Below are 461373 nucleotides of genomic sequence, written 5' to 3'. Positions count from 1 at the left end.
GAAAGGATGATAAGCGGAGCAGTATTGAAGCAGAGCCGGATCCACCTCGGATTGGCAAGTGTAGGTCAAACTGAATAGAGGTGACGGGCAGGGTTTTTATGTGCCTGGTTAGCAGCGGGAACAAAAGGAGAAAGCATGGGGGTGCTATGAAGCCATCACTTACTGCGTTATCCATTTACCTGCTAACCTCATTGCCAGTGATGGTGGGAGGTCACGTACTGATTGAGGGCACACTGCTGCAACACGCCGCCCCGGTAGAACAAATTATCGGTAGACAAAGCAAGCCAAGGTTAATACAAACAAAAACCGGATAGACTTTGAATTGAGATATTGATGTAGCAAAGAGGTTGCGCACGCTACTGCGACTCGCCGCGAAGCGGTTGAAGCATTGAACGGTAGTCAGGTGTAAATAAGAAGATATTAGTGAAAGCTTGGAAAGAGATGGTGGACGCTGCTGCGACTCGCCGCGAAGCGGTTGAAGCATTGAACGGTAGTCAGGTGTAAATAAGAAGATATTAGTGAAAGCTTGGAAAGAGATGGTGGACGCTGCTGCGACTCGCCGCGAAGCGGTTGAAGCATTGTGTCCACTCCCCCTTTAATGACACAGTTCTAAATTAGAGTTTTCCAGTTTCGCCCGATACGCTGCCGGAGGCAGGTCACCGAGACTTTCATGAGTTCGTTCTTCGTTGTAATCCAGTTGCCAGACCCAGGCCATTTCTCTGACCTGATAAATAGTTTCAAACAAGTAAGCATCCAGGAACTCTCTGCGGAACGAGCCGTTGAAGCGCTCGACGAAGCCATTTTGCTGTGGTTTGCCAGGCTGGATGTAAATCAGTTTGATATTGTGCGTTTCGCACCAATCCGCCAGCGTCGCTGATATCAGTTCCGGGCCGTTGTCGACGCGCAGCTGCTTGGGCAATCCGCGCTCGGCCTTGAGTTGCTCTAGCAAGCGCACCACACGGCCCGCAGGCAAAGAGGTATCCACTTCGATGGCGAGGCACTCTCTTGTACCTTCATCCACCACATTCAACGTTCTAAAGCGTTTACCGCAATAAAGTGTGTCGTGCATAAAATCCAGTGCCCACTGATGATTAACCCGAGCAAGCACTTCCAGGGGCTGAGCTATCCGCTTGGGCAACACACGCTTGGTTCTGCGCTTCAGGTTCAGCCCCATCTGGCAGTACACGCGATAAACGCGTTTGTGATTGAAGGCAAAGCCTTTAAAACGCATACGCCCAAAACACTTCCAGAATCCCGCCCGTGGCGACTTCTTCAATTCTGCATTGATGGCATCAATGACAGCAGCATCTGCTTTGCGCCAGTCTCGTTGGGGGCGATAGAAGGTCGAACGGCCAATACCAACAAACAGGCAAGCCTTTACGATACTCAGCCCCGCACCAACCAATACGCTGACGCACTCTCGTTTCTCTGCTGTCACCAACCCTTTTTTGCGACCAACTCCTTAATAGCATGGTTTTCCAGACTGACATCGGCATACATCTTCTTGAGCTTGGCATTTTCCTCTTCAAGCTCTTTTAACCGTTTAACGTCAGAGGCTTCCATCCCACCGTACTTGGATTTCCAATTGTAGTAAGTTGCATTGCTGATACCGTGCTGGCGGCACACCTCTTCAACCTTCATTCCGGCATCGACTTCTTTCAACACAGCGATGATCTGTGATTCAGTAAAGCGTGATTTTTTCATTGTCGTCTCCTGCATTAATCATTGCAGAAAACTCCAATTAAGTCTGTCTCAGTTTAGGGGTAGTGGACAATTGAACGGTAGTCAGGTGTAAATAAGAAGATATTAGTGAAAGCTTGGAAAGAGATGGTGGACGCTGCTGCGACTCGCCGCGAAGCGGTTGAAGCATTGAACGGTAGTCAGGTGTATATAAGAAGATATTAGTGAAAGCTTGGAAAGAGATGGTGGACGCTACTGGACTTGAACCAGTGACCCTCGCCTTGTAAGGGCGATGCTCTCCCAACTGAGCTAAGCGTCCATATTGTATTTGATTGCAGAAGAAGTGGTGGACGTTACTGGACTTGAACCAGTGACCCTCGCCTTGTAAGGGCGATGCTCTCCCAACTGAGCTAAACGTCCGCAATCAAATTTTACTGACAAATCAAAGTGGTGGACGTTACTGGACTTGAACCAGTGACCCTCGCCTTGTAAGGGCGATGCTCTCCCAACTGAGCTAAACGTCCTTTGATTTGTCTTTGCCGTCTTGGGCAAGTGGGGCGGTATTATAGAGTCGCATTGAAAAGAGTCAACAACAAAATATCACTAAAATGTTTGTTTGCACAAAAAAGCATCTTTCTAGGTTTTTTTGTTTGTTTTTGAATCAATTCAGGCTATTGAAGCCCCATAACAGGGGTAGGATAAGGCCAATGTTTTGCAGTTGCCAGAACACTGATAGAATACGGGCCACTATTTTTACCTATTCATTTATAGAGAGTTGATATGTCGGTTGTTACCAGATTTGCTCCAAGTCCTACGGGTTACCTGCACGTAGGCGGCGCCAGAACTGCGCTTTATTCATGGCTTTACGCAAAAAGCCAGGGCGGGGAGTTTGTACTTCGTATAGAAGACACCGATATTGAGCGGTCTACCGAAGAAGCTAAGCAGGCTATTTTAGATGGTATGCAGTGGTTGGGGCTGTCGTGGGACAAAGGGCCGTACCTGCAAACCGAGCGGTTTGACCGTTATAAAGAACTGATTAACCAGCTGCTGGATGAAGGCAAAGCGTATAAATGCTTTATGACCAGCGAAGAGCTTGACCAGATTCGTGAAGAGCAAAAAGCGCGTGGGGAAAAGCCTCGTTATCCGGGTACCTGGCGCGATCGCACCGACCATCCTAAAGACGCACCTTATGCAATCCGCTTTAAGAACCCGTTAGAAGGTACAGTGGTTATTCACGACCATATTCGTGGAAAAATTGAGATCAGTAATACCGAGCTTGACGATCTGGTTATTCAGCGCAGCGATGGCACCCCCACTTACAACTTTTGTGTGGTGGTAGATGACTGGGATATGGGCATCACCCATGTGGTGCGTGGCGAAGACCATATTAATAACACACCACGCCAGATTAATATCTTAGAAGCATTAGGCGCGCCGGTACCTTATTACGCCCACGTGTCGATGATTTTGGGAGACGACGGTAAAAAACTGTCAAAGCGTCATGGCGCGGTAAGTGTTATGCAGTATCGTGATGATGGCTTTTTGCCCCAGGCAGTGTTGAATTACCTGGTTCGTCTTGGTTGGGCCCACGGCGATCAGGAAATCTTCTCCCTCAGTGAAATGATTGAACACTTCAGCCTTGATGCTATTGGCCAGTCTGCCTCTGCTTTTAATACTGAAAAGCTTATATGGCTGAACCAGCATTATATGAAAACCATGCCGGTGAGCGAGGTAGCAGCATTTGCCAAGTGGCATTTTGCAGAACAGGGCATCGACCTTAATGGCGGCCCAACCCTTGAAAATGTAGTGGCGATTCAGGCAGACCGGGTAAAGACACTCAAAGAAATGGCACAGATAAGCCGCTACTTTTATGAAGACTTTGCAGAGTTTGACGAAAAGGCCGCAAAAAAACATCTTCGCCCCGTGGCCAAAGAGCCATTGCTTGCGGTTAAAGCTAAACTCATGACAATAAATAGCTGGACCCCGGAAAATATTCAGGCTGCTATTAATGATACTGCCGAAGAATTAGAGGTTGGCATGGGTAAAATTGGTATGCCGCTTCGCGTAGCGGTCACCGGCGGAGGGAACTCACCGTCTCTGGATGTAACCCTAAATCTCCTTTCAAAGCATAAAGTTGAGCAAAGAATCGACAAAGCGGTTACTTTTATATCAAACAGAGAAAATTCTTAGTTTTTCTCAAAAAAACCGTTGACAGGGCAGTGGGGTATGCCTAGAATGCGCCCCGCTGTCACGGAACAACACGCACAAATGCAGGTGTGTTGGGAATGTGAAAGACGGGGCCATAGCTCAGCTGGGAGAGCGCTTGCATGGCATGCAAGAGGTCGGCGGTTCGATCCCGCCTGGCTCCACCAAATTCCAATCATGAGTCTTCGACTTGTGACCGCAAAGATAACGTCTTTGCAGATTCTTAGGTTAAGGTCGCTCATCACATAAATGTGATTCGCCTTACAAAAAATCTCGAAAGCTTGCTTTTGAGGTAGACCAGAGGTGAGATTCCTCAGGACTAGAATCATTCAGTAAGAGTAAGGTCGCTCAGTTCGCTGACTCACTTCACCTTACTGAAAATCTAAAGAAGCACGGTTTCTTTATTTAAGCTGTTCTTAGGTTAAGGTCGCTCATCACATAAATGTGATTCGCCTTACAAAAAATCTCGAAAGCTTGCTTTCGAAAGAAGATTTTTTGTCCCCTTCGTCTAGAGGCCTAGGACACCGCCCTTTCACGGCGGTAACAGGGGTTCGAATCCCCTAGGGGACGCCATTTTTAAAAGAGAAGCGACGCTTCTTTATGCAACACTTCTTAGGTTAAGGTCGCTCATCACATAAATGTGATTCGCCTTACTGAAAAATAGGCCGGAAGTTAACGCTTTCGTGGCAGAATAAATGTAGAGTAAGGTCGCTCGGTTCGCCGGCTCACCTCGCCCTACAGAAATTTAAAGAAGCGAAGCTTCTTTATCCAAATTTCTGTCCCCTTCGTCTAGAGGCCTAGGACACCGCCCTTTCACGGCGGTAACAGGGGTTCGAATCCCCTAGGGGACGCCATTTTTAAAAAAGAAGCAACGCTTCTTTATGCAACACTTCTTAGGTTAAGGTCGCTCATCACATAAATGTGATTCGCCTTACTGAAAAAACAGGCCGGAAGTTAACGCTTTCGTGGCAGAATAAATGTAGAGTAAGGTCGCTCGGTTCGCCGGCTCACCTCGCCCTACAGAAATTTAAAGAAGCGAAGCTTCTTTATCCAAATTTCTGTCCCCTTCGTCTAGAGGCCTAGGACACCGCCCTTTCACGGCGGTAACAGGGGTTCGAATCCCCTAGGGGACGCCATTTTTAAAAAGAAGCAACGCTTCTTAGGTTAAGGTCGCTCATCACATAAATGTGATTCGCCTTACAAAAAATCTCGAAAGCTTGCTTTTGGGGTAGGTCAGAGGTGAGATTCCTCAGGACTAGAATCATTCAGTAAGAGTAAGGTTGCTCAGTTCGCTGGCTCACTTCACCTTACTGAAAATCTAAAGAAGCACGGTTTCTTTATTTAAGCTGTTCTTAGGTTAAGGTCGCTCATCATATAAATGTGATTCGCCTTACAAAAAATCTCGAAAGCTTGCTTTCGAAAGAAGATTTTTTGTCCCCTTCGTCTAGAGGCCTAGGACACCGCCCTTTCACGGCGGTAACAGGGGTTCGAATCCCCTAGGGGACGCCATATATTAAAACCAGCCATTCGGCTGGTTTTTTTGTATCCGCAGGTCAGGATTCTGGGATCTTTATTATATTTGCCAGACCATTGCCCAGCTTAGAATTAGCCAGCAGTCCTTTTTACCACGAAAAAATTGCTCACTTCATTGCGCAATTAGGGTAGGTAACTACCCTGTTTTTGAAAAGAATTTTAGTTTTACACATCCAACTGACCTTTTTTACCGTACCTTACCTCACTTGCATACAAGCCTGATAAACGTAAAACTTTAAATTCAGATAACGAGTACTTAAAAGTGGTACAGCATATGCTTAATATACATTGTATTTTATCTTGGAGGATGTCATGACTAAATTTCATAAAATAATCGCCCTGTCTGCAATCGTGTTCGCCATCACAGGTTGTGATGTTGATAAGACAGAAAAAGGCGAGATGCCAGAAGTGGAAGCGGAAGGCGGAGAAATGCCTGAGTATGAGGTAGAGAAAACAGAAGATGGCGAGATGCCAGATGTTGATGTTGAAGGCGGTGAAATGCCTGAATATGACGTGGACACTGCTGATGTTGATGTGGAGACTGAGAAAGAAACGGTAGAAGTACCAGAGATCGATGTTGAAACTGAAAAAGAAACAGTAGAAGTTCCAGAAGTTGATGTTGATATGCCAGAAGACGACGACAAATAAACGTCTGTAGCTATCATTAAAAACGGCGCAGTATTGCGCCGTTTTTGTATTTGAACCCTTGTATTTGAACCCTTATATTTGAACCCTTGTATCTGAACGCGGGTATCAAAATCTGATTATCTTAACTGCAACGATGGGGCAGTATTGAACATCCATAGTCGCAGAGGCGGAGTCACTTCCTCAGTAGTGGTCAGTTTTTGCGAGGCGGGAACAGGCCTCAATTGTTACTTTCAAAAGACGTTAAATCCCGCGTTACCATTACCAATAAACCGATAATCGCCGCTATCCGTGCTTAGTGTTCCAATTTAAAATCCATCTGAAGATTAATTCGCTCAGAGTCAACAGGTTGTCCATCTGCAAACTGCGGCGCATAGCGCCATTGCTCAACCGCCAGCAGCGCATTCTTGCCAAATCCCGGATAACCATCTACTTTCTCTACTTTTACATCTTCAACCATACCCTGGCTGTTCACGATAAACGAAAGATAGGCACTGCCTTCTTTTTCTCGGCGGACCGCCGTCATCGGATATTGTGGATTTACCCGATATATAGGCTCAGGCTGTTGAGAAGGATCCCATGGCTTCATTTCTCCGATAGCACGACAATGCTTTGTAGCGGCTTCAGAGTCTCCATCTTTTTCAAATAGTGCCACCAGTCTGGCATGCGTAATAAGTTTTAATGGATGTGTGAACTCTGTCTCATTATCAAAACCGGCTACAATCGATTCATAGGCTTGTACGGCATCCTGTTTTTTATTCGCCAGTTCGTAAGCCTTACCCAAAAAAAAGCGTGTTTGCAGGGTGCGGGCATCATTTTCATCCCACTGGCTCGAAACCACTTTATCGGCTTCTTTGTAAAAGTTGATCACGTTGTGTGTACTGGTGGCCAGCATAGGCGCCCTAACCAGTGCCTGGGCGGCTTCGGCGTAAAAATGCGCTTTTGCTTCACCCGCCAGGGAGGGAAGTTCGTCAGCGTCTTCCACCAGCCGGGTTGCTACTTTTTGAGACAAGTCCCTTGCTGGCTTGCCGAGTTCCGTGACATGAGGGTAAAGATAATTGATTACATCAATATATAAATACAGCGTATCGATGTGGCTATCGCCATAATGCACCCGATAATTATCGACCACTTCTTGGTAATGCACTAATGCCGGCTCAAGTTGTTCGGCTTCCATCAATACATTGGCCAGTGAATACCTAAGCTTCATAGCCTGTTCACTGTCTTCACCAAACTTTTGCTCACCCAGCTTCCAGCTTTCATGCGCCAGCTTTGCACTTGTGGCTAAATCTTTTTTTTGTATGCCGTCTGAAAGGCCTGATAGGTATCGGTAAACTCATCGGCCACGGCCTGGGAGGTTGGCTGAAAAGCGATAAGCGTCGCCAAAGTAAGTAACGAAACAGCTGGCTTCATAGTGTGCAATCTCCATTTGCTGGGTAAAGAGAAGGCAAACTAGCACAGATAAAATTCACTGGCTAACCGACTTTTTCTGCCAGGCAACGCTTAATCTGTAAAAAATAAATGACGATTAATGTAAAAAAAGTGGCGCTCAACTGAAGCCAACTGGCGGCTATGTTAGTATTTACTCTTTTTGTAACAAAGAGTGGAACTATGCAGTCTTATTCCATTGGGGAACCTGGCAAACCCTGGAACGATGAACACAAGGCCCAGTGGCTGGCCGGGCAATCTGTTCAGCGCAGCTACAACGATGAGGTTTTAGCAAAATTACCCACCGATATGAAAGGCTTTTCAGTGGTTCAGTATGGTGCATTGCCCTACGATGAAGCACGCTATCCTTTACATGCCATTATCAGTGAACCCATGTCCCAAACCAAACCTACGGTCCTGGTTACCGGTGGTGTCCATGGTTATGAAACCAGTGGCGTGCAAGGCGCACTGCATTTCATAAATAACGAAATGGCGCTGTATGCTTCACGGTTTAACATTGTGGTGGTGCCGTGTATCAGCCCGTGGGGATATGAAACGATCAACCGCTGGGATCCGCTGGCATTGGATCCAAACCGGTCTTTTTATAACGATAGCCCGGCGCCCGAAGCCGCGCAAATCATGGCATTTTTAGCCTCGCTGGATACCACTTTCCTGGCGCATATTGATTTGCATGAAACCACCGACACCGACAACAGTGAGTTTCGTCCGGCCCTGGCGGCTCGGGAAGGCACGGTAAATCACAACTGGAATATCCCCGATGGCTTTTATACCGTGGCGGATGCTCAAAAGCCGCAACTGGAGTTTCAAAAAGCGGTAGTGGAAGCGGTCAGTCATGTTACGCATATAGCGCCAGCCGACGACAAAGGTTGTCTTATTGGCGAGCCGATGCAAAGTGAAGGTGTTATCTGTTACGACAAGAAAAAGCTTCATCTTTGTGGCGGAATGACGGATGCGCCGTATGTTACTACCACTGAAGTATACCCGGATAGCCCGAACGCGACCCCTGAGGTATGCAATAGGGCACAGGTTGCGGCTATTTGTGGGGCATTGGACTTCATTTTAGCAGCAAATATTTAAATAGACGTTTGCACGTTTAGACGTCTAAATGTATATTAAGGACCTGGTTTAACACAGGTCCTTTTTTGTGTCTGAATATCACGGGTTAATCTATACCGGCACGACTCAGCAGTGGGTAACCCTGCTGGCAAGCTCGCCATCGCATTTTGAACAACAGTTACAGGCCCGTTTCGGGGTATTTGTATGTGTTTGGTTTGAGTGTGCCCGACCTCAGCAGCAGTCAGCGGTAAATCAGTAAAATGACAATAGAAAATCGTCTTCAGCAGGCAGTTCCTGCCACCTCGCCCTGTATCGGTATGTGCAAGCTTAATACAGAGGCAGTGTGTCTGGGATGCCAGCGCACCCTCAATCAGATACAGGCCTGGCCCACCATGACCGAGCAGCAGCGTATCGAGGCGACCCAAGCGTGCCTTAGGCTCTTACAGAGCGCTACCGACAATTAAGTTTAATGGTCTCAGGACCGTCAGTTTGCTACACTTTCGCCCCCGAATTTAAGATACAGCTGTCCGTATTAATTATGAAAGTCATGTTGGCCCCGATGGAAGGGGTGGTAGACCACCTGATGCGCGAAATGCTCACCGAAGTGGGCGGTTTTGATTTGTGCGTAACCGAATTCATTCGGGTGGTAGATCAAAAGCTGCCGCCGAAAATTTTCTATCGTTTGTGCCCCGAGCTTCAAAATGATGGTAAAACAAAAGCCGGGGTGCCGGTTCGGGTGCAACTGTTAGGTCAACATCCTCAGTGGCTGGCTGAAAATGCTCAGACCGCGGTAGATCTCGGCTCCCCCGGTGTGGACCTTAATTTTGGCTGTCCGGCTAAAACGGTAAATAAAAGCAAGGGCGGAGCGGTACTGCTAAAAGAAACACAGGCGTTGTACGACATTGTCAGTAATGTACGCCAGGCAGTGTCTGATGAGCTGCCGGTAACGGCTAAAATTCGTCTGGGCTTTGAAGATAAATCCCTGGCAATTGACAATGCCATTGCCATCGAGCAAGCCGGGGCAACCCAGCTGGTGGTGCATGCCCGGACCAAGACCGAAGGCTATCGTCCGCCGGCCTACTGGGACTGGATTGCCCGTATCCGGGAACATATCTCAATCCCGGTTATCGCCAACGGCGAGATCTGGAGCGCCGAAGACGCGCAGCGCTGTCAGCAACAGTCAGCCTGTACCGACCTGATGATCGGGCGCGGCGCCCTGGCTTTGCCAAATCTGGCACGTTGCATAAAGCAACACGAAGCGCCAATGGCGTGGCCGGAACTGGCCGGTTTGCTAATAAAATATTCCGGTTATGAAATCTATGGGGATAAAGGCCGTTATTATCCAAATCGGATAAAACAGTGGTGTGGTTATTTAAAACGTCAGTATCCCCAGGCCGAGTTACTGTTTAATGATATCCGCCGGCTTAACAAGGCCGAGGATATTGTAAAAGTGCTGCGCCGCCAGTCCTCGCAAGAGTACGTCGCTTAGTCTCAAGTGTGCTTCATTTTGAAATCTGCTTCCAGTAGCGTTAACGTGGTGTAAAAACATCACAATAACAATACGAATAAGCTCATTATTCTCAACTTGAAGGTATTACAAAGCCTATGGCACACACACGCTCGCGTTTAACCCTGGCGCTGGCCTGTCTGGTTCCGTTTGTTATTTCTGGGTGTCAGTCTACCCAGAAGAACAACACCGACAGTTCAGCCACCAACAAGGTCAGTCTCGACACCAATCCTTACCCCAGCACTTACACCCCCATTTCCGGTCAGCCCACGGTCATCACCAATGTCACCATTCTGGATGGGGCCGGTAAGCGCATCGATAATGGCATGGTGTATTTTGCTGAAGGCAAGGTACAGGCCGTAGGCAAGAACCTTGATTACCCGAATGATGTGCAGGTTATTGACGGCGCCGGTAAATGGGTCACGCCGGGAATTATCGATAACCACAGCCACCTTGGGGTGTATCCCTCTCCGTCTATCGGCTCCCTGGCTGATGGTAACGAAATGGTCAAGCCCGTCACCCCGGGGGTATGGGTAGAGCACTCGGTATGGCCCCAGGATGCAGGTTTTGGCCGGGCGCTGGCAGGAGGCGTTACCTCCCTGCAGATTTTGCCTGGTTCAGGAAACCTGTTTGGCGGGCGTTCTGTGGTGCTGAAAAATGTGCCCAACCGCTCCATGCAGGATATGAAATTCCCTGATGCCCCTTACGGCATGAAAATGGCCTGTGGTGAAAACCCCAAACGGGTGTATGGCAAAAAGGGTGGCCCCATGACCCGCATGGGAAATGTCAGAGGCTATCGTCAGGCCTGGTCTGATGCCCAGGATTATATGGCCAAATGGGACAAGTACGAGCGCGACTTTGAGGCCGGCAAAAATCCGATCCCCCCTAAGCGCGATCTTGATCTTGAAACCATGGCAGGGGTGCTCAAAGGCGACATTCTGGTGCACATGCATTGCTATCGGGCCGATGAAATGGTCACCATGATGGATATGATGCAGGAATTTGATTACCAGATAAGCTCTTTCCACCATGCAGTCGAGTCCTACAAAATTGCCGATCGTCTCAAACAGAATAATGTCTGCTCTTCAATGTGGGCTGATTGGTGGGGCTTTAAGATGGAAGCCTATGATGGCATCCGTGAAAATATCCCGATGGTAGAGGCCGCCGGGGCTTGTGCCATTGTTCATTCAGACAGTGAGTTGGGCATACAGCGACTCAATCAGGAAGCCGCTAAAGCCTGGTCTGATGGTAAGCGCGCAGGTATCGATATCAGCATGGCCGATGCCTGGACCTGGTTGTCGGCGAATCCCGCCAAATCTATGGGCATTTACGATAAAACGGGGTCGCTGGAATCTGGCAAAAACGCCGACCTGGTGCTTTGGAACGGCAACCCGTTTTCAACCTACACCAAAGCCGAAAAGGTGTATATTGACGGCGGTCTGGTTTTTGATCTGAACGATCCGGCGATGCAGCCGGTGAGTGATTTTGAGATGGGCCAACAGGCTGAAGGAGAAGCACAATGAAAAAATTAATGATTGCTGCGTTGGTTTCTGCCGCTTACTGCTCTTCAGCACTGGCCGCCAATATCGCTATTGTCGGCGGTAAAGTGTATACCCAGACTGAGCAGGGCGTGATTGAAAACGGTACGGTATTGATAAAGGACGGCAAAATCGAACAGGTTTCAGCTAATGCTGAGGTACCTTCAGATTACGAGCAGGTGGATGCCAGTGGCAAAGTGGTCACGCCTGGTCTGGTCGGCGCTATGACGTCTTTAGGGCTGGTTGAGGTGGCTTCCTGGGCGGGCATTAACGATGCGTCTGTAGAGAATGCCCGTATCTCCAATACCGGCGCCGCCTTTGATGTGAGCTATGCGATAAACCCGGACTCAACTCTGATGGATGTGTCGCGAATTGAAGGGGTAACCTCAGCAGCCACCACCTTGTCGTACACCGACTACCTATTTCATGGCCAGGGTAGCATTATCTCGGTAGGGGCTGATGCACCACTTATAAAGCCCCGGGCATTTATGGTGCTGGATGTAAGTGCTAATGCAGCAAAAGAAGCCGGCGGCTCGCGCTCAGCATTGTGGGTAACCTTGCAGCAGCTGTTTGATGAAGCTAAAGCGATTGGCAATATCCCACGCCGGGAGATACCTGGCAGGGCCTTAACACCCGCGCTGATCTGAAAGTACTTAAAAAGGTGCTCTCTGGCGAGATGCCATTGATAATGGAAGCCAACAGAAAGTCCGATATTTTGCAGGTGGTGGCGTTTAAAGAGCGCTATCCTCAGACAAATATTGTCTTGATGGGGGCGGCCCAGGGCTGGCGCGTGGCGGAGCAACTGGCCCAGGCAAACATCGCGGTTATCGTCAATCCGGAGATGAACCTGCCAGAGAGCTTCGATGCGCTGGGGGCCTCCATGGAAAATGCTGCACGTCTGGAGTCCGCCGGGGTGACGGTCGCCATCGGTATGGAGACACATAATATTCGTCTGGCCACCCAGCATGCCGGTAATGCTGTGGCCAATGGCTTATCTCATGAAGCAGCGCTGGCCAGTCTGACCAGCAATCCGGCGCGTATTTTTGGGGTGCAGGAGACGGTGGGTAGCTTACGTACAGGCGCCCGGGCAGATGTGGTTATCTGGAGCGGCGATCCGCTGGAAGTCACCGAGTACGCTGAACAGGTGTTTGTCGATGGTGAAGCGGTTGATATGCGCAGTCGTCAAACAGACCTGCGGGATCGTTACCTTAACCATCAGCGTGATGGCAGTATGCCTCCGCAGTATATTCCCGGCAGTCGTTAACACCATTCAGGAACACGAAAACCCGGCGGATAAAAAACCTGAAGCGATGATCGCTTCAGGTTTTTTTTGGTCAGCTGAAAATCAGGCGGTTACCGGGTAGCGCCATCCAGAATCAGCGGTTTCAATTTGTTATCCATATATTCTGCGATCAGCGGCTGCGCTTCTTTATTTGGATGAATACCGTCTTTTTGCATTAAATCTTTGTTAAGGGCTACCGATTTTAAGAAGAAGGGCACCAATGCCACATTGTTCTTTTCTGCGACTTCGTCAAACGCATCGGCAAACAATGTGGTATAACGGCTACCATAATTTGAGGGAATTTCCATGTCCTGCAAAATGACCGTGGCGCCGGCCTCCTGAGATAAACGAATCATTTTATTCAGATTGGTTTTCAGTTTGCCCACCGGGTGTCCCTGCAACCCGTCGTTGCCGCCAAGCTCTATCAATACGTGGCTGGGCTCATGTTGCTCCAGCAGTCTTGGCAGTCGCGCTAAACCTCCATCAGAGGTTTCGCCGCTTATCGCAGCATTTATCACATCGATCCGATGTGCTTCATCGGCCCATAAATTCTGCAACAAACTTACCCAGCCCTCATGCTGTTGCAGGCCGTAGCCTGCGCTTAAACTATCACCCACTACCAGCAGTGTTTTAGACTGAGTTTGCGCCTGCGAGGTTGAAGCAAGAGATTGATCTGCCAACAGTAAAAAGGGTAAAAATAGCAATGCGACAAAAAACTGTCGAAAACCAGGAGAATATTGAATGAACACGACTGCGGTGACTCCTTATGATTAAAACCAGCAAGATAACCAAACAGGTTACTACGAATGAAGGTCAGCTGGAGATTCTTCAACCCATTTCTTTTGAAGTCAAGTCAGGAGAGTCTGTTGCCATCGTGGGTGCGTCAGGTTCCGGTAAATCCACCTTACTGGGGCTGCTGGCCGGGCTGGATGAAGTTTCCTCAGGAGAAATTTTTCTGGATGCCGAACCGCTCCACGATATGGATGAAGAGCAGCGTGCTCAATTACGCGGCGCTAAAGTAGGCTTTATCTTCCAAAGTTTTATGCTGGTGCAAAGTTTAACTGCGTTGGAAAATGTGATGTTACCGGCGCAAATTGCCGGCGCTAAAAATGCCCGTAAGCAGGCCAGTGATATTCTTGAACAGGTGGGGCTGGGCCACCGCGGGTCCCATTATCCTAATCAGCTTTCCGGCGGCGAGCAGCAGCGGGTCGCGATTGCCCGGGCGTTTATCGGGCAGCCCAAGATTTTATTTGCCGACGAACCCACCGGGAATCTGGACGCGGCCAATAGCGAAAAAATTGAAAAACTGTTGTTCGCCCTTAATCACGACTCAGGAACGACCCTCATACTGGTTACCCATGACGAAGAGCTGGCACGTCACTGCGATCGCCAGCTGGTGATGCAAGCCGGTCAGTTAACCGAGCCTGCTGCCCACACCCAGGCGCAGTCAGCCATGGATGCGGCCCATGGGTAATGCCACCAAACTGGCCTGGCGACTGTTTAAGCACGAGGCCCGCCGGGGCGAACTAACCATCATCTTAGCGGCAATCATTTTGTCGGTGGCGGCGGTATTGTCATTGTCCTTGTTCAGTGAGCGCTTACAGGGCGCGCTGACGGAGCGCTCTGCGTCGTTTCTGGCCGCCGACCGCCAGCTACGGGCGCGCCAGCCATTAGACGAAAAGTGGATCGAGCAGGCCCGGGCCAGTGATATTGCCACCTCCAGCCAGGTACAACTGCGCTCCATGGTGTTTGGCGAGGAAGCCATGTCGCTGGCTGACCTGCGCGCGGTAGACAGTAACTACCCCCTTAAAGGCGCGATTACGGTGGCAGAAACCCCGTTTGGTGAGCAGCGACAAATCAATGAAGTGCCCGAACCCGGTAATGCCTGGATTGATTCACGCCTGTTTCAGTTACTGGGCATCGAGCCGGGCGGAACGATTGAGATTGGCGATGCCAGTTTTACCGTAAGCCGGGTACTGGATGATGTCCCCGATGCGGGCTTTTCATTGTTCAGCACCGATCCACTGGTGCTGATACGCCAGAGTGACCTGGCCAGCGCCAATGTTACAGGTCCCGGGAGCCGGGTAACGTATAAAGCCTATTTTGCCGGCGACAATGCTCAGCTCAGTGATTTTTATGACTGGTTGCGGCCAAGGCTGGACGATGAAATTCATCGCTGGCAGTCGGTGGAAGATGACAGCTCACCGATTGGCCGCTCGGTGGCCCGCGCCGGACAGTATTTCTTACTGGCCAGCTTGCTGGCCATTGTGTTGGCCGCGGTATCTATTGCGGTAGCGGCCCAGCGTTACTCGCAGCGTCATTTTGATCCCGTGGCTATTATGAAAACGCTGGGGGCCAGCCGCAGTATGATTCGCAAGGTCTACACCCTGCAAATTTTCTTTATCGCCACCCTGGGTATTATCATTGGTATTGCCGCCGGGGTAGCGATACAGCAGGCTGTGGTGAGCGCCCTGGCGGGCAAAGTCGAGGTGAGTCTGGCCGTGTGGCACTGGCGACCGGTGATCATTGCCGTATTTACCGGGGTGGTATGTGCGGTGTTATTTTCGATGTACCCGCTATTGCGGCTGTTCTCTATTCCACCGCTTAGGGTGTTGCGTCGGGAAATGGACTCTGACTTAAGCTCACGAACATTACAGTTCGCCGTCTCCGGTCTGGCGGTATTTTTGCTGATGTGGGCCTACAGTCAGAATCTTAAAATCAGCGCCATCTTGTTTGTTTCCGGGGTGGTGCTGGTCGCGGCGCTCATTCTGGTTACGGTGGGTCTGATCTACGTAGGTCGAAAGTTTGCCTCTAACAAAATGGGGCCCTGGCAACTGGCCTGGGCACGCATTTCGCGGCGGGCAATGGACAATAGTGTGCAGTTGATCAGTTTCTCCATCACGATTATGTTGCTGCTGATTGTGCTGGTGATGCGTAACGATATGATTGCCCAATGGCAGGCGCAGTTACCCCAGGGCACGCCTAATTATTTTTTAATTAACATCACTCAGCAGCAAAAGCCGGAACTGAATAAGCACTTTGCCGATAATGAGGTGGAGATTGGCCATTTTTATCCGGTCGTTCGGGGCCGGTTTGTGTCGGTGAATGATGAAAAAGTAAATACCGAGGTCACCAAAGAAGATAAACCTGAAGATGAACGGGGCCGGGATGGTTTGGGACGGGAAGCCAATCTGACCTGGAGCAATACCCTGCAAAACCAAAACCGTATTGTCCAAGGAACCTGGCATGGGAATCGGCAGACCGAAACGGCCCGGGATGAGTTTGCTGTCTCTGTGGAAAGCGAGGTCGCTGACAGGCTTGATATCGAACTGCAGGACCTGCTGACCTTCAATATCGGCTCAGAGGTGGTGAAAGCCCGGGTCACCAGTTTTCGTGAAGTTAACTGGCAAAGTATGCAGCCTAACTTTTTCTTTGTGCTGTCTCCGGCCGCCATGCAGGAATACACCCCTACCTATATCACCAGCTTTTACCTGCCCACCGCGAAAAAAGCCGGCTTAACTCAGCTATTGGCACCATTTCCGTCGGTGACTCTGTTTGATGTGGATGCACGCATTAACCAGCTTCGCGGTATTGTGGAGCAGGTGTCGCTGGCGGTAGAGTTTATCCTTATTCTGGTGCTGGTGGCCGGTTCGCTGGTGTTAATTGCCCAGGTGCAGGCGAGCATGGATGAGCGTCAGCAGGAGCTGGCAATTTTACGAACCTTGGGCGCCAAAGGGCGGCTGATTCGGGCCAGCGTGGTGTATGAGTTTGTGATCATCGGGGTGGTGGCCGGGTTTATGGCGGCGCTTGCCAACGAGTTAAGTCTTTACCTGTTGCAAACACAGCTATTTAATATGACAGCCTCGTTACACGTGTGGTACTGGCTAATAGCCCCGGTGGTGGGCGCAATAGTGGTCGGCGCCCTGGGCGCAGTAGGGTGCTGGCGGCTGCTCACTTTGAACACCAGCCAGCTGTTGCGTAAAATAATGTGATAAAGCAGGATAGGCCTTTGCCCGGCAATTTAGGTTAAGGCTGATCCCAGCTCTTGTTCCAGAGCCTGGCGCAATTGCGGATACTCAAAACTAAAGCCCGCTTCGGTTAACCTGGCGGGCAGCACGTTTTGGCCGGTTAGCAGCATATCGGCGGCATCACCCATGGCCAGCTGTAACACCATGCCAGGTACGGTAAATATCGCCGGGCGATGCAGCACCGAAGCCAACGTATCGGTGAAGGTTTTGTTGGTTACCGGTTCAGGCGCCGTCAGATTAAACGGGCCTTCGCACTCTTCATGTTCCAGTAAAAACACAATGCCGCTAACCATGTCATCGACGTGGATCCAGGAAAAAAACTGCTCGCCGTCACTGATTTTGCCTCCCAGCCCCAGCTTAAAGGGCAAAGTCATTTTTCCCAGCGCACCTTCATCTTTTGCCATCACTACGCCGGTTCGCATGACACAAACCCGGGTAACGTGGTTGGCATCCAGGGCCAGTTTCTCCCATTTTCGACATACCGTATGGGTAAATTCCTCGCTCACCTGGTGTTCATCTTCGGTAACAATACTTTGCCCCTGTCGACCATAGTAGCCAATCGCGGAGCCGGACAAGAAGACCCCAGGCGGGTTACTACAGCTGGTAAACCGGCTGGTCAGCTCCCGGGTGATGTCCCAGCGGCTGTTACATATCCGCTTACGTTGCGCGTCGGTCCAGCGTTTATCGGCAATGGGTTCCCCGGCCAGATTGATAACCGCATCAAACTGACCAAAGTCTTCGATTTGCGATAATTTGGAGATCAACGTTACCGAGTCGGGCAGCAGACGGGCCGCTTTTTCCTGATCGCGGGTAAGCACCGTATAGCGATGCTGCTCACTGGTACGCTTGATAAGGCGCCGGCCAATAGTGCCGGTGCCGCCGGTGATAAGTATCTGCACGGTGAATCCTTTTAAGGTTGGGTACACGACAATGTCAGCGACACCGAGTCGGCAAAACGCAGGGCATGAGGTTTATCTATCTCGACCTCTGCAAAGCTGACCGACGGATGTCTGGCTGCAATGGTCAGTACATCTGAAGCAAGTTTTTCCAGCAAGAAATAGCGGTTATCCTCCACCAGTTTTATGATAGCTTTGGTGACCGTTTTGTAGTTCAGGGCATCGCCCATATTGTCTGTACTGGAAGCCTGATGTGCATCGTAATGGATGATGACATTCACAATCACATCCTGTTTGTTTTGTACCTCTTCTTCATTAATGCCGATATAGGTGCGCAAGCGCAGATTTTTAATTTTTATTATGGCCTGATTTAATGTCATGAAAATTCTCGTATTCGGACAATAAAATATAGAATAATAGACACGCACGCCGTATCCGCAAGGAGTGGTATCATTTGTACTTGCTAACTGAGCTAATTGATTATTATGGAACTAAAATCGCCTACTGCCAAAGCCCTTATTGTGCTGGCAAGTCTGGTTGTGGTACTGGCAGGCATTAAAGCCGCCTCGGCTATCATGGTCCCTTTCTTTTTATCTGGCTTTATCGCTATTGCCTGTAGCCCCTGATTAACTGGGCGTCCCGCCATCGTATCCCCAAGTGGTTATCGGTGACGCTGGTGATCAGTTTAATTGTGGTGTTTGGGTTTCTGCTGGCCGGGCTGGTGGGTCAGTCGCTTGCCGAATTCAGACAAAATTTGCCTGACTACCGATTAAAACTGGCCAGCGAATTTGACTGGATCATTACCCGGCTGGCCTCACTAGGCATAGATTTCAATCGTGAACTGATTACCTCCCATCTGGATCCAGGCATGGCGATGTCGCTGGCCACTAACTTCTTGTCAGGCATGGGTGGGGTGTTATCCAACCTGTTTCTGATTCTGCTGACGGTGATTTTTATGTTGTTCGAAGCTGACAGCATTCCGTCACGCTTACATATTGCATTAGCTGACCCGGATATGAAAATGCAACATGTTGACCGCTTCATCAAATCAGTGAACAGCTACCTGGCTATTAAAACGGTTGTTAGTCTGGCAACCGGACTGGTCATCGGGGTGGTGCTTTACCTGATGCAGATTGACCACTTCTTGTTGTGGGCCGTGCTGGCCTTTATGCTTAATTATATTCCCAATATCGGCTCTATAATTGCGGCACTGCCGGCGGTGCTGATTGCCTTTGTGCAATACGGCTTTGCGTCGGCCGGGCTGGTGGCATTAATCTTCATGCTGGTAAATACGGTAATGGGGAATCTGATTGAGCCACGCCTGATGGGTCGTGGGATGGGTTTGTCGACCCTGGTGGTATTTCTGTCGTTGATTTTCTGGGGCTGGCTGCTGGGAACCGTTGGGATGCTGCTGTCGGTGCCTTTGACCATGGTGGTGAAAATAGCATTGGAGTCTCGGACCGAAAGTCAGTGGCTGGCGGTGTTGTTATCCTCGGCCGGGGAAAGCAAGCCCCGGGTTTAGCGCGCCGAAGGATAGGGCAGTCGGATACGAATGCCCGCCCTTTTAACTCGCTGGTAAATACTTCCAGACGGCCCTGATAAATGGCGACCAGGTCACTGACCACCGCCATCCCGATGCCCTGGCCCTCGGTGTAGGTGTCAAGGCGTGCGCCGCGTTCCAACAGCCGCGTCCGGTTTTCACTGCCAATGCCCGGGCCGTCATCCTCTACACATAAGATCAGATAATGGTCAGTGGTCGAGCCGCTGAGTCTGACCTGTTGGCGGGCCGCTTTACAGGCGTTATCCAATAAGTTGCCAAGCATTTCAAACAGGTCGGTTTCATCGCCGTAAAACTTAGCCTCGGTAGGCAGGTGCTGGTCAATAATCAAATCTTTGTCACGATAGACTTTTTGCATGGCGTGGGTCAGTTTGTCAAAAATCGGCGCCACGGACACCGCCTGTTGCCAGCCAGACTGCCCGGCTGCGGCCCGTTTAAGTTGTCGCTGTATTAACGAGTCTACCTGAAGTAATGCGTCACGGGCGTCCTCAGGCAAATTATGGGTGCCAAGCGCAACCGCCAAGGGGGTTTTCAGACTGTGGGCCAGATCGCCCAGACTATTTTTATAGCGCAGGCGCTGCTGTTCCTCGGTTTGTAACAAATGATTGATACTGGTTTGCAGGCCGGCGAATTCGCTTGGGTAACTGTCGTAAAGCGCGGTTTGGCGGCCCTTACTGGTGCGGCGTATCTCTTCAATTAATTTTCGCACCGGGTTTAATACCACCCTGATACCGGCCAGCCACAACAACAATAAACCAATGCTCAACAATAATAATCCCTGCCAGACAGTAGTCAGAAAGGTGGTCCGCTCTGCATTAAAGGCGTGACGATTATTGAAAATATAAAAGTGTACCGGTTCAAAGTTCTGGCTACCGGCAAACTCGGCGGTAAAGCCGTACATAAAATAGGCGGCATCCGTGTTGTCAGCGGCACGATAATGGGTTGTAAAAACCTCTTCGCCGACCTTTGGAATCGGTGAGGGCGCCACCATATCCGTATGTAATGCCGAGGCAGACTGCCAAACCATACGCTGCTGATAGACCACCATTCCTACATAGCCAGAATCCGGCAGGTTGAGTTGCTCCTCATGCAGCATCTCTGGCATAACGGCCTCATCACCATCAAGCTCAAAGGCCGATACCAGTGACAGATTCATCAGTTTGAGTTCGTTTAGTTTGGCCTGAGTCAGGCTACGTGTATAGGCTTCATCAAGAATAAAAACGGTAACCGGAATAAATACTGCCAGGGCCAGCAGGGCCGCCAGGGCGCTGCGTAACTTTAAAGACCACCGTTTCACAAATTACGGCTCAGCCGGTAACCGCGACCTCGCAGGGTTTCGATAGGCTTTAGTTGTCCTTCCGGATCCAGCTTTTTACGCAAGCGGCCGATAAAAACCTCTATCACATTGCTGTCCAGGTCAAAATCCTGGTCGTAGATATGCTCAGTCAGTTCGGTCTTGGAAACCACCTTTTGCGGATTCATCATCAGATATTCCATGACCTTGTACTCATAGGCGGTCAGTTCCAGGCGTCGCTGATAGATAGTCAGCTCTTCGGTAACGGTGTCCAACGTCAGCGGACCATGCTCCACCACTGGGTTTGCCTGTCCTGAGGCTCGGCGAATCAGAGCTTTGACCCGGGCCAGTAATTCTTCATTATGAAATGGTTTGGTCAGGTAATCATCCGCCCCGGCATCCAACCCTTCGACTTTTTCCTGCCACCGGTCCCGGGCGGTCAGTATCAGGATGGGGCAACCTATATTTTGCTGGCGGGCGCGGCGGATGACTTCAAATCCATCGATCTGTGGCAAGCCAATATCGATAATCGCCACATCATAAGGGTATTCCTGAATAAGGTAGAGCGCATCCTTGCCGTTATCGGCTAAATCGACACTGTAGCCGTGTTGTTGCAGCAATGCATCGAGCTGGGTGAGCAAACGACTGTCGTCTTCTGTAACAAGAATGCGCATTAGCGATCATTATCCTTGGTTTTGGAGGCTTGGCGGACCTGACCCGAACGTTTATCGACATCGACCGAGACTACCCGCCCGGACTTTTTCAGTACTTTTACCCGGTACTTTCCTGAACTCTGATCTACCCGAAGTACCCGGCCTTTTACCCGCTGCTGCGCCTTGGCGGCAGCCTGCGACCGGTCAATTGTCTGGGGCTGGCTTTTTTGTTGTGCCGAAACAGGCGTGCTTATTATCAGGACACTACAAAATAGCAGCCCTATCACGCTACGCATATTCATGATGATGTTGAACCTGTATGTGCCACAACCATGGACTCTAATTTACTGTTTTTACCCTGTAATTACCATACACCGGAGACCTGAACTGTGCCTGAATAATTTTTTCAAATTATCGGAACAAGTTACTGACGGTAAACCTTAACTAACCTTAATTTTAGTGCAAAATTATGAAAATTAAGAGTATTTTTGGTGATTTCATGCTGGCATACAGTCTGCACCCTGTTAACTACTGAAGATAAACGGCAGCGATAAAGTTTTTATCTGCCCCGACTAAGGAGCGAGTGTATGTCTGAAGATATTCGTACCAAAATGTGGAAAGCCATGGCTGACAGTCCCAATGTAATGGTGTCATTGTGTGAAAATAATGAACATGGTGAGCCGATGCGCGCCCAGCTCGACAAAGAAGCCAACAGTGAATTCTGGTTTTACACCACCAAATCCAATCGTATTGCGCCAGGTGGAAAAGCGATGGTGCAATTTTCCAGCAAAGGTCACGATGTTTTCGCGTGTATCCGCGGCACTTTAGTGGCAGAAACCCGCCAGGAAATTATCGATAAATACTGGTCAAAGCCGGTTGCAGCCTGGTATGAAAAAGGTAAGGAAGATCCGTCTCTGCTGATGCTGCGCTTTGACCTGGATGATGCCGAAATTTGGGAAGCTGACCCGGGTATCAAGGGTATGTACAAAATGATGACCGGCAAGGACATCGAGCCCGAAGAAATGGGTAAACATGATCAGGTAAACCTGTAATCCCCCGGCATTAGCAACCTGCGCTTGAAATTGACGCCGAACATGGTAAATCAATGTTCGGCGTTTTTTTGTGTCTGAACAGATTACCAGTATAAAACTATTCAAAACCTTATCTACGCTGGCAACTTATCAGAGCCTGCAACAATAGAAACGGCTGGCCTTGAAGATAATTTTGCCAATGGCTGCCTAAACGGCTAACTTAATCAGTGTCACATTAACCATCCTGTTAAAAGGTTAATTGAAATAAATAAAACCTTTTAAAACCGGTCGGGTTTAAGCGAAGTGTTTAGAAATAGCAAACCTGAAAGATAATGGGCAAAGGGCATTCCTATCAAATACCTTGCAATCAAAGTTGCTGCAGTCGCGACCCTTATCGGGTTACTGGCATTTGTTCTGAGCTGGTGTTTTTATGACTATTGGGGCGGGCCTGTGCCCGGCTACAGAATATTTTTATTTGCGGGTAATTTTGCTCTGGCCTATATCTGGCATCCGCTGTTTACCGAAGAAATAGGCCTTTATACTAAGCTCGGGCTTATTCTGATAAGCCAGTTTATACTCTTCGCCGCTACGCTAGCAGGGTTTCAGCTATTGCAACGGCAATACCGCAGGCGCGTTTTTGCCCGCAAGAAACACGGCGAATAACAGCAAACTAAGTCAGTAACACAATTCAAAAGGATTTCAGGGATGAGTATTGAATTAACCTTGCGCTACACCGAGGATGAGTATCTTTGTTCTGATAAAGAGAGAATGGCACAGATTCCTTATAAAGCGCTTCATACCTATGCGCCACTGGGGGTATTTTTTATCAGCGCTTTTACCCTGTTTCAGTTTGCTGCAATGGCCTCCTGGTGGGGCACGGCAATGCTTGTGGTGGTGGGAAGTTATTCGCTGTTGTGTCTGGCAGAGGAATGGATCTCGCCAAAACTAGCGCTAATGTGCGCTCGCAAAACCAAATTAAATGATACGTACCAGTTTTCTATCGACCGGCAGGGCTGTAGGCGTACGTCAAAACAGGGATTATTGGTAGCCCCCTGGTCTGAGTTTGTATCAATAGAGTTCTATCCAAGAAATGTTTTTTTCAATCTAAAAAGAGGTTCTATAGTGATACCTCTATCCAGGCTGAGTGAATCGCAGCTCAAGGAGCTGAAAGGGTATGTGCAGAGCAGTACGAATTGATTAGCCATCTTTGTTTAGCTGAAAACGTGTGAAATCACATGGCTCCGCAAGCTCCTATGATAACTGCGCTTTGATAACAAATTATGGATAATAAGTATCAGATAATTAAAGTCATTTTGCTCGCAGGGATTATCTATCTACATAATGAAGCCAATTTGATCAAAGGCTGGACGCACGATTAAGGCCAATGGCAATAAAAACGGCCCCTTTAGGGCCGTTTGGACTTTGGATTAGCGTAAGGAAGATCTTATGGCAGAACTTTTTTATAGGGTTTTACCATCACATCCGCATACACCCCGGCCGCTACGTAGGGATCTTGCCCGGCCCATTGTTCAGCCGCCTCTAATGTCTCGAACTCAGCGACCACCAGCGAACCGGTAAATCCGGCCGGGCCGGGGTCAGGCGAATCGATGGCGGGAAACGGCCCGGCCAGAATCAACCGGCCATCATCCTTTAGTGCCTGCAAACGTGCTAAATGCTCAGGGCGTGCCGCCAGTCGCTGCTCCAGTGTATCCGGAGCATCGGTAGCGCAAATCATATAAAGCATAGGCTTAGTCCTTTTGGGTGGCCGCTTTCATAGTGCCCACAAAGGTATCCAGCTGTCTCAGCATGGCCGCAGTATCATCCAGATTCTGAGCAATGATATTGACCGTCGCCGAGCCTGAGATGGCGCCGGCCGCCCCTGCAACAATGGCGGCTTTTACCTGGTCGGGTTTCGAAATACCGAAGCCCAGTAAGGGGGGGGCGCAGCGATACTGACTGAGTTTTTCCACCAGCTCTGCAGCGGGTATTTCGGCCGCAGTTTCGGCGCCGGTTACGCCCGCGCGTCCCAGCAGGTATGTATACCCGGAAGAATGCTCACCAATCAGGGCCATAGTTTCATCGGACGCATTGGGCGGAGCAATCAGAATTTGCTTTATGCCCGACTGCCTGGCAGCCGCCAGAAATGGGGTGGCTTCACGCAGCGGTACATCGGCAATTAAAATAGAATCTATGCCGGCCTTACTGGCGCGCTGATAAAAAGTGTCAAGGCCGGCCCTCATCACCAGGTTGCTGTACAGCAACAAACCGATGGGAATGTCAGGGTATTTCTGACGAACCCGACTTAATAGCTCAAAGCACTGGGCAGTCGTCACGTTACTTTGCCGGGCTCGGATACTGGCGGCCTGAATGGTAGGTCCGTCGGCGATGGGATCTGAGTAAGGCAGGCCAAGCTCTAATGCATCCGCGCCGCTATCAATCAACTGACAGATGATTTTTTCCGAAGTTTCAAGACACGGATCGCCTACTGTTACAAAAGGAACAAACGCACCGGCATTATCGGCTTCCAGCCGCTTGAACATATCACCATATCTATCCATTAAACTCATCTCCCAGAATCTCTGTCACTACACCAATGTCTTTATCGCCACGGCCTGACAGATTTACCACCAAAATCGTATCATCTTCTGCTTCATCCGCCATATTCAGGGCATGAGCAAGGGCGTGAGCTGACTCCAGCGCTGGAATAATCCCTTCCTTGCGAGCCAGCAGTTTGAAGGCATTTAGCGCCTCTTCGTCGGTCACCGACACATATTCAGCGCGCCCGGCATCGGCCAGAAATGCGTGTTGCGGGCCTACCGCCGGATAGTCCAGACCGGCTGATACCGAGTAGCTTTCTTCAATCTGACCTTCTTTATCCTGCATAATGTAAGTGTATGAGCCATGCAAAATACCCTTAGAGCCGGTACAAATTGTGGCACCGTGTTCTTTGGTATGCAGGCCTTTACCCGCTGGCTCAACCCCAATCAGGCGAACATCTTCTTCATCAATAAAGTCGGCAAACATACCTATGGCATTGGAGCCGCCACCCACACAGGCAATAACTGCATCAGGTAAACGTTGTTCTTTTTCCATAATCTGCGCCCGGGTTTCTTCACCAATCATACGGTGAAATTCGCGTACAATATGGGGAAACGGGTGCGGGCCAGCGGCTGTACCTAACAGATAATGCGCCTTATCATAGTTTGCAGACCAGTCACGCATAGCTTCATTTACCGCATCTTTCAAGGTGCCGGACCCGGCACTCACCGGAATAACCTCGGCGCCCATCAAGCGCATTCTGAATACATTGGGGGCCTGACGCTCAATATCTTTTGCGCCCATATAAATACGGGCTTTTAAGCCCAGCAAGGCACAGGCCAGCGCGGTCGCGGTACCATGCTGGCCGGCGCCGGTTTCAGCAATCACTTCGGTTTTGCCCATGCGCTTTGTTAATAGTGCCTGACCCAGCACCTGATTGGTTTTATGGGCTCCGCCGTGGAGTAAATCTTCACGCTTCAAATACAGCTTAACCTTTGGGTTACTCACCAGATTACGGGTTAATGTCATTGCTGTGGGGCGCCCGGCATAATCTTTTAGCAGGCTTAAAAATTCTTCCTGAAATTCAGGATCGTCTTTGGCATCGACAAACGCCGCCTCCAGCTGGTCCAGCGCAGGTATAAGTAACTCGGGCACATACATGCCGCCGAAATCACCAAATTTTGCATTTAACTGATTCATGGTAAATCCTGTATTTTCAATTAATAGTCTCGGGCACGGGCAAAAAGTGCCGTAAGCTTGTCGGTCGACTTCTGCCCCGGCGCATCTTCTACTCCGGAGTTAACATCCACCAGACTGACGCCCGTGCGCTGCGCTTCAATCAGGGTGTCTATGGTAATCCCTCCGGCCAGCGCAATGTGTGATTTATCTGTAATGTTATCCAGCAGCGCCCAGTCAAACTGAGTACCGGTACCGCCTGACTGAGTTCCGACCTTACAGTCAAGCAGCACTTTGTCGGTAGCAGGCTCCTCAGATACCGCCTGAATATTGTCAGGTAACTGGGTGGAGACCCCCATTGCCTGCCATAACTGACACCCGGGAGGCAGTTGGGCTTTTAATGCGATTCGGTAGGCAGCGTCTTCATGCCCGTGCAGCTGCACCACACTCAGCCCAAGCTGGTGGGCGTTTCGGGCTACCTGTTCAGCAGGGGTATCCACAAAAACGCCTGCATAGCGGCCAGGCACGCGCTGCACGATATGTTGCGCCTGCTCCAAAGATACCGCCCGCGGCGATTTGCTGGCGAAAATCAAACCACAATAGGAGGCCCCGGAAGCAAAAGCATGGCGCGCCGCTTCGGGGTCAGTCATTCCGCAAACTTTAATTTGGCCATAAACCAGAGCGGTGACCGCCGCGGCTAAATCAGCCTGGGCCATTAAAGCACTCCCCACCAAAAAGCCGTCGCAGTGTTTGCCAAGACGCAGCACATCAGCATGGGTATAAATTCCGGACTCTGAAATCACCACAAATTCATGGTTGGCCTGCTTTAGCATCGGGACGAGGCGTTCGGTGGTGGCAAGGTCGGTACTTAAGTCTCGCAGGTTGCGGTTGTTAATTCCAATAATGTTGGCTTTAAGCGCAATTGCCCGCTCCATTTCCTGTTCGTTACTGACCTCGGTCAAGATGTCCAGCTGTAACTCAAACGCAATCCGCGCCAGCGCCTGATATTCTTCGTCATTCAAGACACTGAGCATCAGCAGGATGGCATCGGCCTGATAGTAACGCGCCAGGTACACCTGGTATTCGTCGATAAAAAAGTCTTTATTGAGCACCGGTTGAGCGACCCGGGCGGTGACGTAGCTTAGGTACTCAAAGGTGCCCTGGAAATATTTTTCGTCAGTAAGCACCGATAATGCCGCCGCATGGGGCGTATAGGCGCTGAGGATTTCGTCCAGGTCAAATTTTTCACGAATCAGTCCTTTGGATGGAGAGGCTTTTTTACACTCCAGAATATAACCGGCTTCAGGTTTATTGAGCGCGTCAAACAAGCTTTTATCAGACGGTATGACCGCTTGTTTTAAGGTATCTATTGCCAGTGTCTGCTTACGCTGAACCAGCTCATTTTGCTTATCAGCAACGATTTTTTCCAGCACATTAGCCATTGAGCGCCTCCTGACTTAATTGAGCAACCTGTTGTAAAACATTCAGCGGTTCACCCGCCCGCATACTGGCAACAGCCATGCTGGCACCTTCTTCAAAGGTGTCGACGATGCCGGTTATTTTCAACAGCGCCCCACAATTCATTGCAATAGCAGCCTCATGAGCAGCCTGGCCTGTGCCGCCTAAAGCCGCCGCAATCATGGCCCGGTTTTCTTCCGGCTCGCCGCCTTCAATGGCACTGAGCGGATAGCGGGACAGACCAAACTCTTCCGGCGTGACTGTGTAGCGGCGCATGGTGGTGCCGCTAAGTTCAATGACCTGGGAGGCATCATGTAATGCCAGTTCATCCAGACCGGCGCCATGTACCACCAGCGCCTTACGTTGTCCCAACAACATCAGGGTTTTGGCGTAAGACTCCAGTAAATCAGGTGAATATACCCCATACACCCCATGAGTCGGACCGGCCGGATTGGCGAGCGGACCAAGAATATTAAACAGGGTACGGGTTTTCAGGGCCGCACGCACGGGCGCGGCGTAACGCATCCCGGCATGATAGACCGGTGCATATAAAAAGCAGAAATTCGCATCATCCAGGCAGCGACGGGCGGTTTCTGCGGTAATTTCCAGCTCAACCCCGAATTCGCGAAATAAGTCGGCGGAGCCAGAACGCGACGATACACTGCGGTTTCCGTGTTTGGCGACCTTAGCGCCGCAGGCGGCCGCGACCACGCCAGCGGCACTCGAGATATTGATGGTGTTATGACCATCGCCGCCAGTACCCACAATATCAGCAAACTCATAAGCCGGTGTAGGAAAGGGTAAGGCATTTGCCACCATCGCACTGGCGGCCCCGGCAATTTCCTGGGGAGATTCGTGTTTTATTTTCAGTGCAGTCAGAACCGAGGCGATGACCGCTTCTGGCTGCTCACCGTGCATAATGCTGTTGAACAATCCGAATGCCTGGGTCTGGGACAATGACTCACCGGCATACAGGGTGTCTAACACACCACTGATCTCAAACATGTGTGTTTCCTTGTTCAGTTAGAAAAGCAATACTCTGGGCCAGCAACTGGCTACCCTGAGCACTTAAAATAGATTCTGGATGAAACTGAAAGCCCAGCATACGATCTTCAGCATGATAAACAGCCATGGTTAAATCACCACAGGCGGCAATACGCTCCAGACAATCAGGTAAAGCGGTGGCAATCAGTGAATGATAACGCGCGATTTGTAATGGTTGTGGCAAACCGGCAAAGAGCGTGTTCCCATGATGATGGACCAGTGATGACTTACCATGCATCACCAACTCGGCGCGATCCACGGTACCGCCATAATGGGCAGCGATAGCCTGATGTCCCAGGCAAATACCTAACACCGGGAAGCGGCCCTGAGCCAGCGTTAACAGCTGCGGCATACAGCCGGCATTTTGCGGAGCTCCGGGCCCGGGAGATAACAACAGCAATACCCGTGAATGCTCTGCTTCTGCTTCCATCCGGGCCAACAGCGTCTGGGCGTCAACGGTATTGCGGTAGACCACAATGTTCAAATCCAGGGTACGTAGCTCATCCACCAGGTTATAGGTAAATGAGTCCACATTATCGAGCAAAAATACCGTAACCGGTTGCTTCATTATACTGACTCCTGTGGCAATGCGGCCTTAACAGCATTAATCACTGCCTGAGCCTTGGTGCGGGTTTCATTGGCTTCACTGAGCGGATCTGAGTCGTACACCACGCCTGCACCCGCCTGAATATAAGCGGTATCATTCTTAACAAAGGCCGAACGAATGACAATACAGGTATCCATATCGCCCTGGCCGTTGATATACCCCACGGCCCCGCCATAACTGCCCCGGCGTTTTTGTTCGACCTGCCGGATTAACGTGGCTGCCGAGACTTTCGGGGCGCCCACCAGGGTGCCCATATTCATACAGGCCTGATAAGCATGCAGTGCATCAAGATCCTGGCGCAACTGACCCACCACCCGCGACACCAGATGCATCACGTGGGAGTAACGATCAACCTTAAGCAGGTCTTTTACAAAGCGGGTGCCCGGTTGGCTCACCTTTGCCACATCATTTCTGGCCAAATCCACCAACATGATGTGTTCCGATTTTTCTTTATTGTCTTCACGCAGATTCAGCTCGATACGGCTGTCAAGGTCGGCGTCAATACTGCCGTCGGTGCGTTTGCCCCGGGGCCGGGTGCCGGCAATAGGATAAACCTCCACCTGATTGGTCTGAGTTTCGTATTTTAAGGCCGACTCGGGAGACGCCCCAAAAATAGCAAAGTCCTGATCCTGCATGTAAAACATGTAAGGGCTGGGATTTTGTTTTTTCAGCTCCGCGTATGCTTTTAAAGGCGCCGGGCAGGGCAGTGAAAAGGTGCGCGAGGGCACCACCTGAAAAATATCGCCCGCCAGAATATGTGATTTCAAGTCATTCACATGTTCCATAAACTCCGCGTCTGACTTATCAACATGAATATCGGTCGCATCCGGAGCCGGGGGCGTGGACGAAGAGCTCGCCGGTGCCACGCGGTGTAGCTGCTTTTGCAGCTGTTCCAGACGCTGGGCAATGGCAAAATAGCTTTGTGCCACCTGCGGGCCTGAGAACACACTGCCCAGTAATTCGGTGGTTTTGGTCTGGTGGTCGATGGTCAACAGGGTTTCGGCCAGATAAAAAACATAATCGGCACAGTCATTGTCGCCTTCGGCCACCTCTGGTAGCTGCTCAAAGGTGCCCAGTAAATCATAGGCAAATACGCCGCCTAAAAATACCGCATGGGGATGCTCACGTACCGGTGTAATTTGGGTGCGCAACAGCCGCAGCGCATCAAAGACACTGGGAGCTTTTAGCCGGGCATCTTCGTCCAGGGCGGCATCGGGAACGGCGCAGGTCAACACCAGCCGGCGCGGCTGCTGGACACAGGCAATCGCAGCCGGACAGTGTTCTACAATTAATGGCAGCACGGATTCACCATTAGCACTTAGCGCATCAATAGTGATGGTGTTGCCCCGGCACTCCAGACGCACAGCAGCATCTACCATCAGCAAGCTCTGCAGGTCATCCTTGCTGTCTATTTCGGCAGACTCCAGCAGCAAGGCATTGCTGTGCTGATGACATAGATGAGTAAATGCAGCAAGCGGATCGGCCAGATACTCGCCTTGCTGTTGCAATGTTTCTACTTTTCCCGGGATGTCTCCCAGCTCGGCTAAACTCATGGTCGCAAATCTCCCGCTGCGATTAAAAAAAAAAGGCCCGTTAAAAAACGGGCCTTTTCTTAAGTGTTTTGACACGCACACATGCGCACACCGCCCTTTAAGTTAGGGAGTGCCACCACCAGATAACGCGGTTAAGCGAAGTTTGAAAAAAACAGGTTTGCATAGTGTGCTTAAATCTTATCGTGTCAGATGAAACTTCGTTAAACATTGAAGCTTAAAAAACGGTATAATATGCCCTATAGAAGAAAACAAATTCACTCCCATGTCAACCGGAATTCTGAAAACTAAGTGAAAATAGATCTGCACAGCCATACTCATTTTTCTGACGGCCAGCTTTCGCCGACAGAATTACTGCAACGAGCACATACCATGCAGGTGGATGTACTTGCTATTACTGATCACGATACCGTGGCCGGTCTTGATGAAGCCCACGCCTACCAGCAAACCCAGAAAAGAGCGCTGACGATTATCGATGGCGTTGAAATATCGACCGCCTGGCACGGTTTTGATATCCATATTGTGGGGCTTAATATTGACCGGCAGTGTCCGGATTTTCAGGCGTTTTTGAGCGCTCAGGCTAAACGGCGGCGTGAGCGGGCGGAAAAAATTGCCGAAAAACTAAGTAAATGTGGTTTTGAAGGCGTATTAGAAAAAGCAGTCAGGCTTGCCGGGCCCGGTCAGATAACTCGGGCCCACTTCGCCCGGGTATTGGTGAACCAGTTTGGGGTTAGCTCAATGGACAATGCCTTTAAAAAATATTTGGGTAAAGGTAAACGTGCTGCCGTAAAAGCAGTCTGGCCAGAAATGGCTGAGGCCATTGAAGCGATTACCCGCGCGGGTGGGCAAGCAGTACTGGCCCACCCGGCGCATTATGATATGACCACAAAGTGGTTACGTCGTCTGGTAACCGATTTTGCTGAAGCCCGGGGGCACGCCATTGAAGCGGCTTGTCCGGGAATGGCTGCTAACAAACAAACAGTGATCCGAGAGTTGGCGCATGAGCATCAGCTATTGGCTTCAGCCGGATCTGATTTTCATTTTCCGTCACGCTGGACCGAGCTAGGCCGCAATCTGGGGTTAGCCAGCGAACTGACCCCCATTTGGCATAACTGGTCTCAGTTGTCTTTTGATAAGGAAGCATTATGAGTCAATTTTTCTTTGTTCATCCAGAAAATCCGCAACCCCGCCTGATAAAGCAGGCCTGCGAATTAATTCGTCAGGGCGAGGTGGTGGTATATCCTACCGACTCTGGCTATGCCATTGGTTGTCAGATGGATGACAAAAAAGCGTTAGATAAGTTGTGTCAGGTTCGTAATATCGATAAAGATCATAATTTTACGCTGATGTGTCGGGACATGTCAGAATTATCCATTTATGCCAAAGTGGACAATGTTGCCTTCAGACAGATTAAAAATAACACCCCGGGCCCGTATACGTTTATTCTCAAAGCCACCCGCGAGGTGCCCAAGCGGCTGCAAAATCCAAAGCGTAAGACCATCGGTATTCGGGTGCCGAATAACGAAATCGCGCTGAAATTACTGGCTGAGTTAAATGAGCCGCTGATGTCCACTTCGCTGATTTTACCGGGTGAAAGTATGGCCGAGGCCGATCCGGACGAAATTCGCGACAAACTGGAAAAACGGGTCGGGCTGATCATTCATGGCGGCACGCTGGGTGAGCATCCTACAACGATTGTCGATTTAACCGAAACGCCACCGATCATTCTGCGTGAAGGTAGCGGTGATGTGAGCCCATTTATCTGATGCCCGAAATACGCTGATGAGCCCTAAAGACAATCTGGCGGAAACACAGATTCAACAGCCCTTGCCGCTGGCATTTATTTACGGCGAAGCAATGCTGGAACAGCCCCAGGATTTGTATATTCCGCCTGAAGCGCTGGAAGTGATTTTAGAAAGTTTTGAAGGCCCCCTGGATCTTCTGTTGTACCTCATCAAGCGACAAAAGTTTGATATCACCACCTTGCCGGTGGCGCAAATCACCACGCAATATATGGAATACGTCGAGGTGATGAAAAGTCTGAAACTGGAGCTGGCGGCTGAATATTTACTGATGGCTGCCATGCTGGCTGAAATTAAATCACGCCTGCTGCTGCCGAAGCCGGCGGCGGTGGCAGAAGACGAAGATGATCCCCGGGCTGAACTGGTGCGCCGGTTGCAAGAATACGAGGTGGTAAAACAGGCTGCCGAAGAAATGGACAGCCAGCCGCGCCTTGAACGTGATGTGTTTGCGGTGAATGTGGCTTTAAGTGCCCCGGTAGCCACAGAGCAAGCGGAGCCTGATGTGGCCTTAGATGAGCTGGTAAAAGCCTTTGGGCGCATGCTGAAAAGAGCGGCTGCTTTCGAGCATCATACTATCGCCAGAGAAGCACTGAGCACCCGTGAACGGATGAGCCAGATTCTGGCGCAGCTCACCCATGATGCATTCACCCCACTGGAGGCTCTGTTTACCGTTGCCGAGGGCCGGGCCGGTTGTGTCGTCAGTTTTCTGGCCATACTGGAATTATTAAAAGAGCAGCTGTTAATGTGTGTCCAGGCAGGACCCTTTGCCCGAATTTATGTAAAATTAGGCACCCATGAAGAAGATTAATGCTGCTCAGCTCAAACAACTTATTGAAGCCAGTATTTTTGTTGCTGATCGACCGGTAACCCCGAAAAAGCTAAAGGAAACGGTGCTCTCAGAGTTTGATGTTTCGGCAACGCAGTTATCCGAGACGTTGAAAGCGCTGGAATTAGACTATGCGCCTCGTGGGATCCAGCTGGTTAAAGTGGCCAGCGGCTATCGGTTCCAGTCGCTGGATTCTCTGGCGCCCTGGTTACAGAGCTTATGGCCTGAAAATGCGCCGCGCTATTCCAGAGCCCTGCTTGAAACCCTGGCGCTGATTGCTTACCGCCAACCGATTACCCGCGGTGAAATCGAACAAATCCGGGGAGTGGCGGTAAGCAGTAACATTATTAAAACACTGACTGAACGAGAATGGGTAACCATCGTGGGTCATAAAGAAGTGGCCGGGCGGCCGGCGTTATACGCCACCACCAGTGCCTTTCTTGATTATTTTTCGTTAACCTCTCTGTCGCAGCTTCCCAGTGCTGATGCCTTTGCAACGCTGGCACTCAAACACGCTGACATGTCAGGTGAGAAAAAAGAGGTACCGTCTGCGACAACAGACCGTACGAACGACAAAACCGAACCAAAGAGTATGAACACTCATGAGTGAAAAATTGCAAAAAGTATTGGCTAATCAGGGCCTGGGGTCGCGCCGCGAAATGGAGCGCTGGATTGAGCAGGGCCGGGTTTCCGTAGACGGTAGCATTGCGACCCTGGGCGATCGGGTCGGGCCGGAAGCCCAGATTCGTGTCGATGGACATCTGTTATCGCGCCAGACTGAGAAGCCGGTGTGCCGGGTACTGATGTACAACAAGCCCGAAGGGGAGCTGTGTAGTCGCTCCGATCCTGAAGGCCGGCCTACCGTGTTTGAACGATTACCGACGATTCGTTTAGGGCGCTGGATTGCGGTAGGACGACTGGATATCAACACCAGTGGTTTGTTGTTGTTTACCAACGATGGCGAGCTGGCCAACCGCCTGATGCATCCCAAATGTGAAGTTGAGCGCGAATACGCAGTACGGGTATTTGGTGAAGTCCCCTCCAAGACCCTCAGCACCCTTAAAAAAGGGGTGGAGCTGGACGATGGCGTGGCCAAGTTCACCAGCATCAAGCCGCGTAAAAATGACGATGAAAGCATGAACCAGTGGTTCAATGTTACCTTGCAGGAAGGGCGAAACCGCGAAGTAAGACGTCTTTGGGAGTCACAGGAAGTTCAGGTAAGCCGTCTGATTCGGGTACGCTACGGACCCATCGAGCTGCAAAAGCGTCTGCCCCAGGGAGCCTGGGTAGAGCTTGAGCTTGAAGATGTGAACAAATTGCGCAAACTGGTGAGCCTGTCTGATGAAAGTAGCAGTCTGGTGGACGCGCGTCAGACCAAGCTGGACCATGCCCGCTTAAGCCGCATGCGCCGGTCGGTTAAAAAACATCGCACACGCAAATCCGGCGCCGGTAATAAGCGCTGATTTTACCGTTACTCTTTTGATTATAAAGGCGAACCGTGTCAGCGTTTCGCCTTTTTTATTGGCCAAAGCCCAGCCTGGACAAGCTTAATAGACAGCCCGAGGCGATCTGTAAGAGGCTAGCTTGCGTAGGGAATCAGGTACAACGCGTTGGGTAAGCAGACTTTGAAATTGTAGCTGGCAGCGCGTTTATTTTTTCAATAAAACGAGGAGTGAACATGGAAAACATGCCGCAGCTAGGTGTTGGAACATTCAGATTAGAAGATGACACCGCGCGCAAATCGGTGCTTGATGCACTGAAAATTGGTTTCAGACACATCGACACTGCTCAGATTTATGGCAATGAAGAGCAGGTTGGCGACGCCATTCAGACCAATGGTATTGACCGCGAAGATTTCTTTTTAACCACCAAAGTCTGGTTCGAGCGGTTTGGCAATAAAAGCTTCATCGAAAGTGTCCACGAAAGCCTGGCAAAATTGAAAACCGATTATGTCGATTTGCTACTGATTCACTGGCCATCGCCAGATGACAAAGTACCGATGGAAGAATATCTGACCAGCCTGGCCCAGGCCAAAGCAGAAGGTCTGACTCGTCACATTGGTATTTCAAATTTCACTATTGCACAAATGGAGCAAGCGGTTGAGATTCTGGGTGAAGGTGAAATCTACACCAATCAGATTGAGCTGCATCCATTTATGCAAAACCGCAAGGTGGCAGAGCGCGCCCATGAATTGGGCATGTCAGTGACCGCCTATATGCCATTTGCGGTAGGCAAGGTAATGAAAAGTGAAACATTGAACACCATTGCCGAACAACACAATGCTTCTCCGGCTCAGGTTACCTTAGCCTGGATCAAGGAAAAGGGTTATTACACTATTCCTTCTTCCACCAATGCTGATCACCTGCAGGATAACTTTGACTTTGAGAAGGTTAAATTGTCGCCAGAGGACATGGAACTGATTGACAATCTGGACAATGGCGACCGCATTGTCGATCCGGATTTCGGGCCCGAATGGGACTAAATTTAAGCCACGGATCTGTCTATTCAGACACATCTTATTAAGATGAATGGCCTGCTTTGCAGGCCTTTTTTATATCCAATCCAGTAATAAGCCATATTCTTAGTAAACCCAATCTGGCAGGAGAGGCAATTGAAAGCGCAACAATTAGCCCGTGCAAAAAAACAGGCCGCCGGCTGCTTATTTATTGCAGCGATACTATTTATTATCACTACCTTACTGGAGCACAGCTTTAGCCAGGCCGGCTGGTTGGCTTACAATGCATTTTTTAAGATGGTCAGTGAGGCCGCCTTAGTGGGTGGGCTGGCAGACTGGTTTGCCGTCACCGCATTATTCAAACCCATCCCGCCTCAGTATCCTATTCCACACACGAATATTGTGGCGGCCAATAAATCCCGGATTGCATCGAATCTGGCCGAATTTGTAAAAGAGAAGTTTTTTAACCCCGCGGCCATCGGACAGTTAGTAAGACAGTCGCATCCGGCCGACAATTTAGCTTATTGGCTAAAACAACCGACCAACTCCAAGCGCCTGGCGGTGTTTGCCTGTGATGCCGGCGCCGGCGCCTTGTCGATGATAAGCGACCAATCCGTACAAAATGTAATGACCCATAATGTCAGACAAATTTTATCGAAGCTGGATATACGCCCTCTGGCCGGGGGACCTTACGAGTGCTCACCCGGGAGAGCCGGCATCAGGAGTTGCTTGATCAGCTGATCGATAAAGCTGCACGCTTATTGCAGCAGCCTTCAACTCAGGAATTTATGACCGCCAAATTGCACCAGTGGCTACGCACGGAATACCGCCGGCTTGAAAAATTTCTGCCTACCCAGTGGCTGAGCGAGCAGGGCGCACAAGTCGCGACGCGCGCGATTGTCAGCACCATAGCCGATATTAATGAGGATCCACATCATCCACTGCGCCGCTCTTTTGACCGCTACGTAGCTCAGATGATTCGGCGTATCGAACACGATGAGCAAACCGGCGAAAAACTTCAGCAATGGCAGCGTGCTTTGCTCGACAACGAAACCTTGCATGGTTATATGGGGCAGGTGCTAACCGATGTCCGCGGGTATATGCAAGCTGATCTGGCCAAACCGGATAGCCGTTTGCGGCATCATCTGCAGACAATGTTAAAAGAATTCGGTGATACGCTGGCAGAAAACAAGGCGCTTAATCACACCGTGAATGAGGCGGTTATTAACAGTGCCGTGTATTTGGGGCCGCAGGTAAGTGATTTTCTGACCAGTCATATTCGCACTACCATAGAAAACTGGGACGAGCGGGAAATGGCCGAACAGATTGAGCTCAATATTGGCAAAGATCTGCAAAAAGTGCGTATTAATGGCACCATTGTGGGAGGCTTGATCGGCGGGATTTTATTTTTTCTTGAGCGCGGGATTGATGTGCTGGTGAGCCTGGCCTGATTCTATATTTGCAGAGACTACAGCCTGCATCAGTTGCGGGTAAAAGTCTAAAAATGTTTGCTTAAGGGCCGCATAATGCTGCATAACTTCATCAATGCTGCCGGTAAACGCATGCCGAAAGCGAATGCGCGCAGCGGTGTTATCCAGGGCCCTGGCCAGGCCTTCAGGCGTGCGATAAACATCAAGCCAACGATGCTTCAGCATGCTTGTAACCGTGCGCTGCATCGACAAAGGCATATCCGCCAGGGCAGGCTGCAACAGGGCATAGCGCTGTTCACAGAAGCGCTCGAAGGACTGAGTATAAAATTGTGACCAATGGCTTATCAAAAAATGATCAAAACTAACATCGAGAATGATGCCGGCAAATCTGCGTCGCTGGCTGGAAAACCACGATTTTGCCTCACGTATTTTTGCATGCTCATCGGTAAACCGGTCTACAAAACGGTGGTTGTTTAACCCGCACTGCACGTCAAAATCAAAATGTTCATGCTGACAACCCCGCATAAAATCGCCCAGTAAATTCCCCTGAACCGACGCGCTGGTAGGTTGGGCCAGCGCCAAATGTGCCAAATAATTCATTTGCAATCAACGGCACTGGCGGGGCAGCATCGCCTTGGGCAAGGCGGGGGTGCCACAATCCCAAAGCACCTCATCTTTTAACACCACAGGCACCATGCTGACTTCGCTGGTCTTGGCGCCGGCGGGCATTAAATAAATGTTGCCTCGTTCAAAGCGGATAAACGCTTTTGCCGGACTAATGATGTCCTCATTTAACTGTAGCTGGCTTAGGGTGTCGGGCCGCTGCTGATGGGTTTTCAGATATTGCTCGGTGGCCTCAGCAATATGTTCGCCCGCCAGTATGACTTGTTGTTGCTGTTGTTGTGCGGCCATAAACCGGTTCGCCATATCAAACGGAAGCCAGCTCACCAGACTAATGGCAAAGATCAGCAGCCCAATTCCTATTGCCATAAATATCGCCAGTGTTTTACCGCTTTCGCGGCCAGCCCAGATGCCGTGATTGTATCTGGCATTCCAGCTTTTTTGTGAGGTAGCCAGGAAAATTACCGATTCAATAATCCCGGCTAACCATGGTAAGGGGGTCCAGCATAATAATAAGTAAAAAAATGCCCGCCACTGACGCAGATAAAACCGATGTAAGCCAAACATTCCGCCAAATAACGCCAGGGTGGCGGCAGCTACCCGACTTTTGTAAACAAATAACTCAGCAATACCCTGGCATTCCGGACAACGGCCATCCTGGGCCGGTAACTGGCTATTGCAAGTAGGACAGGGGGCATTTTGAGCAGGCTTAAACATAAATTATCTGTATCTTTGAAGTTAGATGGCTAGAGGGCGTTAGTGTGACACAATCACGGAAAAAAGGGCTAATCGAGTATGCAAAAATGAGCATACCTCGTTAAGCAACTCATCTTGCAAGCTGTTTCCGCTTACCTGATACAACATTGCAGTTTGGATCCAAGTATTAAATAATACTTCGTTAAAGTTGCAATAACCCAATCTTCCGGCTATTACATAGCTATGTCACAAAACTGTCATATTAATTTTCTTGACTGAAAAAGGTGACGCATTACACTGCGCAGCCTGAAGTTTAAGCTCATCCGGGAGAAAACACTGTGCTCAAAACCAAGCTGAGCCTCTGTGCATGTGCACTGTTATCATTAAGCTCATATACTGCCAATGCTAACGATGAAGATCATCTGTTCCCTTATGGAAAAGGCATTCAATTTGGCGATGAGTCTTCATTCGCCTCCGCCAAAATTAATGCGCGGGCGCAGATGCGCTACACTAACGCTTATGACAGCGATCCGCGTGAGGCGGACGATTTTTTGTCAGATACCGACCGTACCATCAATGTGAACCGGTCTCGGTTGAAAGTGAAAGGGCATTTATATCAACCCTGGTTTAAGTATTTCTCGCAGTTTGAAGTGGGTGACGGCTATTTCATCGATTACGGAATCGCGATCGAGAAATACAAGGCGCTGAGCTTCAAAGTCGGACAGTGGAAGTTAGACTATTCTCGTGAACGCAGTATCAGCAGTGGCAAGCAGCATTTGGTCGACCGCTCAATCGTAAACAAGATGTTTACTATCGACCGCCATAATGCGGCTGCGGTGTATGGTCGTCTGAATGAAGGCACCATGGCTGACTTTAATTACTGGGCCGGAGTGGGCTCTGGTACCGGACGTGGTAATAGCCTGTCGGGCCCCGGCGACCCATTGTACTATGGTCGCTTCCAGTGGAACCCACTAGGTGGCGGTGTTGAACTGACCACGGCTGATATTGACAGGCATAAAGAACCCGCATTGTCGGTAGGTTTTGCCCGCGCGTTAGTAGAAGGTGACTACAGTCGTTTTTCTTCATCCGGTGGTAGCCAGTTACCGCGCTGGGAAGAAACCGAAGCATTAACCAAAGTAAGACAATATACCTTCGACCTGTCTTATATGTATCAGGGTTTCAGCGCCGAAGCCGAGTATCACGATAAGATTGTTTCCAGCGAGAATGTATCTGATCTAACGTTAGATGGTTATTACGTACAAGCGGGTTACTTTTTAAATGAAATTATCGACTGGTGGCCAAAGCAATTAGAAGTGGCGGGTCGCTATGCAACCTACACCTCGCATCGGGATGGTGTAGAGCGTAAAAATGAAGAGCAGAGTTTCGGCGTTAATTACTTCATTGCGGGTCACTATAACAAAGTTAGTGTCGATTTTACCCAATTTGACCTGCACGCCTTAGATAACAACACTTACGATGATAATCGCGTACGTGTGCAATGGGATATTTCCTTTTAAACGCAAGTCAGCCAGACAATGGTATATTCCAAAAACAAAAACCCCGCTATGACTAGCGGGGTTTTTATTTTAACACCAGGAATAAAGCAAGAATGCTTTGAACACTGCCTCTATGGCATACATCTTAAGTACCGTATTAGTTTTTACAGCCTCGGCCTGAATATGTTATCCAGGTCTTACTTATAGGTGACTAATAAAGAAGGTTAGTCTTGGTACTTTGATGGTGTTGAAAAATAACGTGTGGTTATTTTACTCCCTCTGCATTATTTAGCAGAGAACAATTCCTTTTTCTTTTTGATTTTACAATCAAAAATTTTCTGTGTTTTCTTTCTTCCAATATAAAATGCCACGGTATACGGGTGTTTACGCTGAAAGAACTTGGTAAATGATTTAATCATAACATCCTCCTGTTCTTTTTTGACTTAGTTAGGTTACTAAAGAATAAGCATAAAATCCAGTATTTTTTACATAACTGTAATATTACTGTCATAATTCTTTAGTAAGGCTGCTTTTGTTATACCGGTAAGTTGGATCTTAACAATGAACTGCACTGCTTTGGCTCGCGTATCTCCTAACACCAATAACGCGAGCAAAGACGTTATGGTTATCTCACCAGGCTTAAAGCTGCCTGATTTTTCAATGCAATCAAGATACCAATAGTGCAGAAAGTGATGCACGTTTTGTGAGGAGTTTCTTATGACTGACAAAGCTCAAGACAAAGCACAGAATAAAAAGCCACTCAAGGAGAAGGATGCTGAATCCGGCGCTCCGGAAGAAACCAGTATCGCGGGCGAAGAGGATCCCGGTGCTGCGCTGGAAGACTGGATAACCCGGGACGAACGGACCCGTCGTAAGCCAAAAGATAAATCTGACGATTAACACCATGGAGCAGATCGTGTAAATATTACGTTTTTGAATAATTCGGGAATGTAAATTTCTCAAGGGCCAGTAGGAATACTGCACCTGGGTCTGGTTCACTGACCGCTGTGTTATTCCAACCGAACCCTATTTTCCTGTTGTTTGTGGGCGAAACCAATTTTTTTATAACGCCCGCTCTGCATGCCCCTAAGCATAAGCCGCCTCCCCTGTTGGTATCGGCGGTTGGCCTGAAACCGTAAGCATCAATCAGTATCAGTGGTCGCTGGCTCGAAACATTCTGGCAGTCTCAGGCTAAACTCATCTTAACGTGACGCTGGTGATCGGCTATAGCAATACTCTGTTTTCAGGCTTCAACACCAGCAGCTTGTTATTAGACCAGCTGTCACTCATGGCCAGGGCGCAGTGCCGACCACATGAGTTTGCAACACAAAACTATTTTAATTGGTGGTGCCGCAGCGCTTTAAAGCATTCAAAATATAGAATGTCATTAGGATGGAACACCCAGTCATTCGAGTTAACCGGCTATTTTTAACTTATCGCCTCGTCAATGGGCTTTATTACCGGATAAACCGTTTTTGTTTTTCTATTGCGAAAAAATACCGGTAGAGCCAACGCGAGTCAGCCACGTTATCAGAGCTTACACCACCAAGCGTCAGCTGAGCCGATATGCAATATTTTACTCAGATTAGGCAACCTCGAATAATTAGTTACATTCTTTTGCTGGTTAAAATACAGCCAAATCTGCCATCGCCGATAGACTCATAGTGCAGAAAAAATCAAATGATAACCGGTGCACCTAAGCGCCAGTAAGGAAGATGTATGCAGTGTAATCAAAGGGTGAGCAGAGTTTGTCTATTGTGGGGCGCGGCTATCATCAGCTCAGCGATACTTCAGGCATCCGCGGTCCTAACGTTGCTGATTCTGCCGCTACTGGCTTTGATTTCCATTAACGCTATCAAAAACTAAGGTACTGGTTAGCATTATAGTTTGCTCAACAACGCTTGCTGAGTAAGGGGCCTTAAGGTTATGCCTAAAGCATGACAGGCGTTATCGGCTTTTGTCGTCCCCAGTTTAAGGTCCAGGCGCGAGCTACAACCAGATACCCTCAGGCAAAAACCGGTCGCCCGGATTACCAGATTTTAACAAATGCGATCCCTGTCTTGCGCCAGATTCTGCTGCGTCAAAATAATTCAGAAAAGGTGAGCTTAGCTGCGCGCCCACAAGCAGACTTGTGGGCAGACATTATTCGCAAATCTGCTTAGCAGAAGCTACCGACTGTGCAGGCAGGCAGGCTATCTCATAGGCGTAAAGTGAAGCATTCCTATGTATAGAATTACTGGTCCAGTGGTGTATCAAAGTCTTCAGAAAGCTCAAAGTCGCCATCTGCTTTAGCTAGCTTGCCATCATCAAATGACAATACCAGCTGTTTTTGAAAGTCTTTGCCGCGTTTGCTCATCCCGCGTTTCATATCGTACACATAATACCAGGTATCTTTGTTAAATGAGTCTTCAACCACCGGGTTTCCGAGAACATAAGCAACCTGCTCTTTGCTCATGCCCATACGCAATTCTTTCACATCACCGGTATCCAGAAAGTTACCCTGAGGTACATCAATTCGATAAATCCAGTTCGAGCAGGCTGTGGCAGTAACCATTACTGCCGCCAGCAAAATAGTTTGATACAACTTCATGTAAGTGTTTAATCCAGTCACATTTTAATTTGTTTTTACCCGCACACTTAATGTCGTATGCGAATATACTGTATAGCGCGAAGCATGCTACCCCAGTCAACTATGACCAATCAACCGCTTATTAGTTCGTTTCTACACATTTCAATAATTCGCGAGCATTAGCCAACGCAGTATCCGTTACCTTGTCACCTGCCAATAATCGGGCTAATTCGTCCACCCGATCTTGTTCGGTCAGGGCAAGCATTCGTGTTTCGGTACTTTCCCCGTCGGTGAGTTTGGTAACAAACAACTGATTGTGTGCCTGGGCCGCCACTTGCGGTAAGTGGGTTACGCACATAACCTGATTTTGTTTACCTAGCGAACGCAATAAGCCGCCCACAATGGAGGCGGTGGGACCGCTGATACCGGTATCAACTTCATCAAAAATCATGGTAGGGGTGGTGTTGTGATCGCTGGCAATGACCTGAATCGCCAGGCCAATACGCGAAAGTTCACCGCCGGAAACCACTTTGTCCAGGCGATCAGGATCCTGGCCAGGGTTGGTGGACACCTTCATGGTAATCTCATCTAACCCAGATACCGTGGGTGTTTTTGCCGGATTAAACTGGACATCGACCCAGACTCTGGCATGTGCCATATTCATTTTTTGATTTGTTGTTCTATCGCATCGGCAAATCCCGTTGCCGCTGACTGGCGTGACATGGATAACTGTTCAGCACTTGCAGCATAATCCTGCTGAGCCTGCACCACTTCAGCTTCCAGTGTTTCCAGCGCCGACTCCTGCTGATTCAGCGTCTCAAATTCCAACAACAATTGCTGGTGAAAGGTATAGAGTTCTTCTGGCTCGACATTGTGCTTGCGGGCCAGTTCCATCGCTTTGCTGTAGCGGGATTCGACCTGTTGTAAACGCAAGGGATCGATTTCCAGTGCATCACAATAGGCCCGCAGTTCCTGAGATGCTTCCTCCACCTGAATGACCGCATCATTAAGTAGCGACAATATCGGGGTGAGGGTAGCATCATGCTCTTCCAGCGCGCTTAAGTTGTCCATACTGGTCTGAATGATCGACAGTGCATTGCCATCATCATTTTCATACAGGTTAAAAAAGCTGGTTTGAGCCTGTTCAAGCAATGACTGACCATTACTTAGCCGGCGATGCTCGGTTTCTAATTCAATAAACTCACCATCACTCAAAGCAAAGTCGTTTAACTCCTCGACTTGATACGCCAGCAATTGCTGCCGATCAGTTCTGTTTCTGGCTTGTTCGTGCAAATGCTTTAATTCAGATTGTTTTTGTTGCCAGAGGCGGTAGCCGCTGGCGACCTGTTTGATTAACCCGGCATGGCCTGCGTAATTATCGGTAAGCTGGCGCTGAACATCTTCTTTTAATAACTGAAGGTGAGTATTCTGCCCATGAATTGCCAACAGAAACTGTCCCAACGCTTTAAGTTGCTGCAATGATACAGCAGTACCGTTAATAAAGGCTTTAGAGCGACCTTCTCGTGAAATAACCCGGCGGATAAAACAGCCATTAGGATCGTCTTCGCAATCAAGCTCCTGCTCGTTAAGCCAATGCCTGGCAGCACTGTTTTTTTCAATAGAAAAGTGCGCCACAATTTCGGCTTTTGCTGCTTCTTTTCTCACCGCGCCGGCATCGGCTCGCTCACCCAGACATAAGCTTAACGCGTCAATCGCGATAGATTTACCAGCCCCGGTTTCCCCGGTAATGGCAGTTAAGCCAGCCTCAAAATTTACCGCCAACTGCTTTACAACCGCAAAGTTTTTTATCGAAAGATGCACTAACATAGAAAGGTACTCGATGTTTATACAGTATGTGTGAATTTATACAGTAGTGCGGGGCCGGTTTCAATTGATTGTGCAAAATTAATTCTACAAAAAACGGCGCTACTCCATTTGAATCTTCCTGGAATGGCGGTTGTAGCAGTACCACGGTGGCTAAAAAAATCGCAAGCCATTCCCCTCTCAACCGGTGGTGCCCGGCTTTTTAAATTAGGCAAGAATCATGGTTTGAAGAGGTAAGAAGCTGGTTTGAATATAGATTAGCAAAGGAAAGTAGGGTTTTAGAAAAGTGCTGAGCCAAAACTTATTCAGTTAAATTCATTCTTAAACGCCCGGCATCAGTCCGGGCTTTGCTATTACTGCGTAATACCTCAGTTTTTTCTTCTGACGGCGCTGAATATGACTTTATACAGCTGCAATCAACAACTTAAACGGTTATGGTGTGATGATGTTTTTGAGTAGGAAACCTTTGGTGAAATACCTGATATTTTGGACCATGTTTATGTTTGCATTTGCTACCAACGCGCAGGAGAAACTCAATATTGGGGTGGTAGGGCTTACCCATACTCATGTTCACTGGATATTTGAAAGCCAGAAGCGCGGAGACTTTGTTATCAGTGGCATTGTTGAGCCAGATAAGGCACTGGCCCGTCGCTATGCCAAACGCCATGATTTTAGCATGGAGCTGGTTTATCCTGATATGGCTACGATGCTGGATAAAACCCGTCCTGAAGCACTGGCAGCTTTTGGTAGTATCGCCGAGCATTTGGAGGTAGTGCAAACCGCAGCGCCCAGAGGCATCCATGTCATGGTCGAAAAGCCATTGGCGCTGAATATGAATCAGGCCAGACAAATGTACCAGCTGGCAACACAACATCAGATTCATTTGTTGACCAATTACGAAACTACCTGGTATCCCACTAATCACAGGGTGAAGCAGCAGTTAGACAACGATGCCGTGGGGCCGGTGCGCAAAGTGATTGTCCGGGACGGACACAAGGGCCCGGTCAAACTTGATATTAATTCGGAATTTCTGGACTGGCTGCTTGATCCGGCACAAAGTGGCGGCGGCGCGCTGATGGATTTTGGGTGTTATGGTGCAAATTTAATGACCTGGCTGAAAAACGGCCAGATGCCGACGCATGTGACCGCCATCACCGAGCAACTGCAACCTGACAATCATCAGGATGTAGAAGATGAGGCGACGATTATCTTATCGTACCCCGACAATCGGACGCAGTTTCGTCAGCGTACGGCCAGAGATTACGATGACTTTGACCAGACCCGGGTAATCTTGAAAGAGCGGCCATATCCCTATGATGATCCTTTCAGCTATTTAAAAGCCGTAATAGAGGGCAGGATTACCCCAGCCCTTATGATCTTTCGTCTTTGGAAAATAATATGCGGGTCATGCAAATTCTGGATGCAGCTCGCCGCAGTGCCAGCAGCGGTCAGCGGGTATCACTTGAACCGCTGCCGGAGCTTGACCTGCAAGCCTCTGAAGCCAGCGGTCGGTGATGCTTGCGGGTCAGGCGGCCGGGTTTTATGCTGGCCATGCTAAACGGATCTCAACTAAGACCAGAACCGCGAAATTAACCATTTTGATTTGGTATAGTGTAATCGCACAATGCAGATAAGCGCGATCTTGCAGCGTAAAAGACGCGTATCAGCTTTCACGCAAGTAATTGTTCAATGGGTTTTTGTAATAATGCAGCACACTGTGAAGACATTTGCTTCTACCCGGGAATTTATTAATCACGCGGGTAAACAGGCCTGTGATGTTAAGGAGGGCCGCATCGGTCAGATGTTATGACACAGGCAATGCAATCATTGTTAGATGAAATCTACAACGAAGTAATCCCCATGCTGGGCAGGGGCAAAGTGGCCGACTATATCCCGGCACTGGCTTCTGTGGAAGCGCAGCAATTTGGCATCGCCATTTGTGATAACGACGGGAATATATCTACAGTAGGGGACGCCCATGTCCCATTTTCTATTCAAAGTATTTCCAAAGTGTTCAATCTGGTACTCGCCATCAACCATTACGGTGAGGAGCTATGGGATCGCGTAAGCTGCGAGCCTTCAGGCCTGCCTTTCAATTCGCTGGTGCAGCTTGAATACGAAAATGGGGTGCCGCGCAATCCGTTTATTAATGCCGGCGCGCTGGTGATCAGTGACATGAACCAGTCCCGTTTTGCCTCCCCCATCTGGCGATGCGTGATTTTGTCAGACGACTGTCTGAAAATGACGAAATCACTGCTAACCGCGATGTGGCAGATTCTGAATTTGAATACCGCGCCCGTAACGCCGCTTCTGCATACTTAATGAAAGCCTTCGGTAATTTCGAGAATGAAGTAGAAGAGGTGCTACACAGCTATTTTTATAATTGTGCGCTGGAAATGTCCTGCGTAGATTTGGCCAAAGCAGGCAGTTTTTTGGCCAACCGGGGGTATTCAAAAGGCGCGGAAGAACAGATCCTGACACCGTCACAAACCAGCCAGGTGAATGCATTACTGGCTACCAGTGGTATGTATAATGAGGCGGGAAGTTTTGCTTTTCAGGTAGGATTGCCGGGCAAAAGTGGGGTAGGCGGTGGTATTATTGCGGTAGTGCCGGGACGCTTCTCTATCTGTGTATTTTCGCCGGCGCTGAACTCCATGGGCAATTCGCTGATGGGGATGGCCGCATTAACCTCACTCACTAAACACATTAACTGGTCGGTTTACTGATACCCGGTTAGTTCCATAAAACCATCACCCTGATGGCTGCCGGTAACCTTTACCCGTCCTTCGTAATAAGAAAACCGGCTGGCATTCCACTGGCCTTTCTTAAAGGGTTTGATGGTCAGTGACATGGCCGGCCTGGCGATGTCGATTTGCCATGTTACCGGTACCTTGCGTTGATTGATCCGCTCGTAACCTAATGCCTGGATTGATAAGTCCGACTCTTTGAGGGTGGTCGCCCGGCCCTGAGCAGTAATATAGGTACCGGTGAGGTATGGCGGTTGGTCATTGACATGCATTGCGAACATCATCAGCTTATCACCGTTATCCAGATGCAGTGAAAACCAGTCCCAGCCCAGCGCGTCCTTATCTGCCAACTGACTGGACCATTCGTGATCAAACCAGCCTGAGCCTTGTACCTTTTCTGTTTTCCCATTTAGGGTCAGCTGGCCCGCGGCATGAATAAAAGGCTGACTATAATAATACGAGCGGTATTTCTGGCTTCGGGATTTTACGCTGTATCCCTGCTGCCCGTGGGCAATGTAAGGACCCTGACTGGCCATGGATAAAGACAGACGGGTGTCATCATCTACCTTGAGCTGTAACGTGGAGGGGAAGGGGGCCGTCCCTTCAGCCTGCCACAACCAGTCATCTATAAAAGCGCTAAAGGGGGATGCCGTAATACCGGCTGTGCCGACCTTACCAGCGGCAAAACGTTCGCTGAAAACATGGTCTTCGGGGCTGTGCAACGAAACATGACCCATCCACTGCTGCGCATCAGCCCAGTCACTGTCATAAGGCGGATTGGTTAAAAAGCGAAACAGGGTAAATTGCGCCCCATAAGGGGTCTGATGTTCATCTTGCAATACCAGGGTCAGATACCACCATTCAAGCTGATACTGCGGATGCGCGCCGTGATCATCTGGTAGCTTCACCGGATTTTCCGGGGTTACCCGGGCGGTCGTTGCCGGCGCTGAGGTGTCGTTAAACAAACTGGTACGCGGCGCGGGTTCTGTGCATCCGGTTAACAGCAGCACCAGGCAGAAGAGCGTAACACGCATGCTCATAAAGGGGTCTCCTGACGCAAGTCGACCTTGCCTTCTATTCTGGCGATCGGCAGCAGTAAAATGATCAACACCACGAATAAACTTAGCGCCAGACTGTTTAGCAATACCATTACTGAAACCTGCATGGGATACACCCAGAAAAACGCAAATCGGTTAACCATATTGATAAAGACCCATGCCAGCAGGATGCCGAATGGCAGCGCCAGTAACGCGGTGACCAAGCACAGCAACATGTACTGTGCGGTCAGCATGGCTTTAACCTGCAACTGTGCTACTCCCATGGTTCGTAACACATTAAGCTGTGGACGCAGGTCCAGGGTGATCACGCTAACCGATACGGCAAATGCCATTCCCGCCACCAGCAAGGTAGCGATATTCAGTGCATCAGTCACCACAAAGGTACGATCGAATGTCTGCATCGATTTTTTCAACAGCTGTGAAGAGGCATACACCTCCCCCAGGCTGGCCAGCCGCGCCAGATCGGATTTTGCTGCCCCATACAAAGCCGTAACCCCGGCATAGCCGGTATCGGGCGAAAACGTGCTGAAGGGCAACAATAGCTGGCTGTCGGGATTGCCATAATCGGGATAAATGGCGGCAACCGTGTAGGTCGCAGACTTGGGCATCGCCGGTGCCTGGAGGTTTTGCGTGTATACCGGCCCCAGGGTCAGTCTGTCCCCGAGCTTAAGATGCTGGCGAAAGGCCAGCTGCTGATTGATAAATACTGCTTTATTTGTTGCAAACAATGACCAGCCCTCGGGACCAGCTTATCCAGCGTCAGACTGTCGCGGGCCGTCTCGTCGGTCGCGTAACTGCGCACCGTTACCCGCTGCTGGCTGACCATGGTAGTGCCCCGATATAAGTGACGGGCATCAATATGCTTGGCAATCATGTCGGCGGAAGGTTTTTCCTCTGCGTACAAATACACCGGCGCGGCCAGCCGTTGTTGCAACCATCTTTCGGTGGCGTGCCTGAAGCTGTCGGTCATGACATTCATGCCAATATTGGCCGCCAGCGCAATAAAAAAAGCACAGACCGACAGGCGACTTTTAAAGGATAATTGATGGGTACTGGCGGCCACATAACTAAGCAGGGGCCGGGAAGCGGGCGTAAGCTTGCTTATCAGTGCGCTAAAGGCCGGCAGCCACAGTACAATAATGCCACAACCCCCGAGTAATACACCGGCTACGGCCAGCAGCGCCGTGATGGTGGAGTTTGCTATTGCCAGCCCCACACTCACCAGACTCACCACGATTAGGGTGATAATGCCGCGGGCGGCCAGTGACAGTGGCTGGTGGCGAGTTTGGGAGGCCAGTAATGCGCCGGAAAGCTGCCGCGCAGGGATCACAAAAAACACTGCCAGGGCTGCGAAGCTGGCGATAAAAGCCCCGCTCATCATCTCGGTTAACAGCGGGGGAGGGGCGACAAATGCACTGTCGAGCAACCCTTTAAAAGTGGATTTGAGCACCGGCGTCAGCTGCCGGGTGAGCATCACCGCCGCGAGCACCCCCAGGGGCGCGGCAATAATGCAATACAACGCCAGCTCGCTCATCAGCGCCAGCAACAGGCTGGCTTTGCTTACCCCCAGCTGACGTAGGCGCAGAATAAAAAACAACCGGGCCCGATACATCAGCGTTAACGCGTTTAACACAATAAACAACGCCACTACGCCCATCAGCACCCCCATGGCCCACAGATTTAACTGAAAACTTTTTGCCAGCGTGCCGTTACTCGTGGTTACTGGCGCTGGCTGATACTGCAAATGCGCAGGCAGTTGATGCTTTAAGTCGCGTATACGACTCTCGCTTAGCGGCCTGGAAATGAGCAGAGCCTTGAGCGGGGTATTTTGTAAGGTGGTGGTCCGGGTATAAAAAGCCCGCAGCGACATAACCAGGGTATCCGCAGGCAGCTGACTCACTGCCAGCGGCGAAGACAATTTCACGCCCCGGCTTCGGGATACCCCCGCGTCGCACACGAGCTTGTCAGCCAGTTCCGGATGGGCATAGCTGATTGCCGTGGCCATGGTCGTAGCTGATGAAGAGCCGGTCGTGCCGGTACCTGGAGCCAAGGCGGCTTGCATGTCTTTTAGCAGCGATGAGGAAGACAGGGCCAGCATATCCACCCCTAACAGGGTTAAGGAGTGCGATGAGGTAGTAGCATCAACAGCAGATACGTCGGCAGCTTTGGCCGCAGTGGTGCATGCAAGGGTATCTGTTTGTTGAGCCATCGCTACCAACCCGGTAAAGCCGGCCCGGCGTAGCTCGGCGTAGTCGCGCCGGGTCAGGGGCTTATCAGAGGTTCGTGCAACAATGGCGGCGCCATTGAATATTGATGCTTCTGAGCGGCCCAGTTCGCCCTGACGCGCGCCTTCGTTGATAAGCAATACGGAAGAAAAACCCCCGGTAGCGACCATCACCGCCAGTATAATCAGCAATGGTTGCCAGGGCTTATTACGGGCGGTGGCCAACATCACCGATGCCACCAGCCAGGCTCTTGCTAACATGCGCATGGATGGCCTGTTCATGGATGGTGGTGTAATACGCCGTGGCGTAACCATAGGGGCGGCTGGCCTGCTCAGCCACCTCATTACTGTGGGTGACCACCACCAGTGTCGTGTTCAGCTCAATGCAGGTGGTATACAAAGCCTGGGTGACCCTTTCGCTGGTGGTTTCATCCAGATTGCCGGTGGGTTCGTCGGCCAGCACCACCGCCGGACGGTGCGCCAGCGCGCGGGCAATGGCGACCCGCTGCTGCTCGCCGCCCGACAGGGCACTGGCGGGCTTTTTACTAAGCTCAACGATACCAAGCATGGTCATCAACCGGCGCAGATACGCCTTATCGGTTACACCTTTTAAGCGGGCGGTAAACGCAATGTTGTCCCACACATTCAAACAGTCGAGTAAGTTGTAACTTTGAAAAATCACCCCCAACTCGTTGCGGCGAAACGCATCGCCCTGTTTAGCACTGGCAAAAGGCAGGGTGGCGGCGCCAATGCGAATTTGTCCGGCATCAGCAGGTTCAAAGCCGGCCATCAGGCTTAGCAAGGTAGACTTGCCACAGCCAGAGGCCCCCGGATACTTACCGATGCACCTTTTTCGACCTCTAACGACAGCTTATCGATAATTGGAGCGGCGGTTTGAGGGTATTGCTTTACCAGGTCCCTGATCTGAATCATAAACAAAATACAGTGTGTTGAGCGACAAATCAGATAATTACGCAGCCCCACCGGGAAAGTCCAGTGAAGCCTGTGTTAGTTTTCGAACTTTTGATTAAAGCTTAAATCGGGCTGGGGGATTCTGAAAACCTGGCGGGTCTCCGTGAGCCTACGGGGTTAATCGCGCCCTCCGGCTCGCAAAGGCTAATAAAGCTTGCTGCCCCAGCTCAGTTTATTTTGCAGCACATTAAAGTAGCTGTATCCCTTGGGGTGAACCAGCGACAGGGTATCTTTGCTTTTTTGCACCTTAATTTCATCGCCCGGCAATACCGGTAGCACAATATGACTGTCACAACTGACCTGCAGATTATCACTGTTAACATGTGACACCCGCATCGATACCGTACAGCTGGCATCCACCACAATCGGACGGCTGCTCAGAGTATGAGGAAACATCGGCACCAGTGACAATGCATCCAGTTTGGGCATAATAATCGGCCCGCCTGCCGACAACGAATAAGCCGTAGAGCCTGTCGGTGTTGCCACAATCAGCCCATCGGAGCGTTGCGAAAACACAAACTGATCATCAATGTAAATTTCAAATTCCATCATGTGCGCCACTTTACCGTGGTGCAGCACAATTTCATTTACCGCGGTGTTGCTGCTTTTTAGTTTTTCGTGACGATACACCCCCACTTCCAGTAAAAAGCGCTGCTCCACAATCGCCTGACCTTCAAATATCAGGTCCAGCTGCTCGGTGATTTCATCAGGGTGGATATCGGTGAGAAAGCCAAGATTGCCCCGGTTGACCCCCACCACATGAATGTCGAACCGAGACAGTACCCGGGCTGCCCCAAGCATACTGCCATCGCCGCCGACTACCACGGCTAAGTCGGCCTGCTTACCAATCTGCACCAGATTATGGCCGGGAATCGCGGGATCTTTGAGCTCATGCCGGATAGTTTCTTCAATTAATACCTCACAGCCACGCTGTTGCAAATACTCAATAAGATGGTTCAGCGTACTCTGGGTTTCGGCATGACCGGGTTTTCCGATTAAACCTACCGTTTTATAGGACATGAAAAACAAGCATTCCTGACAGTAATGATAGGTTGGACAGTAGCACAAAAAAACGGAAAAAAGAAAGTGTTACCGGGCAGTCCAGCCCCCATCCAGTACCAGCGTCTGGGCAGTCATATTACGTGCCCCCGGGCTGATCAGAAACTGGGTTGAAGCTGCCAGCTCTTCGATAGAAATAAAGGCTTTTTTAGGCATAGGCTTTAGCATTATCTCACTAATAACCTGTTCCTCACTGATGCCGTTGGCGTTAGCCTGATCAGCAATTTGTTGTTCCACCAACGGGGTTTTTACATAGGCCGGACACAAGGTGTTGATGGTAATATCGGCCTGTTCCACTTCTAGGGCAATGGTTTTGGCCAGCCCCAGCAGACCATGTTTGGCGGCCACATACGCCGATTTATAGGGAGAGGCTACCAGGGAATGAATCGACCCGATATTGATAATGCGGCCAAAGTTACGGCTTTTCATGCCGGGTAAAAATGCCTGACATAACAGGGCTGGGCCCACCAGCATAATATTAATCAGCTGCTGCCATTTTTGTGCAGGGAAGGCTTCGAGCTTAGCAACATGCTGAATGCCGGCATTGTTTACCAGGATGTCTACCGGGGTGTCGGCCAGGGCTTCAGGCAACATAGCCACGCCCTGGGCATCGGTGACATCTACCGCGATAGCGCTGGCAGACAAGCCTTTGTTGATGAGGCTTGTCGCGGCTTCATTCGCGGCTTTTTCATTTATATCCGCCAGAATGACATGATGACCGGATTGGGCCAGGACTTCGGCAATACCAAAGCCTATGCCACTGGCTCCGCCGGTGATAAACACATTATAGGCCGTTTTCATAATGACTCCTGTTGTTTGATATACGCATCCACGATGGCCATCACCGCATTAATTTGCGCGCCCTCCCGGGTGGCATAATTTTCATCCGTGTAGCCCCACCAATCCCAGCAACCCTGTGGGTTTAAAGGCATAAATAGAGATTTTCGTGTTTGCGGATAAAACACCACCATATTGTTGGTCTCGGCCCAGCGGTTTAAACCTGTTTGCTCCACGTAGGCTTTACCTACTGCCTCAGCATACTGATTACAGCCATGAAAACTAATATGTACCCGGCATTCAGCCCCCTCGGCGCAGCTTTGGGGCACATACGCATAACCTGTCTGAGCCAGGGTATCGGCTTGTGAGCCAGCCAGGGCGTGTTGATCATAACTGATAATTTTGCCGGCCAGGGTCTTGGCAGGCTCTGCCAGGTCATCGTACATAAACTGCAAGGCTGCACCGGCAGCATCATAATTACAGTTGCCAATATAGGGGCTGCTGGACGCGGCGCACCCTTCGCCTTGGTTCAGGGTAGGGAACACGTGGCCAAAGGGTTTGTCTTTTATATAGCGAAGATTGTCAGGGTTGATCCACCGCTGGTACTGCTGGTACAGCAAGGTAGTGACCGCTTCAGCCACTTTCTGATCGCGGGCGCCATGAAACAACCAGACTTTGTCGTCTTTAAGCTCGCTCAGCGGGGCCAGTCTGCCCGCCGCGGCCAGCTGTTCAACATGGGCATTAAGCTGATTGATATCAGTGGTGTCGGCGGTCTTATCGACACAGCCCCCAGCGCCACCGTAATATCATTTTGAGCACAATAAAACGGCCCGGCACTGATAATGGCCGCTCCGTCTACCCGATCGCTGTAGGCCAGGTGAAACTGATTCGCCATGTAGCCTCCCGAGGATAAGCCTGACACTGTGATAGCATCTGCGGTAAGGGTAAGTTCTTTGGCCATAACCGGCATAGTGACCAAACTACAGGCAATGGCTATTAGGGTTTTGTTCATGATGTTTCCTGTTTTATTCTTCGAGGAAAGTTTTTAGTTTTTGCTGTTGTTCCTGTACATCCAGCACCCCTTCTAAATGGCCCAGTTCGCCAGCCAGTTCCACGTAATCGCTGTCTTTGTTGGCAGTGACCATCGCCTTATGCGCGTCTTTGGCAAGATAAGGCATCAATAATAAATCACTACTGGCAGGTAAAAATAAGGTTTTTGCCTCAATAGCTTCAATGCCTTGCTGCAATGACCCCTGATGACCTGCCACAAATAACTGGCACGCTCTGACCAGGTACAGCAGGTGATTGGCGTCCATCTCACTGGCCCGGGCCCGGGCCCGCGACTCAAGCCAGGTTACAATAGAATGACTGGCGGTTATATCGTGCAGCGGGGCTGGTTCGAGAGCGCTGTAGTTTAAGCGTTGGCCCTGTTGATTAAAAAAGTCGGGGTGCAAAGCCTGTTGGGTAATCAGCATCAGCGCTGCAACCAGGCCTTCAGTAGGAGGGTTAGCCTTACGGTAATTGCCCTGTTGCCAGCGCGGGTCCAGTTTAATGGGCAAAGCCCAGTGCTCCAGCGCCGCCGTCGTCCAGGCATCGCTTTCGCCCGAGCCGATAACCGAGACCATTCTGGGCACCCAGGCCGGGTAAGCGCTGGCCCAGTCCAGCGCCTGCATAGACCCCATGGACGGACCAACGACCGCGTGCAGTTTGGTGATCCCCAGGCTTTCCAGCACCTGCTTTTGAATATTGACAAAATCACGAATGGTTACCACGGGAAAATCCAGCCCATACGGCTTGCCGGTAGCGGGATTGATACTGGCGGGGCCCGTGGTCACCACATCGTTTGAATACGCCGATAAATTGGCTAAAGAGTCCACGCTTATCACAAAAAACTTATTGGTATCAATGGCCTTTCCGGGGCCAATGATGGCGTCCCAGTAACCCGGGGCAGCATCATCGGCGCGATATTTTCCGGCGGCATGAGACGAACCGGAAAAATAATGCGTAACCAGCACTACGTTGCTTTTGTCCTCGTTGAGCTTGCCGTAACTTTCCCAGCCTACCTTCACCTCAGGCAAGCGCTTGCCTGAAAATAGCGTAAAATCGGTGGTGGTGTAGGTTTGTTTTTGTACCAGCGGCAGTTCACTGGCATGGCCGGGCAGGCTCAGCAGCCAGGTAAGAATAACCAATCGCGATAAAAAGAGGTGTTTCATAATTGTCCTTACAACACACTGAATAAGGTAATAGCCAGCGCCAGTCCCAATAACGGGGTCACCAGGGTTAACGCCGCCATCGCACGATAGGCCGCCTGGTGGGTTTCGTGGCAGATTGCGCGAATGGTGGTGACCACATACCCATTATGCGGCAGCGTGTCTAACGCGCCGGATGAAATAGCTACAATCCGGTGTAACTGGTCAGGCGGAACGCCCTGATCAATATAATGCGGGGCCACCAATGGCAATACGATCACCTGGCCGCCTGAGGCCGAGCCGGTCAACCCGGCAATAACACTTACCGCCACCGCAGCTCCAATCAATTCATTGCCGGGTAATTGGGTCATTAAATCAACGGTGGCAGAAAAAGCTTCGGTATTTTTGGCAATACTGCCAAACCCTACCACGGCGGCGGTATTCCCAATAGCCACCAGCGCCCCGGTCGTGCCCGCGTTGACGGCCCCGGTCAGACTCTGGAAATAGCGATAGTTAATGACCATCAGCGTTACCACGCCTCCGGTCAGGGCAATAATAAGTGCATAATGCCCAAGACTGTCGTGTAATAAAAAAGACAGCACTAATACTACCAGTAAAGGCACCAGCCCCGATAACGGGTGCGGATAATCGCGCTCAGCAATCTTGGGATCATGCTCGCGAGGCTCAAAGGTTTCGCCGTTTGCCAGGGCTTTGCCAATCATGCGGCGCAGCCACCAATAACCAAAGCAGGCCATAAATATCGCCACCACTAAGCTGACTTCCCACGCGGCAAAGGGCGAGGTTCCTAAGTATTTTATCGGGATCCAGTTCTGAATCTCCGGGGAGCCGGCTGAAGTCATGGTAAAGGTTACCGAGCCAAACGCGAGTGTTGCAGGGATAAAGCGACGGGGTAAATTGGCATCTTTAAACAGGCTGACCGCCATGGGATAGACCGAAAACGCGACTACAAACAGGCTGACCCCGCCATAGGTAAGAATGGCGCAGGCCAGGACCACTGCCAGCACGGCATGCCGGAACCCCAGTTTACTGACAATCCAGCGTGCTACCGCGTCCGCGGCGCCGGTATCTTCCATGAATTTGCCGAAAATTGCGCCCAGTAAAAACATAAAAAACCAGGACGCAATAAAACCGGAAAACCCACTCATATACAGACCAATAAAATTGCTGTCGCCGGTAAATACAGGGATGTGATTAGTGACTGCCACCAACAGTGCACACAGAGGCGCGGCGATAAACAGGTTCATCCCGCGAATGGTCAGCACAATCAATAGAATCAGGCCGGACACCAGGCCAAACATACTTAACATATTGCGTTTCCTTGTAATAACGTGCCGAGATAGCCTGTTAATAACGTAAAAACGCATTGTGACCGTATGCTCGTTGCGAGCCTATAGTACGTTAGTACGTAGGCCTTTGGTGCTACGTACTAACGTACTAGATACCTGCGCGCTAAAGTAGATTAGATTACTTTTTCATCGATAGTCTGAAAATAAAAAAAACGACTCCAGCGAATTACAATAATAGGGACTTGTTATGAAACATATCTACCGAACTACCCGGCCATGCCAGCGTTCATTGTGCGCAATCGCCGTAGCTGCTGCCTGCAGCTGGACGCCTCTTGCTGCGGCGCAACAGAATAATGCAGCCGCAGAGCCAGAAAAAGGCAAGCTGGAAAGAATAGAAGTCACCGCCCGTAAAACGGTGGAGACCCTGCAGGAAGTACCGGTGGCCATCACCTCAATTGGGGCTGCCGAACTCACCGAAAAAGGCATCAGCGTACTGACTGAAGTACAGCAATTTTCTCCCAACACCACCTTGCAAACCAGCCGGGGCACGAATTCCACGCTAACCGCATTCATCCGGGGTCTGGGCCAGCAAGATCCGCTGTGGGGTATGAGCCGGGTGTCGGCATTTATGTTGACGATGTGTATATAGCGCGGCCCCAGGGGGCGGTTATGGACTTACTCGATGTGCAGCGTATTGAAGTATTACGAGGCCCCCAGGGCACGCTTTATGGCAAAAACACCATTGGCGGCGCGGTTAAGTATGTTACCAAAGAGATGACCGGTGACCCGCAACTGAATCTTCAGGGGACGGTAGGAAGTTACAGTCAGCGGGATGTGAAAATAACCGGTCAGTACCCGCTGATGGAAGATACGGTGTATCTGGGATTTGGTTATGCCAATCTTAATCGCGACGGCTTTGGTGAGTTTCTGGTCTCGGCCCAGCCGGGTCAGGATCGTGAAAACTACAACAAAGATTTGTGGGCCGCCCGGCTAACCCTGGAAATCCATCCGACCGATAATCTTTTCCTGCGCTTTGGCTGGGACAAAACCGAAGATGACTCCAATTCCAAAGGCGGGTACCGCTTGCTACCCAGTCTTCGCACCGAGGCCCCACAACCTGACTCAGTGTTTGATTCCTACACCAGTTTGCCTACCAGCAATAAAGTAGAACTGGAGGGCTATAGCTGGATGATGCGCTATGATGTTTCGGATGCATTACAGTTAAAATACATTGGTTCACATCGCGACAGTTATTCGCCTACTAATATCGACTTTGACAACACTCAGCTGGATATTTTTGATGTACCGGCCATCTATGAAGACAATAACGACACCCATGAATTGCAGGCCAACTATACCGGTCAGGACTTTAATGTGGTCAGTGGCCTGTATTACTACGAGGGTGAGTCTTGCGGGGTGTTTGATGCGGTTTTAGGGGTATTGGGACGCGACTTTGCCGCGCTGGGTATTTTTCCTGAAGGCACGCCGGGCTTTACCCGGGAAGTTTCAGGCTGCAATAACAGTGAAAGCTGGGCCGGCTATGCGCAGTTGAATTATGATATCAGTCAGCAGTTATCGGTCTCGCTGGGGGCCCGATTTACCGATGAAGAAAAGCAAGCCACGGTTTACAACGGTACGGTTTTAACCAACCTATACCCTGAAAGTGGCTGGATAGATGGGTTTGTACGCCCGGATGAGGTGGTGATCCCGCAGGTACTGGGCAGCGATTCCGATAATGATGGTCTGCTGGATGCCCCGGCCACTGAAAGCTGGTCGCGCTTTACGCCACGGGTGGGCGTTGAGTATAAGTTCAGCCCCGATCTTATGCTCTTTGCCAGCTATGCTCAGGGCTTTAAGTCGGGAACGTTCAACCCGCGAGCTACGGTGAATGAGCCGGGTGTGAGTCCCGAAGTGGTTGATTCATTCGAGCTGGGTATCAAAAGCGATCTCAGTGACGCGTTACGGGTGAACGCCACCGTGTTTTCCTACGATCACAAAGACCGCCAGTATATTGGTATTGAAGGAAGCACGGACGATCCCACCGCGCTGCAGCAACGTCTGCGTAATGCTGCCGAAACGGCGGCCAAAGGCCTTGAGCTAGAAGCCACATATGTGGCAACAGATAATCTGACCTTTGATATTGCCTATGGCTATATTGATTTTGAAATCAAGAAAAACAATGCGGTACCGCCACTAATCGGGCTGGCCAGCACCCCGGAAAGCACCCTTAACCTGGCGGCCAATTATGGCATGGACACCAGCTATGGTTTCTTTACCTTTAATGCCAACTACTATTATCGCGATGATTATCTTATTTTTGAGACCAGCGATCTGATTCAACAAGATGGCTACGGATTGCTGAATCTGAGCCTGGGTTGGGAAAGCGTGGAGGGCCAGTGGTATGGCGGCCTGCACCTGAAAAACCTGACCGACGAAGAATACCTTGTGGGGGCTATGATTTTGTGACCCGTAATGAGGATGGCAGCTTTGGTCCGGGGCTGGGGAACGATACCACCTTGATTGGTTACTATGGCGATCCCCGCACCGTCCATCTGACCGTGGGCTACCGTTTTTAAACCAAATTACTGACGATAAAACGAAAAAAGGGCCGGGTGGCCCTTTTTTGTGTCAGGGTGCCTCATGCTAAATAGCGCTGGCCAGCGAAAACTTTTGCCAGTCTATTGATGTTCGCGTCCTAAATAGCGCGGGTCAGAGAAACTTTGTACCTGTCCGTTGATGTTCCCCGGGATGTTGATAGACTGTTAACAGGTTGATAAGACGGTTGCTCCACGACGATGCATACACAGGTACTGATTGCTGATGATCACCCCCTCTTCAGGGCTGCCATGAAGCAGGCGTTGGGTACGATTGTTCAGGGGGCATTGCATGAAGCGGCCAGCCTCGACGAAGCCTGTCAGGTGCTGGCACAAAATGCCGCCATTGAGCTGGTGTTTCTGGACCTGAACATGCCCGGCAATCAGGGGCTTTCGGGCCTGGCTCAGCTTCTGACGCAACACGATCAGCTGCTGGTGGTGGTGGTGTCAGCCGAAGAAGATCCGGGTCTGATTAAACGGGTGATGGAAATGGGGCCAGTGGTTACATTCCAAAATCTACCTCACTGGATAACATCACCGCGGCGGTCCGGCAGATTATGGACGGCGACATATGGGTGCCACCGGGCTTACTCTCGCCTGACGAATTGAGTCAGGAAGAAAGCCGCTTCGCTAAAAGTCTTTCCCTGTTGACCCCCCATCAGTTTCGGGTGCTGAAAATGCTGGCGGATGGATTGCTCAACAAACAGATTGCGTATGAGCTGGATATTTCCGAGTCTACCGTTAAACAGCATGTTTCTGCAGTACTGCGAAAGCTTGATGTGGTTAATCGCACTCAGGCCGGGGTGTTGTTTAATCAGCTGGTATCGGGACCCACGGGTACTCGCTCAGCAGCGTCCTGACGGCGCGGCGAAGCAGCAGCGGCTTGATCGGCTTGCTCAGATAAAACAATTCATGTTGTGCTGCCACATCCTTAATACCCTCTTCGCGATTCGCGGTATTCAAGATACCGGGCACTGACTGGCCCCAAAATTCCCGAAGCTCCTGAGCCACCCTGGTTCCGCGATCATTTCCGTTTAAGTGATAATCAACCAGCATAATAGCCGGAGGCTCCGGACAGTGTTGTGTGGCCTGATGTCGGTCGGTGACGCAGATTACCTGCGCCCCCCAGTATTCAAAGCATAATTTCAGAGCCTGTGATACCTGTTCGTCATTTTCCACCACCAACACCTTCAGATTGCGCATGAATGGCAGAGTGTGTGTTGCGGTTTCGGGGGCCTTATTAGGCGCCGGGGTAGCCGTGCCACTTACCCTTGGGACACTCAATGTAAATCGGGTACCCTGGTGTGGTTTTGAAAATAATCCTACCGGATGCTCTAACAAGCCACTCATCCGATCCACTATGGTCAGTCCCAGGCCCAGACCTGGATTATTATGCTGACTATCGAGCTGATGAAACTCAGCAAACACTTCCTGTTGTTTTTCAGCAGCGATCCCCGGGCCGGTATCACAGACCCAGATTTCAGCCTGATCGGCACAGCGGCGCCGGACCCCGAGAAGGACTTTGCCGCTGTTGGTATAGCGTACGGCATTAGATAACAAGTTTTGCACAATACGCCGCAGCAATCGCCGATCCGAATAGACCCAGACTGTGGTTGGCATATAACTCAGATGCAGCCCTTTTTGTTCACTGATCACCGTGAATTCCCGATATAGCGGCTCCAGAATATCTGTCAGGGCAAATCGGGATAGCTGCGGCTTCAGCACACCCGATTCCAGCCGGGTCATATCCAATAACATACTAAGCAGACTTTCAGCCGAGGATAACGAGGTGGTCACGCCCTTGCTAAGGGTTTCAAGTTCAGTGCCCTTGGTTTTTTGCGCCAGCATAGAGGCAAACAAGGTCGCTGCATTAAAGGGTTGCATCAGATCGTGGCCGGCTGCTGCTAAAAATCGGGTTTTGCTTTCATTGGCCTGCTCGGCTTCAAGCCGGGCATGATGTAGCTGTTCAGTGCGCGCGGCCACCCGCGCTTCTAACGCATTTTTCGCCTGTTCCAGCGCTTCCTGAGTAAGGGTGTATTCGGTTATATCGCTGTAGGTGGTGACATAGCCGCCTCCAGGTAGGGGACTGCCGTTAAGCTCAATAGCTCGGCCATCTGGTTGCTTGCGCAGATATTTGTAAGGTCTGCCGGCTTTCATGTACGCCACCCGCTTTGCAATCTCGGCATCCACATCCTGACTGTTGCCAAGCAACCCCCGCCGGGCGTTAAATTGTAACAGTGAGGTAATCGGCATGCCCGAATGCAAAAAATTAGCCGGATAATTGAACAGGTCGATATAGCGGTCGTTCCAGGCAAGCAGCGCCAGGTTGCTATCCAGAACACTGATACCTTGCTGGATATGCTGCACCGAAGACTGCAACACTTCGTGATTAAACTGAAAGGTTTGGGAGGCTTCCTCAACCCAGTCCACCAGCTCAGGCAATTCGGTATGGCTGGTTTGAGCAATGGCACTTAATAGCACTCTGGCGCTGGGCGTGCCGACCTGGGCCGCGAGTCTGTGTTCAACATTCTGTAGCAATGCAGCACTGGCAAATCCCTGACTAGGCTGAGCCGATAGCTGGGCGATTAAACGGTCTTGTTCGCGCGGCTCCAGTAACCGTGCGGTGAGTTGCATCAAATCGGCTATGCGAATCGCCAGCTCAGGAATCAGCGGGGCATTGTTGGCGAAGCCTGGCTGGTCGGAACGGGCGGGGGTTAGCAGACTGACCCCGATAAAGGTGAGGCAATTGACTAACAGACTCAGCACAAACCCCAGTCCCAGCTCAGCGTCACTGGGGGCGGGGTTAAAGTAATAGCTGGCAAGCAAACTGGGGTAGAGCAACCAGACTATCCAGCAGCACAGGCCCGCCAGCATAGCCAGACTGGCCGCGGTTACCGTACTTCTGGACCAGTAAAGCCCGAATAACATGGTAGGCAACATTTGCGCTAATAAGGCAATAGCCACAATCCCGCTTTTTACCAGAGGCGCGGTCTGGCTGATATTAAGGTGATACCAGAACGCCACCGACAACACCACCAACACAGTAATACGCCGAATCGTCAGGATCCCGCTGGACTGCATGGAGCCCACCGAGTGTTTTGCCAGACGGATCTTAAGCCATAATGGTGTGATCAGATTGTTGGCGATCATAATGCCCAGCGCCAGGGTGGCGACAATAATCATGCTTGAGGTTGCCGACAAGCCGCCAATAAAGGCCGCCAGCGCCACGCTCTCGTTGCCGGCAAACAAGGGCAAAGCCAGCACAAAGGTGTCTGAATTCACCGATCCGGTGTCCAACAACATGCTGCCTGCCAGCGCAATAGGTAACACAAACACAGTGATGGCCAGTAAGTACAACGGAAACAGCCACCGGGCGGTTCTAAGCTCACCTTCGCCATTGCATTCAACAAAGTTCATATGAAATTGTCGGGGCAAGATAAACATAGAGCACACTCCCAGTAAGATATGGCTCAGATATACCCATAGCGAGCTGTCGGCGTAGATGACTTCACGGGCGACCGGGTGGGCGCCGGCCTGGGCAAATAAATCCAGTGGCCCATCAAACAGGCTGTAACACACATAAATGCCGACAATACTCAGGCCGGCCAGCTTGATGACGGATTCTACCGCAATGGTCAGCAGCAAGCCCGGGTGCTTATCTTTTAAACTTAAGGTGCGCGTGCCAAATAAAATCGCAAATAATGCCATTAACGCCGCCACATATAATCCTACGGTATGACTTTGCTGTTCCTGGTGGGGGGCGAGTAAATTAATGCTCTTGGTGATAGCATCCAGTTGCAGAGCAAGATAGGGAATAACCCCGATAAAGCATAACAAGGTGATGAGGGCGGCTATAAAGTGGGCACCCTGGTATTTTAGGGCGATAAAGTCGGCCAGAGAGCTAACACTGTGTTGCTGGCAAAGCCGGTTAATCCGCAGCAATACCGGGAACATAAATGTCATCACCAGCATGATACCGACATAAGTAGGGACAACCGCCCAGCCAAACTGAGCGGCCTGAGTCGTGGTGCCGAAAAACGCCCAGGAGGTACAGTGAACGCCCAGCCCCAGGCTGTACAATACCGGATGCTGCTGATTCGCACGCAGCCATTTATCCCCGGCAAAGGCAATAACAAACAACAGGGCCAGATAACAAATTACGATTGCGCCTACCGACCAGATGCTGAGCATGATAATAAAAGTTAAATAATCAGATAATTACCTTACCATACCCTATGTTTCAGCCAGCCAACAAGACAGCAGACACCGAATTGATCTGTGAATGGCCTGGGGGTAACAACCGACAACCAAATCTCACGGGCTATGCTTTGCGTGGGTGAAACCTCCTGTCTTGCACATTTACGCGCTCTTAACACCTGTATATTGCCGCTATTACCTAAAAAACACCTTAACATCCACAAATTTTATACGGTTACCCTTGAACCCAACATAAGCAGCCCCATTACTAGCTTCAGTCCTAAGTTCCGAAAGGGCTAACGCAAACCAGGTTTGCAAATTTTTTTACTTTCGGGGCTGGAAAAATTGTTGAATGACCCTATTGATGGGTTAGTAAAAAATTGCCCTGAAATTCTAGTTGGAGGTAGGCATGAGCGAAAAGCGCGACGAGCAAGCGCAGCAGCAAGACGCTGAGGTAGTTGAGCAGCAAATGCAGGAAGAAGCGCAGGAAGTTCCGGTTCACGAAGGTGAAGTGGTAAACGATGATCAGAGCGCTGCAGCCAGCGAAGACGAACAGCGTATTTATGAGCTGGAAACGGCATTGTCAGAAGCACAGGCGCAAATTAAAGAACAGCAGGACAGCGTATTACGTGCTCGTGCTGATATGGATAATGCTCGCCGCCGTGCCGACGCGGAAGTAGAAAAAGCCCGCAAATTTGCTTTAGAGCGCTTTGCCGGCGAATTACTGCCCGTAGTAGACAACCTTGAACGCGCGCTTGAAGCTGGCGATGCCGGCAACGACGCTGTAAAGCCTCTGCTTGAAGGCGTTGAAATGACCCATAAGTCATTTATCAGCACCATTGAAAAATTCGGTCTGACACCTATTGATCCTCAGGGTCAGCCATTTAATCCAGAACTGCATCAGGCTATGTCGATGCAGGAAAGTGATGAGCTGGAGCCGAACACGGTAATGGCCGTCATGCAAAAAGGTTATGAACTGAACGGACGTTTGGTTCGTCCGGCGATGGTGATGGTATCACGTGCTGCTAACAGCGGTGTTGATACCAAAGCCTGAAAGGGTGGTTTCACAACTTTTTGTAAAAAACTATTGAAAAAGTGCGGGAATAACCCCACTAAAAATGCAGAAATTAACAAGATTTAGCGGAGACACGTAATGGGTAAAATCATTGGTATCGATCTAGGTACAACAAATTCATGTGTCGCAGTTTTAGACGGCGACAAAGCACGCGTTATTGAAAACGCCGAAGGCGATCGCACTACGCCCTCTATTATTGCTTATACCAACGACGGTGAAACACTGGTCGGTCAGTCTGCCAAACGTCAGGCAGTGACTAACCCTGAAAACACCTTGTTTGCAATTAAGCGTCTGATTGGTCGTCGCTTTGAAGACAAAGAAGTACAGCGTGATATCGACATCATGCCCTACAAAATTGTTAAAGCAGACAACGGCGATGCGTGGGTAGAATCGAAAGGCGACAAAATGGCGCCGCCACAAATCTCTGCTGAAGTTTTGAAAAAAATGAAGAAGACAGCAGAGGATTTCCTGGGTGAAGAAGTTACTGGCGCAGTTATTACTGTTCCTGCTTACTTCAACGATTCTCAGCGTCAGGCTACTAAAGATGCCGGCCGTATCGCGGGTCTGGAAGTAAAACGTATTATCAACGAGCCCACCGCTGCTGCCCTTGCCTATGGCATGGATAAGAAGAAAGGTGACAACGTTGTGGCAGTATACGATTTGGGTGGTGGTACATTTGATATCTCTATCATCGAAATTGATGCCGTTGACGGCGAGCATACGTTCGAAGTACTGGCCACCAATGGTGATACTCACTTAGGTGGTGAAGATTTCGATAACCGTATGATCACTTATCTGGTAGATGAGTTCCATAAAGATCAGGGCATTAACCTGCGTAAAGACCCGCTGGCAATGCAGCGTCTGAAAGAAGCTGGTGAAAAAGCCAAGATCGAACTGTCATCAGCGCAGCAAACAGAAGTCAACCTGCCGTACATCACAGCAGATGCGTCAGGGCCTAAGCACCTTGCGATCAAAGTTACCCGCGCCAAGCTAGAGTCTTTGGTTGAAGATATGGTTAAAGCCACCCTTGAGCCGGTGAAAAAAGCGCTTGCGGATGCGGATCTGTCAGTTAGCGACATCCAGGATATTATTCTGGTTGGTGGTCAGACGCGTATGCCTCTGGTACAAAAATACGTTACTGAGTTCTTTGATAAAGAACCTCGTAAAGACGTAAACCCGGATGAAGCGGTAGCCGTTGGTGCTGCAATCCAGGGTGGGGTACTGGCAGGTGACGTGAAAGACGTACTGCTGCTGGACGTATCGCCACTGTCTCTGGGTATCGAAACAATGGGCGGTGTTACTACGCACCTGATTGAGAAAAACACCACGATTCCTACTAAGAAATCGCAAACTTTCTCAACTGCCGAAGATAACCAGTCTGCGGTAACCGTGCATGTTATCCAGGGTGAGCGTAAACAGGCTTCTGCGAATAAGTCACTGGGTCAGTTTAACCTTGAAGGTATTCGTCCGGCGGCACGTGGTGTACCGCAAATTGAAGTTACTTTCGACATCGATGCTGACGGTATTCTGCACGTATCTGCCAAAGATAAGGATACGGGTAAAGAACAGAAAATCACGATCAAGGCCTCTTCAGGTCTGAGTGATGAAGAAGTCGAGCAAATGGTGGCCGATGCTGAAGCTAACAAAGATGCTGATAAGAAGTTCGAAGAACTGATTCAGGCTCGTAACCAGGCGGATGCGATGGTACATACCACCCGCAAACAAATGGACGAAGTTGGCGAAGCATTGAGCGCCGAAGATAAAGCTCCAATCGAAGAAGCGCTGGCCGAGCTGGAAACCGCTCTGAAAGGCGAAGACAAAGACGAGATTGAAGCGAAAACCCAGCAGTTGATGGAAAAATCCAGCAAACTGATGGAAGCGGCTCAGGCTCAGCAAGGTGCCGCAGGCGGTGCTGAAGCAGGGGCAGAACAAGCTTCTGAAGGCAAATCACAAGATGATGTGGTTGATGCTGAGTTTGAAGAAGTAAAAGACGACGATAAAAAGTAGCTGTCGTCCGGTTAACCGGTCTTCGGGCCGGTTTAACGAAACAGTGCAGGCGCAGCAGGATTGTCTTGTTGCGCCTTTGTTGTGTTAAAGCATTTACAATAATGCACTGATTTATAAGAATATTGAGTATCGGGCCACAGGCCGGGTGCTTAGGTAACGAGTAGGAAAAGTAAGCGATATGTCGAAACGTGACTACTACGAAGTGCTTGGGGTGGGTCGAGATGCCGGCGTACGTGATATTAAAAAAGCGTACAAAAAACTGGCGATGAAATACCATCCGGATCGCACCCAGGGCGATAAAGAACTTGAAAATAAATTCAAGGAAATTCAGGAAGCCTATGAGATCCTGACCGATGATCAAAAACGTGCTGCCTATGACCAGTACGGTCATGCAGGCGTTGACCCCAATCGTGGTGGCGGCGGTTTCGGCGGCGGCAATGCCGATTTCGGCGATATCTTTGGCGATGTGTTTGGCGATATCTTTGGCGGAGGCGGCCGTGGGCGTCAGTCTCGTGCTCGTCAGGGGGCCGACTTACGCTATAACCTGGAGTTGTCGTTAGAAGAAGCCGTTCGCGGTAAAGATGTTGAGATTCGTGTTCCGACCCTGGTCGAATGCGAAAAGTGTGATGGTTCAGGCGCTAAGCGCGGCACCTCACCTAAGACGTGTCCTACCTGCCATGGTAATGGCCAGGTACAGATGCGCCAGGGTTTCTTTGCGGTACAGCAAACATGTCCTACCTGTTCAGGTCGAGGCAAGATCATCAGCGATCCGTGTAATAGCTGTCGTGGTCAGGGCCGTGTAGAAAAAACCAAAACCCTGTCGGTTAAAATTCCGGCGGGTGTTGATACCGGTGACCGGATCCGTTTGGCAGGTGAAGGCGAAGCAGGTGAAGCAGGAGCCCCGGCAGGCGATTTGTATGTGCAGGCTCATGTGAAGCAGCACGAAATCTTCTCCCGCGATGGCAACAACCTGTTTTGTGAAGTGCCGTTGAGCTTTACCACCGCCGCATTAGGCGGAGAGCTTCAGGTGCCAACCTTAGATGGCAAGGTCAAACTGAAAGTGGCACCGGAAACCCAGACCGGACGTATGTTCCGTTTGCGTGGCAAAGGCGTGAAGTCAGTGCGTACCGGCATGACCGGCGATCTGATGTGTAAGGTGGTCGTAGAAACGCCGGTGAATTTATCCACCCGTCAAAAAGAGCTGCTTGAAGAGCTTAATGAGTCAATGGGTGATGAAACCGGTAAACACCGGCCGAAAGAACAAGGCTTCTTCGACGGCGTTAAAAAGTTTTTTGATGACCTCACCAATTAAGCGTTAATAAAAACCCTCCTCATCCGGAGGGTTTTTTATTGGCTGGCTTTCGGTTTTGCTGGCCCCGCCTCCTGCATGAGTGGTGTTTTAATAAATTGCTAACCCTGAATCCAATCTTTTTGCGGGCTAAATCATATAAAGTGCTAGCGCAAAAAATTAACAATTTTGCAGCAGATGCATTAATGTATACAAACGGCAACTCAGCCTGAAACATCATAAGGAGATTTGAGCATGAAATTCACTACCCGCCTGGCGGTATTTTGCAGCGGCGCAATACTAAGTGGCGCCGCCCTGGCAGCCACCCCCGAACTGGCAAAATCACAAAAGCATGCTGAAGCATACAGTGAATATCGCGAGGCAATTTTTATGCTGATGAAAAGCAACATGGCCCCGCTGGGTGGGATGGCCAAGGGCGCCATCGAATACGATGCCGAAGTAATGCAAACCAATGGTATGCGTATGGAACAATTGGCCAACATGGTGTCAGATTACCTTAAAGTAGATACCCGTGAATATGATGTTCACACCCATGCTAAGCCTGAGTTGTGGGACAATTATGCCGATGTGGAAAGCAAAATTCAGGATCTCCTGACGGCAACCGCGAATTTACAGAAAGTTGCCAAAGCAGGCGACGAATCAGCCTATCGTGATGCTATTGGTAAAGTGGGGAGTACCTGCAAATCGTGTCATGACGATTACAAAGCTGACTGATTTTTGATACCGGAGCCGCACTCGCCGGCTCTTTTTTTCCAGGATTAGCTATCCATTAACAGCCCCCCGCTCACTACAAAAGTTGGCATCGTAGCCTATTCGCTGGTACTGGCTTAGGGTAACGTTGGTGGCCCATTAAGTGTAGCAATAGCGCTATGGATGGTGGGTGCCAGGTCCCGCGCCCTGATATTACTGCCAGGTCCCGCGCCCTGATATTACTGCCGGCTCGCCGCTGATACCGTGTATTTTAGGGCTTCTTCTAAGCCCGACCCCTTCATAGTCCACAGACCGGAACGGTGCCAGGACAAGTTATACTTAGCTAGGGTGGGCGCGTTACTCAGATGAGCTGATTAATAATACACTTCCTGTTCCACGGGAGCGCCGGGTGCTACCGCCACAATATAGTAGGTGAGGGCCGCACTGAGCAGCGCCAGCACCACTGCCAGAATGATTCTGGACGATGGGATGGGAGTGGAAGGGGTGACCTTCTTGCCATGAAACATCGAAGCGACCAACGGCTGACGTTTATAGAAGGTGTAAAAGCCAATTGCGGCAATGTGCAATGCAATAATCACCAATAACACATTGAAGCTTTGATGATGAATAAAGCTCATCTGCGATTGTGTCTGTTCACTGACCACATGATACCAGGGCCCCTGCATAAAAATATCATCGGTCATAAATAAGCCACTGGCGGCTTGTAATGCGACCAGCATCAGCATAATCAACACCATCCATCCGCCTAAGGGTTGTGGCCGGTATACGGGGCGCTATGCCGACTGAGTATTTGCCGGGAATAGCGCCAGACCTGCGCCGGCCCGGTCACAAATGAACGAAAGCGGGCATATTCGGGGCCCAGAAAACCCCAGCCAAAACGAAAGATAATAAGTCCCAATAAAAAGTACCCGGCGTAAAAATGCCACTGCATGGCATCGTCCAGCCATTCCGCCGTTACATACTGCACCACCAGACCAGCAACCAATAGCCAATGAAAAAAACGGGTGGGGAGATCCCAGATCAGGCTGGCACGCATAAATAGTAAGGTCCTGTAATAATTCGCCGCAGAGCTATAGATTGCGAAATCACAGCGCTAAAAACAAGCCGTTAACCGACTTTTTATTGGTGGAGGTGGTTTTGCTCTGATACCAAAGCCAGGCTTTGCACTGTGTTGAGAGCACTCTTAACCGTGGCAAGGTAGTGCTTTTGGCCCGTTAGCTGACATTGGAAGCCGCAAACGACCAGCACCTTGATGCTGGCGTTTTTTTGTTCGTTATGGTCTTTGATGTTTTATGCGGGTACCAGCCGCTGTTTACTGGTAGTTAGCTGCAGAATCGGGTACAACATGAAACCACCGGTTGTGGGGACACCCCAACAGCAATAAAGGACTTTTTAATAAGGATATTTTTAAATGAAACCGTTGAATCTCGCCCGGGCAGCCATGCTGCTTGCTATTTTGGTGACATGCCAACCCTTGGCCGCGCCTAAGCCTGTGTCTATAGATACGCAAGAGTTTGTGGCCAATTATTACCCCGGCTCAGATACTGCAGTCAAACAGGTGGTGATGGTGTTAGGCGGCTCAGAAGGCGGACTGCCTGTAAAGCTGGCGCAGGCGGTGGCCGATCAGGGCTATCCGGCGCTGGCCCTGGCCTACTTTAAAAAAGAAGGGTTACCTGAAGAGCTGGAAAACATTCCACTGGAATATTTCACCAAAGCTAAGTCGTGGCTTATGCATAATGAACAGGTGAACGCTGACCAAATCGTGCTGCTGGGGTGGTCTAAGGGCGCTGAGCTGGCACTGCTGCTGGCCTCAACCGACTCTGATTTTCGTCATGTGGTAGCTATAGCCCCCAGTTCGGTAGTCTGGGCGGGGATCCTCAATGACTGGCAAAAAGTGCCAGGCTCAAGCTGGACGCAAGGCAGTAAGCCCCTGGCGCACGTGCCCTTTAACCCGAACGCGCCGGTTACCAGCCTGCTTGACCTGTATACACAATCGCTGGATAACAGAGCCGATAATGGTCAGGCTGATATTCCCGTAGAAAATATCAAAGGTAAGGTATTTCTCTATTCCGGAGGCCAGGATAAAATCTGGCCCTCATCACGAATGGCTTCTGCTATCTGTGAAAAGATGCAGAGTAATGAAACGTCCAGTTGTAATCATTATGATCACAAAGAGTTAGATCATTTACTGGATTATAAGTTTCTGGACCCTTCCCATCCCCTGAACAAAAGCTTTGCACAAAGTCTGAAAGGCCTTTGAAAAACTATTGCCCGACCCTGACAAACGCTTGGACAGACGGCATTAACCAGGCAATATGACCTCTAAACATGTTGCGCACGCCGTTTATCCCCTAACGAAGATAATTTTCTTAATTTGAATGGGTCCGGTTGCATAGCCGCGTTTATCAGGCAAAATGCGGATAAACCAACAAATTAAGAGACACCATGAAGGTAGGACTATTTGGCGCCAACGGGCGTATGGGACGAGTGTTGATTGAAGCGGTGCAACAACACCAGGACACCGAATTGAGTGTGGCCACGGTTCGCGATGATTCAAACTGGGTAGGGATGAATGTGGGCGAGCTGGCAGGGATTGGCACCTTACCGGTAACCTGTCAGGCATTCAGTCAACTGGACGCCAGTCAGGCAGATGTAATGATTGATTTCACACTGCCGGCGGCACTTGATAGTAATCTTAGCTGGTGTGTAAACAACAAAGTGCCCATGGTCATCGGCACCACCGGTCTGTCAAAGGCACAGCTAAACGCCCTAGAGCAGGCCAAAGCGCATATCCCTATTGTTTTTGCCGCCAATTACAGTGTGGGCATCAATCTGATGCTGGCGCTGGTGCGTCAGGCCGCCAAAGCATTAGGAGATACTGCAGATATCGAAATTACCGAAGCCCACCATCGATTCAAAAAAGATGCGCCTTCTGGCACGGCCATGGCGATTGGTGAAGCCATTGCCGATGAGCTGGACCGTGATTTGTCGCAGTGTGCGGTGTACGGTCGCGAAGGTGAAGAGCCTGAGCGCGACCAGCAAACCATCGGCTTTGCCACAGTGCGCGGAGGCGACATTGTAGGGGAACATACGGCGCTGTTTGCCGATATTGGCGAACGACTGGAAATTACGCACAAAGCGTCCAGTCGGCTGACCTTTGCTCAGGGCGCAGTGAAAGCGGCCGTGTGGCTGCACCACCAAACCCCCGGTTTGTATGGCATGAGTGATGTAATAGGTCTGGACTAGCGGCATGATGGCGTCAGCGCTAAAGTGGCTTAATATAGATTTTTAGCCACTTTAGCGAGAAAATCTGCCAAAAGCCCTGTTTTTGGCATTTTTACAAAATCGGGTTAGACCGCGTTTAAGAATTACTATATACTTCACGGAATTTGCCAGAATTTTGCGCTGTAGAGTTCTACAACGCAGGTTTATTAGCTGCAAAGACTGCAAACGGAAAGCAGGTTTAGCGTCTGTTTTTTCCGGTTTTTTGTGCGTTTTGGTTATCTAATCAAAACACTCGGTTATCCTTATTTTGGAGGTTGACTTGGCTAATTCTGCCCTTTTGGTGTTAGAGGACGGTTCTGTTTTTAAAGGTACGGCAATTGGTGCCACAGGCACGGCCGTTGGGGAAGTCGTTTTTAATACTTCCATGACCGGTTACCAGGAAATCCTCACCGACCCCTCTTACGCTGAACAAATCATCACCCTGACTTATCCCCACATCGGTAATACCGGTATCAATCTAGAAGACGTTGAAGCTGACCAGATACGCTCCAAAGGTCTTATCATTCGCGAACTACCGCTGATAGCCAGCAATTTTCGTCAAACCCAGTCTTTGTCTGATTATCTGAAACAACATAATGTGGTTGGCATCGCAGATATCGATACCCGGCGTCTCACGCGTTTATTGCGCGACAAAGGCGCTCAGAATGGCTGCATTGTGTGTACTGATGAACTTGACGAACAGGCGGCATTACAGCAAGCCAAAGCGTATCCGGGATTAAAAGGCATGGATTTAGCCAAAGAAGTCTGCAGTAAAGAAATCAGTCAGTGGGATGGCGGCGTCTGGAAACTTGGCGAAGGCTATGTAAAACCTGCTGAAGCGCCAAAATATCATGTTGTGGCCTATGACTATGGTGTAAAGCACAATATTTTACGGATGCTGGTGGATCGTCACTGCAAGATCACCCTGGTGCCCGCCCAGACCCCAGCCGATGAGGTTTTGGCGATGCAGCCCGATGGCGTATTTTTGTCAAATGGTCCGGGCGATCCAGAGCCGTGTGATTATGCCGTTGAAGCCATTAAAACCATTGTAGATGCCAACATTCCGACATTTGGCATCTGCTTAGGTCATCAGTTGCTGGCCATTGCCAGTGGCGCCAAAACTGTGAAGATGAAATTTGGCCATCATGGTGCTAACCATCCTGTAAAAGACTTGCAGAAAGGCAACGTCATGATCACCAGTCAAAACCATGGTTTTGCGGTAGATGAGTCCACTTTGGGCGATAACCTTGAAATTACTCATATTTCTTTGTTTGATAAATCCCTGCAAGGCATCCACCGTAAAGACAAACCGGCGTTCAGTTTTCAGGGTCACCCTGAAGCCAGCCCGGGGCCGCAAGATGCCGGTCCGTTGTTTGACCACTTTATCGATCTCATCAAGCAAGCAAAGCAGTAGGACAAGCCCGTTATGCCAAAACGTACCGACTTAAAAAGTATCCTGATTCTTGGTGCCGGACCTATTGTCATTGGCCAGGCCTGTGAATTTGATTATTCTGGTGCACAGGCGTGTAAAGCGCTGCGCGAAGAAGGGTACCGGGTTATTCTGGTTAACTCGAATCCCGCCACCATCATGACCGACCCGGAAATGGCTGATGCTACCTATATCGAGCCTATTCACTGGGAAGTCGTGCGCAAGATTATCGAAAAAGAACGCCCGGATGCAATTTTGCCCACCATGGGCGGCCAGACCGCATTGAACTGTGCGCTGGAACTTGACCGCGAAGGCGTATTGACCGAATTTGATGTAGAACTTATCGGCGCGACGGCGGATGCCATCGACAAAGCCGAAGATCGTCATCGTTTTGATCAGGCCATGCGCAATATCGGACTTGAATGTCCCCGTGCGGAAATTGCCCACAGCATGGAAGAAGCCCACGATGTACTTTCGCGGATTGGGTTTCCCTGTATTATTCGCCCCTCATTTACCATGGGTGGTTCAGGTGGCGGCATTGCTTACAATATCGACGAGTTTAACGAAATTTGTCATCGTGGTCTGGATTTATCGCCTACCAAAGAGTTGCTCATTGATGAGTCACTGATTGGCTGGAAAGAGTACGAAATGGAAGTGGTGCGCGATAAAAATGATAACTGCATCATTGTTTGTACCATCGAAAACTTCGATCCGATGGGGGTGCACACCGGCGACTCTATTACTGTAGCGCCGGCGCAAACCCTTACCGATAAAGAATTTCAGATTATGCGTAATGCGGCCATGGCGGTGTTACGTGAAATTGGGGTGGAGACCGGCGGTTCCAATGTGCAGTTTGGTATAGACCCGCAAACCGGTCGCATGGTGATAATTGAAATGAATCCGCGGGTATCGCGCTCTTCGGCGCTGGCATCTAAGGCCACCGGGTTCCCGATTGCCAAAATCGCCGCCAAACTGGCGGTGGGCTATTCCCTTGATGAGCTGGACAATGATATCACTGGCGGCCTGACCCCGGCATCATTCGAGCCAGCCATTGACTATGTGGTTACCAAGATTCCACGCTTTAACTTCGAAAAATTTGCCGGCGCCAATGATCGGCTGACCACGCAGATGAAATCGGTGGGCGAAGTCATGGCGATTGGCCGTAATCAGCAGGAATCGTTGCAAAAAGCCTTACGGGGCCTGGAAGTAGGGGCCACCGGGTTAAACCCCATGGTCAACCTGGAGGATCCCGATGCCCGCAATAAGCTGGTGTATGAACTGCGTGAGCCGGGGGCGGAGCGAATTTGGTACATTGCTGATGCCTTCCGGTTAGGCATGGATGTGGAAGAGATTTTCAATCTGACCAATATCGATAGATGGTACCTAGTGTTGATTGAAGAGCTGGTGCAGCTGGAACAGGAAGTCATCGATAAAGGCATCAGCGCCATCGATGCGGACTTAATGCAAAAGCTCAAACGCAAGGGGTTTGCCGATGCCCGGCTGGCTGAGCTGACCAAAGTAGCCGAAAGCGATGTACGCAATGTTCGCCACGGCTTTGATATCCACCCGGTTTACAAACGTGTAGACACCTGCGCGGCAGAATTTGCCACCAGTACGGCCTACATGTACTCCACTTACGATGAAGAGTGTGAGTCCCAGCCTACTGACAATGAAAAAATCATGGTGCTGGGCGGTGGTCCAAACCGTATAGGTCAGGGTATCGAATTTGACTATTGCTGTGTGCATGCGGCGTTGGCAATGCGCGAAGATGGTTACGAAACCATTATGGTGAACTGTAACCCTGAAACCGTGTCGACCGACTATGACACCTCCGATCGTTTGTACTTTGAACCAGTCACCCTTGAAGATGTACTTGAAATTGTCGCCAAGGAAAAGCCTAAGGGCGTGATTGTTCAGTACGGGGGCCAGACCCCGCTTAAGCTGGCGCGTGATCTGGAAGCCAACGGCGTACCCATCATCGGTACTTCACCCGATGCCATAGACCGCGCCGAAGATCGCGAACGTTTTCAGCAGATGATCAATAAGCTGAATCTGAAGCAGCCTGCCAACGCTACGGTGAGCAATATTCAGGAAGCAGTCGAGTGTGCTGATGCCATCGGTTTTCCGCTGGTGGTCAGACCCTCTTATGTACTGGGCGGTCGCGCCATGGAAATTGTTTACGACATGAAAGACCTTAAGCGCTATCTGACCGATGCGGTGAAGGTCTCGAATGACTCGCCAGTACTGCTGGACCGATTCCTGGACGACGCGATTGAAGTCGATGTTGATGCGGTGTGTGATGGCAAGGATGTGGTGATTGGCGGTATCATGGAGCATATCGAACAAGCGGGTGTGCACTCTGGGGACTCAGCCTGTTCCTTGCCGCCTTACTCGCTGTCACCTGAAATTCAGGACATCATGCGCCAGCAGGTAAAAGACATGGCGCTGGAGCTGGGTGTGGTGGGGCTGATGAACACGCAGTTTGCTATTAAAGACAATGAAGTTTATCTGATTGAGGTCAACCCAAGGGCTGCGCGAACGATCCCGTTTGTGTCTAAAGCCACCGGAGTGCCGCTGGCAAAAGTTGCCGCGCGCGCCATGGCTGGGGTGTCTTTGGCCGATCAGGGCCTGACTGAAGAAGTCATTCCACCGTTTTACTCGGTCAAAGAAGTGGTGTTGCCATTTGCCAAATTCCAGGGGGTTGATCCCCTGCTGGGCCCGGAGATGCGTTCCACCGGTGAGGTTATGGGCGTGGGTGAAACCTTCGAAGAAGCCTATGCTAAGGCCAACCTTGGTGCCAGCGCGCCACTACCACGTGCGGGTAAAGTTCTGTTGTCGGTGCGTGATACGGATAAAAACCGGGTTATTGAACTGGCACGGCTATTGGTTGAAAATGGCTTTGAGATTGAGTCTACCCGTGGCACGGCGACCACCTTGTATGATGCCGGTATTATCAGCAGCGTGGTTAATAAGGTTTCAGAAGGTCGGCCAAATATTGTCGACTCAATTAAAAACGGCGTGTACGATTATATTATCAACACCACCGAAGGGCGGCAGGCGATTACCGACTCGGTGTACATCCGCCGCGAAGCGCTACTGAACAAAATTACTTATACGACTACCATGAATGCTGCCTTTGCCACCGTTCAGGCAAAATCTGCAGATGATCGTAATCGGGTAACTTCTGTTCAGGCATTGCATGCGCGTATGAAACAGTAATGACAACCTTCAGGATACGAGGTATCCTGTTGGCATAATTAGGAAAAGAAATGTGCGCCTTCCAGGCGCACTTTTTTTGATCGTGTTTTAGTATAAACAGACATAAAAGTGAGACAAACCTATGGCTCAGTATCCTATGACTGCTCACGGGGCAGAGCTTCTGCGCAATGAGCTTAATGAACTGAAATCTGTGACCCGGCCACGTATTATTCAATCTATTGCCGAGGCACGTGAGCATGGTGATTTAAAAGAAAATGCGGAATATCACGCGGCCCGTGAACAGCAAAGTTTTTGTGAAGGCCGGATTCAGGATATCGAAGGAAAACTTTCCAACGCTCAAATTATCGATGTCACCAAGATGGAAAATACCGGCAAGGTTATCTTTGGTACCACCATCACCATCATGAACCTGGAAACCGATAAAGAAACGCGTTATCGGATTGTGGGCGACGATGAAGCCGACATTAAAAATAATCTGATTTCGGTGAATTCTCCCATTGCCCGGGGGTTAATTGGCAAAGAAGTTGATGATGTGGTGACGATTCAAACTCCAAAAGGTGCTGTGGAGTTTGAGATTATTGAAGTCGAGTACATCTGAATAAAAGGGAGCAAAGGCTCCCTTTTTTGATTGGCATAAATAGCACGTATAACCGCAGGGGCAGCAATGCTGAAAAATACGCTGGCAGCACTCTTTTTTGCATTGGCACTTTTTTCGGGTGGCTGTGCCAGCTATGTTGCGAAGCAGATTACTTCAGCAAAGACTCAGTTGGTCTTTGAACAAAATAACGCGACACCGCCATTTACCATCACTCGCCATCGTTATTGTAATGAGCAGTTTACCTATTGTCTGCCTTACCTGTCTTCCAAACCGTCCGAGCCTTTTACGCCGTCGATGTTTTCCGCCTCGGTCGCAGCGACAACCGGACAGGGAGAACACTGGGAAAAGTCAATTGTGGTTGATAAAAAATGGCAAAATGCCTTCACCGGCAGCGTCATTTTGTTACCCGGACATGGAAGTTCTAAGGACAGTTGGCGGCCCATGATGCAGTACCTGAATTTTCTGGGTTTTGAAACCATAGCGGTAGACTTAATGGGGCAGGGCGAATCCAAAGCGCCCTATGGATTTGGTATGCAGGATGCCAGACCGCTTAGCCACTTTATTGAACAACAGACTGCCGCCAATAACGGGCCGCTGATTATTGTAGGCCATTCAATCGGCGCACTGACGGCCCTTGAGACTAAGCAGGTTTCCAGCGTCATCGATGCGGCGGTATTGCTTGCGCCCATGCGTCAATTTGAAGATGCCACGGTGGCTGCGGCCAAAACCTATCGTCCGTTTGCGGCCTTGCTGATGCCTGATAGTGTACTGCGCACAGGGGCACGGCAGGCATTAACCAGCGCGGGCGTCGCACCGCGGCGCACCGATGTCGTTGCGCTTGCCAAATCGGTGGAGATTCCGATCATGCTGGTTGCCGGCGCCCAGGACACCATTTCTAATGTTGATAATGATTTGTTGTGGCAGGGTGTAGACGTTTATCGGGTGGTGAACAAGCAAGACTCCCATATGTCGGTTATAACCGTGGATGCCGGGTTCCATCATCATTTTACCCAATGGCTACAGGCTCGGGTAATTAGCCGCCTGCCGGTAAAGGAAAGCTCATGAGCACTAACTCTGCACATGCTCCAGAGATAACCACCACCGACTCTGAGGTTGTTTACCAAAACAAATGGATTCGGGTGCGAGAAGACAAAATTCAGCGTGCAAGTGGCGCTGAGGGTATCTACAGTGTGGTTGAGAAACCGGATTTTGCGATTGTGTTACCGGTAGATGGCGACCATATTTATATGGTGGAGCAATATCGGTACCCGGTGGGGGTTCGGCAGCTGGAGTTTCCGCAGGGCACCTGGGACGATAATCCCGGGGTTGATCCGCAAACCCTGGCTAAGGGCGAGCTTCGTGAAGAAACCGGTTTAGAGGCTAAGAGCTGGACCTACATCGGCTTTCAATACCTGGCTCCGGGATTGTGCAATCAGGGCTATCATATTTATCTGGCCCAGGAGTTTACCCAGGGCGCTCAGCAGCTCGATGCTGAAGAGGAAGGACTGACAGTACACCGGTTGCCAGTGTCTCTGCTAATTGAAAAATTTAAGGCCGGCGAAATTACCGATGCCAGTACCTGTAATGCTTTTGGGCAGGCTCGTTTACAAGGATTAATATAGTCATGAGTATGTTTGGGGTCACCCCAGCCGGTTTTATCCTGCGCTTTCTGGCGGTGGTGCTGGATTGTCTGTTGTTTTTTTTGTTTGTGACCGTACCGGTAGCACTGGTTTCCGGGACAATTTCCCTGGCCGGTTCTGATAACCCGATATGGATGAACATTGGGCTGGGATATTTACTGCCGTTTATTATTACCCTGTGGTTCTGGCAAAAATATCTGGGTACCCCAGGCAAACTGATGATGGGGATTCAAATTGTCGATATGCGCACCGGCCGCAAGCCATCGGTGTTCAAATCAACCCTTCGTTATTTTGCTTATCTGGTTTCCATCGCCCCGTTTTTCTTAGGCTTTATCTGGATAGCTTTTGATAAAAACAAACGCGGCTTTCACGATTACATTTCGGGTACCGCGGTAATTAAACGGGTACCCGAATATATAAAACGTTAATTAACGATTAGTAAGCAGGTTGCCATCAATTTTTATCTGACGCGGCTTTTGTGCCTCTGGTATTAGCCGCTCCATATCAATATGCAACAGACCATGCTCCATATCAGCCCCGAGCACCTTCACATTATCGCCAAGCTGAAACTTGCGCTCGAAACTGCGATCTGAGATGCCTTTGTGCAAATACGTACGTTCTTCGCCGCTATCCTGCGCCGTGGGTTTCTGACCGGTGATGGTCAGGGTGTTTTCCAGCATTTCAATATTAATATCATCCTGCCTAAAGCCGGCTACCGCCATCGTGATCCGGTATTTATTTTCCGCCAGCAACTCGATGTTGTAAGGCGGGTAAGAGCTTTGTTTTTCGGCGCGGTTGGCCGCATCAATCAGGGTGGCTAAATGATCAGAACCAATAAACGAACGATACAGAGGAGTCATGTCTACAGAGCGCATATACCTATCCTATTAAGCAAAAGGTGAAAAGATCTGGCCTTGCTAAGAAGCACCAGTTAATTCATACAATAAGGCTTTGTACCGGTAATTCAAGGAAGGATTAGAACCAGCGGGCTTGTTTTTGGCATAGCCTCAAGCGATGTGATTAGCGCAGCTGGCTATCTTTACTGGCGCGCCGGTTGATAGAAGAATGCTTTACAGCTTTCTTTTCTTCTTCACTTTGACATTGGATACACAACTGGACGCCGGGCATAGCGACACGCCGGGCTTCCGGGATAGGTTCATCACATAAATCACAAAACTCAGCGCTCTCACCGCTAGGCATATTACTTTTTGCCCGGGCCAGCGCATCTTCGACACTGGCATCAATCTGATCCTGCACTGCGCCGTCTTTCGCCCAGCCGCCTGCCATAGTGTTTCTCCCCAGCCTAAACAATTACTATCGTGGCAACCGCCAAAACAGATCAATTCAGCAGGGTGATAAGGCTGAGCCGAAGGGACAGATTACTGACGCCGCTGCTGGGCCCAATATCCGCCTATCAATGCCACCATAAGCAGTAAGGCCATGGGCAGGTCCCCGGCATAACGATACGGTGTCATACCACGGGTGATGTCGACTTGGTCGGCAATCGCGCCTTGCTGAAACTGAGGCAAACGGCTGGTGATGACTCCATTGGCATCAATAAAAGCGGTAATGCCGTTATTGGTCGCCCGTATGACCGGTTTGCCCATTTCCAGTGCCCGGGTCTGGGCAATTTGCAGATGCTGTGCCGGCCCGTGTGAGTGACCAAACCAGGCGTCATTACTGACGGTAAGTAAAATATCCGTATTGTTGAGAATATTGGTCGCCACCTGTCTTGGAAAGGCAATTTCAAAACAAATAGCCGGTGCCAGGCGTAACCCGTTCGCCAGCAGATTCGTTTGCTGGTAATCGCCGCGGGTAAAAGACGACATCGGCAAGTCGAACAGGGGGGCCAGCGGGCGTAAGATATCTTCAAACGGAACAAACTCACCAATTGGCAACAAATGGTGTTTTTCGTAGCGGTTGGTCCCGGCGTAGCGATAGTCGCCACCAGATTCTTTATCCTGCTGCCCTAACACAATTAACGAGTTCCAGGTCTGCTGACTCTCAAAGTTGTAATTCACTATGCCGGAGATAATCGCCGTTTGCTGTTGCGCCGCTTCGCTGTCAAGTTCACGCAGCCAGGCGCGGGATAGATATTCCAGTTTTGGAATGGCGGCCTCCGGCCAGATAATCAAATCGTTATTCAATAACGGCTGGGTCAGCGAGCGGTATGTGTTCATGATGGGCTGGTCCTGCTCAGGCTGCCAGCGCACAGATTGTTCTATATTACCCTGCACCATTGCAACATCTACCGTCTTATGGATGGTTACCCATTGCACGTGCTGCAGCGCCCAGCCACTACCAAAAACCAGCGCCAGCGACAACAGCGCCGGCACAAATCGGCGTTTGGTGAGCCACACCGCACAGCCGGTGGCAACAAAGATAAGCAGTGCGCTCACCCCGGTTTCCCCAATAACCGGAAACCAGCCGGCTAACGGCGAGTTAAGCTGACTGTAACCTACCGACAGCCACGGAAAACCCGTTAGCACCCAGCTGCGAAGCCATTCGCCGATAAACCACCAGGCTGGCAACGCCAGCGGCCACAAGGCCGGTTTAAAAAGACGTTTGGTAAGATAAAATGCCAAGGCCGGATACAGCGCCAGATAACTACATAAAACCACCATCAGGCCGATCGACGCGGCCAAAGGCAGTCCACCAAAGTCGGCAATACTCACATGCACCCAGCTGATGCCTGCCCCAAACCAGCCTAAGCCAAAGAGCCAGCCGGTTTTGAATCCCTGATCAGGACGGCGGTGTAACTGACGCACGGCCACCATTAAGCCTAACAGCGAAACCGGCCACAATAAAAACGGCGCATACGCGAGGGTAAGACTGGCCCCGCTAAGCAATAGCAGGGCGGCAGAGATTAACGAGTTCAGGGGATCACTCCAACGAGGGGATAGTCACTTTAAGTTGCACCAGCCGACGTTTGTCAGAGTGGGTGATTTTAAAGTTGATATCGCCAATGGCAATCTCTTCATTGGTGGAAGGCATATGACCAAAGGCTTTCAGCACAATGCCGCCAATGGTGTCGGCTTCTTCTTCACTGAAACTGGTTTCAAAAAAGCTATTAAAATCTTCCACCGGCGTCAGTGCTTTCACCGAATAGGTATATTTGTTGAGCGGCCGGATATCGTCGGTACCGTCATCTTCGGTGTCGTATTCATCTTCAATTTCGCCGACGATAAGCTCCAGAATATCTTCAATCGTCACCAGGCCTGAGACACCGCCGTATTCGTCCACCACAATGGCCATGTGATAGCGCTGTTGGCGAAACTCTTTGAGCAGAACATCAACCCGCTTACTTTCAGGAACAATCACGGCTGGCCGCAATACCGCCCGCAGCAAAAATTCCTTTTCGGTGTTGAACATGTAGGCCAGTAAATCTTTGGCCAGCAGAATACCTTCGATGTGGTCTTTATCTTCGCTGATAACAGGAAAACGGGAGTGAGCAGATTCGAGCATAATAGGCAGAAATTCTTCTACCTTCTGATCGATATCAATGGTGGTCATCTGCGTGCGCGGGATCATAATATCCCTCACCCGCATTTCATTTACCCCGATGACGCCTTCAATCATCTCGCGGGTTTGGGGATCAATTACTTCGCGCTGTTCGGCCTCAGTAATGACTTCTACCAGTTCTTTTTTGCTTTGCGGCTCTCCGGAGAAAGTCAGTTTTAGCTTATCTAACCAACTTTTCGACGAGGAGCCGTTGGTAGAGTGGGGGTTATCGTCGCTCATAGTATCCGTTTTTGTTTATTTCCAAGGTTCAAGTTAATGATCTTGATAAGGGTCGTCAATGTCTAATTCAGCCAGTATTTGAATTTCCAGCGCTTCCATCTCTTCTGCCTGGGCATCATCAATATGGTCATATCCCAGCAAGTGTAAGATGCCGTGCACAATCATATGGGCATAATGATGCTTCACTGGCTTGCCTTGCTCCTGTGCTTCCTGGCTGATGACCGGAGCACAAATAACCAGATCGCCTAACAATGGCATTTCCATACCGGGGGGCGACTCAAAGGGAAAGGAGAGAACATTGGTGGGTTTGTCTTTGCCTCTGAACTGGCTGTTCAACGCCTGCGACTCGTCAATACCGACAAATCGCAGGGTCATTTCCTGATCGAACAGATCGAGCATGACAAAGACCATGTCCGCCCAATGTTGTAGCTGACTGGCAGCAGGGATGTCGGCGGCAATTGCCGGGTCATCCTCGTAGGCTAACTGCAAGTCAATTAACGCCGTCACGAGGGTTTTGATTCGCTATAGTCGCGGGCCATTGCCTGCCTTTTGGTCTCTTCCCGGCGGGCTATCTGAGCAGCTTCCTGCTCAGCATCATGGCGTTCGTACGCTTGCACAATACGTGCAACCACAGGGTGACGTACCACATCCGTGGCAGTGAAAAAGTTAAACGAAATATCATTCACATTTTTCAGAACATCGATGGCATGGCGTAAGCCTGACCGGGCGCCCTTAGGCAAATCAATCTGGGTAATATCACCAGTGATGACGGCTTTTGAATTAAAGCCAATCCGGGTCAGGAACATTTTCATTTGTTCGGTGGTGGTATTCTGACTTTCATCTAAAATGATGAAGGCATCATTTAGCGTACGCCCACGCATATAGGCAAGGGGCGCCACTTCAATCACATTGCGCTCCATCAGTTTTTCCACTTTTTCAAAACCCAGCATTTCAAACAGGGCATCGTAAAGCGGGCGCAGGTAAGGATCGACTTTTTGCGACAAGTCGCCGGGTAAAAAGCCCAGCTTTTCACCCGCTTCCACCGCTGGCCGGGTCAGTAAGATCCGCCGTACTTCCTGGCGTTCTAACGCATCCACGGCCGCGGCAACCGCCAGGTAGGTTTTACCCGTACCGGCCGGTCCAATACCAAAGGCAATATCATGATTAACAATGTTGGCCACATACTGCCCCTGATTGGGGTTTCGTGGTTTTATCACACCGCGTTTGGTCTTGATACTGACTTCTTTGCCTGGCCGGGCAGCACTGTCATCCTGTTCAAGAACCTTTGATTCCTGAATCGCCAGGTGTACCTGTTCAGGGGTAAGTTCTGCAGGCTGACCTTTCACCGGTTGAGTCTCGATGTACAGCAGCTTAAGTAACTCTGCCGCACCACTGGCTTGCTGATCGTCACCCAATACCCGAAAGGCATTATTTCGGTAGGTTATTTCAACACCAAGGCGGCGTTCAATTTGTTTGATGTTGTCATCAAACGGTCCACACAATACTGACAGCCGTTTGTTATCTTCCGGCTCTAATACAATTTCGTTGCTAACCAAATTACTCAAGCTGCTTGTTTCCTCGCTTTAAACTGATGGAACAAACTGACCCACACCGAGGGCGTCAGGTTGTTCAGATTGACGTTTCGCCGTTATAGATTGGGGTGAAACTGCCACACGCAACCCCATTTCGCTTTCCCGACGAATAACATCGCCGCGCAGTGAATTGGTAAAGACATCGGTGATGTTCACATCCACAAATTCACCAATCATATCCGGGGTGCCTTCAAAGTTAACCACCCGATTATTCTCTGTACGACCAGAAAGCTCCATTGGGTTCTTTTTCGACGGGCCTTCCACCAGAATCCGCTGCTCGGTGCCTACCATATGGCGGGCAATACGTAACGCCTGTTGCGTAATACGTTGCTGCAACAGCTGTAACCGCTGTTTCTTGGTTTGTTCAGAGACATCGTCCACCGCATCGGCGGCCGGTGTGCCAGGACGAGCGCTGTAGATAAAGCTAAAGCTTAAATCAAAATCAATGGCCTGGATAAGATCCATGGTGGCTTCAAAATCGGCATCGGTTTCGCCAGGAAAGCCAATGATGAAATCAGAAGACATACTGATATTGGGACGCACTTTACGTAATTTGCGTACCCGAGACTTATATTCTAATGCCGTGTGACCACGCTTCATCAGCGTTAATACCCGATCTGAGCCACTTTGTACCGGCAAGTGCAGATGATCTACCAGTTCCGGGCTAGTTTCGTAGGCGGCAATAATGTCGTCGGTAAATTCAACCGGGTGGGAGGTGGTGTAGCGAATCCGGTCAATACCATCGATGGCGGCTACCAGTTCCAGCAACTCTGAAAAATAGCAGGTAGAGCCATCGTGGTGCTCACCACGAAATGCGTTTACATTCTGGCCCAGCAGATTCACTTCGCGCACGCCTTGCTCGGCAAGTTGGGCAACTTCTAACAGCACATCGTCCACCGGGCGGCTGACTTCTTCACCCCGGGTATAGGGCACCACGCAGAAGGTACAATATTTAGAACACCCTTCCATAATAGAAACAAAGGCGGTAGGGCCTTCGGCCCGTGGTTCGGGTAAGCGGTCAAACTTTTCAATTTCCGGAAAGCTGATATCCACCACAGATTTGGCACCGCCTTGCAGATCTTTAATCATCTCAGGCAAACGGTGTAAGGTTTGTGGGCCAAAAACCAAATCAACAAACGGGGCGCGTTGACGAATCGCGTCGCCTTCCTGGGAGGCCACACAGCCGCCTACGCCAATGATAAGCTCGGGCTTATGCTGTTTGAGATTCTTCCAGCGTCCCAGCTGATGGAATACTTTTTCCTGGGCTTTTTCCCGTATCGAGCAGGTATTCAGCAAAATGATATCAGCATCTTCTGCCTCTTCTGCGCGGGTATAGCCGTGGGTCGAGTCGAGCAGGTCTGCCATTTTGTCCGAGTCGTACTCGTTCATTTGGCAGCCCCAGGTTTTGATATACAGCTTCTTGGTCATAGCGAATACAGTCAATTCAGGTTCAATCAAGCCCTTTTACAAATGTCCCGGGACGGGTAAAAAGCACGCATCCTGCGCAACGCGTCACTATCAGGTACAAAGGGATCGATAAATGTTCAAAATAGCCGCGTATTTTACCTGCTATAAGCGCGTTTGCCCAGTGATTGTACGGAATCTTAATCGAAAATTACTGGTTACTACGTAAGGGGTATAGCACATCATGACGCAGGCCTGGGTTTAGGTCATAATGGCGGTAACAAGGGCAGGAGAGCATATGTACGATTTTTGTGTGAATGGAGCGGGCATGGTAGGCGCTACGCTGGCATTAGGATTGTTGCGGCAAGGCTATCGGGTCGCGCTGATTGATCCGGCTCCCCCTAAACCGTTTGAACCGGGACAGCCACCGGATTTGCGGGTCAGTGCGTTATCGGCCGGCACCGTGGCCTTATTGCAGTCTTTAGGCGCATGGCAGTCGATCCCTGCTTCGCGGCTACGTGCCTACAATAAGCTTTCGGTGTGGGAAGACCGGCAGTCCACTACCGATTTTGAGGCGCAGCTGCTGGATATGAGTGTGCTGGGCTATTTCTGCGAAAATCGTCTGATTCAGCTGGCATGCTTAGCTGCCATCGCGCTACAACAACATGAGGCAAACCTGACTCAGTTTACCCAAACGCCTGAAACTGTACAGTGGCACGAGCCCCATGGCTGCACTATCGTATTAAACGATAATAGTACCATTGCAGCGCGCTGGCTTATTGGTGCGGACGGCGCGGGCTCATTTGTGCGCCAGCAGGCCGGCATCAGTACCCAAGGCTGGCAATATGGCCAGCAGGCGCTGGGGGTCACGGTAAAAACAGCACAAGCACAGCCTGACTGGACCTGGCAGGAGTTTCACCCAAGTGGCCCACGGGCGTTCTTGCCCATGTACGACAATTTTGGTTCGTTTGTCTGGTATGACAATCCGGCGCGCATCAGACAACTAAAAACGATGAACAATACGCAGTTAAAACAGGCTATTGAAGACGCCTTTCCCCGTATCACCGGTGATTTTGAAATACAGGCCAAAGCCGCCTTTCCGTTAACGCGGATGCATGCTCAGCGCTATTTAAAGCATCAGGCTATTCTGGTGGGCGATGCTGCCCATACCATTAATCCGCTGGCCGGACAGGGGGTAAATATTGGCTTTAAAGATGTACAGGCACTGCTCAATGTTACTCAGCCCAGCGCGGGATTGTTAAAGTACGACAGCCTGAAGCAGCATTACGAACAGCCGCGCCAGCGCGATAACCTGGCCATGATGAGCGCCATGGATGCGTTTTATCTGCTATTTAGTAACCGCTTGGCACCGGCCAAATGGGTGCGAACCGGACTATTGAAAATGACGCAACAAACCGATTTTGCCAAACGTCAAATATTGCAATACGCAATTGGAGAGTAACCGTGGAAGTACTGATTATTCTGGGTGTGCTGTTTTTAGCCCTGTTGGTGGTGGTGCCACTGATTGAACGTTCAAACATGCGCATCAGCAGCGAGACCGCTAGCAAGGTCGCCCGGTGGATATGGCCGCTGATTATGATATCACTGGTTATTCAGCTTATTTACATGATGGCCCGTTAATCTGGGCGTTCAGCGCCCGGGCCATCCCCGGCCTGGCCTTTGGCACCCTGACCCTCAACACCACCATCAGGCGCTATCGGGCCACGAATGCTGCAAATCGATAAGTAGCTTATCGATAAAATAAATAATCTCTTCGTCATTGTTCGATACAAAAGCAGTATTGCGCAGCCCGATAAACTGAATTTGTAGCCATTGCCCTATTTTTTCAGGCGCGGTATGACCGCACACCATCTGTTGTTGCTGTAACGACATCGCCAGCGCAATAAATCCTTGTAACATTTTTGCCATCGCGTCTTCTAATGCCTGCGCGGCTCTGTCTTCCAGCTTGCTGCTTTCGGCCATCGCATTTAGCAGTAAACACTGGCGCTGATAGCGCAGTTCTTCGGGCTTGAGCAACTCCTGAATAAACATTTGTCGGGTCGCAGTCAGTCCATCATCACTTTGCGCACTTTGTTCCAGTCGCGCCAGAATCTGTTCGGCATAGTGCACAATGACCTTTTCAAACAATTCAGATTTACTTTGAAAGCGTGAATACAAACTGCCGGGACGCAGATCGAGGGCGTGTTGGATATCCCGCATGCTGGTGGCCTGATAGCCTTTGCGCCAAAACAGATCGGTGGCGGTATTAAGTAAAGTGGTGCTGTCTGACATAAAACGGTACTGCCTTAATGAATTTGAACAAATGTTCACGGACCCCTTGAACAAGTGTTCAGGAAACCCCAGTATAGTTGCCAAGCGCGAATTAACAGGAGACGCAAATGACCGATTTTACACTTTATGATGAAACGAATGCACCCGAAAAATCAAAAGCCTTACTGGAAGAGTCCAAAAAATCGTTTGGTATGATTCCAAATTTACATGCGGTAATGGCCGAAGCGCCTGGCTTATTAGAAGGCTATCAAAAACTGCATGAGCTGGCGCTGGATTCTTCGTTTAATAAAGAAGAGTTAACCGTGGTATGGCAGACACTGAATGTCGAGCACGAATGTCATTATTGTGTGCCGGCGCATACTGGTATTGCTAAAAGCATGGAAGTCAGCGATGAGCTGATTCAGGAGCTTCGCGATGACAAAACATTGTCCGATGCCAAGCTTAATACCTTGAAAGAGACTGTTCTGGCACTGACTCGTGGTCGCGGCAATGTAGAAGATGAGGTACTAAGCTCATTCTTTGATGCCGGTTTTACCCGTCAGCAGTTGCTGGAAATCATAACCATTATGGCCCAGAAGCTGATGAGTAATTACACCAATCATCTGGCCAACACACCGATTGATGAGCCGTTCAAGAAATTTGAATGGTCTAAGTAATTAGCCTGTCAGGTTTAAAGAAGCGCCCTCGTGGCGCTTTTTTTATGACCGGTCTGGCAGTTGATGAATCTGGGTATATGAATATGAGCTGGTCATTTTGTCTGTCAGTTGGAATACAATGTTCGCATGAGCGCCCCTGCCTGAATCCGGCTACTGTGAATGGCCCTGAAAGAGCAGTGTTAGTTTGCGGCACAAAACCAGTCATGGAGCAAAACTGCTGATAGCGAAAGCACCCGACCTGTCACTCAGGCCGCTTGTTGATATCAAATAAGTCTGCTTCACACTTTAAACTGCCAGACACAAAAAACCGCTGATCGACAAGGCCGATAGCGGTTTTTTAGCAAATTGAAATAAGCCGGGTTACCAAATTCCCTTTTCGGATTTGCCCTGAATCTCGCAATCGCCGGTGGCATATTCCGGACGCTCGCCCCGGTCGAGTTTGCCAAAATAATCCCGGCACACCGCGACAATCGTCGGCGTCAGCCAGATTATTGCAATAATATTGATTACTGACATGAGTCCCAGGGCCATATCCGCCATTGCCCATACCGTGGGCAACGCCGCCATCGAGCCCCATAAGATCATACCCAGATAGCCGGCGGTATAAACCAGTCGCCCGGGTTTGTTATCCAGTTTGAACATATGCAGGTTACTTTCCCCATAGGCATAGTTAGCCACCACCGAGGTAAATGCAAACAAACATATTGCCGCAGAGATAAAGTCAGTGCCTGAAGCACCAATATGGATGCTTAAGGCTTCCTGGGTCAACCCGATTCCTCCCATACCTTCGGCGGCATTTTCTTTACCGGCCAGCAAGATAATAAAAGCGGTACAGGTACATAAAATCATGGTGTCAAAAAACACCCCCAGCATCTGCACATAGCCTTGTGAGACCGGATGGTTAGGATTGGGCGCGGCCCCGGCTGCTGCATGGGGCACACTGCCTGAACCGGCCTCGTTTGAGTACAGCCCCCGTTGGATACCGTTTTTGATAGCGGCGCCCAATGCGCCAGCCCCGGCTTCTTCCAGGCCAAACGCAGAATAAATAATATGCATCAGCATGTCGGGCAGGGCACTTAGATTCATAAAGGTTATGGTCAGTGCCACTAATATATAGCCCACTCCCATGAACGGCACAGCCAGCTCAGCAAAACGTGCAATGCCCCGCAAGCCGCCCACCACAATCATGGCTGCCAGGGCGATGATCGCCACGCCTGAATACAAAGTCGGAATAGCATAGGCATTTTCCAGCGCATCAGTAATAGTGTTGGCCTGTACCGCGCTGAACACAAACCCATAGCCGAAGAACAAGCACAATGAAAATGCCACGGCCAGCCAGGTTTTATTTAACCCTTGTTTGATATAATAAGCAGGGCCGCCGCGAAATTCGCCATTGTCGTCTTTCACCTTATAAAGCTGACCCAGTACACTTTCTGCAAAGCCGGTGGCCATACCAATTAAGGCAATCATCCACATCCAGAAAATAGCGCCGGCACCGCCCAAAGAGATTGCTACTGCTACTCCGGCCAGGTTACCCGTGCCTACGCGAGCCGATAGACTGGTACATAAAGCCTGAAACGAGCTGATACCCTCAGCGGTGGCGGTGGTGCTGCCTTTCATTACCGAAAACATATAACCGAAGTGGCGCAGCTGCACAGCTCGTAATTTCCAGGTAAACCAAAGACCACAAAATACCAGCATATAGATAAGCAGCGGGCCGGTCGCAAAATTCACATCTGCCTGATTGAATGACAGTCCATCCCCCCACAGCACGTTATTAACGGCCGCGACAATATTTTCAATCACTGATTTTCCTTGGGTAGCGTTCTTGTAATGAATAGATATCTTACCACGTGGTGTAGGAACCGAAAGTAGCAGGATTCGGATAACGGATTGCTTTCACAACAATCTGAAAATACAGCTACGGACAGAGTGGCAATAGAGTTTCAAAAGAAATGAAAGAGAATGGCTGGGGTAGCTGGACTCGAACCAACGAATAACGGGATCAAAACCCGCTGCCTTACCAACTTGGCTATACCCCAACAAAAAATCAGCGCAGATACGACTGAACTTATTGGAAAGTGGTGGCTATGGCGAGATTCGAACTTGCGACCCCATCATTATGAGTGATGTGCTCTAACCAACTGAGCTACATAGCCTGATTTGTCTTTCATAAAAAAACCGGTCAAGGGGACCGGTTTTAAATGTGGCTGGGGTAGCTGGACTCGAACCAACGAATAACGGGATCAAAACCCGCTGCCTTACCAACTTGGCTATACCCCAGTTGATAATCACGCAACATAAGCGCAATTACTTAAAAAAAGTGGCTGGGGTAGCTGGACTCGAACCAACGAATAGCGGGATCAAAACCCGGTGCCTTACCAACTTGGCTATACCCCAACATGGTGCGGAAGGAGAGACTTGAACTCTCACGCCGTGAAGCACTGGAACCTAAATCCAGCGTGTCTACCAATTCCACCACTCCCGCACTGTTGAACACTTCTGCTTAAGGGAGAAAAATGGTGGCTACGGCGAGATTCGAACTTGCGACCCCATCATTATGAGTGATGTGCTCTAACCAACTGAGCTACGTAGCCTTGTCACTTTTTCTCTTCCCCTTAAGGAAGTGGCGCGTATTATGCGAATATGGCGGGGTCTCGTCAACCCCTTTTTTACCATCTTTATTTAAGTGCTCACAATATATACCGAAACCATCATTTTTAGCAGTAAGTGTACGAAAATAAGACAGAAAAGCCCTGCTCTGTACTTGGGAACAGACACTCCGGCTATCAGATTTCTTCAACCAGAGTCTGTACATAACAAATATCGATGGCCCGAGGTGCCAGACTTTTGTCTACAAAAAAGCTATTTGATAGTGTTTTAGTCGTCAAAAGCCTATTTTGATACGCTGAATGTCCGGGCAGCTGGATCCTGAAGCGGCGTTGCTGGTCAGCAGGCAAGCTGGTCCCCAATGCTGCACCGACAATGGCACTTGCCTCACCGGGCCGGGAAATGACCCCGCCGTTATCCTTCTCGCCTCGTGGCAAGCGCTGCAGGGCCGCCATCCCGGCAACTACTCTGCCAAAAACCGACATATTACGGTCAAGATGCCGGGGAGCCTGGCCCAACACGATATAAAAGTCGGTAGTGGCAGTATCGGCTTTGTTGTCTCTGGCCATGGCCACCGCGCCGGGGCAGTGAGTCAGCCAATACCCCTGCCGATCGGGTGTGGTACCGGCGGCAAAACCATTGATAAAGCCAGCAACCGGAGCAAATGGTGCCGGACGCTCAACTTCAAAAAAGCCTTCTACCGACGATTTCGAAAACTCTGCCGGCAGGGGAGGGTACGCTTCCCCCTCGGGCTGTTGCGCATTTGCCCCCGCCTGGGCCACAAAGCCTTCTATCACCCGATAAAAATGTTGCTGATTATAAAAGCCCTCACTCACTAATGTTTTGAAGCGTTTCACATGTTCAGGAGCAACACTATCGGTAAGCGCCACTACCACTTGCCCCTGATTGGTGTCGATATATACCAGGTCACTTTGGGGTATCAGGTACCAGAAATCTTTGTCGGCAGCCGTTTCTTCATCACTCGCCGCGCAGGTAACAACTGGCAGCGTAATAAGCAAGCTGAGTAATAACCAAAATTTAAGCATCGCAGAATCCGTACACATTGTTGGGGTTTATAGGTAGCACCTTACGCCTTGCCAGCACAGCTTCGGCTTGGCCATGGTCAGGTTCTGGCTATACAGAATATACACAAGCACTACAAAAGACTATTGATAAACAAACCGACAAATGGCGTCTGGCCAATGCAGCTATACAAAGCAGTGTGCTTAATTGGCTGGCGCCGATACGGCCTTTAGGGCAAATCTCGCCGCGCATGTTAACCGCGCCCGTTACCCACGGCCTTTACCCGACGGTGGCATCCTGTTACCTAAGCCAGCCTGGGTTGCGTAAACCAGTCGGCGACGGTTAGCGCTGATGAGACGACAAAAATAACATCAGGTTAAAGTTCTGAGGCAATCAACAGGTTACAAAAGACTCCGAAAAGCCGATACTGAGTGGCTTGCGCTAGCTATTCAAAAAGCCTTCATACTGACAGGCATTGGTATTGCCCGAGACCTGGATCTGACAGACCCGGCCGTAACACCGGCTTGAGGAGCACCTCAACAGACGATCAAAAACATGCTGCCTGGCAGACCCAAAGACGGTCCCGGGCCCCGCTGTTACCGGCCTGATAGCAAGAACTTTTGGGAAGGGTAACTGTTTATAGTGTAGTGAATTGCCGAATCAGGTTGTGATACACATGATGCAGTTTATCCAACTCGGTGCGCCGCGCAGTGCCACTGGCGATTAAAGCCTGAATAACCTCATCCAATTCATGCAGGCTGGCTCGGGTTGCGGCATCACTGACCATCCTTTGGATCCAGGTGATCACGGCTAACCGTTCTCCCCGGGTTACCGGGGTTACCTTGTGTAAACTGGAAGAGGGATAAAGTATCGGGCAGAACATGAGGCAGAACATGGACAGTCACTGTATGGCAGAACATGGACAGTCACTGTATTAATTATTAATAGCTTCAGGTCATATCGTGAAGCGGCAACTCTATAAAGGCTATGCACCAGAACCCATTAATATATGCCGAACTCAGAGGCCAGATATTGGGAGATAGAGTATGGACAGTCACTGCTATAGATAGAGTATGGACAGTCACTGCTATCACTGCTATGGACAGTCACTGCAGCAGGGCACCGGCGGAAGGAGGACAGTCACTTCACTTATTTCAATGCTCAAATTACTCCCGGCTGATAAAGCCAGAACACGGACAGCCAGAACATGGACAGTCACTGTATTAATTTTTAATAGTTTCAGGTCATATCGTGAAGCGGCAACTCTATAAAGGCTATGCACCAGAACCCATTAATATATGCCGAACTCAGAGGCCGGATATTGGGAGATAGAGTATGGACATTCACTGCTATGGACAGTCACTGCAGCAGGGCACCGGCGAAAGGAGGACAGTCACTTCACTTATTTCAATGCTCAAATTACTCCCGGCTGATAAAGCCAGAACATGGACAGTCACTGTTTTTATTTTTAATAGCTTCAGGTCATATCGTGAAGCGGCAACTCTACAAAGGCTATGCACCGGAACCCATTAACGGCGGTAGAACGTGAGTCAGAACGTAGACAGTCACTGTATTTTGGGGAGCGTGGACAGTTACTGCATTTATCTTAATAGCTACAGGGCATTCACCGTAGCGACGTTTCTATACAGGCGAAGCACGGGATGCCAATAATTTATGCCGAATTCAGGGGCCAGTTATTGGGAGATAGAAGGTGGACAGATAGAAGGTGGACTGTCACTGCACTTATTTCACTGCTCAAATTATTCCCGGCTCACAAAGCTGTTGCTTTACCAATGAACGGTATTTCACACAGGCCCGTGTAACGCCACCTTAAGATTGTGTGTATAAAACCAAGCGTGAAAGTTGTTTATACAAGCAGGCAGCAGGCGTTTTGTATTTTGGATGTTAAAAAAACAAAGGTTTGCGTGTGAGCGGGCGTAGTAACGCAAGCTAAAGAAATTATTGTCATGCCGGAAGTCGGGTTTGTTGCGGAGAGGAGCTTATATTCAGCAGCCCAGGGTGGGGCAAAGCATTAAAAAGCCGCTGAACTGGCAGCGGCTTTTCGGGTATCACAGGAAGCGTAAGTGCTTACACGTTAAAGCGGAAGTGAATCACATCCCCGTCTTTTACAATGTACTCTTTGCCTTCCAGGCGCCACTTACCCGCGTCTTTGGCACCCTGCTCGCCGTTGAATTCAACAAAGTGATCAAACGATACGATTTCGGCACGAATGAAGCCTTTTTCAAAGTCGGTGTGAATACGGCCCGCGGCTTGTGGGGCGGTAGACCCTTCAGGGAAGGTCCAGGCTCTGACTTCCTTCACTCCGGCAGTAAAATAGGTTTGTAGGGTCAACAGACTGTAGCCAGAACGAATTACCCGATTCAGGCCAGGCTCTTCTAAGCCCATGTCCTGCATAAACTCTTCGCGCTCATCATCTTCCAGCTCGGCAATCTCAGACTCAATCGCAGCACAAACCGCCACAACCACGGCATTTTCGTCTTCAGCGATTTTTCGAACTTCATCCAGGTAGGGATTATTCTCAAAACCTTCTTCGTTCACATTAGCAATGTACATGGTGGGCTTTAACGTAAGCATATTCATATAGCTAATGGCTGCCAGCTCTTCTTTACTAAGTTCAAGGGAACGCAGCAACAATCCTTCATCAAGGTGAGGCTTAATTTTTTCCAGAACTTTCAATTCAAACTTGGCTTCTGAGTCGCCACCTTTGGCGCGTTTGGCAACCCGTAATAAGGCTTTTTCGGTGGTTTCCAGGTCGGCCAGAGCCAGCTCAGTATTGATGACATCAATATCATTTTGAGGGCTGACTTTGCCTGAAACATGCACAATGTTTTCATCATCAAAGCAACGTACCACATGGCCAATCGCATCGGTTTCACGAATGTTGGCCAAAAATTTGTTGCCCAGACCTTCACCTTTAGAGGCACCTTCTACCAAACCTGCAATATCCACAAATTCCATGGTGGTAGGAATGACACGTTGGGGATTTACAATTTGCGCCAGCTTGTCCAGACGCAGGTCCGGCACCGGAACCACACCGGTATTTGGTTCAATGGTACAAAAAGGGAAGTTGGCGGCTTCAATGCCTGCTTTGGTCAGTGCATTAAACAGTGTCGATTTACCTACGTTGGGCAGGCCGACGATACCACATTTAAAACCCATGCTAGCCTCTTAATTCGGTTAGTTTATTTAGCGTCGGCTTTAAAGGAATGAAGCCGATTTTGTGCTGTTTTCAAATCGTCTTTCAGCAGAATATCAATACAACGAACAGCTTCATCAATCGCGCTATCGATAGCTTCTTTTTCTGCTGGAGCTGGCTTGCCTAAGACATGGCCGGTTACTTTGGCCTTATGGCCAGGGTGGTCAATGCCTATGCGCAAACGCAGGAAATTTTTGTTGTTTGCCAGTCTTGAGACAATATCACGCACACCATTTTGACTGGAGCTTCCCCCTACCTTGAACTTAGCCACCCCTGCCGGTAAATCCAGCTCATCAAAGGCCACCAGAATTTGCTCTGGTTCAATTCGATAAAAGTTAGCTAAGGTCCCCACTGACTGTCCGCTTTTGTTCATAAACGTAGTAGGGTAGAGCAAGCGAATATCCTGGCCTGCTACTGTGATACGTGCAGTTTTGCCAAAGAATTTTGCTTCAGGAGTCAAAGAAGTATTGTGGCGCGCGGCTAACGCTTCAAGAAACCAGGCGCCCGCATTATGGCGGGTATTTTCATATTCTGGGCCTGGATTACCCAGGCCCACAATCAGACGAATGTCAGACAAGAGGATTATTCCTCGGTGCCCGCTTCTTCTTCGCCTTCTGCATCTTTCTCAGCCGCTGGAGCTTTAGGAGCAGGTTTGATAGTCACAACAGTCAGGTCGTGATTTTCGTCATTTTTAGCCAGTTCTACAGAGCTTACGCCAGTAGGAAGCTGGATATCAGACAAGTGGATGGTGCCATCCATTTCCAGACCTTTCATATCAACGTCGATGAATTCAGGCAGGTCTTTAGGCAGACAGGTGATTTCAATTTCGTTCAAGTGATGTTCTGCAATTCCACCTTCGTTTTTGATCGCTGCATTGTCTTCTTCATTGATGAAGTGCAGAGGAACATTGGTGTGAACTTTTTCGCCAGCAATTACACGCTGAAAATCAATGTGTGAAATTTTTGGCTTGTACGGGTGACGTTGCATGTCTTTAACCAGCGCTTCAACTTTTTTGCCATCGATGTTCAGAGTCAGAACATGAGAGTAAAAGGCTTCGTAATCAGCAGAGTTATTAACTTTGTTGTGATCCAGAGTCAAAGATACCGGCTCTTGATCGCCACCGTACAGGATGGCTGGTACCAAGTCTGCGCGACGAAGGCGGCGGCTCGCACCTTTCCCTTTATCGGTACGGACGTTGGCATCCAGAGTAAAAATAGTGTTGTCAGACATTGACTGTCTCCAATGAATTTTTAATTTAATTTTATGGTGCCTTCCGCGACCAAAAGTGCACCGATGAAATGCCCGTCTGAATAAGCCAGGCACTATCCTCAATAATTAAGGGCGGCGAATTCTACCACTGTTGCCCGACGGTTACAAACAGGGTTTACATTTCATCTTTGGTGGGTTTAACCCCACTCCGGTCGACCACTTTTGCTGCGCTTACCTCAAATACATCACCAAACTGGGTAATCGTCATGATATTGGTCAGAACCTGTCCTTTTACTGAAATTTTCAGGCCATTTTGTTTGTATTCCGGGGCCAGATTTCGCAAGGTATAGTGATCGCCTTCATCGCTGATAAAGCCATAAAAGCCACCTTCCAGGTTTTTATACACAATGGTTCCGGTCATTTGTTTAGCAACGCTGTTCATGCCTTTATCCTTTTGCTGTTCAGTAACGGGCTCCGGATGCGTTTGAGCCTGACCGGTACAGGCTGTTAATACCAGCAAACTGGTTAAAATTAGAATTATTGGATGCTTCATCACTACTTTTCCTTTTAAAAAAGTCACCGCTACTATACTGCCGGTAGCATACTGAATAAATAATGAATGACAACCCGCTATAGGTTAACAGCCGCCACCGGGCCAGACCTTTTAAAATAAAGACAGCAGGGATTACAAAACACCGGCAAGAGAATCTTACCGGTAACCTGGGCGTTGGCCTGCAGCCGCGTGATGGTTAAGAGCCTGTATGCCGGGCTTTTATCCAGTGTTTAGGGCCAGCGGTGCGGGAGCGGCAGGTTTGTATTGTGGGGGGGAATGGAAGTTTGGAACAGAAGCATGATTGGATACAAAAAAAGCGGCTGAGAAGCCGCCTTTATCAATAGTTGTAACACAATATATCAGTATTCAAACATTGCAGAGATAGACTCTTCATTGCTGATGCGGCGAATGGTTTCGGCCAGCATTTCAGACAACGTTAGCTGCTTCACTTTGTCAATCTTACGCATATCTGCATTGAGGGGAATACTGTCGGTAACAATAATTTCATCAATCACAGATTCACGCAGGTTTTTAGCCGCGTTGCCCGAAAATATCGCATGGGTTGCATAGGCATACACCCGGCGCGCACCATGACTTTTCAAAGCCTCAGCGGCTTTGGCCAGGGTCCCGCCCGTATCGATCATGTCATCCACAATAATGCAGTCACGATCTTTCACATCCCCGATGATGTTCATCACCTGAGCGACGTTAGCTTTAGGGCGACGTTTGTCAATGATGGCAAGGTCGGTGTCATTCATCAGTTTAGCCGTAGCACGCGCACGTACCACACCACCAATATCAGGTGAAACAACCACCGGCGAAGCAAAGTCGCGGCGCATCATATCGGCAAGCAGGATCGGTGTTCCAAAAGCATTGTCTACAGGAACATCAAAGAAGCCCTGAATTTGCTCAGCGTGAAGGTCGATGGTTAACACCCGGTCGACACCTACATTAGACAGGAAATCAGCAACCACTTTTGCGGTAATCGGCACCCGGGCAGAGCGTACACGACGATCCTGACGGGCATAACCAAAATAAGGCATAACTGCGGTGATACGACCTGCTGATGCACGGCGAAGTGCATCGATCATCACAATCAATTCCATCAGGTTATCGTTGGTGGGTGCGCACGTTGACTGAATGATAAAAACATCCGAACCACGGACATTTTCATGTATTTCGACGCTGATTTCACCGTCACTGAAGCGGCCTACGCTGGCGTTTCCAAGCTTGGTATAGAGACGATCGGCAACTTTCTGGGCAAGTTCTGGTACGGCATTACCTGCAAAGAGCTTCATATCTGGCACAAGTGTTTCCTCAGTGCGTTGATAGTAGAGGTGGCTGGGGTAGCTGGACTCGAACCAACGAATAACGGGATCAAAACCCGCTGCCTTACCAACTTGGCTATACCCCAATAATATTTAGTGTCTGTCCGGAGCAGCGTACACATCATGTAGTTGTTGTTTTAATGGCGACTGGGCTACACCCCTGGCCACAAAACCGGTCCAGTGTGCAGGTAATTTAGCCTGTACATTCCTGGCCGCATCTTCATTACTAAAAGTGGCAAACACGCACGCCCCTGTGCCTGTCATCCGCGACGGGGCGTAGTGTACCAACCACTGTAATAATTTTGCAACTTCCGGATGGCGTTTACCGACAATTTGCTGGCAATCGTTGCGGGTTTTTTCAAATGCATACTCCTGCCAGGCAATGGGTGCGGTGTCTCGGGGCAGATCAGGCTCACCAAAAACAGCCGGTGTGCTCACATGGATCCCCGGGTTAACCACCAGATACCAGTCACCGGCGACGTCTACGGGCGTGATTTGTTCACCGACCCCTTCTGCAAAGGCCGTATGGCCGCGGACAAAAACAGGCACATCGGCCCCCAGCTGCAAGCCAAGCTCAGCCAGTGACTGCTCATCCAGATTGCATTGCCACAAATGGTTGAGGGCCACCAGGGTGGTGGCGGCGTTTGAAGAACCACCGCCGATGCCGCCGCCCATAGGTAATTGTTTATCTATATGAATCGCCACGCCTTGGGCCACCCCGGTATGCTGCTGTAATAAACGGGCCGCCCGGTAAATCAAATTATCCTGTTCGCTGATCCCCGCCATTGGCGTTACCAGTTTGATGGTGGGCGCGGGGGTAATCTCAAACGCCAGTTGATCGCCTGCATCCAGCAACTGAAACAAACTTTGCAGCTGATGATAGCCATTAGGGTAGCGGCCGGTAATATGCAAGAAAAGGTTAAGTTTGGCGGGGCTGGGCCACCACATAAGGTCAGTTTTGCGGGCCATTACAACAGGGTCCATTGGTTAATTCTGAATTTGATGAAGGCGTTGGATTTTTGGGTATTAGTGAGCTTCAGGGCATACGGCAGCCAGATGTGCTCCACCTTTCCATAATTCTGGTACGCGACCTGCCAGCTTCCACATCCCGGGCACGTGCCGGGCTGTAAATGGGCCAGCAAATCATTGTGGTTTAAGGTGTACTGGTCGGTGGGGCCGGGCAGCCCTTTGATCCAGTCCAGTAACCGGCTTACCGGCACATCCCAGCCTGTTACTGTGTTTATCAGCTGGCGAGGATCCGCGTCCCGATAGGTTTTGCCATCTGCAATCAGGGTCGCCATGCCGTCCTGGTAGTCCAAATCCACCAGGGTAATGCCCAGCAAATTGGTCAGTCTGAACTGAAAGCTGTCGGGACGATGTTGCCAGAACAGGGTCGCACTGATAGCTTCTTTATCATTTCGCAGCGCCATTTTGCCGTTAATTTTCCAGCTGTTAACGCCAGCAAGTTGTTGCAATTGCGCAGGCAGATTTATGCGCTGGTCGGGGCCATCCGGTAAGGTGCTACAGCCATTTAACAATATCAGCAGAACACCGCAAAGCAGAAATCTAAGAAACATAAATAAAAATCGATTGGCATGATAGACACATTATATAGGAACACAGCTACCTGAACACTTTCAATAATTTTGCGTTTTTCGTACAATGCCGCTCCGAAGCCGCCAGATGAATCTTAATGACCTTAGTTGCCCTCGGAATTAATCACAAAACTGCTCCTGTTGCCTTGCGTGAGAAGGTTGCCTTTACACCAGATTCTCTGGTGTCGGCGCTATCTTCTTTAAAGCAGCACGCTGGTGTGGACGAATCCGTTATTGTTTCTACCTGCAACCGCACGGAAATTTATGTCAACGGCGCCTCGACGCAATCGGCACTGATCGACTGGCTGGCGGATTTTCATCGGTTAGATGCGCAAACTATTGCCAGCCATAGTTATCAGTTTGAGCAAGGTGACGCCGTTCGACACATTATGCGGGTGGCCAGTGGTCTGGACTCGCTGATACTCGGTGAGCCGCAAATTTTTGGTCAGGTCAAACAAGCCTACAATGATGCCCGTCATTCCGGCACGGTTAATTCTGAATTTGAGCGATTGTTTCAACATACCTTTGCGGTGGCCAAACGGGTGCGTACCGAAACCGAAATTGGCGCGAATGCGGTGTCGGTGGCATTTGCAGCAGTGCAGCTGGCCAAACATATCTTTTCAGCCTTGCCCAGTCGCTCGGTATTGCTGGTGGGCGCGGGTGAAACCATCGAACTGGTGGCCCAGCATCTAAAAGAGCAGGGCGTGGAGCGTATCAGTGTGGCGAATCGCACCGTGGCCCGCGCGCAAAAACTGTCGGCAAAACTTGATGCAAGGTTGCTGACTTTATCGCAGGTGCCCGAACAGCTACATAGCTTTGATATCGTGATAAGCTCCACTGCCAGTCAGCTGCCTCTGATTGGCAAAGGCATGGTGGAGCGCGCGCTCCGTGAACGCCGCAATACGCCTATGTTTTTAGTTGATTTGGCGGTGCCCCGGGATATTGAGTCAGAAGTGAACGATCTGGGTGATGCCTACTTGTATACCGTGGACGACCTGCAGCATATCGTAGAGCAAAATCAGGCTTCACGCGAAGAAGCTGCCCGGTCGGCACAGGCAATCATCGACGAACAGATTGAGGTTTACCTTAGCTGGCAGCAGGCACAGCAGTCGATTGATCTGGTCAGGCAGTTTCGTCAGCGTGGCAGTCAGCAGCGCGACGAATTGGTCGAAAAAGCATTAAACCAGCTGGCCGACGGTAAAGCCTCAGAAGACATTATTAAAGAACTGGCGTATAAACTGACAAACACAATGATGCATGGTCCCACACGTTTATTACGTGATGCGGCTGCGCAAAACGATACTTCGCTGACCCAATGGCTAAGCCATTCGCTGGAGCTTGACAGCTCGCCCAGTCAGCGCCGTGAATGAAAAGGTAAAATAACAATATGAAAGACTCGGTCGTTGCAAAACTGGAAAATCTGGTGGAGCGTTTTGACGAAGTACAGGCACTGCTTAGTGATCCCGAAGTGATTGGCAATCAGGACAAGTTTCGTACGTTGTCTAAAGAATATAGTCAGCTAGAAGATGTGGTAAAAGGCTTTAATGCCTATCAGCAGGCCCAGGAAAATCTGGCTTCTGCCAATGAAATGCTTGAAGAAGATGATGCTGAAATGCGCGAAATGGCGCAGGAAGAAATCAAGCAGGCAAAAATAGAACTGGCAGAACTGGAAGATGAACTCCAGATATTATTGCTGCCCAAAGATCCCAATGATGATAACCCTGCTTTTTGGAAATCCGCGCGGGCGCGGGTGGTGACGAAGCTGCGATTTTCGCCGGTGACCTGTTTCGCATGTACAGCCGCTATGCTGAAGGGCGGGGCTGGAAAGTGGAGCTGGTCAGTGCCAGTGAAGGTGAACACGGCGGCTTTAAAGAAGTCATCGCCAATGTCTCAGGCGAAGGCGCGTTTGGTATTTTAAAGTTTGAATCCGGCGGTCACCGTGTGCAGCGGGTCCCGGAAACAGAGTCGCAGGGACGTATCCATACGTCAGCCTGTACCGTAGCGGTATTGCCGGAAGTGCCCGAGTCAGAAGCCATTGAAATAAACCCGGCCGATCTTAAAGTGGATACCTTTCGGGCCTCAGGCGCGGGGGGACAGCATGTTAATAAAACCGACTCGGCAATCCGTATTACCCATATTCCAACCGGGCTGGTGGTAGAGTGTCAGGATGAGCGTTCTCAGCATAAAAACCGGGCGAAGGCGATGTCGGTATTGCAGGCTCGTCTGAATCGTATTGAAGAAGAAAAGCGCGCCAGCGAAGAGGCGACCACTCGCCGTAATCTGGTCGGCAGTGGCGATCGCTCTGAACGCATACGCACTTATAACTTCCCTCAGGGACGGGTCACCGACCACCGCATTAACCTGACCCTGTACCGGTTAGATGAAGTGATTGAAGGCGATCTTAGCCAGCTGCTGGAACCCATTCGTCAGGAACATCAGGCTGATCTTCTGGCTTCGCTGTCAGGCGAGTAAATAACTTAATGAATATTGGTGAAGCAATTCGGTGGGGTGCCAGTCAGCTGACCGACAGTGAGTCGCCGGTGCTGGATGCCCGCGTGCTGTTAAGCGAAGCACTGGAGGCTTCACTAACCTACCTTTTAACCTGGCCCGACAAAGCAGTAACCGGGTCAGCGTTAATGACCTATAAAAATTTTATTCAACAACGTGCCAGTGGTCAGCCGGTGGCCTATATCACTGGTCAGCGTGAATTCTGGTCGCTACGTTTGAAAGTCTCACCTGACACGCTAATCCCCCGGCCTGATACCGAAACCCTGGTGGAACAGGCGTTAGCCCGGCTGCCTGCCACACCATGTCGTATTTGTGACTTAGGCACCGGCACCGGGGCCATTGCGCTGGCCCTTGCCAGTGAGCGCCCGCAGGATACCTTGCTGGGGGTCGATAGAATCGCCGCCGCGGTCACCCTGGCGCGCGAAAATGCCCGGCGCAATAATATCGACCATGCGCAATTTATGCAGAGTAGCTGGTTTGATGAACTTGCCGGTCAGCAGTTTGATATGATTGTCACCAATCCGCCCTATGTAGAAAGCCACAGCGATTATCTAAGTGTGGGCGATGTGCGCTTTGAACCGATTTCAGCACTTATCGCAGGCAGTGACGGGCTTAGCGATATCCGAAAAATAATCGCGCAGGCGCCAGCTTATCTGAACCGCGAAGGGTGGCTGCTGATTGAGCACGGCTATACCCAGAGCGAGGCGGTGCAACAGTTGCTGCGACAGGCAGGCTTCACTAAGGTGACCAGCGAGGCAGATTTAGCCGGGCAGTTGCGGATCACCTGTGGCCAGATGTCAGGCTGAGATTTACCGGATTAAATTTGAATCCGATAAGCGTCATCCTTTAACAATAGTAATAACAACACTAAGGCAAACTTTATGTACCTGATGGTTAAAAATATCCATATGACCGCAGTGATGCTCAGCGTCCTGCTATTTGTTTTTCGGTTTATCCTGTTGCAGGCCAACGCGGGCATGCGCAATGCCAAGTGGCTCAAAGTGGTACCGCATATCATCGATACCATCTTGCTGGCCAGCGCCCTGGTTCTGTGTGGCATTTTATCGCAGTGGCCATTTGTAAATGACTGGCTCACGTTTAAGTTTACCGGCTTAATTCTGTATATTCTGATGGGTATGTTCGCCCTTAAATGGGGCCGTTCGGCGCCCATGCGCTGGATTGGTTTTATTGGCGCCCTGACCTGGCTGGTACTCATCTTTCGGGTCGCGATTACCAAAGAAGCCGTGATTTTTTAATTTAACAGGAATACTTATGACTGTATCCACACGTACTCTGCAGATTGGCAAGGTTGAAGTGGCCAATCAGCTGCCTTTTACCTTGTTTGGGGGCATGAATGTTCTGGAGTCCCGTGACCTGGCAATGAAAATTGCCGAGCACTATGTTTCGGTAACCCAAAAGTTGAATATTCCTTATGTCTTTAAAGCCTCATTCGATAAAGCCAATCGCTCCTCGGTGACGTCTTACCGGGGCCCGGGTATGGAAGAAGGGCTTAAAATCTTCGAAGAAATAAAGCAAACGTTTGATGTGCCGGTTATCACGGATGTTCATGAGCCGCATCAGTGTCAGCCTGTGGCTGAGGTGGCTGATGTCATTCAGTTGCCGGCCTTTTTGGCCCGCCAGACCGATCTGGTGGTGGCTATGGCCCAGACCGGGGCGGTGATTAATGTGAAAAAACCGCAGTTTCTGGCCCCTCATGAAATGCAGCATATTATTGGCAAGCTGGGTGAAGCCGGTAACGACAAAGTGATTTTATGTGAGCGTGGCAGCTGTTTTGGTTACAACAACCTGGTGGTGGATATGTTAGGTATGGATGCCATGAAAGCCTATGCCCCGGTTATCTTTGATGCCACGCATGCGCTGCAAATGCCTGGTGGGCGTGCCACCAGTGCCGATGGACGCAGGGCTCAGGCCGCGCAACTGGCGCGCAGCGGAATGGCGCTAGGGCTGGCAGGGTTATTTATTGAGGCGCACCCGGATCCGGATAAGGCGAAATGTGACGGGCCATGTGCTCTGCCGCTGTCAAAGCTGGAGCCCTATCTGGCGCAGATGAAAGCCATGGATGATATGGTCAAAGATTTTGCGCCGCTGGATACGTCAAATACGTAGAACCAGGACCAAAAGCGCCGGTGTAAGCCGGACAGGGTGAGAGAAATAGGCAGTGAAAACTGCCTGTTTTTGTATCAGGTGTACAATAAAAAATTATTCGCTCTGGCGTGCTTTACGTACCACTTTTACCGGTTGTTTTTTCTGATAGGCAAATAAAGCCGTATTCTGGTATTTCACTGCCTGGGTTTTAAGCTGGGAAGAAACTTCAAGCTGAATGTCTTCAGCGAGGTTGAGTTGTACTATCGGCGTTGGAATTTCCAGATTTTCAAATTCCAAAGATACAGGTTCGCCCTGTTGAGCCGCGGCGGTGCCGGCCAGCAATAACATTAACGAAGATAACAATAGTTTTTTCATTACACACCTAATATAATTAATTTAAAACTTGTTCTAAATATGTAAAATATTTTAACAAGAAGCATTTTTAAAGCTCTGTTCTAAAAGCTTTATTTTTTAATGCGGGCAAATAGTAGTCAGTATTTGATTAAAAATAAAACGAGTAAATGTATGGTTGAAGGGTTAGAAAAACTAATGCTTCGACGGATTTTTCCTTTCCACAGGCAAGGCGCAGGATGCAACGACGATTACCCCCACTGAATGCGTTAAAAGCCTTTGAGGCTGCAGCGCGTCATCTAAGTTTTACCCGGGCGGCTGATGAGCTGTTTGTGACTCAGGCTGCTGTCAGCCATCAGATAAAGGCTTTGGAAGAATACTTATCGATGAAGCTGTTTATCCGGCGCAACCGCACCTTGTTGCTCACCGAAGAAGGTCAGGCCTATTTTCTGGAGCTTAAAGATATCTTCAAAAGCTTACAGGAGGCCACCGATCGCCTGCTGGCAAAAGGCAGTAAGGGTGCCATCACGGTGGCCATGCCGCCCAGCTTCGCCTCACAATGGCTGGTGCCCCGCATAAGTCGCTTCAGTAACGCCAACCCGGATATTGATGTGCGCATTAAAGCGGTGGATTTTGATGAAGGCTTTTTAGATGATGATATTGATGTCGCCATCTACTATGGCAAAGGCCGCTGGTCCGGCTTGCAGGCTGATAAACTTCACCGTGAATTTTTAACGCCCTTATGTGCGCCCAGTTTATTCAGTGGCCCCAAGCCACTTAACAGTCTGGCGGATTTAAAACACCATGTGTTACTGCACGACCTGAGTCGGGAAGCCTGGAAGACCTGGTTAAAACAAATCGGGGTGGCGGGAGTCAATGTAAATCAGGGGCCGGTGTTCAGTCACTCAATGCTGGTCTTACAAGCCGCAGCACTGGGGCAGGGCATAGCATTGGCCAATACAATTCTGGCCCGGCCAGAAATAGACGCCGGGCGACTGATAATGCCTTTTTCCGAACGCGTAGAAAGTCGGGATGCTTTTTATGTGGTGTGTGATGAATCTCAGGCCGATTTAGGTAAAATAGCCGCCTTTCGCGAGTGGATCTTAGCCCAGGTAGAAGAAGAGCAGGAAGATGTTTGATTATAGTATCGACAGCCCCGATAGCCCGACATGCCGGCTGGTACTGGCTCATGGTGCCGGAGCCGGGAAAAGTTCTGAGTTTATGGAGCACATCAGCGCGCTGCTGGTAGCCGCAGGGATTGAGGTCGTTCGCTTTAACTTTGTGTATATGCAAACCATAGAACAGACAGGCAAACGCCGGCCGCCAGAAAAAGCCGGGGTGCTACTCCAGCACTTTGCCGGGCTGCTGGATCACCTTGAACACCAGTTGCCTGCGTTGCCACTATGGCTGGGTGGTAAATCGATGGGCGGGCGCATGGCAACTATGCTGTTAGACCAAACGTCGGCCCAGGGCGCGGTAGCCTATGGCTATCCATTCCATCCGCCAGGCAAGCCTGACAAGCTGCGCACCGAACATTTGGTCCAGCCCGGCAAACCCGTTCATATCTTTCAGGGCGAACGCGACCCTTTTGGTATTCCTGAGGAAGTTAATCATTACGGCTTGCATTCAAAAGTAACGCTGCACTGGCTTGAGGATGGCGATCATAGCCTGAAGCCGCGTAAAAAAAGTGGTTATGATTACCATCAACATCTGCAACGAACGGCTGATGACACCGCGCGGGTGCTTGGCACCGGGACTGTACCATGAAAAGCTTCATCATTACCGGCGCGGTCGGCGCGCTGCTGTCCGTGATACTTGGCGCGTTAGGAGCACATAAACTCGACAGTTACCTGAGCCCTGATGCGTTGCAGGCCTTTAATACCGCGGTGGAATATCAGATGTTTCACAGCCTGGCAGTGTTGCTGGTGTGTGTGTTGCCGCTGGCCCAGCGTCAGGCCAGACAAGCCGCAGCCTGTTTTGTAGTGGGAACGCTGCTGTTTTCCGGCAGCATTTTCGGGCTGACTCTGGCCCACGCCAGCTTTTTAGGACCGGTCACTCCTTTGGGGGGACTACTACTGATGATTGGCTGGCTAATTTTGATTTTTGCAGCCATAAGGAGCCCATCGAATGGCTAGTCTACTGGGCTATTGTCGCGCCGGATACGAAAATGATTTGGCCGAGGAACTCACGGCTAAAGCGGCTGCACTGCAGTGTTTTGGTTATCCGAAATTTGAGCGCGGCAACGGCTATGTACAATATATCTGTTACCACCAGGCTGACGCCGATAAGTTAGGCCGTCAGCTACCGGTGATGGAGACCATTTTTGCCCGCCAGCTGGTGGTGGTGACCGGGACCCTTGAACAGCTAAGCCGCGAAGATCGGGTGAGCCCGGTGCTGGCCGAGATCCTACAGCATGATGATGATTCGGTGCAAAACGGACTGTTACAGGTGGAACACGCCGACACCGATGCGGGCAAAGAGCTGGCCAAATTTTGCCGTAAATTTGCGGTAGTGCTACGCCAGGCGTTACGAAAAAACCGGGCGCTCACCTTTAAAGAAAAACCACAGGACCGGGCGTTGCATGTGTTTTTTACCGATTTTGATGCCTGTCTGGTGGGATATAGCTATGCTGCTTGTCGCAGTCCCCACGCAAATGGTATTTACCGTCTGAAATTTCCTGCTGCGGCGCCCAGTCGCTCCACGCTAAAGCTTGAAGAAGCTATTTTGACGATGCTTTCTCCCCACGAGCAGCACACAGTATTACGAGCAGGGGGCCGGGCCGTGGATTTAGGCGCGTGCCCCGGTGGCTGGACCTATCAGCTGGTGCAGCGGGACATGTTTGTTGAAGCCATTGATAACGGCCTTATCGCCGAAAACCTGATGGCCACCGGACTGGTTGAACACTTTGCCGCGGACGGTTTTAGTTATAAGCCACAATTTGGCCGTGTAGATCTGCTGGTCTGTGATATGATAGAGCAGCCTGACAGGGTCGCAAGGCTTATGGGCGACTGGTTAGTCAATCGTTGGGCCGATCATGCGATATTCAATCTGAAGTTACCAATGAAAAAACGCTATGAAACGGTAACCCAAGCCATGGCAGATGTACTGACTCGCTTGCAAAAGCTGGAGGACAGCTTTGTAATTCGTATGCGGCATCTATATCATGACCGTGACGAGATCACAGTTTCAATTTTAAGAGAATAACCTTTGGGGTTATTTTTTTAATAAGTTATTGATTAATCAAAAATAAATTTAGTGTTGGCGTGGATTTGCTGCATAAGTTTTATACTTTTTGCGCAAAGGGCTGTCAATCTGGTATTGAAATCCTTTATAATCCCGCCGTTTTTTTACTCTGAACCAATTAAAAGTGAACTAATGGCAGACTTATCTCATTACAGAAACATTGGTATTTTCGCTCACGTAGACGCGGGCAAAACTACCACCACTGAACGTATCTTGAAACTTACCGGTAAAATCCATAAAACCGGTGAAGTGCACGATGGTGAGTCAACAACTGACTTCATGGATCAGGAAGCGGAGCGTGGTATTACTATCCAGTCAGCTGCGACAACCTGTTTCTGGAAAGATCATCGTATGAACATCATCGATACGCCAGGGCACGTTGACTTCACTGTTGAAGTTTATCGTTCACTGAAAGTTCTTGACGGCGGTATCGGTGTATTCTGTGGTTCTGGTGGTGTTGAACCACAATCAGAAACCAACTGGCGTTATGCGAACGAATCTGGCGTAGCCCGGGTTATTTTCGTAAACAAACTGGACCGTATGGGTGCAGACTTCTACCGTGTTGTAGGTCAAATCAAGAAAGTACTGGGCGCGAAGCCAGTCGTAATGACACTGCCTATCGGTATTGAAGATGAGTTCAACGGCATCATCGATGTTCTTGAACAAAAAGCTTACATCTGGGACGAAACAGGTCTGCCAGAGAACTTCGAAGTATGCGATGTTCCTGAAGACATGAAAGACAAAGTTGCCCAATACCGTGAAGACATGATCGAAACTGCGGTAGAAATGGATGACGACCTGATGATGGCGTATATGGATGGTGAAGAGCCGTCTATTGAAGACATCAAACGTTGTATCCGTAAAGGTACTCGCGATCTGGAATTCTTCCCGACTTTCTGTGGTTCTGCGTTTAAGAACAAAGGTGTTCAGCTGGTATTGGATGGTGTTATTGACTATCTGCCTAACCCAACTGAAGTTATCCCTCAGGATCTGACCGACAAAGATACCGGTGAACCTACTGGTGAAGTTGCGAAGGTTTCCACTGATGAGCCTTTCCGTGCGTTAGCGTTTAAAATCATGGACGACCGTTTTGGCGCCCTGACCTTTATCCGTGTTTACTCTGGTGTGCTGAACAAGGGCGATACCGTTCTTAACAGTTTCACTGGTAAAACCGAGCGTATCGGCCGTATGGTTGAGATGCACGCCAACGATCGTACCGAACTTACCAAAGCACACGCCGGTGATATTCTGGCGGTTGTAGGTATGAAGAATGTTCAGACTGGTCATACTCTGTGTGCCACGTCACATCCTTGTACGCTTGAGCCGATGATCTTCCCTGAGCCGGTAATCTCTATTGCGGTTAAGCCTAAAGATAAAGGCGCGACTGAAAAGATGGGTATTGCCATTGGTAAGCTGGTTTCTGAAGATCCGTCGTTCCAGGTTGAAACTGATGAAGACTCAGGCGAAACCATCCTTAAGGGTATGGGTGAGCTGCATCTTGATATCAAAGTAGATATTCTTAAGCGTACTTATGGCGTTGAACTGGAAGTTGGTCAGCCGCAGGTTGCTTATCGTGAAACTATCACTGCTCCAATTGAAGATAGCTACACGCATAAGAAACAGTCTGGTGGTTCGGGTCAGTTCGGTAAGATTGATTACCGTATCAAGCCTGGCGAAGTGAATTCTGGCTTTACGTTCAAGTCAACGGTTGTTGGTGGTAACGTACCAAAAGAATTCTTCCCGGCTATCGAAAAAGGCTTCAAAGGCATGATGGATCAGGGACCACTGGCTGGTTACCCGGTACTGGATGTTGAAGTAGAATTGTACGACGGTGGCTTCCACGCAGTTGACTCTTCTGCAATCGCGTTCGAAATCGCTGCGAAAGGCGCTTTCCGTCAGTCTATGCCAAAAGCAGGTCCTCAGATTCTTGAGCCTGTAATGAAAGTAGACGTGTTCACTCCTGAAGATCACGTTGGTGATGTAATTGGTGACCTTAACCGTCGCCGTGGCATGATCAAAGATCAGGAAGCTGGTGTAACTGGTGTTCGCATTAAAGCAGACGTACCTCTGTCTGAAATGTTCGGCTACATCGGTCACCTGCGTACTATGACTTCTGGTCGTGGTCAGTTCTCTATGGAGTTCAGCCACTATGCACCTTGTCCTAACAATGTTGCGGACAAAGTTATCGAAGAAGCCAAAGCACGTAACGCCAAATAAGTTCGTAGCTTAGACTCTTAAAAACCCGCCTTCTGGCGGGTTTTTTTATGTCTGTCAAAAACTGGTCTTTTTCTGTACCCGGGTGGCGGCCCCGGTTGTGTAAGCTATAACGCCAATCATTTTTAGCCGATGGTTATCATGCTTACTTGCCTCTATCTAACTCTGTTGGCAGCCATAACCGGCGCCGTGCTTCTGATATCGTTGTGGTGGCTGGCACATGGGACGAGCGTTTATATGCAGTTACAGCAGCTCGAAAATCCTGGTGAGCCCTATTTACGATTGTTTGACTCAGTACGAGCAAGATTACAAAATCAGCCAGTCAGTGTGTTTCCGGTAGGGGTGATTACCCATGTTCATGTCTACCCACGGGCCCTGGTATTTTGTGCCGGCCCTTTCGAGCTGGCACGGCTGTGTTTACCCGTTTGGCAGATAAAACAGGTGATCAAACGGTGCCGGCAAATTCTGCCGGTAGCAGGCGTGTGTCATCATACCCCGCTGGCACCATAAGCGGGCTATTTGGCGGGATGGTGGCGCAGGGATTTTTTCAGCTGTTTAAAATGCTGCCGTAACAGCTGACGTTGTTTGGTATGGTCGCCAGGTTGATACTCAATGGCTTCAAAAACTTTTACAAAATTATCCAGCGCGGTGCATGCCGCAGCGTTGATATGGCCGCTGACATGCCTGGCATAGGTACGGGCTGAGGTATTATGGCGGGCAATACCGGTGACTTTGTAAATTTCCTGCTGGGCATCCTGGTACAACCGTAAGCTTTCTGATTTTATTCTTGGGGCAGGGCGCGGCACAAAGTAAAACGCCAGCAACCCAGCGATAAACAATACTACTGCCAACATAAATAGGGTCATGCGTTCCATACTGGTATTGCCCAGTAAACGGGTGAACATATCCTGCTGCGTGGCTCCGTCAAAACCCAGCACCCAGCGATTCCACTGATAATTGATGGTATCTGCAAACTGATAAAGCTGCGCCAACGCCGGCACATTATGAGCCCGGTTACGGGAAAATAATGGCAAATCCTGTTGCTGGTTACTAAATGCACTTTGAAAACCGTATAACAGCCGCGAAGCGGCCACCATAGTGGTGGGATCAAATTGTTGCCAGGTTTTCCCATCCAGACTCGCTTCAACCCAGGCATGGGCATCATACTGATATACATTCATCACTTTAGCGCTGATGAGGTCGCCGCCCTGATAGCCGGACACCAGTCTGGCGGGGATCCCGGCAGCTCTGAATGCCAGCGCCATAGCACTGGCATAGTGCGCGCAAAAGCCCTGACGTGCTTCAAATAAAAATGCATCCACCGGCGCCGCGGGCATGACTGGCGGTGTCAGGGTGTACGAAAAATTCTCAGTGGCAAAATACTGCATCAGTCGATTGGCAAAGACGGTGTTATCGCCACTTTGCTGATACAGCCCCTTCGCCCAGCGCACAGTGCGGGGGTTAGAGGCTTCCGGATACTCAAGGTTGACCTGAAGCTCCGCCTGCCCGCCAGTGATCTTCAAAGGCGCTGCAGGATAACTATTAAAATTAAAGGTCTGGCGATTGAGAACAGGTTGCCGGCTCATAATGGTATGATCATCAGCCACCACAATCTTGCTCGCCGAATTTGAGGTGGCCGGAACCGTGGTTCCCAGACTGTAGAGCCAGGCATTACCGTTGCCTTCAGCCAGCAGCTGATAAGAAAATCGCTCACCGGCCGGTTCACTTTGGTAAGTGGTGGGCCTGAGTTGCAGCAGTTGTTTGCGGGCCTGTCGGTAGTCGCCAACCTGCCAGCTTTTGCCATCGAACTGTTCCAGCACCATCGCCCGCCAGTAGCGTTGTTGCATGGTCGGGACCGTGTTTTTAAAGGTGGCAGTAAATACCTTTTCGTCAGAGCGTGTGAGGTTGGCCACATCGCCCGGGGTGATTTTTTCACTAAGGCCGGTTTCACTGCTTTTGCCTTCCGGCATTCCCCACAAAGGCGGCAGATGAGGTAGCGCGACAAACAGGATCACGGCGATAGGCAGCGCCTGCAAGCCAATTTTTAACAATGCCTTAAGATGACCCTTAAAGGCGCGTTGGGGGCGTAGAACAGTTGGAGTGAGAGCAGGGCGCCCATCAGCACCACGCTATACACAATGCCGCTCACTAATGCCTGGGAAAATATAAAATTACAGCCGATTAAAAATAAGGTGCAGCCCGCAATCTGCAAAAAGTCCCGGGCCTGTTTAAGCAGCAGCAGTTTTAATGCACAGGCACTGACCAGCAAATTGATCATGGTCAGCAATACCCCCTGCTCGCGGCTGAACCAGACCAGGGCCACACAGGTAAGAATGGCCAGCAGGTTGATCGTACGCACTTGTAAATTACGGCGGTAAGCGCCCTGATATAGAAAATAGCGTACGCCCAGCGCGCACAATACCAGTATCAGCACCCATCCCATAAGTTGCTGATAAAGACACAGGGCGGTAACCCCAACGGTTATGGCCAGCGCCAGGCTCGCGCGATGTCCGGCGATGGGCAAGGCTTTGGTACTCATCCTGATGAGCCCCCGGTGGCGGGAATACCGGCCAATAGCGCCAGGCAGCGATTTCTGTGTTCAAGACCACTGTTGTGCGCAATAGTTTGCTGATCCAGTTGCAGTCCGTAACTGATATTTTGCTGACACAAGGTTACCGCCTGATACGCGACCTGACTCAGATGTTGTTCCAGGTTGGCACTGTGGGTGTTTACTTTAAGGTAGCCAGCCTGTCCGCCTTGCTCACTAAAAATTTTTACGGCAGGGTCACGGCCTTTGGCCACCGTCTGCCATGCAATCCGGTTCAACGGATCGCCACTGCTATAGGCTTTCAGACCCTCAAAATCATCATGCCCGGGGCATAGGCACTGGATTGAGCCATATCCTTGTTCAGCGGTACCAGGGTAATTTCACAGGTCTGTAATTTGGGAAATACGGTAAGGGCTGGGCAAAATCCAGATGGGTCCAGCATTTAAACAAACCTAAGGGAAACTGACTGGAAAAGGTCACCCGCGGCAAAGGGAACAACCCCCGGCGGTAGGTAAAACGAGGCAGACTGATGACTGCCGGGGCCTCATCCAAATCGATGACGATGCCGGTAGCATGCCCCCACCAATGAATTTTCAGCTCACCATGGCCGGCTCGAGTGTGGGTTTCTATCAGCTGCATCTGAAAGGTGGCGTTGTCACCGGCAAAAACCGGATTTATGCCGCGGGCCTGTAACTGGATCCGCGAAAAATTACGGTAACTGGTAAATAGCGTAACCAGCCCCAGGGCGATAAAAAAGTAGCTGAGTAATAACAGCAGGTTATTTTGATAGTTTGTGCCCAGCACAAATAGACATACACACAGGATAAGAAAGCAAAATCCAAACACCGTAGGAAAGATAAATATCGAACGGGCGTCTAGCTGATGGCGTTGCTTTTCAGGAATACGACTGGCCAGCCAGCGTAGCATAAGTCGATTTTTAATCCTCGCCAGGCGCATCAGGCTGCCAGCGGATCAACGCTTTCCAGCAACCGCTGGCTAAGCACCGTATCTTCAGCCTGCTCCATATTTGCTGAACGCATGCGGTGTTCTGCAACCGATTCAAAAACCGCCTGCACATCTTCAGGAACAACATAATTTCGTTCGTGCATAAACGCCCAGGCTTTGGCAGCGGCCAGAATGGCTTTACTGGCCCGTGGTGACAGGGCATGAGGATAGCCGGGCGTGGTGCGGCTCATGGTGACCAGACGCAGAATGTAGTCTATGACCGCGTCGGCGGCATGCACATTAACCACACTGGACTGCCACTGGGCCAGCGTGTTTGCACACACCACCGCCTCAGGCATGCTACTGTCTCTATCGATACCGGCTTGCATCAGCATTGCTTTTTCAGCATCCCAGTCTGGATAGCCTAGTGAAATCCGCATCAAAAAACGATCGAGCTGGGACTCTGGTAAAGGATAGGTACCCGACTGATAGGAAGGGTTTTGGGTGCCAATAACAAAAAACGGATCGGGCAGCCTGAAGGTCTGGCCATCAATGCTGACTTGCTGTTCTTCCATCGCTTCAAGTAACGCGCTTTGGGTTTTAGGGCTGGCGCGGTTAATCTCATCGGCCAGCACCAGCTGACTGAATACCGGACCATGACGAAACTCAAAGCTCTGTGTCTGGGTATTGTAGATATTGCTGCCTAACATATCAGCCGGCAATAAGTCAGAGGTAAACTGGATCCGGGAAAACTGCAAGCCAAACAGACGAGCCAGCGCATGGGATAGGGTGGTTTTGCCCATACCGGGTAAGTCTTCAATCAGCAGATGACCATTTGCCAGAATGCACGCCAAAGCAAGTTTTAGCTGGTGGGACTTACCAATAATATGCTGACTCAACGCGTTGGTTAACGCCTGATATTGCGTGTTGTTCATCCGTGGCTACCACTCCAGTTGCCGATGTTAATTTATCTTAGCAAGACAAAGCTTTAAAAAAATTGTTTTACTAATACGTGAGTATAGACACAAAAGCGCAACTGATTAATTTAGCATCAAATGTTTGGCAAATTAAGGCGGATAAAGTGCTGCGACAAGGCGGCGGGTTGTCTATAATGGGCAAGCTATTTAAGGAAGTGGTTTATGAAAAGTATTGAAATAGATGATGATTTGTACGCATTTATCGCCGGTGAAACAAAGCACATTGGCGAAAGTGCGTCAGATATCTTACGTCGATTGCTCATGACACCGGCAACCGCACAAAATATGTCAGCAAAAACCGCCGAAGGCACCCCGTCATCGCCCGCCAAAGCAACCGTATCGCAGGCAGCTAAAAAAGCGGCTGAAGCTACGCCTGCGCGAACAGCCAAAACGCGTCAGTCTGATGATATTCTTAAACGGGCTACGCCTGATGTATTAAAAGACTACACTAAGCGGGTGGATTTGTTTTTGTTTATGCTGGCACAGCTCCATGAGCTGCATCCCCAGGAATTTGCCGAAGTTGAAAAAATTAAAGGCAAAAACCGGGTGTATTTTGCCACCAGTAAAGAAGCGTTATTAAAAACCGGCAGCAGTACCAACCCCAAACAAATCCCGGGCAGCGCTTTTTGGGTAGTGACCAACAACAATACGGCCAAAAAAGTGGCGATGCTGGAGCAGGTTTTGCAGCTGTTGGGCTACGATCAGAAAACCAGCAACAGTTTGCTTAATCGCTTTGCCTAAGTAATTACCGACTAACGCTGTTTACTACAACCGACAAGGAAACTGCATGGCTTTACATCCTCAGGCGGGGCAACCTGCCGCTCGTGAACAACTCATTAATGTGGCACATCTGGTAAGTCAGTATTATGCACACAAACCGGATGCGGAAAATGCGGCCGAAGCCGTCAGTTTTGGCACGTCGGGGCACCGCGGTACGGCGGTGAATGCCACCTTCACTGATACCCATATTGCAGCCATTTGTCAGGCGTTAGCCGAATACCGCGAACAGCACAACATCAGCGGTCCGCTATTTATTGGTAAAGATACGCACGCATTGTCCGAGCCGGCCATGCTTACCGCCATCGAAGTGCTGTGTGCCAACAAAGTGCAGGTGATAATTCAACAAAGTGACAATGCCAGCCGTGGCTATACACCTACCCCGGTTATTTCCCGCACTATCCTGCGCCATAATGCAGGGCGTTCTGACAATCTGGCAGATGGCGTGGTGATAACCCCGTCACATAATCCGCCCGGTGATGGTGGCTTCAAGTACAATCCCCCCATGGCGGGCCGGCCGACTCAAATGTTACCGGCATTATTCAACAGCGGGCTAATGCGCTGATCGCGGATGACAACCGGGAGGTTAAACGGCTTGATCTACGTCAGGCTATGGCCAGTGATTTGGTACGCGAAGAAGACTTTATGGAACCCTATATCGATGAGCTGGCAAATGTTATCGATATGCAGGCGATAGCAAAAGCGAAGCTGACGCTGGGTACTGATCCGCTGGGCGGCGCCGGAGTAGGCTACTGGGAGCGCATTGCAGAAAAATATGGTCTGAATATCAAGGTGGTTAATAACGAGGTTGATCCGCAATTTGCGTTTATGCGCCGCGACAAAGACGGCAAACTGCGGATGGATTGCTCTTCGGCTTATGCCATGGCCGGGCTTATTGAACTGAAAGACCAGTTTGATTTGGCCTGGGGTAACGATCCTGATTTTGACCGGCACGGGATTGTCTGTCGCAGTCAGGGTTTAATGAATCCGAACCATTATCTGGCCGTGGCCATCCAGTATCTGTTTACCCATCGCCAGCAATGGCCCGAGACACTAAAAGTGGGCAAGACTCTGGTTTCCAGCTCCATGATTAATCGTGTAGCCAATGCACTTGGCCGGGAACTGGCTGAAATGCCGGTGGGCTTTAAATGGTTTGTTGAAGGCATGGGCCAGTCTACAATTGGCTTTGCGGGGGAAGAAAGTGCCGGCGGTATTTTCTTGCAGCGTGATGCCAAAACCTGGGCTACCGATAAGGACGGGATTATTCTATGTTTGCTGGCGGCCGAAATGCTGGCGGTGACCGGTAAGGATCCGGGCGAACATTATCAAAACCTGACCGAGCAATTCGGGGCGCCGGTGTATGAGCGGGTGGATGTGGCCGCCAGCCATGAAGAAAAACAAAAGCTAGCCGCTCTCGACAGTTCAGCGGTCACCAGCGACACCCTTGCCGGCGAACCTATCACCGCCATTGAAACCCATGCCTCTGGGAATAATGCTGCCATTGGAGGATTAAAGGTTTCTACCGAAAATGGCTGGTTTGCAGCGCGCCCGTCCGGGACCGAGCAAATCTACAAAATTTATGCAGAAAGCTTTAAAGGTGATACTCACTTACAAGAGCTCATCAGAGAAGCTGAGCAATTAGTGGCCAAGATTATACGGTAACGTTTAATTTGTAATAAAATATAATTTATTAAGTTAATTATATGTTAGCAATGAAGGCGATATTTAATATATCGCCTTTTTATTTGAAAAATTAACAAAAAAATTACAAAAAGTTGGTGGTAACGCTGCTATATTGCGGTCATGTCGTAGTTCAGTTTTGTAATTTTATTACGTTTTGAACCTGCACCTAAGCCAATTTTGTAGTGCTGGCCGGGTGTATCCTTTGCTAAGTGAGAGAGTGATATGAACGCAACCGCTTCACAAGCCAATTCCTTACCCGATGTAAAAATTGATAAAAACGAATTTAAAGCCGCCGTAATTCGTCATCTTCACTGTACATTGGGAACCGACGAGAACAAAGCCAACAGCCATGCGTGGTGGAAAGCGACCTGCGCCGCCATGCAGGAAAATGTGCTTGAAGGATTACGTCGCACCCAAAAAACCCATTACATGAACGATACCCGTGCTGTGCACTATTTTTCTGCAGAGTTTTTGATGGGCCGTCTGCTATCTAATAATCTGCAGAATTTCGGCTTGTATGAAGTAGCCGAAGCCGGTCTGAAAGAACTGGGCGTGGAAATTGCCGATGTACTAGAAGAAGAGCCAGACATGGCGCTGGGCAACGGCGGCCTGGGACGCCTGGCGGCCTGCTTTATTGATTCATTGGCGACCATGGAAATTCCGGCTATTGGGTATGGTATTCATTACGAACATGGTTTGTTTCGTCAGGAAATCAGAAGTGGGGCGCAGATTGAGCGTCCCGACAGCTGGCGCGACTATGGAAACCCATGGGAGATTTGCCGTCCGGAGTCGACTCAGGAAGTGTCTTTATTTGGCTATGTTGAGACCAAATACGGCGAAAATGGACGTATTCAAAAAGAATGGCACCCGGGCTCTATTGTAAAAGGGGTTCCGTGGGACATTCCAGTGGTGGGCTACGGGGGTAAAACCGTTAACGTACTGCGCTTGTGGCAGTCCGAATCATCTGGTTATTTTAACTGGGATGTCTTTAACGCAGGCGGCTATGTGGATGCTCAGCGCGAAAATGTTCAGGCTGAGACCATCTCTAAAGTGTTGTATCCCAACGATGAAACCGAAGCCGGTAAAGAGCTGCGTCTGATTCAGCAATATTTCTTTTGCTCTTGCTCATTGAAAGACATCATTCGCCGTTATAAGCGTGCTCACAAAGATGACTGGAGCCGGTTTGCCGAGCAGGTGGTGATTCAGCTTAATGATACGCATCCGGCCATAGCCATTCCTGAATTGATGCGCATTCTGGTTGATCGCGCGCAGCTGGACTGGGATACCGCATGGGGAATATCCACCAAGGTCTTTGCGTATACCAACCATACCTTATTGCCAGAAGCCCTGGAAAAATGGCCAGCCCGTATGCTGGAAAAAATTCTGCCGCGCCATCTTGAAATCATTTATGAGATCAACCATCGCTTTATGGATGAGGTGGATAAAAAATGGCCGGGCGATAATCTCATGAAAGCCAAACTGTCTATCATCGAAGAAGGCGGCGAGAAGATGGTGCGTATGGGTCATCTGTCTGTTATCGGATCTTTCCGGGTCAACGGCGTGGCTGAACTGCATTCTCGCTTAGTGAAACAAAACCTATTCCCTGAATTTGATGAACTATGGCCAGAAAAGCTGACCAACGTTACGAACGGCATTACCCCACGTCGATGGTTGAAAGCCTGTAACCCGGCACTGTCGAAGCTGATTGATAAAAAGATTGGTGAAGACTGGCCGATTAATCTGAAGAAACTGGAAGGGCTGGCCAAGCACGCCACCAATAAAACATTCCAGAAGCAGTTTATGCAGGTTAAACAGGCCAATAAAAAAATGCTGGCAGAAGAAATTCTGGCTTCGACCGGTATTGAGGTAAGTACCGATGCCATTTTTGATGTGCAGATTAAACGCCTGCATGAATACAAGCGCCAGCATCTGAATCTGCTGCATATCATGGCCCTGTATCGTCGTATTCTGGAAAATCCTGATTATGATATGCATCCACGGGTATTTATTTTTGGCGCCAAAGCAGCACCAGCGTATACACTGGCCAAAGACATCATTTATGCCATTAATATGGTGGCTAACAAGGTCAACAATGATCCGCGGGTGGGCGACAAGTTAAAAGTGGTATTTTTGCCCAATTACCGTGTTTCTCTGGCTGAAAAAATGATTCCGGCATCAGATGTGTCAGAACAAATCAGTACAGCCGGTAAAGAAGCGTCGGGTACCGGTAACATGAAGCTGGCCCTTAACGGCGCCGTAACCATTGGTACGCTGGATGGCGCCAATGTGGAAATTGCCGAGGAAGTCGGGGATGACAACATCTTTATCTTTGGCTTAACCGTGGATGAGGTTACTGAAACCCTCAAAGCCGGCTACAACCCCAAAGACTATTATTACCAGGATGCTGAGATAAAAGCGGTGCTTGACTGGCTGGAAACGGATTATTTCACTCCGGGCAAACCCGGTGCGCTGGTATCGATTAAGCAAAGCCTGCTGGATATGGGCGACCCGTACCTTGTGCTGGCAGACTTCCGAGCCTATTCGGATGCGCAAATTGAAGTTGATAAGGCGTATCGTGATAAAGAACGCTGGGCCGAAATGGTGATCATTAATACTGCAATGATGGGTAAGTTTACCTCAGATCGTTCGATTCAGGATTATGTAGACCGGGTCTGGAACCTGGATCCATGTCCGGTGAGTCGTCCTCAATCCTGATAAAAGGATAACTCACGCTCATACAGCCGCTGCTTTGACAGCGGCTTTTTTTTTGTTTTTTTAACATCTACAGTAATTCAGGCCGTCCGGCTAATCCAGTTCAAACTTTAACCAGTATAAAGGTCATCGCATTTATGCTTTAACCCTATCTTTTTGTTCGGAGAACAACATGAAAAAGTCTCGTCAAATTACTCTTCTGGCTGGCGCCACCTTATTACCATTAAGTTTGTGTATTAACGCTGCGTTCGCCCAACAATCCACTCAGGATTCTGCCGTGGTGAACATGCAGCAAAACCAGATGAGCGAAGTGGAGCGTGAAGCTGCCATGGAGGCGGAAAAAGAACGCAATGAAGCTATGCAGGAAATGCGCGAAGAAAAGCGCGATGCTCGAGAGGATTACAATGAGATGACGCGCGAGCAAAAACAGGAGGCAATGGAAGCCAAACGCGAAGCCCAGCAAGAAAAGCGTGAATACAAAAATGAAATGAAAAATGGCTGGAAAGAAGAAAAGCAGGAAGCAAAACAGGAATGGCAAGAAGAAAAGCAGGAAGCAAAGCAAGAGTGGCAGGATGAACGTGAAGAGTTAATGGACGAAAAGCAGGAATATACCCAGGACAAAAAAGCCGGGTGGAAGGACGAAGCTCGCGAAGCAGAGCGTGAAGCCGTAGAAGAAAAACGCGAAGCGATGACTGAAAAGCGTGAAATGATGCGTGAAAAGCGCGAAGAAAAACGTGAGATGATGAAAGAAAAACGCGGTGAAAAACGCGACATGATGCGTGAAAAGCGTGAAGCTGAACGTGAAAAAGAACGTGAAATGATGAAAGCGAAACACGAAAAAGAACGCGAAATGATGGAAAAAGAGCGTGAGATGAAAGACAAGATGGCCGACGGCGAGAAAGAGCGCCTGACCGATGAACCCATCAGTACGAAAGAACTGGAGCAAACCGAACGCGAAGCCCTCGGCACTGATTATTAAATAAACGTCGAGACTGTAAAAGATTTTGTGTAAATGGCTGATTGCACTGTTAAATCCGATCCTGGTACATAATCTCGAACTGCGCCATGGCCGGTTTCCAGTTGCGTATGGGCATCGTCCACTTTTTCGAAGCCTGATGCAAGGCTAGGTACAACACCTTCATGACGGCTTCGTCGTTCGGGAACGACCGGCGGGTCTTGGTGATTTTTCGCAGGGACGCGTTCAGCGACTCAATCGCATTGGTGGTGTAAATGGCCTTGCGTATCTCGGTCGGATAATCGAAGAATACGCATAAACGTTCCCAGTTCGCCCGCCAGGAGCGGCTGATGGTCGGGTGTTCGCAATCCCATTTTTCTGCAAAAAGCTCGAGGGCCTGCTCGGCTTCAGCACGAGTGGCCGCACCATAAATCAGTTTTAAATCCGCCGCGATAATCTTACGCTGCTTCCAGTTCACGTAGCGCAGCGAGTGGCGAATTTGATGCACGATACACAGCTGCACCTGTGTTTTCGGGTATACCGCTTCAATGGCTTCCGGGAAGCCTTTGAGGCCATCACAGCAGGCGATGAAGATATCCTCCACACCACGGTTTTTAAGCTCGTTCATCACCGACAACCAGAACTTGGCTCCCTCAGTTTGGGCCATCCACAGACCTAATAACTCTTTTTCACCGTCGGTATTAATGCCAAGCGCCAGATACACGGATTTATTTTGTACCACGCCAGAGTCACGACTACGAACCACTAAACAGTCGAGATAAACCACCGGGTAAAGCTTTTCCAGCGGCCGATGCTGCCAGGCCTTAACCTCGTCCATCACCGCGTTCGTTACCTGCGATATGAAGGTGGCAGAGACCTCAATACCGTAAGCTTCTTCAAGGTAAGCCTGAATATCCCGCGTGGTCATGCCGCGCGCGTAAAGGGCAACAATGCGCTCATCAAATCCGTTTAGCTGACGTTCGCCCTTGCGTACTAACTTGGGGTCAAAACTGCCGTTGCGATCGCGTGGAATATCGAGTTCAACATCACCATTGGTGCTGCGAACACTCTTCTTCGTTTTACCGTTGCGAGAGTTGCCGCTGTTGTTACCAGCCGCATCGTTGGGCGCGTAGCCCAGATGGGCTTCCATTTCGGCTTCTAACGCTCGTTCAGCAACCTTCTTGGTAAGCTGCTTGAGGAGGCCAGCTTCGCCTAAAATGTCTTCTGGTGAATCACAGTCATCAAGCAGTTGGTCGATGAGTTTGTCTGATATTGGCATTCTGATATCCTTCTAAGGAGATGATAAGAATGCCATTTACACAGATATTTTTACACTCTCTAAACGTCTGACCCAAGTATAGAAACAACCCTGGTTCGCCGGGGTTGTTTTGTTTTTAAGACTGACTAATTGAACAGCTCAACCAAAATGTATAACTGTTTGAGTGAAAAGCACATTCAAAGAATTCCGGTAACTACGTTTAACCGTCCGAAAGTAGAGGCTTGTTTATCCAACGACGGTATGCTTTGATAATGGTGAGCTTTAGCAATCAATTGGCTGGATGTTAACAAGCTATCTACAAGGATCGTGATGAAGAAATTAATCTGTTCAGTTTTTATTTTAACGTCTCTGTTATTTACTAATGTTTCTATTGCTAGTGAATTTTATTTTTTTGATATGCCTGATGGAGAGCGGATAACGATAGGGCGGCAAAAGGTGGAGAAAAAAATAGGATAACTTTTATCGGCTCACCCCGTTGGTCAGCTGAAGAAGTATTAGAAGAGTTTATAAAAAATACGCTGGGAAGTCGGCTTTATACCCTTAACGTCGGTGACTCTTACTTCGCTGGCGACGACCTCTGCCCACCTGGAGATTGCTCAACGCCCCCCCCAAAAAAAGCAGCAGAGCTTTCACGGTTTCCCATCATACATAAAATAATTAATAGAGGTATTAAGGATTCGAACCCCGAACAGCTTCAGGCGCTTACAAAATACATGGCCAAAGGCGCCGCCATCAGTAGGGATAGTGATTTAACCTACCTTCAAGTTAGAAAGCACACAGGTAAGCCGCTTGGCATGTGTAAAATAACTGTTTCAGGTTGTGTGAAATTTTCTGAAGTAATATTTACAGATGACGATAATGGCTTTATCGCAAATCTGCCTGATCCGAACAGCGCATGGGATGATTGGGAAAAATACAATCGTTATACATCTATAAACAGGGCGTTTGCGGATTTCGTGTTTTCTACCCGTTCTATTTCTTGTTCCTCTTCATATTCAAAAGGCGAGCAGGCTGATAAAAAGCTAGTGGCAACATGCCGTATTAGTGGTTAGGGCCGGTTAAACCTAACTTGTGATAAAGCGACCAGACGGTGGAGCTTTTCAAGCAAGCGGCCCGTGAACATAGCTGTGGGCCATCACTGCACGTATGTATAAACGAGCTAATAACGGCTTTTTACTTGAGTCCGCCCGTGTACCACATATCTTTACCGTCGTGTGTAGGTGAAATTGCTGGTCGAGCTTGAGCCGTCAGGCCCATTAGCAGTTACGCGTGCAGAAGCCGCCATAGCCTGCCAGAAAAGCACAGGAACCGACGACTTTGTCTTGGCGTTGCAATCAAACTGATTTAGTCTACCGGCGAGGCAACACATCAATTTTTGAGAGTCCACAGTGCGGTCATTTCTTTCTCTTTATATTGCAAACTTATTCCTGGTTGGTGGCACGGCGCTTCTGACCACTTATCTGGCGTTGTACCTGGGCCAAAAAAATGTATCGACATTCTGGATTGGTTTGCTTACGTCGGGCTACTACATAGGGCTGCTATTTGGCTCAAAGGTTGGCTATTACCTCATAAAATCGGTGGGGCATATTCGTTCTTTTGCCGCCTGTACTGCGGCGGTAACCGCCTGTATTGCGATGCATGGCGTTTCCGATAACTTAACCCTATGGCTGGTATTAAGGGTGCTGGTTGGCGTTGGCATGATGTGTAATTTTATGGTGCTGGAAAGCTGGCTGAATGAGCAGGCCAGTCATGAACACCGGGGCCGCGTGTTCTCGTTATACATGATTACCTCTTACCTGGGGACCGTGCTGGGGCAATTGTCTGTAGCACAGTTCCCTGAACTCGGTTATGCCCCTTTGTTTCTGGTGTGCATCGCGGTTTCCATCGGTATTGTGCCCATAGCCATTACCCGACGGATTCACCCTAAACCCCTAAAACCTTTAGCGATGGGCTTCTTTAGTTATTTTAAGATTATTCCGCAGTCGCTCAGCGCCGTCATGTTTGCTGGTATCATCAACGGCAGTTTTTACGGGTTAGCCCCCACGTTTGCCAGCAAATCCGGTTTTGATGCTACCGGTATTGCCTGGTTTATGTCGGTGACGGTCTTTGCCGGGCTGCTGGCCCAATGGCCGATGGGGATGTTGTCTGACAGGATCAGGCGAAGTATCTTATTGCGAATCAGTGCCGTGGTGCTGGTGAGCGTCGCAGGCGCGATGTTTGTGCTGCCCTTAAGCCAGTTTTCCATGCTGATACTTAGTTTTATTTTTGGTCTTTTTGCTTTTACCCTGTATCCGCTGTCTTCAGCGCTGGCCAATTCCCGGGTAGATGATGAACATCGTGTGGGCGTCTCTTCGGCACTGCTGGTGGCTTTTGGGGCCGGGGCCGGGCTGGGTTCGGTGGCTCTGGCGCAGGTGATGGTACTACTGGGTCACACCGCTTTGTACGGCGCCATTGCGGTGCTCGCCGCTCTCATGTTCGGGGTATTGTCGGTTATCGATTTACGTCAAAAAGCAGAGCGACCAGAGCATTCAGACTATGTGGTCAGCGCCTCTGATATCACCACTTCGCCGCTGGCGGCGACCATGGATCCCCGTATCGAAGAGGCCACAGCACAGGAGCAGCTACTGGTAGTCGACGACGAGGCGACCCCACTTGGGGCAGATGAGGCAAAAACGTAAGCCCTGGGGAACCTCAGGGCTTGGCAGACTAGCGGGGTGTTTTCTTCATACGATTACTTTGCTCTTCGCGCTTTTCGGTGCGTTTTTCCTTACGATCCCGTTTGTCAGGAGTGAGGGAGCCGTCTTTGAATTTTTGCTTGCGTTTGGCCTTGTCAGCCGCTTTCTTGGCGGCGGCCTCGGCCATCTCGATTTTTTCCTGGGCTACCATTTCGGGGCTTTCCAGAGTAATTCGGCCAAGTTTGCCAGATTGCAGTTCTTTTAACAGAATCTCACAGATTTTATGCAGGTTAACCCGGCCCCCGGCCATAATCGCGCCGCGTTTTTTGGCCGCAGCTTCCAAAAACTCCAATTCAGTGGCAGGCAGCTCTTCCATTTTAAAACGCTCACGCATGAGGGCTGGATAGGCCTGAATAAGATAGTCGGCAGCAAAAAATCCCACATCATCATATTCCATCGCGGTGTTTTTCACCGCCCCGGAAGACGCCAGCCGGTAAATAGAGTGGGGATTTTCCACTTTAGGCCACAGTACCCCGGGCGTATCATACAGGACAATCCCGCTGCCCAGGTTAATCCGCTGCTGGCCTTTTGTCACCGCCGGCTCATTGCCGGTTTTGGCAATAATTCGTTCAGCCAGAATATTGATAAGTGTGGATTTTCCCACATTAGGAATGCCGGTGATCATGGCATTGATGACCTTGGGCTGGGTTGACTTACGCGGGCAGGCCTGACGGATCAGGTCGATAATTTGTTTTGAGTTGCCCGGATTATCGGTGGTGGTGGTAATGGTTTTCACCCCACGCTCTGACTCCAGGTAGGTCTGCCAGCGAGCGGTCATCTCCGGATCGGCCAGATCGAACTTGTTTAAAATCTTGATACAAGGTTTATCGCCCCGGATTCTGGCAATTTCAGGGTTCTCGCTGGAGTAGGGGATGCGTGCATCCAGCACTTCAATAAGCACATCAACCTGACTCAGGGATTCTTTAATTTCTTTGAGGGCTTTATGCATATGCCCCGGGAACCAGTGTAAAGCCACAATAGCCTTCCTTTGTAAAAATACGAGACGCTGGTGGGTGTCACGCTATAAAATAAATTACGAATTCAGCGACAGCTGATACGCACAGATGGTAACCGCGCTGGCTACATTCAGCGAGTCGATAGTCCCATTGCCGGCAATCGTGAATGCGGCGGCGGCAAAGTTGGCTAATGCCTCATGGGGCACGCCCCGTGCTTCATTACCAAACAAATAACAATCAAAATCTGCAAAGCCGGCACTGTGTACCGATTCACCCTGCATATCAAGATAAGCAAAACGCGAATAACGGGCCGCCAGATCGGGCAGGGTGATATTCTGCTCCATGGGCACATGGAAAATGGCGCCCATGCTGGCGCGGACCACCTTGGGGTTGAACGGATCCACGCTATTGGGGCTCAACAGTAACCGAAACTGACCAAACCAGGCCAGACTCCGCAAAATAGTACCCAGGTTGCCCGGGTCCTGGATCTCGTGCAGGTAGATGCAACGTTCTGACACCGATGCTGAACCTGTGGCCGGCTGCGGTAACGGCACGCAGGCGATGAGCCCCTGGGGAGATCGGGTATCACTGAGTTGCGCCATTTTTTTACTGGTGACAGGTACAATGCTAAACCCTGCATTGAGCTCATTAGCCCACTGTTCATAGTCATCAGTAACATATAAGGTGATTGGCGTGGTGTCACCAGTGTGCTTGCGTGCTTTGTGCAGCTCTAGAATCAGGTGTTCGCCTTCTACCAGATAATGGCCCAGCTCGGAACGGTATTTTTTTTGATGAAGTTTTTTGACATCATCCAGCTTCATTTTTTGTGCCCTTGGGTATTGATTGCATGGCGAAACGCAGGAAACGGGGTAATTGTGAAAGCATCGTGATCAGATGACAAATCCTGCCTCCAGTGAACAGACGCGTGATTATACCACTGACCCTCTGTCATTCGCACTTATGTTACCGGGAAACCGTGGCCCGGCACCAAAAAAGTGAAGCATCAGCACACCGCGAAGCAGGGGCGGTGTGCAATAAATCAGGTTTATATCCCTATTAACCTTTCAGGTGGGGTTTACATACCTCATTGACCCGGGTGGCATCGAATATTTCAATCCAGTAATCATCGGGGTCTTTGATAAAGGCGATGCCTTTCATTGAGCCATCATCGGGACGCTTTTGAAAGGGGACATCAAGCTTGTCAAAGCGAGCGCAGGCCTGCTCCAGATCAGGCACATGAAAACCAATATGGCCAAAGCCTTTTGGCTCGCTGTTGCCATTGTGATAGCGCGTATTTTCGGCCGTATCATTCCAGTTATGGGTCAGCTCGAGCATTGCCGGGCGCCCGAAGGTCTGCTGGGTACGCCTGGCGTCTTCGTCGCTGATATCAGAAAAATCATCGCCGGCGGTTAAGAAATACAGACTGAATTCCATCTGTTCAAAATCGAGTCGTTTTAACAACGTCATCCCCATGACCCGGGTATAAAAATCCAGCGAACGCTCAGGATCTGCAATGCGCAGCATGGTCTGATTAAATACAAAACCATGGGTCGCCGGATCCCGGTCTTCACACAAGCCTTCGGCGGAATCAAAATGACGGCTCATAACAATGTCTCCTGTGGGCAATTAATTGAGGGCTTATCCGAGTATTGGGATAAATCATTGCGATATCAAGCAAGCTACCGGTCTGATACAAAAAACCGGCAAGGCAGCAACTGTCTTACCGGTTCATAGACTGAGCAAATGCGCTTTAAAAACTAAAGGTGCGGCTGACGCTGGCGACGATGCGCTTGTCGGCAGTGTCGATATCCAGCGTGGTATCTTCAGCGGCAATTTCAAAGTTGAATTTGTTCCAGCTGGTCTGATACGCCACCCGATAATGCACATAGGAGGTGCCGCCATCACTGTCCCAAACCCAGCTATCATCGTCCAGTGAATTAGAAGTATCAACACTGACCCGAATGCCGTGGTTTTCGGCAATAGGGAAGGTGTGGGCAATCATGCCAATCACATGACCGCCGCCCAGGCCAAAATAATCCCACGAATACCAGCCATTAAACTCGGTGGTGCCGTAGTCTGAGCTGTAGGCCAGCTTGGTCCAGATTTCAGGATAGTTCAGGTCACTGGCAGCGGACGAGCCCATGTAGGTGTAGTAGGCAATGCCATAGTCCATGCTCCAGTTGTCATCCAACTGCAGCCAGTGACCGGCATAAAAGTCCAGTTCCTGTTCTGCGGTCTCCCCGTAGTCCACATTCGAGGTCCAGGCGCCGACGTACCAACCCTGATCGGCCGCATAGTCCAGACTCGCCTGCAAAGCCGGATCATTGTTGGTCTGGCTCACCCCGTTAAACATGTAATCAGAGGCCAGCGTAACCGTGGTAGACCAGTTGGCCGAAACCGTTTGGCTCAATGCCAGCGCGCTGCCAGCTATCAGTGTTTTTGTGAATATTTTCATCACCACTCCTTAATGGGCTGTATCAATTTTTTTAAAATCAAGCTCGTTTTCTGCTGGTGAGCTATCGATATTGCGGACCCGACCAAGCTTGCTGTATAAAATATAGCTCAAGCAGCAATAAAACAGACCAATAACCAACGCGCCAACCCATTGAATTTGCAAAAAGTCGATTTTGAACAGCAGGGTCAGCGCACACAGCGCAACAAAGTTAAAGACAAAATATTTTGCTTTGCCCAAACGCTGGGCTGACATATTCAGATTGTCGGTGTACAAACGGATCAGAGAATCGAGGGAGTTGATAACAAAAACCACCCCCACAAACACCATCGCTATGTTTCTTATACCGCTGGTGTCCAGTCCGGCGTCGTGATAGTGGTAAAGCACACCAAACCACAGCGCAATTGGGATAGATGGAAACACCAGCATCGCTGCCAGCACCTGGTAGGTTTTCATACCGCCCACAAAGCGAGAGGTAAACTGACCAATCATAATGGACCAGGCAAACCACCAGAACAGATAAAACGCATGATAGTCGTTAATAGGAAATAAGAAGTGTTGGAAATTGGCAAAATAGCCGCCCAGCATGGTGGTGGCTTCAAAATATTGCGCCATATCGCTACCGCCCCATACAAAGGCGCTGCCCCACATAAAGACAATCAGTGCGATAAACATCCAGGTGGTGGTGATACTTAATATGCGGACATACTTGATGTCTGTGCTGCTATACACCGAAAAGGCAATGGCGGCAAAAACGATGAGATAAAATGCCGGGACAATGCTTTCACCATCTCCCAGAGCAGGGAGGTACCACGGCAGGTTAGACAGCAACAAAAAGGCGGTAAAGGCACAGGTGCCGATGATCACCACATTGTGAATAAACTTAACCCAGCTAATTTCAAAAAATTTTACTTTGGGTTCAATGACACAAAAATAGAAACAGGTCAGAAAGTAAAAAGACCAGATAAAAAATCCCCAATAGCCAAACTCAATAGCCAGCGGATTAGTAAAGCTATACTCGGGATTTGCCCCGGTGTCTGCATAACCACCAAACTCAGTCAGTGGAAACATGATAAGGCCAACATCAAGGCCCGAAGTAAACAGGATGGCGATAAATGTTAGTGTTTTTACCGGCGTGACACCTATGATGCGCATGTTGCCCCACTTCACCACAATAAAAATTATGGCAGCAAGGGTCAGCACGATGCCGGCACTAAGCCACATCAGCATTGTATATCTCCTTTATTATTAAAATGGTTACATCTTGAAGCCCTCCCTGAGCAGATGCGGCGGGCAAGTTTGCCCGCCAAGGGTCAGCTTCCTGCTGTCAGCGAGCTACTGCGCTGTTTGGTTTGCCAGTCAGATTCTTCAACCACTGGCACATTTTCGATAGGTAGCAGCGTATTGCCCAGAATATGGTCGGCTGCTTTTTCGGCTACCATAATGGTAGGACCGTTCAGATTTCCGTTGGGAATGGTGGGGAAGACCGATGAGTCGACCACGTGCAGATTTTCGATTCCATGCACCCGGGTCGTCGAATCAACAACAGCCATATCGTCTTCACCCATTTTGCAGGTACACGATGGGTGATACGCACTTTCAACTGCCTGACGCACAAAGGCGTCGATTTGCTCATCAGTTTGCACCGCCTCTCCGGGCTGAATTTCGCTGCCGCGATATTCATCAAAGGCCTGCTGATTAATAATTTCCCGAGTCAGCCGAACACAGGCGCGAAAGCCTTCAATATCGTCCTGATGCTGTAGGTAATTAAACTGAATCGCAGGCGCATCGCCAGGTTTATCCGTTTTGACCCGAACAAAGCCGCGGCTGCGCGGTTTATTATGACCAATATGCACCTGAAAACCGTCGCCATCAAAAGCACTTTTGCCATCATAACGAATGGCGGCAGGCAAAAAGTGGTATTGGAGGTCGGGCCATTTGACGCCGGCTTTTGAACGAATAAAGCCACAGGATTCAAAGTGATTAGTGGCGCCAAGGCCGGTTTTAAACAGCAACCAGCGGGCCCCGATTATGCCTTTTGAAATAAGATCGAGTTCGCGATTAAGCGTGATGGGCTGTTTGCAACGAAACTGGAAGTAAAATTCCAGGTGGTCCTGCAGATTTTCTCCCACCCCGGGCAAATGGTGAAGACATTCAATGCCGGCTTTTTCCAGATGTTCGCGATTACCGATACCGGATAACTGCAACAAGTGTGGAGAGCCAATCGACCCGGCGCTAAGGATAACCGAGGTTTGCGCTCTGGCTTCGTGCATGGTGTCTTTATGTTCGTACTTCACCCCCACGGCTTTCTTGCCTTCCAGCAATACTTTTTGCACGGTAGCGTGGGTGACGATGGTCAGGTTGTCACGATCTTTTACCGGGTCCAGGTAAGCGCGCGCAGCAGAGCAGCGCTGCCCATCTTTAACGGTCATGTGCATGGGGCCAAAGCCTTCCTGCTGAGCACCGTTATAGTCGAAGGTTTCCGCGTAGCCTGCTTGTTTGCCTGCTTCGATAAAGGCGCGGTACAGCGGGTTTTGCATTTCGTTGCCGTTGTTGACCCCCAGCGGGCCATCGTTACCCCGGTATTGATCACCGCCCAGGTACCACTGTTCAGCACGCTTAAAATAAGGCAGGCATTGCTGGTAATTCCAGTTTTTGGCGCCGTATTCTTCCCACTCGTCAAAATCACGGGCGTGGCCGCGCACATACACCATGCCGTTGATGGAAGAGGAGCCGCCCAGTACCTTACCCCGTGGGCAATGCATGACGCGGTTATCCAGATACGGCTCTTCTTCGGTGTGAAATTGCCAGGCGTACTTATCCGAGTTCATCGGAATCGACAAAGCCGTTGGCATCTGAATAAAAATACTTTTATCACTGCCGCCGGTTTCAATAAGCAGGACCTTACTCGCCCCATCGGCCGTAAGACGGTTTGCCAGCACACAGCCGGCTGAGCCGGCTCCGACTACGATATAATCAAACTTTTCCATCAAGTCTCCTTAAAAGGGGCTTTCCAGTTCAACCATACCCATGTATACCGACTTGGTCTGAGTGTACTGGTTTAGCGCCTCGATGCCGTTTTCACGACCGATTCCGGATAATTTATAGCCGCCTACCGGCATTTCTGCAGGAGAGGCGCCCCAGGTATTGATCCAGCAAATACCCGCTTCAAGCTGATGAATAACCCGATGCGCACGAGTGATATTCTGGGTCATCAACCCCGCAGCCAAACCTAACGGTGTATCATTTGCACGGCGTATTACTTCTTCCTCATCCTTAAAGGTTAGTACACTCATGACCGGACCAAATATTTCTTCTTTAACAATCGTCATGTCATCGGTGCAATCAGTGAAAATAGTAGGCTCAACAAAGTAGCCATTTTCGGCGCCAGCCGGAGAGAATGTATTGCCGCCGGTTAATACCGTGGCGCCTTCCTCTTTGCCTTTGGCAATATAGTCCATGACCAGTTGCTGATGTTTTTGCGAAATCATGGCGCCAAAGTTCACCGACAGATCTTGCGGATCGCCCGCCTTGATATTGTTTTTGGTGCGCTCAACCAACTCACTGATGAACTGTTCATACACGCTTTCATGCACAAACACACGGGTGCAGTTAGTACACACCTCACCCTGGGTGTAGAAATTGCCCAGCATGGCGGCTGATACCGACTGTGAAATATCGGCATCTTCAAACACGATAAGCGGCGATTTACCACCCAGCTCCATGGTCACATCTTTTAAGGTCGAAGCTGCTGACTCCATTACCTTGCGGCCGGTACCGACTTCACCGGTAAAAGACACTTTTTCGATCAGCTCGTGGTGAGTTAACCACTGACCCACATCGCCGGCCCCCAGTACAACATTGAATACACCAGCCGGCACCCCAGCTTCTATAAAGACTTTTGCTAGTTCGACCGCGCCCCGGGGAGTTTCTTCTGAAGGCTTGAAAATCATGGCATTGCCGGCTGCCAGGGCAGGGGCGGATTTCCAGCAGGCAATTTGAATAGGGTAATTCCAGGCACCAATTCCGGCGCAAATTCCCAGTGGCTCTTTACGGGTGTAGTAAAAGTCGCCGCCCAGATCCTGCTGTTGTCCAACCTGGGTAGGCGCCAGATTAGCGAAAAATTCGATGGCATCGGTACCGGTAACCACATCCACACAGTTAGCTTCCTGCATAGGCTTGCCGGTGTCTAACACTTCGTAACTGGCCAGTTCATCATTTTTTTCACGCAATAATGCGACTGCTTTTAACAAAATGCGGGACCGCTCCATGGCGGTCATGGCTGACCATTGTTTGAATCCTGCCTGAGCACTTTCGATAGCCGCACTTTTTACTTTTTCGTCGGCAACTTCGATTTCGTAAATTACCTCACCAGTGGCAGGATTTATGACCTCGATGGTTTCGCCGGACTCGTTGGCCAGCGATTGGCCATTAATGAAATTCTGCAGACGCGGTATCGTCATAGTTTTGCTCCAAATAAAATTGTCACCGTGAATATCGAGTTCAGCGCTAATGATTTAATGGTGAGTAAATTGCAAGCACGCAAAACCCGCCATTCAAGAGCCACTCCGATGGCGCAATGCGCGTCTATCCCTTGCCGTTGCTGAATCTAACTTATATATACTAATAGATATAAAGAATTGGCTCAAAGTTGACATCATGTTTTTTCTATGTAGCAGAAAAGAAATAAGAAACATCAAGCTGCATTCCACCGCAAAAAATAGCTGTTTCATCGCGACCTTAAGAAGGCTGAATTTTCGTTTTATAGGTCCCTATGCTTTGTGTAAAAACTGTTTTTCAGAAGCAGAAAAAGGCTGGGAATTCGGGGAGTTAGGGTCTTTAACCTAGCGGAAAGATAATTAGGTATGGGTTAAGATACAACCAAGTTGTTGCTCCTGTCGCGTGAGCGTGGTTTGATAAGAAATATAATAATTTAGACATTTGTCTATATTTCATGCGGGAAACATTGAAGTAATGCCGAAATTGCATCAAACATTGTTAACGATTCCCAATCGCTATGCGTTTATTAACCAGGTTGATAAATTTGCTCAGTGCCATGAGAATTTTACGATCATGCTGGTTGATGTGGTGCGATTTTCTGATGTTACTACCAGCCTGGGTATTGATGTAGGCGATCGCTTCTTGCTTCAGATTGCTAACCGCATAATCAGCTTTTTTGACGATACCATTTGTTTTGGCCGGGTAAGTGGCGATGTGTTCGGTATTATGTTTACCGGCAAAGCCGAAAAAAGCCTGATGCTGAAACGGGTAGAGCGCCTTACCGAACACTTCAAAACCCCCATGCATCATCAAAATCATGCGTTTATTGCCGATTTTAATGCCGGGGCGGTGGCCGGCACCCGTACGGGTTTTCAGCTCTCCACCTTTATTTCGCGGGCTGAAGCTGCGCTTAAACAAGCCAAAGAGAATCGCTACGAAAATTTTTATATGGTCGATCCGGGCGTGGCGTCAACCACGGGCCGGCGGCTGGCATTAAAAGCCGATCTGCGTCGGGCGATGGCCCGTGACGAACTGGAATTGTATTTTCAGCCCAAAGTAGATTTAGCCACGTTAGCGATAACCGGGGCCGAATGTCTGCTGCGCTGGAATCATCCGTTAGATGGCGTGGTCTTCCCGGGGCCCTTAATTGAAGCGGCCGAGTCTTATCATATGATGAATGAGTTGGCTTACTGGACGCTTAACCAGGCGTTCCAGAACCTGGCTCGTATGCGCATGGTGGGGGTAAGCCCGCGTATTTCTATTAATATTTCGCCCACGCAATTGTATGACAGTCAGCTTATTCCTCATTTCACCATGCTTTGTGAGCGCTATGGGTTTGAGCCCCAGGATTTTGAGTTTGAACTGACGGAAGATGTGGCCTTATCCAGTTCTTTAATGGTACGGGAGCAGCTGCTACAGCTAAAAGCGTTAGGCATAGCCATCGCGGTCGATGATTTTGGTAAAGGCTACTCAAACCTGGCCTATATTCGGGAGCTGGATATCACCGCTCTTAAAATAGACAAAAACTTTGTTATGGGGTTGACCGACAATCCTATTAATAAGGCGATTATCCAGGCGGCAAAAATCATTGGTGATGCCAAGCAGTGTGAAGTTGTGGCAGAAGGCATCGAAACCGTAGACCACCTGCATATCCTACGTGAATTAGGCATTAAAACCGGACAGGGTTTTTTATTTTCCCGGGCCGTCCCTCTGGCTGATTTCATTAAACTGGCGCATCAGGATATTATTGTTGGCAGCTCCCCTTTACGTAAACGTCTGAGCTAATTTGGCATTTTAGCCGGTAACTGGGTAAACTTATGGCTATAAATCCTATTGTTATCCGGTATTATGAAAGCAGAACTTTGTGCCAACGGCGATTTTCTTGCGCGCTCGCGCCAAACTCCCGAACTTTTTTCAGAGCCTTGTGACTTTACCTTATCCAATGGGGTAGCGGTGAGTATTACCGCGGCGGGTATTATCAGCTTTACCCCGGCCAAGGTGCAGCCCGACACCAAACATATTGTGCTGTCGTGCGGTGTGCATGGCAATGAAACCGCACCTATAGAGCTGTGTGATGACTGGGTCTGTGCCTTGTTAACAGAACAGCTGGTCCCGGCACATCGTGTGTTGTTTCTGTTTGGTAATCTGCCGGCAATGGATATTGCTCAGCGCTTTGTTGAAGAAAATATGAACCGGTTATTCAGTGGCGCCCACAGTGACGGCGAGGGGCTGGTAAACGCCGAGCGCCGCCGGGCCAGCCAACTGGAACAAGCTATCACTGACTTTTTTGAAAATGCCGGCAAGCACCGGTTTCATTATGATTTACATACGGCGATTCGGGAGTCTAAGAATGAGAAGTTTGCGGTGTATCCCTACCTGCATGGCCAGGCACGAAGCGAAGAACAGATTGCCTTTTTAAGTGCGTGCGGCGTAAAAACCATCTTGTTGTCACAAAGTCCCACCACCACCTTCAGTTATTATTCCAGTCATCAACACCATGCCCATGCCTTTACCGTGGAGCTGGGCAAGGTGCAGCCCTTTGGTAAAAATGACATGACCCGGTTTGAAGCGGCCCGACAAACCATTACCCGTCTTATTAGTCAGCCAACACTGGAGCTGGCACCGATGGGGGACGACGTAGAAATTTTTACGGTTAATCAGGTAATCAATAAACAGGCAGAGGATTTTGTCTTACACTTTGCCGACGATACGCCCAATTTCACCGGTTTTGCCAAAGGCACCTTGCTGGCGCAGGAAAGCGGTGCCAGCTATTATGCTGAACATGAGGGTGAGGCTATTGTGTTTCCTAATGCCAGTGTGGCTATTGGTCAACGCGCGTTGCTGACGGTGGTGCCGACCACATTGGATGCACAATGAGTTTTGTGCTGGATCCACAACTGACCAAAGACTCGCATTTTGTCTGCGAGCTGGCATTGTGTCGGGTCCTATTGGCCGATGACAGCCAGTTTCCGTGGCTGATTCTGGTGCCCCGGGTGCCCAAGGCCACGGAGTTGTATCAGCTTACCGTTGCGCAGCAGCACCAGTTTTTAACAGAATCGGCGCGTGTGTGTGAAGCCCTGCAAACCTTATTTACCCCTGACAAACTGAATGTGGCGGCCTTAGGCAATGTGGTGTCGCAGCTGCATATCCACCATGTCGCCCGTTTTACTCATGATATAGCCTGGCCGGCTCCCATCTGGGGGCGTCAGCCTGCCGTGGCTTATTCACCTGAAGCCGCGCAGGATAGTATCGCGCGTATCAAACCGTTACTTTTAAAGGAATAAACTCAGTGATACTGACCACCACCCCCAATGTAGAAGGCCAGAATATTGAACATTATTATGGCATTGTTGTTGGCGAAGCCGTAATGGGCGCAAATGTTCTGAAAGACTTTTTTGCCTCGGTACGGGATTTTGTCGGGGGGCGGTCGGGCTCCTATGAGGACGAACTGACCAAAGCCCGCAAATTTGCATTTTCTGAGTTAGAACAGGAAGCCCGGATCATGGGGGCAAACGCAGTGGTAGGGATCGCCATTGACTACGAAGTAGTCGGTCAGAAAGGCAGTATGCTGATGGTGAGTATCAGTGGCACCGCGGTAAAGCTTAACGCCCACTGAGCCGGCAGGCTAAATGATCTGACGGCCGGGGTTATTTCCAGTCGTCATCGTCATCATCGTATTTACGTGGTTTGAAACCCGGCGGCGTGCGCATTTTTTTGGTATTACGCAGCAGCAGCAAATTGCCGGCAATAAGCCCGATCACCAGTGCAATAATCAAAATTATCCAGCCCATGCTCATAATGACCTCCCCTGGTTCAGAACATAACGTCGGTAAACAGACTCAATATGCGCAAGCACGGTGTGCTTTCCGGCTAAATCAGCCTCTGCCAGCACCGCCGCAAGCTGTTCACAATTACGTGATTTTTCATAAGCCCTGGCAGTAATACGATGACTGAGATGCCATAGTTCACAGGCAACCCCGCCACGATACTCCAGATAAGGCCTGAAAAAGCCAAAATCCTCGGCGTGCTCGCTAAGCCATGCGGCCAGACCCGCACACGGGCCGCCTGCACGATACTCTGCATCCACTAAATTAAAGCGCATGCCACGCTCGTGTACCGCCTGCCGATCGTATACATCCAGGTCAGTCCCCCAATGATGCCGACTGGTGCCCGGCAATGCCGACCAGGTGAGAATCGCATGCATTTTCTGTTCGTCAGTGAGGGTGTCGATTGCGGTGGGCTGCCCATGTAAATCCAGTATCGGCAGCTGCCCATGCCATTTGCGGTTCCAGATGCTCAGCTGCTTTTCAAAGGAGCGGTAGGTACTCACCAAATCCACATTTACCCCATCAGCACAGGCCGCCTGCTGCATGGCATTAAAGTCGGGCAGCACCTGCAGGTGCAGCTGGTGGTCCGAACCCGCCGGCACCAGCGATTCATGGGATAAGCCCATCCAGCTGGTGTTCATGCCAGCAGCCTTACCAGAATCTGATAGTAAATATCTTCCAGGGCTTGCAGGTCGCTCATCCTGACCTTTTCATCCACTTTATGGATGGTGGCATTCACCGGACCCAATTCGACCACCTGAGCGCCAGTGGGGGCGATAAATCGACCGTCAGAGGTGCCGCCGGCGGTGGAAAGTTCAGTGGCACGACCGGTTACCTGATTGATGGCGGATTGGGTGGCAGTAACCAGCTCTCCGGCGTCGGTTAAAAAGGGCTGGCCGTTGAATGTCCATTTCACTTCATAATCCAGCTCGTGGGTCTGCAAAATCGCCTCGGTGCGGGTAATGAGTTGCTGATCGGTGACTTCGGTAGAAAACCGGAAATTACAGCATACCTGCAGCGCCCCCGGGATAACATTGCCGGCGCCAGTCCCCGCATGGATGTTAGAGATTTGAAAGCTGGTGGGCGGAAAATACGCATTGCCATTATCCCAATGGGTCTGGGCCAGCTCGGCCAGCGCGGGTGTAGCCGCGTGTACCGGATTTTTAGCCAGATGCGGATAAGCAACATGGCCCTGAATCCCCTTAAATGTGATGTCCGCGGTCAGCGAGCCCCGGCGGCCGTTTTTTACCACATCGCCTATTGAGGACGTGCTGCTGGGTTCGCCCACGATACACCAGTCGATTTTTTCATTGCGGGCTTCCAGGGTATCAATCACCCGGGTTGTGCCGTTAATAAAGGGGCCTTCTTCATCACTGGTGATCAAAAAGGCGATACTGCCTTTGTGATCAGGATAATCTGCTACAAAGCGCGTGGTGGCGGTAAGCATCGCTGCCAGACTGCCTTTCATGTCGGCGGCCCCACGCCCATGTAAAAAGCCTTCTTTTTCGGTGGCTTCAAATGGCGGGGTCTGCCAGTCTGCTTCCGGGCCACTGGGTACCACGTCGGTATGACCGGCAAAACAAAAGACCGGTCCGGCGGTGCCCTTACGTGCCCACAGGTTGGTGGTGTCATCAAACACCATGGTTTCATTGGTAAATCCGGCGGCGCTCAGCCACTGCTGCATCATCAACTGGCAGCCGGCGTCTTCGGGGGTCACCGACTTGCGGTTAATCAGGGCCTTAGCCAGGGCAATAACCTCACTCATTGGCGAATGCTTCCTCATATTGATCAGTCTTAAAGCCAGCCATCATCGTATTGTTATGATGCAAAATAGGGCGCTTTATCATGGCGGGTTGCGCCAGCATCAGCTCAATTGCACTATCGCGATCAATCGATTCTTTGGTGTGATCATCCAGTTGCCGGTAGGTGGTACCGCGTTTGTTCAGCATGGTTTCCCAGCCCAGATAGCTTTCGGTTTGCTCCAGCCACTGTCGGTTGATGCCATCTTTGCGGTAGTCGTGAAAGGTAAAGTCGATATTGTGCTGAGTAAGCCATTTCTTCGCTTTTTTAATAGTGTCGCAATTGGTAATACCGTAAACCGTGGTTGTCATGATTAGAAAATCCTTCGCTATTTTCAATGGAGTCTATCTTGTCAGATTTAAGGATGCAAAAGGTACACAGACCATGTAGAAATCTTACAGTGGGGTTAATCGGGCGGCGGTGAGTATCACTTTCAGCGATAGTAAGCAGATAACGCTAAGCCTTTTAGGAAAAGGGGTAAGCGCGGTTCATCAGGTTTAATGGTGACATTTTTTTGATTCCGGCATACATGCTGCATTCACTCCGGCAACACTTACGCATCAAAGCGTAATTACTTTAACCGCTTGAAGGAGACCCCATGGCAATCGTTAAAACCGCATCTGCACATTATCAGCCTTTAGGTAAAGAAGGGCAGGGGCATGTGAGCCTGGCCAGTGGCGCACTATCCGAGCAACCTTATGGCTTCAATACCCGTTTTGAAGACAAGTCAGGCACGAACCCTGAAGAACTTATTGCCGGTGCACATGCAAGTTGCTATGCGATGGCGTTATCCTTCGCGTTGGCCGACTCTGGCTACGACAGTGGCGAATTGAAAGTTGATGCTGCGGTAACCCTGGAAAAAGACGGCGACGGATTTGCAGTTACTGAGTCAGCGTTGACGCTGGATGCCAAAGTTGCCGGTATCGACGAAGACGAATTTGCCGCTATTGCTAAAGACGCAAAAGATAACTGCCCAATCTCTAAACTACTGAAAGCAGAAATCTCGCTGGATTATACCTTTCACAACTAAGCATACGGTGTAGTGTGAAGCCGGGTTAGGAGCATTCACACGTACAATGTAAATAACGTATCTTCAAAAGCCAGGCATTGCCTGGCTTTTGTTGTTTCAAACCGCTCAATTTTCTGGCCATTGGTAATAATAACCCTGGCAAAAGGCAAAGCACCGGCCAGCTTTAACATCGCCGGATTGAACTGAAACAGCACCTCAGCGGCTTTCACCCGATCTTTCACCTTAACCCTGGTAAAGCATCCGGCGCCATGTCCCTGCAGCGAAACCTCGCTGACTTTTATCCATAATTGCAGGCCATTATCGGCTTTCAATTTTACCGAAAGCTGGCTGCTATCAATATCGGTAATGGTTCCGTCTAACGGGGCAAGCACCTGGTTGCCGGTGACTTTGAGCAAACAGCCAATTTTGAATAACGCCAGTATCTCACCCAGACTGCTCGCTGAGGCTTCGCACGGCCTGCCCGACAATGGCACCGGAACGGTAACTATACGTAACCCGGTACTTTTTTCTGATGCAGCACTCATGACTGGTCAACCACGGTATAACCCGCATCCTGCAGGGCATGCACCGCAGTATCGAGTTTATTGTGTTTAACCAGGAAAAAATCGGTATCAAAGGTAGAAACTATAAAAATACTGACTTTTGCCTGTGCCAGTACATCGCTGATTTTGGCCATAATTCCAACCATGCTTAGCTCCAGCGGACCAAGTAACTCGAGGGCTCGCCAGTCTTTATCCATATCTTCAGCCGCTAGTTTTATCGACTCAGGAACGACAATAGAAAGTTGTTCTTCTGTGCGGCCAATAAAGTACAGATCACTGTTAAATACTTCAGCCGGGATCGGGGTCATCGGATCAAGCGAATAAATCGTAATATGCCGTGGTAAAACGGCCAGAGTTTGAAGTGCCATGTGTATTCATTTTGTTCTGCTCAACAATCTTAAGCATTAAATCACTATATTAGGAGTAGTGCCACGTGTTATCCACGTAATCTGTGGATAAGTTTGTTGAGTAGTTTGGGGCTTAATTGTAACTCATTGATATTAAATAACTAAAAATATTGTACAAAAAACACCCAGTGGATAACATATGTCTATTCACAAGCATTTTCCACAGTGTGTGTCTAGCCAGATCAATAGAAATAATTAGTAAAATGACGGTTATTTTTGACAAATACCTGTTGACAACCACCCGGTTTAGGTCGCTGTTTTTACTGTTATAGACTCCTGTCTATAGGTAAAATTGGGATCGATTATCAAGCCGATCAGACCAAAATCTGAGCCTATTCTATTATTAAAAATTATTATAAATGTGTATTTTTAAGGCGAAGTGCACAATTTTCGTCGAACTGCTACATTAATATCACAAATGCATAAAAATAAGAGGCTATTTTGGGTGCACCGCTAGAGATATACGCTGGACCAAAAGCATTAGAAACCATACATCACTATGGTTTCGACCCATTATTGTTTAACTATTTTCTGGGTGCCTCGGGCGGGCCTAAATGGTTTGTACTGGCGGGGCTAGACCGGGTGCTATTCCCGGAGTTTTTCCAGCCTCGAGGGGGTCAGATTCAGGTGATTGGTTCTTCCGCCGGAGCTTTCAGAGCGGCCTGTATTGTGCAAAGCGATCCCCTGGCGGCCATAAACCGGCTGGCCGAAAGTTACTCACATACCGTGTATTCTGCTAAACCCAGCGCTTATGAAATTACCGCCAAGGCCAAAACACTGTTGAGCTATATGTTAGGCGACCATGGACTGCACGATATCCTTTCCAACGAGCGTTTCAAAGCGCATATTATTACCGCCCGTTGTCAGGGGTTAGTGAGTCGTTCGGGAAAGTTGTCGCAGCTGGCAGGGCTGGCCATGAGCGCGGCCTCCAACCGCAAAGACCGCAAGAATCTGCAAAAAGCCTTCACCCGGGTGGTTTTTTCGGCGCCGAACAGTCACCTGGATATCCATGATCCCTACCATTTAGAAACTGAACGTGCCAAACTTGGCTACACCAATATCCGGGATGTATTGCTTGCTTCCGGGTCGATCCCATTAGTGCTGAACGGGGTCAGTAATATTGTTGCTGCGCCGCCTGGGGTTTATCGTGATGGCGGCATAATAGACTATCATTTCGACTTGTCCTTTGGTCCGAAGCCGGGGCTTACCTTGTACCCCCATTTTTATCCGCGGCCGGTGACGGGCTGGTTCGACAAAAATCTGAAAAATCGACTGGTCCATGCCCAAAGTTATGACAATGTCGTCATGCTGGTGCCTTCAGCTTCTTTTGTAGAAAGCTTACCCTACGGTAAAATTCCCGACCGGGATGACTTTAAGAACCTGGACGCCGACACCCGCATAGCGTACTGGGATACCGTGTTGAGTGAGACCGATCGACTGGGCGAATACTTTATGAAGATCGCCGAAGACGGTTCCATCATGGATAAAATTCAGCCTTTACCTTTTGCCTGTTATCCTTAAATCGGGCGCGCTGTAGGGCGAATGTTGGTCAGTTTGACTAGAAAGCAGCCAAACAAAAGATAATCCTCAAATTGTGCTTGCCAGTAGCCTTCGGCGTCGTTATTATACGCGCCGAATCAACGCACTACTGCGTTTTCATATTGCGTCTATAGCTCAGTTGGTTAGAGCGCTACCTTGACATGGTAGAGGTCCCCTGTTCGAATCAGGGTAGACGCACCATCTTTATCTCTTCTTATTGTTCATCAGGTTTTTCAACCGCCCGCTTCATAGCAAAACACATATCCGTTCGTACTACGTATCAGCTTTTTCTCGCAAGCACCCTTTAAAGCTTTGCTGCTATCGAAGCTCAAACCACTGCGCAATCTGCTGACGTTCAACCGATCTATTGGACAGTCACTCGTTATACCTGCAATACAAATAAGTGACTGTCCTTATTTTTCACTCGCGCGACACCGACACGGTATATGTAAACGATGCCGTTCACGACAACGCTTCTGACGCTGTAAACACCATCGGTCATGAAACCCAGCATTATTTGGATAATCAGCAAAACCCGGATACAGCGCAGACTGAAACGTACCATGACAACCGCGAAGAATACGCCGGTATTATGGGTGATGCGACAGAGGACTATTTAGATTTCAACTTTGCGCAGAACGACCAAAGCCTAGCGGAGGGGAATACTCATAATTGGGGAGCAACAACAGAAGAGAGAGACAGAAATAAGGCTTTGGCTAATGAAAATCATGCCAGCTTCCGTCAGGAGGATGAGCAGGCACTCGATTACTACTTAACAAAAGAAACCGTCGACAAAGTAAAAGACTGCCTAGCCGGTGCGACCTGTTCCACCGCAGAACAAAAAGCTGCCGTTGTGGCAGACGCGGAGGATTTGAGTGTTATGCTGGACAATGAACTCAACAATGTTTGCCGCGACAATCCAACCGGAGATGCGTGCCGGACGTCTGTTAATACAGCGACTCAGTATATTGGTATGGAAGATGCGTGGGATATTCTGGAAGGCGATGTTAGCCGCTCTTCCAAAAATACATTTGACTATGTGTATAACAGTGACGGCGCGGAAGAGAACTTTGACGTGTATTACAATACTATTGATAACAGAGCAGACTTCTTTGGCGCCAGTGACCAGTACGAGCAGAATATCGGTCTTGGGGCGAGATGGTTCGGCGGTGCTGAGTTTGTGAGCCGAGCACCTTTGACAGGACTGGGGGCTGATGGTAATGGATCGTGGATAAGTTTTGGCGTTGGGGGAGTTATAACCGGAACTGAGGTTTATGACTGGCGAAGTGAAGCCGGGAAGACCCTTATGAATGCTGGTTTCGATAACTTTAAAAGTTTGTATAACCAGGAAGTGTCAGATCCAATTGCCTGGGATATAAACCAGTTAAAAAATGAACAACGAGCATTGCAATCGGTACATAAAAAGTATTTAGGGGAACGCACTTCTTTTACAGGGCTGTCTAAATTCATGACAAATACTGAGGTGAACCCACTATTTAATGAAACAGAATTGTCAATTGATACAAAACAAGGAATGCCAGGAGGCGTTGATATTCTTAATTATAAGTCTCGAATTGAGTTCGGCTGCAAATTAATGGTCTACTCAGCAAGCCAAGGGTGCCAACCATGAAGCCTGCCTACCCGTATTTCAAAGTGATAATATGTTTTTTAATGTGTCCGCTATTGTCAGGTATTATTTTGTTTTCTATATCAGACTTCTATAGCTTTTTTTCTGAAAATACGCCCACTCTTTTTCACGAGCATGGGTTGACGGGGTTGTGGATTTACATAGTTTATGGAATCTATGGGCTGATTTTCTTTTGTATACCCGCAGGCTTGCTTGCTGGCCTATACGCATACTTAAACCTATATAGACAGTTAACTAGTTACGTTTGGGTTTTTCTTCTAGGTGGAGCAGGAGCCTATTTGTGGGCGTATGCCTTGATTAGAATGACAGGAAAAGATATTTCTTTAAGTAACACTGCAGATTTTAGCAACTATCAGAACTTAGTGGTTTTTGCCTTAGGTGCATTGTCTTCAATATTTATGGCCTATTTAGTATTGCCCAAAAAACCGAGATCAAAGCATAATCAAAAAAAATAGGACAATCATTCCTCGCATCGTTCTGGCTAATTAATAGGACAGTAACTTTTTATACCTGTAATACAAATAAGTGTAATTAATAGGGCAGTCACTCTTTCTTTTCTTGCCCTTCCCAAGCTGATCGGCTTTATTTGCGCGGCTGTATCTGTCCTGAAAAAACACTGGACAGTCACTTTTCAAATCCGCCAAGCGATTTACATGCTGCGAAGGAGATGCTGAAGGATCTTAAAAAGGCACGGCAAGGGGAATTAAATGATTAAAGATAAAGAAACGCTACTTTCGTATTTTATTAAGAGTTTCCCGAACTTTAGAGAGCAGTGGGAATCTGAGAATAACTATAATATTACTGAAGATGGCACTTTTACGGTAGCAGGCCTATGTGCAGAATTCTCTCAATATTATATTGATGAGTACAGTTTAATTGATCAAAGGCAAAAATCCGAACTTTTTGATATTATTGAAAATATCCTAACGTCTTCAGAAATGAATAGAGATTTGTTAGATTTATCTCATTCACTAAAAAGCTGCTTTTTAGTGAATATCTCACAGGCTGAGGCTGGCGACTTGAGCAAGAGTGACATGGGGAAGAAAATGCGAAAATTTTTTGATGAGTGGCATGTATATCCGTAGCCGAAGATAGTGGACACCCATGAAAAGATGGATAAATAGCGGACACTCACACTTTTCTGTGTCGAAAAGTCGATATCGCGAGCTCACTTTTAACGGCTGTGATTAACCAGCTTTAACATTTTTTGATGAGCAGGGATGCGAACCAGCTGTGAGTGAAGTATTACTTGCAGCTGATACCAGAATTCAGAGCGCAAGTATCCGGTGAGTTCTCTTGCGTTATGGCATTTTAGTGAGGATGCTGGAGTATTGTCAGGGCGTGTCAGGCCGGGTGTAGCGTTTCTCTCGCTTTTGACACAGTGCAAGGCTGGCCAGCCAGGACACCCAGCGCTCACAAACCGATACCCAAAGCGGGAGCATGACCATTGCGCAGACGGTCTGGGGTTCAGCTGGCGGGCCGACGGTGAATGCCAGCCTGAACAGCAGCAAGCAGCAGGACAAACAAACCACCCACAACAACAGCACACTGACGGCAAATAACCTGAACATTGCCACCACCGGTGATACCACTATTATCGGCGGTAACCTGCATGGTGCAAATGCGGTGAATATGGTCATTGGTGGTGACTTAACGCTGGAGTCGGTGCAGGACCGCTTCAGCGGCAGCAATAAAGGCATGGGTATCAGCGGTGGCATGAGCTTAGGCGGGGTGTTCACCAACGAAAACGGTGCCAAGGCCAACAGCAAAGAAGTCAAAACCACCGCTATTGGCCAGGGCGGCGATGTCAGCAGTGTAAATGGCGGCGTTAACGCCAGCAATGGCCGTTACCAAAAGACCGAAACTGTGTTAAGCAGTATTACCGGGGGCACGGTTGATGTATCCGTTGACGGCAATACGCAGTTAACCGGCGCCTTACTGGCCGCCGTGGATGCCGAAGGCAACGATACCGGTAACTTAAGCCTGAGTACCGACAGCTTAAACACCACCGACTTAACCAACCGCAGCTACAGCAGTAACCAGAGCGTCGGCGTTAATGCCAATGTCGGTGTCAGCGACGCTGCCAACCCGGCAGACCCGAATCAGAGCAACACCGACCTAGCCCTAAACAGCAGCAACTACAGCTATCAGAACGAAAATAGCCAGAGCCTGGACAAAACCTTAGCCACCATCGGCGAAGGCAGTGTTTCAGTCAATGGCGAAGACACCTCTCCCGACGGCGTTAACCGTGATGTCGCGCTAGTGAATAAAGAGATTTACAACGTTGACCGCCAGCAGGGGAATATTGAACTGACGGTTGACCACCGTTTGTTAAGTGAGGATGGAAGAAAGGAGATTGCTGAAGATGTAAAGGGTGTCGCTGAGAAGATTGTGGCAGCAAAACGGGAAATCCAAACCTGGGGCGATCAGGTTCCACCCGAACTACAGACGCTTTTACCCGAATTTGAAACAATGGTTGAGGCGGCCATTCTGGAAGGGCGGGATATTGAGCCCTTAAAGGAGCTATTTGAAGATCCCAACCTTATTGCTTCTGTCAAAAACTTTGCGCCGCTAGCGAACCTGGCGGATACCGATCCAGAGTTGCTTAAGCAGCAACTGAAAGAAGGTATAGCAGTCAGTGTCGCGCCCAATGAACAAGGCGAAGATGTTCTTCATATTACAGTAAAAGGAACCGGCAATGTTCCTGCTGTGACGCAAATGGTTGATGGCATCAACAGCTTGATGAAGGTAGCTGAAAGTGTACCGGAAGATGCTGCCAAAGTGATGGAAATGGCTTTGGTAGCAGCCGGCGGCGCGGCTTCAATAGTGATGGAAGTAACAACCGAGGTTGCGGCACAGACCGAAGCCGGACAAACGTTGCTGACAAAAGTCAACACCGGCCTTGAAACCTTGGGCAATGTTGTGGGCTCAGTTGCTGCGGGCAGTGATACCCTTGATGAGTTTGTACAGGACGTTGCGGCAGAGAAACAGCATCAAGATAGCGATTACTATCGAAGTATGCAGGGCGGGGTAATGGCGTAGTCGTCCTTGTCGGGATGCTGGCTGGTGTGAAGTCTGTCAGGAAAGAAGGTGAAAATGCCGTTAATGAAGGAGAGGTAGGTACATTCGGTGGTCTTGCGCCTAGAAGCATTAAAGATGGAATGACGCCAGATCACGTGCCGTCATATGCTTCTGTTAGAAAAGCTTTAGATGATGCAGATATAGAAATATCTGATGAACAAATGAAAGCATTACGCAATAATACAATATGTGTCGTTGTAAAAACATGCGATCATCAGTCATTCTCTAGAACGTTTGGCGGACGCAACTCCAAAAGTAAAATAGAATCTGATGCCAAAGATCTGTACGAAGCAGCAGAAGCTGATTTGCAGACATGGGAGCCAGTATGGGAAAGCAATGGCTGGACAAGAGATCAGATAAAAAGCGCGAGAGAGCAAGTTCATAAGGCAAATAAAAATTTATTTAAAGATTTGGGGATTAAATATGGGGATTAGGAATTATTTAGGTGTAAATATAATGGCTGCTCTTGGGAAGCTTAAAAATAAAATAGCGATGTTAGAGTATGTGAAAATCGACAGCGATGAGTTTTTAAAAGCACCTGAAAGTGGTTTTTATCTACAGTCGAAAGACTCTAGTGGAGTTATTTCAGGGTGTCGAATTTTCATTAAAGAAGATGAACCTTATTTACCTGCATCAGAAAATTTAAAAGGAGAATACAAAAATTTTAGAACGTTAAATGATTTAGAAAAAAAATATGGGCCTGCTATAAAAGATATCCCCTCAGTAAAAATTCCAGGTGTCAAGCCAACTCTTCCTGGTAAAAAATTTGAAGACGGTGATGTCGCTATATTAGCTCATTACAGCGCTGATAAAGAATTGGTTTTCATTCATCTCAAGATGAAGTAAAGAGTAAATGTAAAATTGGACAAAACATAGGACAGTCATTTTTTTCTGGTAATAAATTACAAAATTTGACTAAAGAGCAGTAAATAGTGGACACCCACACTTTTCTTTGCCGAAAAAATCGATGTCGCGAGCTTGCTTTTAACTTTCGTGATTAACGAACTTTCACATTTTTTGATGAGAAGGGAAGCGAACCGGCTGTGAGTAGGGTCTTACGTACAGTTAATACAGGAATTTGGAGCGCATGTATCCAGCAAGTTCTCTTGCGTTGGGCATTTAAATGAAGAAAAGGAAATGATGTCAGGGCGTGCCACACCGGGTGGAATGCTTTTCTCGTTTTTGACATAGCGCAAGGCTGACCCGCGAGGCGAACCGGGTTTCGATATTGCAGATAAACGCATCCCAGCACACCGTATTCAGCCCGGTACGCTCAAGTAACGGTGCCATATCTTTTGCGACAACGCCGCGCTTGTTAGGCGGCTTTACCCGCCCCACGCTATCAACAAGTTGTAAATATTCTTCAAACTGAAAGGGCAGACCGTCGGGCTGATGCTCAGATGGGTTACCAGCAAACGGGTATAACCTGTCAGGCTGCTTACCCACCTTTGCACACTTGATTCGCTTTTTAATACTGGTATGGGCCGAGGTTTCGGGTGTTGTTGCCATGCAGGCTCTGATGGGGTTGAGGTCAACGTAGGCCAAGCAGGCAGCCAGGGCCGCCTCATCCAAAATCGCCTGTGACTTAAAGCGCCCTTCCCAAAATCGCCCTGTGCACCGGTCCTCTTTATTTGCCTGACGTGCGATGTATTCATTTAAGGCGCGCATATACCAACTTATGTCATACAGTCGCTTTCGGTATACCTCAACAGACTGCTCAACGGTATAACGCTGCGCCGCAGACAGTGTTGCTGATTGTGCCGGGTCGCAATACATGCGGGTGAGTAATGTACCCTGATATAGCCGATGCCAGCGCTTCAATACCTCCTTCGCTGACCAGCTTTCTGCCAGTGACTTATCCGCTTTTAACACGACATGAGTATGATTGCTCATGACCGCATAGGCGCACAAGTGAATCGCAAAGACGTTCGCTAAATTATATAGCCGGTCTTCAATCCACTGTCGGCGATGTTCATACGACTGTCCGGAATGCCTGTCATGACCACATAGAAAGGCGCGCCGTACACAGCGAGATACGCAATGGTAGTAGGGTGTATCAGTCAGACTTATAAGCGATGAGCGCGGTCGTGGCATAGGTTCAGTGGCGGAGAAGTCAGGGGAATAGCTTGCAATAGACGACGACTAAAGTCACTGTGCTAAAAGAATAGAATGTGGGTGTCCAATTTCTTTGTGTAGGTGAACAAGCTAAAGCTAATGGTGGTTTTGCTACTACTGTACAAAATGCTTCAAGGTCAGATACTGCAGTATTTCAACAATGGAGTAACCAGAGGTTTGAAGCTGAATTGGATATTCCTAAAGGTAGTTTGATAAATGTTGGAAAAGTCGCACGTCAAACTTCAAAGTCTGGTAAACGCACTTACCACAAGGGTGGAGCTGATCAAGTTATTTTGCCGTTAGATTACCCATCTACTTGGATAAAGTCAGTTCGCGATGGTAAAACAGGTATTACTTACACTTTGGATGAGTTCAAAAGAGCTTTTCCAGACCAAATGAAAGAAGGCTAACTAATTATGGCTTTAAGTCTTGAAAAAAAATTCTTTGGGATGAGTTAGTTACTGTAATGGAAAGTGTCAGTAAAATATTACCGGCTCATGTAGATTATCAAGGTATAAAAAAGGTACAAAATATTGCTGAAAATTGCGACGAAGGTGGATTGAAAAATATCGTGCGTTATCTAGATGGGGATTACAGAATTATTTATGACAATAGAGTCATTTGCGATGAACTTGAAAAACAGATGAAAAAAGCTTATCTAATTGTTGAGCAACTTAGAAGCAAATCAGAAGAAGGGTAATTAGTGGTCACCTACACTTTTTCTTGTTTGGTATAGGGTTGAGGGTAAATAGGGGTAAATAGTGGACACCCAAATAGGGGTAAATAGTGGACACCCACACTTTTCACTTCAGAATCTGAAAGCCGAGTATCTAAGAGTATATAGGACCAATAAGAGTATATAGGATAGTCACTCCTCGCATCATTCAGTGATAACGAATACAAAGGTGATTCAAAGCAAAGAAAGTGACTGTCCTATTTGCCTGGTCGACAAATAAATAAGGCATTCAAGCGTCAACCGCAGTCGATAAGGGATCAATTGATCAAAAATGCAGAAAAGGGATTACAGCGTCTAAAAGATAGTAAATAGTAAATAGTGGACACTCACACTTTTCTTTGCCAAAAAAACAATGTCGCAAGATCGCTTTTTAGCGACCGTGATTAACGAACTTTCACATTTTTTGATGATCAGGGGAGCGAACCGGCTGTGAGTAGGGGATTACGTACAGTTGATACCGGAATTCAGAGCGTATGCGTCCGGCAAGTTCTCTTGCGTTGGGCATTTAAATGAAGAAAAGGAAATGATGTCAGGGCGTGCCAGACCGGGTGGAATGCTTTTCTCGTTTTTGACATAGCGCAAGGCTGACCCGCGAGGCGAACCGGGTTTCGATATTGCAGATAAACGCATCCCAGCACACCGTATTCAGCCCGGTACGCTCAAGTAACGGTGCCATATCTTTTGCGACAACGCCGCGCTTGTTAGGCGGCTTTACCCGCCCCACGCTATCAACAAGTTGTAAATATTCTTCAAACCGAAAGGGCAGACCGTCGGGCTGATGCTCAGATGAGTTACCAGCAAACGGGTATAACCTGTCAGGCTGCTTACCCACCTTTGCACACTTGATTCGCTTTTTAATACTGGTATGGGCCGAGGTTTCGGGTGTTGTTGCCATGCAGGCTCTGATGGGGTTGAGGTCAACGTAGGCCAAGCAGGCAGCCAGGGCCGCCTCATCCAAAATCGCCTGTGACTTAAAGCGCCCTTCCCAAAATCGCCCTGTGCACCGGTCCTCTTTATTTGCCTGACGTGCGATGTATTCATTTAAGGCGCGCATATACCAACTTATGTCATACAGTCGCTTTCGGTATACCTCAACAGACTGCTCAACGGTATAACGCTGCGCCGCAGACAGTGTTGCTGATTGTGCCGGGTCGCAATACATGCGGGTGAGTAATGTACCCTGATATAGCCGATGCCAGCGCTTCAATACCTCCTTCGCTGACCAGCTTTCTGCCAGTGACTTATCCGCTTTTAACACGACATGAGTATGATTGCTCATGACCGCATAGGCGCACAAGTGAATCGCAAAGACGTTCGCTAAATTATATAGCCGGTCTTCAATCCACTGTCGGCGATGTTCATACGACTGTCCGGAATGCCTGTCATGACCACATAGAAAGGCGCGCCGTACACAGCGAGATACGCAATGGTAGTAGGGTGTATCAGTCAGACTTATAAGCGATGAGCGCGGTCGTGGCATAGGTTCAGTGGCGGAGAAGTCAGGGGAATAGCTTGCAATAGACGACGACTAAAGTCACTGTGCTAAAAGAATAGAATGTGGGTGTCCAATTTCTTTGTTCCTGTAAAAGTTATCCGAACCAAGGGGGTAGGAGGTTAATAATGAAAAAAGCAGAAATCATTAAGTATCTAAAGGGGCAGTATAAAGCCAACAAAGTTGATAATGACTGGGAGTTTGTCTTAAAAGACGATGATGACGGCTACTTGGACTTTTCTCCAGGTACGTTTGGCACAGGAAAGGCAAGAACGTTATTAGGTATACCATCAATGACTCTCCCTTGGTTATTGCAACTAGATCAATCTATTTTTTCATCAGAGAGTGATAAAGTGGTGCCCTTTTTTGTGGGGCGTCAAATTAAGCTGCCTGTCTCTGATGGAGTCATTCGTGAGCACCACGTTGATGAAATGGTTAATAGCTGTTTTAAGTGGTTCCATCAGCAAAATCAGCAGGAGATTATCGCCACGGAATTTTCGCGATGTTACGAAAAAATCACAGGTTTTCCTCCATCTGGGTGGCAACCAAAGCATATTATGGCTTGTGTATTCAAAGGCGACGTCGACAGACTGCAGGGTTATCTGGATAACTTTAAGCGCGGTGAACGAATGGAGTTTATCCCTATTATCAAACAAGAGTACTTCGAGAGAGCGATTCCTCTGGCTGAAAAATATCGTTCCGACGAACTGGTATCACCGATTAAGTTTTAAGCGATAAATAGTGGACACCCACACTTCAGTAAATAGTGGACACCCACACTTTGCAATACACAGGCTACCCAGACCGTAGGGTCGAGCGTAAATGCCAACGCCATTAATGTAATGACCGGCGTCGACGGGCAAGACGGCACTACCACGGTATCGGGCAGCCAGTTAAATGCAGATGATAGCCTGAATATTTATACCGGAGAGCTTGATGTGCTCGCCAGTGTAAGTACCCAGCGCCCGTCGTCGAATACCCAAAGTGGTACAGTGACCATTGCCCAGACCGTGTGGGGCGCAGCAGGCGGCCCCACGGTTAACGCCAGCCTGAATGCCAGTAAAGAGCAGCACAAAGCCACCACGCATACCAACAGCGAACTGACGGCCGGTGACATGACCGTGATCACCAGTGGCGATGCAAATGTGGCGGGCGGTAACCTGCACGGTGACAACAGTCTGTCGATGACGGTCGGCGGCGATTTGAATCTGGCTTCGGTGCAGAACCGCTACTCGGGTAGCAGCAAAGGCATGGGGATCAGTGCCGGTATGGGCTTTGAAGGCGTGTTCACCAATGAGAACGGCGCAAAAGCGGGCAGTAATGAAGTGAAAACCACTGCGCTAGTATATAGGACAGTCACTCCTCGCATTAAAATAAATAGGACAGTCACTCCTCGCATCATTCAGTGATAACGAATACAAAGGTAATTCAAAGCAAAGAAAGTGACTGTCCTACTTGCCTGCAAAGTCGATGCCACGCAATTCACGCTGGAGCAGTTGAACAAAATAAAGTCAGGCTCGTCTTCAATTAACAATTTTACTTGGCACCACAATGCTGATAGCGGGAATATGCAGTTAATTTCGAAAGACATCCACAGTGCAGTTAGACATATTGGTCAAGGCGGATTAAAACAAGGTAAGTAGCAATGTCATTAAATGTGAAAAAATTGAAATCGGAAAATCCGGAAGTAACGGCTAGCCTTATCGAAGAAGTTGAGATAGTACTAGGAGTCAAGCTCCCAGAGTCTTATATTTCATTAATGAAAAAGTGGAACGGGGGCTACTTTGATCAAGAGTATCAGGTGTTACTAAGTAATGGTAAGGCCTGAGATTTCCCGACACTTTTTATGGTAAAAATGTAACTCAAACCATAAGAGGTAAATCATGGGTAAAGGCATTCGTTATTCAGACGAATTTAAGCAGGAAGCGGTGAATCAAGTGGTGATTCATGGCTACAGTGTTGCTGACGTAGCAGCACGGCTCGATATCAGTACCAAGAGTCTTTACGGCTGGATGAAGGCCTTCTCAAAGCCGACTAAGCAGCGTAAAGAAGATGAAGACTTGCGTGCAGAAGTTGCCAGGCTGAAACGTGAGCTGAAGCGCGCCCAGCAAGAACGAGACATATTAAAGGAAGCCGCTGTAGATTCAAGTGACCACTGCAACACCTTTTTCAATCATGTGTGATGGTGTTTTATATTTCAATGTTTTCCTTGGACGTTCGTTTAGTTGAGTTGCAACTTGGTTTAGGCGTTGTTGAGAATGTTGGGATAAATCAGTTTTTTTAGGGAAGTATTGGCGGATCAAGCTATTTGTGTTTTCATTTGTACCTCGTTGCCAAGGACATTGGGGGTCGCAGAAGTAAACAGGCATACCAATTTCTTTCGTAAAATCAGCATGTTTTGCTAATTCCATACCTCTATCCCATGTTAAAGATTTTCTATACTCCAGTGGCATTTTCCTGAATGTTGATAGCAGTGCAGCATTCACGGTTGTCGCATCTTTTCCTGCTAGTTTTAAAATGATAGTGAAGCGAGACTTTCTATCCACTAGCGTTGCAATATGAGTATTTCTCGATCCTGTGACTAAATCGCCTTCCCAATGTCCAAAAGAGCGCCTATTTTCGATATGTTTTGAACGTTCGTGGATTGAAACTCCATCGACAATATTTATGGTGCCTCTGTCACCTTTTCGAGAATGATATCGACTGTGACGCATTGGGCGCTTTCGCCGCAAATGCTCTGAGAGCGAGTGATGAATAATATTTCTAGCTCTAACATAGAGTGACTTATAGATAGTTTCATGTGATACCTGCATCTTCTTTCGTCGCGAGTATTCAACGCGTAACCAGCCGGAAATTTGTTCAGGAGACCACTTTAATTCAAGCTTATCGATAACTAATTGCTTAAGTTCTGGAAATCGCTCCAGCGCTGCAAGCTTGGGCCGCTTAGCCATTCGCTTTGCGCGATTATCTGCATCTACAGCTTTATAGTATCGGCGACCTCGATTACGGGCTACTTCTCTTGATATCGTTGAGGGGGAACGATTCAGCATCTTGGCTATTGCTCGGATACTCATTTTTGCTGACAGTGCGACTCGAATTTCTTCGCGCTCACTCAGCGTTAAATGAATAATATTCCGCTGCCTAGCCTCAGGCTTTATCCCACCATTTTCTCTTAAAATCGTAAAAACAGATCCGGGCTTGGCTGCTACAACTCGACCTATTTCACTGAATCCAGCACCTTGTTTCCATAAATCAAAAACAAGTGCTCTTTCTTCTGGGGTAAATGTACGTTTTGTCCGCTTCATTCAAAACTCCAATGCAAATCAGTATTTTAATATAACTGTTGCACTGACCATTTGAATCTACAGCGGTGTTCTTTGCCGGCGAGTCAAAGAACGGTACCCGTTCGTAAAATCTCGTAGTACCGATTATCCGGTGAGATTGTTGTGCCAGGCACTTGAGCTACATCCCAGTGGCTATTATGAGTGGTTGCAGCGCCCTGAATGTCAGCGTGACAAAGATGACAAACACTTGCTCGGCGCCATCAAGCAGTTCTGGCTGGAAAGCGGTGGCCATCATGGTTACCGCAACCTTCATCTGGATTTATTAGAGGCGAATATTCCGTGTGGGCGTGACCGTGTTTTACGACTGATGCGTCAAGCCAGTATTAAAGCCCAGCGCGGATACAACGCGCCCAAGGGGCGCTATGGCGGCAAGCCAGACGTTGTGGCTGCCAATACGCTAAACCGTGATTTTACCGTGGCGGCTCCGAATCAGTGGTGGGTCAGTGACATTACCTATGTCCATACCCACGAAGGTTTTTTGTTTTTGGCTGTTGTAATGGACTTGTACGCCCGGAATATCGTTGATTGGTCGATGGGTGACAGGATGACAGAAGAGCTGGTGATGGACGCGCTAACCGCTGCCTACTGGCGGCGAAAACCGTCAGATACGGTCTACCTGCATTCCGACCAAGGATCTCAATACAGTAGCCGCAGCTTCAGAAAGTTACTCAATACGTTGGATGTTAGACCCAGTATGAGTCGACGAGGTAACTGTTGGGATACAGAGATTATACTTACCAGTGCTGACAGTAATAATCTGACCCGTGCTGGGATTGACCTTGTGTCTTTGTGTTGACCTGTCGATTATTGCTCGTCAGTTAAAGTTGGGATCATTCCAGTATCCGTGACCTAATAGGAGCATTGTTTTGCATCTTCAGTGTCCAGTCCGGTGGCTGGTTTACTGAGGAAAAACTGATGAACCGTGATCATTTAAATAATCAACTCACCCTCGGAGTTGATACTCACCTTACTAGCCATGTTGCTGTTCTAATTGATAATATTGGTAAGGTTGTCGATACGCAGGAGTTTCCGGTCTGTTATATTGGATATGAGAAGCTTTTCAACTGGGCAAAATCATTTGGAAATATTAGACAGGCTGGACTGGAGGGAACCGGCACTTACGGTGCTGGTCTTTGCAAGTTCCTAGAGGAAAAGGGTTTGAAAGTCTTTGAAGTCAATCGGCCAAACAGGGCGAAACGTCGACTCAGAGGAAAATCAGATCCCACTGACGCTGAGAATGCAGCGCGCTCAGTCCTGGCGAATGAGTCAACAGCCATCCCTAAGTCACATGATGGAATTGTCGAAGCCTTGAGGTATCTTGTTGTCGCCCGGAAAAGCGCTGTTAAAGCCCGTACTCAGGCCATCAATCAAATCAGAGCGCTTCTAGTCACAGCCCCTGAGCAAGTTAGGGTAGCATGTTATGTCCCATCGACCCGTCTATGTATAGCTGCTTGTAAACAAATTCAGAGCAACGACAGTGATGTGCGGTTAAGAACTTTAGCGGCAATGCTCAATCTACTAGCCGATCGTTGGCTTAGGCTAACTGAAGAACTCAGACTAATAGGAAAACGTCTGACAGAGCTGACAAAATCAACAGCCTGCCACTTACTTGAACAATTTGGTGTTGGCCCATACGTCGCTGCAACTCTCATGGTCACAGCCGGTGATAATCCGACCCGGCTTCATAAAGAGTCTTCATTTGCGGCGCTGTGTGGTGTAAATCCGCTAGAAGCATCATCAGGTAAAACTCAACGTCATCGTCTTAACCGAGGCGGCTCAAGGGATGCTAATAATGCGCTATGGACAGTAGCCCTCATTAGGATGCGAAGTGACCCAAGGACGAGGGTTTATGCGGCTAAGCGAACAGCTGAGGGTAAATCAATTAAAGAGATCCAACGATGTCTCAAACGCTACATTGCTAGAGAGCTTTACCCGATAATGGTATCCGATCTATCCATACTAACGTGATAGCTTGACATAGGAGCGTCAATGCGGTAGCGGAGAGCTTCTTTAGCAATCTGAAGAAGGAAAAAATCAGGCGTATCAAGTACAAGACCAGAGATGATGCACGACAAGCGATGTTTCATTACATAGAAATGTTCTACAATCCGAAACGTCGGCATACTGCCAACGGACGCACGTCACCAACAGAATATGATCGACAGTATTTTAGGGACATAGAAAGTGTCTAGGAAAGTCAGGCCTTACCATAATGATGTTCCAGAAGAGTTAGATTTTTATCTAGGAGAAGGATTTTGGGGTATAAACAGTATTGCGGGTATTTCTAGCGATAAAAGTAATTCTGAGGGGATTTTATATACAGCTCAAGCAGCATTTGAATGGGGAGTTGAAAAGCAAATAATTGCTCTTGAGGGTGATGGCCATACCTGGATTGCTCTGGATTTTCGAGAAAAAAAAGATGATCCGACAGTGATTTTTATAGAGACTGAAAAATTATCAAGTTTCCAAATAGCTAGAAGTTTTGATGATTTTTTAAATAAAATTGTACCTTTAATTGATAGTTAAAAAATATAGGACAGTCACTCAGCTTTCAAAACATAGGACAGTCACTCGTTATACCTGCAATACAAATAAATGACTGTCCTTCTTTTTGCGTTAAGAAGAAAATACCGGACAGTCACTGTTCAAGTTCGTGAGAAAGTTAGTGATACAGTTATTCTTTAAATCTGCAACAAGCAATTTTTCTTCAAGATGAAGTTCTTGAACTTATTAGGTGTAGTACATGGACAAATATACCGTTAGCGGTTTAACTGCAGCGCATTAGCAAAGAAGTGTGTCAGATTGTGGCGACGAGGCGAGCAAATGCATTCTGCAATACTTAGACTGTATGACTTATTTGCTTGCGTGGTCCGTCAGAAACTTGGCAGGATTATACGGTGTTGCATCTTAGGTTTTTCTTGCGCTGCGCCATGAGCTTTTCAAGGCTGACAGTGGCCTTAAACTCTGTTTTAATTCCACTCACTAATGCATTCCAGTCCGTCTGTTCCAGCCCGGCGCGAGTGAGAATAGGGCTGGCGGCCTTATCAATTTTACCTCGCTTGTTAGGGTGAAAGCGACGCCCGGTTGACTCGACCAGGGCGACATAGTCTTCCAGCCGAAAAGGGAGCCCATCGGATATGTTTCCAGATGAATTTCCTGCAAATGGCAATAGATGACCAGGCTGATGCTGGGTTTTAGCAGCGATAAGACGTTGTTGTATGCTGGTATGCGCCGAGTCTTCAGGAGTGTCTGCCAGACATGCGCGAACCGGATTTAAATCAACCTAAGCCATACAGGCTGCTAAAGCTGCCTCATCCAGTAACGCCTGTGATTTAAATCTTCCCTCCCAGAAATGACCGGTACAACCGTCTTCCTTATTGGCCTGCCGGGCAATATATTCATTGAGCAACCGCATAGACCAGCTAATATCGCACAGTCACTCAGAACCAACAAACAGGCCAGTATCCCAAAGCAAAGGCCTGTTTAACTACTGCTATCGCTGCTCAAACCACTGCGCAATCTGCTGACGTTCGGCGGCGCTCATATTGGTTTTATTTAAAAATGGCATATCCTGGGTGATCACAGTGCGCCGGTAGATCTGGGCGGCGAAACGCTCAAAATCCGCTGGCTTGTCCAACACCACGCCCATCGGGGCTACCTGAAAAACCTCGTGGGAAGGTGAGCGGGAGTGGCAGCTGGTGCAGTGGGTTTGCATAATTTTGTGAAATCGTTGGTCAGAAACCTTTTCTGACGCTGTTGCACTGGGGATGGCATCGTTGGCAGCGGATTCTTGTGGCGCGTCAGATGCTTGCGGCCAGCTCACCATAGCGGCAATGATGATCATGGCAGCGCCGGCACTGATAAGCACTGAGGGTTTGTGAGTACCCGTATGTCGCAGGTTGAAATAATGGCGGGTCCAGGCGGCGGTAAGCATAAGCGCAATTAATATCGCGCCATTGTAAGTGTGCTGATAGGTCTGCGGATAATGATTGCTGATCATAATGAACACAACCGGCAGGGTCAGATAGTTATTATGTACCGAGCGCAGTTTGGCCTGTTCGCCCCAGCGGGGATCGATGGGGGACCCGGCGGCCACCGCAGCCACCATTTTTTTCTGATTCGGGATAATGGTCAGCAGCACATTGGCCACCATAATGGTGCCAATTAATGCCCCTACATGGATATAAGCCCCCCGGCCGCTAAAGCTATGGGTCGCCAGCCATGTGGTGGCTGCTAACAGGATCACCAACCCCGCGGCGAACAGCTTTGGATAGCGGGCCGCCGGGGACCTGCAGGCCAGCTCGTAGAGTATAAACGGCCCAAAAATCAGCCCCAGACCTAATCCCACCGCCTGCGCCGGGCTTAACGGCATTACTTCAGAATCAATCAGATATACCGGGGCCGATAAGTAATAGATGAACACCAGCAACGCAAAGCCGCTTAACCAGGTACTGTAGGCTTCCCACTTGAACCAGTGTAAAGGTTCGGGCATAGTTTTGGGGCCGTAGGCGTATTTAGATATTTCGTAAAATCCGCCGCTGTGGATGGCCCACAAATCGCCTTTAATACCCGCTTTATGTTTGGCTGGTGGTGGCTTTTGCAGATGGCTGTCGAGCCAGATGAAATAAAATGAGGCACCAATCCAGGCAATACCGGCAATAACGTGAAACCAGCGTACCAGTAACGAAATCCAGTCTAACCATGGTGCCATCGTGTTATTCCTTTTGTTGCTGATACCGGCAGACGCCGGCCACCCAGGTTTGTTCAATCGCCCGATCATCTCCCAGCATGCTCAGGGCAAACAACATGTCCTGAGCCGAGTGGGACTGCGTCAGCCGCAGGCGGCTAAGCTCATCAAATGCCGGTTTAATAATCACAAAGTCAGCATGGCTGCCCGGATTCAGATTACCGATTTCGTGTTCAAGGCCGTAGGCCACCGCCGGGCCCTGGGTCATCATGTACAAACCTGCGAGCGGGGAAAGCGGGTCTTGCTGCAGCTGCGAAATTTTATAGCCTTCACCGTAGGTTTTGAGCATATTGAAGGTGGTGCCGGCACCAACATCTGTGGCCAGGGCCACATGTACCCGGTGTTCTCGGGCTTTGGCAAAATTAAACAGGCCGCTGCCTAAAAACAAATTGGACGTCGGGCAGAATGCCGCGGTGGCACCACTGTCACCCAAACGCTGCCATTCGCTATCGGTCAGGTGGATACAATGCCCAAATACCGCCCGCGGGCGAACCATATGGTATTTGTCGTAAACATCCAGATAGCCCTCACAGTCTGGATAAAGTGATTTCACCCATTCTATTTCTTCCATATTTTCAGACAGATGGGTTTGAACAAACACATCGTCATACTGCTGAGCTAACTCCCCCAGCGCCGCCAGCTGCGACTCGGTACTGGTGGGGGCAAACCGGGGGGTGAGGGCATAGCGGTTGCGACCCTGATTATGCCAGCGCTCGATTAACTGCGCTGAGTCACGCTGAGCCTGACTGGCAGTATCTTGCAAATACGGCGGACAGTTTCGATCCATGCACACTTTGCCAGCGACCAGCGCCATATTGAGTTCGCTGGCGCAGGCAAACAGCGCATCGGTGGCACCGGCATGTACAGTGCCAAAAACCAGCCCGGTGGTGGTGCCGTTTTTCAGCAGTTGTTGTAAAAAGCTCTGACTTATCTGACGGGCATAGGCTTCGTCTTTAAATTTATCTTCGGTTGGAAAGGTATAACTTTCAAGCCAGTGCAGCAGCTGCTTGCCATAGCAGGCAATCATTTCGGTTTGCGGATAGTGCAGGTGGCTGTCAATCAGGCCCGGCACAATCCAGTGATCTTTGAAGTCGAGTACCTGTGCCTCTGGATACTGACCGGCCAGCTCTGCATACTGGCCTACCGCCAGAATCTTATCATCCTGAATGACCAGCGCACCGTCATGCACACTGTGCAGATCGGTCTCCGGGGATTCGCTCGCATGGGGAAAGTGCGCCAGATTGGCGCGAAATAAAAATTGGGTGGTCACTAACTGCCTCGGTAACTACTAAAACCATAGGGGGAGATCAGCAGGGGAACATGATAATGGCTGCTTTGATCGCCCAGAAGAAAACTGATATCTACAAACGGATAAAATGACTGACCATGGGTTTGACACAGATATGTCTGGCAATGAAATCGTAAGCGGTATTCACCCGCAATAAAGTCTGCATCCTGCCACTGAGAGCAACGTCCATCATGGTCGGTTTGTGTTTGTAAGCTATCGCCGCGGCAAGTGTAAAGGGTAATCGGTAATCCGGCTACCGGTTTTCCCAGGGTGGTATCCAAAACATGGCTTGATAAGGTATTCATACTGTCGGACTCGCCCCCAGGTTGGCATTAATTCGGGATAAGGCGATATCTAACTGGTGTTGGGCCGCGTTGGTAATTTCAGCCTCGGTGGTGTTTTCAAGGCGGCTTTGAAGCTGTTGCAACAGCGTTTCTGCGCTCAGGCCTTTGGCATACACAATAAAAATAAAGCCGTGTTTTTTAAGATAGGCCGAATTAAGTTGCTTAAGTGCCTGCAAGGTGTCGTCGCGGGCGGCGGCAGCCTGCTGCTGCTCGTAGGCAGAATGTTGTAAAAACGCATCATCAGACGTGCTGAAGGCCGAAAAGTCGCCTATCATCGGATGCGCGGCAAAGGCTTCCAGATAATCATTTTTGTGCATTTTCTGCCAGTAACGCTCGGCGTGCTCCAGCAGTTGTTGCTTATCGGCATAGGGACGGTTTTCTACCATCATACTGATCCAGCTTTTGGCCGCGCAGGCCTGACTGAACCATTGCCTGGCGCCCGGAACAGAAAGTGTATTGAGTTGTTCAAGTGTCATGGTTTTCCTCCTTTACCATTAACCCATTCGGGCTGTTCGGGTCGCTGGCAGGCTGATGCAACAAAGTTATTAGCTGAGCACTGATGGATACTGCGACCTCCACCGGCCGCTTTCCCGGAATATCTAATCGCCCGATCGGGGTGATAAGCTTTCGTCGAATCGACGACGCCATTCCACGTTGTGCCAGCCGGTAATCAAATCGTTTGGCTTTGGTAGCAGAGCCAATCATCCCGACAAATCCAAAATCATGATTTCTTAGTGCTGTCTCTACCAGGGTGTAATCAATCTGGTGATTGTGGGTTAGAATCAGCAACCAGCTGTGGCCGGGTAAATCAGCTAATATCGCACTGGGATCCTCCTCCACCTCGGTTCTTACATTAGCAACAGCGGGAAGCCCGTCAAACGCATCGCTGCGACTGTCGACCCAGGTGATGGCCAGCGGCATCTGCGCGATTATCGGGATCAGTGCCTGGGCCACATGCCCGGCACCAAACACGGTTAACGGTTGCGCCGGACAGTAGTTGGCTTCAAATAAAACTTTTGCCGTACCACCGCAACACTGACCAAGGCGTGCGCTTAGCGCAAACGTCTCCAGCACCGGTGCCTGCACAGTGTCAGTCAGCATTTTTCGGGCCTGGGCAATTGCCGCAAATTCCAGATGTCCACCGCCGATGGTGTCGTACTGACCGGTGCTGGTGATCACCATCTTAGCGCCGGCTTCACGCGGGGTAGAGCCTGTTACCGAAATCACTGTTACCAGCACATAGTTAAGGCTGTGGGTGTAGCAGTGCTGCAATGCCTCATGCCAGTTAGAAATGCTCATAGTGCAGGCTCCCTGACATCAGCATCTGCCTGAGTCCGGGCCTGAATGTTCATCACCGCCCATAGCACTTTTTCCGGGGTGGCAGGTGGGTCTAGCTGCGGGTCCAGCCGGTAATCACTAATGCTGGAAATGGCATCTTTTAGGGCGCACCAAACCGAGATAGCCAGCATAAAGGGCGGTTCGCCGACGGCTTTGGAATGATAAATACTGTCTTCGCTATTCGGTGTCTGGTACAACCGGGTATTAAATCGCGGCGGCGTATCACCAATAGCCGGAATTTTATAGGTGGCCATATTCATGCTGATAAGGCGCCCGGTCTCATCCCAGCGTAAATCTTCGGTGGTCAGCCAGCCCATCCCCTGAATAAATGCCCCTTCTATCTGGCCGGTATCAATCGCCGGGTTCAGGCTGTGGCCCACATCGTGCACGATGTCCACCTGGTCCACGGTGTACTCTCCGGTTAGGGTGTCGATACTTACCTCGCTTACTGCCGCGCCATAGGCAAAGTAGAAAAATGGCCGGCCACAGGCCTGCTCGCGGTCGTAATAGATTTTCGGGGTCTTATAAAATCCGGTGGCCGAGAGCGAGACGCGTGCCAGGTAAGCCTGCTGCACCAGTTCGGCAAAGTCGATTTGGTGTTGGTCGAGACAAACTTTACCGTCAGCAAAACGTACCTCGGTATCAGCTCGTTGCAATGACTGAGCGTAAAAGTGTGCCAACCGCTGCGTAATTTTACGACAGGCATTGCTGACCGCTTTGCCATTCAGGTCGGTGCCGCTAGAGGCGGCGGTGGGCGAGGTGTTGGGCACTTTGTCGGTACGGGTAGCGGTGATATCAATTTGCTCTAATCCCACACCAAACTCATGGGCAGCAATCTGCGCAATTTTGGTATGCAGTCCCTGGCCCATCTCGGTACCGCCATGATTTACCTGAATACTGCCATCGGTGTACACATGCACCAGGGCCCCGGCCTGATTTAAAAATTTGGCGGTAAACGAGATACCGAATTTCACTGGGGTCAGCGCCAGACCTTTTTTGATCACCGGGCTGTGGGCATTGTAGCGACGAAGCTGCGCCCGCCGTTCCCAATAGTCTGAACTGCGTTCAAGCTCTTCAATAATGTCGGGCAAGCGGTTGGCCGTCACCAGCATACCGTAATGGGTCTGGGTGCCGGTAGCCTCAGAATAAAAATTCTGTTTGCGTACCTGCAGCGGATCAAACTGTAACCGGCGGGCGATGCCATCCATAATGGCTTCGGCGGCCAGCATTCCCTGGGGGCCACCAAAGCCACGAAAGGCGGTATTGGACACAGTATTGGTGCGTACCCGGTGACCCGTAACGCTACTTTGGCCAAGATAATAGGCGTTGTCGGCATGAAACATTGCCCGATCCACGATGGCATCTGACAAGTCCGGTGAACAGCCGCAATTACCAGTCACCACTATCTGACTTGCCTGTAACTGTCCCCGGTTATCAAACCCGACTTTGTAGTCATTTTTAAAAGGATGGCGTTTGCCGGTGAGCTGCATGTCGTCCCCGCGCGCCAGCCTTAGTTTTACCGCGCAGCGGTTGCGCCAGGCCAGTACCGCTGCCAGGCATGCCCATTGGGCGGCCTGGGTTTCTTTACCACCAAAGCCGCCGCCCATGCGGCGCATGTCCACACACACTTTGTTTAAGCTGATATTCAGCACCTGGGCTACCAGTTTTTGCACTTCACTGGGATGCTGACTGGAACTGTAAATCAGCATTCGCTCTTCTTCTTCGGGAATGGCCAGTGCCACCTGGCCTTCCAGGTACATATGCTCCTGCCCGCCGATATTCAGCGACCCTTCAAGCTGATGCGTGCTGGCGCTTAGGTGGCGTTTGGCATCGCCGGACTGCATGGTATGAGAAGGACGAACCAGTTCATGGCGGGCAAGGGCGTCAGCAACGTCTAATAAGGGCGCCACCGGCGTAATGTACAGCTTACCTTTGGTGGCCGCCTGGCGGGCATGCACAGGGGTATCTGCCAGCACTGCAAAGACCGGCTGACCGTGGAACAATATGGCCTGATCGGCAAGAATCGGGTCGCCCTCAAAAACCGGTGCGATATCGGTTTTGCCGGGAATATCGGCAACGGTAATAACATCGATTACGCCGGGAGCCCGGCGCACCTCGGAAAGATCCATACGCTCAATTTGTCCGGCGCTGCAATGACTTAACCCTACGGCGGCGTGGGCGGTATTCGCCGGCACCGGAATATCGTCAGTATAACGCGCGCTACCTGCCACCTGACGAGCCGCGCTTTCATGGGCCGCCGGCTTACGCAGTGGGCTCTGGGTTGATGTCTGATTGGCTAACGTGGGGGTCAGTTTACGCATGATAGCGTACCCGGGTGGCGATGACATGATGCTGGTTTTGATATTGCAGTACAAAGCGATGCCACAAATTTGCCAGCAGCTGCTGACGATAAAGTGCACTGGCCCGCACGTCATCTATCGGCGTGAAGGCGGAAGCAAGCCACTGCTTTGCCTGTGTAAGGGCCAGGGCGTCCTGCATACTGTGGCCAGGCAGGCGTTGTTCAAAATCAGTGGCCGCTATCGGTGTGGCAGCAACGCCCCCAAATCCTGTGGCCAGGGCGGTAATATTGTGGTGTTTATCGATTGAGACCAAAAACACGGCACATACAGCCGAAATATCATCTTCGAAACGCTTCGATACTTTGTAGGCCGCAAGATGCTGATCCGGCTTTAATAGGGGCAGCTCAATATGACTGAGCCAGAATCCTGCCGGCAGTGCGGTTTCGCGATAGCCGGTATAAAAGGCCCGCGCTTCCAGCGAGTGTTGCTCGCGGCCATTATCAATAATAAAGCGTGCGTTGAGCGCCAGCATAACCGGCGGTAAATCGCCGATAGGCGAGGCGTTTACCAGGTTGCCGCCCAGGGTTGCCTGGTGGCGCACCGGTAAAGAGGCAAACCGTTCGGTCAGCTCGCTCAGCGTTGGGTAGTGCTGGCACACAAGCCGGTGCAGCTCATCTAGGGTGCAGGCTGCGCCAATGGCTATACCGGCAGAGGTGCAATGGATAAATTTTAATTCCTGCATCTGCGATAAGCTGATTAAGGTTGAATATTGTTGCAGCTGCTGAGTGATGGTCAGACTCATATCGGTGCTGCCTGCCACCAGTGGCGCATCAGGATAATCTGCAATACATTGGCGCAGCTCCTGGCGGTTAGTCGGCATCAGCAGGCCGGGCCCTTGTAAACCAGGGTTATGTTGTTCTTCAGTTAAGGCGGTCCCGCTAGAGTTGTGCAGGGCCTGCAACGCACGAAGGGTATCGGGCTGCTGTGTATAAAAGTGGTCTGTCGGGGGCTTGGCGCATACGCTTAAGGCTGCATCAATAATAGGGCGGTAGCCGGTGCAGCGACATAAATTGCCCGACAATGCCTGCATGACATCTTCGCGTTGTACCGTACCGGGGGCGTGATACAAGGCAAACATAGACATTACAAAGCCGGGCGTGCAAAAGCCACACTGACTGCCATGGTGCTCTACCAACGCCTGTTGTACCGGATGTAACCGGGACCCACGACTGAGATGTTCTACACAGATAAGCTGTTTACGATGAAGCGAGGAAAGCAGCGCAATACAGCTGTTTATGGGGGTGTAGTGCAGGGCCGTGCCGTGGGCAGTCGGTGCCGCCAGTACCACGGTACAGGCGCCACAATCGCCTGCGGCGCAGCCTTCCTTGGTACCGGTGAGCCCTTTGGTCTCACGCAGAAACTGTAAAACGGTCTGATTCGCATCAGCCGTGGACAAGGTCACTGGCGTATCGTTTAACAAAAAGCGAACCATAAAACCGTCCTTTTGTTTCGCAGATAGAGCGTTATAGCTTTACTATAGCTTGCTTTTTGCTCGAAAAGTAGACCAGAAGGTCAGTTTATTTGCATAAAAATCAATCAACTAAATTTGGGGTAGGGTGGCTGAAGGCATACATTTGTCGTGCCCGTGCTATGTTGCAGGGTTTACCTGTTAAAACCACTAGGCTTGAACGGCGGGTTCAGGCTAAGATTATTGTATGGGTATCAGTATAGTGCAGGGTAACAACACCAGCGCACTACCTGGCAGCAACACCACGATTGGTAAAGGAAAAGGCACATAAGCTTTATGGCAGTCAATAAATCTTCTGACGCTTCGGTGGGTGAAAAAAACAAACAAAATATTTTACAGGCAGCAGAAAAGGTGTTTGCCCAACAGGGGCTCAAAGGCAGTTCGGTACAGCAGATTGCGGATACCGCCGGGCTGCCAAAAACCAATGTTTTGTACTATTTTAAAACCAAGCAGAGTTTGTATCAGGCCGTGTTACAGCAAACTCTGAGTTTGTGGAATTCTCGCTTTGATCAGGCCAGCGCCACCGATGATCCGGCCGAAACCCTGGCCGAGTACATCAGTGAAAAAATTGATATGTCGCGGACCCACCCGTTGCTATCCAAAATTTTTGCGATGGAAATTTTAAATGGTGGCCCGAACCTGGATACGTATTTTAATCATAAACACGTCAGCTGGATGCAGGGGCGGGTGGCAATTATTGAAAGCTGGATAGAACAGCAGAAAATCACCCGGGTCGATCCGTATTATTTGTTGTTTACTATCTGGGCCAGTACTCAGCATTATGCTGATTTTTCGGTACAGGTAACCCGGTTACGTGGAGAAAAAATGAAAAAAGTCGATTTTGAAGAGGCTAAGCGCACGGTAATCAAGCTGGTACTTACCGGCTGTGGCCTGACTGTGCCTGCACGCTATCAAAACCTGCAATGAACGCAAACGATACCTACCCCCGTGACCTGATTGGCTATGGCGCCGCGCCGCCCAACCCCAGATGGCCGGGTAATGCCCGCCTGGCCCTGCAGTTTGTGCTGAATTTTGAAGAGGGTGGGGAGAACAGCGTACTTCACGGCGATGCGGCCTCTGAAGTGTTTTTAAGCGAGCTGTCGGGTCCCCCGGCATATACCGATCGCCATCTTAGTATGGAGTCGGTGTATGAATATGGCAGCCGCTCGGGATTCTGGCGACTTTACCGGTTGCTGACGCATTATCAGGTGCCGGTCACCGTATTTGGTGTGACCATGGCCATGCAGCGTCATCCTGAGGCCGTACAGGCCATGTTAAAGGCGGACTGGGAGCTGGCCTGTCATGGCTTGCGCTGGATCTCCTATCAACAGGTAGATGAAGCCACCGAAGCGGCGCATATGCAACAGGCTCTGCGACAACATCAGCAGCTTACCGGTAAACCCGCCTGTGGCTGGTACACCGGGCGCACCAGTCCCAATACCCTGGCGTTGGTCGCCACCCATCCGCAGATATTGTACTGCGCAGACTCCTACGCGGACGATCTGCCTTATTACGACTACCATTATCACCGGCCTTTGCTGATGGTGCCCTATACCCTGGATACCAACGATATGCGTTTTGCTACCAGCCCCGGTTTTACTACCGCCGGGCAGTTTTTCGAGTATCTGAAAGACGCGTTTGATACCCTGTATGCAGAAGGCGCAACCTCGCCTAAAATGCTGTCGGTGGGTATGCATTGCCGGTTGCTGGGGCGGCCCGCCCGTATCGTGGCATTACAACAGTTTCTGGATTATGTGTATCAACACGACGGGGTATGGGTAGCCACCCGGGAGGCTATCGCACAGCATTGGCAGCAACAGTTTGGGCCCGAGTCACCGTGAAGAAAAGTCAAAGAATATTGGGAAGATATTATGGTTAGAAACGCATTGTTAGTAGCAGGATTATTACTATTATTAAGTGGTTGTTCCAAACTGACCCGTGAAAATTATCAAAAACTGGAACCGGGGATGTCACAGCAGGAGATTGAACAGGTACTGGGTGAAGCCCAGGCTTGCTCGAAAATGATGGGCGCGCTTAACTGCCGCTGGGGCGACGAAGACGGTAAATTTATTAAAGTTGTTTTTATGGCGGATAAAGCGGTGGCGTTTTCTTACGAAAATTTATAAAGATTTGCCGGAAAGATACCGGCAAATCCCTGAAGAAAACTGATTTACAGAGCGTTTAACGCTGCTTCATAATCAGGTTCATCGGCGGTTTCTGCAACCTGTTGCGTATATACCACCTCACCGGATGCATCAATGACTACCACGCTACGAGATAGTAAGCCAGCCAGTGGGCCATCGGTGAAGGTTACGCCATAGTCGTTGCCGAAGCTGCTGCGAAACGATGAGCCGGTCACTACATTCTCGATGCCTTCCGCGCCACAAAAACGGGCTGCAGCAAAGGGCAAATCAGCGGATACACACACTACTACGGTATTATCCAGCTTTGTGGCCTTTTCGTTAAACGCGCGTACCGACGCGGCGCAGGTACCGGTATCGATAGAAGGAAAAATGTTCAGCACAACATTTTTGCCCTTCAGCTCGCTCAGGCTGACATCTGACAAATCTGGTTTTACCAGAGTAAACTCCGGGGCCTGACTGCCGTTAGCCGGAAGTTCGCCGACAGTGCTCATTTTGTTGCCTTGCAAAGTAACTGTTGCCACGTTATCTCCTTAATCGATTTTTTGTATTCTTTCGCGCTCAGGGGCCCGAATCCGGCCCGCGCTGAGCGCAGTAGTCACCGGTTATTTCAGGTCAAAAAGATAGCGCAATAAAAACAGCAGCGCCAATCCGTAAGTCAGCTTACTGACTTCTTTGCCTTTACCGGTACCTACCATAATGGCGACGTAGGTAATAAAACCAAGGGCTATCCCTTCACTTATGCTAAAGGTTAATGGCATTGCCAACAGGGCGACCACCGCGGTGGCCAGCGCGCCCAGGTCATCAAAGTCAAGCTGACGAATGGAGTCCATCATCAAAATGCCCACCATTATCAGGGCCGGGGTGGTGGCCATCAGCGGAATGACTTTCATTAGCGGCGTAAGAAACAGCGCCATCACAAAACAAGCAGCCACCACAATGCCGGTTAAACCGGTACGGCCGCCGGCCGACACCCCGGCGGCAGACTCCACATAACTGGTTACCGGCGAGGTACCTAACGCCGCGCCTGCCACACTGGCGGTGGCATCTGCGGTCATGGCGTTGCCGATCTTCGGGAGTTTGCCGTTACTGTCCAGCAGGTTAGCCCGACGCGATACACCAATTAAGGTACCGATGGTGTCAAACATATTGACAAACATAAGCGCAAAAATCAGATCCCAGGTTTGGGCAAAGTTTTCTATCGGATACCAGATATCCATGGCCATAAAGGTTTGAGAAATACTGTCCGGCATGCCTACCACCCCCTCGGGGGCAGAAGTTAAAAAGCCCGATTCGGTGGGCACAAATACCCCAATGAGACTAAGTACCACAATAGACAGTAAAATACCGCCGGTGATCTGCTTCATCACCATGATGATGGTAAACAAGATCCCCGCCAGAGCCAGCGCCACTGCCGGTTCGGAGAGATCGCCCAGGGTCACAAAGGTGGCCGGGTGGTCTACCACCAGTCCGGCATTTTTCAGACCGATAAAAGCGATAAATAAGCCGATACCACATTGCACACCAATTTTCAGAGCATTGGGTATGGCTTCGGCGACCTTGGTGCGCACCCCGGTTAAGGTGAGCAGCAAAAATAAAATTCCATTCCAGAACACAATGCCCAGGGCGGCTTCCCAGGGCACGTCCCGGGTCATACAGATGGTAAACGCAAAAAACGCGTTCAAGCCCATACCCGGGGCCATCGCGATAGGGTAGTTGGTCATCAGCGCCATCAGTAACGTGCCAATACAGGCCGATATGGCCGTCACGGTGATAAGGCCTTCAACCGGCATACCGCTCAGCCCCAGCACGCTAGGATTTACCACCAGAATATAAGACATAGCTGCAAATGTGGTAAGGCCAGCGATGACTTCGGTTTTGATGGTGGTGCCGTGGGCGTTGAGCTTGAAAAATCGTTCGAATATGTCTGTGATCATGCGTTCTCTCGTGGCACGTTTTGATATTACTGAATACACACTGAACCTGACCAGCTAGTCAGGATTCGGGTTGTGTTTGCGCTTATTTCAGGCCAACACCGCGATTAATAATCGCCTGGTTATAAGTGACCCTGCCATAATGGCAAGACTAAGCACACTGACTTAAAGTTTTATCAAAAACGGCTTTCGTGGCATGCTAGCACTATCAAACGACAAGGCAGCGAGAACGAAGCGCGGTGGGTTGCGGCGCAATTGTGCGCGAAGCCACTTCCGGGTGCAACCGTTGACGAAATATTTTTGTTGTTGCACTTTCGCTAAAGCTAGAGGGGCAAGCCATGGCCATCGAAAAGTTAATACAAAGTTTACCTAAGGCAGAGTTGCATTTGCACATCGAAGGCAGTCTGGAACCAGCGTTGATGTGGCAGCTGGCGAATAAGCATCAGGTGGTGCTGCCATACCAAAGTGTGGCGGAAATTGAAGCGGCGTATCAGTTTGAAGATTTACAGAGCTTTTTGGATTTGTATTACGCCGGCGCCGATGTCCTGCGTGATGAAGACGACTTTTTCCAGTTGATGTGGTCATACTTAAACAAATGCCGGCAAGAAAACATCGTGCACGCTGAAATTATGTTTGACCCCCAGACCCATACCGAGCGCGGCATTGGTTTTGAGGTGTTTATGGCAGGCTTCGAGCGGGCGATTGCGCAAGCCAGACAGCAGTGGGGTATGAGCACCTTGCTTATCATGTCGTTTTTGCGGCATCTGCCTGAAGCAGACGCCTTTAGCACCTTAGAAGAAGCCAGGCCCTACTACGACCAGATTGCCGCCATCGGGCTGGATAGCTCAGAGCTGGGCCATCCTCCGGAAAAATTTGAGCGGGTGTTCGCCCGGGTACGTGAGCTGGGGTTAAAAGTTGTGGCGCATGCTGGGGAAGAGGGCCCGGCCGATTATATCTGGCAAGCGATCAAACTGCTTGAGGTTGACCGGATTGATCACGGGGTCAATTGTCAGCAGGATCAAAAGCTGGTGGAATACTTAATTCAGCAGCAGTTGCCTCTTACGGTGTGTCCGCTGAGCAATCTTAAGCTCAAGGTCATCGAAAAAATGGACCATCATAATATTTTACAGTTACTGGAAGCCGGCATGCTGGTCACGGTGAACTCGGATGATCCGACCTATTTTGGTGGTTATTTAAATGAAAACTATCGGCAGTTGCATGCCGCGCTAGGTATGAACACGGCGCAGCTAAAGCAGTTGTTGATAAACAGCTTCAAAGCCAGCTTTTTGCCTGAATCGCAAAAACAGCACTGGATAGATAATATTAATGTGTATTGATATCTGAAAAGCGGGTGGCAGGTAAGGGCGTATGGTCTGACTGGCACTATTGCAGCTAACCTGACAGACGATAGCCTACGCCAGAATCGGGAGCTTTACGCTGCCACACACATTGGCCGGCGCTGTTTGTAAAGAGAAAAAGAATAGGACAGTCACTTCTTGCATTTAAGAGAAAAAGAATAGGACAGTCACTTCTTGCATTTATGATTAACTCTTAGGTAGTACAGGTTTGCCTCAACCATTTCGAAGTTAATGCCTCGCTGTATTGGCCTGAATTACGATAAAACGATAGCTCAATACAGGGAAACTAAAGAATAGGACAGTCACTTCTTGCATTTATGATTAACTCTTAGGTAGTACAGGTTTGCCTCAACCATTTCGAAGTCAATGCCTCGCTGTATTGGCCTGAATTACGATAAAACGATAGCTCAATACAGGGAAATAGCTTTTTAATCAGAAGCCTGGGTACAAGAGTGTTGCGCCTAGTATTGGACGACGCATATTGGGCTATAGGATGTTGCTGAAAAAAATTGAGGTATTTAAGCTGAATTGTATTGCAGGTTTCTTTTGCGATGCGACATCAGTTTTTCGATGCTTACTGAGGTTTTAAATTCAGTTTCAATTCCGCGGACTAATGTATTCCAATCGGTATGCCCAAGTCCAACCCGGGCGAGTAGAGGAGAGGCGGTATCCTCTATCCTGCCACGCTTATTTGGATGAAAGGAACGCCCGGTTTGTTCGACGAGTGCGAAGTAATCATGGATACGAAAAGGCAATCCGTTGGGCATATTGTCTTTGGGATCCCCTGTAAAGTGAAGCAGCCTGCGGGGTTGTCGACGGGACTTTGCCGCCTGAATGCGTTTTTGTATACTGGTGTGCGCAGATGCTTCCGGTGATTTTGCTAAACAGGCGCGCACAGGATTTAAATCTACATACGCCATGCAGGCTGCAAGTGACGCTTCATCCATTAGTGCCTGAGACTTAAACCGTCCTTCCCAGAAGTGGCCCTTACAGTCGTCTTCGTTGTTCGCATGCCGCGCAATATATTCATTGAGCAGCCGCATAAACCAGCTGATATCAAACAATCGGTTGCGATACACTTCAGCAAGGTTTTTCACCGTTTCAGTTTCTGCCTCAGACAGCGAATCACACTCAGCGGGGTTAACATAACGCTGCGCTATCAGCATGCCTTTGTAGAGCTTGTGCCATCGACGGATAACCTCCTTTACCGATAACGCATCCGCTTTGTCCTTGTTGATGCGCAATACCAGATGGGTGTGATTGCTCATCACTGCATAGGCACATACATCTACGCACAACACATCAGCTAAAAATAATAGCCGGTCTTCCACCCATTGGCGACGGTGTTCGTAAGATTTACCCGTTTGTTTATCCTCGCCACATAAAAATGCTCTGCGTACACAGCGAGACACACAGTGGTAGTATGGGGTATCCGACAAATTGATAAGGCATTTACGTGGTCTGGGCATGGATTTCTAAACACGAGAGAACCGTGTTTTTATTGTGCCCGAATTAGTTCAAAACCCAACTGTACCTTGGGCTGTTAAGTGACTGTCCTCTTTAAAGTCAGCCCTTACAGTCGTCTTCCTTGTTCGCATGCCGCGCAATATATTCATTGAGCAGCCGCATAAACCAGCTGATATCAAACAATCGGTTGCGATACACTTCAGCAAGGTTTTTCACCGTTTCAGTTTCTGCCTCAGACAGCGAATCGCACTCAGCGGGGTTAACATAACGCTGCGCTATAAGCATGCCTTTGTAGAGCTTGTGCCATCGACGGATAACCTCCTTTACCGATAACGCATCCGCTTTGTCCTTGTTGATGCGCAATACCAGATGGGTGTGATTGCTCATCACTGCATAGGCACATACATCTACGCACAACACATCAGCTAAAAATAATAGCCGGTCTTCCACCCATTGGCGACGGTGTTCGTAAGATTTACCCGTTTGTTTATCCTCGCCACATAAAAATGCTCTGCGTACACAGCGAGACACACAGTGGTAGTATGGGGTATCCGACAAATTGATAAGGCATTTACGTGGTCTGGGCATGGATTTCTAAACACGAGAGAACCGTGTTTTTATTGTGCCCGAATTAGTTCAAAACCCAACTGTACCTTGGGCTGTTAAGTGACTGTCCTCTTTAAAGTCATCCTCTTTAAACAGGGCTGTTAAGTGACTGTCCTCTTTAAACAGTCCTCTTTAAACAACTTCTCTGGCATCAATCTATAGCGGCACATTACTTTTCGCAGAATAGAAAAGACGTGCTCCTGCACGCCTTAAAAACACTGCAAGTGAATAGATTTTCAGCCTTGGCAAAGGCTGCTAATTTTAAGATGCTATTTCATATGCATAGTATTGGCGGTTAGCTGCATCCATGCTTTTACATAGTGTTTAAAGCGGATTCTGACCGGCTTGAATTTACGCGTGTTCTGAATTGTCTGAACGGGAGTAGGGATATTAGTATTGGTAATAACGTTTAAGTTAAGCATCATCGATTCCTGTTGAGGTAAGTTCAAAACGATGCTAAAACCTTAAGTAAGGTTGAGGTAAAGAAGAATTTTTTGTTAATGCAGAATATGTCAGTGGGGCAGGTGGCCAGGCGCACGGGCGTCGCTGTTTCTACCCTTCACTTTTATGAGCAAAAAGGTTTAATTCACGCCTCGCGCAATGCCGGTAACCAGCGCCGCTTCGGGCGTGATGCCATAAGGCGGGTTTCGTTGATAAAAGCGGCTCAACAACTGGGGATTTCGCTTGAGGAAATAGCACAGGCGTTTGCGCCCCTACCTGACTTTGCTGCCCCCAGCGCCAAGCAATGGCAGGCGATGGCCAGTGGCTGGCAGGTTCAACTAGATGCGCGGATTGAAAAGCTGACCCGGCTGCGAAAATCACTGACCGGGTGTATCGGATGTGGATGTTTATCGATGGCTAACTGCCCGTTGTATAATCCTGACGACAACTTAGCTGCTCAGGGCCCCGGGCCGGTTATTTTAAACCGGACCCGGAAAAGCTAAACGGAAAGCCGCTTTTGAAAAATGTCAGGCCTCGATAATTTCGTAGCAGATTGGTTTATAACTAAAGTTATTCGACTCGCCGGCCGAGCAGGCGGTAAGTCCTACCACCATATCCATTTTTGCTTCAAACACGGTGTAATCACCGGCTTTACTTTTAGGCGGTAATACCGACAGATCGCCGTTCTCGTCTACCGCCACATTCATAAAGGTGTTGAAGGTGGTATTGATAAGATGCTCCGGAATACCATACTCGGCAAAAGCACTTACCAGATTGCCGTGACAGCCTGGCACCGGCTCTTCGTCCGGGTAAAAGTGGCGAAAGGTTGCTTTACTGCAAGGTGTTAGCAAAAAGTCGTGGTCTTCCACGGTGTCTTCGATAATCTCAAACATCTCGTTGCTTTGATTAGAGTACAGCTTTGAACCGGTTTTAAAGGTCAGGCTTTCGTTGTAATCCAAAGAGCGGCCGGATGATAAATATTCATTGTGGTTGGCGCTATTAAAGGCATACAGGTCGGCTACCTGCTCGCCTTCAGGATCGATAACTTTCAGCTTCTGGCCAGCGCGAAGTTCAAAAGCGGTGCCACTACGAGGGGCAATTTTATCCATGGGTTGTTTGCTCCGTTGAAGGATGAAACGGACATTTCCAGTTTTCTTCTAACAAACGTCCGCTGTATTGTTTGGCTTCAGAATCACTACCGTGATTTCCCAGCATTGGATTATCTGAACCGCAAAAAACACTGTCACGTTTGCGAATATGATCGCGAAAGGCTTCAAATTTGCCTTCGTCCTTGAGCTTGTCAAACTGCTCATGCAGATTGAACACAATAGTGGGGGACTCAAACCGACGACTGCGCCGACGGCTGGCCGGATTCAGACATACAATAAAAAAAGCATGCTCGCCCAGACTAAAGCTGAAGTTATCATGCTCGGGATCGCGGCTGACGGCTTTATCCCATCCATGCAACCGGCTATCGACCTCATGCAGCTGCTGTAACTTGGCCCACAGTAAGCGTTCGTACTGGCGTTCGGTATGATCCCAGGGGCCCTCGAAGGTGCAGACAAATGAAGAAAACATGTGTTTTTCAATATCAAAGCGCTCAATAAACGCATAAAGGTCCGACAGAATATCGGTGTTCTCTGACTCGTCGTCCAGGGTCCCATATTGATTCACCGAAATCTGGTCCTTAGTAAGGGCTGTTTTAGCCCCAACACAAGGAAAGTTCTTTTCAGCAATGAACTGCTTTAGGTTTTCATCCGTTTGTGACAGGTACGATTGCATAACTGACTCCTTTAGAGAAAAGAAGCCGAGGGACATTATAAAAGGGGAGACGAAAATCAGATACGACAGATAACTTTTATAGTGACCTGGCTTTACCAGAATCTGTGTAGATTAGCCCAGGGCGCGCAGACCGGCACTAACAACAGGTGCCTTTCGCATTAGTAAAATGCACTGGTAAGCAAAAGCAAGGGCGCAAAGGGTTTCCATCAGACTCTCCGTTGATATACAAATCTGGGCGTTGTTCAGATTACTAACGCAGTTTGTATTGTTCGTATAATATTAATTACTATAGATTAAGCAAAACCAATGCCAAAAAGTAAATGCTGGTAAATCTCTGTTTTTATTGATTAATTTATACGGGGGCAGAGTGCTGCAAAATCTGCAATGCAATTTTCGCTAATAGCGTGAAGAGTTTACCGGCTAAAGATCACTCACTACCAAAAAAGATTAACTTAACGTAATGATAACTCGGGTAAAAGAGGATCCTGCCAGGGCCACCACCCGTGCAGAGTTGCTCTTTACAGAGTCTCAAACATAAAAAAGGCGCCGGTTTAAGGCGCCTCTGCTACATTCAGTTAATTAACCAAATTAATAAGGTTGTTCGCTGCGGGTTTCTTGCATTTCCTGTTCGGTAGGCTCGCGTAAAAACTCCACCGAATGCTTTTCTTCGTCTACTTTTACCAGCCCCAACTCTTCAAATGCCTGCAACCAGCTAAACATTGGCAGGTAGTTATGCTGCCGGGCAAAGTAGTTGGCATTGTGACAGATGCTTTTTACATGATTGACCGGTGGGGCGTACTTGGTATGGTACTGATGCAAAACTTTTTCAGGAGAAAAGACCAGATTGGAGCCTTTATTATGAAAACGTTCCGCAAAATCGGTATCTTCGCCGCCATAACCCAAAAAGTTTTCGTCAAAACCACCTGCTTCATTAAAGGTGGTGCGATGAATACAAAAGGCCAGTGACCAGAATTTTTTGCGATCCACCGGTTCGTCACACGGCACTGCTTCTCGTTTGGGATGTTCCATGGCCTGATCTTTAAGCTGTAGGTAATCGCCGTGATCAGGAACTTCGTTAAGATAACGCACAGACGCGGACGCTATGGTATGCGGGGTCGCCCGCTGAATCAGCGAGTCGAACAAATCCGGACTACAGATACAGTCCACATCCAGAAACACCAGAATGGGCTGGGTGGCGGTTTCAAAACCCAGGTTGCGGGCTTCTGCCAGGGGGAGTTTGGCATCCGGTACCGTCACCTGACGTAACGGAATACCGCCGACTTCGTCTTTATCAAGACGTTCTTCTTCCATCCACACTACAACCACTTCTTTGGGTTTTATAGTGCTTTTTTCGACGCTTTCCAGCAGGTTATCAAGTTGCTTTTTACGTCCTTTTACCAGGGTAATTACCGAGAATGGAGGCATAATAAATCCTTAATCAGGGCAGCAAATTGCTCTGCTGCGTGTGGGTTCGCCAGCGCGTTAACGCGACTGGTATCAATTGATGATGCTTGTTGTAAGGCCTGCTGCCATTGCGCAGGCTGTGAAATTTGCTGTCGCGGCATGTGTATCGCATAGCCATGTTCAGCCAGTTGCATGGCTTTGTAATCCTGCTCATCATAGGGACGAGGCTGGGGCACAACGATCAGTTTTTTGCCTAACAGCAGGAGTTCTGACAGTAAATTGTTGCCGCCGCTACAGACCACGATGTCGGTAGGCAGATGCACTGAAATATCATCTACACGACCTAAAAATGTGATTTGTGAGGTATTGGTGCCGTCGCACCCGACCACCCAGATGGGCAGTTGCAATTGTTCAAGGACCGGTAACAGGGCATCCACCCCTTCGCCGCTGGAGGTAACGAGGGTAATACCGCGGCGTACCACATCCTGGCGATTTGTCGATAGCTCACTGAAAAACCCCAGAAACCGGGTTTTATCGGCAAAGGCAAACTGAGGATCTTCAATGTGTTTAGGATAGGGAGCGTATAAGGCTTCGGCGCACTCATAGGCAAAAATCTGGGTCGGATCCTCGTCGGTATTACCGCTGTGACGCTGCATAATCACCGGCACCCCGGCGCCGCGCGCTAATATGGTCAGCTCGGCCGACACATCACTGATAAACAACCTGGCCTGATAGGCACTTAACAAATTAATAAAGGTCAGGGCTCGCTGGGTCGCGGCACGGGTGCAGGGAACACCTTCAAAAGCGCTATCAAAGGTACGTTCAACCGACTCCGTCGAGTCCGTCCATTTGGAAGGCAGGCACTCGCAGGCCAGATGGGCGAATTCTTGTTGCAGCTGAGTCTGCATCTGCGGGCTACCGACTACAAATACCACGGTAAACTGCTCTTCCAGGGCAGGAACCAGGCTTTTGGCGCGCTGTATATGGCCCGCGCCCTGATGGTGCACATAGTACAACAGGGTATTAGTGAAAGTTGGCATACAGTTGCTCGTATTTTTCCAGGGTCAGGCTAAAATCAAACTGGTGCGCAAAGTCGCGACAGCGTCCGGCTGGCAGCCGGGCTGCACGACTAATCGCGGGTACAATGGCTTCAGGCTGACTTGCTTCGATAATCTGGCTGACCGGTTCCTGGCGAAGCTCAGGTACAATGGCACTGGCAAAACCAATTACCGGGGTATCACAGGCCAGCGCCTCCAGGGTCGATAAACCAAAGGGTTCACGCCAGGCTGAGGTGCATAGCAGCGCCGTGGCGGCACTGAGGTAACGTTTAAGTTCCGTCTGAGACAAATGGCCCGCATAGCGTATGGTGTCACTAAGGTAAGGCCTGATATGGGTGGCGTAATAGGTTTCATCCGCTATGGGGCCGGCAATAATCAGCGGCATATTGGCAGTTTCGGCCAGCTCGATGGCGGCCGCGGTATTTTTATCATGACAAATCCGGCCACTGCTCAATAAGAACCCAGACTCAGGTAAGGCCGGCACCGAATCCGCCTGGTAGTGTGCCGGTTCAATTCCATTAGGGATGGTGTACAAGCCGTCGCCCAGCACCTCGCTCCATTCGTCACGCAGACGTTCAGACACCGTTACGTAGACATCGTTGGTGCGGGCCCGGTTAAGTTTGTGGGTCAGCGCCAACCGCTCAGACACCGGGCTATGCAGGGTAATCACACTGCGTCTGCGATGTAAAAAACCATAGTCGTAAATCGCATGGTAATAGCTATGGTAATGCACCACATCGTAGCCGCTGGTATCGATAAGCCCATACTGGGCCGCCTGGTATTGTTTCTGACCCTCGGTTTCACTGGTGATGGCATCGCACATACGCAGGGCCGACTCTTCAATGGCCAGCGTATTGAAGCGATTGGTTTCATCGGCTTTACGACACAACACATCGACCTCGTGCCCCCGCGCCGCCAGGCCATTGGCCAGACGCACCACAAAGGCTTCGGTGCCCCCGGCAAATGGTTCGGTCAAATCTACGATCGGACTGGTGACCATTAATATTTTCATACCAGGGCACTCACTTTTTCACTGTAGGCCTGACACATGGTGCTTAGTGGAAAAGAATCGGCGCGCTGGCGTACATCGTCCCGATGAAAATTCACCGCATCTGACAAGGCCTCGGCCAGACTGAATACATTGTTGCCTTTGGCCAGACAGCCCCCGAGTCCGCTACAATTTCAGGAAAGGCGCCGCGATTAAACGCGGCCACCGGGGTGCCGGTGGCCATTGCTTCCACCGTGGACAATCCAAATGGCTCATCCCAGCGCGCCCCAAAAACTACCGCCCGGGCGTTTTTCAGACACTGATTAATTTGCTGGTGGGTAAGGTGGCCCAGATACTGTACCTGCTCATTAAGCAGCGGTTTTATAACATCATCAAAATAACGCTGATCGAACACCGGCCCGGCAAAACGAAACGACAATCCCAGCTCGCTTGAGGCTTTAATAGCAAGATCAAAGCCTTTTGAAGGGGTGATACGTCCAAAAGAAAACGCAAATTGTGGCTGATTTTTGTCTACTTCCCACAGGCTCAAATCAACCCCGTTGTAAATTACATCAATATCGTCATTGATAAACGGACGCCATAATTCAGCCACTGAATAAGAAACCGCGTTGTAATGCACAAAGGGAGAATAAGACGCCAGATCGGCGGCTGCTTTCAACTTACTGTAGGGCGGCGTATGTAAGGTGGTTAATATCGGGATATCATATTTACACGCCCACAACGGCGGCACTGAACTAATGGCGTTGTTATGCACCACATCAAACCCGCGGCGGGTAATATCTTCCATTACCTTAAGCAAAAAGTCGTTTTCCACAATATCGGGGTATTGTTGATAGGTTTTCTCATCCAAAGGGAAGCTTACCAACTCGCAATTTACCTGGCTGTCAGGATGAGCATAAAGCGTGACCCTGATATTCTGATTATAGGTACTTACCAGGGATGCGATAAAAGCCTCGAGGCCGCCTGCAAACGGCGGCCGGATGGGATAACGCGGATGGGCAATAACCGCCAGCTTCATCAATGCACTCTCCCATGAGCACTTTTAAACAGTACCGGCTGATTAAGAAATTGCGGCATTTTTTTATCAAACGCCGTTTTTAATAAGGACCAGTCAGCGCCTTTCTCATCGGTAAATGGTAATAACGACTTCAGAAAATCGGTGCCAAAGATCACGCCCTCAATAGGCCGCTCCCAGGTCACCGGCATCTGGTAGTCATTGTTAAAATAATGGGGAGTGACCGCAAAATCTGTTACCGGGTGCGCTTCTAATAAAGCGCGCAACACCGCTTCATCAAATTTGTCATCGTCGGTCCGAAACACAACATTGTCGTGTTTAATCTTTGCGCAGGCCAGATTATAGGCACAAAACCGGCTATTAATGCTGTTGTCGATATACTCAGTGTCAGCAAAGCATTGCAAGGCGCTATTAAGCTGCGCATATTTTTTATAGGTGAGAGGCGAGTTGTCAGCCACAATAACCTGGCTATCAGGAAACTGAGCTTTGAACTGCGCAACCCGCTCCAGTAACGCATCCTTCATTTTGTAAGTCACAAAAATTGCACTTAATTTTGCCGGCGCTGCCATGCTGACATCCTATTGGTTGAGTAATCCTTTCATTTGTTTTACGCGCAACTCAAGGCGTAACCGTTCGCTGATTTTCCAGTAAGGCAGTTTGCCCAATAACAGTTCCGCCTTATCAATTTCTGCCATCAGCGAGTCGTAGCTAATCAGTGTCATATTTCCCTCCTGTGTGTAGCTGAACAGCAACTCCTGTACCGATAACCAGGGTGGTCAAAAAGTTTTCATAATCTATTGAAAATATTAGGGTTGCCAGCGCGCCTTCAGGTGTATGTTGATCACAAACGTGGTTGTTAGTTGACTCTTTATTACAGATGCAGAAGGAAAATTTACAGCGGGCACAAAAACCCACAGGGTATTTAACGTGGTGATCTTAACCGCTGACCCACGGGGTAAGTAATGTAAAACAATGTCGACTGGAACTTCTCATGATATTTTTTCAAAGCTGGCCAGAGCTATGGCGAGTGCTCATTACGGCGGTGGCCACCTACCTTATCTGCGTCGCCTTTGTTGGGGTCTTCGGAAAGCGTTCAAATGCCAAGATGAACAATTTTGACTGGATAGTGACCGTGGCAATGGGCTCGATTCTGGGTTCGGCGGTGCTGCTTAAAAAAGTGGTTATTGTTGAAGTGGCGCTGGCCTTGTTTGTCTTATTGTTGTTGCAGTATACCTTCACATTATTGTCGGTGCGCTTCACCTGGTTTCACAAGCTAATGAATAAATCCCCGGCGTTGTTGTATTACGATAAACACTTCATCTCTAGTGCCCTGAAAAAGGAACGGGTGACTGAACAGGAAGTGCTCATGGGGATGCGGGCCCATGGTTTTACCCACAAAGATCAGGTAAAGGCGGTTATTCTGGAGCCCAATGGGGATCTGAGCGTGTTGCCCAGTAGCGTGCCTGGAAAACAGGACCAAAGCATGCCAGAGCTGGTAGCGGCTTTTCAGGATAAGAATACCAGTGACTAAGTGCTCTGGTATTGCCGGGCGAGTAATATCACGGTTTCAAACAATACCTGCAGACTGACCATGATATCCTCGGTGGTTATGCTTTCGTCCGGATGATGGCTGATACCCCCTTTACAGCGAGTGAAGAGCATCGCCACCGGACATATCTGTGCCAGCGCCATCGCATCATGGCCCGCCCCTGAAGACAAGAAAAACGGCCGCAACTGGCTGGCGGTGACCGCTTGTTTCAGCACTGACTGCAGCTGTGGATCGCACGCCACGGCGGCGGCTTCATGGGTCTGGCGCCACAACAGTTTAACCTGATGATGCCTGGCAATGCATTGCGCTTGTTCCAGAATCAGATCAGTAACCGCATCGCGGTGCAGATCATCACTGCTGCGAATATCCAGTGAAAACAAGGTCTCCCCAGCGATAACATTCACCCCGTTAGGCTGGTTTTTAATCTGCCCGACAGTGGCCACCACCTTGTGCTCTATGGCCAGTTTTTCAATACAGACAATTATTTTGGCGCTGGCCGTCAGGGCATCCTGGCGCAGCCGCATCGGCACCGTGCCGGCATGACCGGCCATGCCCGTGACCCGAAATTCAAAGCGGCGGGCTCCGGCGATGGCGCTGACAATCCCCACCGGTAAGTCTTCATCTTCAAGGACCGGGCCTTGTTCAATATGTAATTCCAAAAAGCCCAGCACCTCATCCGGGTCTATGGCCGCTTCACTCACCTTGTCAAAGTCGAGCCCGAATTGCTGCAGGGCATCGGGTAAACATACACCCTGCGCATCGGTGGAGTTTCGCCAACTGGCTGGCCAGCTATGGGTTAGCGCGCGGCTGCCCAGCAGGGTAGAGCCAAAGCGGGTGCCTTCTTCATCGCCAAAGCCCACCACATCCAGGTGAAAGGGCAGGTGTACCGCATATTCATCCAGCAGTGCGGCCAGGGCTACCGGGGCAATCACCCCAGCATGCCATCGTACTTGCCGCCATTGGGTACCGTATCTAAATGGCTGCCAAGTATAAAACGCCGGGCGTTGGGCTGCCGGCTGCCAAGACGCCCCCACAAATTGCCCGCCGCATCGGTATAACTGGTCATGGCAGATTGCGTCATCCATTGGGCAACCTGGCGATTCGCCGCAGCATGTTCATCGGTTAGATACCGCCGGTCAAGATGGTCCGGATGCTGACTTATTTCAGCCAGTTGCCGGAGTTGCTGCATTACGCGCTCTGCCGCGCGGGTAAAGGCCGTCACAGGCTTCGGGCCTTATCATAATGCGCCAGCGCCGTATCGACCCCGATCCCTGGCTTAGGGGCACACTGATGGCGGCGAAGGACGGTTTCCAGCGCTTGTAGCGTGTGTAGAACTGCATCCTCCCGGGCGTTATAGCCCATGGTGCCAATACGCCAAATCTTGCCTTTTAATGGCCCAAAACTGGTACCTATCTCAATATTAAAGCGCGTTAACAGCTCATTGCGCACCGCCTCGCCATCCAGTTTTGCCGGAATCATCACCCCCACCGCGTTGTTCATTTTATGGCGGATGTCGCCATATATCTCTAACTCCATGGCCTGAATACCTGCTAGCATGGCCCCTCCGGCCAGTTGGTGACGGGCAATAACCTGCTCAAGTCCTTCCTCCAGCAGATTAATGGCGCACTCCCGGGCACAAAATAGCATGGCAGCGGCTTCGGTATGATGATTAAGGCGCTCGTTGCTCCAGTAATCCAGCAGCATGGGCACATCAAAATAATTAGACTGAATACGGCTGCCGGTAGGCCGGGCATATTGTTTATCGCGGATCCCCGCTTCAATATGATGACGTTTGCGAACATGGCTTACATAGCGCTCACTTAATGTTATCGGTGCGCTGCCCGATGGCCCGCCCAGGCATTTTTGCAGGCCCACTGACACCGCATCGAGTTGCCAGGCATCGGTGTTAAATGCATTTCCCCCAATCGAGGCGGTGGCATCGCAATAAAACAACACATCATACTGGCGACAAATTGCGCCCAGGTCTTCTAATGGTTGCAGCATGGTGGTCGAGGTATCACCCTGGACAATGGCCAGCACTTTGGGCTGGTGGCGCACGATCGCCTGCTCAATTTGCTCGGCATCAAAGACGCTACCCCAGGGGGTTATTATCGTCTCTACCCGGGCCCCGGCGCGCTCACATATCTCTGCCAGTAAATGACCAAAGCGTCCGAATATGGGGACCAGCACCTTATCGCCAGGTTCCAGGGCCGACACCAGCAAGGCTTCAATCCCCGCGCGGCTGGTACCGTCTACTAACAGCGTATGCTGGTTGTGGGTTTTGAATACCTTACGATACAAAGCCATGACTTCATCCATCACCGCGGTCATCGCAGGATCAAATTGCCCCACCAGCTGAGTAGACAATGCGTTCAGCACCCGGGGGTAGCAGTTAATCGGACCAGGGCCCATCAGTAAGCGGGGCGGTAAGTTAAGTGGTTGCATAGGCAGTAACACCTCACGGTTGAGCGCCTTGACTCCTCCTACGCTAATACAGGAAGAGGCAGGCGAGCATTCAGGCGCCCTGGGTCAGCAATAGCAGCTGCCCTTCTGGTTTATTAACGTGACCGGCCGGGCTTTCCCATTGAGCTTGGGCAGGGGCTGGCCAGATTTAAAAAGAGGCGCCGGGCTGGGTCAGAAACTGTTCTTCTTCAGGCGTTGAAGTGCGCCCTAATATGGCATTTCGATGAGGATAGCGGCCAAAGCGTTGCAGGATATCGCGGTGCTTTTTCTCATGCTTAAAGTTTTGTTGTAAGCCGTTATCGTCAAACAGCTCCATCGCCGAGTCATGAATCTCCAATGATTCGCTATGCATAAATGGCATATACAAAAAGGCGCGTTCATCATTGGTAAGTTGTTTATCTGCGCCCACACTAATGGCTTCCTGCGCTAAGGCCAGGGCCAGTGGATCGCAGCTAAACGCTTGAGCCTGATTGCGATATATATTGCGGGAAAATTGATCTAACACAATGATTTCGGCCAGCCGCCCATGGGCAGTTGCCCGCCATGGCCATAGTTCGCAACACGCCGCCGCCTGGTGTACCGAACCAAACCGGGCTCTTATTAATGTATCCAGACTTTCATCCTTGCGAAACCACTGGGCTGGCTCGAGCTCCTCGAACCAGAACGCCATTACACTGGCGGCTTCTTCCACAGTGATTAGTGTCGATGTTCCCATAGATTTCTACCCAACGAATTGATTAGTAATTAAAAGTGTCAGCCCTGAGTATTATTTGCTCATTGTGAATGAGAACAAAAAATAATCAACATTAATTATAAGGAATTGCGAATTAATGGCGGCACCGCCTCGTTACTGGCTTAGGCTTAGGCTAAGGTTTTATCCACAAGTTCCGCTAGCGGCCCTGCTCACATCGCAAAAGAGGACATTCGCACTGACCCGGGCTGAAGGTTCACCGCGTATGCATAACTCTATCTAGCTTAGCTATGGAGCAGATGACGTATGTGGGTATGGGCTGGTTTACAGGGCGCGGGTCAAAGCGAGACGCAGAGTCAGACGCAGGTGCTGTCGGACATGGTTAACAGTGTGGGGGCACACTTGCCCGGGATCGGCATTGGACTGGTCTTGCTATTGGTGTCTATTTTTATTTCCGGGCCCCTTGCCACCTTATTGCTCAAGCCCTTTGCGCACCTAACCCAAAGTCCGCTGATTCGTTCGGTAAGCCATCGTGCGATAGCCATTCTGTGCATCTTGCTGGGTGTGTATGTGTTTTTAAAGCTGGCGGGTTTAACGGAATTTGCGGTGGCCATTATCAGTGGTACCGGGTTACTGGGGCTTATCTTAGGCTTTGCATTTCGCGATATTGCCGAAAACTTTATATCGAGTTTGCTGCTTACCGTGCAACGTCCTTTCAGGTTGGGGGATGTGGTCCAAATCGACAGCTATCTGGGAGTGGTACAAAAGGTTACCGCCCGTGCCACCACCCTGGTAGATTTTGATGGCAATCATATTCAGATACCCAATGCCAGTATCTACAAGGGCGTGATTAAAAACCTGACGGCCAACCCGAATATGCGCGGTCACTTTATTATCGGGGTCGGCTATGACAATGACATCAAGCATGCCCAACAGCTGGCGTTAAAATTTCTCACTGCTCACGATAATATCCTGACCCAGCCTGAGCCTCAGGTATTGATTGATAACCTGGGGTCGGCCACGGCGAATCTGAAAGTGTATTTTTGGATTGATGTGGAAAAAACCAGTGAGCTTAAAATGGCCTCGGTATTGATGCGGGAGCTGGTGGTGTTGTTTGATAATGCTGGTATCAGTATGCCGGATGATGCTCGTGAGCGGGTATTTCCGCAAGGGGTGCCAGGGTTACAGTCCGACGGCGGTCACTCCCGGCCAGACTCTGAAACACAAAGCCCTGAAAACACAAACTCTCAAGCACAGGTCGGGACAGCAAAAACCGCCACCGCCCCGGCTTCTGCTTCGGATGACGTGAGTAGCGAAACCACCGAAATTCGTCGGCAGGCAGCTCAGGCCCGGGATCCCGAAGATGGTGAAAACATTTTATGACCCTGGGCTTATTGGCGCGGTAGGAGACAGATTACAGCGGGCAAACAGGTCTTGCCAGAGCTGCACATGGGCGCGCACCGTTTGCTGATATTGGTTGAAGCGGGTTTGAGTGTGAAACCTGAGGTAACGTTTAAAGCTGGGATGCAGGGCAGGGTCCTGGGTTAAGGTTTCCCAGACCGGGGCAAGCTGATAATGAAACTGGTTAAGTTTACTGCCTACGGGCTGAATTTTTTCAATAAAAAATAAATAAAATACATTTTTAAGAATTTTTACCTGCTCACTGGCTTTGCCATCGGGGCACGACAGCGCCGGTAAATGCCGCGATAGGTGTGTATTCAAGGGCGTCAGATAAGCCAGCAATAATGTTTGGGTTCGCCATAATCTGGCTGGCAGTCTGGCACTGTCGATTATCTTCAGCTGAGTTTCAAGTTCGGTGGCATCTTTTAATGAACGTTGCTGCAGGCTGGCTACAAAGCTTAAGGCCGGGACCGAGGCACTGACATCACTGTTATTGGTGGCCTCAATATAGTTGGGCGAACGCGAATAGGCTGCCCGCATTTCCGGGCTAACCTGCACCAGGTTTGCCCACAAATCAGGCTGCTGGTGCTGCTTTAGTTCAAGCCAGCGGGTGAGTTGCTGGCTTAGTTTCGGCTGACTGGAAGCGATGGTCGTAATACATTGTTGTAGTTTGTCGAGCAGACGTGACTCATAGACAAAGCGCTGCGACAGCTGGGCGGTTTTTCCCAACACCGTGTTGCGTTGGGCGACCAGCGATCCTATCTCGCAATTTTGCAACTGATAAAAGTCGCGCAGATTAACACTTACCGGTTCAATGGCACGGGTGAGTTCAGCGGCAGACGGATAATCAAGCTGGGGTGGTGCGGGGACTTCCGCCGCCTGGGTGTCCAGCACGCGACTCAGGCGCGCCTGATATTCGGCCAGCTCGTCATCCAGCCCTGAATCAAAAAAACAGCCCGACAGCAGCGTGCATACTGTTATCAGTAACCACCCCCGCATTTTCAGACCGCCGCCTGAGAAGCAATGCTGCGCCCACCATCTATGGCAATAATCTGTCCGGTTATGTAAGGGTTACCAATCAGAAATTCAGCTGTGTGGGACAAGGCTTCAACCGAGCCAAGTTGTTGCAAAGGAATACTTTGCAGCAGGTGTTGTTTCTGGGCTTCGCTTAACGGCCGTTCGGGCCACAATATTGCGCCCGGTGCAATGCCGTTGACCCGTATCGCCGGGGCCAGTTCAATGGCCAGCGAGCGGGTAACAGACGCCAGCGCCGATTTGGCCGCACAGTAGACACTATGGCCTGGCAGCGGGCGCTCAGCATGAATATCCACCATATTGATCACACACCCTCCTGAGTCTTTGAGTTGCTGGCTAAGCGCCTGGGTCAAAAACAAGGGGCCCTGAACATTACTGCCCATCAAGGTCAGCCAGTCCTGGGTCTGAATCTGGCCTACCGGGGTGGGATAAAATGCGGATGCATTGTTAATCAATACATCCAGACGCGTGGAGATCTCTGTTACCTGTTTTGCCAGATTTGCCACCTGTTGCATATCACACAAATCGGCCTGGATAGTAACGGCAGACTCGGCACGCAGCTGGTTTAGCGAGCGGCACAGTTGTTCGGCTTCGCTGCGCGACTGATTATAGTGAACAATGATCTGGTAGCCTTTTGCATGCAGGGTAGATGCGAAATGATGGCCAATACGACGAGCGGCTCCGGTAATCAGGGCGATGGGCGGCGAAACAGACATAAAACCTCGGGTTCAATACATTTTCTGACAGCGAATGATGGCAGATTTTGCTTCATCCAGATAGTTGTCACCAAACATAACTGCATGATTTAGCCAATGATAAAGCTGATAAAGCTGTTTGCGCTGCTCATAGCCATCTTTTAGCGGTGCAGCCTCATGATAGGCAACATAAAATGGTTCGGGCAGACGTCCGAATAATTCGGTCATGGCAAGGTCGGTTTCCCGGTCAGCAAAATGCACCGCCGGATCAAAGATCACCGGTCCTTTGCCGGTATGTCCGACATTACCTGACCACAAGTCACCGTGAACCAGACTGGGGGTAGGGCTGTGACCCTGTAAGAACAATTCGGTCTGGGTTACAAACACATCTGGGTTTACCAATCGGTGCCCCTGACGCGCAAGATTTTCCAGCATAGCCCCGATTCGGCATTCTGAAAAAAACACCGACCAGGTTTGGTAGGTGTCATTGCACTGTTCGGTTTTACCTAGATAGTTATTGTGGGACCAGCCAAACTTCTGGTCCAAGGGGGGCCTCTCGGTAGGACAGTGCAACTGCGCCAGTTGTGCCCCCAGTGCGTGCCAGTCACTGGCTTCGGGGCGGGTGAAGCGCAGAAAACCCTGCACCAGGTACTCATGGCTGTTATTACCTTCATCGGTAATGCCATGACAGACCACACGGGGGGTATTGATGGTATTGGTTGCCTGAATAGCGGTAAGGCCCTCAGCTTCATGACGCAACTGTAAAGGCCCCTGATGGGGCCGGATCTTCACAAAATACCGGGCCGCCGTATCTTTTATAAGAAACGCCTGATGGGTGTCGCCGCCGGCTATTTGCTCTTTATGCTGGCACAAAAAACAGCTGGCAGTGGCCCGACTGATATGGTCGCTGATAAAATGCCACATAGGTTCGTTTGATAAGCCTGCGTGCATGTACATTAGCCTTGCCTTAAGTATAGTTTACCAGCCTGTTTACATCGTTCTTTTTACGGAGGTTCGGGCAATTATGATTGATTTACTACTGGTTGTAGCTGATTGGGTAATCACGTTGAGCGTGTGGCCGGGCCAGCCATTTTTTTCGCAGCCATTGCATGCGCTGGGTAAGCCGTTATAATTCCCCTCTTTTTTAGCAGCATAGCCATGCCTCTTTCTGCTTAGAATGAGCGGTTATCATGCTAACCATTGTTATTTTAAACTCACATATCACAAGTGGCACAGAGTAGGTGTCACCACTGTAAAGGAATGAAAATGCCTGTAATTACCCTTCCTGATGGAAGCCAACGCGCTTTTGATGATGCGGTTTCTGTACTTGATGTTGCAGCCGATATTGGCCCTGGTCTGGCCAAAGCTACCATCGCCGGTAAAATCAACGGTGAACTGGTGGATGCCGTGGAACTGATTGAGCAAGATGCGGCGCTGCAAATTATCACCGCTAAAGATGACGATGGGTTAGAGATCCTGCGTCATAGCTGCGCGCACCTTATCGGGCATGCGATTAAACAATTGTGGCCGGATGCCAAAATGGCGATTGGTCCGGTGATTGATAACGGCTTCTATTATGATGTCGATATGGAGCATTCCCTGACCCAGGAAGATTTGCAAACGCTGGAAAAGCGCATGCTGGAGCTGGCTAAAACCAACTATCCGGTGGTGAAAAACAAGGTTAGCTGGCAACAGGCGCGTGACACCTTTGAAGCACGTGGCGAAATGTACAAGATGCAAATCCTTGATGAAAACATCAGCAAGGATGATGAGCCGGCGTTGTATCAGCACGAAGAATACATTGATATGTGTCGTGGCCCACATGTGCCTAACATGAAGTTTTGTCATCACTTTAAACTGATGAAAGTAGCCGGTGCCTACTGGCGGGGCGACAGCGACAACAAAATGTTGCAACGCATTTATGGCACTGCATGGGCCGATAAAAAGCAGCTTAAAGCTTACCTTAACCGCTTAGAAGAAGCGGAAAAGCGTGATCACCGAAAAATTGGCAAAACCCTGGACCTGTTTCACTGGCAGGAAGAAGCCCCTGGCATGGTGTTCTGGCACAATGATGGCTGGTCAATTTATACAGAACTAGAAACCTTTGTGCGTCGTAAGTTACGTCAGTACAGCTATGACGAAGTCAAAGGCCCGCTGATGATGGACCGCTCATTATGGGAAAAATCAGGTCACTGGGATAAATATGCCGAAAACATGTTTACCACTGAATCTGAGAAGCGTGAGTATGCTATCAAGCCCATGAACTGTCCGGGCCATGTGCAGATTTTCAATCAGGGACTAAAATCATACCGTGATCTGCCCCTGCGAATGGCGGAATTTGGATGCTGTCATCGTAATGAACCATCAGGTGCCTTACATGGTCTGATGCGGGTTCGCGGCTTTACTCAGGACGATGCTCATATTTTTTGTACCGAAGAGCAGATCTTAAAAGAAGTCAGTGGCTGTATTAAGATGGTCTACGAAACTTACGAAGCCTTTGGCTTTGAAAAAGTGGCGGTTAAGCTGTCAACACGTCCTGAAAAACGTGTGGGTTCGGATGAAATCTGGGATAAATCAGAAGCGGCACTGGCCGAAGCGCTGAAAGCCAATGACATCGAATTTGACTATCAGCCGGGCGAAGGGGCATTCTATGGTCCTAAGATTGAATTCACTTTGCATGATTGTCTGGATCGTGCATGGCAGTGTGGTACTGTACAGCTCGACTTTTCGATGCCGGGCCGATTAGGTTCGACGTACGTAGCAGAAGATGGTGAACGCAAAGTGCCGGTAATGATTCACCGTGCTATCTTGGGTTCGCTGGAGCGTTTCATCGGTATATTAACCGAAGAATACGCGGGTTCGTTCCCACTGTGGCTGGCACCACAACAAATTTCGGTACTGAATATTACCGATAGCCAGGCCGAATATGTGGGAAAAACCGTAGAAAAATTGCAACAATTAGGATTTAGAGCAAAGTCTGACTTGAGAAATGAGAAGATTGGCTTTAAAATCCGCGAGCACACCCTAAAGCGTGTTCCTTATATGCTGGTGGTCGGCGACAAAGAAGTAGAGTCGGGCCAAGTGGCTGTGCGTTCAAGACGTGGTGAAGATCTGGGAACGATGAGTCTGGATGCTTTCATTGAATTAGCACAGAAGGAAGTCGCAGAAAAAACAATCAATTAGATTGTTACGGGTCTTGAAGGTGCCTGCAACATCCCCATATCGGGTAGCAGGCATAAGATTATAATTTTTGGAGGAATAGCACATTAAAGGCGCTAACAAACAGGCTCAGGGCGCAAAAGCCCGCATAAACGATGAAATCAAAGCCAGAGAAGTAAGACTTATCGGCAAAGAGGGTGAACAGATTGGCGTAGTTTCGCTAGCAGAAGCAACGCAAACCGCTGAAGAAGCGAGTCTGGATCTTGTAGAAATTAGTCCGAATGCCGAGCCGCCAGTCTGTAAAGTTATGGACTATGGCAAGTTCCTCTTTGAAAAAAGTAAAGCTCAAAAAGAGCAAAAGAAGAAGCAAAAGCAAATTCAGGTCAAGGAGGTTAAATTCCGCCCTGGCACTGATGAAGGCGATTACCAGGTAAAACTGCGCAACCTGCGTCGCTTTCTTGAAAGTGGGGACAAAGCCAAAGTCACTATCCGCTTCCGCGGTCGTGAAATGGCCCACCAAGACATTGGTATCGATCTACTAAAGCGGATAAGAACCGATTTAGAAGAGGTTGCTACCTGCGAATCTTTCCCTCGTCGAGTGGAAGGTCGTCAAATGATCATGGTATTAGCCCCAACAAAGAAGCAGTAATGGTCTAAAGTTTTCGAGGATTCTGCACCCTCGAAACACCTTGCTGCATAATGTAACCGGTTTGTGATGACTGCACATCATACGAACCGAACTTAACAATGCGGAGTTTTAGCAATGCCTAAAATCAAATCTAACAGTGGTGCAGCCAAGCGTTTTAAAAAGACAGGCTCTGGCCGCTTTAAAAGCAAGCAGTCTCACTTGCGTCATATTCTGACCAAGAAGAGCTCTAAGCGTAAACGCCATTTGCGTGGCAAAAAATTGGTTCATGATGCGGATACCAAGTTGGTACAACGCATGTTGCCTTACGTTTAAAGATCAGGAGACTAAAGAATGGCTAGAGTAAAACGCGGTACGATTGCACGTGCCCGTCACAAAAAAGTTTTAAAACAGGCGAAAGGTTATTACGGTGCTCGTTCTCGCGTATTTCGCGTAGCGGTACAGGCAGTAACTAAAGCTGGTCAATATGCATATCGTGACCGTCGTCAGCGTAAGCGTCAATTCCGTCAACTATGGATTGCCCGTATCAATGCTGCGGCACGTCAAAATGGCATGTCTTACAGCCGTTTCATTAACGGTCTGAAGAAAGCGTCTGTCGAGATTGATCGTAAGATCCTTGCTGACATCGCAGTACATGACAAGGTAGCATTTAGCGCATTAGTCGAATCGGCTAAAGGCGCGTTAGCTTAATTTTTTAAACCAAATTAAGTTTAAGTTCTTTCGGAAAACGGCGAGCAGGATGCTCGCCGTTTTTCGTTTCTACCCCACAAAAAAGAGGCGCCGCCGCAGTGGCCAGGCCTTATCCTGAAAACTTACCCACCGCTATACCTCCTGCATTTTCACTTCCAACTTCAGCAAAAGCTAATAAACTCACCCCCAAATTTCTAAATTTTGCGCTAAATTTATAAATTCGCCTAATTGTTGGGAATAATCAGCCCGTTAGGGTAGCGGCAGGTTTTGTGTGTCGTGTAGACTATAGCCTTTTATATTCAGGCAAACTCTTTGTTGCAAAGAGCTTTCCGCATATCAAATGCCATATTGAGGAAATCATGGAGCTTGAAGCGATCATCAGTCAGGCGCAAGGCCAGATTGACGCTGCCGAAGATGCAGCGACACTTGACCAGGTTAGAGTTGAGTACATGGGTAAGAAAGGCAAATTAACTGACCTGCTGAAAGGGTTAGGCAAATTGTCGAACGAAGAACGCCCAGCCGCCGGCCAGAAAATCAATCAGGCCAAGCAGACTATTCAGCAAGCCATTGCCGCCAAAGGCGATGCACTGCGCAGCGAAGAAATGAACCGCAAGCTGGCTGAAGAAGCGATTGATGTCACTTTACCTGGCCGGGTGGAGCAGCCCGGGAACCTGCATCCGGTAAGCCGTACCATAGCCCGGATTGAACAATTTTTCGGGGAGTTGGGGTTTGCAGTAAAAACCGGCCCTGAAGTGGAAGACGGGTTTCATAACTTTGATGCGCTGAACATTCCGGCCAACCACCCGGCGCGGGCCGATCACGATACCTTTTATTTTAATCCGGATGTGATGTTGCGTACGCAAACCTCCGGCGTGCAGATTCGGACTATGGAAGTCGAGAAGCCGCCGCTGCGTATCATCTCGCCGGGCCGGGTTTACCGGAACGACTATGACCAGACTCATACCCCGATGTTTCATCAGGTAGAAGGGTTGATGGTAGACAAAAATGTCAGCTTTACCGAGCTTAAAGGAATTTTGCATGACTTCTTGCATCATTTCTTTGAAGAGTCGCTAGAGATTCGTTTCCGTCCTTCTTATTTTCCGTTTACCGAACCCTCAGCAGAAGTTGATGTGATGGGTAAAAACGGTCAGTGGCTGGAAGTGCTGGGCTGTGGAATGGTACATCCTAATGTGCTTAAAGCCGTCAATATCGATCCTGAAGAATACACCGGCTTTGCCTTTGGTATGGGCGTTGAACGCCTGACCATGTTGCGTTACGGCGTAACCGACCTTCGTGCATTTTTTGAAAACGACTTGCGTTTTCTGAAGCAATTTAACTAGGGCAGGGCAGAGTTTAATATGAAATTTAGTGAAAAGTGGTTAAGAGAATGGGTTAATCCTGCCCTGAGCGCACAGCAATTATCAGAACAGCTGAGCATGGCAGGACTGGAAGTTGATGAGTTGGCGCCGGTGGCTGGTGACTTCTCCGGAGTCGTGATTGGTGAGGTGGTCGAATGTGGCCAGCATCCGAATGCCGATAAGCTGCGGGTAACAAAAATCAATACCGGTGATGATGAGTTGCTGGATATTGTCTGCGGCGCCCCTAACTGTCGCCAGGGCATTAAAGTGGCCGTGGCCAAAGTAGGCGCGGTGCTGCCGGGCGATTTTAAGATTAAAAAGGCCAAGTTACGGGGCGAACCGTCCTTTGGCATGTTGTGTAGCTTTTCTGAGTTAGGCATCAGCGAGGACCATGACGGCATCATGGAATTACCGGTGGACGCTCCGGTGGGTCAGGATATTCGCGAATACCTGACACTGGACGACCATAGTGTGGATGTGGATCTTACGCCTAACCGTGCCGACTGTCTGGGCATCCGTGGTATTGCCCGGGAAGTCGGGGTATTGAATAACGAAGATGTGTGCGAACCGGTGATTGAGCCAGTGAGTCCGACCATCGATGATACGGTAGAGATTACTTTGGAGGCGCCGCAGGCGTGTCCTCGTTATCTGGGACGGGTGCTGAAAAAGGTGGATTTAACCGTCTCCTCGCCCTTGTGGCTGACCGAAAAGTTACGCCGTAGCGGCATCCGCAGTATCGATCCCATTGTAGATGTGACCAACTATGTGTTGTTGGAGCTGGGTCAGCCCATGCATGCATTCAACCTGAATAGCATTGAAGGTGGCATTAAAGTTCGAATGGCGGGCGCCGATGAGTCTTTGACCTTGCTTGATGAGTCTACGGTTGAGCTTAGCAGCGATACCCTGGTCATTGCGGATGACAGCAAACCACTGGCCATGGCCGGTATTTTTGGTGGTCTGCACTCCGGGGTTACCACCGACACCACCGATATTTTATTGGAAAGCGCGTTTTTTGCCCGTGATGCCATTATGGGGCGTGCGCGCCAGTATAGTTTACATACCGATGCGTCACACCGCTATGAACGCGGGGTAGATCCGCAATTGCAACGCGATGCCATGGAGCGGGCCACCGCTTTAATTCTATCGATTTGTGGCGGCGAAGCGGGCCCGGTAGCAGAAGCGGTGGAACAAGATGCCTTGCCAGCGGCCAAAACCGTGGTGCTGCGTCAGGAACGCTTAAGCCGGGTGTTAGGTATTGATATCGAAGTGGCGAAGGTGACTGAGATGCTTACCCGGTTAGGCATGCAGGTTACCGAGCTGGGCGATCGCTGGCAGGCGGAAGTCCCCAGCTACCGGTTTGATATCGCCATTGAAGAAGATCTGATTGAAGAAGTGGCGCGGGTATATGGCTATAACAACATCCCCAATGTAGCGCCCACAGCAAGTCTGGCGATGTTGCCTGCCAGCGAAGCAACCATCAGTCCTGCCGTCTTCAAGATGCAGCTGATTGCCCGTGGCTACTCAGAAGCCATCACCTATTCTTTTGTCGATCCAAAAGTACAGGATGGCTTATTCCCGGCCGAAAAAGGGATGGTTTTGCCGCATCCTATTTCATCTGATATGTCGGTGATGCGAGTTAGCTTATGGCCAGGTTTGTTAGGTGCAGTAGCCTACAACCAGAAGCGTCAGCAAAGCCGGGTGCGTCTGTTTGAAACCGGTTTGCGGTTTGTGCCCGATGCCCAGGCCGATGGTGGCGTGCGTCAGGAGCCGGTTATTGCCGGCGTTATCGCGGGTCGGCGTACTGCCGAGAGTTGGCATGGTGGGGACGAAGCCGTAGACTTTTTTGATGTTAAAGGTGATGTGGAAGCGCTGTTGGCTTTGATGGCGCAAACCGGTGAAATCACGTTTGCCGCCCAGACCCATAGTGCACTTCATCCGGGTATGTCTGCCGCTATTTTGCTAGACGGAAAAAACATTGGTTTTGTAGGGGCTTTACACCCACAGTTTACCAAAATGACTGGCGTAAATGGCCGTCCGTTCTTGTTCGAAATTGACTTAACTGCTTTATCTCAAAGAACTTTACCACAGGCAAAAGCGATCTCTAAGTACCCTGCGAACCGTAGAGATATAGCAATTACAGTTAAAGAGGCAGTTGCTGTTGGTGCAATTCTTTCGCATGTAGAAAAAATTGGCGTAAATCAACTAGTTGCACTAAACTTGTTTGATGTATACAAAGGTAAGGGGATAGAGCCTGGTTATAAGAGCCTGGCTTTATCGCTCATTTTACAGAATCCGGAGAAAACACTGGAAGAAGCTGAGATTCAACAGGCAGTGGACACCGTGGTGAAGGGGTTAGAATCCGAGTTCGGGGCAGCGTTAAGAGAGTAAACTATGGCATTGACCAAAGCCGAAATGGCTGAACACTTATTCGAAAAACTGGGTATTAATAAAAAAGACGCTAAAGATTTAGTGGAAGGCTTTTTTGAGGAAATCAAAACTGCCCTGGAATCTGGTGAACAAGTGAAGTTGTCAGGTTTTGGTAATTTTGATTTGCGTGATAAAAACGAACGTCCTGGCCGTAATCCAAAAACCGGAGAGGATATTCCTATTAAAGCGCGCCGGGTGGTCACCTTCCGTCCGGGTCAAAAATTGAAAAGCAGAGTAGAAAACTCCACTCCTGTAGCGGAATAAGCGTTTTCTTTTTTCGCTTATAGCAAAGGCAGTCGGTACACAGGGTACCGGCTGCCTTTTCATCGTACTGCTTTAGACTTTCTCCCCCTTCCCAAGGCCGGTGCTTATCGGTAATCTATTGTCTGTTAAAATTTCTGTTCACTTAATCAGTGACTCACCTCTTAAATAACGGGCGTATTCATGAAAAAACTGCTGTTAACCGGCCTTTTCATTATTGTTGGAATTGCAGGCTACTTTGTCTGGCTGTCTGATCGTTCAGCAGAAACGGTAAAAGAGCCGGTCCCGGTTATTAATGTTATGGATATTCTTAAAGCTTCTGATTTGCGCGCAGGGGTAAAGCAGGCGGTAAAACAAGGTGATGACCAAGCCATTGAGCACTGGCTGCAAAAGGGCCAGGAGGTCGGCCGGGAGGCAGGCCTGTCACAAGAAAACATTGCATACCTGGGCTCGGAAAAAGCAAAACGCTATGTAAAGTACAATGCCAAACGCGATCTTTTTAATGAAGCCTTTGAACAGCGTTATGCTAATTTGCAAGGTATCGGTGATTTGAAAGAGCGTTACCCCGAAGCCAATAAGTTATATGAAAAAGCCCAGGAATTGATCGCCAAGCGGGACAGTCTTATTGAACAAATTGCCGGCACCCTGGCAGAAGGCGGCACGGTGACCAAAGCCCATCGCGAGGCCGCACAACAAATCTGGCAGAAACGCCATAAAGCCGCGCAGCAAAGCCCGGCAGCTGATTCAGACGCAAAGCCAGAGTAATATTGATCGCACTAGCATTAGGTCAGATACAGGGCGCTACTTATGGTGGGGCCCCAGCCATTTAACACAAATAACAATAAAAGCACCCAAAAGTGCGCCAAAGCCGGTTGCTGATCCGCATTTATAGTTCAGGGCCAGCCAGCGCGGCGAGCAATTAAGACAATGGCTCGCCGCAAATAAGAGGCTGGTTACCGGCAAGGTGTTCCGCGGTACCCGCCGTGTGAAAAAGCGATGATATAAAATGCGTTGTATCTGGACAGCGCTGCTAGCATCGTAAACCGCAATCATAGCAGGCTGACTGAGAATGATTGCCCTATTTCTATCGGCTGGAAACAGGGGCGGGGCGCGGGGTTCATGATTGGCAGGATGTCATGACCTGAATCAGGTAGTCTTAAAAAACTGCGCCCCTTATGACACTATTAATGGGCAGGTCGCAAGGTGGACAGGTCGATGCCGATGCCGGCGTGGGTGATACGTATCAATGGCCTTCAACCGGGTGTGCTTATGTGTTGGTGAACAACATCATTCTCATTTTTCTTTATCTCTTTATCTCTTTTTCCCTTTTTCCCTGCCTGGGTTTGCTACCATTGAACCCACGTACTTTGCAATCTATTAAAGGAATCATCCTTTGCCCGAACTAAAAACGGTGGGCCTGTTTTTAATCACTGCGCTGGCCGAAATTATTGGTTGTTATTTACCGTATCTATGGCTACGTGAAGAAAAGTCGGTCTGGCTGTTGGTCCCTGCTGCGCTATGCCTTGCGGCGTTTGCCTGGCTGTTATCTTTACACCCTACCGCCGCAGGGCGAGTGTACGCGGCTTATGGCGGGGTTTATATATTTATGGCTATTTTGTGGTTGTGGGCCATAGAGGATATCAGACCCACTATCTGGGATCTTGTGGGGTCGGGCGTCGCACTATTAGGTATGGCCATTATTATGTTTGCGCCGCGCGGCACCTGACAGAACCCTTTATTGCGCATCTTTTTAGGAGGTGTGGTCTTACCTTAAACTCGCGCAAAACAGGCTCATTTTTTGAGTTGTTTCATTCCAGCTCAGGCAAAAAAGTGAATTCACCCACGTGTGATTTAGCCAATAAAATGCCTGCCATTTTTGTAGTTCCGATGCCTTAGATAAGGGGGCTAGCGCCGCTTAAGCGGTTCATTCAGGGAAATACAGCATTAACAACAATTATCAACACAGTACGCTTCTTGTCGGTAGTTATTGTGCTGGCTCTTAATCTGGCAATAGGTGAAGTAGGGTAGGTAAGGAGACAGTTTAATCGCCAAACTTTATCGTGTTTATAGCCATGTTTTTTACTGGTTTTTTGCTATCACCGGCGCTTGTACTCAATAGTGTTTTTATAAAATGTGGTGCACTTATTATCTGAATTCGGGCTTCCCTTTAACAGGGTTCTTGTGTATAAAAATACGTGATGTTTATGCTTAAACTTTTTAAAAAGTAAGCATATACGCATCGTTAACAGCAGTCGAAATATCACGGCTGATGCCATGTCTTAATAGCCTGGCCTTGATACACAGGTCTTTTTGAATAAAATCTTAAATAAAATTCGACCGGCTATGACTCCGCGTCTGAACTCGACCCTATCTATTTTTTACCAAATCATTTTTACCGGTTTTTGCTGCCAGTAAGAATTAAGGAAATTAAAATGCCAACACCTGCTCAAAATGGTGTGCTTATCTACTCAGGAAATTTTTGTTCACTAGCTGGGTTTTACCAACAACTTTTTGACTTGTCGATTATCAGACAAACCAAAGAATTCATTAGCCTGGAAAAAGACGGCTTTAATCTGATTATCCATATACCGCCATTTTCATCACCTAAGGAATCATTTTGTTCCATAAAGCTTTTTTTGACGGTCCAGGATATAGAGGCTACTAAACAGCAAGCGCTGGAACTTGGTGGCAAAATATTTGATGGTGAGTGGGCTAACCTTGTATTCAAAGTGGCAAATATTGCAGATTGTGATGGCAACCATATTCAAATCCGGGAGTTTATGAATACCGGTGATCCTACACAAGATGAGGTGTAGCAAAAATACAGACGCAGACGACTCCAGCTACTCTACTTGGTGAGGGTAAATATCGGGAGACGTCACCGGTGCGCTTTATCAGGCGACATCATCAGACGACATCTGGATTTAAAACAAAATTACGCCAGGGAAGGGTATGTATAAATCATTAATATTGTAATTTTTTATCACAGTAACGTGTGTCTTTCAGGCTGCTGCCGATACTGCAACCAGCGTGAGGCTGGCTGGCAATACGGTGACATACGAAGGCACTGTGACGAATGAAGCCAATAACACGCTCCGGTCTTTTATTGAACAGCACGGCCGTTCAATAAAATGGCTGTCGATTACCAGCAAGGGCGGGGAAGTAAACGAAGGCATGGACCTGGGTAGTATTGTTTTTGACCACCCACTGAACGTTGCAGTGGACAAGTATTGTCTTTTTTCATGCGCAAACTACGTGTTTTCAGCCGCTCCCGCCCAGCGAATTTCCAAACATGCACTGATTGGCTTTCATGGTGGGGTTTCAGGCCTGGAACAGCACGCTACCGAGGCAAAGCTGCAAAGCTACATGCAAGCCGCTTTATCTCGTGAAGAACAATTTTTTGAAAAGATTGGAGTGGAGCAGCGAATTACCACACTAGGCCAATTGACCCGATATGATGCGATACCAAACCAGAGTGAACTTCTCGGGTGGTATTCTTCAATCGAAGATATGACCAGGCTTGAGGTGCGCAATATTGAAGTCACCAACCCGCCCTGGTCCTATAAACCACTAAGCGAAAATGTGAGTTTTTTCAGGGTTAAAGTTGGCGACATGCAATAGGCAGATTAAAGCATCGAGCCCTGTTGGTAAGCGGGTAAGATTCAGGCAGGCTTACTTTTTACGGTACATAATCGATATGAACGGCACTTTTGGTATTGAGGAAAGGCTAATAGGATGGGATAGTTTAGGCCATAAAAAATAGCTGCGTAGCAAGACGAAATGGCCAGAATCTGCCGGGTGTATCCGCTTCAGTATTGTCCGGTTAATTTTATCTATGCCCAGCAACCGTTGGCTTAAAGCCGCTGGTTTTGAAAAGAATATGAAAAGGAAATTTCTATGCAACAGTTAATTGTATTAAGCGCATGTTTTTTATTTTTGTCAGGCTGCGTGATAGTGCCTGAAACTGATTTGGGCAAGGACAATCGTTGTGAAATCTCTTCTGATCGTAAAACCCTGAAAGTCATCAATGGTTTTAAAGATACTAATACCTTTTACTCTGTGAGTGGCCTTGTACTGCTGCCGCTGTCCGGGGTGGTATCGGGTACCTATGTCGCAGTAAACAACATTTATAACCTGGGGGAAGAGCGTTTTGTCTGTGGTCCGGAACCAACGCCATCCGGTAATACAGTCAGGGCGTCTTAACATTTGCTGCCATAAGCCCCTGGAACGGCAGCGGGTCGGGCAGGTGACCAAACCAATCTACTTTCAGGAAAAAATATGCAAAAGAAGAACTACGAAGCCGAGTGGTGTTTACTGCAAAACCAGTTTGAAAGCTACGAAAAGCATTCTTTATACATAAAGCTCAGCAGCATTGTTTTGGTTTTCTTAACCGTGGCACTCGGGGTAAGTCCGATCTTCATTTGTTTGCTATTACTGGTGCTATGGTTACAGGATGCCATCTGGAAAACCTTTCAGTCGCGCCTTGAGCCCCGCTTATTGAAAATTGAGAAGAACATAAGAGAAGAGATTCCAGCTGGTGAATTTCAGTTTAATAGCGACTATCAGTTGCTGGAAACCGGCGGGCTATCTAAAGTGCTGGAATACGCAAAACAAGCAACACGCCCCACTATCGCATTTCCCTACGTAGTATTACTTGTTATGTTAATTATCCAGGGGTTGGTGGCGTGAGTATCCGGCGGCCCTTGGTGATGGCTTCCAAGATGACCGGCGGCGACACAGGAAGCGCCTGATACACGGTGACTGGCGACAATGAGCCTGCGCTATTGTGTTAAGTGCGGTGCCCCATCATCATTTACCTGTATTGCCTTTGAATTACTGACATAGTAGTCGTTCACGCATTGGTGTAGGATGCAAAAATCGCCAATTAAGACGGAGTCAGCTTTGACGCCCACGCCGCCCTAGGCCTCCCCGCTTGCTTCATTTTGCTCAACGCTATGAGCGATGTTATCGCGTCCCTCGCGAGACTTACTGATACGTAATTTTCTACTCCTCTGCCTGAGGAATACATCTGGGTAACTGTGCATGTTCGAACACGTAAAAAGAGATTGGCTATCCAATATTCGTGGTGATGTGCTTGCGGGTATTGTGGTGGCGTTAGCCCTCATTCCCGAAGCCATTGCTTTTTCTATTATTGCTGGTGTTGATCCAAAGATAGGCTTGTACGCCTCTTTTTGTATCGCCGTCATTATTTCTTTTGTCGGCGGCAGGCCGGGCATGATCTCTGCAGCCACCGGCGCTATGGCCTTATTAATGGTCACTCTGGTGAAGGAACATGGCCTTGAATATCTGCTGGCCGCCACCTTGCTTACCGGCGTATTGCAGATTGCGGCAGGAATGTTACGCCTGGGTGAGCTGATGCGCTTTGTTTCCCGCTCGGTGGTGACCGGCTTTGTAAATGCATTAGCCATATTGATATTTATGGCCCAGCTGCCGGAGCTGACCAATGTGACTTATCATGTTTATGTGATGACTGCAGCAGGACTGGGCATTATATATCTGTTTCCCTACTTGCCGGTGATAGGTAAAACCATTCCTTCGCCGTTGGTATGTATTGTCACCCTCACTATTATTGCTATTGCTACCGGCCTGGATATACGCACGGTAGGGGATATGGGTGAGCTTCCTGACACCTTGCCCATATTCTTATGGCCGCAGGTTCCCTTAACCTAGAGACCCTGTCGATTATATTTCCTTATGCTGCTGGCCTGGCGGTGGTGGGTTTACTGGAGTCGATGATGACGGCGACGATTGTTGACGATTTGACCGATACCTCTAGTGACCGGAACAAAGAGTGTAAAGGCCAGGGTATGGCCAATATTGGTGCGGGGCTATTTGGCGGAATGGCCGGCTGTGCCATGATTGGTCAGTCCATCATTAATGTTAAATCTGGTGGTCGCGGCAGGCTGTCCACTTTTGTCGCAGGCACCTTCTTGCTGTTTATGGTCCTGGTGCTGGACGAATGGCTGCGTCAGATTCCTATGGCGGCACTGGTGGCGGTGATGATAATGGTGTCGATTGGTACCTTTTCCTGGACCTCGGTAAAAGATTTGGGCAAGCATCCGCTTTCTTCCAATATTGTGATGATTAGCACCGTAGTGGTAGTGGTGGCAACGCACAACTTAGCCATTGGTGTGCTGGTGGGGGTGCTGCTGGCAACCCTGTTTTTTGCCAACAAAATCGGCCGTTTTATGGCGGTGAAATCTGATTATAGCGAAGCTGAGAAAACCCGCACTTACCAGGTGGCCGGGCAGGTATTCTTCGCCTCTGCAGAGCAGTTCATCGCAGCATTTGATTTTAAAGAAGCCGCCAGCACGGTGGTTATTGATCTGACCCATGCGCATTTTTGGGATATAACAGCGGTAAACTCGCTGGATAAAGTCGTGATTAAGTTTCGGCGTGAAGGGGCTACGGTCAGCGTCGTGGGTATGAATGAAGCGACCGCGACGGTGGTCGATAAATTTGGTGTGCATAATGACCCGGCTGAAGTCGATAAGCTAATGGGTGGTCACTAGGAGACGAACGATGGATAAAATAATCACCTGTGTAGATGGCTCGCCAACGACACCGGCGGTGACACAAGCTGGAAAATGGGCTGCCAAAAAGCTCGACAGACCATTGTGTTTTCTACATACAATCGAGAAAACGCCTCAGCATGGCGCCGATGATTATACCGGCGCTATTGGGCTGGGCGCTCGCTCCTCCTTATTGGAAGAGATGACCAGACTGGATGAACAAAAAAGCAAACTTGCCCTGCAACTAAGCAATGAGCTACTTGAATCTATGCTGGCTGATGCTCGGGCTGACGGAGTGGGGGCTGTGGAGTCGCTGCAACGGCATGGCGATGTGGTAGAGGCGCTGATGGCTCTGGAAAATCAAACCCGGTTAGTGGTGATCGGGCGCCAGGGCATGAGTCACGACAATGACTTTAAAGCGCTCGGGTCACATATCGAAACCTTGTTGCGCAAGGCATGTCAGCCAGTGCTGGTGGTGCCGAAATCCTTTTCGCCACCTACCTCGTTTATGATTGCTTATGATGGTCGTGAATCTGCGGATAGGGCGCTGCAAAAGGTACTGGACGGCGGCCTGTTACACGGTATTGATTGTCACCTGGTGGCGATAAAAAACAATGAAGCCGATCTTAAAACAAAGTTTGACCGGGCCGCGGCCGATCTGACTGAGCGCGGGTTAAAGGTGACTACTGCATTTTTAGAAGGCAATATCAATACAACGTTAGCCAGGTATCAACAGGACAATAATATCGGTCTGATGGTAATGGGTGCATTTGGGCATTCCCGACTGAGGCAGTTCTTTGTTGGCAGCAATACGCTGAAAATGCTCGAAACAAGTGATATTCCGCTTATCGTTTTACGCTGATAAGGACCGTGCGCATGATGGGGAAGACCTATTGCGCACGTACGGTTTACTTTTTGAAGCGTTTTTTAGTAACCGATTTTTCAGGTAACCGGCTCAGCCATGCTATTGGCTGAATCTATTGGATAGTGATATTTAGTACCGCAGGACAACCACCGACTGTCTGGCGCAGCAAGGATGCAGATGAACAGGAACCTTTTCTTTCTCTGGCAAGGACAGGTAATAAGCCAGCTTGGAATGCAGGCTTACACCATCGCTATGATGTTCTGGATAATGGAGTCATCAGGCTCATCTGCCGCAATGAGTGTGATATTTGCTTTATCAACGCTTCCCCAGATAATTTTTGGCCCGATAGCGGGTGTCATCGCGGACCGGCACGCTAACAGAAAAATTATTATCTGGTGTGACCTGATCAGAGGCAGCACCGTGCTGGTTATGGCTGCCGTTCTGTTTAGCGACTTATTTAGCACCGCCCAAGTGGTTATCTTTTTCGCGGTGACTGCGTGTATAAATGGCGGGTGTAAAGCGTTTTTTCAGCCTGCAATTGACGCGTGGATCCCTGATCTGACGACCCGGGAAAAACTGCCTCAAGTGATGGCGACGTTTGGCTCAACTACCCAGGCAACTATGGTATTAGGACAGGCGTCGAGAGGCATTCTGTTTACCCTTTTAGGGGCGCCTTTGTTGTTGCTGGTGGATGCTGTTTCCTACTTTTTGTCCGCATTGTCGGAATGTTTTATTAAACAAAAAACACAAGATAATAGCGATAGGGCCATAGCGATAACCGCATCATTTAAAAGCTATAAAGATGATTTGCTCACTGGCTGGCGATATCTTGCAGGTACGTCAGGCATGGTGCCAGCGGCATTGTTTGTGGCGTCGATTAACTTTTTTATCGCGCCAGTGATGCTGTTGTTACCTTTTTATGTTGCCAACCAAATTTCCGCCGGGGCTGAGTGGTATGGGTTTCTGCTGGCAGCGCTGGCGTTGGGAAGCATCATCGGGTATTCCCATTCAAACCACCTCAAACAGGTGTTAAAAAAACGCTCTTCGTTGATGTTGGTCTCGCTGCATTGTTTTGCTTTCAGTCTGTTTATTTTCAGTCAGAGTCATCATGTCTACCTTTCCTCGTTCAGTTTTTTTACCGCTGGCATCTTGCCTGGGTTTGTTTAACCTGCAAGGAATTACTCTTTTTCAGACTGTTACTGAGCCTGCGATACGCGCACGAGTCCTTAGTTTGATTATGACCGTGGCAGCAACGTTTTTGCCATTGGGGTCGTTAGCCGGCGGCTTATGGGGGGAGCTGACCGCAGAGGATACCGCCACCATTTTTTGTCTATTGGCCTTGTGCATCAGCGGCTTGACACTAGGGCTAGGGGTGAGTCGTACAATAACAAACTTTCTCGACCTTGAGGCCGTAGCGGCGAGCAATGGCTCAGTCACTCTCCAGAGATCGGGTGGTGACTGACCACGGTGCTGATGATAGCACTCGCCGCCACGCTATCATTGGGCTGCAGACGCTCCGGTATGACTAACATCAAAAAATAATCTGGTAGCTAAAGCATCAGTTCTTTTTATGATAAGCGGCCCGCCCTTGTCCGTCTGTGAATGATCTGGCAAAGCCAGTATCTTTATACATGCTGGTCGAACAGGATCGCGTTACCGTCGGGGTCTTTAATAGAAAAACTACCGGGTCCGGTAGCGCCTGCCACCGATTGCTGGACAATATCAATGCCTTGGGCTTCAAAATGTGTTAGTAGCTGCCGGATGTCACAAAAGGATTCTAACGCTTCGCACTGGCTATTCCAGCCAGGATTGAAGGTCATAATATTGTGCTCAAACATGCCTTGAAACAGCCCGATGGTGTGCTGCTGGTTTCGCAGTATTAACCAGTTTTGGGACGGTTCGCCCCCGACTATTTCAAACCCCAGTTTCTGATAAAAACGCTTTGAAGCTTCCAGATTTTTCACTGCCAGACTTACCGAAAAAGCCCCTAATTCCATAATAAACGCCTATGTTTAATTTCTGCGTAAATTTTAAGTTTAGACGAAGTAGGCACACAGGGCGGGTTTTACATGAGGTTGGCGGTCTCAAAACATAAAGCGTTGATGCTAATGTATTTTAAAGAGGAGCTTACCTGACGGTAGCTGGTAAAACACGATGAAATTGCTGAACAATACGTGTTCTGATTGACGCCGTGAGTAAGAAGAGTAAGAAGAGCAAGCGCAGGTATAGGTTAAACCCGATTGATAACACCAATAATCAACGCTGTTATCTTGGTGCTTTCAGGTTATAGTCACACAAGGAATAGCTGAGAAGCATGATATCAATTACGCTAAATCAATTTGTGCCCGCGGCGCCTGGTAAGGTGCAGGCGGTGCTGTTGCAGCACGACAGGCTGAACCGGTTTTTTGAGGCTGATTTTAAGCTGGTATCCCCACAGTATGATGGCGAGATAGAGGGCGGCGTGGGGGCAGTGCGTGAAGTATGTGTGGCTGGGATACGCTTTTGCGAGCAAATTACCCACACTGATGCATCGCTGATTCGCTATCAAATTGTCGGCAGGGCACCGGTGCATAACCATCAGGGGCATATTCAGCTAAATACCGATGGTAAAGATTTAAGCGGCACCCAACTGCAGTATCACATCCAATTCTCTACCCCCTGGTATGTGCCGGGGCCTCTAATAAAGTATCTGGTGCATAAAGATACGGCGCAGGCATTATCCCGCCTGGCTGCGTATTTTGATAACAGGCATTGCCATGAGTGTTGAAATTATTCTGCTGGCGCTCAGTCCGGTATTTTTGTTGTTCGTGGTTCTCGAATTCATCCTGTTCAGGCAATATTATGATGTAACAGACAGTCTGGCCAACACGGCACTGGCTTTGCTGCATCAAGGCGCGGACGCCCTGGCGCTGCTCTTATTGATGCCGTTTTTTTACTGGCTGTATCAGTACCGGCTGTTTGATATTGAGGTGTCCGCCCTCACTATTTTTGCTGCCTTTGTATTGCAGGATTTTCTGTACTACTGGTTCCACCGGGCATCCCATCATGTGCACTGGTTGTGGGCCGCGCACGTGGTACACCATAGCTCCCAGAAAATGAACTTCACCACCGCATTTCGACAAAGTCTGATGTACCCGGTCGCAGGGATGTGGCTGTTCTGGATGCCGATGCTGCTGGTCGGGTTTTCGCCGGTGGTGGTCATCAGTGTAGTGGCATTGAATCTGGCGTATCAGTTTTTTGTGCACACCCAGGCGGTCAATAAATTAGGTTTCCTGGAGCATCTCTTTAACACCCCTTCAAATCATCGTGTACATCACGCGATAAACAGCGGCTATCTGGATAAAAACTTTGGCGGGGTGCTGATCATCTGGGATAAGCTGTTTGGTACCTATACCCCTGAAAGGCATAGCAGCCCTTGTAGGTATGGCATCGTGGGGCAAATACACAGCCACAATCCGCTGGTCATTACTTTTCATCAGTGGCGGCATTTATGGGTAAGTGTGATTCGCGCTAAAGGTATCAATGCCCGGCTTAAAGTCTTGCTGGGTTACCCCACAAGTTCGCACCAGCAAATGTCTGATTCAGATTAGTTCTGCTGACGGCCAGGTGCTTGTTGCCGGTTATGTTTTTGCGCTAATAGCCGCTGTGCCAGGTCCTGAGCTTATTGACATACGTTTTTTCACATGTGATAGTTATCATATGCGAAAAAACAAATATGAAACAATCTTGGTATTGTTACAGGAGTCTGTATGTCTTTATCCCATGAGTTGCCCCAGCTCGATGAGTCCCAGTTTGAAGTGCCCGAAGTCAGCAACTTTACAGTGAATAACGCCGGTCACAAACCCCGTATTCTGTTGCTGTTTGGTTCATTGCGAAAGCGTTCGTTCAGCCGCCTGGTGGTTGAAGAATGCGCGCGTCTGCTCAACGCCATGGGCGCCGAAGCTAAGATCTTTGACCCCCACGGTCTGCCGCAAACCGACACCGAAGATGAACATCACCCAAAGGTCAAAGAGCTGCGGGAGCTGATGATGTGGTCAGAAGGGCAGGTGTGGTGTTCGCCAGAGCGTCACGGCTCCATGACCTCCATCTTTAAAAGCCAGCTGGACTGGGTGCCGCTCAATTTAGGGGGGGTGCGGCCTACGCAGGGAAAAACCCTGGCGGTGATGCAGGTGTGTGGTGGCTCGCAATCGTTTAATACGGTCAATCAGTTGCGTATTTTAGGGCGCTGGATGCGGATGTTTACCATTCCCAATCAGTCTTCAGTGCCTAAAGCATTTCTGGAGTTTGATGACGAAGGTCGGATGAAACCTTCATCTTTTTACCATCGCATTGTGGATGTGATGGAGGAACTGATGAAATTCACCCTGTTGCTGCGCGACAATAAAGACCATCTGACTGACCGTTATTCAGAGCGGGTGGAAAGCGCCGAAGAGGTAAGCAAGCGGGTGAATCAGCGCAGCCTTTAAGATGCTTCGGTACAGTAAAGCTGGTACAAAGTGGCGATGATGGTTTTTACCTCATCACTGGCCAAAGAATAGTAAATGGTCTGCGCATCGCGCCGGGTGTGGACCAGCTCGTCTTTACGCAGCACGCTGAGCTGCTGGGACAAACTGGACTGGGGCAGCTGTAACACCTCGTTCAGTTGCCCCACCGATTGTTCGCCATTATTAAGCAAACACAACAGCATGAGCCGGTGACGATTGGCCATCGCCCGCAATAGCCGGGCAGCAGTATCGGCATTGGCGGCCATCTCTTCCGGACTCATAGACATTCCTTACCTTATTTTTTCTGATACATAGTAGCGCCTATCATACCAAGCAACATGGTCAGGATGAATACATAAATGGCAGGTTGCCCGCCGCTTAAGTTTGCCAGTCCGGGCCCCGGGCAGATGCCACTTAATCCCCAGCCAACTCCAAATAATACCGCGCCGGTAATGAGCGGTTTATCCACCTGCTTGGTTTCCGGGAGCTGACACGGTTCGTTAAATACAGTGCGACCCCGTGGCTTTATATAAAACTGATATATGGGCATATATATCGCCAGCGCCCCGGCCATCACAAACGCCAGTGTTGGGTCCCAGGCACCAAAGATATCCAGGAAACCCAATACCCGGGCAGGGTCGGTCATCATCGAAATCGTCAGCCCGGCTCCGAATAAAAAGCCAGCCAGTAAGGCGGTTAATATAAAACGCATGATGCTTTCCTTCTACACTAGGTGGCGAACAACGGATACGGTGAGCACCGCGGTGCCCATAAATATCAGCGTGGCGAATAAAGAACGTAGTGACCAGCGGGATAACCCGCAGATACCATGGCCGCTGGTACAGCCGGAACCAATTCGGGTGCCGATCCCAACCAGTAAGCCAGCCACCGCCATCATCGGTAAGCTGGCCGGAATACTTTCGGGTAGCTTAAAACCCGCCAGCGCAGTCACTAACGGCGCTGCTATCAGCCCTGCCAGAAACGCCCAACGCCAGGACGACTGCTTAAGCTGGGTCAGCGCCGAGGCGGTTATACCGGAAATACCGGCAATGCGACCATTAAACAGCATCAGTACAATGGCACCGGCACCAATTAACATGCCGCCGGCAAAACCCTGAATCCAATCACTGGGTAACATAACTGTCCTCATCTACTATCAGTGGAATTTTTATAAAACGCTGACCCCCGGCTTCCTGATCGGGCAGCAGCGCGCCCCAAAGGTTTACCTGTAAGGCCGGGTACAATAACCGCGGCACCTTCAGCGTAGCATCCCGTTGGGTACGAAGCGCAACAAATTCGGCTTCATTGATGGTGGGGTTTACGTGCACATTCTCATTACGGCTTATTTTTACATTTGTGTACAACTGTACCGACCGGCCCGCCAGCGGATAATCATGACAAACCCAGATGCGAGTCTCATCGGGCAGGGCGTGAATTCTCTGAATACTCTGATAAAGCTGATGGGCATCACCGCCGGGGAAGTCGCATCGGGCGGTACCCACATCGGGCATAAACAGGGTGTCGCCCACAAAAATATGGCCACCAATCAGATAACTGACACTGTCAGGAGTATGGCCGGGGGTGGCCATCACCTTCAGGGTATGCTTTCCCAGCATTAAGGTGTCACCGTCATTGACCAGAATATCGTACAACTGGGTTTGATCTTCGGTCACCGGCTTATTGAAGCGCATTGAAAACTGTTGCTGCACTTCGCCAATCCCTTCGCTTATCACCGTGCGGGCCTGACTATGCTGGCGTAAGTACGCCGCGGCGCTAAGATGGTCCGCATGGGCGTGGGTTTCGCAAATATAGTGCAGCTGCAGATTTTGCGTCTTGATAAACTGAAGTTGCTGCTTAGCCAGATCAAATTCAAGCCGGCCGCTGGCAACATCAAAATGCAGCACGGCATCAATAATGAGGGCGGCCCGGCTGGTGTCATCATACACCACATAGCTACCGGTACCGGTATTTTCGTCATAGAAAGGTTCGACCTTAATCATCTTGGTACTCTTTTTCCATTAGATGGCTGTTATTATGCTAGCATAGATCGTATATTATGAATATACGAAATAAAATAGGTAATGAACATTATGCTGGGGATGATTATTGTAAGTGCACTGCTAATCGGTGCCACGCTGGGTGTACTGGGGGCCGGCGGTGCTATTTTAACCATGCCTGCATTATTGTTTTTTACGCCTATGGATGAAAAAACCGCCGTGGCACACTCGCTGGTCATTGTCGGGGTGATTGCGCTCGCCGGCTGGGGAGTAAACAGTGTGCGCCACCCGGGTCACTTCAGCTGGCGTCTGTTTGGTATTTTTGCGCTGACCAGTTTGCCAGGCGCGGCGGTCGGGGCCATAGCCGGCGCCAGCCTCCCGAATGGCGTGCAACTGACCTTACTGGTCACGATTATGTTCTTCAGTGCCTATAAAATGCTGGGTAAAAAGTCGCACCAGAACAGTGGCGAGTCCAGACTTCTGGTGCTGCTGCCCGCCGGTTTCGGGACCGGGGCCATTACCGGGCTGGTGGGTGTGGGCGGCGGGTTTCTAATGGTGCCCGCCTTGCATTTGCTGGCCGGACTCCCGCTTAAAAACGCCACGGTTACCAGCCTGGGTCTGATTGTATTAAACACCGCTGCCGCAATTTTAGCGCTGAGCGTCAATCAAAACTGGATTGCGTGGGACCTACCGGTACTTATGATTATGGCTGCCGGCGGGGTGGCGGGCACCTTCGCTGCTGTACTGGTTAGCCATAAGATCAGTGCCCCCCGTTTACAAAAAGGCTTTGCGATGTGTCTTATCGTGGTGGCAACCGTGCTGGTGGGCACCCGCTTACTGGCCGCTTAATTCAGGGAAAATATGACTTATGTTGTCTTTTACGCATTACCTTACGGATATCAAACAGCAAATCGATGAGCTTAGCGTGCATCAGGTTTATCAGCGCCAACCCGACAGACCACTGCTGATTGATATCCGGGAACCGGAGGAATGGCAGGGCGGGGTTTTGCCCGGGGCGTTATGTTGCGCCCGCGGAATCCTGGAAAGCCGTATCGAAACCCTGCTCAGGGAAACAACCTCAGCAGATCCTGAGGTTATCTTGTATTGCCGCTCAGGGGCCCGCTCGGCGCTGGCGGCCTATTCGCTGGCGCAAATGCAGTTTTCCCGGGTGTATTCCATGGCCGGTGGCATTACTGCCTGGCAAGAGCAGGGCTACCCATTAAACCCATTATTATCGGCACAGCGGGCAAAATGAGGCATGGGTAAGTTCTGCCAGAGTAACGGGGGATAATGAGATTTCTACCCCGCGTTTGCCGGCACTAACAAAGATATTATCAAATAGCCGGGCCTGCTCATCGATAAAGACCCTGAGGGATTTTTTTAAACCCAATGGGCTGACGCCCCGGGTAAGTACCCGGTGATTCGGGGCACATCGGTAAATTCCGCCAGACAGGCCTTACGCTCGCCAATGATTTGCGCCAGTTTTTTTAAATCCAGCTGCCCGGACACCGGCACCAGGGCTACCACAAACGCGCCTGACTCAAGCCTGACCAGCAAGGTTTTAAATAGCCGCTGCGCCTCTACCGCAAGCTGCCTGGCTGCTTCACGACCATAACTGTGCGCACCGCCAGTAGGATGGAACTGATGAAGCTCATAGACGCTACCGCTCTGGTTAAGAACGTTAATCGCCGGGGTCATAGCATAATACCATAGGGTCAGTACCTGTCAGGAGATAGCCTGGCCTTACCCTTATTGGGCTGGCTCCAGCATCAGCGTATAGCGAACCGGGCCGGGAAGCAAAGGGGTGCTGTTATGCTCGGCGTAGTCATTAAAGCCAACCCGATAAAATTGTGACAGCGGATGCCCCGACTGCGCGCCGGGAAGGGTCAACACGGCCTCAGACAAACGACCTGGTTGCACAAACAGCCGTTGTGAGGCGCCAAATTCTGGCTGCTGTACCGCAGGCATATAGCTGTCGCCATAGCCGGCTATGACTGGGCGGTTAAGGTATTCACCAACCAGCGGCACATTTGCTGCAAAGGGGTGTTTAACAGTTAACGCATTGACCGCGCCCCAGTTCAGGGCGGCCAGCGATTCGGTCTGCATTTGCGTATTCAAAGCGGTGCGGGTTTCCTGCCAGGCCGACAATAAAAATGCTGACCAGTTTTTGTAACCGGTCGGCAGCCAGCTGTCAGGCTGTTCATTTAAAAGTTGCCAGACCGCCGTCTCAGTTTGTCGTAGTAACCCATTGGGGCGGAAATTCTCCCTGGCCAGTTTGGTCATTACCGGTGAGAGCAGGGCATTGACAACATGGCGTCTGTAGCGCTGTACCAGAGTATAGCCCACGGAGTCAGGGCACGCACACTGCTGCCAGTTTGCCAGTGCTTCCAGCTCTGCCAGATACTGTGGTGATTGCTGTTGCAGGGTCTGGGTTAGCAGCTGATGCCAGGGTTTTAAAAACAAGGCTTCGTTGTCCAGCTGTATGTGGTAAAAGTCTGCTTCGCTAAAGGTATCTTTGGCCATCAGTCGCTGCTTGATTTGCAGCGCGCGGGCGCCCAGGGCATAACCACCGTCGCCAAAGCGCTGTAGCTGTTCAGCAGAAATAACCCGGGCGTTGGCGGTCCATAAACGCTGACTTGCCGGGTTTTTAACCAGCGGCAACTCTGCGGCCGGGGTGTTGTTTTGCCACTGGGCTGAAAATTCAGACGCCGGGATCGCGGTGGCAGTGGGGGCCGGCCGGGCGGTGACCGCGCCTGCAGGGGTCCAGGCAATAGCACCTTTGGTATCTACCACCAGCATATTTTGAACAGGCATACGAATGTTGTGGGCCACATTCAGCGCTTCGTCAACAGAGCTCACCACATCTAAATTCAGGATATCCAGGGTTACCGCATACGGCTGATGAGCAACCCATTTAAGCGCGTATTGCTGATTATCAAGTTCACGTACCGGGCCGTAGTCGCTCATCGTAATGGGAAACTGCACCGGCTCACCGGTGGTGGCCAGGGTTTCGTTAACCTGCCATGTCCGGGCATCTTTGGGTAACGCTACCCAGTCGACATTATCAAGATTGGCATTGGTAAACCCCCAGGCCACGTCGCCATTAGTGCCTACCACGATGCCAGGCAACCCGGGTAAACTGACCCCGGTCAGCTGCACCGGTTGCTGATCCCGGGTGTAATTAAGCTGTGTCCGGTACCAGATAATCGGTACCCGTAGCCCCAGATGCATGTCGTTGGCCAGCATACCCTGACCCGATGCGGTTAACTGTCCTGACACGGCCCAGTTATTGCTGCCAATATCCGGTGGCGGCAACCCCTGCCAGAGGGCGGTAGTGTTGGTATCCAGCGCCGGAATACCATCGGTGTACGGCGGCAGGGTTGAGCCTTGTAGCGCGGCCTGATAGTCGGAGCTTTGCTGTAAAAAGTTCAGCATATCCGCACCAAAATACCGGCGCACCCCCGTGCGAGCCAGATCCAGTTCTACCTGACCCAACTGCAAATCCATATACATGGAGAAAATCACCAGCAGACTGTCTTCCGGCGTCCACGGAGTAGGCTCATAGCTGGTCAGCCAGTATTCAAAGGTACGGGTTTTGGCATTTTTTAACGCCGTATTTACCCCCTCGCTATACTGGCTAAGCAGAGCACGTTGGGTAGCGGGTAAAGTGGTCAGAAGGTTGCGGGCACGGGCACGAAATTGATGGAAGCGCGCTTTGCGATCAGCATTAAGCGCCTTGGAACCTAACCAGGCCGATAGTTCACCCGCGGCCACCTTGCGTTGTAAATCCATCTGGAAAAAACGATCCTGGGCGTGGGCATAACCTAACGCGAAGGCAGCATCTGGTCGCGACGTAGCATGAATAACCGCCTGTCCCAACGAGTCACGTTGTAATTTAACCGCCGCGGACAGCGCCGGACTCTGTACAGTCCCTTCAAGCTGTGGCAGGCTTTGGTTTAACAAAAAGAATGCACTTCCTGCCGCCAGCAAGACAATAAACAATATGCTGAAAAACAACCATTTTATCCATTTACCCACGTGCGATACTCCCTGTTTTTCTTTATCGTAACGGTTTGGGCGTGTGAATTGAAGAATAAATAATCAGGAGTTGCCATGGGGCCGTTAATGCTCGACTGTGCCGCCTATGAGCTTAGCGCTCAGGAGCGCGAAATGCTGGACCACCCGCTGGTAGGCGGGGTGATATTATTCACCCGCAATTATTATGATAAAGCCCAGCTGCAGGCCTTGGTTAAAGCGATTCGCCAGGCCGCCCGGCAGCCGTTATTGGTTGCGGTAGATCATGAAGGCGGACGGGTGCAGCGTTTTCGAACCGGTTTTACCGAGCTGCCAGCCATGGGCGCCATACTGCCCGCGGTAAAGCAGGAGTTGGCAACAGCCTGCGAGCTGGCTAATGCCTGTGGTCAGATCCTCGCCTATGAATTAAGCGAACTGGACATAGATATGAGCTTTGGTCCGGTGCTGGATATTGACGGTTGCTCTACGGTCATCGGCGACCGGGCCCTTGCCGCTAATGCCAAAGCGGTGATACCGCTGGCCGGCGCGTTGATTGAGGGGATGCAATACCAGGGCATGCCGGTGACCGGTAAACATTTTCCCGGTCACGGTAGTGTGGTGGCTGACTCCCACGTGGCGTTGCCGATGGATGGCCGCGCTTTCAGTGAAATTGAGCAAACCGATATGGTGGTATTTAAGCAGCTTATTGAAAAACTGGATGCCATTATGCCGGCCCATGTGATTTATCAGCAGGTAGACCCCCAACCGGCCGGTTTTTCCGAGTTTTGGCTGCAAACTGTATTACGACAGCAATTACAGTTTGACGACGTTATTTTTTCCGATGATTTGTCGATGCATGGCGCCAGTGTCGCCGGAGACTATCCACAGCGTGCACAGCAGGCATTACAGGCCGGCTGCGATATGGTGCTGGCATGTAACAACACGGCGGGCGCTATCGATATTCTGGATCATCTGCCCCATCCAGCTTCTGCGAATCGCCGCCTGCTGGCATTCAACCAGCGCCAGCGCGGGGTTGATGCCAGGGGGCTTATCAACGTGCCCTTGCTGCGATTAATTGTTTAAGACACCGTTAACTCATGACGATTAACTACAAATGGATTGGGCTGAGCCTGTTAGGCGCCACGGGTAGCTGGCTGTGGCTGACGACCACCAGTTTAAACAGCGCCCAGGCGATTACCGGCGCCCTGACTATTCTTATTGCGATGCTGTGGGTAACCGAAGCTATGCCCATCGCACTTACCGCCCTGGTTCCCTTTGTGGCCTTTCCCATGGCAGGGGTAATGACCTACCAGAATGCGGCTTCAGCCCTGGGTAGTCATGTTATTTTATTGTTGATGGGCGCCTTCATGTTGTCCAAGTCGCTGGAAAAGTCCGGTGTCCATCAACGCCTGGCGGTGTATATGCTGAATCTCACCGGGGCCAGCAGTGCATCCCGGCTGGTTTTGGGCTTTATGCTGACTTCCGCCATTCTGAGCATGTGGATCTCTAATACCGCCACCGCGCTGATGCTACTGCCCATTGCCATGGCCATTATAAATGCGATGCAGTCTGACCGGCTGGCCGTGGCTTTGCTGTTGGGCATCGCCTATGCCGCCAGCCTGGGTGGCATAGGTACGCCTATCGGGACCCCGCCAAACATCATTTTTATGAATGTTTATACCCAGGTTAGTGGCCAGGAAATCAGCTTTTTAAACTGGATGTCCACCGGTATTCCGATTGTGGTGGTGGGAATACCGTTAATGGCGCTCTGGCTTACCCGCTCGGTCGGTGCGATGCCGGACGTCAGATTGCCTGAAGCCGGAGCGTGGAGCAGCGCCGAGCGCCGGGTTCTTCTAGCGTTTTGCGTGGTTGCCCTGGCCTGGATATTCCGGCCTTACTGGACCAGCTGGCTAAATATGCCTGATGTCAGTGATAGCACCATCGCCATCGCCGGGGTGCTGCTGATGTGTTTAATTCCCGATGGTAACAAAGATAAGCCCGGCCAGATTCTTGACTGGGATACGGCCACCCAAATCCCCTGGGGGCTGCTGCTGGTCTACGCTGGCGGTATTTGTTTAGCCCAGGCATTTGTGGCCTCGGGACTCAGTGACCGTCTGGGTGAGGCGTTTAGCGGTCTGGCTACGCTGCCATTGTTAGGGGTGATATTACTGCTGTGTCTGTCGGTCAGTTTTATTACCGAGGTGACCTCGAATACGGCTACCGCTACCTTACTGATGCCAATTCTGGCCAGTGCGGCGGTGGCTATGGACGTAGATCCACTGGTGCTGATGATGCCGGCTGCCATGAGTGCCAGTTGCGCATTTATGATGCCGGTGGCAACGCCCACCAATACCATTGTGTACAGCAGTGGTAAGCTCAGTGTGCCGGTAATGGCGCGCGAGGGCGCGATTTTGAATGTTCTGCTGGCGTTCGTGATCACCGGCATTGTGGCGGTTACCCGACTGTAGATAAACCGCGGCTGCTTCTCGCGCATCGTCTGGCAAAGCGGCCGCAGCAGCGCCCTCAGTTTAACGTGAGGGAACCTGAATATCACTGGTCCCGGCCGTATGGTTCAGGCTTCGGGCGAGCACAAAAAAGTAATCTGACAAGCGGTTGATATAAGCCAGGGTAGTGGCCGGGACCGGGTGTGCGTGACTGGCGGCCACCAAAGTACGTTCGGCGCGCCGGCACACGGTACGACACACATGGGCCTGGGCCGCGCTCACATGCCCGCCGGGCAAAATAAAGTGGCGCTGTGGTGCCAGGGGGCGCTTAACGCATCAATACGCTGCTCCAGGGCTAAAACATCAGCGTCACTCAGCGTAGAGGTGGCCGAAATAGCATAGCCTAACTGAAACAGATTTTGCTGTATCTGCTGCAGCCATTCAAGCTGCTCAGACGTATCTTCTGTGCTGGCTGCTAAGGACTGGCAGTGACAGGCCAGCAGCCCCACATGGCTGTTCAGTTCATCGATATCACCATAACAGTCTAAAATGACATCTGACTTTTCGACTTTAACCGGTTTGTCCGCATAGATTCGGGTTTGGCCGGCATCGCCGCCACGGGTGTATATTTTCATGCTAATGCTCTTCAGGAATATCGGCCCGGCGAATCTTTATCACCATACCAAATAAAGGATGATCAAAATAATGCAGCTGTTTACTGATCACTCTGCGCATCTGGTGAAAGGGGACCGATACCAGCTCGTAACGAGGCTCGGCACCGCTGGCAATATCATTGAGGGTCATGGGTACCGGCTGCCGGTAATACATTCTTGATTCTATATGCAGATACGGCACCCGATTAATGTTTTTCAGGTACACCCGGATGTAGCCGTCAACCTGCCAGATGGGCGCATTGTAAGCCACACTGGCTTTTTTTACCTGAGCCTGTAGTAAGGTGGTGTTTTTTTCACTGGCCGCCATCATCTGGGCAAATGAGACATCCTTATTGCTTTCTAGCTGTGCTTCTAATTGTTCAAAAAAGCTCTTTTCTGTGGTGTTGTCGTCCTCAAAACGAGTGTTGTTAAGCTCGAGGGTGGGGACCTCATCAGCGCGCTGCTGACCCGACAAATCAAACTGACGAGCATAGTTTTTACCCGCAAAAACACGTACCGAGGCGGCGTTTTGCTGACCAAATTCCACCGGCTGACGCCAGGTGGTATGCAGCAACCGGGTCAGTCCGCGGGCACTGCGCACCTGGGCTGATAAACTGGTCAGCTCGTTGGCCTGTGGACTCAGAATCCGGGCGGTAGCGCTATCGTTATTATCCGCACTGTCGACTTGTGGGGTAATGGGAACCTCATCGGGGCAGGCAGTGCGTTGTCGGGTCTTGAGACCTGCCATTGATTATTTTCATACGCTATCCAGGGCTGGGGCTGCTCGCAAAACCGGGTTTGGGGCACGGTTATGGGCGACGTATCCGGCCAGTTAAACTCAAGCCAGTAGCCGGCAATTTGCCAGGGATCCGGGGCGGCATCACTGCTATTTTCTGCACCTGAGTCGAACGAGGCACTGGCATAAGGTGTTATCGGTAATGCCGGCGCGCTGGTGGCCACCGGTGCATCATCTGCCGCTAAGGCGGGGGTGCGCCCCTGTTGCCAGCGCTGATGGGCGTCGATGATTTCCTGGGTGGTGAGTGTATCCACAAACAGGGGCGAGTCGCTTTGCCCACACACCGGCAGATTCTGTTTCAGACCGCTGATGTCAGGGCGCAGTAAGGCATCCAGTAAATCCCAGTCAGCACTTACCGGGGCCAGTGTTTCGGCATACTCAAATTGCTCTTTGGTTTGCGATACCGCCTGGCCCCGATCAAATAGCAGTACCTCCACATCAAACCACCAGTCAGAACTGGCCATCGCGTTGTGTGTAAACCACAAGCAGGTGGTGGCCAGTAATGCTTTTTGCGCAAACTTCATTTAGCGCGTCTCCTTGGCAAAATCATTCAATATGGTTTGAGTCAGCTCGATACGCTGCGCGGCGGTGTCGGTCTGCTTCACAATTTTAAGTTTGCTGCTGCCTTCAAATTTGAAGGTTTTTGGCTGCGTTTGTACCAGTTGGATAATATAACCGGGATCGACCGGGGTGTTCGCTTTAAACTCAATACTGCCGCCTGCCGCAGATAAATCAATTTTACTGATCCCCAGAGATTTAGCGATAATTTTAAGCTCGGCTACCCGCACCAGGTTTTTCGCCGACTCCGGCAATAACCCAAAGCGGTCGATACATTCTACCTGAAACTCATCAATTTCGGCTTTACTGGTACAACTGGCCAGCTGTTTGTACAGCGACAAGCGTGTATTAACATCGGCAATGTAATCATCGGGCAGCAGCGCCGCAATACGCAACTCAACGTCGGTGTGCCCGCTTAATGAATCCTCCAATGACGGTTCCCGGCCTTCTTTTAGGGCCGTCACTGCTTTGTCGAGCATATCCATGTACAGGCTAAAGCCTACCGTCGCAATCTGCCCTGACTGTTCATCGCCCAGCAGCTCCCCGGCGCCCCGGATCTCAAGATCATGGGTAGCCAGGGCAAAACCGGCCCCCAGATCTTCCAGATTGGCAATCGCTTCAAGTCGCTTACCGGCGTCTTTGGTCATGCGCTTGGGGTGCGGGGTCAGTAAATAAGCGTATGCCTGATGATGAGAGCGTCCCACCCGGCCACGTAACTGGTGCAACTGCGCCAGTCCCAGACGGTCGGCCCGGTCCATAATGATGGTATTGGCAGAGGGCACATCAATGCCGGTTTCGATGATGGTTGAGCACACCAGCACATTGTAACGCTGATGATAAAAGTCGCTCATGACACCTTCAAGTTCACGTTCACGCATCTGACCATGACCGATAGCCACCCGTGCCTCAGGCACAATTTCGCTAATTTCTTCGGCGGTTCGCTCTATGGTTTCAACTTCGTTGTGCAAAAAGTAAACCTGGCCGCCACGTAATATTTCGCGCATGATGGCTTCACGAATCATTGCCTGATTGCGCTGCTGCACAAACGTTTTAATTGCCAGACGCCGGGCAGGGGGCGTGGCAATAATCGACAAATCCCGCATTCCGGACAATGACATGTTCAGGGTCCGCGGGATCGGCGTGGCAGTCAGGGTTAAAATATCGACATCGGCCCGCAGGGCTTTGAACTTTTCTTTTTGGCGCACCCCAAACCGGTGTTCTTCATCAATGATCACCAGCCCCAGATCTTTAAAACGGATATCTTTGCTAAGCAACTTATGGGTGCCTACCACAATATCCACCGTGCCGTCGGTGAGCCCATCGGCCACCGATTTCTGGGCTTTGGCCCCCACAAAGCGGCTCATTACCTGAATATTGAACGGCCACTGGGCAAAACGGTCTTTAAAGTTTTCATAATGTTGTTGTGCCAACAAGGTGGTGGGCACCAGAATCGCCACCTGTTTACCCTGATTTGCGGCCAGATAAGCCGCGCGCATGGCCACTTCGGTTTTACCAAAGCCCACATCGCCACATACCAGCCGATCCATTGCCTGGGGACTGCCCATATCCTGAATAACGGCGTTAATGGCTTGTTGCTGGTCGGGGGTTTCTTCAAATGGGAAACTATCGGCAAAGGTTTGGTATTCCTGCCATTCGATAGGGTAGGAAAAGCCAGGATTCGCCGCGCGTTTGGCATACACATCAAGCAATTCGGCAGCTACATCGCGAACCCGTTCGGCGGCTTTTTGTTTGGCCTTGGACCAGGCATCAGAACCCAGGCCGTGTAAGGGCGCATGTTCAATGTCACCGCCGGTGTAACGGGAAATCAAATGCAGCGAGGCGACCGGGACATACAGCTTAGATTGTCTGGCATATTCAATACACAGATATTCGGTGGTCACCCCGCCGGCATCTAAGGTTTGCATACCCAGGTATCGGCCCACGCCGTGATCAAGATGCACGACTGGCTGGCCAACATTCAGCTCGGCCAGGTTGCGGATAATGGCGTTTTCGTCAGTGGTGCTGCGCTTTTCCCGTAATCGTCGCTGGCTGATTTTATAACCCAGCAACTCAGTTTCGGTCACTATCAGCAGCGCGGTATTTTCATCTGACCAGCTAAAACTGTTTTCTACCAGCCCCACGGTAATGCCAACCGGGGCATCGGCGTCACAAAACTGTGCAAAATCATCAAACGGTTTGGGTTTGATGTCGGCCTTTTTGAGAATCTCCAGCATATTTTCGCGCCGGCCCTGAGACTCGGCCACAAACAACATCCGGCCATTGGCCTTACCCGCATTATTTAAAGTGGTGAGCAATGCTTCTGCGGGCTGTTTTTTCTGTGGGTTTAGCGCAATATCGTTAAGTTTGATGCTGGGCGCGTTGGTAAAGCCCGGCTTGTCATCAACCGGGGCTTCAAGCAAGGTGACCCTTGGCCATTTTTTGATTTGTTCGAACAGCGCGTTCATGGGCAAAAACAGCTCATCCGGGTCAGCAGTGGCCGGGTTATATTGTAGCGATGCTGCTCATACCGTTCGTTTACGTCTGCCCAGAAAAATTCACTGGCCTGTTGCAAGTCGCCGTGTAGCATCAGTTTTGTATCGGGATGCAGATAATCAAACAAGGTGGCTGTGTGTTCAAAAAACAGCGGCAGATAATATTCTACGCCACTGGGCATAGTCCCCTTGCTGACCTGCGAAAATACCGACTCCTGCGCCTGACTGGCATCGAAACGGTCCAAAAACTGCTGGCGGAATAGGGTGATGGCGTCTTTGTCGGTAGGAAACTCCCGGGCCGGTAACAGCCGTATTTCAGACACAGCGTCACTGGAGCGCTGAGACTCCGGGTCAAAATACCGGATGGATTCAATTTCATCATCAAACAAATCTAACCGGAACGGGCGCTCGCTTCCCATAGGGTACAAGTCGATAACCGAGCCGCGTATTGAAAATTCACTGTGGCTCATCACCTGGCTGACATGCAGGTAACCGGCTTGTTCCAGATTGCGTCTGAACTGCTCCCGGTCCAGGTTTTGGCCCTGGTTTAGCATCAATAAATATTTATTAAGATAATCCACCGGTGCCAGGCGCTGCATCAGGGTATTTACCGGTACAATAAACAGGCCCTGGCGTTGACTGGAAAAGTGGTACAGGGTTTCCAGACGTTGTGAGACAATATCCTGGTGCGGGGAGAACATGTCATAGGGCAGGGTTTCCCAGTCGGGAAACAGCGGCACATGGGCCGCATCAGTATTCAGGAAAAAGGCAACTTCACGCTGCAGCTTGAGCGCTGAAGGGGTATCAGCGGTTAGCAGGACCACAGGTCCGGCGCTCTGCTGATACGCTCTGGCAATAGCCAAGGCAGAACTGCTGCCCTGAAGGTGACCCCAATGCTGATGATCTTCAGCATGCTTATTAGTCCGGGGTTTGGGAAGAGGCAAGGCTAAGGTTGTGGCTGTCATGTCACCTGAGTTCGGTTGAGAAACGCAACAAAGCTGGCCTCAGGGCCATTGGTTCAGGCGTCCTCATCTCTGGACTTGGCGCGTTTACGCAACTGCATAGTTTGTAAATGCAGACTGGCCCTGACCAAAAGTTCCTGATCCTGTTCGCGAATACGGTTAAAAATAAAGGCTATATGGTAGCCATCCTCGTCTTCGTGACAAGTGATAACTTCACCAAAACAAAAAATTGCAGCAGCTTCTTCAGTCAAAAACAGTTTGATTTCAGCATGGGTGCCAACATCGATAGGGTCAGGGGTTTTAATTACCACACCACCGCCGCCAAACTTAACGGTGGATAAACGATGCTGAGGCTCATCCTCCTGCTGCAAAATGAAGGACATCATCAGGTCTATCTTTTTTGACTGGTGGGTTAAGTACTCTGCCAGGGCCGATGCGTGATCACTTAAATTTCTTAATGGCCGTATTGCCGCGGTATCAATGGAGGACATCTCGCTGGCAATACGAAATGCGTATGGCATAACATCTTCAAGCTGATTTTGCGCCGGCAGCGGCGTATTGGCATCGAGTGGTTTTACATTAACATTCAGCTCATGACTGATCATAAAAAACTCATCAAACTGAGCCTGTTTTTCGGCTAACGATAATGTATCCATTTTTCTTACCACCAATTCTTGTACGCGGATACGCTTACACGTAGTATACCCGCTGTTATAGTCGGCCGGTGTGGCACCCTGATATCACACATATTTTGATCTATTCGGCACTGTAGCATGACTGTACGCAGTACGCGCACTTGTTCAGTTTAATAAGTGTGGTCTATTCATCTCGATCAAACAACGAAAAATGTATGTTTCACCCAATTTCTGCTTTTATTGCCTGGCGTTATTCTTTAGCCGGTAAACACAATAGTTTTATCTCATTTATCAACCGGGTATCGGTGGCAGGAATCGCATTAGGGCTGATGGCGTTGATTGTGGTGGTGTCAGTCATGAATGGTTTTGAAGCACAATTGAAATCCCGTATTCTGGGATTGGTGCCGCATATTGTGGTGCATCATCAACATGATACCCCGCCGGACCCCCAAACGCTTAAGCAGCTGCCCCTGGTCGAGTCGGTCATGCCTTACATTGAAACCGAGGGCGTATTACAGTCACGTAAAGCGTTGCGGGGCGTGCAGTTGCAGGGCGTAAGGCCGCAAAGCATGAGCAATAGCGTACTGGCACAAAATTTAAAAACCGGCGATTTATCCAATTTGGAGGCTGGCTCGTTTCAGGTCATTATCAGTAAAGCCCTTGAGCGTCAGCTGAAAGTCACGACCGGAGATTCGGTGCGGGTACTGATTGCCGGGGCTACTGTGTATACCCCCTTTGGGCAGCTACCCAGTCAAAAGCTGGTGAGAATTGCCGGGGTGCATGATGTGGGATCCCGCTTAGATGAAAAAATCATTTTTATGCATCTGACGGATGTACAGCGTCTGTTAAGGCAGCCGGCGTCGGCGCCTCCTGATTATCGGCTATTTTTGGCCGACGCCTTCAGCTATCAGCAAACGCTGACGGTGCTCGAGCAAAACAATTATAAAACTGACAACTGGCGTGACCGCCAGGGGCCGTTGTTTGATGCCGTAAAAATGGAAGGCAATATGATGTTTTTAATGCTTGCCCTGATCATTGCGGTGGCGGCATTTAACATTGTTTCGGCGCTGGTGATGGTGGTGACAGAAAAACAAGGGGATATTGCCATCCTGCAAACCCAGGGGCTGTCCCGGGGACGGATTATGCGTATCTTTATGCTCAATGGGGTGTTTAATGGCATAAAAGGCGCCATTATCGGCTTGTTGGCGGGGGTGCTTTTAACCACTCAGCTCAACACCATACTAGAGTTATTTGGCGTGACCCTGGCCATGGGCAATGAAGGCGCTGCGGTACCGGTTGATCTTCGCTGGCAGCAGGTGGCGCTGTATACCGGGCTGTCGCTGGCCCTGTGTTTTCTGGCCAGCCTGTACCCGGCTTATCGGGCCATGCAAACTCAGCCTGCGCAGGCTTTACAAAACGATTAAGCCTGCCGGGAAAACTTGTCTTAGGTGCGTGCACTGAAGGTCGGGTAAAAGCAATTATCCGGTCCCCGCTTTTGGTAATTAACCGTGCAAGTGCCGGCGAAATTCTCTATAATCCGGTCTTTTAAATTTTGGGCCGGAAAGTCGTATGAAAAAGAATTTTATTACATCGCAGTCGTTATTAGAGGACTCGTTTCGTCTGGCAGCCAAGGTGTATGAAGACGGTTTTCGCCCTGACTTCATCATTGGCATCTGGCGTGGCGGCGCGCCAATCGGTATCGCGGTACAGGAGTTTTTTGAATTCAAAGACACCTCAACTGATCATATCGCGGTACGCACCTCCTCGTATTACGGAATTAACCAACAAAGCAAAGAAATTCGCGTGCACGGTTTGCATTACCTGGTAGAAAACGCCAATGCCGGTGACAAACTACTGATTGTGGATGATGTTTTTGATTCAGGTCGTAGTGTGGAAGCGCTCATCGCACAGATTGAAAAGCTGATGCGACTGAATATGCCAAAAGACATTCGTATTGCCTGCCCCTGGTACAAGCCACAAAACAACAAAACCGATATCGTGCCAGACTATTACATCAACGAAAGTGACGAGTGGCTGGTGTTTCCACATGAAATTGCCGGTTTGTCTGAACAGGAAATCCGTCACGGAAAATCAGAATTATCCGGGGTCATGGATATTTTGTTCAAATAGCCGCAGCGCCTGACACATATCAGCTAGCAAGCCGGTTTGATACCGGCTTTTTTACGTCTGTTCCTTTATATAGCTATATAGCCTTTGCGTTGTTCAAGCGGCCAGAATTGTTGGTCAGGAGCCTTTTGACACCAGATTGTGTCGGGTATCAGGACTTGGGATCAAAATAATGTTTATCGGCAAAGGTATACACCCACTCGGGTTTGTAGATCACCAGTAAGGTCATCGCGACCCCGTTTAGCAATGCTTCGGGAAATAACAGTAATGGGATAACCAGCAGATAATTGTCAATAAGCTGCTCAGACGGGTAGAGGCCATCTATTACCAGATAGGCTCCGGTCAGGCCCATTTGTAACGCAATGGTCAGCGCCGCGGGCAAAAAGGCACAGGCAAAGATATAAACGATAAAGTGCCGGGTAACATGGTGAAAGGTCAGCGCATAGACACTGTAGGTAAGCACCGCGGGTATCAGGACCATCGCCAGGCCGTGCACCCCCAAAAGAGCCCAGCTCTGTTGCCCGGTGAGGGTAAGAATAAACAGCGCCAGCGAGGCGCAGGTGACTGCCCCGCGAAACCCCAGGGTCAGGGTAAGGGCGGTCATCAGCAAAAAGTGAATGTCGGGGCCAATGTCTGTGCGCACCCGGAACAGCCACATCAACAGCAATAAGGTAAAGCTATTAATAAAGGCTGCGGCCCGGTGGCGTTGTTGTAACAGCGGCGGTAGAGGTAAGCGGCGGATGATCAGCAGCGCACCAACACCGTACAGCACCATACATAGCAACTGTAACGATGTCATAGCAACCCTGCGGCGCGCTTAACGCTTGTAGACTGCCCAGATAGGGGCGTGATCAGAAGGTTTTTCAATACCACGAAGTTCATAATCGATACCGGTCTGCTCAAGCTTAGCATGCATATCACGGGTTGCCAGTATGTGATCAATACGCAGGCCTCGGTTATCTAAAAATCCTTTTGAGCGATAATCAAACCAGCTAAACTGATCATCAGTGGTTGGGTTAGCGGCACGAAAACTGTCGGTCAAACCCCAGTCATACAAATGCTTTATCCATTCTCGTTCTTCAGGTAAAAAGCTGCATTTCCCGGTCCGCAGCCAGCGTTTGGCATTTTGCTCACCAATACCAATATCCGCATCGGTAGGCGAAATGTTCAAATCGCCCATAATGACCACATCATCCTCCGGGGTATGATGGTCGCCCAGATACTGCATCAAATCCTGGTAAAACTTGCGTTTAGCCGGAAATTTGGTCTCGTGGTCGCGGTTTTCGCCTTGAGGGAAGTAGCCATTTAATACGGTGAGCGGTTTGTCCCGGTTTTGTTCAAATCGCATCATGATCATACGCCGCTGGGCATCGTCAGTGTCGGAGGGAAAGCCGTATTGTACCGCGTCCGGTTTGATTTTCGATAAAAACGCCACGCCATAGTGGCTTTTTTGGCCATGATAATAGACCTCATAGCCCATCTCTCTGACGGCCTGTTCCGGAAATTGTTCGTTGTGAACTTTTATCTCCTGTAGCCCGATAATGTCGGGCTGATGTTTATCGATAATTGCCTGAAGCTGGTGCAAGCGGGCACGGATGCCATTGATATTAAAAGAAATCATTTTCATAAAAAACGGACTCGCTTAATAAAATAAAAAACAGGGTAGTATAAATTGTTTATTCTTCGCCGGGTGCACAACGCCCGGCACCGGCAATCAGCTCATTGAACAGGGCGTTGGCACTATTCACGCATCGCTGCTGACTGATATGGTGCTGTTGCGCCAGCAAATCTGCCTGTTGCATAAAGGTACGCCACTGCCGGCCGAGCGTGCGCATATGAGCGTAATAGTGGGTAGGCAGATGCTGGTAATCGTGCTGCTGTAACCAGTGGTGCAGTACTTTTGCGCCCATCGATGAGCCCATCCATACATAAGCGGCCGCCACCATATCTGCCATATTGTCTGACGCCAGGCCGGCATCAAAACGCAGAGCGGGTGACTTTATCCCGAGCAAGGCGAGATCAGTGGAAATCGCTTCTACAATGATAGAAGGTTGTAACAAGTCATTTAAGTTTTCGTTATGCGGATTTTGCTGCATCTTTTGTGCGACATACTGATGAAAACTGGCTAAAATCATTAAATTATCAGTATAGGATTGCGTACTGAAATGTTCCGGTTTTAACATGGTGTTAAAGGGAAATGTGGTTTCTAACGCTTGATGTGAGGCCGCCGTCTGTTGTTTTAGGTCGCTAAATAAATCTGTCATAGGGAATAGTATTTTGAACCTGTTTGTTGCGTTATCTCTATATGGTTTCAGCCATATCGCGCTAAGAGCCGAAAAATGAACAATACCAGCGACATCGAATCCACTGAGAATATCGACCTCACTGTGTGCGACCGTGAGCCTATTCACAGGCTGGGTCATATACAGCAGTTTGGGTGTTTCATTGCCCTGAATGTGGACTGGATTGTAGCGTTTTGCTCGGCCAATACACAGGACTATTTTAACACCGACCCGGAAAACTTCATTGGCCAGCCGGTCCGGCAGTGGCTTGATAGCCAACTGATACATGACTTACGCTCTGCCTACCAGTCGGCCATAATAACGGGGCGCAATGAGCGCCTGTTTAATCGTAAGATTGATGCGACTGGACAACCTGTAGATATCTCGGTGCATTTTAACGGGGTATATATTGTTGTCGAGTTTGAGCAGATACCAGCCAGCCGGCGTAGCGAAGACTCCTTTGTGAGGGCGCTTATCAGCCAGTTTTATCGGGCCCGTACGGCCCAGGAACTGCTTGAGGATATGGCGCAGCAGCTGCGTTTTGTCACAGGTTACGATCGGGTCATGATATATCAGTTATTACCCGATCAGGCCGGCGAGGTGGTTGCCGAAGCCGCAACCTCAGAACTTGAAAGCTTTTTAGGTTTACGTTTTCCCGCGTCTGACATTCCCAAACAGGCCCGTACGATGTATACCAAGAACCTGCTACGGGTTATTAACGATGTGCACGCCAACCCGGTGCCTATTTTACCCATCGGCGAAGGTCAAAGTGGCAGGCTGGATCTCACCTACTCGACCTTGAGGGCGGTATCGCCGGTACACATTCAGTATTTGAAAAATATGGGAGTGGGGGCGTCGTTATCGGTGAGCCTTATTGTTGATGACAATCTGTGGGGGCTAATTGCCTTTCATCACGGCAGTGCCAGGGTCCCCTCCTATGCGATGCGAACCGATCTTGAATTGTTTGCCGAAGTTCTGGCACTGGAGCTCAGTGCACGCTTGTCACGGGAGCGCGAAGCGGCGGCCAAACAGGTTCGTGATACCCACGATAAGGTAATCAGCACCATTTCCCGCCAGGGCAGTTTACGTGAGGTACTGGTCGCACAGTTAGCGACGCTGAAAAACCTGATCAGGTGCGATGGCATCGCGGCGGTGGTCGATGGACACGCTCAGGGCGAAGGACCCTGTTTAACCGGGGCGCCGTTGCAACAGTTGCTTGGCTACCTGGAGCAGCAAGACACTCAACAGGTATTTCATACTGACTGCCTGACGGACTTACTACCTGATTATGATATCAACCAGCACCATGTGGCTGGTCTGCTGGCGATTCCTTTATCCCATGCCACGACCGATTATCTGATATTTTATCGAAATGCCCAGACCCAAACCGTGACCTGGGCCGGCAACCCTGACAAGCTGCTCCAACCCGCAGCGGCTGCAAATCATACCGGTGAGGCGACGGCCAATGCGCTTATGCCCCGGACCAGCTTTGCAGCCTGGCAAGAAACCTATCATGAGCGCGCCGAACCCTGGGCCTCGTCGGATCTTCGCAGTGCCGAGTCATTACGTGTGACCTTACTCGAGCTGGTTATTCACAACTTTCAGGAACGCGACCAATTTCAGCAAAAAGCCTCCCGCACCCATGAAGTGCTCATCAGTGAACTGAATCATCGGGTCAGAAATATACTGAACCTGGTTAATGCGATTATTACGCAGACCGGCCAGCAGGGCCGAACGGTGGCCGAGTACGCCGATACCTTATCCCAGCGCATACGGGCACTGGCTTCGGCCCACGATCAGCTCACCACCGCCCGGTGGGAAGCGGTGTCTTTTCAGCAATTGCTCGATAATGAAATTCAGGCCTACGCGGCCCATAACAATAGTATTCACCTTGGCGGACCAGCGGTTTTAATCTCACCCGAGGCCGCCACCCCCATGGTATTGGTGCTGCATGAGCTGTTAACCAACGCGGCAAAATATGGCGCATTGGCCGCCTCTCAGCCAGGGGTGCTAAGGGTAGACTGGCGATACGACAACGACAACAACCTGCAGCTGACCTGGAATGAGCAAGCTGGCGGTGTCATCGCCGGGCCCCGTCGAAACGGCTTTGGTATGACCCTCATTCAGCGCATCATTCCCCATGAACTGGGGGGAGACGTGAAGGTTGACTTTGAACCCGGCGGGCTGCAGGTGAGTCTGAAAATACCGGCGCGATTTATCACTAGCGCACCAGACGAGATGAAAAAGGTAGCGCCTGCAGCCCCTTCGCTGGCAGGCAGTACAACGGGGCTACCAGATAATGTGCTGATTATTGAAGATAACCTGATTATCGCTATGGACATCCAGAAAAAGCTACAGGCTAATGGCGTGAAAGAGGCCGGGATTGCCGGCAGCCTCAAAGCTGCCGAGGCATACCTGAATCATGCCAAACCGGATATGATTGTGTCCGATGTGCACCTGGGAAACGACACAACACTACGTTTTCTGGAAGCCGCTATAGCAACAAAAATACCTTGTATCATAATCAGTGGGTATGGCGAAGACGTGCAAAAACCGGCAACGTTAAACCATGTGCCAGTACTGACAAAGCCGGTGACCGATAAACTTTTGCTGCAAACATTGCGTAATCAGTGGGTAGCTGACGCAGTTAAATAACAAGAAGTATTAAATGAGTCTACTTAAAAATAAACGTATTCTGATAGTCGAAGATACCACCATCGCGGCTACGTTTTTGGCACGGGAGCTGGCTACCCTTCAGGTTCAGGTGGTGGGACTGGCCCGGTCTGACAAGGAAGCAATAGAGCTCACTGCTAAGTACACGCCTGATCTCATCCTGATGGACATCCACCTGGCCGATGGAGCTTCGGGTATCGAGGCCGCGCGCCAGATCAATAGCCGCTTCGCGGTGCCGGTGATTTATACCACCTCCTATGCAGATGATGAAACCCTGTCACAGGCATTGAACACCTCACCGTATGGTTATCTGATTAAGCCGTTTAATATAGACACGCTTAAAGTGACCTGCGAAACGGCATTGCGTCGTGTTGAGCTTGAACATCAGGGACAGGCCAGTGAAAAAAGCTTTCAGAATACCGCCCAGGCCCTGGTCCTGGGGGTCGAGGAGCTTACTAACGAAGGTGAGAGCTTCGACTTTGTTGATGCCAGTAGCCTGCAGAACCGGTTTGGCTGCAGCACTACGATTCCCCGTAAGGCATTTTTGACCCTGTTTGATGCCGACCAGCAACAGACCATTGAAGCCCAGCTTCGGTCCAGCTCAAGTTTGCGCCATACGGTGTGTATTGATGCCGACCAGGATATCTGGGCGGATATCATGTTCAACGATATTCAGACCGCGGGTGAAACCTACTATATCGGCAGTGTAGTGGATGTTACCCCCCGCAAGCGGCCCCGGCATAAGCTGGGACTGGCAAGCCTTATGCTCAAAGAGCTGGCAGAAGGCACGGCGATTCTGGCCGAAGATTTTACCATTGTACGCATTAACGCGCAGTTGCCGCGCTTGCTGAAGATAAATTCGGACGTGCTGATAGGTAAATCGTTGTTTGATTTAGGGATTAGCAATATCTTGATGTCGGCCTGTACCAGTGACCTGAAACAAGGTGTAGCCCGTGAGAAAATCGTGCTGCTGGATGGTAACGGCGATGAATTTCCGGCCTTGCTGACCTTAACGGCGCTGGAGTCTGAGCACAATGAGGGGGGCTATGTCATGACCCTATCGGATATTACCGAGCTGAATCAGGCTGAGAAAAAGCTCGAAGCCCTGGCCTTTACCGATACCCTTACCGGGACCGGCAACCGCAATTACATGAAACTGTTGCTGAATGACCGGGTTTATCAGGATGCCATCGACGCCCTGGTGTTTATTGATCTTGATGGGTTTAAAGCAATCAATGACACCTACGGTCACGATATTGGTGATGAGGTGTTGTGCGAATGTGCTAACCGTCTGCACGACATTATCCGAGAGGCTGATACGCTCATTCGCCATGGTGGTGATGAGTTTGTGGTGTTGGTGCAACAAAGCGAAGATTTACAAACATTCGGTGACCGGTTACTCGAAGCCTTTGAAGATCCGATTACCGTGCAGGACCTGGACTTATCGGTGGGCGCCAGCATAGGTATTGCCGAAAGCCAGCTGCCAAGTGATGCTAACGAACTGCTGAAACGTGCCGACATTGCCATGTACGAAGCCAAGAAACAAGGCAAAAACCGGGTGGTGTTTTACAGCGACTCCCACAACGATGCCATTGAATATCGTTTGTTTGTGGAGCAGGGGCTGCTTGAAGCCATCACCAATCATGAATTGTATGCCACTTATCAGCCTATTGTTAACACCGGCGGCGAAATTGTGGCGCTGGAAGCTCTATGTCGCTGGCGTAATCAGGATCTGGGCGATATCCACCCGGCGTCTTTTATTCCTATTGCTGAAGAAACCGGGCTCATAAACGAACTGGGTCTGAAAATGCTGCGGGAGGTGTGTATTGCCCGCAACCTTCTTAAAGAAGCTGGTCTGGGGCATATCCGGGTCCATCTGAATGTTTCAATTTTGCAGCTCAACTCCAATGCGCTGGTGAGCAAGTTTGTGGCATTTTTAGATGAATTTGATGTGCGTGCCCAGGATATCGTGCTGGAGGTTACCGAGTCGGCAATGCATGATATTGGTACCCGCCGTATCTTGCGACAGTTAGCGGCCAGCGGATTTACCATTGCGGTTGATGATTTTGGCTCCGGCTATGCCTCTGTGGCTGAGTTGACCGAGGCCTATACCCATATCGTGAAGCTGGACAAATCACTTATGCCTGGAAAATACGGGCCGGAGGCCAAGCGGGTGGTGGTAGATAGTCTGATTCAGCTATGCAGTAAACTGGGTAAATCGGTGCTGCTGGAAGGTATCGAAAATGCCGAGCAAGCTGACTTTGCCCGCCATGCCGGCTGCGATTTGATGCAAGGATTTTTCTATCACGAACCGCTGACCATTTCAGAGCTGATAAATTATTTTCAGAAACAGGCCAGTGCTTAGCCCTGGCGTTGTGGCTGTACGAGCGATACCGTGATTAAGATTCGTGGCGTTTACGATGCGCCTGGATATATTGGGTGGGGTTTTTGTCAATATTGACCATCTGCGGCATCGAGAACATATCCGGACAAGGCATACTTTGTAAGCCCTGGTACACAATCTGGGGCAGGGGCGCCACTAATGCCAGCGCGCACCGGAATTTGTCCGCTTCACAGCTGATAATACGGCAATTCTGGGCTTGCATGGTGGTTTGCATCAACGCCATGGTATCCAGTGCATATTCGGGCAGTCGGTTCAGCCGGGTCAGATAGTTGTCAGCATTGACCGCCTGACTCCATGGGAACCTGACTTCGGTAACGACCCCAGTTAACTGAGCCAGCAAGCTGGCTTCCAGCCAGATAGAGAAATAGCGATAATTGATGCCCACTACATCACAACTTTCATAACCATCAGGAATAGCAATCATATTCTCAGGAGGGGAAATACGCATTAATTGGCTCTTAATAAATCTTCTTCAGACAGGTTGTGGTTATTTACGTACATTGAGATAGGAAACCGATCGTATATTTTGTCGCCAAAAGCACGGGTTTTATGGACCACAAACACATTGGCGTGTTCGTAGCCGTACTGCGATATAAACACATTCACAAATTCAGAGATAATCTCGTGAGCCTCATTAAATACCTGGCTGGTCATCGAAATCGCCATATCGTGCAGCCGTTGTAAAGACGCATTGTAATCCTTAAGCAAGGCTCCGATTTCTACCCGCTCAGGCGTTTCGGCCAGCACTGAAGCCCGAAAATTTGAAGGCCCGCCGATAAAATCCCGTTCTACAAAGGCCAGAAAGTCATAGCGGCGAACCTGTTCACCATTTTCTTGAAATAAAGCGGAGCGTGACTGAAACGCATGACAGCTGAGACCATAATAGGTGACGTAGTCATACAGTGCATCCACAAAGCGGTACGAAAACGACTTTTGGTATTCGTTATCCATGGCTTCGGTTAATTCAAGAATGAGTTCACGTTCCAGGGGCAAGCAGCCCTGCACATGGCGTTTCAGCTGGCTGGTGAAAATTCGCGCACTAAGAATGTAATTATTGATAGCCGCATTTAACTGAGGTTTGACTTCTTCAATTTTGGCGACATCATGCTGGCTTACATATAATGCACCCAGTTGTGCCATGAGCTGCTCAATAAGCTTGAAATTGCTCATTACCAGCCTGAATTTGTGGGAAATAGCATAAATCAGGGACAGCCTTTTACGGCCACGCTTTAAATCCCGAAACTGCTCTTCAGACAGCGGGAGCGATACTTCCTGATTGCGCGACGTAAGATAAAACTCTGAATCCATTGGACAGCTGTCTGGTACGAGAATTGCCATAGACTAACACGCAATCGGAATTACGTTAAACCCTAATCGCACTCGTGTGCAAGCCAGCCCTCAAGGTTACAATACACCATGACGATTGGCATGATTCAACGCTGGTAAATAGTGTCAGGGGCATTATAATCGCTGACAAATTTTATGCTTGCCGGAGCCACCATGTTTCCTGAAACTGTTACCCCCACCTTACCTGAGTCTGTTGTCGAGCAGGCCGGAAAACTGAGCGCTGAAGAGCGCCTTGAATTGCTCTTGCAATATACCTTAAAGGCCGAAGAAGTATGGACGCTGGCCGGCGATTCAGGGTTTGTTATGCTGGAGTCTGACCCTGCTGAAGCAGCGGCTGATAACGAGACCGAACAGCATGGCAACGCCTTGCTGCCAATCTGGCCCCATCGCGATTTGATTGGCTTGTGGACCCGTGCCCAGGAGACTGGAGCAACGCCCACGCCAATTAAGCTCGAAGAGTTTATGCAGAGCTGGTTGCCGGGGCTGGCCAGTAACCAGGTCGATTTAGTGGTATTTCCCGTGGGCGCCGAGCAAACCGGTATGGTGCTAAGTGCTGAAGAATTACAGCAAAGCCTGAACGAAGGTTAAGGTGCCGTGAGTGAAGCATTGCTGCCCATCGCCCGGCAAGTTAAAGCGGCCGGAAGCTGGGATGAGCTGACCCGGCAACTGATGCTGGCCGCCAAAACCTTACCGGCCATGCCTGCCCAGCTAAAGGTGGAAGCTAATCAGGTCCGTGGCTGTCAAAGTAAAGTGTGGCTGGCCTATAACCCAGTGCTTTCGCCTGCATTTCAGGGGTACAGTGAGGCCAAAATTATTCGAGGTGTGCTTACAGTATTGCTGGAAAAAGCCAACGACCTGTCGGGCTCGCAGCGGCCAGCCTACGATTATACCGGGTATTTAACCCGCTTAGGCATTAGTCGTAATATCAGTCAGTCGCGAGCCGATGGAGTGGCGCAGATCATCCGGCGGCTGCACGAACTGGCCTGCTAAAGCCGCCTGGCAAGCAAGTCGGGCAGGCTACCTTGGCAGCGCCGCCGAGAGACACGCTTCTATCGATTTTTGGCTTCAATCCATTGCGACATATACTGGGTGCTGCGCAGGCTCTCATGCCACAACAGTTGTTGTAAAAACAACCCACTGCGGTGTTGTTCACTCTTGCTGACCAGGTCGGTTACTGCGCTTTCCACGTTACGCTGATGGGTTTGCGTATCGAATTGCGCGGCAACAATGGCGGCACATTTCATGCTGGCATGTTGCCAGCCAGTAACATCATTATGCAAATACACTGCGGCTTCAGCCATTTGCGAAATATCATCACAAATAGCTCCGGGCCAGCCAGCTTGCCCGTCGGTGCCATGGCTACTACTTGTTTTAGCTATGCCTTCGGCGCCACAGGAGGTGGTGACGCTAGGCGTAGCACACTGCATGGCCGTAACCAACTTTCCTTTGACGCCCGCTCCAAACCGGATGGGGGCGAGCATGACTTTATGCTGGCTGATTGCGGCGCGGGCGTCTTCTACCCAGCCTTTCACATGAAATCCCTGGGCAGGGTTATGCAGATTAGTCACTTTTTTAGCCGGATACGCGCCATATACCGACAACTGTGCGGTAGGCATTTTCGCGCGAATGGCGGGCCATAATTGTTCTTTTAATTGTAATGCGGCATCCCAGTTGGGGGCATGCCGAAAATTACCGATAAAAACAAAGCCGTTACGCTCCTCAAAAGAAACGGAATGACCCGGCGGCGCGCTGATAAGCAGCGGCAGATAAAGAAGTTGTTGTGGCGGCACCCCAAATGTCTGACTGAGCAAGTCATATTCAGCAGGCGATATCACCAGGGTCAGATCGCTTCTTAACACCGCCGCCAGTTCACGCTGGGTCATTGAGTCCGTAAAATCGGTGGTGGCGGCTTGCGGTTTTTTTATTGCCTGTTGTCGCCGGCTTCTAAGGCTGTGTAAATCTTCGGTGTTGAGTACCCGTAATGCCTGGGGGCATACTTTTTTTACCCGCCATGAAAACTGTTCTTCAATCATAAACCGGTCGAAGACCACTACCTGCGGCTGGAGAGACTCGATGAGATGGTCGAATGAGCTACAATTGAGGGACACAGTCTGACTATTCACATTAATCTGAGTCAGGTCAACCTGATGGATACTGTCGCTGGCGGCGCTTAAAAAGGTGGTCTGCCACCCGTGTTGGGCAAACGCCTGCAGCAGGTTATACATATTCTCGCCCGCTGCAGAGGAGCGAGGCTCTGGCCAGACATAACCAATAAACACAATTCGGGGAGTTGCCACTGGCGCGATATTCCTACAATCACTAACATTAAGTGGGGTCAGTGTAACAAAAAAGGAGGAAAAATACGCCAGGAGGGTAGGGGGACAATAATCTGGTGGTAAACCCCTATTTGTCACTGTGTTAATCAATAGTATACTGGTTTTCCAGAGAAAACTGTTCTATAAATCACTTTGTTAGCGGATCGGTAATATACAGTGGGACGTAGGGCTTTGTCCCCCAAGGGAGTGAAAAAATGAATGTTCAGGAATTGGCATTAAGTGCAAGTGAGTTATTTGTACTACCAGAAGCAGTGACCCGATTAAAAGAATGCATGGATGACCATGCTGCCAGTATTGATGACGTGGCAGAGATTATTGCCTTTGACCCGGGTCTCACCGCCCAGATTCTCAAAGTCGCTAACAGTGCGTTGTACCGCTTTCCCAAACAAATTGACACCATCAGCAAGGCCCTGCAAATCATCGGAACCCGTTCGGCCTACGACCTGGCGTTAGCCTATGGGGTCACGCAGGCTTTTAGCAAAATTGAATCTCAGATTATCGATGTGGATAAATTCTGGGAGCAAAGTGTGAGCTGTGGGCTGCTGGCAAAATACTTTGCTGAATATCGTCGTCAACGTGAGCCTGAGCGTCTATTCGTGGCTGGCTTACTACACAATATTGGCGAACTGGTGGTGGTGGCGACCGTACCAGAACAGGCCCGTCGTTGTCTGGCCTATAATTCGCGGGTGACCCCGGCGCAATTACAGTCTGCCTTGCTGGGCTTTACTTATGCTGAGCTGTCAGCGGCGCTGATTCAGGAGTGGGGTATTCCAGCGACTATCTATCAGCCCATTCGCACCCTTCACGACGCCGCGCCTGAAACGGATGATGGACGTATTATGCAGCTAAGCTACACGCTGGCGCTAAATAATGTGCATCCTGATATTTACCCGGACATGTCCAATATCGAGGCCTCGATACATGAACGGCTGGATCTTGAGGTAGATGAGCTCGACGATGCACTGGATATTACCAACCTGCAGTGCATCAGCGTAATTGCCCTGTTTAATCCAGGTTCATTTGTTTTGTATTAATCAAATACGGCCACGGTTTGGCGGCTAATGGCCACCACCTCATTATCTTTGTCCCAGATTGTGGCTTCTGTATGCCCATAGCCATCGGCAGCCTGGCGGGTATGAGCCTGATAAGCAAACCAGTCACTGCCGCTGACCGGGCGATGAGGATGAATAAACTCTAAGTTCCAGGTCACGGTACTGGCAGGGGCCGGCCACTTCATCATTTGCAGTAACGTCGGGGGCCAGGCATCAATAATCGTGATCAGATGAGCATCAGTGAATTTCTCCGGGGGCTGAGTAAAGCGCATAAAGCCGTGATAATGGCTGCTTTTGCGCCCGGTAAAAGGAATCCCGCCATCGGCGATTGCCAAATCAAAATGACGCAGAAACTTTGGGGTAACTTTAGGTATCTGGGGAATAAATTGTGCTTTTTTAGGTGCAGACATGGCATGCACCTGACGGTTTTCTACCTCAATTTTTGAGGCACGTCCAACCCCGAAACAGGCTTGACAAGCCACGCAAATTTTTCCACTTTGAATGACCTGTCCCAAAAAATGGCTGACATTCTTGCCTTCCCGCATCGGTATAACTTCAATTTCGAACGGCTCATCCACCGTAATCGGGCCCACAAAATTGGTATTGAAGGCACGCAACACCCGATCATCATCTACAAATTGTTGAATAGCGCTATAGACCATGCCGGCACTGATACCACCAAAAGCCGTGCGCCCTTGCGCCCAATTGGCGGGGATCTGCAACCCACTAAACAGCCCGTGTTTATTAGCTTGTATCTGCGCTTCCGGCAAATGAAGAAGTTCGTCAATATGCATGAGTTTCTGGTCAGATGAGTAGTTTGTGATATCCTAACCTAACCAGACAAAAACGCCAATTATGAAATTGCAGACAAAAGGGAAAAACGTGACAGCACCTTCACTTACCTTGCATTTTGCCCATGCTAATGGCTTTCCGGCAGGTAGCTATCGACAGCTTTTTCAGCAGTTACCCCAGCATTGGAAGATATTGGCTAAACCGATGTTTGGCCACGAGCCTGAACTGCCGGTGGGCGACAACTGGCAAAATCAGGTACAGGAGCTGATCTATTATGTTGAGCAGCATAGAACCGGTGAAAAAATTTATGCGGTGGGCCACTCATTTGGTGCCATTATTTCGTTTATGGCGGCATGTAAACGTCCGGATCTATTTGCCGGTCTGGTAGCGATAGATCCGCCGCTGGTACTCGGCGCCGGAAGCTTTTTATTACGCACTGCCAAACAAACCGCCTATATCGACAAAATCACCCCAGCTCGCCTGGCTGAATACCGCAATCGTCAATGGGCGCGTGATACTGATTTGGTCACGTATTTTCAGACAAAAAGTCTGTTTAAAAATATGCAGCCAGCCTGTATCGCCGACTATGTTGAAAGTGCCACTCAAGTGAGTGGTGAGCATCGGAATCTGGCTTTTGAGCCAAAGGTGGAAGCAGAGATATTTCGAAATGTGCCACACAATCTTGATAGCTTTAAAGGGCAGTTACAATGCCCGGGCTTGCTCATTACCGGCGCCCAGTCAGATGTCTGCAAAGCCAAGCATTGGCGCCGGTTTGTAAATACCAATGCAATGGACCACAAAGAACTGCCTGGCGGCCACATGCTCCCCCTTGAACATCCGAAAGCGGTGGCCGGTGAATTGGTTCATACGCTAAGTAAATGGGCGGCCGCCAGTCTGTAAAACAAACAGGCCGGCTTTGTTTGCCCGAACATTAACGCTTGGTGGAGATCATGCCTCCCATAGGCTGATCGAGCATTTCGCGGGTCACCAGGACCACACCTTTTTCGGACACCCGAAATCCTCTGGCTTTGTCTTGTTCATGGTCAAAACCGATGACCATGCCTTCGGGGATAACACAGCCGCGGTCGATAACAACCTTACGCAATTTACAATGGCGCATAATCTCGACATCAGGCAGGATAACCGCTTCTTCGATAAGCCCGTAAGAATGTACGCGTACATTTGAAAAGACCAGGCTCTGACGTACGGTGGAGCCAGAAATGATACACCCACCCGATACCACCGAATTGATCGCCTCACCGCGTCGGTCATGATCTTCCCAGACAAATTTGGCCGGCGGCAGTTGTTCCTGATAGGTCCAGATAGGCCATTTCTGGTCGTAGAGATTGAGTTGCGGAACCGGCGCCACCATTTCCATGTTGGCTTCCCAGAATGAGTCGATGGTGCCTACGTCACGCCAGTAAGCCGAGCCGTCTTCGCCGCCGCCACAGGGAAAGGCGAATACTTTCTGGTCTTTGATAATTGAGGGAATGATATCTTTACCGAAGTCTCGCTGCGAATTTGATCGTTCCGAATCACGCTTTAGCTGTTCGAACAAAAATTCGGTATCAAACACATAATTCCCCATAGAGGCCAGACAATGAGTAGGGTCGTCTGGCAGGGGCGTGGGATTGGCCGGCTTTTCTTCAAAACCTTTAATGCGATAGTCATCGTCAACCGATAACACCCCGAATGCACCGGCTGCTTCTTCGACTGGCACCGGCATACAAGAGACGGTCATCTTAGCACCGGTTTCTACGTGATGCGCCAGCAGCGGCCCGTAATCCATGCGATAGATATGGTCGCCTGACAAAATCATGACATATTTGGGCAGCTCATCGCGAATAATATCGACATTTTGGAACACCGCATCGGCGGTACCTTCATACCAGCTGTCGGAAAAACGCTGTGATGCAGGTAATATCTCGATGGATTCACCCAGTTCTTTTTTAAAGTGACCCCATCCTCTTACCAGATGGCGGATCAGCGAGTGGGATTTGTATTGCGTCACAACACCTACCCGACGTATGCCCGAATTGATGCAGTTAGACAGGGGGAAATCGATAATTCGGAATTTGCCCCCAAAGTACAGCGCGGGCTTAGCGCGCCAATTTGTCAGCTCGTGTAACCGTGAGCCTTTTCCACCCGCTAAGATAAGTGCATAAGTATCCCGGGTTAGATTACTGATATAACGCGAACTATTGTCTGCCATATCTGGGTTCTCCTTGTGTATTCATACCGGTGAGGCTATCGTGCTCAGCATGCATTAAATGTCATTGTTGTTAATATCATTAATCACTTTGTTCATCTTACACAACCCACCACGATTAGCTATAGGAGGTTTACAGTAAACTGCAAGCTTATTGCGTCATATCGAATAAAAATTTACTCGATTAAGTCACACATTTGGAGTATTTTGACTTAAACTTCACCGTAAATAGCGATTTATTGCGGTAACTTATCTAAACGTAGCCAATCATAGGGTTTTATAAATCAGAGATCGTGAATTATGCATAGCAAAAAAACACGACCCTCTGTAACGCTTTTTCTTTTGTTAAAATCAAAAACCTTTCAATTCCTTATGAATGTTAATAAAATGTAATATCTGAGTACGGGTTTCAAAAGGAATAAGAACATGGGATTTCTGAAAAAAGCGCTTTTTATTGTCAGTTTTATTTTAGTGGCCGTGGTTCTTATCGGATTTTTACTGCCTTCGGAGTATGAGGTTAAAAGAAGTATTGTCATTGAAGCAGAGCCTGAGGCTATTTATTCCGAAGTGGTAAATTTACGGGCGTGGCAGAACTGGGGAGTGTGGTTCCAAAATGATCCCGATATGCAGATTGAGTATGGCGGACCCGACCGTGCAATCGGGATGTATTCCAAGTGGCAAAGTGAAACGCAGGGCGACGGCGAAATGGAAATTACCGAATTGCAGCACAACCGTGAAATCGTCTACAGATTGTATTTCCCGGAGTTTGATATGGGCTCTACCGGTGCCGTTAAATTACAGCCTACCCCCGAGGGAACCCGGGTGACATGGAGTGATACCGGGACGGTGGGCAACAACCCTATGAACCGGTACTTTGTCCTATTTCTGGACGATATGATTGGGCCAGATTTTGAAATGGGGCTGGAAAATCTGAAAACCGTGGTAGAAAATAAAACATAAGCGACAACAAAGCGCCACCCGATTAAACGTAATGCTTGATGTCCAGAGGTGATCAGGCCTGGTTCCTGGTTCGTAGTTATGCACAATAGTATGGTGCCTGATAGTCCTGTTACCGACTCCCTGAATTGGTGACAGTCCTGGCCCGCAACCACCCACCACGGAGTCTGCGGTGAGTAACAACCAATCGGGCAGGCTGGTCGGCAGCCTTTCTGCCAGTAAACTAGCCGACTTGCTTATCTCGGCAAAAACCACTCTTCCTGCTTTGCTTATTACCCTTGGTGCCCCCGCCTGGATGGTTGGCTGGCTGGTGCCTATTCGTGAGTCAGGCGCGTTGTTGCCCCAGGCCGCTATTGGACTGATGTTGCGAAACATGCAGGCGCGCCATACGGTCTGGCGGCTTGGTATGGCAGTACAGGTATTATCCTGTGTTGGTATGCTTATAGCAGCCATGCTGCTTGAAAATTATCAGGCCGGCTGGGCTATTTTGGGCGCCCTGGTATTGCTTAGCCTGGGGCGATCGGCGTGCTCACTGACCGTAAAAGATATCGAAGCTGATATCGCCCCGAAAGGCGAGCGCGGGAACTTACTGGGAAAAGCCTCTACCATCTCGGGTCTCCTGTCATTGGGAATTGCCGTACCACTGGTGTTTTTTCAGTCTGAACTGGGACTCACGCTGATTATTGCGTTAGTGGCCCTGGCCGCCGCAGGCTTTTTCAGCGCGCTCTTGTTTTTGCTGCCGGTGAAAACCTATATAGCTGATAAAAAAGAAGATAATGAAAGCGGTTCAGAACAGCATAGCGCGACTTCCTTCTGGCAATTTGATTCAGTGGTGTATCGTTTTGTGCTGGTACGTGGTCTATTCGTGCACTCAGCGCTGGTGGCACCGTACTTTATGCTGGAAAGCAGCGCCGCCGCAGACACCTTATTGCCGCTGTATCTGGCCGCGCAAGCCGCAGCAACCATGTTGTCTTCCTTGCTCTGGGGCCGTCTGGCAGATGCCAGCGCCAAACGAACATTACGTGTGGCGGGTATCATTGCGGTAACCGCCTGTATCGGGTTACTGGTGTTAGATACCTCATCACTATGGTTATCCGGCTTGTTGTTTTTTGTGCTTTCCATTGCCCACACCGGGGTCAGGACCGGCCGTAAGACCTACAGTCTGGATGTTAAGGAAGGGCAGGGCCGGACCGAGCTGGTTGCCTTCAGTAACACCTCAATAGGCTTGATATTGTTAGCATTTGGGGCGCTGTATGCTGCTATTAAACCGTTTATTGGTTTTTCGGTGGTCTACATAATGACCGTGGTACTGCTGCTGGCTATGGCGCTGACGTACCTGCTGCCAGATGAAAAATAAGTCGTTCAGAAAGGTCATAGCCCAGCGGCAGAGATATCTGACTGCAGCTCAGTCGGTGTGCGGCATCACATTTGATGTGGCACGCAAAGATGCGGTTATCGGCATTTGTGCTGTGGCGCGGTAAAGGGTAACGAGGTTTCCTGCGGGGTCGTACAACGTGGCTTTTTGCCAGGCAGCCGTGGTGGCAGTGGGTAGCTGAACAAATTGCAGTCCACTGGCCATGAGGTTAGCCACCAGCTCCTCAAGAGGGTCTGTCTCAAACACAATCTTCACATTTTCACATGAGCCTGGGGCGTATGACGAAGCGAAAAATGCGTTTCCCAGGCGGGGCAACTGAATTCGGCGTAAACCGGCGTGGCGACGATCTGGATGAAGCCCAGGGTTTGGTAAAACCCCACATTTCGGGCCATATCAATGGCGGGGATGGTATCGTCCCGAACTGACATCGTTAAAAAGCTCCCCAATTAAACCCACCTGCTTACATCAGGTTTTGAACCACAAGTAGCCCTGGCATATAGCATAGTAGCGCCAGACTTACTGAGCCGGTCAGGCCCCAGGCCACCAAACAGCACAGGCTTTGCGCACTAAAAACATCCGGTCGCGATATGGCACGGTAGGGTAAACTGTGCCAGAGTGCCCCTGCCACAGTACTTAGATGCGCTATCACGCTACTGACCTGGCGTGACACTACACGCGTTTTGGCCAGCAGCGGGGCCACCCATAGCAGGCTATAGGCGAAGGCAGTTTCAATGCCGCCGAACTGAAGTAGCAGGGCCAGCTCCGGCGCGATCAGCGCCGCCCCCAGGATAGCGGTGCCAATCACTATTTTGCCGGTCAGACCAAGCGCATGCCATTTCATTGTAATCACTTATTTGGCTTGTCAGGTTAAAGGCTGTTTGCAGAAGCAGCCAGACGATTGATATGAAAACGCAAAACCGTGGTGTTATTAACCACAATCTGGCTACTCAGCTCGCCGCCACATTTCTCAATCAGCTTTTGGGAAGCCGGATTATCGGCATAGCAGTGAATTTGTATTGGGCTGATATTCATCGAATTGGCCCGGTGAACACTGGCTTGCATCAGATATGCTCCGGCCCCTGTTTACGGTATGACGGGCGAATGCCAATGCCAATATGCCCCCCTGCTTCAGTCAATGCGCGGTTAAGTTTATGGCGGATATTAGCGACCCCTATGAGTTCGTTATTATGAATCATCCATAAGGTGGTGTTTGGAACGCGTTGATGGGGCAGGTCGACACCCTGCTCATAATTATTGAGGGTTTGTAGTAACCCCGGAAAGTTGCGATGGTCCAGATCCATTGGCATCGGATAGCGTTCTTCATTGCCTAATTCGGCAAGGTAGTTATGATAGGACTGCCGATAGTGCATGGAGGGTTTAACGATCTTAAATTCCATATCAAAGCCGTTGTTGGTCAGACTGCTAGTGTCAGTGCATGTATTCCTTAAATAAGTATAGCCTGAAAAAAGCCAGGCGTACCAGCGTATTTATATTCTGTCATGGCACTGGCACGCCCTAATCACTATTGTGCGTTAATCCACTGTTCTACATCCTGTTTCACCATTTTCATAGGACGAGCGCCCGGTAACAGAATGATGTCGTGGAAGGCCCGAATATCAAACTTTTCGCCTAGTGCGGTACGGGCCTGCTGCTCCAGATCAACAAAAGTCAGCATCCCCAGCTTATAACCCAGCGCCTGGCCGGGCCAGGCCATGTAGCGTTCCACTTCAGGAACCACATCAGACAGCGAGGTCCCCGTAGTGCTATGAAAATAATCTATGGCCTTTTGTCGGGGCCAGCGCTGGTGATGCAGTCCGGTATCGACCACCAGTCGTACCGCCCGGTATAGCTCGGCCTGCAGACGACCTAAGTCCCCCAGCCAATCATTTTTATACATACCCATATAGTGGCTGGCGACATATTCTGAATACAGTGCCCAGCCTTCCACATATGCATTGTAGGGGCATTTTGTCGCATCAAACCAATATCCTGTTGCGCCATATTCAATGCAATCTGAAAATGGTGTCCGGGCACTGCTTCATGATAGGTAAGTGTCTTCAAACCAAACTTAGGCACGGCCTGCATATCACGCAGGTTAATCCAGTAAATCCCCGGCCGACTGCCATCTAATGAGGGCGGGGTATAGAAACCGCCAGCTTCCCCGGCTTGAGAAACCTCGGGGATACGGCGTACCTCTACCGATTGTTGTGGCAACGTGCCGTAAAAATCCGGAGCCTGTTGCATAATGGCGGTGGTTTCTTCACGTAAATAGGTAAGCAGCGCCTCGCGGCCGGCATCCGTATCCGGGTAGATTTGCCCGGGGATATCGGCAAGCTGCATCATACGTTCGCCGACAGTGCCATTGGTATAGCCATTGGCCTGCAATATCTTATCCATTTGCAAAGTAATGCGTGATACTTCATCCAGCCCAATCTGATGAATTTGTTCGGCGCTGTAGGCAGAGTCGGCTAAGTTTTTAATGGCATGGGCGTAAAACTCAGCACCGCCGGGCTGTGCCCAGATACCGTCTTTATCGCGGGCTCTCAGCTGATTGCTTGCCACTGCCTGACGTGCTTTTCGGTAAGCCGGGTAAACCACCGCGGATACATGTTGTGTCGCTTGTTCTTGCAGCGCCTTACGGGTTTTATCCGACATCGTACTGATGTTGTTCAGGCGTTTAACAAAAGAGGTCACCAGTTCATGTTCGGCAGGCGGGCTTTGCAGAAACCGGTCAAAAAAGGCCAGGGTTTTTGGGTGCAGGTTAGCCGGCAGAATGATGCCTTTTTGTGCATCAGCTTCAAATTTTGCAATGACATCGTCGACCAGCTTACCCATGTTTGCCAATCGGGCCAGATAATCCTGCGCTTCGGCAGGGCTGGTAACAGATTGTTGCACCTGCATCAGTTTAGGAATATCGATCAGCGGGCCGGAAATTTGATTAATAATGTAGGGTAAGTGCCCGCCCCAGGTATCAATATAGCCCGCCGGAAAGTCTTTATCACCGGCATAATAGCCAAAAATATTCGCCAGAATCTGGCGGTGTTGTTGTTGCGATGCCGACAAAGACGAAAAAGATGATGATTGCAACGCCTTGGCAGCACTGGCCATAGTGCGCTGAAAACGATTCATGCCGGACACCGAATAATCCGGGAAACGGCTATTATAATGAGCGCCTGCCCGTGCTTCCGGCAACGCCAGCATGGTCGCCAGGGTCGGCTGTTGATGAAGAAAGTCGGCAGTGGCCTGGGATTCAATCTGAGTCAAAGATTCATCTGATTGTTGGGCCGGCGAAGCCTCAGACGCGACAGCAGCAGAGCCATTAGCAGAGACAGAACCATCAGCTGAGGTAGAGCCATTAGCCGGGGTAGAGCCATTAGCCGGGGTAGAGCTATCAGCGGAGGTATAATTTCCGGAACAACCTGTCAGTACGCCGGTAATTATCAATGACGCTATTTTATATTTGGTTTTCATGGTGATGCGACCTGGTTAAACAGCAGTTAAGCCATTGTGCATGGTTAACGCTGTATTGTTAACTTAATGATTACATTAAATTTGCAGAAAATGGCTTGCTTGTTGGCAAGCAGGGCAGAATGAAGGTGGCCTGGTTCATAAACAAAGGGGCGGCACCACAACTTGGTGGATATTTGCGGTGAATCAGCGAAGCCGGCGGCATGACTAAACAGGGCCATGCTCAGCGCAAAGGCTACCAGAATTGCGCCAGCGCCAGCGGTGTCAACGCCAGGGTAAGCACGCCCACCACCACGAACAGCGCAGGATTTTGGTAGTCCGGCTTAAAGCCAGCCAGCAACACCCACCGGGTGATAAACCGGCCTATGGGTAGCACCAGTAACTCATACAACATCGTCAACAACAGCCACCGCAGGGCGCGACCCGCGACTGTGCCTAGATAGCTCAGTGTCTCATCCATGATTTTGTCTCCCTGATGTTGTCTCAATGCGTGTCTGCTTCAGTATCAGCGCCAGCCAAAAGTTACCATACTATTTCTGTAAACAGATAATGAAATCATCAGTTGTAAGGCGTTTAACTGACGTATCACAGTTTGCAATATGGTGTTGCTCAATGACATAAAAAAGGAGCCCGTTGGCTCCTTTTGGATGATCACGTTGTGGCCCTGTGAACTAGCTAAGCAGGGCGTTGGCAACCTTGGATGCCGGCTTGCGCTGCAGGGTGTCACTGATGTACTTGCTGGCCAGTAATAAACTTTCCATACTGATGCCAGTCGTGATCCCCATGCCATTTAGCATATACAAGACATCCTCAGTAGCCACATTGCCACTGGCGCCTTTGGCATAGGGACAACCACCTAAGCCCGCCACCGCACTGTCGATAACACTAATACCCATAGACAACGCCACATAAAGATTTGCTAATGCCTGGCCGTAGGTATCATGAAAATGGACCGCCAGCTGCTTAGCAGGAACCTTCGCCAGTACCGCCTGCAGCATGTTTGCGGTTTTGACTGGCGTACCGGTACCAATGGTGTCCCCTAAGGATATTTCGTAGCAACCCATCTCCAGCATTTTGCTGGCCACGTCGGCTACCTGCTGCGGGTCAATATCCCCTTCGTAGGGACAGCCCAGCACACAGGAAACATACCCGCGCACCGGCAAATTCGCCGCCCGGGCGGCTTCACACACCGGCGCAAAGCGCTCCAGACTTTCTTGTATAGAACAGTTGATGTTTTTCTGACTGAAGCTTTCAGAAGCCGCACCAAAAATGGCCACCTCATCCGCTCCGGCAGCCTGGGCGGCCTCAAATCCACGCATATTGGGGGTAAGGGCACTGTAGCTTATGCCGTCACGACGCTTTATCTGCGCAAATACGGCGTCTGAGTCGGCCATCTGCGGCACCCATTTAGGTGACACAAAACTGCCGGTTTCAATTCGCTTAAGACCCGCATCAGCCAGCTTATCCACCAACATCGCTTTAACGGCAGCATCCAGTTTAACGGCTTCATTTTGTAAACCGTCCCGGGGGCCTACCTCCACAATACTGACCTGCTCGGGGAAGCTACTCATCGGCTTTAAACTCCAGTAACTGGGCACCGCCATCCACCAGATCGCCAGCTGCAAAGAAAAACTCTGTGACTACCCCGTCAGCGGGCGCCTTAATAGCGTGCTCCATCTTCATGGCTTCCATAACCAGTAGGGTGGTGCCTTTTTTAACCTGGTCACCGGCGCTGACCATAGTATCCACCACAGTACCATTCATGGGGGCGGCAAAATCACTGTGCAGACTGGCATCCTCAGTTTCTCCCAAATCAGGAGCAACATAATGCATATCCACCGTGCCGTCAGTGCTGAACAGGGTGTAGTGAGTATGATCCTGACTAAAGCCAATGCGCTGTTGATAACCATCTATGTGAGCATGCAGTGCATGTTTATCACAATGACCTGCCAGTGCAAACTGCCGATCATTGTATTGCAGCTGCCACTGATTAGGCTTGGTGGTGGTACCGGTGTGCACAATACTGACCTGATAGGTTTGCTGATTTATCACCAGCTCCAGCTGCTGTTTCAGCTGATGGTTAGCACGCCAGGCCAGGGGAAGATCCCATGGCGATGAAACCGACCCAGACGGCGCTTCATGTTGATGTTGCGTTAGCATAACCAGTAACGCCGCGGCCGGTAACAAAGATTCATCCTTCTGGCCAGGCTGGTTAAACAGACTGTCGTGGTGAGTTTCAATAAACGTAGTTACCAGCTCGGCCTGTCGAAAAGCAGGATGGGCGGCGACATTGTATAAAAATGGTAAGTTGGTGGTCACCCCCGCCACATGATACTCACGCAGCGCCGTCAACAAGCGTTGCAATGCGCGTTCACGATTGGTATCCCATACCACCAGTTTGGCGATCATCGGGTCGTAATACACACTGACCTCATCACCCTGAACCACCCCGGTATCGACGCGCACGTGCTCAGATTCCTGTGGCGGACGTAGCAGTTTTAGCGTGCCGGTGGCCGGCAAAAAGTCGTGCTGTGGATCTTCGGCATACAGCCGCGCTTCAAAAGCATGGCCGTTAAGGGTCAGCTCACTTTGTTGTTTCGGCAATGGCTGACCATCGGCCACGCTTAGTTGCCATTCCACCAGATCTTCACCGGTGATTTTCTCGGTCACCGGATGCTCAACCTGCAAGCGGGTATTCATCTCCATGAAATAAAAACTGCCGTCGGCATCAAGTAAAAACTCAACCGTCCCTGCGCCGACATAATTTATCGCATGGGCCGCTTTAAGGGCAGCTTCACCCATTTGCTGACGAAGGGATTCGCTCATGCCCGGAGCAGGGGCTTCTTCGATGATCTTCTGATGACGCCGCTGTACCGAACAGTCCCGCTCAAACAGGTACACGCCATTACCCTGGGTATCACAAAATACCTGAATTTCCACATGCCGTGGCGAGGTCAGGTATTTTTCTACCAGCATAATATCATCACTGAAGCTGGCCATTGCTTCGCGTTTTGCAGCGTTCAGGGCATCGTCAAAGTCACTTTCGCTCCACACCTGACGCATGCCTTTCCCGCCACCGCCGGCAGCAGCTTTTAGCAGCACCGGGTAGCCCATGTCATCAGCATGTTGTTTTAAGGTGGCGGGGTTCTGATCATCGCCGTGATAACCGGGCACCAGGGGGACGCCGGCATCCTGCATAATACTTTTGGCAGCAGATTTTGAGCCCATAGCCGCAATCGCCTGCTCTGGCGGGCCCACAAAGATGATGCCGGCCTCAGCGCAGGCACGGGCAAAGCCGGCGTTTTCAGACAAAAAGCCATAACCGGGGTGAATTGCATCCACATTTAGGGTTTTGGCGTGCTGTAAAATGACCTCGCCTTTCAGATAGCTTTCTTTTGACGGCGCCGGACCTATATGTACTGCTTCATCAGCCATACTGACATGCAACGCATTGGCATCGGCATCCGAATATACGGCTACGGTACTGATCCCCAGCTTGCGGGCGCTTCGAATAATCCGACAGGCAATTTCGCCGCGATTGGCAATAAGAAGTTTGTTAATCATGATTTGTTCTCCTGCCAGGGGGCAGGTTCTTTTTGCAAAAATGCCTTTAGACCCTGCTGACCTTCATCACTGACCCGAACTTTAGCAATCCACTCACTGGTTTTTTTCATCAGCGATTCATCGATAGGAACACCGGCCACATATTCCACCAGGGTTTTGGCCTGGCCCACTGCCTGTGGTCCGTTTTTCAGTATCTGAGTGATCACATCCTCGATGGTGGAGTCCAGTTCATCTTCGGTAACGGCTTCAGATAACAGCCCTAAACGACGGGCACGGCGCGACGAAAACACTTCTGCGGTCTGAAAATAGCGGCGACAAACCCGGGCACCCATGGCTTCCACCACATAGGGCGCAATCGTTGCGGGAATAAGCCCGATACGCACTTCGCTTAAGCAGAATTTGCTCAGGCGGCTGCCAATGGCGATGTCGCAGCAGGCGATTAGCCCCACGGCGCCACCAAAGGCGGCCCCCTGAATCCGGGCAATCGTGGTTTTGGGCAGGCTGTACAACGTCTGCAGCATCGTGGCCAGCGCCATGGCATCTTTTTCATTTTGCGCTTGGGAGTAGTCAGCCATACGCTGCATCCACTGCAGGTTAGCACCGGCGCTAAAGCTCTTACCTTCGGCCTGCAACACCAATGCACGCACCTTGTCGTCGGCACCGGCCTGTTTGAAATAACCGGTTAATGTTTCAATCATCGCATCATCAAATGCATTATGCTTTTGCGGATTATTTAGCGTTACCGTAGCAACACCGCGTGCATCAACATCGTATAAAACGGTTGATGACGTAGAAGAAGTAGACATTGTAAATGTGCTCCTTACATTCTGAAAATGCCGAACCGAGTCGGTTCAATGGGTTTATTAAGCGCGGCCGATAATGACAGGCCCAGCACCAGACGGGTGTCAGCCGGGTCGATGACACCATCGTCCCACAGACGTGCGGAGGCATAGTAGGGATGGCCCTGGCTTTCGTAGGTATCGATAACCGGTTGTTTGAAACTGGCTTCTTCTTCGGCTGACCAGTCTTCGCCCTTGCGTTCTTTCTGGTCACGCTTCACCTGCGCCAGTACCCCGGCAGCTTGTTCGCCGCCCATCACTGAAATACGGGCGTTCGGCCACATAAATAAAAATCTGGGGTCATAAGCGCGGCCACACATACCATAGTTACCGGCACCAAAGCTGCCACCAATCAGTACGGTAAGCTTGGGCACATTGGCGCAGGCCACCGCCGTCACCATTTTGGCACCGTGTTTGGCGATACCGCCTGCCTCATATTGCTTGCCCACCATAAAGCCGGTGATATTTTGCAAAAATACCAGCGGGATATTGCGGGTGGCACACAGTTCGATAAAGTGGGCGCCTTTCAACGCACTTTCGCCGAATAGAATTCCGTTGTTGGCAACAATACCCACCGGCATGCCGTAAAGCCGGGCAAAGCCACACACCAGTGTCGTACCATATAGCGGCTTGAACTCATCAAATTCTGAGCCATCGGTAATGCGCGCAATAATTTCGCGTACATCAAAGGTTTTGCGCGTGTCTTTGGGAATAATGCCGTACATTTCGCTGGCGGCATAAAGGGGCTCTTTGGCTGGCTTGGTATCCAGCAAAGAAGGTTTAACCCGGTTCAGCCGGGACACCGCATCACGGGCCAGGGTTAAGGCGTGATGGTCGTTGTTGGCCAGCTGGTCCGCTACCCCGGAGGTGCGGGTATGAACATCACCACCACCGAGCTCCTCAGCACTGACCACTTCACCCGTGGCAGCTTTGACCAGCGGTGGTCCACCTAAAAAGATGGTACCTTGTTCTTTAACAATAATGCTGACATCGGCCATGGCCGGTACGTAGGCACCGCCGGCGGTACAAGAGCCCATGACCACGGCAATCTGAGGAATATTTTTGGCCGACATATTGGCCTGATTAAAAAATATCCGACCAAAATGTTCTTTGTCCGGGAACACTTCGTCTTGACGGGGCAGGTTGGCGCCGCCTGAGTCCACCAGATAAATACAGGGCAGATTATTCTCTTCTGCAATGGCCTGAGCCCGCAAATGTTTTTTCACGGTAAGCGGATAATAGGTACCGCCTTTAACAGTGGCATCGTTAGCCACCACCATACACTCAACGCCTTTCACCCGGCCAATACCGGCAATAACGCCAGCACCCGGTACATAGTCATCGTAAACTTCCCACGCGGCCAGCTGACTTATTTCCAGAAACGGCGTGCAGGGGTCCAGGAGAGCTTCAATGCGCTCTCTGGGTAATAGTTTGCCCCGGGACAGATGACGCTCAGCAGACTGTTTGCCGCCGCCCTGCATAATTTGTGTGACTTTGTCGTTTAGGTCATCGACCTGCGCCTGCATGTGCGCCTGGTTGGCCTTAAATTCTTCGCTTTTCGCATTAACAGTGGTAGTAAGTACGGGCACGTGTCCCTCCAATGCAATTCAATAAAAAACCGGGGGCAGCCCCCGGTGTGCTGCCAAGGGGTTAAATTACTCAGACTCTTTAAACAGTTCGCGGCCAATCAGCATGCGACGGATTTCTGAGGTACCGGCACCTATTTCATATAATTTGGCATCGCGTAACAGCCGGCCGGTAGGGTATTCGTTCACATAGCCGTTACCACCCAGCAGTTGAATCGCATCCAGTGCCATTTTGGTGGCCAGTTCCGCAGAATACAAAATTGCCCCGGCGGCATCCTTGCGGGTGGTTTCGCCGCGATCACAGGAGCGGGCTACTGCGTAGACATAAGCACGGGCCGCGTTCATCTGGGTATACATATCGGCCACTTTGCCCTGAACCAGCTGAAACTGACCTATCGACTGGCCAAATTGTTCGCGTTCGTGAATATAAGGGACCACCACATCCATACAGGCCTGCATGATACCCAGCGGGCCACCGGATAATACCAGCCGCTCGTAATCCAGACCGCTCATCAGTACTCTTACCCCCTGGCCTTCACCGCCAAGAATATTCTTGGCAGGAACTTCACAGTTATCAAAAATCAGCTCGCAGGTATTCGATGAGCGCATACCGAGTTTGTCGAGTTTTTGTGCCTGCGAAAATCCAGGGGTGTCTTTTTCAACAATAAACGCGGTGATGCCTTTTGCCCCGGCAGAAGTGTCGGTTTTGGCATAAATTACAAACGTATGGGCATCAGGGCCGTTGGTGATCCACATTTTGTTGCCGTTTAGCACATACACATCGCCTTTTTTCTCGGCGCGAAGTTTCATGCTGACCACATCAGAACCGGCATTGGGTTCGCTCATCGCCAGTGCACCAATATGCTCACCGCTTACCAGTTTGGGCAGATACTTTTCACGCTGTGCATCAGAACCATTTTTGTGAATCTGGTTTACACATAAATTAGAGTGAGCACCATAACTCAGACCAATCCCCGCAGAGGCGCGGCTGATTTCTTCCATAGCCACAGTATGGGCCAGATAACCCATATCACTGCCGCCGAATTTTTCGGCAACGGTAACACCAAGCAGGCCCATCTCGCCCATTTTTGGCCATAGCTCATTCGGAAACATATTGTCTTCATCGGCTTTGGCCGCCAATGGGGCAATTTCATTCTGGGCAAACTGATACACCTGGTCGCGCAACATATCAATGTCTTCGCCCAGGCCAAAGTTCAAAGTAGGGTACGGAGTATTCATGCGATGTTTCCTCGTTTCAGTTCAGACAGCTCTTCCCGACAACGGGTCTCTACATCATCCAGCTCGCTCATCAGGGTGGTGATGTCTTCAAGCTGCTGATTCAGGACTGCCCGTTTTTGTTCGGTAAGCTGCAGCATAGTTTGTAGCTGCACCGCCGAATCTGGATTGCTATCGTATAATTCAAATAACTTTTTCACTTCAGCCAGTGAAAAGCCAAGGCGTTTTCCGCGTAAGATTAGCTTTAATCTTACGCGGTCTTTGTTACCGTAAATTCGGTTTTGACCGGTACGGGCCGGACTCATCAAACTTTGCTCTTCGTAAAAACGAATCGAGCGCGGGGTGATATTGAACTCACGTGCCAGCTCACCAATAGTGTAGGTTGGTTCAGATTTGTGATGATTCATTCCACAACACCCTGCCTGTGATGTTAATGCGCTGACGTAAACTTTCCGTGTCATATTGGTGCTTAAATAACATCCATAATTTGACACTTTGAGTGTTCAGGTTTACGTTAACGTAAATTGCACATTACGTTAAGGTAAAGTAACAATTACTTAACGTCAACATGGCAACACGTTATTACGCTACAGACCAGTATTCTGCGCAGCGAGTTTTAGCCGCAGAACTGGATCGGTAATCCATGATGTCTGAACAAATAAGGCAAACCTATTATGAATAATGAAGCAGTGGTCATCGTCGCCGCAAAACGGACTCCTATGGGGGCTTTAATGGATCTCTGGCCGGGTTTTCCGCCACTGAACTGGGCGCTAATGCCATTACCGCCAGCTGTGAAAATGTGGATTTGAGTCAGGTTGATGAAGTGATTATGGGCTGTGTATTACCCGCCGGTCTGGGGCAGGCCCCGGCACGGCAGGCATCGCTCAAAGCCGGGTTACCGCTGTCTGCCGGTGTTACCACCATCAACAAGGTTTGCGGTTCGGGCCTCAAAGCGGTGATGATGGCTCACGATCTTATTAAAGCCGGTTCCGCTTCGGTTGTGGTGGCTGGCGGTATGGAAAGCATGAGTAACGCGCCCTACATGTTACCCAAAGCCCGTTCGGGTTATCGTATGGGACATGGTCAGGTACTGGATCATATGATGCTTGATGGTCTTGAAAACGCCTACGACGGTAAAGCCATGGGGTGTTTTGCACAGGATACCGCCGATGAAGAAAATATCACCCGTGGGCAGATGGACGAATTTGCCTTGCGCTCGTTATCTCGGGCCAATGAGGCGATTGAAAGCGGGGCATTTGGTGATGAAATCGTGCCAGTCACACTGTCGACCCGCAAAGGTGACACGACCATCGATACCGACGAAGGTCCGGGCAGTGCCCGTCCCGAGAAAATTCCGAGTCTGCGTCCGGCCTTTAAAAAAGACGGTACGGTCACCGCCGCTAACTCTAGCTCTATTTCTGATGGTGCGGCATCACTGGTGGTAATGAGTGAATCTAAAGCCAGTGCCCTGGGATTGACACCGCTGGCTAAAGTAGTCGCTCATGCGACTCATTCTATCGAACCGGAAAACTTTACCGTGGCGCCGGTAGGAGCCATGGAAAAAGTGTTAGACAAAGCCGGCTGGAGCAAAGAGGAGGTGGATTTGTTTGAAATCAACGAAGCCTTTGCCATGGTAACCATGCTGGCGATACGCAAAATGGGTCTTAATGAAGATAAAGTTAATATTCATGGCGGAGCCTGTGCTTTGGGACATCCCATTGGTGCCTCGGGTGCACGCATTTTGGTGACATTACTGCATGCACTAAAACGTACCAACGGTAAGAAAGGCGTGGCTTCCCTGTGTATTGGCGGCGGCGAAGGCGTCGCGCTGGCCGTGGAAACGCTGTAAAGGCAAGTTGCCAATTAAATAAAAATTGTATTTTTCGTAAGCAACTCTTTTTGTTGTGAATATTAAAAAAAAGCCTGGCAATTTTGTCAGGTTTTTTTACATTTACCTCGAAATTAGACCTTCGTATAAATAAAAAAGACTTTTACATCAATGTATTGCAATTGCCCCCAGACTCTTGCATATTTTCCCAGCGGGGGATGATTCATGGTGAATTTTCTTCCGTCTCTAATAATAAATCCAGAATAAGAAACTCGCCAGAACGCGACACCCCTTAAGTGAAACAGTCCTGAATAAGGCTGTAACCGCATGGAGTACAAGGGGACAACGCAGCAGTATTGTGTAGTGATACCAAAAGATACTGACTGCAAAACTATAAAAAGTGTCGATGGGAGACGCAAATGACGTTCAAGAAACATCTATTGGGAACTATGGTCTCAATGGCAGTCACCGCTGCAATGGTGCCTGCTGCAATCGCGGGCCATCAGGTTACCGTTGTAGAGCCAGGGAAACTTAAACAAGTTGGTCCGGTACAGCCGGCCCGGGCAAAATCAGGCGTATACATTGTTCAGCTAAAAGACGCCGCAGCCATTACCTATGCAGGTGAAATTGGCGAATTAGTGCCAAGCAATCAGGCGGTGGCGGTTACCGGTAACCGTTACAATGCCAAAAGCAGCAAAATTCAGGCATACACCAACAAACTAAAATCCCGTCAGCAACAAATCGCCAGTGCCTCAGGCACGGTAGATATTCTGCATAACTATGTGCATACCTTTAACGGTTTTGCCGCCGCTATGTCTAAGTCTCAGGCCGAAGCATTGCGTTCAAATCCCGATGTAGTGGGCGTCTGGGAAGACGAAATGTTCACCATCGATACTGCTAATACCCCTGAATTTTTAGGATTAACTGGCCCCGGCGGTCAGCATTCTTTAGGCATAAAGGGTGAAGATGTCGTGGTGGGTATTCTGGATACCGGTATTACCCCTGAAAATCCAAGTTTTGCCGACGATGGCAGTTATTCAGATCCGGCCACACTGGGCTGGAATGGTGAATGTGTCACCGGCGAAGACGAAAGCTTTTCCTGTAACAACAAATTGATTGGCGCACGCTATTATGGTGACACCTTTGCCTCAGTGTATGACATCCAAACCGAACTGGGTGAATTCTTAAGCCCCCGGGATGCCGATGGGCATGGTAGCCACACAGCCAGCACAGCGGCGGGTAACGAAGGTGTGGTGGCCATGAAAAATGGCGCCGAACTGGGTGTAATGTCGGGTATTGCACCGCGCGCGCGGGTTGCAGCTTACAAAGTGTGCTGGAATTCAGATTACACTACGCCAGATGGCGAAGACCAGGCAGGCTGTTTCCCAACGGATTCCATGGCCGCCATCGATCAGGCGGTTGAAGATGGTGTTGATGTTCTTAACTTCTCGATTGGTGGTAGTCGCACCGACCTGACCTATCCTTCCACCTCGGCAATGTTACGCGCCGCGGATGCCGGTGTATTTGTAGCGGTATCTGCAGGTAACTCCGGCCCCGCAGCCCAGACCATCGGCACCCCGGCGCCATGGGTCACTACCGTGGGCGCTTCAACCTATGATGGTGAAAGCAAAACCAATGCTATGGTGGCCTCGATTGATGGTAGTGAGCAGCGATTTGGTTTTGTTGAAGGCTCAATCACTAAGCCACTGTCTGAAACTGGTCCTATTGCGGGCGACCTGGTGTTAGCCGAGCCTTTGCGTGCTTGTTATGATGATGGTGAAACACCGACGCCACTTGCCAATGCAGATGACGTGAACGGTAATATTGTACTGATTCAACGCGGCGACTGTGCATTTACCCAGAAAGTTACCCGCGCCGTGGAATCTGGTGCGTCAGCGGTGGTGGTTTATACGGTAGAAGGCAACCCGATTACCTCTTTGGGCGGCGATTATGTTGGGCAAATCCCAGGTGGTATGATTGGCGCCCAGGATGGCGATACTCTGGCGGCAGCCTTAGCCAACAATGAAGCGGTATCGGTAGAACTTAGTGCGTCTATCTTTATGGATCAGACCGAAGTGGGCAATATGATGGCGGGGTTCTCGTCGCGTGGTCCTAATGCTTCGACCCTGGATGTGATTAAACCTGATATTACCGCTCCGGGCGTTCGCATTCTGGCAGCCACTACCGATACACCGATGTTTGGTGAAAAGGGCCAGCAGGTGGCGTACCTAAGTGGTACCTCAATGTCATCGCCGCACATTGCGGGTATGGCAGCCTTACTGATGGGTCAGCACCCAGACTGGACGCCGGCGCAGGTCAAGTCCGCCTTGATGACCACAGCGTATCAGGATGTCACCAAAGAAGATGGTGTGATTCCGGCTGACCCCTTTGATTTTGGGGCGGGTCATGCATCACCGGTTAGCGCGATGGAACCAGGACTGACATACAATGCCGAATTCTTTGATTATATGGCCTTTATGTGCGGCCTGGAAGAAGACGCCTTTGTACTAGAGGCCAGCGGTTTCAGTTGTGGTGCTTATGAAAATGCAGGCTTTTTGACCGATCCTTCACAGCTAAACTATCCCTCTATTGCCATTGGTGAATTGCAGGGCAGTCAGACTGTTTTCAGAACCGTAACCGATGTGTCAGGCATGGGTGGCAACTACACCGTTAGCCTGGAAGGTCTGGAAGGCCTGGATGTTTCAGTAGCCACCTACAATGGCGATGGTGAATTGACAGAAAGTGACAATGTGGTGGTATCTGAAAATGGTCGGGCTGCGTACGGCATCACCTTTGCGAAAAACAACGAGGCGGTGATCGGCCAGTGGATTTTTGGTGCGATTACCCTGACCGGTGCAGATGGCAAGGTAGTTCGCAGTCCTATCGCGGTGATGCCTGCGGTGGATGTGCAGATTGATGTGCCTGACTCGGTATCGCTTGAACTTCGTCGTGGCCGTGCATCGTTCCCGGTACAAATGAAGTATTCAGGGCGCACCAGCATTGATTATGCCGGGTTGGCCGAAGCCGAATACTTTAACGGTCAGGTAACGCAGGATCCATCACAGTCCTTCGAATTCCTGGGCGCAGGCACAGTGTACACCACCTGGTCGGTGCCTGCAGGCTCTACCGTGGCGCGTTTCTCGATGCGCGATGAACTGGTAGAAAAAGAAGGCGCGGATCTGGATTTGTATGTGTACCGCTGTATTGAGTACTCGTGCACACAGCTTGACTCTTCTTTAAATGCCGGCTCTAACGAAGATGTCATTATCACTAATCCTGAGCCGGCTGCCGGTGAGCAACCAGGTAACTTCTACCTGACATTTGTGCATGGCTGGTTCGTGCCTGATGGTGTTACCAACTTCAGCGTTCAGGGCTGGGTGGTAGATGAGAAAAATCGAAATACTCGGGTGACCTCATCTCGCCGGGCGGTAGAAGGGCGCTTTAACAATGTGAATGTAGTCACCCGTGGTTTGAGCGAGGGCATCCATATGGGCAGTGTCAGCTTCTACGATAGCGAAGGTAACCTTCAGGGCACCACCGTAATGGAAGTTCGTAACTAAAAAAACAATAACAATAATAATGAAGTAGGGGCCTTCGGGCCCCATAATAAAATCCAAAGGAATACACAATATGATGTCTTTAAAAAAATTAGTTTGTTCAGCAGCATTGCTGGTAACCGCGGCCACGGCGTCTTTGTCAGCAAATGCAGGGTTGATAACGCAACAGGTACGAGTTGGCGGCGAACTTATCGCCACCATCGATGTTGACGTGGATAACGCAGCATTAGGGCAGATGATGATTGATGGCGATGATATTACTCGCCTGGGGACTTTTTTAATCCTGAGATGTTTACCTTAGCAAGCTTTACGTTTTTGGGTGAAGCCCTGGACCTGGTTAACGATGTGTTTGCGTTTGATTTTGAACGGGATTTTTCATCGCCCACAAATGGTTTTGACTTTCTGTTCTTTGACATCAATACCACTGCCTTTGGTGAGGCTGAAGAGCTGGCGGTAAGCTTTTATTTTGATCGCGCGTTTCCGATGGATAGCTCACTGGAAATCTTCTCGCTAGGAGGAGATATCGTAGATCAGGCGTTTGCCGATGACGGTATTGAGTTTTCGGTAGTGCCTGAACCCTCTGTACTGTCAGTGTTTGCCCTGGGTATGATGCTCTTGTTGACGGCCCGCCGCCAACGTCGCTAAGAACCATCTCGATACGATAACAAGCCCTCGTTTGAGGGCTTTTTTTTGCTTTATTGCCAGTGACATCCCATGTATTTCTGGCAAAGCTGACTATTACCAGCTATATGTATTATTCACCTGTGTTGCATATCCACGGTGAAACAGAGATACTAATCGAATTAATTAAACATTTAAAATCAGGTGCTTGTGTTTAAAAAAGGGATCTTCTATACGCTGCTTTGCTTACTGGCAATAAGCTCAGGAAGTGCACCTGCTCAGTCTGACTCGGTAATTTATTGCGCCCGGGAAAACTGGCTGCCCTATGAGGGCGTCCGTAACTCCCATCATATTGGCCTGATTCCAGAATATTTGCGCTTAGTGAGCGAGTTAACCGGCCTTGAGTTTAAACCGTTAAAAACGGTAAACCGACAGCAAAGTCTCAGAAATCTGGATACTAACCAGTGTCAGGTCGCGGTACTGAACCAAAATTTCGGGGTTAACGATCCCTCAATTCAATTTTCTTCCCGTTTTATGGACATTCCCGATGTACTTGTAACCCGCAGCGGTATGCCGATGTTACAAGGATACGCAGGGGTGGGTGAACGGCGACTGGCCGTGGTGGAAGATTATCAGCACCGCGATTACCTGAACCGCTACTATCCAGCCATTCAGGTGATTCCGCTGGCCTCTGAAACCGAGGGATTTCGGGCATTACGACGCGGTGACGTAGATGTGCTGGTGGGGTCTTTATTGAGTGTAAATGCCCATCTTAATAAGCCGGATGGCGATGATTTCATCATTAGCGGTATTGCCCAGCCCTATGATGGCCTGCACTTTGCGGTGAGTGCCGATGCCGCCCCCTGGCTGCTGCCCCGGTTAGAACAAGGCATCGGTAAAGTGCCGGAAAGCCGCAGCGTCGCGTTATTTAAACAGTACAACCCGGTAAAAGTGCGTCAGCGCCAGCAACTCTGGCCGATGATTTTCATCGCCGCGGTAGCGCTGATGTTTATAGTTATTATTGTCTGGCGGCAACGGGTGTTAAGCGAATTCAGACAAACCCTGCGTAATCAGTCCGCTGAGCTTGCCTCGCAGCAAGTGGTGATTCTGGAAAAAAGCCGTACTATCGAATTTTTAACTAATCACGATACGGTGACCGGTTTATACAACCGCAACCATTTTATTTTGAAAGGCGAAGAAGAAATTTCAAGGTTTACCCGCTTTCATTCGCCCGCCGCACTGGTGGTGATGGAACTTATTGGCGTAAAACCGGTTACGGGTGAAGCAAAAAAACAAAGTGACGCTTTTTTTCTGCGTATTATCGGCAAGGCATGTATCGCCTCGGTACGCGAGGTTGATGTGGTGGCACGCTGGAGCAATGATCAGCTGATATTTCTTTGTCCCCAAACCGGGCAGGATGATGCGATGACCCTTGCGCATCGCTTGCTGTACAGCATAGAAAATGCCGCCGTAGAAGCCGGGTTTGAAGTGAATATTGCGGCAGGGGTGGCCGGTTTGCAAACCAGTTGGTCGTTCAATGACTGGTACGAACAAGCCTGCAGTATTTTGTATCAGGCCCGCCGCCAGGGAGGCGGGGTGGTGAGTCTGGATTATTTTTAAACCCTGACAGTAACCGACCGCCAGGGTTTACCGTGAGTTTACTTTTCAACAAAGCCCTGATTGGCTTTGATTGTAAGTGGGTGATACCCGGATTTCGCTTCGTTAAAGGCTTTGGTGGCAAATGCTTTGCCTTCCTCGGTTTTGGACAATTCGCGGTACAAGGGTTTAACCAGCTTGTTACGACCGATATTCACCAGATACTCGTACAGCCGATCGTAGGCAGGCTTATATTCATTTTTAACCGCAATCAGCAGCCAGCTATGAGCAATTTCATTGTTTTGAGAGGCAGTTAAATTGAACTGTGAATCCAGCGCCTGAAGTTGATCTGCTGATAATTCCTGGGGCAGGTTGTTCAGAAAATACAGCCATTCGTGGGTGGTCCAGGCCTGGGTCTTAATGTCGGTTACTGCCATTTCCTGGTCCAACCAGGCGCTGCGCATACGATTTATCTTAGCAAAGGCATCTGATTGAGGTACCGGTGCGCCCTTAGGTAGCCCGGGCTCAAAAATCCATTGCTTGATTCGCTGTTTACTGAGCTTTTCAGGGTATTGTTTAAGCAGTGTCTGGTCTAAATAATCAATAAAGCTTTGGGTAGTGATACTTTGAAAAGAAAAGTGTTCAAAGTAATCCATCAAAAATGCATCGAAGTTGTCGCGGCCTACTTTTTGCTCGATTTCACGAAGCAACAGCGCGCCTTTTTCGTAGGGAATATCCGAAAACACGTCATCCGGGTTACGACCCCGAAGATCAATAGCCAGTATTTCATCTTTAGCCTTTAATGCCTCAATATCTGTCTGCAGGCTTTGATAGCCTAAAACCGCTTCCATGTTGTAGCGATCTTCACCATACAACTGTTCCATAATTCGGTAGGTCAGATAGGTGGTAAAGCCTTCGTTGAGCCACAGATCGCGCCAGGTGGCATTAGTAACCGCGTTGCCCGACCAGCTGTGGGCAAGCTCATGGGCAATCAGGGCAACCAGACTTTTATCGCCGGCGATCACCGTTGGCGTAATAAACGACAGTCGAGGATTTTCCATGCCACCAAAAGGAAATGAGGGCGGTAAAATAAGAAGGTCGTAACGATCCCACTGGTAGGGACCGAAGGCTTTCTCGGTCAGCTCCAGCATACTTTCAGTATCTTCAAATTCGGCGGCGGCAGGAGCAAGCAGCTCAGGCTCGGCATACACGCCGGTACGCTCACCCATGGCCTGAAATTCCAGATTGCCGATAGCCAGGGCAATCAGGTAAGACGGAATAGGCTGGGCCATGGTGAAATGATATTCACCGTCGCGGGCGGTATCCGGATCGTTGGATGCACTCATTACCGCCAGCAACTCTTGTGGTGTATGAATAGTTGCCTCATAGGTCATGCGCACCTGGGGGGAGTCCTGCAGCGGGATAAAACTACGCGCATGAACGGCCTGGGCCTGGGTGAACAAAAACGGATACTGCTTGCCCGCGGTTTGTTCCGGGCTCAGCCACTGCACACCAGAGGCCGACGGTGAGGTCTGGTAGGCAATAGTGACCTTGGTGGCTGACTCAGGCAGCATAATTTGTAAGGCCGATCCCAGTTCGGGATCAGCAGGTTTTAAATCATAATCTACCTTTGTGCCATCCACGGTTACATTATCAATCATTAAATCCCGGGTATCCACAATCAAAGATTTGGCAGCCTCGTCGATACGCTCAAAGCTTAAGGTTGCCTGGCCATGCAATACACGGCGCTCAAAATCGGCAGTGAGATCCAGATCCAGGTGGGTGACCCTGACCTGGTCAGGATTGGAGAATGAATGATAATCGGTACTGGCTTCAAATTGCTCAGTAACCGGTTGTGGTTTTGCGGAGGCTGACTGGGCATTGGGCGTTGCGGTTTCACTGCATGCAAACAGCAGCGGCGAAGCAAGCCAAATCCAACTGAATTTATTCATTATTATCCTTATTCTGGGGTATTGGAAGATAGACTGATATTGCTGACGTTATGGTATCGCGGTGAGTACCGCTGTCCAGCAGGTTTTTGGTAAAACCGGCGTCTGGGGGACGCCGTCGGGTCGATAAGTTTATTTACTTAGGGTGAAGCGGTTATCGGCATCACGCAGCAGGTATAAAGCAAAACAGGCGCCCCACATCGGCCATGCCGCAAAAAACAGCAGATTGTTGAACGCATCGAAATACTGCGGAAATGAGGACAAGGTCGACGCGCCGTGCAAGATGAAAATAATGCCATAGGTCCAGCGTTTAGCCAGGCCCGCCACAAATGCCAGTATCAGCACCATCTGCAGAGCACCCAATACATAGATGGCGATTTCGCCCACGCCTTTGATTGAGTAAAAGGATTCAAAAATACGTGCGCCATGCTCCGGATTAACAAACTTGTCCAAAGTCCAGACCAGCATGACTAAAAATACGGTCAGGCGAAGTGCCAGTAATGACCAGCTGAGACGAGCCTGTAACGGCGAGATTGAGGGGTGAGACATAAAATTTCCTAAAGTCTGATATGATTTGATATGACACAAGAACGACTAAGCAATGGTTTTATTTCAGAAAATTACAAATATTTTTTGTTTGTGCTGAAAGTTTTCTTAACCCGTATCGGTCGGTACAGGTAAGCATACATAACTGGAAAATTCATGAGCAATGTTATCGGCAGGTGGGATTATTTTCATCTTGCAATTATAAGTGCACTGGGCGCCACCGCAATGGCCCACGCCCAAAGCGACATCGAAGTCATCCAAATCACCGGTAACCAGGACGAGCAAATCTCACTAAACCCAGGGGCAGGCAAAGCCGGCAACTTGTTTGGTAAGGACATGGCGGTCAGCGATATCCCTCGTGCGATGACTTCCTTGTCTGATGAAGCGCTGACCCGATATAACATTGCCAGTTTACATGATATTGCGCGGGTGGCTCCTAATACCTATGCATCAAGCGGCTTCGGCACCCCAAGTTTGCCGTCAATGCGAGGCCAGTTGGGCGAGTTGTTTCAAGATGGTATTCGTCGTCAGGCAGGCAATAATGGTTTTGGTTTACCCTTTTCGTTTAACAGTGTGGCGCAGATGGACATTGTAAAAGGGCCGCCGATGGTGTTGCTGGGCAGCACTCAGCGCAACGGTGGCTTTGTGAATATCCAAAGCAAAACCGCTGATTTAAACCATAATCGCGGCCTGGCCCAGATAAGCGCGGGTCGCTGGGATCGTTACACGGCGTCGGTCGATTATTCGTATGTGCTGAACCCCGGTACTACCGCGCTACGCATGAGTACGCAGTGGATTGATGCCAATAGTTTTTATCAAAACGCCAGTGAACAAAGCGAAAATGTTTTTGTTACCCTGCGCCACCGGTTTAATCCGGCGACCCTGTGGGATGTCAGCGTTGAATATTTTGATGCCAGATACCCGGATATTGCGGGAATCAACCGCCCGACCCAGGCCCTGATTGACGATAACCTGTACATCACCGGGCAGGGGAGGCAGCCTGGCGGGAATACGATTCCTGGTCCTGGTGCCATCGTGTCACCCGAAGGGCAGCAGCGTATCGACCGCTCCAATGTACTTACGCATCCCGATGATATCAACAGCGCCAACACCACTATTGTTCGCAGCCGCATGGAAAGCGCGTTGTCGCCTTATTTACAGCTTAGAAATATCAGCTATTACCAGCATCTTGAGCGCGAAGAAATTGCCACCAACAGCTTTGTAGAAATTATCGATGGTGCGCATACTGTTCAAAACCGGCTTGAACTGGATATTGAATTAAATCAGCAGCAGACCACCACCGTCGGCCTGGATCTGCGTTACAACGATGTGCTGGGTTACAGTCAGTTTACCACCGAAGCCGACAATCCTATCGATTTGACCGGGCCGCTCTCGGCGCGTTTAATTCCGCTAAGCCTGGCTCAGCAACAGCGCCTGGTCGCATTACGCGAAGGCGTCCTGGTATCGCCGGGGGCCCAGTACGATATTAATAATGATGGTCAGGGCGACTTCAATCTTTCTGATACGACCGACTCCACTACCTGGCAGACCGGTCTGGCCGTGCAGCAGCAGTCGGACTGGAGTTCCCGGTTTTCAACCATTGTGGGGGTGCGCGCCGACTATTACGATGTCAGTGCCAAAGATGCGTTACCGCCAGCTGGGGTGGCGCCGGCTTCAGATAATTTTAATACCTGGCTGTACAGCGCCCAGCTAAATGCCACGTATGCGATTACGCCCAGCCTGAATGTTTATGCAGCCTACAGTAACAACGATGCCACCTCCAACAGTATGGCAGGCGGTACGGTGTTGGGCGCAGACAATCAAATCAGCGAAGCTAATTTTAATACACAGAACACGCTGTATGAGGCCGGATTGAAATACGCCCCCGACGAAGCTTTGTATGCCGAGTTGGCGATTTTTGAGCAAACCCGGAGTTTGCGTAATCGCGATGGCAGTAACACCGGCATTAGAACCAATGGCTTCGAATTACAGGCATTTTATCAGGGCCCGGATTACTGGTTGAACGCCAGCTATAGTTATCTGGATGCTCAATACGATGACTCGGCCGCTTTTCAGGGGACGGGTCAGGTGGCGGATGTGTTTGATAACAGTGCGCCTGAGCTTATTCGCGGTACCGGGGTGGGCTCGCCTTCCTTTACCGCGTTTGCACCTTCTGACTCAAAGGTCCAGGGGGTCGTGCCACAGCTTTTTGCGATTAATGGTGGCTGGCATATCACCCCGGCAGTTGAGTTGGGAAGCAGCTTTACCTATACCAAAGCCTTCCCGCTGGATTTTTTACAAACAGTATTTATCCGCGATCAGATTCGGTGGGACCTAAACGCTTCTTATCAGCTCTCGCAAAATCTGCAGTTTCGTTTTGACGTGGTGAATGTTACCGATGAAGACAACTGGCAGCCGGTATTTGAAGGCGGCTTTTTTGGTGCGGATCTTGTCATGCCGGAATTACCACGCCATGCTAAAGTCACCATGCGCTATGCATTTTAACCGGTGGCCGACACGATGAAATACGGAGAAAAATCATGCTGAAAAAAGCAGCATTGTTGAGCATTATCGCTGCCCTGGTGGCTGCTTTTTTTGTATTCGATTTAAACCAGTATCTGACCCTTGCAGGACTAAAAGAGTGGGTGGGGCAGTTCAGTGAGTATATCGAGCAAAACCCGGTTTTAAGCACCAGTGTATTTTTTGTGGTGTATGTGGCGGTCACTGCCTTATCATTACCCGGCGCGGCTATTCTGACGCTGGCAGCGGGCGCATTATTTGGACTATGGCTGGGATTGCTGCTGGTCTCGTTTGCTTCTACCCTGGGGGCCACTCTGGCCTTCTTAAGTGCCCGTTTTGTGTTTCGCGACACCGTTAAAAAACGGTTTGGAGAAAAGCTCAGAAAAATCGATGACGGGGTTGAAAAACAAGGTGCTTTCTATTTATTTACCTTACGGCTGGTGCCGGTTTTTCCGTTCTTTTTAATCAACCTGTTGATGGGACTGACCAGTCTGAAAACCCGTACCTTTTATTGGGTAAGTCAGCTGGGTATGCTGGCCGGTACGCTGGTGTATGTGAATGCCGGTACCCAGCTCGCTCAGCTTGATTCGTTGTCGGGCATTGTATCGCCTGACCTGATACTAAGCTTTGTGTTGTTAGGCATTTTTCCCTGGATAGCCAAGGGCATCGTCGCTGTGGTCAATCGTCGGCGGGTGTATCAAGGTTATTCAAAGCCGGCTTCATTTGACCGCAACCTGGTTGTGATTGGTGCCGGTGCGGGTGGTCTGGTGACCAGCTATATTGGCGCGGCGGTAAAAGCGAAAGTCACCCTGGTCGAAGCCTCAGAAATGGGCGGTGACTGTTTAAACTATGGCTGTGTGCCAAGCAAAGCGCTGATCAAAAGCGCTAAGGTGGCAGATCAGTCTGCTCATGCCAGCCGTTATGGGCTCACCGATACGCCAGTGCCGATTTCCTTTAAGCAGGTTATTAAGCGAGTGCATGAGATTATTGCGACCATTGCACCTAACGACAGTGTTGAACGTTATACCGATTTGGGTGTGGATGTGGTCAAAGGCTACGCCAAAATTATTGATCCCTGGCATGTTGAGATAACCGGCGATGATGGTCAGGTGCAAACTCTGACCACGCGCAGTATCGTGGTCACCACCGGCGCCCGGCCGTTTGTGCCGCCGCTAAAAGGCATTGAGCAAAGCGGATATGTCACCTCAGACACCATGTGGAATACCTTTGCCGACCATGAGCATGCGCCACAAAGGCTGGTGGTATTAGGCGGTGGCCCCATTGGCTGCGAGCTGGCCCAGGCATTTGCGCGTTTGGGCAGTCAGGTCACCATGGTTGAACAGGCCCCACAAATTATGGGCCGTGAAGACGCTGAAATTGCGCGTTTTGTAACCGACACATTAACGGCATCAGGGGTAACGGTGCTCACCGGCCATAAGGCTGAAGAATTCACCCAATCCCATGGTGCGCGCCAGTTGCTGGTAAGTCATAATGATCAGCAAAAAACCATTGAGTATGATGAGGTCATTGTCGCGGTAGGGCGTAAAGCCCGTCTTGAAAGCTTTGGGCTTGAAGAGCTGGGGGTCAATTTTGATCGCACCATCGAAGCCGATGAGTTTTTGCAAACCCGGTTTCCCAATATCTATGCTGCCGGCGATGTAGTAGGGCCGTATCAGTTTACTCACGTTGCGGCACATCAGGCATGGTACGCCGCAGTCAATGCCCTATTTGGTACCTTTAAAAAATTCAAGGTAGATTATCGGGTAATCCCCTGGACCACCTTTGTGGATCCGGAAGTCGCCCGGGTCGGATTAAACGAAACCGAGGCTAAAGAAAAAGGCATTGAGGTGGACGTCACTCGCTATGAGTTTGCAGAGCTGGATCGGGCTGTCACGGAAAGCGCCCGACAGGGCTTTATCAAGGTACTGACGCCACCGGGAAAAGACACCATTTTAGGCGTAACTATTGTCAGTGAACATGCCGGCGACCTGCTGGCAGAATTTGTGCTGGCGATGAAGCACAATCTGGGACTGAACAAGATTCTGGGGACGATTCATGCTTATCCCACCTGGGCTGAAGGCGCAAAATATGCCGCCGGCAACTGGAAAAAAGCCAATAGCCCGGAGTCATTATTAAACTGGGTGGAAAAATACCACACATGGCGGCGCAAATGAGAATAATGCTCACCAGCGCAATAGCCGGGTGGCTGCTTATTGTCAGCACCACTGCCCGCGCCGATACGTCTTTGCATCAGCCTTATGAGACATTACTGCAACAGCATGTCATCACCACGTCGGCTCATAGCACGGCGGTTGATTATGCGGCGCTGGCCCAACACCGGTCGCAGTTAAAAGCGTATCTGTCGGCCTTGTCAGCCATCAGCAAAAAAGAGTATGCACAGTGGTCGCAGGCCAGGCAGCTGGCCTTCTTACTCAATGCTTACAATGCGCATACTTTAGCGCTTATTGTAAAACATCACGGTGAGATTGATTCTATTAAAGACATCGGCGGCTTTTTCTCTTCTGCCTGGAATCAGCCGGTGGCGTTGTTGCTGGGCAAAAAGCGCACCCTGGATGAAATTGAACATGGCATGATCCGCGGTCAGGACAAGCGCTTTGCCGGCTTCAACGAGCCGCGCATTCACTTTGCGGTAAATTGCGCCAGTATTGGCTGTCCCGCGCTTCGAGAAGAACCGTATCGTGCCGATAAACTGGAGCAGCAGCTGAGCGAGCAAACCCACCGGTTTTTGTCTGACACCAGCCGAAACCGTATGTCGGGTGAGGTTTTGCAGGTTTCAAAGATATTCGACTGGTACAAAGCAGATTTTACCCGTAACGGGCAGCCACTGGCGGGCTTTTTTAGTCGGTATGCCGACAGTATGCAGCTGACCGACACCCAGCAAGCCTTGCTTAAAAACAATTCGGCGGATATTGAGTTCCTGGATTATGACTGGTCGTTAAATGCCACTCAGTAAAGCCTGTGTTATCGCCATGTTCATTGGGGCAGGGTGGGCTGGTAAAGCGGCCGCCACAACCGTACAGTTTTTTGGCTGGGGCGGCAGCCCGCAGGTCAACCAGTACTTGCAGTGGGTGTCTGAGCAGACTCAGGCGCGATATGACATCAAGGTCAATCATGTCAAGCTGGCCGATACCAGCGATGCGGTTACCCGGGTCTTGGGAGAAAAAGCGGCGGGTAACAGTTCCCGTGGCAGCATTGATTTGTTGTGGATTAATGGCGAAAACTTTGCCGCAATGAAGCAGCATAACTTACTGCTAAGCGACTGGGCCGAACAGCTCCCTAATTTTGCCTTGACCCGGCCCGATGAAAACCCCTCAATGCGCATGGACTTTGGCATTGCCACCGACGGTCAGGAAGCCCCATGGGGCAAAGCCGCTTTGGTGTTTTATTTTAATCAGCGCCTGGTATCGGAGCCGCCGGCTTCGTTGGCGGAACTGCTTGAGTTTGCACGCCAGAACCCGGGTCGCTTTACCTACCCATTACCCGATGATTTTCTGGGGATCAGTTTTCTAAAATATGCCGCTTTAAGCTTAAACGCGGCTAACCGGCAGCTTTTGTATGCGCCGGTCACCGACCCGGCGCTGGCGACCATCACCGGACCTTTATTTACCTATCTGGATAAATTACATCCGCTACTGTGGCAGCAGGGTGAGTTTTTTGTGCGCCAGGCATCGATGTTGCAGCAATTATTCAGCGATAACGAAATTTTGCTGGCGTTTTCGTTTACCGCTGCCGAGATCCCAGCGGCGGTTTCACGCTTTGATTTACCCCAGGCCACCCGTACTTATGCCATGCACGATGGCAGTTTATCCAATGTTCACTTTGTCGCGATTCCATTTAACAGCGCCCGGACTGACGCGGCCAAAACGGTGGCTAATTTTTTATTGTCACCCGAGGCCCAGGCGTATAAGCAGCGTGTAAGCGTGTGGGGCGATGAAACCGTGCTGTCGATGGAGGCATTGTCCAAAGAGCAGCAACAGCAGTTTCAGACTCAGTCGCATCCGGCGGCGCTGGCGCCCGGGGCATATCAGCAGTTGCTGGCCGAGCCTCATGCCAGCTGGGCACCGGCCTTACGTGATGCCTGGTATGCACGGTACGGGGCGCGTTTGTAAATGGGCTTTAGCACTGTATTAACGCTGGCGCGTTATCTGTTTTATCTTATTTTATTGGTTCCAATTGCCGTGGGTGTGATTGGCGTTATATTGCCTGCAGCTGGCTATTTTCCGGCGTTAGGTCAGCACGGCTGGTCGTCAGAACCCTTCGCCCGGCTGCTGGCGCACCCAGATATAAGCAAAATGGCCGGCTTGTCTTTATTTACCTCACTGTTGGCTACGCTTATCGCGTTTATTGGCACCGTAGCGGTGCTGGCGCAGTTTTACCAGTGTAAAGCGTTGGCACGGATTCAACATGGGTTAAGCCCGGTTCTGGCCATCCCCCATGCTGCGGCGGCGATTGCCGTGGCCTTTTTGCTGGCGCCGTCTGGCTGGGCTGCCCGCTTTACCGCGACATTCACCCACACGGTGCTGCCAGACGCCCATAGCCTGATGTACGATGACTACGGGCTGGCCATAGTACTGGCGCTGGCGATTAAAGAGCTGCCTTTTATGCTGCTGATGGCGCTGGGTGTTTTGTCTCAGCCTAACGTGAAACAGCGTCTTGAAGGACAAATGCGGGTAGCGCAGACCCTGGGCTATTGTCATCAAACCAGCTTTTTGAAAATTGTGTTTGCCCAACTGTATCCGCAGGTACGTTTGCCGGTGCTGGCGGTACTGGCCTATGCCAGTGCCAGTGTCGAAATTCCACTTATTTTAGGACCACAAAATCCCCCCACATTGGCGGTGGCCATTGTGCAATGGTTTAACCACACTGATTTGTCGATGCGTTTTCAGGCCAGTGCGGCAGCCATAGTGCAAATGCTGGTTACATTGGCTGCCGTGGTGGTCTGGCTGCTGGGTGAAAAAATCTGGCAACAGGGGTTTCGCTGGCAACTGGTGTCAGGCAACCGAATGTGGGGAAAAGCTGGCTCCACATGGCTGGCAAGATTGCTGCTGGGGTGCCTGGTGACGGCGACTTTACTGATTATGTTGAGCATGATCAGTTATTCGTTTGCCGGTTTCTGGCCATATCCAAACCTGGTGCCTACGCAGCTAACGCTGCTGCATTGGCAGGATGCGTTGCAGGCGCTTGGTAAGCCGATAGGTAACACCCTGATGCTGGGCTTTGTCAGTACCTGCATTGCGGTGCTTTTGGTGCTGCTGTTTTTAGAAAGTGAACAGCAAAGCAACCGCACCGGACCGTCTGCCACCCTGGCTGATAAGCTGTTGTTTATTCCGCTGATGGTGCCGGGCGTGGCGTTTTTGTATGGGTTAGTCTGGGTTGGGCAGTGGCTATTTGCGGAGGCCATATGGTTGCCGGTGATCCTGTCTCATCTTGTGTATGTTATTCCCTATGTGTTTTTATCGTTAGCCGTGGCTTACCGGCAGCTGGACATTCGCTACGTGCATGTTGCCACCAGCCTTGGCAAGTCACCACGCCAGGTCTTTTTCAGGCTTAAACTGCCGATGCTGTTTGCACCGGTGATGGTCGCGCTGGCCCTGGGCGCGGCGATTAGCTTTGGTCAGTACCTGCCTACGCTGCTGGTTAGTGGCGGACGTCTTGCGACAGTAACGACCGAAGCGGTGGCGATTGCATCAGGGGCCAGCCGCCGACTGACTGCGGTGTATGCGTTGATGCAGATGCTGCTGCCACTACTTGGCTTTTTACTGGCATGGTGGCTGCCCACCATGCTGTTTAACCCTGCAAAACAAGCCAAACCTTCTGGCTCAAGGAACCGTACGTGCTAGAGCTTAACAATGTAACGATACAGCTAAAATCGCAAACCCTGTTGCAGGTAAATACGCAAATTCAGCCTGGCCAGATAGTGACCTTAATGGGGCCTTCCGGCGTAGGAAAATCATCGGTGCTGGCCGCTATTGCCGGACTGTTGCCCGATACATTCAGCCTTAGTGGTAATATAATTCTTAACCAGCGCAATATCACCCATATGCCTGCCCATCAGCGCCATACCGGGTTGCTGTATCAGGACGCCTTGTTATTTGATCATCTTGATGTCCTTGGCAATATCATTTTTGCCATGCCCGGTAACCGGCAACAACATAAAAAACGCCGCGCCCAGCAGTTGTTGGAACAGGTGGGGCTGGGGCAGATGGCGCAGCGGGCGGTGAGCACGTTATCAGGCGGACAGGCTTCGCGGGTGTCCCTGGTGCGCACCTTAGCCTCTGAACCGGCGGCGCTGTTATTGGATGAACCTTTTAGCAAGCTGGACAGCCAAACCCGTCAAAGCACCCGGGACTGGGTATTTGCACAAATTCGTGAAGCTGGTCTGCCTGCGTTGCTGGTCACCCACGATCAGGAAGACGCCGCGGCCACCGGCGACAAAGTAATCAAGGTGTAACATGTTAGATTCGCTACTGACTCCGGTCATCAAACCCGCGGTGCGGCCGCTCATCAAATGGCTGGATAAACACAATATCAGCCCCGATCAACTGACCCTCGGTGGCTTTGCAGTGGGGCTGCTGGCCGTGCCGCTGATCATACTGGGTTGGTATTATGTGGCGCTGGCCATCATTTTAGGTAACCGGCTGATAGACGGTCTGGATGGGGAGTTGGCCCGTTTTCAAAACAGTAGCAGCAGTGCTGGCGGCTTTTTGGATATTTGTCTGGATTTTTTATTTTACGCCAGTATCCCATTGGCATTCGGCCTGGCTGCCCCAGCGCAGTGGGGCATTCCGGCGATGGTCTTACTGGTGAGCTTTATTGGTACCGGTAGCAGCTTTTTAGCGTTTGCCATTGCCGCTGAAAAATACGCCATTGATCGGCCTCAGTTTGCGAATAAAAGTTTTTATTATATGCAGGGGTTAACCGAAGGCACCGAAACTATTTTATTTTTTGTGGCGGTGTGTATCTGGCCCCAATGGTTTCCAATCCTGGCCTATGTGTTCGCAGCGGCCTGTAGTATTACCATTGTTACCCGTATTGCGGGTGGCTACAAAACCTTGCAACGGGCTGAGCAGCAGCGGAGCACGCCCAATGCCTGATCATCAGGGCATCATTCGCATCAGTGTCTTTTTAGGTATTTTTGCGCTGATGGCATTAATCGAAGCGTGGCGTCCGGCGCGACAGGCACAGCTAAAAAAACGGGTACGCTGGCAGGCTAACCTGGCCATGGTCGTGGCCGGAGCGCTGGTTGGCCGGGTCGTATTGCCGGCCACAGTGGTGGGCGTGGCATTGTGGGCCCAGGCGCAGGGCTATGGGGTATTTAATCAGGTATCGGTGCCCGGTTGGTTATTGATGATACTGAGTCTACTAATCCTCGATTGCACCATTTACTGGCAACACCGTTTGTTTCATCAGATTCCGCTGTTATGGCGCTTACATCGGGTGCACCATGCAGACAGCCATGTGGATACCACGACCGGCCTGCGGTTTCATCCATTGGAAATTGCGCTGAGTTTATTGGTTAAGGCCGCAGTTGTGCTGGCCTTCGGGATCCCGGCGCTAGCGGTGTTGATTTTTGAGGTGGCGTTAAACGGTTTTGCAATCTTCAATCATGCCAATATCAGGCTGCCTCAGGCTATCGATGACAAAGTCGGGTGGTTTATTATTACCCAACGTTTACACCGCATTCATCACAGTCAGTATGGACTTGAAACCAATAAAAATTTCGGCTTCAGTGTGTCGTGGTGGGATCGTCTGTTTCACAGCTTTTGCGCGCGCGGCACGCTGGATGATCAGCACCTGAAAATAGGACAAAAGGATTGCCCCGCCACCAATCAGAATGCGCGGTTACTGACATTATTGTTAATGCCATTCAGAGACTCTGGCACGACCAAAAAAACAAAAACTTAAACCAGGGGATCGAAGTGCCACTGATGATTATCGTAGAACACCCGACTGCGGTCATACTCGCGCTCTGAACGCCAGTTACGATTATTCAGTTTTACCGATACCCCACTGTAAAGTCGTTTATTGGCGATAAGCCCAATGTCATTTTGGTATTCATCTTTTTTCTGGCGCATTTCCAGCACTTTTAACTCTAGCCAGTGCAGCAAGGCCGACTCACCATGGTACATTTCGACGGCTTGCTCAACTTTGGTATTAAGCTCGCTGGGCAACAGTTTGGCTTTTATCAGCTCAATTTTTTGTTTGTGGCGCGCATTGTTATCGCGCAACTGACGAAGCAGATCATCGAGCTCCTCTTTACGCTCAAGCAGTTTGCTGAAACCCGGGCTAAAATCAATTTTTAAAGTACTGCCTGATACGGCGCCCAGGGTCCCGGCACTGATGGTGCCCTGGCTCATAATATCGCAGGCAAATAAGTTACCCATAGGTTTGTTAATCTGGCCGACGGTGACTGAGCCACCACACTGGATGCGGCTGTATGCCAGCTGGCGGCCCACGGTGACATTACCGGCACACTGCATGTCGATGCCCTGGCCATGTTGCACATGGATGCTGCCAGCGGCAGTAAGCTGACAGGAGTAACCCGAACCGTCTTCTTCTACTTTGCCCATAGCCCCTTCGGTGATAATGATATCGCCACCGGCCTCAATACGGGCTGACTCAACAAAGCCGTTGATGGTGACATCGCCCGAGGCTTTAATTTCCATTTTTTCGGTAACATCACCATTTACCAGCACCGCACCATCATAAGAAACATGCCCGCTCCCCACATTGACGCCGGTGCAGATAAAGGTATCGTCAACATCCATAACCTGATTACGATACTTGGGCATGCCTGAAATCGCCGCCACCAACAGGTTGGGATCCTGTTCGCTGACATTGGTGCCTTTCCCCATACTGAATTCCTGCCATTGACCGGGGTTGGCCGCAATAATATTGCCTTTTACATCAAACCCTGGCCGGCCCTGGGTCGGTTCGGTGCGCTTTAATACCGGGGTATTTACCTTTACGCAAATTACCTCGCCCAGATTACGCATATTAACCCGATCGTTATCATCAACCTGAGGTTTGAGCACCCGTTCAAGGGCATTGGGTACCAGTGGGATAAAGCGACTGTTACGACCATCTTTAGGCGGTAAGCCACGGGCGATTTCACCTTCAATAATACTGCCGGGAGCGGCGTTGCTTAGCTCACCAAGCAATTGCTCCAGCCGTTTTACACTCAGGCCTCGCTGAATTCCGGCCTTGGTCGCCATATTATGCAGGATCTGAAGCGTTGGCAGGCGTCCACCGAACGGGGCGGTAAAGATAACGCCCGCCGACAGGGCGTCGCTACTTATTTTGAATTCAACTTCGGTATTGCGACGCTCGCCAATACGCTCCTGCACTTTGGTATGGTCATCGGTTTTAAAATAATGATTGGCCTTGTCACAGGCGCTTTTTACCGTGTTTTGTGAGATATAAAAGGTTTTGTACTGGCCTTCGTTAAGCTCTCTCCATAAGCTTTTGGCGTCCAGTTCACGCTCAAACAAACCAGGATCGAGCACCATATCGATATAATTTTTTGTATCATCAAGTAGGATTGAAACGCCAATCATTGTAGCTTCCGGTTGGACAAACTCAATACAGTGACAAGCAGGCCACTATTTCCATGTTACTGCTTACTCTATAGTGTTTTCATTTTGTCCGTCAAAGGTTTTCGGCATAGTGATACAGCGCCCGTAAAATTGCCTGTTTGTTGGGATCGCTACTATGCTCCACAGACAGTCGTTCAATTTCTTCCAGATATGCTGCCAGCGTTATGCTCGCCGGTGACTCCGGATCGGTTAACCGAAACTGACGGTGACTGTGCCAGCGCTGAAGCTCTGACTCGGTGAGTGTGTGAGAGTAATTACGCGCCCGGTACCGAAACAGCATATCCCGCAGCTTTTGATTCTGGGTTTTGTCGGCCAGGGAGGTCAGTTGTTCAGGATCTGTGTCGTGCACCTGCTCGCACCAGCGCCGCTCTTCGTCGGTCAAAAAACCGCCGCTGTAGAGCGCATGGTCAATATCATCAGTCATCGCTTCGCGTTCACTGGCATATACACTGGTCAGCCTGGTAGCCAGCCCTTCGGCCTGACTAAGCTGCTTGAAATTGTCCAGGCAATAGTCACGGTTTAGCCCCAGGCGTTCAGCATTTTCCTGGGTCATCGCTTTGGCCGTTGTCACAAAAGGAGAGCGATTGATATGAATCAGTTTCAGACCGGGGCGAGGCAGCCCCTCCAGTTGTTCGTGAGACAAATACAGACGCCGCCGCAATTCTTCTGGCTCAAGTTCCAGTAATGGCTGTACCTCGTGATTCAGGTCAATAGCAATAATCGCGTTGGCATTGACCGGGTGCGGGCACACCGGCATGACCCAGCTTGCACAGCCCTGACGGGCAGGCAATTTAGAAGAAATATGTAAAACCACTGAAGGTCGGGAGAAATCAAATTGTTTAAGGACAGTGTGCTTGCTGCGCAATGAAAACGCATAGTCATAAAGACGGGGCTGCTGGGTTTTGATTAGCTTCGCCAGGGCAATGGTGGCGGTAACGTCTGATAATGCATCATGGGCATGCCCATGTTCTAATTCGTTGGCGGCGCATAAATCTTCCAGTTTGAAGCTTGGGGTCCCATCGTCTTTGGTAGGCCATTTAATGCCGTCGGGCCGCAGGGCGTAGCAGGCCCGGGCCAGGTCGATGATATCCCAGCGGCTATTGCCATTGCGCCATTCGCGGGCATAGGGGTCGATAAAATTACGGTAAAATAAATGACGACTCACCTCATCATCAAACCGGATACTGTTATATCCTGCTACACAGGTATTGGGTTGTGACATGGCTTTGGCAACCTGCCGGGCAAAGTCAGCTTCGGTTCTGCCATCACGCAGCGTTTGCTGAGGGGTGATGCCGGTAACCAGACATGCGCCTGGATTAGGAAGATAATCGTTGGCAATCTGACTTATGATGTTGATAGGCTTACCAATCACATTTAAGTCCATGTCCGTACGAATAGCAGCAAACTGGCAAGGCAGATCTTTTTGCACACTGGTACCAAATGTTTCATAGTCATGCCATAACATGCTGGGTGCTGTTGTCATACGTTTTATAACCTGGTAGGTGAATGTCGCGGTGCAGTGTACACCGCCTGTTTATAAAGGTAAAAACCTCGCATTGGCGATGGCACCCTAATTGCTAAACTTTCAAAAGTTGCAAGGCTTCAGGGTTTCAAAAGCTTCAGTCGATAAAGCCTCGTCCACCTGGACAGCAAATATTAACCATCTTCAATAATAATCTTAAGGAATACAACAATGAAAAAAAGGCTGGTAACTCTGTTATGTGGGCTGTTGGCCCCCGTAGCCCTGGCGGCAGATGTAGCGATTGTGGTACATGGCGGAGCAGGCACGATTTTGAAAAAAGATATGACGGCTGAACAGGAGCAGCGCTATGCCGAAAAGCTAGAAGAAGCCACACGGGCCGGCTATGCCCTGTTAAAAGAAGGCGTCGCTGGTGAAAAAGCCGTGGTAGCGGCTATCCAGGTACTGGAGAATTCGCCTTTGTTTAATGCCGGCAAAGGCGCGGTATATACCTATGACGAAACCCATGAGCTTGATGCTTCTATTATGCATGGTAAAAATCTTGAAGCCGGTGCGGTGAGCGGGGTTACCACCATTAAAAGCCCGATTGCGGCGGCACTGGCGGTAATGCAGAACTCAGCGCATGTGATGCTGGCCGGAAAAGGCGCAGAGGCGTTTGCCAAATCGCAGAATCTGGAGCAGGTTGAAAATTCTTATTTTAATACCCCAGACCGTTTAAAAGCGCTGCAAAAAGCCAAGGCCAGAATGCAGCAACAGCAACGCGAAGATGGCGGCCAGCAGGGCAGTGAGAGGATGGGCACCGTAGGCGCCGTAGTGATAGACCATAAGGGCAATATTGTGGCGGGTACCTCTACCGGGGGCATGACGGCCAAACGTTTTGGCCGGGTGGGAGATGCGCCTATTATTGGTGCGGGCACATATGCCGACAATGAAAGTTGTGGTGTATCGGCCACCGGCCATGGCGAATACTTTATTCGCTATAATGTGGCAGCGGATATTTGTGCCCGGGTGCGTTATCAGGGCGTTAGTATACAACGCGCTGCCGAAACAGTGATAAATGAAGAGCTTAAACAGGCCGGCGGCTCGGGCGGGGTTATTGCGATGGATAAACGCGGAAATATCGCGATGCCTTTTAATACCGCAGGTATGTATCGGGCCAGTATTAACACCGAAGGCAAGTTTAGTGTAGGTATATACAAAGCGCTGATGAGTATCGACGATACCCCAAACCCGACGAATTGATAATAAAAAGTTCTCGCTGTTTTAACCCGAAAGGACTAGGCTTAAAGTAACGCTGAAAAATAATGATATTCAGCGTATAGAGAAAACTATTTGGCCTAAAATAAAGGTGCGACGGCAAGGTAACAAAACCGTCTGATCGCACTCCAGGAGGCACTATGGAATCGTTGCAGGTATGTGACTATATGAACCATCATCCGGTTCGGCTGCTGGCCGATATGCCCGTAGCAGAAGCCGTAGAATGTTTGCTTAACAGCGGACAATCAGGCGGCGCCGTTATCGATGACCGGGCCCGGCTTATCGGCTTTTTGTCTGAACAGGATTGCATCGCCAGGATGGTTGAGTCGTGTTATTACCGCGAGCAGGTATGCCGGGTTAAAGACATTATGCAGTCGCCGGCACTTAGTGTTAAGCCTTATATGTCGGTGATAGAGCTGGCTCAGCAATTAGTAAAAGACATGCCCAGAGTTTACCCGGTGGTGGATGACGACGGGGTTCTGGTGGGCAGCATCAATCGTGCCGCCGTCTTAAAAGCCATCGACAAACAGCTACGGGCGGGCTACGAAGTTGCCAGCTGACCAATGTTTGTCTGAGTGGGCTTTGATTTAGCCGACAGAAAAAAGCGACAATTAGCGCGACAAAAAAAGCGCGACCAATAAGAGGCGGCCACCAAATCGCCTCGCGGGTACCGCCGGCAGTCTTATACTATGCCGGCGGCGGTCCTGTTACTAAGTCGCCGACAATCTTATACGAAGTCGCCGGGAGCCCTGTTACTAAACCGTGGGCAGTCCTTTACTAATCCGCCGGACCCTTTTACAAAGCCGCCAGGACCCTTATAAAATCGCCGGGGCCCTTATAAAAAACTACCCGCCTCGCCTGTTAGAGACCGGTTGGGTAACTTTTTAATCTTCATTTTCATCTCCCCCAGCCTTAACTTTTCTTCTGACAACACCCTTAACCAGGCATTGTAAGCGCACTATGCCCTTGTTAGTCCCCGTATGTTCTGATTGAAAATATTGTGGCTCAGATCTGGTGTTAATGAGGACTTTGTTGCTATTAGCACGTCGACAGCGGTCCTGAGCCTATTTTGCTTTTCGCAATGGGCACCAGAAAGCCATCATCAGCTACGGGCCCAGCCAAAAAGCTTACCGGTGGTATTGGTATTTGTTAAATAGACGCATGGAGGGCGAATCAAAAAGGGTAAACGGACCACCCAAAACAGTAGTAGCAAAAGAGCCCACGGTTAACGTATTCTTCAGTTATCAATGAATTTTGTAATGGACCATAAAGATAATACCGGTCGTTTCCCACTGGCCGAGATAGCAGGCTTTAGGGTATGCAATAGGTGTGGATTATCTGAGTATTGATTGGCCAGACCAAAATGATTGTTGGCGCTACGCTGATAACAACTGGCTCAGCCCTGAATCTTTACCAACACCTCAGCAATAAGGAAGGATTGCTAATGACCCAATATATTGATGGATTTGTTCTCCCTGTGCCGCGCAAGCACCTGGACGAATACGCAAGTGTCGCTGGCCAGGTAGCTAAAATCTGGAAAGAGTATGGGGCGCTGGCTTATTTCGAATTTGTTGGTGATGATTTGACCCTGACAGGCACGCGCTCCTTCCTTGAGGTTATTGACGTAAAAGAAAATGAAGTCATTGTATTTGGATGGACCCTGTTTCCTACGAAACAAACACGAGACCGAGCAAATGCAAAAGTACCCAATGACCCCAGGATGACAGACCTTGTCAGTCCATTAACCAATTCAGAAAGGGTGATTTTTGATGCTCAGCGGATGGTATTTGGCGGCTTCCGGTCATTACTTCCTGCGCCAGAGCAAAATGCCGGGTAGCCAGCGCCACTGCTTGGAGATTTTTCAGTATAAAAAGTTGTTCGTGGCATCCGCATTCCTTGCGACCCCCTGAATAACCGGTGTTACCGACATTAAACAATTATGCATGCATCAATAAAAACTATCAGTCAACGCTATTTCATGCACTTTAAATTGCCACCAAGCCAGCCAAAAAGCTGGCATTTTTGCGATAATGAAAGCGATGCAAATGAATGTGCAGAGTTGGTCTTAAAGGGCATTAAACGAGCCACTTCTCCCTCTCTGTGGTGGTTTCAGGCTAAAGGCGAACCACTGCCTAAAGCTGGGGATCTCAATATTGTGACCAACTGGGCCCGGCAGGCGCTATGCATCATAAAAACCACGTCGGTGGCTATTGTTCCGTTTAACCAAGTTACAGAAGAATATGCAGCACTGGAGGGCGACAAGAGTCTGGCCTACTGGCAACACGTTCATTGGGATTATTATCATCGAGAATTGGAAAATACGCCCTAAAAACCGAGCGAAAGTATGCCGATTGTTTGTGAGATAGTTAAGGTTGTGTTCAAAATACCGGCGATAGGTAATCCTGCTAAAGTGTGCTTTGGTACTGCGATGGGCAAAACACAGCGCCACCCTGAAAGAGGCTTCGAAGTACTGAAAATCTTTTCGCGTGCTCTTATCGAAAACCTGAGCGCCTGGTAAAATTAATTGACTGGCATAATTAAGTTATGCCGTGCCAATAAGGCGCAGCGGGCTTTCCTTCAAGATTGTCAGACTCCCTGACAGGCGCGCTCAGTTGATGAGCTAAAAGTCTTATTTCATAAAATTATGCGGTGAAGTTAACAAGCCCGTCTTCAACATTTCCATACCCGTACTATCTGGTCATATATTCGACGCGAATGCACGCCCCCCAGCTACAGAATAATTTCTAAAAACACTATTTTTTGCACCAGCTTGACTATTTTAAGACTACTATAACTTCAGGTGTAAGGAATCGTCATAATGCTTACCTTAAAGCATGCTTACCTGACACCCACAAGTAAGCAACGCGTAAGCATGACGTTCCGGTTATTCGTGCTTTGCTGTTGCTTCGTTCACGCTCGGCTCATACGGGCTAAACCTCACTGCCAAAGGTTATGGTTTTTTAATTGCCGGGTGGTTCGGGCTTTGCCTCACGTCCAATGGAGATAAACCGATGTCTTATGTCGATGGTTATGTACTTGCAGTACCCAGGAAGAACCGGTCAGAATATATTTTGCTGGCCCAGAAAATGGCGGTGGTGTTCAAAGACCATGGGGCATTATCGGTAGTTGAAGGGTGGGCTGACGATGTCCCGAAGGCAAGCTGACATCGTTGCCGATGGCGGTTAAATGCACGGCAGAGGAAGCGGTGGTTTTTTCGTGGATTGTTTGGCCCTCACGCACCGCGAGGGACGCCGGTAATAAGGCCGCCATGGCGGACAGCCGCTTGCAGGGTTGGGATCCGAAGACCATGCCGTTTGATGGTAAGAGGATGATATTTGGTGGTTTTACCACAATTATTGAGGCATAGTATTGTTCCTGTCGGAACCATTAAGTACAAAGAGTGACCATTAAATTGGCGCAAAAAGCGAAAACAAAGAGTGTGGCGGTCGACATGGTACCGGTTTTTCACCTGAATCAAATTGAGCGTGAGCAAGCATCTTGGTCTTTATAAAACCATTGAGTATTTTCGGCGTGTTTTTAGCTATTCTGGCAGGTGCTTATTTTGCTACAGAGCGCGCTTATGCTGCTCATCGTGTTGACGACTACCAACGAGAAATTCTGATATCGTCAAGATTACTCAGGCAATATGTCCATGCATGTGACCGCCAACAATATGATAATTTTATGCCGTTTGTGGCTCACTCTGTTACCGCCTACCAAAGAAATGTTGAAAAATTGCCCGGCGCGCCTTTTTTCTTTGAAAACGAATTTGTTGAGCAGCATTATTACTTCGCCGACAAATATGAATCAGACCTGAAATCTGTAAAAGCTCGAATCGAGCTTTGTAATTAACGCTAATGGTGTGCCTGAAATTACTTACTATTGTGTGTGTCACCTCCAGCGCGTAATTTTATAGATTGCCTTACCCAAGCCGCGGAACAGGGTAGTTGTCGGCGGCAATTGTTTTCTTTGGTAGCAACCACACTCTGGTGCTGTTCAGGGCTATTCAGTGGATGCGTGCAAATCCGCCCTGATGGCCGAGGCTACCCTTTTTCATAGCCAGGTATTTACCCTGATTGACTTTATCAATGCGGATAATTCTGCTTCCTGCGTATTTAGTAGGCAAAAGTTCTTTAACTGAGCTTCATAGGGCGTGGCACAGTAATCAGTCTTAATGGTTTATTTCTAACTGATGCGACGAGACTTCCGGCTGCTTATGCCTGATTAAGACTGGAAAATACCGGGTAATTTCCCTAGGATCGTCACTCATTTTTCTCTAAAGGGCCCTGCATTGACTTCTGGTGATGTTTCTTCCACGTTAAACGCGCTTAAACAACAACTTACTGACACCATGAGTGGCGATCGTTTCAAACTGAAACGGCGTATTGATGCGGCGTTGAAAAAGCCCGCGTCTGCTCAGGCCGTGGAAAAGCTGGCTCAGGCAGTGCAACGCTCCGTGGCCCGCCGCGAAGCGCGGCAGCAGAATCTGCCCCAGGTCAATTATCCGCCGTTACCGGTTAGCGATAAAAAAGACGATATCAAACAGGCGATTGCGGAAAATCAGGTAGTAATTGTAGCCGGGGAGACCGGCTCGGGAAAAACCACTCAGCTGCCTAAAATCTGTTTAGAGCTTGGCCGGGGCGTGGGCGGAATGATTGCTCATACCCAGCCGCGCCGATTAGCCGCGCGCAGTGTGGCTAACCGTATTGCCGAGGAGTTGGAAACACCTTTAGGGGAAAAAGTCGGTTTTAAGATTCGTTTTTCCGATAATGTCAGCGACAGTAGTTACATTAAGCTGATGACAGATGGGATGCTGCTTGCCGAGATGCAGCAGGACCGATTCTTGAATCAGTACGACACCATTATTATTGATGAGGCCCACGAACGAAGCCTGAATATCGACTTTTTGCTGGGCTACCTGAAGCAGTTACTGCAAAAACGCCCGGATCTGAAGCTTATCATCACCTCAGCGACCATCGATCCGCAACGGTTTTCCCGCCACTTTAACGATGCGCCGGTCATCGAGGTGAGCGGACGAACTTATCCGGTGGAAATTCGCTACCGGCCTACCAGTGAAATGGACAACGACATTGAACAAACCGAAGCCATTGTGGCGGCGGTGGATGAACTGGCAAGTGAGGCCCCCGGCGATGTGCTGGTATTTTTGAGCGGTGAGCGCGAAATTCGTGACACCCAGGATGCGTTGGAAAAGCAGCAATACCGTAATACCGAAGTGGTGCCACTGTACGCCCGGTTATCAGCCAGCGAACAAAACCGGATTTTTCAGTCCCATCGTGGGCGCCGGATTGTATTGGCGACCAATGTGGCAGAAACCTCATTAACCGTGCCGGGCATTAAGTATGTGGTGGACCCGGGCACCGCCCGTATTTCACGCTACAGCGCACGCTCTAAGGTACAGCGGCTGCCCATCGAGGCCATTTCTCAGGCGTCGGCAAACCAGCGGGCAGGGCGATGTGGTCGGGTATCAGAAGGCATCTGTATTCGTTTATACAGCGAAGATGATTATCTGGGACGCCCAGAGTTTACTGATCCGGAAATTTTACGAACCAATCTGGCCTCGGTAATTTTACAGATGCTGGCGTTAGGCTTAGGTGAAATTAGCCGCTTTCCGTTTGTACAGCCGCCAGACAGCCGTAATATCAACGATGGCTTTCGTTTATTGGAAGAGATACAGGCGGTGGTGAAAACGCAGGGTAAAATGCAGCTTACCCAAACCGGTCGCCAGATTGCCCGGCTGCCCATCGACCCCCGTTATGCCCGCATGGTGTTAGAAGCAGACCGAACTAATGCCTTAAAAGAAGTTATGATTATTGCAGCGGGTCTGTCGATTCAGGATCCCCGTGAACGGCCGCAGGAAAAACGGCAGCAGGCCGATGAGGCACATCGTGAAAATGCCGACAAAGACTCTGATTTTATCAGTTTGCTAAATACCTGGAACGCCTTTCGTGAACAGCAACAGGCCTTGTCTCAAAGCCAGTTGCGCAAATGGTGCAAGAGTCACTTCTTAAATTACCTGCGCATGCGCGAATGGCAAGATATTGTCAGTCAGCTAAAAAAATCATTAGCCGAGCTGAATCTGGGTTTCAGCAACCAGGATGCTGACTTTGAGGCCGTCCATCAGGCCATTTGCGCCGGTTTGCTGTCGCATTTAGGAACCAAAGATAAAGATCGTGAATACCTGGGCGCGCGCAATACCAAATTTATGATTTTTCCGGGCTCTGGGCTTGCTAAAAAACAACCAAAGTGGGTGATGGCCGCCGAGCTGGTGGAAACCTCCAAGCTGTTTGCCCGGGTAAATGCCCGGGTCGATCCGGCCTGGATTGAACCGCTGGCCAAACATCTTACCCAGTCGAGTTTTTCAGAGCCGCACTGGTCAAAAAAGCGGGGCGCTGTGATTGCTTATGAAAAGGTCAGTTTATTTGGGTTACCGATTGTGCCTAAACGCGCTGCGGTCTACAGCCAGATAGACCCGGCGTTGTGTCAGGAACTGTTTATCCGTGAAGCCCTGGTAAACGGGGATACCAAGCTCAACTTTGCCTTTTTACAAGACAACCAGGCCTTGTTGGCGCAGGCCGATGAGCTGGAGCAAAAAGTCCGCCGTCGCGATTTGATGGTTGAAGAAGATACTCTGGTAGAGTTTTATGCAAACCGGTTACCCGAAGAGGTCAATAACGAGGCCGCCTTTAAAAAATGGTATAAGCATAATCATCAGTCGGTGTCGCTCACCTTCACCGAACAGGATGTGTACCGACAGCAGCCAGACGCGGTGGAAAACGGATTTCCGGATGCCTGGAAGCAGGGCAATATTACCTTACCCCTGACCTATAACTTTGAGCCTAACGCGCCTGATGACGGGGTTACGGTAAACATTCCGCTGCCGGTACTCAACCAGGTTGAAGATATAGGATTTGACTGGCAGGTCCCCGGGCTTCGCCATGAGCTGATTGTGGCGCTTATTAAAAGTCTGCCCAAGCGTTTACGCCGAAACTTTGTGCCTGCGCCTAACTTTGCCGATGCCTGTTTAGCCGATATTCAGATGCAGGATAAAAAAGGTTACCCGGTGCGCCTGTTAGATGCGATATCTGACAAGCTGCGTAAAATGACCGGGGTAGTGATAGAGCCCGAAGAGTGGAACCTCAGTGCGCTGGACACTCACTTAACCTTACATTTTGCAGTGGTGAATAATGACCGCAATGTTATTGCTATGGGCGATGATCTTAACCGGGTGAAACAGCAGTGTCAGGGCAAGGTACAACAAACCTTTGAAAAAGCCGCCACCCCCGAACTGGAACGTAAAAACCTGGAGCAATGGGACTTTGAAACATTACCGACGACTTTTGTGCAAAAGGTGGGTGGGTTTGAAGTGCAGGCGTACCCGGCGCTGGTCAAACAGGGCAATAAAGTAGACATCGTATTGCTTGATGAAGCCGATAAAGCCGCCGAAGCCCATCAGCAGGGCGTAAACCTGCTGATTAAAAATGCGATCCCTTCGCCCTTAGGCCATCTGCAAAGCAAATTGCCTAACAAAGCCAAGCTTGGGTTGTATTTCAATCCGTTTGGCCAGGTGAAAGCATTAATCGATGACTGTATATTTGCCGGAATCGATGCCTTGCGACAAGACTACGAGCAACAGCAGCAACGGCCAATTCGCACCGAAGCCGACTTTAAACAGGTGGTTGATCTTGTGCGCGCGAACATCAACGACAAGGTACTGGTTATTGCCCAGCAGGTAGAAAGCGGATTGACGCTGGCCCATCAGTGTCAAAAACAGATGAAAGGCAATGTGCCTCTGACCATGGTCAGTGCCATGGGTGATATCAAAGCACATCTGAATTCGCTGGTGTACCCGGGGTTTGTCAGCGAAATTGGCGCCGTGCGGCTGGCCGACTGGCATCGCTACTTAAAAGGGCTGGCGCGACGGCTTGAAAAACTGCCGATCGATCCGACCCGGGATCGCCAGGCGCAGATGAGTATTGAAAAAATTCTCTCGCAGGTGGAAAAGCTCAAGTCTCGTTACCCGGCGAACAAGCAACCCGACGCCCTGGCCGAAGTACGCTGGATGCTCGAAGAGTTACGAATATCCTTGTTTGCCCAGCAACTGGGCACGGCTTACCCTATTTCGGCAAAACGTATTCAAAATTATCTCGCTGAGTTTTAAGCCAAAATGTGGTGTCAGGCCGTACAAAACGCCACATGCTGATAGGCCAGCAAAATAGTACCGGGAGGTGGCCCTGGTGGTGTCAGTTGACAAGCACAGGTTCACGCCCTATAACGGATATATCAGCGATTTACTTTAATTGATATCAACCGGCTCAGAAGTCAGGAGATGTAAGATGTTGGGATACGACGATAAGCGTAATTTCTTTCGCATGATGGTCAACTCGCCATGCCAGGTGCAAATTAATGATGATGAATCGAGCCGGACACTGCAGGCGGTTTGCAAGGATATCAGTGCTACAGGTATGTCCCTGGAGGTAGATGAGCCATCCGTGGAACTTGGCACCAATGTAAAAGTGTCGATTGAGTCGACCAGTTCCCAGATCCCCTCGTTATCAGCAACGGCGACGGTAGTTCGCTGTGTGGAAGAGTCGGCGAATAGCTGTATTATCGGTGTTGAAATTTCAGAAATGAAATAGCGGGTTTGCCGGGCCAGTCAGTTGCGGCAACGGTATGCAGTTCTTTGGGGCCTGCAAAGCCATCAAGTTGCCCGTAGCGGGCCTTTTTGGCTCAGCTTGCCCTTTAATGATGCTGATATCACCGTAAAGCTAACACTTAAAGCAGAGCCAAGGTGAAAATCAGGACGAGAGCGAGCAGTACCGCAACCAGAAGAAACACCGCTCGGGCGAGCGGGGGCTCAACGCAGGATGCGAGCATGTGCTGCCCCGGCACAGGCGCAACTTCAGGGCACTAAATTAATGTGCGCTGTCCCCGTGAAAAAAGTCAAAGCTCAGCCTCAGGCCAGCACTAAGTAGCAAAGGAGCGTCCTGGAGACTGCCAGCAAGTGGCGCTTCAAATCGCTACATATCCTGACCAGCGCGGACTCGTCTGTTATACGCATCGAGCTAGCGATGCTATGATCAATCGGCCACCTGACACACCAGCCCTTTCAGATAATAGCCTTCCGGATAGGTTGTTTTAACCGGGTGGTCCGGGGCCTGAGACAACCGTTCTATAATCTTAACCGTCCGGCCGGCATCTAACGCGGCATCGGCCACAATTTTCTGGAATAAATCCGAAGGCATCAGTCCCGAACAACTAAAGGTTAACAGCAAACCACCTGGTTTGACCGCATGAATACCGTACATATTAATGTCTTTATAGCCACGGGCAGCCCGTTTTAAGGTGGCCTTGCTGTCTACAAATTTGGGCGGATCAAGAATCACCATATCAAACTGTTCGCCATTTTCATGATAACGACGCAGCACTTCAAACACATCACCCTGAACCATGGTGGTTTTATCTTCATCCAGCTGATTAAGCCTGACATGTTCACGCGCCAGCTTTAAGGCGGGTGCAGAGACATCCACATTCGTTACATGTTTGGCGCCACCGGCCAAAGCAAAACACGAGAAGGTGCCGGTATAACTAAAACAGTTGAGTACGGTTTTATCGTGGGCATAATGGCCGGCACGGGCGCGGGCGTCACGCTGGTCCAGATAAAAGCCGGTCTTGTGGCCATGTTCAATATCAACATTGATCCGCAGATTGTTTTCAAGGATTTCCACGGTGCCTGGCGTTTCGCCGTGGATAGGTCCGGTTATCGGTTCAAGCCCTTCCTTTTTGCGCACATCCACATCAGAGCGCTCGTAGATGCTGACGTGCGGAAACAACTTTTTGAGCGCCCACACCAATTTATCGCGTTGCTTATCCGCGCCGGCACTTAATAGCTGTAACACCGCGACCTTGTCGTACATATCGATGGTAATGCCCGGCAGGCCATCAGACTCAGCAGCAATCAATCGATAGCCGGTGGTGGTGTTAAAATTCAGCACGCTGCTACGTAATACCAGCGCCTGTTCTAACCGGCGCATAAAAAAGCCGTTATCCACAGGCTCGTCTTTGTTAAAGGTCCAGATCCTCACCCGTATCTGAGACTCAGGCGAATAGGCGCCGCGCCCCAGCCACTCACCGGTACTACTAAGAACATCCACTGTATCGCCACTGCGCGCACGACCGGCGACCGATTCTATTGCTGAGGCAAAAACCCAGGGATGATGGCGTTTTAATGATTTTTCACGTTCAGGCACAAGAGTGAGGGTGGCAGACATAGGCAACAGTTACTGGTGAAGAATAAGGCGCGCAGTATAACCAGAATCATCTTAATTCACTACCGATACGTAACTATGCCCACGCTGGTAATAACCCCGAGAAGAAATAATGCGATTTATTAATTTTGAAGAGGGCAGTAATCCCAAGGAACTTTTTATTGATGAGGCCCCGGCACCTGAGCTCAGTGCCGGCAAAGTAATTATTCAGGTTCATGCTTTTGGCGTGAACCGGGCGGATACTTTACAACGTCAGGGCAAGTACCCACCGCCGCCGGGCGAAAGCGCGATTCTGGGCCTGGAAGCAGCGGGCGAAGTGATTGCGGTGGCAGACGATGTCAGGCAGTGGAAACAAGGCGACAAGGTGTTTGGTTTGATGCCCGGGGGTGGTTACGCCCAGCAGGCGGTTGTGGATGCCGATCATCTGATGCCTCTGCCTTCCGGTGTGTCGATGGAAGCCGCAGCAGGTTTGGCCGAAGTATTTTTAACCGCGTACCAGGCCCTGTTTTTATTGTGTGGAGTTAAATCGGGTGAACGCGCATTAATTCATGCCGGGGCCAGCGGGGTAGGGTTGGCAGCGTTGCAGCTATGTCGTCTTAAAGGTATCGAAACCGCGGTGACTGCTTCTACAGCTGAAAAACTGGCGCTGTGTGAGCAAATGGGCGCCAGCGTGCTGATAAATTACAAAACCCAGGATTTTGCCGAAGTGTTGTCTGATAAATGGCAAAAGGGGGCCAATGCTATAGTGGATTTTGTCGGGGGCGATTATCTGAACCGCAACCTTCAGGTTCTGGCCAAAGATGGCAGTATTGTGTATCTGGCGATGCTAGCCGGCCGCTACGCCGATCAGCTGGATATGGCACTGATGCTAACCAAGCGGGCGCGGATTCAGGGCTCGACATTGCGTTCACGTACCGACGAGTATAAAAGCTCGTTGATAAATGCCTTCACACATGACTTTTTAGGTGAATTTGCCACCGGTAACTTACAGGTTAACCTTGATACGGTACTAAGTGTTGATGATGTAGCTCAGGCTCATCAGCGCCTTGAGCAAAATGATACCCAGGGCAAAATAGTGGTGCGCTGGTAATCCTTGAATTAATGGATCGGGCGGGATGCAGCCCGCCCGATCCATTACCTCTTAGAGCGCTATGGGGTTTTGAAATAAATTAGCCCAGCGCATCTGCCGCTCGCATAAATGGAATTAAATATCACTTTATGTAGCAATTCTTATAAGCGTATTTGATTGAATCTGAGATTGTATCGTGGCTGATGCTGGCGCCGTTCCTTTCGAGAGTTCACTGGACAGTCACTTCAGGCCAGAAGATGGATAACGAGATGAATAGGACAGTCACTTCAGAAAGAGTTCACCAAGTTCACTGGACAGTCACTTCAGGCCAGAAGATGGATAACGAGATGAATAGAGCGAGATGAATAGGACAGTCACTTCAGGTCTAAAGTAAATTGCTACGCCGAGCCCGGTAAAATTAAAAGAAGGAAGAAGTAGGAAAATAAGGTATTTGACAAACAGACTGTGCGGGCCGACCAAAAACAGCTGGTCGGCCCGCTTATTATAAGTGCAACCGCGTGTTATTTGCTCGCCTGTGCTTCTGTGGTAATCCGCAGGGTAACCTCGTCTGATACATTGGGTACGTACTCGTCTACTCCAAAGTCGGAACGCATAATGGTGGTGGTGGCATCAAAACCAATGAGTTCACTGGACAGTCACTTCAGGTCTAAAGTAAATTGCTACGCCGAGCCCGGTAAAACTAAAAGAAGAAAGAAGTAGGAAAATAAGGTATTTGACAAACAGACTGTGCGGGCCGACCAACAACAGCTGGTCGGCCTGCTTATTATAAGTGCAACCGCGTGTTATTTGCTCGCCTGTGCTTCTGTGGTAATCCGCAGGGTAACCTCGTCTGATACATTGGGTACGTACTCGTCTACTCCAAAGTCGGAACGCATAATGGTGGTGGTGGCATCAAAACCAATAGCCGGCTTTTGGGTCATTGGGTGCTGACCCTGTTTGTTCAGCATTGCATCAAAGACAATCGATTTGGTGGTGCCTTTAATGGTCAAATCGCCGTGTACTTCCAGTTTACCGTCTTCTTTATCTACCACTTTGGTACTGGTGAAAGTTGCATCCGGGAATTTATCGGTATTAAAGTAGCTTTCAGTCATGAACTCTTCTGTGAGCTTTTCTACATAGGTATCGGCGGTGCTGATCGGAATCGTCACATTGATTGAAGAGGCGGCCACATCACCACTGTCATAGGTAATTGTGCCAGAGGCATCATCAAAAGTAGCAGTTGGGTTAGAAAACCCAAAATGACTCCAGGAAGCCACCACGCTGGTGTGGTCCGGGTCAATCTGATAGGTCACCGGCTTGGCCAGTACACCGGTAGTAAAGGCGGCAGACAGTGCTACACCCAATGCTGTCTTAGATAGTACTTGCATGCTTAACTCCTATTTTTCCAGAATGATATTTACAGCTATTAATAGCAAGACTGTACTGTTTTAGTTCATCAGGGTTTATACGGAAAAAAACAAACCAGCCTGTTAAACCGAACGAAAGTGGAATAGATAAGGAATAGATAGGACAGTCACTACAAGTTTTTTAGCGGATGACGCGTTTGGTATTCACTCACCCGCGTAGTGTTCTTTTTTGAGTTTAAGCTTTAAATAGTCTTTTTTTGCAGGATGTGGCTTATAAGTAAAGGAATAAGCTTCGATGCTAAATTGACCACGCAAGGCTTACACCCTTTCCCATTACAGATGCTCATGTATTTATAATCGTGATCAATTTCCTGAGTGTGTAAATGTACCGCTTTCATAGCCGTAGCCCTCTTTTATCTTAATTCTTATATAAATACTGTATTGATGAATTCTCGAGAAACTAAGGTGGAGGAAGCTGGCGGCCAGTCTTAAACAATAAATGTTGGGGGATAAGATGTTGTCCACTACCCCTAAACTGAGACAGACTTAATTGGAGTTTTCTGCAATGATTAATGCAGGAGACGACAATGAAAAAATCACGCTTTACTGAATCACAGATCATCGCTGTGTTGAAAGAAGTCGATGCCGGAATGAAGGTTGAAGAGGTGTGCCGCCAGCACGGTATCAGCAATGCAACTTACTACAATTGGAAATCCAAGTACGGTGGGATGGAAGCCTCTGACGTTAAACGGTTAAAAGAGCTTGAAGAGGAAAATGCCAAGCTCAAGAAGATGTATGCCGATGTCAGTCTGGAAAACCATGCTATTAAGGAGTTGGTCGCAAAAAAGGGTTGGTGACAGCAGAGAAACGAGAGTGCGTCAGCGTATTGGTTGGTGCGGGGCTGAGTATCGTAAAGGCTTGCCTGTTTGTTGGTATTGGCCGTTCGACCTTCTATCGCCCCCAACGAGACTGGCGCAAAGCAGATGCTGCTGTCATTGATGCCATCAATGCAGAATTGAAGAAGTCGCCACGGGCGGGATTCTGGAAGTGTTTTGGGCGTATGCGTTTTAAAGGCTTTGCCTTCAATCACAAACGCGTTTATCGCGTGTACTGCCAGATGGGGCTGAACCTGAAGCGCAGAACCAAGCGTGTGTTGCCCAAGCGGATAGCTCAGCCCCTGGAAGTGCTTGCTCGGGTTAATCATCAGTGGGCACTGGATTTTATGCACGACACACTTTATTGCGGTAAACGCTTTAGAACGTTGAATGTGGTGGATGAAGGTACAAGAGAGTGCCTCGCCATCGAAGTGGATACCTCTTTGCCTGCGGGCCGTGTGGTGCGCTTGCTAGAGCAACTCAAGGCCGAGCGCGGATTGCCCAAGCAGCTGCGCGTCGACAACGGCCCGGAACTGATATCAGCGACGCTGGCGGATTGGTGCGAAACGCACAATATCAAACTGATTTACATCCAGCCTGGCAAACCACAGCAAAATGGCTTCGTCGAGCGCTTCAACGGCTCGTTCCGCAGAGAGTTCCTGGATGCTTACTTGTTTGAAACTATTTATCAGGTCAGAGAAATGGCCTGGGTCTGGCAACTGGATTACAACGAAGAACGAACTCATGAAAGTCTCGGTGACCTGCCTCCGGCAGCGTATCGGGCGAAACTGGAAAACTCTAATTTAGAACTGTGTCATTAAAGGGGGAGTGGACAATGTGACTGGTGGGCGTCGTCCCGTGTGTTCAAGCGGATTTGTATTTTAAGATTTTTCAGCGTTGCGACATTAGTTTCGCGATGCTTACTGAAGTCTTAAAGTCCGTTTCAATACCGTAGACTAATGCATCCCACTCAGTATGATCCAGTCCAGCCAGGGTGAGGATTGGAGATGGAGAGGCTGCATTATCTATTTTGCCGCGTTTTTTCGGATGAAAATGACGCCCGGTTTGCTCGACGAGTGTGAAGTAATCCTGAAGCCGAAAAGGTAATCCGTCTGATATTTTTTCACCAGAATTATCAGCGAAGTGAAATAGGGACCTGGGCTGTTGATCAGATCTAGCCGCCTGAAGGAGTTTTTGAATACTTGTGTGTGCAGAGTCTTCCGGCGTTTTTGCCAAACGAGCCCGTACCGGATTTAAATCAACATACGCCATACAGGCTGCGAGCGCAGCTTCATCCATCAACGCCTGAGATTTAAATCTTCCTTCCCAAAAGTGCCCCGTACAGTTGTCTTCGATATTTGCTTGTCTGGCAATATATTCATTAAGCAATCGCATAAACCAGCTGATATCAAATAATCGGCTGCGATACACTTCAGCAAGGTTTTTAACGGTATCAATTTCGGCGGCAGATAACGAATCACATTCAGCAGGATTGATATAACGTCGTGCTAGCAGCATGCCTTTGTAGAGCTTATGCCATCGCCGAATAATCTCCTTCGCTGACAGCGATTCGGCTTTTTCCCTGTTAATACGCAACACCACATGGGTGTGATTGCTCATCACCGCAAAGGCACATACATCTACGCAGAACACATCAGCCAGCAGTATCAGCCGGTCTTCCACCCATTGACGACGATGCTCATACCTTTTACCCGAATGCTTATCTTCACCGCATAAGTAAGCACGGCGCACACAGCGGGATACACAATGGTAGTAAGGTGTCTCTGCCAGATTGATAAGGCATTTACGTGGTCTGGGCATAGCGTCATACAAAACAAGAGGGAATGTTTTCATTGTGCCGGAGTTCGCATAAAATCCAACCGTACCTGAGGACGGTAAGTGACTGTCCTGATTAGAGCGATAACGTAGTTTTATGGTCACCTGTGGGCATCCTCGTAGAGACCGTATTTGTTGGCAGTAGCGCAATTGGTTTTTACCGATACTACAACGCTAGAAAACTCCAGAAATCCACGCCATAAAACCACTTAAACCGGGAAACGTGTTCAGCAACTTAGGATAGTAAGTGACTGTCCTGATCTAGACCGTAACTCTTACGCATTTCACCGGTTGTTGAAGTGGAAAGAGGCTGATTACTTTTAAAGCAGGTAAAAGGTATAAAGTGACTGTCCTGATTCGGACCTTAGGAATCTGAACATCAGTAACTCTTACGCATTCCACCGGTTGGAGAAGTTGTAAGAGGCGGCTTACCTTTAAAACAGGTAAGCTGCCCTGACACATTTTTCACAGGGAATCTTTGCTAGGAATCAGTTGGTGTTTGCGATGGACTGTCACGTTTCATTAACCATGCATAAGCGGTAGTAAAGGCTATCTCCTGAAACTGCTTTAAACCCGTGTCTGAGAAAGGCACTGCGATGGGGTTTCTGCGTAACGATTCTTTAATATCGGTTGGGTTAAATACCACAACCTCTAATCCTTCGATTAATTCAATAGCCGCTTCTAGCTTAAAGCCAACGGCACTGCCTGCAAATTTGCCCTTACTTTGGCGCTGACGGATTATCACAGCATCAATTTTGTAGTCGGCGACGAGTTTAGCGAAAGTACTTTGAAAGCTTTTTAGGCCTTTGGCACTGGTATCGGCCAACGTTAACCGGCGGGTACGGCAGTCGGGAACATGAAACAATCCATCTATCAGTGACAAGAGGCATACCGTTGCTTCGTTGCTTTTTATATCTACACCACAAACTTTCATATTAATTCCTATTCACATTTATCTGCCATTATAACGTGTTTCGCTACAAAGTGACGTCTCGATTGAGCCCACCGCCAACCTGTTAATTCGGTACGGCGAGATGCTATGCCTATGTACACAGCGTTGTATTCTGCCATTGTTAAGAACACGATGTTGCTGGTTGATTATCCGCCAACGAAATGTACGAGCAGTACCATAAGCCAGCTATGGTTATAGCTGGCAAGATTTGTTATTGATAAATTATTAAGCAGGACACTCACTTTTTACACTTAGGGGCGTTACGCTCTTGCTATTGAACAGGACCGTCACTTTACAATAAAAATTCCGGGTAAGATGAAGTGCCTGTCCAAGCTCTGTCCAAGCTCTGCGACAGGCAACGAAATGTACGAGCAGTACCATAAGCCAGCTATGGTTATAGCTGGCAAGATTTGTTATTGATAAATTATTAAGCAGGACACTCACTTTTTACACTTAGGGGCGTTACGTTCTTGCTATTGAACAGGACCGTCACTTTACAATAAAAATTCCGGGTAAGATGCAGTGCCTGTCCAAGCTCTGTAAGCTCTGCGACATGCCCCTTTGCTGAACGACTGCCTTTTTCAATCAACCACCAAACCTGACCCCAGCTATTGTATCTATGTAGCGGGGTTGAAGCCGCTATCAGGCTGGGAAGGCGATTCGGCGGCGGCTCGTGCCAGGGCATCACAGCGTTCATTCTCCGGATGTCCTGAGTGGCCTTTTACCCAGTGCCAGGTCACCTGGTGTTTACTTACCGCCTCATCCAGCTGACGCCAGAGGTCGGCGTTTTTCACCGGCTTTTTACTTGCGGTACGCCAGCCATTTTTACGCCAGTTGTGGATCCACTGATTAATGCCATTTTTTACATACTGACTGTCGGTAGTCAGGTTCACGGTGCAGGATTCACTTAACGCATTCAGCGCGGCTACCGCCGCTAACAGCTCCATACGATTATTGGTGGTTTCAAAATATCCCTGGCTGATTTCCTTGCGGTGTGAATTGTAAATCATGACCGCACCATAACCACCTGGGCCTGGATTACCTAAACATGAGCCGTCGGTAAAAATATCAATTGATTTGTTGGCCACTGCCACTCCTTTTTTCGCTGTTATGCATGGTCACCAGATTTGGGCTTGGTATACTACCAAAAAAGTCCGTTTATTGAGATTGTTCTATGCGTCAGATTGTACTGGATACAGAAACCACAGGTATTGAGCCGCGCGAAGGCCACCGTATTATCGAAATAGGGTGTGTGGAATTGATTGATCGAAAGCTCACCGGCAATCATTTTCATGTGTATATCAATCCACAACGTGAAATTGAAGCCGAAGCTATTGAAGTACACGGCATTACCAATGAGTTTTTGCAGGATAAGCCGGTTTTTGGTGACGTGGCTGAAGACTTTATCGAATTCATTAAAGGCGCGCAGCTGGTAATTCACAACGCGCCCTTTGATGTCGGCTTTATGAACCACGAGTTTGCCTTAAACGGGCCCACCGCAGCGGTAAAAACCAGCGAGATCTGTGAGGTGCTCGATACTCTGGCGCTGGCCCGCAAAATTCACCCAGGCCAGAAGAACAATCTTGATGCGCTGTGTAAACGCTACGGTATTGATAACAGTCATCGTGAGTTACACGGGGCGTTACTAGACTCCGAGATTCTTGCAGATGTGTATCTGCTGATGACAGGTGGTCAGACAAAATTGAATCTGATGGGCCAGGGCGCAGGCAATGAACAGGACACGGTGGGGATGCGCCCGGTTCAGCGCAGCGCAAATAAATTAAAGGTTATCAAAGCCAGCGCCGATGAATTAGAACAACATGAAGCACGATTGGATATTGTGCAAAACAGCGGTGGGCAATGTTTGTGGCGAGCAAACCAAAGCGAATAATAAGACAACTCAGTCTGGTGCTATTGGCAGGATGGTCGATAGCAGCTTCAGCATTACAACAGCAGGAAGACACGGTCAGCATGGCCTCGGTGGAGCCGCGCCAGGTCATCAGGGAGCTGGGTGACGACTATCAAAACTCTATCACTTTGCTGCAAAACCGTTTCAGGGTTGATCATAATGTCAGCGAAGTGACCATGGTGTTTTTCCGGGAATATGGCTCGGCCCCGGTAGTACTGGTAAGGCCCGATGGCTCTAAAATTTTCCAGTCTCGTGCCAGTGATGAGAATGCCAAATGGTTTGATGCCGACTCCTACGACATGGTTACGATAAAAGAACCCGTGCCAGGGCCCTGGCAAGCCGTTGGCCAGATTCATCCGCAAAGCCGGGTCATGGTGGTTTCGGAGATAGAGTTACAGGCACCTTCGCTACCCTCCATGTTGTTTTCGGGTGAAATACTTAAACAAACCGCGACGCTGACCAACGGCGGCAAGCCCATTAAAGAGCCCGGGTTCAGAGAGGTGGTTGAGCTGCAAATTGAGCTTATCTCTACCAATAATCCTAATTACGATAATTTTAAGTCTGACAAGCAGGTTATTGCGACCTTTGCCGATAATGGCCGGGGCATGGATGAAAAGCCCGGCGATGGTATTTTCACCGGTCAGTTTAACCTGGTCATTCCGGCCGGCGAGTGGACTCCGGTGTTCAGTGTAACAACGCCGATGTTTACCCGAGAGCAGGTCGATCGGCCGTTTATTTTGCATAACAACCCAATAAACCTGCGCACGACGCTGGCCGCCGATAAACCCGATGACGCAGGTCATCATACGTTGCATATAGAGGTAGACCGCGACAAGGTCGATATAAACAGCCTGCTGATTGATGGCAAGGTACGCTACCCCAATGGTGACATGCACAACTTTTCGTTAACTGAGCCTACCGATGCCGCGCGCACCTACGAAATGGTAGCCATGGAGGAGGGCCGGTTCACGGTCAGACTTACCGCCTATGGCAAGACCCGGCAGGGGCGGGATTTTATTTTAAATGTGCCTGAATACAGTTTTGTGGTAGAAGCCGAGCCGCCTCCGCCACAAGCTGCAGCTGCTGATATCGCTGTCGAAGAGCCGGTGGCGGTATCAGAAGAAGAACCTTCAGTGCCAACGCCTGCCGGCCATAATACCGACACCGCTATTGATGATAATTCACTGGTGCTGATACTGGTGGCAGTAAACGGCACTATATTGCTTGTGGTGGGTAGCGTGGTAGGGTTCGTATTATGGCGCAGAAAAAAAGCGTCGGTCACAGCCGATGAGTTAGATCTGAATTTGGACAACCCGTCTGCTGCTACGCCAAACCCAACCCCGGGTATTAAAGACAAAATTCTGAGTTTGTTAGGAAAAAAATCGAAAGCCGAAAGCACTAATTCCTAGGCCTACGGGTCTGATTTCTGACCATTTTTGATGCATATTTCGACATTGTGTCGAATAATCATGCAAACGCACTGTTTTCTGTTTTTTTGTGGTAAAAAAGCGTTGACTCTTAAAATCGATAACCGTATTATCTGCGCCGCAGTGAGGGGGAACGGTCTTCAACGGAACGAATCCAACTTGCTGAAAGTATTAAAAATTGTGGAGCGGTAGTTCAGTTGGTTAGAATACCGGCCTGTCACGCCGGGGGTCGCGGGTTCGAGTCCCGTCCGCTCCGCCACTTTTTAATACAGTAAACTAAAGGCCACGGAGCGGTAGTTCAGTTGGTTAGAATACCGGCCTGTCACGCCGGGGGTCGCGGGTTCGAGTCCCGTCCGCTCCGCCATTAGTTTACAATAATCTTTATCCTTGTGTGGAGCGGTAGTTCAGTTGGTTAGAATACCGGCCTGTCACGCCGGGGGTCGCGGGTTCGAGTCCCGTCCGCTCCGCCATTCAATGATAAAGATGCCCTTAGTGGAGCGGTAGTTCAGTTGGTTAGAATACCGGCCTGTCACGCCGGGGGTCGCGGGTTCGAGTCCCGTCCGCTCCGCCACTTCTGGTGCCCCAGTTCCTGGGAGTCACCTAAAAATATCCCTTTTGCTAATTCCTGGTAATTTCTTGGTTACTCACCGTAATCACGGTACCATTTGCACAGGTAAACCCTGGTTCGTTAAATGGTTAATATGCAGGAAATTCTTGTCTGTAAAGACATCAGTAAAACCTATCATGAAGGTGCCGTAGATACCTCGGTGCTCAGGAATGTTTCATTTTCAGTCAACACCGCTGAACATATTGCAATATTAGGCAGCTCCGGATCGGGGAAAAGCACCTTATTGCATATTCTTGGTGGCCTGGACTCACCAACCTCAGGTCAGGTGTGGTTTAACCAGCAATCCCTCTTTTCGCTCTCAGCGTCGCAGCTGGCCACCTTGCGTAATAAGCACATGGGGTTTATTTACCAGTTCCATCATTTATTATCGGAATTCACCGCGTTGGAAAATGTCGCAATGCCCAGGCTGATTGCTGGTGAAAGCGCCGGCAAGGCGCGTCAGCAGGCGGCTGCGCTGTTAGACCGGGTCGGCTTATCGCATCGGTTAAAGCATAAACCCGCCGCTTTATCGGGGGGCGAGCGTCAGCGTGTGGCCATCGCCCGGGCGCTGGTTTGTGAGCCGGCGCTGGTATTGGCAGATGAGCCCACCGGTAACCTTGATCACAAAACTGGGGTGCAAGTGTACGCCTTGTTACGTGAGCTCAGTCAGGAGCTTAATACCAGCTTTATCGTGGTCACCCACGATACCGAACTGGCGGCGCAGATGGATCGCACCCTGACCATCGTGGATGGTGAGCTGGCCGCACCTGGTGCAGGAACAGCCCCATGAAACTTGCCTGGCAGCTGGCCCGACGGTTTCGTCAGGCCAAACAACAAAACCGCTACATCTCTTTTATCTCCTTTTCGTCTACCTTCGGCATCGGGCTTGGGTGTTTTGTACTTATCACCCTGTTAAGCGTTATGAACGGCTTTGAACGAGAGCTTACCCATCGGATCCTGGCGGTCATTCCCCATGGTGAGCTCTACTCGGTGTCTAATGAGGGCATAAACAACTGGCCGGCAGTAATGACCGAGCTGGAGCGCGACGAACGGCTGGTTTCGGTTGAACCTTATACCAAGATTACCGGCATGCTCCAGCATAAAGGGGCGTTAAAACCGGTGGAGCTGACCGGCTTGGCCGTGGCGTCCGTTGACTACTCACAATGGCGACAACAGGTGACTCCGCAGGCATGGGAGCGTTTTCGGCAAAGCCACAATACTGTGTTGCTGGGACAGGGGTTAATCGAGAAATTCGGCCTTGAAGTCGGTGACAATCTGGGGGTACTGGTGCCGGTGACCAGCGATGATATGGTGTTTAAAGCACCCCAAAGAATTAAACTCACTTTGGCCGGCAGCTTGTCTATCGGGGGAGAGCTGGATAACTACCTGGGTCTGATGCACCTTGGTAAGGCCTCACAGGCGGCGAATATCGATTCCGGGGCTCAGGGGCTGCGCTTCAGGCTGCATGATCCCTATCAGGCCAAAACGGTGATGAGAGATATCGGTTATCGATTTCCGCAGGCAGTCTATATGTCAGACTGGACCCGGACCCAGGGGCATCTGTACAACGACATTCAGCTGGTTCGAACGGTAGTGTACATCGTTCTGACATTGGTTATTGCCGTTGCCTGCTTCAATATTGTATCGACCCTGGTGATGGCGGTACGTGAAAAGCGGGCGGCCATCGCCATATTAAAAACCATGGGCGCCCAGGACAGCCTGATACGCCAGGCGTTTATATTACAGGGGCTAACCAATGGCATTATCGGAATAGTGGCCGGAACCGTGCTCGCGGTGATAACTGCGCCAAACCTGGCAAGCATTGTGAAAACCATTGAAGGGGTTTTTAATACTGAAATTCTGTCAGGGGATATTTACTTTATTAACTTTTTACCGTCACAGCTGCAGGTTATGGATGTGGTGTTGACGGTGGTGGTAGCAGTGATTCTGGTGGTCCTGGCCACCTTGTATCCGGCCAGCCAAGCGGTGAAAGTGGCTCCGGCCAGCGCGTTAAACGGCTAGCCGGAACGGTTTACCTAGCTGTTCTTATCAAAGTGCTCTAAATCCACTTCCTCTTCTTTCAGGCCCGCTTTTTTGTTATTAAAGCGGGTCGCATCCAGTTCGTTTTCACTTTTTGCTATAATGCAGGCCACCGTACAGTCACCGGTAATGTTCACCGCGGTACGGGTCATATCCAGCAACCGGTCTACACCAATAATCAGGGCAATACCTTCTACCGGCAAATTCACCTGTTGTAATACCATGGCCAGCATAATCAGACCCACACCAGGTACACCAGCAGTTCCCACCGAGGCCAGCGTGGCGGTTAATACCACCATCAGATAATCTGACACCGTCAGATCCACTCCGTATACCTGCGCGATAAACACCGTCGCGACACCCTGCATAATCGCGGTGCCATCCATATTAATGGTAGAGCCCAGAGGCAGGGTGAACGAAGATACCGATTTGCCGACACCAAGCTTATTTTGCGCGGTTTCCATGGTTACCGGCAAAGTCGCACTGGAACTGGCGGTGGAAAAGGCAAACTGCGCAGCATCGCGCATTTTATAGAACAACATCATGGGGTTTAAACCCGTGAAGGCTTTTAGCAGTACCGAATACGTCACCAACCCATGAATAATAAGTACGGCCAGCACTAAGAAGAAATATTTGGCCAGATTTTCGAGCATATTAACGCCAATCGACGAAAACAGCTTGGCCATCAGTACAAATACACCGTACGGCGCCAGATTCATAATAATGGTAACCAGCCGCATAATGACGGTGTTTAAGTCCTCAAAAAAGCTGGCAATACGTTTACCGGCCTCGCCACACATCGCCATGGCTACACCCAGCAATACCGCAAAAATAATGATTTGCAGCATTTTGCCTTCGGCCAGGCTGTTAATGGGGTTGGTGGGGAACATATCCAGAATGACCTGCCCAAACGACGGGGCTTGCTGGGCCTGGAAAACAGCATCACTTGGCGCCTCGACACCCACCCCGGGGGAGACCAGCAAGCCAAGACTGATGGCCAGCGAAATGGCGATGGCGGTGGTAAAAATATACAGCCCGATCGATTTAACACCCAGACGTCCAAGCTTGCTGGGTTCGGTTAAGCTTGAGGTGCCGCAGATTAACGAGACAAAAACTAACGGTACGACCAGCATCTTTAAGCTGGCGATAAATATCTGACCGAGCGTAGAAAATATACCATCTACCAGAATGTTATACGTGGAAATGGAATAACCAAATATCGAAAAGCGTAAATCTCCGCTATCATCAAAAATCAGTTGGAGTAACACGCCAATCAAGATTCCGGCGACCATGCCGATAAATATCCTGGTGGTTAAACTATACTTATGTGCGTTTTGAGACATGAATGTTCCCTGAAACTTCTGTTTTTATATTTATAACGCCGGATAGTGTGCCAGATTCCCAACAGATTGAAATAATAAAAACGTAACAATGTCGAAGAATAGAGGTTCAGGAAGAAGAATATGCGTGAATTAGCCAAGTCGCTGTTATTCGTTACCACCTTAGGTCTGATAACCGCCTGTGGCGGGGGCGGAGAGCTCGAAAGAGAAGGTGAAACCAGCCAGACCGATACCAACACCGATGCCGACAATGACGGCCAGGAAGCCACCCCCGTTTATACGGTGGCAATGTCTTTACAAAACACCAGTGGCAGCCCCGATAAAAACCTGAGTCAGGACAACCCTTTGAATGCTTCGGTCACCGTGGCCGATGAACAGGGTAATGTGCGTAGTGACACGCTGGTTACGTTTTCACTGTCTAATGAAGAACTTGCTTCTTTTTCCAACGATACCGGCACCGCCCGCACAGATGAAAATGGCGTGGCCAGCATCGGCTTAAGCGCAGGAGCCCTTGCCGGTGATGGTTTGCTCACCGCAACCACCACAGAAGGCGAAGTGGGCACTATTACTTTTACCTCGGCGGGCACAACCCAGGAAAGCGTAGAGCCAGCCACACTGGATCTGTATACCAGCAAGGTGCAACTAGCCTCAAGTGGCTCAGATACGGTCCAGCTGACAGCGTTAGTCAAAAACTCACAAAGTGTGTTGATGCAGGATGTGCCCGTGGCGTTTTCAGCGCCCAGTGAATCTGGAGTAGAGATAGAAGTTACCCAGGCCCAGACCGATCCCAGCGGTCGCGCGCTGGCTAAGTTGTCTACCGAGAACAATGCTGAAAATCGTATTGTTACCGTTACCGCCAGGGTGGGTGAGCTGACCCAGGATATTGAGGTTGAGATTGTGGGTACCGAAGTCACCATTAATGGCACCCAGTCGGTTATCCTGAACGATACCGTGGCATTGACCTTGCGGGTGCAGGACTCAGATGGGGTGGCTATTGCCAATCAAACCATAGAGATAGCAGCAGACAAGGGCGAATTGTCGGCGAACACGGTGCAGACCGGAAGTGATGGCCAGGTAAATGTTAATTACACCGGCACCCAGTCGGGTAAAGACACCATCAGCGCCTCGTCGCTTAACGCCGGCGCTACTTTTGCCATCACGGTGCAAGAAGACGATTTTGTGTTCAGTCAGGCCCCATCAAGCGAAGTTCCCTTGAACACGCCACAGACGCTGACCGTAAGCTGGTCAAAAGATGATTCGGCCTTTGCCGGCGGCGACGTTACCTTTACTGCCTCGCGGGGCACCATTACTGCAGCGGATGCGCAAACCAATGCCGGTGGTGAAGCGAGTTTCACTATCGAGTCTGATAATGCGGGTATTGCGGCGGTTACCGCAACCGGTGTGGATAATGACGGTGAAGAAGTCAGCGCCCGGATTGAAGTAGAATTTGTGGCGGTGACGCCCGCTACACTGCAGGCGGACGCCACCCCGGACATTCTGGGTCCCGATGGTCAGAAAAGTACCATCACCGCGATTGTACGTGATGTGAATGGCAATCTGGTTAAAAATTCGGTGGTGACCTTCAATGTCGATGACACTAGCACGGGTTCTATCGCCCCGTCACAAGCCACCACCGACAGCAATGGGGTAGCATCTACCGTGTTTACCTCTGGCGCGGTAACCAGTGAAGATGCCGTCGTGGTGACCGCCCAGGTTGCTGAGGACACCGCCGTTGCAGATAATGTGGTGTTGACCGTGGGCAACCGTCCTTTTGATATCTCCATTGGTACCGGCAATTTGTTACAAGCCCCCGATGAGTCTACTTACCTCAAAGAGTTTGCGGTATTTGTCACTGACTCGGCAGGACGTCCCATTGAAGGCGAAGCACTGACCGTGTCAGTGACGCCTGTTAAATTTGCCTCTGACGGTGAATACCGTAAAGGCTTCTGGTCATGGGATGATGAAAAATCATTATGGGTTCCCCAGGTAACGGCCAGTTGTCCTAACGAAGACATCAACAGTAACGGCAACCTGGATGCCGGTGAAGATAACAACGGCGATGAATTGCTCACCCCGGGGATTGTAGGCAGCATACGTTTTATTGGTGATGGTGTCACTGATGCAAACGGTCAGGCTACCTTGCAGTATCGCTACCCCAAAGAATATGCGGTATTTACCGATGCTGAAATTGCCGTGTTCGCTCGCTCCACTGCCAGTGAAGCATCAGCCTACACCCGATATACCTTGTCTATTCTGGCCAGTGATATCAGCACAGAAGCAAGCCCGCCACCGGCTAACCCCTTTGGGTCCAACGCGGACTGTAGCAGCATACGGTAAGCACATTACCTTATTCTTCGATAGCAAAAAGCCTCGATAACAGGGGCTTTTTTATGTCTGTCTGATAGCGGTGTCTCGCCTGCGATAATGTTTGAAAGCGCTTTTTTATAACAGGCGAACCGGCAGGGGTAGGGCCACAGAAGAAAAACTGAGATTAAGGCCAGCAGGTAACAATGGCTAGCTACCTCCCACACAAACTCACCGCCAAAAAAATACCCTGCAAGCGCAGGGTATTTTTTTAGGTTACGGGTCAGGCCTGCTGGAAAGGATAGACCGAGCCCAGTTTTAACAGCTGGGTTAATTCATCCAGCGCTGTACGCGACTCGGTCAGCAGCTGCGGATCACGCAAATCATCTTCGGTTAACTGGTCACGGTAATGTTTGTCTACCCAGGTATTAAGCCGCTCACACTGGGTATCTGACAGCAGCGTATTCTGATTTACATGGCTTAATTCGTCATCGGTCAGAGCCACCCGTAAACGCAAACAGGCCGGACCGCCGCCATTGCGCATACTTTGTTTTACATCAAAGTACTTCACCTGTTTGATGGGTGTGCCTTTATTGACCAGTTGGTCCAGATAGGCGCTTACCGCGCGGTTTTCCTGACATTCGGTGGGCGCAATAATCGCCATGGTGCTATCTGGAAGGGTAATTATCTGAGTATTGAACAGATAGGTTTTAACCGCATCCTGCACGGAAACTTCATTGGTGCCAACCTCGATAAAGTGCAGCGGGTGATCGCCGAATTTGGCTTTTATTTCATCAAGCGCCTGAGTCTTGTTGTGAAATGCCTGCTCATGGAAAAACAACACATTTTGATTGCCCACCGCAATAACATCATTATGAAAAACGCCCTGGTCAATCACATCCGGGTTTTGCTGGATATACACCACCGACTCGCTATCCAGACCATGCAGTCTGGCAATGGCTTTACTGGCTTCCAGGGTTTGCCGGGCCGGATACCGGGTAGGCGCAGGCTTGCTGCTGTCGAAGGCGTAACGGCCATACACAAACAGTTCTACCCCGGCATGACCATACTCATTACACAGACGCGTATGATTGGCTGCACCCTCATCACCAAAGTGTTCGTTGTCGGGCAGGTGAGTGTGATGGGCAAAGTATTTGTCGTTGGCAAATGTGCCTTTTAAGATTCGGCCAGTAACCTCGGGTTCCAGAGAACGGTGAAATTTATTGGTGAGGTTGGCCGGCGTAAAATGTACCCGTCCATCGGCGGTATCGGCACTGGGCGATACGGTCGCAGCATTGGCGGTCCACATACTGGAAGCTGAGCAGCAGGCTAAGAAGACTTGTTTTGATTGTTTGGCGGCGCTTTCAAGTACCGTGGCATCGCTGCCGGTAAAACCCAAACGACGCAGAGTCTGAATATCAGGACGCTCCTGGGGGCCAATACGCCCTGCGTCATGCCCATATCGGCCAGCGCTTTGGCTTTGGCCAGACCTTGTTTGGCGGCCTGACGGGGGCTGCTAACCGCATTTGCATTACTTTGCGAGGCAACATTACCAAACGAAAGACCGGCGTAGTTGTGCGTCGGGCCAACCAGCCCATCAAAATTCACTTCAAAATGCTTCATGCGTTCCTCAGTCTGTGGATTACACAGGTTGTGTCACTAAAATTTTGCAGCCCAGCCAGAGATTAATTGCGTCAGCCCCCATAAGGGGTATAGCATAAAAATAAGCTTGTACCGCATCGTCAATAGCCTGCATTATACGGCTTTTATTCAGCTTGCCAATGAAGGTGTCTGAAAACCAAACAGTTTTTGCGCGCTAAAAACGCGCTTAGTGGAATAACTATTAAGAAGAACTTGTTTTCCATTCACTTTGTCGATATATGTTAAAAAAGCATAAGCGCAACCTGGTCGCAATGACAGGCCCCAAATTCAAAATTTAAGCTAATTAAGCTTAAGATTTAAAACAGGTTTATTTCAATTATATGGCAAAATCACTGGTCATCGTCGAGTCTCCGGCCAAAGCAAAAACGATAAATAAATATCTTGGTAAAGATTTTATCGTTAAATCTTCAGTAGGCCACGTTCGAGATCTGCCAACCAAAGCATTAGGGCAGGTGGAGCCGAAAAAACCGGCAAAAGAACTTAAGACATTATCTGAGGAAGAGCGCTCAGAATATTTGCGCAACTACGAGTATCGCAAACTGGTCGATCGCATGGGGGTCGATCCTCAGCAAAACTGGCATGCGCATTATCAGGTGCTTCAAGGTAAAGAAAAAGTTGTCAACGAGCTTAAAAAACTGGCCAAAGACGCCGACACTATCTATCTGGCAACGGATTTGGATAGAGAAGGAGAGGCCATTGCCTGGCATCTGCAAGAGCTGTTGGGAACCAAAGACAAAACCTATCAGCGGGTGGTATTTAATGAAATCACCAAAAATGCCATTCAGGAAGCCTTTTCCAGCCCCGGCGAAGTAAATGTCGCTCGGGTAAATGCACAGCAGGCCCGTCGTTTTCTGGATCGGGTGGTTGGCTTTATGGTTTCGCCGCTGCTATGGAAAAAGATTGCCCGGGGGCTGTCAGCCGGTCGGGTTCAGTCAGTCGCCGTACGGTTGGTGGTTGAACGTGAGCGCGAAATTAAAGCCTTTGTGCCAGAGGAGTTCTGGGACATTCACGCAGATTTGCAGGCTAAGAAAAATACCGCGTTGCGCATGCTGGTAAATAAATACCAGAACAAAGCGTTTAAACCGGTAAATAAAGAACAGGCGGATACCGCGGTAAACGAGCTGCAGGCCCAAAACTATGTGGTACAAAGCCGCGAGTCAAAACCTACCCAAAGTAAGCCCTCAGCGCCTTATATTACGTCGACGCTGCAACAGGCCGCCAGTACCCGCTTAGGTTTCGGGGTTAAAAAGACCATGATGATGGCCCAGCGTTTGTATGAAGCCGGTCACATCACCTATATGCGTACCGACTCGACCAATCTTAGTCAGGAAGCATTGGATACCTGCCGTAGTTTTATTGACGATAAGTTTGGCAATAAGTATCTGCCTGACAACCCGATTCGCTATGGCAGCAAGGAAGGCGCACAGGAAGCTCACGAAGCAATCCGACCTTCTAATGTGGCGGTGAAAGCCGACAGCCTGGGAGATATGGAGCGGGACGCTCAGCGTCTTTACGAGCTCATTTGGCGTCAGTTTGTGGCGTGCCAGATGACCCCGGCAAAATATGATGCCACCACCATCAAAGTGGCCGCCGGTGACTATGAACTGGTAGCCAAAGGCCGGGTTCTGAAATTTGACGGTTGGACCAAAGTACAGCCGCAGCTGCGCAAAAAGGGCGAAGAAGATCTGCTGCTGCCTGATGTACAGCAGGGCGATACCCTGGACTTGAGCGCGTTGGATCCAAAACAGCACTTTACTAAGCCGGTGGCGCGTTACAATGAAGCATCGCTGGTAAAAGAGCTGGAAAAACGGGGCATTGGCCGGCCATCTACTTATGCCAGCATTATCTCGACGATCCAGGATCGCGGCTATGTGCGGCTTGACTCAAAACGCTTTTATGCCGAGAAAATGGGCGAGATTGTCAATGACCGTCTGACCGATAATTTTGTCGACTTAATGAGTTATGACTTCACCGCCAACATGGAACAGCAGCTGGATGATATTGCCGGTGGCCAGAAAGACTGGAAACAGGTTTTAAACGAGTTTTACGAAGACTTTTACAATAAGTTGTTAAAAGCAGAAAAAGATGCAGAAGAAGGCGGAATGCAGCCAAACCAGGCGATTCCGGCGGGCATTGCTTGCGGTACCTGTGGTCGTGAAATGAATGTGCGTACCGCCAGTACCGGCGTATTTTTAGGGTGTTCAGGTTACAATCTGCCGCCCAAAGAGCGTTGTACCAATACCATGAATCTGACCCCGGGTGACGAGGTTATCAAGGTCGATGATGAAGAGGAAATGGAAACCGAAGTACTGCGTTCTAAACGCCGGTGTCAGGTTTGTGGTACCGCCATGGACAGCTATCTGGTCGATGAAACCCGCAAATTACATGTTTGTGGCAATGTGCCTTCGTGTGATGGAACCTATGTCGAGTCTGGTACGTTTAAGATTAAAGGGTATGACGGTCCTATTATCGAATGCGACAAGTGTGGCAGCGATATGGAACTTAAAAACGGACGCTTTGGAAAATACTTTGGGTGTACCAATAGTGAGTGTAAAAATACCCGTAAACTATTGAGAAATGGTGAGGCTGCGCCACCCAAGGAAGATCCGGTGGACTTACCCGAACTGCCCTGCGAAAAAACCGATGCCCACTTTGTACTGCGCGATGGCGCCTCAGGTATTTTCATGGCTGCTCACAATTTTCCAAAGTCTCGGGAAACCCGGGCGCCTAAAGTTGAGGAACTGGCTCGGTTCCGGGATCGTATCTCGCCAAAATTTTATTATCTGGCGGATGCCCCGCAGCAGGATCCGGACGGCAATCCAACGATTGTGCGCTTCAGTCGTAAAACAAAGCAACAGTATGTTATGTCAGAAAATGACAATGGGAAATCTACCGGCTGGTCAGCCTGGTATGAAAACGGTAAATGGGTAGCAAAAGATACCCGTAAAAAAAGTAAATAAGGAGTCATCCTGTGCCATCACTTCAGGATCAGCTGCTTAAAGCAGGTCTGGCGGACAAATCCAGTGCCCGTCAGGCTCGTCAGGACAAACGCAAAAAGCAAAAGCTGAAAAACAAAAACAAACAGGATGTGGTTGACGAACACAAGGTCGCGGCGCAGCAGGCTGCTGAAGAGAAAAAAGCCCGTGACCGGCAGCTTAACGAGCAGCAACAAAAAGAGCGCGAACAGCGCTCAATCGTGGCGCAGGTGCGTCAGCTTATCACCGTTAACATTCAGAATCGGGGCGGCTCAGAGTCGGTGCTGAATTTTACTGACAATAATGTGGTCAAACGCATGTATGTGGGTGAGGCGGTGCGTAAACAGGTCACGCAGGGCCGTTTAGCGGTAGTCAGGCAGGATGAAGAGTACTTTTTGGTACCCATGCCGGTGGCTGACAAAATTGCCCAGCGTGATGCAGCATCTGTGGTACATCGGGCCGATACTATTGAAGAGGCCTCGCCAGGCGAAGAAGATGACTGGTATGCTGATTATCAGATTCCGGACGATTTGACCTGGTAGACTCTTTTACCTGGTGCCTCCTTGGCCTGGTAAATATTTTGCGCCGATAACGGTATCGCACCGTGGTCGGCAATTCTATAGCAGATGTGCTGTGCCGGATATCATGCATTGGCTATCATTCGCCCGATTTGTTGCCGCCGGCCGGCAATCTAATCCATCAACTCTACCACTCAAAAGAGTGTGCAATCTGAGCTTGTAATCAGGCGCCCATCCGGCTGATGCCGGCTTTTTTGAGGTAATGAAAAATTACCCAGCAAAATGTACCGATAGCCGGTAACGTAGCAACAGCAATAACGCCCAATAAAAATTGCGGCGATCCCAGCACCTGATAGCCTGTTACCAGGCCCACGCCAAACCCAAACAACAAGGTAGCGACCGGAATCAAAATAAGCATTAACTTTAATTCCTGTTCGCTGGTTTTGTGTTTCAGGTAAGTTCCTGCCTTATGGCGTTTATTCATGGGAAATTCCTTTAAAATGAACAGAAAAATCGGGCTTCCTTAACCGATGCTCATTAATATAGCAAAATCCAGGTAAGATGAAAGTAGCAAAATTCACAAATTTTTGACGAATTTACCAGCAAACAGTATCAATGCCTCTTTGTTCCTGGTTAACCCTTTGATATTGTGCGCAACCTTATTAAGACCGGCCTGATCTCATGCCAGCTTCCAAGGTCTTTAGGGACACTTTTATCACGTTGAAACGGTTGTTGGGGACGATAAGTGATCCTTTTACTGCTCTAACGCGATATTGTTTGTGTTCTAAGTAACGTAAATGTTGAATTTTTATTACGTTAGAAACATGTGCAATGGAGGCTTCATCGGTATTTGTCCAATTTCTCGAGCAGCAAATAAGGCACAAGACGTGGCGCCTGTCTTTGCTAAGCACCCTCGTGCAGCATTGTCTCTAAAGACAGCCATCACCTTTTTAAACCACTTCTAACTCCAGGGTTATTGAATGAGAAACCTACATTTCAAATTGCCGGTACTTTTGACCAGCGCACTGATTGTCTTACCTTCTCAGGCAGAAAAACTACCCGTCGATATCGGCGGTCACATCCGGGTAAATTACGGTCATCTTGACTGGCAAGATTCTCAAATTCGAGATGGTTTTGAGTTTGAATCTTTGCGGCTCAACTTATCCGGCGAGTCTGAGCAGTTCAGCTATAAAGCCGAATACCGCTGGTATGAAAACACCGACTTCCGTACTGTGCGTTATGCTGACCTAACCTACAATTACAGTGACGATCTATCGTTTACCGGCGGTATTACCAAAGTGCCATTTGGCCTGTTGCCCTTCGCCTCCAATAACTTCTGGTTTGGGGTAAACTACTACATCGGTCTTGAAGATGATTATGATGCCGGGTTTACCACTAATTATCAGACGGGTAACTGGGATCTCCATGCTGGCTACTTTTTGAATGACGAATATAACGATGCCGGAGAATTCGGGCGCTATAGCTTCGATTTGGCCGATGACGGCGAATATCGAAATCAGGAAGACGGGCAACTGAACCTGCGCGCCAATTACACCGGAAAATGGATCCAAGGGACCACCACCGATATTGGTGCGTCTTATCAGTATGGCAATATTCTGAATCTGGATACCCGAGACGAAGGCGATATGACTGCCTACGCCGTCCATCTTCGGCATATTCAGGGCGACTTTAAAGTCGAGCTGCAATACACTGACTTCGATTATGATTTGGCCGCGCCCGAAGGTCAGGCGACGGACCGGGTGGCCTTATCCTCGTTTACCTTCCCATTTTTAATGGCTTCTGAAGGTAAAAGCTATGTAACGAACCTGGTGTATTCAGTGCCGTATCAGTTTAAATCAGTCTCTGATGTCAGCTGTTACAGTGAATACAGCCGTGTTGTCAGTGATGTGGAGGCCGGTAAAGATTCTTCACTATGGACCAACGGCTGTAGTTTTGGCTGGGACAAACTGTTTGTATACGTTGACAGTATTCAGGGCAAAAATATGTGGTTTGCTGGCGGTCCGGGTGTAGCCCTTGACCAGGGCGGGTTGCAGGATACCACCCACCGGTTAAATATCAGTCTGGGTATATATTTCTAAAAGGACATAACTATGAAAAAAATCGCACTTATCCTTTTCACTCTGTTATTGCTTCCCAGCCAGAGCTGGGCGCATGCGTGGCTGAAATTGCGCATTGCCACCACCGAATATCCTCCGTTTACCTCCACTGAGATGGAGCATAATGGTTATTTTAATCACATTACTCGTCAGGCCTTTTTAGAAGCCGGTGTTGTCGTAGAATTCACCTCTATGTCATGGGAAGAAGCCCTCGAGGCCACGCTTGAGGGTGAGTACGATGCGGTGTCGTATGGCAATTTTGTGCGTGCTCGTGAAGATGAGTTCTGGCACAGCAAACCTGTTACAGCAGAAAGCCTGGTGTTTTTAACCCGCACCGACAGCGGTATCGATTCATGGGAAAACCTGAACGAATTGAAAAAACACAAAATGGGGATCACCGAAGGTTATTTGTACACCGATGAGCTGAGCGAGTACATCAAAGATACCGATGCGACAGTAACGGCCAAAACCGACAAAGATAATCTTAATGCTTTGTTAGAAGGTGATATCGATATTTTCCCGATTGATGAGCTGACCGGCTGGTATTTACTGCAACGCGACTTTAGCCAAAAACAACGTAATCAGTTACAGCATGTAAAACCATTTATCTCTACGGTTACCACCCATTTGTTGGTGCCTAAAGATCAGCAAGACAGCCGTTTAGTGCTGGAGTTATTCAACCGCGGTATTGAACAGCTGACTCTGGAAGGCAAAATGCAGCGTTTCAAACGTTTGTTGAAAGAAGGCTTTTACCAGCATCCTGAAAGACCGGTCAATTACGACCGTCGCTAGTCTGCCCTTAGGCTAAAAAAGCACGCTAATGAGCGTGCTTTTTTATTGCTGCTGTGCCAGCCACTGGTCCAGTTTATTGCCAAAGGCTTGTTTTTCGGTTCCCGAAAGGGCCGCTGGTCCGCCTGTCTGAATTCCACTGCTGCGCAAGGTATCCATAAAGTCGCGAACATTCAAACGCGACTTTATATTTTCCCGGGTAAACAGTTCTCCTCGCGGGCTGAGCGCCAGACACTGCTTAGTGATAACTTCATCAGCCAGCGGAATATCAGAAGTAATCACCAGATCGCCGGCCTGGCAGCGCTGGACAATTTCATCATCGGCCACATCAAAACCCTGGGTCACCTGCATAAAGTTGACATATTTTGAGGCGGGGGTGCGAATATAATGATTGGCAACCAGGGTAACCTGAATTTTTGTACGCTGAGCTGCCCGAAATAAAATATCTTTGATGGCGACCGGGCACGCATCTGCATCTACCCAAATTTGCACAATACTGTTCCTGAATTGTTTGCTTTCGATGGATTTTACACTATGACCTGGCGGGCCGCAGTGATTAGTTGGCCGCTGCCAGTGAGATTACCGATAACTCCGCTGCACAGCCACTTGCACACACCGTATAGCGGGTTTCCTCTGTTGCAGCTAAATGCCGATTTACCTGTTTCTTTTTGCTGTTCCATTTGCTTGCGGGTTGGAACCTGGCAGTAAAACGCTGCAATGCGGTTCGACCTGGTAATCAAATTGCTCAGGGCACACCACATGACACCGCCAGGCGGGCTGGTCCTCAGCCTTTGAGAAGACTCAGCGCCTGTTGACTTTGTTCAGTCAGATAACGGTTGATTTTCCAGTGAACAGGACTCCAGCCCTGTAAAAACCGTAAAAAATCAGCGCAGGCAAAAGGATAAAGTTGTCGCCACTGCTTCACCACCGGCTGACTATCGTAACCGCGCTGCGTTAACGCTTTGGATAAAGCCGTGAAATAAACGTCCAGGCATTGCTGTGAATAGTGCAGCTGATCCTGGGCGCTTAATGCACTGCCCAGAAAATAGGCTACATCAATCACCCCCACTCCGGCGCCGGTATACTGAAAATCCACTGCCGCCACCTCACGAGGATCATCGGCAAAACAAAAGTTTGCCACTTTTGCATCACCATGCAGCAAGGTTTTGATGCTGGCCTGCTGCAGGACCTCGTCGATACCTTTTGCCGCGGTTTTTAACGGGCCTTCGGCCATAGCCTCAAATTCGGCCTGACGGGTGGACAAATGCCAGTAAGCCCCTTGCTTCCACAAACCGGTGGGCGCAATTTCTATAAAATCAGCATGAAACAAGGCCAGCCAGTTTAATACGCCTTCGCATTGCGTGACCGTCAGATTGGTATGACGGTGCCGGAAGTGCTGAGCGTCAAGGTCCTCTAACACCGTAATAAAATCATCATGGTGCCGGGTACCGGCGATTAACGCCGGAACACTGGCATGACACATCGGCGCGTAGTGCTGATAAAAGTATTGTTCCACCGCATACGACTGCAGTTTTCGTTGATGGCTCTGATCATTGCTCCAGCCCTTAGGGTGGCCTGGGGTGGTGCTGGGGGTGACGACTTTGGCGACCAGCGATAAATCATATTGCTGGCTATGAAATCGAAAACACTGACCATAACCGCTCCATAAGGTTTGCAGAAGCTGACAGTCAGATATAGAGGGATCATCCAGAAGCTGCGAGACGTAGTGTACTAATTTCGGGTTTACAGACTCAGACATAATAAAAAGGCCTGCAGCAATGCTGACAGGCCTGTATCGTCTAATTAAGCAGCGTTGCTGCTACCAGGCTTGGCCATGGGAGCCGACGCCTTGGACTTGCTGTGAGCCAGTGCCGCAGTGCGGCCGGAGACATCCAGTGCCGGGCGGGCACTATCATCTCGAGCAGTAAGGCTGACATCACCGAACTGATCATTTACCTGGGCCGGCAGGGCCGTAGGATGCGAGGCATTGAATTTACCCCTGCTGCTGGCCATCAACACCTCGGTCACGCTCTGGGTGACCCCAGCACGCGCACTTTCCGGTTTAGTGGCCGGGGTAGGTGCCTGAGCCTGACTGGCAGGGGCCTGGGCTGCAGCGCTGGCTTGTGACGTCGCGGCAGGGCTATTTACAGCCGTGTCAGTGGTACCTTCGTGGCCCCCGGCAACATCAGAAGCTTCGGCAGCTTCTAAAGCAACAGCAGGGGTCCCGGTGTTTGTGTCGGCGGGCACCGGCATCTCTTGCTCGCGCTGCGCAGGTGTAGCAGCTTCACTGCTGGCAGTTTCCGGCACCTGATTAGCCTCTGACTCAGCCTGAGAAAGCGTGTCACCGCCGGTGACAACCTCAGACTGTTCAGTTTCAGGTGGCTCAACGGTCTCAGACGCCTCCGGCTGGTTGGTCTCAGGTTTATCTGCGGTTTCAGGCGCAGCCGTGGTATCAGATGCAGCTGTGGTATCAGACGGTGCCGACACCGCAGGTGTAGATACCGCGGCAGGCTGGTCTGCTGCTTTAGGTGCAGCTTCCGCCTGGGCTTTTTTATCTTTAGCCTGCTTTGTAGCATGGTCTGAGCTGGTTGCTGATTGCACCTTGCTTACCGCGTTCTCAGGATTTTCGGCATGCGCCTGGGATTGCTCAGCCTGGTTGTCAGTACTCATGCCATCGGCACGATATTTCTGACGCGGTTTTTGCGCAAAGTTAGTCGTTGCCTTTTTCTCAGGCATGACTTCTGGCTCAACGTCCGCTGCTGGCTGTGACAATATTTCGCTATCAAGCTGTGCAGGCTGTTCAACAGGCTGGCCGGTTGTTTCATTGATATCGCTACGTGGAGCATCAGGTGCAGACTGACCGGCTTGACCCCGGTTCTGGGTATCTGCCGCAACGATGTCATCAGCTACGCGCTCGTCAGGGGTAGGGCGTGGTTGTTGCTCAACCACCGGGACCTGTTCCTGAGACTGCTGATTCGTGCTGTCTGAATCGAAGCTTGTAGCGTCGGTATCATTTTGTTCTTTCTTGCGACGCTGACCCGCAGCGCGAACATGGCGGGGTGAACGACGACTGCGTCCGCGGCTGCCATTACCTTCGCGCTTGTTATCTTCTCCAGACTCCGCTTTGGTATTTACTACCGGCTCGTGCTCAGAGACCTGCTCAGCAGAGTGCCGGGCTTGCGATGGTTCTTTGGCTGAGTATTGCGAAGCATCAGCCTGCGCTGAGTTAACACTCTTTTCATCAGCTTTTTGCGAATCCGCCGCCACTTCGTTACCCACGCGCACGCTACGACGCATATCCCGACGCTTACGACGTTCTGCCAGCTGTTTTTTCTTAGGTGCCGGCTGGGTCTCTTTGGTGTCCTTGTTGGCTGCAGGCGATGTAGTCTCCGCTACCGGCTTAGACTCTTGTCTGGTATCGGATTTTTCCTCACGAGGTTTACGGGGCTTGCGGTTAGACGGTGCATTTTTGCCGCGGCGCTCGTTGGTATTCTGGCTTTGTCCCTGACCCTTGCTGCCGTGAGTCTGGGTTTCTTCACGCTCACCTTTGTCACTGCGGTCGTTTCTGTCACCAGTGCGACCACGGCGCTGTTTGTTATTGTTGCGAGGTTTGCGATTGCGCTGATCCTGCTGATTACGCGAACGCTGGTTTTGCGAACCAGACTCGCTCTTGTCGGTTTCTGTTGCAGTCTGTTGCTCGGTCTCTGCTGACCCAAGCAGACCTTTGAGCCATTTCGACACCTGACCCAACAACGAGGTAGAGGCTTCGGCAGGTTTTGGCTGGGCTACCGGTTTTGGGGGCACCACAGGCGCGGCATCAGGAGCAACCATGCCTTTAATCGCCGGTTCCTCGCGCTTGGCGACGGTGGCGGCAGGCTTATCCGCATCTGAAGAAGGCGTTTCCAGCAGTGATACTTCGTAGCTGGCGTCCTTGATAATTTCTTCAGGGCGACGACGGGTAACTTCATAATGGGGCGTTTCTAAATTGGCATTTGGAATGATCAGCAGATTCACATTATGACGCTTCTCAATCACATTTACCGACTTACGTTTTTCATTCAGCAGGTACGTGGCAACGGCCACCGGAACCTGGGCTTCAATCTGGCCGGTATTGTCCTTGATGCTTTCTTCTTCCATGATCCGAAGAATAGACAACGCCAGCGACTCAGTACCACGAATGGTGCCATGGCCCGAACAGCGCGGACACACATGGTGACTGGACTCACCCAGGGAAGGGCGCAACCGTTGACGAGACATTTCAAGCAGACCAAACCGGGATATACGTCCCAGTTGTACCCGCGCCCGGTCATTGCGAACCGCTTCTTTCAAACGATTTTCGACTTCACGCTGATGGCGCACCGGGGTCATATCGATAAAGTCAATGACCACCAGGCCGCCGGCATCCCGCAAGCGTAGCTGCCGAGCAATTTCATCGGCTGCCTCCAGGTTGGTATTCAGCGCGGTTTCTTCAATATCGCCACCTTTGGTAGCGCGCGCCGAGTTAATATCAATGGAGGTTAAGGCTTCGGTAGGATCAATGACAATTGAGCCGCCAGAAGGCAACCGAACTTCACGCTGAAAGGCTGACTCGATCTGGCTTTCAATTTGATAATGACTGAATAGCGGCACATCACCATCGTATTTTTTCACACGATTAGCAAAGTCAGGCCGAACCAACTGAATGTGTTGCAGCGCCTGTTCATAAATAGCGGATTTATCTACCAGGATTTCACCGATATCACGACGCAGATAGTCGCGGATAGCACGTACAATAACATTGCTTTCCTGGTGAATAAGAAACGGGGCAGGGCGCTTACTGGCTTCTTCGCTCACTGCTTCCCAGTGCTTAAGCAGCACCCGTAAGTCCCAGTCAAGCTCTTCATAGGATTTGCCTACCCCAGCGGTGCGCACAATCAGGCCCATGCCATCTGGAATCTCCAGTTTGCTCATCGCCTGTTTTAATTCGGTACGCTCATCGCCTTCAATGCGACGACTGATACCGCCAGCCCGGGGATTATTGGGCATCAGCACCAGGTAGCTACCTGCTAAAGATAGGAAGGTGGTAAGCGCGGCGCCTTTTTGCCCACGCTCTTCCTTATCAATCTGAATGATGACTTCCTGGCCTTCTTTTATCACATCCTTGATGTTAGGACGGCCTTCGAATTTATAACCTTTGGGGAAGTAAGTGCGGGCAATTTCTTTTAGCGGCAGAAAGCCGTGACGCTCGGCGCCGTAGTCAACAAAAGCAGCTTCCAGACTCGGCTCTACGCGAGTAATTTTACCCTTGTAGATATTGGCTTTTTTTTGCTCGTGGCCCGGACTTTCTATGTCCAGGTCGTACAGGCGCTGGCCATCGACTAGCGCGACGCGCAACTCTTCTTGCTGAGTTGCATTTATTAGCATTCTTTTCATTGTATCTAACTCTGTATTTTGTACAGCCGTTCAGACACAAAATTAAACTGACATGTGCAAACCCTCATCACGACGCCTCTCGGCATGGTCTGGGGTTTGTTGTTCTGTCGCATTACCCTTTATTGCTAATGGCCTGAGCTACGAAAATACAGGCATCTTTATTTATCAGCGGGTGTCGGGAACGACGGCCCTTCAATATTGTGTTTTTGCATCGCCTGACTGTGGTAATACTGACCTTTCAGTCGTCGGCAATTGTCATTTCAATTCTGTTTTACTAAACGGCGAACTTGGTGTTTTCGTGTTGTAATATTCTTATGAGTGACAGTTTTAGTACTACCGTCTTTGTTTTTGCTCATTTCAGGCAATGGATAATTTTATTTTGCCGAATCATTACAACCAGTTGATTAACTTTTCAGTTCTTGCCATTTCAACAGCGCTCGTTTTCTGGCGCGTTAAAACCTCTTGATTATCGCACCAATTTCTTGAAATAGGCAAGCAAAGTTCTTTATCAGCAAAAAAGTCAACTGTCACAGGTCAGTTTTCCATCATTTTTGGGTCAGTTGCGTTAGCCGCCTTGCCAATTTTTATTGCCCATACAGCGATAGCCAACCAGGGCACAATCTTTTTTAGGTTCGTGTCCACATTTGTTTTATAATCGGCCCCATGAATAAAGATAGCTCTCCCTCAGTACAGTTTGTCACCATTGATGCCGACCTTGCCGGTCAGCGGGTAGACAATTTTTTGCGCACCCAGTTAAAGGGTGTACCCAAAAGCATGATTTACCGGATTTTGCGAAAAGGCGAAGTGCGGGTAAATAAAGGTCGGGTAAAGCCCGAATACAAACTAAAGGCCGAAGACATCGTCCGTGTGCCCCCGGTCAGAGTGACGGAAGCGGCTGCGCCGGTGAACCCGAAGCTGGATAAAGTCGCCAGTCTTGAGTCTCATATTCTATTTGAAGATGACCGGTTGATGGTTATCAACAAGCCCTCCGGCATTGCGGTGCATGGGGGCAGTGGTTTGAGTTTCGGGCTTATCGAAGGGTTACGCGCCTTACGCCCCGACGCGCGTTTTATGGAGCTGGTACATCGCTTAGATCGCGACACCTCCGGGTGTATCCTGATTGCCAAAAAACGCTCGGCGCTGCGCAATATGCATGAACAGCTGCGTATGGGGCAGATGGACAAACGATACCAGGCGCTGGTCGCCGGCAGCTGGCCCAAAAACCGATTTAAGGTTAAAGCGCCATTACGTAAAAATGTGCTGCAGTCGGGTGAACGGCTGGTCAGTGTCAGCGAAGATGGCAAACCTTCCGAAACCCGTTATCGTATTTTAGAAAGCTTCTCGTCCGCCACCTTAGTAGAAGCCTCGCCGATAACCGGACGCACCCACCAGATACGGGTGCATTGCTTACACGCCGGTCATCCGATCGCCGGTGACGATAAATATGGCGAGGCTGAGTTTGACCAGACGATGAAAAAGGCCGGGCTCAACCGGTTATTTTTGCATGCCGCCAGCATTCGTTTGCAGCATCCCCAAACCGGTGAACCCGTAACGTTCAAAGCGCCGCTGGATAAAGTATTGGCAGGGACCCTGGAGCGGCTAAGATGAAAGGTTACAAACTGATTATTTTTGACTGGGATGGCACGCTGATGGACTCGGTCGCCAAAATTGTTGAATGTATGCAGCAGGCCGCGGTTGAGTGTGAGATGCAGACCCCCAGCGCCGAGCAGGTAGGCAATATCATAGGTATTAGTTTACACCCGGCGGTAGCGCAATTATTTGGGATTGATGATGCCGCGCAGATAGAGGCTATTGTCGCGGCCTATAAGCAAGCGTATGTAGCCAAAGATCAAAGCCCGTGTCCGATGTTTGCCGGCGCAACCGGATTGCTCAGGGCATTGCATACTAATGGCCAGCAGTTAGCGGTCGCCACCGGTAAGGCACGCCGGGGACTGGATCGGGCCTGGCAACATACGGCCACAGGCGAGTACTTTGTGGCGTCGCGTACGGCCTGCGAAGCACAGTCGAAACCGTCGTCTGATATGCTTGAACAGTTATTGGCCGAAACCGGTTTTGGTGTGCATGAAGCGGTCATGATTGGCGATACGGTTTACGATATGCAGATGGCACAACAGCTGGGTATGGACCGGATTGGGGTGACCTATGGGGTGCACGATGCACAACGGTTACAGGCGCACTTACCGGTGGCGGTGGTAGACTCCGTACCAGAACTGCACCGCTTTCTTATGGGGTAGCGAGACCAATCCCGCGCAGCAAAAATAGCGCGGCCGCACGGGATGATACCGGCGATAACCATGTGACAAAAAAATATCTGGCCCAACAGCTCGCGCAGCGCACTTCCGTTTGTTGACTCAGCGGGCTACCTGTTCTTTACACCGCGCGCTAACATTTCTTCACTTAGCGCGCGGTGGTCGCCAGCGCCAGCAAATCGATATCCAGTCGGGCAAAAAGATCGCGCAGCAACATGGTCGGCAATCCAATCAGGCTATTGGGATCGCGTCCGTCTATGCGTTCAAATAATAATGCACCAACCCCTTCGCATTTAAAGCTACCGGCACAATCCAGCGGCTGTTCAAACTCAACGTAGGCGCGAATAGCTGCCTCGGTGAGCGGACAAAACCAGACCTCGGTGGCTTCCACCGCGCTTACCTGGCGCTCACAGGTGTACAGACTCACCGCCGTATAAAAGGTAACACGGTTGCCTGCGCAGGCTCGAAGCTGAGCAACAGCATTATCGATGGTGCCGGGCTTACCCATTAATGAAAACGATTCATCAGCATGGGTGAGCACTGCTACCTGATCTGACCCTATGGTGACCGCCTCTGGGTGGTGCTGTCCGATTTTTTCGGATTTGGCGATAGCCAGACGCAAGGCAAGCTGCTCACCAGTTTCTTCAGGCCGCGGTGTTTCATCTATCTGCGGAGCGATGGTGCTGGCCTCAATACCCAGGTTGGCCAATAACGCCTGACGATATTTTGAAGAGGACGCAAGAATAATTTTTTGCATTTAATACTGACCAAAGCGGGCAAACATGGCGTAAGTCTACTGAGTGCATTTTTTATGTAAAGAAGGTATGTAAAGAATGCATGTAATAAGAATTGGTTTTTACGGTGAAGGTGACCGTGAACAAATTGCCTCTTGCGGTGGATTAAACCTTTGACACGCAAGGGTTGAAACTATAAGATGCGCGCCCTATGCAGAAAGTGAAATTACCTTACCAGGTTGATCCGGTTAAAAGCGCTGTCAAACGTTCTGATTATCAGGGTGTCATTGCCAGCAAAGATATGCCACGTTTACAGGGTGCTGTAGTTAGCTGCGCCGAATGGGTGGACGCCGAAGTACAGTTTGAAAAAGACGCGCAGGGTCTTACTGTCTTTCACGGCCATCTACAAACGCAGGTATCACTTATCTGTGAGCGGTGTAACGGTGAATTTGATCATTCACTTGATATCGATTTTTGTTTCAGCCCAGTGCAGGGGCAGGACGAGGCCGATTCGTTACCCGAAGCTTACGATCCGGTAGAGGTCAACGACCATGGAATTGTCGATTTATTTCAAGTACTTGAAGACGAATTGATTATTGCTTTACCTATTGTACCCCTTCATGCAGAGGAGGAGTGCGCTATAGGTCAGGATGATATGACATTCGGTGAAATCGAACCGGAACAAGAGCGACCAAATCCGTTCGCGGTTTTGAAAGAACTTAAGCGAGACCAGGAGTAAGTTATGGCCGTACAAAAAAATCGTAAAACGCGTTCAAAGCGCGGTATGCGTCGTTCACACGATGCGTTGACATGCGAGACTTTGTCTGTCGACTCAACGTCAGGTGAAACGCATCGTCGTCATCACGTGACCGCTGATGGTTACTACAAAGGCAAAAAGGTTATCGAACGTTAACCACGTTTGGTGACATATTTTGTCTCAGCTAACCATAGCGTTAGATATCATGGGGGGCGATCATGGCCCCCAGTTATCCTCTCAGCAGCTCTGCGAGCTGTCCGCCTCCATTCCGATTTTAATTTTATTCTTTGCGGTGACCGCAGCGTTATCGATCCTGAATTAGCCAAATTATCCGATGCAGACCGTTCCCGGGTAACGGTTCGTCATTGTGAAGATGTCATAGCCATGACTGATTCGCCTTCCCAGGCCTTGCGCCACAAAAAAGATTCTTCTATGCGCCGCGCGATTGAAGCGGTTCAGACCAAACAAGCCGATGCCTGCGTAAGTGCTGGTAACACCGGTGCCTTAATGTGCCTGGCGTATTATCTGATAAAAACCCTGCAGGGTATTGATCGGCCCGCGCTGGTTTCCTTTATGCCCACCGCCGGTCACCATCGGGTGTTGTTACTTGATTTAGGCGCAAACGTAAATTGTACGTCTGAAGCGTTATTTCAGTACGCGGTTATGGGCTCGGTATTGGCAGAACAGATGCTGGGCAAGCAAAGACCCCGGGTGGCACTATTAAATGTGGGCGAAGAGGATATCAAGGGCAATACCCTGGTAAAGATGGCCGATGAGCACCTTAAGCAGGTACCGGCACTCAATTACATTGGTTATGTTGAAGGTGATGATATCTTTACCGACTATGCCGATGTGGTGGTCACCGACGGTTTCACCGGTAATGTGGCATTAAAGTCCAGTGAGGGCTTAGCCAAGCTGGTGGTTAATGAGGTTAAAAAACAGTCTTCCAGCAATTTATGGTCACGTTTGATGGCGCGAATTGCCTTACCGTTATTGAAATCTATCTATAATCGGGTGAACCCCGACCAGTATAACGGCGCCAGTCTGATAGGATTGCGCGGCATTGTAGTAAAGAGTCACGGAAACGCTTCAGCCGATGCATTTTATTATGCAATTTTACAGGCTATGCAGGAAGCGCGTTTGCGTGTTCCCGAACAGATAAAAAGTAAAATAGAAACGGTTTTGTTGGAGCAGCTTTGAGTAATTATTCACGAATTATCGGGACCGGCAGTTATTATCCCAGCGAAGTGCGTACCAACGCAGATTTAGAAGTTATGGTAGATACCACCGATGAGTGGATCACTGATCGAACCGGCATTAAAGAACGCCGGATTATCGGGGCAGATGAAACCGCTGCCACCATGGGCGCACAAGCCAGTAAAAAAGCGTTGGAAGCCGCGGGCTTAGAAGCCCATGACATAGACATGATTGTTTGCGCCACTACCAGTGGTCGCTATGCATTACCCAGTACCGCCTGCGAGATTCAGCAGCAACTGGGGATGGATGAAATTCCGGCCTTTGACGTGGCCGCGGCCTGTGCTGGCTTTTGCTACGCCTTAAGCGTGGCTGATCAGTATGTAAAATCAGGGATGGCTAAACGCATTCTGGTTATCGGCACCGATTGTCTGAGCCGGCTGATTGATCCGGCCGACCGCACCATGGTGATTTTATTTGGTGATGCCGCTGGTGCTGCCATTATTGAAGCCAGTGATGAGCCAGGTATTTTATCGACTCATATTCAGGCATCCGGCAAATATAAAGATTTGTTGTATGTGGGCAATCCGACCCGGGGTGATGAAGAGTCAATTCACACCAACTGGGGCGCGATGAAAGGCAACGAAGTCTTTAAAGTAGCGGTGACCAAGCTTTCGGAACTGGTTGAGCAAACGCTGGCGGCGAACAATATGGATAAGTCTGAGCTGGACTGGCTGGTACCCCATCAGGCCAACTTCAGAATCATCAAAGCAACGGCCAAAAAGCTGAATATGCCGCTGGACCGGGTGGTTATGACGTTAGAAAACTACGGCAACACCTCAGCCGCAACCGTTCCTACGGCTCTGGATGCAGCCATCCGTGATGGTCGTATCAAGCGCGGCCAGAATTTGTTGCTTGAAGCCTTCGGCGGCGGCTTTGCGTGGGCCTCCGCGCTGGTGCGCTATTAAGTAATACCGTTGGTAAAGAACGCAGCAAAGACAAGAACAATAAGGAAGAACTATGACTCGTACAGCTTTTGTATTTCCTGGTCAGGGCTCTCAGGCGCCGGGAATGTTAAAAGACTTAGCGCAAAGCTACCCTGAAGTTGAACAAACCTTTAATGAGGCTTCTGAAGCGTTGGGTTACGACTTATGGGATCTGGTACAAAACGATACCGACAATAAGCTCAATGAAACTCAGGTAACACAACCTGCGCTGCTTACCGCCAGTGTGGCAATTTTCAGATTGTTAAAACAACAGGGCATCACCGCCGACTTTATGGCGGGGCACAGCTTAGGCGAGTACTCTGCCTTAGTGTGCGCCGGCGCACTGGAATTTTCAGAAGCAGTGAAACTGGTCGAAGCCCGCGGTCAATTTATGCAGCAGGCGGTGCCCGCCGATGCCGGTGCAATGTTTGCCATTATTGGCCTGGACGATGCCACCATTCAGGATATCTGCCAGCAGACGGCCATTGCCACCGGCGAAGTGGTGGCACCGGTGAATTACAATTCACCCGGTCAGGTGGTTATTGCGGGTGAAAAATCGGCTACCACCCAGGCTGGCCAGGCGTGTAAAGATGCGGGGGCAAAGCGAGCTTTGCCGCTGCCGGTGAGCGTGCCATCACATTGTGAACTTATGCGGCCGGCTGCGGATAAGCTGGAAGAGGCGTTGGCATCACTGACTCTCAAGGCACCGGAAGTGTCAGTGGTAAATAACGTAGATGTGCGGGTAGAGCAGGATGTGGCCAAAATCCGTGATGCGCTGGTACGTCAGCTTTATTGCCCGGTTCAATGGACCGCCAGCGTTGAATATCTTGCCAGCCAGGATGTTGAGCGCATTATCGAAGTGGGGCCGGGTAAAGTCTTATCAGGCCTTATCAAACGAATAGATAAATCAATTCAGGCGGTTGCGGTGAATACACCGGCCTCGCTGGAAGCATTGTAAAATAATAGTAAGGATTCAATATGTCTGATCTTGAAGCCAAAGTTGTATTAGTTACCGGCGCCAGCCGTGGCATTGGTAAGGCCATTGCCGAGCAGCTGGCGAGCCAGGGCGCTACCGTTTATGGTACCGCGACCAGCGACAAAGGCGCCGCGGCCATCAGCGATTACCTGCAGGCTTCCGGGGGCAAAGGACTATGTCTGAATGTCACCGATCAAAACTCGATTGATGATGTGTTAAAGATCATTAAAGACGAAGCCGGGGGCGTGGATATTTTAGTGAATAATGCCGGTATCACCCGTGATAATCTGCTTATGCGCATGAAAGACGATGAATGGCAAGATATCATTAATACTAACTTAAATTCGATTTTCAGCTTGTCGAAAGCCGTTTTACGCGGCATGATGAAGAAAAAACATGGACGCATTGTTAATGTAGGTTCGGTAGTGGGCAGTTCGGGTAACCCTGGGCAGGCTAACTACGCAGCAGCCAAAGCAGGTGTCATTGGCTTTAGTAAATCACTGGCGCGCGAAGTTGCCTCACGTGGTATTACGGTCAATGTGGTTTCACCGGGTTTTATCGACACCGATATGACAAAATCATTAACAGACGATCAGCGGGATGCTATCTCCAAAGATATTCCTGCCAATCGGTTGGGCCAGCCTCAGGAAATCGCGAAAACCGTCGCATTTCTGGTGGGCGATGGCGCAGCGTACATCACCGGTGAAACCATCCACGTAAATGGTGGTATGTATATGAGCTAAAAACGTTATAATGCGTTGTTAGCTAATCCACAGGCAATGAAAATTGCCTGAAATTTTAAAGAAATTGTTTAATAGACTTTAGTTCGTTGCTGGTTAGACCAGGAAATTAGTTAGTACTGGTGCTTGCAAGCGTAGTTCTTGCAAAATAAACTAGCGGCAGTTTTTATATCTAGTTACGTTAAGGGAAACCTAGAATTATGAGTAACATCGAAGAACGCGTTAAAAAGATCATCATCGAGCAGCTTGGCGTGAAAGAAGAAGAAGTAAAACCAGAAGCCTCTTTTGTTGACGATTTGGGCGCGGATTCACTTGATACCGTAGAGCTGGTTATGGCTCTGGAAGAAGAATTCGACACTGAAATTCCAGACGAAGAAGCTGAGAAAATTACTACAGTTCAGTCTGCTGTTGACTACATCAACGCAAACAAAGACGCGTAAGCCTCTTATTTAGCAAAACGGCTCTCCACGGGCCGTTTTCTGTTTTCCTACCTTAATTCCGATGCGAGGGCTTTTTGTGACAAAACGTCGCGTAGTGGTTACTGGTCTTGGCATGTTATCTCCTCTGGCGCAATCGGTTGATGCAACCTGGCGTAAAGTGTTGGCTGGCGAAAGCGGCATTGGTGAGATAACACATTTTGACTGCAGTAACTATTCCACTCGTTTTGCCGGTCAGGTTAATGATTTTGACCCGCAAGAGTACATCGATAAAAAAGATGCAAAAAAGATGGACCGGTTTATCCAGTTTGGTATCGCTGCTGGTAAACAGGCCTTAGCAGATTCTGGTTTGAAGATTGATGCCACTAACGCCGGCCGCGTTGGTGTAGCGATAGGCTCTGGCATTGGCGGTCTAGAACTGATCGAACAAAATCATCAGAAACTGCTGAATAGCGGCCCGAAACGGGTTTCGCCGTTCTTTGTACCTTCTACCATTACCAATATGATTTCCGGGTTTCTTTCTATTATGGAAGGACTTAAAGGCCCGAATCTGAATGTAGTAACAGCCTGTACCACAGGTGTACATAACCTGGGTATTGCTGCACGTACCATCGCTTACGGTGATGCCGATGCAATGCTGGCAGGTGGGGCAGAAGCGTCAATTACCCCTTTGGCACTAGCCGGATTTGCTTCCGCGCGAGCCTTATCTTCACGCAACGACAATCCGCAAGCGGCCAGCCGTCCATGGGACACTGATCGTGACGGTTTTGTGATGGGTGAAGGCGCTGGGGTGGTGATGCTTGAAGAGTATGAAGCCGCAAAAGCACGGGGCGCCACCATTTATGGTGAGCTGGTTGGTTTTGGTATGAGTGGCGATGCCTATCATATGACCTCGCCGCCCGAAGATGGTGAAGGCGCCGCATCAGCGATGGAAAATGCGCTTAATGATGCCGGTATTGAGAAATCCGAGATTGGTTATATTAATGCCCATGGCACCTCGACACCCGCAGGCGATAAAGCGGAAGTGGCCGCGGTTAAACGCGTATTTGGCGAGCATGCCGCTAATCTTATGGTGAGTTCTACCAAGTCAATGACCGGGCACTTATTGGGTGCGGCCGGGTCTGTGGAGGCAATATTTACGTTATTGTCGTTACGTGACAAAGTGGCGCCACCGACCATTAACCTGGATAACCCGGGTGAAGGGTGTGATTTGGATTTTGTGGCGCACCAGGCAAAAGAGTATGATGCAGCTTATGCGCTGTGTAATTCTTTTGGGTTTGGCGGCACTAACGGGACCTTAATTTTTAAGCGACTGTGATTCCAACGGTTTTATGAATAAAAAAGCAGCTTTTACGCTGCTTTTTTTGTATCCGGGTTAGTGCTTCGCTATGCCCTCTACCTGGCTATTGATATAATCCCCCTTGTGTGAAAAAACCGATTACGAGGCCCATCAGTGTGACAGAGTTTGCCATCAACGATCGCCTGCCCAATTATGGCGATGGGTTATTCACTACCATGCTGGTAAATAACGGCAGAATTGCATTGTTTGCAGGCCATGTTGCCCGGCTACAACACAATGCCCAGCGCCTGGGAATAGCATTAAATACCGAGCATCTGCAGCATGAGATGCGACAACAGGCCCGGCAATTGGGGGACGGCACCCTCAAGCTGTTGGTTAGTGCCGGCGCCGGAGGTAGGGGCTATAAACGCGATCCTGCCAGTATGCCGGGATTACACTTTTCCGGCTCGGCATATCCGGCGCATTACCGGCAATGGCAAGCCGCCGGGATCGGTATGGGATTAAGCACGGTTACCCTGGCCAGACAACCCGCTCTGGCCGGGCTGAAACACACCAATCGCCTGGAGCAGGTTCTGATAAAACAGGCGATGCCGGACCAGGTAGATGATGTACTGGTTTGTGATACCCAGGGTATGCTGATCGAAGCCAGTGCGGCCAATGTATTCTGGCGTATCGGCCAGCGCTGGTTTACCCCGGATTTAAGTTACAGTGGGGTGGCCGGCGTTATGCGTGAATTTGTGCTGGCTCAGTTTGCTGCTAATGGGGTTTTGTGTGAAATAGGGCAGTATGCAAGCGGTACGCTGGCACAGGCCAGTAATGTGTTTATCTGCAACGCGCTGATGCAGATGGTTCCGGTACATACCTTGCAGCTAAACCATCAAACATATAGGTTTCCAATTGACGACGTACTTAGCCTGCAGCGTCAGTGGCAACCGGCATTTCAGGATGAATATGACACGTTTTAAAGCCATGCTTGCGGTATTGTTAACCATTTCTATCGTCGCCATTGGTGGGATCTATTTTTTGTTTCAACAACGTTCGGTGCCACTGAATCTAACCACGCCTTCGCTGATCACGATTGCAAAAGGCAGTTCAGCGCATCGGGTATTAAAGCAGTTAGAGCAGCAGAGCATGCTGCCGGTCCACCCTCTGGTGGGGAAAATCTGGCTGAAAGTAGGGCTTTTGGAACCCCGGGTGAAAGCAGGGACATACAAGTTACAGCCGGGAATGACCGTCAGTGAGGCGTTTTCCCAATTTAACCGCGCCGAAGAAGCGCAGTTTTCGATCAGTCTTATTGATGGGCTTACCTTTTCCCAATGGCAACAGATATTAAGCAGTCATCCGTATGTGGAGGATGATCTTACACCCGAAAAATTAAATGAGCTTAGTAAGGTATGGGCTGAGCAAACCGGGACCGCGCCACCCTCGCTGGAAGGATTATTTTTAGCTGACACCTATCAGTTCACATATCAAACCCGGGCTTCCCAGATATTACGACGGGCGATGCTGGCGATGAGTGACCTGTTGGCCAGTCAGTGGCCGCAGCGGGCCGCAGATATACCGCTTAAATCCGCCTATGAGGCATTAATCCTGGCTTCTATAATCGAAAAAGAAACCGCGGTGCCCGCAGAGCGTGCTGAAATTGCGGGCGTATTTAGCAACCGTTTACATCAGAATATGCGCTTACAAACGGATCCCACGGTGATTTACGGCATCGGTGAATCCTTTGACGGTAATTTGACCCGTGCCCATTTACGGGAAAAAACAGCGTACAATACTTACGTGATTCGGGGCTTACCGCCCACTCCCATCGCCATGGCAGGACGGCCCGCGATACGGGCTGCCTTACAACCGGCCACCACCGAAGCGCTGTATTTTGTGGCTCGGGGCGATGGTTCACATCAGTTTTCAACAACATTACAGCAACACAATGCGGCTGTAAGAAAATATCAGCTTCAGAACAGGTAATTATATGCAGGGTAAATTTGTGGTCGTCGAAGGGCTGGAAGGAGCGGGTAAAAGCTCCGTTATCAGTTTGATGGTAGACCTGATTCAACAGGCCGGTTTAACCTGTCAAACCACCCGTGAACCTGGCGGTACGCCCATGGCCGAAGCTATTCGTGACTGTGTAAAGCACCCCTGGCCGGAAGAAGTGGCCGAAGAAACCGAATTAATGCTGATGTATGCTGCCCGCAAACAATTGTTAGTTAACAAAATTCTGCCCGCCCTGAAGCAGGGTGACTGGGTCGTGGGTGATCGCCACGAGCTGTCTTCGCAGGCTTATCAGGGGGGCGGCCGACAAATAAATGCTGCCACCATGCAAACCCTTAGCTCGCTCACGCTGAACGGGTTTAAACCTGATTTAACTTTGTATCTGGATGTGGAGCCGGCCACCGGCTTACAACGGGCACGCGGACGTGGCGAACTGGATAGAATAGAGTTGTCTGGTTTAGCCTTTTTTGAAAGAACCCGGGCACGCTACCTTGAACTGGTCCAGGCAGACAGCAGTATTGTAACCATCGATGCTATGCAGGATATGGCTCAGGTACATGCAGAGGTTAAACGTCATATTAGTGCGTTTTTACCATGCTGATTCCTGGCTGGCTGACCCCGCGTTTTGAAAAACTCATTAGCCGTCTCACCGCCGGACGTCTGCATCACGGGTTGTTGCTTACCGGTCCTGCCGGCATCGGTAAGCAGGTGTTGGCGAATGCGCTATCCAACACAATATTGTGTAAACAGCGTCGCCCGCAGGGGGCCTGCGGGCAGTGCCAGGCCTGTAAGCTATTTGCCGCGGGGACTCATCCGGACATGGCGGAGCTTACCAGCGAAAAGCAACTCGGAGTGGACGCTATCCGGCAGGGTATCAGCCGGTTAAATGCCACCGCCCAGCTCAATGGCAACAAGGTGCTGGTGATTCCGCGGGCGGAAAAAATGACCGAGCCGGCAGCAAATGCGCTATTGAAAACATTAGAAGAACCCACAAATAATACCTTCATTCTGTTACTCACAGCCCGGCCTCAGCAATTACTGCCGACGATAATCAGCCGTTGTGAGAAGCACATTTTCCCGGCGCCAGCTTCCGCCGAGGCGTTGCAATGGCTCCAGGAGCAGGGCATAAATGACGCCTCACCAGCATTGTTACATGCATACGGTGGTGCCCCTTTTGCTTTACTGGAGTCATTGCAGCAGGAAAAGGGCTTGGAATATCGGGCCTTTAGTGAAGGCATTGAAGCCTTGCTGGCCGGTAATAAAGATGCGGTTACCTTATCTTCTGAATGGCAGGAGCATGCGGAACGTATCGTCGGTTGGTTGCAGCAATATGCTCATAGTCAGTGTGTGCAATATCCGGAGAAGGCGTCGATGGACTTATTTGAGGCCTGCACTCGGGCACGCAAGACCCTGCAAAATCCAGGGGTGAATAAAGCCATGATCCTAAGCTGTCTGTTAGCCGAAATAAAACAAGCGCGCTAATCGGGCAGCCCAATTTTTATTAAGAGGTTATTTTGTTTGTAGATTCTCATTGTCATCTGGATCGATTAAAAATGGACGAAGCACAGCTTCAGGATACGCTGAATTTTGCCCGTAACCGTGGCGTCGAGCACTTTTTGTGCGTAAGTGTTTCGGTCAAAGATTTTGATCAGATGTACGCCAAAGTAAGTCAGTTTGATGATGTGTCAGTAAGCTGTGGTGTGCATCCTTTGCATCAGGAAGATGCCTGCTCGTATGAGGCGTTATTGGAAAAAGCGGCTAAACCTGAAGTGGTGGCCGTGGGCGAGACAGGTCTGGATTACTTTTATAGCGCGGATACCAAAGAGGTCCAGCAACAATCGTTTGTTGATCATATCAAGGTCGCCAATGCTGTTGAAAAACCGCTGATTATCCATACCCGCGATGCACGCGAAGATACCATTGCGATGCTCAAAGAACACAAATCACCGGCTACTAAAGGGGTGCTACACTGCTTTACCGAGTCCTTGGAAATGGCCCGGACTGCTATGGAGATGGACTTTTATATTTCTATTTCAGGCATAGTCACCTTTAATTCTGCTGCTGAATTACAAGAGGTGGTTAAGGAAATACCCCTGGAGCGCTTACTTATTGAGACCGATTCGCCCTGGCTGGCGCCAGTGCCTCATCGTGGTAAGCAAAATCAGCCCGGTTTTGTGGTTGAAGTCGCCGAATTTGTTGCTGATTTAAAAGGCGTTTCGGTGGCGGAGCTGGCACAAGCCACCACCGAAAATTTTTACCGGTTGTTTGACCGGGTACAACCTTCAACACAGGTCTGAATAATGCCAGGCTGGAATCAACGTCTTACCAAAAGTTTGCATCAGGCTAAGAGTCAGCCGGAAAGCCGCTATTTTCAGCTCGCGACCCTGACCGAAGATCTGGTTCCGGCAAATCGAACGGTGGTATTTCGCTACCTCGACGAAACCGATCATTCGTTAGTGGTGGTATCGGATACCCGTTCGGCCAAATGGTCTGAGCTTGCACTGCAACCTAAAGCCTCGGTTTGCTGGTATTTTTCCAAGAGCAGAGAACAATTCCGGTTTGTGGTACATGGTGAAGGCTATACCCGTGAAACTGCACCACAGCTTATTGATAAACAGTGGTCTAAGCTGTCTGATGCTGGGCGAAAGCAATATTTTTGGGGCTTACCCGGAAGCGCCCGCCAAAGCAATGCGCCGCTGCGGGTGACCCAAGATATGAGTCAGGCACCCCCGCATTTTTGTGTGCTTAAACTCATCATTAAAAGTGTGGATTACCTGTCATTACAGGGTAACCCTCAATATCGGGAAAAACACTGGCTGGATGAGGCAGGGCAGTGGGTGTCACAACCCCTTGTCCCATAACCCGCCGAGAGACACAAAAAAGCGGATGCCCCTAAAGGTATCCGCTTTTTTATTGTCGACAATGGCCGAATCAGACTTTCAGGTAAGTTACTGGATCACCGCTTGCAGGGGTTCGTTGCCAGTAAATAAACCATAGATACGGTTAAATGCTTTTTGCGTGCCTACGCTATAAACAATAGCGGTCGCCACATCCTCTCTGGGAATTTTCCGTTCTTCGTCGCTTTCAGGCATTGCTTCCTGAACATATTCGGTGCCCGCTTCATCGGTAAGAGAGCCAGGACGCAGAATCGTGTAGGTCAATCCACTTTGCTGAAGGTGCTCATCGGCCATATGCTTGGCTACCAGATAGGCCTTGATGGGCGAATCGATAGCATCCGGGTTATCTGCACCCACCGAGCTGACCATAATAAATTGTTCAATATTGGCCTGTTTGCCAAACTCCACCGCATTGCGTGCCGCCCATAAATCAATCAGTAGCGTTTTTTCGGGGCCAGTGTTCGCACCCGAGCCTGCACAAAATACCACGGTGTCGCACCCATTAAATGCACCTGAAAAATCAGCTTCGAGGTTTTCTTCAAAGACAGACAAAGACGAGTGTTCAATATCGGCAAGCTTGTCCTTGTTGCGCACTAAAGCCGTAACGTTATGACCCGCATCCAGTAGTTTCCGGGTGGCTTGTTTGCCTATCTGGCCCGTCGCGCCAATAACCAGAATATTGCTCATTATTTTCTCCACTTTGAAAAGTTACTGTTTGTTCTTCCTTAGTCCGGCTGAAGATCATCTTTCACTAAAGGATTACACAAGCTTAATCGTGGTTCCTGCCAGGTTACCGTGGCATTTCACGCGTTGATATCCGAAAAATTGTTTAATCGGTTTTGTTTTAAATGTTGTAAGAAAAAAACGATGAACCGGACGGGGGATACCCCGTACGCACAATCAATACGTCAGGGCAGCGCGACCGATGCGTCATCATGCTTTGCGTAGCTATTAAAGGTTCAAGGAGACCATGTGGTGGTAACCAGCAGGTTACAATGCGACCGCTCATCTAATGCAAACAACCGTGTATCGAAGTCCCTCTGAAATTTAATGTTTGGCTAGCCAACCTGATCGGGATCTTTGATGTATTCATACGGTGAACATCTTGTTATTTACATTTCGATTAAGGAACATGACGACTATGGCTGAGTCTTTCAAGTATTCTGGCAAAAAGGGTAATGGTGGAGAATTACATCAATTACCCACAGATGAAAATGAAGTGATGACCACAGCGCAGGGTATCCCTGTCAGCGACAATCAAAATTCTTTGACGGCAGGAAAGCGCGGTCCTACGTTACTGGAAGATCATATCTTTCGCGAAAAAATGTTTCATTTTGACCACGAACGTATTCCCGAGCGTGTGGTGCATGCGCGTGGCTATGGGGCGCATGGCTACTTTGAAACCTATGATGATTTTTCGGATATTACCTGCGCCGATCTGTTTCAGCGCAAAGGTGAACAAACCCCGGTTTTTGTCCGTTTTTCGACAGTAGCCGGAAACAAAGGCTCACCCGATGTAGCCCGCGATGTTCGCGGGTTTGCGGTTAAGTTTTACACCAACGAAGGCAATTGGGACTTGGTTGGTAACAACATCCCGGTATTTTTTATTCAGGATGCGATTAAGTTCCCAGATTTGGTCCATAGCGCTAAACAGGAACCCGATCGTGGCTTTCCACAAGCACAGACCGCACATGACAACTTCTGGGACTTTGCCAGTTTATCTCCTGAGTCAATCCACATGCTGATGTGGACAATGTCAGACCGGGCCATTCCGCGTTCATTCCGCTTTATGGAAGGCTTCGGCGTTCACACGTTCAAATTTATAAATAGTAATGGTGAAGAAAAATACGTCAAATTCCATTGGAAACCAAAAGGTGGATTACAGTCTGTGGTTTGGAATGAAGCTCTGAAAATTAATGGTGCTGACCCGGACTTCCATCGCCGTGATTTGTGGAGCTCAATTCAGTCAGGTCAGTTCCCGGAGTGGGAGCTGGGTGTACAGATCTTTGACCAGGAATTTGCTGATAATTTTGAATTTGATGTGTTTGATGCAACCAAGCTGATTCCTGAAGAACAGGTACCAGTAAAGAAAATTGGTAAGATGGTACTCAACCGCATGGTTGATAATTTTTTTGCTGAAACAGAGCAGGTTGCCTTTTGCACACAGAATATTGTGCCAGGTATTGATTTTACGCCAGATCCATTGTTGCAGGGTCGAAACTTTTCCTATCTGGATACGCAGCTTAAACGCCTGGGCGGTCCCAATTTTACGCAGATTCCAATCAATGCCCCACGCTGTCCTATGCGCAATTTTCAGCAGGATGGTCATATGGCGATGCAAAATCCTAAAGGCCGTGTGAACTATGAGCCAAACTCCTGGGATCGCGGCGAAGATAACCCCCGTGCATGCCCGGCCCACGGCTTTAAGAGCTCCAGTCAACCGATGGAAGGTGACAAGCTGCGTTATCGGTCAGAAACCTTTGCAGATCACTACAGCCAGGCTATTCAGTTTTATAAAAGCCAGACAGAAGTTGAGCAGGCGCATATGCGTGATGCTTTTGTGTTCGAGTTATCTAAAGTTGAAACGCTGGCCATTCGTGAACGTATGGTGTCCCATCTGCGCAATGTAGATGAAACATTGGCAAAAGGTGTAGCCGATGGCCTGGGCTTAGAAGAAATGCCGGACCAAGCAGAAGCGGCAATGACACCCCGTGAAGATTTGGCGGTATCTGACAAATTGAGTATTCTTAAGAACGCTCCAAATACCTTTAAAGGCAGAAAATTGGGCATATTCTGCTGCTCAGGCGTTGAAGATGAGTTATTAGAAGGCTTGTTACAAGCTCTGAAAGATGAGGGGCCATGTACGAGATTATTGCGCCAACGGTAAATGGAATTAAAACCGCAGGGGGCAAGCATATTAAAGGCAACCAGGTTATCGATGGCGGGCCTTCCGTGCTTTACGATGCGGTCGCGGTATTGCTAACTGAAGAGGGGGCAAAACAACAAGCAAAAGTACCTGAAGCCAAAGATTTTGTTATGGATGCCTTTGCCCACAACAAATACATCGGTTACATCGGCGGTACTCAGCCACTTCTGGATGAGCTAAACATGACCTCAAAAATCGACGATGGTTTTGTAAATCTGGATAGTGTTACTCCTGCTGACTTTATTACGCAATTGCGTGGGATTCGCTTCTGGGAACGCGGTTAATTGTGATCATTATCTTGTAAAAAACGAGCCATCGGGCCCGTTTTTTTAACGCCTTACAATAGCGGCAAGCATAGTTTTGCTTGTTATATAAAGAAGTATACAAAATTAACAGCCTGATTGCCCGGCGGCAAAAGGTTGAAATCTTTTTTAGCTCCTCTCAAATCTATGTTCAATAACACAACAGTGTTTTTGAAACACAGTGAAATCCCTTTGTTCTGCCAGGTTATAAAGAAACTCTCAAACAGAATTATTTGTTGCTGTGTTGTAATCGATGCCAGATAAAGTAAATTGAGCATCTACAATGTATGGACGCAGTAAAAAATTATGGATTATGTAAACTGGGAAAGAAAAACCCTCCCGCAGACCAACACTAGCGAAGATGAATCCCTTCAAAAAATAATTGAAGAGGTAAAATCTGATAATGAGCTTTTTAGAGAAGCGGTAAAAGTTTTTGGCGCGTTGTTTGTTGTGCTGCCGTTTAATGTCTATCTTTATGCGTCTGGTTTAGTGTCTTTTAGTTCGTTGTGGTACTGGGTTATTGTGGGACTTTCTTTTTGTTTAGGGGGCTTAGTTTCACTGTATTTCGAGCAAAAAAGTATAAAGTCGCAATTGGTTAAGCACTTCCGAAATAACAGCATTTCAAAAATGTCTGGGTCCTAGTCTCAGAATACCCGAAGAATCGACAACTACGTGCATGCCTACGCCCCAATTCAGTTTGGTTTAGGCACTGATGCGCACAAACTGTTGTGGATCGGCAGATAAATATACAGTGATGAATTGGCAGATCCTGATAAATAAAGGGTTATTCTTCTGCCTGCCTGCCTGCCTGCCTGCCTGCCTGCCTGTCTGTTTGCCTGCCATCTTTATGCGTACCGCGACTTGGTGTGGCGAAGATTCTGCCCAGTAGATGAGCAGCCACTAGCTGGCGTATATCTGGGTCATGTCACAGCTCAGCCAGGTTCGCTATTTGGTTTGTGCACAACACTGCTTAAATTTCTTGTTACTCAAACAAGGGCAAGGATCATTACGGCCAATTTTCATCATACCGCTATCATTATGAATGGTACCGCTCCTATATCGCCATTGGTTATTTTCTAAAACAAATTCGGAAGTTTCATGAAGCTTACCGGTTTTATTTTTTTCGAAGAAAAAAGCGCTAAATTCCACGGTTTGGGCTGCCGTATTTGTCTCATTGATGTTTAACGCAAACCATCGAGTATCTGCGGCACTTTTTGCAATATCTTCGGCAATAAGCCCGGCTCGCTCATCTGCACTGTAGGTATCGACAATGTACTGATACTTTTGCAGACAATACGCGGTAAACCGTGAGCGCATGAGTGCTTCAGCCGTGGAGGCAGCTTCGTGTTTATCGACGATGGGTTCACAACAATCGGCGTACAACAAGGAACTACAACAATAACAACGCATAAATCCTCAAACCAGTGTTTTAAAGCGGGGTAGTTTACCCGCCGTCCGGCAGAATCACCAGGGGCCGAGCACAACTTCGGCCTGACTGGACGCGTCTACCGTTAGATTTACAAGCTCAACGCCATGTAGATTGCACAGCTGTAAAACGCGGCGCTTTTCTGGGTCGTTTAAGCATAAATTTTCAACATATATAGATTCGCACTGCCCACTGACAATCAGCCGTTGTAACCACAAATGAAGCTTATCGCGTTCGGGCTTTTGAATACGAATACCATATTCAACCTCTTTTGAAAAAGCCACAGAGTTGGCCAGCAGATAGCGCCACACCTTAGGTTTACCCGGGGGATTACTCCGCTATCAAGAGGTAGCGGAAGCTGAAATGTATTAGCACGTTGTTCAATCATAGCCAGTCCTGTTTATCCATACAGTGTTTTTATACAGTAGTACTGTATAAATAAACATGCAAGCATTTTGTGACACAAAGGGGTGATTAATTTACATACAATGTTACTAAGTGATGTTGTTCACCGGTTAGCAGTGCCAACAATGATGTGCAGCAAAAGCCGAAACCAAGAAGGTAGTCTATGGATCTTCGACGAGGGTCTGGCGCGTTATGGTACAGTTTTACACAATACGCAATGGTTGCTCTGGGCTGTGTCACTGGCCAGATAAATGTTGTCGTTTGCTAGTCAAAGTAGGCGATGTCTATGAATACAAGAGAATTCCAGAAACAATGCAGGGCAATGCTGTACCACAAATTGCCTGTGATATGTCGTATCCAGCTTAATAGACAGCCGCTGATAAAAATGAAGATAAAAATCAATGGTTCACTGTATTGTAGATGGGCCAATGAAAAAATGATACTGGGCAGAACGATAGCACCCAGTGGACCGACTCTGGACTGTACAATTCTTTTATATAAAATCCCCCTGAAAACGATTTCTTCAAAAATAGGTCCAATTACACATGTTGCGCTAATGGTAAAAAAAGCTGCTACAGCAGAAGAAGATAAGTTATCTGCGAGGATTTCGGTAAATTCTGGCTTCGGGATATTAAAAAAATCAAAAAAAGCCGCTTTCAATCACAGAATAAATAATACCGATGAGCAATACCTGCAATAAGGTGTGTAATTTTACTTTAGAAAATCCAGCCTGCCTCAACGAATGAAAAAAGCTTGTCGAGTGCAGTCCTTGCTTTATCAGCGCTGAAGTGAGTGCTAATTGTAATATGGCGACAAAGAAAAAGTTTTGGGGCGAATCAGCAATATTTTTGATACCCGTTTCCTGAACCTCACTTCCAGAAAAAATATTCAATATAAATATCGTGAACAGGTTCACGACCAGCCCTAAAACAAAAGCGTAAAAAAGACTACAGTAAAAGGTTGGAAACCCTTCGTAGTGATTTTTTATCTGTGTCATATTGGCTTATTACTTTCCTATATATAGCAAAGAATATATTTAAAATTAGCATGTTAGAAGTGCAGAGAGTACTGCTTAAAGGAACAGTTTCAGATCTTTTGTTGTTATCTTTGCGCCGATAAGTGCTAAATTTCTGGACGGTAAAGCCTCGCGTACCATAGACTTACCATTGACCTTACAATCATGTTTAGCTTTCATTATTTAACCGCTAAAAACATTGGCAGCAACCTCTGCTTTGTTACTATTCCGAGGTTCTTTGCCTATGTGCTGATTACCTTATTTAGTGTGAATATCATTAGAAATAAAATTGTCCCATCTGCCATTTGAATGTTATCGGCCATGGCATGAGCTTTTTTGCTCGGTTTATCGATACAATTTAAGCTTTTTCTATTTTCACACATAGTTATTTATTGTGGCCAAAACATTCTTTTAATGGAGCCGATTTTGCGGCAGCACTTCCTCATGTCATCTTAAACACCTGCATGATGACATTAAATTCTGTTTGCTCTTCGTTACCTTATAATTGCCGTGTAGTTGTCTGGAAGAGGGGGGAATCAGAGATACGAGTCGATAAGCTCGTAGCCGTTGCCAGGTCGATGCGATAGCATACCTGCTACTGACGATATACATGTTGAGACCCTATGCCCCGCCATCGTTTTGCTGCCACCACGGATACGCCTGTCCGCTGGCACACCTTGTCACAGCTCTTGCCCTTTTTGTTTGAGTTCAAAAAAAGGGTGGCATTAGCGATGGCCTGTCTTATCGCTGCCAAACTGGCCAGTATCGGCTTACCCTTTGTGCTTAAGCACGTAGTGGACACCCTTGATGTGGATAATCCAGCCGCGATAGCGCTGAGTGTGCCGGTGGCGTTGGTCGTGGCGTATGGAACGCTGCGTTTTCTTAATACTATTTTAAGTGAGGTACGCGATACCTTGTTTGGCCGGGTGACCGAACGAGCAGTGCGACGTCTGGGCCTGAAAGTATTTAATCATTTGCATGCGCTGGATGTCGATTTTCATCTGAGCCGACAAACTGGTGGTCTTTCCAGAGATATTGAGCGCGGCACCAGTGGTATCAGCTTTTTACTCCGGTTTTTAGTGTTCAACATTCTGCCCACCTGTCTTGAAATTCTTATTGTGGTGGGTGTCTTACTCAAACAGTATGGAATGTCTTTTGCGCTTATTATTGTGACGGCGGTGATTGCCTATATCTCATTTTCGGTTAAGGCCACCAACTGGCGCACCCGATTTGTACATGCGTTAAATCAGGCGGACTCGTCTTCCAATACCCGGGCTATCGACAGCTTACTTAACTTCGAGACCGTCAAATATTTCAATAATGCAGAATTTGAAGCACAGCGCTACGACCAGTCACTGGCCGGGTGGGAGCAGGCCCGCCGAAAAAACCGGCTGTCGTTATTTGCTCTAAATGCAGGACAAGCATCCATCATTGCCATTGCCGTTACCGCGATGATGGTAAATGCCACTCTTGGGGTCATGGCCAATGAAATGACCCTGGGTGATTTCGTGCTGATAAACGCATTCACGATGCAACTTTTTATGCCTTTGAATTTTCTGGGCTTTGTGTATCGTGAAATACGTGGGGCCATGGCCAACATTCACAATTTATTTGAGCTTCTAGAGCGTACTCCAAAAGTACAGGACGCCCCGGATGCCCACTCACTTAATGCCCATCAGGGTGCAGTTTGTTTTGAAAATGTGGTGTTTTATTACCAGCCTGAAAGGCCTATTTTAAAAGGGATTTCTTTTCGAATCGAGCCGGGCCAGAAGGTCGCTGTAGTGGGTGCCAGTGGTGCGGGCAAGTCGACGCTGGTAAAGCTGCTGTTTCGACTGTACAACCCTGCTGGGGGCGGGTTACCATCGATGGTCAGGATTTGATGCATTGCACCCAGGACAGCGTGCGTGACGCGCTCGGGATTGTGCCTCAGGATACGGTGTTGTTTAACGACAGCCTGCTTGAGAATATTCGTTACGGTAATCCACAAGCCAGTGACGACGAAGTCTACCGGGTTATCACGCTGGCGGCGCTGGAGGAGTTTATAAACAGTTTGCCAGACGGGGTGCAGACCCAGGTGGGTGAGCGCGGACTGAAACTCTCTGGTGGTGAAAAGCAGCGGGTGGCCATCGCCAGAGCCTTATTAAAAAATCCGCGTATTCTGGTGTTTGATGAAGCTACTTCATCCTTAGACAGTCAGAGTGAACAAGCTATCCTGTCTGCCTTGAAACAAGCGGCTCAGTCCCATACCAGCCTGGTTATTGCTCACCGCCTGTCCACCATCACCGATGCCGACTGTATTTTAGTCTTAAAGAATGGCGAGTTGGTAGAGCAGGGCAGACACAGCGAATTGCTAAAACAACAAGGCGATTACGCCAGACTATGGCAGGCGCAGCAACATACCCGATAATACTTTATGTAGTTTTCTTAATGAAAAACGGGCAACTTACAAAGACTTAATCTTTGATTGATGATGCGTTTTATCAAGCAAAAACGTAATTAGTTGCATAATTTGGTGCACCTATGTCGGCCCTTGATGGGTGTTCCAAACCGACTCGATAACAGGACTCCTCATGAAAAAACTATTACCCGTATTAGTGCTTATCTTAATGTCCGGATGTTCACTGGTGGGAAAAAATGATGTGAAAACCGTTCCTTACACCATCGTAAAAGCCAGCAAAGACAAAGATATTGAGCTGCGCGAATACCCACAGATGGTGTTGGTATCAACGTCGATGGTAAATGACGAGCAAGGCGCAGCTTTTAAACGGCTATTCAATTATATTTCTGGTGCTAACAACAAAGCATCAAACATTGAGATGACCGCACCGGTGCTGATGAGTACGCAGCAAGAGCAGAATAATAAGCCGCCCCAAAGACAGCAAATCGAAATGACCGCGCCGGTGTTGATGCATGGCGAAAATAAAAAATCCATGATGTCGTTTGTCATGCCCCGGGGGTTTACCCGCCAGTCAACCCCCGAACCGACAAACCCGGAGGTTTGGGTAGACGAGATCACCAATCTCAAAGTTGCTGCGATTACCTTTAGCGGCACCCTTAGTGAAGACAACAAACTGCAGTACACCAGGCAATTGAAAGAGTGGCTATCAGAACAGGATGTGCAAATCCAGGGTGACGCATTTACCGCGGCCTATAATGGTCCTTTTACCCTGCCGGCGTTTCGGCGCAATGAGATTTTGATAGAAGTAAAATAAGGCCTGCAGAAGGCAGCGCCCCCAACTTTGATTGCTGAGTTACACAGCCGGGGGAATCGACTTTGATTGAAATTCAAATGCCCGGGTTGTGGTTCCATCCGGCGCGTGGGGTATGCAAACCCTCACCGGCGACCTGGTGCAAAACGAGAAGGCCACAGAGGCAAAGTAGGGCGGTGGTTAGGGGCTTACTGATGCGCTTTTTTCCAACAGTTATCTTCGAAAACGACCTCAAAGCGGGCCCATTGCAAAAATTCCGGAACAGATTGTGTGTGCTCTGGCCCTGGCTGATTATTTTCCAGGACCCGATAGACCACCTGCTCAATGGCGTGCTTGCCAGAGTCAGCGCTCTCGCGGGAGGAGCGAAGTTGCACCACCTGCCGGATTTGCCATTGTTTTCCTAGTTTACCATTGCTGTAAAACGCGTTTCTTCGGACATGTTCAGGGTGTTGCAAATTACTTTCAGCATTTAACTTGGCTTGTTCCAGCAGTTCGACCCAGCTGTCTTCGGTAATATCGATAAACGAATTATGTTGCTGCACAGCCAGTAAGAAATCTTCTGAGGTAAGCTCGGTTCCGCGTTCCCTGGCAGGAACTTTTTCGAGCTTTTTGTTGATATGAAACCAATGCGCCGGGTACCAGCGCCATCTAAAAGGCAGGTTTAACAGCACCGCCATCACCACAATTGTGACCGAACAAAACAGCACAGGGAACAGCACAAACTCAAAGCCAGAGGCGGTAATGACATCGCCGCCCGCCACCGCACTTAACGCAGTGGCGCCACCGGGCGGATGCAGACAACGGCACAGATTCATAATCAGCACTGACACACCCAGGGCCAGCGCCATACTAACCAGACTATCACTGAAAACGGAGTAACACAGTACCCCCACCACGGCGCTTAAGGTATTACCGGCTATCACCGGCCAGGGCTGAGATAACGCGCCGTGGGGAACGGCAAAAACCAGCACCGCGGTAGCGGCGATAGGGATAAGTACTGCGCTATTAATGAGTAAGGGCCACTGGGCCTTAAACAGCATGGCTGACAATACCACCAGACCAATACCCAACCCGCCAGAAACGGTCGCTACCGCTATTTCTGTTGCTGAAACTCTGTTTTGATGTATCCCTAAATACTGTCTGAGCGACAAGAATTCACCTGTGTGATTAGCCCGATATTGCTATATTTTATCGTACACAGTGCCCGAACAACATTGAAATACTTGCAATAGCCTTGCAAAGACGCCGTCTTATCGATTATGGCTCAGCTGTCAACAAATGCAGTTATGGCTGGGAGAGAAACTGTGGTTGGATGGCTGGCACAATGGGTACAGGGGGGTGGCCGGCGCGTTGAAGCCACCAGGCATTTGGGTTTTTAAGCCCGTTATAATCAGGCCTCATAATCAGGCGCAGACAAACAGTATCAGCGCGGCGTATGCACAGTGCATTAGTTGGATTGGTGGTTGGCACCGTGTTGTTACCGGGTTCACCCGGGCCGGTTCCTATCGCGCTGGCCGCGGTGCGCGCAACTTACCGGATCTGGAGTGGGTTGCCCTGTTATGTGGGCAGCCTGTCCGGGCTATGATAGCGGCTGGCATGGGATTGGCGGTGCTGTTTGCTACCTTTGCCGGCCTGAAACTGGCCTTTCAGATCGCCGGTGGCCTGTTTATGGTGTATGTTGCCTGGGAATTATCCAGTGCTCCGGCGTCGTCGAATAATGTCCGCGAAGCAGCAAAACATGCCCCCTCGTTGGTGAACGGGCTTACCCTGAGTGTGCTAAATCCCAAAGCCTATATTGCGTTTATGGCCACTTTTTCTCAGTTTATGCTGCCATTCTCATCAGCCTCAATGTCACTGGCGCTTACCGGTTTCCTTTGTCTGCTTCTGGTTGTGGTGATTGATTTTGTGGGGTTAAGCTGTGGCAGGCTTATCGCGCCATCTTATCGCGCCATCTTATCGCGCTGGTACTGCAAAAAACCGGCTATGGGCGGCTTATACGTATTCGGTTTAGCGTAGCGATGGTAGTGGCCGTAGGCTGGGCGTTCACGAAGGAATAGCGAAAGATTAATGAACCTGGGGCTGGCTCGCATTTTGGTCGCAAAATGGCTACCCTGTTGGCTATCAGTTCATCACCATTGCAGGTTATGGCCAAACCAAGAAAAAAGGACCGGTGCGTACGGTGCAGATCTCCTGTCTGCAATGCAAGGCCCCAATATTTAAATACCGTAAGGGCGGTAAAGGGGCGTTGGTAAAATGCTTTATTGAACGGATTGTGGAAGATCACACCACCACGGTATGTCATTGTCCTGGCTGTGGCCAGGAATTTGCCCGCGAAACCATGATCCGCGGCGCTCCTGCTTACAAAATGATTGGCGGCAAAGTCCATATGAAATAGGCTCTGTCAGTTATCAGAGCCTGTTCAACATTGTTTTAAGGCAGAGCAGACTAGCCGGCACCTTGCTCTACCGGCTGGCTTTGTTTAGCGGACTGCCCAAGCACAATCACAATCCAGACCAGCACACCGCCACCGGCTAGCGCCATGCCTACCCAGCCGGTGGAAGCATAGCCATAACCGGCTGATAAGGCCATGCCAGCCAGCCATGGCCCCAGCGCATTAGCTGTATTAAATGCCGCATGGTTCATAGCGCCAGCCAGGGTTTGCGCATCACCGGCCACATCCATCAAGCGGGTCTGTAAGGGCACCACCATGCCGCCCCCGATACCAATGAAAAACAGGGAAATCGTCATTAAATAGGCATTGCCCATTGACGCTGCGTACGCGGCCGCCGACAGCCCCAGCAAGATTTGAAACAAAATGGCGCTGCGCAGCAACCGGCCTTCTGAATAACGGCCGGCAATAATATTACCCAGGGTTACGCCAATGCCATAAATCAGTAAGGTTACTGAAATTCCCCATTCCGGGGCAGAGGTGGTATTCAGGTAAGATGCGCTGAAATAAGAATAGACTGAAAACATACCGCCAAATCCTATCGCCCCCATCAGTAACACCAGCAGCACATCTTTGTTTTTCAACGCCTGTAGCTCGGTCATGGGTTTCGCATTCGGGTTTGCCCCTCTAAAGGGTGCCGTTTTCCAAACCATAAGTGAGGTCACCAGCGCAAACGCCGAGATTAAAAAGAATCCGGTCCGCCAGCCAAACAGCTGGCCAATGCCGCTGATAGCAGGCACACCAATAATGTTTGCAATTGCCAGCCCCATGATGACATTACTGACCGCCTGGGCGCGTTTGTTTTTACCAGCGATATCGGCGGCAAACAACATCGCAATTCCAAAATAAGCACCATGTGGCAAACCGGCAATAAAGCGCGCTGCATTCATTGCCCAGTCTGACCAGGCCAGCGCAGTAAGCAAATTTCCCACAGCATAAAAGATCATCATCGAGATAAGCATGGTGCGACGGGCCAGCCGGGAAAAAAACAAAGTAATAAGCGGAGCGCCAACCACCACACCCAGCGCATAGGCGCTGATAGCGTGTCCGGCCACTTCTTCGGAGATATCAAAATCGGCAGCAAAATAGGGCAATAAACCCATTGCCGCGAATTCGCTACAGCCGATCACAAAGGTACCAAACGCCAGCCAGAAGGTGACGATGCGTAACGAATAGCCTTGCTGCTCAGAAGGCGGGTGAGCAGTGGGTTGTGCATGCTTCATGGCTGACCTCGTGTATCATTCAAAAAATTGGCGCTGTGGGCACTGAAAGCCGGACAGTTTACCATTTTGAAGAGGACAGGTGATTTAATGCTTTGTTGTTTCTTTGTTAAACAACCTTTGTGGTAGGGCTAATTTGTTCTAAGTTATAAAAAGCCGGTAAGATTTGACCGGCTTAGCGTCGGCGGGTTTTGCTAAAAGCAAACCAGCTACGTATTTTGTCTTTGCGTGGTAACAGCACCAGTGCCGCCAAAGCCCAATAAACCAGGGGCTCTGCAATAATGGTTTTTTGTGACCAGCTGTAATGCAACAGCACCAGCGGCATGCAGATATAGATTAAATTGTGCAGAGACTGCCAGCGCCGACCCATTTTTTTACGCAGTGACTCAAAAGAAGTGACGGTGAGGGCGGTGAGGATCAGTAATGCGCAAAGCCCGACAATAATATAGGGACGCTCGGTAATTTCACTGGCCAGCAGCGACCAGTCTTGCTGTAATTCAAACAGGATATAAACGAGTAAATGTGACAGCGCATAGACAAAGGTGTAGATACCCAGCAAGCGCCGGTATCGCATAATATCACCACACGGCAGATGGCGAGCCGCGGGCGAAACCAGCAAGGTTATAAACAATAAATGGACCGCATTGAGGCCGGTAAAATTGATCAGTGCTTCTACCGGATCTGCGCCTAACTGATTAGAGGCCCCCAGAAAAAACTGAAAGGTCAGCAAACCGGCTAAGATAAGATGGACCAGGGTTTTCCCGGTAAGTATTTGAGCCCGGGTCAGACGCGCCGGGCGTGCTAAAAGACGACGCATAAATTAATAGAAGCGCGACAGGTTCATATCTTGGTATAACGGCGCGACTTCTTGGTAACCATTAAACATTTTGGTATCGATCCGGTTGCGGGCAAACAATCCACCGGTATCAATGCGCCGTTCACTGGCCTGACTCCAGCGAGGGTGGTCAACCTCGGGGTTCACATTGGCGTAAAACCCGTATTCATTTGCAGCCAGCCGATTCCAGGTCGTAGGCGGTTCTTTGTCGGTCAGGGTGATCCGTACCACCGATTTGATGCTTTTAAAGCCATACTTCCAGGGCACCACCAGCCGGATTGGCGCCCCATTTTGAGGGGGCAAGGTTTTACCGTACAATCCCACCGACATAAGCGTTAATGGATGCATGGCTTCATCCAGTCGTAATCCTTCGACATAGGGGTATTCAACCCCGCCGCCCACAAACCGGCTGCGCTGGCCACGCATCTCATCAGGCCGGTACAAGGTTTCGAAGGCAACATACTTAGCCTTAGATAAAGGCTTAGCCTGCTTTAATAATTTGGCCAGTTCAAAGCCGGTCCAGGGAATGACCATGGACCAGGCTTCCACACAACGCAGGCGGTAGATGCGCTCTTCAAGGGCAAAGGTATTCAGCAGATCGTTATAATCCAGAGTGATGGGTTTTTCAACCAGTCCATCAATCTTTAACTGCCAGGGATCATAGGTTAACTTGTCGGCATATTTGGACGGATCGTCTTTGTCGGTGCCAAATTCGTAGAAGTTATTGAAGCTGGAAACTTTTTCATAAGGCGTCTGGGTAGCGTTGGTGCTAAATTCAGGTTTTTTTGAAAAATCCAGCGGCTTACCGTTGAAAGGCGCCTTGTCGTCATCATCGAACCAACCGATACCGCGAGCCGGGCCTGACAATAACGCGCTGGCGCCGACAAATCCCATCGATTTTAGTAAACGCCGACGGTCTTTGTAGATACGCTCATCAGTCACATCATTATCGGTAAGATGCACAGAGGGCTTAAACGGCTTTGGCATAGAGGACTCCGGTCAATACTTCCATTTTAATCAGCCGGCACCCGCCCTAAGAGGCAATGCCGACTCTTCTCTTACGAAACAGACCTGACCGGGTACAATAATCTTTCTTATGTTACACAACTTTCATCTGGTCGCGCTTATACCCCCCGTGTTTTGGCACAAACAGGGTGGAATAATGCCGGGAGGCAAACTCATCGGTCATGCCCGAAATGTAATCGGCAATGATGCGCTGACCATTGTTTTGCTGTTCAGCCTGCTGCCAGCGTTTGCGGGTATTTTCCGGTAATAATCTTTGCGGATCACTGCTGTAGGCTTCAAACAATGCCATTATAATTTGCTGGCCGCGGTATTCGAGTACCTGCACCTGGGACTGACAAATAACCTGCTGGTAAACAAACTGTTTAAACAGGCCCAGGGCCAGTTCGAAGCTGCGGGGCAGACGGGCCTGGTAGCGGAGTAACTCCAGCTCGAAGTACTCTGTTTCATCAATGCGGATCGCTGTGATAAACACATTCACCAGCGCCCCGATGGCATTTTTGCGTTCATATTGATGTTCGCTGAACAGTTTTGCTGCCAGTGTTGCAATGTTTTCAGACAGCCCGGGCACCTCCAGTTCACCAAGGGGCTTAACCACCTGCGCCATAAACCGGTCTTTGTTAACCATGTCCATGACAATTGCGTCTTCTAAATCATGAATACCATAAGCAATATCATCGGCCAGCTCCATAATTGTACAGTCAAACGATTTGAAGCGTGTACGGCGGTGAGCTTGCGCCGGATTTGCAAACTGCATAAATGCGTCACGATCGCTATGGGTGAGCGGCTCCAGAAGCCAGTCAAACATCTCAGCGTCACACCGAAACAGCCCCTTGGGAGGATGCCATTGTGAGGCTTTAATACCACGTAAGGCACCATCGGTAGGACCATACACGGCCGGGTTGGTCAGGGTATCGATAAAATTAGGGTATTTGATGAGTCCTAAAATACTGCGGCGGCATAAATTCATGCCATGGTGGGCGGTGTAAGGCTCAAGTTGGGTCACGATTCGAAAGGTCTGGCCATTGCCTTCGTAACCGCCATCATTGTGCATCATGTAATGCAGGGCAACTTCACCCCCATGACCAAACGGGGGATGACCTATGTCATGGGCCAGACACAAGGTTTCAATCAGGTTCGGGTCGAGATTCAGCGCCGCGGTCAGCTCGGGGTATTTTGACTGCAACTGGGCGGTGATGCCCGAACCAATTTGGGCGGCTTCCAGGGAATGGGTGAGCCGGGTGCGGTAAAAGTCGCTCAGCCCGACCCCGAGTACCTGGGTTTTTGCCTGTAGCCGGCGAAATGCCGCGGAATGCAATACCCGTGCTTTATCACGCTGAAAACTGTCGCGGTGGTCGCCGTCCCGCGGGACAGTGCGGGGCAACCGGCGCTGCTCCCAGGGAAAATTAGATGGTGTCGTCTGACTCATATCAACATCATTTGTCGGTTTCAAAGAACAAGGGATTAGGCTTCAGACTGCTCGTCCTGAGTAATTTCATCCAGACTGAGTGAAAAGCTGGGTACATATTTTTCAATAAAATAATCTACCTCGGGCGACTGATACTGCTTTAACAGCGTATCCAGCCGGTTTTTAGCCAGCTTAAATTCCTGATTACCGGCATTGAGCTCCTCCAGCGTCTTAAGATAGGCACACAGGACATCGGCAGCCTTGACAATAAATGCTTCGTCTTCGCTGTGTTTATGACCATCGATTAGCCGGGCGTAATCTTCGGTAAAGGCTTCGGGAGCCATCCCGATCAGCTTTTGCTCAGCAATTTTTTCTATTTTTTTGTACTCATTGGCAATGGTGCTGTTGAAATACTTTACCGGGGTCGGCAAATCGCCGGTGATGACTTCTGAGACATCGTGAAAAAGGGCAATGGTGGCAATGCGATCGGCATTGACGGTGCCATTGAAAAAACGATTACGAATCAGGGCCAGAGCATGGGCGACCATCGCCACCTGTAAAGAATGTTCCTGAACATTTTCGGTACGAACATTATGCATCAGCGGCCAGCGATTGATGAGCTTCATGCGGGCCAGATGGGCAAAAAAGTGACTTTGCTGCGTCATTGAGTTTATTGAACCTGCTGGTAACGGGAAAAAAAGTTATTAATTTTAGACAGTGCTGGTTTCAGTATGTCGGTATGCGGCAAAAACACCAGTCGGAAATAAATGCCTTCGTTAAGGTTAAACGCGCGGCCATGTACCAGCAGTATTTTTTCGCTGTTCAGCAAATCAAAAATCATTTTTTCGTCATTACTGATATTAAACCTGGCGGCCTCGACCCGGGCAAAACAATACATTGCCCCTTTGGGCTTCACACAATGAACACCTTCAATCTGATTTAACATGTCGTAGGTGATGTCGCGCTGCTGACGTAATCGTCCGCCCTCATTAACCAGATTCTGAATGCTTTGATACCCGCCCAGCGCGGTTTGGATCGCGGTCTGACAGGGTACATTGGCACACATGCGCATCGACGATAAAATATTGAGCCCTTCGATGTAATCCGCCGCGATGCGTTTGTTGCCGCTTACCACCAGCCACCCAGCCCGAAATCCGGCCACCCGATAATTTTTCGACAGACCGCTAAGGGTAACGACAAAGACATCGTCGGTTAATGAAGCAATACAGGTATGTTGATGACCGTCATACAAAATTTTGTCATAGATCTCATCAGAAAATATCACCAGCCCATGTTCCTGTGCCAACGCCACAATGTCTTCAAGCAACGCCTTACTGTACACCGCACCGGTAGGGTTGTTGGGGTTAATAAGGACAATGGCCCGGGTACGGGAGGTTATTTTGCTTTTGATATCGTCCAGGTCAGGAAACCAGTCAGCCTGTTCATCACAACGATAATGCACCGGTGTTCCTGAGGACAAGCTCACTGCGGCGGTCCAAAGCGGGTAATCCGGCGCGGGCAACAATACCTCGTCACCGTTATTCAGTAACGCCTGCATCGACATCATAATCATTTCGCTGACGCCATTACCGATGAAAACATCACTGATACGCAGGTTTTTGACCTCCATCTGCTGGTAATATTGCATCACCGCCACCCGGGCGCCATAGATACCGGTGGAGTCTGAATAGCCCTGGGAGGTGGGCAGGTTATGAATAACATCTTTGACAATATCGTCTGGCGCCTCAAATCCGAAGGGAGCCGGATTGCCAATATTCAGTTTTAGAATGCGGTGGCCCTCATCTTCCATCTTGCGGGCCTGGGCGGCAATCGGCCCGCGAATGTCATAGCAGACATTATCAAGTTTGTGCGAACGAGCTACTGGCTTCATAATCCTGGTTACCTGATGAGCGTGATCTTCAGCCTATCGCAAAGCCTGCTGACATGCGACGGGTAAATATGCATTTTTTATGAAAAAACAGCAGATAAATGCATTTGGTATCACCACCGCAGGGGGCGTAAAGAATGCCGCTGTCGTTGCTTTACCGAACATATCCAGCTTTCCCCCAAAATCATATAGCAATGACGTAGCGCCGATGAGGTGTAATGGATAGCCTTGACGAACAGCGCAGATAAAATCCAGCGCGAGGTGTTAATGGCTTGTTAAAATATGGCAATGCGCTATGGTAATAGCAGCAAGTCAGAAGTTTGACCTGCCACCAGAGACTGTCAGATTATTTCTGCTACGAGGCTGTCTATGTCACATTCGTTTAAAGAACCTCCCCATAACGCGATTACCGACAGTGGTATTGCCCGGGTTATTCCATGTCGGCAATTGTCGGCGGGCGATCCGTTAAAGTGGCTGGCGCTGGCGGCGCGAGACATGAAGCGGGCCCCGGTCCACACCTTTGTGTATGGCGTATTGTTTGCGCTGGTACCGTTACTGATTACCTATCTGGTCGCCATGACCGGCTGGCATCTGATTATCATGCCGGCGATGGTGTGTTTTATGCTCATTGGGCCGTTTCTAGCCGCGGGCTTATATGATGTTAGTTGGGAGCTGGAAAAGGGTCATCGTCCCAGCTTCGGGCACTCGTTAAAAGCCATTAAACGCAATGCGGTCAATGGCTGGGGCTTTGCTGTGGTGCTGATGATTCTTATGATTTTCTGGCTACGGGTGGCCTCATTGATTCATGCGCTGTATCCCCTTACCTGGATGAAACCTTTAGCGACTTATGGCCATTTTTGATTTTGGGAACGGCGGTGGGTGCAGTGTTTGCCATTTTGCTGCTGTTTATCAGTGCGTTCACTCAGCCTATTTTGATGGAACGCAAAGTTGACCTGGCCACCGCGCTATTAACCAGCGTAAACGCCGTATGGGTAAACAAAGGTCCGATGCTACTGTGGGCGGGAATTATCTTTTTTACGGTGGTGTTAGGGTTTGTAACCGGTTTTATTGGTTTTGTGGTACTGATGCCATTATTAGGTTATGCCACCTGGCATGCCTACATTGATACGATAGAGACTAAAAGAGCGCGTACCTACGAATAACCGCCAGAGCAAGGGATATTAGCAAGAGAGATAGGGTCAGGCTTCTTGCTCCGGCGTTCGTTGGCTTATTCGTCGTCAATCAAGGAAAAGCTGGTGGTGATTTCTACGCTGTCTTTAAGCATCAGCATTACCGAGCAATACTTTTGCGCCGATAACTCCACCGCACGTGCTACGGCTTTCTCACTGAGCTGCGAGCCTTTAACGGTATAATGAGCATGAATGGCGGTAAAGACTTTGGGCGGCTGTTCGGCCCGCTGTGCTTCAAGTTCACATTCACAGTGAGAGACTAGGTGTCGTCCTTTTTTGAGAATTTCGACCACATCAATACTGGAGCAGGCCCCGGCCGAAAGTAACACTGACTCCATGGGGGAGATGGCTTTGCCGTTACCGTCCATAACCGTTTTGTAGCCAGACTCGGTGACGCCGGTGAAGCTGAGTTTTTGATCCCAGGATACGGTTGCTTTCATGCTTTATCCTTTATTACTGCACAGGCGAACAGCCTGTTTATCAATGACAATTTTGCGCTGTTTGTACAACGCTCCCAGGGCTTTTTTATACGCCGCTTTACTGACCTGAAACCGTGAATAGATTTCATCGGGGGCACTTTTATCCGTTAAGGTCGATACCCCACCATGTGCCTCAAGGTCTTCAATAATAGCTTCCTCGAGGGTGCTGCGACCTACTTTGTCGGTGCGTTGCAAAGCGATATTGAGCTTACCATCAGGGCGGATTTCTTTAACGACGGCGTCTACCTGCTCACCGATTTTAAGCGGCTTGAACGCATCGGAATGAAAAATGACGCCGGTGAAACGCTCTGCAACCATGACCTTAAAGCCCAGATCGGTTTTAGCATAAACCACGGCACTGACCTGTTGTTTTTCGGTGAGGTCGTCGTTATGTTCTTCCAGAAAATAATGCAGGCGGGTAGCGCCCAGAATGCGGTTGGTCTTTTTGTCATAAAAAGCATGGACCACATAATACCGGCCCGGATCTATTGACGCTTCCTGATACTGGGTAGGCACCAGCAAGTCTTTGTCCAAACCCCAGTCAAAAAACGCCCCGAAATGGGTTGCATTCACTGCTCTGAGTACTTTGGTTTGGCCCACCAAGATAGCCGGGGGCGTGGTTTTGGCAATCAACGCCCCGGTTTCGTCGGGCAGGACAAACACCTCAAGGGTCTGACCGGGTGTGGTGTCTGCCGGTGCATCGCTGCTTAGCAAGGTCACGGTTTCTTCATCAAACTGATCTTCAGCCTGTGGATCGCGCAGCTGAAAACCAAATGGGAATTGGCCGCTTACCAGCAGCTCGTTTATTTTGCCAACCTGTATCATTGAACCTGACTGTTAAGAAAATTACGGTTACCATGATATCGCACAATCCAAATAAGAGCTAAGAAACTATGTGGTTAAATTGCGATTTAGGAGAAAGTTACGGCGCCTGGAAAATGCCGGTGGACTCAGCCATTATGCCGTTAATTGACCAGGCAAATATCGCCTGTGGGTTCCATGCCGGTGATCCGGTGACCTTGCAAAACTCGTTGGCAGAAGCGATTAATAATAAGGTTTCGTTGGGGCGCATCCATCTTACCCCGACCGTGAAGGGTTTGGACGTCGCAGTATGAGCATGTCCAAAACCGAATTAATTGCTGCCCTGCAATATCAGATTAGCGCCATAAGCGGTATGGCAACGCTTCAGGGGGGCCAGATAACCTATGTGAAACCCCACGGCGCCTTATACAACGATTTAATGCGACAACGCAGTCTCCGTGAAGCGGTATTTGAGGCCATTGGTAGTTTTGGGCATCGCCAGCTCACTGTCATGATACAGGCGCATCCTGATTATCAACAACTGCAGCGCGAAGCGGAAAAATTTGGTATTGAGATCATGTTTGAAGCCTTTGCCGATCGCCGTTATACCGATAAGGGGTATCTGGTCTCGCGCCGGGATGCCGGGGCCGTGCTGAGTCATGATGAAGCCATCGCCCAGGTACAACAACTTATCCGTAACGGCACGATTACTACCCAGAGCAAGCATCTGCTTAAGATAAAAGTAGACTCGCTGTGTGTGCATGGGGATACCGATGGCGCAGTGGAAATGGCAAAAACGATTCGCCAGCTCATTGATACTGCCAAAGGAGCATAATCAGCATGGAAGCGTTTGGCAGTATAAAACGTATCGAACCGGCCGGTATCGACGGGCTGATTGTTTATTTTGAGCAAGACACCCTGAGCAAAACCAACCAGGCGGTTCAGGCAATGAAACACGCCTTGAAAACCAGCCATGCACAATGGCTGAATGCGGTTATTCCAGGCTATGATTCTTTGTTGGTGTTATTCGACTTACAGCAAGCTGATGTTCACACGGTATACCAGGCGCTTCGTGCGGCCAAACCAAAACCGGTAAGCGTGGAACAAACACAGCATTTTGAGCTTCCAGTATGGTATCAGGCCCCCGAAGCCAATGATTTTGACTCGGTAAGTGAACATACCGGGCTGCGCCCGGATGAAATTATTCGTCTGCATACGCAGTCTGAGTTTCAGGTTTTTACCATTGGTTTTTCCCCCGGATTTGCTTACATGGGCGAGCTGCCAGAAGCGTTGAGCTGTCCGCGTTTATCTACCCCTCGTAGCAAGGTCCCTAAAGGGGCGGTAGCCATTGCCGATCAGCAAACTGCAGTATATCCCAGTGTCTCGCCGGGTGGCTGGCACTTGCTTGGGCTGTGCCCGACCTTGCTGTTCAACCTTGATTGGGAGCAGCCTGTGAAATTGCAACCAGGCGATACCGTGCGTTTTTACGCCATAGATGAACAGCAATACAGGGCGATGTGTAATGAGTAATGTAACCGTCACCATTAAAGATGCCGGAATGCTGGCGCTGGTGGTCGATGCCGGCCGTAGTCTGAGCATGCAGGAGGTCGGGTTTTGTGTGTCCGGGGCAGCGGATATTCGTAGCTATCATCTGGTTAACTGGTTATGTGGCGATCCGCGTCACAGTGCTACTTTTGAGGTTATCGGCACTTTCTGTTTCAGTGTCAGTGACGCCTGCACCATCGCGGTGGGCGGTCCCCAGCTTGATTTGCAGATAAACAATACCGCGGCTACGCCCTGGCAGACCCAACAGCTCAATGCCGGCGATACTGTCACGGTAACGCCGGCGCGGTTGGGCACCCGTAGCTATATCGGTATTGCCGGCAAGTGGGCGCTGCCGTTTGTAGGCGAAAGCCAGTCTATCGTGGTTCGTGAACAAGCTGGTGGGTTGGGTAATGAAGGCAGGCCGCTGAAAGTAAATGATGAAATTGTGGTCGACACCCTGGCCGCCGCCACCCACACCGATCGACATTTAGCAGCCGAAGAAATTCCGGATTACAGCCTGGATACGCCACTGGATATGATTCCCGGCTATCAGGCCCACACCTTTGAAGGCTGGCAATTACCCCTGTTTCTTGACAGTGAATATGAAGTAACCAATCAAATAGATCGGATGGGATATCGCCTCAAGGGGCAGCCAATTGAGCCGCAAATCAGTACAATGCATTCTGAAGGCATCAATTTTGGGGCTATTCAATTGCCGCCGGATGGCCAGCCCATTGTGATGATGTCAGACCGGCAGACATTAGGCGGGTATCCGAAAATCGGGTGCGTTGCCGAGTATGATATTTATCGTCTGGCCCAGGCTGTTCCCGGTGATATGGTTACCTTTGCCAGGATTGATATCGACAATGCCCGGGCCAAATGGTTACTGAGGAATCGTCTGGACAGACAGTTATTTGAAGGTGAACAGCAGTTATGACAACAGCGTTTTTAAACAACGCGTACATGCCATTAGAACAGGCATCCATTTCACCGATGGACCGGGGATTCTTATTTGGTGATGGTATTTATGAGGTTATCCCAACGCACTATGGCAAGCCCATTGGGTTGCAGGCACATTTATCGCGCATGAGTGATGGTTTGGCTGAGTTACAAATCGATAATCCCTATAGTGCCCAACAGTGGCAGACGCTGATTGATACGCTGATACAGCGTAACCGCAGCGAACTGGGCAGCGATTACATCGGCGTGTATTTGCAGATAACCCGGGGTACCGTGATGAGCCGGCAGCATGCGTATCCGCAAGACATTACGCCCACCGTCTTTGGCTATGGATTTACCCTGGCGGCGCCACCGGCGACCACGCCTGAGCAGGTTACCACCCTGGATGTGGCGTTATTAAAAGACCGGCGCTGGGAACGCTGCCACATCAAGTCAACCTCGCTGCTGGGTAATGTCATGCATTTTGAGCAGGGCAAAGCACAGGGCAAGCAGGAAGCTATTTTGCTAAATGCGCATGATGAGGTCACCGAAGCCAGTTCGTGCAATGTTTTTGTGGTCTGGCAGGGTGATATTTATACCCCGCCGCTGGATTATCAGTTGTTACCGGGTATAACCCGCAAGCTGGTCATTGAAAGCCTGGCTAAAGAAGGCATTGCGGTGTACGAGCAGGTAATCAGCAAAACCATGTTACTGCAGGCCCAGGAAGTGTGGCTGACCAGCTCCAGTAAGGAAATCACCCCGGTTACTCACATCGACGAGCAAACCATCGGGGAGGGGCAGGCAGGCCCGGTGTGGGAAGCAGCCTTGGCAGCATTTAACAAGCACAAGTTTACGCTATAAAAAAGCCCGCTGATTCAGGTGAATCAGCGGGCTTTTTCAATAAGTTGTAATGACGAAGTAGTCACACAGATTAAATCACAATAGATTAAACCTCAGCTACCGCATTAAACAGATCCCCGGGGATCTCAGTCCAGGTTGTCGCAGTCACCGTCAGTACACTCACCGTATAAATACAGGCTGTGATGCGTGAGTTTCATCTTGTTTTCAGTCGCAATTTCAAGCTGGCGACGTTCAATCATGTCGTCTTCAAACTCTATGACCTTGCCACACTTAAGACAGACCAGGTGGTCATGATGGTCCTTGTGACTCATCTCAAAAACGGATTTGCCACCTTCAAAATGGTGACGATTGAGAATGCCAGCATCGTCAAATTGGTTCAGAACCCGGTAAACCGTTGCCAGCCCAATTTCCTCGCCCTGATCAATAAGAATCTTGTAGACATCCTCAGCACTGATATGCTGATTCTTTGGCTCCTGCAATATTTGCAGTATTTTCAGGCGCGGCAAGGTGACTTTTAGGCCAGCCTTTTTTAACTCTTTATTTTGATCCATTAATACCAACTTCAGGGCTGTTCGAAGATAGAGGTTATTATAGGTAACTTGAATTGATTTGAAAGTAAAAGGGTACCTTTGTCAAATGTTTGGGCAAAAAACCATCATTTAGCGCCGGTCTATCCCCCCGGCAGAAAAATTGGGGGCCATAACGCATTCGCTTTTAGATAAGGCCAGAACAAAACTTCAAACAAACTATTTGTTTACACAAATATAACATTTTTGTATGTTAGCCGTCGCAGTAAGATTTTCAGGATGTAGTAAGGTGCGGCTCACAGTTGTCAAAAAAATAATAATAGGGTTTGCCATATTCTGGCTATTGTTGTTAATTATTGGGGTGTTATCGTTTTTTGGATTAACCGAAATAAGACAGGCGGCGGTCTCGGTGGTAGAAGAAAAAATGCCACTGCAAATTCAGATGATGGAAATAAAATCCGAAACACTGACCTTAGCTACTATCGTTGCCAATGGCTTTCATAAAACCGAGCCCGCCGCACTTACCCGTAATGCGAATGAATTCAGTGCGTTGAGCACTAAATTTAATGCGCAACTTACTCAACTTGAACAACGCACGGTCAACAGCGTACGGCAGCAGACGATTGAGCAGGCCATCGCTCAGTCACAACAGTTCATAGAGGCTGCAAGCCTCATGTATCAGGCGCTGCAACAAAAATTACAGCTACAAAAGCAACGAACCGCCAGGTATACCGAAGTACTCAATAGCGCGGATGAAGCCAGCGCGTTGATGCTGGACTTAAGTTATCTTGATAACAATGCGCCAGGATTAGAGACGCTGATCGGCGCAGGAACCAATATTGATAACAAGCTTCTGACTCTCAATCAGGCTCTGGCCGATTTAATTCAGGCCGACCAGCGCAGCGCCACTTCGGCGGTGATTGAAGATCTGAATTATCAATTTAGCAATCTTACTGTCGATAAGGACTTTTTAAACCGGTTAGCCGAGACCATCGACAATGACGGTACGGTCAAGGCGTTTAACGAAGAATTTGAAAAGCTTACCGACGCGGTCAACTCACCGGAAACCGGCTTGATCGCATTGCATCTTGCGGTCCAGCAGGCCGCCGAACAAAGTATCGAATATCACAATGAAGCCGATAGAGCGCTGGGTCAGGCATTAGCTGCCACCAATACGCTGTTTGAAGCAGTGAGTAAAGCCACTATTGAAGGTCAGCATAGTATTGTAGAAACCGTTCAGGAAAGCCTGCTGGAAACGCTGGTCGTTACCGCGGTGGGACTGGTGGCAGCGTTTATTCTGGGCACCATGGCCACCCGCAGTATTGCCCGTCCGCTGACCCAAATCAACCACGGCCTGGATGCACTGGCGCAGGGCGATTTAACCACCTCCCTGAACGAGAAAGGCAATGACGAATTTTCAGTGTTGGCGCACAAAGTCAATATGCTGATCCAGAGCTTGCGGGAGTTGATTGGGAATATTCACACTCAGGAAACCCAGCTGGTGGCGATTTCAAAAGATAGCGTGGCGATGGGTGAGCAGAGCCTGAAAGATGTTGATGAACAACGCGAACAGGTCACCCGTACCGCAGAAAATACGCAAAATGTGCAGCACACCAGTCGCAGTAATCTGACGCAGATAAAACGCTCCAGCACCTCACTACAAACCATTACCCGCCAGAGTGAGGCGATTTCTTCGCTGGTGGAACAATGTCGAAGACAAAGCAATGAACAGGCTGCTCAGGCAGATGAATCGGCCCGAACCATTGCCCGGCTGGATGAAAACAGTCGAAACATTGGTAGTATTCTGGATGTGATTAAAACCATTGCTGAGCAAACTAATTTATTGGCATTGAATGCGGCCATTGAGGCGGCGCGTGCCGGTGAACAGGGACGCGGTTTTGCGGTGGTAGCGGATGAGGTGAGAACCTTAGCCAATCGGACCCAACACTCCACCGAAGAAATAGAACGCATGATCAGCAGTCTGCAACAGGATGCCAGTAGCGCGGTAACCGCGATTACTGCAGGTCGGGAGCAAGCCCGGGCAGGGGTGGATGTTATCGAGCAGGTTAAGCAACAGGTGGCTCAAATCAGTGAGATTATCGGGCAACTAGGCCAGATAAATGAACATATAGTCGCAGATACCCAGCAGCAGGATAGCTTGTTGGCCGAGGTCGCCAGCAGTCTTGAAACCATTGTGCAACTGGCCGATTCCAGTGCCCATAGCACTCACCAGGCAAATGATGCAGTGATGCAGCTTGATAGTCAGATGGATAGCCTGAGAAAAGCCGTAGAGCGATTCAGACTGTAATCCGCCACAGCGGCTCAGTGCACGGTGACTGATAAAACAAAAAAGCTGCCCGGGCAGGCAGCTTTTTGCTTTGACTGTTTTAAATCAGCCGGCTTAATTCAACCGTGAAGGTTAAGCCAGTTCAGCCAGACACAGTTCATCGTATAACTGCTTACACCAAGCTTTAACCCGTTCTTCGGTCAATTCAGGTTGACGGTCTTCGTCAATCCCCAGACCGACAAAATGGTCATCATCTGCCATTCCTTTAGAGGCTTCAAATTCATAGCCCGCGGTAGGCCACTGACCTACCAGGATGGCACCTTTGGGTTCAACGATATCGCGAATCATGCCCATCGCATCCAAAAAATATTCGGCATAATCTTCCTGATCACCACAACCAAAAATAGCCACCAGTTTGTCTTCAAACTCGAGCTCTTCAAGGTCCGGGAAGAAGTCATCCCAGTCACATTGGGCTTCGCCGTAATACCAGGTCGGAATACCAAAAATCAGCAGATCGTATTCTGCAATGGCTTCTTTGCTACTTTTTGCAATATCGAAAACATCAATAAGATGCTTTCCTAATTCTTTTTGAATCATCTTCGCGACATGTTCTGTGTTACCAGTATCGCTTCCGAAAAATAGGCCAACAGTTGCCATATTCAACCTCTATTGTTTAACTGTTTTGCTTACACGCCGGTGCCTAACCAGAATACCTCAATCAGGCCTTTTGCTAAAAAACCAAGTGCGCCTGCACCTAACACGCCGTAGACCACAACCTTACCAATAATCGGCACATCGTTTTTTTTTAATACGTCGTGCACGGCTAAACCCATTAAGATAAACAAGCCTCCCAGGCCGATGTATATCGAAACAGATTCAAATATCTCGTAACTGTTAGCGGGCATAAACCCCTCATCCCAATTCGGCGTGAACTATATCATATCCTATACGCTTGCGGCACAGGATAGCGTTTAAAAATACCTGGTTAATTTGTGCTCTGCTGCTTTAAAAAATTCTCTACAACCGCATTAAACGCGGCCGGTTTTTCGGCATGCAGCCAATGCCCCACACCCTGAATGACATGGGCTCTGGCAGCTGGAAACAATGCGGCTATCGCATCTTGATGAGCAGTCTGAATATAATCCGATTTACCGCCTTTAATAAACAGGGTGGGACGGGTGAACTGCATCTTCACGGACGGCCATGAACGAATCTCATCATAGGCGGCGGTTAAGCCGGCTAAATTAAAGCGCCATTGCCACTGCTGCTGGTCGTTCTGATACAAACTTTTTAGCAGAAATTGTCGGACACCCGGCTCGCTAACATGTTCGCTGAGTTGTTTATCAGCATCTTTGCGGTTGTCCAGTGTTGCCAGGTCTACGGCTTCAAGCCCGTTAATAATGGCATCATGGCGGGCCGGATAATCCACTGGCGCAATATCCGCAACCATCAGGCTGGCAATTTTGTCCGGATAATGCAATGCACACAACATCGCGGCTTTTCCACCCAGCGAATGCCCAAGCAGATGATATTCATCAGCGCCAATATGCTTTAACACCGCATCAATTTCATGGGCGGTCTGAATCAGGTCAAAAGATTCAAAATGCTGTGACTGTCCATGATCAGGCAAGTCGATACTAAGAATATTATAGTGCTGACTAAAGTGGCGTTTAATTCCGGCCAGATTATCAAGGCTGCCAAATAAACCATGAATCAAAACCAGCCATGAAGCAGAAGATTCGTTTTCGGTGGTTTCGTAATGTAACTTAATGCTCATTTCAAACACCCAGCGTCGAAAGCTGAATATTAACCTTTTGGCCAATATTCACTTAAAAAATTAATCACCCCATAATCTATCTGGGGCCAGAAACAAAGAAGCCGGCATAAAACACAAGGTTTTAATTACCGGCTACCTATTACCTGAGTAGAGAGCTAATCAGGTATTACAGCAATCGTTTCAATAATTAAATTGAAAAGCTCTGCAAGTCTTTTCCGTTTTCGATGGCTTCTTTAAACACTTTTGGCATACGGCCAATACCGGTCCATTTATGTTCCTGGCCATCAGCATCGGTCAGTGAATACTTAACGGGCCTTTTCTTGCCTGTTTTGCGCGTCTGGGTTTTTGGTACCTGACCCGCTTCTAAATCGTTAACATCCAACCCTGCTTCTTGCATTTGCTGATGGATCTGCGCGATCTTCTCTAATTTTTCTTGCTCTTTTTTCTCATCTTCGGCGGCTTTTTCCCGACGCTTTTCAATGATGTTACCAAGCTTGTCCTGAACCGTTTCAAGTTCAGACAAAGACAATTCCTTTACTGCTCCCTGTAAACGTCTTCCATGGGTTAAAATATCTAAAAATTCGCTCATTTATTAACCTTGCGTTTATTTATTATCAGTACTTTATACATCATAGTTAATTTTTATAAAAAAAAAAAGCAGCGATGTGCTGCTTTTATTAATTAAATAAACGTTAAAAAGATCAGTTTTACATATTCGGGTAATTAGGCCCGCCCGTTCCTTCTGGGGTAACCCAGCGAATATTCTGTGAAGGATCTTTGATATCGCAGGTTTTACAATGAATGCAATTTTGAGCATTTATTTGAAATACCTGCTCCCCGTCTTGCTCCACCACCTCATAAACCCCGGCAGGACAGTAGCGTTGAGCGGGTTCTGCATACTTAGGTAGGTTGACCTTTATCGGGATGTCTTTATCAATCAACTGCAAATGACAAGGCTGATCTTCTTCATGGTTGGTATTGGATAAATACACCGAGGAGGGCTTGTCAAAACTTAATTGTCCATCCGGTTTGGGATAATCAATCTTCACTGCCTGATCGGCGGTTTTTAGCTGCGCATGGTCTGGGGTGTTATCTTTTAATGTGACCCCCATTAAATTGCCGCCAAAAAAGTTTTGCTCCAGGGTATTAAATGCACCACCCCAGAAATTGCCATATTTATGGATGGCCGGACCAAAGTTGCGTGACTTATACAGCTCATCATATAACCAGGAGTTTTTAAGATTTTCTGCAAAAGCGCTTAGGTTATTTGATTCACTGTTGTTTTTAATAGCATCAAAAACGGTTTCTGCCGCCAGCATGCCCGACTTCATAGCGGTATGATTACCTTTAATTTTAGCAAAGTTCAGGGTGCCGGCGTCGCAACCGACTAATAAGCCACCCGGGAAGTGCATTTTAGGCAGGGAGTTAAAGCCGCCCTTAGTAATGGCTCTGGCGCCATATGAAACCCGTTTACCATTTTTGAGATACTGACTAAAAACCGGGTGATGTTTCAAGCGCTGAAATTCATCAAAAGGACTCAGGTAAGGATTGTCATAATTTAAATCGACAATAAGACCCACTAATACCTGATTATCTTCGGCGTGATACAAATAACTACCCCCTGTGGCCTCATCCAGAGGCCAGCCTGCGGTATGAATGACCTTACCAGGTTGGTGCAATTCGGGGTCGATATCCCAGATTTCTTTAAAGCCTAATGCATAATGTTGTTCACTGGCGTCTTTATCCAGCTCAAACTTTTCATTTAAGGTTTTACCCAGGTGGCCTCGGGAGCCTTCGGCAAATAAGGTATATTTGGCACGCAACTCCATGCCCGGCATATAGCCGTCTTTGTGTTCACCGGCGGCACTGACGCCCATGTCTCCGGTGACCACCCCGGCCACACTCCCATCATCATTGTAAAGAATGTCGGTGGCCGGGAAGCCCGGAAAAATTTCAACGCCCAGCTCTTCTGCACGTTCGGCCAGCCAGCGGCACATATTACCCATGGAGGTAATATAGTTACCTTTATTATGCATGGTTTTCGGGGTCATCCAGGCAGGCAGCTGGCGGGCTGAAGATTCGTCTTTTAACAAATAAATTTCATCTTCGGTCACCGGCGTCGATAGGGGTGCCCCTTTTTCTTTATAGTCTGGGAAGAGCTCTTCAAGGGCGCGGGGTTCAAAAACTGCACCCGATAAAATGTGCGCGCCTACTTCTGAGCCTTTTTCTACTACGCAGACCATAAGTTCCTGGCTGGCTTCGTTTGCCAGCTGCATCAGCCGACACGCAGCAGCCAGACCACTTGGACCAGCGCCAACAATGACAACATCAAAATCCATTGATTCACGTTCCATACAGGCTCCTTAAAAATTATCGTTATAGTGCACTATAGGTGAAACAAATAATGCGAAGTGTCAAAAACTTGTAAATTAAATACCGCCTCGAAAGGTAATCCAGGTTGACGTTTACGTCAACAGGAAGTAGATTGCAAATAAGTTTACGTAAACGTAAAGGTTGTAATTATCCTTCATGGTTTTACGTTAATGCAGCGTAAAGCGATGAAGTGACATCAGAATTAATTTATCTGATGGGTTCTGAAACAGGGTGCTCAGTCACCGGCAAACACTCACATCTTGAGGTAAGAAATGAAAATACTTGTACCGGTCAAGCGTGCCATTGACTACAACGTAAAAGTGCGGGTAAAGGCTGATAATTCAGGTGTTGATCTCACCAACGCCAAAATGGCCATTAATCCCTTTTGTGAAATTGCGGTGGAAGAAGCCGTACGCCTGAAAGAAAAAGGCATCGCCGAAGAAGTGGTGGTGGTGTCTGTGGGCAACAAAAGTTGTCAGGAACAAATCCGAACAGCTCTTGCTTTAGGTGCTGATCGTGGTATTCAGATTGACACCGACGAGTCACTCGATTCGCTGCAAATTGCCAAGCTACTGGCGAAGCTGGTTGAAAAAGAAGAACCCGGGCTGGTTATTCTTGGCAAACAAAGCATCGACTCTGATAATAATCAGACGGGTCAGATGCTGGCCGCACTGACCAATATGCCGCAGGGCACCTTTGCCTCAGAAGTTGTGGTTGAAGGCGATGCCGTTAAGGTAACGCGTGAAATTGATGGCGGCCTGCAAACTATCAGCTTAACGATGCCCGCGGTAGTGACTACCGATTTGCGTTTAAATGAGCCGCGGTATGCCTCGTTACCGAACATCATGAAAGCCAAACGTAAGCCGTTGGATGTGATGCCGGCCAGCGATTTTGATGTTGATTTAACCTCAAAGGTCAAAATGCTCAAAGTAGAAGCCCCGGCGCAACGTAAGGGCGGCGTGAAAGTAGCGGATGTTGCTGAATTAATTGATAAGCTTAAAAACGAAGCAAAGGTGATCTGATGACTGTTTTAGTATATGCAGAGCATGATAATGACCAGCTTAAGCCCGAAACGGCCAAACTGGTAAACGCGGCCACCCAGATTGGGGACGATATTCATTTACTGGTTTCCGGCCAAAACTGTGACAGCATCGCCAGCGAAGCCGCCAAAATCAGTGGAGTGACTAAGGTATTAAAGGTCGACAGTGAGCATTTTTCTCATCAACTAGCTGAAAATACCGCAGATCTGCTGGTGGAATTAGGCAAAGATTACAGCCATATTCTGGCCAGCGCTTCTACCACCGGCAAAAATTTTATGCCGCGCGTGGCGGCTTTGTTAGATGTCGCCCAATTATCCGATGTTATCGCTATTGAGTCAGCAGATACCTTTGTGCGGCCTATTTATGCCGGTAACGCCATTGCTACCGTACAGTCACAAGATACCATCAAGGTGCTGACCGTGCGTGCTTCAGCCTTTGATGCCCAAAGTCTGGATAACAATGCCGAAGTTGAAGCTCTGACCATGGGCTCGGCCGCTAAAGGCGCCGAATTTGTTAGTGAAGAACTGACAGAGTCTGAGCGTCCTGAGCTGGGTGCCGCTGAAATTATTATTTCGGGCGGTCGTGGTATGCAAAATGGCGAAAACTTTGCCATGCTGGAAGGCATTGCTGATAAATTAGGCGCAGCGATTGGCGCTTCACGGGCTGCGGTAGATGCCGGATTTGTTCCCAATGACATGCAGGTCGGTCAGACCGGCAAAATTGTTGCGCCGCAGCTGTATATTGCCGTCGGTATTTCCGGTGCTATCCAGCATTTGGCCGGCATGAAAGACTCAAAGGTCATTGTGGCTATCAATAAAGACGAAGAAGCGCCCATTTTCCAGGTCGCTGATTACGGTTTGGTAGGGGATTTATTCGACATTCTGCCAGAGCTCGAAAAATCCATTTAAATTGATTGCGCGGGGCCTGGAGCCTGCTTCAGCACCCCGCGAATATTACACCCGTACTACAGAATTATCCTCATTACTTAACGGCGAACGCTGGTACCCATCTGCTTCCCAGTCATTTTCCCAGCATTTATCGTCCACCCAATATCGAAAAGCGTATTCGTGATCTTTTTCCAGGGTCACCGTTTGCGTAAAGTCCCCGTTTTTAAGTTTACGCATGGGCGATACTGCTTTATCCCATTGATTAAAATCGCCAACCAGCCGGGCCCGGGCGGCTTTACCAGCCTCTGATGCCTTGAGCCGGAAGGTCACCTTACATACAGGTTTTGATTTCAGATACTGCTTTTTAAGACTCATGATTTGTTCATCCGTTGCCATGGTTCGCACTATTAAATTACGATTAAAAAGTAACCATATCAAGGGGCCGGGTGCAGTTTTTTGAAAAAATATACGGCTGTGATGCGCTGTTGCCAGGATGTTTTGAAAAAGATCATATTTATTAACAGTTTTACACATGCCATTGTCTCAAAGACGCGATAGACTGCCTGAATAAGAATTAAAATACGCCTTATCACCTTTTTTCATAAAAGGGATGCGTTAAAAAATGCTCCAATTATCAAAGGGAATAGAATGAAAAATGCTGTCTGGACCAAAGCGGGTATACCGCTGGTTATTGTCCTTGTTGCCATAGTTCTGGCGGTAGTGCTGGTAAAAAGTAAACAACCCCCGCCCACCGAACCCGTTGAAACAAAAGCATTTTTAGTGGATGCTGAACCAGTGAGCAGAACCGCGGTAACGTTTACGGTGAGCTCCCAGGGCAATGTTATTCCTAACCATCGAACTAACCTTAGTGCCCAGGTAAGCGGTAAAGTTGTTGATATTTCAGATAATTTTGTGGCCGGTGGCATGTTTGATAAAGGTGAGGTGCTGGTCACCCTGGAATCTGACGACTACCAGACCGAAATCAGTCTGGCTGAAGCACAACTGGCCCAGGCCCAGGCCGCTCTGACTGAGGAGATGGCCCGTGGCGAGGTGGCCAAAACCGAATGGCAGTCAGTAAATTCTGGCATTCCCCCTGAACTTGGGCTACGAAAACCCCAGTTGGCACGCGAGCAGGCTAATGTGAAAGCCGCGCAGGCACGTCTGGAGCGTGCGCGACGTAATCTGCAGCGCACTGAAATCCGGGCCCCCTACAATGGTCTGGTGGTATCGCGCGACATTGATATTGGTCAGTTTGTGGGGCTAGGCAGTACGGTTGGCACCTTGTACAGCACCGATATTGCGGAAATACGATTGCCGGTGGCCGATAGCGATATGGCCTTTATCGATCTGGATCAGGGTATAGGCCGCAAACATAACGTCTTATTAAAAGCGCGGGTGAACGGCATGTCCCAGCAATGGAGAGCCAGCCTGGTGCGTTCTGAAGGTGTATTAGATGAAGCCAGCCGGGTAAGCTATTTGGTGGCGCGCTTGCCAGATCCCTACCAGCGCAACAGTGAGGGTGGACAGCCGTTGTTACGCTTTGGTCAGTTTGTAGAGGCAGAGATCACCACCGGTAAACAACGTGATTTGTTTGTACTGCCCCGCAGCGTTTTGCGTCTGGATCAGACCATTTTGACGGTAAACGATGATAATGAAATTCAAATCAAGCCGGTTGAAGTCGCCCGTACCAATGCCAGCCAGGTCTTCATTGCCGACGGTTTGGAAAACGGTGAACGGGTGGTGTTAAGTGCCGTTCCCAATCCTTACAACGGAATGCAAGTTCGGTTACCGGGCGACGAGCCCCAGCCGCCAGAGATAGACGAAGATACCCCTGATGAAACTGAGCAAGTTAAGGTAGGGGGATAGCCGGATGAGTAGGATTGATACACACAAAGGGATGATTGCCTGGTTCGCCAGAAACAATGTCGCCTCAAATCTGCTTATGTGGGTTCTGCTGATAGGCGGTTTGGTTAGTGCCTTCACGATTCAAAAACAGATTTTTCCGCCGGTCGAAATTAATGTGGTGAATGTGCGCGTACCCTATCTGGGCGCGGCCCCTCAGGAAGTAGAAGAAGGGGTGCTGTTAAAGATAGAAGAAGCTATCGAAAATCTGGAAGGCATCAAAAAGATAACCTCCACTGCCCGGGAGGGGCTGGGCACCGTTAGCATTGAAGTAGAAGAAACCTACGATGTGCAGGAAGTGCTTGATGAAGTGAAGGTACAGGTGGACGCCATCCCCAGTTTTCCTGGTAACACCGAAAAACCGGTTATCTACCGACAAAAAATACAGTCAGATGTTATCTGGGTGTCGGTCTATGGAGAAGCCAGTGAGCGCGAATTAAAAGAGTTTGCCAAGCAAATCAGAGATGATATTGCCAATCTTGATGGTATCACCAGTGTCACTGTGGTCGGTGCCCGCGATTATGAAGTTTCCATTGAATTGTCAGAGCGTGACTTGCAAAAGTACAACCTGACTTTTTCCGAGGTGGTCAACAAGGTCAGACAGTCCAGTGTCGATTTACCCGGTGGCTCGATTCGCACCGATAATGGCGATATTTTGCTTCGTACCAAAGGACAGGCGTATACCGGCAGGGAGTTTGCCCAGCTTACCCTATTAACCAGCAGCGATGGCACCAGAGTGAGCCTGGGGGATGTAGCCACCATCGATGATGGTTTTGTAGAAGACAACCGTTTTGCGTATTTTGACGGTAAACCCTCGGTCAGCATGCGAGTGCGGGCGGTGGGCGATCAGAATGCCCTGGAAATTTCCGAACAGGTTAACAACTATATTGCCGAAAAAAGCCCTGAGTTTCCGGCACATCTGAAAGCCGATACCTGGGGTGATGTATCATTTTACCTGAATGACCGTCTCAATATGATGCTGGAAAATATGGGCTTCGGTGCCTTGCTGGTATTCATTGTACTGTCACTGTTTTTACGGGTGAAACTGGCTTTTTGGGTGATTTGGGGGCTGCCGGTTTGCTTTTTAGGCGCCATCCTGGTGATGCCAATGGAATTTGTTGGGGTATCGATTAACCTGCTGAGCCTGTTTGCCTTTATTCTGGTATTGGGGATTGTGGTGGATGATGCCATCATTATGGGGGAGTCAGCCTATACCGAAATCGATACCAAGGGACATTCCACCGACAATGTTATTGCCGGGGTTAAAAAGGTGGCCATGCCGGCGACCTTCGGGGTGCTGACCACCATTGCCGCATTTACCCCGATGTTGATGGTGTCCGGGCCCTTTGGGGTTATCTGGAAGTCCATCGGCTGGGTGGTCATTGTGTGTCTGGTGTTCTCGCTGGTGGAATCGAAACTGATTTTACCTGCGCACCTGGTACACATGAAACTGAGTAAGCCCGATCCCGATAAACAAAATCGTTTTCAGCGTTTTCGCAATATTTTCAGTGAAGGTATCAAACGATTTGTCACCAACCAATATGCGCCATTTTTGGCCAAAGCGGTTCGCAATCGCTATACCACCCTGGCCACTTTTGTGGCGATGCTGATTCTCACCATCGGCTTGTTCGCCGGCGGCATTGTACGTTTTGTCTTTTTCCCCGATATTCCCAGTGATTTTATGTCGGCCAGCTTTGAATTGCAGCCGGGCTCCTCACTGAGTCAGCGGGATAAGGCATTGAACGAAATGCTGGCCGCCATGCATCGTATGAATGACAAAGTGGAAGAGGAAACCGGCTCTGGGGTGATACAGCATGCCATCGCATTTGATAATGGTAATCTTGGCGGCGAGGTGTTTGTGGAGCTAAGCAAAGGCGAAACCCGTGAATTGCCAGATTATGAAATCCATCAGTTGTGGCGTGAGCAGATGCCTGAAATACCGGGAGTTAAAACTCTCAATATTGGTTCGGGAGACGGTTTTGGCGGTCCGGACATGAGCTTTGAGTTCACCTCTGCAGACATCAATGCACTGCAGGAGGCCGCCCAGGCATTAAAAGATCGTCTGGCCAGTTACGAGGGCTTGAGTGACATTAATGACTCCTTTGCCGGCGGCAGTGACGAAATACAGCTATCGCTTAAACCCCAGGCAGAAACGCTGGGGATCAGCTTGCAGCAGCTTGGCCAACAAGTGCGCTTTGGCTTCTATGGCGCCGAAGTACAGCGTCTGCAACGCGATGATGAAGAAGTAAAGGTCATGGTGCGCTACCCGCAAGAGGCCCGTAACTCGATAGAATACCTAGAAAACATGCGGGTAAGGGCACCGAACGGGGATGATATTCCCTTTGAAGAGGTGGGCCAGATCAGTCTGGGTGAAGGGTTTTCGTCGATTGTGCGGGTGGATGGTAACCGCTCTATCACCGTAGGGGCTAAAGTAGACAAAGGCTTACTGGAACCGGGGGAAGTCACCCGCGATGTGGTGATGACCGTGATCCCTGATATTCTGGAGCGTTACCCGCAAGTGGACTTTCAGCTGCAGGGGAACTCCAAAGAAGAACAGGATGCGCTGTTCAGCATGTTCCAGGGTCTGATGTTTGCGTTGTTTGCCATCTATGCGCTGTTGGCTATCCCCTTAAGATCGTATTCACAGCCATTTATCATCATGGCGGTTATCCCGTTTGGGGTGGTGGGGGCAATTGTCGGGCACCTGGTGCTGGGCATGGCAGTCAGCTCCTTGTCGCTGTGCGGAATTATTGCGTTATCCGGCGTGGTGGTTAATGACAGCCTGATCATGGTGGACTTTGTTAACCGTGCCCGCGCCGAAGGCCATAAGCTGATTGATGCGGCCATAAGCGCGGGTACCCAGCGTTTCAGGCCCATTATCTTAACCTCGCTGACCACCTTTATGGGGTTGATGCCGATTGTGTTTGAACGCAGTCTGCAAGCTCAGATTGTTATCCCGATGGCCATTTCGCTGGCTTTCGGTATTTTATTCGCCACCGTTATTACCCTGTTGCTGGTGCCCTCGCTGTACCTGATACTGGATGATATTCGCGGCTTATTTCGTAAAAACACCAATCAGCAGGCGCACCCTGAAACCCTGATCCGCGAATAAATAAGCGCGATTGGAAACCGGCCCGTGAAAATGACGGTGGTGACGGGCCGGTTATCAGGTAAAGGGGGAGCACCCGCCATTAAATTTACCATCCCTGTGTGGCCCGTGTGCAGGTTTACCGAAATCGCCCTGCCAATAGCATCGCCGCGTTCGCCGGGGTTACACCTGTCATCATTGCCAGCCCAGGCCAAGTCAAAGCCAGGGCAAAGCAATCTCAATAGCACCTTAGGCCATCAGCACACCATTGACGTTCCTGTTAACAGAATATGGTCTCACCCGGCGCAACTGTACTGACTGGGTGCTTAAAACACCGACCCAGTTTTTACCTTAACCTTTGGGGCTTGGCTATGAGGGCATGGCTATAAGGTGTGTGGCTAAAAGGTGTCAGGCTGGCGGGGACAACGTCCTGGTTCTAAAGTTTTGATGCTAAGGCGTTGATACTAAGGCTTTGGTGCGGCTTACTGCTGAGCGCATACCTGGCGGCCGGGTTTGTAAACTCAGATAAAAACCGACTGGCGAAAACAAGCAAAGGCGGGGCAGGGCTGACGCCATTGTTAACCCTTACACCTGCATCATCGGCAACAAAAAAGGCCTGCATTGCTGCAAGCCTTGTTCAATAACCTGGCACAGCGCATAAGCATGCGCCATGAGCGTTGATCTAGTAACAGGTCATCTAGTAAAAGGTCATCTTAACTTCCACACCCCAAATCCGTGGTTCGTTGACGATCCCGGTCAGGTTATTAAAGTCGATGGCGCCTTTGACATTGTCTTCATCGGTGATATTGCGACCAAACAAGGCCACTGTATAGCCGTGGGTGAAGTTTTCATACCCGACGCGCAGACCGCCTTCAACATTGTCGTCGGTGGTAAACTCTACGGCTTCGTATAAGAACAAGTTGGTTTCGCCCTGGAATGCCCAGTCGGTAAACGCAAACAGTTCGCCGTCACTGCCCATAGGGATAGAGTAACGGGCAGTAAAGTTAAAGATAGACTCCGGTGCCTGCGGGAACGGGTTTCCATCAATAAAGGCTGCGTAGCCATCCGGGCGTGGGTCGGTTACCGTACAGTTGCCGGCAAACTCTAAGCCAGGGTTAGAACCACATGGCTGTACCGACAAGGTGTCGTCGTTAATCTCGGTATGGTTGTAACTGTAGCCTGCCGTCAGGGTCAGCTGATCCGTGGCCAGCCACTGGGTGTCAATTTCAAAGCCGTAGGCTTCGCCCTTATCGGCATTAACCAGCGCGGTGAAGTTATTGCCGCCACCGATGGCCGAAAATTGCATGTCATCCACGGTGTAATAAAACGCGGCGGCATTGAAGCGCAGGGTTTTATCCAGCAAGTCAGACTTAAAACCCACTTCGTAGGAATTAATGGTTTCGGCTTCAGCCACAGACGGGGCGCCTTCAAACGCCACATCCCGGCCCTGAATGGTTTGGGCACGGAAGCCATTGGCATAGCGTGCATACAATGAAATATCATCGGTTAAACGATAATTACCACTAAGTTCAAAGCTTACCTGACCATCATCAACATCCACCGGATCATAATCCTGAGCCGAGCATTCGTTGATGCCATCGCCGTTAAAGTCGAGGAAATTACAGGGGCCATCGACATTTTGCTGGCCCACCCGCAATGATTTGTCATCATGGGTATAGCGGACGCCGGCGGTCACATTCAGTTTTTCATTCACCTGATACGAGCTTTGGCCAAATACCGCCCAGGTGGTGTTTTCATGAAAAACCGTAGAGGCACCAAACAGACCATCGGTACTGGTAACATCAAACGAAGAGTCAAAGAAAAAGGCGCCAACCTGCCAGCTCATGGGCGTGGTAGTTTGACTGGCGATACGAATTTCCTGGGTGAATTGCTCAAGATCATTAAGCTTATCTTCAGTGACCGCAGTGAAAGGAATGAAACCGGTATTTTCGGTAACACCAGAACCCGCGCCGCCATCAATATCACCCAGACTGCGCCCATCGGCGGTTTCCAGGGCCGTAATTGAGGTTAATTCGACCGCGTCAAAGTCGTAGGTCATCTTCAATGATGAACCAAAACCTTCATAGCTTTGCGGGTTGTTATCGGCGCCATTTCCATCAATGTCGCCATCATAATACACCACATCCCGATCGTAGTTGGCGTTGAGGTCGTTGCTGCCTTTGTCAAAAATGTTGGCTCTGAAAATTGACGCGGTGCCGTCCAAATCCCGGCCATGGACATTGAATAAGGCCGAGAAACGGTCACTGGGTTGATACAATAACTGAGCACGCCAGGCTTTCTCATCAAAACCACCAATCACATCCTCCTGACCGGTAAAGCCATTGTCGATATAATCATCGCGGGTTTGAGACAATACCGAAATACGACCGGATAAGTCATCGGTAATTCCGCCGCCCACCGCGCCTTCAAAATTGAGGGTGTTATAGCTGCCATAAACCGCCTTGCCATACCCTTCAAAATCCTGCCCGGGTTTAACGGTGTCGAATTTTACGATGCCAGCGGTGGTGTTGCGCCCAAACAGGGTCCCTTGAGGACCACGCAAAACTTCAACCTGTTGAATATCGAACAGCGGAAAGCTTTTTAAGACCACATTTTCCATTACCACTTCGTCCATCACAATGGACACCGGTTGTGAGGCGGCTAAATCGAAGTCAGTGTTGCCCAGTCCACGAATATAAAAACGTGGGGCTACCCGTCCGTTGGAAGATTCGGCATACAGTCCGGGTACGCGTACGGCCAGTGCCAGGATATCTTCACCGCCGGCAAACAGGCTGTCCAGCTTTTCACCACTTAAGGTAGCAATAGAAAGCGGAACTTCCTGGATTGATTGCGTCCGCTTTTGAGCGGTAACGGTGATTTGCTCCAATTCAGATTCTTTTGGCTTTTGCTGGGTTTCCTGTGCCAAAAGAGGACTGCTAAACGCGGCTCCAATAGCAAGTGCAAGGGCAGCGATGCGATGTGTTTTCATGTGTCCACCAAGTGAAGGTAATGTGTTTTTAAATTGTTTTGTGCGCAGTCTGCTGATTGGACTGCTTGCGGCTGCTTAGTTTACTTGATTTACAAATTATTTATATCTTATTTTTATTATAAATTTTCATCACGGCTAAATTTTGCGCGATATTGAGATACTGAATAGCCTGTATGACGTTTAAACAAGCGTGAAAATGAGCTGGCGTCTTCATAACCAATTTGCGGTAGCAGACTGTCGAGGGTACAGCGTGAGGTTTCTAATAATTTGCGGGCATGATCAATCCGTAACTGCTGTAAATAGCGGCCGGGCGACATGCCGGTGGCCGCCTTAAAGCGCCGGGTCAGGGTGCGGGGGGTAACATTAAAATGACTGGCCACACGTTCCAGCGATATCAGGCCAGCCAGTTGCCGGGCCATATGATTCTGAATCTCGCGTACTAAGCTGTCCTGATGCATTATCTGGCGGCGGGAGCCGGCGTACAAACTCTGGTTATAGCGTGGCAGATCAAGAACATGGGCTTTAGCGGTTTGCCGGGCCACCTGCGCACCCGCATAGCGTTCGATCAGTAGCAGCGCTAAATCAAACCAGGCCATACCACCGCCGGCGCAAAAAATATTCTCCTGACAGGTATGCAATTTTTCGCTTTGTAAGTCCACCCCGGGGTATTTTTGCTCAAAAGTGCTGGCAAATCCCCAGTGGGTTGTGGCCGCTTTTTGGTCCAACAACCCGGCCTGGGCCAATAAAAACACACCCGTGCAATTGGCCGCAATATCTACCTGCGCGGTGTGAAAATGTCGTAGTAATGGGTATAGGCTGCGCTCGGTAGCCAGCACCTGGTCTATCTGAGAGCCAATGGAAGGGATAAGGAGCAAATCCGGCTTGGTGTGGGCAGTTAATGCACCGTCTGCTTTAAGGGTAATGCCATTGGCACAGCGAATATCACTGCCTCCTGCCGAGAGCAGTTGCACCGAAAACACCGGCTCGACAGACTGGCCATGAATGGCCTGCCAGGTTACCCCGGCCTGGGCAAACAAATCTACCACTCCGGTAATGGCGCTGGATAACGCCCGGTCAAAGCCATACACCACCACATTGGCCGGCGTCATACTAGTATTCATTAATGGGTCTCATCAGGGTCTATAACTGATAACTATGGATGTCCTAATTAACCATAATTGTGTCATTTTTGACAGTCAATTGATGGTCAGACCTGTGTCACAATCTATTTACATTCTCATCCTGTCTGACAGCAGTCAGCATAACGACACGGAGTTATAATGAAAAACAATCAATGGTTACTGGCCGCGCGCCCTAAAGGCGAGCCCACCCGTGAAAACTGGAAATACAATGAGACCGAGGTTGGTGCTCCCGGGCCCGGCGAGATTCTGGTTAAGGTTGAATACATCTCATTGGATCCGGCGATGCGTGGCTGGATGAACGACAGCAAATCCTATATTGAGCCAGTCCAATTAGGCGAGGTGATGCGTGCCGGGGCTGTGGGTGAAGTACTTGAATCAAACGACGATAAATTCAGTGCCGGTGATAAGGTTTATGGCAGCTTTGGCGTGCAACAATACGCCGTATGTTCCACCCAGGGCGTACACAAAGTGGATCCTGATCTGGCCCCGCTAGAGCGTTATCTTGGGGTGTTGGGCATGCCGGGCATGACCGCCTATTTTGGGCTGCTGAAAACCGGTTTGCCTGAACAAGGTGAAACCGTGGTGGTTTCAGGCGCGGCCGGGGCAGTCGGTGGCGTCGTGGGTCAAATTGCTAAAATTAAGGGCTGTCGGGTGGTTGGCATCGCCGGCGGTCAGCAAAAGTGCGATTACCTGACCCGTGAACTGGGCTTCGACGCGGTGGTCGATTACAAAAATGAAGATGTCAAAAAAGCGCTGCGCGCGGCCTGCCCGGACGGCGTGGATGTGTATTTTGATAATGTGGGCGGCGATATACTGGATGCGGTGCTTACCCAGATTAACCTACGTGCGCGGATTGTTATTTGTGGCGCTATTAGCCAGTACAATAATACCAGTGCGGTAAAAGGACCATCTAACTATCTGTCGTTGTTGGTCAATCGCGCCCGCATGGAAGGCATCGTGGTGTTTGACAATGTCAAGCACTATGGCGAGGCGGCGCGGGAAATGGCCGGCTGGATAGGGCAGGGCAAACTCAAAGCCAAAGAGCATGTGGTTGAAGGTATTGATACTTTCCCGGACACACTGATGATGCTGTTCCGGGGTGAAAACTTCGGCAAGCTGGTACTTAAAGTTAACCACGAATAAGGAGCACCCATGAGCGATCTATTTGATTTAACCGGCAAAGTAGCTTTGGTAACAGGCGCCAGCCGGGGCATTGGTGAATCCATTGCCCATTTACTGGCCCAATACGGTGCCCATGTTATTGTGTCCAGTCGCAAACAGGAAAGCTGTGAGACTGTGGCTGCGGCCATTCGTGATAGCGGCGGCAAGGCAGCTGCGCTGGCCTGTCATGTGGGAGATATGGATCAGATAACGGCAGCCTTTGCCGATATCGCCAAAAACCATGGGCAGCTGGATATTCTGGTCAATAATGCCGCGGCAAACCCGTACTTTGGACATATTCTGGATACCGATCTGGCGGCTTTTCAGAAAACCGTAGATGTGAATATCCGGGGCTATTTTTTCATGTCTGTGGAAGCGGGTAAAATGATGCGTGAGCAAGGCCATGGTGTGATATTAAATACCGCGTCGGTTAATGGCGTTGTGCCGGGTGATATGCAGGGAATTTATTCCATTACTAAGGCCGCGGTTATCAGTATGACCAGGTCTTTTGCCAAAGAATGTGGCAAGCACAACATTCGGGTAAATGCATTATTGCCAGGGCTGACCGATACCAAGTTTGCCTCCGCGCTGACCAGCAACGATAAAATACTCAAATCGGCTCTGGCCCAGATTCCCTTAGGCAGAGTTGCCCATCCTGACGAAATGGCCGGCACCGTATTGTACCTGGTGTCCGATGCCTCAAGTTATACCACCGGCAGCACGATCACGGTAGATGGTGGCATGCTAGCCTGAGGCTAGTGAGCATGTTGGGAAACCAGCTTTTCAAAAGACGCCCACCGGCGTCTTTTTTGTTTATGTCTTATCATATTGCCATGGGCGTGGGCCAGAATGCTGAAGGCATGGCGGGTTTATCGTTAATGACAAATAAAACGGTACAAAGCCGGCGGTATAAGGCCAGAAATAACATGAGTCAGTAAGAGTAACATCGGCGCCCGGGCGGACCCGTTTATTAAAGTGGGAGTATATTTAAAAAGCCTGTGATAGCAGGTATCACAGGCTTTTTGGGCAGCGGTTGGTTACAGCACAGATACCAGCGCTTTTGCCAGAGTGTCTACATTTTGCTGATTGATGCCGGCAATATTGATGCGACTGGACTCAACAAAATACACGCTATGCTCACGACGAAGCTGCAACACCTGTTCAGGGGTAATGCATAAGAACGAAAACATGCCTTTTTGGTCGTTGATAAAGCTGAAGTCCTGTTGCGCCCCATTGGCTTCAAGTCTGTCCACCAGCATTGAGCGCAGCGTCTTCATACGATTACGCATACTGTTCACTTCGCTCACCCACTCCTGGTTTAATGCTTTATCGGACAAAATAATGTCCACCAGCGCACCTCCATAGCTTGGCGGCATGGAATAAGACTCACGTGCCACCGACTGAATCTGGGTCTGAGCGATTTTTTTAACTTTGCTGTTATCGGTAATGATGGCCGCTAGACCAACCCGCTCCCGATACAACCCGAAGTTTTTGCTGCAAGAGGCTGCAATGATGACCTCGGGCAGGTTTTCGGCCAGTAAGCGAATACCATAGGCATCTTCGTCAATACCGTCGCCAAAGCCCAGATAGGCCACATCAATAAACGGCAAAAATCCCCGTTCCTGAGCGAGCTTTAACACAGCGTCCCATTGCTCATTGGTCAGATCAGCACCGGTGGGGTTATGACAACAACCGTGCAGCAGGACCACATCACCTTTACCAGCTTCTTTAAGCTTATCCATCATCGCATCGAACCGGATGCCGGCTTTATCTTTACTAAAGTAGGGGTAGGTTTCCAGCGCCAGGCCCGCAGAGCCTATTAAAGGGATGTGATTGGCCCAGGTGGGATCACTGACAAAAACCCGGGCATCTTTGTTACACCGAACTAACAGCTCAGATAAAATACGCAACGCACCACAGCCGCCGGGAGCTTGCACCGCGGCCACACGGTCGGCCATCAGGACCGGGCTGGCTTCACCCAGCAACAGGGTAAGCATGTTGTCGATAAAACCCTGATTGCCCTGGGGCGTAATATAGCTTTTGGTGTCTTCGCGTTCCTGCAAAATGGATTGCGCCCTGGCCACCGAAGAAAGAATAGGCGTATTACCTTTTTCGTCTTTATAAACGCCTACACCGAGGTCAATTTTTGCATCATTTTTATCTTCTTTGTAGGCGACAGACAAACCAAGAATAGGATCCGGATCCAGATGGGGTAATACTTCAAACACGATAGTTCCTCACATTGCGTGAATTATAAGCGAGTCAGGCATTATGCCACTCATAGCAGAAAATACGAGTCCTAATCGCTGATTTTATTACCCCATAACCGTGGTATAGGCAGTGTTATTAATTGAATTGAAACAGCGCGCTGGCCTGGTCGACCTGCTTACCCTCGGCATCAAAGGTGCGTTCAAACCAGCTGGCACTGCCGTCTCGCTTAACCAGTAACAAGGTGGATGAGCGGGTGCCATAATCCGGCGATTGAATAAAGATTGGAGAAAGGGTTTTTTCCCAGGCTTTGTTGATACCGGTATCGGGAAGCATGTCATCGGGGGCCTGAGTGGCATCCCGTAGCAATGAGAACAGCGCATCTTCGGTGAGGGCCGAAGCGCCGCTGCAATATTCACTGAGCGCGCCGACGCCGCGCGATACTTTGGGCCAGGGGCATTTAAGGTGGCATTTGATAAGCCGTGCACCCCATTGGTTAATGGTTCATGCTGCTGGGTATGATTGTTGAACACCTTCAGATCTTTCCAGTTGCCGTACAGTAGGTTAAACCCGTTGTACTGGTCAGATTGCTGAGTGAGCTGTTGTTGATACTCGCGGTCGTTATGTTGGCTCAGTAGATAGTCGACCACCAGTTCGCCCCGTGAGCGGGCTGATTCTGAATCGCTGTCCGGTTTACGAATGTTAGTTAGCGCCGCTATCCGACCACTGCGGGTGACCCCCATCCAGGTGCCTCCGGCTTTTAAGTCTTTACCGGCAAATATGGGAGGATGTGAACACCATATATGAGAGGGTTGGGTCGGACGGTTATAAAACTCATCCCGGTTGGCAGCGATGATTAAGGGATAATCTTTGCGCTGCGCTTTGGCAATAAAAAGAATACACATAACGGCAGATACTTCTCCTTTAGCCTAGTGCGTGATCCTTATAGGCAAGTGTTTTTAATCCGGATCAACCTGAAACTGAATGTTATTGCCTCACACTTTTGATCTACCCTTAATCCAAAGCATAGTCGAAAAGCTGAAAATTAATACCACCTGCGCACAATTCCGGGAATTTATGCTAACGTGAGCCTAATTATTATTGCGCATTTACTGGGAGCAACTCTTGAGCAAGCAGGGCTTTACTACCCGCCAGATTCACGGTGACCGCCGTTTAAATCAACCGGCCGATGGCGCGGTCCATACCGCGGCGACCTCTTCGGTATTATTCGAATACCAGGATGCCCAGGATATTATTGATGTCTTTCAGGGCAAGCAGGCGGGCCATGTATATGGGCGCTCTTCTACCGGGTCGATGCAGGCGCTGGCAAACCAGATAAACCAGCTTGAGCAAGGGGTAGGGGCCGTGTGTTTCGCCACGGGAATGGCCGCCATCAGTGGTACTTTTTTATCGCTGTTTCGCCAGGGTGACCATATTATTGTCAGCCGTTACCTGTTTGGAAACTCACGCAGTCTGATGAATACCCTGGCTGATCTGGGGATTCAGATAAGCTTTGTAGATGTGACCGAGCTGGAAGCCATTACCGAGGCGTATCAGCCCAACACCCGTGCGGTTTTCACCGAAACCGTGGCCAATCCGGCCACTCAGGTGGCCGACATTCAGGCCATCGGCAAATATTGCCAGGAACGTACAATTTTGCTGATTGTGGATAACACCATGACGCCACCCCACTGGTGGATGCCAAAGCTTTGGGGGCGAGTCTGGTGGTGTGCTCTTTGACCAAGTATGTGGCGGGGCACGGGCATGCTTTAGGCGGCGCGGTGGTGGATACCGGTTTGTTCGACTGGACCGGGTTTGCGAATATTCTGCCGGCGTATCAGGTGGCAGATGCCTCCCAGCGTGGCTTAACCCAGATCAAGAAAAAGGGCTTGCGGGATATGGGCGCCACCTTATCCAGTGAGGCGGCGCACAAAATCGCGGTGGGTATCGAAACGCTGGCCTTAAGAATGGAGCGGGCCTGCAACAATGCCAAAGAACTGGCACTGTTTTTAGACAATCACGACAAAGTCAGCCGGGTTTATTATCCGGGGCTGGCCGACCATCCCCAACACTTTACGGCCCGTGAACAAATGCTGACCGGCTATGGCGCGATCCTGAGTCTTGATTTAGCCCGGCATATCGATCCCGTAGCCTTTCTGAACAAGCTGGAATTGGCTATCTGCGCCACCCACCTGGGCGACACCCGGACCCTGGCGTTGCCCGTGGCCCAGACCATCTTTTATGAAAACAGTGCCGACGAGCGCGCCGAGATGGGCATCAGCGAAACCATGCTGCGGATCTCCGTGGGCATTGAAGACACCGAAGATCTGATTGCCGACTTTGCCCAAGCGCTTGACTGTTTTTAGGCGATAAAGGGTTCTAATAGGCTACCGGCCAGGGCGCGACCGCGTCTGACCAGTAGCCTGACCGCACGCCTGGCTGATTACGGTTGGCTGCCGCGGGCTCGGTAAGCTTTCAGCTCTTCAAAGCGCCTGTGCTGGCGTAACACCCGACTATGGGGGTCAACAATGACCACATCATTGCGGGTTACCGCCAGGGTGGTTTTGCCTGTCATAGACAGGGTCTGAAGCTCCCCGTTGATGCTGATTTGTAGCGGCATAACAAACTGGGATTCAGCGCTGGTCTGCCACTCCAGCGTTATCGCACTGGCGGTGCGGCGGGTCACCAGCTCCGGGAGCGAGGCTTCATATAAATAGGTATCGAAGAACCAGTTCATATCGCTGCCACTATGGCGGTTTACCAGCCGGATAAAGTCTGTGGTACTGGCATAGCGCGGCGCAAAGTTACCGGGTTGCGGGTCGCGGCGGCCATAGACCAACTCTGTCACTGCCCCAAAAAAGGCGTCATCGCCAATCAGATAACGCAGCGTATGCATTACCCAGGCGCCTTTGTAATACAAGTCCAGCCCCGGGCCTTTGTCTTTGTCATAGACTTCCTCTTCGGCCTTTACCCTGCCGCTCACTATGGGGTAGCGATTGTTCAGCTGACTTCGAATTTTGTTCAGGTAGCCATAATAGGCAACATCGCCATGCAGGTACTGGGCATAAAGTGGTTGCATATATGTGCCCAGTCCTTCATGTAACCACATATGGTCCCAGCTGGTATTGGTCAGCTGATTGCCAAACCATTCATGGGCCAGTTCGTGCTGTAACAGCCAGTCAAAGCCGTAGGCGTCTTTTTTATAGCCATTGCCATAGGCATTAATAGACTGATGCTCCATGCCCAAATGAGGTGTCTGCACAATGCCCACTTTGTCATTTGGAAATGGGTAGGGACCAATGTAGTGTTCAAAAAATTCAAGCATTTGTGGAAGCTCGGCAAATAAAGCCTTAGCGTTGGCCTGGGTGTCGGCATCCTGGCCGGTGGCGTCGGCCTGAGTACCTACCCCGGGTAAATAATAATAGGTAAGCGGGTAGCGATTACCAAACCGGCTGTCAAAGTCTGCCGTCAAGGTTTCATAGGGGGCAATATTCAACGCCACGCCATAGGTGTTGGTGGGCGCATCGCTATGCCAGTGAAAGGTGTGGGCGTTTTCCAGCTGCGTCACTTTTTGCAAAACGCCGTTACTGGCTGCCACCAGGTTCTTTGGCACGGTAATGTGCAAATCAAGCTGTTGCGGTTCGCCGGTGGGCTGATCAATACAAGGCCAGAATAAATCACAGCCTTCGCCTTGCACCGCCGTGGCCAGCCAGGGTTCACCGGTTGGGGTCTGTTGCCACATAACGCCGCCATCCCAGGGCGCTTTTACCGGTGTGCGGGGCCGGCCGAAGTACTGTATTTTCAATTTTAATGGAAAAACCACGGCATTTTGCGGGGTGATAAGCAGCTGGCCATCGGGATTTTTGACATTGCCCGAGGGCACGGGTTGATCATTAATCCATACCTGCTCAACTTTGAAGCGGGTATCCAGATCGACCGAAATGGTGCGTTTTTTACGCTGACTGTCTAAGGTAAGTTCGCTGGTGCCGTAAAGCACTTTACGTTCAAAATCAAAGTTGAACCATAGCTCGGCGTGCCGGACCGTGACCCCGCGTTGCAGAGGTGGAACAAAGCCGCCGCTTTTTAGCGTGTAAGGAGTAGAAAGCTCTCTTGAAGGCTGCCCTTTAATTACCGGATCCCGCGTGGCACAGGCGCTAAGAAGCAGCAATGGAATAAGTCCTATTGCAAATTTACGCATTGAGGTTCCTGCCAAACAATTACAGTGATAGTCAAAAGCGGTTATCATGACCTGCTTTTTACTCGGCGTACAGGATTACCCGAGCGATATTCGCTCAAGCTAATATCGTATGCGATGAGTATTATAGGTTTATGAAAAATAGACATTTTAACAAGCGATTGCGGGTTTGCCGCGGGTTGACCGGCCAAGCCTGGTGGGTCGGGGCAGGCAGCGGAAGTACAAATTATTTTTAAAAAGCGCAAAAAAGTTGAACTTCCCCGTTTTGTAACTGACTAAATCTATGCAGTTAGCAATATTCTTTCTCGCACTGCGAGGCAAGTGTTTAGAGCTAATGTGTGTTCCAAGTTGAGTGTGCTTGATTGCCCCGCCGGATGCGGGGCTTTTTTATGCGTAACAGAAAAGCATCTGGCTTATGTGTTAGAAGGATGTAGGCACAATGTAAGATGACTTTAACAACATTAGAGATGAAGCTTGACCGCCGCCAACCCAGCTTGCGTATAATGAGAGCGAAAATAACAAACTAAAAAGATTCAAACACATGAAAAATCTCACCAAAATGGCGCTCAGTGTGGCTGTTGCCAGCGCGCTGAGTGCCTGTTCATCGACATCCGCTCCGGACTCATCAGCGACCCGTGCATCAGGCTCTGATAACACCTCTGCCCCCGCTGCGATAATGCAACCGCAGGTGCCCGAGTCTCAGGTCAGTGACTCAGGCGAATTAACCCTGAAACAGATCATGGCAGATCCTCAATGGTTGGGACGCTCCCCCCAACGGCCAGGCTTTTCCTTTGATGGCAGCCATATTGTTTATGAGCAGGAAAAACTCGATAGCGATTTGAATTCAGTGTTGGTGGCGCCCCTGTCCGACCCGGATAATGCCCGGCAAGCCGATGGCGCTGATCTGCACCGTTACCGTTTTGATGAAAAAGTGGTTAGCTCTGATGGCACTACCACCGCGTACCGGTTTAAAGACAGTGTCTATGTACAGTCAGGTCAGGGGCAGCTGGTCCAGCTCACCCGGGGCGGGTCCAAACTGACGCAGTTACAGTTTATGACTGACGGGCGGCTGATGGCGCGTGCGGGGAACAAAGTGATCGCCATCAATCTGCAAACCGGCCAGCGCGAACAGCTCCTCAGCTGGCAGTTTTCCGACAAACCCGAACCGGTAGCAGAGCCTGAAGATTTTGTGGCCCGGGAGCAGATATCGCTGATTGATTATGTGGCCAAACAACGCGCGCATCGTGAAGAACAGGCGCAGCAAAATCGTGAACTGGCCGCCACCAGTCAGGCCGTAGCGCCTGAGTCATTGTATTTTGCTCCGGACCAGAAGCTGGTGGCGGTGTCGGTTTCTCCGGCCGGTGATAAGGCGATTATTGCCACCACCGAGGATAAGCCGTGGCGTGATGACACCGATATTATGCCCCATTATATTCAGGAAGATGGGCGTATTGATACAAAAAAAGTGCGCCAACGGGTCGCAGACTCAGAACCGGTTAATCATGAACTGTGGCTGGTGGATCTGGCCACAAACCAAAAACAACCGCTGTCTTTTAAAACATTACCCGGTTATAACGAAGATGTTCTGGCCGAAGAAAAAACAGAAAATGCCCGGGCCCGGGGGAGTCTTATCAGGTAAATCGCTTGCCTCGTGAAATTACCTTGCTGGAAAGCTGGTACTGGAGTGAGCCGTCGATTCGCTGGCAGAACCAGGGTCAGGCGGTGGCGATTATGCTCGAAGCCTGGGACAACAAGGACCGCTGGATTGCTACCGTGGATCTACAGGACGCCCGGCTTGAAAGTCAGGCCCGGCTGCATGATGATGCCTGGATAAACTACCGGTATAACCAGTTTGGCTGGCTGCACAACAGCGAGACATTGTATTTTCAGTCTGAACGTTCAGGCTATTCGCATCTGTATCTGCAAAAGCCCGGTCAGGCAGCCCAAGCCCTGACGCAGGGGCAATTTGTCACCGATGACCCCACGCTGACCAGGGATGATAAATACCTTTACTACAAAGCCAATAAAAAGCACCCCGGGGTCTATGAAATTTATCGGGTAAATCTGCAAACCGGTGAAAATACGGCAATGACCAATCTTAACGGCATGACCGATTATAACCTGAGTCCGGATGAGCAGTCGCTACTGCTGACTCACAGCAAAGTTACCCGGCCACCGGAGCTGTATTTAAAGCCCACGGATCCTGCTGTCGCTGCAGAAAAAATCACTGACACCATCAGTGATGAGTTTCTAACCCAGCCCTGGAGCGTGCCGCAGGTTGTAGCCATTGAGTCCAGCCATACCGCCCAGCCCATTTATGCCCGGGTGTATTTGCCGGAAAATTATCAACAGGGTGAACCTCGCAAAGCGGTGGTGTTCAACCATGGCGCGGGTTATTTACAAAATTCACACCTGGGCTGGTCTGACTACTTCCGTGAATTTATGTTTCACAGCATGCTGGTACAACAAGGTTATGTGGTTCTGGATATGGACTACCGGGCATCCGCTGGCTACGGCCGTGACTGGCGCACAGCCATCTACCGTGACATGGGACAGCCTGAGGTACAGGATCTGACCGATGGGGTGAACTGGCTGGTAAATAATGCCAATGTCGATCGCGAACGAATCGGTACCTATGGCGGCTCGTACGGCGGCTTTTTAACCTTTATGGCAATGTTTAAAAAGCCCGAGCTGTTTCAGGCGGGCGCGGCGCTGCGGCCGGTAACGGACTGGGCGCATTATAATACGCCTTACACGGCAAACATCCTCAATACTCCCGAGGTCGACCCGATTGCCTACCGGCGTAGTTCGCCAATCTACTTTGCCGATGGTTTGCAAAAACCACTGCTGATCAACGCGCCAATGGTCGATGACAATGTCTTTTTCGCTGACACGGTACGTTTGGTGCAAAAGTTGATTGAGCTGGAAAAACAGGATTTTGAAACCGCGATTTACCCGGTAGAACCCCATGGTTTTGTACAACCAAGTTCGTGGCTGGATGAATATCGTCGCATCTACAAGTTATTTGAAGAAACTTTATAAGTCCGATAATTCTTGCACTGACAATGAAAAACGCCGGCATTATGCCGGCGTTTTTGGATGGTTACCTGTGGTGGTTGCGGCTATTTACGTTTTTTGATGCCATACATTGCAAAAAACAATACCAGACCACAAACCGCCCCATACAGGTGAGCATCGGTGGCCACCTGCGCCTGAATCAATTCGGCCACCGCGCCATTGCTGCCAGCCACTTGTTCATAGCCAATTTTGGCGGCAATACCCAACAACAGTAGCCAGCCGGAACGCAGTCCTGACGTCACATCCATGCAGGCGCCCCAGACAAAGACACCATGTAATGCCCCGGATAATCCCACATACCAGATAAGATCAGGCGAGCCGATATAGATCGCCAGGCCGGTCCCTAATGAACACCAGCCAAACACTTTCAAAAAGCGCACGATGCGATAGTGCTCCGCGTGCAGTAACCACAGTAATCCCAACCCGGCCAGGTTTAGCAGTAAATGGTAGCCATTGGTATGAACCAGGTTAGCGGTCAGCAAACGCCAGGTTTCCCATCCCTGTAACGCATAACGATCGTAAGCCAGCCAGGTGGTGGCAGCGGGTTCAAAGATAAAAATTATAATTGAGGCAATGGCGATAATCAGCGGGCCAACACTGTATTTTGGCGATAACGGCAGTGTGATCATTAATTTGAATGATTTCTATTTTTAGCGATGCTGGCTATCATACACAAAAAATAACGAAAATAACTGTGCAATCAAACCAGGAGCGTTTATGAGCCATGTGACTGTAACTCAGCAGGATAATGTATTGGTACTGACCCTGAACCGGGCGGATAAAAAAAATGCCTTAACCCGGCAGATGTATCAAAACCTGGCCGATGCGCTGATTCAGGCAAATGCAGACGACAACATCAAGGTCGTTCGTATTCAGGGGGCAGGCGACTGCTTTACCGCCGGCAATGATATCAGCGATTTTGCCGGGCAGGGTGATGACCATCAAATTTCTGAGGTTTCTGCGTTTATGCATGCGCTGGTGGACTGTACCAAGCCCGTGGTGGCCCAGGTTCATGGCCTGGCGGTTGGAATTGGTACCACCTTACTGCTGCACTGCGACCTGGTTTACGCCGCCGACAATACCCGTTTTGCATTACCGTTTATCAACCTGGGCCTGGTGCCAGAGTATGCTTCCAGCTATTTACTGCCACGGCTGGCGGGTCGCCGCAAAGCCAGTGAATGGTTAATGCTGGGCGAACCCTTCAGTGCCACAGAGGCCTGCGAGGGCGGGGTGGTAACCGCGGTACTCGAGGCTGAAAAACTCACCGCGCGGGTGGATAAAGTGTGCCAGGCACTGGCAGCCAAACCTCAATTTGCTTTGCATCACTCCAAAGCGTTGCTTAACACTGACAAAGAAGCCATTGAACAGCATATCAGTGTGGAGCTGGATTTGTTCTTAGAGGCGATGGCCAGTGAGCCGGCCCGTGAAGCCTTCGATGCGTTTTTGCATAAACGGCCGCTGAATCCTGAAAAGTTTAAATAATGAGGCCTGATAGTTTGAATAACCTTAAGGGAATGGTTAAGCGCGCATTAAGCGCGATGATTGCCACCGTGTTGATGGGGGGGAGCGCGATAGCTCAAACCGCCCCGGTGGAAACCCGCGAGCCTGAAGCTCATACCGGCTTTACCCAAAAGCAGGCTTTTATCGCCGATGAATATATGGTGGTGGCTGCCAATCCGTATGCATCCTGGGCAGGCAAAAACATTATCGAAAAAGGCGGCAGCGCGATTGATGCGGCCATCGCGATACAAGCCATGCTGACCCTGGTTGAGCCCCAGTCATCCGGCATCGGCGGTGGCGCCTTTATCTTGTACTGGGACAATCAGAATAAGCAACTGCATACCTTTGATGGACGAGAAATCGCCCCTAAGCAGGTTAATGCATACTGGTTTATGAAAAATAGCCGGCCGTTGCCCTGGCTGGAGGCGCTGGTGGGGGGCATGTCGGTAGGCGTACCAGGCGCCTTGCGCGCACTGGAGTTGGCGCATAGTCAACACGGGGCCTTGCCCTGGAACAGTCTGTTTGACGATGCTATAGACACCGCGACCCAGGGATTTCGGGTATCCGAACGGTTAGCCAGGCTGGTGGCTTTGGATTATCATCCCGGGCTGCGGGAATTTGCCGGTAGCAGTACATATTTTTTCCCGGCGGGAATGCCTTTAAAGGCGGGCGTCAACAAAAAAAATAAACCACTGGCAAAAACCCTTCGCAATATTGCCCGTCAGGGCGCCGACTATTTACATACCGGGGCGCTGGCACAAAAAATTGTTGATACGGTAAACAATGCGCCGGTGAATCCGGGCCGTATTTCTATGGCAGATATGAAAGACTATCAGCCAGTGGAGCGCAGCGCCGTATGTGGCCCTTACCGGGACAAAAAAGTCTGTGGCATGGCCCCGCCGAGTTCGGGCGGCATTAATGTGTATCAGATTCTCAAACTATTGGAAAAGTTTGAAATTGGTTCGTATACCCCGCTGAGTCCTGAGTTTGTGAATCTGTTTGTGCAGGCCAGTGCCCTGACCTATGCCGACCGGGAGGCCTATATCGCCGATACCGATTTTACCAACCTACCCGTGGCGTCACTGATCAACGAGCCCTATCTTAAACGGCGCGCGCAAAGCCTCAGTGTGGACAAAAAGTGGCATAAAGCCCGGGCCGGTAAGCCGTACGAAAATGCACGAATCCAACCTGGTATGTCATTAGAGCAGGCTAATACCAGCCATATTTCCATTATCGATAAGCAGGGCAATGCGGTATCTATGACCACCAGCATTGAATTTATGTTTGGCTCCGGCTTAATGGTCGACGGCTTTTTACTGAACAATCAGCTTACTGATTTTTCTTTTAATCCTACCCGGGGTAACTACCCGGTTCCGAATCGGGTGGAACCGCATAAACGGCCACGCAGCTCGATGAGCCCGACCATGGTATTTGATGAAAAAGGGGAGCTGGAATTGGTTATAGGGTCGCCCGGTGGCAGTCGGATTATCGACTATGTCGCCCAAGCGGTCATAGGCGTGGTGGATTTTGACTTAAATGTGCAGCAGGCGATTAATCTGCCGCGGATCACCAATCGCAACGACTACACCGCGTTGGAAAAAGGGACCACGGCTGAACAATTGCAACACCCACTGGAAAAGCTGGGACACACCATCAGGGTGATCGATCTGAATAGCGGCTTACATGGCATTCAGGTCAAAGATGGGCGCTATATTGGGGGGGCGGATCCCCGCCGCGAAGGGGTGGCCGTAGGGCGTTAACAACGTTTTTCGCTATCGAAAGTTAGCGGTAACACGGTCTACTTTCCATTGGCCGTCTTGCCGCAGTAACTTTACCGCCCGTAACTCTTCAATACGATCATCATTGTAGGTACCACTGAAAAATAATACCACCGAGGCATTTTCAGCAAACTGAGCCCGGCCAATTTTGTTGCCGCCATCAGCCACAATCTTTACCTGCTCGTATGGCAGGTTGAACACATGGCGCTGCACATTGCTGTTGATATGGTAGTTTTTAAGAATTCGTTGCAATCTGGGGGTACTCAGGGAAAGCGCCTTGTCCAGGTTTTTATCGTTATAGATACTGCGGGCAAACACCAAAGCCGCATGTTCCGGAGTATCGTCTTTCACCTTGTCGTTAGTCGCACCGCCGTCCTGGTTGCAGCCAGTTAATAAAAGCACTATCCATAGCATCATGGGAAGGGCAGCTAAACGTGTCATCATGATTACATCCTTTTAAGATCATGTACCTATAAGGTGGCCGGGAGGCTATTACCCTGCCCAACAAAAAACGAGGCCGTAGGCCTCGCTTTTTTATTCAGCAGGTCGCGTCAGTAACGTTAATCTTACTGCACTTCTTCCTGTTCGCCAAATTCGCCGGCAAATAACGGGCTGGACAGATAGCGTTCGGTGGCGCTGGCCAGAATGACCACTACCACCTTGTCTTTGTTTTCAGGTCGCTCGGCATAACGCTTCGCCGCGACGACGGCAGCGCCTGAAGAAATACCAGCCAAAATGCCTTCTTCCTTCATTAACCGGTGAACCATTTCCATACACTCGTCGTTGGTGATTTGCTCGACTTCGTCAACCAAATCCAAATCCAGGTTGCCCGGGATGAAGCCCGCACCAATGCCCTGAATCTTGTGGGGGCCCGGGGTCAGCTCTTCACCATTTTTTGCCTGTGTGATAACCGGTGAGTCGGTTGGCTCCACCGCCACCGAGGTAATGGCTTTACCTTTGGTTTTCTTGATATAACGGCTTACCCCGGTAATGGTGCCGCCCGTGCCGACGCCGGCTACGAAGGCATCGATTTTGCCTTCGGTGCCTTCCCAGATTTCCGGGCCTGTGGTCAGCTCGTGGATCTCAGGGTTGGCCGGATTATCAAATTGTTGCAACAGGATGTATTTGTCAGGATCTGAGTCGACAATTTCCTGGGCAGCAGCTACTGCGCCTTTCATCCCTTTAGGGGCTTCGGTCAACACCAGATTCGCGCCCAGCGCTTTAAGTAGCTTACGACGTTCAAGACTCATGCTGCTTGGCATCGTCAGGGTCAGTTTGTAACCACGGGAGGCCGCGACAAACGCCAACGCAATGCCGGTATTACCACTGGTGGGTTCAACAATTTCCTTGCCTTCGGTCAAAACGCCACGTTTTTCTGCGTCCCAAATCATGTTGGCACCAATACGGCACTTTACACTAAAGCTAGGATTGCGCGATTCCATTTTGGCATACACATTACCACCGGTAACCCGGTTAAGTTTTACCAGCGGCGTACCGCCGATAGCCAGGGAATTGTCGTCAAATACGTTCATTAGTCGTCCTTTATTCGCTTGGAATCATTGTCATACGCCTTTATGGTTTATTTTGCCTGTAAATACAAGCGCAAACTAAACCCAGGCCATTGCAAGATACTGTTATTTACTCCTGTATGATTGGTGTCAGGATGTAAAAATTAAAGTGATTTTTAGCTATATGATATGGTTATTTGTATTGAGATAAATTCTATGGCTTAGTGGGGCATTTTAAAGGAGCACCTATGGCTTTTAGCAGTACCGACAATTACATTGCCAGTGATGAGCTGCAGCTGGCAGTAAACGCCGCCATCACCTTAGAAAAACCTTTGCTTATCAAAGGCGAGCCGGGGACCGGTAAAACCTTACTGGCAGAAGAGCTGGCCGCCAGTTTGAATACCGAGCTGATTCAGTGGCATATCAAGTCCACCACCAAAGCGCAACAGGGCCTGTATGAATATGACGCGGTATCACGGTTACGTGACTCCCAGCTGGGCGACGACCGGGTGCATGACATTGGCAATTATATTGTGAAAGGCAAGTTGTGGCAGGCATTTGAAGCCGGGCAACGGCCCGTATTGCTGATTGATGAGATTGATAAAGCCGACATCGAGTTTCCCAATGATTTGTTGTTGGAGCTGGATAAAATGGAGTTTTTTGTTTATGAAACTCAGCAGGTGATAAAAGCGGCGCAACGGCCTATTGTTATTATTACCTCAAACAACGAAAAAGAGCTGCCGGATGCCTTTTTGCGGCGTTGTTTTTTCCACTACATTCAGTTTCCTGATGCCCAGCAGATGCGTGAGATTGTCCAGGTTCATTTCCCCGAACTAAAAACCCGGCTGCTCGATGATGCGCTGAACGCGTTTTTCGAGATTCGTGATGTGCCGGGGCTTAAGAAAAAACCTTCGACTTCCGAGCTGATAGACTGGCTGAAACTGCTGCTGGCTGAAGACATCCCGCCTGAAGCTTTGCACAGTAAAGATGGAAAGACCGCCATTCCGCCCTTATATGGCGCCTTGCTTAAAAACGAGCAGGACATCCACCTGTTTGAAAAACTGGCCTTTATGGCACGCCGCTAATGCTCATTGATTTTTTCTTCACACTACGCCGTTACCGTGTCAAAACCAGTCTGCGCGAGTTGCTGGATTTGTTGCGGGCTCTAGAGCAGCACGTGGTGTTTGCCGACATCAATGCGTTCTATTATCTGGCCCGGCTGATGCTGGTAAAAGATGAAACCCAGTTTGATCGCTTTGATAAAGCCTTCGCAGATTATTTTGAAGGCATCCAGGCGCTGGATTTATTTGATAAAGACATTCCCGAAGACTGGCTGCGTAAAGCGTTTGAAAAGCAGCTTAGCGAAGAGGAAAAAGCCCAGATCAAAGCCCTGGGCGGCCTGGATGAGCTGATGAAAACCTTGCAGGAGCGCCTTAAAGAACAGGAAAAACGGCACCAGGGCGGCAGTAAATGGATAGGTACCGGCGGCACCTCTCCCTTTGGAGCATTTGGATACAATCCGCAGGGTGTGCGCATTGGCCAGCCTGGCAATCGTAACTTTTCGGCGGCCAAAGTCTGGGACAAGCGTGAGTTTAAAAATTTGTCTTCGGATGTGGAGCTAGGTACCCGTAACATCAAAATGGCGCTGCGCAAATTACGCAAGTTTGCCCGCACCGGCGCCAGTATGGAACTGGATATAGACACCACGATTGCCCAGACGGCGCGAAAGGGGGGGCTGCTGGACATCCATATGACGCCTGAGCGTCACAATGCCGTCAAAGTTTTGATGTTTCTTGATGTGGGCGGCTCGATGGATCCCTTTGTGGAACAAATGCAGGAGTTGTTTTCTGCGGTTCACAGCGAGTTCAAGCATCTGGAGTATTTTTATTTTCATAACTGTGTGTACGAAGGCGTGTGGCAGGACAACGCCCGCCGGCGCAGCGACACCATCGATGTCTGGGATATCATTCATCGGTTTGGTCCCGATTACAAAGTTATTTTTGTGGGGGATGCGACTATGGGCCCTTATGAAATCACCTATCCGGGCGGCAGTGTGGAGCACTGGAATGAAGAGCCGAGCAGTGTCTGGATGCAACGATTGCTGGACCATTTCGGTGATGCCGTGTGGCTCAATCCACAGCCGCAGGCGTACTGGAATTACTATCAATCCATTAGTATTGTGCATCAGATCATGGAACAGCGTATGTATCCGCTGACCCTGGATGGCATGACGGCCGCGATTGCCGAGCTCAGTGGCTAAAACTACCTTCTTTGGGCGGTCCTGGTGAACAATTTAGGGGCCGCGAAGGTACGTATAAGCATTCCTCTTGTTAATAATGCTCCGTGCCTTGCTTTGAGCGCACACGAGCCAGGGTGTGTATTGTTATGAAACACCATTTTTACCACTTACTGGAACAGTGGTACCACCACAAAGATGACGGGCAGTGGCTACTGGCTACCATTATCGAAACCCACGGCTCGGCCTATCGCAAGGCCGGAGCCATGATGCTGTTCAATGATACCGGGGCTCAGTTAGGGGTGGTCAGTGGTGGCTGTCTTGAAAGTGACTTGTATCATCATGCGCAAAAATGCTGGATGACCGGCCACGCGCGCACGGTCACTTACGACATGCGCGAGGAAGGGGACGTCGCCTGGCGCCTGGGTATCGGTTGCGGCGGCGAAGTGACGCTGCTATTGCAGCCAGTTGACGCGCAAAATGACTACCTGTGTTTGAATGAGGTTCGGGCCAGGCTGTTGCAAAATCAATCGGTACATTATTGCCAGTCCACCCAGGCTGGTCCCGCCACAGCCCATATTGGGCAAGACTCCACCTGTGTTGACGACTTTTGCCATACGCTGACGCCGCCGCCCACCCTGTTGCTGTTGGGCGGGGGCGTGGATGCGGTGCCGGTATGCGATCTGGCCAGCCGAATCGGCTGGCGGGTACTGGTTAATGATGAACGGGCGCGCTATGCCCGGCCGGCTGAGTTTGCCAGTGCCAGTCAGTGTACTAAGCAGGCTGCGGATAACATCGCGGCTTTACCTCATTATCAGCAAGCCGATGCCGTGATTATCATGCACCATCAGGTGGAACTGGATGCCCGCAGTCTGAAGGCTGTTACGGGCGAACCGCCAGCAAATTTGCAGTATCTGGCGTTACTGGGCCCGCAGCACCGTACTAAGCGGGTACTGGAACAGGCGAATTTATGCTGGAATGAATTACCCTTACCCTGCAGTCACCGGCTGGCTTTGATATCGGCGGTGAGCTGCCCGAATCTATTGCCCTGTCTATGTTGTCGCAGGTGCATGCTGCTTTGCATCAAAAACCCTATAAAATTAATAGTTTGCCGGGGGACGCATGCTCAGCATAGCGATTCTGGCCGCGGGCCGTTCACAGCGATTCGGCAGTAATAAGATGTTGCTACCGTTAACCGATGGACAGACTTTGCTGGGTCACTGTATTGACCAATGTGCGCCTCTGTCACCCTCGCCGGTGATGGTGATAAGCGGGGCCTATCATAACGCATTAAGCCAGCACGACTTTGCCAGGCCCATACAGCTAATTCATAACGCCAACTGGGAGCAGGGGATGGCGACCAGTATTCACGAAGCGGTGGCCTACACCCAGACGCTGCCCAAGGAGGTAACCCATTTGCTTATTACGCTGGGTGATTTGCCGTTGGTGACGACCTCCAGCCTGAATAGTTTATGGGAGGTGGCCAAAACCCAACCCGAAACCATTATCGCCAGCTTCTGGGAAGGAAAAGCAACCGCCCCGGCAATCTTTCCCAGGTGCTTCTGGCCGTTACTGACTCAGCTTTCAGGTGACAAGGGCGCCGGTATCTTATTGCAGGATGCCATGGCCCAATCGCCGCCGGCTTGTATTCCTGTGCCCCATGCCGAAGCCAGAGTCGATATCGACACGCCACAAACTTACCGGGAATTTTTAGGGTGAGCGGTCAAACAGATTGCGCCTGGAGGGGGGCAGTGGTATTGAATAAGACCATAAGGCTTTATCTGTGGGGCTGCAGGGTTTATCAATGAGCAACCCTGCGTCTTATAGTCTGGCGGGGGCGATCAAAAGTGTCACCTGTGCGGTTGCTTTGTTGTGGGTGATTCAGTCAGCCGGCGTATTGTTTGATCTGCCTTTATCCTTGCTGGCGGTTTATCCCCTTGAGCTTAGCCGGGTACACGGTATTGTAACCTCAGTACTGGTTCATTCCGGCTATGAGCATCTGTTTAATAACACCCTGCCGCTACTGGTGCTTGGCAGCGTGCTGGTGTATGGCTATCCATCGTCACGCTTTAAAGTGATAGTGATAACCTGGCTGGGGAGCGGGCTGGGCGTATGGTTATTCGGCCGCGAAGCAAATCACCTGGGGGCCAGCGGCCTGGCCCACGGCTTATTCTTTTTTGTGTTTGTGGTTTCGGTATTACGCCGCGATGCCCGTTCGGTAGCGTTGATGATGATCGCCTTTTTTATGTATGGCACCATGGTGCTGACCATCTTTCCTACTGAGCCGGATATTTCCTACGAGGCGCACTTTTTTGGGGGCGTCTCGGGCCTGATTGCAGCGCTTATTTGGTGGCGTGAAGACCCTCGTCCCGAGCGCAAAACCTACAGCTGGGAAAACCCCGAAGAACCCGATGATCCACAAATCCGGGAACAGCTGTCCCGGGCGCCCGATGCTCCCGAGACAGAACCCGAAGAACCTCCCCGCTAAGCCTTCGCCACGGTCTCTGTTTGCTATGAAATGGACTCCACAGGTCAGGCAACGCGTCGCTGGGGCTGGTGTTTGACCACATAATAAAGTCGGGCGCCCAGCAGTATCGCCGCACAACTTAATCCGGCAATAATGCCTATCCAGAAACCCGCGGCTGCCATCGGTGCTGCCGTGAGCCAGTCGGTGCGCCCCAGTATAACCCCGGTGGGCAGACCCACGCCCCAGTATGCGCAAAAGCTAATGATAAACATGGCGGTGGTATCCTTATAGCCACGCAGCGCATTGGCTGAAATCACCTGAATCGCATCAGAAAACTGAAACATAGCCGCATAAATAAGCAGCGCACTGGCCAGCGAGGAGACCGCTGGATCATTGGTATACAGACCAATAATAAAATCCTTGGCTAACAGGGTGAAGCTGGCGGTACCAATGGCGACCAGTAACCCGATAACCAGGGCGCTGTGTACCGCAGTGGTGGCTTGCCGATAATTTTTCTGGCCGACCCGATATCCGACCCGAATCGAAACTGCCATACCCATACTCAGCGGAAACATAAACATCAGCGATGAAAAGTTCAGCGCTACCTGGTGGGCGGCGACGGTGGTGGCCCCAAACGGGGCCAGCAATAATGCCACTACCGCAAACAGGGTGACCTCAAACAACAGGGTCATCGCGACCGGGAAACCTAACCTGAAGGTGCGCAGCATCATTTTAAAATCCGGCAAATGTAGGGTGTTAAATAACCCGTATACACTCAGACGGCGGCTTTTGCTGGTATACACCAGCGTACTGAAAAACATCACTGTGATCACGATCGCGGTGGCGATCCCGCAGCCGGCGCCCCCAAAGGCAGGGATGGGGCCGACACCATAGATAAACACATAATTGGCGATGACATTAAAACCCAGACCGATAACCGTGATGATCATGGTAGGTTTGGTATTGCCCAGGCCCTCACAATAGTTGCGAAGCCACTGATACAGGGCAAACGCCGGCATACTTATCAGTACATAGTGAACATAGTCCAGCGTAATCGTGTAGAGCCCGGACTCCATTGGAAACCAATTAAGAATGGTTGGCACCAAAGGATACAGACACACTATTAAAGCGCCTATCAGTAACAACAGATAACCGGCCTGCTGCGCAGCAAATGCCACCTGCCCCGAGGCCCCCTTACCCTGATAACGGGAAATAATTGGTGGCAGGGCCAATGCAATACCCTGTAAAAAGCACATTAACGGAATGGTAATACTAAAGCCCAGGGCCACCGCCGCCATATCCAGCGCATTGTATTGTCCGGCCATGACGGTATCGACCACGCCCATCAGCATTTGGGTGATTTGAGCGATTAACAGCGGCCAGGTCAGCTGGATCAGGCGTTTACTTTCCAGGGCAAATCGAGGGGTGAATAAGGTCACGAGGCAGAAGGACTCCAGTTGCTGTGTAAATCAAAAGGCTGAACGGACACCAGGGTATTGCACGCCAGTCCGTGACTGTCGGCCGGGACCAGCAGGTAAGCATTGGCGCGGGTAACCGTGGTCATCACCCCGGAACTTTGCTTTGGCAGCGGGGCCACCTGCCAGCGGCCGTGGGCATCCTGGGCAAGTTGGGCACGCACAAATTCTGCCCGGCCAGGCCGATGACGAACCTCAGCCGTAAGCGTAGCCTCGATGATCAGTGGCTCGGGTAAATGTTGTTCGCCCTGGATATGCTGAATCAGCGGTACCACCAGTTGCTCGGTGGTGACATACGCCGACACCGGATTACCGGGAACACCGCAGAACAAGCACGTATCGAGATGACCAAACGCAAAGGGTTTACCGGGTTTCATGGCGACCTTCCAGAAGCCCACACGACCGAGGTTCTGCAATACCGATTTTACATGATCAGCCTCACCCACAGACACGCCGCCCGAACTAATCAAAATATCGGCGCAGGCCATGGCATCTTTAAATATCTGCTTTAGCGCTTCAGGTTTATCCGCAACAATGCCCAAATCAATAAGGTTAACATCATAGGGCTGCAGCAACGCCGCGATACCAACACTGTTAGAGTTGTAGATTTGTCCGGGTGAGAGTGAATCACCCGGGTATCTCAATTCATCGCCGGTCGCCAGTAACGCGACATTCAGTTTGCGATACACCCGGATATGGGCGATACCCAAAGAGCTGAGCAACATCAGGTGTGCTGGCTTTAGCCGAACCCCGGCACTTACCACCTGCTCGTTACAGGCAATATCGTTGCCCTTAGCCCGAATGTTTTCCCCCGGACCGGGCAAAGGGCCTACCTGTACTGTGTTGGCGCTTTGCGTGGTATTTTCCTGCATTACCACCCGGTCAGCCCCGTCCGGAATGCCTGCCCCGGTCATGATCCGCGCAGCCTGCCCAGGTTTTAGCTGTATGGTGGAAACATCCTGACCCGCCAGTATGGTCACGACGATTTCAAAGGTATTGGTGGGGTTGACGGCGCCGGGCGCCAACGCATAGCCGTCCATCGCCGACACAGCCAGGGGCGGGACGTTGATGGGGGCATAGATATTCTCAGCGACAATGCGCCCAAGCGCATGGACCACCGGACAGTTTTGCACCTCAGCCACCGGCCGCGCCTGCTGCAACAGTGCGCGGCGGGCATCTGGTAAACTCAGCCATTGCTCCGAAGCCATACAAAACCCTTTGATTTGTCGGTTAAAAGGCAGTGATTATGAAGAAAATTTTGGGTGGCGGCCAGTGGTTTCGGGCCAATGACAGACAGGCCCGGACCAGTTGGCGCAAACCGGGTCCATGTTGTTTGCGCTCAGGGAGATAGCCCGAAGACAGGCTATTGATGGTGATGGTTGCTGATCCAGACGGTTTGATAGGGCGTCAAATGCAGATAACCACTGTCATCTTCAATGGTTTCGCCGCTGATTAAATCTACCCAGTGATCCGTACCAATAAGATTGATGTCAGACATCAATACCGACTGTTCCTCATTAGAGATATTACTGACACAAAAGATACTTTGATTACGATCCAGGCTTTGTCGCCAGTAACCGAACAACTGATTGCCCAGTTGCAGCGTAAACTGCGTGGCATTAGGGTGAAACGCCGGCTGCGCCTTACGAATTCGAATCAATTGTGACATTTGGGTGAGTACCCGGTGATGCTGCGAATAGGGCGAGTCCAGTAACCGCTCCAGCTCGTCATATTCCCAGCGCTTGCGGTTGATGGAGCGGTTCTGACCGGTATTGGCCACCTTTTCATAATCGTTGGAGGTGCCCAGCAGACTATGGATATAAATGCCCGGCATACCTTCCATGCCCAGCATGATGGCATGGGCACAAATAAATCGCTGCACCTGCCAGCGATCTGGCCCATCCACTGTGCCCTGCAACGCATCAAACAGGGTGATATTGATTTCATAGGGTTTTTGCTGACCATGAGCCGAGGCCCGCCACGAAATCTTGCCCCCATAATTTTGCATGGTATGCACCAGCGTGGAGATTTCCTCGTCGTCCAGCAAGCCCTCGGCCGGGCGTAAACCGATACCATCATGCGAAGCAATGAAATTAAAATAGGTGGTACCATTTTGGGCCGGGGGCATGCCCATCATCCAGCTTTTAAGATAGCGGCAGTCGCCGGTAACCAGCGTATTGACCAGCAGCGGCGGCAATGAAAAGTTATAAATGGCATGAGCTTCGTTGGCATTACCAAAATACGTCAGATTTTCCCGATTCGGGATATTGGTTTCAGTAATGATGATGATGCCCGGATCGACATGTTCTATTAAGGTACGCATCAACCGGATCACCTCATGAGTCTGAGGCAGGTTAATGCAGGTGGTGCCGACAATCTTCCATAAAAACGCGACGGCATCCAGGCGAAACACCTTGGCCCCTTTGTCGATATACAGCCGAATGATCTGCATAAACGCCAACAGCACCTTGGGGTTTGAAAAGTCAAAATCGACCTGATCATGGCTAAAGGTGCACCAGACATATTTAGTGCCGTGTTGGGTAGGGGTTTCACGTAGCAAGGGTGAAACCCGTGGCCGGGTTACCTGCGACAAATCATCATCGGGACTGGCGGTGAAGAAAAAATCACTGCCAGGGCCTTCCCCTTTAATAAAGTTTTCAAACCAGGCACTGCGGGCCGAGCAATGGTTCACCACTAAATCAAACATCAGCCCGTAATCATCCGCCAGCCGGCGGATGTCGGTCCATTCACCCAGTGCCTCATTCACACTGGAGTAGTCAATGACCGAAAAACCATCGTCTGAGCTGTATGGGTAGAACGGCAGTAAATGCACCTTATTGATGGTATTTTTGCAGTAAGTCTGCAAAAAACGGTGCAGGGTGAACAGCGGCTTTTCGTGCCCATGCATGATGCTATCACCATAGGTGATCATCATTACATCCTGCTCATCCCAGTAGTTGCAGTGATGTTTGGGCTCCACAATGTCATGATCATTGGCAAGCCCCATGCTTTCGATTAATTCGGTAGCCAGTTCTGCCACTGACTTTTCCAGGCTGACATTTGCATAAATGGTCTGCAAATGATGGGTAACCTTATCGTGTAAAGAATTCCAGTTCGTGGTCATAGACTACTCCAGTAATTCAGATGTATCCGCCTCTACTGCTTCGAGCAGCCGATCAAGAATATCAGGTACGGCACTGGTGACCCGGTTCCAGCTTGGAATAAACGGGGTTTGCATGGGGCTGTCTAAGAAGCTCTGGCCCGCTTTCATAATATTGCTGGCAAACATTTCCACCGCTTTTTCTTCACGGTGAATATCCAGATTCAGCCCATTCATGATGGCGTCATTATGATAGGTTTCGACAAAGTCCAGCGCAATCCGGTAATACGTGGCTTTTACTGCCCGGAAGGTTTCGGGACTGAAGGCCACGCCCTGGGTGGCTAATTTGCGAAACAGAGCTTTGGTAATGTCGATAGACATTTTAGACAAACCGCCCTGATCATCGTGCAGCGATAAATCCTGGTGTTTATGGTCGTAGGTTTCGGCGATATCGGCCTGACACAGCCGATTATGGGAATAATTACGGTGCATTTCCGACAATACGCCAATTTCCAGGCCCCAGTCACTGGGGATTCGGATATCATTAAGCACATCGCGACGAAACGAAAACTCTCCGGCTAGCGGATAGCGAAAGCTGTCCATAAATTCGAGGTATTCATTATCGCCTAAGGTACGCTTTAAGGCGCGTAATAACGGAGTAACCAGCAGGCGTGACACCCGGCCGTTAATCTTGCCATCGGCAACCCGGGCGTAATAGCCTTTGCAAAACTCATAGTTAAACATGGGGTTTGCCACCGGGTAGATCAGTCTGGCTAATAAATCGCGATTGTAGGTTAAAATATCACAGTCATGCAGGGCCACGGATTCGGCGCGATTTGAGGCCAAAATATACCCCATGCAATACCAGACATTGCGGCCTTTACCCAATTCTTTTGGTGCCAGTCCCAGTTCGGTAAGCTCTTTATCAAGAGCCTGCAGACGAGGCCCATCATTCCACAGTATCCGGTGATGCTGCGGCAGCTTGCCAAAAAATTTCAAAGCACTTTTGTATTGCTCTTTGTCCGCGCGGTCCAGCCCGATAACAATCTCAGACAAGTATGGAACCTGTTGTAAGTGCTCAAGAATATTGGGCAGGGCCTCGCCCTCAAGCTCGGAATATAGCGACGGCAGAATCAACGCCATCGGGCGTTTCTGAGAAAAGCGAAGTAGCTCTGCCTCCAGCTCTTCGGTGGGACGATTTGCCAGATTATGTAAGGTTGTCACCACACCGTTTTGATAAAAGTCGGCCATGTATACTCCTAAATAGGTAATGAAAGCAATGTTGTCAGTGTCTCGTTCCAGCCAGCGGGGCCATGTTGGGTACTGGTGTAAACCTGTTGTTGTTTTTGTAATTCTGGCGGCTCGTGATTGGGCGAATGGATGCGTATGGCAATGTCTGCTGCTTCGAGCATCGCAATATCGTTGTTGCCATCGCCCAGGGCCACCGATTGTGTCCGGACATTATGCTGGCGCTGATATTCGTTGCATAACCATTGTAATGCCTGGCCTTTATCACAGTCTCCTGAAATATGAATAAACCGGCCGCCCTCTAAAGGATAGCCACCCCGGGCTGAAATTGCCTCTATAAAGGCCTGTTTTGCCGACGCTTCGCCTTGCCAAAGTACCGGCTCACCATATTGGCGACGAGCGGCCCGGCGTGCATCATCTTCATTCAACCCGGTGGCGTGCTGAATTTGCTTCAGACTCATGGCACTGAAATGGGTAAACTGCTGATCAAATTCGGCTTTTATCTGTTCCAAAAGTTGCAGCCAGTGCTGTTTAGATGAAATAAACGATTTGCACCAAAAGCCGTCCTGCCATACGGTTCCGGCAGGCTTTTGATCAAAAAAGTTATGAGGAATAAACACCGCCGCGCCGTTTTCTACAATAAAAGGCCCGTTCAGCCCGATGGTTTTTCTTAATACCAGCATCTCAGCATAGGTTTTGCTGGTGGTGGGAATCACTGGGATCTGCTGCTGCGCCAATGCTTCAAGCGCAGGTCTGGCTGGCTCATAACTATAGGTATTGTGATCCAGCAGGGTGCCATCCATATCGGTAAAAACCAGCGTTTGCATTGATGTCATGTGCTACCTTGTAAAGCGTAAATTTGAAAAAAAAACGGCCTGTTGCGGCTACATCACCCAAATGAAAAGGCGTGGTTTAGATGCGTTTAACAGGGATAAAGCACAAACCACGCCATAGGCGTAAGCACAACGTGCAGTTAAAACGCAGGGACCGGCTGGAATGATCACTTGAAAAGCGATATCCGCGGCGCCGGGCAGCAGGCTGTGGCAGGAACCACGAATGGCATTAGCCCGACAGGGGCAAAGGCAATGCACCACACTGCACCAAAACAGGGCCAAAACAAGGCAAATGCGCCAAGATGGCGCACAGCCTCTACGAGTCTTAACCTCGAAGGTTATTTGCGGGTAGCAATCAGTACCGCACGTTTGGGGGCGGGATAACCTTCAATGGTTTTGGTAAGGTCGTGGGGGTCCAGAAAATCTTTCAGGCTCTGGTTAGGCATCCAGTCTGTGGCGCGCTGCTCATCCAGGCTGGTGGTATTCACATCTACTACCGTAATATCTTTAAAACCCAGGCGCTCCAGCCAGGTGGACAGGGCTGCTAGAGAAGGCAAAAACCAGACATTACGCATTTGAGCGTAGCGTTCGCCGGGCATGAAGACCGTATGTTCATCACCTTCTACAATAAGCGTTTCAAGCACCAGTTCACCCCCGGAACGCAGCTGGGCTTTAAGCTGCTCTAAAAACTGCAGGGGATCTTTACGATGATAAAGCACGCCCATGGAAAATACCGTATCGAAGGCCTGGACTGGCTGCATTTGTTCAATGCCGAGTGGCAGATAATGAACCGGAGCGGGACCGATAAAATGCTTGATGGCCTGAAACTGAATCAAAAACAGGTTGGTAGGGTCGATACCAAAGACACATTTGGCCTGTTCTCCATACATTCGCCACAGGTGATAGCCACTGCCGCAGCCGACATCCAATACTTTTCGGTTAGCCAGCGGGGAGAGATGTTTTGCCACCCGATCCCATTTCCAATCCGAGCGCCATTCGGTGTCCACATCAATGCCATACAAATTGAAGGGACCTTTTCGCCACGGCATAAACTGCCGTAACAAGCCGGCGATTTGTTTGCTTTGATAATCGGTGAGGTCGTTGGCGTTACCGACTTTAACCTGGGTGGCAAGATCAATATCAGCGCCAGGCAGGGCCGGAAGTTTATCAATTAACCGACACCATTTATTAAATTCGCCATGCTGGCCATGTTGGTCCCACTGCTGTAATTGTGCCGGTAAGCTTTCCAGCCAATGGCTTAAACCATTTTCAATCAGGCAGGAATAAGCGCTATCAAACCACTGGCGGGCCAGAGTATTCATGTGCTTTTTCCTTTTATTGCTACCAACGACATAAAGTTGTAGCACTGATACCACTTCACCACGTCGTCAAAGCCTGCCTCCAGCAGTCGTTGTTGGTGCGCATCAAATGAGTCAGTCAGCATCACATTCTCCAGCGCCGCGCGTTTTTGGGAAACCTCCAGTTCGCTATAACCATTATCCCGCTTGAACTGATGATGCAGGTCAATCAGCAGTTCATTGCCGCTTAGGGTGGGGTGGCTGACCTTTTCTGACAACACTAAAATAGCACCAGGATTCATGCCGGCATAAATGCGCTGTAATAACGCCAGACGATCGTCAGGCTGAATAAACTGCAAGGTAAAATTCATAATCACCATGGATGCATTTTCAATGTCGGTTTCCTGCGCCAGCTTTTGCTCCACAGTGATAGGGTTAGGCAGGGCGAAGGAGGCAATGGTTCGACTACAGCGTTCGACCATGGCTTTGGAGCTGTCGATGGCAATGATGTCGCAGGGGGTATCATGGGTAGCACGAGCCACCGATAAACTGGCTGCACCTAAAGAGCAGCCGAGATCATACACCTTGGTGGCGCTTTTTACATAGCGGCTGGCAAGCTCGCCAATGGTATGCACGATGGTCTGATACCCGGGCACCGAACGTTTTATCATATCGGGAAAAACATCAGCCACCGCTTCATCAAAGGTAAAGTCGTCTACCGATTGCATCGGGTTGGCAAAGATTTTGTCTTGTTTACTCACACTGACAGGCCTTAGCTAAACACAGAATGGGCCAATTTTACCTGTCTTGCGGTAATTTCCAATTGCTTCGTGACAAAACTTATTGTTTACTCCGCTATATTTGCTTTTTGCACTTTCGGTTATTAGTCTAAAGTATTACTGTAAGGCATAATTATTTAGGTTTGGGAATAAACATGACGCAGATTTTAGTTGCCGACGATCATCCGTTGTTTCGGGAGGCACTGCGAGGTGCACTGGCGCCATACTTCGAAAATACGGAAATTCTAGAGGCAGATTCCCTTGATTCAATGCTGGCGGTACTCAACGAGCAGCGTGAGATAGAGCTGATTCTGCTGGACCTGACTATGCCAGGGGCAGAGTATTTCAACGGCTTGATCTCAGTGCGCGAAGCCTATCCGGATATTCCGGTGGCCGTGGTGTCGGCCAGTGAAGGTATTGAGGTGGTGGCGCAGGTGATGAGCTTAGGCGCGCAGGGGTTTATTCCAAAATCCACCCCTACCAAAGACATTGCTCAGGCCATTAAACATATCACCGAAGGCGACACCTGGATTCCAGAGTCAATGCACGCTGAGCTGGAAACCGTGGATGCGGAAATGGCCCAGTTGTTACAGCGCTTTCGGGAACTGACCCCCAAGCAGATTCAGGTGTTGTCATTTTTACGGGCCGGGCTTATGAACAAACAAATCGCCCACGAAATGAATGTCACCGAAGCGACCATCAAAGCCCACATCAGCGCCATTTTGCGCAAACTGGAAATCAATACCCGGACCCAGGCGGTATTATTGATGGACAAACTGCAGTTAAGTTAAGCACAGAAAAACGCCAAAGGGATACCTACCGGACCTGAGGTTTTGTATACCTCTTTGGCTTTACCGTCACGGTGATGCAAGGTCTTGCCCGCAGTTTGGCTGGCCCGGGAAAAGCGTACGCCCTCCATGTTGCTGGTAACCATGTTGCTGGCCACCATGTTGCTGGCCACCATATTGACCGTCGCCATAAAAAACCTTGGTACTTAACTGGCGCTGTGCCCGGCGCCAGGCGATTATCGCTGGCCTGCAACTGTTACGGTGAGTTAACTGAGCTCATCCCCGCTAACCCCCGGTTTATATTGTTAAGCATTCCCGTATTCTTGGTAACACGTACCACGCAACAGATCACTTACCGTTCAAAGCGGTGGAGCGCACCTGTGACTGTTAAGCGTTTTTACCGACAAGGACGACCCACAACCACAGCCCACAAGGCCTGAGCACAAGGTACGGGACAAGCCGGGCTTTGTAAGCGTAAAGAAAGTGGGACGGTAGTATAAAAATAGCCTGGGCAAACCAGGTAGTGCCTATACGCAACCGGTGCAGCGCAGCAGGGAGATAACTATTTCAGGTGCTGACCCGCCCGGTGTTAATGCCGTGTCATCAACCCTACGGCAAACCAACAAAAAAGCGTTCGTACCATGCAATACACAGTACGAACGCTTTATCCTTTTATACTTAGCTGAGCTCAGCTTCGCCAGCAGATAAGTACCGGCGGGTCATTGGCGCAAAGCCATGGCTTACCAGATACTTATCAGGCCAGACGTTTAATGCTGGCCAGCCCGCTTTATTTTACTTCTTTGCCCGCCGCCTGCTGATCAGCATGGTAGCTGGAGCGTACCATGGGACCACACGCAGCCTGGGTAAAGCCGATCTCGCGGGCATAATCACCCAGCGCATCAAATTCGGTAGGATGCACATATTTTTTAACCGGATAATGATGGCGACTGGGTTGCAGATACTGGCCCAGGGTCAGCATATCAACATTGTGTTCACGCAGGTCGCGCAACACGCCTTTTATCTCGTCGCTTTCTTCACCCATGCCCATCATCAGACCTGACTTGGTAGGAATATGCGGATGTTGAGCTTTGAATTTTTTCAGTAAGTCCAGTGACCACTGATAGTTGGCACCAGGCCGACATTCGCGATATAGGCGCGGTATGGTTTCCAGATTGTGATTAAACACATCCGGCACGCCGTTTTTGAATATTTCCAGGGCGCGATCCATACGGCCACGAAAATCCGGCACCAGGACTTCAATGGTGGTGCTGGGGCTGTGATGTCGAATGGCATTGATACAATCAACAAAATGTTGCGCACCGCCATCGCGTAAATCATCACGGTCAACCGACGTGATCACCACATATTTGAGATCCATTTCGGCAATGGTGGTGGCCAGCTTTTCTGGTTCTTCAGCGCTTGGTGGTAATGGCTTACCATGACCCACATCACAAAACGGGCACCGACGGGTACAGATATCACCCAGAATCATAAAGGTGGCGGTACCATGATTGAAGCACTCTGCCAAGTTCGGACAGCTGGCTTCTTCACAAACCGAGTGCAAATTATTTTTGCGCAAGGTTTTTTTGATATGGTCAATTTTATCAGTGGTGCGCGGAAGCTTGATCTTGATCCACTCTGGCTTGCGCAGCATCTCTTCTTTTTCAGTCGGGACAATGGTGACCGGAATATGTTTGACTTTTTCATCGTCGCGGAGCTTCACTCCGGCTTGGGGACGTGCGTTACTCATCAAAACCTTCTTTATACTGTGTATCCTGAATGTCTAACTCATTCAGTAAATTCGCGATAAGTGCCGGGCCCGCCTGGGCAAGGGTCTCAGGACCATTAAGCCGCTGAGTATCCGTCATCTGCATGCCCGCGTAGCCACACGGATTAATTCGCTCAAAAGGGGTCAGATCCATTGCAACATTCAGGGCCAGGCCATGAAAAGAACAGCCTCGTCGAATGCGTAATCCCAACGAACAAACTTTTTGTTCATCGACATACACCCCAGGAGCATCTTTTTTGGCATAAGCCAGAATTTTGAAATCACCTAATAACGAAATAACCGCATTTTCCATTGCGTTCACCAGATGGCGAACGCCGAGTTTGCGTCGTTTGATGTCCAGCATCAGGTAAATAACCTGCTGGCCGGGACCGTGGTAAGTCACCTGGCCGCCGCGATCTACATTGACCACCGGAATGTCGCCGGGCATCAGTATGTGTTCTGCTTTACCCGCCTGACCCTGCGTAAACACAGCATCATGTTCAACCAGCCAGATTTCATCAGCACAGTCAGCAGCGCGGGTGTCGGTAAAGTCCTGCATTTTTTGCCAGACCGGTGTATAAGGCTGGCGGCCAAGTTGCCGAACCACCAAAGAGGGAAGCTCAGTAGCCACTTATAGTACGACCCTTACCAATTCAAGCTCGGCCAGTTCGGTGTAAATGGTTTCCATATGCGCTTTGCTGGTTACCTTAACACTCACTGACACAGAATGATAATTGCCTTTACTGCTAGGCTTTACAGTAGGGCTGTAATCCCCTGGAGCATGTTGTTGCAAACACGCAATAACCTGATTAGGCAACTCATCGTCTGCTACGCCCATTACCTTAAATGTCTGATAGGTAGGGAATTCAAGTAGTTCATCAAAACGGGTATCCATGCGATATCCTTGACTGCAAATAAAAAACGGCCAGATTGTAACAAATCTGGCCGCCTTAGAACTAGGTTTTAATGTGTTTTATCTGGCTTACTCTTCCCAGCCAATCTGCAACATAGCCCAATCCCAGACGCGATCTACCAAACTGCCTTCGTTCACTTCCTGCAAAGTGACCAGGGGATATTCGGCGACATCTTTACCTTCAAGCTGAATATAAAGCGTTCCCACCACTTCGCCTTTGGCTAAGGGGGCTTCCAGTTTTTTGTCCAGTTCAAAGTTGGCTTCAAGATTTTCGGCCTGACCACGAGGGATAGTAATCGGCGTTGCCTGATTGATGCCTAAATCTACAGTATCACGGTCGCCCATATAAATACGGTGCGCCACAAAACTTTCGCCGGCTTCATAAGGCGTTACGGTTTCATAGAAACGAAAGCCATAACGAAGCAGCTTTTTGTTTTCAACTTTGCGTGAGCGCTCGCTGTCGGTGCCCATGACGACCGCCACCAACCGCATACCACCTTGTTCTGCCGACGTGATAAGGCTATAGCCAGCATCAGAAGTATGGCCGGTTTTGATGCCATCTACATTTAAGCTTTTGTCCCACAGCAGGCTGTTACGGTTGTATTGTTTGATACCGTTGTAAGTAAACTCTTTTTCACTGTAGATATCGTAAATTTCGCGGGTTTCAGAAACCAGTGCGCGGGATAAAATGGCCATGTCTGAGGGCGTAACATAATGCTCCGGATCGTGCAGACCGTGGCTGTTCACAAAATGCGAGCCGGTCATTCCCAATGACTGCGCATGGGCATTCATCATGCTGGCAAACGCATCTTCTGAGCCTGCCACATGCTCGGCCATTGCTACACAGGCATCGTTGCCTGACTGAATGATGATGCCGCGGATCAAGTCGGCTACTTTGACCTGGGTGCCCACTTCGATAAACATCTTTGACGAGTCAGGAAATTTTTTGGCCCAGGCATTTTCAGAAATGGTGACTTCATCATCCATACTGATATTGCCGGCTTCCAGCTCTTTTCCGATGACATAGGTGGTCATCATCTTGGTCAGACTGGCTGGAAAGATTTGCATATCTGCATTTTTCGAGGCAATGACATGACCGGTGTCATAATCCATCAATACAAACCCTTCACCATCAACATTGGGTGGCGGTGGAGTGACGACGGCGGCATTCGCTGACAGACAAAAAACCGATAGTAGCAGGGTCATAAAGGCCATAAATCGGACACTGGCTGAAGGCTTAGCGCGTTTACTATTATTATACATGATTGATCTTAGTTACCGTGTTGTTGTTACTTACAGGAGCTTTTGACAAAGTGTATCGTATGCCCCGCGGGAGGACTAGGTTTGCGCACAAAAGTTTAACAGGTTTGCCATGAAAAACACGTTTTGCCAGACAAAGCCCTGAATTTGCTCTTTATGTGCCCTATAGTTGCCGCTGCCAGGCCGTTTATAACTGCGCCTCAACGGTATAGGCGTTGGGATAGCCGTTACTCTTAAGCTCTTCGAGCAGCATTTGCGCCTGAAATCTGTCTTTTAGAGGCCCCAGCCGCAGTTTATAAATATTGTTTATCAGTGGAATCTGGGTGGGAACCTGGTACAACGCGGCCAGCACGGTTGAAACGGACTGCGCTTTTTCAAGATTACTGAGTGCTGCCACCTGAATAAATACCGATTTATCTGCCGGGGTTGCTACGCCGTCAGGCGCGTTGCTTACTGGCCCCTGAGCCGCAGTGCTGTTCTCGCGGGCCACAGACGTACCGCTAGCGGAGGGCTGCGCGCCAGACCTGCGGCCGGCGTATTGGGCATAACTGATGGTGGGCTGCTTACCCACGGTAACATTATTGTCTTTATCAAAATGAATGACTTCCAGTTTGACCCTGGCCGTACCATGTTGCTGATAACCAAGTTTATGAGCAGCGGCGTAGGACAAATCAATAATCCGGTTCGAATGAAACGGCCCGCGGTCATTGACCCGGACGATAGCCGATTGGTTGTTTGCCAGATTGGTCACGCGTACAAAACTTGGAAGAGGCAGGGTTTTATGGGCGGCCGTCATGGCAAACATGTCATAGGTTTCGCCATTTGAGGTTAAATGCCCGTGAAACTTCTGACCATACCAGGAGGCATACCCTTCCTGCTCGAAGCCTTTGCCGGTTTGCATAGGAATATACCGTTTACCCAGCACTTCATAAGGGCGGCTATTAAAACTACGGTAAGGTTCGTAGCGGGGGACCGCATCGGTTAAATCATAGGCGCCGTATTCAAAAGTGGGCGCCGAATCCTGATGCTGCGCATAACGGCCGCTGGGCGCCTGACAGGCACTCAGCAGAAAAACCGCCAGTATAAACAGCAGTGCTTTGAAAACAGAGAATGACATCATCGGGTTAAAAAGCGTTGTTGGGTGGCAATACGCATAAGCATGCCAAACCCGGCCATCAAAGTCACCATCGATGAGCCGCCAAAGCTTACCAGGGGTAAAGGCACGCCTACTACCGGTAACAGGCCTGATACCATGCCCATATTTACAAACACATACACAAAGAAGGTCAGGGTAATACTGCCGGCGAGCAACTTGCTGTAGGGATCCTGGGCCTGATTGGCAATCATCAGACCCCGGCAAATAATAAAGATATAAATGGCCAGCAACCCCAGAACCCCAATGAGCCCGAATTCTTCGCTAAATACCGCGAAGATAAAGTCGGTGTGGCGTTCCGGCAAAAATTCCAGCTGGGACTGGGTGCCCTGTAACCAGCCTTTGCCTTCAAGACCGCCCGAGCCAATGGCAATTTTTGACTGAATAATGTGATAGCCAGAGCCTAGCGGATCGCTTTCCGGGTTCAAAAATGTCAATACCCGCTGCTTTTGATATTCTTTCATCAGAAAAAACCACATGACCGGCAAAAAGGCGCCCACCATGCCGGCCACGATAATAATCAGACGCCAGCTCATACCGGCCAGAAAAATAGCAAAAATACCGGAACTGGCGACCAGCAGGGAGGTGCCTAAATCGGGTTGTCTGGCAATAAGAATAGTAGGCACCACCACCAGGGCGAATGCCGTGGCCACATGCACGGTGCGAGGCGGCAGCGTGTATTTACTGATATACCAGGCCACCATCATGGGGACCGCCAGTTTCATCATCTCAGAAGGCTGAAACCGGATAAACTGCAAGTCCAGCCAGCGCTGCGCCCCTTTACCCATATCTCCGAAGAAAATGACCGCCAACAGCATCATCACGCCAATCAAAAAACTGATGGGGGATAATCTTCGGATAAACATAATAGGGAATTGGGCCAGTACCAGCATTACCAGAAAACTCACCCCTAAACGGCGTAGCTGTCCTTCTATCTGGCCAACGTCCTGTCCGGCAGCAGAATACAGGGTCACCAGCCCGACCCCGGTAAGGGTAATCAGCCCCAGTAACAAGATGGCATCAATATGAAACCGTTCCAGCCACGTGATTTTGTGGGCGCTCATGGTGCTATTGGCCGACTTCACAACGCCTCCTGACTTTCAACGGTGGTCAGGCCGCCTGCCACCTGATCAAAATAAAAATCCATTACCTGGCGGGCCACCGGCGCCGCATTAGAACTCCCCCCGCCGGCATTTTCAATAACAACGGTCACCGAGACCTGGGGGTCGTCGTAAGGGGCAAAACCGACATACATAGCATTATCGCGCAGGTGCTCGGCCACTTCATCGGCATTGTAGGACTCATTCTGGCCCACCGAGAACAGCTGTGCGGTGCCGGTTTTACCCGCCGAGACATAGCCCACATCTTCAAAGGCATGACGGGCGGTACCTTCTTCGCCATTGACGACCTTCCACATGGCATCCAGCACAATATCCCAGTTCTTTTCTTCTTTAACTTCATAGGGGCGTAAGGTTTTCAAAGGCTCTAAATCAATGTTGCCGTGGTCCTGCATATAGCCCCGCATTATCTGCGGAACAAAGCGCTTGCCATGATTGATTAAGGTGTTGATAGACTGATTGAGCTGCACCGGGGTGGCTGTCCAGAAGCTTTGTCCGATTCCTACCGGGATGGTATCGCCGATATACCATGGCTGATTGAAACGGGCACGCTTCCAGCCCCGGCTGGGCATATTGCCATCAGACTCTTCATACAAATCAATACCGGTGTAATCCCCAAACCCGAATTCGCTCATGGCAGCACTGATTTTATCGATGCCCAGCTTATAGGCCAGATCATAATAATAGGTATCGCAGGATACTTCGATGGCTTTGCTCACATCGACCTTGCCATGACCCCAACGTTTCCAGTCACGCCAGACATGGGACACATTAGGCAGCCGGAAGCGCCCGGTATCATTGATGGTGTAGCTGGTGGTGATGGTATCTGTGTCTAGTCCCAGCAGTGCCAGATGCGGCTTAATGGTCGAAGCCGGCGGGTATTGGCCCTGGGTGGCCCGGTTAATCAGCGGACGGTCGGGCGAGTTCAGCAGGGCGCTATAATTTTTTCGGCTAATACCATGAACAAACAGGTTGGGGTCATAACTGGGATTGGAATACATTGCCAGCATCCCGCCGGTGCGTGGGTCGGATACCACCACGGTACCACGCTGCTCTTTCAGGGTTTTTTGCACCGCCATTTGCAGCTGCAAATCAATATTGAGCACGATATCTTTGCCCGGTGTGGGAGGGTCGACATGCAGGGTGCGGATAATACGCCCCTGGCTATTGACCTCTACCTGCTGATAGCCCACTTCACCATGCAGTTTATTTTCATGATATTTTTCAATCCCCAGCTTACCCATATCATGGGTGGCCGCGTAGTTGGCCTCCTGGCCAGCCTCTACTATTTTTTGTAAATCTTTTTTATTGATTTTGGCCACGTATCCTAAAATATGGGTAAGTGTATCGCCATAGGGATAATAGCGGGACAATCGGGCTTCTATAGAAACGCCGGGGAACCGGTGTTGCTGGGCAGAAAAACGGGCGACTTCCTGCTCAGTAAGCTGTGTGCGCAGGGCCACCGGCTTAAATCGGCGCTGACCCTTACTGTTCTTATTAAAATTGGCCAGTTCTTCATCGCTAAGTTGCATCAGTTCGGTAAGCTGTTGCAAGGTAGCACCAAGATCGTCAATTTTTTCGGGGATAACTTCAAGACTGAACACCGGGCGGTTTTCAGCCAGCAGGACGCCATTGCGGTCGTAAATGAGACCCCGGTTAGGCGCGATAGGCACCACCTTAATACGATTGCCATTGGAACGGGTCTGGTAATCTTCAAACTGGCTAACCTGCAACATATACAGATTGCTCACTACCACCGTAAGCATTCCTATGACAATCAGCAGCGCAATCGCTGCCCGCCGGGCGAATAAATTAGCTTCGGCGCTGTGATCGCGGATATGCTGGCGCTTTCTTACCATACCTGACTCATTCCCGGTGATAGGGATGGTTTTGGGTGACTGACCACGCCCGATACAGGCTTTCGGTGACGATAATGCGTACCAGGGGGTGGGGTAGCGTCAATGGGGATAACGACCAGCGCTGTTCAGCCAAAGCCAGACATTCCGGGGCCAGCCCTTCAGGTCCGCCAATAAGCAAACTGACATCACGCCCATCCATTTTCCAGTTATCCAATTGACGCGCTAAAGCGGGCGTATCCCAGGGTTTGCCGGTGACTTCCAGCGTTACCACCCGGTGATCTTTAGGAATAAGCGCCAGGGTAGCCTGACCTTCTTTTTGCAAAACGCGTTTGATATCAGCATTTTTGCCACGTTTTTGCGCGGGTACTTCGGTGAAGCTGACCGGCATATCGGCGGGAAAGCGACGCAAAAACTCATTGGTACCGGTTTCAACCCAGCCAGGCATTTTGGTGCCTACCGCGACTATTTGAATGCGCAAAGCATGATCCCTGAATTAAACAACGGACTGGGGACACCTGCCCGGGCAGGTGTCCCCAGACTTAATCGGGCATTAGGCCCACAATTTTTCGAGCTGGTAAAAATCACGGGTATCATCCTGCATTACATGCACAATAACTTCCCCTAAATCTACCAATACCCACTCGCCGGTATCTTTACCTTCCACACTTAACGGCTGAATGCCGGCATGCTTGGCTTCTACCACCAGATTATCGGCAATAGCCGTAACATGGCGCTTTGAATTTCCTGAGCATACAATCATCAGATCAGTAATGCTGGACTTACCGGCAACATCCAGTTCCGTAATGTTGCGGCCTTTCATGTCATCAATTTTATCGATAACAAATTGCTTTAGTTCGGTGTTCTGCAAAGTGACTCCTTCACGGGTCGGGTTGTCAGACATATAGTCGGTTCTCTTTAATATAGTGTAATACGGATTGGGATACCCAGTCATCTACCTGGGCCGATTCTGGCGCTGATGCTTCAGCGCCCAGCCATTTTCGCAACTGCGTTGAAGAAATGGGCTGTAAGCCGGTTTGGGCAAAATACACCAATCCGGATAGTTCAGTATGTAGCCGCTGGACATCGTCGGTGCCATGCGCATCAGCAAAGGCCACTAATTCAGAGGCCAATGGGGGCTCAGTTGTAGCGCGTCTGAGGATCAGCAGATGACAAAGCTGGCTAAGCTGCTGCCACTGATGCCAGCTGGTTAGATTACGCCATGAGTCTTCGCCGATAATAAAAATAAGCGGGGCGTGTGGGTGTTGCTCACGCAGTGCCTGCAATGTTTTTATCGAATAAGACGGTTCGGGTAATTCCAGCTCGATTAATTGTGGGTATAAACGCTCAGAGGCTTCGCAGGCGTGTTTAACCATCGCCACCCGGTGATGCTCGCTCACGCCATCGGTCTGCTTATGTGGGGGCACTTTTGCAGGCATCAAGCCCACCTGAGCGACGTCTATTTCATCGGCGGCCTGCAAACAGGCGCGTACATGTCCCAGGTGGGGTGGGTTAAAGGTCCCACCAAATACACAAACTGGCGAATTCATGCCACACTGGCTCCTAGTGGTAAGGTCAGTGGCACCCCCATAAACAGCATACACAGATGGCATAGCTTTACATAAGGCCGCACCACCTGGTTTTGCTTAAACGCCACATCAGCATCTTTTAATTGTTCGCGAATTTGAGCTAACACCGGCTTCGACAGCCGTGCCAGTGCATTTTCATAACAACCCTGGCGATTGCGCCAGATACCAAAACGTTGCCAGCTGACTGGCTGATTTTGTTCCTGCAACGTCTTTAGCTTCCACAGTAGCTGAAATTCACGAATTAATGCCCAGATAACAATGTTTGGCTCGATACCTTCGCTTTCCAGCCGATACAGCATCTTTACACAGCGCTGCTGTTCACCACTTAGCATCACATCGATCAATTGAAATACCGTAAAGCGCGACTGATCAACAATAATTTGTTCGACCTGTTCGCGAGTTACGGTCTGGCCGGCATAGACCAGCGCCAGTTTTTCAATTTCCTGATGGGCTGCCAGCATGTTGCCTTCACAAAAATCGGCAATCAAAGCCACGGTAACGGCATCAGCTTTTACATTAAACTGCTGGAGGGTTTGCTGAATCCAGCTATGTAACTGCCGGCCTTCCAGGGCATAGCAAATGGAATGGACACCAATCGCATCCAGTGCTTTAAACCATTTTGCCTTTTGTACATCTTTACCAATTTTAGGGCCATGTACCAGCAACAGAATATCACTGGATAATCCTTCGGCAACACTTTGCAGCATTTTACTGCCTTCGGTGCCAGGTTTGCCGGTGGGCAATTCCAGTTCTATGAGTATCATCGAAGAAAACAATGACATCGCCTGGGTGGCTTCAAGCAACTGGCTCCAGCTAAAGTCTTTGTCGGCGACCAGCACCGTACGCTCCTCAAAGCCCTGTTTACGGGCCTGCTCACGCACCGCGTTCATCATGCTGAATTTTTGTTGTGGCTCATCACCAAACAACAAATAACAGGATTGTAAACCCTGGCTTAACTGTTCGTGAAAACGATTCGGATAAACCTGCATGCTGAGTTACTGCTCGCCGGCTTGACGGGCTAACTGGCGAATGATGCGATCGGCTGCTTCCTGACGCATTTCACTCACTACCAAATCAAGTTCCCGGGATTTTGCCAGCACTTTGTCGGGGTCATCCTGGTAGTCGCGTAAAACCTCGAAAGACGCCTGTAACGGATCTTTGTCCGGGAAAATCACCTGATAGGTGACGCCATAGATAAGCTCATATTCGGCCACCTGACCGGTGGAAAAAACCGACAGCAAGCGCCGCTCCAGCGTCTCTGGTTGCAGTCGAATAACCACGGTGTCAGCGTTATCCTTTAGTGCCTCCATTTCTATATGAGGGATCTGATAAACCTGTAGACGTGCTTTAAGCTCGCGCTTAAGCAACGCATGAGGCTTAACCGCACTCACAGCCACCTGCTGAAGCTCAGCAGGCAGTGCCTGTGAGCCACGCAGTGAAAAGCCACACCCGGCCAGGACCAGACACAGCAGGGGTACCAGCAGCGCAGATGGAGCTCTCATCAGTTAGCCACTATGTTAACCAGTTTGCCGGGCACCACAATAACCTTACGAATGGTTTTGTCCTGAACAAACTGCTGAACATTGGCATGGCCGGTGGCCAGCGCTTCAACTTCTGCTTTATCAGCAGCTGCGCTTACCGTAATCTTGGCTCTGACTTTGCCATTTACCTGTACCACGATAAGTTTTTCATCTTCCACCAGGGCCGCTTTATCAACTACCGGCCACGGCGCGCTTTCGATATCCTGCTGATGACCCAGTGCACTCCACAACTGATGACAGATATGCGGGGTGATCGGATTGAGCAATAGCAGTATGGCTTCTACCGCTTCGCGCATAATTGCCTGGTCGGTGGCGGTTTCCTGCGACGCTTTTTGCAGATGATTCAGCAATTCCATAATTGCCGCAATGGCGGTATTGAAGGTTTGTCGACGACCTAAATCATCGGTTACCTTGTCAATAGTACGGTGCAGTTCACGACGCAGGGATTTTTGTTCTTTAGACAATGCACTCAGGTCTGCCGGTTCTGCCACAGGGTACTGCAAATGGTCATGGACCAGTTTCCAGACCCGGCGTAAAAAGCGGTTGGCGCCTTCAACACCAGAGTCGACCCACTCAAGGGTTTGTTCAGGTGGCGCCGCAAACATGGTAAACAACCGAACCGTATCGGCACCATACTGGTCGATAACCTGCTGAGGATCGATCCCATTGTTCTTGGATTTTGACATCTTGGTCATGCCGCCATGCATAACCGGCTCATTGGTCGCCGTCAGCCAGGCTTTAACAATACGACCCTTGTCGTCTTTTTCAACCGAAACATCGGCCGGCGCGTGCCAGGTCTTTTTACCTTTAGTATCTTCAGTGTAATACGAGTCGGCCAGCACCATGCCCTGACACAGTAACCGTTTAAACGGTTCGTCAGACTCCACTAAGCCTTCATCACGCAACAGTTTGTGGAAAAAACGTGAGTACAGTAAATGCAAAATAGCGTGCTCAATGCCGCCAATATACTGGTCTACCGGCAACCAGTAGTTGGCCTGCTCGGGATTCAGCATCGCATCATTATGCTGGGCACTGCTGTAACGGGCGTAATACCAGGATGACTCCATAAAGGTGTCGAATGTATCGGTTTCACGCTGGGCTGGCTGGCCCTGATAAGTGGTGCTGGCCCACTCCGGATTATCTTTAATCGGGGAGGTAGTGCCATCCATCTGCACATCTTCTGGCAAGACCACCGGCAACTGGTCGGCAGGCACAGGTACAGACTCGCCATTTTCCAGATTCAGCATTGGAATCGGGGTTCCCCAATAGCGCTGGCGGCTTACGCCCCAGTCACGCAGGCGATAATTGACTTTTTTGGCGCCATGGCCGATGGACTCTAGTTTTTGGGCGATTTGGGCAAACGCCGCGTCAAAGTCCAGACCATTAAACTCTTCTGAGTTTATCAGCGTGCCTTTTTCGGTATAGGCACTCTGGTTTAAATCACACTCGCTCACCGCGTCTGCGGCTGGCTGAATAACCTGTTTAATGGGCAATTGATATTTTGTCGCAAACTCCCAGTCGCGCTGGTCATGACCCGGCACCGCCATGACCGCGCCAGAGCCATAATCCATCAGCACAAAGTTGGCGACCCAGATGGGCAGCTTTTCACCGGTGAGCGGATGAGTGGCAAACAAGCCGGTATCACAGCCTTTTTTCTCCATGGTGGCCAGTTCAGCTTCGGCCACTTTGGTATTTTTGCATTCTTCAATAAACTCGGCCAGCTGAGCATTGTTGCGGGCCGCGTAAGCCGCCAGCGGATGCTGGGCGGCAACGCCCACGTAACTGACGCCATAAAATGTATCCGGGCGGGTGGTGTACACCGACAGTTGTTCAATATCTGCCACTGGCTGAGCCAAATCAAATTTGATGTCCACCCCTTCGGAACGGCCAATCCAGTTCGCCTGCATGGCCCGAACCTGCTCCGGCCATTCCTCCAGTTTTTCAAGATCGGCCAGCAGTTCGTCGGCGTAGTCGGTTATTTTAATAAACCACTGCGGAATTTCTTTTTGTTCCACCAGTGCCCCTGAGCGCCAGCCACGACCATCGATAACCTGCTCATTGGCCAGTACGGTTTGGTCAATGGGATCCCAGTTAACGGTAGAGTTCTTTTTATACACCAGCCCTTTTTCATAAAGCCGGGTAAAAAACCATTGTTCCCAGCGATAGTATTCAGACTTACAGGTGGCAACTTCGCGATCCCAGTCATAGCCAAAGCCCAACGAATTGAGCTGATCTTTCATATACTCAATATTTTCGTAGGTCCATTTTGCCGGGGCGGTTTTGTTATTGATCGCCGCATTTTCGGCGGGTAGCCCAAACGCATCCCAACCCATCGGCTGTAGTACATTTTTGCCCTGCATACGCTGAAAACGACTGATGACATCACCAATGGTGTAGTTGCGTACGTGGCCCATATGCAGCCGACCGCTGGGATAGGGGAACATGGACAAGCAGTAAAATTTTTCCTGATCAGGATTTTCTGTTGCTTTGAAAGACTGGTTTTCAGCCCAGTATTGCTGAACCTGTTGTTCTATTTCTTTCGGGTTATACTGTTGTTCGGCCATGAAAATGAGGCTTCCGCGTTTAAAGTGAAAGTGGAGATAATAAGCCCTATAGAATACCCCAGCGGCTAACGTAGCCACAACACCTGAACGCTATTTTATCGGTGGTCGCCGGTTTTTTAGTCAATAGCGCCGCTGTCGACAAATTTTTTCAGCGTTAGCAATTGCATACCCTGAACCTTATCCACCACCGGCGCCAGACCGTCGAAGCCGTCAGGGTAGTAACCGTGAACCCGGTAGGTGAGGGTGACCATGGTATGGGACGCCTGCCCGGTCAACTGCCAGTCTAATGCGCCGTACAGACCGAGACCCTGTAACGGGCCCAGCCCGCCGGTCATTCTTAGCAACGTGCCGGGCTCAACGTAAGTAATGCGCATATGCTGGGCCGAATTGCCCCCGGCCGTTTCACAAAAGCAGCCACCGGCCACCGCCTCAATCGTCAGTTTGCCTTGCCACCAACTGTGGTCCTTTGGCCACCAGGCATCTACCTGCCCGGTCAGAGCGTGCCACACGTCGGTGGCCGAGGCCTCAATCTGTTGTTGGTTTTTAATGATAAAACCCTGACTACTCATTGCTTCAACCTTAGCATGGCTGGTGTAGCTAATTGCGCTTAGCCCCAGCAGAAGGGAAAGCTTTAAAAGTCTGCCAATGTGGATCATGATGGTTTTTTATCCGATTTTTCGATAATAACTACCATATTATGCTTTTTCGACCGGTACAACGTTATGCTCAATTGACTTGGTAGGCGTTTCACGTTTCACTTATCCAAAAAGCGGAATAACACACACCTATGACACGCGCAGTAATGCCTTCTAAGCTTGAACCTGAACAGCTTGCCCCGAAGCTCAATCGCCGACTAATTGCTCAGGCACTTAAAGATGATGCATGCCTTAACGCCACCTTTATTGGTCAGGAACGGGCCCGGGAAGCCTTAACCTTTGGGTTGGCGATTCAGGCCACCGGCTATAATCTGTATGTTATGGGGGAGCCGGCCACCGGCCGTTTTACGCTGGTTCGCGACTATCTTGATCGTGAGGCGGTCAATTCCGCGGCGCCGGATGACTGGTGCTATATCGCCAATCTTGAAGAAGAGCGAGAGCCATTACTGCTGAGGTTTAAAGCCGGTCAGGCCAAACAGTTCCAGCGCGATATGCAAACGTTGATAAACGATCTGTTGGCCACGTTTCCCGCGGCATTTGATAACCCGGGCTATCAGCGGCAAAAAGCAGCCATAGCCCGTGAATATGATCTTCGCTACGACAAGGCAATTGATGCAGTAGAGCGTTATGCCAATGCCAATGACATCGCCATGTTCGAAAAACAGGGGGCGATCACATTTGCGCCATTACAGGATGGCAGAGCCATTACTGAACAGGAATTTGCGGTGCTGGATGAAAAACAGCGGACTTTTTATTACGCTCTTATCGATGAGCTTGAAAACCGCCTGGCTGAAAGCCTGATCAAATTACCGGTGTGGCAGCGGGAAAATTCCGAGAAGATTCGAAAACTCAATCGTGACACGGCGGAAAATGGGATCCGGCCGTTGCTGAAGAACCTTGAACACAATTATTCGAATAATCTGGCAATTTTAAAATATCTGCGCCAGCTTCGTTCCCACTTAACCGGGACCATTGTTGAGTTATTACTTGATGATGACAAAGAAGACAAACCCGATGAGCTTGACCGCCGGGCTTATCTGGAAGAACTGTATCTGCCGAATATTCTGGTGGGCCACAGCGTGGATGCTAAGGCGCCGATTATATACGAGCCCAACCCGACCTATCAGAATCTGTTTGGACGCATCGAATACACCAATGTTCATGGCAGTGTGTTTACCAACTATCGGATGATTCGGCCGGGGGCCTTGCATCGGGCCAATGGCGGCTATCTGTTGTTGGATGCGGATCAGTTGGTGGAGCAGCCGTTTGTATGGGAAGCCCTGAAACTGGCTATTCGCTCAGGCATGCTGAAAATGGACCTGCCGCAGCAGGACTTTGGGATGGTCAATGCTATTACGTTAAATCCGCAGCCCATGGAGCTTAATGTAAAAGTCATTTTGCTGGGTTCCAGGGATTTATATTATACCCTGCAGGATTACGATGACGAGTTTGACCAGTTGTTTCGGGTGCTGGTGGACTTTGATCCTGAGATTCCGATGGTGCGCCAGTCTATTTTTGATTTTGTGGGCAAAGTCAGGCAACACGCCCATGCCAGCGGTCTGGAACAGATCAGTAGTGGCGCGATGGCGCGTCTGGTGCAGTACTCACTGCGCATGGCTGAGCATCGGGAGAAGTTGTCGGCCCACATTGCCGAGATTCTCGAACTGGTAAGCGAAGCCGCGTATTTTTGCTTTAAAAGCCACAGTAAAGAGCTGCAAAGTACGCATATCGAAACCGCGCTGCAAGCCAAAAAAAGACGCACCGGCCGCGTCAGTCAAACCCTGTTACAGGATATTAAAGAAGGCCATGTGCTTATCGAAACCAGCGGTAAAGCGGTGGGGCAAGTGAACGGGCTAACGGTGCTGGAAGTGGGGGATACTGCGTTTGGAACCCCGGCCCGGATTACCTCTACGGTTTATGCCGGCGCCAATGGGGTGGTGGATATTGAACGTGAAGTGGAACTGGGGCAGCCGATACACTCAAAAGGGGTGATGTTGCTGACCGGTTATCTGGGCAATAAATATGCGCAGCATTTTCCCCTGACCTTGTCAGCCAATATCGCGCTGGAACAATCCTACGGACATATTGATGGTGATAGTGCTTCGTTGGGCGAACTGGTGGCGCTTATTTCTGCGCTTACCGAAATTCCGGCAGCACAGGGCATGGCCATTACCGGGTCCATCAATCAGTACGGTGAAGTTCAGGCGGTAGGGGGCGTAAACGAAAAAATTGAAGGCTTTTTTGACCTGTGTCAGCACCGTGGTCTCACCGGTGAACAAGGGGTGATCATTCCTCATTCCAACACCATTAATCTGGTGCTCAACAGTGGGGTCATCGACGCAGTAAAACGCGGTCAATTTCATATACATACGGTTAGGACAGTGGATGAAGCCCTGGCCCTATTAATGGGCCAGGAGGCGGGTGTCATGAACAGTAAAGGGCGCTACCCCAAAAACTCGATAAATTACCACGCGGTCAACCGGCTGTATAACATTGCTCTGATTGTAAACGGGGGCGACGAATAAGCAGCCCGGCGGGCTGCTTACAAAGCAAAGGGTTTGCTCAGATAGAATACCTGGTATTATTTTGGCTATTTGGCCGCCATACGTAAGGCACCGTCTAAGCGCACCGTTTCGCCGTTCATATAGCTATTGGTCGCCATATGCACCGCCAGCGCGGCAAACTCTTCAGGTAAACCGAGACGTTTAGGAAATGGAACATTGGCTGAAAGGGCATCCTGCACATGGTCTGGCATGGCCAGCAACATAGGTGTACCCATTACCCCCGGGGCGATGGTATTGACCCGTATGCCTAAGGCTGACAAATCCCGGGCCATAGGCAAGGTCATTGAAATAATACCGCCTTTACTGGCCGCGTAAGCACACTGACCAATCTGACCTTCATAGCCGGCAATAGAGGCCGTATTGATAATCAGACCACGCTCCCCGGTTGGTTCCAGCGGCGCCTGTACTGCCATTGCCTGCGCAGCAAGACGCGCTACATTGAAGCTACCTACCAGATTAATATCGATGGCGTTTTGAAAACCATCCAGCGGGGTAGGCTGACTCTCACGGTTAAGAATACGGGAGGCAGGCGCAATACCTGCGCAATTGATGCATAAGCGCAGATTGCCAAAGCGTTGGGTAACTTGCTCGATGGCTTGCTTTACCTGAGCCTCGTCACGCACATCAACCTTGCAGAAGAGGGTATTATCGCTGCCCAACTCGCTGACGCACTCGGCTCCGGCTGCTTCATTGATATCAAACAATGCCACATTGGCACCGGCCTGACGAAGCGCCGTGGCTGTAGCCAGGCCCAGGCCTGAGCAACCGCCGGTAACAATAGCGGTAATAGAAGTTACATCCATAGTTATCCTAATTATTTTTGCTTATCAGAAAAACCCGATAATACGCATTTAATAATTAGATAACCATGGGGTAACAGAATTTTAACTCTGTTGAAGCTTACTGTTTTGGCAACTGAATTTTACGTTCTTCAGTCGGGCGGTACAGCACCACGACATGACCAATGACCTGCACTTTAACCGCTTCGGTTTCACGCACAATGGCATCGATAATCAGCGTTTTTTCTTCTTTATCGTCAGTCGGGACCTTCACCTTGATTAACTCGTGGTGGTTCAGAGCATTATCAATTTCTGCTACCACCCCTTCGGTTAAACCGTTCCCCCCGAGTTGCACAACGGGTTTTAACGAATGGGCCAGGCCTTTTAAAAATTGCTTTTGTTTATTGGAAAGTTTCATCACGGTAATTTCTTTAATTAATTAGCATAAGCATCTTGAAAACCCATATTCTAACGCCATCTTGGTTTCAATCCCAATGACAAAGTGATCTAATGACCAAAAAGAAACACTCAGCCAGTAGCAAACGCTGGCTCACAGAGCATTTTAATGATCATTATGTGCAAAAGGCACAGAAGCAGGGGCTGCGTTCCCGTGCGGCATTCAAGCTTGATGAGATTCAGCAAAAAGAAGACCTGATAAAGCTAGGAATGACGGTGGTCGATCTTGGTGCTGCCCCGGGTAGCTGGTCACAGCGTGTGACTGAGCTGGTGGGCGAGCAGGGGCAGGTTATTGCTTGTGATATCCTGGAGATGGATTCAATCCCCGGGGTAGACTTCTTACAGGGCGACTTTCGCGAAGATGCGGTTTTAAATGCATTGTTGAACAGAATAGGTGGGAACCACGTAGACATAATATTGTCTGATATGGCACCGAACATGTCTGGCAATAATGTGGCTGATCAGGCCCAGTCCATGTATCTGTGTGAATTGGCATTGGATATGTGCCATCAGGTGTTGAAGCCGAATGGCAGCTTTATAATTAAAGTATTTCAGGGCGAAGGATTTGATGAGTTTTTCAAAGCATTAAAAGATTCCTTCAAAACAATAAAAACCCGAAAGCCCGATTCATCGCGGGCGCGTTCGCGGGAAGTGTATCTGGTGGCGACCGGCTACAAAGTGTAGTAGGCTTGCAACCAGTAAATAAAGGAACGATTTCGTCCGGATTAACCGGTTCTGGCAGCAGATATGTACACAAGGCTGTGCTATGGTTGTCGGTTCCAGCGTGTTACCCGGTTTTTTTTAGAGGTTAGTAGCATTGAGCGATATGGCAAAAAATTTAATCTTATGGTTGGTTATCGCTGTGGTATTGATGTCGGTTTTTCAGAGCTTTTCGCCTGGTGAATCTACACGTGCACAGACGGACTACACCACCTTTTTGAAAGAAGCTAATCAGGGCAATGTCCGTGAGGTTCGCATTGACAGCGAGTCGCGGGAGATTCGCGGAACCAAGCGTTCTGGGGAAACCTTTGTCACTTATATTCCTTATTTTGACGACAAGCTGATTTCAGACCTTGCCGCTAAAGATGTACGTATCTATGGCGAACCGCCAGAAGAGTCGTCCATTTTAACATCTATCTTTATCTCCTGGTTCCCAATGCTGCTACTGATTGGTGTCTGGATTTTCTTCATGCGTCAGATGCAGGGCGGCGGTGGCCGTGGTGCGATGTCGTTCGGGAAAAGCAAGGCGCGGCTACTGGGTGAAGATCAAATCAAAACAACTTTTGCCGATGTGGCCGGTTGCGATGAAGCGAAAGAAGATGTTTCTGAGTTGGTTGATTTTCTACGGGATCCTTCTAAATTCCAGAAGCTGGGTGGTAAAATTCCCAAAGGCGTATTGATGGTGGGTCCTCCCGGAACCGGTAAAACATTGCTGGCAAAAGCAATTGCCGGTGAAGCCAAGGTTCCGTTCTTCACTATTTCAGGCTCTGATTTTGTTGAAATGTTTGTCGGTGTCGGTGCATCACGAGTGCGCGACATGTTTGAACAGGCAAAAAAATCAGCCCCGTGCATTATCTTTATTGACGAGATTGATGCAGTAGGCCGTCAGCGTGGCGCCGGACTGGGGGGGGGCATGATGAGCGTGAGCAGACCCTGAACCAGATGCTGGTCGAGATGGATGGCTTTGAAGGCCATGAAGGCATCATTGTGATTGCGGCGACGAACCGCCCCGATGTGCTGGATCCGGCATTATTGCGTCCGGGTCGTTTCGACCGTCAGGTTATCGTTGGCTTACCTGATGTGCGTGGTCGTGAACAAATTCTTAAAGTGCATATGCGTAAAGTGCCGTTGGGCGATAATGTAGAACCTGCATTGATTGCCCGTGGTACGCCCGGATTTTCCGGCGCGGACCTGGCCAACCTGGTTAATGAAGCTGCACTATTTGCTGCTCGCTCGAACAAGCGCATGGTGAATATGGAAGAGTTTGATCAGGCCAAAGACAAAATCATGATGGGCGCCGAGCGTAAGTCGATGGTTATGACTGAGGACGAGAAAGCGATGACCGCTTATCACGAAGCAGGCCACGCGATTGTAGGTCGTCTGGTACCGGAACACGATCCGGTATACAAGGTATCTATTATTCCAAGAGGCCGGGCGTTAGGGGTGACTATGTATCTGCCTGAACAGGATCGGGTCAGTCATTCCAAGCAACACCTGGAGAGTATGATTTCCAGCCTGTTTGGTGGCCGTATTGCTGAGCAGGTGATTTACGGTGATGACAAGGTCACCACCGGCGCGTCTAACGACATTGAACGCGCTACCGAAATTGCTCGTAAGATGGTCACGCAGTGGGGCTTATCAACTAAGATGGGGCCAATGCTTTACGCCGAAGATGAAGGCGAGGTATTCCTTGGTAAGTCGATGTCAAAAGCATCCAGTATGTCTGATGATACGGCCCGTGCTATCGATGCTGAAATTAAAGCGATTATTGATAATAACTATGATCGGGCTGAAAAACTGATTAAAGAAAATATCGATATTCTTCATTCGATGAAAGACGCTTTAATGAAGTACGAAACCATCGATGCCAAGCAGATTGATGATCTGATGAACCGTCGTGATGTACGTCCGCCTTCGGATTGGGATGATCGTACACCTTCAGGTGGCGATAAGCCTAGTGGTGGCAAACCTGCCCGGGAAGGGGAAATCACCTCAGATGGGGTAGATAAGCCTTCGGTGGGTAAACCTGGCGACCTGCCGGGCTAAGGCAGCAAACTGATAAAACGCCAGCGTCATGCTGGCGTTTTTCTATGCACCGCAATATGAGCACCGTATTGTGAACACCGTAATAACTGTACCGTCATAGTAGATAGAACTGTCACAGCCAATTTGAGAAAAACCATTTCCCATGAATTTTAAGTCTTCCACGGTGGATTTCACCGTTCCCCAGGTGATGGGGATACTCAATGTAACCCCTGACTCATTTTCAGATGGTGGCCGCTTTGATGATACCGAGCGCGCCTTGCGCCAGGCTGAAGCCATGGTGAGGCAGGGCGCGCGGTTTATTGATGTGGGCGGCGAGTCTACCCGCCCCGGCGCCCCCTATGTAAGCGAAGCTGAAGAACTGGAACGCGTCATTCCGGTCATCGAAGCGATTCATCAGCAGTTGGATGTGGTGATATCCATTGATACCAGTAAAGCGGGGGTGATGGCCGCGGCCACCCGGGCCGGGGCGGCGCTAATCAACGATGTGCGGGCCTTACAGGAGCCCGGTGCGTTGCAAGCGGCGGCGCAGGCTGCGGTTCCCGTTTGTTTGATGCATATGCAGGGACAACCAGACACCATGCAACAGGCGCCGCAGTACACCAATGTGGTGAATGAAGTCTGTGATTTTTTACAGGCCCGGGTGGATGCCTGTCTGGAAGCGGGTATCGACAAAGCCAATATTATACTTGATCCCGGCTATGGCTTTGGTAAAACGGTTGAACATAACTACCAGCTATTGGCACAACTTGCTTCAATTCAGGCATTGGGTTTTCCGGTGCTGGTTGGGATGTCGCGTAAGTCTATGGTGGGCAAAGTTCTCAATAATGACGTACAGGATCGTCTGGCAGGCAGCTTGGCCCTGGCCACACTTGCGGCTCAGGCCGGCGCCAATATTATCCGGGTACATGATGTCGCAGAAACCGTGGATGCGGTACACATCGTCAATCAATTTTTAGCAGTTAAACAATCATTCAGGAGTCAACAGTGACAGAGCGTAAGTATTTCGGAACCGATGGTATCCGTGGAAAAGTAGGCCAAAATACCATTAATCCGGAATTTGTAACCAAGCTGGGCTGGGCTGCAGGCAAGGTATTAGCCGGGCGCGGTACCAATAAGGTGTTGATTGGTAAGGACACCCGCATTTCTGGTTACATGCTGGAATCCGCCTTAGAAGCTGGCTTGTCAGCAGCCGGTATCAATATTGGTTTGCTTGGTCCTATGCCAACGCCGGCCATTGCCTATCTGACAAAAACCTTTCGTTCTGAAGCTGGCATTGTCATCAGCGCGTCGCACAATCCCTATTATGATAACGGTATTAAATTTTTCTCAGCCGATGGCTTCAAACTTGATGATGACATCGAGCTTGCCATTGAAGCGATGATGGACCAGCCGATGGAGTGTGTGGCGTCAGATAAATTAGGCAAAGCAACGCGTATCAACGATGCTGCCGGCCGTTACATTGAATTTTGTAAAGGTGCCTTTCCTTCAGACTTGTCTCTGAAAGGCTTAAAAATTGTCGTGGACTGCGCCCATGGTGCCACTTACCACATTGCGCCGAATGTACTTAGCGAACTGGGGGCTGATGTTATCGAAATCGGCACCACTCCGGATGGCCTGAACATCAATGATAAAGTCGGCGCCACCAGTATGAAAGCCACGGTGGAACGGGTTCTGGCAGAAAAGGCCGATCTTGGTTTTGCCCTGGACGGTGACGGCGACCGCATAATGATGGTCGATCATCTTGGAAATGTCATCGACGGCGATCAGATTCTTTATATTGTGGCCCGTGATGCGCTTAAAAGCGGCCGCTTGAATGGTGGCGGTGTAGTCGGCACCCTGATGACCAATCTGGCGCTTGAAAATGCGCTGGCAGAGCTGGCTATTCCCTTTGAACGTAGTAAAGTGGGCGACCGTTATGTTATGGAGTTGCTACAGCAAAAAGGCTGGGCCATCGGCGGCGAAAGCTCCGGGCATATCCTTAATCTGAACCTGGCGTCTACCGGCGATGGCATGGTGGCAGGATTACAGGTCATCACCGCGATGCTGCGTGCCAATATGAATTTACACGAGATCAGCAGTGGTTTTGTAAAATACCCGCAAACACTGATCAATGTGCGTTATGATGCTAATGCAACAAATCCTCTGGATGATCCCAGTGTGGCGGATGTGACCCAGACCGCGGAACAAGCCCTGGGTAAAACCGGCCGGGTATTGCTTCGCAAAAGTGGTACAGAGCCGTTACTTCGGGTAATGGTTGAAGCCGAAGATGAAACGGACTCCAGAAACTGGGCAGAAAAAATTGCCGAGGTTGTTCGCAAAGTGGCCAATTGATTGAAATTGGGTAACTAATTTATTTTTTGACTTGTATATTAGGGCGGGACTCGGTAATATCTCGCCCGCTTTTAAGACAGGTAAGGTCTGAGCATATGATAAAAAGAACACCGATGGTCGCTGGAAACTGGAAGATGAATGGTTCACGTTCATTGGTAGAAAGTTTCTCTGATACGCTGAACACGCATTCGTTTAAAGAAGTGGATGTGGTGGTTTGTCCTCCTTCAGGATATCTTTCTTTTTTTGTAGCAGAAACCTTCGACACTGGTGGACAGGATCTCAGTGCTCAGGATAATGGGGCGCATACCGGCGATATGTCAGGTACGATGCTTACCGAACTAGGCGCCCGTTACGTTATTGTCGGGCACTCAGAGCGCCGTGAAAACCATGGTGAAAGCAATGAGCTGGTTGCTGATAAAGCCTTAAAAGCATTGGATAACAAGCTGGTGCCGATCATCTGTGTCGGTGAGTCGCTAAGCATCCGCGAACAGAACAAGGTTAATGACTTTGTAGGCGCACAGCTTGCCGCGGTTTTCGACGTTCTCACGACCGAACAGGTAAGTAAGTGTGTCATTGCCTATGAGCCCATCTGGGCAATTGGTACCGGGAAAACCGCCAGCCCCGAGCAGGCCCAGGAAGTTCACGCATTTATTCGTGAAACATTAGCCGGTAAAGAAAAATCTTTGGCTGAAAAGACCAGAGTACTTTACGGCGGTAGTGTAAAGCCGGATAATGCTGCTCAACTTTTTGCCCAACCCGATATTGATGGCGGGTTGATTGGAGGCGCTAGCCTCAAAACAGAAGATTTTATTGCAATTTGCCAGGCGGCAATTTGACGAGGAAGTTATGGTTTACGAAGTACTTTTGGTAGCGTACCTGATAGTTGCTCTGGTTTTGGTTGGGTTTGTACTCATCCAGCAGGGTAAAGGTGCCGATATGGGAGCCTCTTTTGGTTCAGGTGGTTCAAATACAATGTTCGGTTCATCAGGTTCAGGTAACTTTATGACTCGCACCACAGGTATTTTGGCTACCCTGTTTTTTCTGATCAGTCTGATTTTGGGTAACCTTACCGCAAATCGTGAAAAAGCAACGGACAGCTGGAGTGATCTGACCTCTGGGAGTGAAGCCAGTGTTCCAGCCCAGCAGCCAGCAGAACAATCTATTGATGAGCAAACTGTACCGGGGAATACCGATGTTCCTGTTAACAGTGACATCCCGGTAAGCAGCGACGGTCAGGAAAAAGGCGATACGCCTAACTAAGATTTTGCGGAAGTGGTGGAATTGGTAGACACGCCATCTTGAGGGGGTGGTGAGCATAGCTCGTGCGGGTTCAAGTCCCGCTTTCCGCACCAATTTAAAAAACCGGCGAATGCCGGTTTTTTTGTGTCTATTGTTCCTGGTCAGGCTCTTTGTAAACGCTGAGTGTGGATCCCACATCGTGTCAGACAGGTTTTGAAGAGTACCTGGCAATCATCCGCTAATGGATGGTAACGCTGAAGCGAGGCAGCGCTTACCCAGATAAATCCCCGGTGTAGTTGTTACACTCTCTGCGCCATAATACCTCACTATTACACACCTTTAAGCTTATCTGAGTGCCCAGAACGGCTGCCGGTCCCGGGACCCGTCTGTTTGGAGAATAAAAAAATTCATTTTTGTGAGCAGGCCTCACTCACCATTTAGCGGTTCTGTATCCTCGAGCGAATATTATCAGGTTGGCATCTTCGCCAATAAGCAGGTAGTGTTACCCCCCTAAAGAGATAAAAAATAACAACAAAATCAATTGGATACAGTGTGGTTCGGAAGGCGGAGCGGTTTGTGTGGGAGCGCGCTGGGCACAATACGATAGGCAAAGTCGCTGTGCACGGGCGGCGCCAAATCGATAAGTTATGGCGAAACCGGGTCAACAATTTTCATTGTCCTAGTTTAATCGGGTAGCGCAAATAGGCTGGCAGAGTCCTTGCTACATGTATAGTGACTTGAACATTAACTAGGAGAACGTCATGGATATTATCAGAATCATTCTTTCTATTTTGCTACCCCCTTTAGGAGTATTCCTGCAGGTTGGTATCGGCGTGCAGTTCTGGATTAATGTAGTGCTGACCCTACTGGGCTATATTCCAGGTATCATTCACGCGGTATATATTATTGTTACTCGCTAACAAGTAAGCCGTTGTAACGGGCAGTCTTTGTCAGATTGTCCGTGCCCCTCTTGGGGAGAAAACCTTTCTTTCCCATGCACGTCTTCTAATGTGTTTTTCTGCCTGTAGCTTTTTATCTGTGGCTTCTGCCTGTAATTTTCCATCTCTGCCTTCTGCCCGTAATTTTACATCTGTCACTTCCAGCTATTCTTTCTACCTGAAACCTTTCACGTATCTGAACAAATATCGTTTCGATAAACATAGGGTGACATTCGTGGTAACAGGGCAAATCCGTCACTGCCATCAGCAGTTATACAGTCGGCTCGCGTCATGTGTTTCGAAAAGACGTGAAAGCAATTTCCAGGTCATTTTTGTCGGCCTGACTCTGTGACGTACTCATGACCAACTCATACGTTGCGTGAGCCTGTTCTATGGCTAAGGGTTTAGCCGCGTCAGGAAGATGCTGGTGCAATTGTTTTAAACAAGTCAGGATATGTAAACCCACGGCCATATGACTTCGGCCTGCCTGCCGAATTTGGTTGAACGCCATTTCGATAATACCCTGCAGACTAAAGGTGCGACGCTTCAGCCAAATTTCATTATTCTTGTGGGTAATACAGGCGGCTGGAAAATCGCGCTTACTCATAGTCAGGCAGCAAGCAGTCAGCTTATCCAGACAAGAGATGGCGGTCATGGGGTCGTTGATACCAGGCGATAGCGCTCTCACCCCCAGTTCAACCAGCTGGCCGACCGTAAACTCAGGATCCTGAACCGGGGTGCGTCTGGAGCCCAGTACAATAAAAACCAACAAACCATCTAACTCTGTGACCGGATGATTATAGCGGCTGTGTATGGTTACCACCGGTGTGTCAGGCAGTACATAATCACCGGGACGAACATGGACATCCAGCCCCTGCATGCCTGGCACTGATGCTTGTAAAAGCTCGGTAATATTGATGGTCTGTACATAACCAGCCTGCTCGAAGTACAAAGCGATCTGGTAGACCGAGTCTTCAATAAGCTGTTCCGGGATAGCCGCAATATTATCTTGCTGGCGATGTTGCGGAAGGTGTTCCTCGATATCGTGCATACAGTCGCGATAACACCGGTAGATGACTTCATCAGCCTGAATAAAACGGGCGATATGGTGTATAAAAAAGATAATGGCGAAGGTATTAATGGTGGCCAGCCCTACGGCCAGTCCGCTCAACAGGCTAAGACTGGCTGGCTGGGGAGCGTCATTGCTGACTTTATACAATGCAAACAGACAAAACAGAAAGGTGGAGACTAATAAACCCAGCACAATCTGCGTGCCTTTGTCATACATAAAAGTACGTAATAATCTGGGCCCGAACTGTGAGGAGGCCATGGTCAGTGCCACTATGGTCATGGAGAATGCGATACTGGTGGCGGTAATAATGGCCGAGGCAATCGTGGTTAGAATCTGATGGGCGCCATCGCGGGATACATCGGGAAGGTGGTTATTTACAAAGTATTCAACGCTTTCATAGGTAACGCTGGTGATACTGGCCCAGTAAAAGCAAAAGGACATCAGCATCATGCACACCGGCACAAACCAGTAACTGGTGCTTATCCCTTCCCACCACGTACCGAGCCGGGTGTCTAAAACTTGTGGATATAATTTTAATTTCATTTACCGCCGCTTATTGCCTTTTAATATTGCTGCAATGAGTGAGAACACCAACAATACCGTAAAAATACTGATAAATAATTGTGCAATAGCAGATAGGGTTCCTGTCAGCCCACCAAAACTGAAAAACGCAACAATAACGATCAGTGTTATAAACAGAATAACCCAGTAAACCATGGTAAATTCCTCAAAAAAACCTCTTTATTAGTGTTTTTCGAGTTCCTTTCGCATTTCTTCCCGGTAATCGGTAGCCAGCTTTTTAAGATCACCGTGACTTAAAACCTCTTCGGCTACCGAAAAAAACTCCTGCTCTTCGTCTGCCAGGTGATGTTCCACTTTTTCCTGCAGACTCTTGAGATGCGTCAGCCAACCGGGAGAGCTCATATCGGTTGCTTCCAGCTTCTCAATTAGTTCATCAATTTCATGATGCTCAGCGATACCATGGCGGGATAATTCAATGGCTTTATCCGACTCCATAAGGGGGAATAAAAATGTCTCTCCTCAGCGACCGCATGACTTTCGAGCTGAGTTTTAAGTTGGGAAAAGTAATCTTCACGAGCAGGGGTATCGCCACTGGTTTCAGCCAGAATCTTCAATAGCGATCGTTGTTTTTCGTGATCTTCTTTAAGCGCTTCAAAAATCTTCATTCGCTACTCCTGTTAATGCTTTAACCAGTTAATGCGAGATTCATTCCACTTGGCCTATATGCAATAAAGTCTATGATTAGCAATGAGTTAGTTTTAACCAAGCACCCGGGAAGGGCGTGAGGTCCGGTAAGTAAAGTAGTATTTACTTACCGGTTGTGCAATTTTGATATTAAATACCCTGGGCCACCATGGCATCTGCCAGTCGTCTGAAACCGGCAATATTGGCGCCACGGGCATAATTTACCTTGCCGTCACGGGTACCGTTTTCCACCATCTTGGCGTGGATGGATTGCATAATGTCCTGCAGCGTGTCATCAATTTCATTATACGAGTCGCGCTGAAAATTCGCATTTTGCGACATCTCCAGCCCCGAAATGGCGACGCCCCCGGCATTGGCCGCTTTGCCTGGTACAAACAGAATCTCCTGGTCTTCAAAATGTTCGCGGGCGGCATCGGTACAAGGCATATTGGCGCCTTCTAATACGTATTTTACCCCATTGTTTGTTAATGCCTGAGCATCCTCTTCATCCAGTTCATTTTGAGTACCACAGGGCAGGGCGATATCCATTTTCAAATGCCAGGGCTTTTTATCTGCATGCCAGTCCCCGCCAATTTTTTCCTGTAAGGCGGTCAGCACATTTTTATTTTCAGGCTTGTGGTCGATGGCCCACCTGATGTCGTTTTCACTAAATCCTTTACTGTATTGAAGACAGCCGCGGCTATTTGACAGACTGACGACCTTTGCGCCTAATTGAATCGCCCGTAGCGCCGCGTGCATCGCCACGTTGCCAGCGCCAGATACCCCCACGGTCAGGCCATCAATTTTGTGGTTGTGATGTTCAAGCACCGCCCGCAGCATATAAATGAGTCCGAAGCCGGTCGCTTCGGTACGCACATGACTGCCACCAAAGCTCAATCCCTTGCCGGTCAGGGTGCCACTAAAGCGATTGTGAATACGCCGATATTGTCCATATAAAAACCCGATTTCCCGAGCCCCTACATTGATATCACCGGCAGGCACATCGGTATTAGGACCAATATGATGTTGCAGCTCCGTCATAAATGCCTGACAAAAACGCATGATCTCGGCCTCGGACCGATTGCGGGGATCAAAATCTGCACCGCCTTTTGCACCACCAATCGGCATGCCGGTCAGTGCATTTTTAAAGCTTTGCTCAAAGGCCAGAAATTTGAGGATGGACTCATTAACCGTGGGGTGAAATCGTAAGCCACCTTTGTAGGGGCCGATCAGACCACTGTGCTGAACCCGCCAGCCCTGATTGATTTCAACATCATTGTTATCATTTAGCCAGGTCACTGAAAAGTGGATGATACGTTCAGGCAAGCTTAACCGACGCAGAACATCGTACTGTTGATAATCCTGATTTTCGTTGTAAACATCAATAACATCCCGGGCGATTTCCCGGGTCGCTTGCAGATACTCCTCCTGCTCGCTGTTACGCGCTGAAATCCACTGATCAAACTCGTCAAAATTAATTTCTTTGGGCATGTTAAAACACCTGGATAAATTAAAAACTTATTCTGTGTACCTTCACTCGTTGTGCTTTGATCAGCTTTCTGCTTTTTCTTTTATCACCGGGGCGTATGAAAATACTTTCAGACTCGCTGGGTCCACTTCAATTAAAATTTCTTCGCTGTTATAGATTTCACCATCTAAGGCGTAATCACTTTTTTCCGGTTGTTTAATGCGAATGCTACTGACCTGTTGATGACGAATCCGGGAGGATTGTTTTTTGCTCTTGGCATCAGAAAAAACCAGCTCAGCCAGGGAAAACAAGTGCTCATCCACATCATCATTGGGCTCTAACCAGGTCACATCCAGTTTACCATCGGTCATATCAGGCTCCTCACCGCCCTGGGCCAGCGCAGTGGTGACCGGCGCGGCATTGGCAATGACAAACGACGGGGTGTCGATGGTTTGGGGGGAATTATCATCAAAGGTTACGGAGAGCGAAATAATGTCATTTTTACTGATGGCCTGCCATAGCCCGCGCAAATAGGCAAACTGGCCGCCTTCGTTTTTCTGGGAACGACCAGCAGAAGAAATCATTTGCTCTTCAAAGCCCATGGCGGCCACCATCAGCATAAGTTGACCATTACACCGTGCGGTATCCATGGTCATCGTATGACCTTCCACAATAACCTCACAGGCATGATTGATGGGCACCAGTTTTGAATAATAACCGTGTACTGCATGGCTGAGCGCATTGGCCGTACCCAGCGGAATAATCCCCAGCACCACATCGGTATTGACACAGGCATGCGCCACCTCGGTAATTGTGCCATCGCCACCACAGGCCACCAGGATATTGCTGCCCTGGCTAATGGCCTGTTCAGCTAACTCAGTGCCACTGGTATCTTTGGTGGTTTCAACCACAGTAACCTGAAAATAAGGATTAAGTTGAGCCAGAATTTCATCTTTTTCCTGGGACCACTTACCGCCGCCCGCTACCGGGTTAGCGATGAGTGTTAACGTCTTACGCAGTTTTAACCGGCCGCCCTGTTTGATTTTACGTAACGACTTTAACTGGCGCTTATTGAGACGGGCAGTGGACCGGATTGATTGAATTTTATTGAGCGCGTTGATGACCGATAAGGTGTCATCTCGTGCCAACAAGTAAGCCGCCATGGTAAGTACCGAACGACCCCGGCCCAACGCGCAGTGCACCACAACCTTGCGGCCACTGTGGATTTGCTGGTCTATCCAGTTAATCGCAGTATGCAACTGGTCTTCGGTGGGGCTGGTATGATCCAGTACCGGTATATTTAAATAGGCCAAATCCAGTTTGTAGGCGGTCCAGTCCAAGCCATCAAACTCGGCAGTGACGTCCAAAATGGCGGTGACGCCATCGCGCTTCATCTGCTCAATATCACTGCCACCCAAACGACAGGCCAGGAACAAATCATCATCAATCTTCTGGATGGCAGGCACTTTGTCATATTTACGGGCAAAATGATTATAAGCTCCGGTACCCAGTAAAAAGGGCACAAACAACCAGCGCACATAAAAGGGGATGGAGCCATCTTCGCGTTTACGAAACAAAGAGGGGAAATTACAGATATAGGCAAAGCTGACGGTACCCAGAGAAAAGGCTATCCACAGTAATAACACCTGCAACACCACAATGGGAACAAAAAACACCAGTGCGAATGCCACACACATCCCTAACAGGTAGTACTTAACCATTTTCACGGGCTTTTACCCTCCTTCAAATTGCATCTGTCCGGTTTGTATTTCTGAACCGGTTCAAGGTATTTGCGTAACAATCTTTACTAAAACGCCAGAACAGCCTTATTTGTTCACCAAATCGGATAAGTATGTATTATCTTATAAGAACCCTATGCAGAAAATTTGCCAATGAATCGTAACACCCTAAATAAGCTTGTTAATTTTGTCTGGTTTCAATCTATCTGGGTGCTGGCTATTTTTACGCAGTATCAATTCTGGTGGGCACTAGCCGTATTGCTGGTGGTTTTTTTTCTGATGACCAGTCAGCCCCGGCTCGACGCTGTGTGTATGCTGCTGGTTGTCGCGCTAGGCACTTTGGTAGACAGTGCGTTAACCCTCACCGGTATGTTTGCTTTTTCAGGACCGGTCTACGGGGTACCTATTCCTTTATGGCTGGTAGCACTGTGGGCTGGATTTTCGCTCACCCTTGGCCATAGTTTGAATTATTTACAGGGCAGGCCCGGAATCTCTGCGTTATTGGGCGTGATCTTCGGACCCCTTAGCTATTGGGCAGGTGCGCGCTTTGGCGCAGTAGACTTTCCTAATTCGCTGATTTTCACCCTGATTATACTGGCAGTGGTCTGGGGTTTGCTTTTTCCATTGTGCATGTATGTGTACAAAATTTGTCAGACACGACTGTCGCCTAAACAGGTGTCGAACTAATATCTAACACAGGAGTTATTATGACCCCCATTGTATTTGTAACTGGAGGAAACCGCGGTATCGGACTGGAAATCGTTCGTGGCTTTGCAAAAGAAGGATGCAAAGTGTTGCTGGGGTGTCGGAACGAAGAAGACGGCGAGCAAGCGATTGAAGATATAGTGGGCGCCGATGTTCAGGTTATCGAAATGGATCTGTCTAATGACCAGCAGGTCGAGGACACCATCGTGCGAGCCGAGGCAGTCTACGGCCGTATTGATGTGCTGGTAAATAATGCCGGGGTGATGGATGATGCTGATTGGCAGGACTTGGATGTAAGCAAAATAAAACACTCGATGCAGGTGCATGTGAATGGGGCTTTTACGCTGATTAAACAACTATTACCCGGTATGCTGGAACGCAATTATGGGCGCATTATCAACATGTCTTCGGGTTGGGGTTCGTTTCATGAAGGTATGGAAGGCCCCCTGGCTTATGCAGTAAGTAAAGCGGCCCTTAATGCGCTCACGCTGAACCTTGCTAACAGCATTGATGATGACAAAAATGTGCAGATAAACAGCATGTGCCCGGGCTGGGTCCATACCCGAATGGGCGGACGAGACGCGCCGAAGTCGCCAGAAGAGGGGGCAGAAACAGCCGTGTGGTTGGGCTTGCAGGAAGAGGACGGCCCCAATGGTAAGTTCTTCCGGGACAAAACAGAAATCGAATGGTAACAACACCAAAGGTCAGCAATGCTGGCCTTCTTTTGTTCAATATGAGAAAGGCTGCTATGAGCTCAGGCGACTGCTTCGACCACTTTGTGACTACGTTGGCCTAGAAGTTCGCTGATGCGGGCTGGAGACTGACTCTGCTTTAGATTCACTATCACCGCAAAGTGTTTGCGTCGGATAGCATGACGTACCGTATCAATAACCTCACTGCGATCCGGACGAAGGCTGATTAACCCTGCAATAAATAGCCCGATAAAGATGCCTGGACTTATCATTGCAATATAAGTGAACAGCGGATTGTTTTGCGTAAGAGCCGGGCCAAAACTTACCAATAACCAGGCCACCCCTAATCCCAGCAACAAGCCCCCGCACCCAGCCACAGGTGTGAGTACCACATATGTTTACCCAGCTTTTCGCTGTCATCTTCAATTTTGCGGCTGAAGTCATGATCCTGGGGGTCGATCACCACAATTTGTTTGGCGTCCAGTTTGCCTTTGCTGGTTAATACTTTTACGGATTCGTGGGCATCCTGTTCGGATTCAAACACTGCCGCGATCTGGGTCTGCTGAGAAGCCATAATAGCCTCGCGCATCTCATCAATTTTTGAATGTTCGTGCATGTTCTCACCACTGTTGTGGCAACCCTGAACGACTCACATAAATCCGTTGTCAGTTATCGGTCAGGTTTGCCATTGGGTTGGTTTGTCAAAAGCTGATTCAAGACTTGTACCCTTTTTTTCAACATATTGAAAATAGTGAAGTATTTAACATATTTATCATATCTTATAGTTATTTTTGATGCAAAAAATCGGACACTTGCGTAGATTTTACGTGGATATAGCCATTTACATTGAAAATATTCCTTTGTCGTAAAAGCGTCTCATCTTCCCTGTCAAGGCCTGCCTGCATGCCATCCCTTTGGGCTCCGGCACTTGCCCTTAGGGAATCATTGTGTGGCAAAGTCTTTGCTAGTAAACAAGTATGACTTGTAGAGGTAATTGGCAAGAAAGTAGGTGTCATCGATTGCTTGCCAATACCACCTGACCTGGAGTGGTAATATGCAACCCTCACTGGCAATAATCTGTGAAAATTTTAAGACCACGCCTGACCCTACGGTGATGGCACTATGTCGGGCTATTCGAGACAGGCAGCTTGAAAGTGAGGTTATCAGCTTACCCTGCCTGCAACACAACCAGGACTTTCTCAGACCTTTTGCCGGGGTAATATTCAGTGCATGTTGCACCCAAAGCTCAGGTTTCAGGCTGGTGGATAAACAATACTATGCTCCAGCGGGTCAGATCTTTTCAGGGGTTATGAAGAATCAACTGGCCACCGCTTACACTCATAATAAACTGCACGCCGGGAATATAAATCAACTGCTTGAGCTATCTTTGTTTTGTACCCGTAATGACATGATTTGGCTAGGGGATGATATGGCCGCCAGTGAGGTGATTTTTTCGCCTTTTGCAGCAACCGATACCATCGCCAGGGCTTATACCTTCGGCCTGCGTATGGCCGATATTGTCATCCGGTGGCACCAGGATGGGTAGAACTATTTTATGAATGATATATTTTTATGAGCACAGCACAATTGGAAATACGTCGGGTCAAAAGAGGCAAAGGCTTTTGTTATTTTTACCCGACCGGCAACAAAGTGACCTCGCAACGGGTCATTAAGCGTCTGGATAAATTGGGGATCCCCCCAGTATGGCAGGATGTGCGAATAGCGAAGGATGCAAAGGCCGATCTGCAGGCCACGGGCTACGACGCCAAAGGCCGTAAACAGTATATTTATCATGAGCTTTGGCACAAACGTCAGCAAGCCGCAAAATTCTCACGCTTATCGGATTTTGGCCAAGCCTTACCTGAGTTTCGCCGCTACTGCTGGGAGCAGGTTGATAACACCCGCTGGCGTGAAGAAAAAACCCTGGCGCTGGTCTGTTTACTGTTAGACCACACGGGCTTGCGTGCGGGCAATCGCCAGTATACCAGCCAGAATAACACGTATGGGCTGACCACCTTACGGCGTAAACATGTAGATACCGAAGACGGCCACGCTCGCCTTTCGTTTGTTGGAAAACATAACAAACCCGCGAGGTAGAAATTGACAATCCGGAATTGTCCAAGTTGGTCGCCCAAAGCGCCGAAGCACGAGGCTATGCGTTGTTTCGCTACGAAGCGTCGCCGGGCCACTGGCAGGACATCGACTCAGATGATGTGAATAGCTTTATTCACTCCCATATGGGCGATGAATTTTCCTGCAAGGACTTTCGCACCTGGGGCGCCAGTCGCTTCGGACTTTTTTCGCTGCCCGATGTGGAAGCAAAAATTCAGGAAAACAAACGTCGCACATGGCCGGCAACACTGACCTCACATGTGGCCTCTATGCTGGGTAATACGCCAGCAGTGTGTCGCCAATACTATTTACATCCGCAACTGGTGGCGCTGGTGGAAGATACCAGGCCCCGTACAGAAACCCTGTCAGAAATGCGTCAGATTATTCAAAAACAGGGCATGAGTGATGCCTCTGTTTCCGCTACAGAAAAGTTGCTAAATACCATAATACGGTGGCGATGACGAAAATATACCATTCAATTGAAATGAATATTATTGCAGTTAACTAAAAGCCTGATGCAAAAATGCACAAAAAATTTACATTTATAAAATCTTATCATTGTTGACCACATTCTTTGCTGTGACAGGGTTTCAGCGTAGTGATGGTCTACATAGTATGTGTGTATTTCGTAAATATGGCGTGCGAACTTATTTGCTTTTTAGTTAGAGATAAAAACATTTCCGATTTGCAATAGCAGTATTTTCACTGATATAGTTAGAGCTCAAATTAACCGGCAGCCGCAATTTTCTGCCAGTCTTTTAAGCGATAGAGGAGACAATTTCTACATTATGCTAAACCACTTATCACTGCTGCTGATGATCTTGTGTGCGCCTGTACACTTTTTCTCTTGGTTGGGAATATGCAATCAAAACGCAGTAATCTACGGACGTGGGGCAGCGTAAGGTGAATCCTCTACCCGGTGACTGTAATACCAGTGGCCACCTTCTTCTAAAGACAACATCGACAGCGTTGAACACAACGGCTTCTTATGTCCATGTTAGCGTCTCATCACAACACTACCAAACACAGTGGATTTGTATGCCCAGGCAGGGAGATACACGGTGTTTATTAAAGCCAAAAGCTGACGTAACAGCGTTATGGTGGGCGGCATTTATATTTTTATTGTCAGGCGTACAGACAATTTCTGTTGGTCTTAAAATTAATCCATTTGCGCAACTAAAGGGGTATAAAAACCACCTGACGCAAAGTGTGGGATTCACCTGGTTGTTGAAATCTATGGTGTCTCACTACGGGTTAAGACCTGTTACAGGAATGATGAGTACAGATCAGGCATGACTATTTATCAATTAACTCCGGGGTTTGCCGGAGCTATGGCCAGCATCATCGATGCAGGTCGTTTAAAGCTCCAGCCAGGGTGTTTCGGCACCAATAGCTTACAAACCAGTCAGGAACTTGCGGAACAACAGTTTTAAGGTGATTAATACTATGAATCGTGCAAATTGGAAACGTATTGTAATTAAGGTAGGAAGTGCCCTGATCGCACCCAACAGACAAGGGTGCAGTAGCCATTATCTACTGAGCATTGCGCAGTTCATCGTTAAATGCCGGGCAGAAGGTATCCAGGTGGTCTTGGTTTCTTCAGGTTCAGTGGCGGCGGGGTCGCATCAATTTACTGAACAGGATACGGATACGCCTGATATCGCGATTAAAAAAGCAATGGCGGCTGCCGGTCAGACAGAAATGATTTCTACCTGGGATAAGTTGTTTGACTTTCACTCTGCGCAGATTTTGCTGACCCACGCGGACCTGCGTGATCGTGAACGTTATGTCAGTATTCGTGACACTCTGTTCAGTCTGCTGGACAACAATATTTTACCCATTGTAAACGAAAACGATACGGTGACGACGGACAAGCTTAAAGTCGGTGACAACGATAATTTATCAGCGATGGTGGCTGCCGCTGCTGATGCTGATGCGCTGATTATTTGTTCCGATATCGATGGATTGTACGACAAAAACCCCATGAAAATGATGATGCGAAGTTATTGTCATGGGTGGAAAATATTGACGAAAGTATCTATGCCATGGCCGGTGGTGCTGCAAAAGACGGTGTGGGTACCGGCGGTATGCGGACCAAGATTGAGGCCGCAGAAAAAGCAGTGTCCCATGGCATCGATACTTTTATCATCAATGGCTTTACCGAACTGTCGTTCAATATGCTGTTGGATGGCAAAAATCCGGGCACTCACTTCCAGGCGCACGAAGTGCCTATGAAAGAGAATGTGCACTGGATGAGGCATACCTCTAATGCCCAAGGCGAGGTGATTGTCGAAAGTCGTTTTGATGCCTCTCTTTCGGATAGCACCGATGAGCTTACCAGTAGCGAAATTATTGATGTGAAAGGTGAGTTCTCGGTAGGTGATACTATTTTGGTTCGAAAAGTGGATGGCACAAAACTGGTTAAAGCCAGATCCAACTACAGCAGTTGTCTGCTGAACTTTATCGCTAAACAGGAAAACGAAGAGTTCGCGACCGAGTTTGAAGAGAAAACCGGTCCTATTATTTCGAATCAGCATTTAGCAAATTTGGAGAATGAATGAGTTTAATTACACAGTTAGCACAAGACGCGAAAAAAGCCGCCCAGAAACTGGCAGTATTAGATACCGCATCCAAAAATGCTGTACTAAAGGATATGGCGCAGGCGATTCGCTCTAACAAAGACAAAATTAAAGCCGTTAACGAAAAAGAAGTCGGCCGGGCCAAAGACAATAATCTGGATGCCGCGCTTATCGACCGGCTGATCCTGGATGATGCACGGATCGAAGATATGGCCGCAGGTATTGAGACGATTATTGAACTGGATGATCCTGTGGGTTCAACCCGCGAATTTGGTACCAGACCAAATGGTATTAAAATTCGTAAGATGCGTATTCCCTTAGGCGTGGTATGCATGATTTATGAAGCACGTCCAAATGTTACGGCCGATGCCGGGGCGTTGTGCTTTAAATCGGGGAATGGCGTAATTCTGCGTGGCGGTAAAGAGGCGCTGGATTCAAGTCTGGCGATTGCCGAGTTACTGCAGGATGTGCTGGAAAAACACGATCTGCCCAAAGCCTTGATTACCGTGGTGCCTAATCCTGATCGTTCACTGATGCAGGAATTGATGGAACAACGTGATTATATTGATGTGATCATCCCCCGTGGTGGTGAAGGTCTTATCAATTATGTGACCGAAAACTCCAAGGTGCCGGTTATTCAGCATTTCAAAGGCGTATGTCATCTGTATGTTGATCAGCACGCCGATCTGGACGAAGCGCTGCAGATACTGCTAAATGGAAAGACACAGCGTACCGGTGTATGTAATGCCCTGGAAGGTCTGGTCGTGCATCAGGCTGTTGCCGCTGATTTTTTGCCAAAGGTCGCCGAAGCCTTTAAAGAACACAGTGTTAAAGTACACGTGAACGAAAAAGGCAGTCAGTATTTTGAGGATGCTGATGTTATCGGTGAAGACCAGTATGGTGAAGAGTACCTGGGCCTTGAAATCGCCATCCGCGTGGTGGATGATTTTGACGGGGCGCTGGACCACATTGCGGTATTTGGCAGTAACCACACCGAAGTCATCTGTACTAAGGATGAGAAAACTGCACAGCATTTTCAGCTGGCTGTTGATGCTGCGGTGGTTATGGTTAACGCCTCTTCACGCTTCTCCGACGGAAGTCAGCTTGGCCTTGGCGCTGAAATCGGCATAGCAACGACCAAATTGCATGCCTATGGACCTATGGGTCTGGAGTCGCTGACTGCGGAAAAATATCTGGTTAATGGTGAAGGTCAGATCAGAAATTAACTGGTCTGCATTGTTAGCCGAAGCGGCTTTCGTCATAATAAACACCGGGCATTGTGCCCGGTGTTTTTTTATGTGTATCAAAAACTTGTTACCGGCCACAGGAGAGCAGGCTTGCCGTACGATTTTCAACAGCTTTGGCAGAACATAATTTCGTTTGCCGCGGAGTATAAGCTACTGACCTCTGCTGTCATAGTGGTGCTTTTTTTGTCGCTACAGCGGTTTACGCTGTGGTTGATTCGTCATCGCAGTAAACGCAAAGGCGAAGACGGTCGTCACACCCTTAATCTGCTGGAACAAATCAGCAATGGCTGCTTGTTTATTCTGTTGGTGATGGTGTGGAGCTCTGAAATTCAGAGTCTGGCTATTTCAATCGCTGCCTTTATGGTGGCAATTGTAATCGCCATGCGTGAGTTTATTCAGTGTTTTCTGGGGTTCATTTATTATCTGGGCGCCAAGCCTTTTCGGGTGGGCGACTGGGTGCAAATGAATCAGGCTGTCGGCGAGGTGGTCGAAATGGACTGGGCGAAAACCGCGTTGCTAGAGGTGGATCCTGAAACCTATTCCTACACCGGTAAGCACGTTTATGTACCGAATAGCCAGTTGGTCACCCAAAGTGTACGCAATTTAAACTTTTTGCGTCGTTATAATCTGCATACCTTTAGCATTACCTGCGAACCTCAGGTTAATCCTTATAGTCTGTTACCGGCCTTCATTGCCCGGGCCAAAGCCCATTGTGAATTTTACCGTGATGTTGCCGAGCGGTATAAAGGCTTAATTGAACGTCATCTGGAAGTGGAGTTTATCCATATTGACCCGACCATCGGCGTGGGAACCAATGAGATGGCCCATATTGTGATTACCGTAGAGCTGTTTTGTCCTACTGCGGAGGCCCATGATTTGCAGCAAAAGATTTCGGCTGACTGGATGAATCTGTGGCACCGGGCTCTGGCCGAGCTGAAGGAAGGCCGCGAGCCACACCTTATAGAGGACTAAACCGCGATTTCCCAGTCACGGCGCTGGGAAAAATGGCTGCTTAAAAACCGCATCTGGTCGGCCAGAATGCGGCGATTCATTAAATAAAACCGCTCGTAGACATTGGGCCGAAATGGCACCGCCAGTAAGGGCATATTGGCTTCTTCCGGGGTCCGGGCCCCTTTAAAATGGTTGCAGCGCTGGCAGGCGGTAGCCACATTGGTCCAGCGATCCTGACCGCCTCGAGAACGCGGTACAATATGATCTTTGGTGAGCACCGACGGCGAAAACTTCTGACCACAATATAAGCAAAGACAATTATCCCGACGAAACAGATACCGATTCGTCAACGCGACTTTTCCCGACATATCCGTTACTTTGCCATCACAGGCGATAATCGTAGATAGCCTTAAAAGACTCTGTTGTCCCAGCCGGTTCCAGCCTCCATGTAAGACCCGGTGGTGCTGGCCCAGTTCAAATAACACTTTTTGCTGACAATATAATCGCGCGGCCTGCTCAGGATTGACCCAATCCTGTGGTTGGCCGGCTTTATCTAATCGTAATATCAGCATCGTCCTTCTCCCCGGGGTAATCCCAATGCTCTGTTAAGTATACGATAAATGATCAGCTTTAGGTGAAAATATGTACAGCTGGGGTAAATCCAGTGGGGTCACAGGGGCAAAGACCGCAAAATTACCGCGCTAACTATTTAGTAAAATTTGGCACCACTGCCAATGGCTGATAGGGTAGCACTCTTATTATGCATGTACTGGCTAGCCGGGCTTTTGCATAATGACAATATTCAATACCTGTTCAGTATCATAATATTCGGGGCAACGCGGACTCTGGATACATTTACAATGGTATTGGCCGGGTTTCAAAGCTATACTATGCGCCGCGTTTAAAAGCGAAATATATAGACAGATATTTAAAGGACAACTAGTGACTCCTATTACCAAATCATTTCAGTATGGTCAGCATACTGTCACTCTAGAGACTGGTGTTATTGCCCGTCAGGCAACCGCTGCTGTAATGGCAAGCATGGATGACACTTCGGTATTGGTTACCGTAGTTGGCAAAAAAGAAGCTAAGCCTGATCAAAGCTTCTTCCCGCTAACGGTTAATTACCAGGAAAAAACCTATGCGGCCGGTAAAATTCCGGGCGGTTTCTTCAAGCGTGAAGGTCGTCCTTCTGAAGGCGAGACCTTAACAGCTCGTCTTATCGACCGTCCGATCCGCCCACTTTTTCCTGAAGGCTTCAAAAACGAAGTTCAGGTTGTTATAACCGTGATGTCTGCAAACCCTGAAATTCCAACTGACATCGTGTCAATGATCGGAACCTCAGCGGCGCTTTCTATTTCAGGTATCCCGTTTAGCGGCCCTATCGGTGCTGCGCGGGTAGGTTATACCAACGGCGAATACATTCTGAACACCCGTGCTTCTGAGCAGGAAGAAAGCGAACTGGATCTGGTTGTTGCCGGTACCGAAGGCGCAGTGTTAATGGTTGAATCAGAAGCCGATGTGCTTTCTGAAGATGTCATGCTGGGTGCGGTTATGTTTGGCCATGAACAGCTGCAGACCGTCGTCTCTGCGGTTAAAGAATTTGCTGCTGAAGTAGCCACACCATCATGGGACTGGCAGCCGCCTGCAGAAAATACTTCTTTGAAAGAAAAAGTAAAAGCAGCAGCGCACGCAGGGATGACCGAAGCGTACCAGATCTCTGATAAACTGGCGCGTAAAGAGGCTATCACTGCAGTTAATGAAAAAGCGGTAGCCGAAATTGTAGCCGCCGATGAAGAGCAGGACCAGAAAGAAGTTCTGGATCTGCTGCACGAACTGGAAAGTGATGTGGTTCGTTCACGGATTCTTTCTGGCGAACCTCGTATCGATGGTCGTGACCCGGCAATGATTCGGGCCCTGGATGTCGCCACTGGTATTTTGCCACGGACCCACGGTTCAGCGCTGTTCACCCGTGGTGAAACACAGGCGATTGTTGCTGCGACACTGGGTACAGAACGTGACGCACAGATGATTGATGAGCTGCAGGGTCGTCGTGATAGCCGTTTCATGCTGCACTATAACTTCCCTCCTTATTGCGTTGGCGAAACCGGCATGATCGGTTCACCAAAACGTCGTGAGATTGGCCATGGTCGACTGGCTAAACGTGGTATCCAGGCGGTAATGCCTAGCGAAGAAGAATTCCCGTATGTGGTTCGTGTGGTTTCTGAAATTACCGAGTCAAACGGTTCATCGTCGATGGCTTCTGTATGTGGTACCTCACTGGCATTGATGGATGCCGGCGTGCCCATTAAAGCTTCAGTCGCTGGTATTGCGATGGGTCTGGTGAAAAGCGATGACAACTTTGTAGTTCTGTCTGACATTCTGGGTGATGAAGATCACCTGGGCGATATGGACTTTAAAGTGGCAGGTACTACCAATGGTATCACTGCACTGCAGATGGATATCAAGATTGAAGGTATCACCAAAGAAATCATGCAGATTGCGCTTAAACAAGCCAAGGAAGCACGTCTTCACATTCTGAATGTGATGGATGAAGCCATTTCAGGTCACCGTGAAGAACTGAGCGAATACGCGCCACGTATTTACACCATGAAAGTTGATCAGGATAAAATCCGCGACGTAATTGGTAAAGGCGGCGCCATGATTCGTCAGATTACTGAAGAGTCAGATACCAACATCGAAATTGAAGATGACGGTACTATCAAGATTTTTGCAACCGAGCGTGCCAAAGCTGATATTGCTATCAGCCGCATTGAGCAGGTCACAGCTGAAATCGAAGTGGGCAAAACTTACCACGGTAAAGTAACCCGCGTCGTTGACTTTGGTGCCTTTGTGGAAGTGTTGCCAGGTAAAGAAGGTCTGGTACACATTTCGCAAATCGCTCATGAGCGTGTGGCTAAAGTCACTGACTATCTGTCTGAAGGACAGATGGTGGACGTCAAAGTGATGGAAATTGACCGTCAGAACCGTGTTCGTTTAAGCATCAAAGAGTTGTTGGAAAAACCAGCACCAAAAGCTGATAATAACGAATAAGGCCTGACATCTGGCTGTCGGCTAAGACGGCGCAGATATCAGCAAACACCAAAAGGGGCCTTGTGCCCCTTTTTTTATGGAGCATATTATGAACCAAGCAACTCAACAGGCAGTCGAAGCTGCCGCCTTTCGCCGTTTGTTAGAACATCTGGATGAGCACAAAGAAGTACAGAATATCGATTTAATGATTCTGGCGGACTTTTGCCGCAATTGTCTGTCCAAGTGGTATATGGCAGAAGCTAATAAGCGGGGCGAAGAGCTAGATTACGAGCAGGCACGTGAGATTATCTATAAAATGCCGTATGCCGAGTGGAAAGAAAAATATCAGCTGCCAGCTACTGAAGAGCAACTAGCAGCCATGCAGGCCCGTCAGTCAAGCTGATTGGCCTGGTTCACGGGCAGTTAAACCGCGACTTTATCGCTTTTGAACGCATAGGGGAGAAGCTCAGCTATAGTTAAAGTCTGGCTCTTACCCTGGCGGGTGGTCATCACCACCTGGGTGTGCTCGTCGGCGAACTCGGCGATTTTTTGGCGACAGCCCCCGCAGGGGAAGCATAATTCGTCATTCGGACTGGCGATAACGATAGTCGCAATGGCCGTGTCGCCACTGCACACCATATTGCCAATGGCGGTAGCTTCGGCGCATTGACCCAGCGGGTAGGCGACATTTTCAACATTGCAACCAGAATAGGTATTGGCAGAGTGGCTTAAAATGGCTGCACCTACATGAAAACCGGAATATGGGGCATGCGCATTGGCCTGTGCCGCGTAGGCAAGATCCATAAGTTGTTGTATTTTTTTACTGTCCATACGGTACCTGTAACAGGGGAGATAGACTTTACTTTTTTCATCAAATAAGCGATGGTGGCGCGTGACTTCGCCGTTACGGCTGGTTGTGGTCGGTAGTGGTAACTACGAACCGCGGCCCGAGTAAAGCGTCTTTGTTTTTCTTAATTTAAGTGATGCCTTTTTTAACATGCACAAAACCATAAGTCTCATCCTTTTTACTCTGGCCGCCATTATAATGTCTGGTTGCGCACAAACTACGCAGCCTGACGACACCCCGCAGATGGGCAACCTGATTGTAGCTGAACCCAAACCGGTCAGTGGTCGGGCGCAACTGGCCATCGCTCGTTACAATCAGATGCTTGCGGCGGCCAAGCTTACCGATGAAGAACGCGCGGAACTGCATTTTCAACGAGGCATGCTATACGACAGTGTGGGTTTGCCGGGGCTGGCTCAGTACGATTTCAGCCGGGCATTGCAAATAAAGCCCGACATGGCGCCGGTGTACAATTCCATGGGCATTCATTTCATTCAGCAAAAGGAATTTATTCAGGCGTATGAAGCATTTGATTCCACCCTGGATATTGACCCCGAATACGACTTTGCTTTTTTAAATCGGGGCATCGCGCTGTATTATGGCGACCGGGCCGATTTGGCCTCTCAGGATTTATCCACCTTTTATGAGCTGGACGAAACCGATCCGTTTCGTGTGCTATGGTTGTATTTTGCCGAAGCACAGCAGGATCGTCAGAGTGCGCAAGAGCTGTTGAGCACCATGCGTACGGCACTGGACAATGAGCACTGGGCGACCAATATCATCGACTTGTTTTTGGGCCGGGTAACAGAAAACAAGCTACTCAGTAGCCTGCTTGAAGGCGTTAATAGTCAAAGCACATTAACTGAGCGCTTATGTGAAGCGTATTTTTATCTGGGCAAATACCACATGGCCAAGGTAACAAAGGCCGGGCCGCCAATTATTTTAAGCTGGCACTAAGCACTAATGTGTATGACTATGTAGAACATCGGTATGCTCGTCTGGAATTAAGCCGACTACGTCATTCTGACATTGCTGATTAGCCACTAACATGCGTGGATTAATTATAGCGTTACTGGCGATGGTGCTGGTAAGCGCGGACACAGCTCATTATGTGCCGCAATTGCTTGCCAATGCCCAAAGCTCGCAAAAACCAGCGCCTTTGCTTTGGCGCGCTTCATTGACCGGCAGTCCAGCGGCCCGGGCCCAGCTTACCGACTTTGCTATAGCCAACCACAAACCCTTCTGGCTTAACAAGCTGGTGGGTCTGAAACATGCGCCCGCAGCCTGGGCATTATATCAACAGGCGCCGTTACATGAACGGCAGCCCTATCTGCTGCAACTGGCGGCCCGGGGTGGTGTTGCTGAAGCCCAGCTGGCCCTGGCCATGTCTACCGAAGATGCTCAGATCCGGGAGCGCTGGTTATTAAAAGGGGCGAAGCAAGCTTTCCAACCCGCTCAGGCGGCCCTGGCTGACTGGTACCTGTTAAATCAACAACCGGAGAAGGCCCGCCCCTGGCTTAAAGCCACCGCTGGCGAGTATCCGGCCAGTGCCTATCATCTGGGGCGGTTACTATGGGATGAAGGTAAGCATCAGCAGGGCCGGGCATTGATTGGTGAGGCTGCCAGCCGGCAAAATCCGCTGGCCCGGCGGCTGGAGCAGGTGCTATCCAGTTATCAGCCACAATCGGTGGCTCAGGTGAAAAGCCGGGCATGGCCTCAAAATCGCCAGTGCCTGCAACGTATTCAAATGTTTGCCACCTCATTGTCCAGTATTGAACGTGCCAGTGAACTGTATACAAACTTTCATGCAGACAAGCGTTTACAAGCATTACCAATTTGCCTGCAGCGCCCGGTGTGGTTAACCCAAAATACACTCAAATGCAGCAATAACTGGCAAAAAACAGACCGGCTGGGCTGCGATGTCCGGCCCCTGGCCGACGCGATTGAGGCCCGTGATGCCACCCATGCCATTGTGGTGGCCGACCTTGGCAAGGCCAATGTGAATAATGGGGTAATGTTTCTGGATTTATCCGACAGCTATTCGGTTATGGTTCATGAACTGGCGCATTTTGCTGGTTTTGTTGATGAATACCCACTGGGTTCAGCGATGGCCTCACGCTATTGCAACGGTAAAGAGATCCCGAATCTGGTATTTGATGGCAAACTGACCTATGCCCCCTTTACCACGCTTACTCACTGGCAGGGGTTAGCGCCAAACCTGAAAATTGCACCGGCGAAAACCTGTCAGGGTCATGATCGTCAGGCCTATAAGCCTTCGGATAAAATAACCTTTCTGGAGCACCATGACAGCGGGGTGATTCCTGATTTGTATCTTAAACTGTGGCGTCAGCAGCTTGGGCGGCCCAACGCGCAGCGTCCGATCTTTATGAATCTGTTTCAAAGCTTTCATTATGCCGGCAATACACCGCAGGCGGGCAAATGGTTGAAAAAGTATCAGGATTTTAATCAGCCTGCGCCGGCGCCAGCGCCCCCCAGCAGCCCTGAGCCTGCGTTGCAGCCGTGAGCTGGTATTGCCGTCCTGCGCGTGATTATAGCCCTTAGCACAATTATAATGGCGCCGGCTTATGCGGCCGGATTTCGTCGCGCAATTCGTTTACCCACATGTGCGTTGCCCCACAAATGGCGATGGGCATCACCACAAAGTTGAGCACGGGAATCAACGAAAATACATTAACCATCATCCCAAACGACAAGGCTTTGGTTTTGTGTCCGCCCAGATGATCACGCATGGTTTTAAATGGCACCTTATGGTTATCATAAGGATAATCGCAATACACGATAGCCTGCATCCAGGCGGTGAAAACAAACCAGACAATCTGTCCGATGACCGGAACCAGTAAAAAGATCAGGAAAAACCCTATCGCCCGGGGCAGATACCACCAAAACTTAGCGGCCTCACGACCCAGGGTGCGGGGAATATCCTTGATTAGGCTTAAAACACCTTCGTCACCCAGATCCTGACCGGTCAGATGGCGTTCCACTTTTTCGGCAAGAATGCCATTAAATGGCGCGGCAATCCAGTTGGCCAGCGTCCCGAAGATTAGTCCGAACACCAGCAATACACTAAGTACCGCGATAGGCCATAAAATATAGGTCATAACGGTTTTAAGCCAGCCAAGCCATTCGGGTATCATGTTTATCAACCAGCTGATGGCCACCCCGATCTCGTTATACAAAAAATAAAACGCGACACTGAACAGCAACAAATTCACCATCAGCGGCACCAATACAAAGCGCTTAAGACCCTTGGTGCGAATTAAACTGAAGCCACTGGAAAAATACCCAATTCCACTGCGCGCCACCATATCTACTCCTGTTGTGTTACCGTCGGTTAGTATACCCTGACCCGGACCGGGTATATCAATTGCGAATTGTTACCGCTTATGACATCTGCTAAAGTCGAAAGATAACAATAAATCCAACACTTTACTGCCCGAACGCTGTGATATTACGCTATTTTTGCCTATCTGTTGCTCAATGTATTCTGCTGCAGCATGTGCTGACGAAAGGACATTGATCATTGCGACTTAAAAAAATACGCCTGGCGGGATTCAAATCGTTCGTCGAGCCTACCACGATTCCGTTTCCAGGTGATATGACCGCTATTGTAGGCCCCAATGGCTGTGGTAAATCCAATGTGATTGATGCGGTACGCTGGGTACTGGGCGAAAGCTCCGCCAAAAACCTGCGCGGCGATGCCATGACCGATGTGATATTCAATGGCTCTTCAGCACGTAAACCCGTAGGGCAGTGTAGTGTCGAGCTGGTGTTTGATAATGACAGTGGTCGCATCGCCGGCGAATACGCCAGCTTTAATGAGCTGTCGGTAAAACGATTGGTTACCCGTGATGGCCAGTCGACCTATTTTTTGAACAACAGCCGCTGCCGACGCAAAGATGTCACCGATTTGTTTCTAGGCACGGGCCTAGGGCCGCGCAGCTACGCCATTATTGAGCAGGGGATGATTTCCCGGCTTATTGAGTCGCGGCCCCAGGACTTACGGGTATTTTTGGAAGAAGCTGCCGGGGTCTCTCGGTATAAAGAACGCCGTCGGGAAACCGAAAACCGTATTCGTCACACCCGTGATAATTTGTCCCGTCTTGATGATGTCAGAGGCGAGTTAACCACCCAGCTCGAAAAACTTGAACAACAGGCGGCGACCGCCCAAAAATTCAAAACCCTGAAGGCCCGGGAAAGACAGCTAAAGGCCGAGCTTAATGCGTTACGCTGGTCGCAGTTTAATGACAAAGTTCGTGCTTTACGTCAGCGTCAGCAACAACAACAGGTGACGGTGGATGAATTGCAGGCCCAGTTACGCCGGCATGAGGCCGGACAAACGGGGCAGCATACCCGGCAGCAAGAACTCAAAGAACAGCTGGATACCTTACAGCAGCAACAATTCACGACCCGGACTGAGATCACCCGTATAGAGCAAGCCGACTTGCATCGCCAGCAACGCCTACAGCAACTTGAGCAGGAAGTGACCGAGTATGCCCAGCGCCGCGATACATGGGCTGAGCAACAGACCCGGGCCCGGGAGCAGCAGGCCGAGGCGCAGCAACAGGTTGACCAGCTACTCCCTGCGGTTGAGTTGTTGCAGGCGCAGCTACTTCAAAGCCAGGAAAACGAGCAGGTTTGTGAGGAGGCGTTGCACCAGTTTGCCCAACAAACCCAGCAGTCCGAGAGTAGTTTCCAGGAAGCCCGGCATGCGCATCAGCGCCTGCACAGTCAGCTGCAGGCCGAAGCGGCCATTGCCCGGCGTACGCAGACCCGCATGCAACAGATACAGCATGAGCTGAACGAGATGCAGCGCCAGGACGTGGCCACCGAGGTGCAGCAGGCTGAGGCAGAAACGGTTTTGCTTAGGGCCCGTTTAGATGAAACCGAAGCGCAGGTGCACCAGGCGAAAACGGAGTATGAAGAACATCAGCATCAGCACCAGCGAGCCTCAGGCGAGCATAAAGCCAACGACAATGCGCTTCAAAATTTACAGTCTAAAATGGCCGCACTGACTACGCTGAGTCAGGCCCGCCAGCCAGTGCCCAGTGACCTGCCGGTAAGTCCGCTGTGGCAGCATCTGAAAGTCGCAGCCCGTTGGCAACAGGCCGCGCAAGCGGTGCTTACCTTTATGCACGAGCCGTTATTGTACGAGGGGGAGGGGCCACTGAGTGTCAGCGATTACCTCACTTTACCGGGGCAGCATGCGGTCGTACTTGCGAAGGCCTTCAGCGACTCAGCCACCACCGGGACCCTCGCAGCCCAGCTGGAGTCAGACAGCCTGATACCTGCGCTATTTAATCAGGTTATGGTGGCTGAGAACATTGAGCAGGCATTGACTCAGTTAGTGGATCTTACCCCTGGACAGATGCTGGTGACCCGCACCGGGGTGCTGCTGACCGGGGCCTGGGCCTATCAGTATGGTGAGGATGACGGTGAGGGGCCCTGCAGATTGCCAGTCAGCTTAGCCAGTGTGAGGCGCAAATCGAACAGCAACAGCAAAATCTTGAAGACGCCGTGGCTCGCAGCCAGCAAGCTCTGCTTAAAAAAGAGCAAAGCGAAAGTCGTTATCAGAGCCTGAGCCAGCAGTTACAGCATCTGGCCCTTGAGCTGAAGCAACAACAGCACAAACATGAGTTGGCGGAACAACACCAACAGCAGTATCAGCAGCGTCTGCACAAGTTTACCACTGAATATGATGAGCTCAGTGCCTTACTTTCCAAAGAGCAACAAGCCATCACCAGCCTTGAAGCTGACATTAAAGACGCTGAGCACCAGGAGCAGCAACTTAAGCAAGCCAGGGGGGAACATCACGAACAACAAGAACGGTTAACCCGTGAATACCGTGAGGCCCGGCGACGCACGCAGCAATATCAGCAACAGCTGCATACCAGACAACTTAGCTTACAGCAGCAACAGCAGCACCTGCAGCGTTATCAGGATGAACACCAAAGGCTGACCCAGCAACTTGAGGAATATGCCGAGCGACTGCTTCGGCTGAATCGCGAAAAAGAGGCGCTGGAGCAGCCAAAACAGGCAGGGAAAAAAGACCTGGAACGTCTACTGCAAAGCAAAGCCACCACCGATGCACAGATGCAGCAGCTGACCACTGAAATAGGCAATGTACAGGCCCGGTTACACGCTGCCGATAAGCACCGTGATGAGCTCAACGAGATGATTCGCCAGCAACAGCATCAGGTCGATACCCTTGTTATTGATATTGAATCAGCCCGCGCCCGGGCTGATGCGGTGCTTGAGCAAATCGATCAAAACCAGACTCCCCTGGGCCCGCTGCTGGAGCAACTTCCGGCAGAGGCAACTGAAAAAAACTGGCAGCGCACACTTGATGCCACCATTCAGGCGGTAAATCAATTAGGGGCGGTGAACCTGGCGGCGGTTGAGGAGTATGAAGTACAGGCACAGCGGCAGGCCCATTTAAATAATCAGTATGACGATCTGACTGAGGCGCTGGACACCCTGCAAAGTGCAATTCGAAAAATCGACAAAGAAACCCGGCAACGGTTTGCTGATACCTTTGAGCAGGTGAACAAAGATCTGCAGGCTTTGTTTCCTAAAGTGTTTGGAGGGGGAGCGGCGTACCTTGAATTAACCGATGCGGATCTGCTTGAAGCCGGGGTGACCATAATGGCGCGACCACCGGGTAAGAAAAATAGCACAATTCATCTATTAAGCGGTGGAGAAAAAGCGTTAACCGCTTTATCATTGGTGTTTGCGATTTTCAGACTGAATCCGGCACCCTTTTGTTTACTGGATGAAGTTGATGCACCGCTGGATGATGCCAATGTCGGGCGCTTTTGTAATTTAGTGTCGCAAATGTCCGGGTCGGTGCAGTTTATTTATATCACCCACAATAAGATTGCGATGGAAATGGCGACCCACCTTACCGGCGTAACTATGGCAGAGCCTGGCGTTTCGCGAATGGTGGCGGTAGATGTCGACGAAGCTATGGCATTTGTAGAAGCATAACAAAGGGCGACTTAATAAAGATGGAAGATGAATTACGTCTGTCACTACTCATTGTTGGTACGATTATCATTATCGCGGTACTGGCACATGGTATTTGGAAGATCAGAAAAAACAGTGGTACGGCGACACGACGCCAGCGGGTAGAACCCGGGCAGTGGGATGAGGCCCAATATCAGGATAATAGTTGGCAGGATAACAGCTGGCAGGATCATCCTCGCAGCGATGACACCGCGCACGACTTTGATGATTTAGGCATTGGTAAAGTGCGGGTAGTGGGCGGTGACGCTGCCGCCGGCGAAGCATCCACGGCGCAGGACAATTTTGCTGCCACTGACAGCGCTTCTGTGGCGGCTGATGAACAAGCCACTGAACAAAAATTATATGGGTCGGTGGTTTCCAATCCTAAACCACATATGCAGCGAAGCGCTGCTGAAGCCAGCGACGAAGATAAGACTTCTGAACCGGTTCCCGAACCGCCAGGGTTTTTATTAAAAGATAATCCTGAAGCTGGCTCTGATGTCAACAAGCTTCAGGAGCCCGGCGACCGTTTTAGCGCGCAGGATCCTGCTGGCTATTCCAGTTCCAGCCGTACCCAATCTGAGGGGGCTGAACCGGCCGAAAAAGCGGCCGATAAAGCGACCGAGCGCCCCCAAACAACAGCTGCGTCAGAACCTACCACCGGGCAACACCACCGGCCCGCCCATGCCCACGCCGACACGTCGCCCCAGCCCGGCGAGCGCCGTGAGCCTAATTTTGGTGCCGACCCGGCCGCAGATTCCGGTGCCGGCGGCGACCATCACGTTGAGGCAGAGCAGGACACATCTGCTAAAAAACCAACAGCCGAGGCGGCGGCCGGCGCTCAGGAAGTATTGGTACTCAATGTCCGTGCAAAAGATGAGCAGCCGATTTCCGGCGCCGCCTTGTTGCCGATGTTATTAACGCTCGGGTTTAAATTTGGTGAGCAGGATATCTTCCACCGCCATATCAGCGCTGATGGCAATGGCCCGGTATTATTTAGTCTGGCCAATATGTTTAAGCCGGGCGTATTTGATATTGATAACCTTGAAACCTTCACCACCGTGGGGGTGTCTTTGTTTATGATTTTGCCGGTGGAAGGTGACTCGCATCAGGTCTTTAATATGATGCACAATGCGGCGCGCAAAATCGCCGACGAATTTGACGGCCAGATATTAGACGGCCGTCGCAGCGTGCTGACAAAGCAGGGCCTGCAGCAATATTTTGAAAAAATCCGTGATTTTGAACGGCGCAGAAGGCTCTCCAGAGCATAACCTTAGTCCAGAGCCATCCACACGGGTGGCTTTTTCATTTTAAAAGTTAGCTATGTCAAAACAATCATCATCCAGCGAACAGCAAATTGAACATTTGCGTGACACCCTTCGTCAGTACAATCATGAGTATTATGTACTTGATGCTCCCACCGTGCCGGACGCCGAATATGACCGGCTTATGCAGCAGCTTATTGAGCTTGAACAAGCAAATCCATCACTGATAACGCCTGACTCGCCGAGCCAGAAAGTGGGTGGGGCGCCACTGAGTGCGTTTGAGCAGGTCACCCACGAAGTACCGATGTTATCGCTGGATAATGCCTTTGATGATGCCTCGTTACTGGCCTTCGAAAAACGTTTGCACGACCGGCTAAAATCCAACGAAATCTTGTATTTCAGCTGCGAACCAAAACTTGATGGGTTGGCGGTAAGTTTGCTTTATGAAAACGGCCAACTGGTTCAGGCCGCCACCCGTGGCGATGGTCAGGTGGGAGAGAACATTACCCAGAATGTGCGTACTATCACCAATATACCTCACCGGCTTAAAGGCGACACGATTCCGCAACGGGTAGAAATTCGTGGCGAAGTATTTATGTCTAAGGCGGGTTTCGAAAAGTTAAATAGCCGCCAGAAGGCCAATAATGCCAAAGTTTTTGCGAATCCGCGCAATGCGGCGGCCGGCAGTTTGCGTCAGCTGGATCCAAAAATTACCGCCCGTCGGCCGTTGATGTTTTATACCTACTCACTGGGCGTGGTAGCGCCGGCGTCATTGGAGCTGCCAAAAACCCATAGCGAGCGCCTGAATCTGGTTCAAAGCTGGGGGATGCCGTTGTGCCCGGACATTGCTACGGCGAAAGGCGGGCAGGGGTGTTTAGAGTATTATCAGCATATCCTGCGCACCCGCGAAGCATTGCCCTACGATATTGACGGCGTGGTGTTTAAGGTCGATAGCATTGCGCTGCAACAGACGCTGGGTTTTGTCGCCAAAGCCCCGCGCTGGGCCATTGCTCAAAAATTCCCGGCTCAGGAAGAGATAACCCGTCTGATCTCGGTTGAATTTCAGGTAGGGCGAACCGGGGCAATTACTCCGGTGGCACGGCTAGAGCCGGTATTTGTGGGCGGAGTAACGGTTTCCAATGCCACCTTGCATAATCAGGATGAGATTAATCGTCTGGGGGTCAAGGTTGGCGATAAGGTCGTTATTCGCCGGGCCGGCGATGTAATTCCGCAGGTGGTCTCTGTGGTCACCAGCGAGCGTCCTGAAACCGCCCATGATATTGAATTTCCGAGCCAGTGTCCGGTGTGCGATTCGCACATTGAAAAGCTCGCCGATGAGGCGGTGGCGCGCTGTACCGGCGGCTTAATCTGTGCCGCCCAGCGTAAACAGGCGCTGAAACATTTTGCTTCGCGCAAAGCCATGGATATTGACGGTCTTGGCGATAAACTCATTGATCAGCTGGTGGATGCCGAACTGGTTAAAAGCCCGGCTGATTTTTTTGACCTGAACATTTCTGAGCTTATCGGCCTGGAGCGGATGGCGGAAAAATCGGCCAGCAAGCTGCTGGGTTCCCTGCAAGACTCAAAGCAAACCACCCTGGCCAAGTTTTTATATGCTCTGGGGATTCGTGAAGTGGGTGAGTCCACCGCGAATAATCTGGCCCTGCATTTTAAATCCCTTGAAGCTGTTATGCAGGCTGATGTGACGGCCTTGCAGGAGGTCAGTGACATCGGGCATGTGGTAGCGCAACATATATCTTTGTTTTTCAGGGAACCGCACAATACCGAAATTGTTGAGGCATTGCTGGCAGCGGGTATTCACTGGCCTGAAATAGAACAACCCTCGGGCGCTTTGCCGTTAGAGGGGCAAACCTGTGTGCTCACCGGCAGCCTCAGTCAGATGAGTCGTACCGATGCAAAAGGGCGGTTACAGCAGTTAGGGGCGAAAGTGGCCGGGTCGGTATCGGCCAATACTCAGTTTCTGGTAGCAGGCGACAAAGCCGGTTCCAAGCTGACAAAAGCTCAGGATCTGGGTGTGACGGTCTGGAGCGAAGACGACCTGATTGCCTTTTTACAGCAGCACAATGTGTATTAATCACGCCTGGCCCTACATAGCCGCAGGGCCAGGTCATTAACGGCTGTTATTCTCGGCCCGGGCCTGACGCCGGGCATCCCAGGCTTTTTGTACCGAAAAACGCCACACCATATTCAACCCAAAATAACCCACAAGTCCCGCCGCAATAGAGCAAATGGCACACCCTACCAAAAAGGCCGGGCCAATGGTGCTCAGACTTTCTACGACCCATTGCCAGCTGAACTGAAATTCAAAATGGGTCGGTTCGGCCCCAAGTACAGTCGTTCCCACTTTATAAGCAGCGTAGAATATCGGGGGTATGGTGAACGGATTAGTGATCCAGACCGTGGCCACCGACAACGGCAGATTGGCCCGACAAGGGATTGCGGTGGCCGCTGACAACCACATTTGAAACGGCACTGGCCAGAATGCAAAAAACAATCCGATGCCAAACGCACCGCGAGCCGAACGCCGGTTAAGGTGCCAAAGATTAGGCTCGTGTAGCACGGTTCCAAACATCTTCAACGCTTTGTTGCGTTTGATGGACTGGTGATCCGGCAAAAATCGTTTAATAAATTTTCTTGGCATAACTGGATTAAACACCACGTTCACGCTACCGGGCTATACAATGATCAAGCATACCACCCTTTGGATGACATGTTTTTGCATCGCCTCGCTCTCAGCGGTTATCTGGCCTGTTTTACCTCATCCGTTGCTATTAGCTGGCTGCTGGTTACTGGTAACCGGCGGTCAGCTGATTTATCGGCATTGCGCCCGCGACTGTCTCTTTGTACCTGCAAGCAGGCAAAATGGTTTGCCATCGGATTACCGTAATTTTGTCCTGACCGGTATCAGTGGTCTGTTGCTTGGCGCGTTATGGATGGCGAGTTTAGGGTATTGGTATGTCGGTTGGCAACAACCATCTGTTAATTTTAAGCAAGATAAGCTGATTAACATCACGGTTTTGCACAGTACCAGAATAAAATTGTCTGAACAGTGTCGGGTTACCGCCCGCTTACACAGTCGCCAGCTCGTATCGGCCTGGCTCAGGCCCAAAGTGATACTTTACTGGCAGGCTTATCCTGGGTGTCCTCAGCCTGGCACCTCGGCCCGGATTCAGGCGCGGTTGAAGCCGGTACGCAGTTTACGTAATCCGGGGGCCGCAGATACCGCGCGCCTGCGATTAAGCCAAAAAGTCGTTTACACCGGACAGGTAAAAGCGGTGCTGCAGATGGCCTATAACGCCCCTGAGACGCTGCATCAAAGCGTTACCGATGAACTGATGATGGTGTCGTTGCCTAATAAAAAATGGACCCTGGCCTTATTAACCGGCTACCGGCAGCTACTCGAACGCCCGGACTGGCAGCTATTGCAACAAACCGGTACGGCTCATATTTTTAGTATTTCGGGAATGCATTTAGCGATTATCGCCGGGTGGGCAGCGTTGCTGGCCAGGGTAGGATACCTGCCGGTCATATGGCTGGCGGCCCGCACCGGCCGGCAACCCAATCTGCGCCCGGTGGTGTTGCTGCTTACCCTTGGCGCCGCCCTGGCTTACACCGCTCTGGCCAACTGGCAACTGCCGGTGACCCGGGCGTTGTTGCTGATCATATTGTTTGTGGTCGCTCAGCAAAGCCGGTTGCAGCTATCCAACCCCGCCCTGATCCTGTGCATGCTGCTGGTATGTATTCTGGTATTTCCGTTTTCAGTGTATGGCAGCAGCCTGTATCTGAGCCTAGGTGCAGTATTGTGGCTCTGGCTTATCCACTGGCGGGCTGCACCTGTTCTGAACCGCTTTACCTCTAAACTCATCTGGATGATAACGTTACAGGTAGCATTATCGCTGGCACTGGTTCCCGCCACGCTGGGCTTTTTTGAGATTCTGCCGTTAGCGGCGCCACTGTTCAACCTGCTTATTTTACCCATTATCAGCTTGTTGCTGCCGTTAGGTTTACTGGCGACCTTACTATATTTTGTGACTCGCGGCTTTATTAGCGGCCCGCTATATCTGTTTGATGATCTGCTGGGGCGGTTGGTTGGACTGTTACAGAACCTGCAGGAGGTTATGCCCGGCGCGGCGTCGGTGCATTTAACGAAGGGGGTGCTGGTGGCACTGGTTCTGGCGCTGACCATCATCCTATGTCCGCCGTTTGTATTCAGAAAACGGTTTGCCAGCATGTTGCTGGTCCCGCTGCTATTAAGCCCGGTGAGTTTTAATTATCAACACTGGTATTTGCATGTGGTGGATGTGGGGCAGGGTAGCGCCCTGCTAATCAGTCGCGGCCGCCATGCAATTCTTATCGACACGGGGCCGGCCAGCCCTATGGCGTTAGTACCTTTAGCCGTCAGGTCGCCCCAGTTATGCACTATCTCAATATAAAGCAATTGCATGAGGTATTTATCAGCCATTTTGATAATGATCATGCCGGCGGACTGCCAGATATTGAAGCCGCCCGTGAACAGTGGCAGTTCCGCCAGCCGGTTATCACTGCCCGGCAACAGTGTCAGCGAGGGTTTATCAGGCACTGGCAGGGTCTTACCATCGAGGCGCTCTGGCCGTTACCGGGGAATACCATTGATGACAACAACCATTCCTGTGTATTACGAATTGGCGCTGGCAAGGACTGGGTACTGATTGCCGCCGATATCGAACGTAGCGCCGAATATGCGCTGCTGTATGCCGATATACTAAGTCCGGTAACGGTTCTTATTGCGCCCCATCATGGCAGCAAAACGTCTTCAGGTAGGATGTTCGTTAAGACGGTGGACCCGCAACACGTGGTGTTCACCACCGCTCGCCATAACCGCTGGAACTTTCCGGCGCCGCAAGTAATGCGCCGCTATCGCCAGCAAGGCAGTCAAATGCATAACACTGCGGTTAGCGGTTATCTTCGTTTCACGTTCGGCGCGACCACGGGAGTGCACCTAACCAGTGCCGAAAAAATGCTAAGCCGTTGGTATCACCCGGGTAGTCAGAGCCGGGTATGGCCTGATAGCTGAGATTAACGGGGTGTGCACTAAACCGACAAAAAGCAAGAAAGTGAGGTCTCAGATTATTAAATTTTGCTGCAAACAGGTACACTAAAGCGGATATTTATTGAGGTGAATGAATTACATGCAACAAACAGATTATTCGGGAAGCCAGATTAAGCGTTTCATGGGCTATCTGCGTCATTATAAACTCGAATTTGCCGTCGCAATTGTGGGCATGGTGGGCTACTCCGCCCTGGATACCTATGTGGTGGCCCACCTTAAAACCTTAATTGATGAGTCTCTGTCCAACAACGATAGCGCCTTTTTGCGGGTGGCGGCCTATGCCATTGTGCCGCTGTTTATTTTGCGCGGCATCTTTAATTTTATGGGCACCTATACGCTGAACTGGATCGGCGCCAAGGTTGTGATGCGGATGCGCCAGCAATTGTTTGAAAAGTATTTACACCTGCCGGTGTCGTTCCATGATACCCAGGCGGTGGGCAGTCTGATCAGTAAAGTAACCTACGACACCGAACAGGTGGCGGCGGCAGCAGGCAAAGCGTTCCTGACCCTGGTTCGTGAAGGTGCGCTGGTGATCGGCTTATTAATTGTGATGTTCTATTATTCCTGGCAATTGTCCCTGATTTTCTTATTGATTGGGCCTGTGGTCGCGGTGATTGTCACCGTCGTCAGTAAGCGTTTTCGTAAGGTCAGTCGTAACATTCAGCAGTCGATGGGCACCGTGACGGCAGCGGTGGAACAGGCGGTAAAGGGACACAAAGTCATTCTGATGTTTGGGGGCAACAGATTGAGCAGGATCGGTTTGAAGCCAAAAATAATCACAATCGTCAGCAGAACATGAAGCTTAATGTCACCCAGATTTTAAGTGTCTCATCTATCCAGGTTATCGCCTCAATTGCGTTAGCTTTTGTCTTGTATCTGGCCAGTATGCCCTCAATGATGGAAGATTTGACTGCCGGGACCTTTGTCAGCGTGGTGTTTTATATGGTGATGCTGTTAAAGCCGCTGAAACAGCTAACCACAGTGAACAACCAGTTTCAAAAAGGCATGGCCGCCTGTAGCAGTATCTTTGAAATCCTCGACACCAATAATGAAGATAACTACGGTAGCACTGAGCTTGATCGGGCTAAGGGCAAAATTGAATTTGAGGAAGTGACATTTACCTACCCGGGTAAGTCAACACCGGCCCTGAAG

The 461373-nt window shown here is 49.8% G+C and carries 410 protein-coding genes, 21 tRNA genes, 32 pseudogenes and 1 other annotated feature (1 of these 464 running past the window's edge); of the genes and pseudogenes, 239 read left to right on the top strand and 224 right to left on the bottom strand.

Translation table 11 applies throughout. The features are described 5' to 3' along the window. Window positions 1–595 precede the first annotated feature (595 nt). The 4 genes from IT774_RS11005 to IT774_RS10990 all read right to left on the bottom strand — a co-directional run bounded on the left by IT774_RS11005 (window position 596) and on the right by IT774_RS10990 (window position 2204). Window positions 596–1704 (bottom strand): IS3 family transposase gene (locus IT774_RS11005; RefSeq protein ID WP_195809581.1). Its coding sequence is split into 2 segments (ribosomal slippage): window positions 596–1452 and window positions 1452–1704, totalling 1110 coding nucleotides; the frame shifts between segments, so codons are not numbered across the junction. A 219-nt stretch (window positions 1705–1923) separates the two neighbouring features. Beyond that, window positions 1924–1999 (bottom strand) — tRNA-Val (locus IT774_RS11000). A gap of 25 nt (window positions 2000–2024) precedes the next feature. Next, window positions 2025–2100, bottom strand: a tRNA-Val gene (locus tag IT774_RS10995). 28 nt (window positions 2101–2128) lie between these two features. Next, window positions 2129–2204 (bottom strand) — tRNA-Val (locus IT774_RS10990). Window positions 2205–2460: 256 nt separating this feature from the next. Here IT774_RS10990 and gltX point away from each other — a divergent pair. From gltX to IT774_RS10955, 7 genes are all read left to right on the top strand, one after another. Beyond that, window positions 2461–3870, top strand: a complete 1410-nt coding sequence (gltX, locus tag IT774_RS10985) for a glutamate--tRNA ligase (protein ID WP_195809824.1) — start codon at window positions 2461–2463, stop codon at window positions 3868–3870. Between the two features lie 106 nt (window positions 3871–3976). Continuing rightward, window positions 3977–4052, top strand: a tRNA-Ala gene (locus IT774_RS10980). A gap of 330 nt (window positions 4053–4382) precedes the next feature. After that, a tRNA-Glu gene (locus tag IT774_RS10975) sits at window positions 4383–4458 on the top strand. 205 nt (window positions 4459–4663) lie between these two features. After that, window positions 4664–4739 (top strand) — tRNA-Glu (locus IT774_RS10970). 206 nt (window positions 4740–4945) lie between these two features. Continuing rightward, window positions 4946–5021 (top strand) — tRNA-Glu (locus tag IT774_RS10965). Between the two features lie 297 nt (window positions 5022–5318). Further along, window positions 5319–5394 (top strand) — tRNA-Glu (locus IT774_RS10960). 336 nt (window positions 5395–5730) lie between these two features. Next, window positions 5731–6066 carry a hypothetical protein gene (locus IT774_RS10955; protein ID WP_195809823.1) on the top strand — a complete coding sequence of 112 codons (336 nt, stop codon included), beginning with the start codon at window positions 5731–5733 and terminating at the stop codon, window positions 6064–6066. A 292-nt stretch (window positions 6067–6358) separates the two neighbouring features. Here IT774_RS10955 and IT774_RS10950 read toward each other — a convergent pair whose 3' ends face one another. Then, window positions 6359–7273 carry an energy transducer TonB gene (locus IT774_RS10950; RefSeq protein WP_195809822.1) on the bottom strand — a complete coding sequence of 305 codons (915 nt, stop codon included), beginning with the start codon at window positions 7271–7273 and terminating at the stop codon, window positions 6359–6361. 74 nt (window positions 7274–7347) lie between these two features. After that, entirely contained in the window at window positions 7348–7476 is a 129-nt protein-coding gene (locus tag IT774_RS17770; protein ID WP_269749763.1) for a hypothetical protein, read from the bottom strand. A 198-nt stretch (window positions 7477–7674) separates the two neighbouring features. Here IT774_RS17770 and IT774_RS10945 point away from each other — a divergent pair, with 198 nt between their 5' ends. The 7 genes from IT774_RS10945 to IT774_RS17890 all read left to right on the top strand — a co-directional run bounded on the left by IT774_RS10945 (window position 7675) and on the right by IT774_RS17890 (window position 12877). Then, a complete protein-coding gene (locus tag IT774_RS10945; protein WP_195809821.1) occupies window positions 7675–8589 on the top strand; it encodes a M14 family metallopeptidase in 915 nt (304 codons plus the stop codon). 67 nt (window positions 8590–8656) lie between these two features. Next, window positions 8657–8827 (top strand): hypothetical protein, encoded by a 171-nt coding sequence (locus IT774_RS10940; protein WP_195809820.1) that lies wholly within the window; start codon window positions 8657–8659, stop codon window positions 8825–8827. Window position 8828: 1 nt separating this feature from the next. Then, a complete protein-coding gene (locus IT774_RS10935) occupies window positions 8829–9032 on the top strand; it encodes a DUF1289 domain-containing protein (protein WP_195809819.1) in 204 nt (67 codons plus the stop codon). Window positions 9033–9106: 74 nt separating this feature from the next. Continuing rightward, entirely contained in the window at window positions 9107–10057 is a 951-nt protein-coding gene (gene dusC / locus IT774_RS10930; RefSeq protein WP_195809818.1) for a tRNA dihydrouridine(16) synthase DusC, read from the top strand. A 116-nt stretch (window positions 10058–10173) separates the two neighbouring features. Then, window positions 10174–11598: an amidohydrolase gene (locus IT774_RS10925; protein ID WP_195809817.1), complete on the top strand. Its 1425-nt coding sequence runs from the start codon at window positions 10174–10176 to the stop codon at window positions 11596–11598. Then, complete coding sequence (locus IT774_RS17895; protein ID WP_332308841.1) at window positions 11595–12260, top strand: hypothetical protein; 666 nt, start codon at window positions 11595–11597, stop codon at window positions 12258–12260. The genes IT774_RS10925 and IT774_RS17895 overlap by 4 nt, the downstream gene beginning before the upstream one ends. Window positions 12261–12289: 29 nt before the next feature. Next, complete coding sequence (locus IT774_RS17890) at window positions 12290–12877, top strand: amidohydrolase family protein (RefSeq protein WP_332308840.1); 588 nt, start codon at window positions 12290–12292, stop codon at window positions 12875–12877. Window positions 12878–12966: 89 nt separating this feature from the next. Here IT774_RS17890 and IT774_RS10915 read toward each other — a convergent pair whose 3' ends face one another. Continuing rightward, the gene (locus IT774_RS10915; protein WP_195809816.1) at window positions 12967–13644 is read right to left on the bottom strand and encodes an arylesterase; all 678 of its coding nucleotides are present in this window, start codon (window positions 13642–13644) and stop codon (window positions 12967–12969) included. A 17-nt stretch (window positions 13645–13661) separates the two neighbouring features. Between IT774_RS10915 and IT774_RS10910 the strand changes: the two genes are divergently transcribed. Together IT774_RS10910 and IT774_RS10905 are read left to right on the top strand one after the other, a co-directional pair. Next, window positions 13662–14369: an ABC transporter ATP-binding protein gene (locus tag IT774_RS10910; protein WP_195809815.1), complete on the top strand. Its 708-nt coding sequence runs from the start codon at window positions 13662–13664 to the stop codon at window positions 14367–14369. Further along, on the top strand, window positions 14362–16887 hold the full coding sequence (locus IT774_RS10905) for an ABC transporter permease (protein ID WP_195809814.1): 2526 nt from the start codon (window positions 14362–14364) through the stop codon (window positions 16885–16887). The genes IT774_RS10910 and IT774_RS10905 overlap by 8 nt, the downstream gene beginning before the upstream one ends. 29 nt (window positions 16888–16916) lie before the next feature. Here the strand turns inward: IT774_RS10905 and IT774_RS10900 are convergent, their stop codons facing one another. Both IT774_RS10900 and folX read right to left on the bottom strand, forming a co-directional pair. Continuing rightward, window positions 16917–17822, bottom strand: coding sequence for a TIGR01777 family oxidoreductase (locus IT774_RS10900; protein WP_195809813.1), 906 nt, complete (start codon window positions 17820–17822; stop codon window positions 16917–16919). Between the two features lie 11 nt (window positions 17823–17833). Continuing rightward, on the bottom strand, window positions 17834–18199 hold the full coding sequence (gene folX / locus IT774_RS10895) for a dihydroneopterin triphosphate 2'-epimerase (RefSeq protein ID WP_195809812.1): 366 nt from the start codon (window positions 18197–18199) through the stop codon (window positions 17834–17836). Window positions 18200–18304: 105 nt separating this feature from the next. Between folX and IT774_RS10890 the strand changes: the two are divergent. Continuing rightward, window positions 18305–19341, top strand: a pseudogene (locus tag IT774_RS10890) (AI-2E family transporter). 40 nt (window positions 19342–19381) lie between these two features. Here the strand turns inward: IT774_RS10890 and IT774_RS17765 are convergent. The 3 genes and pseudogenes from IT774_RS17765 to IT774_RS10875 all read right to left on the bottom strand — a co-directional run. Further along, a pseudogene (locus IT774_RS17765) lies at window positions 19382–19735 on the bottom strand (ATP-binding protein); the annotation flags it as partial. A 935-nt stretch (window positions 19736–20670) separates the two neighbouring features. Continuing rightward, window positions 20671–21345, bottom strand: coding sequence for a response regulator transcription factor (locus IT774_RS10880; RefSeq protein ID WP_195809811.1), 675 nt, complete (start codon window positions 21343–21345; stop codon window positions 20671–20673). Further along, complete coding sequence (locus tag IT774_RS10875) at window positions 21345–21620, bottom strand: PepSY domain-containing protein (protein ID WP_232365202.1); 276 nt, start codon at window positions 21618–21620, stop codon at window positions 21345–21347. Before IT774_RS10875 ends, IT774_RS10880 begins: the two co-directional genes overlap by 1 nt. A gap of 291 nt (window positions 21621–21911) precedes the next feature. Between IT774_RS10875 and IT774_RS10870 the strand changes: the two genes are divergently transcribed. Further along, window positions 21912–22376 carry a pyridoxamine 5'-phosphate oxidase family protein gene (locus IT774_RS10870; protein ID WP_195809809.1) on the top strand — a complete coding sequence of 155 codons (465 nt, stop codon included), beginning with the start codon at window positions 21912–21914 and terminating at the stop codon, window positions 22374–22376. Window positions 22377–23060: 684 nt separating this feature from the next. Continuing rightward, the gene (locus IT774_RS10865) at window positions 23061–23552 is read left to right on the top strand and encodes a hypothetical protein (protein WP_195809808.1); all 492 of its coding nucleotides are present in this window, start codon (window positions 23061–23063) and stop codon (window positions 23550–23552) included. 247 nt (window positions 23553–23799) lie between these two features. Here the strand turns inward: IT774_RS10865 and IT774_RS10860 are convergent, their stop codons facing one another. The 7 genes from IT774_RS10860 to IT774_RS10830 are packed head-to-tail and all read right to left on the bottom strand — an operon-like array spanning window position 23800 to window position 30731. Continuing rightward, window positions 23800–24099 carry a YciI family protein gene (locus tag IT774_RS10860; protein ID WP_195809807.1) on the bottom strand — a complete coding sequence of 100 codons (300 nt, stop codon included), beginning with the start codon at window positions 24097–24099 and terminating at the stop codon, window positions 23800–23802. A 4-nt stretch (window positions 24100–24103) separates the two neighbouring features. Continuing rightward, window positions 24104–24913: a tryptophan synthase subunit alpha gene (gene trpA, locus IT774_RS10855; RefSeq protein ID WP_195809806.1), complete on the bottom strand. Its 810-nt coding sequence runs from the start codon at window positions 24911–24913 to the stop codon at window positions 24104–24106. Next, a complete protein-coding gene (gene trpB / locus IT774_RS10850) occupies window positions 24906–26093 on the bottom strand; it encodes a tryptophan synthase subunit beta (protein ID WP_195809805.1) in 1188 nt (395 codons plus the stop codon). Before trpB ends, trpA begins: the two co-directional genes overlap by 8 nt. A 20-nt stretch (window positions 26094–26113) precedes the next feature. Beyond that, on the bottom strand, window positions 26114–27511 hold the full coding sequence (gene trpCF, locus IT774_RS10845) for a bifunctional indole-3-glycerol-phosphate synthase TrpC/phosphoribosylanthranilate isomerase TrpF (protein ID WP_195809804.1): 1398 nt from the start codon (window positions 27509–27511) through the stop codon (window positions 26114–26116). Further along, a complete protein-coding gene (trpD, locus tag IT774_RS10840; protein WP_195809803.1) occupies window positions 27504–28532 on the bottom strand; it encodes an anthranilate phosphoribosyltransferase in 1029 nt (342 codons plus the stop codon). The genes trpCF and trpD overlap by 8 nt, the downstream gene beginning before the upstream one ends. Beyond that, entirely contained in the window at window positions 28525–29139 is a 615-nt protein-coding gene (locus IT774_RS10835) for an anthranilate synthase component II (protein ID WP_195809802.1), read from the bottom strand. Before IT774_RS10835 ends, trpD begins: the two co-directional genes overlap by 8 nt. Further along, the gene (locus IT774_RS10830; RefSeq protein ID WP_195809801.1) at window positions 29139–30731 is read right to left on the bottom strand and encodes an anthranilate synthase component 1; all 1593 of its coding nucleotides are present in this window, start codon (window positions 30729–30731) and stop codon (window positions 29139–29141) included. The genes IT774_RS10835 and IT774_RS10830 overlap by 1 nt, the downstream gene beginning before the upstream one ends. Before the next feature lie 27 nt (window positions 30732–30758). Next, window positions 30759–30855 (bottom strand) — a sequence feature (Trp leader region). A gap of 164 nt (window positions 30856–31019) precedes the next feature. Here IT774_RS10830 and IT774_RS10825 point away from each other — a divergent pair. The 8 genes from IT774_RS10825 to IT774_RS17755 all read left to right on the top strand — a co-directional run bounded on the left by IT774_RS10825 (window position 31020) and on the right by IT774_RS17755 (window position 37262). Beyond that, window positions 31020–31877: a PHP domain-containing protein gene (locus IT774_RS10825; RefSeq protein ID WP_195809800.1), complete on the top strand. Its 858-nt coding sequence runs from the start codon at window positions 31020–31022 to the stop codon at window positions 31875–31877. Further along, entirely contained in the window at window positions 31874–32494 is a 621-nt protein-coding gene (locus tag IT774_RS10820; protein WP_195809799.1) for an L-threonylcarbamoyladenylate synthase, read from the top strand. Before IT774_RS10825 ends, IT774_RS10820 begins: the two co-directional genes overlap by 4 nt. Before the next feature lie 16 nt (window positions 32495–32510). After that, window positions 32511–33338 (top strand): segregation and condensation protein A, encoded by an 828-nt coding sequence (locus IT774_RS10815; protein ID WP_195809798.1) that lies wholly within the window; start codon window positions 32511–32513, stop codon window positions 33336–33338. Then, window positions 33325–33966 carry an SMC-Scp complex subunit ScpB gene (gene scpB, locus IT774_RS10810; protein WP_195809797.1) on the top strand — a complete coding sequence of 214 codons (642 nt, stop codon included), beginning with the start codon at window positions 33325–33327 and terminating at the stop codon, window positions 33964–33966. The genes IT774_RS10815 and scpB overlap by 14 nt, the downstream gene beginning before the upstream one ends. Beyond that, a complete protein-coding gene (gene rluB / locus IT774_RS10805) occupies window positions 33959–34819 on the top strand; it encodes a 23S rRNA pseudouridine(2605) synthase RluB (RefSeq protein WP_195809796.1) in 861 nt (286 codons plus the stop codon). Before scpB ends, rluB begins: the two co-directional genes overlap by 8 nt. 215 nt (window positions 34820–35034) lie before the next feature. Continuing rightward, a complete protein-coding gene (gene dkgB / locus IT774_RS10800) occupies window positions 35035–35838 on the top strand; it encodes a 2,5-didehydrogluconate reductase DkgB (RefSeq protein ID WP_195809795.1) in 804 nt (267 codons plus the stop codon). 129 nt (window positions 35839–35967) lie between these two features. Then, the gene (locus tag IT774_RS17760) at window positions 35968–36552 is read left to right on the top strand and encodes a DUF445 family protein (protein ID WP_195809794.1); all 585 of its coding nucleotides are present in this window, start codon (window positions 35968–35970) and stop codon (window positions 36550–36552) included. After that, window positions 36537–37262: a DUF445 domain-containing protein gene (locus IT774_RS17755; RefSeq protein ID WP_195809793.1), complete on the top strand. Its 726-nt coding sequence runs from the start codon at window positions 36537–36539 to the stop codon at window positions 37260–37262. The genes IT774_RS17760 and IT774_RS17755 overlap by 16 nt, the downstream gene beginning before the upstream one ends. Here the strand turns inward: IT774_RS17755 and IT774_RS10785 are convergent. Together IT774_RS10785 and IT774_RS10780 are read right to left on the bottom strand one after the other, a co-directional pair. Beyond that, window positions 37215–37841 carry an acyl carrier protein phosphodiesterase gene (locus IT774_RS10785; RefSeq protein ID WP_195809792.1) on the bottom strand — a complete coding sequence of 209 codons (627 nt, stop codon included), beginning with the start codon at window positions 37839–37841 and terminating at the stop codon, window positions 37215–37217. The genes IT774_RS17755 and IT774_RS10785 overlap by 48 nt on opposite strands. Before the next feature lie 6 nt (window positions 37842–37847). After that, on the bottom strand, window positions 37848–38579 hold the full coding sequence (locus IT774_RS10780; RefSeq protein ID WP_195809791.1) for a TM2 domain-containing protein: 732 nt from the start codon (window positions 38577–38579) through the stop codon (window positions 37848–37850). Between the two features lie 317 nt (window positions 38580–38896). Between IT774_RS10780 and IT774_RS10775 the strand changes: the two genes are divergently transcribed. Beyond that, window positions 38897–40075 carry a porin gene (locus IT774_RS10775; protein ID WP_195809790.1) on the top strand — a complete coding sequence of 393 codons (1179 nt, stop codon included), beginning with the start codon at window positions 38897–38899 and terminating at the stop codon, window positions 40073–40075. 696 nt (window positions 40076–40771) lie between these two features. Further along, window positions 40772–40954 (top strand): hypothetical protein, encoded by a 183-nt coding sequence (locus IT774_RS10770; protein WP_195809789.1) that lies wholly within the window; start codon window positions 40772–40774, stop codon window positions 40952–40954. Between the two features lie 1333 nt (window positions 40955–42287). Here IT774_RS10770 and IT774_RS10765 read toward each other — a convergent pair. Beyond that, complete coding sequence (locus IT774_RS10765) at window positions 42288–42644, bottom strand: outer membrane protein assembly factor BamE (RefSeq protein WP_195809788.1); 357 nt, start codon at window positions 42642–42644, stop codon at window positions 42288–42290. A gap of 121 nt (window positions 42645–42765) precedes the next feature. Further along, window positions 42766–44450 (bottom strand): annotated as a pseudogene (recN, locus tag IT774_RS10760) (DNA repair protein RecN). Window positions 44451–44946: 496 nt separating this feature from the next. Here recN and IT774_RS10755 point away from each other — a divergent pair. After that, window positions 44947–46005: a Gfo/Idh/MocA family protein gene (locus IT774_RS10755; RefSeq protein WP_218958916.1), complete on the top strand. Its 1059-nt coding sequence runs from the start codon at window positions 44947–44949 to the stop codon at window positions 46003–46005. A 260-nt stretch (window positions 46006–46265) separates the two neighbouring features. After that, window positions 46266–47173, top strand: a pseudogene (glsB, locus tag IT774_RS10750) (glutaminase B). Here glsB and IT774_RS10745 read toward each other — a convergent pair. From IT774_RS10745 to IT774_RS10705, 10 genes are all read right to left on the bottom strand, one after another. Continuing rightward, window positions 47167–48234, bottom strand: coding sequence for a lipocalin-like domain-containing protein (locus tag IT774_RS10745; RefSeq protein ID WP_195809787.1), 1068 nt, complete (start codon window positions 48232–48234; stop codon window positions 47167–47169). The pseudogene glsB and the gene IT774_RS10745 sit on opposite strands and share 7 nt — an antisense overlap. Further along, the gene (locus tag IT774_RS10740; protein WP_195809786.1) at window positions 48231–48860 is read right to left on the bottom strand and encodes an FtsX-like permease family protein; all 630 of its coding nucleotides are present in this window, start codon (window positions 48858–48860) and stop codon (window positions 48231–48233) included. Before IT774_RS10740 ends, IT774_RS10745 begins: the two co-directional genes overlap by 4 nt. 41 nt (window positions 48861–48901) lie before the next feature. After that, a complete protein-coding gene (locus IT774_RS10735) occupies window positions 48902–50743 on the bottom strand; it encodes an FtsX-like permease family protein (RefSeq protein WP_195809785.1) in 1842 nt (613 codons plus the stop codon). Further along, a complete protein-coding gene (locus tag IT774_RS10730) occupies window positions 50685–51266 on the bottom strand; it encodes an ABC transporter ATP-binding protein (RefSeq protein ID WP_232364959.1) in 582 nt (193 codons plus the stop codon). Before IT774_RS10730 ends, IT774_RS10735 begins: the two co-directional genes overlap by 59 nt. Before the next feature lie 326 nt (window positions 51267–51592). Next, window positions 51593–52468, bottom strand: a complete 876-nt coding sequence (gene nadK / locus IT774_RS10725) for an NAD(+) kinase (RefSeq protein WP_195809784.1) — start codon at window positions 52466–52468, stop codon at window positions 51593–51595. Between the two features lie 69 nt (window positions 52469–52537). Further along, window positions 52538–53308: a 3-hydroxybutyrate dehydrogenase gene (locus tag IT774_RS10720; RefSeq protein ID WP_195809783.1), complete on the bottom strand. Its 771-nt coding sequence runs from the start codon at window positions 53306–53308 to the stop codon at window positions 52538–52540. Then, complete coding sequence (locus IT774_RS10715) at window positions 53305–54009, bottom strand: extracellular catalytic domain type 2 short-chain-length polyhydroxyalkanoate depolymerase (RefSeq protein ID WP_456300157.1); 705 nt, start codon at window positions 54007–54009, stop codon at window positions 53305–53307. Before IT774_RS10715 ends, IT774_RS10720 begins: the two co-directional genes overlap by 4 nt. After that, window positions 53979–54296, bottom strand: coding sequence for a hypothetical protein (locus tag IT774_RS17460; RefSeq protein ID WP_232364957.1), 318 nt, complete (start codon window positions 54294–54296; stop codon window positions 53979–53981). Before IT774_RS17460 ends, IT774_RS10715 begins: the two co-directional genes overlap by 31 nt. A gap of 13 nt (window positions 54297–54309) precedes the next feature. Beyond that, window positions 54310–55497, bottom strand: a complete 1188-nt coding sequence (locus IT774_RS10710) for an E22 family MetX-like putative esterase (protein WP_195809782.1) — start codon at window positions 55495–55497, stop codon at window positions 54310–54312. 8 nt (window positions 55498–55505) lie between these two features. Next, a complete protein-coding gene (locus IT774_RS10705) occupies window positions 55506–56801 on the bottom strand; it encodes a GntP family permease (protein ID WP_195809781.1) in 1296 nt (431 codons plus the stop codon). A gap of 226 nt (window positions 56802–57027) precedes the next feature. Between IT774_RS10705 and IT774_RS10700 the strand changes: the two are divergent. Together IT774_RS10700 and IT774_RS10695 are read left to right on the top strand one after the other, a co-directional pair. Continuing rightward, window positions 57028–59356: pseudogene (locus IT774_RS10700) on the top strand (TonB-dependent receptor). Between the two features lie 219 nt (window positions 59357–59575). Beyond that, window positions 59576–60234, top strand: a pseudogene (locus tag IT774_RS10695) (response regulator). Here the strand turns inward: IT774_RS10695 and IT774_RS10690 are convergent. Beyond that, window positions 60185–63565 (bottom strand): PAS domain-containing hybrid sensor histidine kinase/response regulator, encoded by a 3381-nt coding sequence (locus tag IT774_RS10690; protein ID WP_195809780.1) that lies wholly within the window; start codon window positions 63563–63565, stop codon window positions 60185–60187. The pseudogene IT774_RS10695 and the gene IT774_RS10690 sit on opposite strands and share 50 nt — an antisense overlap. 415 nt (window positions 63566–63980) lie before the next feature. On the opposite strand from IT774_RS10690, the gene grpE reads away from it, so the two are divergent. From grpE to IT774_RS10670, 4 genes are all read left to right on the top strand, one after another. After that, window positions 63981–64625, top strand: coding sequence for a nucleotide exchange factor GrpE (gene grpE / locus IT774_RS10685; RefSeq protein WP_195809779.1), 645 nt, complete (start codon window positions 63981–63983; stop codon window positions 64623–64625). Window positions 64626–64724: 99 nt separating this feature from the next. Then, window positions 64725–66653, top strand: coding sequence for a molecular chaperone DnaK (gene dnaK, locus IT774_RS10680; RefSeq protein ID WP_195809778.1), 1929 nt, complete (start codon window positions 64725–64727; stop codon window positions 66651–66653). A 178-nt stretch (window positions 66654–66831) separates the two neighbouring features. Then, window positions 66832–67965, top strand: a complete 1134-nt coding sequence (gene dnaJ, locus IT774_RS10675) for a molecular chaperone DnaJ (RefSeq protein WP_195809777.1) — start codon at window positions 66832–66834, stop codon at window positions 67963–67965. 231 nt (window positions 67966–68196) lie between these two features. After that, complete coding sequence (locus IT774_RS10670; RefSeq protein ID WP_195809776.1) at window positions 68197–68676, top strand: c-type cytochrome; 480 nt, start codon at window positions 68197–68199, stop codon at window positions 68674–68676. A gap of 350 nt (window positions 68677–69026) precedes the next feature. Here IT774_RS10670 and IT774_RS10665 read toward each other — a convergent pair. Then, window positions 69027–69709 (bottom strand): annotated as a pseudogene (locus IT774_RS10665) (cytochrome b/b6 domain-containing protein). Between the two features lie 375 nt (window positions 69710–70084). On the opposite strand from IT774_RS10665, the gene IT774_RS10660 reads away from it, so the two are divergent. From IT774_RS10660 to IT774_RS10625, 8 genes are all read left to right on the top strand, one after another. Continuing rightward, window positions 70085–70933, top strand: a complete 849-nt coding sequence (locus IT774_RS10660; protein WP_195809775.1) for an acyl-CoA thioester hydrolase/BAAT C-terminal domain-containing protein — start codon at window positions 70085–70087, stop codon at window positions 70931–70933. Between the two features lie 185 nt (window positions 70934–71118). Continuing rightward, the gene (dapB, locus tag IT774_RS10655; RefSeq protein WP_195809774.1) at window positions 71119–71919 is read left to right on the top strand and encodes a 4-hydroxy-tetrahydrodipicolinate reductase; all 801 of its coding nucleotides are present in this window, start codon (window positions 71119–71121) and stop codon (window positions 71917–71919) included. 298 nt (window positions 71920–72217) lie between these two features. Further along, a complete protein-coding gene (carA, locus tag IT774_RS10650; protein WP_195809773.1) occupies window positions 72218–73351 on the top strand; it encodes a glutamine-hydrolyzing carbamoyl-phosphate synthase small subunit in 1134 nt (377 codons plus the stop codon). A 12-nt stretch (window positions 73352–73363) separates the two neighbouring features. Then, a complete protein-coding gene (gene carB / locus IT774_RS10645) occupies window positions 73364–76585 on the top strand; it encodes a carbamoyl-phosphate synthase large subunit (protein ID WP_195809772.1) in 3222 nt (1073 codons plus the stop codon). 121 nt (window positions 76586–76706) lie between these two features. After that, on the top strand, window positions 76707–77183 hold the full coding sequence (gene greA, locus IT774_RS10640; protein ID WP_195809771.1) for a transcription elongation factor GreA: 477 nt from the start codon (window positions 76707–76709) through the stop codon (window positions 77181–77183). A gap of 66 nt (window positions 77184–77249) precedes the next feature. Beyond that, window positions 77250–78248, top strand: a complete 999-nt coding sequence (locus IT774_RS10635) for an alpha/beta hydrolase (protein ID WP_195809770.1) — start codon at window positions 77250–77252, stop codon at window positions 78246–78248. Continuing rightward, window positions 78245–78805, top strand: a complete 561-nt coding sequence (locus IT774_RS10630) for an NUDIX domain-containing protein (protein WP_195809769.1) — start codon at window positions 78245–78247, stop codon at window positions 78803–78805. Before IT774_RS10635 ends, IT774_RS10630 begins: the two co-directional genes overlap by 4 nt. Window positions 78806–78807: 2 nt before the next feature. After that, window positions 78808–79251: an RDD family protein gene (locus tag IT774_RS10625; protein WP_195809768.1), complete on the top strand. Its 444-nt coding sequence runs from the start codon at window positions 78808–78810 to the stop codon at window positions 79249–79251. Here the strand turns inward: IT774_RS10625 and IT774_RS10620 are convergent, their stop codons facing one another. The 7 genes from IT774_RS10620 to miaB form a co-directional block, all read right to left on the bottom strand. Then, on the bottom strand, window positions 79252–79698 hold the full coding sequence (locus IT774_RS10620) for an Hsp20 family protein (protein WP_195809767.1): 447 nt from the start codon (window positions 79696–79698) through the stop codon (window positions 79252–79254). Between the two features lie 145 nt (window positions 79699–79843). Continuing rightward, window positions 79844–80110 (bottom strand): DksA/TraR family C4-type zinc finger protein, encoded by a 267-nt coding sequence (locus tag IT774_RS10615; RefSeq protein WP_195809766.1) that lies wholly within the window; start codon window positions 80108–80110, stop codon window positions 79844–79846. 92 nt (window positions 80111–80202) lie between these two features. Beyond that, on the bottom strand, window positions 80203–81702 hold the full coding sequence (gene lnt / locus IT774_RS10610) for an apolipoprotein N-acyltransferase (RefSeq protein ID WP_408641214.1): 1500 nt from the start codon (window positions 81700–81702) through the stop codon (window positions 80203–80205). Window positions 81703–81706: 4 nt separating this feature from the next. After that, the gene (gene corC / locus IT774_RS10605; RefSeq protein WP_195809765.1) at window positions 81707–82564 is read right to left on the bottom strand and encodes a CNNM family magnesium/cobalt transport protein CorC; all 858 of its coding nucleotides are present in this window, start codon (window positions 82562–82564) and stop codon (window positions 81707–81709) included. A 33-nt stretch (window positions 82565–82597) separates the two neighbouring features. Next, window positions 82598–83071, bottom strand: a complete 474-nt coding sequence (gene ybeY / locus IT774_RS10600; protein ID WP_195809764.1) for an rRNA maturation RNase YbeY — start codon at window positions 83069–83071, stop codon at window positions 82598–82600. Beyond that, window positions 83068–84129, bottom strand: a complete 1062-nt coding sequence (locus IT774_RS10595) for a PhoH family protein (RefSeq protein ID WP_195809763.1) — start codon at window positions 84127–84129, stop codon at window positions 83068–83070. The genes ybeY and IT774_RS10595 overlap by 4 nt, the downstream gene beginning before the upstream one ends. 18 nt (window positions 84130–84147) lie before the next feature. Further along, the gene (gene miaB / locus IT774_RS10590) at window positions 84148–85584 is read right to left on the bottom strand and encodes a tRNA (N6-isopentenyl adenosine(37)-C2)-methylthiotransferase MiaB (protein ID WP_195809762.1); all 1437 of its coding nucleotides are present in this window, start codon (window positions 85582–85584) and stop codon (window positions 84148–84150) included. Window positions 85585–85858: 274 nt separating this feature from the next. Between miaB and IT774_RS10585 the strand changes: the two genes are divergently transcribed. Then, a complete protein-coding gene (locus IT774_RS10585) occupies window positions 85859–87022 on the top strand; it encodes an FAD-dependent monooxygenase (protein WP_195809761.1) in 1164 nt (387 codons plus the stop codon). Window positions 87023–87024: 2 nt separating this feature from the next. After that, the gene (locus IT774_RS10580; protein ID WP_195809760.1) at window positions 87025–87201 is read left to right on the top strand and encodes a hypothetical protein; all 177 of its coding nucleotides are present in this window, start codon (window positions 87025–87027) and stop codon (window positions 87199–87201) included. Between the two features lie 66 nt (window positions 87202–87267). On the opposite strand, the gene IT774_RS10575 is transcribed toward IT774_RS10580, so the two are convergent. Next, the gene (locus IT774_RS10575) at window positions 87268–87852 is read right to left on the bottom strand and encodes a TetR/AcrR family transcriptional regulator (protein WP_195809759.1); all 585 of its coding nucleotides are present in this window, start codon (window positions 87850–87852) and stop codon (window positions 87268–87270) included. Between the two features lie 107 nt (window positions 87853–87959). On the opposite strand from IT774_RS10575, the gene IT774_RS10570 reads away from it, so the two are divergent. Further along, window positions 87960–88508 (top strand): carboxymuconolactone decarboxylase family protein, encoded by a 549-nt coding sequence (locus IT774_RS10570; protein WP_195809758.1) that lies wholly within the window; start codon window positions 87960–87962, stop codon window positions 88506–88508. A 360-nt stretch (window positions 88509–88868) separates the two neighbouring features. Here the strand turns inward: IT774_RS10570 and IT774_RS10565 are convergent, their stop codons facing one another. The 17 genes from IT774_RS10565 to lolB form a co-directional block, all read right to left on the bottom strand. Continuing rightward, entirely contained in the window at window positions 88869–90314 is a 1446-nt protein-coding gene (locus tag IT774_RS10565; RefSeq protein WP_195809757.1) for an alanine/glycine:cation symporter family protein, read from the bottom strand. 160 nt (window positions 90315–90474) lie between these two features. After that, window positions 90475–90550 (bottom strand) — tRNA-Gln (locus tag IT774_RS10560). Window positions 90551–90590: 40 nt separating this feature from the next. Then, window positions 90591–90667: transfer RNA gene (locus IT774_RS10555), tRNA-Met, on the bottom strand. A 48-nt stretch (window positions 90668–90715) separates the two neighbouring features. Continuing rightward, a tRNA-Gln gene (locus IT774_RS10550) sits at window positions 90716–90791 on the bottom strand. Window positions 90792–90832: 41 nt separating this feature from the next. Next, window positions 90833–90908 (bottom strand) — tRNA-Gln (locus IT774_RS10545). Window positions 90909–90911: 3 nt separating this feature from the next. Then, window positions 90912–90996: transfer RNA gene (locus tag IT774_RS10540), tRNA-Leu, on the bottom strand. Window positions 90997–91028: 32 nt separating this feature from the next. Next, window positions 91029–91105 (bottom strand) — tRNA-Met (locus IT774_RS10535). A 192-nt stretch (window positions 91106–91297) separates the two neighbouring features. After that, window positions 91298–92164 (bottom strand): peptidylprolyl isomerase, encoded by an 867-nt coding sequence (locus IT774_RS10530; protein ID WP_195809756.1) that lies wholly within the window; start codon window positions 92162–92164, stop codon window positions 91298–91300. 614 nt (window positions 92165–92778) lie between these two features. Next, a complete protein-coding gene (locus tag IT774_RS10525; protein WP_232364956.1) occupies window positions 92779–93024 on the bottom strand; it encodes a 2OG-Fe(II) oxygenase family protein in 246 nt (81 codons plus the stop codon). 1205 nt (window positions 93025–94229) lie between these two features. Next, window positions 94230–95321, bottom strand: coding sequence for a redox-regulated ATPase YchF (ychF, locus tag IT774_RS10520; protein ID WP_195809754.1), 1092 nt, complete (start codon window positions 95319–95321; stop codon window positions 94230–94232). 23 nt (window positions 95322–95344) lie between these two features. Further along, window positions 95345–95935, bottom strand: a complete 591-nt coding sequence (pth, locus tag IT774_RS10515) for an aminoacyl-tRNA hydrolase (RefSeq protein WP_195809753.1) — start codon at window positions 95933–95935, stop codon at window positions 95345–95347. Window positions 95936–95940: 5 nt separating this feature from the next. Next, on the bottom strand, window positions 95941–96588 hold the full coding sequence (locus tag IT774_RS10510) for a 50S ribosomal protein L25/general stress protein Ctc (RefSeq protein ID WP_195809752.1): 648 nt from the start codon (window positions 96586–96588) through the stop codon (window positions 95941–95943). A 154-nt stretch (window positions 96589–96742) separates the two neighbouring features. After that, window positions 96743–97120 (bottom strand): hypothetical protein, encoded by a 378-nt coding sequence (locus IT774_RS10505; protein WP_195809751.1) that lies wholly within the window; start codon window positions 97118–97120, stop codon window positions 96743–96745. Between the two features lie 359 nt (window positions 97121–97479). Then, window positions 97480–98418, bottom strand: a complete 939-nt coding sequence (locus IT774_RS10500) for a ribose-phosphate pyrophosphokinase (RefSeq protein ID WP_232365200.1) — start codon at window positions 98416–98418, stop codon at window positions 97480–97482. A 40-nt stretch (window positions 98419–98458) separates the two neighbouring features. Next, window positions 98459–98534 (bottom strand) — tRNA-Gln (locus tag IT774_RS10495). Between the two features lie 7 nt (window positions 98535–98541). After that, complete coding sequence (ispE, locus tag IT774_RS10490; RefSeq protein WP_232364955.1) at window positions 98542–99432, bottom strand: 4-(cytidine 5'-diphospho)-2-C-methyl-D-erythritol kinase; 891 nt, start codon at window positions 99430–99432, stop codon at window positions 98542–98544. After that, window positions 99417–100025, bottom strand: a complete 609-nt coding sequence (gene lolB, locus IT774_RS10485; RefSeq protein WP_195809749.1) for a lipoprotein insertase outer membrane protein LolB — start codon at window positions 100023–100025, stop codon at window positions 99417–99419. The genes ispE and lolB overlap by 16 nt, the downstream gene beginning before the upstream one ends. A 116-nt stretch (window positions 100026–100141) precedes the next feature. Between lolB and hemA the strand changes: the two genes are divergently transcribed. The 5 genes and pseudogenes from hemA to kdsA all read left to right on the top strand — a co-directional run bounded on the left by hemA (window position 100142) and on the right by kdsA (window position 104678). After that, window positions 100142–101413, top strand: a complete 1272-nt coding sequence (gene hemA / locus IT774_RS10480; protein WP_195809748.1) for a glutamyl-tRNA reductase — start codon at window positions 100142–100144, stop codon at window positions 101411–101413. 17 nt (window positions 101414–101430) lie between these two features. Then, a pseudogene (prfA, locus tag IT774_RS10475) lies at window positions 101431–102515 on the top strand (peptide chain release factor 1). Window positions 102516–102523: 8 nt separating this feature from the next. Next, complete coding sequence (gene prmC, locus IT774_RS10470) at window positions 102524–103357, top strand: peptide chain release factor N(5)-glutamine methyltransferase (protein WP_195809747.1); 834 nt, start codon at window positions 102524–102526, stop codon at window positions 103355–103357. A gap of 75 nt (window positions 103358–103432) precedes the next feature. Then, window positions 103433–103807 (top strand): SirB2 family protein, encoded by a 375-nt coding sequence (locus tag IT774_RS10465; protein WP_195809746.1) that lies wholly within the window; start codon window positions 103433–103435, stop codon window positions 103805–103807. Window positions 103808–103823: 16 nt separating this feature from the next. Beyond that, the gene (gene kdsA / locus IT774_RS10460) at window positions 103824–104678 is read left to right on the top strand and encodes a 3-deoxy-8-phosphooctulonate synthase (RefSeq protein WP_195809745.1); all 855 of its coding nucleotides are present in this window, start codon (window positions 103824–103826) and stop codon (window positions 104676–104678) included. Between the two features lie 93 nt (window positions 104679–104771). On the opposite strand, the gene IT774_RS10455 is transcribed toward kdsA, so the two are convergent. Beyond that, entirely contained in the window at window positions 104772–105032 is a 261-nt protein-coding gene (locus tag IT774_RS10455) for a hypothetical protein (RefSeq protein ID WP_195809744.1), read from the bottom strand. A 215-nt stretch (window positions 105033–105247) separates the two neighbouring features. Here IT774_RS10455 and IT774_RS10450 point away from each other — a divergent pair, with 215 nt between their 5' ends. The 6 genes from IT774_RS10450 (at window position 105248) to IT774_RS10425 (ending at window position 110975) form a co-directional block, all read left to right on the top strand. Further along, complete coding sequence (locus tag IT774_RS10450) at window positions 105248–106147, top strand: transcriptional regulator GcvA (RefSeq protein WP_195809743.1); 900 nt, start codon at window positions 105248–105250, stop codon at window positions 106145–106147. Then, entirely contained in the window at window positions 106140–106775 is a 636-nt protein-coding gene (locus IT774_RS10445; RefSeq protein ID WP_195809742.1) for an alpha/beta family hydrolase, read from the top strand. Before IT774_RS10450 ends, IT774_RS10445 begins: the two co-directional genes overlap by 8 nt. Then, entirely contained in the window at window positions 106772–107143 is a 372-nt protein-coding gene (locus IT774_RS10440) for a DUF423 domain-containing protein (protein ID WP_195809741.1), read from the top strand. The genes IT774_RS10445 and IT774_RS10440 overlap by 4 nt, the downstream gene beginning before the upstream one ends. Next, a complete protein-coding gene (rlmM, locus tag IT774_RS10435) occupies window positions 107136–108212 on the top strand; it encodes a 23S rRNA (cytidine(2498)-2'-O)-methyltransferase RlmM (protein ID WP_195809740.1) in 1077 nt (358 codons plus the stop codon). The genes IT774_RS10440 and rlmM overlap by 8 nt, the downstream gene beginning before the upstream one ends. Before the next feature lie 171 nt (window positions 108213–108383). Continuing rightward, window positions 108384–110468, top strand: a complete 2085-nt coding sequence (gene fusA / locus IT774_RS10430) for an elongation factor G (protein ID WP_195809739.1) — start codon at window positions 108384–108386, stop codon at window positions 110466–110468. Between the two features lie 234 nt (window positions 110469–110702). Next, window positions 110703–110975: a hypothetical protein gene (locus IT774_RS10425; protein ID WP_195809738.1), complete on the top strand. Its 273-nt coding sequence runs from the start codon at window positions 110703–110705 to the stop codon at window positions 110973–110975. Between the two features lie 5 nt (window positions 110976–110980). Here IT774_RS10425 and IT774_RS17455 read toward each other — a convergent pair whose 3' ends face one another. The 5 genes and pseudogenes from IT774_RS17455 to IT774_RS10400 form a co-directional block, all read right to left on the bottom strand. Further along, the gene (locus tag IT774_RS17455) at window positions 110981–112051 is read right to left on the bottom strand and encodes a transglutaminase-like domain-containing protein (protein ID WP_269749806.1); all 1071 of its coding nucleotides are present in this window, start codon (window positions 112049–112051) and stop codon (window positions 110981–110983) included. Then, a pseudogene (locus IT774_RS17450) lies at window positions 112046–112908 on the bottom strand (DUF3488 domain-containing protein); the annotation flags it as partial. The gene IT774_RS17455 and the pseudogene IT774_RS17450, both read right to left, overlap by 6 nt. 92 nt (window positions 112909–113000) lie before the next feature. Then, window positions 113001–113291, bottom strand: a complete 291-nt coding sequence (locus IT774_RS10410) for a hypothetical protein (protein WP_232364954.1) — start codon at window positions 113289–113291, stop codon at window positions 113001–113003. An 82-nt stretch (window positions 113292–113373) separates the two neighbouring features. Then, complete coding sequence (locus IT774_RS10405) at window positions 113374–113940, bottom strand: hypothetical protein (RefSeq protein WP_195809735.1); 567 nt, start codon at window positions 113938–113940, stop codon at window positions 113374–113376. Between the two features lie 29 nt (window positions 113941–113969). Next, window positions 113970–114893 (bottom strand): AAA family ATPase, encoded by a 924-nt coding sequence (locus IT774_RS10400; RefSeq protein WP_195809734.1) that lies wholly within the window; start codon window positions 114891–114893, stop codon window positions 113970–113972. Window positions 114894–115097: 204 nt separating this feature from the next. On the opposite strand from IT774_RS10400, the gene seqA reads away from it, so the two are divergent. From seqA to IT774_RS10380, 4 genes and pseudogenes are all read left to right on the top strand, one after another. Next, entirely contained in the window at window positions 115098–115676 is a 579-nt protein-coding gene (seqA, locus tag IT774_RS10395; protein ID WP_195809733.1) for a replication initiation negative regulator SeqA, read from the top strand. 46 nt (window positions 115677–115722) lie between these two features. Next, window positions 115723–117374, top strand: a pseudogene (gene pgm / locus IT774_RS10390) (phosphoglucomutase (alpha-D-glucose-1,6-bisphosphate-dependent)). Between the two features lie 243 nt (window positions 117375–117617). Next, entirely contained in the window at window positions 117618–120110 is a 2493-nt protein-coding gene (locus IT774_RS10385) for a glycogen/starch/alpha-glucan phosphorylase (protein ID WP_195809732.1), read from the top strand. 169 nt (window positions 120111–120279) lie between these two features. Beyond that, window positions 120280–121086 carry a hypothetical protein gene (locus IT774_RS10380; RefSeq protein ID WP_195809731.1) on the top strand — a complete coding sequence of 269 codons (807 nt, stop codon included), beginning with the start codon at window positions 120280–120282 and terminating at the stop codon, window positions 121084–121086. Between the two features lie 49 nt (window positions 121087–121135). Here IT774_RS10380 and IT774_RS10375 read toward each other — a convergent pair whose 3' ends face one another. Further along, the gene (locus tag IT774_RS10375; protein ID WP_195809730.1) at window positions 121136–122341 is read right to left on the bottom strand and encodes an IS256 family transposase; all 1206 of its coding nucleotides are present in this window, start codon (window positions 122339–122341) and stop codon (window positions 121136–121138) included. 713 nt (window positions 122342–123054) lie between these two features. Between IT774_RS10375 and IT774_RS10370 the strand changes: the two genes are divergently transcribed. Together IT774_RS10370 and IT774_RS10365 are read left to right on the top strand one after the other, a co-directional pair. Further along, window positions 123055–123393: a hypothetical protein gene (locus IT774_RS10370; protein ID WP_195809729.1), complete on the top strand. Its 339-nt coding sequence runs from the start codon at window positions 123055–123057 to the stop codon at window positions 123391–123393. 336 nt (window positions 123394–123729) lie between these two features. After that, complete coding sequence (locus tag IT774_RS10365; protein ID WP_195809728.1) at window positions 123730–125019, top strand: MFS transporter; 1290 nt, start codon at window positions 123730–123732, stop codon at window positions 125017–125019. A gap of 28 nt (window positions 125020–125047) precedes the next feature. On the opposite strand, the gene ylqF is transcribed toward IT774_RS10365, so the two are convergent. The 7 genes from ylqF to betB all read right to left on the bottom strand — a co-directional run bounded on the left by ylqF (window position 125048) and on the right by betB (window position 132947). Next, window positions 125048–126052: a ribosome biogenesis GTPase YlqF gene (ylqF, locus tag IT774_RS10360; RefSeq protein ID WP_195809727.1), complete on the bottom strand. Its 1005-nt coding sequence runs from the start codon at window positions 126050–126052 to the stop codon at window positions 125048–125050. A 57-nt stretch (window positions 126053–126109) separates the two neighbouring features. Continuing rightward, window positions 126110–126853 carry a TrmH family RNA methyltransferase gene (locus tag IT774_RS10355; protein WP_195809726.1) on the bottom strand — a complete coding sequence of 248 codons (744 nt, stop codon included), beginning with the start codon at window positions 126851–126853 and terminating at the stop codon, window positions 126110–126112. Window positions 126854–127088: 235 nt separating this feature from the next. Continuing rightward, window positions 127089–127637, bottom strand: coding sequence for a lactoylglutathione lyase (gloA, locus tag IT774_RS10350; protein ID WP_195809725.1), 549 nt, complete (start codon window positions 127635–127637; stop codon window positions 127089–127091). 145 nt (window positions 127638–127782) lie between these two features. Then, on the bottom strand, window positions 127783–128487 hold the full coding sequence (locus IT774_RS10345; protein ID WP_195809724.1) for a TorF family putative porin: 705 nt from the start codon (window positions 128485–128487) through the stop codon (window positions 127783–127785). 9 nt (window positions 128488–128496) lie between these two features. Further along, window positions 128497–129714: a BCCT family transporter gene (locus IT774_RS10340; RefSeq protein WP_195809723.1), complete on the bottom strand. Its 1218-nt coding sequence runs from the start codon at window positions 129712–129714 to the stop codon at window positions 128497–128499. Between the two features lie 83 nt (window positions 129715–129797). Further along, complete coding sequence (gene betA, locus IT774_RS10335; RefSeq protein WP_195809722.1) at window positions 129798–131474, bottom strand: choline dehydrogenase; 1677 nt, start codon at window positions 131472–131474, stop codon at window positions 129798–129800. A 9-nt stretch (window positions 131475–131483) separates the two neighbouring features. Beyond that, window positions 131484–132947, bottom strand: a complete 1464-nt coding sequence (betB, locus tag IT774_RS10330) for a betaine-aldehyde dehydrogenase (RefSeq protein ID WP_195809721.1) — start codon at window positions 132945–132947, stop codon at window positions 131484–131486. 511 nt (window positions 132948–133458) lie between these two features. Between betB and IT774_RS10325 the strand changes: the two genes are divergently transcribed. The 4 genes from IT774_RS10325 to IT774_RS10310 all read left to right on the top strand — a co-directional run bounded on the left by IT774_RS10325 (window position 133459) and on the right by IT774_RS10310 (window position 136600). After that, the gene (locus IT774_RS10325; protein WP_195809720.1) at window positions 133459–134769 is read left to right on the top strand and encodes a putative bifunctional diguanylate cyclase/phosphodiesterase; all 1311 of its coding nucleotides are present in this window, start codon (window positions 133459–133461) and stop codon (window positions 134767–134769) included. Between the two features lie 63 nt (window positions 134770–134832). Further along, complete coding sequence (astE, locus tag IT774_RS10320) at window positions 134833–135861, top strand: succinylglutamate desuccinylase (protein ID WP_195809719.1); 1029 nt, start codon at window positions 134833–134835, stop codon at window positions 135859–135861. After that, on the top strand, window positions 135858–136268 hold the full coding sequence (locus tag IT774_RS10315) for an HIT domain-containing protein (protein WP_195809718.1): 411 nt from the start codon (window positions 135858–135860) through the stop codon (window positions 136266–136268). Before astE ends, IT774_RS10315 begins: the two co-directional genes overlap by 4 nt. Before the next feature lie 5 nt (window positions 136269–136273). After that, window positions 136274–136600, top strand: a complete 327-nt coding sequence (locus IT774_RS10310) for a heavy metal-binding domain-containing protein (protein WP_195809717.1) — start codon at window positions 136274–136276, stop codon at window positions 136598–136600. A 31-nt stretch (window positions 136601–136631) separates the two neighbouring features. Here the strand turns inward: IT774_RS10310 and IT774_RS10305 are convergent, their stop codons facing one another. Genes IT774_RS10305 through IT774_RS10290 form a run of 4 tightly spaced genes read right to left on the bottom strand, consistent with a single transcriptional unit; the run spans window position 136632 to window position 138922 of the window. Further along, a complete protein-coding gene (locus tag IT774_RS10305; protein WP_195809716.1) occupies window positions 136632–136781 on the bottom strand; it encodes a DUF2897 family protein in 150 nt (49 codons plus the stop codon). After that, window positions 136778–137452 (bottom strand): M15 family metallopeptidase, encoded by a 675-nt coding sequence (locus tag IT774_RS10300; protein ID WP_195809715.1) that lies wholly within the window; start codon window positions 137450–137452, stop codon window positions 136778–136780. The genes IT774_RS10305 and IT774_RS10300 overlap by 4 nt, the downstream gene beginning before the upstream one ends. Continuing rightward, on the bottom strand, window positions 137449–138576 hold the full coding sequence (gene dapE / locus IT774_RS10295; protein WP_195809714.1) for a succinyl-diaminopimelate desuccinylase: 1128 nt from the start codon (window positions 138574–138576) through the stop codon (window positions 137449–137451). The genes IT774_RS10300 and dapE overlap by 4 nt, the downstream gene beginning before the upstream one ends. Then, a complete protein-coding gene (locus IT774_RS10290; RefSeq protein ID WP_195809713.1) occupies window positions 138569–138922 on the bottom strand; it encodes an ArsC family reductase in 354 nt (117 codons plus the stop codon). Before IT774_RS10290 ends, dapE begins: the two co-directional genes overlap by 8 nt. A gap of 287 nt (window positions 138923–139209) precedes the next feature. Here IT774_RS10290 and IT774_RS10285 point away from each other — a divergent pair, with 287 nt between their 5' ends. Then, window positions 139210–139641: an OsmC family protein gene (locus IT774_RS10285; RefSeq protein ID WP_195809712.1), complete on the top strand. Its 432-nt coding sequence runs from the start codon at window positions 139210–139212 to the stop codon at window positions 139639–139641. Between the two features lie 35 nt (window positions 139642–139676). Here the strand turns inward: IT774_RS10285 and IT774_RS10280 are convergent, their stop codons facing one another. Together IT774_RS10280 and IT774_RS10275 are read right to left on the bottom strand one after the other, a co-directional pair. Next, on the bottom strand, window positions 139677–140165 hold the full coding sequence (locus IT774_RS10280) for a PTS glucose transporter subunit IIA (RefSeq protein ID WP_195809711.1): 489 nt from the start codon (window positions 140163–140165) through the stop codon (window positions 139677–139679). Beyond that, the gene (locus IT774_RS10275; protein ID WP_195809710.1) at window positions 140162–140551 is read right to left on the bottom strand and encodes an ACT domain-containing protein; all 390 of its coding nucleotides are present in this window, start codon (window positions 140549–140551) and stop codon (window positions 140162–140164) included. The genes IT774_RS10280 and IT774_RS10275 overlap by 4 nt, the downstream gene beginning before the upstream one ends. A 480-nt stretch (window positions 140552–141031) precedes the next feature. Between IT774_RS10275 and IT774_RS10270 the strand changes: the two genes are divergently transcribed. The 8 genes from IT774_RS10270 (at window position 141032) to IT774_RS10235 (ending at window position 147704) form a co-directional block, all read left to right on the top strand. Further along, on the top strand, window positions 141032–142111 hold the full coding sequence (locus IT774_RS10270) for a patatin-like phospholipase domain-containing protein (protein WP_195809709.1): 1080 nt from the start codon (window positions 141032–141034) through the stop codon (window positions 142109–142111). Window positions 142112–142253: 142 nt separating this feature from the next. Beyond that, window positions 142254–142330 (top strand) — tRNA-Val (locus IT774_RS10265). Between the two features lie 202 nt (window positions 142331–142532). After that, window positions 142533–143759 (top strand): hypothetical protein, encoded by a 1227-nt coding sequence (locus IT774_RS17045; protein WP_218958915.1) that lies wholly within the window; start codon window positions 142533–142535, stop codon window positions 143757–143759. Next, a complete protein-coding gene (locus IT774_RS10255; RefSeq protein WP_195809708.1) occupies window positions 143756–144232 on the top strand; it encodes a hypothetical protein in 477 nt (158 codons plus the stop codon). The genes IT774_RS17045 and IT774_RS10255 overlap by 4 nt, the downstream gene beginning before the upstream one ends. 252 nt (window positions 144233–144484) lie before the next feature. Further along, window positions 144485–144862, top strand: a complete 378-nt coding sequence (locus IT774_RS10250) for a hypothetical protein (protein WP_195809707.1) — start codon at window positions 144485–144487, stop codon at window positions 144860–144862. 304 nt (window positions 144863–145166) lie between these two features. Further along, entirely contained in the window at window positions 145167–146819 is a 1653-nt protein-coding gene (locus IT774_RS10245) for a hemagglutinin repeat-containing protein (protein WP_195812267.1), read from the top strand. A 26-nt stretch (window positions 146820–146845) separates the two neighbouring features. Beyond that, a complete protein-coding gene (locus tag IT774_RS10240; RefSeq protein ID WP_195809706.1) occupies window positions 146846–147292 on the top strand; it encodes a hypothetical protein in 447 nt (148 codons plus the stop codon). After that, window positions 147282–147704, top strand: a complete 423-nt coding sequence (locus tag IT774_RS10235; RefSeq protein ID WP_195809705.1) for a hypothetical protein — start codon at window positions 147282–147284, stop codon at window positions 147702–147704. The genes IT774_RS10240 and IT774_RS10235 overlap by 11 nt, the downstream gene beginning before the upstream one ends. Before the next feature lie 297 nt (window positions 147705–148001). On the opposite strand, the gene IT774_RS10230 is transcribed toward IT774_RS10235, so the two are convergent. Then, window positions 148002–148952: a transposase gene (locus tag IT774_RS10230; RefSeq protein ID WP_195809704.1), complete on the bottom strand. Its 951-nt coding sequence runs from the start codon at window positions 148950–148952 to the stop codon at window positions 148002–148004. Between the two features lie 77 nt (window positions 148953–149029). Here IT774_RS10230 and IT774_RS10225 point away from each other — a divergent pair, with 77 nt between their 5' ends. Continuing rightward, a complete protein-coding gene (locus IT774_RS10225; RefSeq protein ID WP_195809703.1) occupies window positions 149030–149383 on the top strand; it encodes a hypothetical protein in 354 nt (117 codons plus the stop codon). A 56-nt stretch (window positions 149384–149439) separates the two neighbouring features. Beyond that, window positions 149440–149673, top strand: coding sequence for a hypothetical protein (locus IT774_RS10220; RefSeq protein ID WP_195809702.1), 234 nt, complete (start codon window positions 149440–149442; stop codon window positions 149671–149673). Window positions 149674–150238: 565 nt separating this feature from the next. On the opposite strand, the gene IT774_RS10215 is transcribed toward IT774_RS10220, so the two are convergent. Then, window positions 150239–151189, bottom strand: a complete 951-nt coding sequence (locus IT774_RS10215; protein ID WP_195809701.1) for a transposase — start codon at window positions 151187–151189, stop codon at window positions 150239–150241. Window positions 151190–151329: 140 nt separating this feature from the next. Between IT774_RS10215 and IT774_RS10210 the strand changes: the two genes are divergently transcribed. The 5 genes and pseudogenes from IT774_RS10210 (at window position 151330) to IT774_RS10190 (ending at window position 153384) form a co-directional block, all read left to right on the top strand. Continuing rightward, a complete protein-coding gene (locus IT774_RS10210; protein WP_195809700.1) occupies window positions 151330–151932 on the top strand; it encodes a DUF6990 domain-containing protein in 603 nt (200 codons plus the stop codon). Window positions 151933–151998: 66 nt separating this feature from the next. Next, window positions 151999–152610, top strand: a pseudogene (locus IT774_RS10205) (hemagglutinin repeat-containing protein); the annotation flags it as partial. Between the two features lie 33 nt (window positions 152611–152643). After that, on the top strand, window positions 152644–152844 hold the full coding sequence (locus tag IT774_RS18050; RefSeq protein WP_195809699.1) for an HNH endonuclease: 201 nt from the start codon (window positions 152644–152646) through the stop codon (window positions 152842–152844). A gap of 2 nt (window positions 152845–152846) precedes the next feature. After that, a complete protein-coding gene (locus IT774_RS10195) occupies window positions 152847–153029 on the top strand; it encodes an SMI1/KNR4 family protein (protein ID WP_195809698.1) in 183 nt (60 codons plus the stop codon). A 55-nt stretch (window positions 153030–153084) separates the two neighbouring features. Continuing rightward, complete coding sequence (locus IT774_RS10190; RefSeq protein ID WP_195809697.1) at window positions 153085–153384, top strand: transposase; 300 nt, start codon at window positions 153085–153087, stop codon at window positions 153382–153384. On the opposite strand, the gene IT774_RS10185 is transcribed toward IT774_RS10190, so the two are convergent. Next, the gene (locus IT774_RS10185; protein ID WP_195809696.1) at window positions 153346–154506 is read right to left on the bottom strand and encodes an IS30 family transposase; all 1161 of its coding nucleotides are present in this window, start codon (window positions 154504–154506) and stop codon (window positions 153346–153348) included. The two genes, IT774_RS10190 and IT774_RS10185, sit on opposite strands and share 39 nt — an antisense overlap. A 55-nt stretch (window positions 154507–154561) precedes the next feature. Here IT774_RS10185 and IT774_RS10180 point away from each other — a divergent pair, with 55 nt between their 5' ends. The 4 genes and pseudogenes from IT774_RS10180 to IT774_RS10165 all read left to right on the top strand — a co-directional run bounded on the left by IT774_RS10180 (window position 154562) and on the right by IT774_RS10165 (window position 157071). Further along, a complete protein-coding gene (locus IT774_RS10180) occupies window positions 154562–155341 on the top strand; it encodes an IS3 family transposase (RefSeq protein WP_195812266.1) in 780 nt (259 codons plus the stop codon). Window positions 155342–155460: 119 nt separating this feature from the next. Continuing rightward, window positions 155461–156513 carry an IS110 family RNA-guided transposase gene (locus tag IT774_RS10175; RefSeq protein ID WP_195809695.1) on the top strand — a complete coding sequence of 351 codons (1053 nt, stop codon included), beginning with the start codon at window positions 155461–155463 and terminating at the stop codon, window positions 156511–156513. Between the two features lie 20 nt (window positions 156514–156533). Then, window positions 156534–156737 (top strand): annotated as a pseudogene (locus IT774_RS10170) (IS3 family transposase); the annotation flags it as partial. Next, window positions 156730–157071, top strand: a complete 342-nt coding sequence (locus tag IT774_RS10165) for an SMI1/KNR4 family protein (RefSeq protein ID WP_195809694.1) — start codon at window positions 156730–156732, stop codon at window positions 157069–157071. The pseudogene IT774_RS10170 and the gene IT774_RS10165, both read left to right, overlap by 8 nt. A 364-nt stretch (window positions 157072–157435) precedes the next feature. On the opposite strand, the gene IT774_RS18045 is transcribed toward IT774_RS10165, so the two are convergent. The 8 genes from IT774_RS18045 to xdhA all read right to left on the bottom strand — a co-directional run bounded on the left by IT774_RS18045 (window position 157436) and on the right by xdhA (window position 166054). Then, a complete protein-coding gene (locus tag IT774_RS18045; RefSeq protein WP_195809693.1) occupies window positions 157436–157714 on the bottom strand; it encodes a hypothetical protein in 279 nt (92 codons plus the stop codon). Between the two features lie 324 nt (window positions 157715–158038). Further along, window positions 158039–159256: a urate hydroxylase PuuD gene (locus IT774_RS10155; protein ID WP_195809692.1), complete on the bottom strand. Its 1218-nt coding sequence runs from the start codon at window positions 159254–159256 to the stop codon at window positions 158039–158041. 4 nt (window positions 159257–159260) lie between these two features. Beyond that, a complete protein-coding gene (gene guaD, locus IT774_RS10150; protein WP_195809691.1) occupies window positions 159261–160562 on the bottom strand; it encodes a guanine deaminase in 1302 nt (433 codons plus the stop codon). Beyond that, window positions 160562–160885: a hydroxyisourate hydrolase gene (gene uraH, locus IT774_RS10145; RefSeq protein ID WP_195809690.1), complete on the bottom strand. Its 324-nt coding sequence runs from the start codon at window positions 160883–160885 to the stop codon at window positions 160562–160564. The genes guaD and uraH overlap by 1 nt, the downstream gene beginning before the upstream one ends. After that, window positions 160882–161400: a 2-oxo-4-hydroxy-4-carboxy-5-ureidoimidazoline decarboxylase gene (locus IT774_RS10140; RefSeq protein ID WP_195809689.1), complete on the bottom strand. Its 519-nt coding sequence runs from the start codon at window positions 161398–161400 to the stop codon at window positions 160882–160884. The genes uraH and IT774_RS10140 overlap by 4 nt, the downstream gene beginning before the upstream one ends. Beyond that, a complete protein-coding gene (gene xdhC / locus IT774_RS10135; RefSeq protein WP_195809688.1) occupies window positions 161390–162223 on the bottom strand; it encodes a xanthine dehydrogenase accessory protein XdhC in 834 nt (277 codons plus the stop codon). Before xdhC ends, IT774_RS10140 begins: the two co-directional genes overlap by 11 nt. After that, window positions 162220–164583, bottom strand: coding sequence for a xanthine dehydrogenase molybdopterin binding subunit (xdhB, locus tag IT774_RS10130; RefSeq protein ID WP_195809687.1), 2364 nt, complete (start codon window positions 164581–164583; stop codon window positions 162220–162222). Before xdhB ends, xdhC begins: the two co-directional genes overlap by 4 nt. Further along, window positions 164576–166054, bottom strand: a complete 1479-nt coding sequence (gene xdhA, locus IT774_RS10125) for a xanthine dehydrogenase small subunit (protein ID WP_195809686.1) — start codon at window positions 166052–166054, stop codon at window positions 164576–164578. The genes xdhB and xdhA overlap by 8 nt, the downstream gene beginning before the upstream one ends. A gap of 312 nt (window positions 166055–166366) precedes the next feature. Here xdhA and IT774_RS10120 point away from each other — a divergent pair, with 312 nt between their 5' ends. From IT774_RS10120 to IT774_RS10110, 3 genes are read left to right on the top strand one after another with little or no spacing between them, the layout of a single operon-like run. Beyond that, complete coding sequence (locus IT774_RS10120) at window positions 166367–167017, top strand: TetR family transcriptional regulator C-terminal domain-containing protein (protein WP_195809685.1); 651 nt, start codon at window positions 166367–166369, stop codon at window positions 167015–167017. After that, window positions 167014–167931: an allantoinase PuuE gene (gene puuE / locus IT774_RS10115; RefSeq protein WP_195809684.1), complete on the top strand. Its 918-nt coding sequence runs from the start codon at window positions 167014–167016 to the stop codon at window positions 167929–167931. Before IT774_RS10120 ends, puuE begins: the two co-directional genes overlap by 4 nt. 30 nt (window positions 167932–167961) lie before the next feature. Beyond that, on the top strand, window positions 167962–168216 hold the full coding sequence (locus tag IT774_RS10110) for a DUF3862 domain-containing protein (protein ID WP_195809683.1): 255 nt from the start codon (window positions 167962–167964) through the stop codon (window positions 168214–168216). A 44-nt stretch (window positions 168217–168260) separates the two neighbouring features. Here IT774_RS10110 and tpx read toward each other — a convergent pair whose 3' ends face one another. Both tpx and IT774_RS10100 read right to left on the bottom strand, forming a co-directional pair. Then, complete coding sequence (tpx, locus tag IT774_RS10105; RefSeq protein WP_195809682.1) at window positions 168261–168755, bottom strand: thiol peroxidase; 495 nt, start codon at window positions 168753–168755, stop codon at window positions 168261–168263. 81 nt (window positions 168756–168836) lie between these two features. Continuing rightward, entirely contained in the window at window positions 168837–170168 is a 1332-nt protein-coding gene (locus tag IT774_RS10100; protein WP_195809681.1) for an NCS2 family permease, read from the bottom strand. A 335-nt stretch (window positions 170169–170503) separates the two neighbouring features. Here IT774_RS10100 and IT774_RS10095 point away from each other — a divergent pair, with 335 nt between their 5' ends. Next, entirely contained in the window at window positions 170504–171502 is a 999-nt protein-coding gene (locus IT774_RS10095) for an adenosine deaminase (RefSeq protein WP_195809680.1), read from the top strand. A 539-nt stretch (window positions 171503–172041) separates the two neighbouring features. On the opposite strand, the gene IT774_RS10090 is transcribed toward IT774_RS10095, so the two are convergent. Next, complete coding sequence (locus IT774_RS10090; RefSeq protein ID WP_195809679.1) at window positions 172042–172992, bottom strand: transposase; 951 nt, start codon at window positions 172990–172992, stop codon at window positions 172042–172044. Window positions 172993–173092: 100 nt separating this feature from the next. Beyond that, window positions 173093–173578, bottom strand: a pseudogene (locus IT774_RS10085) (transposase); the annotation flags it as partial. A 518-nt stretch (window positions 173579–174096) separates the two neighbouring features. On the opposite strand from IT774_RS10085, the gene soxR reads away from it, so the two are divergent. Next, window positions 174097–174540 carry a redox-sensitive transcriptional activator SoxR gene (soxR, locus tag IT774_RS10080; RefSeq protein ID WP_195809677.1) on the top strand — a complete coding sequence of 148 codons (444 nt, stop codon included), beginning with the start codon at window positions 174097–174099 and terminating at the stop codon, window positions 174538–174540. Between the two features lie 24 nt (window positions 174541–174564). Here the strand turns inward: soxR and IT774_RS10075 are convergent, their stop codons facing one another. The 8 genes from IT774_RS10075 to IT774_RS10040 form a co-directional block, all read right to left on the bottom strand. Next, on the bottom strand, window positions 174565–175146 hold the full coding sequence (locus tag IT774_RS10075) for a DUF1989 domain-containing protein (protein WP_195809676.1): 582 nt from the start codon (window positions 175144–175146) through the stop codon (window positions 174565–174567). Then, window positions 175139–175819, bottom strand: coding sequence for a guanitoxin biosynthesis heme-dependent pre-guanitoxin N-hydroxylase GntA (gntA, locus tag IT774_RS10070; RefSeq protein WP_195809675.1), 681 nt, complete (start codon window positions 175817–175819; stop codon window positions 175139–175141). Before gntA ends, IT774_RS10075 begins: the two co-directional genes overlap by 8 nt. 588 nt (window positions 175820–176407) lie before the next feature. Continuing rightward, the gene (locus tag IT774_RS10065) at window positions 176408–177244 is read right to left on the bottom strand and encodes a glycosyltransferase family 2 protein (RefSeq protein WP_195809674.1); all 837 of its coding nucleotides are present in this window, start codon (window positions 177242–177244) and stop codon (window positions 176408–176410) included. Next, window positions 177226–178263, bottom strand: a complete 1038-nt coding sequence (locus IT774_RS10060; RefSeq protein WP_195809673.1) for a glycosyltransferase — start codon at window positions 178261–178263, stop codon at window positions 177226–177228. Before IT774_RS10060 ends, IT774_RS10065 begins: the two co-directional genes overlap by 19 nt. Then, window positions 178247–179293 carry a glycosyltransferase gene (locus tag IT774_RS10055; RefSeq protein WP_218958914.1) on the bottom strand — a complete coding sequence of 349 codons (1047 nt, stop codon included), beginning with the start codon at window positions 179291–179293 and terminating at the stop codon, window positions 178247–178249. Before IT774_RS10055 ends, IT774_RS10060 begins: the two co-directional genes overlap by 17 nt. A gap of 91 nt (window positions 179294–179384) precedes the next feature. Then, window positions 179385–180308: a glycosyltransferase gene (locus IT774_RS10050; RefSeq protein WP_195809671.1), complete on the bottom strand. Its 924-nt coding sequence runs from the start codon at window positions 180306–180308 to the stop codon at window positions 179385–179387. Beyond that, window positions 180308–180874: a glycosyltransferase family 2 protein gene (locus tag IT774_RS10045; protein WP_195809670.1), complete on the bottom strand. Its 567-nt coding sequence runs from the start codon at window positions 180872–180874 to the stop codon at window positions 180308–180310. The genes IT774_RS10050 and IT774_RS10045 overlap by 1 nt, the downstream gene beginning before the upstream one ends. A gap of 9 nt (window positions 180875–180883) precedes the next feature. Further along, window positions 180884–181027, bottom strand: a complete 144-nt coding sequence (locus IT774_RS10040; RefSeq protein ID WP_195809669.1) for a hypothetical protein — start codon at window positions 181025–181027, stop codon at window positions 180884–180886. Between the two features lie 269 nt (window positions 181028–181296). Between IT774_RS10040 and IT774_RS10035 the strand changes: the two genes are divergently transcribed. Next, window positions 181297–181836, top strand: coding sequence for a DUF421 domain-containing protein (locus IT774_RS10035; RefSeq protein ID WP_195809668.1), 540 nt, complete (start codon window positions 181297–181299; stop codon window positions 181834–181836). On the opposite strand, the gene IT774_RS10030 is transcribed toward IT774_RS10035, so the two are convergent. From IT774_RS10030 to IT774_RS10020, 4 genes are all read right to left on the bottom strand, one after another. Further along, complete coding sequence (locus IT774_RS10030; RefSeq protein ID WP_408641184.1) at window positions 181833–182786, bottom strand: Zn-dependent hydrolase; 954 nt, start codon at window positions 182784–182786, stop codon at window positions 181833–181835. The two genes, IT774_RS10035 and IT774_RS10030, sit on opposite strands and share 4 nt — an antisense overlap. After that, window positions 182783–183076 carry a hypothetical protein gene (locus tag IT774_RS18040; RefSeq protein ID WP_408641183.1) on the bottom strand — a complete coding sequence of 98 codons (294 nt, stop codon included), beginning with the start codon at window positions 183074–183076 and terminating at the stop codon, window positions 182783–182785. The genes IT774_RS10030 and IT774_RS18040 overlap by 4 nt, the downstream gene beginning before the upstream one ends. Then, window positions 183073–184299, bottom strand: coding sequence for a pyridoxal-phosphate-dependent aminotransferase family protein (locus IT774_RS10025; RefSeq protein WP_195809667.1), 1227 nt, complete (start codon window positions 184297–184299; stop codon window positions 183073–183075). Before IT774_RS10025 ends, IT774_RS18040 begins: the two co-directional genes overlap by 4 nt. 166 nt (window positions 184300–184465) lie before the next feature. Beyond that, window positions 184466–185032, bottom strand: coding sequence for a DUF924 family protein (locus IT774_RS10020; RefSeq protein ID WP_195809666.1), 567 nt, complete (start codon window positions 185030–185032; stop codon window positions 184466–184468). 282 nt (window positions 185033–185314) lie between these two features. Between IT774_RS10020 and IT774_RS10015 the strand changes: the two genes are divergently transcribed. Continuing rightward, window positions 185315–186391 carry a mechanosensitive ion channel family protein gene (locus IT774_RS10015; RefSeq protein ID WP_195809665.1) on the top strand — a complete coding sequence of 359 codons (1077 nt, stop codon included), beginning with the start codon at window positions 185315–185317 and terminating at the stop codon, window positions 186389–186391. Here the strand turns inward: IT774_RS10015 and IT774_RS10010 are convergent. From IT774_RS10010 to IT774_RS10000, 3 genes are read right to left on the bottom strand one after another with little or no spacing between them, the layout of a single operon-like run. Further along, window positions 186386–187408: a DUF3080 family protein gene (locus tag IT774_RS10010; protein ID WP_195809664.1), complete on the bottom strand. Its 1023-nt coding sequence runs from the start codon at window positions 187406–187408 to the stop codon at window positions 186386–186388. The two genes, IT774_RS10015 and IT774_RS10010, sit on opposite strands and share 6 nt — an antisense overlap. 2 nt (window positions 187409–187410) lie before the next feature. Beyond that, window positions 187411–188160: a pteridine reductase gene (locus IT774_RS10005; RefSeq protein ID WP_195809663.1), complete on the bottom strand. Its 750-nt coding sequence runs from the start codon at window positions 188158–188160 to the stop codon at window positions 187411–187413. A gap of 12 nt (window positions 188161–188172) precedes the next feature. Next, entirely contained in the window at window positions 188173–189096 is a 924-nt protein-coding gene (locus IT774_RS10000; RefSeq protein ID WP_232364950.1) for a fructosamine kinase family protein, read from the bottom strand. Between the two features lie 309 nt (window positions 189097–189405). Between IT774_RS10000 and thrS the strand changes: the two genes are divergently transcribed. From thrS to IT774_RS09920, 16 genes and pseudogenes are all read left to right on the top strand, one after another. Next, a complete protein-coding gene (gene thrS / locus IT774_RS09995) occupies window positions 189406–191322 on the top strand; it encodes a threonine--tRNA ligase (protein ID WP_195809662.1) in 1917 nt (638 codons plus the stop codon). 82 nt (window positions 191323–191404) lie between these two features. Next, on the top strand, window positions 191405–191947 hold the full coding sequence (infC, locus tag IT774_RS09990; protein WP_195812263.1) for a translation initiation factor IF-3: 543 nt from the start codon (window positions 191405–191407) through the stop codon (window positions 191945–191947). A gap of 114 nt (window positions 191948–192061) precedes the next feature. After that, window positions 192062–192259, top strand: coding sequence for a 50S ribosomal protein L35 (gene rpmI / locus IT774_RS09985; RefSeq protein ID WP_108566247.1), 198 nt, complete (start codon window positions 192062–192064; stop codon window positions 192257–192259). An 18-nt stretch (window positions 192260–192277) separates the two neighbouring features. Continuing rightward, a complete protein-coding gene (gene rplT, locus IT774_RS09980) occupies window positions 192278–192634 on the top strand; it encodes a 50S ribosomal protein L20 (protein WP_195809661.1) in 357 nt (118 codons plus the stop codon). A 359-nt stretch (window positions 192635–192993) separates the two neighbouring features. Further along, a complete protein-coding gene (gene pheS / locus IT774_RS09975; RefSeq protein WP_195809660.1) occupies window positions 192994–193974 on the top strand; it encodes a phenylalanine--tRNA ligase subunit alpha in 981 nt (326 codons plus the stop codon). An 18-nt stretch (window positions 193975–193992) separates the two neighbouring features. Further along, window positions 193993–196380 (top strand): phenylalanine--tRNA ligase subunit beta, encoded by a 2388-nt coding sequence (gene pheT / locus IT774_RS09970; RefSeq protein ID WP_195809659.1) that lies wholly within the window; start codon window positions 193993–193995, stop codon window positions 196378–196380. Window positions 196381–196383: 3 nt separating this feature from the next. Continuing rightward, complete coding sequence (gene ihfA, locus IT774_RS09965; RefSeq protein ID WP_195809658.1) at window positions 196384–196683, top strand: integration host factor subunit alpha; 300 nt, start codon at window positions 196384–196386, stop codon at window positions 196681–196683. A 180-nt stretch (window positions 196684–196863) separates the two neighbouring features. Next, window positions 196864–197445 (top strand): hypothetical protein, encoded by a 582-nt coding sequence (locus IT774_RS09960; RefSeq protein WP_195809657.1) that lies wholly within the window; start codon window positions 196864–196866, stop codon window positions 197443–197445. A gap of 628 nt (window positions 197446–198073) precedes the next feature. Further along, window positions 198074–198406, top strand: a complete 333-nt coding sequence (locus IT774_RS09955) for a YnfA family protein (RefSeq protein WP_195809656.1) — start codon at window positions 198074–198076, stop codon at window positions 198404–198406. 706 nt (window positions 198407–199112) lie between these two features. After that, complete coding sequence (locus IT774_RS09950; RefSeq protein WP_195809655.1) at window positions 199113–199496, top strand: VOC family protein; 384 nt, start codon at window positions 199113–199115, stop codon at window positions 199494–199496. Between the two features lie 253 nt (window positions 199497–199749). Continuing rightward, window positions 199750–200301: a hypothetical protein gene (locus IT774_RS09945; RefSeq protein WP_232364949.1), complete on the top strand. Its 552-nt coding sequence runs from the start codon at window positions 199750–199752 to the stop codon at window positions 200299–200301. A 276-nt stretch (window positions 200302–200577) separates the two neighbouring features. After that, the gene (locus IT774_RS09940) at window positions 200578–200883 is read left to right on the top strand and encodes a hypothetical protein (protein WP_195809654.1); all 306 of its coding nucleotides are present in this window, start codon (window positions 200578–200580) and stop codon (window positions 200881–200883) included. A 75-nt stretch (window positions 200884–200958) separates the two neighbouring features. Continuing rightward, entirely contained in the window at window positions 200959–201369 is a 411-nt protein-coding gene (locus IT774_RS09935) for a hypothetical protein (protein WP_195809653.1), read from the top strand. 354 nt (window positions 201370–201723) lie between these two features. Then, window positions 201724–203213: pseudogene (locus IT774_RS09930) on the top strand (SulP family inorganic anion transporter). 10 nt (window positions 203214–203223) lie between these two features. Then, entirely contained in the window at window positions 203224–204075 is an 852-nt protein-coding gene (locus IT774_RS09925) for a universal stress protein (RefSeq protein WP_195809652.1), read from the top strand. Window positions 204076–204255: 180 nt separating this feature from the next. Beyond that, window positions 204256–205245 (top strand): MFS transporter, encoded by a 990-nt coding sequence (locus IT774_RS09920; RefSeq protein WP_195809651.1) that lies wholly within the window; start codon window positions 204256–204258, stop codon window positions 205243–205245. 458 nt (window positions 205246–205703) lie between these two features. On the opposite strand, the gene IT774_RS09915 is transcribed toward IT774_RS09920, so the two are convergent. Beyond that, window positions 205704–206075, bottom strand: coding sequence for a VOC family protein (locus tag IT774_RS09915; protein WP_195809650.1), 372 nt, complete (start codon window positions 206073–206075; stop codon window positions 205704–205706). A 317-nt stretch (window positions 206076–206392) separates the two neighbouring features. Between IT774_RS09915 and IT774_RS09910 the strand changes: the two genes are divergently transcribed. From IT774_RS09910 to arsH, 3 genes are all read left to right on the top strand, one after another. Then, on the top strand, window positions 206393–206845 hold the full coding sequence (locus IT774_RS09910) for an SRPBCC family protein (RefSeq protein WP_195809649.1): 453 nt from the start codon (window positions 206393–206395) through the stop codon (window positions 206843–206845). Further along, window positions 206835–207668 (top strand): sterol desaturase family protein, encoded by an 834-nt coding sequence (locus IT774_RS09905; RefSeq protein ID WP_195809648.1) that lies wholly within the window; start codon window positions 206835–206837, stop codon window positions 207666–207668. Before IT774_RS09910 ends, IT774_RS09905 begins: the two co-directional genes overlap by 11 nt. Window positions 207669–207827: 159 nt before the next feature. Beyond that, window positions 207828–208544 (top strand): arsenical resistance protein ArsH, encoded by a 717-nt coding sequence (arsH, locus tag IT774_RS09900; RefSeq protein WP_195809647.1) that lies wholly within the window; start codon window positions 207828–207830, stop codon window positions 208542–208544. On the opposite strand, the gene IT774_RS09895 is transcribed toward arsH, so the two are convergent. From IT774_RS09895 to IT774_RS09880, 4 genes are read right to left on the bottom strand one after another with little or no spacing between them, the layout of a single operon-like run. Further along, the gene (locus IT774_RS09895; protein WP_195809646.1) at window positions 208541–208843 is read right to left on the bottom strand and encodes an ArsR/SmtB family transcription factor; all 303 of its coding nucleotides are present in this window, start codon (window positions 208841–208843) and stop codon (window positions 208541–208543) included. The genes arsH and IT774_RS09895 overlap by 4 nt on opposite strands. A 14-nt stretch (window positions 208844–208857) precedes the next feature. Then, window positions 208858–209274, bottom strand: a complete 417-nt coding sequence (locus IT774_RS09890) for a YeeE/YedE family protein (protein WP_195809645.1) — start codon at window positions 209272–209274, stop codon at window positions 208858–208860. Between the two features lie 12 nt (window positions 209275–209286). Continuing rightward, the gene (locus IT774_RS09885) at window positions 209287–209700 is read right to left on the bottom strand and encodes a YeeE/YedE family protein (protein ID WP_232364948.1); all 414 of its coding nucleotides are present in this window, start codon (window positions 209698–209700) and stop codon (window positions 209287–209289) included. Continuing rightward, window positions 209687–210562, bottom strand: a complete 876-nt coding sequence (locus IT774_RS09880; RefSeq protein WP_195809643.1) for an MBL fold metallo-hydrolase — start codon at window positions 210560–210562, stop codon at window positions 209687–209689. The genes IT774_RS09885 and IT774_RS09880 overlap by 14 nt, the downstream gene beginning before the upstream one ends. Window positions 210563–210643: 81 nt before the next feature. Here IT774_RS09880 and IT774_RS09875 point away from each other — a divergent pair, with 81 nt between their 5' ends. Beyond that, window positions 210644–211408: a sulfite exporter TauE/SafE family protein gene (locus IT774_RS09875; RefSeq protein WP_195809642.1), complete on the top strand. Its 765-nt coding sequence runs from the start codon at window positions 210644–210646 to the stop codon at window positions 211406–211408. Between the two features lie 19 nt (window positions 211409–211427). Continuing rightward, complete coding sequence (locus tag IT774_RS09870) at window positions 211428–211814, top strand: rhodanese-like domain-containing protein (protein WP_195809641.1); 387 nt, start codon at window positions 211428–211430, stop codon at window positions 211812–211814. A gap of 125 nt (window positions 211815–211939) precedes the next feature. Here IT774_RS09870 and IT774_RS09865 read toward each other — a convergent pair whose 3' ends face one another. Beyond that, window positions 211940–212257 carry a YbaK/EbsC family protein gene (locus tag IT774_RS09865; RefSeq protein WP_218958913.1) on the bottom strand — a complete coding sequence of 106 codons (318 nt, stop codon included), beginning with the start codon at window positions 212255–212257 and terminating at the stop codon, window positions 211940–211942. 51 nt (window positions 212258–212308) lie between these two features. Next, window positions 212309–214597: a penicillin acylase family protein gene (locus tag IT774_RS09860; RefSeq protein WP_195809640.1), complete on the bottom strand. Its 2289-nt coding sequence runs from the start codon at window positions 214595–214597 to the stop codon at window positions 212309–212311. Between the two features lie 75 nt (window positions 214598–214672). Here IT774_RS09860 and nagZ point away from each other — a divergent pair, with 75 nt between their 5' ends. Together nagZ and IT774_RS09850 are read left to right on the top strand one after the other, a co-directional pair. Continuing rightward, complete coding sequence (nagZ, locus tag IT774_RS09855; protein ID WP_195809639.1) at window positions 214673–215656, top strand: beta-N-acetylhexosaminidase; 984 nt, start codon at window positions 214673–214675, stop codon at window positions 215654–215656. Window positions 215657–215670: 14 nt separating this feature from the next. Further along, window positions 215671–217041, top strand: coding sequence for an SLC13 family permease (locus IT774_RS09850; protein WP_195809638.1), 1371 nt, complete (start codon window positions 215671–215673; stop codon window positions 217039–217041). A gap of 60 nt (window positions 217042–217101) precedes the next feature. On the opposite strand, the pseudogene IT774_RS09845 reads toward IT774_RS09850, so the two are convergent. The 5 genes and pseudogenes from IT774_RS09845 to IT774_RS09825 all read right to left on the bottom strand — a co-directional run bounded on the left by IT774_RS09845 (window position 217102) and on the right by IT774_RS09825 (window position 223134). Next, window positions 217102–217652 (bottom strand): annotated as a pseudogene (locus IT774_RS09845) (cob(I)yrinic acid a,c-diamide adenosyltransferase). Window position 217653: 1 nt separating this feature from the next. Continuing rightward, window positions 217654–218418, bottom strand: a complete 765-nt coding sequence (locus IT774_RS09840) for a CsiV family protein (protein WP_195809637.1) — start codon at window positions 218416–218418, stop codon at window positions 217654–217656. After that, window positions 218310–218990, bottom strand: a complete 681-nt coding sequence (locus tag IT774_RS09835) for a CsiV family protein (protein WP_195809636.1) — start codon at window positions 218988–218990, stop codon at window positions 218310–218312. The genes IT774_RS09840 and IT774_RS09835 overlap by 109 nt, the downstream gene beginning before the upstream one ends. Next, window positions 218991–222481, bottom strand: a pseudogene (gene mfd, locus IT774_RS09830) (transcription-repair coupling factor). 53 nt (window positions 222482–222534) lie between these two features. Next, complete coding sequence (locus tag IT774_RS09825) at window positions 222535–223134, bottom strand: PilZ domain-containing protein (protein ID WP_195809635.1); 600 nt, start codon at window positions 223132–223134, stop codon at window positions 222535–222537. A 194-nt stretch (window positions 223135–223328) separates the two neighbouring features. Here IT774_RS09825 and IT774_RS09820 point away from each other — a divergent pair, with 194 nt between their 5' ends. Further along, a complete protein-coding gene (locus IT774_RS09820) occupies window positions 223329–224537 on the top strand; it encodes a lipoprotein-releasing ABC transporter permease subunit (protein WP_195809634.1) in 1209 nt (402 codons plus the stop codon). 145 nt (window positions 224538–224682) lie between these two features. Then, a complete protein-coding gene (locus IT774_RS09815; RefSeq protein WP_195809633.1) occupies window positions 224683–225243 on the top strand; it encodes a phosphoribosyltransferase in 561 nt (186 codons plus the stop codon). A gap of 148 nt (window positions 225244–225391) precedes the next feature. Here the strand turns inward: IT774_RS09815 and IT774_RS09810 are convergent, their stop codons facing one another. Genes IT774_RS09810 through IT774_RS09800 form a run of 3 tightly spaced genes read right to left on the bottom strand, consistent with a single transcriptional unit; the run spans window position 225392 to window position 227375 of the window. Continuing rightward, entirely contained in the window at window positions 225392–226039 is a 648-nt protein-coding gene (locus tag IT774_RS09810) for an energy-coupling factor ABC transporter permease (protein ID WP_195809632.1), read from the bottom strand. Between the two features lie 18 nt (window positions 226040–226057). Next, entirely contained in the window at window positions 226058–226867 is an 810-nt protein-coding gene (gene xthA / locus IT774_RS09805; protein WP_195809631.1) for an exodeoxyribonuclease III, read from the bottom strand. 49 nt (window positions 226868–226916) lie between these two features. Beyond that, window positions 226917–227375, bottom strand: coding sequence for a heme oxygenase-like domain-containing protein (locus tag IT774_RS09800; RefSeq protein WP_195809630.1), 459 nt, complete (start codon window positions 227373–227375; stop codon window positions 226917–226919). Between the two features lie 204 nt (window positions 227376–227579). Here IT774_RS09800 and IT774_RS09795 point away from each other — a divergent pair, with 204 nt between their 5' ends. Next, window positions 227580–230177, top strand: coding sequence for an HWE histidine kinase domain-containing protein (locus IT774_RS09795; RefSeq protein ID WP_195809629.1), 2598 nt, complete (start codon window positions 227580–227582; stop codon window positions 230175–230177). A gap of 13 nt (window positions 230178–230190) precedes the next feature. After that, the gene (locus tag IT774_RS09790) at window positions 230191–232560 is read left to right on the top strand and encodes a GGDEF domain-containing response regulator (protein WP_195809628.1); all 2370 of its coding nucleotides are present in this window, start codon (window positions 230191–230193) and stop codon (window positions 232558–232560) included. Between the two features lie 34 nt (window positions 232561–232594). On the opposite strand, the gene IT774_RS09785 is transcribed toward IT774_RS09790, so the two are convergent. After that, window positions 232595–233047: a hypothetical protein gene (locus IT774_RS09785; protein WP_195809627.1), complete on the bottom strand. Its 453-nt coding sequence runs from the start codon at window positions 233045–233047 to the stop codon at window positions 232595–232597. Beyond that, on the bottom strand, window positions 233047–233907 hold the full coding sequence (locus tag IT774_RS09780; protein WP_195809626.1) for a hypothetical protein: 861 nt from the start codon (window positions 233905–233907) through the stop codon (window positions 233047–233049). Before IT774_RS09780 ends, IT774_RS09785 begins: the two co-directional genes overlap by 1 nt. Window positions 233908–234099: 192 nt before the next feature. Here IT774_RS09780 and IT774_RS09775 point away from each other — a divergent pair, with 192 nt between their 5' ends. Together IT774_RS09775 and IT774_RS09770 are read left to right on the top strand one after the other, a co-directional pair. Then, complete coding sequence (locus IT774_RS09775) at window positions 234100–234534, top strand: DUF2750 domain-containing protein (protein ID WP_195809625.1); 435 nt, start codon at window positions 234100–234102, stop codon at window positions 234532–234534. A 6-nt stretch (window positions 234535–234540) separates the two neighbouring features. Further along, the gene (locus IT774_RS09770; protein WP_195809624.1) at window positions 234541–234936 is read left to right on the top strand and encodes a SufE family protein; all 396 of its coding nucleotides are present in this window, start codon (window positions 234541–234543) and stop codon (window positions 234934–234936) included. Window positions 234937–234995: 59 nt separating this feature from the next. Here IT774_RS09770 and IT774_RS09765 read toward each other — a convergent pair whose 3' ends face one another. Then, window positions 234996–236243 carry a glycosyltransferase gene (locus IT774_RS09765; RefSeq protein WP_232364947.1) on the bottom strand — a complete coding sequence of 416 codons (1248 nt, stop codon included), beginning with the start codon at window positions 236241–236243 and terminating at the stop codon, window positions 234996–234998. Window positions 236244–236476: 233 nt separating this feature from the next. On the opposite strand from IT774_RS09765, the gene IT774_RS09760 reads away from it, so the two are divergent. Beyond that, on the top strand, window positions 236477–237316 hold the full coding sequence (locus IT774_RS09760; protein WP_195809623.1) for an HDOD domain-containing protein: 840 nt from the start codon (window positions 236477–236479) through the stop codon (window positions 237314–237316). Here IT774_RS09760 and IT774_RS09755 read toward each other — a convergent pair. Beyond that, window positions 237313–238128: an acyl-CoA thioesterase gene (locus IT774_RS09755; RefSeq protein WP_195809622.1), complete on the bottom strand. Its 816-nt coding sequence runs from the start codon at window positions 238126–238128 to the stop codon at window positions 237313–237315. The genes IT774_RS09760 and IT774_RS09755 overlap by 4 nt on opposite strands. An 88-nt stretch (window positions 238129–238216) precedes the next feature. Here IT774_RS09755 and IT774_RS09750 point away from each other — a divergent pair, with 88 nt between their 5' ends. Continuing rightward, window positions 238217–239026 (top strand): alpha/beta fold hydrolase, encoded by an 810-nt coding sequence (locus IT774_RS09750; protein WP_195809621.1) that lies wholly within the window; start codon window positions 238217–238219, stop codon window positions 239024–239026. 31 nt (window positions 239027–239057) lie between these two features. On the opposite strand, the gene glgC is transcribed toward IT774_RS09750, so the two are convergent. Next, window positions 239058–240338 (bottom strand): glucose-1-phosphate adenylyltransferase, encoded by a 1281-nt coding sequence (gene glgC / locus IT774_RS09745; RefSeq protein WP_195809620.1) that lies wholly within the window; start codon window positions 240336–240338, stop codon window positions 239058–239060. A 423-nt stretch (window positions 240339–240761) separates the two neighbouring features. Here glgC and IT774_RS09740 point away from each other — a divergent pair, with 423 nt between their 5' ends. Both IT774_RS09740 and IT774_RS09735 read left to right on the top strand, forming a co-directional pair. Next, the gene (locus tag IT774_RS09740; RefSeq protein ID WP_195809619.1) at window positions 240762–241295 is read left to right on the top strand and encodes an SRPBCC family protein; all 534 of its coding nucleotides are present in this window, start codon (window positions 240762–240764) and stop codon (window positions 241293–241295) included. Window positions 241296–241464: 169 nt separating this feature from the next. After that, on the top strand, window positions 241465–242649 hold the full coding sequence (locus IT774_RS09735) for an MFS transporter (protein ID WP_195809618.1): 1185 nt from the start codon (window positions 241465–241467) through the stop codon (window positions 242647–242649). 48 nt (window positions 242650–242697) lie between these two features. Here the strand turns inward: IT774_RS09735 and IT774_RS09730 are convergent, their stop codons facing one another. The 14 genes from IT774_RS09730 to IT774_RS09670 all read right to left on the bottom strand — a co-directional run bounded on the left by IT774_RS09730 (window position 242698) and on the right by IT774_RS09670 (window position 253767). Further along, window positions 242698–242913 (bottom strand): VOC family protein, encoded by a 216-nt coding sequence (locus tag IT774_RS09730; RefSeq protein ID WP_195809617.1) that lies wholly within the window; start codon window positions 242911–242913, stop codon window positions 242698–242700. A gap of 5 nt (window positions 242914–242918) precedes the next feature. Then, a complete protein-coding gene (locus IT774_RS09725) occupies window positions 242919–243113 on the bottom strand; it encodes a hypothetical protein (protein ID WP_195809616.1) in 195 nt (64 codons plus the stop codon). Between the two features lie 14 nt (window positions 243114–243127). Further along, window positions 243128–243508 (bottom strand): hypothetical protein, encoded by a 381-nt coding sequence (locus tag IT774_RS09720; RefSeq protein ID WP_195809615.1) that lies wholly within the window; start codon window positions 243506–243508, stop codon window positions 243128–243130. 26 nt (window positions 243509–243534) lie between these two features. Then, entirely contained in the window at window positions 243535–243729 is a 195-nt protein-coding gene (locus tag IT774_RS09715) for a hypothetical protein (protein ID WP_195809614.1), read from the bottom strand. Continuing rightward, window positions 243729–244064, bottom strand: coding sequence for a GNAT family N-acetyltransferase (locus tag IT774_RS09710; RefSeq protein ID WP_195809613.1), 336 nt, complete (start codon window positions 244062–244064; stop codon window positions 243729–243731). The genes IT774_RS09715 and IT774_RS09710 overlap by 1 nt, the downstream gene beginning before the upstream one ends. 125 nt (window positions 244065–244189) lie before the next feature. Continuing rightward, a complete protein-coding gene (locus tag IT774_RS17885) occupies window positions 244190–244570 on the bottom strand; it encodes a DUF885 family protein (RefSeq protein ID WP_332308838.1) in 381 nt (126 codons plus the stop codon). Beyond that, a complete protein-coding gene (locus IT774_RS09705) occupies window positions 244534–246138 on the bottom strand; it encodes a DUF885 domain-containing protein (RefSeq protein WP_332308837.1) in 1605 nt (534 codons plus the stop codon). The genes IT774_RS17885 and IT774_RS09705 overlap by 37 nt, the downstream gene beginning before the upstream one ends. 232 nt (window positions 246139–246370) lie before the next feature. Beyond that, window positions 246371–246595 (bottom strand): hypothetical protein, encoded by a 225-nt coding sequence (locus tag IT774_RS09700; protein WP_195809612.1) that lies wholly within the window; start codon window positions 246593–246595, stop codon window positions 246371–246373. Window positions 246596–246806: 211 nt separating this feature from the next. Then, complete coding sequence (locus tag IT774_RS09695) at window positions 246807–247706, bottom strand: hydroxymethylglutaryl-CoA lyase (RefSeq protein WP_195809611.1); 900 nt, start codon at window positions 247704–247706, stop codon at window positions 246807–246809. Further along, window positions 247699–249699 carry an acetyl/propionyl/methylcrotonyl-CoA carboxylase subunit alpha gene (locus IT774_RS09690; protein WP_195809610.1) on the bottom strand — a complete coding sequence of 667 codons (2001 nt, stop codon included), beginning with the start codon at window positions 249697–249699 and terminating at the stop codon, window positions 247699–247701. The genes IT774_RS09695 and IT774_RS09690 overlap by 8 nt, the downstream gene beginning before the upstream one ends. Next, window positions 249696–250505 carry an enoyl-CoA hydratase/isomerase family protein gene (locus IT774_RS09685; RefSeq protein WP_195809609.1) on the bottom strand — a complete coding sequence of 270 codons (810 nt, stop codon included), beginning with the start codon at window positions 250503–250505 and terminating at the stop codon, window positions 249696–249698. The genes IT774_RS09690 and IT774_RS09685 overlap by 4 nt, the downstream gene beginning before the upstream one ends. Window positions 250506–250519: 14 nt before the next feature. Next, window positions 250520–252127 (bottom strand): carboxyl transferase domain-containing protein, encoded by a 1608-nt coding sequence (locus tag IT774_RS09680; protein ID WP_195809608.1) that lies wholly within the window; start codon window positions 252125–252127, stop codon window positions 250520–250522. Between the two features lie 66 nt (window positions 252128–252193). Further along, window positions 252194–253363, bottom strand: a complete 1170-nt coding sequence (locus IT774_RS09675; protein WP_195809607.1) for an isovaleryl-CoA dehydrogenase — start codon at window positions 253361–253363, stop codon at window positions 252194–252196. After that, window positions 253360–253767 (bottom strand): MerR family transcriptional regulator, encoded by a 408-nt coding sequence (locus IT774_RS09670; protein ID WP_195809606.1) that lies wholly within the window; start codon window positions 253765–253767, stop codon window positions 253360–253362. The genes IT774_RS09675 and IT774_RS09670 overlap by 4 nt, the downstream gene beginning before the upstream one ends. Before the next feature lie 267 nt (window positions 253768–254034). Between IT774_RS09670 and IT774_RS09665 the strand changes: the two are divergent. The 5 genes and pseudogenes from IT774_RS09665 to IT774_RS09645 all read left to right on the top strand — a co-directional run bounded on the left by IT774_RS09665 (window position 254035) and on the right by IT774_RS09645 (window position 260986). Further along, window positions 254035–255209, top strand: a pseudogene (locus tag IT774_RS09665) (thiolase family protein). A gap of 398 nt (window positions 255210–255607) precedes the next feature. Further along, the gene (locus IT774_RS17750) at window positions 255608–258748 is read left to right on the top strand and encodes a S8 family serine peptidase (protein WP_195809605.1); all 3141 of its coding nucleotides are present in this window, start codon (window positions 255608–255610) and stop codon (window positions 258746–258748) included. Between the two features lie 70 nt (window positions 258749–258818). Further along, window positions 258819–259046, top strand: a complete 228-nt coding sequence (locus IT774_RS09655; protein WP_195809604.1) for a hypothetical protein — start codon at window positions 258819–258821, stop codon at window positions 259044–259046. Continuing rightward, the gene (locus IT774_RS09650) at window positions 259034–259390 is read left to right on the top strand and encodes a PEP-CTERM sorting domain-containing protein (protein ID WP_195809603.1); all 357 of its coding nucleotides are present in this window, start codon (window positions 259034–259036) and stop codon (window positions 259388–259390) included. Before IT774_RS09655 ends, IT774_RS09650 begins: the two co-directional genes overlap by 13 nt. 186 nt (window positions 259391–259576) lie before the next feature. Continuing rightward, complete coding sequence (locus tag IT774_RS09645; protein ID WP_195809602.1) at window positions 259577–260986, top strand: GGDEF domain-containing protein; 1410 nt, start codon at window positions 259577–259579, stop codon at window positions 260984–260986. A 38-nt stretch (window positions 260987–261024) separates the two neighbouring features. Here the strand turns inward: IT774_RS09645 and IT774_RS09640 are convergent, their stop codons facing one another. Together IT774_RS09640 and IT774_RS09635 are read right to left on the bottom strand one after the other, a co-directional pair. Continuing rightward, window positions 261025–262914 (bottom strand): M1 family metallopeptidase, encoded by a 1890-nt coding sequence (locus IT774_RS09640; RefSeq protein WP_195809601.1) that lies wholly within the window; start codon window positions 262912–262914, stop codon window positions 261025–261027. A gap of 129 nt (window positions 262915–263043) precedes the next feature. After that, window positions 263044–263460, bottom strand: a complete 417-nt coding sequence (locus tag IT774_RS09635) for a hypothetical protein (RefSeq protein ID WP_195809600.1) — start codon at window positions 263458–263460, stop codon at window positions 263044–263046. A gap of 153 nt (window positions 263461–263613) precedes the next feature. On the opposite strand from IT774_RS09635, the gene IT774_RS09630 reads away from it, so the two are divergent. From IT774_RS09630 to IT774_RS09595, 8 genes are read left to right on the top strand one after another with little or no spacing between them, the layout of a single operon-like run. Further along, a complete protein-coding gene (locus IT774_RS09630; RefSeq protein ID WP_195809599.1) occupies window positions 263614–265962 on the top strand; it encodes a TonB-dependent receptor in 2349 nt (782 codons plus the stop codon). A gap of 35 nt (window positions 265963–265997) precedes the next feature. Then, the gene (locus IT774_RS09625) at window positions 265998–268151 is read left to right on the top strand and encodes an FAD-dependent oxidoreductase (RefSeq protein ID WP_195809598.1); all 2154 of its coding nucleotides are present in this window, start codon (window positions 265998–266000) and stop codon (window positions 268149–268151) included. Beyond that, window positions 268148–268951, top strand: coding sequence for a DUF547 domain-containing protein (locus IT774_RS09620; RefSeq protein WP_232364946.1), 804 nt, complete (start codon window positions 268148–268150; stop codon window positions 268949–268951). The genes IT774_RS09625 and IT774_RS09620 overlap by 4 nt, the downstream gene beginning before the upstream one ends. Beyond that, a complete protein-coding gene (locus tag IT774_RS09615) occupies window positions 268938–270107 on the top strand; it encodes an ABC transporter substrate-binding protein (RefSeq protein WP_232364945.1) in 1170 nt (389 codons plus the stop codon). Before IT774_RS09620 ends, IT774_RS09615 begins: the two co-directional genes overlap by 14 nt. After that, complete coding sequence (locus tag IT774_RS09610) at window positions 270108–271838, top strand: ABC transporter permease (RefSeq protein ID WP_195809596.1); 1731 nt, start codon at window positions 270108–270110, stop codon at window positions 271836–271838. Continuing rightward, a complete protein-coding gene (locus IT774_RS09605; RefSeq protein ID WP_195809595.1) occupies window positions 271832–272449 on the top strand; it encodes an ATP-binding cassette domain-containing protein in 618 nt (205 codons plus the stop codon). Before IT774_RS09610 ends, IT774_RS09605 begins: the two co-directional genes overlap by 7 nt. Window position 272450: 1 nt before the next feature. After that, window positions 272451–273092, top strand: a complete 642-nt coding sequence (locus IT774_RS09600; protein WP_195809594.1) for a CDP-alcohol phosphatidyltransferase family protein — start codon at window positions 272451–272453, stop codon at window positions 273090–273092. After that, window positions 273085–273903: a sterol desaturase family protein gene (locus tag IT774_RS09595; protein WP_195809593.1), complete on the top strand. Its 819-nt coding sequence runs from the start codon at window positions 273085–273087 to the stop codon at window positions 273901–273903. The genes IT774_RS09600 and IT774_RS09595 overlap by 8 nt, the downstream gene beginning before the upstream one ends. On the opposite strand, the gene IT774_RS09590 is transcribed toward IT774_RS09595, so the two are convergent. Both IT774_RS09590 and sbcB read right to left on the bottom strand, forming a co-directional pair. Further along, window positions 273900–275555: a DUF342 domain-containing protein gene (locus IT774_RS09590; RefSeq protein WP_195809592.1), complete on the bottom strand. Its 1656-nt coding sequence runs from the start codon at window positions 275553–275555 to the stop codon at window positions 273900–273902. The two genes, IT774_RS09595 and IT774_RS09590, sit on opposite strands and share 4 nt — an antisense overlap. A gap of 91 nt (window positions 275556–275646) precedes the next feature. Then, window positions 275647–277077 carry an exodeoxyribonuclease I gene (sbcB, locus tag IT774_RS09585; RefSeq protein WP_195809591.1) on the bottom strand — a complete coding sequence of 477 codons (1431 nt, stop codon included), beginning with the start codon at window positions 277075–277077 and terminating at the stop codon, window positions 275647–275649. Window positions 277078–277287: 210 nt separating this feature from the next. Between sbcB and IT774_RS09580 the strand changes: the two genes are divergently transcribed. The 8 genes and pseudogenes from IT774_RS09580 to IT774_RS09545 all read left to right on the top strand — a co-directional run bounded on the left by IT774_RS09580 (window position 277288) and on the right by IT774_RS09545 (window position 286988). Continuing rightward, window positions 277288–278316, top strand: a complete 1029-nt coding sequence (locus IT774_RS09580; protein WP_195809590.1) for an isoaspartyl peptidase/L-asparaginase family protein — start codon at window positions 277288–277290, stop codon at window positions 278314–278316. A 155-nt stretch (window positions 278317–278471) separates the two neighbouring features. Next, entirely contained in the window at window positions 278472–278891 is a 420-nt protein-coding gene (locus IT774_RS09575) for a CBS domain-containing protein (protein WP_195809589.1), read from the top strand. An 884-nt stretch (window positions 278892–279775) separates the two neighbouring features. Continuing rightward, the gene (locus IT774_RS09570) at window positions 279776–280168 is read left to right on the top strand and encodes a DUF1428 domain-containing protein (protein WP_195809588.1); all 393 of its coding nucleotides are present in this window, start codon (window positions 279776–279778) and stop codon (window positions 280166–280168) included. Window positions 280169–280270: 102 nt separating this feature from the next. Beyond that, complete coding sequence (locus IT774_RS09565; protein WP_195809587.1) at window positions 280271–280660, top strand: ASCH domain-containing protein; 390 nt, start codon at window positions 280271–280273, stop codon at window positions 280658–280660. A gap of 745 nt (window positions 280661–281405) precedes the next feature. Next, window positions 281406–281698: pseudogene (locus IT774_RS09560) on the top strand (DUF1428 domain-containing protein). Window positions 281699–281862: 164 nt separating this feature from the next. Then, complete coding sequence (locus IT774_RS09555; protein WP_195809586.1) at window positions 281863–282183, top strand: hypothetical protein; 321 nt, start codon at window positions 281863–281865, stop codon at window positions 282181–282183. Between the two features lie 499 nt (window positions 282184–282682). Beyond that, window positions 282683–286510, top strand: a complete 3828-nt coding sequence (hrpA, locus tag IT774_RS09550) for an ATP-dependent RNA helicase HrpA (protein ID WP_195812260.1) — start codon at window positions 282683–282685, stop codon at window positions 286508–286510. Between the two features lie 175 nt (window positions 286511–286685). Continuing rightward, window positions 286686–286988, top strand: coding sequence for a PilZ domain-containing protein (locus IT774_RS09545; RefSeq protein ID WP_195809585.1), 303 nt, complete (start codon window positions 286686–286688; stop codon window positions 286986–286988). Window positions 286989–287429: 441 nt separating this feature from the next. Here the strand turns inward: IT774_RS09545 and IT774_RS09540 are convergent, their stop codons facing one another. Next, window positions 287430–288620, bottom strand: coding sequence for a class I SAM-dependent rRNA methyltransferase (locus IT774_RS09540; RefSeq protein ID WP_195809584.1), 1191 nt, complete (start codon window positions 288618–288620; stop codon window positions 287430–287432). Between the two features lie 109 nt (window positions 288621–288729). On the opposite strand from IT774_RS09540, the gene IT774_RS09535 reads away from it, so the two are divergent. Continuing rightward, window positions 288730–289707, top strand: a complete 978-nt coding sequence (locus IT774_RS09535) for an NAD(P)H-quinone oxidoreductase (protein ID WP_195809583.1) — start codon at window positions 288730–288732, stop codon at window positions 289705–289707. 500 nt (window positions 289708–290207) lie between these two features. On the opposite strand, the gene IT774_RS09530 is transcribed toward IT774_RS09535, so the two are convergent. Continuing rightward, window positions 290208–290327: a YceI family protein gene (locus IT774_RS09530; RefSeq protein WP_269749805.1), complete on the bottom strand. Its 120-nt coding sequence runs from the start codon at window positions 290325–290327 to the stop codon at window positions 290208–290210. Between the two features lie 162 nt (window positions 290328–290489). Continuing rightward, window positions 290490–291074, bottom strand: coding sequence for a YceI family protein (locus tag IT774_RS09525; protein ID WP_195809582.1), 585 nt, complete (start codon window positions 291072–291074; stop codon window positions 290490–290492). Window positions 291075–291640: 566 nt separating this feature from the next. On the opposite strand from IT774_RS09525, the gene IT774_RS09520 reads away from it, so the two are divergent. Next, window positions 291641–292749, top strand: a protein-coding gene (locus IT774_RS09520; protein WP_195809581.1) for an IS3 family transposase whose coding sequence is annotated in 2 segments (ribosomal slippage) — window positions 291641–291893 and window positions 291893–292749 — 1110 coding nt in all. Because the reading frame shifts where the segments join, the coding sequence is not laid out codon by codon here. Window positions 292750–292819: 70 nt separating this feature from the next. Here the strand turns inward: IT774_RS09520 and IT774_RS09515 are convergent. The 3 genes from IT774_RS09515 to rnhA form a co-directional block, all read right to left on the bottom strand. Next, window positions 292820–293869: a transposase gene (locus IT774_RS09515; RefSeq protein ID WP_232364943.1), complete on the bottom strand. Its 1050-nt coding sequence runs from the start codon at window positions 293867–293869 to the stop codon at window positions 292820–292822. Between the two features lie 376 nt (window positions 293870–294245). Further along, complete coding sequence (locus IT774_RS09510; protein ID WP_195809580.1) at window positions 294246–294698, bottom strand: DUF3010 family protein; 453 nt, start codon at window positions 294696–294698, stop codon at window positions 294246–294248. A 635-nt stretch (window positions 294699–295333) separates the two neighbouring features. Continuing rightward, a complete protein-coding gene (gene rnhA / locus IT774_RS09505) occupies window positions 295334–295804 on the bottom strand; it encodes a ribonuclease HI (RefSeq protein ID WP_195809579.1) in 471 nt (156 codons plus the stop codon). 86 nt (window positions 295805–295890) lie between these two features. Here rnhA and dnaQ point away from each other — a divergent pair, with 86 nt between their 5' ends. From dnaQ to IT774_RS09465, 8 genes are all read left to right on the top strand, one after another. Further along, window positions 295891–296607 carry a DNA polymerase III subunit epsilon gene (dnaQ, locus tag IT774_RS09500; RefSeq protein WP_195809578.1) on the top strand — a complete coding sequence of 239 codons (717 nt, stop codon included), beginning with the start codon at window positions 295891–295893 and terminating at the stop codon, window positions 296605–296607. Continuing rightward, on the top strand, window positions 296583–298034 hold the full coding sequence (locus IT774_RS09495; protein WP_232364942.1) for a TIGR03503 family protein: 1452 nt from the start codon (window positions 296583–296585) through the stop codon (window positions 298032–298034). The genes dnaQ and IT774_RS09495 overlap by 25 nt, the downstream gene beginning before the upstream one ends. 200 nt (window positions 298035–298234) lie before the next feature. Beyond that, window positions 298235–298311: transfer RNA gene (locus IT774_RS09490), tRNA-Asp, on the top strand. A gap of 28 nt (window positions 298312–298339) precedes the next feature. Continuing rightward, a tRNA-Asp gene (locus IT774_RS09485) sits at window positions 298340–298416 on the top strand. A 29-nt stretch (window positions 298417–298445) separates the two neighbouring features. Then, window positions 298446–298522: transfer RNA gene (locus IT774_RS09480), tRNA-Asp, on the top strand. Window positions 298523–298546: 24 nt separating this feature from the next. Then, a tRNA-Asp gene (locus IT774_RS09475) sits at window positions 298547–298623 on the top strand. Between the two features lie 130 nt (window positions 298624–298753). Continuing rightward, complete coding sequence (gene lolD, locus IT774_RS09470) at window positions 298754–299449, top strand: lipoprotein-releasing ABC transporter ATP-binding protein LolD (RefSeq protein WP_195812258.1); 696 nt, start codon at window positions 298754–298756, stop codon at window positions 299447–299449. Continuing rightward, window positions 299446–300681 (top strand): lipoprotein-releasing ABC transporter permease subunit, encoded by a 1236-nt coding sequence (locus IT774_RS09465; RefSeq protein WP_195809576.1) that lies wholly within the window; start codon window positions 299446–299448, stop codon window positions 300679–300681. Before lolD ends, IT774_RS09465 begins: the two co-directional genes overlap by 4 nt. A 14-nt stretch (window positions 300682–300695) precedes the next feature. Here the strand turns inward: IT774_RS09465 and IT774_RS09460 are convergent, their stop codons facing one another. After that, window positions 300696–302042 carry a dicarboxylate/amino acid:cation symporter gene (locus IT774_RS09460; RefSeq protein ID WP_195809575.1) on the bottom strand — a complete coding sequence of 449 codons (1347 nt, stop codon included), beginning with the start codon at window positions 302040–302042 and terminating at the stop codon, window positions 300696–300698. Between the two features lie 120 nt (window positions 302043–302162). Here IT774_RS09460 and IT774_RS09455 point away from each other — a divergent pair, with 120 nt between their 5' ends. Then, a complete protein-coding gene (locus tag IT774_RS09455; RefSeq protein ID WP_195809574.1) occupies window positions 302163–304376 on the top strand; it encodes an Ig-like domain-containing protein in 2214 nt (737 codons plus the stop codon). A 250-nt stretch (window positions 304377–304626) separates the two neighbouring features. Here the strand turns inward: IT774_RS09455 and astB are convergent. Then, window positions 304627–305966: pseudogene (astB, locus tag IT774_RS09450) on the bottom strand (N-succinylarginine dihydrolase). 359 nt (window positions 305967–306325) lie between these two features. Between astB and topA the strand changes: the two are divergent. Continuing rightward, window positions 306326–308965, top strand: coding sequence for a type I DNA topoisomerase (gene topA, locus IT774_RS09445; RefSeq protein ID WP_195809573.1), 2640 nt, complete (start codon window positions 306326–306328; stop codon window positions 308963–308965). An 11-nt stretch (window positions 308966–308976) separates the two neighbouring features. After that, the gene (locus IT774_RS09440) at window positions 308977–309522 is read left to right on the top strand and encodes a DUF2058 domain-containing protein (protein WP_195809572.1); all 546 of its coding nucleotides are present in this window, start codon (window positions 308977–308979) and stop codon (window positions 309520–309522) included. Window positions 309523–309721: 199 nt separating this feature from the next. Here IT774_RS09440 and IT774_RS09435 read toward each other — a convergent pair whose 3' ends face one another. Continuing rightward, a complete protein-coding gene (locus IT774_RS09435; RefSeq protein WP_195809571.1) occupies window positions 309722–309982 on the bottom strand; it encodes a hypothetical protein in 261 nt (86 codons plus the stop codon). A gap of 496 nt (window positions 309983–310478) precedes the next feature. On the opposite strand from IT774_RS09435, the gene IT774_RS09430 reads away from it, so the two are divergent. Next, a complete protein-coding gene (locus IT774_RS09430) occupies window positions 310479–311597 on the top strand; it encodes a porin family protein (RefSeq protein WP_195809570.1) in 1119 nt (372 codons plus the stop codon). A gap of 12 nt (window positions 311598–311609) precedes the next feature. Beyond that, a complete protein-coding gene (locus IT774_RS09425) occupies window positions 311610–312407 on the top strand; it encodes a substrate-binding periplasmic protein (protein ID WP_195809569.1) in 798 nt (265 codons plus the stop codon). 42 nt (window positions 312408–312449) lie between these two features. Here IT774_RS09425 and IT774_RS09420 read toward each other — a convergent pair whose 3' ends face one another. The 3 genes from IT774_RS09420 to rne form a co-directional block, all read right to left on the bottom strand. After that, window positions 312450–312896 (bottom strand): YaiI/YqxD family protein, encoded by a 447-nt coding sequence (locus IT774_RS09420; RefSeq protein WP_195809568.1) that lies wholly within the window; start codon window positions 312894–312896, stop codon window positions 312450–312452. Between the two features lie 292 nt (window positions 312897–313188). Continuing rightward, entirely contained in the window at window positions 313189–314163 is a 975-nt protein-coding gene (locus IT774_RS09415; protein ID WP_195809567.1) for a phosphotransferase, read from the bottom strand. A 44-nt stretch (window positions 314164–314207) separates the two neighbouring features. Beyond that, window positions 314208–317816 carry a ribonuclease E gene (gene rne / locus IT774_RS09410; protein WP_195809566.1) on the bottom strand — a complete coding sequence of 1203 codons (3609 nt, stop codon included), beginning with the start codon at window positions 317814–317816 and terminating at the stop codon, window positions 314208–314210. A 663-nt stretch (window positions 317817–318479) separates the two neighbouring features. Here rne and rluC point away from each other — a divergent pair. Both rluC and IT774_RS09400 read left to right on the top strand, forming a co-directional pair. Beyond that, window positions 318480–319424, top strand: a complete 945-nt coding sequence (gene rluC, locus IT774_RS09405) for a 23S rRNA pseudouridine(955/2504/2580) synthase RluC (RefSeq protein WP_195809565.1) — start codon at window positions 318480–318482, stop codon at window positions 319422–319424. Further along, a complete protein-coding gene (locus IT774_RS09400) occupies window positions 319421–320071 on the top strand; it encodes an HAD family hydrolase (RefSeq protein WP_195809564.1) in 651 nt (216 codons plus the stop codon). Before rluC ends, IT774_RS09400 begins: the two co-directional genes overlap by 4 nt. A 163-nt stretch (window positions 320072–320234) precedes the next feature. Here IT774_RS09400 and IT774_RS09395 read toward each other — a convergent pair whose 3' ends face one another. Next, complete coding sequence (locus IT774_RS09395; protein WP_195809563.1) at window positions 320235–320843, bottom strand: Maf family protein; 609 nt, start codon at window positions 320841–320843, stop codon at window positions 320235–320237. Between the two features lie 188 nt (window positions 320844–321031). On the opposite strand from IT774_RS09395, the gene yceD reads away from it, so the two are divergent. The 14 genes and pseudogenes from yceD to IT774_RS09325 all read left to right on the top strand — a co-directional run bounded on the left by yceD (window position 321032) and on the right by IT774_RS09325 (window position 332063). Beyond that, complete coding sequence (gene yceD / locus IT774_RS09390) at window positions 321032–321559, top strand: 23S rRNA accumulation protein YceD (protein ID WP_195809562.1); 528 nt, start codon at window positions 321032–321034, stop codon at window positions 321557–321559. A gap of 3 nt (window positions 321560–321562) precedes the next feature. Continuing rightward, the gene (gene rpmF / locus IT774_RS09385; protein ID WP_018981471.1) at window positions 321563–321733 is read left to right on the top strand and encodes a 50S ribosomal protein L32; all 171 of its coding nucleotides are present in this window, start codon (window positions 321563–321565) and stop codon (window positions 321731–321733) included. 19 nt (window positions 321734–321752) lie between these two features. After that, window positions 321753–322777, top strand: a pseudogene (plsX, locus tag IT774_RS09380) (phosphate acyltransferase PlsX). After that, window positions 322774–323739 carry a beta-ketoacyl-ACP synthase III gene (locus IT774_RS09375; protein ID WP_195809561.1) on the top strand — a complete coding sequence of 322 codons (966 nt, stop codon included), beginning with the start codon at window positions 322774–322776 and terminating at the stop codon, window positions 323737–323739. Before plsX ends, IT774_RS09375 begins: the two are co-directional and overlap by 4 nt. 52 nt (window positions 323740–323791) lie before the next feature. Beyond that, a complete protein-coding gene (gene fabD / locus IT774_RS09370) occupies window positions 323792–324715 on the top strand; it encodes an ACP S-malonyltransferase (RefSeq protein ID WP_195809560.1) in 924 nt (307 codons plus the stop codon). A gap of 20 nt (window positions 324716–324735) precedes the next feature. Next, window positions 324736–325476: a 3-oxoacyl-ACP reductase FabG gene (gene fabG / locus IT774_RS09365; RefSeq protein ID WP_195809559.1), complete on the top strand. Its 741-nt coding sequence runs from the start codon at window positions 324736–324738 to the stop codon at window positions 325474–325476. Between the two features lie 197 nt (window positions 325477–325673). Next, entirely contained in the window at window positions 325674–325913 is a 240-nt protein-coding gene (gene acpP / locus IT774_RS09360; protein ID WP_108566146.1) for an acyl carrier protein, read from the top strand. Between the two features lie 76 nt (window positions 325914–325989). Then, window positions 325990–327228, top strand: a complete 1239-nt coding sequence (gene fabF / locus IT774_RS09355) for a beta-ketoacyl-ACP synthase II (RefSeq protein WP_195809558.1) — start codon at window positions 325990–325992, stop codon at window positions 327226–327228. 137 nt (window positions 327229–327365) lie between these two features. Further along, on the top strand, window positions 327366–328175 hold the full coding sequence (gene pabC / locus IT774_RS09350) for an aminodeoxychorismate lyase (RefSeq protein ID WP_195809557.1): 810 nt from the start codon (window positions 327366–327368) through the stop codon (window positions 328173–328175). Continuing rightward, on the top strand, window positions 328162–329178 hold the full coding sequence (gene mltG, locus IT774_RS09345) for an endolytic transglycosylase MltG (RefSeq protein WP_195809556.1): 1017 nt from the start codon (window positions 328162–328164) through the stop codon (window positions 329176–329178). Before pabC ends, mltG begins: the two co-directional genes overlap by 14 nt. A gap of 4 nt (window positions 329179–329182) precedes the next feature. Next, window positions 329183–329803 carry a dTMP kinase gene (gene tmk, locus IT774_RS09340; protein WP_195809555.1) on the top strand — a complete coding sequence of 207 codons (621 nt, stop codon included), beginning with the start codon at window positions 329183–329185 and terminating at the stop codon, window positions 329801–329803. After that, the gene (holB, locus tag IT774_RS09335; RefSeq protein ID WP_195809554.1) at window positions 329797–330684 is read left to right on the top strand and encodes a DNA polymerase III subunit delta'; all 888 of its coding nucleotides are present in this window, start codon (window positions 329797–329799) and stop codon (window positions 330682–330684) included. The genes tmk and holB overlap by 7 nt, the downstream gene beginning before the upstream one ends. Window positions 330685–330716: 32 nt before the next feature. Next, window positions 330717–331499, top strand: a complete 783-nt coding sequence (locus tag IT774_RS09330; RefSeq protein WP_195809553.1) for a TatD family hydrolase — start codon at window positions 330717–330719, stop codon at window positions 331497–331499. Window positions 331500–331502: 3 nt separating this feature from the next. Next, window positions 331503–332063 carry a pyridoxamine 5'-phosphate oxidase family protein gene (locus IT774_RS09325; RefSeq protein WP_195809552.1) on the top strand — a complete coding sequence of 187 codons (561 nt, stop codon included), beginning with the start codon at window positions 331503–331505 and terminating at the stop codon, window positions 332061–332063. A gap of 87 nt (window positions 332064–332150) precedes the next feature. Here the strand turns inward: IT774_RS09325 and IT774_RS09320 are convergent, their stop codons facing one another. Continuing rightward, on the bottom strand, window positions 332151–332786 hold the full coding sequence (locus IT774_RS09320) for an SDR family oxidoreductase (protein WP_195809551.1): 636 nt from the start codon (window positions 332784–332786) through the stop codon (window positions 332151–332153). 454 nt (window positions 332787–333240) lie between these two features. Here IT774_RS09320 and IT774_RS09315 point away from each other — a divergent pair. Then, window positions 333241–335309, top strand: a pseudogene (locus tag IT774_RS09315) (catalase). Between the two features lie 324 nt (window positions 335310–335633). After that, window positions 335634–335969, top strand: coding sequence for a hypothetical protein (locus IT774_RS09310; protein WP_195809550.1), 336 nt, complete (start codon window positions 335634–335636; stop codon window positions 335967–335969). A gap of 303 nt (window positions 335970–336272) precedes the next feature. On the opposite strand, the gene IT774_RS09305 is transcribed toward IT774_RS09310, so the two are convergent. From IT774_RS09305 to IT774_RS18030, 3 genes are all read right to left on the bottom strand, one after another. Then, complete coding sequence (locus tag IT774_RS09305; protein WP_195809549.1) at window positions 336273–336737, bottom strand: YchJ family protein; 465 nt, start codon at window positions 336735–336737, stop codon at window positions 336273–336275. 685 nt (window positions 336738–337422) lie between these two features. Then, window positions 337423–337818, bottom strand: a complete 396-nt coding sequence (locus tag IT774_RS18035) for a CPBP family intramembrane glutamic endopeptidase (protein WP_195809548.1) — start codon at window positions 337816–337818, stop codon at window positions 337423–337425. Beyond that, on the bottom strand, window positions 337799–338155 hold the full coding sequence (locus IT774_RS18030; RefSeq protein ID WP_195809547.1) for a hypothetical protein: 357 nt from the start codon (window positions 338153–338155) through the stop codon (window positions 337799–337801). The genes IT774_RS18035 and IT774_RS18030 overlap by 20 nt, the downstream gene beginning before the upstream one ends. Window positions 338156–338796: 641 nt before the next feature. Between IT774_RS18030 and IT774_RS09290 the strand changes: the two are divergent. Next, window positions 338797–340580: pseudogene (locus IT774_RS09290) on the top strand (ABCB family ABC transporter ATP-binding protein/permease). 163 nt (window positions 340581–340743) lie between these two features. Next, window positions 340744–341385, top strand: coding sequence for an SOUL family heme-binding protein (locus tag IT774_RS09285; RefSeq protein ID WP_195809546.1), 642 nt, complete (start codon window positions 340744–340746; stop codon window positions 341383–341385). Window positions 341386–341570: 185 nt separating this feature from the next. On the opposite strand, the gene IT774_RS09280 is transcribed toward IT774_RS09285, so the two are convergent. After that, window positions 341571–342533, bottom strand: coding sequence for an HPP family protein (locus IT774_RS09280; RefSeq protein ID WP_195809545.1), 963 nt, complete (start codon window positions 342531–342533; stop codon window positions 341571–341573). A gap of 127 nt (window positions 342534–342660) precedes the next feature. On the opposite strand from IT774_RS09280, the gene IT774_RS09275 reads away from it, so the two are divergent. Both IT774_RS09275 and IT774_RS09270 read left to right on the top strand, forming a co-directional pair. After that, the gene (locus IT774_RS09275; protein WP_195809544.1) at window positions 342661–343398 is read left to right on the top strand and encodes a LysE family translocator; all 738 of its coding nucleotides are present in this window, start codon (window positions 342661–342663) and stop codon (window positions 343396–343398) included. Window positions 343399–343552: 154 nt separating this feature from the next. Then, window positions 343553–343777 (top strand): hypothetical protein, encoded by a 225-nt coding sequence (locus IT774_RS09270; RefSeq protein WP_232364940.1) that lies wholly within the window; start codon window positions 343553–343555, stop codon window positions 343775–343777. A gap of 50 nt (window positions 343778–343827) precedes the next feature. Here the strand turns inward: IT774_RS09270 and IT774_RS09265 are convergent, their stop codons facing one another. From IT774_RS09265 to IT774_RS09240, 6 genes are all read right to left on the bottom strand, one after another. Continuing rightward, window positions 343828–345054, bottom strand: a complete 1227-nt coding sequence (locus IT774_RS09265) for an MFS transporter (protein WP_195809543.1) — start codon at window positions 345052–345054, stop codon at window positions 343828–343830. A gap of 172 nt (window positions 345055–345226) precedes the next feature. After that, complete coding sequence (locus tag IT774_RS09260; RefSeq protein WP_195809542.1) at window positions 345227–345868, bottom strand: protein-methionine-sulfoxide reductase heme-binding subunit MsrQ; 642 nt, start codon at window positions 345866–345868, stop codon at window positions 345227–345229. A 3-nt stretch (window positions 345869–345871) separates the two neighbouring features. Next, window positions 345872–346873: a protein-methionine-sulfoxide reductase catalytic subunit MsrP gene (gene msrP, locus IT774_RS09255; protein ID WP_195809541.1), complete on the bottom strand. Its 1002-nt coding sequence runs from the start codon at window positions 346871–346873 to the stop codon at window positions 345872–345874. A 112-nt stretch (window positions 346874–346985) separates the two neighbouring features. Then, window positions 346986–348338, bottom strand: a complete 1353-nt coding sequence (locus IT774_RS09250) for an anti-phage deoxyguanosine triphosphatase (protein ID WP_195809540.1) — start codon at window positions 348336–348338, stop codon at window positions 346986–346988. 35 nt (window positions 348339–348373) lie between these two features. Then, window positions 348374–348982: a 5'-deoxynucleotidase gene (gene yfbR, locus IT774_RS09245; protein WP_195809539.1), complete on the bottom strand. Its 609-nt coding sequence runs from the start codon at window positions 348980–348982 to the stop codon at window positions 348374–348376. Window positions 348983–348987: 5 nt separating this feature from the next. Beyond that, on the bottom strand, window positions 348988–350208 hold the full coding sequence (locus IT774_RS09240) for a pyridoxal phosphate-dependent aminotransferase (protein WP_195809538.1): 1221 nt from the start codon (window positions 350206–350208) through the stop codon (window positions 348988–348990). Between the two features lie 366 nt (window positions 350209–350574). Between IT774_RS09240 and IT774_RS09235 the strand changes: the two are divergent. Then, window positions 350575–351368, top strand: a pseudogene (locus IT774_RS09235) (DUF2189 domain-containing protein). Between the two features lie 65 nt (window positions 351369–351433). Here the strand turns inward: IT774_RS09235 and IT774_RS09230 are convergent. Together IT774_RS09230 and IT774_RS09225 are read right to left on the bottom strand one after the other, a co-directional pair. Further along, window positions 351434–351835 (bottom strand): OsmC family protein, encoded by a 402-nt coding sequence (locus IT774_RS09230; protein WP_195809537.1) that lies wholly within the window; start codon window positions 351833–351835, stop codon window positions 351434–351436. 3 nt (window positions 351836–351838) lie between these two features. Beyond that, window positions 351839–352699, bottom strand: a complete 861-nt coding sequence (locus tag IT774_RS09225) for a CvfB family protein (protein ID WP_195809536.1) — start codon at window positions 352697–352699, stop codon at window positions 351839–351841. A 68-nt stretch (window positions 352700–352767) separates the two neighbouring features. Between IT774_RS09225 and IT774_RS09220 the strand changes: the two are divergent. The 4 genes and pseudogenes from IT774_RS09220 to IT774_RS09205 all read left to right on the top strand — a co-directional run bounded on the left by IT774_RS09220 (window position 352768) and on the right by IT774_RS09205 (window position 356020). After that, window positions 352768–353510: pseudogene (locus IT774_RS09220) on the top strand (5-oxoprolinase subunit PxpA). Between the two features lie 5 nt (window positions 353511–353515). Then, complete coding sequence (gene pxpB, locus IT774_RS09215; RefSeq protein WP_195809535.1) at window positions 353516–354205, top strand: 5-oxoprolinase subunit PxpB; 690 nt, start codon at window positions 353516–353518, stop codon at window positions 354203–354205. Further along, the gene (locus tag IT774_RS09210; RefSeq protein ID WP_195809534.1) at window positions 354198–355157 is read left to right on the top strand and encodes a 5-oxoprolinase subunit C family protein; all 960 of its coding nucleotides are present in this window, start codon (window positions 354198–354200) and stop codon (window positions 355155–355157) included. The genes pxpB and IT774_RS09210 overlap by 8 nt, the downstream gene beginning before the upstream one ends. Beyond that, window positions 355154–356020, top strand: coding sequence for an aminotransferase class IV (locus IT774_RS09205; RefSeq protein WP_195809533.1), 867 nt, complete (start codon window positions 355154–355156; stop codon window positions 356018–356020). Before IT774_RS09210 ends, IT774_RS09205 begins: the two co-directional genes overlap by 4 nt. A gap of 125 nt (window positions 356021–356145) precedes the next feature. On the opposite strand, the gene fur is transcribed toward IT774_RS09205, so the two are convergent. Continuing rightward, window positions 356146–356571 carry a ferric iron uptake transcriptional regulator gene (gene fur, locus IT774_RS09200; protein ID WP_195809532.1) on the bottom strand — a complete coding sequence of 142 codons (426 nt, stop codon included), beginning with the start codon at window positions 356569–356571 and terminating at the stop codon, window positions 356146–356148. A gap of 265 nt (window positions 356572–356836) precedes the next feature. Here fur and IT774_RS09195 point away from each other — a divergent pair, with 265 nt between their 5' ends. Beyond that, the gene (locus tag IT774_RS09195; RefSeq protein WP_195809531.1) at window positions 356837–358855 is read left to right on the top strand and encodes a HAMP domain-containing methyl-accepting chemotaxis protein; all 2019 of its coding nucleotides are present in this window, start codon (window positions 356837–356839) and stop codon (window positions 358853–358855) included. 111 nt (window positions 358856–358966) lie between these two features. On the opposite strand, the gene fldA is transcribed toward IT774_RS09195, so the two are convergent. From fldA to IT774_RS09170, 5 genes are all read right to left on the bottom strand, one after another. Continuing rightward, window positions 358967–359491: a flavodoxin FldA gene (gene fldA / locus IT774_RS09190; protein ID WP_195809530.1), complete on the bottom strand. Its 525-nt coding sequence runs from the start codon at window positions 359489–359491 to the stop codon at window positions 358967–358969. 29 nt (window positions 359492–359520) lie between these two features. After that, window positions 359521–359739 (bottom strand): DUF2788 domain-containing protein, encoded by a 219-nt coding sequence (locus IT774_RS09185; protein ID WP_195809529.1) that lies wholly within the window; start codon window positions 359737–359739, stop codon window positions 359521–359523. An 80-nt stretch (window positions 359740–359819) separates the two neighbouring features. Further along, the gene (locus IT774_RS09180; protein WP_332308834.1) at window positions 359820–360611 is read right to left on the bottom strand and encodes an alpha/beta fold hydrolase; all 792 of its coding nucleotides are present in this window, start codon (window positions 360609–360611) and stop codon (window positions 359820–359822) included. 187 nt (window positions 360612–360798) lie between these two features. Continuing rightward, on the bottom strand, window positions 360799–361200 hold the full coding sequence (locus IT774_RS09175; RefSeq protein ID WP_195809528.1) for an H-NS histone family protein: 402 nt from the start codon (window positions 361198–361200) through the stop codon (window positions 360799–360801). A 118-nt stretch (window positions 361201–361318) separates the two neighbouring features. Then, window positions 361319–362965, bottom strand: coding sequence for an electron transfer flavoprotein-ubiquinone oxidoreductase (locus IT774_RS09170; RefSeq protein WP_195809527.1), 1647 nt, complete (start codon window positions 362963–362965; stop codon window positions 361319–361321). Window positions 362966–363256: 291 nt separating this feature from the next. On the opposite strand from IT774_RS09170, the gene IT774_RS09165 reads away from it, so the two are divergent. Continuing rightward, the gene (locus IT774_RS09165) at window positions 363257–364006 is read left to right on the top strand and encodes an electron transfer flavoprotein subunit beta/FixA family protein (protein WP_195809526.1); all 750 of its coding nucleotides are present in this window, start codon (window positions 363257–363259) and stop codon (window positions 364004–364006) included. Continuing rightward, window positions 364006–364932, top strand: a complete 927-nt coding sequence (locus IT774_RS09160) for an electron transfer flavoprotein subunit alpha/FixB family protein (RefSeq protein WP_195809525.1) — start codon at window positions 364006–364008, stop codon at window positions 364930–364932. The genes IT774_RS09165 and IT774_RS09160 overlap by 1 nt, the downstream gene beginning before the upstream one ends. 45 nt (window positions 364933–364977) lie before the next feature. Here the strand turns inward: IT774_RS09160 and IT774_RS09155 are convergent, their stop codons facing one another. Next, window positions 364978–365286, bottom strand: coding sequence for an isoamylase early set domain-containing protein (locus tag IT774_RS09155; RefSeq protein WP_195809524.1), 309 nt, complete (start codon window positions 365284–365286; stop codon window positions 364978–364980). Between the two features lie 273 nt (window positions 365287–365559). Here IT774_RS09155 and IT774_RS09150 point away from each other — a divergent pair, with 273 nt between their 5' ends. Then, window positions 365560–366777: an efflux RND transporter periplasmic adaptor subunit gene (locus tag IT774_RS09150; RefSeq protein WP_195809523.1), complete on the top strand. Its 1218-nt coding sequence runs from the start codon at window positions 365560–365562 to the stop codon at window positions 366775–366777. Window positions 366778–366781: 4 nt separating this feature from the next. Then, a complete protein-coding gene (locus IT774_RS09145; protein ID WP_195809522.1) occupies window positions 366782–369925 on the top strand; it encodes an efflux RND transporter permease subunit in 3144 nt (1047 codons plus the stop codon). A 673-nt stretch (window positions 369926–370598) separates the two neighbouring features. Here IT774_RS09145 and IT774_RS09140 read toward each other — a convergent pair. Together IT774_RS09140 and IT774_RS09135 are read right to left on the bottom strand one after the other, a co-directional pair. After that, the gene (locus tag IT774_RS09140; RefSeq protein WP_195809521.1) at window positions 370599–372890 is read right to left on the bottom strand and encodes a TonB-dependent receptor; all 2292 of its coding nucleotides are present in this window, start codon (window positions 372888–372890) and stop codon (window positions 370599–370601) included. A gap of 116 nt (window positions 372891–373006) precedes the next feature. Further along, window positions 373007–374011 (bottom strand): GlxA family transcriptional regulator, encoded by a 1005-nt coding sequence (locus IT774_RS09135; protein ID WP_232364939.1) that lies wholly within the window; start codon window positions 374009–374011, stop codon window positions 373007–373009. Between the two features lie 159 nt (window positions 374012–374170). Here IT774_RS09135 and IT774_RS09130 point away from each other — a divergent pair, with 159 nt between their 5' ends. The 3 genes from IT774_RS09130 to IT774_RS17745 all read left to right on the top strand — a co-directional run bounded on the left by IT774_RS09130 (window position 374171) and on the right by IT774_RS17745 (window position 376131). Further along, the gene (locus tag IT774_RS09130; protein WP_195809520.1) at window positions 374171–375175 is read left to right on the top strand and encodes an NADP-dependent oxidoreductase; all 1005 of its coding nucleotides are present in this window, start codon (window positions 374171–374173) and stop codon (window positions 375173–375175) included. A gap of 9 nt (window positions 375176–375184) precedes the next feature. Continuing rightward, entirely contained in the window at window positions 375185–375946 is a 762-nt protein-coding gene (locus tag IT774_RS09125) for an SDR family oxidoreductase (protein ID WP_195809519.1), read from the top strand. A 62-nt stretch (window positions 375947–376008) separates the two neighbouring features. Continuing rightward, complete coding sequence (locus tag IT774_RS17745) at window positions 376009–376131, top strand: hypothetical protein (RefSeq protein ID WP_269749753.1); 123 nt, start codon at window positions 376009–376011, stop codon at window positions 376129–376131. A 99-nt stretch (window positions 376132–376230) separates the two neighbouring features. Here IT774_RS17745 and IT774_RS09120 read toward each other — a convergent pair whose 3' ends face one another. Continuing rightward, window positions 376231–377421: an amino acid aminotransferase gene (locus tag IT774_RS09120; RefSeq protein WP_195809518.1), complete on the bottom strand. Its 1191-nt coding sequence runs from the start codon at window positions 377419–377421 to the stop codon at window positions 376231–376233. Between the two features lie 118 nt (window positions 377422–377539). Then, window positions 377540–378306 (bottom strand): annotated as a pseudogene (locus IT774_RS09115) (NRDE family protein). Window positions 378307–378526: 220 nt separating this feature from the next. Here IT774_RS09115 and IT774_RS09110 point away from each other — a divergent pair. Continuing rightward, window positions 378527–379767: pseudogene (locus tag IT774_RS09110) on the top strand (cystathionine gamma-synthase family protein). 77 nt (window positions 379768–379844) lie between these two features. On the opposite strand, the gene IT774_RS09105 reads toward IT774_RS09110, so the two are convergent. Next, window positions 379845–381599 (bottom strand): M1 family metallopeptidase, encoded by a 1755-nt coding sequence (locus IT774_RS09105; protein WP_195809517.1) that lies wholly within the window; start codon window positions 381597–381599, stop codon window positions 379845–379847. Between the two features lie 538 nt (window positions 381600–382137). On the opposite strand from IT774_RS09105, the pseudogene IT774_RS09100 reads away from it, so the two are divergent. Then, window positions 382138–384638, top strand: a pseudogene (locus IT774_RS09100) (prolyl oligopeptidase family serine peptidase). 80 nt (window positions 384639–384718) lie between these two features. Here IT774_RS09100 and rrtA read toward each other — a convergent pair. After that, window positions 384719–385303, bottom strand: coding sequence for a rhombosortase (gene rrtA, locus IT774_RS09095; RefSeq protein ID WP_195809516.1), 585 nt, complete (start codon window positions 385301–385303; stop codon window positions 384719–384721). 88 nt (window positions 385304–385391) lie between these two features. On the opposite strand from rrtA, the gene IT774_RS09090 reads away from it, so the two are divergent. Beyond that, window positions 385392–386156, top strand: a complete 765-nt coding sequence (locus IT774_RS09090) for an enoyl-CoA hydratase (RefSeq protein WP_195809515.1) — start codon at window positions 385392–385394, stop codon at window positions 386154–386156. A gap of 56 nt (window positions 386157–386212) precedes the next feature. Then, entirely contained in the window at window positions 386213–387934 is a 1722-nt protein-coding gene (gene ggt, locus IT774_RS09085) for a gamma-glutamyltransferase (protein WP_408641213.1), read from the top strand. Window positions 387935–387946: 12 nt separating this feature from the next. On the opposite strand, the gene IT774_RS09080 is transcribed toward ggt, so the two are convergent. Both IT774_RS09080 and cysK read right to left on the bottom strand, forming a co-directional pair. Continuing rightward, on the bottom strand, window positions 387947–388396 hold the full coding sequence (locus IT774_RS09080) for an outer membrane protein assembly factor BamD (RefSeq protein ID WP_195809514.1): 450 nt from the start codon (window positions 388394–388396) through the stop codon (window positions 387947–387949). Window positions 388397–388518: 122 nt separating this feature from the next. Continuing rightward, window positions 388519–389484 carry a cysteine synthase A gene (cysK, locus tag IT774_RS09075; RefSeq protein WP_195809513.1) on the bottom strand — a complete coding sequence of 322 codons (966 nt, stop codon included), beginning with the start codon at window positions 389482–389484 and terminating at the stop codon, window positions 388519–388521. A gap of 224 nt (window positions 389485–389708) precedes the next feature. On the opposite strand from cysK, the gene IT774_RS09070 reads away from it, so the two are divergent. From IT774_RS09070 to IT774_RS09050, 5 genes are all read left to right on the top strand, one after another. Then, window positions 389709–390545, top strand: a complete 837-nt coding sequence (locus tag IT774_RS09070) for an AAA family ATPase (RefSeq protein ID WP_195809512.1) — start codon at window positions 389709–389711, stop codon at window positions 390543–390545. Next, entirely contained in the window at window positions 390545–391720 is a 1176-nt protein-coding gene (locus IT774_RS09065) for a vWA domain-containing protein (protein ID WP_195809511.1), read from the top strand. The genes IT774_RS09070 and IT774_RS09065 overlap by 1 nt, the downstream gene beginning before the upstream one ends. Window positions 391721–391845: 125 nt before the next feature. Next, on the top strand, window positions 391846–392871 hold the full coding sequence (locus IT774_RS09060; protein ID WP_195809510.1) for an XdhC family protein: 1026 nt from the start codon (window positions 391846–391848) through the stop codon (window positions 392869–392871). Continuing rightward, window positions 392819–393415, top strand: a complete 597-nt coding sequence (locus IT774_RS09055) for a nucleotidyltransferase family protein (RefSeq protein WP_195809509.1) — start codon at window positions 392819–392821, stop codon at window positions 393413–393415. The genes IT774_RS09060 and IT774_RS09055 overlap by 53 nt, the downstream gene beginning before the upstream one ends. Before the next feature lie 85 nt (window positions 393416–393500). Further along, window positions 393501–394184, top strand: a complete 684-nt coding sequence (locus IT774_RS09050; RefSeq protein WP_195809508.1) for a rhomboid family intramembrane serine protease — start codon at window positions 393501–393503, stop codon at window positions 394182–394184. 44 nt (window positions 394185–394228) lie between these two features. On the opposite strand, the gene IT774_RS09045 is transcribed toward IT774_RS09050, so the two are convergent. The 7 genes from IT774_RS09045 to cmoA all read right to left on the bottom strand — a co-directional run bounded on the left by IT774_RS09045 (window position 394229) and on the right by cmoA (window position 402878). Next, on the bottom strand, window positions 394229–395602 hold the full coding sequence (locus IT774_RS09045) for an MATE family efflux transporter (RefSeq protein ID WP_195809507.1): 1374 nt from the start codon (window positions 395600–395602) through the stop codon (window positions 394229–394231). Then, the gene (gene moeA, locus IT774_RS09040; RefSeq protein ID WP_195809506.1) at window positions 395599–396846 is read right to left on the bottom strand and encodes a molybdopterin molybdotransferase MoeA; all 1248 of its coding nucleotides are present in this window, start codon (window positions 396844–396846) and stop codon (window positions 395599–395601) included. Before moeA ends, IT774_RS09045 begins: the two co-directional genes overlap by 4 nt. 155 nt (window positions 396847–397001) lie before the next feature. Next, entirely contained in the window at window positions 397002–398762 is a 1761-nt protein-coding gene (locus tag IT774_RS09035; protein WP_195809505.1) for an alpha-amylase family glycosyl hydrolase, read from the bottom strand. 3 nt (window positions 398763–398765) lie between these two features. Continuing rightward, complete coding sequence (locus tag IT774_RS09030) at window positions 398766–399989, bottom strand: glycosyltransferase family protein (protein WP_195809504.1); 1224 nt, start codon at window positions 399987–399989, stop codon at window positions 398766–398768. 8 nt (window positions 399990–399997) lie between these two features. After that, window positions 399998–400822, bottom strand: coding sequence for an HAD-IIB family hydrolase (locus IT774_RS09025; RefSeq protein ID WP_195809503.1), 825 nt, complete (start codon window positions 400820–400822; stop codon window positions 399998–400000). Window positions 400823–401157: 335 nt separating this feature from the next. Further along, window positions 401158–402132 (bottom strand): tRNA 5-methoxyuridine(34)/uridine 5-oxyacetic acid(34) synthase CmoB, encoded by a 975-nt coding sequence (cmoB, locus tag IT774_RS09020; protein WP_195812252.1) that lies wholly within the window; start codon window positions 402130–402132, stop codon window positions 401158–401160. A gap of 5 nt (window positions 402133–402137) precedes the next feature. After that, on the bottom strand, window positions 402138–402878 hold the full coding sequence (gene cmoA / locus IT774_RS09015; protein WP_195809502.1) for a carboxy-S-adenosyl-L-methionine synthase CmoA: 741 nt from the start codon (window positions 402876–402878) through the stop codon (window positions 402138–402140). 173 nt (window positions 402879–403051) lie between these two features. Between cmoA and IT774_RS09010 the strand changes: the two genes are divergently transcribed. Then, the gene (locus IT774_RS09010; RefSeq protein ID WP_195809501.1) at window positions 403052–403687 is read left to right on the top strand and encodes a response regulator transcription factor; all 636 of its coding nucleotides are present in this window, start codon (window positions 403052–403054) and stop codon (window positions 403685–403687) included. On the opposite strand, the gene IT774_RS09005 is transcribed toward IT774_RS09010, so the two are convergent. From IT774_RS09005 to IT774_RS08935, 15 genes are all read right to left on the bottom strand, one after another. Further along, window positions 403684–403875 carry a hypothetical protein gene (locus IT774_RS09005; protein WP_195809500.1) on the bottom strand — a complete coding sequence of 64 codons (192 nt, stop codon included), beginning with the start codon at window positions 403873–403875 and terminating at the stop codon, window positions 403684–403686. The two genes, IT774_RS09010 and IT774_RS09005, sit on opposite strands and share 4 nt — an antisense overlap. A gap of 596 nt (window positions 403876–404471) precedes the next feature. Further along, entirely contained in the window at window positions 404472–405434 is a 963-nt protein-coding gene (lipA, locus tag IT774_RS09000) for a lipoyl synthase (protein WP_195809499.1), read from the bottom strand. Continuing rightward, complete coding sequence (gene lipB, locus IT774_RS08995) at window positions 405427–406011, bottom strand: lipoyl(octanoyl) transferase LipB (RefSeq protein ID WP_232365195.1); 585 nt, start codon at window positions 406009–406011, stop codon at window positions 405427–405429. Before lipB ends, lipA begins: the two co-directional genes overlap by 8 nt. Before the next feature lie 72 nt (window positions 406012–406083). Further along, a complete protein-coding gene (gene ybeD, locus IT774_RS08990) occupies window positions 406084–406347 on the bottom strand; it encodes a DUF493 family protein YbeD (RefSeq protein WP_195809497.1) in 264 nt (87 codons plus the stop codon). Window positions 406348–406434: 87 nt separating this feature from the next. Beyond that, window positions 406435–407628: a D-alanyl-D-alanine carboxypeptidase family protein gene (locus IT774_RS08985; RefSeq protein ID WP_195809496.1), complete on the bottom strand. Its 1194-nt coding sequence runs from the start codon at window positions 407626–407628 to the stop codon at window positions 406435–406437. Between the two features lie 184 nt (window positions 407629–407812). Further along, window positions 407813–408742 carry a septal ring lytic transglycosylase RlpA family protein gene (locus tag IT774_RS08980; RefSeq protein WP_195812251.1) on the bottom strand — a complete coding sequence of 310 codons (930 nt, stop codon included), beginning with the start codon at window positions 408740–408742 and terminating at the stop codon, window positions 407813–407815. Beyond that, window positions 408742–409842, bottom strand: coding sequence for a rod shape-determining protein RodA (gene rodA / locus IT774_RS08975; RefSeq protein ID WP_195812250.1), 1101 nt, complete (start codon window positions 409840–409842; stop codon window positions 408742–408744). Before rodA ends, IT774_RS08980 begins: the two co-directional genes overlap by 1 nt. A 17-nt stretch (window positions 409843–409859) precedes the next feature. Beyond that, entirely contained in the window at window positions 409860–411755 is a 1896-nt protein-coding gene (gene mrdA, locus IT774_RS08970) for a penicillin-binding protein 2 (protein WP_195809495.1), read from the bottom strand. Between the two features lie 7 nt (window positions 411756–411762). Further along, window positions 411763–412233, bottom strand: coding sequence for a 23S rRNA (pseudouridine(1915)-N(3))-methyltransferase RlmH (gene rlmH, locus IT774_RS08965; protein WP_195809494.1), 471 nt, complete (start codon window positions 412231–412233; stop codon window positions 411763–411765). 72 nt (window positions 412234–412305) lie between these two features. Then, complete coding sequence (gene rsfS / locus IT774_RS08960) at window positions 412306–412656, bottom strand: ribosome silencing factor (protein WP_408641182.1); 351 nt, start codon at window positions 412654–412656, stop codon at window positions 412306–412308. Further along, window positions 412649–413302, bottom strand: a complete 654-nt coding sequence (gene nadD / locus IT774_RS08955) for a nicotinate (nicotinamide) nucleotide adenylyltransferase (protein WP_195809493.1) — start codon at window positions 413300–413302, stop codon at window positions 412649–412651. Before nadD ends, rsfS begins: the two co-directional genes overlap by 8 nt. Next, a complete protein-coding gene (holA, locus tag IT774_RS08950) occupies window positions 413299–414330 on the bottom strand; it encodes a DNA polymerase III subunit delta (RefSeq protein ID WP_195809492.1) in 1032 nt (343 codons plus the stop codon). The genes nadD and holA overlap by 4 nt, the downstream gene beginning before the upstream one ends. Before the next feature lie 6 nt (window positions 414331–414336). Continuing rightward, window positions 414337–414843: an LPS-assembly lipoprotein LptE gene (locus IT774_RS08945; protein ID WP_195809491.1), complete on the bottom strand. Its 507-nt coding sequence runs from the start codon at window positions 414841–414843 to the stop codon at window positions 414337–414339. Beyond that, window positions 414843–417446 carry a leucine--tRNA ligase gene (gene leuS, locus IT774_RS08940; protein WP_195809490.1) on the bottom strand — a complete coding sequence of 868 codons (2604 nt, stop codon included), beginning with the start codon at window positions 417444–417446 and terminating at the stop codon, window positions 414843–414845. The genes IT774_RS08945 and leuS overlap by 1 nt, the downstream gene beginning before the upstream one ends. A 116-nt stretch (window positions 417447–417562) precedes the next feature. Next, window positions 417563–418015 carry an SRPBCC family protein gene (locus tag IT774_RS08935; protein WP_232364938.1) on the bottom strand — a complete coding sequence of 151 codons (453 nt, stop codon included), beginning with the start codon at window positions 418013–418015 and terminating at the stop codon, window positions 417563–417565. A gap of 218 nt (window positions 418016–418233) precedes the next feature. On the opposite strand from IT774_RS08935, the gene IT774_RS08930 reads away from it, so the two are divergent. Beyond that, a complete protein-coding gene (locus IT774_RS08930; RefSeq protein WP_232364937.1) occupies window positions 418234–420627 on the top strand; it encodes a Lon protease family protein in 2394 nt (797 codons plus the stop codon). A 65-nt stretch (window positions 420628–420692) separates the two neighbouring features. Here the strand turns inward: IT774_RS08930 and IT774_RS08925 are convergent, their stop codons facing one another. After that, window positions 420693–421469 (bottom strand): SDR family NAD(P)-dependent oxidoreductase, encoded by a 777-nt coding sequence (locus tag IT774_RS08925; RefSeq protein WP_195809488.1) that lies wholly within the window; start codon window positions 421467–421469, stop codon window positions 420693–420695. Window positions 421470–421566: 97 nt separating this feature from the next. Continuing rightward, complete coding sequence (gene yhbY, locus IT774_RS08920; RefSeq protein WP_195809487.1) at window positions 421567–421863, bottom strand: ribosome assembly RNA-binding protein YhbY; 297 nt, start codon at window positions 421861–421863, stop codon at window positions 421567–421569. 92 nt (window positions 421864–421955) lie between these two features. Here yhbY and rlmE point away from each other — a divergent pair, with 92 nt between their 5' ends. From rlmE to IT774_RS08880, 8 genes and pseudogenes are all read left to right on the top strand, one after another. Beyond that, window positions 421956–422585, top strand: coding sequence for a 23S rRNA (uridine(2552)-2'-O)-methyltransferase RlmE (gene rlmE, locus IT774_RS08915; protein ID WP_195809486.1), 630 nt, complete (start codon window positions 421956–421958; stop codon window positions 422583–422585). A 133-nt stretch (window positions 422586–422718) separates the two neighbouring features. Continuing rightward, window positions 422719–424667: pseudogene (ftsH, locus tag IT774_RS08910) on the top strand (ATP-dependent zinc metalloprotease FtsH). Window positions 424668–424809: 142 nt separating this feature from the next. Then, window positions 424810–425655 (top strand): dihydropteroate synthase, encoded by an 846-nt coding sequence (gene folP, locus IT774_RS08905; protein WP_195809485.1) that lies wholly within the window; start codon window positions 424810–424812, stop codon window positions 425653–425655. After that, window positions 425652–426998, top strand: coding sequence for a phosphoglucosamine mutase (gene glmM / locus IT774_RS08900; RefSeq protein WP_195809484.1), 1347 nt, complete (start codon window positions 425652–425654; stop codon window positions 426996–426998). Before folP ends, glmM begins: the two co-directional genes overlap by 4 nt. 95 nt (window positions 426999–427093) lie before the next feature. Then, on the top strand, window positions 427094–427834 hold the full coding sequence (gene tpiA / locus IT774_RS08895; RefSeq protein WP_195809483.1) for a triose-phosphate isomerase: 741 nt from the start codon (window positions 427094–427096) through the stop codon (window positions 427832–427834). Window positions 427835–427844: 10 nt separating this feature from the next. Beyond that, window positions 427845–428258, top strand: a complete 414-nt coding sequence (gene secG / locus IT774_RS08890) for a preprotein translocase subunit SecG (protein WP_195809482.1) — start codon at window positions 427845–427847, stop codon at window positions 428256–428258. Window positions 428259–428264: 6 nt separating this feature from the next. Next, a tRNA-Leu gene (locus tag IT774_RS08885) sits at window positions 428265–428350 on the top strand. Between the two features lie 648 nt (window positions 428351–428998). Beyond that, window positions 428999–429157: a YqaE/Pmp3 family membrane protein gene (locus IT774_RS08880; RefSeq protein ID WP_195809481.1), complete on the top strand. Its 159-nt coding sequence runs from the start codon at window positions 428999–429001 to the stop codon at window positions 429155–429157. Window positions 429158–429464: 307 nt separating this feature from the next. Here IT774_RS08880 and IT774_RS08875 read toward each other — a convergent pair whose 3' ends face one another. The 5 genes and pseudogenes from IT774_RS08875 to IT774_RS08855 all read right to left on the bottom strand — a co-directional run bounded on the left by IT774_RS08875 (window position 429465) and on the right by IT774_RS08855 (window position 434642). Further along, window positions 429465–430790: a DUF2254 domain-containing protein gene (locus IT774_RS08875; protein ID WP_195809480.1), complete on the bottom strand. Its 1326-nt coding sequence runs from the start codon at window positions 430788–430790 to the stop codon at window positions 429465–429467. Then, the gene (locus IT774_RS08870) at window positions 430791–430964 is read right to left on the bottom strand and encodes a DUF1328 domain-containing protein (protein WP_195809479.1); all 174 of its coding nucleotides are present in this window, start codon (window positions 430962–430964) and stop codon (window positions 430791–430793) included. It lies immediately after the preceding gene. Between the two features lie 27 nt (window positions 430965–430991). After that, a pseudogene (locus IT774_RS08865) lies at window positions 430992–431434 on the bottom strand (hemerythrin domain-containing protein). A gap of 169 nt (window positions 431435–431603) precedes the next feature. Then, on the bottom strand, window positions 431604–432944 hold the full coding sequence (gdhA, locus tag IT774_RS08860) for an NADP-specific glutamate dehydrogenase (RefSeq protein ID WP_195809478.1): 1341 nt from the start codon (window positions 432942–432944) through the stop codon (window positions 431604–431606). Between the two features lie 60 nt (window positions 432945–433004). Beyond that, complete coding sequence (locus tag IT774_RS08855; protein WP_408641212.1) at window positions 433005–434642, bottom strand: diacylglycerol kinase family protein; 1638 nt, start codon at window positions 434640–434642, stop codon at window positions 433005–433007. A gap of 171 nt (window positions 434643–434813) precedes the next feature. Here IT774_RS08855 and IT774_RS08850 point away from each other — a divergent pair, with 171 nt between their 5' ends. Next, entirely contained in the window at window positions 434814–435347 is a 534-nt protein-coding gene (locus IT774_RS08850) for a DUF2878 domain-containing protein (protein ID WP_195809476.1), read from the top strand. 20 nt (window positions 435348–435367) lie between these two features. Further along, window positions 435368–436057 (top strand): SDR family NAD(P)-dependent oxidoreductase, encoded by a 690-nt coding sequence (locus tag IT774_RS08845; RefSeq protein WP_195809475.1) that lies wholly within the window; start codon window positions 435368–435370, stop codon window positions 436055–436057. Window positions 436058–436119: 62 nt separating this feature from the next. On the opposite strand, the gene IT774_RS17420 is transcribed toward IT774_RS08845, so the two are convergent. Next, window positions 436120–436398, bottom strand: a complete 279-nt coding sequence (locus IT774_RS17420) for a hypothetical protein (RefSeq protein WP_232364936.1) — start codon at window positions 436396–436398, stop codon at window positions 436120–436122. 2 nt (window positions 436399–436400) lie between these two features. Next, window positions 436401–436673, bottom strand: a complete 273-nt coding sequence (locus IT774_RS17415; protein ID WP_232364935.1) for a hypothetical protein — start codon at window positions 436671–436673, stop codon at window positions 436401–436403. Between the two features lie 438 nt (window positions 436674–437111). Between IT774_RS17415 and IT774_RS08835 the strand changes: the two genes are divergently transcribed. The 7 genes and pseudogenes from IT774_RS08835 (at window position 437112) to IT774_RS08805 (ending at window position 442967) form a co-directional block, all read left to right on the top strand. Further along, entirely contained in the window at window positions 437112–437603 is a 492-nt protein-coding gene (locus IT774_RS08835) for a hypothetical protein (RefSeq protein ID WP_195809474.1), read from the top strand. 26 nt (window positions 437604–437629) lie between these two features. Then, entirely contained in the window at window positions 437630–438154 is a 525-nt protein-coding gene (locus IT774_RS17740; RefSeq protein ID WP_195809473.1) for a DNA topoisomerase IB, read from the top strand. Between the two features lie 17 nt (window positions 438155–438171). Continuing rightward, entirely contained in the window at window positions 438172–438630 is a 459-nt protein-coding gene (locus tag IT774_RS17735) for a hypothetical protein (protein WP_195809472.1), read from the top strand. A gap of 831 nt (window positions 438631–439461) precedes the next feature. Beyond that, complete coding sequence (locus IT774_RS08820) at window positions 439462–439602, top strand: hypothetical protein (RefSeq protein WP_195809471.1); 141 nt, start codon at window positions 439462–439464, stop codon at window positions 439600–439602. A 13-nt stretch (window positions 439603–439615) separates the two neighbouring features. Continuing rightward, window positions 439616–440730, top strand: a pseudogene (proB, locus tag IT774_RS08815) (glutamate 5-kinase). Continuing rightward, window positions 440727–441974: a glutamate-5-semialdehyde dehydrogenase gene (locus IT774_RS08810; RefSeq protein ID WP_195809470.1), complete on the top strand. Its 1248-nt coding sequence runs from the start codon at window positions 440727–440729 to the stop codon at window positions 441972–441974. Before proB ends, IT774_RS08810 begins: the two are co-directional and overlap by 4 nt. 111 nt (window positions 441975–442085) lie before the next feature. After that, window positions 442086–442967, top strand: coding sequence for a mechanosensitive ion channel family protein (locus IT774_RS08805; protein ID WP_195809469.1), 882 nt, complete (start codon window positions 442086–442088; stop codon window positions 442965–442967). On the opposite strand, the gene IT774_RS08800 is transcribed toward IT774_RS08805, so the two are convergent. After that, window positions 442964–443518, bottom strand: a complete 555-nt coding sequence (locus IT774_RS08800; protein ID WP_195809468.1) for an HNH endonuclease — start codon at window positions 443516–443518, stop codon at window positions 442964–442966. The genes IT774_RS08805 and IT774_RS08800 overlap by 4 nt on opposite strands. A 370-nt stretch (window positions 443519–443888) precedes the next feature. Here IT774_RS08800 and pnp point away from each other — a divergent pair, with 370 nt between their 5' ends. Further along, window positions 443889–446000, top strand: coding sequence for a polyribonucleotide nucleotidyltransferase (gene pnp, locus IT774_RS08795; RefSeq protein ID WP_195809467.1), 2112 nt, complete (start codon window positions 443889–443891; stop codon window positions 445998–446000). A gap of 88 nt (window positions 446001–446088) precedes the next feature. Further along, a complete protein-coding gene (locus IT774_RS08790) occupies window positions 446089–446382 on the top strand; it encodes a DUF1244 domain-containing protein (RefSeq protein ID WP_195809466.1) in 294 nt (97 codons plus the stop codon). Window positions 446383–446402: 20 nt separating this feature from the next. Here IT774_RS08790 and IT774_RS08785 read toward each other — a convergent pair whose 3' ends face one another. Then, window positions 446403–446810, bottom strand: a complete 408-nt coding sequence (locus IT774_RS08785; RefSeq protein WP_195809465.1) for a cytidine deaminase — start codon at window positions 446808–446810, stop codon at window positions 446403–446405. Between the two features lie 166 nt (window positions 446811–446976). Here IT774_RS08785 and nlpI point away from each other — a divergent pair. Next, window positions 446977–447863, top strand: a pseudogene (gene nlpI, locus IT774_RS08780) (lipoprotein NlpI). A gap of 8 nt (window positions 447864–447871) precedes the next feature. Further along, window positions 447872–449347, top strand: coding sequence for an SEL1-like repeat protein (locus IT774_RS08775; RefSeq protein ID WP_195809464.1), 1476 nt, complete (start codon window positions 447872–447874; stop codon window positions 449345–449347). A 43-nt stretch (window positions 449348–449390) separates the two neighbouring features. Here IT774_RS08775 and cysZ read toward each other — a convergent pair whose 3' ends face one another. Continuing rightward, entirely contained in the window at window positions 449391–450149 is a 759-nt protein-coding gene (cysZ, locus tag IT774_RS08770) for a sulfate transporter CysZ (RefSeq protein WP_195809463.1), read from the bottom strand. A 215-nt stretch (window positions 450150–450364) separates the two neighbouring features. Here cysZ and IT774_RS17405 point away from each other — a divergent pair, with 215 nt between their 5' ends. The 4 genes from IT774_RS17405 to ligA are packed head-to-tail and all read left to right on the top strand — an operon-like array spanning window position 450365 to window position 457206. After that, window positions 450365–452422, top strand: a complete 2058-nt coding sequence (locus IT774_RS17405; RefSeq protein WP_232364934.1) for a chromosome segregation SMC family protein — start codon at window positions 450365–450367, stop codon at window positions 452420–452422. Next, complete coding sequence (locus IT774_RS17400; protein ID WP_232364933.1) at window positions 452359–453828, top strand: coiled-coil domain-containing protein; 1470 nt, start codon at window positions 452359–452361, stop codon at window positions 453826–453828. Before IT774_RS17405 ends, IT774_RS17400 begins: the two co-directional genes overlap by 64 nt. Window positions 453829–453848: 20 nt before the next feature. Continuing rightward, window positions 453849–455117, top strand: a complete 1269-nt coding sequence (zipA, locus tag IT774_RS08760; protein WP_195809462.1) for a cell division protein ZipA — start codon at window positions 453849–453851, stop codon at window positions 455115–455117. Window positions 455118–455169: 52 nt separating this feature from the next. Further along, window positions 455170–457206, top strand: coding sequence for an NAD-dependent DNA ligase LigA (gene ligA / locus IT774_RS08755; protein ID WP_195809461.1), 2037 nt, complete (start codon window positions 455170–455172; stop codon window positions 457204–457206). Window positions 457207–457242: 36 nt separating this feature from the next. Here ligA and IT774_RS08750 read toward each other — a convergent pair whose 3' ends face one another. Beyond that, window positions 457243–457773 (bottom strand): DUF2062 domain-containing protein, encoded by a 531-nt coding sequence (locus IT774_RS08750; RefSeq protein WP_195809460.1) that lies wholly within the window; start codon window positions 457771–457773, stop codon window positions 457243–457245. Between the two features lie 40 nt (window positions 457774–457813). Here IT774_RS08750 and IT774_RS08745 point away from each other — a divergent pair, with 40 nt between their 5' ends. The 3 genes and pseudogenes from IT774_RS08745 to msbA form a co-directional block, all read left to right on the top strand. Continuing rightward, a complete protein-coding gene (locus IT774_RS08745) occupies window positions 457814–459565 on the top strand; it encodes a ComEC/Rec2 family competence protein (RefSeq protein ID WP_195809459.1) in 1752 nt (583 codons plus the stop codon). Continuing rightward, window positions 459547–460185, top strand: a complete 639-nt coding sequence (locus IT774_RS08740) for a ComEC/Rec2 family competence protein (protein WP_195809458.1) — start codon at window positions 459547–459549, stop codon at window positions 460183–460185. The genes IT774_RS08745 and IT774_RS08740 overlap by 19 nt, the downstream gene beginning before the upstream one ends. 115 nt (window positions 460186–460300) lie before the next feature. Next, window positions 460301–461373 (top strand): annotated as a pseudogene (gene msbA, locus IT774_RS08735) (lipid A export permease/ATP-binding protein MsbA) (it continues 675 nt past the right edge of the window).

The organism is Salinimonas marina, assembly GCF_015644725.1.
Classification (GTDB): domain Bacteria; phylum Pseudomonadota; class Gammaproteobacteria; order Enterobacterales; family Alteromonadaceae; genus Alteromonas.
The sequence above is the reverse complement of the archived record's forward strand: the minus strand, read 5'-3'. Positions and strand labels throughout refer to the sequence as shown.

What these genes read in the sequence shown, in the direction of transcription:
- IT774_RS09820 (WP_195809634.1), top strand. Translation starts at nt 223,329, where the DNA reads ATGTTTCACCCAATTTCTGCTTTTATTGCCTGGCGTTATTCTTTAGCC.
- IT774_RS09580 (WP_195809590.1), top strand. Translation starts at nt 277,288, where the DNA reads ATGAAAAAAAGGCTGGTAACTCTGTTATGTGGGCTGTTGGCCCCCGTA.
- trpB (WP_195809805.1), bottom strand. Translation starts at nt 26,093, where the DNA reads ATGAATCAGTTAAATGCAAAATTTGGTGATTTCGGCGGCATGTATGTG.
- ligA (WP_195809461.1), top strand. Translation starts at nt 455,170, where the DNA reads ATGTCAAAACAATCATCATCCAGCGAACAGCAAATTGAACATTTGCGT.
- IT774_RS09125 (WP_195809519.1), top strand. Translation starts at nt 375,185, where the DNA reads ATGAGCGATCTATTTGATTTAACCGGCAAAGTAGCTTTGGTAACAGGC.
- trpA (WP_195809806.1), bottom strand. Translation starts at nt 24,913, where the DNA reads ATGGATAGATATGGTGATATGTTCAAGCGGCTGGAAGCCGATAATGCC.
- IT774_RS10765 (WP_195809788.1), bottom strand. Translation starts at nt 42,644, where the DNA reads ATGAAGTTGTATCAAACTATTTTGCTGGCGGCAGTAATGGTTACTGCC.
- IT774_RS10120 (WP_195809685.1), top strand. Translation starts at nt 166,367, where the DNA reads ATGGCAGTCAATAAATCTTCTGACGCTTCGGTGGGTGAAAAAAACAAA.
- IT774_RS09540 (WP_195809584.1), bottom strand. Translation starts at nt 288,620, where the DNA reads ATGTCTGCCACCCTCACTCTTGTGCCTGAACGTGAAAAATCATTAAAA.
- IT774_RS10445 (WP_195809742.1), top strand. Translation starts at nt 106,140, where the DNA reads ATGTTTGATTATAGTATCGACAGCCCCGATAGCCCGACATGCCGGCTG.
- IT774_RS10615 (WP_195809766.1), bottom strand. Translation starts at nt 80,110, where the DNA reads ATGGCAGGCGGCTGGGCGAAAGACGGCGCAGTGCAGGATCAGATTGAT.
- IT774_RS10880 (WP_195809811.1), bottom strand. Translation starts at nt 21,345, where the DNA reads ATGCGCATTCTTGTTACAGAAGACGACAGTCGTTTGCTCACCCAGCTC.
- gltX (WP_195809824.1), top strand. Translation starts at nt 2,461, where the DNA reads ATGTCGGTTGTTACCAGATTTGCTCCAAGTCCTACGGGTTACCTGCAC.
- secG (WP_195809482.1), top strand. Translation starts at nt 427,845, where the DNA reads ATGGTTTACGAAGTACTTTTGGTAGCGTACCTGATAGTTGCTCTGGTT.
- IT774_RS09600 (WP_195809594.1), top strand. Translation starts at nt 272,451, where the DNA reads ATGTTAGATTCGCTACTGACTCCGGTCATCAAACCCGCGGTGCGGCCG.
- IT774_RS10010 (WP_195809664.1), bottom strand. Translation starts at nt 187,408, where the DNA reads ATGCGGGGGTGGTTACTGATAACAGTATGCACGCTGCTGTCGGGCTGT.
- IT774_RS10755 (WP_218958916.1), top strand. Translation starts at nt 44,947, where the DNA reads ATGTTTGCATTTGCTACCAACGCGCAGGAGAAACTCAATATTGGGGTG.
- IT774_RS09785 (WP_195809627.1), bottom strand. Translation starts at nt 233,047, where the DNA reads ATGCGTATTTCCCCTCCTGAGAATATGATTGCTATTCCTGATGGTTAT.
- IT774_RS10190 (WP_195809697.1), top strand. Translation starts at nt 153,085, where the DNA reads ATGGGTAAAGGCATTCGTTATTCAGACGAATTTAAGCAGGAAGCGGTG.
- IT774_RS09165 (WP_195809526.1), top strand. Translation starts at nt 363,257, where the DNA reads ATGAAAATACTTGTACCGGTCAAGCGTGCCATTGACTACAACGTAAAA.
- betA (WP_195809722.1), bottom strand. Translation starts at nt 131,474, where the DNA reads ATGGAAAAGTTTGATTATATCGTAGTCGGAGCCGGCTCAGCCGGCTGT.
- IT774_RS09010 (WP_195809501.1), top strand. Translation starts at nt 403,052, where the DNA reads ATGACGCAGATTTTAGTTGCCGACGATCATCCGTTGTTTCGGGAGGCA.
- IT774_RS09840 (WP_195809637.1), bottom strand. Translation starts at nt 218,418, where the DNA reads ATGGCAGGTCTCAAGACCCGACAACGCACTGCCTGCCCCGATGAGGTT.
- xdhC (WP_195809688.1), bottom strand. Translation starts at nt 162,223, where the DNA reads ATGAGCATTTCTAACTGGCATGAGGCATTGCAGCACTGCTACACCCAC.
- uraH (WP_195809690.1), bottom strand. Translation starts at nt 160,885, where the DNA reads ATGAATACCTTATCAAGCCATGTTTTGGATACCACCCTGGGAAAACCG.
- IT774_RS08855 (WP_408641212.1), bottom strand. Translation starts at nt 434,642, where the DNA reads ATGGTTAAGTACTACCTGTTAGGGATGTGTGTGGCATTCGCACTGGTG.
- IT774_RS10935 (WP_195809819.1), top strand. Translation starts at nt 8,829, where the DNA reads ATGACAATAGAAAATCGTCTTCAGCAGGCAGTTCCTGCCACCTCGCCC.
- IT774_RS08790 (WP_195809466.1), top strand. Translation starts at nt 446,089, where the DNA reads ATGAACCAAGCAACTCAACAGGCAGTCGAAGCTGCCGCCTTTCGCCGT.
- xthA (WP_195809631.1), bottom strand. Translation starts at nt 226,867, where the DNA reads ATGAAAATGATTTCTTTTAATATCAATGGCATCCGTGCCCGCTTGCAC.
- IT774_RS17455 (WP_269749806.1), bottom strand. Translation starts at nt 112,051, where the DNA reads ATGAGCCGGCAACCTGTTCTCAATCGCCAGACCTTTAATTTTAATAGT.
- rplT (WP_195809661.1), top strand. Translation starts at nt 192,278, where the DNA reads ATGGCTAGAGTAAAACGCGGTACGATTGCACGTGCCCGTCACAAAAAA.
- fabD (WP_195809560.1), top strand. Translation starts at nt 323,792, where the DNA reads ATGACTCGTACAGCTTTTGTATTTCCTGGTCAGGGCTCTCAGGCGCCG.
- IT774_RS09400 (WP_195809564.1), top strand. Translation starts at nt 319,421, where the DNA reads ATGAAAGGTTACAAACTGATTATTTTTGACTGGGATGGCACGCTGATG.
- IT774_RS08745 (WP_195809459.1), top strand. Translation starts at nt 457,814, where the DNA reads ATGATCAAGCATACCACCCTTTGGATGACATGTTTTTGCATCGCCTCG.
- holB (WP_195809554.1), top strand. Translation starts at nt 329,797, where the DNA reads ATGCTGATTCCTGGCTGGCTGACCCCGCGTTTTGAAAAACTCATTAGC.
- puuE (WP_195809684.1), top strand. Translation starts at nt 167,014, where the DNA reads ATGAACGCAAACGATACCTACCCCCGTGACCTGATTGGCTATGGCGCC.
- IT774_RS09090 (WP_195809515.1), top strand. Translation starts at nt 385,392, where the DNA reads ATGAGCCATGTGACTGTAACTCAGCAGGATAATGTATTGGTACTGACC.
- IT774_RS10050 (WP_195809671.1), bottom strand. Translation starts at nt 180,308, where the DNA reads ATGAAGCTGGCGGTTATTGCCCATCCGCGTTATCCCATCCGGCCGCCG.
- IT774_RS09060 (WP_195809510.1), top strand. Translation starts at nt 391,846, where the DNA reads ATGAAACACCATTTTTACCACTTACTGGAACAGTGGTACCACCACAAA.
- IT774_RS09140 (WP_195809521.1), bottom strand. Translation starts at nt 372,890, where the DNA reads ATGAAAACACATCGCATCGCTGCCCTTGCACTTGCTATTGGAGCCGCG.
- seqA (WP_195809733.1), top strand. Translation starts at nt 115,098, where the DNA reads ATGAAAAGTATTGAAATAGATGATGATTTGTACGCATTTATCGCCGGT.
- gdhA (WP_195809478.1), bottom strand. Translation starts at nt 432,944, where the DNA reads ATGCCCAAAGAAATTAATTTTGACGAGTTTGATCAGTGGATTTCAGCG.
- IT774_RS09260 (WP_195809542.1), bottom strand. Translation starts at nt 345,868, where the DNA reads ATGCGTCGTCTTTTAGCACGCCCGGCGCGTCTGACCCGGGCTCAAATA.
- IT774_RS17895 (WP_332308841.1), top strand. Translation starts at nt 11,595, where the DNA reads ATGAAAAAATTAATGATTGCTGCGTTGGTTTCTGCCGCTTACTGCTCT.
- lolD (WP_195812258.1), top strand. Translation starts at nt 298,754, where the DNA reads ATGCAGGAAATTCTTGTCTGTAAAGACATCAGTAAAACCTATCATGAA.
- zipA (WP_195809462.1), top strand. Translation starts at nt 453,849, where the DNA reads ATGGAAGATGAATTACGTCTGTCACTACTCATTGTTGGTACGATTATC.
- kdsA (WP_195809745.1), top strand. Translation starts at nt 103,824, where the DNA reads ATGACTGTATCCACACGTACTCTGCAGATTGGCAAGGTTGAAGTGGCC.
- rpmI (WP_108566247.1), top strand. Translation starts at nt 192,062, where the DNA reads ATGCCTAAAATCAAATCTAACAGTGGTGCAGCCAAGCGTTTTAAAAAG.
- IT774_RS17750 (WP_195809605.1), top strand. Translation starts at nt 255,608, where the DNA reads ATGACGTTCAAGAAACATCTATTGGGAACTATGGTCTCAATGGCAGTC.
- IT774_RS09430 (WP_195809570.1), top strand. Translation starts at nt 310,479, where the DNA reads ATGAGAAACCTACATTTCAAATTGCCGGTACTTTTGACCAGCGCACTG.
- lolB (WP_195809749.1), bottom strand. Translation starts at nt 100,025, where the DNA reads ATGTTTCTTAGATTTCTGCTTTGCGGTGTTCTGCTGATATTGTTAAAT.
- IT774_RS09615 (WP_232364945.1), top strand. Translation starts at nt 268,938, where the DNA reads ATGCCACTCAGTAAAGCCTGTGTTATCGCCATGTTCATTGGGGCAGGG.
- IT774_RS10820 (WP_195809799.1), top strand. Translation starts at nt 31,874, where the DNA reads ATGAGTCAATTTTTCTTTGTTCATCCAGAAAATCCGCAACCCCGCCTG.
- nadK (WP_195809784.1), bottom strand. Translation starts at nt 52,468, where the DNA reads ATGTCCTATAAAACGGTAGGTTTAATCGGAAAACCCGGTCATGCCGAA.
- IT774_RS10035 (WP_195809668.1), top strand. Translation starts at nt 181,297, where the DNA reads ATGATATTTTTTCAAAGCTGGCCAGAGCTATGGCGAGTGCTCATTACG.
- IT774_RS10005 (WP_195809663.1), bottom strand. Translation starts at nt 188,160, where the DNA reads ATGTCTGTTTCGCCGCCCATCGCCCTGATTACCGGAGCCGCTCGTCGT.
- IT774_RS10040 (WP_195809669.1), bottom strand. Translation starts at nt 181,027, where the DNA reads ATGACACTGATTAGCTACGACTCGCTGATGGCAGAAATTGATAAGGCG.
- IT774_RS09835 (WP_195809636.1), bottom strand. Translation starts at nt 218,990, where the DNA reads ATGAAGTTTGCGCAAAAAGCATTACTGGCCACCACCTGCTTGTGGTTT.
- msrP (WP_195809541.1), bottom strand. Translation starts at nt 346,873, where the DNA reads ATGCCAAAGCCGTTTAAGCCCTCTGTGCATCTTACCGATAATGATGTG.
- IT774_RS09065 (WP_195809511.1), top strand. Translation starts at nt 390,545, where the DNA reads ATGCTCATTGATTTTTTCTTCACACTACGCCGTTACCGTGTCAAAACC.
- IT774_RS10835 (WP_195809802.1), bottom strand. Translation starts at nt 29,139, where the DNA reads ATGAAGCAACCGGTTACGGTATTTTTGCTCGATAATGTGGACTCATTT.
- IT774_RS09460 (WP_195809575.1), bottom strand. Translation starts at nt 302,042, where the DNA reads ATGTCTCAAAACGCACATAAGTATAGTTTAACCACCAGGATATTTATC.
- IT774_RS10195 (WP_195809698.1), top strand. Translation starts at nt 152,847, where the DNA reads ATGTCATTAAATGTGAAAAAATTGAAATCGGAAAATCCGGAAGTAACG.
- IT774_RS10870 (WP_195809809.1), top strand. Translation starts at nt 21,912, where the DNA reads ATGTCTGAAGATATTCGTACCAAAATGTGGAAAGCCATGGCTGACAGT.
- IT774_RS10110 (WP_195809683.1), top strand. Translation starts at nt 167,962, where the DNA reads ATGGTTAGAAACGCATTGTTAGTAGCAGGATTATTACTATTATTAAGT.
- IT774_RS09720 (WP_195809615.1), bottom strand. Translation starts at nt 243,508, where the DNA reads ATGAAATGGCATGCGCTTGGTCTGACCGGCAAAATAGTGATTGGCACC.
- IT774_RS09230 (WP_195809537.1), bottom strand. Translation starts at nt 351,835, where the DNA reads ATGAAAGCAACCGTATCCTGGGATCAAAAACTCAGCTTCACCGGCGTC.
- IT774_RS10075 (WP_195809676.1), bottom strand. Translation starts at nt 175,146, where the DNA reads ATGGATAAAATTGCCCCTCGTAGTGGCACCGCTTTTGAACTTCGCGCT.
- IT774_RS10530 (WP_195809756.1), bottom strand. Translation starts at nt 92,164, where the DNA reads ATGCTTAAATTTTGGTTATTACTCAGCTTGCTTATTACGCTGCCAGTT.
- IT774_RS09670 (WP_195809606.1), bottom strand. Translation starts at nt 253,767, where the DNA reads ATGAATCATCACAAATCTGAACCAACCTACACTATTGGTGAGCTGGCA.
- IT774_RS08925 (WP_195809488.1), bottom strand. Translation starts at nt 421,469, where the DNA reads ATGGATGTAACTTCTATTACCGCTATTGTTACCGGCGGTTGCTCAGGC.
- ggt (WP_408641213.1), top strand. Translation starts at nt 386,213, where the DNA reads ATGATTGCCACCGTGTTGATGGGGGGGAGCGCGATAGCTCAAACCGCC.
- tpiA (WP_195809483.1), top strand. Translation starts at nt 427,094, where the DNA reads ATGATAAAAAGAACACCGATGGTCGCTGGAAACTGGAAGATGAATGGT.
- IT774_RS10290 (WP_195809713.1), bottom strand. Translation starts at nt 138,922, where the DNA reads ATGACAACCACGGTTTACGGTATTACCAATTGCGACACTATTAAAAAA.
- ybeD (WP_195809497.1), bottom strand. Translation starts at nt 406,347, where the DNA reads ATGGATACCCGTTTTGATGAACTACTTGAATTCCCTACCTATCAGACA.
- IT774_RS09790 (WP_195809628.1), top strand. Translation starts at nt 230,191, where the DNA reads ATGAGTCTACTTAAAAATAAACGTATTCTGATAGTCGAAGATACCACC.
- IT774_RS10865 (WP_195809808.1), top strand. Translation starts at nt 23,061, where the DNA reads ATGAGTATTGAATTAACCTTGCGCTACACCGAGGATGAGTATCTTTGT.
- IT774_RS09170 (WP_195809527.1), bottom strand. Translation starts at nt 362,965, where the DNA reads ATGGAACGTGAATCAATGGATTTTGATGTTGTCATTGTTGGCGCTGGT.
- IT774_RS10100 (WP_195809681.1), bottom strand. Translation starts at nt 170,168, where the DNA reads ATGATCACAGACATATTCGAACGATTTTTCAAGCTCAACGCCCACGGC.
- IT774_RS17740 (WP_195809473.1), top strand. Translation starts at nt 437,630, where the DNA reads ATGAGCACAGCACAATTGGAAATACGTCGGGTCAAAAGAGGCAAAGGC.
- cysK (WP_195809513.1), bottom strand. Translation starts at nt 389,484, where the DNA reads ATGAACGTATTTGACGACAATTCCCTGGCTATCGGCGGTACGCCGCTG.
- IT774_RS10375 (WP_195809730.1), bottom strand. Translation starts at nt 122,341, where the DNA reads ATGCCAATATCAGACAAACTCATCGACCAACTGCTTGATGACTGTGAT.
- IT774_RS17770 (WP_269749763.1), bottom strand. Translation starts at nt 7,476, where the DNA reads ATGAAGCCAGCTGTTTCGTTACTTACTTTGGCGACGCTTATCGCTTTT.
- IT774_RS10505 (WP_195809751.1), bottom strand. Translation starts at nt 97,120, where the DNA reads ATGAAGCATCCAATAATTCTAATTTTAACCAGTTTGCTGGTATTAACA.
- IT774_RS09685 (WP_195809609.1), bottom strand. Translation starts at nt 250,505, where the DNA reads ATGTCTACTTCTTCTACGTCATCAACCGTTTTATACGATGTTGATGCA.
- IT774_RS10300 (WP_195809715.1), bottom strand. Translation starts at nt 137,452, where the DNA reads ATGAACACCAGCTGGATGGGCTTATCCCATGAATCGCTGGTGCCGGCG.
- IT774_RS09305 (WP_195809549.1), bottom strand. Translation starts at nt 336,737, where the DNA reads ATGCGTTGTTATTGTTGTAGTTCCTTGTTGTACGCCGATTGTTGTGAA.
- IT774_RS10235 (WP_195809705.1), top strand. Translation starts at nt 147,282, where the DNA reads ATGGGGATTAGGAATTATTTAGGTGTAAATATAATGGCTGCTCTTGGG.
- pheT (WP_195809659.1), top strand. Translation starts at nt 193,993, where the DNA reads ATGAAATTTAGTGAAAAGTGGTTAAGAGAATGGGTTAATCCTGCCCTG.
- IT774_RS09005 (WP_195809500.1), bottom strand. Translation starts at nt 403,875, where the DNA reads ATGGCGACGGTCAATATGGTGGCCAGCAACATGGTGGCCAGCAACATG.
- IT774_RS09205 (WP_195809533.1), top strand. Translation starts at nt 355,154, where the DNA reads ATGACAACAGCGTTTTTAAACAACGCGTACATGCCATTAGAACAGGCA.
- rlmM (WP_195809740.1), top strand. Translation starts at nt 107,136, where the DNA reads ATGGCTAGTCTACTGGGCTATTGTCGCGCCGGATACGAAAATGATTTG.
- IT774_RS09185 (WP_195809529.1), bottom strand. Translation starts at nt 359,739, where the DNA reads ATGCCCGCTAACAGTTACGAGATATTTGAATCTGTTTCGATATACATC.
- IT774_RS10740 (WP_195809786.1), bottom strand. Translation starts at nt 48,860, where the DNA reads ATGCCCAAGTCTGCGACCTACACGGTTGCCGCCATTTATCCCGATTAT.
- fldA (WP_195809530.1), bottom strand. Translation starts at nt 359,491, where the DNA reads ATGGCAACTGTTGGCCTATTTTTCGGAAGCGATACTGGTAACACAGAA.
- IT774_RS10090 (WP_195809679.1), bottom strand. Translation starts at nt 172,992, where the DNA reads ATGCCCAGACCACGTAAATGCCTTATCAATTTGTCGGATACCCCATAC.
- IT774_RS09870 (WP_195809641.1), top strand. Translation starts at nt 211,428, where the DNA reads ATGTTGTCTTTTACGCATTACCTTACGGATATCAAACAGCAAATCGAT.
- IT774_RS09715 (WP_195809614.1), bottom strand. Translation starts at nt 243,729, where the DNA reads ATGCAAGCCAGTGTTCACCGGGCCAATTCGATGAATATCAGCCCAATA.
- IT774_RS09395 (WP_195809563.1), bottom strand. Translation starts at nt 320,843, where the DNA reads ATGCAAAAAATTATTCTTGCGTCCTCTTCAAAATATCGTCAGGCGTTA.
- IT774_RS09510 (WP_195809580.1), bottom strand. Translation starts at nt 294,698, where the DNA reads ATGAAAGTTTGTGGTGTAGATATAAAAAGCAACGAAGCAACGGTATGC.
- IT774_RS09425 (WP_195809569.1), top strand. Translation starts at nt 311,610, where the DNA reads ATGAAAAAAATCGCACTTATCCTTTTCACTCTGTTATTGCTTCCCAGC.
- IT774_RS10250 (WP_195809707.1), top strand. Translation starts at nt 144,485, where the DNA reads ATGATTAAAGATAAAGAAACGCTACTTTCGTATTTTATTAAGAGTTTC.
- IT774_RS10510 (WP_195809752.1), bottom strand. Translation starts at nt 96,588, where the DNA reads ATGTCTGACAACACTATTTTTACTCTGGATGCCAACGTCCGTACCGAT.
- IT774_RS08875 (WP_195809480.1), bottom strand. Translation starts at nt 430,790, where the DNA reads ATGAAATTAAAATTATATCCACAAGTTTTAGACACCCGGCTCGGTACG.
- dapE (WP_195809714.1), bottom strand. Translation starts at nt 138,576, where the DNA reads ATGAGTGAGGTTATTGCCCTGGCTAAGGCCCTGATTAACCGCAAGTCG.
- nagZ (WP_195809639.1), top strand. Translation starts at nt 214,673, where the DNA reads ATGGGGCCGTTAATGCTCGACTGTGCCGCCTATGAGCTTAGCGCTCAG.
- tmk (WP_195809555.1), top strand. Translation starts at nt 329,183, where the DNA reads ATGCAGGGTAAATTTGTGGTCGTCGAAGGGCTGGAAGGAGCGGGTAAA.
- IT774_RS08945 (WP_195809491.1), bottom strand. Translation starts at nt 414,843, where the DNA reads ATGAGAGCTCCATCTGCGCTGCTGGTACCCCTGCTGTGTCTGGTCCTG.
- IT774_RS10830 (WP_195809801.1), bottom strand. Translation starts at nt 30,731, where the DNA reads ATGAGTTTAGCCGAGCTGGGAGACATCCCGGGAAAAGTAGAAACATTG.
- IT774_RS10230 (WP_195809704.1), bottom strand. Translation starts at nt 148,952, where the DNA reads ATGCCACGACCGCGCTCATCGCTTATAAGTCTGACTGATACACCCTAC.
- IT774_RS17745 (WP_269749753.1), top strand. Translation starts at nt 376,009, where the DNA reads ATGTCTTATCATATTGCCATGGGCGTGGGCCAGAATGCTGAAGGCATG.
- IT774_RS09155 (WP_195809524.1), bottom strand. Translation starts at nt 365,286, where the DNA reads ATGAGTCTTAAAAAGCAGTATCTGAAATCAAAACCTGTATGTAAGGTG.
- IT774_RS10385 (WP_195809732.1), top strand. Translation starts at nt 117,618, where the DNA reads ATGAACGCAACCGCTTCACAAGCCAATTCCTTACCCGATGTAAAAATT.
- IT774_RS10635 (WP_195809770.1), top strand. Translation starts at nt 77,250, where the DNA reads ATGCTGAAAAATACGCTGGCAGCACTCTTTTTTGCATTGGCACTTTTT.
- IT774_RS09210 (WP_195809534.1), top strand. Translation starts at nt 354,198, where the DNA reads ATGAGTAATGTAACCGTCACCATTAAAGATGCCGGAATGCTGGCGCTG.
- IT774_RS10585 (WP_195809761.1), top strand. Translation starts at nt 85,859, where the DNA reads ATGTACGATTTTTGTGTGAATGGAGCGGGCATGGTAGGCGCTACGCTG.
- fabG (WP_195809559.1), top strand. Translation starts at nt 324,736, where the DNA reads ATGTCTGATCTTGAAGCCAAAGTTGTATTAGTTACCGGCGCCAGCCGT.
- IT774_RS10140 (WP_195809689.1), bottom strand. Translation starts at nt 161,400, where the DNA reads ATGACACTTGAACAACTCAATACACTTTCTGTTCCGGGCGCCAGGCAA.
- IT774_RS09775 (WP_195809625.1), top strand. Translation starts at nt 234,100, where the DNA reads ATGTTTCCTGAAACTGTTACCCCCACCTTACCTGAGTCTGTTGTCGAG.
- IT774_RS17415 (WP_232364935.1), bottom strand. Translation starts at nt 436,673, where the DNA reads ATGCACGAACATTCAAAAATTGATGAGATGCGCGAGGCTATTATGGCT.
- IT774_RS10060 (WP_195809673.1), bottom strand. Translation starts at nt 178,263, where the DNA reads ATGCCAACTTTCACTAATACCCTGTTGTACTATGTGCACCATCAGGGC.
- IT774_RS08880 (WP_195809481.1), top strand. Translation starts at nt 428,999, where the DNA reads ATGGATATTATCAGAATCATTCTTTCTATTTTGCTACCCCCTTTAGGA.
- IT774_RS10305 (WP_195809716.1), bottom strand. Translation starts at nt 136,781, where the DNA reads ATGAGCATGGGCTGGATAATTTTGATTATTGCACTGGTGATCGGGCTT.
- IT774_RS09885 (WP_232364948.1), bottom strand. Translation starts at nt 209,700, where the DNA reads ATGTTACCCAGTGATTGGATTCAGGGTTTTGCCGGCGGCATGTTAATT.
- IT774_RS09875 (WP_195809642.1), top strand. Translation starts at nt 210,644, where the DNA reads ATGAACATTATGCTGGGGATGATTATTGTAAGTGCACTGCTAATCGGT.
- holA (WP_195809492.1), bottom strand. Translation starts at nt 414,330, where the DNA reads ATGCAGGTTTATCCGAATCGTTTTCACGAACAGTTAAGCCAGGGTTTA.
- IT774_RS10185 (WP_195809696.1), bottom strand. Translation starts at nt 154,506, where the DNA reads ATGAAGCGGACAAAACGTACATTTACCCCAGAAGAAAGAGCACTTGTT.
- IT774_RS09810 (WP_195809632.1), bottom strand. Translation starts at nt 226,039, where the DNA reads ATGACATCGTTACAGTTGCTATGTATGGTGCTGTACGGTGTTGGTGCG.
- IT774_RS08785 (WP_195809465.1), bottom strand. Translation starts at nt 446,810, where the DNA reads ATGGACAGTAAAAAAATACAACAACTTATGGATCTTGCCTACGCGGCA.
- IT774_RS10340 (WP_195809723.1), bottom strand. Translation starts at nt 129,714, where the DNA reads ATGCTGATGTGGCTTAGTGCCGGCATCGTGCTGACCCTTGCTGCCATA.
- IT774_RS09325 (WP_195809552.1), top strand. Translation starts at nt 331,503, where the DNA reads ATGCCAGGCTGGAATCAACGTCTTACCAAAAGTTTGCATCAGGCTAAG.
- IT774_RS09025 (WP_195809503.1), bottom strand. Translation starts at nt 400,822, where the DNA reads ATGACATCAATGCAAACGCTGGTTTTTACCGATATGGATGGCACCCTG.
- IT774_RS10285 (WP_195809712.1), top strand. Translation starts at nt 139,210, where the DNA reads ATGGCAATCGTTAAAACCGCATCTGCACATTATCAGCCTTTAGGTAAA.
- IT774_RS10500 (WP_232365200.1), bottom strand. Translation starts at nt 98,418, where the DNA reads ATGAAGCTCTTTGCAGGTAATGCCGTACCAGAACTTGCCCAGAAAGTT.
- leuS (WP_195809490.1), bottom strand. Translation starts at nt 417,446, where the DNA reads ATGGCCGAACAACAGTATAACCCGAAAGAAATAGAACAACAGGTTCAG.
- IT774_RS09535 (WP_195809583.1), top strand. Translation starts at nt 288,730, where the DNA reads ATGCGATTTATTAATTTTGAAGAGGGCAGTAATCCCAAGGAACTTTTT.
- miaB (WP_195809762.1), bottom strand. Translation starts at nt 85,584, where the DNA reads ATGACCAAGAAGCTGTATATCAAAACCTGGGGCTGCCAAATGAACGAG.
- IT774_RS17460 (WP_232364957.1), bottom strand. Translation starts at nt 54,296, where the DNA reads ATGAACAAAACCCTAATAGCCATTGCCTGTAGTTTGGTCACTATGCCG.
- IT774_RS09795 (WP_195809629.1), top strand. Translation starts at nt 227,580, where the DNA reads ATGAACAATACCAGCGACATCGAATCCACTGAGAATATCGACCTCACT.
- IT774_RS10220 (WP_195809702.1), top strand. Translation starts at nt 149,440, where the DNA reads ATGGAAAGTGTCAGTAAAATATTACCGGCTCATGTAGATTATCAAGGT.
- IT774_RS09595 (WP_195809593.1), top strand. Translation starts at nt 273,085, where the DNA reads ATGCCTGATCATCAGGGCATCATTCGCATCAGTGTCTTTTTAGGTATT.
- folX (WP_195809812.1), bottom strand. Translation starts at nt 18,199, where the DNA reads ATGACATTAAATCAGGCCATAATAAAAATTAAAAATCTGCGCTTGCGC.
- IT774_RS10355 (WP_195809726.1), bottom strand. Translation starts at nt 126,853, where the DNA reads ATGAAGCTGGATGATGTCAAAAAACTTCATCAAAAAAAATACCGTTCC.
- IT774_RS10570 (WP_195809758.1), top strand. Translation starts at nt 87,960, where the DNA reads ATGACCGATTTTACACTTTATGATGAAACGAATGCACCCGAAAAATCA.
- lipA (WP_195809499.1), bottom strand. Translation starts at nt 405,434, where the DNA reads ATGAGTAACGCACGTCCCCAAGCCGGAGTGAAGCTCCGCGACGATGAA.
- carB (WP_195809772.1), top strand. Translation starts at nt 73,364, where the DNA reads ATGCCAAAACGTACCGACTTAAAAAGTATCCTGATTCTTGGTGCCGGA.
- IT774_RS09700 (WP_195809612.1), bottom strand. Translation starts at nt 246,595, where the DNA reads ATGGATGAGACACTGAGCTATCTAGGCACAGTCGCGGGTCGCGCCCTG.
- IT774_RS09145 (WP_195809522.1), top strand. Translation starts at nt 366,782, where the DNA reads ATGAGTAGGATTGATACACACAAAGGGATGATTGCCTGGTTCGCCAGA.
- yceD (WP_195809562.1), top strand. Translation starts at nt 321,032, where the DNA reads ATGCAGAAAGTGAAATTACCTTACCAGGTTGATCCGGTTAAAAGCGCT.
- IT774_RS09940 (WP_195809654.1), top strand. Translation starts at nt 200,578, where the DNA reads ATGCAACAGTTAATTGTATTAAGCGCATGTTTTTTATTTTTGTCAGGC.
- IT774_RS09570 (WP_195809588.1), top strand. Translation starts at nt 279,776, where the DNA reads ATGACCCAATATATTGATGGATTTGTTCTCCCTGTGCCGCGCAAGCAC.
- IT774_RS09310 (WP_195809550.1), top strand. Translation starts at nt 335,634, where the DNA reads ATGGATTATGTAAACTGGGAAAGAAAAACCCTCCCGCAGACCAACACT.
- IT774_RS08870 (WP_195809479.1), bottom strand. Translation starts at nt 430,964, where the DNA reads ATGGTTTACTGGGTTATTCTGTTTATAACACTGATCGTTATTGTTGCG.
- IT774_RS09640 (WP_195809601.1), bottom strand. Translation starts at nt 262,914, where the DNA reads ATGAATAAATTCAGTTGGATTTGGCTTGCTTCGCCGCTGCTGTTTGCA.
- IT774_RS09565 (WP_195809587.1), top strand. Translation starts at nt 280,271, where the DNA reads ATGCATGCATCAATAAAAACTATCAGTCAACGCTATTTCATGCACTTT.
- IT774_RS09710 (WP_195809613.1), bottom strand. Translation starts at nt 244,064, where the DNA reads ATGGAATTTAAGATCGTTAAACCCTCCATGCACTATCGGCAGTCCTAT.
- topA (WP_195809573.1), top strand. Translation starts at nt 306,326, where the DNA reads ATGGCAAAATCACTGGTCATCGTCGAGTCTCCGGCCAAAGCAAAAACG.
- IT774_RS10875 (WP_232365202.1), bottom strand. Translation starts at nt 21,620, where the DNA reads ATGCGTAGCGTGATAGGGCTGCTATTTTGTAGTGTCCTGATAATAAGC.
- IT774_RS10095 (WP_195809680.1), top strand. Translation starts at nt 170,504, where the DNA reads ATGGCCATCGAAAAGTTAATACAAAGTTTACCTAAGGCAGAGTTGCAT.
- trpCF (WP_195809804.1), bottom strand. Translation starts at nt 27,511, where the DNA reads ATGGCTAATGTGCTGGAAAAAATCGTTGCTGATAAGCAAAATGAGCTG.
- IT774_RS09415 (WP_195809567.1), bottom strand. Translation starts at nt 314,163, where the DNA reads ATGTCTGAGTCTGTAAACCCGAAATTAGTACACTACGTCTCGCAGCTT.
- xdhA (WP_195809686.1), bottom strand. Translation starts at nt 166,054, where the DNA reads ATGGTTCGCTTTTTGTTAAACGATACGCCAGTGACCTTGTCCACGGCT.
- IT774_RS10210 (WP_195809700.1), top strand. Translation starts at nt 151,330, where the DNA reads ATGAAAAAAGCAGAAATCATTAAGTATCTAAAGGGGCAGTATAAAGCC.
- IT774_RS09130 (WP_195809520.1), top strand. Translation starts at nt 374,171, where the DNA reads ATGAAAAACAATCAATGGTTACTGGCCGCGCGCCCTAAAGGCGAGCCC.
- IT774_RS10780 (WP_195809791.1), bottom strand. Translation starts at nt 38,579, where the DNA reads ATGTTTAAGCCTGCTCAAAATGCCCCCTGTCCTACTTGCAATAGCCAG.
- IT774_RS10325 (WP_195809720.1), top strand. Translation starts at nt 133,459, where the DNA reads ATGCCGAAATTGCATCAAACATTGTTAACGATTCCCAATCGCTATGCG.
- rpmF (WP_018981471.1), top strand. Translation starts at nt 321,563, where the DNA reads ATGGCCGTACAAAAAAATCGTAAAACGCGTTCAAAGCGCGGTATGCGT.
- IT774_RS10730 (WP_232364959.1), bottom strand. Translation starts at nt 51,266, where the DNA reads ATGGCCGGCTTTGAACCTGCTGATGCCGGACAAATTCGCATTGGCGCC.
- rodA (WP_195812250.1), bottom strand. Translation starts at nt 409,842, where the DNA reads ATGAGCGCCCACAAAATCACGTGGCTGGAACGGTTTCATATTGATGCC.
- IT774_RS10405 (WP_195809735.1), bottom strand. Translation starts at nt 113,940, where the DNA reads ATGCTACGCTGGCTGGCCAGTCGTATTCCTGAAAAGCAACGCCATCAG.
- IT774_RS10280 (WP_195809711.1), bottom strand. Translation starts at nt 140,165, where the DNA reads ATGAGTGCTGCATCAGAAAAAAGTACCGGGTTACGTATAGTTACCGTT.
- IT774_RS10710 (WP_195809782.1), bottom strand. Translation starts at nt 55,497, where the DNA reads ATGAAACACCTCTTTTTATCGCGATTGGTTATTCTTACCTGGCTGCTG.
- IT774_RS09780 (WP_195809626.1), bottom strand. Translation starts at nt 233,907, where the DNA reads ATGGATTCAGAGTTTTATCTTACGTCGCGCAATCAGGAAGTATCGCTC.
- IT774_RS08750 (WP_195809460.1), bottom strand. Translation starts at nt 457,773, where the DNA reads ATGCCAAGAAAATTTATTAAACGATTTTTGCCGGATCACCAGTCCATC.
- IT774_RS09755 (WP_195809622.1), bottom strand. Translation starts at nt 238,128, where the DNA reads ATGCATATTGACGAACTTCTTCATTTGCCGGAAGCGCAGATACAAGCT.
- IT774_RS10925 (WP_195809817.1), top strand. Translation starts at nt 10,174, where the DNA reads ATGGCACACACACGCTCGCGTTTAACCCTGGCGCTGGCCTGTCTGGTT.
- IT774_RS09225 (WP_195809536.1), bottom strand. Translation starts at nt 352,699, where the DNA reads ATGATACAGGTTGGCAAAATAAACGAGCTGCTGGTAAGCGGCCAATTC.
- IT774_RS09905 (WP_195809648.1), top strand. Translation starts at nt 206,835, where the DNA reads ATGAGTGTTGAAATTATTCTGCTGGCGCTCAGTCCGGTATTTTTGTTG.
- dapB (WP_195809774.1), top strand. Translation starts at nt 71,119, where the DNA reads ATGAAGGTAGGACTATTTGGCGCCAACGGGCGTATGGGACGAGTGTTG.
- IT774_RS09925 (WP_195809652.1), top strand. Translation starts at nt 203,224, where the DNA reads ATGGATAAAATAATCACCTGTGTAGATGGCTCGCCAACGACACCGGCG.
- IT774_RS09760 (WP_195809623.1), top strand. Translation starts at nt 236,477, where the DNA reads ATGAATGTTCAGGAATTGGCATTAAGTGCAAGTGAGTTATTTGTACTA.
- IT774_RS09825 (WP_195809635.1), bottom strand. Translation starts at nt 223,134, where the DNA reads ATGGATACATTATCGTTAGCCGAAAAACAGGCTCAGTTTGATGAGTTT.
- IT774_RS10660 (WP_195809775.1), top strand. Translation starts at nt 70,085, where the DNA reads ATGAAACCGTTGAATCTCGCCCGGGCAGCCATGCTGCTTGCTATTTTG.
- IT774_RS08980 (WP_195812251.1), bottom strand. Translation starts at nt 408,742, where the DNA reads ATGTCATTCTCTGTTTTCAAAGCACTGCTGTTTATACTGGCGGTTTTT.
- yfbR (WP_195809539.1), bottom strand. Translation starts at nt 348,982, where the DNA reads ATGACGCAGCAAAGTCACTTTTTTGCCCATCTGGCCCGCATGAAGCTC.
- IT774_RS10905 (WP_195809814.1), top strand. Translation starts at nt 14,362, where the DNA reads ATGGGTAATGCCACCAAACTGGCCTGGCGACTGTTTAAGCACGAGGCC.
- IT774_RS09865 (WP_218958913.1), bottom strand. Translation starts at nt 212,257, where the DNA reads ATGACCCCGGCGATTAACGTTCTTAACCAGAGCGGTAGCGTCTATGAG.
- IT774_RS09910 (WP_195809649.1), top strand. Translation starts at nt 206,393, where the DNA reads ATGATATCAATTACGCTAAATCAATTTGTGCCCGCGGCGCCTGGTAAG.
- IT774_RS10720 (WP_195809783.1), bottom strand. Translation starts at nt 53,308, where the DNA reads ATGAAAACGGCCTATAATGTGTTTATCACCGGCGGAGCCAGTGGCATA.
- IT774_RS09590 (WP_195809592.1), bottom strand. Translation starts at nt 275,555, where the DNA reads ATGATTGGCGTTTCAATCCTACTTGATGATACAAAAAATTATATCGAT.
- IT774_RS09465 (WP_195809576.1), top strand. Translation starts at nt 299,446, where the DNA reads ATGAAACTTGCCTGGCAGCTGGCCCGACGGTTTCGTCAGGCCAAACAA.
- IT774_RS10945 (WP_195809821.1), top strand. Translation starts at nt 7,675, where the DNA reads ATGCAGTCTTATTCCATTGGGGAACCTGGCAAACCCTGGAACGATGAA.
- IT774_RS09895 (WP_195809646.1), bottom strand. Translation starts at nt 208,843, where the DNA reads ATGAGTCCGGAAGAGATGGCCGCCAATGCCGATACTGCTGCCCGGCTA.
- IT774_RS17885 (WP_332308838.1), bottom strand. Translation starts at nt 244,570, where the DNA reads ATGGGTATGTATAAAAATGATTGGCTGGGGGACTTAGGTCGTCTGCAG.
- ychF (WP_195809754.1), bottom strand. Translation starts at nt 95,321, where the DNA reads ATGGGTTTTAAATGTGGTATCGTCGGCCTGCCCAACGTAGGTAAATCG.
- IT774_RS08775 (WP_195809464.1), top strand. Translation starts at nt 447,872, where the DNA reads ATGCGTGGATTAATTATAGCGTTACTGGCGATGGTGCTGGTAAGCGCG.
- IT774_RS09695 (WP_195809611.1), bottom strand. Translation starts at nt 247,706, where the DNA reads ATGAGTAGCTTCCCCGAGCAGGTCAGTATTGTGGAGGTAGGCCCCCGG.
- IT774_RS09960 (WP_195809657.1), top strand. Translation starts at nt 196,864, where the DNA reads ATGAAAAAACTGCTGTTAACCGGCCTTTTCATTATTGTTGGAATTGCA.
- fusA (WP_195809739.1), top strand. Translation starts at nt 108,384, where the DNA reads ATGGCAGACTTATCTCATTACAGAAACATTGGTATTTTCGCTCACGTA.
- IT774_RS09275 (WP_195809544.1), top strand. Translation starts at nt 342,661, where the DNA reads ATGCAGTTATGGCTGGGAGAGAAACTGTGGTTGGATGGCTGGCACAAT.
- IT774_RS09545 (WP_195809585.1), top strand. Translation starts at nt 286,686, where the DNA reads ATGTTGGGATACGACGATAAGCGTAATTTCTTTCGCATGATGGTCAAC.
- IT774_RS10400 (WP_195809734.1), bottom strand. Translation starts at nt 114,893, where the DNA reads ATGAACAACACGCAATATCAGGCGTTAACCAACGCGTTGAGTCAGCAT.
- fur (WP_195809532.1), bottom strand. Translation starts at nt 356,571, where the DNA reads ATGGATCAAAATAAAGAGTTAAAAAAGGCTGGCCTAAAAGTCACCTTG.
- IT774_RS08810 (WP_195809470.1), top strand. Translation starts at nt 440,727, where the DNA reads ATGAGTTTAATTACACAGTTAGCACAAGACGCGAAAAAAGCCGCCCAG.
- cysZ (WP_195809463.1), bottom strand. Translation starts at nt 450,149, where the DNA reads ATGGTGGCGCGCAGTGGAATTGGGTATTTTTCCAGTGGCTTCAGTTTA.
- IT774_RS09070 (WP_195809512.1), top strand. Translation starts at nt 389,709, where the DNA reads ATGGCTTTTAGCAGTACCGACAATTACATTGCCAGTGATGAGCTGCAG.
- arsH (WP_195809647.1), top strand. Translation starts at nt 207,828, where the DNA reads ATGTCTTTATCCCATGAGTTGCCCCAGCTCGATGAGTCCCAGTTTGAA.
- IT774_RS10785 (WP_195809792.1), bottom strand. Translation starts at nt 37,841, where the DNA reads ATGAATTATTTGGCACATTTGGCGCTGGCCCAACCTACCAGCGCGTCG.
- folP (WP_195809485.1), top strand. Translation starts at nt 424,810, where the DNA reads ATGAATTTTAAGTCTTCCACGGTGGATTTCACCGTTCCCCAGGTGATG.
- IT774_RS08800 (WP_195809468.1), bottom strand. Translation starts at nt 443,518, where the DNA reads ATGCTGATATTACGATTAGATAAAGCCGGCCAACCACAGGATTGGGTC.
- IT774_RS09180 (WP_332308834.1), bottom strand. Translation starts at nt 360,611, where the DNA reads ATGAGCATTAAGTTACATTACGAAACCACCGAAAACGAATCTTCTGCT.
- IT774_RS09630 (WP_195809599.1), top strand. Translation starts at nt 263,614, where the DNA reads ATGAGCAATGTTATCGGCAGGTGGGATTATTTTCATCTTGCAATTATA.
- IT774_RS09250 (WP_195809540.1), bottom strand. Translation starts at nt 348,338, where the DNA reads ATGAGTCAGACGACACCATCTAATTTTCCCTGGGAGCAGCGCCGGTTG.
- dusC (WP_195809818.1), top strand. Translation starts at nt 9,107, where the DNA reads ATGAAAGTCATGTTGGCCCCGATGGAAGGGGTGGTAGACCACCTGATG.
- pxpB (WP_195809535.1), top strand. Translation starts at nt 353,516, where the DNA reads ATGGAAGCGTTTGGCAGTATAAAACGTATCGAACCGGCCGGTATCGAC.
- dkgB (WP_195809795.1), top strand. Translation starts at nt 35,035, where the DNA reads ATGGAAAACATGCCGCAGCTAGGTGTTGGAACATTCAGATTAGAAGAT.
- prmC (WP_195809747.1), top strand. Translation starts at nt 102,524, where the DNA reads ATGAATATTGGTGAAGCAATTCGGTGGGGTGCCAGTCAGCTGACCGAC.
- IT774_RS09160 (WP_195809525.1), top strand. Translation starts at nt 364,006, where the DNA reads ATGACTGTTTTAGTATATGCAGAGCATGATAATGACCAGCTTAAGCCC.
- scpB (WP_195809797.1), top strand. Translation starts at nt 33,325, where the DNA reads ATGAAGAAGATTAATGCTGCTCAGCTCAAACAACTTATTGAAGCCAGT.
- IT774_RS09285 (WP_195809546.1), top strand. Translation starts at nt 340,744, where the DNA reads ATGAAAAAACTATTACCCGTATTAGTGCTTATCTTAATGTCCGGATGT.
- hemA (WP_195809748.1), top strand. Translation starts at nt 100,142, where the DNA reads ATGACCTTAGTTGCCCTCGGAATTAATCACAAAACTGCTCCTGTTGCC.
- IT774_RS08985 (WP_195809496.1), bottom strand. Translation starts at nt 407,628, where the DNA reads ATGTATAATAATAGTAAACGCGCTAAGCCTTCAGCCAGTGTCCGATTT.
- trpD (WP_195809803.1), bottom strand. Translation starts at nt 28,532, where the DNA reads ATGTTTGAGATCAGTGGTGTGTTAGACACCCTGTATGCCGGTGAGTCA.
- IT774_RS09690 (WP_195809610.1), bottom strand. Translation starts at nt 249,699, where the DNA reads ATGATTAACAAACTTCTTATTGCCAATCGCGGCGAAATTGCCTGTCGG.
- betB (WP_195809721.1), bottom strand. Translation starts at nt 132,947, where the DNA reads ATGACGATACCGCGTCTGCAGAATTTCATTAATGGCCAATCGCTGGCC.
- IT774_RS09620 (WP_232364946.1), top strand. Translation starts at nt 268,148, where the DNA reads ATGAGAATAATGCTCACCAGCGCAATAGCCGGGTGGCTGCTTATTGTC.
- IT774_RS08740 (WP_195809458.1), top strand. Translation starts at nt 459,547, where the DNA reads ATGCACTATCTCAATATAAAGCAATTGCATGAGGTATTTATCAGCCAT.
- corC (WP_195809765.1), bottom strand. Translation starts at nt 82,564, where the DNA reads ATGAGCGACGATAACCCCCACTCTACCAACGGCTCCTCGTCGAAAAGT.
- IT774_RS10020 (WP_195809666.1), bottom strand. Translation starts at nt 185,032, where the DNA reads ATGGGAACATCGACACTAATCACTGTGGAAGAAGCCGCCAGTGTAATG.
- IT774_RS09625 (WP_195809598.1), top strand. Translation starts at nt 265,998, where the DNA reads ATGCTGAAAAAAGCAGCATTGTTGAGCATTATCGCTGCCCTGGTGGCT.
- IT774_RS10315 (WP_195809718.1), top strand. Translation starts at nt 135,858, where the DNA reads ATGAGTTTTGTGCTGGATCCACAACTGACCAAAGACTCGCATTTTGTC.
- IT774_RS10455 (WP_195809744.1), bottom strand. Translation starts at nt 105,032, where the DNA reads ATGAAAAAACTATTGTTATCTTCGTTAATGTTATTGCTGGCCGGCACC.
- rluB (WP_195809796.1), top strand. Translation starts at nt 33,959, where the DNA reads ATGAGTGAAAAATTGCAAAAAGTATTGGCTAATCAGGGCCTGGGGTCG.
- IT774_RS10860 (WP_195809807.1), bottom strand. Translation starts at nt 24,099, where the DNA reads ATGCTTTATATGATTTGCGCTACCGATGCTCCGGATACACTGGAGCAG.
- IT774_RS09050 (WP_195809508.1), top strand. Translation starts at nt 393,501, where the DNA reads ATGAGCAACCCTGCGTCTTATAGTCTGGCGGGGGCGATCAAAAGTGTC.
- IT774_RS09455 (WP_195809574.1), top strand. Translation starts at nt 302,163, where the DNA reads ATGCGTGAATTAGCCAAGTCGCTGTTATTCGTTACCACCTTAGGTCTG.
- IT774_RS17890 (WP_332308840.1), top strand. Translation starts at nt 12,290, where the DNA reads ATGCCATTGATAATGGAAGCCAACAGAAAGTCCGATATTTTGCAGGTG.
- IT774_RS10690 (WP_195809780.1), bottom strand. Translation starts at nt 63,565, where the DNA reads ATGCTCAGCATCTGGTCGGTAGGCGCAATCGTAATTTGTTATCTGGCC.
- lipB (WP_232365195.1), bottom strand. Translation starts at nt 406,011, where the DNA reads ATGCAGGACTTTACCGACACCCGCGCTGCTGACTGTGCTGATGAAATC.
- ispE (WP_232364955.1), bottom strand. Translation starts at nt 99,432, where the DNA reads ATGGACCCTGTTGTAATGGCCCGCAAAACTGACCTTATGTGGTGGCCC.
- IT774_RS09650 (WP_195809603.1), top strand. Translation starts at nt 259,034, where the DNA reads ATGTTTACCTTAGCAAGCTTTACGTTTTTGGGTGAAGCCCTGGACCTG.
- mrdA (WP_195809495.1), bottom strand. Translation starts at nt 411,755, where the DNA reads ATGGTAAGAAAGCGCCAGCATATCCGCGATCACAGCGCCGAAGCTAAT.
- IT774_RS09850 (WP_195809638.1), top strand. Translation starts at nt 215,671, where the DNA reads ATGACGATTAACTACAAATGGATTGGGCTGAGCCTGTTAGGCGCCACG.
- gloA (WP_195809725.1), bottom strand. Translation starts at nt 127,637, where the DNA reads ATGAGCCGTCATTTTGATTCCGCCGAAGGCTTGTGTGAAGACCGGGAT.
- IT774_RS09080 (WP_195809514.1), bottom strand. Translation starts at nt 388,396, where the DNA reads ATGATGACACGTTTAGCTGCCCTTCCCATGATGCTATGGATAGTGCTT.
- IT774_RS09105 (WP_195809517.1), bottom strand. Translation starts at nt 381,599, where the DNA reads ATGCGTAAATTTGCAATAGGACTTATTCCATTGCTGCTTCTTAGCGCC.
- IT774_RS10770 (WP_195809789.1), top strand. Translation starts at nt 40,772, where the DNA reads ATGACTGACAAAGCTCAAGACAAAGCACAGAATAAAAAGCCACTCAAG.
- IT774_RS10015 (WP_195809665.1), top strand. Translation starts at nt 185,315, where the DNA reads ATGTGGGTATGGGCTGGTTTACAGGGCGCGGGTCAAAGCGAGACGCAG.
- gntA (WP_195809675.1), bottom strand. Translation starts at nt 175,819, where the DNA reads ATGCAATCGTACCTGTCACAAACGGATGAAAACCTAAAGCAGTTCATT.
- IT774_RS09320 (WP_195809551.1), bottom strand. Translation starts at nt 332,786, where the DNA reads ATGAGCAATATTCTGGTTATTGGCGCGACGGGCCAGATAGGCAAACAA.
- IT774_RS08845 (WP_195809475.1), top strand. Translation starts at nt 435,368, where the DNA reads ATGACCCCCATTGTATTTGTAACTGGAGGAAACCGCGGTATCGGACTG.
- IT774_RS09675 (WP_195809607.1), bottom strand. Translation starts at nt 253,363, where the DNA reads ATGAATACTCCGTACCCTACTTTGAACTTTGGCCTGGGCGAAGACATT.
- IT774_RS09950 (WP_195809655.1), top strand. Translation starts at nt 199,113, where the DNA reads ATGCCAACACCTGCTCAAAATGGTGTGCTTATCTACTCAGGAAATTTT.
- IT774_RS10055 (WP_218958914.1), bottom strand. Translation starts at nt 179,293, where the DNA reads ATGAAAATATTAATGGTCACCAGTCCGATCGTAGATTTGACCGAACCA.
- IT774_RS10065 (WP_195809674.1), bottom strand. Translation starts at nt 177,244, where the DNA reads ATGCCTCCATTCTCGGTAATTACCCTGGTAAAAGGACGTAAAAAGCAA.
- IT774_RS10380 (WP_195809731.1), top strand. Translation starts at nt 120,280, where the DNA reads ATGAAAAAGTCTCGTCAAATTACTCTTCTGGCTGGCGCCACCTTATTA.
- IT774_RS08930 (WP_232364937.1), top strand. Translation starts at nt 418,234, where the DNA reads ATGACACGCGCAGTAATGCCTTCTAAGCTTGAACCTGAACAGCTTGCC.
- acpP (WP_108566146.1), top strand. Translation starts at nt 325,674, where the DNA reads ATGAGTAACATCGAAGAACGCGTTAAAAAGATCATCATCGAGCAGCTT.
- hrpA (WP_195812260.1), top strand. Translation starts at nt 282,683, where the DNA reads ATGAGTGGCGATCGTTTCAAACTGAAACGGCGTATTGATGCGGCGTTG.
- dnaJ (WP_195809777.1), top strand. Translation starts at nt 66,832, where the DNA reads ATGTCGAAACGTGACTACTACGAAGTGCTTGGGGTGGGTCGAGATGCC.
- IT774_RS10705 (WP_195809781.1), bottom strand. Translation starts at nt 56,801, where the DNA reads ATGTTAAGTATGTTTGGCCTGGTGTCCGGCCTGATTCTATTGATTGTG.
- ihfA (WP_195809658.1), top strand. Translation starts at nt 196,384, where the DNA reads ATGGCATTGACCAAAGCCGAAATGGCTGAACACTTATTCGAAAAACTG.
- IT774_RS09655 (WP_195809604.1), top strand. Translation starts at nt 258,819, where the DNA reads ATGATGTCTTTAAAAAAATTAGTTTGTTCAGCAGCATTGCTGGTAACC.
- dnaQ (WP_195809578.1), top strand. Translation starts at nt 295,891, where the DNA reads ATGCGTCAGATTGTACTGGATACAGAAACCACAGGTATTGAGCCGCGC.
- IT774_RS10440 (WP_195809741.1), top strand. Translation starts at nt 106,772, where the DNA reads ATGAAAAGCTTCATCATTACCGGCGCGGTCGGCGCGCTGCTGTCCGTG.
- IT774_RS10815 (WP_195809798.1), top strand. Translation starts at nt 32,511, where the DNA reads ATGAGCCCTAAAGACAATCTGGCGGAAACACAGATTCAACAGCCCTTG.
- IT774_RS10175 (WP_195809695.1), top strand. Translation starts at nt 155,461, where the DNA reads ATGAACCGTGATCATTTAAATAATCAACTCACCCTCGGAGTTGATACT.
- IT774_RS10425 (WP_195809738.1), top strand. Translation starts at nt 110,703, where the DNA reads ATGCAGTTACAGCAGCTCGAAAATCCTGGTGAGCCCTATTTACGATTG.
- IT774_RS10910 (WP_195809815.1), top strand. Translation starts at nt 13,662, where the DNA reads ATGATTAAAACCAGCAAGATAACCAAACAGGTTACTACGAATGAAGGT.
- IT774_RS10025 (WP_195809667.1), bottom strand. Translation starts at nt 184,299, where the DNA reads ATGCAACCACTTAACTTACCGCCCCGCTTACTGATGGGCCCTGGTCCG.
- IT774_RS09740 (WP_195809619.1), top strand. Translation starts at nt 240,762, where the DNA reads ATGGGATTTCTGAAAAAAGCGCTTTTTATTGTCAGTTTTATTTTAGTG.
- IT774_RS09055 (WP_195809509.1), top strand. Translation starts at nt 392,819, where the DNA reads ATGCTCAGCATAGCGATTCTGGCCGCGGGCCGTTCACAGCGATTCGGC.
- IT774_RS10000 (WP_232364950.1), bottom strand. Translation starts at nt 189,096, where the DNA reads ATGTACATGCACGCAGGCTTATCAAACGAACCTATGTGGCATTTTATC.
- glgC (WP_195809620.1), bottom strand. Translation starts at nt 240,338, where the DNA reads ATGGCAGACAATAGTTCGCGTTATATCAGTAATCTAACCCGGGATACT.
- astE (WP_195809719.1), top strand. Translation starts at nt 134,833, where the DNA reads ATGAAAGCAGAACTTTGTGCCAACGGCGATTTTCTTGCGCGCTCGCGC.
- IT774_RS09240 (WP_195809538.1), bottom strand. Translation starts at nt 350,208, where the DNA reads ATGAAGCCAGTAGCTCGTTCGCACAAACTTGATAATGTCTGCTATGAC.
- IT774_RS10670 (WP_195809776.1), top strand. Translation starts at nt 68,197, where the DNA reads ATGAAATTCACTACCCGCCTGGCGGTATTTTGCAGCGGCGCAATACTA.
- IT774_RS10745 (WP_195809787.1), bottom strand. Translation starts at nt 48,234, where the DNA reads ATGAGCATGCGTGTTACGCTCTTCTGCCTGGTGCTGCTGTTAACCGGA.
- IT774_RS10950 (WP_195809822.1), bottom strand. Translation starts at nt 7,273, where the DNA reads ATGAAGCTTAGGTATTCACTGGCCAATGTATTGATGGAAGCCGAACAA.
- IT774_RS09035 (WP_195809505.1), bottom strand. Translation starts at nt 398,762, where the DNA reads ATGACCACGAACTGGAATTCTTTACACGATAAGGTTACCCATCATTTG.
- IT774_RS09030 (WP_195809504.1), bottom strand. Translation starts at nt 399,989, where the DNA reads ATGGCCGACTTTTATCAAAACGGTGTGGTGACAACCTTACATAATCTG.
- mltG (WP_195809556.1), top strand. Translation starts at nt 328,162, where the DNA reads ATGACACGTTTTAAAGCCATGCTTGCGGTATTGTTAACCATTTCTATC.
- rlmE (WP_195809486.1), top strand. Translation starts at nt 421,956, where the DNA reads ATGACCAAAAAGAAACACTCAGCCAGTAGCAAACGCTGGCTCACAGAG.
- IT774_RS10525 (WP_232364956.1), bottom strand. Translation starts at nt 93,024, where the DNA reads ATGTTCTGCCCGATACTTTATCCCTCTTCCAGTTTACACAAGGTAACC.
- IT774_RS09880 (WP_195809643.1), bottom strand. Translation starts at nt 210,562, where the DNA reads ATGATTAAGGTCGAACCTTTCTATGACGAAAATACCGGTACCGGTAGC.
- IT774_RS10345 (WP_195809724.1), bottom strand. Translation starts at nt 128,487, where the DNA reads ATGAAAATATTCACAAAAACACTGATAGCTGGCAGCGCGCTGGCATTG.
- IT774_RS09610 (WP_195809596.1), top strand. Translation starts at nt 270,108, where the DNA reads ATGGGCTTTAGCACTGTATTAACGCTGGCGCGTTATCTGTTTTATCTT.
- dnaK (WP_195809778.1), top strand. Translation starts at nt 64,725, where the DNA reads ATGGGTAAAATCATTGGTATCGATCTAGGTACAACAAATTCATGTGTC.
- IT774_RS10575 (WP_195809759.1), bottom strand. Translation starts at nt 87,852, where the DNA reads ATGTCAGACAGCACCACTTTACTTAATACCGCCACCGATCTGTTTTGG.
- IT774_RS10625 (WP_195809768.1), top strand. Translation starts at nt 78,808, where the DNA reads ATGAGTATGTTTGGGGTCACCCCAGCCGGTTTTATCCTGCGCTTTCTG.
- rsfS (WP_408641182.1), bottom strand. Translation starts at nt 412,656, where the DNA reads ATGTCTGACAACCCGACCCGTGAAGGAGTCACTTTGCAGAACACCGAA.
- IT774_RS09915 (WP_195809650.1), bottom strand. Translation starts at nt 206,075, where the DNA reads ATGGAATTAGGGGCTTTTTCGGTAAGTCTGGCAGTGAAAAATCTGGAA.
- IT774_RS10450 (WP_195809743.1), top strand. Translation starts at nt 105,248, where the DNA reads ATGCAACGACGATTACCCCCACTGAATGCGTTAAAAGCCTTTGAGGCT.
- IT774_RS10215 (WP_195809701.1), bottom strand. Translation starts at nt 151,189, where the DNA reads ATGCCACGACCGCGCTCATCGCTTATAAGTCTGACTGATACACCCTAC.
- IT774_RS09150 (WP_195809523.1), top strand. Translation starts at nt 365,560, where the DNA reads ATGAAAAATGCTGTCTGGACCAAAGCGGGTATACCGCTGGTTATTGTC.
- IT774_RS10255 (WP_195809708.1), top strand. Translation starts at nt 143,756, where the DNA reads ATGAAGCCTGCCTACCCGTATTTCAAAGTGATAATATGTTTTTTAATG.
- IT774_RS10955 (WP_195809823.1), top strand. Translation starts at nt 5,731, where the DNA reads ATGACTAAATTTCATAAAATAATCGCCCTGTCTGCAATCGTGTTCGCC.
- IT774_RS09525 (WP_195809582.1), bottom strand. Translation starts at nt 291,074, where the DNA reads ATGCAAGTACTATCTAAGACAGCATTGGGTGTAGCACTGTCTGCCGCC.
- IT774_RS08835 (WP_195809474.1), top strand. Translation starts at nt 437,112, where the DNA reads ATGCAACCCTCACTGGCAATAATCTGTGAAAATTTTAAGACCACGCCT.
- IT774_RS10275 (WP_195809710.1), bottom strand. Translation starts at nt 140,551, where the DNA reads ATGGCACTTCAAACTCTGGCCGTTTTACCACGGCATATTACGATTTAT.
- IT774_RS09265 (WP_195809543.1), bottom strand. Translation starts at nt 345,054, where the DNA reads ATGAAGCATGCACAACCCACTGCTCACCCGCCTTCTGAGCAGCAAGGC.
- IT774_RS09935 (WP_195809653.1), top strand. Translation starts at nt 200,959, where the DNA reads ATGCAAAAGAAGAACTACGAAGCCGAGTGGTGTTTACTGCAAAACCAG.
- IT774_RS09920 (WP_195809651.1), top strand. Translation starts at nt 204,256, where the DNA reads ATGAACAGGAACCTTTTCTTTCTCTGGCAAGGACAGGTAATAAGCCAG.
- soxR (WP_195809677.1), top strand. Translation starts at nt 174,097, where the DNA reads ATGCAGAATATGTCAGTGGGGCAGGTGGCCAGGCGCACGGGCGTCGCT.
- IT774_RS09890 (WP_195809645.1), bottom strand. Translation starts at nt 209,274, where the DNA reads ATGCGTTTTATATTAACCGCCTTACTGGCTGGCTTTTTATTCGGAGCC.
- IT774_RS09575 (WP_195809589.1), top strand. Translation starts at nt 278,472, where the DNA reads ATGGAATCGTTGCAGGTATGTGACTATATGAACCATCATCCGGTTCGG.
- IT774_RS09815 (WP_195809633.1), top strand. Translation starts at nt 224,683, where the DNA reads ATGAAAAAGAATTTTATTACATCGCAGTCGTTATTAGAGGACTCGTTT.
- nadD (WP_195809493.1), bottom strand. Translation starts at nt 413,302, where the DNA reads ATGAATTCGCCAGTTTGTGTATTTGGTGGGACCTTTAACCCACCCCAC.
- pheS (WP_195809660.1), top strand. Translation starts at nt 192,994, where the DNA reads ATGGAGCTTGAAGCGATCATCAGTCAGGCGCAAGGCCAGATTGACGCT.
- IT774_RS10735 (WP_195809785.1), bottom strand. Translation starts at nt 50,743, where the DNA reads ATGCGCATGTTAGCAAGAGCCTGGCTGGTGGCATCGGTGATGTTGGCC.
- IT774_RS09175 (WP_195809528.1), bottom strand. Translation starts at nt 361,200, where the DNA reads ATGAGCGAATTTTTAGATATTTTAACCCATGGAAGACGTTTACAGGGA.
- rne (WP_195809566.1), bottom strand. Translation starts at nt 317,816, where the DNA reads ATGAAAAGAATGCTAATAAATGCAACTCAGCAAGAAGAGTTGCGCGTC.
- IT774_RS09635 (WP_195809600.1), bottom strand. Translation starts at nt 263,460, where the DNA reads ATGTCTCACCCCTCAATCTCGCCGTTACAGGCTCGTCTCAGCTGGTCA.
- IT774_RS18030 (WP_195809547.1), bottom strand. Translation starts at nt 338,155, where the DNA reads ATGACACAGATAAAAAATCACTACGAAGGGTTTCCAACCTTTTACTGT.
- moeA (WP_195809506.1), bottom strand. Translation starts at nt 396,846, where the DNA reads ATGGCTTCGGAGCAATGGCTGAGTTTACCAGATGCCCGCCGCGCACTG.
- IT774_RS10620 (WP_195809767.1), bottom strand. Translation starts at nt 79,698, where the DNA reads ATGCGCTCTGTAGACATGACTCCTCTGTATCGTTCGTTTATTGGTTCT.
- rluC (WP_195809565.1), top strand. Translation starts at nt 318,480, where the DNA reads ATGAATAAAGATAGCTCTCCCTCAGTACAGTTTGTCACCATTGATGCC.
- IT774_RS09435 (WP_195809571.1), bottom strand. Translation starts at nt 309,982, where the DNA reads ATGAATAAACGCCATAAGGCAGGAACTTACCTGAAACACAAAACCAGC.
- rrtA (WP_195809516.1), bottom strand. Translation starts at nt 385,303, where the DNA reads ATGATCACACTGCCGTTATCGCCAAAATACAGTGTTGGCCCGCTGATT.
- IT774_RS10155 (WP_195809692.1), bottom strand. Translation starts at nt 159,256, where the DNA reads ATGGCACCATGGTTAGACTGGATTTCGTTACTGGTACGCTGGTTTCAC.
- IT774_RS08820 (WP_195809471.1), top strand. Translation starts at nt 439,462, where the DNA reads ATGACTATTTATCAATTAACTCCGGGGTTTGCCGGAGCTATGGCCAGC.
- IT774_RS09135 (WP_232364939.1), bottom strand. Translation starts at nt 374,011, where the DNA reads ATGAATACTAGTATGACGCCGGCCAATGTGGTGGTGTATGGCTTTGAC.
- IT774_RS08850 (WP_195809476.1), top strand. Translation starts at nt 434,814, where the DNA reads ATGAATCGTAACACCCTAAATAAGCTTGTTAATTTTGTCTGGTTTCAA.
- thrS (WP_195809662.1), top strand. Translation starts at nt 189,406, where the DNA reads ATGCCTGTAATTACCCTTCCTGATGGAAGCCAACGCGCTTTTGATGAT.
- IT774_RS10045 (WP_195809670.1), bottom strand. Translation starts at nt 180,874, where the DNA reads ATGGCAGCGCCGGCAAAATTAAGTGCAATTTTTGTGACTTACAAAATG.
- sbcB (WP_195809591.1), bottom strand. Translation starts at nt 277,077, where the DNA reads ATGACAACAGCACCCAGCATGTTATGGCATGACTATGAAACATTTGGT.
- IT774_RS08935 (WP_232364938.1), bottom strand. Translation starts at nt 418,015, where the DNA reads ATGAGTAGTCAGGGTTTTATCATTAAAAACCAACAACAGATTGAGGCC.
- IT774_RS10630 (WP_195809769.1), top strand. Translation starts at nt 78,245, where the DNA reads ATGAGCACTAACTCTGCACATGCTCCAGAGATAACCACCACCGACTCT.
- yhbY (WP_195809487.1), bottom strand. Translation starts at nt 421,863, where the DNA reads ATGAAACTTTCCAATAAACAAAAGCAATTTTTAAAAGGCCTGGCCCAT.
- grpE (WP_195809779.1), top strand. Translation starts at nt 63,981, where the DNA reads ATGAGCGAAAAGCGCGACGAGCAAGCGCAGCAGCAAGACGCTGAGGTA.
- xdhB (WP_195809687.1), bottom strand. Translation starts at nt 164,583, where the DNA reads ATGCGTAAACTGACCCCCACGTTAGCCAATCAGACATCAACCCAGAGC.
- IT774_RS10465 (WP_195809746.1), top strand. Translation starts at nt 103,433, where the DNA reads ATGTACCTGATGGTTAAAAATATCCATATGACCGCAGTGATGCTCAGC.
- IT774_RS09800 (WP_195809630.1), bottom strand. Translation starts at nt 227,375, where the DNA reads ATGATTTTAGCCAGTTTTCATCAGTATGTCGCACAAAAGATGCAGCAA.
- IT774_RS09705 (WP_332308837.1), bottom strand. Translation starts at nt 246,138, where the DNA reads ATGAAAACCAAATATAAAATAGCGTCATTGATAATTACCGGCGTACTG.
- greA (WP_195809771.1), top strand. Translation starts at nt 76,707, where the DNA reads ATGGCTCAGTATCCTATGACTGCTCACGGGGCAGAGCTTCTGCGCAAT.
- IT774_RS10370 (WP_195809729.1), top strand. Translation starts at nt 123,055, where the DNA reads ATGGCCAAAGGCGCCGCCATCAGTAGGGATAGTGATTTAACCTACCTT.